The following is a 461373-nucleotide window of genomic DNA, read 5'->3' as shown; positions in this document are numbered from 1 at the left end:
CCAACTGGGCCAGCGCGCCGAGGAAGGCCCGCTCCTTGTCCGGCGAGGGCGATTCGTTCTCGATGGCGAAGGAGTCCCGCGTTTCCGACAGGTAGGCCCAGCTCAGCACCCGGTCGAGCGTGCTGCGGTTGCCTGCATCGTCGGCCCAGGCGCGCAGCCGCTCCAGCACCTGCTGGCCGCGCCGCTCCAGCGCTTCATCGCGCCGCACCACGGGGCAGTAGTCAAAGGGCCCGATGCCGTTGAAGTTCACGCGCAGTCGCGGGCTGCGCTCCCACACGGGACCGACGTAGTGGCTGGCGCTGTCGAACAGGTCGATGTAATTGCCGCCGGTGGTGTCCCAGGGCAGCGGCAGCTCGCGGCCATGCGCCTTCTCCCAGAGAAAGGCGGCGCGGCGCAGGTAGCTGCCGGTGCGCTGGGCCGCAAGCGCTGCGCCGAGTTCCTCGGCCGTCACCAGCCTGAGGGCCTCGACCAGGATGGCCAACTGCATCTCCTCGTGCTTGAGCGCGAAGAGCACTTGGTCCAGCAGCGACGCACCCTCGGCCGGCGCCACGTGGCGGGGCACCGCCAGCACGTCCGCCATGCGCTCGATGCGGGTGACCGGGCGCACCTGAGCGGGTCGAAGCACTGGGGGCATCCTCAGCGTGATGTGCTCCAGCAGCCATTCGTAGCCGATCACTGCCGACACCTCATTTTCTTGATATCGCCCTCAACATTTCGTTGTTTTCATCGAGGTGGCGATGTTTTCTGATACGGTGTGCCGCCGCAGGCCTCGAACCCATCATGCGCACCGCGCTCTATCTCTATTTCAGAGGCTTGACCCCACCCCGACGTCCCAGCCCGAAGGCGATTCGGTAGACATCCGGCATCTGAATGCGACCATCCGACAAGGTCTGCATAAGTCCCAGTTCGGTCAGGTCCCGCAGCACTCCTTCTTCACGTTCATCCAAGTGCTGCGGCGGTAGCTTCACCGCTGCGCCACCCGAGTTCAGGTGCTCGGTTAGAGAGTCGATCACGCCCCCTTGCAGCCACAAGTTCATGATGTCCTGCGGCGGGCAAGGAACCGACAGGTTGCCGTGCAGCGGGTCCATCACCAGCTGAATCCACGGATAGTCCTCGTTGACCAGTTCATCAACGCGCACTCTCGAGGCCGCCTGAACACCCGCTTGCAGCGCCTTGTAGTGCAGCGGCAGGTCAGAGTCTTCGAAGTCGTCGCGCGAGCGCTGCGCAGCCAGTCGCAGCGCCTCGCAGAAGCTGCGGGGGCTGACCTGATCGCGACCGTCCTGCAGGTGGTTGACCACCCACTTGTAAGGCTTGCCCCGCTTCAGTCCGGTGGGGGAAGCCGACATGACCGTGCCTGCGATCGCCTCAAACACCTTTTCTTGTACCTTTTCGTCGCTGCGCAGGTCAGCGGGCAATGTCCAGATCCCATCGGTCTGTGACCATCTGCGGTTACCCAATATGTCACCCGAAAGCTTCCGAAATACTGTCCCACCTGTGGATGCATTCCCTGCGCATTGAAAGAACAACGCGTACAGATCTACCTTGCGCCAAGTCAGGCTTGCACGTCGGCCCAGCAGCTTCGAAGCGTCTGGAAAGCCCGTGATCATCTTGTCTTCCAACATGTCGGGCCGCACGAACAGCTTCAACCGGATGTTTCGGGTTGAGCGTAGGTCCTGAGTTACCTGAAAAAGGCCCTTGGCCAAGGGCCTGATTTCTTGCCAGGTTTCTGCCAAGCGATCCAGCGCGTCAAAAAGGATCAGTATTCTTTGAGTACGCTCGGATAATCCTCTGTCGCAGGCCATCAACATCTCGTCAAAGGACTCTGGGTTGTCTCTTACCCAGGCGGTCCGGGCTTCCCAGGGTTCGATGCCCCGTGCGCCGATGCGAGGAAACGGTTTCTGAAAATCCAGTTGGCGCGCCACGACAGCCCGCCAAATAGTTCGTGGAGTGAATCGTTTCGCAAGCAGGGCGGCAAGCACATCTTGGCTGGGCGCGTCCAACGAACCTGACGCCGCCCCGAAGCCCTGCTTGACGATGATGGCATCGCTCAGGTGGGCGTCGGGGAATGCCCGTGCGATGTGCCTGCGATGGGGCTCGGAGTTCAGCGCTGCCCACCAGAAACTCTTGCCGGCACCGCGAATGCCCTCAACGATGCAGCGATCTGCATCCAGCGCCTGTGCATGGGCCGGAGGCACATAGGTCATGGCAGGCCCCTGTTCCACAGCGGCGCCAGCTTGATCGATTGCAGGCAAACCCTCTGAGACTGCAGCTCGCAACCTTGTGACGTCGGTTCTCGTCAAATCCACAGTCATTCTCCGAAAATAGATTCCTTGACACGCTCCACGAACGGGCCGAACGCCAGGTCGATGTCGGTGTCGTCCACCCCGCCTCGGTTGCGCAGTGACAGGGCGTCGAACTCCACGAACCGTGGACTCCAGCGCACCGTCCACGGAAAGTGGGGCGCGGCGTCGCTGTCCATTGGGAAGGAGAATGGCTCACTCGCTCCAGCATCAGGCGGTTCATCGTCCGCTCGTGTCGGTTGGATCTCGTCGTAGAGGTGGTCGGCAAACAGGTCATAAGAGCGCTCCAGGAAGCGCTGAAAGCGTGCTTCTTGATCCGACTCCGGGAACATCGCTCGCACCATCCACAGTCGCTCGCGCACACCGCGCAGCACCTCGGGCCGCTGCCGCCAATGCTCGAAGAGCTGCCGGTAGCCTTGCCAGTTCTGTTCGCTGTCGGTGGCGAACAGCAGCGCCAAATCCGCCAGACCGGCAATCGAGATTGCCGCCAGGTCATGCAGGCCGGCACGGCTGTCGATCAGCACGATGTCCGGGCGCTCCTGCGCTTCCAGCGCTGCCACCAGGCGTGCCATGCGCTGGGCAAACCGCTCCGGGCCGGTGGGGCTCGGCACGTCGGCGTAGACCCGCGCCAGCTTGGCCAGATAGGCGTTTTCGCCCTGGCCCATCGCGGCAGCCACCCGGATCTGGCCGCGCGTCAGCTCGGCCAGCGGGCTGTCCGACACCAGATCGAGCAGCACCGAATCGTCGCGCTGCACCGCGTCCTCGATGAACCAGTCCACCAGCCCGAAGCCGGCCACCCGGTCGGAGGGCAGCAGCAGCCCGGACAAGCCCGGTGACTCCAGGTCGAAGTCCAGCAACAGCACCCGTTTGCCCTCCCGGGCCAGGCTGTAGGCCAGCATGCACAGCGCAGTGGACCGGCCCACGCCCCCCTTGAGCCCGTAAAACACCACGCGAGGGGGCGCACTGTCAGGCCGTGGGGCACGGGTGGTGCGAATCCAGTCTTGGCCGGTGATCTGCCGGTCCAGCAGCATCACATCGACCTCGCCCAGCGAGTTCCCATCCTCATCGACACCCATGGCGACCACCGTGGTGTGCCAGTCGCTGCTGTTGAAGATGCGGTCCGGGTCAGCGAAGCTGTCGCGAAACAGGAGCTCGTCCCCGCCTGAGTACGCGCCCAGCGTCTGCTGGGCTGCTTCCAGGCTGCTGCGGGCCTCGGCCGGATAGTCGGCCTCCCCTGCATTGATGGCAAAGCGCAGCCGACCGTAGATGTCGCGAATGATCCGCACCGGTGGCTGCGCGGGCAGCGCATCGTTGCGAGTGGCCGCTGCTGCCCGTCGCAACGCGTCGTTGAATCGCAGCGGTGTCATCACAGGTCTCCAGAAATCACGTTGTCCAAGTAGTTCAGCATTTCGCGTGCTGCCGCTTGCCAGTGAGGCAAGGAGTCCAATGGCACCTCGCTTGGGCGCCAGTAGCGGTGCTCAACTTGCCAATCATGCATCTTGCCCAGGCTGGGCACGGCGGCGCGCAACCCGCTGCCTGCCCGACTATCGGCCAGTGTGGTCATCTCCAGGGCTTGCTGGGCGATGCGCGGCAAATGGGTCTGGAGGTCTTCTCGGATGCTGCCATCGGCCGCCACCTCGACACTGCGGCGAATGATGAGCACTGCCTTCAGCCCGCACTCCACACTCAGGCCGATCAGCTGGCCGGCATTCGGGCGGGCATTTCGCTCCAGCAGGGTGTTTGCATCCTGCCAGTGGCGCCGGCAGCTCGCGGTGTAGTCGACCGGTCGTTTTGCCATGCTCATGCTCCCTTCCTCGGCCTCCCCCCCCGCCGCTTCACCGCCGCCACCGGCCGCCACGCCCGCAAGTCCTCCAGCGTGAACCCCAGCTCACGCGCCTGGTCGGCGATGAAGCCGGCGTAGGTGTCGCCCATGCGCTCGCCGTCGAAGGCGGGGTCGGGGTCGTTGTGCCACTGCTGCAGCCAGGGCACGAGTTCGTCCAGGCCGGCCAGCAGGGGCTGCAGGCGCTCGGGCTCCCAGCCTTCGTTGTCCTTCATCTCCAGCAGGTAGCTGGCCAGGGCCGTGGCCTGCTGCAGGGGGTTCCAGCCGGCCCAGGCGAGCGGCGTGCTGCCGTCGGCGCCGCGCTCGGAGCCGGGGTAGCTGACCCAGCGCTCCTTGGGCACGTCCAGGCCGCCGCGCAGGCGCCAGAGGTCGGCCTTCAAGAACTCCTTGCTCTGGTACTTGGGCGGCACGGGGATGGGGCCGATCTTCTGGGCCTTGTCCTCGGCCTGCTGGCGGGCGATTTCGGCGGCCAGCTGCTGGGCTATCCAGGCTTGCGCGTCGGCCAAGGTGGCGCTGCCGAACTGCTGGCGGGCCTGCTCGGTGAGCTCGGCGCGCCAGGCGTCGGCGTTGTCGGCGATGACCTTGGCGTCGATGGCGTCCTCCTGGCGCTGCAGCGCCCAGGTGGCCTGCCACTGGGCGCGCTTGCGCAGGCCGGTGTCGGTGTAGCGCAGCACGGGCAGGAAGGGCACGCTCTCGGCGCTGACCAGCTCGGCCACCAGGCGCTGGACGTCGAAGCCGGCCTGGCCCGCATAGAGTTCCGCGATCTGCATGAACGCCGGGTCCTGCGCCACCGCGTCGGCCAGGCGGCGCGTGCTGGTGAGCTGCGGCGGCTGGTCGGCGCTGGCGGGCCACAGCGCCGGGGCCTCCAGGCGGTCGAGCAGCCACTCGCGCAGGGCGGCCTGCTCCAGCTCCTGCCAGCTGGGGCTGTTCCAGCGGCGCTTGTACTCGGGGCGCTCGATCAGGCCGAGGTTGCGGTCGCTCTCGATCAGCTCGATGCGCCGCTGCACCACGCGGCGGTAGGCCTCGGGCCAGTGCGCCGGCAGGTCGGTGATGGGCGTCGAGCCGTGGCGCTCGAACCAGGTGGTCTGCTCCTTGCCCGCGGCCATGCGGCGCGCCAGCACGATCTCGAAGGCCCGCTCACCCAGCGCCACCCCCACCGGCGCGGCGTACTCCACCTCGTCCCCGCCCACGCTGGCCGGCAGCAGGCCGTAGAGGCGGTAGCAGCGCCAGTCCAGCTCCTCCTGCCCGGCAATCATCTGCCGGCGCACCGAAGTTCGACACCAACCTCGCCAAGTCCTTGATTTGCTTAGTGGCGACCTTGCGGCGCGCCACTACAGCAGGGACATTTGGGCGTCGAGGCTGGGTTTCTTGATCTTGAGTGCATCCAGGGTGTCAGCCTGGTCCTGGTGGATGGTGGAGATGCCGGCGATGGGCTCGGCGCCGTCGATGCGCACTTGGTGACGCTGGACGCGGCGCAGCTGCTGCAGCGCGGCCTCGGGCGACAGGGGGCTGCCGGCCAGCCTCAAGCGCTGGCGCATCACCCGGTGCAGCACCAGCGCCATGAAGCAGATGCTGGCGTGCGCGCGGATGCGCTCGGGCAGCCGGTGGAACACCGGCGCAATCTCGATCTCGGACTTCAGCACATGGAAGCCACGCTCGATGTCAGCCAGGCTCTTGTAGCGCGCCACGATCTGCTGGGCGCTCAGGTCATGCACGTTGCTCACCAGCAGCAGCTTGCCGTCCATCGCCTCTGCGCGCGCCTGGGCGACGTGGTCGATGTCGTAGGTGAACAGCTCGGACTTCAGGTCCACCCGGATGATGTTGGCCAAGTGCGCCTCGCACACCTCGTGGAAGAAGCGCGCCTTGGCGCCGCTGTCAGACAGCTTGCGCCCGCGCTGGCTCTGGCCGGCGTCCTGTTCGTCGAGCTTGCCGGTCAGTGCCTGGGCGCGCACCTGCAACGCCGTGATGCGATCACGTCGGCGCTGGGTGAGATCGGCGGCCTGCTGCGCGTTGTGCGCCACCACCAGGCGATGGCCTTGCCAGCTCAGCTCGTCGATCACCTCGGCGGCTGAGCCTTCAGCCCTGGCCTGCAGTGGCGCCAGCAGTTCGACGAAGTCCCCATGCCGGCGCCCGGGCACGGCCAGGATGAACTCCAGTGCCCGATCGCCCGGCAGCTTCAGCTCGCTGAGCATCTGCAGGTTGTCCAGCGACAGCAGCCCCCGATCGGCCACCACCACCAGGCGCTTCACATGCGGGTAGCGCTGCAGCACGCGCTCCAGTGTGGGCTTGAGCGTGGGGCCCTCGCTGGCGTTGCCGTCGAACACCTCGTGGTAGATCGGCAGGCCATCGGCCGTCTGCACCACGCCCAGCAGGAACTGCCGGGCAACGACACCTTCCTTGGACATGCCGAACTTGCGCACGTCATCGCGTTGCTGGCTCAGCCCCTCGACCCGGATGGTCGTCAGGTCATAGAACACCACCGACAACTGCTCGTCGATGAGCGGGCGCAGCAACTGCGCCACGCAATCGTCCACGCTGGCCTGGTGATCCATCAGCGCGTCCATGCTGCGCAGCAGGTGCTGGTGGGTGATCGACCTGGGATCGACATCGGGCATCGCCACTGTCTGCAACCAGCGCAGCGCACCGAGCTTGGAATCGGCATCACAAAGCCGGTTGAACACCATCACGCGGATGGCCTGTTCCACCGGGGTGGTGTAGCGCGCACGGCGGAACACCGCGTGCAGCCGATCAAAGCCCAACTCGTGCCAGAGCTGGTGCAGCACCCAGACATCGCCCAAGGCCAGCGCGGACTCGAACTGCACCTGGGGCGGCGAGGCCAGCGCGGCAGGGCGACCCTTCACGCGCAGCAGGCCCTGCAGCAGCGAATCGACCTGGCCGCCGATCTCATCGGTGCGGCCCAGGGTGGCCAGGGTGCGCTGCCGCGGGCGGCCTTGCTCATCGCGGAAGGACTCGACCAGCTGGGCGTAGCTGCGTCCACCGGACCGCGTGAGCTTGATGAACATGGCCTGCGAGTATAGCCAAAAGGCAGGATAGTGCCAATACATGAATTCCGCAAACGTGCCACTACAAACCTTCTCTCAAAACGTCGCCAAGTGCTTGTCGGGATTGAGATCGGCCTCGCCAAAAGGGCGCAAAGTGTCGAACTTCGGTGCCCGGCAATCATCTGCCGGCGCAGGGCTGCGGCCTGCTCGCAGGCGGCGTCCAGGCTGGCGCGGGTGGGCAGCTCCGCCTTAACCAGCAGCGCGGCCGGCTGCAGGGCGGTCAGCTGCTGCGACTGCGCGTCGAGGCTGGTGGCGAGGGCGAGCGGCTTCTCGGCGCAAAGGGGAAACTCGGCGACCTTGGTTGAGTTGAGCGCGTAGAAGTCCTCAAAGGGCGCGGTGCGCTGGCGCGCGCCATGCTGGTCGACGGTGCTGCCCTTGTTGTGGCACACCTGCTTGAACCAGAAACACGCCACCGACGAATTCAGCAGCCCGAGCAGCCCCAGGTGCTCGTCTTCGCTGCTGCCGGCGGGCAGCTTGATGACCGGGGCGGTCTGCTTGAACACCTTGCCGCCGCGGTCGAGGACGAAGTGGTTGTGGGTGGCGATTTCGGCGAAGGTGATGGTGAGTGGGGTCTCAAACCGCTTCTTGAAGAACATCGAGTATTCGAACCACTCAAGCCCTCGCTCTATTTGGGTCTTCCCATACGCGACACGTTGAGAAAGACCAGTTCGGAAAGGCCACAGAAAACCAACCGTCTCCGGTGATCCGAATGCATCTAGGCTATTCTTCGCGTATGGCCACAAGGTCACATTTGGGTTATCGAGAGTCCAATCTCTGACATTCTCGCCATCAACGGAGAATAGAGAGAAGTCTGGGTGAATTTGATGGCGCTTAAGCGGTCCATCACCTACGACAAAAGCATCATCCTCGCGAGTTACGACACCGAATCCAATCTCGGCGGCAACGTCTGATAGTTTCCTGCTGGCAGCCTCATCTATGCGCTCGCGCAATTCGGCGGCTCCGCCACCGCCGATGCTCCACGGGTGTTTGCGGAAGGTGGAGCAAGGCACGTCGCTGACGCTGACGAATTCACTCTCACTTCCAGGTCGATCGATCTGCTCGACGATGGCGCTCCAGACCAGCCCGCGCGCCGGGTCGTCCGGCGTGCTGGGTTCGCCCTTGATGCCCATGACGGTGCGGACACTTTCGGCCACCGGCGCGCGGTGGCGGCCGAACAGGATCACCGTCGGTGTGCCGTGGCCGGGGATGTAGGCGCCGGAGGTGTCGACCACGTGAGTCAAATCCAGCCGCGGCAGCACCTGTTCGATGAGCTTGGAACCAAACTCCCGCTTCATGAAGGAGTTGGCCGTGATCAGGCCCACATAGCCGGCGCCGTTCGAATCTTTTCGAGTTAATGCCAGTTCGAAGAAGCGCTCGGTGAATGGCACTCCGAGAGAATATTGCCGGTGGCAGCTGGCGTATTCTTCTCGGTAGGCCGCATTCAACGCTGCGTCCTTCACCACGATGTAGGGCGGATTGCCCACCACCGCGTGGTATTGCCGGCCGAGGATCTGCTGGACCTGCACCAGATCCTCGCTGACGTAGGCGTGGCTCAACCCATACCCGGCCAGGGCCTCCTCGGCCTCCAGCAGCGAGCCGGTTTCACTCAGCCCAAACCGGTGCCCGTGCAGCAGGCTGTCGCCGATGGCCACGTGCACTTCAAAGTCCGGCGCATCGGCCAGCCGCCGCACCTCGGCCACCTGCAGCGCCGCCACCAAGAGGCGGAAACGCGCCACCGCCACCGCGAAGGGGTTCAGGTCCACGCCGGCCACGCCGTGCAGGGCCTGTTGTGCGATCACCCGCGGGTTCAGCCCGGGCTCATGCGCCAGCCACTCCCCCACCAGCCGCTGGAAGCCGCCGAGCAGAAAGTGCCCGCTGCCGCAGGTGGGGTCGATCATCCGCACCTCGCGATACCCAAACTCCCGGATGGCCGGGGTGAGGGTGCGGTCGAGGATGAACTCCTCCACAAACTCCGGCGTCTGCAGCAGGGCGTAACGCTTGCGCGTGGCCTCGCTCAGGTCCTGGTAGAGGTCGCCCAGGAAGCGGGTGTTCAGGCCCTGTCCACTTTCACAGGTGAAGTCATGCACCAGCGCGCCGGTGTTGGGGTCCACCGCCTGCCAGAACTCGCGCAGCGCCATGGCCGCCTCGCCGCTGATGGGCAGGCGAAACACCGGGTTGTGCGCGGCGTCGAAAAAGGTGTGCAGCCCCGGCAGCGTGCCGGCCTCGGCAAAGGCGGCGCGCAGGTAGTCGCGGTCGTTCTCGGTGGGGTGGGCGCGGAAGTAGGTCTCGTGCCGGTCGCGCGCCAGCGCCAGCCGGCCAGAGGCGGGCGTGCCGCCGATCCAGGGCCGCTCCACCAGCGCGTTGTCCTCGATGAAGCGCAGGAACACGCAGCTCAGCAGCCAGTGCACCGCCCCTTGCGTCAGCACCTGCTCGGCCCAGCTCTCGAAGGTTTCGGCGCAGCGCTCGGCATCGCGCGCGGCCTGCCACTCGGCGCTCAGCTCGGCCTTCAGCGTGGCCAGCTCGGGCGTCTCCGCATGGAGCTCGGCGTTGTCGAGGATGCGCGCGCGCAGGTCATCTTCCAGGCGCTTGAGCTGGCGTGTCAGGTCGGCGAGCAGCCGCGGGGCGTTGATCAAGGGGGGGCTCCCAGGGGGTGTTGTAGTTGGGGCAGTCGCAGGGGTCAGCGCTCGACTTCAGGCTTGGGAAAGCTGGGGCCGATGTAGGTGACCGGGTTCTGTGCACCCGGGCGGAAGCAGCGGCTGACGTCGGCGTGGAGGTAACGCTGCCGCTCGGGCTCGTCCGCCACGCGACCGACGAACTCCATCCGTGGGCTGCCCCGGTCGACGGGGCCGTGCAGGTCCTGGGTGGCGTAGAGCGTCGAGCCTGCGGTGAACCAGCCAGCGATGCGGTAGACCTCGCGGACGATGCCCTCATGCACGGCCAGCGCCAGGCTCACCTGGTCCGCCGACTCCCTCGAGACCCGCCAGACGCCGCGTGTGCTGTCGTAGAGCGCCTGGGCCGGCATGCCGGAGTAGTAGCGCTGGCGAAGGCGGATGAGGATGCAGTCGTCCTGGAAGTCCGGCGCGCCGAGCACGATGCGGGGCTGCAACTTGGCCACCAGGTCGTCGGTCGAGATCCGCCCGAATTCGCGCGAATCGTCGCCACGCTTCTGGTTGTAGAGGCGCTCGAGCCGCAGCAGGTCGATCGCTGCGGCCTCGACCTGGAGCGCCGTCTTCTCGTCGACGCCGTGGATCAGGATGTCGATGCGCAGGCGCCCCTCGGCCTGAAGCCGGTTGATTTCGGTGGACTTGTCGGTGTCGTTCACCTGATTCAGATGGGCGAAGCAGCGATTGCCCTTGCCCTTGCCGACGTAGAGCACCCTGTCATCATCGTCCGAAGTGTCGACGTACACGTAGACGTAGTAGCTGAGCTTCTCGTGAAGGCCGGCTGGAAATTGGGTGACCTGCATCTGCACTCCCTTTCTCGCTTCTTCTTGGTTTGTTCTGACGGGTCAGGCACTCGTCGTGGCACCTCGATGCGCATTGCGCACCCACGCCTCGCCCACGGCCACGACGGCGTTGGCGTAGACCAGCGGCACGGCGCTGCCATCGATCTCGGCCACGCCGGGCTTGGGGCCGGGCAGCAGCAGCCAGGCGCAGGGCGTCTGGCCGGGGCGGCCAGCGGTCTGCTCCAGCTCGGTGAGCAGGCTCAGGTGGCCGTAGCGCGCCAGCAGGCCGGCGTTGACCACCAGCAGCGGCGCCGGGCTGGCCAGCAGGGCCTGGCGCAGGGCCGGCACGCAGCGCTGCACCAGGCGCAGCAGGTTGGTCCAGTCGCGCGTGCCGGGCACGGTGGCGTCGGCGCGCAGCACGGTGGCCCAGTCGACCTTGAGCGAGGCGGCCTGGGCGCGCAGCTCGCGCAGCAGCAGGGCGTCGATGCTCAGCCTCTGCACGGCACCAGCCGGCGCGCCAAAGCGGTGCAGCAGCTCGGCCTCGGCATGGCGGGCCAGGCGGGGCTCCACGGTCAGCGTGAGCAGGCCGCCCTGGTGCAGCTGCTGCTGCAGGCGGCGCTCCAGGGCCTGGGCGTCGAGCAGGTGGGCGTCCGGCGGGGCGTCGCTGTCGCGGGGCAGTCGGCCGAGCTGGGTGGCGCGGCGGCTCAGGAAGGTGGTGGTGCCGGCGCTGGCGCCCGCGTCGATCTGCTGGCGGCTGTAGCGCTGCTCGGCCTCGCTCCAGGCCAGTGGGGCGCCCACGGCTTCCAGCAGGCGGTCGAGCTGGGGCCGGCCGGGCAGGGGCTCGGCATCCGGGTAGCGGCCGCGCACGCGGTCGCGCAGCTGGGCCTCGGTGAGCGTCACGCCCACCAGTGCGTTGACCGACTGGCGCAGGGCCTGCAGCGCCGGCATGCCGCGCGGGTAGATCTCCTGCCGGGCCGACAGCGCGGCGTGGCGCGAGGCATTGGTGGCCAGGCGCAGCAGCCGGGGCGCGCTCAGGGCCGGGATGGCGGGAAGGCCGGCCTCGGGTGCACCCTCGGCGCCGTCCTGGCCGGGGGCGCTCACCTGCTCCAGCGCCAGCAGGGCGCGCTCGGGCGGCAGCAGCGGGTCGGCCAGCGCGCAGGTGTCGGCGGCCTGGCCCAGGCGGCGGGCGTAGTCGGCCCAGGGCGCGGCGGTGGCGATCAGCGGCTCGGGGCTGTGTGCGCTGCCGGCGTGGGCCTCGAAGCGGGGCTTCTCGGTGGCCGCGTCGGTCTCCACCGCGGCGCGCAGCACGGCGCAGGCCAGGCGCAGGCGCTGGGCGTCGTCCTGTTCGGCACAGCCGCGCAGCGCCAGCAGGGCCAGCGCGCCTTCGCGCAGGGTCATCACCTGGCCCTGGGTGGCGAGCAGCTCGGCCACGTCCTGGCGCAGCGCGGTCAGCGCGGGCTTCTTCAGCCAGGCCTTGCGGGCACGGCCGATGGCCTCGACGACGGTGCTGCGGTCCACGCCCGCAGCGCGGGCGGCGTCGCCCGGGGTGGGCCAGGTTCCGGCCGGGATCTCGTCCTCCAGGCCCAGGTAGACCGCCAGGGCAGCGTCCTCGGGCCGGTCGTCGCCGGCAGGGCGCTTGGGGATCAGCAGGTTGGCGAGCTCGTTGACGGCCAGGGGCAGGGCCGTGCCCGGGCGGCCGTCGGCCTGCGCCTCGTCGCCATCGCCGGTCTCGTGCAGGCTGCCGCGGCCGTGGGTCAGGTCCGGGCGCAGGCGGGCCAGGTCCTTGGCCTTGAGGCGGATCTCGCGGCGCAGCTTGTCGCCCACGCCGCGCAGGTAGCGAAAGCGGATGCGGTCGACCGCCAGCAGTTCCTCGGCGTTGTGGATGCCCATGCGGTCGAGCACGTCGATGGCCTCCGGGCCGTAGCCCAGCTCGGCCATGGTGGTCTGGGCGGTGACGGTGGGCGCCAGCGCCTCGAAGCCCTGTGGCCCCACCGGGTGGGCGGTGGCGGTGCTGCCTGCGCTGGCGGCGCGCTCGAAGACGGCGCGCCAGGCGCGCAGCAGTTCCTCGGCGTTGTCGTGCCGGTCAGTGGCGGCGCGGGCCAGGGCCTTGGTGAAGAAGGTGGTCAGCGGGGCCTGCGCGGCCGCCGGGAAGAGATCGGCCTCCAACGTGACGTCGGCGTCGGTGAGCTCGGCGGCGGTCTGGCCGTCGCCCCAGCGCGGCAGGCGGCCCACGGCCATCTCGTAGAGCGTGACGGCGGCGGCAAAGCGCTCGGCGTGCAGGTCCCAGCGCTTCTGGGCGCGCAGGCCAAGGAAAGGGTCCAGGTAGGGCGGCGTGCCGGCCTTGAGGTTGTCAGCCGGCGTGCGGGTGAGCGAGAAGTCGAACAGCACCAGCGTCAGGCGGCCGCTGCGGTTCTTGGCGATGCCGATGTTGTCGGGCTTGATGTCGCGGTGCACCACCGCGTTCTCTTCGAGCAGGCGCACGGCGTCGAGCAGCTCTTCGCCCCAGCGCTGCAGCATGTCCAGCGACAGGCGCCCTTCGGCCTTGATGCGCTGGGCCAGGGTCTGCTCACCCGCGCTCTTGAGCAGCAGCGCGGTGCGCCCGGCCACGGCGGTGCAGCCGCGCAGTTCCACGATGTTGGGGTGGCGCAGCTTGCCCAGGGCCTCGGCCTCGGCCTGCAGGTTGTCGTTGTGCGCGGCGTCCACCGCGACCTTGAGCACCAGATCCTCGTCATTGCCGTCCGCGCGCACCAGCAGCGCGTCGCTGGACGAGCCGCGGCCCAGGCGCTTGACGACGGTGTAGCCGCCCTCGAGGCGGTCACCGGTGTTGGCCTGGCTGGGGTCGACGGTGGTTTCCGGGTCGGGGGTGGTGAGCTCGTCCTCGACCACGTCGAGCTGCTCGAGGAAGTCCTGGATCGAGCCGTAGCGGCCCAGCACGTCGGGGCTGGTGGCGAACTGCACCAGCTCCTGCAGGGCTGGCGTGCAGCCGTCCATGGCATCGGACAGGCGCAGGCCCTGGCTGTGGCGCAACTTGTCGTCGCGCTCCAGCGTGGAGGTGGCAGGCGCCTGGCCGCTGAAGATCAGCCAGGTCAGGCAGCCCAGCGAGAAGACGTCCATCTCGGCGCCATGGGCGGGGTCGGCGCGGGTGGTCTCGGGCGCCAGGTAGACGAGGCCGGGGTCCTCGACATAGGACTGCACATGCAGGGTGCCGGTGGTGCGGTGCTGGGTGGCCCCAGTGCTGGCCCCCTCGGCCTCGCGGGCGGCGGTCTGCCAGTTCATCAGCTGCACGCGCGGGGTGGCGGTCTCGATGTCGCGCACCAGCACGCTCTGCGGGCCGAGCGCGCGGTGGAAGAGCCGGCGCGAGTGGGCGTACTGCAGCACCTCGGCAATGCCGCGCACCAGCAGCAGGCGCTGGCTGGCGTTCAGGCGCTGGCCGTGGTCACGCATCAGGTGGTCCAGGCGCAGGGCGCGCGGGTCAAGGTCGAAGATCAGCGCCGGGCCGAGCTCGCTGTCCTTGTACTCGTTGCAGCGCAGGATACCGCTGTGGTCGATGCCCTCCAGCACCTTGAACTCGCGCTGGGCCTGACGCACCAGGTTCTGGCGCGCCTCGGGGCTGGCGGCATTGGCCAGGTTGTAGACGCGCACGCGCCGCTGCACGTCGATGCCGACGTGGCGGGCCTGCCACTCCTGGTAGCTGTCGCCGTCGGTGATGAGCTTGTCGAGCCGGTAGTCGCCCACCTGGCGGTGCTTGTTGGACGGGCGCACGCCGGCTTCGATCAGGCCCTTGCCCAGGGCCTTGACGGCGGCGGCATCGAGCGGCGCAGCGTTGATCTCGCCGCGCGGGCCATAGGTCAGGGCCGCGACGATGCCGTCGTCCGCCTCGTTTCCCGGGCGGCCGCGCAGGAACACGCCGCTGCGGGCATGGCCCTGCAGCCGGCAGGTCACCGTGGTGGACGACAGGAACACCAGCGGCGTGAAGAAGGGCATGCGCATCTTGGCCTTGACCACCGCGCTCTGGCGCTTGACCAGGCTGGCCAGGCGCTTGCACTTGCGGTCGGTCAGCAGCAGCGGGTTGTCGACCGAGCGGTCGCGCCCGTCCGTCGTCCAGGTCCAGGTGTGCGCATCCCCCGAGACGACGCCCGGGCGCGACTTGATCTCGACCACGAAGAGGCCGGCTGGCGAGAGGACCAGTGCGTCGACCTCGTTGACCTTGCCCTCGTCGTCGATGAACTCGAAGTTGGTCCAGACGTGCCAGGGCTCGCGGTCGGGCAGCTGGGCGCGCAGCCACTCCAGCGCCTCCCGCTCCCACGGGAAGCTGGAGGGCGCGATGACGTGCCAGCGGTTCGTGCCGAGGGTCATGACGGGATCTCCCTGCTGGCGGCGCCGGTGTCGCCAGCGTCCGCGATGTACTCGAACAAGTCCCCGACACCGCAGCCCAGCAGGCGGCACAGCGCTTCGACATGAGGCAGCTCCACCCGCGTGGCCCGGTTCTGGACCAGGGCGGTGATGGTGCTACGGTTCAGTCCGGTGGCACGAGCCACGTCCGCCACGCGCAACCGCTCACGCGCCATCAGGCGCGCCAGGTGGCACTGCATCATCGATCCGGTCTCCTTGAACAGGCGGCTAGGGTCGGGGTGCTGCGCAGGATAACAAAGTCACGCCGCCGAACTCCCCCCGGAACGTGTGCTTGTTCACTCTGAACCGATGATGTGGATCGATGTGATCGAGGTCACCTGACAACTGCTGGGACAACGCCTGCAGCGAGAGCTTGTTCGGCTCGCTGAAAGTGGAGCGCCTGCACGGCCAACGCTTCAAGTGCCGGCGCCAGGCCAAGGACGATGTCGTGGCCTGGATGCTCTGGTACAACCGGACCCGACTGCACTCGGCACTGGCCTACGTCAGCCCGATGCAGTTCGAAGCAAACTGGCTCGCCGGCCCCCCGGCCGGCCCGTGCGTAGTCCAGCTATGGGATACGGAATCCAGGGGCAAGGTCAGATAGGTGCGAGCGACTCAAACAGGCGTAAGGGCGCCCGCAGCCGGCCGATCCCAGAATTCCTCTTACATCCGCCGTTACATCGCAACCAGAAAGCACAACGGGTCAGCACCTTGTGAGTGCTAACCCGTTGATTTCATTGGTGCGGTGAAAGGAATCGCATCTATATGCTAATACATTGATTTTAAACAGATAGTTTATCGATCGAGTCAGGATGTGCCCCCAAATGTGCCCCCACGTTTTTTGCGGCCCTTGGCGTTTGTGATCGGTTGAGATGGCTCGGTTGAAAGGTTCGCTTGAGATCTGGGGTGCGTAGCAACCTTGCAACATTCCGGAGTGGTTGTGTCCCTGGCCTCCTGGGAATGCTTTTCTTGCGGTACAGGTTGATTGGAACCGCGATCAGTGCTTCACCGCTTGAACCGCCTCAACACCTTCTCCGCCACATCCCCCACCTCGCTGGCCGACGCCCTGGCATCGTCAGTCACCTGTTGCCCGACCTGACCCATGAGTGACTGGTCCCTTGTTGCAGTGACCGCGGAGGCGGAAGACACCTTCCCGGCCACCTGCTCCTTCAGCGCTGCGGCGCGCCTCTCAAATTCTGCGCGGCCTCCTTTGACCGGGGCCGCCTGCGCACCCGGCACGGCCGGGGTCACCCAAGACCTGCCGGCCACCTCCGCGTCGTTCGACACCCTGGCCCGTTCGACCACACCCCCCGCCTCTGACGCCGGGCCGGTCCGTCCCGCTCCTGCTCGCCACTCCTCGAACGAACTCGGCAAGGCCGCCCCTTCCAGCCCCTGTCGATTCGGCGGCAGCCCCCGGCGCGCCAGTTCCGCATCCATCAGCGCCTGAGCGGAGGCACTGCTACCGCCATAGGCCTCGGCATAGCGCAGGAACATCGCCAGGTTGTGCGGGTCCTGCGCGATGTCGATCGAGATCGACTCACCGCGTTCGTGGGCGCTGGACAGCCGCTCGGCCCGCTGCCGGCGCTCGGTGTAGCTGGACTCCGCCTTCTCGGCCTGCGCGGTGGTGGTGGCCAGCCGGGAGGCCAGCTCCCGGCCCTCGCGGCTGTCAGAGCCGATCAGCTCCACCAGGCTGCGGTCGCGCGACACCCGCTCCCCGAACTGCCGGAACTCCGCCAGCTGCTCACTGCTCATCGCCCCCAGCACCTTCTGCTCCTCGCTGCTGAGTGCGGCCTGGTAGCGCTTGCCCGCATCCGCCTGAAGCTTGCCGCCGCTGCCCAGGATCGACAGCCCCAACGCTGCCCGCACACCAAACGCGATCTGCGCCACCTGCGATTGAGACACCCCCGTGCGCTCCGACACCGTGCGGCTGATCTGATCCAGCCGATTCAGCGTGCTGCCGAGCTGCTCGAAGCGGCTGGCAGTCGACGCCGTGCTCTGGCTGTTCGACTTCAACTGATTCACCCCGCGCGAGAAAGCCTCCGTCAAAGCCGCCGACCGCTCCCGGTTCAGGGACGTGGCCTCGGCCTGCGCCGCATCGGCCTGCCGGCTGGCCTCACTGACCTCCTGCGCGGACACCCGCATCGACACCACCCGCGACGCAAAGCCCTGGTTGCGCAGCAGGCTCACCGCGCTGCGCCCGGTCAGCGTATTCGCCGAGAACGTGTTGCCGCTGCGATCGTCCTGCCAATGGCTCATGAAAGCCGAACTGCGGTTGGGGGCCAGCTGGGCCTGATCCATCGACACATTGCCCAGCCCCAGGTTGCCTGCTGCCGCGCCGCCAGTGGCCGCCGACAGCGTGCCCTGCAGGCCGCCCAGGCCCCCCACCAAGGCGCTGCCCATGCCCTCCAGCCGCTTCACCAACGCCCAGGCCAGCAGCGGCACCGCCAGCGCCAGGTGGCCCGCCACCGCTTCGCCGGAGATGGCTCGGTTGTAGATAGTCGACGCCGTGCGCAACGACAGGGTCCGAGCCCCGGAGCCCAGATCGGCCGCGGCTGCCAGATCGTGCGCCGCGTAGATCGATGCCATGTAGTTCAGCACCGCAAACAGCGGCGGCCACAGCTGGATCCACACCATCACCAGAGCGTAGCCCTTGAGCAGCAGCAGCGCGTCCCGACCGCTGGACAGCAGCAGCATCAGCACCAGCAGAGGAAACAGCGCAAAGCTCAGCGCCTCCACCACATTGCGCAGCACCGGCAGCGCCTGCTCGGCCAGCTTGCCTTGATTGATCCAGGTCGCGTTCTGCTGCGCAGTGGCCTGTGCCCGCCCCACCGCCAGGGCCATCGCGGCCGGATCGTTGATCTTCTGGCCCACCAACTGACCGGTGTCCTCGATGGCATTGAGCAGCGCGTTCTGGCGGATCAAGTCGGCCGCCGTCTGCGCTGCATCGGCAATGCCGTTCTTCAGGTAGGCCTGCTGCACCTGCCCGGCGATCACCGCAGCGGCTGCACTGGCCGGCAGCGTAGGGTGCAGCGTCAACGCCAGCCCCGCCTGCAGTCGGCCCACCTGCACCGGCAGCCGGGCGTTGAGATTCGCATAGGCATCGGTGCAGGTCACCACAGAGGCTGCGCCGCTGCTCAACGTCGTGAAACGTGCCGGGTTGGGGGTGGACATCAGCGCCCAGACGTCGCCGGCTGCGCTGAAGGCCGCCGGGTCGAGGGTGCCGTCCAGCAGGTCGTAGCTGGTGCAGTTGTGGATGAACTGGATCAGGTCGGTCCGAAAGTTCGGATCCTGGAACACCAGCGTGCCGGCCTCGCGGATCAGCCGGTTCCCGAACATCAGCCCGTGGCGTTCGTAGCTCAACTCCGCAGGCAGGGCCCCTGTGCCCGGGATCACCTGAAACGCCGTCTCGAACAAGCCGGTGAGGGTGTGGCCGATGGTGCTGGTCAGGCTGCCCAGCGCAGCCACCCCGAAGGGCACGTTGTCCACCACCTTGACGGCGCTGCCGCCGGTGCGGTCCACGATGCCCAGCGTCACGCGGGGCAGCACCAGCACCCCGTAGACCAGCACCACCGTGGCCAGCCACTTCCAGCCTTGCAGCTTCTCCGGTGCAAAGGCATAGGCCAGCAGCGCGGCCGCGAAGCCGCAGAAGGCCACCGCCGCCAGCGCTGCGGCATAGTCGCCCGAGGCATGGATGGCCGCTGCCGCGTTGAATACACCGAACAGGCTGTCGGCGTTCTGGTAGGCATAGATCTCCCACATGGCCACCCACCTTGCAGGATCTCAGCGCGCCATCAGCGCTGCGCGGTGCCCGAGCAGGTCCATCACATGCTGCGGCATGCTCGATCGCAGCTGCCGCTCCAGCTGCTCCAGGTGGCTGGCCACCGCGCGGTAGGAGCCCACCTTCTGGTACAGCAGGTTCTTCTCCTGCGACAGCTGCAGCAGCATGGCCTGGCTGCGCTGGCGGATCTGCTGGGCGCGCTCACGCTGGCCCTGCTGCAGCAGGAAATCCTTGTCCAGCGCCGCCATCCCCAGGCGCAGGTTGCGCTCCAGGAACACATAGGCGTAGTCCGCAGCAATCAGGTCGCGGTACTGGGCAATCAGGCTGTCCGCCAGGCCCGATCCGGGGATCGACGAGCCCACCGACAACATCTTGTAGACCGGTTCGGTGGTCTGGTTCACGAAGCCCAGTTCGGCCGAGTTGTTCGGGATGGCCGTGCGCGTGGCGATCTTTTCCGCGATCGAGCGCATCAGCGTCTCCACCTTCACCGTGAAGGGGGTGTGGCTGTAGGTGGTGTCCAGCGTGACGACATCGCAGTCGCTGTAGTTGTTGCAGCGCAGCAGGTGCTGCGACACCCCGGAGCCGGAGCTGTCGCCCTGGCCGTAGAGCAACTGGCTGATCGAGGTCAGCGTGGGCGCGATCGGCTCCGGATCCCGGGCGGCCTCCTCCGGATGGAAGATCACCGTGCCCACCAGGCTCATGATCAACTCGCGCTCCGCATCGTCGAGCTGATTGCTGGCGTGCTGCAGCGCCTTCCAGGTCAGGTTGCCGACAAAGGGCGCGCGGTTGCGCAGGTTCGGGTCCGACGAGCGCCGGGCCGAGGCCAGGATGCTCGGGCGGTCGGAGGCACAGCGGCGCCTTGCGGCGTCGCGGTCCGTCTCCATCCCCATCTCGATGGCCAGGTCCGCGCAGGTCTCCTGCGAGCTGAACCCGGTGGCGTCCGCTGCCGAGCTGACGATGGCCTTGGCCGTTTCGCAGGAGCTGATGCGTGCGTTGTTGATCCAGGTCTCCAGCCCCTTGGCCCACTTCGTCAGGCCGCCCAGCATGGGTGACACCGACTCCAGCGCCAGCTGAAACGCAATGCCCGGCAAGGCCGCGGTGATGTTGCGCAGCATGTTCTTGAATTCGTCGGACGAGATGTGCGAGAACGAGCCTGCAAACACGTCGATGCCGCCGCATCCCCCCTTGGCACTGGGAAACTGCACGGCAGCCAATTGGTAGACCTTGTTGGGCGTGCGCATGAAGAAGCTGCCGCCGGTGTAGGTGTTGAAGGCCTGCCCCCGAAAAGCCCCTGGTGCCGTCACATTGCCCACCGCCCCGAGCTGGCGGAACATCGTGTCCACCTCGCGGTTGAGGTCCCCCGCAAAGGCCAGCGGATGCGGCAGGGCCAGCGCCAGCGCGATCACCGCGCAGCCACTTCGACGACTCAACACAGACAGGCGGGTCATGGCTTGATTCCCCAGGTCGGGCCCGGCAGGGCCGCGGTGGTGGTCAGATCGCTGCGAAATGGCGCAACGCTCGCCGCACCAGGTGGTGCACCACCTGGTGCACCACCTGGTGCACCACCCACCGCGCCGACCGGCGGTCCTTCGGCCAGGCTGCCCAGGCGCTCCAGCAGTTGCGCCTGCGACAGCACCCCGAAGCCGATTGGCGTGATGCGCCCAGCCCCCGGCTGGGCCAGGTACAGCGCCGGCACCTGGCTGACCTGCAGCGCCCGGGCGATGCCGTTGTCCACGCGCGGCTGCGGGTACTGCGGCAGTGCGCCGCCGTCCACACTGACAGCCTCCACCCGCAGCCCATGCTGCCCGGCAAACGCCGCCAGCACCGGCGCCATCGCATGGCAGTAGGGGCAGTCGCTGCGGAAGAAAAACAGCAGCACATGGTCGCGCGCCAGCGCCGCTACCGCCCGGCTGCGCGAGCGCGCCTGCTGCTGGTCGTAGACCTCCAGCGCCAGCGCGTTCACCGGCCGGCCCTGCAGACTGGGGTCCAACTCCGACTGCATCCAGGCCACCCGCCGGGCCACATCCGCAAAGGCCGAGGCCCGTGCCACCACCTGCGACTCCAGCGTCATGTAGCGCCGCACATTGGCCTCGCTGGGCTGAACGATGGCGATCTGCCGCAGCTCCTCCAACGCCTTCTGCAGGCGCTCGAACTCCAGCAGCTCCGGTGCCCGGGGTGGGGGCGTGACTGACGCTCGATCAGAGGCAGGAGAGGCCGAAGCCGCAGAGGCTGGCCGGGCCACAGGGCGCGGTGCCGGCTCTTCCGGCAGTTCGTAGAAATGCCAGCCGCGCCAGGCATCGGACCAATAGCCGCTGCCCTGCGCCTGGCAGGGCAGGGCGCAGCTCGCCAATGCAATGACCAGCAGGGATTCCAGGGCAGGCACACCCGACATGGCGTCTCACTCCAGCGACCGGGGCGGCTGCCCGTCGCGGCAGAAGTTGATGCAGAAGGCCAGCGACCGCGGCCCCGCCAGGTCGGCTCCCGGCAGGCGCACCCCTTCTTGCCGGAAGGTGACCTGCAGGCGCCGGCAGCCCGGCTGCGAGAAGTGGCGCAGCGTGACCACATCGACCAGGACCGGTGCCGAGGTCTGGAAGTGCTGGGCGAGGCTGCGCGCAGAGTCGCCCACCAGCACACCCTGGGCGCGCCCATCGGCCGCATCAAGGGCCCGCAGCATCAGCGGCCGAGCATCCTCCACGGCCAGCCGGCTGCCGGTGGCGGGAGCCGGGCTTGCGGCCAGCAGGAGACCCAACCCCAGCAGGGGAGACACCGGCTTCATGGGCAACTCCCCTGTCCGTAGTAGCAGCTGGGCGCCCGGCTGCCCACCCGGCTCTGCAGGGCGGCGGCGTCCGGCAGCGTGGGCACCAGGGAGGCGTAGAACTCCGACAGGTCCATGGCGGCAAAGTCCAGCGCCTGCAGTTGCGCCACCGTGAAACCCGAGCAGTCGGGTGAGCGCACATCGCCCCAGCCCTTGCCGAGCTGTTGGCGGCCCTGCTCGTTGATGATGCGGGCCAGCCTGGAGTTGAAGCAGCACTTGGAGGTGGTCCGTTCGGTGCAGGACACACAGCTGCCCAGCACCCTCAGGCAGGTGGAGCACCAGTCGCCCACGCTGTGGCAGAGCCCGGCGCCTTCCTTCATCGCCAGACGGGCTTCGTCCTCGTTGCAGGAGGTCAGCGACAGCGCGGCGTAGAACACCGCTGCCACCGCCAGCGTCCAGGGGTCGAAGGCAACCACCACACTCTCGCCGGAGTACAGCGCCACCGAGCCGGCTGGCAGGGCTGCCCCGTTGACCGCCACCGTGATGCCATAGCTGCTGAAACTGCCCACAAACCCCTGGCCCATCAGCAACGCCTGCAGGCCCTGCTGCACAAAGCGCTGGTTGCCGGGGTTCATCAGCAGGTCGTAGACCAGCCGGGATCCCATGCCCAGCACCGCCAGGTTGTGCATCGAGCCGCCGCGGGTGTCTGCGCTGCAGCAGTTCGTGAAAAGGCGATCGCGGCAGCGGTTGCCCTCGCCGCGGAACACCTCCATGCGGTCGGTGTCCAGGTAGACCCCGGCCTGCCGGCCAGCCTCCAGCATCGTGATGCTGCGCGCGAAGTCCGCATCGGCCGGGGCGGCGGTGTCGAAGCAGTTGCCGTTCAGGCAGAAGGTCTGCGTCGGGCAACCGCTGGCGCTGGTCACCGTCTCCGCGGGTCGGGGGCAGGAGAAGCGCTCTTCGACCATCCGGCAGGCGCCGGTGGCCGGATCACTTTGGAGGCAGCTGGAGCCCTGCGGCGTGCAGCCGGCCGCCACGAGTTCAGCACAGGGGTCGGCCGGCACCCACCCGGCGCAGGTCAGGCTGCGGCTGTACTCCCAGCAGTCCCGGGTGACCGGCGCGCCGTCGATCAATTGGGTGGCCGGGCCGTGGGTGCAGACCTCCGCCGACGTGGGCGAGGCCGTGCAGCGTCCTCCTGCTGCCAGGTTGGGGCATTGATCGTCCCAGCGGTCGGTCTCCGTCACCGTGGAGCGGGCCGCCTCGTAGGACAGCTGCAGGGTGGGGATGGGGCCGAACAGCGGGTTGACCGCCCAGCCCACCACGCTGCGGCTGCTGGCCGGGGTCCAGTACAGGCTTGCCAGGCTGCCCGAGGTGTCCGCGCCGGTGTAGGGCGTCCAGCCGGAGGAAGGGGCAAAACAGCGCTGCGGGTCCAGGCGGGTGCTGCTGCAGCCGTTGTCTCCCGCACAGGTCATGGCCTGGATGAGGTCACCACCCTGGGTGCCCGCCGGGCAGGCGGAGTAGGTGGGAAGGAAGGGTTCGACGCTGGTGCAGGACAACACCGACTCATTGCCGCCGATGCAGGTCTCGCGCCGCTCCGGGGCGATCTGCGCGGTCAGGGTGCAGACCGGGCCGCTGCAGGCGGAGTCGGACACCCAGACCCCTTCACGGATCGGCTGCCCGTCGATCGCTGAGAGGCTGCTGCCGAGCACGGCCACTAGTGCAGTGAAGGGCGTCGGCCGCGTCAGGTCCACATCAAAGAAGGCCAGCGGGCTGCCGCCCTGCGTCACCCGAAAGCGCTGTGCCGTCAGCGGCCGGTCCGGCAGGCACTGCGCATCCAGCCCGGCTGAGCCGGAGCCGGCGTGGGCAAACCAGTCGCCCGGGGTGCAACTGCTGCTGCGGGTGACGGCAACGCTGAGTTGACGGCTGCAGCGCAGGCTGCCGGGTTCAGAGGAGCGCAGGCAGCTGCGTGGCTCGACGCGTGCGGGCAGGGCGGTGGCGCTGGTGCTGCAGCCGCTGTAGTAGGCCGACAGATCGCCCAGCTGGGACGAAGGAGACCGGTTGATCGCCCGCGCAGCCGCAACGGACGGGTCATCCACCGCCAGGCCCGGGCGGGCGGTGTTGGCCGAGGCCTGGGCCCCCAGCAAGGCCTGGCACACCGGGTCCTGGGGCGTGCTGGCGCAGGCTGCCAGAAGGCTGTTGCCCTGCGCTGCCAGGTTGGGCTGGCGGTAGAAGCTGCGCTCGCCCGGGCTGCTGGTGAAGCCCGGCACCGCGGCTGAAGCGCCCGGGGTGGTGATGCCACCGCGGATGACCGGGTTGGCGGCACGCCCCGCCGCCAGGCCTTCGTCATGTGGGCCGGCCAGGCTGGTGGTCTGGGTGATCAGCAGGCTGCTGACTGCGATGAATGCGACAAGGCGGCGCAGCGCGGTGCTGCGGGTCGTCGATGGCGGGAGGCTGGCGGTGGACGGGGTGGTGGGCACGCCTCATCGTGGGTCGTCGGCGGGGCGGTGTCTCGGGGAAAGGGGTGGGAGGTGAGGGGGGTATCGAGGTCGGGGTGAGGCCCGGCGGGATGGGGTGGTACGGTGTGACGAGGTGGTGGTCGAGCCTGAATCGAAACGTTGCGCCGACCTTGTTTGTCAGGTCTGCAGCGTGAACGGTCACTCGCCTCTGGCTGACCAACTCACACAGCCGGCCACTTCCGGTCCTCCGCCAACAGCGGCTCACGCGCAAGTGGAGATGCTGACGGCGGCGTGCGGGTACGCGGCCAGCAGTGCCTGCAGAGGACGCCGCCCGTGCGCCATTTCGGTATCGGTGGGCGTGCGATTCGTCCTCGGCGCACCGGCCACGAAGGGATGCGTTGGCAAGGCGTTCCACATAACCACCCGATCCGCGATGCCCAGCTGATGCAGCGAGTGCCAAACCAGAGTGGCCGAAGGCTCGGTGAATGGCTTGTCTCGCGTCGTGAGGCGAGCCGCGACACCCCCGAGCCGTGGAACCATTCCCTGCAGCACATGCCGTTCGCTCGTGAAGGCCAGGCCTGTATGCCGCATGCCCTGCCACCCGGCCCCATCACCGCACGGGATGAACGCGGCCTCGCAGTGCAGGTGTCGTTCGAGCCGCGCCCTCTTGGCGTCCGGGCCGTTCGCAGGGAGGTCTTCTGCGCAGACATCCGCCCACGGGTTGAACAGCCCGGTCGCCCCTGTCGGAAGGGCGCCGACCAACCCTTCCACGAGCCGCTTCGTGTGTAACCTGCCCCATCCTGTGTTGTCTGCAATCCGAATGTGTGTCGCGCGATCGACTCACCGCTGATCAGTGCCAGTTCGATTGGCTCGCCCTCGGCGAGCGGGTCTTGACGCCCGGGCCAGGACAGCGCGGTGAAGTGGCGCATCCACGCCAGGTAGTCGGCGTAGGCGGTCGCCGGCCGGTCGCCCAAGGTCTGTCGCGACAGGTTTTGGAAGATCACGGCCATGCAGGTCTAGTCGCCGATCCAGACCCACTTGTCGGCAATGTCGCGGATCTCATGCGTTTGACATCCTCTCCACCCAAGCGCTACGCGATATGGATGGAGATCCACAGAGAGGCTCGGCTACGAGAAGGTTCCTGCTCCTACGACGCACCTTGAGCCGCTGGGCGCGGCGATGCCGCGCCTTCACAGGCATGAATTCCCGCGTAGCCCACGGTGCGCGCCGAACGTCCGTCCGGCTAAGCATCATTCTGTGCGCCAGTGGCGCCGCGCTGTCACTGCGCACGGCGCAGCATGTTTTTCGCCGCATGGCGGTCAGCGTTCACCTTGTGGCCCGACGCCAGGCACCCAAAGCGCGCTTGGTTGACCCGATCGCCCGGGCGTACAAAGCCGCGGGCCGAACACTGCTGACTCCTGAACTCCGGCAGCACAGTCACAAACGTCACGCCGCGCAAGACAGTCTCGTACTCAAGCATGCAGCGTGCCATCGACCAACCGCTACGCCGGACGCCTCGGTTCAGGCTGGACTTCGCCCTCACGTGCTTGCCCGGGTCATCAAGCGTGCCCGCCGCCGAAGTCCATAGCGATGCCACGCGATATCAGTGAGACACGACCGCCAAGCCAACTCCTCAGAGGCTTGAATGCCTCGCGAGATGAACTTCTGCGACTCGACAACAGCGTATAGCGCGCCTGCGCTAGCCATGTCGTCCCCTAACTTGCTGATTGCCTGGATACCAATGCAGGCGTAGTATGGGGAATCAGGCGTCGTGCCGAAGAATTGACGCTAGTCAACTCGGGGGAGCCCTCGCTAAGGTCTTGTAGCCCGACGCTATCGAATTGATCGACCGGCGCGTGAAGAACTCGCCACTCGCATGTGACGCCCTTCGATTTGGCTAGGCGAAGCGACTGTTCGTAGCGGCAGCGAAAGCTTGCTTCGTTATCCGCGAGTCGGGCGGCAACGGCTGGTATGAGGTGGATCTCGATCAGAAGACTGTCGGCATCAGGAAGGGCAATGCGTGGTGCAAGGCCAGTCTTCGGAGCCAAGATGAATGTCTAACTTCGCATCCCCAGTTTCACGTCTGCGCGACGCCGTGAGCCCATTTCCGTTTTCGAACGAAGATCACGCAAACAGCCAGGCGCTGAGCACGGCCCGTGACTGAGCTCGACCCACCGATCGCAAGCATTGCAACGGCACTCGGCATCCTCGACGATGCCGGGCGCCTGAGCGCCGCCTTTTTCGATCATCCGCTCGAAAGCGTTGCCGCCTGCTGCACTCAGGCGCGCCGTCGCAAGCCTTTGCTCGATGCGATTGACGCGCTGCTTGCGCGCGACGACATCGTGCAAACGACCGCTCCTGTCGGTGACCCGCGCGCGTACTTGCTCGCCGATTTGGCACCGCACGCCTTGGCGTTGGGCATTTGGCTTGGTGCGGACTCGGGCGCCGTGGAAGCCACGGTGGGCCTGCTCGCCCATGTCGAACTCGACGCTGCTAGCAAGGCTTCACTTGACATCGAGGTACCGCTCGTCAAGTGCTCCGGGGATGGCTTGCGCGCGGTATGCGGCCAGCCCGGCGGACCCGTGCGATTGTCGCTGCGCTACCCGTTCGATGCCACGGCGTCGCTCAGGGTCGACGTCGCCGCGGACACCTCGGGCGGCCATATCGGTCTGCGGCTGGACGGGCTAGTGGTCGACGGTCTCGCGCTGCCGCCGCTTGAGATCAGAACTGACTCGTTGGCTGGCGATCTGGCAGCGCTGGTAGTGCAGCTGCTGGGCGTGATGGCCCGGCTCGCCGGCGCAGGCTCCGCCGCTGCGCAAGTGCTGACGCATTTGCCGGGGGCGCTAGGCCTCGACCCCGCGATACCGCCTTTGTCGTTCAGTGCACTCGGGCAATCCGCAGGCACTTTCAGCGCCTGGGTGGCCCAACTGGCACGAGGCGATGCCACTGCCTTGCTGGCGTGGGTGCGGCACTTGGCCGGCCTCGCGCAACTGGACGTAACGACCAGTGCGAGCGGCGCGCCGACGCCCGAACAGCCGTGGAGCATAGCCATCGCGCCGTCATCGCCATCGTTGGTGCTCGAGGTCTCGCTTGACGCCACCGCCGGCCAAGCGCGCACGCTGCAGCTCGCGCTGCGCATTGGGTTGGACATCCCGTCACCGGTGGCAGCAACCTTGGCTTTGCGGTCGGTGTTAGTGCGCCTACCGCTCGACGGCACCGCGCCGCCGACATGGTTCACGACTAGTAGCGCGCTGCTGTCATTGCCGCCGCTGGGCAACAACGTGCCGCTGGTCGCGCCGCGGGGCGGCTTCGGTGTCGGCCGGCTCGTGGGTGGCGTCGTTGTGGAGCGCGCGGGCGGCCGTATCGGCGTGCGACCGGAGCTCGCGCTGGAGAGCGTCCTGGTGGAGAACCGGGCCTACGCTCGCCTGGACCTCACCTCGGCCGACACGCTGGCAGCGGCGGCGTCGAATGCACTGAGCGACGCTATCGATACGTTGCTTGGTACGACGGGCTTTGCGCAGGATCTGCTCGTGCTGATGGGTCTGCGCTCAGCGGGAGGCGCCCCGACGATCGACATGGCGCTGCTGGCCACCGCGCCGATGCGCGCGATCGGCGAGTTCCACCGACATCGCCTCGAAAGCGGCGACTGGGCGGCCCCCATGGAATCGCTGGCCCGCCTGTTCGGCGTGGCAGCGCCGGTTGTCGAGACGCCCGGCAATGGCGTGTGGCAAGTCGTGATCGCGCAGGATGCGGGCTTCGCGTTGCGGCTGGTCGCGGCGCTGGGTGCGGCCGACTCCGGCGGCGCGCGCTCGTTCGACTTGCGCGTCGAGGCTCAGACGCTGGGACGGGTGGTGGGCGGCGCGGTCGAAGAGTCTGCCGTCCAGGTGCGCTTGGCTGGCACGGTGCTGCGCATCGACTTCGGCGGCAACGGCGCCATTGCTGCGGCGGGATGGCCGGCGTTGGAGGCCTCGATCGACTTCGGTGCCTTCGGTGTCGGCGCATGGTCATGCGCCGGAGCGAGCCTTGACCTGGTGTGGCAGGCCGGCGCAACGCCGCGAATAGCCGCGCGCTTCCGCGACGCGACATTGACCTTCGACGACGAAGGCGCTGATGGCGAGCCGCTCCAACTCGGCACACTGCAATGGCCACCGGTGGTGTCCACGCCCCAACTGTTCGCGGGTCTCGGCCTCGACTTGGCTGCGGTGCCGCCCGAGACCGTGCAGCGCTTTGCCAGATGGGCGCTCGAAAGCCTGTCCACCGGGGCCGACACCGGATGGTCCAGCCTGGTGCGGGCGCTTGCCGAGGCCGCGCCGGCGCTGTTCGAGAGCAGTCCGACGCTGCAAGACATGCTTCTCGACCTGCCCAGCGTCATCAGCACTGTGGCGAGGCTGGCCTGCGCGCCACGCGAGAACGGGCCCCTGGTCGCCGACCTGATGGCCGCGGCGGTGGGTGGTGACAGTGCCGCCATGCCCGGGACGGGTCGAGCCGGCGATCCCTGGCTATGGCAGGTTGACCATGCCGTCAACGGTGTGGGACTCGGGCTCTGGCTCGGCTTTGACAAGCCCAGCGCGGACGAACCGCTGGCTCTGCAAACCGACGCCGCCGCTGCCCCTGGCGCTTCGGGCAGCGCGGCCGACTTCGCGTGGCTGGAAGACGCGCTCAAGACCTCGCCGGAGCTAGCGGCGCTCGCCGCGGAAGGCGACAGCACGCGCTTGGCGGATGCGTTGTCTGCGATCTCTACGTGGACGACCGAAACCGGGGGCCTGTGGCCTCGGGGCGCGACCACACCGGAGGCGTCGTGGGGCCCGGCCATCGTAGCGGGCGGCACTGCGACCGACCTATCGCCTTTCGCGGATGCGGCCGCGGTTGATGCGGCGGCCCTCGCCATTGGCGCCTGGGTGGACTCCGGTGCGTGCCCCGTCCTTGTGGCGCCTGCGTGGTGGCCCCCGGCTTCATGGCTGCCGCTGATGCGAGCTCTCGACACCACCAGCTTCGACTGGCAACTCGTGGACTTGCGCCTCGACGCGCTCGGCGCCGTGGCCGGCATCGAGGCTGCGGGCGCCTACGTAGTTGTCGCCGCCACGCAGTCCGGAGTGCCCTTGGCGGACGACCAGCTGAATGCGGTCCTCACGCGCGTCGCGCAGACCAAGGGCCCGCTGGCGTTGTTGGCGGCTGCTACCTCGTTCGAACCGGCGGTACGCTGGGCAGCGTCGCAGGCGCCCGGAGTGATTGCAGGCGTCGCGGCGGTGACCGCGCCTGTCGGCCTCGCGGGCTCGCCACTGGACCTCGCCGACGCGGACCTCGGCGAGGCGGTGCGCTTCGCGCAAGGCGTGTTTTCCAATGCCTCGGCCGAGACGGCGACGCCCTGGGCCGACCTGGCCACAGCCTGGCGCGAGGTTGTGGACGGAGGTGGAGTGCCGACCGCAGGGCGCCCTTGGCGGGTCGGGCGCCTGACGTTAGATGCCCTCGCGGCCAGCGCCGCCGCGGTAGCGGCGACGCTGCCGGCGACCGTTCCACGCTTGGCCGTGACGGTCGTGCGCGCTGGCCGAGACGACGACGAAGCCGGAGGCACTTCGAACGACAGTGCCGGCTTCGCGCAGGCGCTCTTCGAACAAGCCGAAGCTTTGCGCCCGCCGCGCCGCGACGCCGAGCGCCTGCTGCATTCGCTCGTACTCCCCTTGCGCCTATCCGCGCCCACGACGGACTTGCGCGCGACGGGGTCGCTGTTCATCGATCTCGGCTCGCTGCGTCTCACGTCGGATGAGGACGCGCCGCCACGGCTGCGTGCCTTGTTGCAAATCGACGGCGCCTCGGGCTGGCTGGCGGGGCCGCCGTCCTACGTGCTGCAAATTGCCGTGCGCCGCCTGACGATTGAGTGCACTGCAGACCTGGACGAGCGCAGCTTCGCGTCGGCATCGGCGGCATCGGCGACAGCGCGTGTCGTGTTGTCGGACGTGAGCGTGGGCGGCGTATGGCACAGGCGCCGCGAGCGCGGCGACGCCGGTTTCGATGCCGCGCTGGGCGCTGTCATTGCCGCACTAGACGGCGCCGCGCGCGGCGGCGACGCGCACGCGGTCGAAGTACTGGCCTTGTTGCGCGACCTCCTCGGCATCGTACGCCCTGCCAACGGGCGGCATAACGTGGACATGGACGGTCTGGCCGAACTGGTTCTGCGGCCAGCACCTTGGCTGGCAAACCACCTGCAGGCGCGGCTGCAGGAGGGCGGCGTGCTTGGATTGCGCCCGGACACAGCCGCGCCGACCGGCGTCGCGCGTTGGCGCGCATCGCCGGCCACCGGCCTGGAGTGCAGCGTGCAGCGCCTGCCCAGTGGCGCCTGGGGCTTGACCGTCGCAACCGTGCCGGCTGGCCTGCCCCTGGGAAAAGCCGGCCGCCTGCACTTCAAGGTGGCATGCGGGGCTGGGGCCGTGGGGCCGTCGGGCTGGCAGGCCGAGTTGCCCGGCGCCCACCTTGCCTTCTCTGCGGGGCAGTACACGCTGCAACTGGGAAACACTCCTGCGTTCGCGCTTTGGCCGCTGTCCTCACAGGCGGACGCCGAGGCCGCGGCCGGGCGCTTGCGGCCGCACGTAGATGCGGCCCTGGGCAGCGGCCTGCTGTCGGCGCTGGCGGCGCAGGTGCTGCCCGACGCGCCGCCCATCGCCGCGCTGTTGCCGCTATCGCGCGACCCGGCGGCAACGCTTCGAGAGCGTCTGCTTTCGCCAGGTGCGCTCGAGTTGCTGGTGGGCACGATCGCTGGCTGGCTCGGTAGGCCGACCAGCGCCGGGCGGACGCCGCTGGTCGACGGCGTGCTAGACATCGTGGTCGCTGCGCTGGCCGACGGCGTGCGGCTGGAGGCCGCAACTGGCGCCGGCGGGTGGTCGCCAGCAGCTGGATTGCGCGTCGAACTCGGGGCCGGCCTGGCGCTCACGCCGCGCGGTGCCAAGCCCAGCGGCCGGCTCGTGTTGGGCATTGACCTGCCAGCGGCCGTTCAGCAAGCATGGCAACGTCTCGACCTGGCGTTGGCGGTGGACGCCGGCGGCCTGCGCGTCACCGCCACGCCCACGCCCGGGACGCCTATCGAGCTGTTCCCGCACTTCTCGGGCTGGAGCGCTCTGGTCGACGCCGCGATCGACCGCCTCTTGCCCGCCGTGCTGAATGCCTTGTGCGACGCGTTGCCCGCCGGCCCGTTGCGGCAAGACGCGCTGGCCCTGGCGCGCGCGGCCGGCATCTACGGAACCAGCTTCAGCGATGGCCCGTTGCCCCTGCGCGCGTTGACCGGAGAGGCGATCGCCGCGCGCGCCGCCGAGGTAGGCAACGCTGTGGCACAGCTGTTGGCCACCGCCACCAACACCTCGTTGGGCGGTGGCGTCGGCCCGGTGCAAGTGGTCGCGGGCGTGGACGGACCGGGCCTGGTGTTGTCCGGCATCGCTGGCGGCACGGCTACGGTCACCGCCTTGCTCGCGGCGCCGGGCCTGCGAATTGACGTCGGCGGGCTGGCCGCCGGTCCGGTGGGGCTGGGTCTGTCGTTCGAGGCGCGCGCGACGACTTCGGGCCTTCAGGCCAGCGGCGACATTCGGCTTGACCTAGATCTGGCGCAAAGCCTTCGCATCGTTCCCGCGCCGCGCCTGCGGACGCGCCTCGACACGGCGGGCACGGTGTCGGTGGAGTTGTACCCGCTCGGCGAAACCGCGGCGGCCGACGCCAGAATCGTGTTGGCCCCACAGCCTGACCTGCGCTTCACCGCCGCGGGCCGCAGCGAAATCGCGCGACGCTGGCTGCTTGTGCCCGGTCTCGACCTGCTTGTGCGACTGCTCGACGGCGTGCTGGACGAGCCCCTGGGCGACGGCAACGCGCCAACGACCATGCGCGTGCTGTTGACGTCGGCCGGAATATTGAGCGGCGGGCACGTAGTCGTGCCGCTGCCCGATCCGATGAGCATGCTCGCGGGCGCGGCTGGTGCCTTTGCATCGGACCTCTCGTTGTCGCTGGGACACGAGATCGACCTGCGCCTGCTGGCCGACGGCACGCGCCTAGGAGTGGCGCTTTCCGGACGCGTGGCCTTACCCGGCGGGCCAGTGCGCACCGCGCTGCTGTTTGGATCGGCGGGCCAGGGCGGCATCGAACTCGCGGTGCTGCGGCGCGACGCGTCGGGGTGGAAAGTTCAGCCCGGGCTCGTGTTCACCGGTGTTGGACTCGGCTTGTCGCGCGATGGCGGCCTGGTGTCCAGCCCATTGAAGCTGAACGAGGTAAGGGCAATCCTTGGCGTTGGAGTTGACTTCGACCTCGCGACGGGCCATGTCACCGGCACGGCGCTGACGGGCGCGCTGGCGCTCACGGGGCTGGGCCTGCCGCAGCAGAACGGCGGAAGCGCCAACAACGCGGTCGCGTCCAGCCTCCTCGGGGATTCGGCGCGCCAGGGGGCGCCAGTCAATCCGCCTCTGGACCTGCGCGTGGCCTGGGACGGACAGGCACTGTCGATCGCCTTCGGCGACGGTCAGCCGGGTGAATCCTTCTGGATCGACGTGGGCCGAACTTTCGGGCCGCTGCACATTGAGCGTGTGGGCCTGCAGTCAGGCCGTGACACGTTCAACGTGAACGGCACGGCCACGCCCGCGGACTACATCGGGCTTGCCATCGACGGCGGCCTGGTCGCCGGCCCGCTGACGATCGCCGTGCAAGGCCTGGCGATGCGCTTACCGCCGCAATACGCCACGCTGCCGTCGACCTGGAAGGTCGACCTGGACGGGTTGGCGGTCGATTTCAGGAACGACGCTGTAAGCATCGCCGGCGCCCTGGCCAAGGCCCAGGTGGTCGACAGTAGCGGCACGCCGATTCTAGTGAACGGACAACCGGTCTACGAGTACCGCGGCCTGCTGCAGGTGCTGGCCTACGGCTTCGGCGCCACGGCGCTGGGCGCCTACGCCCAGGTGCCGCGGCCGGGCGGCGGCACCTTCGCGTCGCTATTCATGTTCGCGGCCGTCAGTGCGCCGATCGGCGGGCCGCCTTTCATGTTCGTGACCGGCGTGGCCGGGGGTTTCGGTTGGAACCGCGATCTGGTGCCGCCCACCGCGCCCGAGGCCGTCCCGGCCTTCCCCTTGGTCGCCGCGATGGGCGCTGCCGGCGCATCGGCGGTCGACATCGTCAAGCAGATGGGGCCGTCGCTGCCACCGCGCGAAGGTGCGATGTGGCTGGCGGCGGGCATGACGTTCTCCACCTTCGAGTTGCTGAAGACGCGTGCGCTGGCGTTCGTGAAGGTGGCGCCGCAGGGCTTCGAAATTGGCGTGCTGGGCCTCATGAACGCGCCCTTGCCCAGCGCAGCGTTCACGATCGCGCAAGTGGAACTGGGCTTGCTAGCCCACTACTCCAGCGTCGACCAGGTGCTGCGGGTGCAGGCGCAGCTGACGCGAAACTCGTGGCTGTTCACGCGCGATTGCCGGCTGACCGGCGGCTTCGCTTTCGTGATCTGGTTCCAGCGTCCGCTGGCGGTGATGACCGTCGGCGGCTACGGCCCATTGTTCCAGCCGCCCGCCCACTATCCGGTCGTCGCGCCGGTGGGTTTCCAGTGGCGCTACAGCAGCAACATCGTCGTCAAGGGCGGCGCCTACTTCGCGGTCACACCGGAAGCGGCGATGGCAGGCGGCCGCCTCGAGGTCTCGTTCACGGCCGACTGGGGCCGCGCCTCGCTGGTGATGTATGCCGATGCGCTGCTGTGGTTCCATCCGCCGCGCTTCGTGCTGAACACCGGCTTCCGCGTCTACGGCACGGCCTTGGGCTTCGACTTCGACGTGTCGGCCGACGTGTACCTCGAGCTGCCGCCGGTGTATGCGCGCGTCACCGTGCACGTGCTGTGGGGCGTCGAGTTCGAAATCGGCGCTCGCCCCGCGCCGCCGGCCTTCCTCGAACTCGACGAGTTCGTCGCGCGTTACGTGGACAGCGGCGCCGCGCCCAAGCCGCATGCGCTGCGGGTCTCGGCCGGAGGCGGCCGCAGCGCCGCGACGGACACGCCGGACGGCACGCCCGGGCGCCCGTTCAAGGTGCTGCCGGAGTTCGAGATCCAGCTCGACTCCAAGCTGCCCTTGCGCACCGTCGAACTTGCGGGGCCGCAAGGCTTCTCGTCCACAGGCGACCGGTCCTTGTACGCCGTGGCGATGGGACCGCACGTGGCGCTCGATCCCGTGCTCATTATCGACATCCTGGCGCAACGTGCCGACGGCAGCTTCGAGCGCTTGGCCGATGCGCAGCGAGGCGCACTCGAGGTGGACGTCGTGCGCACCGGCATCGCCGCCGCGGTCTGGGCCTCGACGCCGGGGTCCGGCACCGTGGGCGAACTGGCGCCGCCGCAGCCTGTCGGTGGCGACATGGCGCAGGCGCCGGCGGGCTTGCGCATCGCGGCGATCGCCAACGTGGCGACGCCGGCCGGACTAGGGCCGATCGGTGTCGGTCGCATCGTGAGCGAAGCGCCGGCGCGTCCGCTGCCGCTGGACGGCGTCGCAGCAACGTCGCTCCTGCCGGCTCCCGCCGCCCCGACGCTGCCGGCCATAGCGCCCGCGCTCCGCCGCCCGGTGCTGTCCACGCCGCCGCGGCTGCGCTGGTCGACGCGCCATGCCGGCGCGCCGGCTCCGGTCGCGCAGCGCAAGGCACGGACTACGTCCACGCTGCTGCCGGTCGGCCAGACGCAGCTGTGGGACCTCGTCCACCACGAACGTTCGGGCCATGTCGCCGCTGACCTGCCGACGCGCGTCGTGGCCTTCAATCTGGTGGGCGAGGTGGTGCTAGACGTGGTCACCGGGAAGGGTTTGGTCGCGCTGCCCGACAGTGCAGCGGCGGTGGCCGCGGCGGTGGACGAACGAGCGGCCGGCGCTCGGCCACAGGGCTGGGACCTAGCCAGCACGCTGTATCCAATCACGGCGTCCACGTTCCTGGCTGACGGCGCCGTGTTTCAGTTGCCGGCGATGGTGGTGCTGCCGCCCGGCACTCGAGCCGCCGATGGTGTGACCGCGTGGCAGGTGGCGCGCCAGTGCGCCACCCTGTGCACGCGGATCGCGACGCCGCCGCAGGCCAGCCTGGTGGTGGCGCTGGACGCCGGATCCTTGGGGGCGACGACGTCCGACGTAACGGTGGCCGTCGCCGGCGGCCGGCTCGGTGCGCCGCTTGTGGTCGGCAGCGCCGCCGATGCGCGCATGCACCTGATCTATCCGGTGCTCGAACGCAGCGCGCCCACGCTCGACGTGACGGTCAGCGCCGATCCGCGCTCCTGGTGCTGCGCCGGCATGGCGGTGCACGTCGTCGCCGTCGGCGCCCTGGCGCAGCGCTACATGGCGGACCGATGGGCGCCGCTGATGGACACGATCGCGCCGGCAACCGAGTCGCTGCACGTCGCACTGGCCCGCTTGGCGGCCTCGCCCAGCCGAAGCCCCCGTCCTTGCCGGCTGCGCTTCGTCGCGCCCGCCGGCGAAACCGTCACGCCCTGACGCCACGAGGACCTCCATGCTCCAACCTGGTCAACTGCAATTGCACGACAGCGCCGTGCCTGACATGCGCGACGGCACCTACCGCATCACGCTGACGCCGCGCTGGGCCGCGGGCGTCGAGGGAACGCCGCCGCAGTCCAGCGCGTTCGACCTGGTGGTGGGCGACACCACCTCCGGTGCCGATGTGCTTGCAGTCCATCCGCCGGCCGGCGCCGACGGCGCTTTCGGCGACGCCCTGCCTTTCGTCGTGCTGCGCCGGCGCACGTTGCCGTGGGAGCGTTCGGGTTTCGGACAGTCGGGCATGCCCTGGCTTACCGTTGTCCTTACACGCGAAGGGGAGGGCGCCGAAGCCGTGCTGGCAGCCGATGGCAGCCTGCGCTGCATCGATGCCGCGACACAAGCTCGGCTGCTCGCGCGCCCGCAGGACGTGCGCCTGCTCAGCCACGTGCGCGAGGTGCACGCCGGCGACACCTTGGCCGGCCTTGGCGACGACGACGGTTGGCAAGCCGTGGTGGTGGCCAACCGCTTTCCGCGCACGCCCGGCCTATGGCGCGCCAGCCTCGTGTCGCTTGACCGACGCGACGACCTGCTCGGCAATGCGCCCACGCTCGGCCTGAGCGTGCTGCGCAGCTGGACCTTCACCGTTTCGGCGGGTATGCACGGTTTCCTGGCCACCATGTCGGCGCTAGTTCCCGAGGCCTTCGCGGCACCGGCCAACCATCCGTTTGTGGATGCCACGGGCGCGGTAGCCCTGCAGAAGCGCGACCGCGGCGGCCGCACGCATAGCGTGCGCTACCGCTCACCGCTGGCGCCGTCGGCTGCGTCCTCGCCCCCCCCCGCGCCGGCGACCATCGAGCCCGACGTCACCGAACAGGCCGCGTTCGCACTCGGGCGCGCGCTCGCGATCGCGGACGGTCGGCTGCTGCGCGAGCTGGCGCACCTGCGCGCCGGCGCGTTGCAAAAACAGGCGCGCGCACAGACCGCGGCCAGCCTGGCCGGAAGCGTCGGCGCCGCGCCGATGAGGGCGGCAGGCTTGGCACCGGAGGCAGCCGCACCCGACGTGCCGGTCCACCCGCACGCGCTGGCCGCGGCGTCGGTGGCGCGCTGGCGCGACGCCGCCGACGTGCCCGACGCCGGCCGCCGCGGCGCCGCCGCGCCCGGCCTTGCGCCTGCGCGGGGAGAACGCTGATGCACGCCTTGTCCGATCCGCGCAGCCTGTTGGCCAACGCTGCCGCGCCGACGGCCGCGCCGTTGCCGGCAGCGCCTGGTGCGGCCGGGCCCGAGTCTGCAATCTCGGCGCGCATGGCCGACGTGCCGGCGCCCATGTTGCCGGCGTATGTGGCGCAGCGGCTCGACGACGCCAGCCTGCTGGCCGGCGTGCCGATCCGCTATCTCGTACCTGATCCGCGCTTGCTGCAGACCCCCGGTGACCACACCTCCAGCGAGGCGCTGCGCTTCTTTCACATCGACGCCGCGTGGATCTCGGCATTGCGCCGAGGCCTGCTGAGCGCCGCGTCGCCCGACGGCAGGGAGTTCGTCGACGTGGCCGTGCCTGTGGGCCACACCGGCGTGATCCTTAGTTCGAGCATCGTGCGCCTCTACCCCGCGCTGCGCGTGCGCGCGTGGACCGGCGTGGTCGCCGACGGACAGGATCCCGACGACCCCGCGAGTGGCGCGACGCCGGTCGGGCTGCTGCGGGCCGAACGGCTGACTCCCAGCGTGCTTGTCTGCGTGTTCGCGCGGTCGCCCGACCTGGTGGTGTTCGAGGAACCGCACGCGCAGGTGCGGCTGGGAGCGCACGGCGGCACGCCCGGCCAGGTCGCCGTCGCGCTGCGCGACAACACCGGCGCATTTACCAATCCCGCCGCGCCGGTGCTGGTGGACGTGCCGATGCGCGGCGTCGTGTCGGACGGCGTGGTGGACGTGGCCGTGCTGGCCAGCAGGCTGGGCGCCGCCTTGTCGACCGCGCTGCCGTCGACGCGCCGGCCACCGGACCCGTCCGCATCGTCGGCCGGGCTGGCCTTGCAACTGATGCAGGCACCCGGGCGCCAGCGCTATCGCAGGAGCACGACCTGATGACGCGTCTGATCGTGCCCTTGTCGCTCGACGCGTTGGTGGTGCGCCGCGGCGACGCTTCCGTGGCGCCCGCCCGCACGGCATGGCAGGCCGCGGCACGACCCGCCCTCAATGCCGCTCCGCGCCGGCAGGACTTGGCGCCGCCGCCGTTCACCGACACGGCCGCGCCACGTGCAAGCGGCGTGCACCTGCACTGGGCCGTGCCGGACGCGCTGGCCGTGCGGCGCGCCGACGCTGCGCAGTTCCCGCCGCTACCGTGCCGATGGCTGGTGGTGCGCCTGCACGGCCTAGCAAGTGCAGGCGTGCCGCGCAAGATGGCCGCCTGGCTACTGCCCAATATCCACGCGGCCGACGCGGTGGCCCTGCGCGACGGCCACCTCACGCCTCACGCAGCGGGGTCGGGTTCGGTGCCCGTGAGCGTGCGCGGGCGCGGTTGGTTCGGGCCGCACCCGTCGTGGGCACTCTCCTATGACGAAGTTCAGGGGCGGCTGGCGTTTCACGACCCGCTGGACGACGCGAACGTCGAAGGGCCGCTCGCGTACACGGTGATCGGCTGGTACACGCACCCGGCGTTCGACCCGCTAACGCCCGCCGCCGACACGCCAGCCACGCCAACGTCGGTGGGCCGTCTGCTGGAGCGCTTCCGCTGGGCCGCCACGCTGGAGGGCGCGCCGCCGACCGCGTCCATCTTCCACGGCAGCGCACTGGCCATCGCCTGGCCCGGCACGCGTTGGCCGGGCGACGACGGGGGGCGCCTGTCTGCCGAAGCGGGTGGACCGCCGGCAGCCGACGAGGTTCGATTGGCACTGGCAGACACCTTAGCCGCTGCCGCCGTGACCTTGCTGGACGGTGTCGCCGAACCGGCCCTGGCGGCGCTGAGCGAGGCCGTGCTTACGGGCGACGTGCTTGCGCTGTCGCAGGCCGACGGTGCCGCCCGTCTCGACGAGGCACGGCACCAGGGACGCTTCCGCTCGGTCGCCCCGCCGCTGTACGACGACGAGGTGATTTACCAGGAAGTGGAGGCCGAGGCGCCGGCGCCGGTGCCACCGGCGAGCGTGGTGACGGCGCTGGCGTCGTCCGATCTGGTCCCGGTGACTGCCGACTTCCGCGCGCTGCACCGGACATGGGAGCGTCTGTCCGGCGCGGCCGACGCGTCCCGGGGCGTAGCCGCCGATGCACCTGCCGCAGCCTCCCGATTCACCAACGTCTCCTATCCCGTCGCCCGCCAGTGGATGCCGGGCAATCCAGTGCTGGTGGCCAGCGGATTGGGTCGCTCGCTGCGCCACGGCGGCGACGGGCGCTTCCACGTGCAGGGCCTGCTGGACTGCCGTGTCACCGGCCAGACCGTCACCGCCGCCGTGCCGCCGCTGCTGGCGCCGTGGGTGGCCGCGCGAGACGTGCCCGAGGAAGTGGGCGCGCTGGTGGCGGAGCTAGCCCTAATTGACCCGGGCAGCGTCGGCGACCTCGCCAGCGCCGGCACCAGTTCGGCCGCCGCTATGGCGCGGGCCGCCTGGTGGGATTTTTGGAGTACCGACTGGCGCAGCGCGCCGGCCGGCACCGGGTGGAACGGACGCCTGCCATCGCCTGTGGGCGTCACGCGCCCCAGCCGGCCCTGGAATCCTTTGCGTATCGACTGGGAGGCGGTACTGCTGCCAACGCCGGATGGCGCCACCCACTGGCGCCTAGGTGAAGTCGACTTCGAGGCGAGTACCGCCTTCACGGTCGACGAGGGCCGCGCGCGCGCATTGCGCGGGATCGGTTGGCTATCACCGGCACCCTCCGCCTTGCTGGCAGCAGCGGCGGGAGGCGCGCTGGACAGCGGTGCCGACCTGGCTGCGAAAGACCTGGTCGCGGCCTCGTTAGAGGGCCTTTTCGACCGCACCCGCGGCACGCCACCCGGCGTGTGGGTCAGCGGCCGCGGCATCGACGACTCGCCCTCGCGCGCCACTGTGACTGGCGAACTTTACGCTGCCGCTGGCAGCGTGGCCGGTGCCTGGCGCCTGGGCCGTGTGCGAGTGGTCGACACTTTCGGCCAGGTGATGACCCTGCACGACCCGTCGTCGGGTACACCGCCGCTGGTGCCGGCCGAACTGACGCTGCCCGCTGGCGCCGGTCCGGCGGCCATCGCACTGCGCCCGCGCTTCACCGCGCCGGCCGCGTTGGAGGCCCGCTTTCTTGCGCCCGATAGCGATACCGAAGCCGGTTCGGGGCAGAACCCCGTGTGCGGCTTCCTGCTGCCCGACCCGCTGGGCGATAGTCTGGAGTTCGCCGACTCCGAGGGGGCTATCGTCGCGCGCCTGCTGCTCGACCCCGAGACCGGGCGCAGCAGGTTGGAGGAGGCGCCTGGCGTAACGGTTCGACCTCCGGCCGCCGCCGAAGGCGACCATGCGCTTCTGGGCCCGGCCGGAGCCGCGCTGGCCGCGGACACACTGGCGGCTTTGGCCACGGTGGCCTCGGCAGTGGTGGGCGCAGACCGCAGCGGCGCGGTCGGCGGTGCCTTGCCGGCCTTGCTTCGCCTCATCGACACGACGCGCGGCGCGGTCGACGTGACCGGCCGTGTCGGAGACGAGCAGTTGTCGCTGCTTGTGGGGAATCCGTTGACCGTGCTGAGGTTGGCTGTGTCCGTTGTGGTGGACGATGCGCAGTCGCCGGCCCAGACCATGGCAGTGCCGTGCCGCATCGGCTCCATAGGTAGCCTGCACGACGGTGTCCTGGCCTGGTTCGCCGAAGACCGGGCGGAGCAGGTGCACCCGGTGCATGCAGCGGTCAGCGAAGCCGCGCAGGCGACGTCGGCGGGCGGTTTCGTCGGCGAGCCGTTGCTGTGGCTGAAACCGGGGCAGGTTCGGCGGCTGGTGCTGCTCACGACCCCCGGAGCCGACGTAACCCTAACCACCGGACTACTGCCGGTGAAGAAGTTGCAGATGCAACGCGAATGGACCGAGCGGCCATTGCGCCGGCTGACACCAACGCTGGCGTTCGACAACCTGCTACGCGACCCGGATGCGATGTCGGTACCGCTGCCCGCCGGCCCGGCCGGAACGTGGACCTGGTGGCGCCGCCCTTCCCCTGGAGAGCCATGGCGCGCCGAGGCCGTTTCGCTCGACCCGCCTTCCGCTGAGGCAGGCGCGGCCGTAGAGGTCGAGGACGGCTACCTGCGCCTGAAGCTCGCGGATGAGACGCTGTACAGCGGGGTGCCGATGCAGGTCACCTGCATCCGCCGTTGGGGGCCTCAGAACACCATCCAGCAACTGGGCGGTCTCAATCCGGACGGCAGCAGTTGGCGTATGTCTTCGGACCAGATGGTGCAGATGATCGAGTCAGGACGCTTCCGCTTTTTCGTGCGCGCCGTTGTCGCTGGCATCGAGCGCGACGTGCGCCTGGTCGTGGACACGTCGCCTCGCGGGCGCAAGTTTCCGCGCACCGACATGGACGACACGGCTGCCAACAATCTCGAGCAGCTGCCCACCTGCTCCTGACCCACCTAACCCAAAGCAGCGAGCATTGCCGCCATGTCTACCCTCGCGGACCTCACTTCCACTTTGATTCTTGGTGCCCCTCCCTCGGCCACAGTCAACGCCGCGCTCCTCACGTCCGAGGATCCAGCGCCCAACACCCTATTCCTCAACGAGCGCATGCCTGCCGACCGCGTTGCACTCGCCGACCTTCCCAGGGCATGGTTCATTGTCGGTCCCGAGCACAGTCATGCCGGCCTCGTGAAAGCTTTCGACGGTCTGCTAAAGCCGACCTTGGATCAGTACAACGCCGCTTCCGCCGCGGAGAAGCTGCTGTACGAGCAGTTGCCTCAATATGTCGGCCTCACCGCGGCGGATAAGGCCAACCGTTTACTCCAGGCTATCTTCTTTCTCGACGGTTGCATCGCGACGGCGACGAGTGCGCAGACCAAGCCATTGATTGACCGCCGTTGGACAGTCGGTGCGCTCCTGCCTCTGCCCGTATGGCTGGCCAGGGCCAAGGGGACGATCGCGTTCACCGCCTTGCCGGGCGCTGGCAGCACCATCACGCTGGGTGGATCGACATGGACATTCGTCGCGGGTGCGCCGGCGCCCGGCATGCGTCAGTCCACGCTGGGGGCCACGGTGGAGGCCACGCTCACAGCCCTGGTCGCGGCCCTGACGGCGGCAGCCGATCCCATATTGGTCACGACGACCGTTGTCGCCAACAACGCGCTCAGGCGCCTCGAGATCACTGCGAGGAAACCTGGTACCGCTGGCAATGCCTTCGTTCTTGCGGCGGTGCCTTCCAGCAACGGCACCCCGTCCTCCGGCACCTTGCAGGGCGGGGGCTGGCATGCGGACTTGCTGCGCATCATCGAAGCCGTTCCCGCAGCGACCGTTGCCGTGCCCCCTGTGCGCGCACTCAACCAAGCCGACGGTCACGAAATCCCTTCACCAGTCGTCAAGGACTCCAACCGCGTAGAAACCGCCGCGGCGATGCGCGCTTCGCTTCGGACCATGCTTGAGGGTCCTGCGGTGGCCTTTGACCCGGTCGCAACCGGGGCCGCTCTCGGAGCCGAAGCACGTTGGAACCCCTACGCCGTGCTGTTCTACTTTGTGGAACTCTCAATCGCGCTGGACCGAATGCAGGACGAGGCGTCGCGTACCGCCTTCATCCAACCTCTGCTGCGGGCCTTTTTCGGCTCGTTCACCGACGTCGAGCTGGCGCTGTGCAATCGCACCAGTGCGGGCCACGCCATTCTTCGACGCTCCTGGCAACTCTGGGCTCGCGAGTACAACTCAGCTGTCCCAGGTGATCCGGGGATGGCGCTGCGCGACCGCCTGCGGAGAACCTTGGAACTCACAGACGATCATCTCGATCGCCGCGCCCCGGTAGATACCGGCGTCGTGGTGGCGGGTAAGGTCAATACGGGCGAATTGGAGCCACCGGTCGACAGTGTGCTCGGCATCACCGCGCTTACCGCTGCAACGGCCGCCCCGTCCAAGTTTCCTGTCATGGCGTTTGGGCGGATGGTCAATTTCACCTACACGGCGGCCCTCGATCCCAGGTACCGTGGGGTGAGCTTCAGCGGAAATGTGGACCCCGAGCAATACCTTCCTCCACGCTTGCCTGACTACCCACTCGACCCGTCCGCGGTCGGTTTCACGGTCATTCAGTCCCTTCTGCGTCAGAAGGCCAGGACCGACCAATGGGCCCGGATCGCAACGGTGTTTGGCGGGATCGAAGGCAAGTTGGACGCGGGCAACGCGGCGGACGGAGGTGTGTTCTCGGTCGGGTTCTTCCAATGGACGGCGCCCGGCACCGAAGGGCAGGCGCTCTTCAATCGACTGAAGCGCCTGTCGGACGCCTATTTCGACCTCATCGTTCGTGGACTAGGGTACGAAATCGCGCGCGAAGGCGCAGCAACGGCGCAAACGAAGGCCGCGGGCTTTCTGCGCGTCGACGCTACGCCAATGCCCGGCAGTTCCGTCTCGCTTGGCTCAGTGAGATGGACCTTCGTCACAGGTGCGCCGGCCGGGCCGCAGACCCAACTCATGCCCGGCGACACGCCAGCCATCGTGGCCCAACGCTGGGTCAACGATCTGAACGGACCGCGCCGACCTGCGACGCTCGCAGGCTTCACATTCAACGTCGACGCTATCGCATTGGCGGCCGTCCCTCCCGTGGTCGCACTGAAAATTGAATTTCCCAGTGTGGGTCCGGCTGGCAACCGCTTTCGCCTTTCGGCAGGTGAGGCGCCGCCGTCGAACATCTCGACAGTCACCAAGACTTTGGTGGGCGGAACCGACCAGCCTGCGCTCAGTCTCGCGTCAGCCATCCCCGTCACTGACTTCGGGATCGATCCCACAGACCTCCACACGAAGCACATCTTCTATCGTCTTTCACGCGGTGCTGAGCCGGAACGGATCCAGGCCAAGGTTCCTAAGCCGCCTGGCGAACCGTACTTCGGCGCGGACCCTACCGTACCGCTGAATGCGGACGCCCGTGCCAAGGATGCAGTCGCTGCCGCGATGGATTGGCGATACGACACAGCGTCGAAGAAGTGGATTGTTGGTCGGCGCGCGATTCTTCTTCAAGCACGTTGGACAGTGGCCTCCTGGTACGGCATCGAAACTTGGCATGCGCAGGCCGAGAAGGCGTGCGACCGTATTGTGGAAATGAAGCAAAAGATCACGCGAGATACGGAACCTGGCTGGAGCAAGTGGCTTCATCTCATCGAAGGTGTCACCGGGGCTCCGTCCCTGGCAACGGGTGGTGTCATTGACACCAAGTCCTCAATCCTGAGGCTATTTGCTCGTGAGGCGCTTGTGGCGTCCCTGCTGGACGTTCACATCAACAGTCCAAGCGGTCTCATCGCCTTGATGCAAAGGGCCTACGCGCGATTGCTCTCCACGACTGCTGTGACTGCAGAAAAGTCGCTTGTTGACGACGAAGAGCAGGGACGTTTGGCGCACCTGCTCCTACTTCTCTTCACGTCGGAGCGACTCAAGGACCTTCAGAACGTTAGCAACGACAAGCCGCTTTCCACCGCCCAGCACCGCATCCTCCAAAGAGCCGGCGGACTGTACGGCCAGTTCGGAAAGTACAACCGGGCGGCGCTGAAAGCCAGAGGTAAGGATGCTGCGACACAGGCAAACCTCGAGACCGCTTTGAAGGCGCTCCTGAAGAGCGACATCGACGGCATCCTGATCGACGTCACCAAAAAAGATTCACTGTTCGAGTGGCCGACCTGATCCCGGGGAGCAACTTCAACTACCCAACAACCGCGCGCAGAACGCAATCAGGTCCTGGTTGCCCCCCAGCAGGTCGTCGCGTGTCATCACGTACGGCACACCCCGTACACCCAGGTCTTCAATCGGCAGGCCTGCCGACGCCCGCGCCCTCGTCGCACGCCTGATTGCCAGCGTGAAGCCGATGCCGTGGGGCAACTCGGGCAGCGCGAACGCGGTGCTGTCTAGAGCTTCGCGCAGGTCGAAATGGGTCCAGACGTTCGCGCCACCCGCGCCCGTCGCTTCGCCCACGCACACGAGAGGCCCGATCTCGTTGTCGACGAAGCCGGCGGCGAAGAGGTCGCCCGACGAGTAGGTGTTGCAGTCGGCGACACAGACCACCGGACCAGGGTAGGCGCGGCCGAGGTCGTTGCACCACTCAGGCTCGGTGATCGGCAAGGCCTGCGAGTAAGGCTCGCCGGTGGACACCGAGAGCGCGAGCGACGCCTCCCAGGCCTCGAACTCCAGCCGGTTGAACGGGCTCGACGCCATCGCCCGCGTCAGCGGCGACGACACGAGGCTGAAGCGCACGGGTTCGATGGGACGGTCGGTGAAGAGCTGCAGCATGCGCTCGGCGGCCCAAATCAGGCCGCCGGGGTTACCACGCAAGTCGATCACCAGGCCGCGCTGCGGCAGCAGTGCCAGCAGCCGCACAACCTCCGCCAGGAATGCGTCGTCGTCGTCGACGTCGAAGCTCCACACACGCAGCAGGCCGATCTCGCCGACACCCGGTACACGAACTGGGCGCGCTGCCAGCGTGTCTTGGAACGGCGTGGGCAGCCAGCCGTCGTCCGGCGCCGCCGCCGCCGCTGAAGCGGCGCCACGGGCGCGGCCCTCAGACTGCCACAGGTGTGTAGAGAACAGCAGTTTCTTGGCGCGCCGCGCCTGTTCGCCCGCCGGGCTTGCAGCGATGCAGCGGCTCGCATGCGAGCCGGGCGAGATGGCGGAAGGCGCCGCGCCGGGTGCAATCACGCGCCACGGGATGCGCACTTCCGCGTGCGCGCCGCGTGCGGTGCGGAAGCCCACGTCCACCCAATGCTCGTCCGGTGGCGGCTCAAACTGCAGCGGCCGCAAAGTCAAGGATTCCAGGGCGCGCGCGCGGCGCGCGTCGGGCCGCCCACCAGTCTGGCGGTCGGCGTAGATGTCGACCGCGCGCGCGAACGGCACACCGTTCAGCATGTGCAGTTCCACGCCGGGCACGAAACGCGCGTCACCGATCAACTCGGCCGGCCCGACCTTCGACGCTATGAACGTGGGGTTGCTGTGCGGTCCGTACTGCTCCACCAAGAATGGCAGCATCGCGACCTGCCCCTGCAAGGATTGCGGGCCGGCGTAGCGCGTGTGGGCGTCGCGCAGGCCGGCGACGATGCCGGTGACGGCGAGATGGAACTCGGCGTCGGACAGCACACTCGTGCGTGCGCGCAGCAGCGTCAGCGCCTGCACCGGATCGACTGCGTAGGCGGCGCGCTTCTGCACCAGGTGGCAGTACGCGCCACCCAGCACCGCGAGCAGCGCATCGACCACGCGCAGGCGGGCGCCGCCGTCGAGGCCGAGCGAGGGTGCCGGCGCGCCAGCGGCCGGGCGCTGCCGCGCCGGCGGCCGCACCACGTCGGCTAGGAGCCGGCCGCGTTGGGCGGGATCGATCAGGGGCGAGGGTCGGGCGCTGGCCATAGGACTTGGATTCTTCACACGTCGTAGTAGGTACGCAGCCCGTCCAGCAAGCCGCCGTGGAAGCCGCGGCCGACCAGCGCGTCGAAGAACGCTGCGTCGTGGGCGATTGGCTGGATGGGCGGCACGACGATCTTGCCCAGGTCGCGCGGCAGGCCGCCAACCGGCACGCGGCCGGTGGGCATGTCCAGCGCCAGCCTGAAGGCGGGCGGGCCGCCGGCCGCCACGCCCGCCACGGCATTGCGGCGCGCGGCTTCGATTTCCTTCTTAGGATCGGCGCGCACCTCGGCCATTCGCGCCAGCACGTCGGCAAAGCTCCACGCCGCTCCGGTGTCGAAGCGCGTCAGCGCCAGGGCGCGCCGCTCGTGGCGCACGTCGAGACGGCTGGTACCCGTGGCGCCGGCGTTCGCCATCAACGCGGGCGTACCGCAAAGGGGCTTGCCGCCCACCATCACCAGGTCGATATCCATCTCGGTGGCGGCCACGATGGTGTCAAACGGATCGACCCGGCCCGACGACGTGTTGATCACGACCAAGTCGGCCAGCGCATCGGGCTGCAGCCGGCCCACCTGGCGGCCCCAGGCGCGCGCCAGCGCGTCGCCCGGCGTCGCGGTGACCATCTTCACCAAGTCGAAGTTCGACAAGCCCCATCCCGACGCGCGCGCCACCAGCGCGGCCACCTTCAATTCGCCCAGCACGTTTCGCGTGCCCGAAGGGCCCCAGTCCGATCCGATGCACACGCCGATGCCTTGCGCGAGCACAGACGGCACGTCGGTGGTCTCGCCGTACAGCCACAGGTTGGAGAACGGCGACCACACCACGGCACCGGGCTGCTGCCACGCGCCATACGCGCCAGCCTCGAGGGCATTGGTGTGGATGGCCACCAGGTTGCATTGCAGGCAACCTGCATTGCGCAGGCCTTCGTACTCGCGCGCGACCATCGACCCGCGCCGGCCCTCCGCGCAGTGGTAGATGAAACTGCTGCCCGCGCGCATATCGTCGGCGCGCTTGCCGAGTTGCTGCGGGTCCAGCGTCAGCGTCGACGACAGCACGCGCGTACGTGGAATCGTCTTGCCCAGGGTCTCGTCCTCGACGTTGCGCACCAGCCAGCCGTCCAGCGGCCGGTTGCTGGGCGGCGAGCCCTGGATGCTGGTCGTGCCGCCGATCAGGCTGCGCACCTCGGCGTAGGCCAGCAGTTCTGCGGGCGATGCGGTGACGAAGGCATACGCGGGCCAGGTGACCTCGGCGGCGTAGGTGGGTCGGGCTGGCCAGATGTCGTGGTGCTGGAACGGTGTGGTGCGTCCCGCCTCCACCCACAACGGCAGCGGCGCGTAGGCCAGGTGGCTGTGCAGGTCGATGAAGCCTGGTACGACCAGCCGGGTGCCCACGTCGACGGAGCGTGCTGTTTCGAAGCCAGGCGGCAGCTTTTGGCGAGTGGTCTGAACGGCGGCGATGGTGCCATCGTCGCGGATGCAGACTCGGCCGCGGAAACTGGCCGACTCGCCGCCGGCTACCGGCGCGGCCGCTGACATGGGAGCGATGCGACCGGCGATGACGAGACTCACGGGATCCCTGCTAGTTTGTCCACGCAAGTCTCGACGAACGATCCATCTGAGTCAACTCAACTCTCCAGCGACATGCCTTGCCTCGAATTCCCCGAAGCCGTCATCGTTGCAATGGAGGGAGCCCGTTCGCGCTCACAAACATATCCCAAAAAACGCGACCGGTCACAGTGCAAGCGGGGTCGAGGCCGGGCGCAGCACGTGACCTTGACGCTGCTCGCGCTTGCGATACGCTGCGCAGCGGGTGTGAAGGCCGCGTTCACTTCCGCCCCGAACGCCTGTTGGGACCTTCGCGGGTCACCGACTCAGCGATGTACTTCGACTGGACTCACACCCTCATCTCTCAAGCGGAGCACCTGTATGGCTCGTCAATTGCCGCCTTTACTTCTGCTCCTGTTTGTCTGCAGCCTCAGCGTTCTGGTCGTAATCGACAGTCGATACCCAGGCGTACCGCTTGCCGCCGAGATCGCAAAGGCGGTTCTTCAACTTGGTGTTGTCGCTGTCTTTGGCACGACGGTCTCTTTGCTTGTTTTCGAGTACCAGAGAGAAAAGTCGCGCATAGACAAGGAGCAGGATCTGCGAAGGCAGGCCGAAGAGAAGGGGCGGGACATTAAACGTGCCGCTGACGAAAGATCGCGGGACCTCGAGTTGAAGCGCCTGAGCCTGCCTGGAATCTTGTGTGTGAGGCATAGCATGACCAGACGGAGCATGTATGCCAAGCAAGACGAGAGCGAAGAACGCGGCCATAGCCGCCAAGTCGGCTGCGTTGCCGAGATCCCCAAGGAACTGCTTGACCAGTTTGTCCAAGGGCCGATGACCGCCAAGGCTATCCAGGACGTCTCGATGGCGTTCAAGAAGGCGCTGATCGAGCGCGTGCTGGGCGGCGAGCTCAGCCACCACCTGGGCTACGCGCCTGGGGGCGACAAGCCTGCCACGGCGGATAACCACCGCAATGGCAGCACCGGCAAGACCGTGCTGACCGAGACCGGCCCGCTGCGCATTGATGTGCCGCGCGACCGGGAGGGCAGCTTCGAGCCGTTGCTCATCCCCAAGCACGAGCGGCGCTTCACCGGGTTCGACGACAAGATCGTGGCCCTGTACGCGCGAGGCATGACGGTGCGCGAGATCCAGGGCTTCCTGGCCGAGCAGTACGCCACCGAGGTGAGCGCGGAGTTTGAGGTTGCCCCTCTGAATCGGAGTGCGTAGCTGGGTCATCAAGCGGCAGTTCTGCGCTGCGCCGCCAACCAGCGTTGCTCATCCCGAACAAGGATTTCATCACCGAACGGGTGGTGAACTGGACCGGGCCGGACGAGAGCACACGGCTGCTACTGCCGGTGGGCGCGGCCCACGGCTCCGACATCGCGAGGGTGCATCAGCTGCTGCTCGAAGCGGTGCGCGGCCATGCCGACATCCAGCCCACGCCAGCGCCGAGCGTCTACTTCGTGGGCATGCGTGAAAGCTCACTCCTCACTCGACTTTGAGATCCGAGCGTTCGTCGACTCCCTGGACAAGCGCCTGCGCGTGCGCCACGCGGTCCACCTCGCGGCTTGGCAGGCGCTGCACGACAACGGAATCGCGTGCCGCACCTCCGGCAGGACCTGAACGCCGATTCGCGCGAACAGGGCTCGCAGAAGTGCCCGGCCCTAGAAAGGCGCCTCGCCGGTCTTGGCCAGCGCGGTCATGTCTGTACCCAGCGGCAGGTCGCCCACGTCGAGGAAATCGAAACCGGGGGCCGCCACCTGGCGCCGCGTGCGGCCGCCGATTGATCGGGTCTCGATTGCCGGTGCGCCGAGGGGATTGGTGATGCGCTTGAGCCGCTCCTGCAGGCTGACGATCACCTCGCCGCGGATGCGCGACTTGTCGGGGTTCGTCAGCCCGTCCTCGGCGAACAAGGCGCCATCGAACGCTCTGAAGGCGGTGTTCAGCCGGGTGCGCAGGTCGTCGGCGGCGGCGGTGGTGTCCTTCAGCACGTCGTTGAAGGCCTCCTCGTGCGGCGTCAGCGACGGCAACCCGCGCCAGTCCTGCCGCGGCTGTCCGCGCTCGACGCCGATCACGATGTGGTCGTGCTCCTCGTACACCTTCAGCTGCTGCGCCGAAGGGCCGCTGTGCAGGCGGCCATCCTTCAGCCACAACTGGTCGAAGGGCACCTCCGCCTGCGGCGCGGCGATGCCCACGAAGTGCCCCGGCCCGGCGGCCTGCGTGTCGCTGAGCGCGACCTTCACGCCCAGCACCGGCCGCGTGCCGTTCAGGCCGATCAAGCCCTCGACCCCTTCCTTGACGATCTTGGCGATGTCCAGCCCCTGCTGCAGGCCGGGGATCCCCAGCGCCGCCAGCTGGCTCAATGTGCCCAGCAACGCCGTGGCGGCCTGGTCCTTGGGCACCGCGAACAGCCCGACGGCCAGTTCGAGATCGCCACCGCGCCACACGGCCGGGCCCGCCAGGCGCTGGTTCAGCACCACCGAGCGATCGGCCGAGGCCATGGCCAAGTCGCCGAACTGAGCCGGGCCGATGATCGCCGTCTCGCTGCGGGGCTCGCGCAGGCCCTTCAAGCCCACGGCGCTGTGCACCAGCGGCGAGAGCTTCAGCCACAGCTCGCGGCTGTCGCGCAGGTACATGGAGCCCAGGCGCACGACGACGTAGTCGTCGTTGGCGACGTAGGCCGGTTGCGGCCCGCCACCGACGATGCGCTCGGACGGAATGTGCCCCCAGGCCATCTGGCTGTTGCGCTCGCGAAAGAGGTTCTCGATCCAGTCGAACAAGGCCACGTCGTTCTCCTTCCTTCGGGTGAGCGTCGTCAGGGCGTGGTGACGACGACGTTGAACACTTCGCCCGGCGCGATGCGGTCGAGCCGGTCGATTGACCAGTGATCCATGCGCCCCGCGCGCCGCGCCGCCTCGGCCAGCAGCGCCAGCGATGCGACCAGCACGGGCTGGCGCAGCCTGCGGTCATCGAGCAGCCGCGCCATGGCCGCCTGCTGCGCGTCGGCATCCTGGCGCACGGCGGCGATGACAAGGCAGTCGGGCAGCGCGCCGAACGCTTGGCTCAGGTTGCGCTGGATGGTGCCGAGCATCTCGACCGGCGCCGGGTCGCCCGGCCGCGCCGCTCGGCGGCTTTCGTGCAAGGCGTGATGCGCGATCAGCCCCAGAACCGGATCGATCCATTTGCCGTAGGCGATCTCCATCAGCTCCGGGCCGCGAAGCGTGTCGAGATCGGCGCCCGCTCGGAACCACGGGACCGCGATCGCGAGCGCGCGCGCGATCCGACCGGGCGGAAATCCGGGTCCGCCAGGGGCACTGGGCGCGTCCCAGGCCACGCCGAGCGGTAGGCGGTAGATGCCCACGGAAACCTGCGTCACCCCGCTCGGCCACGAAATCACCCCGATCGCGGTCACGCCGCCGGGTACCCCGGGCGCGGCCACGTTGAGCCGCGTACCCGAGACGAAGATGTCCACGCCCTCGTCCGGCGGCTTGCCGTCCGTCGCATACAGCGCGAGCCGCCGGTCCGGCGAAGCCCAGACACGCGCCGCCGCGCGGACGTCGGTGTGGCGGCCCGGCGTGAGCTCGCCGTCGAGCGCCACCGCGATCGCGCACCGGGGCTCGCCGTCCGATGGCGGCGGCCAGGGTCCGCGCTGCGGAATCTGCAGGTGCGAAAACTGGCGGAGCAGCACGCCGTCGTGGTCGAACGGCTTGAGCGCCAGCAAGGGCAGCAGGGTCGGCAGCACCGCGCCCTGCATCGGCCCGATGGTTTCCGACGGCATCACGCTCGTGGGCCGCTCGTCAACGGCGCCGGCGGGTCGCTGCGGCAGCAGGCTGGCCAGCGCCGGCGTGATCTGGGCCACCGCCGTGACGACGCCGCGCTCGCCCCCGGCCAGCAGCACGCGGGCCGCGCTGATGACCTCGTCTCCGAGCATCACCTGCACGTCCCAGGCGCCGGGCGCGACCGTCAGGTCCATGTTCGGCTGCGCCCGCTCGATCAGCGTGAACGGATGCCGGGACAGGCGCAGCCGGACGTGGGCCTGGATGTCGGACGCTTCCACGCGCAGCGTGGCCGTCGTCGGCGCGACGCCGGTGCCACCACCACTACGACGCAACGGCCGCCGGGCCGGCGCCGCACTGTGCGCGATCTCCGCCCGTGCGATGCCGCGCTCGCCGGTGGTCACGGCCGGTGCGGCAGCCGCCGCGGACGGCCGCGGCCCGCCACCGCGCGTCATGACGGTGCCTCCGCTGCGCGGCACCTCGACCGTGGCTGATTCTTCTTCCCGCAGGTCGACGACCATCAGTTGAGGCTTCGGCGTGCCCCATCCCTGCTCCGTCATGCCCGCTTTGAGGGCCGCGCGCAGTTCGTACTGGCGCGCGGGCGCCTTCGGCGGCCAGCCCGGCACCGGCAGGCCCAGCTCAATCTCCAGCGCCAGATCGACCGCCGGCTGCGCCGCCTCGGGCTCGACCTTTACCACGAACTCGCGCGGCGGCGGAGGCGGCACCTCGCGCAACGGCGCGAGCGCGGGACCGCGGCTGCGCGACTCCGGCACCTGCACGGTGCGGGTCCACTCGTCCCAACCCCGCAGCGACGCCAAGACGTGCCGGTGCACGTAATTGAACAGCGAGTCGGCCGTGACGCAACGGCCACGCCCCGGCACCGGCTCATTGGCGATGCCGGTGCCGCGCAGCCCGCGCAGCAGCAGGTGCGTGAACCGCCCGTGGCCACCCTGCGCAGACAAGGCCTTGCCGCCCGCGCCCACCGCATGCATGGCGAACTGCGCGCGCGGCGCCTGCGGCGGCTCCTCGGGCCAGCTCACGTCGTAGCCGCGGGGCCGGCGCTCGTAGGGCATGTCGCGGCAGGCGTCGACGAGCCAGAGCTGCTCAAGCGGCCCGCGCTCGGCGAACAGCGCCAGCAGGTCGTCCAAGCAGATCATGTGCTCGCCATCGGTGGGCGACTCGACATCGGCGGCCAGCAGCAGCGCCTCGCGCACCCGGCCGTCGCGGCTGGCGCTCATGCCATGCCCGGCGAAGTAGAAGATGAGCCGGCGACGCGCGGCCGGCGATTCGTAGTGCGCCTTCAGCGCGTCGAGGATTGCGCGGCGCGTGGCCGGCCGGCTGCCCGGCGGGGCCGGCTGGCCGGGGCCGGGGCTGGCCAGCAAGGTCACGTCGGCAGCCGCCACCAGCGGCGGCGTTCCACCGGGGCCGGGCGCGGTCAGTTCGTCGCGCAGCGCCACGGCATCGTTGACTGCGGAGGTCAGCGGTGCGAAGGCATAGCCATCAATGCCGATGATGATCGCGCAGGTGTCGGTCGCCACCGGGTCAGCATATCGCACCGCACGGCGGGCGTCGAGATACCGGGGACTTCAAACAGGGTCCCGGTAGCATGCCGTTGGCAAAGCCGCCGTCAGGCACCGGCATACGCGAAGCCGGCCCAGTGGAGCAGTGCCGCATGGCTGCGCCCGCCCGCGCCCGCTTCGCGCACCGCCTGCCGAAGTTCGTCGCGCAGCAGTGGCGCCAGCTCGGCGGCCGGCGCGTTGCGCTCTAGCCATTCGAGCTTCTCGTCGTTCGTCGAGTCCCGGAGCCACTGCTGCGCCAGCTGCAGCGCGCGGTGCGGTGGATGTGCATCCGGCCCGCGCCACTCGGCGTAGAAGCGCGCCACGAGCAGCGCCGCGCTGGTGTCGTAGACCGCCCAGGCGGTGGCGATGGCCGCTGCCGCCCCGGCTTGCAGCAGTGCGCTCTGCAGGCTGATCGTCTCGTCGATCAGCTGCGTGCCGATGACGGCCGTCTCGCACGCGCTGAGCATCACCAGCCGGCAGCGCTCCAGCCGCGTGTCGAGCAGCGAGGCCAGAGTCAAGGGCCGGTTGGCCGCCAGGTGCAGCGCGCTGGCCAGGGGGTTGTCGGTGTAGGCGTCGCCATGGCAGCAGAAGTGAACGAGCCACGCCTGCGGCAAGGCGGCCAGAACGCGCTCGCGCGTGGCCTGGGCGCCGCGCAGCAGCGTGGTGTTCGTGAACCGGCTGGCGGCGCTGTGCACCTCGAAGGCGGCGCAGGGCAGGTCGTGCTGCGCCGACACTAGTGCAGTGTTCCATTCTGTTTCCCACTTAACCGGGAGTTGGCGCGAATGACCTTCTGCAAGATGTCGCGAGCGCTCTTGGTCCAGATGAACGGCTTGGGACTGGTGTTGTGATGCGCGACGTACGCCTTGATCGCCGCCTCCAGCTCGCCCACGCTGGTAAACACGCCGCGCCGCAGGCGTTCGGTGGTGATGTCGCGGAAGAAGCGCTCCACCATGTTCAGCCAAGACGCCGAGGTCGGCGTGAAGTGCATGTGGAACCTGGGGTGCTTGGCCAGCCACGCCTGCACCGCCGCGTGCTTGTGGGTGGCATAGTTGTCGGCAATCAGGTGCAGGGTCTTGCCCTTGGGCGTCTCGCGGTCGATCTGGCGCAGGAACTTCAACCACTCGGCGTGCGTGTGCCGCTGCTGGCACTGGCCAATGACCGTGCCGTCAAGCACGTTGAGCGCAGCGAACAGCGTGGTCGTGCCGTGGCGCTTGTAGTCGTGCGTCATCGTCTGCGCACGACCCTTCTTCATCGGCAGGCCCGGCTGCGTGCGGTCCAGTGCCTGCACCTGGCTCTTCTCGTCGCAGCACAGCACCAGGGCGTGCTCGGGCGGGGACATGTACAGCCCCACGATGTCTTCGAGCTTCTCGACGAACTTCGGGTCGCGCGAGACCTTGAAGCCACGCACCAGGTGCGGCTTGAGCCCATTGGCCTGCCAGTGACGCATCACCGTGCTGGGGCTGACCTGCAGCACCGCAGCCATCTTGCGCGTGCTCCAGTGCGTGGCGGCCTCGGGCTGGCTTTGCGTGGTCAGCTCCACCAGCTTGGCCACGTCCACCTTGACCGGCGGTGCCCCGCGCGGCAGGTCCCGCTCGATGCCCGCCAGTCCGGACTTGATGTAGCGCTGGCGCCAGCGACCCGCCGTGATCCGGTCGATGCCCAGCTCCTGGGCGATCTGCAGGTTCTGCAGGCCTTGCGCGGCCAGCAAAACAATGCGCGCACGCTCGGCCAGTCGAACGCTGGTCGCCTTCGAATGCGCCAGCCGGATCAACTCAGCCTCCTCCTCTTGACTCAACTCGATCGCAGGGGCAACTCGCACTTCCTGGCTCCAACTCTGTCCGTAGTAGACCATTGGAGTCGTGTTGTTCAATTAAGTTGCTTCAACAATCAAACACTACACTAGCGGGTTCTCGACTGCCAGAAGAGACGGTGCTGCGGATTCGCAGCGCAGGGCTGCGCTTGCGGCCATGGCCGCCACCACGGCATTGGGCGCCGAGCTGAATGCCACGACATCGAGCGCATAGCGCCGGCCGCTGGGGCGCGCCGGATCTTCGACCCAGGCCGCATGCAGCGGCAGGAATCCCAGGGCGCCCGGTGTCACCAGCTGCACCCGCTCGGTGCCGGCCGGCAGCGCGGCCAGCAGCGGGCCGATCGCGGCGTCCCAGTACCAGCGCATCAGGCCGTCGAGCGCAGCCGACCAGGCCTCGGTCGCGGCCTCGTATGCGACATCGTTGGCGTGCATCCAGGCCTCGTATAGCGCCAGGTAGCCTCCGAGTTCGCCAGCGCCGTCGGGTCCGCGCAGCCGCTCGCGGACAGCCTTGTCGGTCAGCTCGGGTAGCCAGAGCACGTCGACGTGGAAGCCCTCGTCGGCGCGGGTCGCGATCAGCGCCACGCCTGCGCCATCGGCCGCAGCCAGGTAGACGATTGGCTGCTCACCGACCGCCGCTTCGAGGTCTGCCAGGGTGGACTGCACCAGCCAGCGCTCCAGGCCGGGCCGCTGGCGCACCGCCTGGATGACCGCGGCCAGCTCGCGTGCGGCCGCCACCGCGTCCTGCGGCCGGGCCGAGCGACGCCGCGCCGCCGCCTCGCGATAGCGCCGGGCCAGCGCAGCGTCGACGGCGGCTACCCGGTCGAGATCGGCGGTGTCGAGGCGCAGCGCCCGTGTCCACGCCACAGCGCGTGTGCGCTCAATGGCCAGCGCGGCGGCCACGGGCTCGCCCGCCTTCGCGGCGGCGTAGGCCGCGCGCGGGCCCAAGCCACGGCCTTCGTACAGCCAGACCTCCTGAGCATCGCCCCCGACACCGGCTTCGAACAGCGATTGCAGCGCAGAAATCCCCGCCTGGTAGGCCTCGTGCGCGGCCGCCCATTCGCCGGCTTCGGACTCGAGCGCGCCCCAGTCGACGGCGGCGTTCAAGGCCACCTTCGGATGCACGCTCAACCCATCGGCGACCGCACCGCGAAAGCACTGCCGCGCCAGCGCGAGGTCGGCCGCGTCACCCTTCAGGCGCCAGCGCTCGCCCAGGCCGAGCGCCAGGTTGGTGAGCCGGCCGGGGGTGGCTTGCGGCGGGCTCTTCTCGTCGTCGCCGGTGATCGCCTGCGAGCAGGCCAAGATGCCGAGTTCCAGGTCGCGCACGTCGCGCCGGTGGCGGTAGCGCAGGAATCGCGCATAACCGACGTTCTGCAACTGGTTGCGCGACTCCGCCTTGTCCAGCGCGGTCAGGCGGTCGTAGGTGTCGATGGCCGCGTCGAGCGCTTCCAGGTTGCCGTCGGCCTCGTGCCGCGCCAGCAGGATGTTGCCCAGTACCATGCTGTGCTGCGCGTGCAGCGGCGAATCCGCAGGCAGCGCTGCCAGCACCTCCTGCTCGGCGGAGTAGGCGCGGGCGAGGTCATCGAGCGATCGGTACAAGCCGTGGCGCTCGACCAGCGCACCGGCCAGTGCCCCCAGCGCCTGCAGCCGCTCCGCGGGCGTGGCGAGTTCCGCCGCGCGCTCGTAGTCGGCGATGGCATCGTCGAGTGCGTCGATGGCGCCGGTGGCGTCGAAGCGCAGCATGGCCTGGTTGCCGCCGTTGATGCGCACCAGCGGCGAGTCCGGGGCCAGCTGCTTCATCGCGGCCACCGCGGCGTCCGCCGCGGCGAAGTCGGCCTTCGATCGCGTGGCCATGTGGCGCCGTATGAGCGCGACATGGCGCGTGTTCAGCACCGCCATCCGGCCCTCGTGGCCTGTCGCCGCCGGGGTGCCACCCGGCGCGGCGGCCGCATCCGGCTCGAGCGCCAGGGCAGCGTCGGTCAGGTCGATCGCCTCGTCCAGCCAGCGCGGCTCGCCGGTCAGTGCGTGCACATCAAGCAGCGCCAGGGCCAGATTCGCCTGTGCCGACTGGACCGCGGCCGGGAATTCCGCAGCGACAGTCGGGTCGGCCAGGATCTTGCGATAGGTGTGCGTCGCCGCCTTCAGGTCCGCTGCCGCGCCGTGGTCGCGATAGCGGCTCCAGATCAACTCGGCGTATACGAGCGCTTCGCGCACTTGGCGCGCGAGTTCGTCGTGGTCCATCGGCCTCCCGCGCAGTCTCACCGGACCCTGTCAGGGATGACTGCCCACGCTATCAAAATTGCCCATTTCCGCAAGAGCCAGACCTTGCCCTGCATCAAACGGTTCGCGTGAGGCCCGGACCTCGGGCTCGCGTGCTCCGCGTGCATCACACGCCAGCCGGGCGGGGTCCGCGGCTGGTAAAACGCGGGCGGCCGCAGCCGCGGCCGGCACCGGGGGCTCTCCACACATGAACCTGCGCTTTGTCGAAGCCTTCCGCTGTGTGGTGGCGCTCAAGAGCGTGTCGCGCGCGACGGAGAAGCTGTTCATCACGCAGTCGGCCATGTCCAGCCGCATCGCCGCACTGAAAGCGGAGCTGGGCGTGCCGCTGGACCGCCGCGACAAGCAGATTCGCCTCACGGCCGCCGGCACGCGCTTCCACGACTAAGCCGGCCGGCTGCTGCAGTTGCAGCGCGAGGCCAAGGCCGAGATGGGCGGCGGCAGCGCGCGCCCGGTGTCGCTGCGAGTTGGCGCAATCGAGTCGGTGCAGCATTCCCGGCTGATCGACTGGATTCAGCGCATGCGAGGCATGCACCGGGAGCTGGAACTCGAACTCACGGTGGTGACGTCGCCCGTGCTGGCGGCGCAGGTCAAGCGCGGCTCGCTGGACATGGTGCTGACCGCGATGCCCGCCGCACCGTGGACGACCTGACCCAGGCTTGGGTCGATGCCGCATGAAGCAACGCTTTCGGACGTCTGTATAGCCTTTGGTTGGAGTTCAAGTAGCGGCTGGCGGCGCTGACTCAGCCAGCCGCGCGCCCCCCTCGCCAATGGCTGCTTTGCGGCTACCAATCCTGGTCGTCAGATGCCTGGTTTAGTCCGTTGGGGTACAGCGGTCTTTCGCCCGGCGAGGTGGCCAAAGGCAGGTATCGGCGCCCGCCGCCTTTGGCCCTCGCATCCTGACGGTCTGCATCCAGTCTGTCGGCGACGCTGCAGGTCCGGGTCGAAAGAGCCAGGCCACAGCCGGTGGCGTGGAAGTGAGCTGGGAGCGGTCACGCGTTCGCGGCGCGGCTCCTGCGGTCAGTCACCCCACAGGAATCGCGCTTCGGTTCCGATGTACAGGTCGCTGGCGTCAACCCACTGGAGCGTCGAACCTCTAGTGTAGTGTTTGATTGTTGAAGCAACTTAATTGAACAACACGACTCCAATGGTCTACTACGGACAGAGTTGGAGCCAGGAAGTGCGAGTTGCCCCTGCGATCGAGTTGAGTCAAGAGGAGGAGGCTGAGTTGATCCGGCTGGCGCATTCGAAGGCGACCAGCGTTCGACTGGCCGAGCGTGCGCGCATTGTTTTGCTGGCCGCGCAAGGCCTGCAGAACCTGCAGATCGCCCAGGAGCTGGGCATCGACCGGATCACGGCGGGTCGCTGGCGCCAGCGCTACATCAAGTCCGGACTGGCGGGCATCGAGCGGGACCTGCCGCGCGGGGCACCGCCGGTCAAGGTGGACGTGGCCAAGCTGGTGGAGCTGACCACGCAAAGCCAGCCCGAGGCCGCCACGCACTGGAGCACGCGCAAGATGGCTGCGGTGCTGCAGGTCAGCCCCAGCACGGTGATGCGTCATTGGCAGGCCAATGGGCTCAAGCCGCACTTGGTGCGTGGCTTCAAGGTCTCGCGCGACCCGAAGTTCGTCGAGAAGCTCGAAGACATCGTGGGGCTGTACATGTCCCCGCCCGAGCACGCCCTGGTGCTGTGCTGCGACGAGAAGAGCCAGGTGCAGGCACTGGACCGCACGCAGCCGGGCCTGCCGATGAAGAAGGGTCGTGCGCAGACGATGACGCACGACTACAAGCGCCACGGCACGACCACGCTGTTCGCTGCGCTCAACGTGCTTGACGGCACGGTCATCGGCCAGTGCCAGCAGCGGCACACGCACGCCGAGTGGTTGAAGTTCCTGCGCCAGATCGACCGCGAGACGCCCAAGGGCAAGACCCTGCACCTGATTGCCGACAACTATGCCACCCACAAGCACGCGGCGGTGCAGGCGTGGCTGGCCAAGCACCCCAGGTTCCACATGCACTTCACGCCGACCTCGGCGTCTTGGCTGAACATGGTGGAGCGCTTCTTCCGCGACATCACCACCGAACGCCTGCGGCGCGGCGTGTTTACCAGCGTGGGCGAGCTGGAGGCGGCGATCAAGGCGTACGTCGCGCATCACAACACCAGTCCCAAGCCGTTCATCTGGACCAAGAGCGCTCGCGACATCTTGCAGAAGGTCATTCGCGCCAACTCCCGGTTAAGTGGGAAACAGAATGGAACACTGCACTAGCGGACCTTGGGGAGGCTGTCCATGGCGGTCAGGCTCTTGCGTGGCAACGATCGGTGATGTCCCGCCACGGCGGGCTGCGACGGATCGGCTTCAACTCTGGAGTCGAATAGACCTCGAATTCAGCTCAAATGTTGAGTCGATAATGACGAACATTCGACTCATCTCCACCTCACCGCATGAAAGCCCGCGCATCCACTTACCTCTGGCAGCACCCGGACTGGCCCGATCTTCGGTACGACCGCGTTCGTGTCGGTGAGGTCCTGGCCAAGGCGCGGCGTGCGCAGGGCTTGGTCGAAGGCAAGCTGGCGGTCCTGGGCTTCGAACAGCGCCTCGAACTGGCCGCGGAAGCCTGGAGCCAGGATGCGCTCGCCACCTCGGCCATCGAGGGCGAACGACTGGACCTGGCCGCTGTGCGCAGTTCGGTCGCACGGCGGCTGGGCACGGGCCGGCAGGATGGGCCGAGCGCGCCGCGCAACGTGGAAGGCCTGCTCGACATCATGGACGACGCGGTCCAGCGTTGCCACGACCCGCTCACCCACGAGCGCCTGCACGCCTGGCACGCCGCGCTCTTTCCCACCGGCTACTCGGGCATGACGAAGATTCGCGTCGGCGGCTACCGCGAGCATGGCGAGCCGATGCAGATCGTCAGTGGTCGTGTGGGACGGGAGGAGGTGCACTACGAGGCACCGCCGTCGGGCCGGGTGCCTGAGGAGATGGAACGCCTTCTACGGTGGTTCAACGCCGCCAGCGAACCGGACACCTGGGTCCGGGCTGCGCTCGCACACCTTTGGTTCGAGACCATCCACCCCTTCGAGGACGGCAACGGCCGCCTCGGGCGCGTGCTGGTCGACCTGCTGCTGGCCCGCGACAGCGGCGAGGCCAGTCGCCAGTTCCGCACATCCCAGCGCCTGCTCGATCGTCGCCGCGACTACTACGCCAACCTGGAACGCGCCCAGCATGGCGACCCTGACGTGACGCACTGGGTGTGCTGGTTCGTTGAGCAAATGCAGGCCGCCTGCGAAGAGGCGTCGACGGTGGTGGACCACACCCTCGTGAAGGCCCGCTTCTGGCTGGACCACGGCCGCACAACCCTGAGCGAGCGCCAGCGCAAGGTGATGAACCTGCTGCTGGATGCCGGACCGGGTGGTTTCGACGGCGGCATGAGCACGAAGAAGTACGAGGGCGTCACGGGTGCATCGCGGGCGACGGCGTCGCGCGAACTCATCGACCTCGAGGCGTTGGGCTTGCTCCAGCAGGTGGGTGGTGGCCGCTCAACGCGCTACTACATCAATCTGCCGGGGTGGGTGCCAGAGTCCACCTAGGGAACCCCTGCCCAGATCCATCTGAGATGGGCCTGCAACTGCGACGCTCGGACGGATCGCCGGATGGCTTTGTGGTGGACAGACAAGTCATGGCCGTCCATACCGTCCCCTATCGCACTTCAGCCCAACTCCCAAGCACACTGCGCGCATACCCCAGACTCACATCCCCAGCCACCTTCCCGAACCGCTCCCCGACCGCACAGGTCATTGCCACGCATCCGGCCTCTGGCCTGCCTCCGCGCGCCAGCACAAACGTCGGCACCTGAACCACCCCATACCGGTCAAATGCGGTCGGATCGATCTGGACGGCGACGCGCTGCGAGCCGATCAGCTCGTGCATCCGCGTCACCGTCTCCCGAATCGAACCCTGGTGCAGCCCTCGCAGCACCAGCGTTGCGTGGGCCTGGGCCGCCTGGGTGACCAACCGTTGCAGCGACGCCTTCGGCATCCCCAGGCTGATGAAGACCAGCAGGCGGGGACCTCTCGGTTGCACCGTCGGCGTGGGGCCGCGTTGAAGCTCGAAGCCCTTGGCCAGCGCCTCCAGGTCCAACGGGGCTCGGGCGGCGGGCTGTGGCAGGGCATCGATACGGGGCGTCCGGGGGATCGGCACCCGGGCCAGTTCTTCCTCGCTGGGCATGCGATGTTGTTGCCGGGCCCGTTCGATGTCGGCCGGCGTGACCGGGGGCTCTCCTGCCCAGCTGCAGCTCCAGGCTGCCAGTCCGACCAACAGGGTGGAGAACTTCAGAAACGTCGCAGCGCCCATCGCCTTCTCCTCAGAACCCCGGGCAGCAGTTGCGTTTCCTGAACAGCAGGAACGCAAAATCCTCCCCCCGCACCGGAAACTCCTTGCCTGCTCCCCAGACGACGGTGCTGCGCCCAAAGGGCTGACAGCAGTGGCCACCGTCCTTGGCGGTGTTGGCCACCGGGTGGGTGAGCTGGGTCTTGTAGGCCGTCTTGTCCATCGTCGGCAGGAAGTACGGCCCACACAGCCCGGCGTGACCATGCCAGCCCCAGGCCAGCAGCTCGCGGTGCATCTTGGCGGTCAGGCGCTGTGCGATCAGCTCCGCGGTGCGCACCCCACCCATGTGGTACGGCACATGGCCGTCCAGCGGGTAGACGCCGCCCTGGCAGCCGGCGCACCAGAACAGCGCCTCGATCCCAAACCCCACCGTGGCCGCCACACAGTCCGCCGCGCAGGCGGCCACCGCCACCGGGTTGGCGAACAGCACCGCCTCCGGAATGAGGATCAATGTCAGCTCATCGTCGTTCCACAGCGGGTCCACCTCGGTCAGGTAGGCCAGGTCGAAAGAGCCCTTCTCCAGACAAGGGAAGTCCGTGATCACCTCCAGCCAGTACAGCACCGGGTTCACGTAGAAGTGCGCCTGGTAGAAGCTGCCGCCATCCCCGTCTCCCTCCGCGCGCGTGAATCGCGCGGCCGCAGGCGCAGCGAGACCCGGGTCCAGGTCGATCCCGCCCAATGCGGCCAGACAGAAGGGTTTGCGCACCGCCTCCACATGGCGGGCGGGCTCCCAGAAGCCGATCGACAACCCCACCGTCGGGTGCAGGCCGCAGCTGCACACCGGGCTTGACGGGTTGTCGATGTCCTCCTGTCCATCGATGTTGGCGATCGTGATGCTGCCAATGCTGATGGGCAGGATGCAGCTCCAGCAGATCTCGGTGATCGGGTTCGGGAAGCGGCCGGTGCAGGTCAGGCTGTCGGCCGACTGCACCTTGGACCCTTCGCCCAGCAGCATCCAAACGGCGAGGACGGCGATGGCCAGGGGACGCAGCCAGGCGTTTCTCATCGCAGCGCCAACTCATCGATGCGCAGCCGCAGCCCTTCCTGCGACACCAGCGCCGGCACCTGCCGGATGCCCAGCCGCCGGGTCAGCGTGCCCTGCTGGTCGTAGTACACCCGCACCTGCCAGGCCTTCATCAGCTCCAGGTAGGAGCCGCCGGTCAGGATCAGCTTGAGGCCCGCGCCATGCTGGCGGGCCAGCTGCTGCGCCTGGTTGAGCTGGCGCCTATCGCGGGCGTCGAAGAACAGCAGCCGCTTGGACAGCGACACCACCTCCAGCGGGTTCTTGCGGGTGCCGGCTGCAAACAACAGACGACCCTGGACATCGGTGAGGTTGCGCTCCAGCACGAAGCTGGGGTCCACATGGAAGCTGCGCGCCTGCCGGGTGGCCTGCAGACCCTCCACCGGTGGAGGGTTGCGCACCGTGGCGATGCCGCGACGGCGCGCATCCTCCATCAGCCGCTGCAGCTCGCCGCTGCGCTCCTTGGCCCGCAGCTTGTGCTGGATTTCCTCCAACAGGTGGGGTTCGCTGATGGCGTAGGTGGGGCCGATCACACCGAGGTCGCTGTTGGAAGCTGGACCCACCGCGCCTGCTGCGAGGGCCGTATTGACCGAGCCCAGCAAACACAGGGTCCGTTTGCAGAGACAGAACGTCCGGCGCAGAGCCAACCGACCGAAGGGCTTCATGCGGCCTCCTCAAAACAGCACCACCGCCGTGCCCAGCACCTGGTCGGCGCGCACCAGCCCGCTCTCTTTGTAGCGGGAGTCGAAGGAGTCCGGCCCGGTGCCTTGCACGTAGAAGTGCCCGGGCGGGATCACCCCCGCTGCGATCGGATGCAGGGCGCGACCATCGAAGCTGCGCGACTTGGCCATTCCCATCGGCTCGCCGTTCAACGCGACGCTCAGGCCCGACACCGTGACCACGTCGCCGGGCAATCCCCGCAGCACCTTGAAGAAGGGCTGGCCGCGCAGCCCCGGGCGGTCCGCGGCCGCGTCACCCTCGAAGCGGTAGACCACCAGGTCCCCGCGGCGCAATGCGGTACCGTCCTGGCGCAGCCAGACCAGGTGGTGCGGCAGGCTGGGCGTGACGTTGAACAGCAGGGGCAGGCGGGGGCTTGGATCGATGAACAGACGCAGCGCCGCCAGAACCCAGATCAGCAGCAGCGCCGTCAGGGCCCGGCGGTGTGCACCCAGTGGCGCCAACCAGGCCCGCAGCCGAAGCAGTCTGCGCATGGCCCCGTTCATGGCCGCTCCAGCATGGCCCGCAGGCGCCCGGTCAAGTCGATCGTGCGCGAGGAGGGCGCCACCACGGCGGAGCGGATCATCACCAGGCAGCCGCATTCCCGGCCCAGCTCATCCAGGGCCTGCGGCAGGCGCTGCGCGAAGTGGCGGGCCACCTCCAGGGCCTGCTGCCGCTCCTCATCGCTGCCGGCTCGGGTGAGCAGGCGGGTGAACTCGGCCTCCTTGCTGCGGTAGACCTCGCCCACGTCCACCACCGCCAGCTTCAGCGCCGGCTGAACCTGCCAGCGGTCGTAGGCGTACAGGGCCGCGGCGGTGACCAGCGTCGGCAGCATCAGCTGCCACAGTCTCTGGAGCAAGCTGGTGCTCAAGGGCGCGTTCATGCCACATGCCCCCGCCGGCGCAGCAGCTCGCCGATGGCCTCGTCGATGCTCAGCCCCTGCGCCCGCAGCTCATCGATCGGCGCGTTGTCCTCCAGCTTGTTGGAGAACAGCAGGTGGGTGGCCGGATCCAGGATGTTGCGCGCCACCCCTTCGCCCACCGGCGAGGAGATGTACAGCTCAGAAAACGCCCCCGGTTCCGTTCGCAGCGAGTTCAGCAGCCGCTTCTTGGGCTCGTCCATCGTCAGCCGCCCCTTGCGGTCGAGCATCTCGATGGACTCGGGCTTCTGGCGCAGCAGGAACACCCAGTCCGAGCAGTTGAAAGCCGCCTCCATCTGGGTGGAGCTGTAGAAGTCGTCGGCGCTCTGGGTGGCGGTGCCCAGGGCCCCGCCGTACTTGCGGGCACGGCGGGCGGCTTCCTCCACCACCGCGGCCTTGACCGGATCGTCGGCGCCGATGTCGCCCAGCTGCTGCTTCAGCTCGTCGACGAAGAGCACCTTGCGCCGGTTGCGGGTGAGGTACATCTCGCCGGTGATGCGGTGCAGCAGCAGGATGTTGACCACCGCATGCAGGTCCGGTCGGCGCTTGAGCTCCTCGTTCTCGATGACGATGAAGTCGTTGCTGAAATCGACGTTGTTGTGCCCCTCGAAGAAGCGCGCGTACTGGCCGCCCCGGGCGTAGGGGTTGAGCATCACGGCCAGGTCTTTGATGCGCTGGTCGCCGTTGAGCCCCAGCTCTTCGATCGAGCCGTCCTTGAAGGCGTCGCGCAAGGCGGTGATGCGCAGCTCCTGGCCGTAGGACTTCCAGAGCTTGAGCACCATCGCCGAGATGGCCTTGTACTGGACCTCCTCCAGCGGGTGCTGCATCGAGCACATCTTCGAAATGCCCGGCACCAGCATGTCGATGTCCTCGTGGATGTCGACGACGTGGCTGAAGGGGTCCAGGCAGATGTCGACGTCCGCCTTGAACTCGATGTAGGTGCCGCCGGCCTTGCGGCAGAGCTTCTCGAAGGAACGGCCCAGGTCGAGCATCCAGACCTTGGCGCCGATGGCGCGGTAGGACCAGGCCATCTCGTTCATCAGTACCGACTTGCCCGAGCCCGGCGCGCCGATGATCGCGAAGTTGTAGTTGCCCAGGTCGTTGTCGAAGATGTCCAGCGTCATCAGCTGGCCGCGCCGTCCGCCGAAGACCAGCGCCGGGGTGCGGGTGCCGCGCCACTCCGCCACCAGGGGCGCCAGGTGGATGGCGTTGGCCATGGTCTTGCGCGAGACCCGGCGCATCTTGGCCAGGTCCTTGTGGAAGCGCTCGGACAGCGTCATCGGCAGGCTGGCCAGCAGCGCCTGGCGGTGCATGTAGGTGTCCGCGTTGAGCTGGAAGCCCCGGCCGCGCCAGATCGCGTTGGCCGCTTCGTGGGCGGGCACCGCCTTGCCGGGGGGCGTGAACAGCGCCAGCTGGTGGTAGAGGCTGACCAGGCTGCCGCCGGTGTCGATCGCGTCGGCTGCGGCGGTCCAGTCGTCGAGCTTCTTGCGTACGTCGGGCATGACGTCGGCCATCTTCGACTTGGCGTTCTGGGTCGCCCGCACGTGGTTGGCCGTCACCACCGACTTGGTGACGTTGGGGTCGAGGATGTGCACCCCCAGCGTCAGCAGGAAGGGCGCGTTGTACTGCAGCGCCGGCTGCATCAGGTCGCCGATCAGCGAGCCCATCTGCCACAGCGCAAAGCGTTCCGGAAAGCTCTTGATCGAATAGAAGCGCAGCTCCAGCGCTTCGTCTCGACCTTCCTTCCACAGCCGCAGGCCGCTGGGCAGCGGGTCCTGGATGGTGTCGAAGTCGACGATCTGGTCGCGCAGCTCCCGGCCGTCGTCGTAGTGAAGGTCCGGGGCATCGGTCTGGGCGATGCGGTCCGGGTTGGTGAAGAGGGCGCACCAGTTGATCAGGTCGGCCGCATCGCAGACCCGGTTGGGCAGCGAGGCCGAACGCAGCGTGGAGGCCATCGAATCGCGCAGCGCCAGCACCGCCTCCCGATGCTGCGGGTCCGCAGCCGCCTCCAGCGCCACCGGGCAGGTGACGCTCAACATCAGCCGGAAATCCCGCAGCGTGTAGTGGAAGCCGGTGGTCAGCGAATGCTGTGCGCCATGCAGCAGGTGGCCCACCCGCTGGCGTGCCAGCTTGCGAAACAGGTTGTCGTTGCGCGCCGGGCGCCCCCACTGGTGCGCCTGCTCGGCCTGGTCGCCGTCTTCGATGCGCAGGTTGGCATAGCGGCGCAACTGCTCGCGGATGTGCGGGGAGGCGAACAGGTGCAACTGCACCCCGACACCCGCCGGGCAGTTGGCGTACAGCGACACCAGCACCTCGGCCATGCGATCGTCGGCGCCGGACTGCGGCATCACCTCAAGCAGAAAACCCAGGCCATCGCGGTTGACGAACAGCCGCTCGGCGCCCAGGTAGGCGGAGTAGGGCAGCCAGGTGGCGAACTGCTCGGCCGGGGACATCGCCTCACCCCCCAGGCCGAGGCGGGCCAGCAGGCCCGCCGCGTTGTCGGTGCGACCTGTCCGATGCTGAGATGAAGCGATTGCGGCCATGTTCACCTCAGGGGTTGTCATCCAGAGCGTCCGCAGTCCCTGCTGGAGCGCGGCGCTGGATCCCTGGCGGTCGGTTCTGCAGGGAGGGGGGAGTACCTGCTGCAGCGGCAGGCCCATCGCGTGATTCGCGTGATCCCGGAGGAGTGACCGGGGGGCGCAGTGGCGCGTAGGACTCCCGGATGCTGCGCTGCAGGTGGTCCAGCAGCCACAGCCCGCTGTCCACCTGGACGTAGACATAACCCTGGTCGAAGAGGTCCCCGTCAAGGTCCTCCCAGGGCTTGATCCACAGGCGCAGCACGCGCGAGGCCGAGCGCAGCGGGGAAGTTGTGGCCTGAGGGGCCGGCGCAACTGCAGGTGCTGCGGTGCGGGTGAGCGCAGCCCGCGTCCCCGCTGTCGTTGCCGGAGCTGGATCGGGCGCAGACGCCGCGCGGCCGGTGGCGGCGACGTTGGCGTAGGTGCCCGACACCGACTGGCAGGCCACGCCCTCCGGAGCCTGGCAGGCATAGCGGGAGCCGCCACCCAGCCCGGACAGGCTCTCGCAGCCGCAGAGCAGGGCCGTGGAGGCGATCACCAGGGTGACCGCAGGGGTGGCGTCTGGCGTCATGGTTGGCGCTCCTGGGCGGTTCTGGGGCCTGCGGCGGCGCTGTTCAACCGGGCCTCGATGCGTTCACGCGGCAGGTGGCCTTCGCTGCGGCTGCCGTCGGCCCAGACCAGCGTGGGGGTGGCCCGGATGCCCAGCTGGCGCGCCAGGGCCAGGTTGCGGTCGATCGGGTGATCGCAGCGCGGTGTTCCCGCCGGGGCGGAGCGGTCCTCGATGGGCAGACCATTGTGCATCAGCCGATCCCAATTGCCCAGGGGGTCGGCGGAGCACCACAGCTGGATGGGCAGCGCCTCGCCCTGGAAGGGCAGCAAGAAGGTGTGCACCGTCAGGTCATCGATGCCCGCCAGCTCCTCTTCCAGCCGACGGCAGAAGGGGCAGCCCGGATCGCTGAAAACCACCAGCTGGCGCCGGCCACTGCCCCGGACGCGGTGCAATGCGTCGGCCAGCGGCAGTTGGCGCAGATCGATCGCAGCCGCGGGTGTCGGGGATCCATCGGTCGAGGCGGTCCGCTGGAGGGCGCTGTTCGCCCGGGCCAGCTTCGGCGCAGTCAGGTCGGTCATCGTGCGGGTGTCGAAGAGCCGGCCGAACACGAAGTAGCGCGGACGGGCCGCAAAGACATAGGCGACGTTGCCGTTCATCCAGACCTCGTACAGGCCTGGCACCGCAGTGGTCTGGGCGGACGAGAACGTGGTCCCTGGGTGGGCTCGGCGAAGCTCTGCCAGCAACCGGGTCTCTGGGTTCTCAGGCTTGGCGGGCGCCGCGGTTGCAGCGGTGGCGCAGCAGGTGGTCACACAAGTGACCCAGCAAGCCGCCAGACTTCTGACGCCAGCCCGGCGCAGCAGGGGTTCAGTAGTCAGCGTCATCGCCAGCCTCCTGGTTCCGTTCGGTTCGGGGTGTGCGGGCCTGGCCGCTGCCTGCGGACCGCGGCCCCGGCGGCGCGGGGAGGTCAATGCGGCTACCCTTGGTGATCACCACGTCGATCTCGCGGCCGGCATCCACCTCGATGATCGGAAAGGTGTTCTCTGCCAGCTTGATGTAGTACTGCGCCAGCCGGTCCAGCGCCCTGCCCACGCCGCTGCCCATGCCCGCGCGCAGGGCGTCCTGGCCGCTGAGCTGAGCCACCGTGCCCAGGGCCGAACTGCTGACGTTGGTGCTGGCGGTGGCCACGCCCTGGCCGATGCCGCTCACCACCCCGGCCAGCAGCGCGTTGGCCAGCATCTGGCCCTGCTTGGTCACCAGCCGACCGCGCAGGCCCACCTTGCCGTCCTCACCGTAGACGCTGCCCTGGATGCGCAGCTCCAGCACCGCGCCGTCGCTGCGCACGCACGACAGGCTCTCGGTGCGCAGGTAGGCCCGCTCCGAGCTGATGTCGCCATAGCCTGCAGCAATGACGAAGCACTCTCGATAGTCACCGCGAACCCGGTTGGGTAGCACCGAGGTGTCGGACAGGCGGATCAGCACCGGGTGCGGGTTGGACTGGGCCTGCCCGCCGGTGGGGGCATCCAGCCCGCCCAGCAGCACGCCGCGCGTGAAACTCACTGGCAGGAAGGATGAGGTGGTCAGGGGCGGCTCGTGGGTGCTTGCCTGCGGGAGTGCTCCGGCAGCCGCGGTGGTCGTGCCTGGGGTGGCCGAGTGATCTGCCAGCGTCACCCGGCTGATCGTGGGAACCGGTGGCGAAGGGGGCAGCGCTGGGCCCTGCGGCCAGACCGGCTCGGCCAGGGCCGTGCCCGCCGGTCCGGTCGTTCGACGCAGGGGCGTGGGCTGGGGCAGGCTGGCCGCGGGCGGGAAGTCTGCCGTCTGTGGCGACGGGCTGCGGACGGGAGAGGGCGAGGGTGGTGGTGGGACGGGAGCCAACTGCGGCCCCACCGATCGCAGCGCCTGGGCGTTGGGCGCAGTCGCCGCAGCAGCCTGGGACGCCGCGTTGACCGACGCCTGCAGCCGCTGCTCCAGCTCTGCAAAGCGCTGCATCGTGCGCGCCTCGAAGGCCTGGCGGTCCTTGTTCAGGCGGGTCTGTTCGTCGCGTTCGCTCTCGTACTGGGCCAGCTTGCGTCCGGCCGTGCCCACCCACTGGTCCACCGGGTTGACTTGTGCGCCGGGAGCCAGGACACCGATGTTGGTGATCGCACTGGCCTTGGCGGCCACCGGGCTGGCGCTGGAGGTGGAGCCTGTGCTCACCTGCGCGGCCGCCTTGCCCGATTCAGAGATCGACAGCACCAGCCACAGCAGCAGCACCGCTGCCGCGACGATCAGCCCCAGCAGACCAAACTGGCGCTGGCGCGGCGACAGGCGCTCGCCCAGTGCTGCGCAGCGTCGGCGCAGGGCACCGATGAGCCGCGTGGGCCAGGCCGACAGGGCGGGGCCGTTCACGGCAGGCTCCGCCGGATCACATAGACCGCGGTGCTGGCGCCGGGCAGCAGGTTGTGCTGTTCGATCGACACCGCCACCACCCGGCCCCGCGCAGATCCCGGTCCGCCCCGATCGCTGCGACGCGCAGGTCCCAACGGATCGTCCGGCCGATCGAACTCCTGCTCGGCCAGCACCATCGGCTGGGCACTGATGTTGTGCAGCAGGTAGTGCTCGCCGATCAGGTCTCGGCCTTCGAATCGCCGCAGCAGCAGCATGCCTGCTTCGGCCCAGAGTTGCACCGGGCGATGGACTTCCTCGACCCGGATGTCCTGCGGCACCCGCTCGCCGGCCATGGCCACCAGCAGGGCCTTCATCGAACGCAGATGGCTCGGTGCCGGACCTTCAGGGCCTCCCCGACCTTGTGTTGTGGGTGGGCGCAGAGAGCGGTCCCGGATGAGGATGGTGTCGGCCGGCAGGTCCGCCGGGCGCAGCAGCAGGGTGTAGGTGGCCTGCGCGGAGGAGATGAAGAGGTTGATCGGCTTGGTGGCGGTGGTGTGCACCGGGCGCACATAGATCTCGCCCTTGTCCCGGTCGCACTCCAGCACCAGTTCGCCCTGTGGGTTGACCGCTGCGCTGCCCAATGCGGGCCCGACCGGGCTGACGCCGCCGGGCGGGGTGCCCAGGTGGCCCAGGCCTGGGACTGCACCACCACCAACACCACCACCACCACCACCACCACTGTCGCAGCGGCTGGAGTGCAGGTTGCCGAACACATCGGTGATGGCCGCACCTTCGATGCGGATGCGGGTGGGCTCCTGGATCGACAGCAGGGCCTCGGCGGTCACGCCATCGCGGGTCTCAACCACCTGCAAGGCACTGGCAGCGCTGGCCGCGGTGAGCAGGCCCAGGGCCCAAACCGCGCGGCTACAGGCGCTGCTACTGGCGCGGCCTGGGACGGATGGCAGGTCACTTCGCATCGCCGACCTCCTCGAAGCTGTGCAGGTGCATGCGCCCGCCCGAGTAGCCGAAGGCCAGTCGATAGGTCTTGCTCTCGTGGCTGGTCTCCATGCCGTTGACCAGGGTGCGCAGGCGACCACGCACCACCACGCTCTGCTGGTCTTCGCTGGTGATGAGTTGCTGGGGAGCGAAGGTGGTGGTGGCGTTGATGCGCTTGAGTCGCTCGGCCTCCACCTCCTGGCGGGTCTTGAGGGCGCCGTAGTGCTCGGGCTCGACATAGCCGAGCATCAGGTCCTTCTTCCAGTCGATCGAGGCCGGGGTGACATCCAGCACCAGCCAGGCCAGGAAGGCGGCCATCTGTTCCAGGTACTCGCTGCTGGCGCGGTCGCGCTGCACCCAGAAGCTCTTGTGCAACGTGGGCGGCACCACCACCGTGCGGGTGCTGCCCAGCAGGTTGAGGATCACCACCAGCGCCAGCAGCTGCCCCGCGGCCAGCAGGCCGATGCCCCAGGACAGGCCCCGGTTGCGGCGCCTGAGATCGCGCAGGTCGCCATCGAGTCGGTTGAAGTCCACGGCAGTCTCCCCGTCAGCCCACCATGCGGCGCAGGTGCGAAGGGGGCGTGGCCGACATCGCCGTCAGCGGGCTGGTCGGCAGGTGCCAGTACAGCCAGTGGATGGCAAAGGCCGGATGCTTGTCTGCCGTGAGCCGCGCGATCGAGCGCGACAGCAGCATGCCCACACCCATGCACGCGAGAAAGGCCACCCGCGTGCCGGAGAGGTAGCCGACGAAGACGAAGAACAGCAGCGGTGCGGCCACGTCGACGTCCCAGAAGCCGATCTTCCACTGGTCGTCCAGGCGGCGCGGGATGTAGGTGTCGGCCAGCATCGCAGGGCTCCTGTGGTCGGCGTGCCGCCGTCAGATCACCGCACCCATGATGGCGCCGGCAATCACCAGGCCGACCGCACCGAAAATGGCCAGCCCGACATAGAACAGCACCGGCCCGAAATTGCGCAGCGCGGCCAGCGAGATCAGCGCCACCACGAAGCCCACGAACCCCACCAGCGCCTTGATGCCAGGACCCAGGGCTGCGATCTGGGTCAATGCCGAGGTCATCGGGCCGGTGATGCCGGAGAACGCCACCAGGTCGAGCGCATGGCTGGGTGAGGCCAGTGCGATGGCCAGGACCAGCCCGACCAGCAGGCCCCAGCGTTGTGCGGGTTGGTGCAGGCGCAAGGTCTGAGACAGAGCCCGCAGCGGGCGCCGCACAGGAGGTTGGCGGCGGGTCAGGAAGGTCGGGCGGTGCAGCATGGGAGTTCTCCAGGCGTGGGTGCGCCGAGGCCCGGCGCGGGCGGGATCGGTGGTTCAGGCAGCGTTCACACGCAGATGCCTTCAGGACGGCGCGGTGGAAGGCGTGTAGACCAGCTCCACCCGCCGGTTGCGGGCGCGTCCGTCTTCGTCCTTGTTGGCCGCGACGTAGCAGCAGCGTCCCCGGGCATCGATCTCGATGCGGGCCGGCAGGTCCGGTGCCAGGCTCAGCAGCTCGCGACGAATGGCCAGAGCGCGGCTGACCGCCAGTGCTTGGTTGAGTCGCTCGCTGCCTTGGTCGTCGGTCCGGCCGGAGATGATCAGCCGCTCGGCGCGACGCAACTCACCCAGGGCGCCCTGAAGCTGGCCGCGGTGGCCGGCGGTCAGCTCGGCGCTGTTGGAGTTGAACAGCAGAGTGAGCTTGCGGAGCGGGGCCATGGGAGCGGCCGGCTTGGCGGGGGCCGTGGTCGGGGCCGCAGGGGGCTCAAGTGCTGGAGGCTGCGCTACAGGTGTGCGGGCCACCGCCTCTGGAGCCACAACGTTGTCTGCGGGGGCAGGTGTTGGAGCCGGTGACACGGGCAGTGAAGGGGCCGGCGTCTGGGGTGAGTTCAGCGGTCGGTCGTCGACGGGTCGATGGGCCGCCAGTGTCTTGCGGGTGACCGTGGGGCAGTTTGGTGGGCTGCAGACCTCGAAGGCGGCCTGGCGCTCAAAGCCGACCTGCGCAACCCGTTGATGATGTGCCACCGGAGGATCAGGTCGCCGCGGCGGGTAACGGGAGGGGTCATCGAGCGGGTCGGGCTCCGGCAGCGTGCAGGCGCCGAGGAGGGCCGCGGTCAGGCTCGACAGGAGCGCGACCCGGATCGGTTGACGTTGGGCAGGGATGGCAACGTGTCTCATCGCTGGCCCTCCGGTGTTGCGAGCGCGTTCAGTCGCCGATGGACCCGCCAGGCATATCGGCTGCGGGTGCGCCGGCAATCGGCGCCCTGCAGTTGGGTGCAGGCGGCGTTGTAGGCGCCCACGGCGTTCCAACTGGTGCCGTGGCGCGCAAAGGACTGAGCCAGCAGCCAGGCACCGACCTCGATGTTGGTGCAGGGGTCGAACAGGTCGTCGCGCGAGATGCCGTGCCGTGCCAGCAGCGGCAGGTGGCTGCTGTTGATCTGCATGAGCCCGATGTCGTAGCTGCCGGTGCGCGCCAGGTGGCTGCGGTTGACGGCAGCGGGGTCCAGGCTGGACTCCACCTGGGCGATGGCGTGCAGCAGTTCAGGCGACACACCGTGGCGCTGGCCGGCGGCCTCCCAGCAGGCCGAGGCGGGCAGGCTCAAACTGAGCGACAGAGCCAGCGTCAGCCGGTCAGCGCCGAGCTGCGTGGTGGGAGCAACGAACATGGCCCGGTATCCCTTCTGGCCACCCTGCGCGATGGCGGGTGGTTGACTGAAGGGTAGGCGGGCCGGCCTGGCACGTCAGGGGCGGAATGGCGGTGGTGTGAGGGGGGTTTCGAAGTTGGGAGGGAGCGGTGCGCTGACTTTGTGGGACCGCCCTTGGAGTCTGGTGCCCGTGGCACACAAGACGTTGCAGAGTCCGGCCAGGACTTGGTGGGCGACGCAGGTCATTCGATCAACCTCGAAGGCCATCCTGCGTTGAGTGACCGGTGACCGAGGCGAAGCTGCACCTCGAGACGACTGACCTCGAAAGGCAGGTGATCGAGGCCGGTGATGTTGGACTGGAGATCCTGAGCGACTCGGTTCAGTTTGGAGCTGCCGGGCAGGTGCCGGTGGGCTGCTGTGCAACGTTATTGAAAGCTCTTCGCTACGAGGCAGCCTTCGCACTGCTTTGCCTGGTCTATCGTGATGGGGCATTGAGTCATTTGCCTCAGGCAGGCCTTGAATGCTCTCCCTACCTTGACTGCGTGTCGTGGTCGGACGAGGAAGTCCGATGATGTGTCAAGCGCTGTTAGGCGCATTGTCGATCCAGCTCGGATGGTGAGCGCATTTCACTTGGTGCACTGCATGATGCAGTACATTTTCCGGAACTCACGCTTCGATTTGTAACGCCATGGTCATACCGCGTCGACCAAAAGTGAAGACCGCTACGCTCACTGTGCGCATTGATCCGAAGATCAAGGCCGCAGCTGAGGCTGCAGCCTTGCGGGAGCGTCGCAGCCTCACCAGCCTCCTGGAAGTGCTTATCCTTGACCACTGCCGTGCGCTGGGGCTGAGTCCTGAACAACTTGCCAAGGAATCTACCCAATGACCAAGACGCCGCCGACGGCGCGTATCCGTCTTTCGACGAAGAAATCAGGCACGCCTGATGGCTCCAACCCAGCAGTTGTAGCGGAGATCCGGTTCTACCGAGCGAACGAGAAGCCATACGGTGCCTTTAGCAACCTGTACCGGCGGCCGGTGATCTTCGAGGGCGTGGTCTTTCCTACCTCCGAGCACGCCTACCAAGCGGGCAAGGCCCGCAAACCGGCCGTGCGGGACTGGATCCTGAGCGCTCCGACACCTGCCTTGGCGGCGATGGCTGCGCACGGCCTGTACGTGTGGGATGTCGCGCCGGACTGGGCGCAGACCAAATTCGACCGCATGCGCCGGGTGTTGCGGGCCAAGTTCGACCAGCACGAGGACCTTCGGCAGCTTCTGATGTCCACGGGGAGCGCGAGGCTCGTCGAAGTGGGGACCGTCAACAACGCAGTCAACCGATTGTGGGGCGAGGTCGACGGCAAGGGCGAGAACATGCTGGGTGTGATGCTGATGGAACTGCGCGAGTCCTGTTCCAAGGAAACAGGAGCGGCGAAGGCGAAGCCTGCACGGGCGACCAGCAAGGCGCGGGCCGGCGCGACGACGGTTGCGACGCGCGCACCGGCAGCGGTTTGAACCTCATGGTTGCATCTGCGACAGTGCCGAATCACTACGAGGGCGAACTGGCCGAGCTGGGGCACAGCTATGCGGCGGCCTGCGCCGCCAACATCGACTCCCTGAAACTGGCCGTCGCCAGCGCGGCCGAATGCAGCCTGATTGGCGTGGGATCCGGCGGTTCGTTCACCGTTGCATCTCTCTTGTGCAGTCTGCATGAGACCTACACGGGGCGTGTGTCGCGCCCCTCCACGCCGTTGGAGATCATCTGCAGTCCGGCGTTGGCGTCATCGAGCCCAGTGTTCCTTGTTTCGGCGGAGGGTAACAACCCGGACATTGTCGAGGCGCTGGAGCGCGCGCGCCGCTTCAGCTCACGCCCCGTGCACGTACTGACCAACCGGCAGGACAGCACGCTGATGAGCCACGTAGGGGCCTTACCCGGCGTCAAGCCCTACGTGTTCCAACTGGCCAAGAAGGACGGCTACTTGGCTACCAACAGCCTGCTGCTGGATGCGGTGCTCGTTGCACGAGCCTACGCCGAGCTCAATTGCCGCCCTAGCCAGATGCCGGCGTCTGTGGAAGGACTGCAAGTCGGCGATCGCAGCGTCGAGCAGTGGATCGATGAGGCACATCCGTTTCTGGATGAGGCGGTGCGGCGCGGCGCACTCACCGTGGTCTATTCGCCGCTGCTCAAGCCCATCGCGACGGATCTCGAGTCCAAGCTCTCCGAGGGGGCATTGCTTCATGTGCAGCTGGCGGACCTGAGGTCGTACGCGCACGGCCGCCACCTGTGGCTAGCGCAGCGGCCTGAGGAGTGCGCCATCCTGGCGCTCATCGAGCCGTCGCTCGGACAGTTGTGGGAGGGCATGCGCGCGCAGTTCCCGGCCGGAATTCCTACGCTCGCCATGCCGCTGGGCGGCTGCGAACCAGTGCACTTGATTGCGGGCTTGGTGGCCCAGATGCATATGGTGGCCGCTGTCGGCAGGCTGATGGGCAAGGATCCGGGGCGCCCAGAGGTGCCCAGCTACGGACGCGCCATCCACTACACCAACTTGCACGACATGATCCCGCTGCCCAAGGCGGACGCGCCTGCCGAGGAGAGTTCAAAGTACGAAGTCCTCGGAGCGCACTGGCCGGCGCGGCGTGACCACGGCGAGATGCGTCGTGCCGCGCAGGCGTTCACCGCGTCGCTGCGGGCGCAGCGCTTCAGGGCAGTGGTGTTCGACTATGACGGCACGCTGTGCAGTTCGCAGAGTCGGGACGGCCCGCCCTCGCCAGAGGTGGTCAGCCACCTGGTTCGCCTGGTGCATGCCGGGGTGGTCGTTGGCGTGGCATCGGGGCGTGGCGGGTCGATCCAGGAATGTCTGGCCGCCGTGATGCCGGAGGGCGTGCTGACGAAGATTCGGCTGGGCCTGTACAACGGCGGCTGGATCTCCACGGCAGATGTATCGCCCGCGCCGCCCGAGGAGACGAGCGAATTTCTCAGCCACGTGACGCGGATCGTCGTGCGGCTGAAGTCGCTCGGCGTGCCGATCGACGCCCATCGCACCACCCATCCCTACCAGGTCAGCGTGCGCTTTCGCGAGGGGATAGCCACTGAAGGTATGTGGTTTGTGATCGCAGACGCGCTGCGCCAGGCGGGGCTAGATCTATCGACTATGGTGCGCAGTAAGCACTCCGTCGACATCCTGGCTGAAGGGGTCAGCAAGTCCGCGCTGGTCGCGGCCATCATCCAGCAGGACAACGTGGATCCGTACCAAATCCTCACGATGGGAGACCAAGGTGCATGGCCGGGCAACGACGCCGCGCTGCTGGAGCACCGGTACTCGCTCAGCGTGGATCTGCCTTCGCGGCGGCTGGATCGCGGCTGGAAGCTCGCGCCGATCGAGAAGCGCGACGTGGATGCGACGCTGTGGTACCTCGAGCATATGGACGCGCAAGATGGCATGTTCCGGGTCCAGCTGCCGCAGGCCGGTCTTGACGGAGGGGAAGTCCATGCATGATCAGAATGCCGCCAAGCTGCTGGCCAAGGTCATGGGCTGGGATGACTTGGAGGCGGTGCCGCAGGTGTTGCCCAACCTGCAGCTGTTGGCGGACTTCAAGTACGACCAGTACCAACGCTTCGGCCCCGGGCGGCGTTTCATCGAGAGTCTTGCGCTGTGGCTGCGCCAGTTTGAGCCCGAGGACCGGCGCACGGGGCTGCGCCTGGTGTTGGACCACCTCGTCTTCATCTCGGACGCGGAACTATCGCACCTGGTGCGCACCGCTTACCAGGACTGGATCGTCCAGGAGCGCATGCGACTCGTGTCGGAGGAATTCGACATCCCGTCGCATCGGGTCCAGCAGATTGCACGGCATCGGCGCTTCGAGCAACTGCGGCTGACCTCGCTGTACCTAGGCCTGAGCGATGGGGCGCGTACCAACGAATTGCGCCGCGCCAGCGACGGCGAGATCGGCAACGAGCAGATCTGGCAGGCCTACGAGCTCGGCGAGGAGAAGGCCGCCGACATGCTCAAGGACCTGAAGGAATCGCTCGCGAAGGCGGGCTTGACCCGATCCGATCCACGTTTCAACCTGATCTGGCTGCTCGACGACTTTTCCGGAAGCGGCAACACCTACATCCGCTACGACGCGGCATCGCGCAAGTTCAAGGGCAAGTTGCCCAAGATCTACCAGCGCCTGCACGAAGGCGGCGTGGTCGATCCGTCGCACTACGAGGTCTTCCTGATGCTGTACACGGCCACACGGCAGGCCATCGACCATATCGAATACTGGTCGGAACGCTTCACCACGGACCGCGGGTTCAAGCCCTTGCAGCTGCGTGTGCTCTGCCCGCTGGAACCGGAGGTGTCGCTGTTGCGCGCCAGCGATGTGACGTTGCAGGCCTTCTTGGCCAATCCGGCGTATCGCGACGACCGGGTGGTCGACATTCACTTTAAGGTCGGCGGCACCGACGATGCCAGCCTGGGATTTGCAGGCTGCGCGCTTCCCGTGGTGTTGAACCACAACACGCCCAACAACTCGGTGTTCCTACTGTGGGGGCCGGAGCAGTTCAAGCCCCATGGACTGTTCCCGCGAGTCAGCCGCCATCGGGAGTTCTGATGGCCTACAGTCCCAACCCCTTCCTCGAGCGCATGTCCGAACGTACGACGTCGGACATGGAGTTCGTTCGGCTGTTCTCGCCGAAGATTCTTGAGCGGCTCGCCGAGGATGCCTTCGAGGGCGCTGTGCACATTTTCCGGAGCGCGCCCGGCGCAGGCAAGACGACCTTGCTGCGAGCTTTTACGCCGCCGGCGTTGCGGGCGTTCTGGAACTCGCGCAACCGGCCCGAGCTGTCCGAATCATTCCAGAAGCTGCTCAATCGCGGGCTGCTCAGCGATGGCGATCGGCCACAACTGCTTGGGGTCTACCTGAACTGTGCGGCGGGGTATGCCGACCTGCCCGCGAGCGTCGGCCTTCAGCAGGAGGGCCTATTTCGCGCCTTGATGGACTGCCGCATCGTGCTCCGCACGTTGCGAAGCCTGGGTACGCTGCTGGGGATGAGCGCCCCAGGACAACTGGCGGACATCACGCTGGATCACGCCGCGGTGCCGTCGCTGCAGGGCATTCCCGTTTTGGCGAACGCCCAGGAACTGGCCTTTTGGGCCGAGCGGCACGAGCAACGCATTTACGCGCAGCTCGATGGCTTTGCAGGGCCGGCCGAAGAGAGCCTGCCGCCGCATGTGCGCTTCGAGGGCGTGCTGTGGCTCCAGTCAATCCGCTTCGTTCACGAGGGCCGTCCGGTAGCCGAGCAACGCCTGCTGATGGTTGACGACATGCACAAGCTGCGTCGCCGGCAGCGCGAGTTGATGCTGGACGAGTTGGTGGTGATGCGCCCGTTGATCCCCATCTGGCTGGCCGAGCGCACGATCGCGCTGGGTACGGAGCTGTTGTCGCAGGGGATCCGCCAGGGGCGCGAGCTTAGGGAGTACAACCTCGACAAGATGTGGGGTGATGCAAAGGGAGCGGTGCAGTTCCTCAGCTATGCGCAGAATATCCTCGACCGCCGCATGAAGAATCAGGACAACGTGCCGGTCGGTTCGTTCACGCAGTGCCTGCGCGACAAGCTGATCAGCAATGAAGTCCGTGACCAGGTGGCCGAGGGCATCAAGCGGTTCCGCAGCGAGGTCCAGCGGCACCAGTCTAACCAGCGCTATACCGAGTGGCTGGCTAGGGCGGACCAGTTTTCCGGTGAGCAAAACCTGGATTCGCTGCTCGAGCTGTACGTGACCCGCATCCTGCTCGTGCGCGACGAGTCCAAGCGGCAGCTCTCATTGGACCTGACTCTCACTGCGGAGGAGCTCGAAGGGCGCGACAGTTCGGCGCTGCGGGGAGCGGCAGAGCTCTTCATGCACAAGGAGCTGGGCATCCCCTACTACTTCGGGTTCGATCGCCTGTGCGTTTTGGCGACGAACAACGTCGAGGAGCTGCTGTCGCTGGCGGCGGCGCTCTATGTGGGCCTGCAGTCCAAGCAGGTGCTGCGCAAGTCCGAGCCTGTCCTCTCGCCGCTGGAACAGGACAAGCTGCTGCGGGAGGCCGCGATCCGTCGGAGGGAGTTCATACCCAAGGCACATTCCGAAGGCGCGCGAGCGCAGCGACTACTGGACTCGATCGGTGTGTTCTGCCAGGACCAGACTTTTGCGCCCAACGCTCCCTATGCCCCGGGGGTCACTGGCGTGCGCCTGTCTCGCTCGGAGCTGGCCAAGCTGTCGGCGCCGACGCAGCCCATGGGACCGGCCGGTGCCACGCTGCGGCGCGTGCTGGCCGAGTGTGCGGCGGAGAATCTGCTCATTCAGCGGGAAACCCAGGCCACGGGTTCGCGAGATAGCGGCACGATTTTCTACCTGAACCGGTCGCTGTGCGCCGCCTACGGTCTGCCACTACAGATGGGCGGCTGGCGCGACGTCTCGGCGGGCGAGCTTGTCAAATGGATGGAACGGCGGCACACGTCCAGCGGTCGCAAGAACGTGGAGGCCATCTAAGCATGCTGTGGGATCACTATGTGTTTCGTCGCGGCAGTGCGGTGCACGAGCTGTGGGACAACCTGCTCAAGGAGCGGCCGGTCGAACTGCTGTACATCGCAGGCCGCGGCTTCGACCTGCGAGCTCAAACGGTCATGCGTGAGTTCGTGGCGGGGCAGCAAGGGGCTGGGCGCCGCACGGTGAGTGCCAAGCTGCTGCTGCTCGACTTCCACGGCTATGAGCTGGATGAGAGCATCGCGCAGCTCACGGAAGAGAACGCGGTGGCGCTCGAAGCCGCCTTCTCGCCGCTGGGCCCAACGGTGACGGTGGCCATCGAAGTCGTCGATGGCGAGGAAGCCAATGCCAGCGACGCGCTGCGCCAGCGCGTCCGCCGGGTGCTCGAGGAGGTACCAGGTAAGACGGACATCATCCTGGACGTGAGTTCGCTGCCGCGTGCGACTTACCTCGCCTTGCTCACGACCATCTTGCACAAGCTGGTCCCAGACAAGCACATCCGGGAGGGCGAGGCTCATCCGCTGCATGCCGAGGGTGTCAATTTCCAAGTGCTGGTGGCCGAGGACGTGCGGCTGGACGGACAGATCCGCGCCGAAGACCCGAGCAATGATCTCCTGAATATTCCGGGATTCTTCACAGCGTGGCAGGCCGAGAGTGTCCAGGACTGGCCGCTCGTGTGGTTTCCGGTGCTGGGGGAGGGCCGGGTCAACCAGCTGCTGCGCATCGGTGGTTCGATCCCCTCGGAGGCGGAGGTGTGCCCGGTGGTGCCGCATCCCTCCAAGGATCCGCGCCACGCCGATCGGCTGCTGATGGAGTACCGCGAGGCCCTTTTTGACAGTCGGCGTACGCCGACATCGAACATCCTGCATGCCCACGAGTCGCAGCCGTTTGAGGCTTACCGCCAACTGCTCGGCGCTATGAAGCGATACCAAGATAGCATGACGATCCTGGGCGGGTGCCGACTCGTAGTGACGCCGCTTGGCAGCAAGCTGCTGACCTTGGGCGCGGGACTGGCGTGCTTCGAGATGCGGCCGTCCGATCTGGAGTCCAAGTTCGGCGTGGCCATTCCCCATGCCGAGCCGCGCCGCTACGTGGTGGCCGCGGATCGATTGCGGGAATCAAAGCCGGAGGTGTCTGTATTACTGCTGACCGGCGAGGCTTACGGTGTTGCTGGCTGAGCAAACTGAGCTGATAGGGTCGTCGTGATGGCTCCTTGAGGACGAAATCTGTGCTTCAAATCGCTCAGCGGAGTCGGCTTGAAGCGAACGCATCCTTGAACGACCATGAGTGCAGTAACGATCGTCAGACTCAAGAACGATTCTGCACTGCCGACCAACGTTGCTCGAGTTGTATCGGACTCGAATAGCCCATAGCCGTACGTAGCCGAGTGTGGTTGAAGGCGGGATGGTCACTGCCGACGTTGCAATTGCTTAGTGGATGCGCTCTGCCTGCGCGAGACACTCCTCTACACCCTGTACCACCCCCAAGCCCGGCTCGTCGTCCCCGCAACCGCCACCGCCAGCCCAGGCCAGAGCACCGGTGGCAGCGCGACCGGCCACACCATCGCCAGCAACCCGGCACAGGCGATCCCGACGCACAGGCTGCCCCACAGTGCAAAGCGTTCCGGGCGGTTGCCTGCCAGGACACGGGCACGCACCCGGCGCCGCTGAAGCGCATCGATCCAGCTGGCCACGACGACAGGCAACAGGCCTGGCCACCAGTGCAGCAGCGCGGCCAGGCGATGCGTGGCCAGCAGCACCAGGGCATCGATGGCGCGGAAGTAGTCGTTGCGCAGCAGGCGCTGTTGCACAGCGTTCATCTCCTGTCCGACGGCTCCAGCCATGGGGTCGACCGGGATGGGTGCCGCGGCAGCTTTGGTCGGCAGGGGGGCCCAGCCATCGGAAACCTGTTGCCAGCGCAGCGTCCTCTCCAGGATCGACCCAGCAGGCTGCCACCCCCAGGCTTCGACCGTGGCTTGGTGCTCCTCGCGCAGCACCGCCACGAACTGCTCAGGAGGGTGGGCTGACGGCAGGTAGAGCACCAACAGCAGCAAGGCGCTCAGCGATGCGACAACGACTGCCCGAATCATCGGGTGCTCCGCGACTGAGGCTGCGTCACACCCTGATTCGGATCCAGGATCGGGAAGCGTCCCTTCAGGATGCGCCCGCCCGACACCGAGGCGAAGTACTGCAGATTCGGCAGCTTGCCCAGCACGTCGGCAGGCACACGCTCCTCCAGGCTTTCAGAAAGCTGTGCCGATCGGCTCGCCGAGAAGTCTCCCAGGTGCGTGTCGCTGCCCTGGCTGCTGCCCAGGCGCAGCGTGTGGATGGCGGTCTTGCCGAAGGTCTCCACCACGAAGTCCTGGGTGGGGCGGTCCTTGCTGCGCAGCGCGATCAGGTTGTTCAGGTTGCCCAGCGCCATGCGCGCGGCGTCCTCACTGCCCAGGCGGCGGGCCAGGTCGGCCAGGGTCTGCATCGCGCAGGTGGTGTAGATGCCGCCCTCGGCGCCCTTGTTCAGGATCTCGATCAGCGGCTGGTTGATCACATTGGCCACCTCGTCGACGAACAGCGCGATGCGCCGGTACTGGCCCAGGTTGTAGCGCATGCCTGCGCGAGCAGCCATGTCCGCCAAGGCGAGCGCGCCGATGGCCGAGGCCACCGAGGGATCGGGCAGCGAATCCAGGCACATGTAGAGCACATGGCCGGCGCGCTCGATCTTTTCGAAGTTCATGATCGGGCGCAGATCGGTGGCATCGAAGGGATCCGGCGACAGGCTGCGGCCCAGATCGCCGGAGGTCAGCATCGACAGGATCGGCAGCAGATTGGCGGTGATCTTCTGGTAGTGCTCGCGGTTGTGCCGGAAGGTGCGCACCTGGGCGTCCAGCACCTTGTGGCGCTGGTTTTGCGGCAGGTGCTGCTCGTAGTAGCCCACATAGGCCATCAGGTCCGCACTGGCGGCCTCCGAAGGCCGCTTCAGGCTGCCACGCTGCGCCTCCTGCAGCAACCGGCGCATCTCCGGTCGGTCCCGCCAGTCGGCCCCGAGCACCCGGGCATAGAAGCGCTGCAGGCTGGCCTCCAGCACCGGCTCGATACCGCCCTCGATGAACTGCGTCAGCTTGGCCAGGTTGGGCCGCTCCTCCAGCGCGATCAGCCCCTGCACCACCACGTTGACGGCATCCCAGCCGAAGGCGGAAAAGGTACCCGCTGTGTCCGGTGGCATCACCGACTGGATGCGCGAGGCAATCTCGGTGGGCTTCTGCCAGTTGAACATGAAGTCCAGCCGCACCCCCCGTTCCGGAAACGCTGGGTGGAACTCCAGGAAGGTGTCCGGCTCGCGCCAGTCGGTGCAGGCGCGCTGCACCACCCGCTTCAGACGGTGGCTGTTCTTGGGATCGATCACCACCACCACGTCCCCGCGGCGCACCGCCTGCGTCACGAGGTGCGCGAGTGCCACCCCTTTGCCGGACTGGGTGGTGCCCACCAGCAGCGTGCCGCCTTCGAAGTTCTGCAGCGGCCGGTACAGCGGCCCTTCCCGCGGCTCTACCCCGTGGATGTAGGGCAGGCCGATCTCGGAATCCGGCTGCGGGTGTCGCCCCTGACCCAGCCAGCCTGCCACCCACCGGGGCACCGCGAGGTCGCGCGGATCGATCTTGGCCAGTTCGTACAGCCGCTGCGCATGCACCGGTCGCCACTCGAAGCCGAACCCCAGGAAGACTTGCGCTGGATCCCGGCACCACTGTGCCACCTCAGTGGCTGTTTGCACTTCGATGCCCTGACCGAGCAGGGCCGCTCGCTGCCTCAGCACCCGGCTCGCCTGCAACAGCCGCAGCACTGCCATCACCAGGCACCCCAGGCCCAGGGCCCAGGTCAGATCCAACGGCAGTTGATACAGTGCGGCGGCCACACCGGTGCCAAGCCCAGCCGCCATCCAGGCCAGCCCGGCCAGGCCTTCGTAGGCAGGCCGCCAGGGCATCTCGTAGGGGCGCAGCAGCATGGCTGGATCTCCCTTCAGCAGGCATCGGTGCGCTGCCTGAGGTACGGGGCCGACAGCAACAGTCCAGGGACAGAAGCACCTTCCAGCATCCGCTGCACCGTCGGCGCTTCGCCCTCTGCCGCCTCCAGCATGCCGGCCTCACGAAGTGCGCGCAGGATGGCGGCAGGTTGAGGACCGGTGCCGCTCAATGCCGACAGCGGCACAAACAGCGGTGACTGTGTCTGCGGCTCGCTCGCCCGTGCTTCCCATTGCGGCTGCAGGGCAGGGGAGGCCAGCGCCACAGCCAGGGCGCTGCGGATGGCGGGGTTCAGCCGCAGCGGTGCGTCGAGGACCCAGGTCGGCTCCGGAGGCGACGGGGCCGCCTCGGAGGTGGGCTCAGCGCTGTCTTCAATCAAAGGCAGTTGTTCGGTGGGAGAAGTTGGCATTGCAGAAACTGTGGCCTGCGCGAACCGCTCCTCTGCGCTGGATTCAGGTGGAGTGGCGGCAGGTGAAGGAGCGATCGCTTCCACCGGCCTTCGTGGCACGGCCATCGCCGCAGCGGGGGTAGAGCGATTGCACAACTCATCCGCCAGCGGCATCGCTGGCGCAGCGTCGCATCCCAGCCCCACCTGGCCCGGGTGGCGCAGCTTGAGTGCGTTCACCGCGCCCCGTCCACCGGGTGGGCGGATCGACCAGAACTCAGACCCATCCGGTCGGGGCTCCACCGCGCCGGACCGCAGCAACAACTCGGCGGCCTCCTTCGCTCCCTTGGGCAGGCCGCTCAGACCGTTGGCGGTGAGCAGGCGCAGCACGTCCTCGCCCCCACCGGGCCAGACCACATAGGCGCCATCGGCTGCCCACCAGAGGCGGGACTTCTCCCGGTTGACCACCCAGCCCGGGTCGCTGGCCGCCAGTTGACGCATCCCATCGATCAGCTCGCGCTGCAGCACCTCGTCCGCCCAGGCCGGGTCTTCTCCGCTGTTGGAAGGAGATGTGCCCTGCTGCAGACACAGCCACAGTGCCCGCCGTACCAGGGCGTCCAGCACATTGGGTTCCGGATACACCGGCACCCCGCTGACGCTGGCCATCAGATGCGGCAAGACCAGGTCATGGCCCTCGGCCAACTGGCGCAGCAATGCCTCTGGCAGCATCTGAGGCAGCAGGAACAGCCCCAGGCTGCGTGCGGCCGGTCTGCAGGGCAGCCAGCGGAACTGGTAATGCCGCAGCTGCTGTCGCTGCAACCAGTCCATTAGCGGCTCCAGCAGGGGATGCCAGCGCTGCTGACCGGCTTCGTCGCTGACCTCCAGCCGGTCGGCCACCCGGTGCAGCTCGCTGCACAGCCCGGCCGCAAAGGTGGCCAGGCGCCAGCGCGGCTCCAGCTGCTGGCGGGTGGTCAGCGACGAAGGTCCAGCAAAGATTCGGGCATCGGTGCCTTGCAGCGCAAAGAACGCCGTCTGCAGTCCGAGCTGGAACAGTCCTCCTGCTTCGCTGAAGGGCCCCTCGGCGGCTGCTGGCAACAGGTGCACACAGCTCGCGTAGCGCTGGATCAGCGGCAGCAGCTCCGCTTCAAAACCAGCGATGCCGCCACCGTGCGCCAGCCGAATGCGGGTGAGCCAGCCCGCTTGTGCCGCCAGCAAGGAGTCGATCGCCACCACAGGCAGGCGCCGAAGTCCTGCGTCGGACCCTGGCCAGGGATCTGCGGCAGCGGCAGAGCAGTCAAAGGAAGGCATGCCGACCTCATGCGGCCCGACGTTGCGGCGCTTGTGGCCAGGCTTTCAAGCGGTCTGCATCGATCGGCAGCGGCCGGCTGCGATCCCGGTACGCCACCTGAAGTCGAGGGTCGTGATGGAAGCGCTCCAGCAGCCGGCAGAACGGGCAACCGTTGCTGTGCACGGCCGGTGTTCCGATGGCAGTGAGGTGAGCGCAGCCGCAATGTCTGCAGTGGCTCACCGACAGCGCCGGTTCGCGGGCCAGCCAGATGCCGTCGAGGTAGGAGGCCACATTGAAGGCTCGGTCCATGCTGATGCGGCTGGGGGTGCGCGTGACGCATTGGTAGGCGCGGTAGGCGCACAGCAGCGCGTCGCCCGCAGCCAGGCCCTGCTGGCGCAGCTGCTCATACTTGACCCCCAAAAGACAGGCGTCGGCACGCAGGATCAGGTTGGCACCGTGGAACCACTCCACCGAGTCCGGTGCCCGGCCGCGCGGGATGGTCAAGCCGTCCGGAAAGAACAGCGACTGCACCTGTCGCGGCGGCAGGCCGGTCACGGCGTGGATGGTCTTCAGCCGGGCTCCCAACAGGGCCAGCTCGCGCGCCAGTCGCACGGCCTGCAGGTGGCGGTCACCGCGGCTGCGCACGGCCGAACTCCGCAGGAAGGGAGCGAACCCGCGGCTGCAGACGCTGGTGCACCAGGGCGAGCGGGCCGGCCAGCACGGCGGGTGCACTGATCAGGGCGAGCAGGTCCGGCCGGGGAGGGAACAGGGAGTTGTCGCCAACCTGCAGGATCAGCGACCAGAGTTGATCCAGATGCAGCTCGCGCAGGTGGTCGGCCAGGGCGGTGTCCAGCCCGTACCGGCTGCAGGCCTCGGCCGCATCGGCCTGAACGGCCGCGTGAATGCTGGTGAGGATCTGCAGATTGATCCACTCGACATCGGTCAGTGTCAGGTGACTCATGGGTCGTCTCCCAGTGGTGATGCACTCGTGTTGCAGTGAAACCTGTCCCTGGATTCAGAATATGTAACTGCTTGTTTCGTGGGAATGGTGGTTTTTGCAGCTCAGGTTCCCAGCTCTGAACGCCACACTCAAGCGCCCGTGAGGTGGCAGCATTGCGTTCGCCTGCCGAGGGGCGCCTTGCCCGACAGGACCCGGGAAGGCACTCCGCTGCGGCAACGGTGTGCCGCAGCGGGGGTTCGCAGGCCTGCCGAACTCAGGCGGGCGACAACAGCGCCTTCCACTCCGTGGCCGACTGCTCGACCAGCTTGCCGCCCAGGGCCTCCAGCTCGGTGGCGCGGTCATAGGACGGCACCTCCTGGCTGTAGTGGGTGACGGCGTTGACGAGTCCGTAGCCGGACAGGTCAGCCCCGCTGACAAGGTGGCGCAGCACGCCGATGCGTTCGGCCTCGTTGAGGCTGTGGCGCTGCGCCAGCACCTCGACGCTGCGGGTCGGGTCGCCGGTCAACTCCAGCTCACGTGTTCGCTGAAACCGCCCGGCCACCTGGCGGAACACGGTCTCCGAGACGGTGGCTTGCACGACATCTCGCACCTTCAGGAAGAAGGCGCGGTCGTCGGCGCGCAGGGTGTCGTCCTGGAACACCGAGGCCGCCGGCTCGTCCACCGCCAGCGAGCGACCCACGTGGGTCTTGCGCAGCGTGTGGTCGGCGGCGATCAGGCCGTTGCGGCAGACGAGCCGGTACAGCAGCGGCTGGATCGACAGCATGCCCAGGCCGACCTCCGAGTTGGAGATCACCAGACCGGCCTGGACAACATCCCCGGGCGCCATCTCGCAGCTCAGCAGCGGGGTGACGCACTTCAGGTACATGCGCGTGTCGGTCAACTCCATCGACTCGAAGCGCAACTCCGGCACCTGCATCAGGATGGGCAGCACGCTCTCGGCGAGTTCGTGGTTGTCCAGGCGGCGGTAGCGATCCGACAGGACCGCCCGCACGGTTCCGTCCAGTGTGCGCAGCATGCGCCGCTCGCCGTCTTCCTGCAGCCAGGTGTTGACGTTGTGGTCCAGCAGCCCGGGCTGCTCCTCGCGCATGCGCTCGAAGTAGGCGAAGGGGATCTTCAGCTTCTCGGCCAGCTGGCGGCGCGCCAGCGTGGTGAGTCCATAGCGGGTGGGGCTGGGGCCGTCCTCCACCAGCAGGTGGGTGTGACCACCCGACTCGGTGCGATGCTGCAGGCGCTGCGAGGGGACCAGCAGGTCCTTCTTGGCGCTTTGCTGGCGCTCCAGTTCATGGGCCAGGCTGATGAGACTGCGTCCGTGTTTCATGTGAGGCTCCTCGTGAGAAGACAGTGCGGGGCCCGCCGCCATCGCGGGGGAACCCCGCGGGGTGGATGAAATGAAGGGGCAAGGTCATGTCTGGGCCGTGGGTCCGGCCCGGGCCGTGCTTCATCCCCAAAGGGGCCGCACGGCGTGCTTCAAGGCTGTCTTTGCGCTCGGGTGGGGGCCTGCAGCGCCTGGCCTGACAGCTGCCAGTGGAGAAAGTCAAATCGGAAACTTCAACCCGGCGCCCCAGTGATCAGCGAGCGCCGGCACCACACATCGGCCCAGTCGGCGCCTGCATGTCGGGGCACGAAGACCCTGACTTGTCGGTCGCCTTCGCCATTGCCTTCGCGACGCAGCCGCCGGGCCAGCGCGAAGGCAGCGCACTGCCCCGCGAAGTCGCCGTCGGCGTCGTTGTCCGCGTAGACATCGACCCGGCGCAGCCCGGCAGGCAACCAGAGCTTGTCCAGGTTTCCGGCGTTCAGGCCCGCCCAGACCGGCTTGCCGGTGGCCAGGTGCAGCGCCAGCGCCGTCTCGATGCCTTCGGCAATCGCCAGGCCTTCGCCCGGTTCGTACAGGCGCACCGCGGCGCCATGCAGGCCGCCGGAGAGCACCTTCTTGGCATCGGCCGCATGCAGCTTGCCCCCGCCGTCCAGGTAGGTGCGGTGCAGCGTCACGGCCTGGCCATCCGGCCCCTGGATGCAGGCCAACATCGCCGGGTACTCGGCCACACGACGCGACCGGCCGGCCTCGTCCTTGGCGTAGTAGCCCAATGCCGGATGGAAGCGCAGCACCGCAGGGAACACCGGCAGCGCCAGGCCCCGCCCGCGCAGGTAGCGATCCACCGCGTCGCCGCTGGTCACTGGGGCGGCTTCGTCCCAGATGCGCTGCACCAGCTGCTTCATGGAGGCCGAGGAAGGCGCCGGGGCCTGTGCCGTCGCAGCAGGAACGAGGGGCAGCAGCCCCACGCAGGCTTCGACTTCCCGGAGCGCACGCGCAAAGCCCATCCCGGTGGTGGCCTGCAGCAGCTTGAAGCCGCCGCCGGGGCCACAGTGCCGGCAGTGGTAGTTGCCTTCGCCGAACTTGTCGGTGTACTGGTAGCGGTCGGTGCCGCCACAGCGCGGGCAGGGCTGGTTGCGTCGGGACAGCCAGCGCGGGTCCACACCCAGTCGGGGCAGGATCTCGCTCCAGCGGCCCTGGGCCCGCAGCCGCACCGCGTCGAGGCGGGCGGCCGAGGCAGCAGCGTCAGTGCGCAGCATGCGAGTCTCCCGAAAACTCTGTTGGAGCGTCGATGACCGGATCGCATTCCACCGAGTGGCCGGGCTGATCCCCGTTGCCGTTGCCGTTCCCGATGCCGATCGACACCCGGAAGCTGCGGCCCCGCAGCAGCGGGTACTGCCCCAGCCGCAGCTCGGCCAGCAGCGAGTCGAAGGTCTGCACCGGGTCGGCGGAGCGCAACCGGCGCAGCAGGTCGGCCAGCGCCTGCAGGTCCTCGCCCAGCTCGTGGTCCAGCGACAGGTCGTTTTCATCCAGGTAGCGCGACAGCTGCCGCAGCGCGCGACCACTGGCTTCGCCGGCCGGGATGTACAGCGTGCCGTCATGGCCGACGCCTTCAGACGAGACCTCTGTGCTGATGTCCCCCGATTGGATCCGCAGCCTGTCGCAGAGCACCACCGGCGCCCAGAGCCAGCGGCCCTCGAAGCTGCTGCGGGTGTGTTCATCGATCGCCTGCAGCTCCACTTCCTGCGATTCCAGGTCCTGGATGCAGCGATGCGCCCAGTGCCCAGGGTCCAGCCAGACCGCATCGACCACCAGGTGGCCTCGATGGCGGGCGAACATCCAGCGCGCCGCATTGAACTCGTCCAGCGGTCCCAGGTTCACCAACGTGCAGCTGCCGCCCTCAATGGCCGCCCGTGACGGGGCGCGGTCGAGTGCCTGAAGGAAGTCGCAGGCGCCGTCGGCCTGCTGGTGCGGATAGCCTACGATGGCCTGGCAAAGCTCGGCCGGCAGCAGGTCCAGGTCGTTGAGCAGGTCCCGGTGACCCCACTGTCGCATCACCTGGAAATAGGCAGCGACGAAGCGCTCGGCACTCAGCCGGGCCTTGGCCGCCACCAGGGCTTCGCGCCAGGCAGACCCCAGCGCGGCCTGGATGCGCGGGCCCTGCAGGTCCTCATCCAACAGGCTCACCCGATCGGGCAGGCGAGCCAGGAACTGAGCTGCGTCCAGGTGGACGATGTTGACCCGGTCGGCGTCCCACCAGATCGGGCGCAGCACACAGATGCCCTGCAGGTAGACCAGGCACTCGCGGCTGTGCCGGCCGTCGTACCGGCCCGCCAATTGCACCAGGCCCACCGGGGTCGGCACCGCCTGCAGTCGGTCGATCGCGTAGCGTCGCTCCAGCGCCCGTCCATTGAAATGGATGGGCACCGGAAAGCCTTCGCAGAGTCTCTCGATGCGCTGCTCCAGCTCGACCAAGTGGACGCCGTGCAGTTCGACCTGGCAGCCTGGACACCCGGACGAGGCGGCATCGGGCTGGACCTCGATCGGCTCCAGCGCCAGCGCTGCTTCGGTGAGGAAGTCGATGCACCGTCCCTTGGAGCGCACGATGCAGCGCTCGGCTGCGTACAGGCAGCTTGAGAAGCCCACCCCGAAGGGGTGCTCCTCACGGATGGGCTCGGCCTGCCAACCCGACTGGTGCAGGGTCAGCAGGGTCTGGAAATCCTCGATGCCGCAGCCATCGTCGGCCACGCTCAGGCGGCGGGCTGCGGCGTCGAAGTGGAGCTCGATGTTCGTGGCGCCCGCGCGGCGGGCGTTCTGCAGCAGCTCGAGCACGAGGGTGTCGCGGTGTGCAAAAGCAAAGCGCTGGTTGCGCAGGGCACCAGCGGCATCGATGCGGACCTGGATCTTCATGGGAACTCCTCGATCAACAAGTGGAGGGAACAGGCCCCGAGCCGGCCCGCACCCGGCGGGTCGGGCCCGCGCGGGGAGGGGAGAGCAGAGAGGGCAGAGCGGTCGGCTGCTTACGGCAGCGACGGCGTGAACAACTGGCCAGTGGCCTGCGCCTCGCCGAGGGCGTGGCGCGGCAACGCAGCGCGGGTGAGGCACTGGGAATGCAGTGGACGGCCCTGGGCGTCGAGCCGGTCGATGCGCAGCCCGAGATGGGCACCCACCGGCAGGCTGTGCACCTGGTAGGGCAGGCGCTCGGCACCGAGGATCAGGAACAGCCGGCCGCTGCGGCCGGTGCGAACTTCCTGGGTCTGCACCAACTCGCCGAGGTCGTCGTCAGGCGTGACCTGGCACAGCCGCAGCGGCAGCGGGTGTTCACAGGTGAACTGGGGCATGGTGTGCTCCTTGGAGGAAGGCGAATGAAGTCGGATGACGGGGCCCTCGGCACGACTCAGGCGAACAGGTCGCCCTGAAGACGTACTTGCAGCACCTGTTCGTTGAGCCACTGCGGGTTGCGCAGCAACTGCGACTCGACCCATTCGGGACGTTGGGCGATGGCCTCGCGCACCCACAGGGGATAGCGCTGCAGCGTGGCGCCCAGCCAGTGATGAAGACCGGCGCGGATGTGGTCGCGCAGCACCTCCGCATCCACCAGACCGCAGTAGGCAATCGGTGACAACGGGCTGCAGCCCACCACGTGCAGACAGCGCACGAAGGAGAACGGCCGGTCCTCCTTGTGCCGTTCGGTGAAGACCCAGCGCAGGGTGTCGAGCTTTTCTTCCAGCGGCGTGGCCGGATCGGTCAGCCGTTCGATCTCCTGCAACAGGCGCCATTGGAGCAGGACGATTTCTTCGTCGCTCCATTCAAAGGGCGGCTCGGCGCCAGCCTCCGCCGCAGCGTCGCCTGAGTCGGAGGGGTGATCAGGGCCTGGTGGGAACAGGCTATCGGCAAAGCCGGGGAAAGCGTCATGACCGCGATGACAGGCTTGAGACAGAAGCATGGAACCTCCGGGAGAGGGCGGAGGCCACATGCAACCCGACGGGGCGACGAGCCCCCGAGGGTGGATGAGATGCCGACCTGGACGGGCGGCTGCCGCAAGGGCTGGACAAGGCTGGCAGGCGCCAGGTAGGCCGGCGCAGATAAGAGAAGGACGGGCCAGCGACCGGTGGGAACAGGCTTCACAGGGCAGGGCGCTGCGGGTGCGCATCCCTGGCCTGAAAAGCCTGCGGTGCGGGATTCGGCAACATGGCGTTGCCAGAGGGTGCAGCCGTGCCAGGGTGGCATTGCTGTACCGGGGTCTCCGGGGCTCGCCTGATGACGCAGGGCCAGCTGCTGCTGGGTCAGAACCTTAGTCCCGCTGGAGCCCCGGATCAACCCATGGGCGTCGCCTCATCCCCCACCGATCCCGAAACCGCCTGCATTTGGGGGCCATTCACGGTGGAGGTCACAGGCCTCGCGTTGGACGATGGGGCATCGCTTCAGGAGGCAGGCATGAGCGTCAGCAACGGCAGCGCCGAGCTGCAGATCGTCAAGGTGGACGATGGCGGGGTCAACGCCCGCATCCTGGCTCGACAGGCCCAGGCCGACTTCCGGCGCATCGAAGCGGCCAGCGTCAAGATGCCGGTGCGCTTCACCAGCGCCGAGGGCAAACGGCTGTTCGTGCGCATGTTCAACACCCTGCAGCTGAACACCCACTTCATCTCGGTGATCGCCCGCACCCGCATCGACGCCGACGAGATCACGCGCATCGAGCTGGCGCTGCGTGGCCAGCTCGAACAGGTGACCGAGAAGCTGAACCGGGCCATCGATGAGGCTGAGGTGCTGTTCCGGGCCCATGGCATCACCGCGCCGGCAACCTACGATGCCCTGCCACTGGAGCTGGAAGTGCATGTGCTGTCCTCCCTGAGTCGCCGCTACCTGGAGGTGCTGGGCAAGCTCGATCAGCTGATGCCCCTGCTGCAGACCCTGGAGATCCATGAGGTGCTCAGTGCGCAGCAGCTGGACAGCCAGCGGGCCGCCCTGAAGCGGCAGGTGCGCAACGTGGCCAACGGTGCCCGCAGCCAGGCCACGGCGCTGCGCAGGCGGATGAACCAGATGTCCCGTCAGGCTGCCGGGGCGCAGGGCCAGGCGGTCGACGGGATCGATGCGGAGGGGCAAGTTGATCCGGATGAGCAACAGGTCCCGGCCGCGGACGCAGCCCCCGACCCTCCGCTCGTCACTGATGGCTTCATTGACGGGATGTTCCAGGGTGTCGATGAACCGGGTGAAGCGGAGTCGCCACCTCAAGCGCCCGAACCGCTGCCCAGTTTGGGCGGCGACGCCGCGCTGGCGCTTGAACACGGCAGTCCTGCGCCTTAGGCTGGTGGTGCTGGATCGATCGCCCGATCGATCCCTTCCGCGGATGTCCATGGTCACTCTGATGACCTCCTGCCGGACCCGTCGGCGTTGCAGTCGATACCTGCCCCGATCTTCGTGTGCGTGATGCGACCTGCCGTCGCTGCACCCGTCGCCTCGTCCCTGGACCCTCGGTCCACTCCTTTGCCCCAGCGCCGTGTCGACTTCGCGGGACCACCGCGACACGGACGATGCACCGGTCCCTCATCGGCGGCTGCCTTCGTGACCTGGCACCTCCGAAACAGAGCGGGTCAAGCCCGATGTAGGCAATGCGCCGATCGGAGGTTCGATCGTGTCTCCACACTCCACCCCACTTCGTTCACCAACCCCGGGCGCAGCCTTGCCGGTGGCGCCAGCGCCGTCCACCACGCCGGCCCAGACACCGGTCGCCGGCTTCCTGCGCCAGCCGCAGGTGCTGGGCCTGGTGCCGATCTCCAAGTCCACCCTTTGGCGCCGCGTCCAGGCCGGCACTTTCCCCTTGCCGGTGAAGCTCTCCGAGCGGGTCACCGTCTGGCGGGCCGTGGACGTTCATCACTGGATAGGTGAGCAAGGGGGACGGTCATGACAGTCCTTCTGCCATCGCCGTATCGGCAGGGGTTGCGCCTGTGTGTGCAGCGGCCAGCGACGCTTCTCGTTGGAGGGATGCCGGCGGGGGGTGGTTCACCACCTGACACCCCCAAAGTTCCCCCTTTGGTGGGATGCCCGTTGGCCGCATCCTGCCCTTTGATAAAGGGGCTTGGCCGGCGTCGGGGTCGCACGGACTGGGGTGGTCTCCCACGTCGTTCTCGCGTCGTTGTGTGGGCAGCATCCATCCGGTCGCGCTGGGGTCGCGGCGAGAGCCTATCGGTTCCGAAGGGAGGACGGCATGGATGAACTTGCACACACCTTCAGTGGCACGCACCGTCGCAATGCGGGCAGCCTGAGTCAGTCGATCGACATGCTGCGTTCGGTCGTGCATGGCAGCACCTATGAGACGGTGGCACAGGCCCACGGCCTCACCCGCACGGCCGTGGAGCGCCGCATCAAGACCGTGGCGGTCGAGTTGACGCAGGTGGTGGGGGTGGAAGGACTGAGGGAGGAGGGCGCCACCTTCGTGAGGCGCCTGCGCCTGCACCGCGAGGCGGTGCTGCGAGCACTGGATGACTTTGCGCCGCGGGACGCCTCCGGCGCCCGCCCCGCAAGGGTGCTGAGTGCGGCCGAAGTCAACCAGGGTGCAGGGCGCATCCGCCTGCGCAGCAGCCGGCCCCTGCATGACCTGGCGCTGTACTACCTGCTGTTTGCGACCGGGTTGAGGCCGCTGGAGGTGGCCCGCCTGCGGGTGAGCGACTACCTGCTGGCCGACGGCAGCGTGGTGCGCCAGTCGCGGCTGCGGGCCGAGGCGGCCATCAACGGGCGGGAGCGGCCGCTGCTGTTTCAGAGCAGCCGGCTCGATGAGGCGCTTCAGGCCTACCTGGCTGAGCGTCTGGCCAGGCGGCAGGGGTTGGGGGAGTCGCCGGCCTATCGGGGCCTGGACGGGGAGAGTGCACTGTTCCTCTCCTCCGATGGGACTCCCTACCGCATCACGCCCAACGGCGAACCGCAGCAGAACCGTCAGGTCTGCAGGACGCTGCTGGAGATCTTCCGCAAGCTGTTCAGGCTGTCCGGCATCAAGGGGCTGAACACCCAATCGGCGCGCTTGACGCTGATGTCGAGGATGTACGACCGCGGGGCCGATGAGGACCAGGTGGGGTTGGTGCTGGGCATAGCGGATCGCAGCGCGGTGCGCGAGCAGCTGCCCAGGCCGCGGCCGAGCCTGGTGGAGGCGGTGGAGGAGCCGATTTGAGGAACATTGCTGCCACAAGCGGTTCGGGGGTCGACGTAGGGGCCGGTCCAACGCAGAGTGTGGACCATCCCCCGTGTGCACAGGGTTCGTTCGATGCAGCCTGCATCGGGCGTGTGCTTACCATCGACGAATCGGATTGAATGTTCAACTGTCACGCATGAGTCGATACCAACGATTTCATCTCAAGGTCGGGGCGGACGCGGAGGTCGACCTGCGACACGCCCACCAACACTGCCTGGGACTGCTTCGCGCCACCGGGGCAAACATGCTGGGTCTGGCTCTGCAGGACAAGTCTCGCCTGGATCGGCGAATTGCCAGCGTCTTCGGGGAAGACGTGGTGCGCAACCTGGATCGCGACAACCGCCATGAGCTTCGGGGCTTGACGATCCAGTTGCTCACCGAGCGGATCCGCGTGCGCCGTCTGGCAGGGCCAATCCTGGTGGCTTTTGTGGAGCCGGACCGGGTGGCGCACCTGGCCGACTGTGTCGGGGTGACTGGGCTGGTGTACCTGCCGGCCAATGAGCAACAGTGCCGCGTCTATGAGGGATTTCACCCTGAATCGAGTCGTTTGGAAACGTTGTGCATGGAGATGCGCTCCACCCCATTGAACGGCGGAGATGCCTTGTGAGATTGACCTGTGCGCATCAGATCCGTGGGACAAGATGGGTCATCTGGCCCGGCCAGTGAGGGATTCGAGTCAGGTCTTCGATACGTCATTTTGATCTGACGATTTGCTTTATTGCGCAGCACAGGGAAGTCATTCTGGCCACTGTTTCATGAATCAAAGTGGCTCGAGACTCCTGCCATCGACAGTCCCCACCGATGGAATGAGACACCCCATGCGCCGCCTATCGTACTTCCCGCTCGCCAGAGACATCTGCCGCACCACTCGCCACCTCGGCACCGACGATGTAGTCGAGTGGGTGCGCCGGGTCGGGTTGAGCCCCTGCATCGCGCGGGTGGCCGAGCGCATCGAGAGCGACTTCCTGCGCTGGGCCGACTTCGACAAGAGCGCGCGGGTGGCCTGCCACTCCAGTGACGGCGTGATCGAGCTGATGCCGATTGCCGATGCGCAGCACTTCGCCTTCAAGTACGTCAACGGCCACCCGGTCAACACTCGCGTCGGCCTGCCCACGGTGATGGCCTTCGGCGTTCTGGCCGATGTGGCCACCGGAGCGCCGCGGCTGATCAGCGAGCTGACCGTGATCACCGCCATCCGCACCGCAGCGATGTCAGCGGTGGCCGCTCGGGCCCTGGCCCGGCCGAACTGCCGCACGATGGCGCTGATCGGCAATGGCGCCCAGAGCGAGTTCCAGGCCCTGGCGATGCGCGATGCGCTGGGCATCTGCGCACTGCGCCTGTTCGATGTCGACCCGGCGGCGACCGCCAAGCTGGTCGAGAACCTGACAGGCCAGGGAATGGCCGTCACCTTGTGCCGCAGCACCGCCGAGGCGCTGGAGGGTGCAGACATCGTCACCACCGTGACCGCCGACAAGCAGTGTGCCACCATCGTGACGCCGCAGATGCTGTCAGCCGGCATGCACCTGAATGCGGTGGGCGGGGACTGCCCGGGCAAGACCGAACTGCACCCGCAGGTGCTGGAGCGCGGCCGCGTCTTTGTCGAGTACGAGCCCCAGACGCGCATCGAGGGCGACGTGCAGCAGATGCCTGCCGACTTCCCGGTCACCGAGCTCTGGCGGGTGCTGGCCGGCGAGGTCGAAGGCCGGCGCAGCGCCGATGAGGTGACGGTGTTCGACTCGGTGGGTTTTGCGCTGGAGGATTTCAGCGCCCTGAGCGTGCTGTACGAGGCCGCCAGTCTGCTCGGACTGGGCCAGGACATCGACTTGGTGGCAGCCCCCGCCAACCCGAAGAACTTGTTTGGTCTGCTGGGCGGTATTCCAGTGATCGACGCGCGGGCGGTCGAAACGACCCACGCCGCAGCGAGGGACACTGTGCCGGCCTGAAGAGGGCAGGGCCCGCCGAGTCTTGCCTCAAAGAAAGGAACTCAGCAGGATGCTGGTCTCGGTGTTGGCAATGCCCTTGATCAGCCGCACCCGCTCCAGCACGCGGGAGAGTTCTGCCATGTCCTCAGCACGCAGTTCGGCCAGCAGGTCCCAGCGGCCGTTGGTGTCGTGCAGACCACAGACGCCCGGTTCACCGAGCAGGGCCGCGACCACAGCGCGAGTCTGGTTGCCCTCCACCAGCACGCCCATCCAGGCGCGGATCCAGGCGGGTTCGTTCTCGGGGCGCAACTGCAGTGTGTAGCCCGCGATCACACCTTCGTCCTCCAGCCGCCGCATGCGGTTGGTGACTGTGCCGCGCGACACGCCGAGCTTGCTGGCCAGCGCCTGCACGCTCAGGCGGGCATCGCGGCGCAGCAGGCCCAGCAGTTGGCGGTCGGTGTCATCGATTTTCATCGCGGAAAAGCAGGGTTGCAGGGAGGCGCCGACGAAGCCGAGGATGCCAGTATCGCCCGGCAGCCCCGCGGCTACCGCAGCATGGATCAGAGCCAGCGGCTCGGCAGCTGTTCCAGCACGTCCCAGCCGGCAGCGTGTTCGATCACTTCACCGGCGGCCAACAGCCGGTCTTCGCGGAACTTGTTCGCCACCAGTTGCACTCCGGCCGGCAGACCTTCGGATCGGCCGGTGGGCACGGACAGCCCCGGCAGACCCAGCACCGCAGTAGAGAGCAGCGGCGACTGCGCCAGCAGGATCTGCTGCACACGCTCGGGCGAGGCCTGGTCGTCGTCGATCGGCAGCGGGCGTTCCCAGGAGTTCGGCATCAGTAGCACCGGGAAGCGCTCCAGGAAGACCGCCCAGTCACGCGCGATGTTGAAGCGTCGGGTCAGGGCCTCCAGTATCTGATCGCGATCCCACTCCGGTGTGACGGTGAGGTAGTGTTCGAGCGCGCGGCGCAGCGCCTCGTCGCCGTGCTCACGCATGAAGGCGACGCCGCCGCGGCGCATGTCGTTCATCACCAGCTGGAACTGCATCGCCGACACCTCGGCGAAATGAGGTGGCTCGGCCTCCTCCACGGTAAAGCCGGCGGCCTCCAGCCAGCGCGCAGCCTGTTCGCAGGCTGCGAGGACGCAGCGATCGACACGCGATCCCTTCCAGCCGGTGAACAGCGCCACCCGGCCGGGCCGGGCGGCATCGGGCTGTTCCAGCGGCGCGGGCGTCCACTGTGGGTCCAGCGGTGTCCCCTGCGCCATCACCTGCAGCGCCAGGCGGGCGTCGCGCACGCTGCGCGTCAGCGGACCCTGAACCGACATCAGCTGGTTGGTGACAATGCGGTTGGGCGCGCTGGCCTTGTAGGAGGGGATGCGTCCCACCGTCGTGCGCAGGCCCACTACGCCGCAGGCCCAGGCGGGGTAACGGATCGAGCCGCCGTAGTCGTTGCCGTGCGCGATCGGGCCCAGGCCGGTGGCCACCGCCGCAGCGGCGCCACCGCTGGAGCCGCCGGGAGTGACCTGGGCGTCAAAGGGGTTGAGCGTGCGGCCATGAAAGGCGTTGTCGGTGAACCAGCGCAGCGAAAACGCCGGTGCGTTGTTGCGCCCGACCAGGATCGCACCGGCATCGTGCAGCGAGCGCACCAGCGGCGAGTCTTCCGTCGCCACGTTGTCCTTCAGCGCGACGACGCCGTCGGTGGTCGGTTGACCGGCCACGTCGACGTTGACCTTGATCGTCACAGGAACGCCGTGCAGCGGACCGAGAGGCTCGCCGCGGGCTTGGGCGAGGGCCTGGTGGGCATCGGCGGCATCGGCGGCGGCGCGGGCGTCATCGGCCAGCACGGTGGCCAGCGCGTTGAGCTGCGGGTTGACCGCCGCGATGCGAGCCAGCACGCTGTCGGTGGCCTCGCGGGCGCTCAGGCGGCGGTCACGGATCGCAGCGGCGAGTTCGGCGGCGCCGAGGCGCCAGGGTTCGGTATTCATGCGCACTCTCCTCGTTCGATGGGCTGCCCGTGGGTCAGGAAACGCTCGGCCAGCCGTACCCAAAAAGCGGCGCCGATGGGGAGGTTGCGGTCGTCGAAGTCGTAGCCGGGGTGGTGAACCATGCAGGGGCTCTGGCAGGGGTGGCCTTCGGCGCCGTTGCCGATCAGCAGGTAGCTGCCGGGGCAGTACTCCAGCATCACCGCGAAGTCCTCGCTGCCCACGAGCGCAGGACCCTGCAGCGTGACCCGGTCGGCACCGACCAGTTCCAGCGCCACCTCGCGCGCCAGGTCGGTCTCGGCGCGGTGATTCACCAGCACCGGGTAGTCGCGCCGGTAGACCACCTTGGCAAGCACGCCGTAGCTCTGCGCCTGGGCCTGCGCCAGGGCGGTGATGCGCTGTTGCAGCAGGTCGCGCACGTCGGGGTCGAGCGAGCGCACGCTGAGTTCCAGCGTTGCCAGCTCCGGGATCACGTTGTTGGCCCGCCCGGCCTGGAGGGCACCCACCGTGACCACCGCCGCCTGCTGCGGGTCCACGTTGCGCGAGACGATGGTCTGCAGCGCCATCACGATGCTCGCCGCAGCCACCACCGGGTCGGTGGCCCGGTGGGGCATGGCGCCGTGGCCGCCCACGCCGCGCAAGGTGATGCTGACGTCGTCGGAAGACGCCATCGCCGGCCCGTCGCGCAGCACGAAGTGACCCTGCGGCGTGCCGGGCATGTTGTGCATCGCAAACACCGCGTCGCAAGGGAAGCGCTCGAACAGGCCCTGCTCGATCATCAGCTTCGCGCCACCGGGGTGCTCCTCGGCCGGCTGGAAGATCAGGTGCAGCGTGCCGTCGAAGTCGCCCTGTTCGGCCAGGTGCTGTGCCGCGGCCAGCAGCATCGCGGTGTGGCCATCGTGGCCGCAGGCGTGCATCACGCCCGCGTGCACGCTCGACCAGGGCTTGCCGCTGCATTCGTGGATCGGCAGCGCATCCATGTCCGCGCGCAGGCCCAGCCGCTTCGCTCCTGTGCCGCGGCGCAGGGTGCCCACCACCCCGGTGGTCGCCAGTCCCTGATGGACCTCGTAGCCCCAGGCTGCCAGCCGCTGCGCCACGAGCTGCGAAGTGCGCTGCTCGGCCAGACCCAGTTCCGGGTGCTGGTGCAGGTCGCGGCGCAACGCCACGAAGGCCTCACTCCGGCTCTGCAGTTGACCCACCAGCGGGTGCACGTTCATTGGCACCGCCGCCTCACTCCGCCTGCAGGTGGATCGCCGCCGCCAGCGCGCGGTAGCGGGCGATTTCGGCGGTGTAGAACGTCGCCGAGTCGGCCAACGACATCGGCTGGGCCGGCCGCATGCCGAGCTTCTCGAGCAGGCTGCGCACCTGCATGTCGGAGGCCACCTTCAGCAGCGCCAGATGCAGCCTCTGCACTACGGCGTCCGGGGTCTTGGCCGGCACCATGTAGGCCGTCCACAGGCTGCTTGGCATGCCCTTGAGCACTTGGGTCTCGCTGGCCGCGGGCATCGACTTCATCTGCTCATGGCGCAGGTTGCCGAACACCGCCAAGGGGTTGAGCTGCCCCTTTTCGGTCATGCCGACGATGACGCTGTTGTAGAGCGTGATGACGAAATCGAGCCGTCCCCCGATCAGATCCTGCACCATCGGCGCACCGCCGCGGTAGGGCACGTGGGTGAATTTCACGCCGTTCTGATTCGCCAACTGCTCGGTCAGCAGGTGGTAGGCCGAGCCGATGCCGGTGCTGCCGTAGGTCAATGGCTTGTCCGGCTGCGACCTGGCCAGGGCGATCAGCTCGTCAGCAGTCTTAACCGGCAGCCCAGCTCGGGCAATGAGCACGAAGGGCGATTCACCGATCGGGTGCACGATTCGAAAATCCTCCGCCCGCAGCTTGACCGACTTCAGCGCCAGCGGCGGCAGGATCAGCTCATTGGGTGAGCCCTGGAACAGCATCTGACCATCGGCCGGCGCGCTGAGCACCTTCTGCGCGCCCACGGTGCCGCTGACCCCGCTGACGTTGTCGATGACGAGCGTCTGCTGCAGCTGTCCGCGCAGTGGCTCCTGCACTGCCCGCGCAATCGCGTCCGACAGTGCCCCCGCCGGGTAGGGCACGACCAGCGTGGTGATGCGGGCCTCCTGTGCCCAGGCTGCCCCGGCCAGAGATGCACTGCCGACCAGGCAGCTCAGGTTGAACAGACGGCGGGTGATCGCGGGATTCATGGCGTCTCCGGAAGGGTTCAGGGCATCGAGCAGGATGGCGCCATCGTAGGCAGGCAGCAGGACGACAGAAAGACTCCAGATCGGATTCATGACAACCAATGGTTGTCATTCGGAAGCTGCTTCGAGGGCCACAATCGCAAGGGCTCACCGGCGCCCGCGGGAAAACACCGAGGGGCGCGAGGGCTCCCAGCCCCGCTTCACTGACGTCCGATTCGCATGAAACTCCAGCAATTGCAGGTCCTGGTTGCCGTCGTCGAACAAGGCGGCATTCGCGCGGCGGCACGTGCACTGCACCTGTCACAGGCTGCGGTGACCAAATCCATGCGGCTGCTGGAGGAGGAGGCCGCTGTGCCGCTGCTCCTGCGCCGCTCCCGCGGCGTGGACCTGACCGAGGCCGGCTCAAGGCTGCTGGCGAGGGCCCGGGTGATCACCCGCCAAGTGGCGCTTGCCCGCGACGACTTACGCCAGGCTGCGGGGGAGGATGCCGGCACCGTGCGCCTGGGCGTCACGCCTATGGTGACCTTGGCCGGTCTGGGCGAGGCGTTTCGCTGGTTCCGCCAGCGTTATCAGGACGTGCAGGTCGAACTCATCGAGGGCTTGATGGCCCGAGTGCTTCCCGGCTTGCGGGCAGGAACCCTCGACATCGCGGTGGTTGCTGCCGATGTTGGGGAACTGGGTGGGGATGAGTTTCAACGGCAGCGAATCCTCCAGGCGTCCCAACGGATCGTGGTGCGAGAAGGGCACCCGGTGCTGGCAGACCCGAACCCGGGCGCATTGACAGAATTGGAGTGGATCTTCACGCAGCCGATTGCAGGCGGTCAGCAGCCACGCATCGACGCCATGTTCGCACTCGCAGGGGTCGATCCGCCCAGGCGCATCATTCTGTGCGAGACCCTGGCAGCCATGACGCTGATGCGCCATTCAGACGCAGTGAGCCTGTTCCCCTCCCCGCTGCTGGGTCACCCGGAGTCACGGGGCATCGTTGAGATCAATCCGTGCCCATTTCGGCCTTGCGACGTGGAGTTGCTCCTGCTGACTCGACCGGACGTGCCTCTGACTCCGGCGGCAGCATACCTGTCTCACTGCTTGATTCGCTGTACTGAACTCGTGCAGGCGTCGACATCCCCGGCTCGCGAGTCCGGTGGTTGAAGTGGGATGGAGACTGATTCCTCAGAGGGCATTCGAGATGCTGCCCGTTCAGTGCCGGCCAGCAGCCATGAAGTCCCAAAGGTGCTTCATCGACAGGGGCGCCTGTGCATCCGTTGTGAGGCTCATGTTCTCGGTTGCGTCCGCCGGAGTGCGATCGGTACCCGAGTGCATCCACCACGCGACCGTTGCTGCGCAGGCAATGGCAATCCAGAGAGAGCTGCGGAGAAATGAACGACCCATGGACATGGAACCTCCTGGACAAGAAAGCGGGTCTGCAGCAGCTGCTCGCACACTCGCAGCAGCTACGCACCCGATGAACAAAGTCTGCGCAGTCGAATGGGCCTGCACTTCGTCTGTTTGGACTAAGTTGGATCCCTGGTCGGGTTCACCCTGGCCTGCTTCGTTTGGACGATGACTGCAGCGGTTCGGGGGCCGAACGTTCCGCTCGTGTGCCTTCGTGGCCGGCCGTCGCCGGCCCGAGCTGGCGCCGCTGGAGGGGTGGAACATGCGAATGAAGGACAGGGTGGCCCTGGTCACCGGGGCTGGAGCGGGTATTGGCGAGGGCATTGCCCGGCGCCTGGCCTCGGAGGGGGCGGCGCTCTGGCTGGCCGACGTGAACGGCGAGGCTGTGGAACGGGTTGCCGAGGCGATCCGGAGCGACTTTGCTGCCGAGGTCGGCTTCGGTCGCAGCAACGTCACCAAGCCTGATGAGGTGGGTGGCATGGTCCGGGCCGCACACGCGCGTTTCGGGCGAGTCGACGTCCTGGTCAACAACGCCTGGGGGCAGCGGCCTGGACGACGTGGCCACGCAGGGGTGGAGGCGGTGGCCGACGAGGACGTCGAGTGGGCCATGCGCATGGCGCCTCAGGCTGCGCTCTGGGCCATGCAGGCGGTGTTTCCCGGCATGAGGCAGCGCCGCTGGGGGCGGGTGATCAACCTCTGTTCACTCAACGGCGTGAATGCCCATCCCTATTCGGTGGACTACAACATGGCCAAGGAGGCACTGCGCACCCTCACCCGCACGGCAGCGCGCGAGTGGGCGCCCCACGGAATCTGCTGCAATGCGATCTGCCCGGGTGCCGCGACGGATGCCTACCGACGGTACGCGGCCGCGCAACCCGAGAACGCGGCCGAGATGCTGCGCTTCAACCCGATGGGCCGCATGGGCGACCCGGAGACCGACATCGGCGGTGTCGCACTGTTCCTTGCCAGCGAGGACTGCCGCTACCTGACCGGCAACACGCTGTTCGTGGACGGCGGCAGCCACATCAACGGCGTGCCCTGGTTGCCGCAGCCCAAGCCGCGTTGAACTCCCTCGCCGATCGCAGAGTGCGTCCTGCCTAGTCCCGGTGGACGATGGTGCGGCCGCGAAGCTTCGATAGCGTGTCCGCTTTCGCCCGGCTCGGGCGTGGCAATTCAATGGAGCGAGACATGAGACTCAAGGACAAGGTGGTGCTGGTGACCGGTGCCGGGCAGGGCATGGGACGGGCGATTGCTCGGCGCTTTGCCGATGAAGGTGCGACCGTGGTCGCGTTGGATCTGAACCTGGAGGCTGCCCGGCAGACACTGGAGGGGTCGGGATCTGCGGGCACCGCGTTCGCGCTGAACGTGGCCGATTCCGCAGCCGTGAACGACGTGGTGGACCAGGTCGTGGCGCGCTTTGGGCGGGTGGACGTGCTGGTCAACAACGCCGGGACCGGTGGCGTCGATGCCTTTGCCGACATCAGCGACGAGAGCTGGGCGCGTGTGCTGGGTGTGAACCTGAACGGCGCGTTCTACTGCGCCCGCGCTGCGGTGCGCGCGATGCTCAAGACCGGCGGCGGAGCCGTGATCAACGTCTCCAGCACCGCTGCGGTCAGCGGTGACGGCCCCGCGCACTATGTCGCCTCCAAGGCTGCCTTGATGGGCCTGACCCGCACGATGGCCAAGGAGCTGGCCAAGAGCGGAATCCGTGTCAACACCTTGGTGCCCGGCCCGACGAACACGCCGATGATGCAGGGCATCCCCAAGGAATGGTCCGATGCCATCATTGCCGGCGTGCCGATGGGCCGCATGGCCGAGCCGGACGACATCGCCCGGGTGGCGGTGTTCCTGGCCAGCGACGACAGCGGCTTCGTCACCGGCCAGAACCTGGCGGTCAACGGCGGCAGCGCCTTCCTCTGAGGAGACTCACCATGAGCCAACGCATGCAGGGCAAGGTGGCCTTCGTCTCCGGGGGCGGCAGCGGCATCGGCGCGGCCACCGCGATCCGCCTCGCGCAGGAAGGCGCCAGCGTGGTGATCTGCGGCCGTCGCCAGGAGCCGCTGGACGCGGTGGTGGCGCAGATCCGTGCTGCCGGTGGCCAGGCCGAGGCGGTGCAGGCCGACGTGGGCGATGAGACGCAGTACGTCGGGGCTATCGAAGCCGCCGCGCAGCGGCATGGTCGGCTGGACGTGCTGGTCAACAACGCCATGGCCTTCACCTGGGGTGCCCTGGAGTCGACGAGCACCGCCGAATGGCACGCAAACTTCCGCACTACGGTGGATGGCACCTTCTGGGGCACCCGCACCGCGCTCCGGCTGATGAAGGCCGGCGGGCAGGGCGGCTCAATCGTCAATGTCTCGTCCATCTGCGGCCAGCTCGGCACGCCCTGGATGGCTGGCTACTCGGCGGCCAAAGCGGCGGTGGACAACTTCTCGCGTGCGGCGGCGGCCGAAGGGGCCGCGGCGGGCGTTCGCGTCAACGTGGTGGTGCCGGCAGTGGTCGAGACACCGGCTACGGCCGGCATGCTGGCCGACGAGGCGAGCCGGCGCAGCACCGAGAAGCTCATCCCGATGGGCCGGGTGGGGCGGCCGGAGGAACTGGCCAACGCCATCCTCTTCCTGGCCAGTGACGAGGCTGCCTACATTACCGGCGCGTCGCTGCCGGTGGACGGCGGGCGCTCGGCGGTGCTGGTGACGGCGCTGTGAGCGGCGCCGCCAAGTCGCTCGAGGAGCGCATCGACCGGCTGGAGTCGCTGGACGCGATCCGCCAGCTGGCCGGGAAGTACGCGCTGTCGCTGGACATGCGCGACATGGACGCGCATGTGAACCTGTTCGCGCCCGACATCCGGGTCGGCCGCGACAAGGTGGGCCGTGAGCATTTCAAGGCCTGGCAGGACAGCACGCTGCGCGACCAGTTCACCGGCACCTCGCACCACCTGGGCCAGCACATCATCGAGTTCAGCGATGTCGACCACGCCACCGGCGTCGTCTACTCCAAGAACGAGCACGAGTGCGGACCCGAGTGGGTGATCATGCAGATGCTCTACTGGGACGACTACGAGCGCATCGACGGTACCTGGTACTTCCGCCGACGGCTGCCCTGCTACTGGTACGCCACGGATCTGAACCGTCCGCCCATCGGCGATATGAAGATGCGCTGGCCCGGCCGCGAGCCCTACTGGGGCAGCTTCCATGAGCTGTTCCCGAGTTGGCGCGAATTCTGGGCGCAGCGTCCCGACAAGGACAGCCTGCCGCAGGTGGCGCCGCCGGCGCCGCTGGAGCAGTTTCTCAAGACGATGCGGCGCGGCACCCCTGCGCCGAAGATGCGCGTGCGCTGAAGTGCGCTGAAGGGAACCCGATGCCCAAGCTCCTCTTCACGCCGACCCGGCTCGGCGATCTCGACCTGGCTAACCGCATCGTGATGGCGCCGATGACGCGCAACCGCGCCGATCCAGACGGTACCCCCAACGCCTTGATGGCCGAGCACTATGCGCAGCGTGCCGGTGCGGGCCTGATCGTCGCGGAGGGCAGCTGGCCCAGCCCGGCCGGCCAGGCCTACAGCCGCCAGCCCGGCATCTGCACCGAGGCCCATGCCGAGGGCTGGCGCGCCGTGACCGACGCCGTGCACGCCCGCGGCGGCCGCATCGTGCTGCAGCTGATGCACGCGGGCCGCATCGGCAGCCACCACATCAAGCCGGCCGGTGTCGAGACCGTGTCGGCCTCGGCGCTGACCGCGCAGGGCGAGATCTGGACCGATGCCGCCGGCATGCAGCCCTTCGACACGCCGCGCGCGCTCGACACCGACGAGGTGCGTGCCGTGGTGGCCGAACACGCGCAGGCGGCTGCGCTGGCGGTGCGGGCCGGCTTCGACGGGGTGGAGCTGCACGGTACCAGCGGCTACCTGGCGATGCAGTTCCTCAGCTCGGCAACCAACCTGCGCAGCGACTGCTACGGCGGCGCGGCGGCGGCCCGGGCGCGCTTCGCCGTCGAATGCCTGCAGGCGATGGGCGCAGCCATCGGCGCCGGCCGAGTCGGTCTGCGATTGAACCCCGGGAACACCTACAACGACACCGCCGACGAGGACTCCGCGGCCACGCATGCCGAACTGATGCGCCAGGCCTCGTTGCTGGGCCTGGCCTATCTGCACGTGATGCGCTCGCCGGTCGCGGGGATCGATGCCTTCGCGCTGGCGCGTGAACACTTTGCTGGGCCGTTGATCCTCAACGACGGCTTCGACGGCCCGAGTGCCGAGGCTGCGCTGCAGGCCGGGCAGGGCGAGGCGGTGTCATTCGCCCGGCATTTCATCGCCAATCCGGACCTGCCCGAGCGGCTGCGGCAGGGTCAGCCGCTGGCCCGATTCGACCGCCGCACGCTCTATACCGCTGGTGTGGCGGGCTACACCGACTATCCACCGGGCTGAGGGGCGGCGCGCTCGTGCCGGCCCGGGCACGCAGGAGTGCCCAATTTGGGCGGGAAGGCCCCCCGTTGGCACCACCTCAGCCGAGACTGCGACTCATCTGTCGATGACTCCAGGAAGCGCCGAGATGGAACCTACCTTCATTTACGACCATGTCCGCACGCCGCGCGGCAAGGGCAAGCCCGACGGCAGCCTGCACGAACTGACGCCCGTGTGGCTGGCCAGCCGGCCGCTGGTGGCGCTGCGCGAACGCAATGGCCTGGACACCCGGGCGGTGGACGACGTGGTTTACGGCTGCGTGGTGCCGGTGGGCGAGCAGGGCGGCAACATCGCCCGCATGGCAGTGCTGCAGGCCGACTACGACCAGAGCGTGCCGGCCCTGCAGATCAACCGCTACTGTGGCTCCGGCCTGGAGTCTGTGGCCTTTGCTGCGGCCAAGGTGATGGGCGGCCAGGCCGATCTGACCATCGGCGGCGGCATCGAGATGATGTCGCGTGTGCCCATGGGGTCGGACGGCGGTGCCTGGGCGCAGGACCCGCAGGTCGCCAGCAAGACCTATTTCGTGATGCAGGGCATCTCGGCCGATCTGCTGGCTTCGCTGCGCGGCCACAGCCGTGCCGATGTGGATGCCTATTCGGCCGAGAGCCACCGACGCGCCGCGCGCGCCTGGGCCGAGGGCCGCTTCGACCGATCGGTGCTGCCAGTGCAGGACTTCATCGGCCTGACGCTGCTGTCGCGCGACGAGACCATCCGTCCGGACACTTCGGTCGGAAGTCTGGCCGTGCTGAAGCCCGCCTTCACCGAGATGGGCCGCAAGTACGGCTACGACAGCGTGGCGCTGCAGCGCTATCCGCAAGTCGAACAGATCGAGCACATTCACCACGCGGGCAACAGCTCAGGCATCGTGGACGGGGCGGCCGCGGTGCTCGTCGGCAACGCCGAGGCGGGCGTCCGCCTGGGGCTTCGACCTCGCGCGCGCATCCGCTCCTTTGCCGCCATCGGCTCCGAGCCCACGCTGATGCTCGACGGCCCGGCCATCGCGGCGCGCAAGGCCCTGGCGCGTGCTGGCATGCAGGCCGGCGACATCGACCTGTGGGAGCTCAACGAGGCCTTTGCCTCGGTGGTGCTGACCATGATGGAGGAGCTGGACATCCCGCACGAGCGCATGAATGTCAACGGCGGCGCCATCGCGATGGGCCATCCGCTGGGCGCCACGGGCGCCATGATCCTCGGCACGGTGCTCGACGAGCTGGAGCGAACAGGAAAGCACACCGCGCTGGTCTCGCTGTGCGTGGCCGCCGGCATGGGCTCGGCCATGGTCATCGAACGCGTCTGAGGGGAGCAAGCCATGAACCAAGAAGTCATCCGTTACGCTGTCGACGCCGACGGAATCGCCACCCTGACCATCGACTATCCGGGCAAGTCGATGAACGTCATCGACCAGGCCTTCATGGACAGCCTGGACGCCGGCATCGCCCGCCTGGTGGCCGACCCAGCCGTCAAGGGCGGCATCCTCACCTCGGGCAAGGAGGCCTTCGTGGCCGGTGCCGATCTGGTGACGATGGAGGACAACCTGGACGGCATGGCCGACGACAGCGTCGATGTCATGTTCGAGAAGTACGCCTCGCTGTCGCGCGTGTACCGCCGCGTCGAGACCTGCGGCAAGCCCCTGGTGGCGGTCATCAACGGCATCGCCATGGGCGGCGGTTTCGAGCTCTGCCTGGCCTGCCACCACCGAGTGATGGCCGATGCACCGGGTGTGGTCGTGGGCCTGCCGGAGGTGCAGGTGGGGCTGGTGCCCGGCGCCGGCGGCACGCAGCGCCTGCCGCGCCTGATCGGCGTCACCGCTTCTCTGCCCTGGCTGTTGGAGGGCAAGAGCGCCGACGCGGCTACCGCGCTCAAAGCCGGCCTTGTCCACGAGGTGGTGGCACCCGCCGAGCTGATGGCCGCGGCCAGGCGCTGGCTGCTGGACGCGCCCAAGGCCGTTCAGCCCTGGGACGAGAAGGGCTTCAGGATCCCCGGCGGCAACGCGCTGGACCCGCGTGTGGCACCGGCCTTCGTGGTTGGCAACGCGATGCTGCAGGCCGGCACCTGTCACAACCTGCCGGCACCGCTGGCCATCCAGAGCTGCGTCTTCGAGGGCACGCAGCTGCCCATCGACAAGGGTCTGCGCATCGAGACCAAGTACCTGCTGCACACGGCACAGTTCAGCCCGGTCTCGCGCAGCATGATCCGCACGCTCTTCATCAACAAGAGCAAGGCCGAGAAAGGCCTGCACCGGCCAGCAGGCTTGGCACCGTTCAAGTGCGCCAAGCTCGGCATGATTGGCGCGGGCATGATGGGCGGCGGCATCTCGCTGAACGCCGCGCAGCGGGGCATCCAGGTGGTGCTGATCGACCGTGACCCGGTATCTGCCGAGCGGGGCAAGGCCCATGCCGCCAAGTCGCTGGCCAAGCGCGTACAGCGCGGACGCATGACGCAGGACAAGGCCGATGCCATCCTGGCGCGCATCACGCCCAGCACCGACTATGAGTTGCTGCGCGACGCCGACATGGTGGTCGAGGCCGTGTTCGAGGACCGCGCGATCAAGGCCGAGGTCACGAAGAAGTTGGACGCCGTACTGCCACCAAGCTGCGTGCTCGCCACCAACACTTCGGCCCTGCCGATCACGCTGCTGGCCCAGGCCAGCGCCCGGCCGGATCGTTTCATCGGCCTGCACTTCTTCTCGCCGGCCGACAAGATGCCGCTGGTCGAGGTGATCCGCGGCCAGGCCACCTCGGACGCGACGCTGGCCCAGGCGCTGGACTTCGTCGCCCAGCTGAAGAAGACGCCCATCGTCGTCAATGACCGCCGCGGCTTTTTCACGAGTCGTTTCATCGGCGCCTTCGTGGACGACGCCATCGGCATGGTGGCCGAGGGCATCCACCCCGCGCTGATCGACCACTGCGCCCGCCACGCCGGTATGCCGGTGGGCCCGCTGGCCATCACAGACGAGCTGTCCATCGAGCTGTCGGTGCATGCCGGCGAGTCGCAGCGCAAGGAGTTCCCCGACGAGTACAAGGAAGGCCGCTCGGTGCCGGTGCTCCGGCGCCTGTACGGGCTGGGCCGGCTGGGGCGCAAGAACGGCCAGGGCTTCTATGACTACGACGCCCAGGGCGGCAAGCGCCTGTGGCCGGGTCTGGCCGAGCTCTACCCTCGCCGCGCGATACAGCCCAGCCCGGATGACCTGAAGCAGCGCATCCTCTATGTGCAGGCCGTCGAGGCGGCGCGTGCGATGGAAGAGGGCGTGCTGCTGGACCCGGCCGATGGCGATGTGGGCTCGATTCTTGGCGTGGGCTATCCGGCCTATACCGGCGGGCCGTTCTGCTTCATCGACGGCGTGGGCCTGAAGGCCTTCGTCGCCGAAGCCGACCGCCTGGCGGACCTCTTCGGTGAGCAGCTGCGCCCGCCGCACCTGCTGCGCGAGATGGCCGAGCGGGGCCAGACCTTCTATGGCCGGACGGCACGGCCCATGGCCACAGCCCAGGCCTCCCGGGCCTGAGCGGGAGACGGACGATGAACTTCGAGTTTTCCGCCGACCAGGATGCGCTGCGCGAGCAGGTTCGCAAGTTCCTCGGCAAGGAATCGCCGCTGGGCCTGTCGCGCCAGCTGATGGATGGAGAAGCTGCCGCCAGCGAGCGCCGGGACGCGGTCTGGCGCGGCTTGGCCGAGCTGGGCGTCACCGCGCTGATGCTGCCCGACGAGGCGGGCGGCATCGGCCTGGGCGCGATGGAGCTGTGTGTGGTGGCTGAGGAAGTCGGTCGCCAGCTCAGCCCGGTGCCCCTGGCGTCGACGCTGTACCTGGCAGCCCAGGCCCTGCTTCTGGGTGCCAGCGCCGATCAGCAGCAGCGCTGGCTGCCGGCGGTGGCCGCTGGTGCAGTGGGCTGCCTGGCGGCGCCGCTGGATGGTGTGATCGATGTGGCCGCGCTGCCGCGCTTCGACGGCAAGAACCTGAACGGACCCGCCGCCCTGGTGGCCGACGGCCTGGCCGCGCAGTGGGCGGTGGTGCTGGCGGCTGATGCCGCACAGCAGCCGCTGTGGGTGCTCGCGAGACTGGAGCAGGGCGTGGGCCGGCGTGCGCTGGCGACGCTGGATGCCGCCAAGCCCTTTGCCGAGCTGCGCTTCGAGGCCACGCCGGCCGAGGCACTGGATGCTGTGGTGGATGCCCCCGGCCTGCTGCAGCGCCTGCGCAATCGTGCGGCCGTGCTGCTGGCCTTCGAGCAGCTCGGGGCAGCCGATGCGGCGCTGGAGATGGCGGCCGCCTATGCGCGCGAGCGCAAGGCCTTCGGCCGCGCCATCGGCTCCTACCAGGGCATCAAGCACAAGCTGGCCGATCTCTACACCGAGATCCAGATGGCCCGCGCGCATTGTTACTACGGCGCCTGGGCGCTGGCGGCCGACGCCGCCGATGTGACCGCACCGGCCCCCGAACTGTCCGCCGCAGCTGCTGCCGCGCGCGTCAGTGCCAGCCGGGCCTTCAGCCTGATGGCTCAGGAAGGCCTGCATGTGCACGGCGGCATGGGCTACACCTGGGAGCTGGATTGCCACCTCTTCCTGCGCCGTGCGCGCCAGCAGGCGGTGCTGCTGGGCCATGAGCTGCAGTGGAGCGAGCAGCTGGCAGCGGAGCTGGTGTGCTGGCTCGACACACCGCTGCCGGCCACGACCCGCGCGGCCGTGGAAGGCGCGATGGACTTCGACGATACGGTCGAGGAGGCGGCCTTCCGTGCCGAGTGCCGTGCCTGGCTGGAGACCCATGCCACGCTGAAGCAGCGCCCCGACGACTTCTTCGAGCCGCATCTGAACCCGGCTGAGCGCATGCGCCTGGCGCGCGAATGGCAGGGCCGCAAGGCGGCGGCCGGCTTTGGCGCCATCTCCTGGCCACAGGCGCTGGGTGGGCGGGGCGGTACGCCGATGCAGGAGCTGATCTGGCGCCAGGAAGAAGGGCGCTACAACGTGCCCACCGGCTTCTTCAATGTCAGCCTGGGCATGGTGATTCCTTCGCTGATGGCCCATGCCGCGAAGGAGGTGCTGGCCCAGCACATCGCGCCGGCGCTGACCGGGCAGCACCTGTGGTGCCAGCTGTTGTCCGAGCCCGGTGCCGGCTCCGATCTGGGCATGGTGCGCACGCGCGCCGAGCGCTGCGACGGCCCGGACGGCACGGCAGGCTGGCGCCTGAACGGCCAGAAGGTCTGGACCTCGCTGGCGCAATTTGCCGACTTCGGTCTGGTGCTGGCCCGCAGCGATCCGGAGCAGCCCAAGTTCGACGGCATGACGACCTTCTTCATCGACATGAAGAGTCCGGGCGTGACGGTACGCCCCATCCGCCAGGCCAGCGGCGAGGCCGAGTTCAACGAGGTATTCCTCGAGGACGTGTTTGTGCCGGACAGCCAGCGTGTGGGCGCCGTGAATGCCGGCTGGAAGACCACGCTGACCGGCCTGATGAGTGAGCGCCTGTCGGTCGGTGGCGTGATGCCGGCCGAGCTGTGGAGGCTGGTCGCCGAGTTGCTGCGCGAGGCGCGTTTTCTCGGCGCCAGCGCCCTGGCCGATGGCCGCATGCGTGAACGCCTGACGAACCTCTACCTGAACGGACAGGCGCTCTGGCTGCTGCAGTGCCGTGCCTTGACGGCGCTCTCCAACGGCCGCATGCCGGGCCCGGAGATGAGCGGCGCCAAGAACGTGGCGGCCAGTACGCTGCAGGGCATCAGCGCCTTCGCCATCGATCTGCAGGGTCCGCGCGGGGTGCTGGCGGCCAACGAGCTGGGCGAGCGCTTTGCGCTGATCGAGCGCCTCTGGTTCGGCGCGGCCGGCATGCGCATCGCCGGCGGCACCGACGAGATCGTGCGCAACAGCATCGGCGAGCGCGTGCTGGGCCTGCCCGGCGAACCACGCAGCGACAAGGGCGTGCCGTTCAGCCAGCTCGTTCGTTGACAGGCCTTCCAGATCAAGACAAGCCGGCGCGTCGGCAGCCGGCACGGAGACAAGACCATGAGCAAACCCGCCCGGACCTTCAATCTGGCCGACATCTTCAGCACCGTGGCTGAGGTGCACCCGCAGCGCTGCGCCTTCATCTGCGGCGAGCAGCGCCTGAGCTTCCGGGAGCTCGACGAGCGCTCCACCCGGCTGGCCAGCGCCCTGCGCGCGCAGGGGGTGAAGCGCGGCGACAACGTCGGCCTGCAGCTTTACAACTCGGCTGCCTACCTGGAGAGCTTTTTCGCCTGCTGCAAGATCGGCGCGGTGCCGGCCAATGTGAACTACCGCTATGTGGCCGATGAGCTGCGCCAGCTCTTCGTGTCGCTGGATCTGCGCGTCTTGATCTACAGCGGCGACTTCGCGGCCGAGGTGGCTCGGGTCCAGCCCCAAGTGCCCACGCTGTGCCTGAGCGTGCAGGTGGGGCCGGGTTCGGGGCCGGGCGCCAGGCCCGTTCAGGCGCTGGATTTCGACGCCTTGATGAACGCCGGCACGCTGGAGCTCGACGACCCGCAGCGCAGCGACATGGATCTGAGCCTGCTGTGCACCGGCGGCACCACCGGCGCGCCCAAGGGCGTGCTGTGGCCGCACAAAAATCTGTTCATGGGCGCGCTGGGCGGCGGCGGCATGTACTTCCGCCGCGGCCCGGTGCAGAGCCTGGACGAACTGGCCGCCCTGGTGGCACAGGCGCCCGAGGCCCGCTATTTCGCGCTGGCGCCGATGATGCACGGCGCGGCGATGTGGGCCTCACTGATCAGCCTCTATGCGGGGCAGACCGTCGTGGTGAACGATCAGCTCCATTTCGACGCCGAGCATGTCTGGCAGCTCTGCGAGGAGCTGGGCGTGAACATCCTCTCCGGGGTGGGCGACGCGATGGCGCTGCCGCTGGTGCAGGCGCTCGAGAAGCACCCCGGGCGCTGGAACCTGCAGCAGGTGCGGGTCTATGGCAACGGGGGGGCGCCGTTGTCGGCCCAGGTGGCCGAGCGCATCCGGGCGGCGCTGCCGCAGGTGATGGTGAGCAACGGCCTGGGTTCGTCCGAGGCCGGCTTCATGGGTGGTGGGGAGAAGCCGGCCGACGGCGAGGGCCTGCTGGTGCTGGCGCCGCGGCCGGACCTGGCCCTGATCGACGCATCGCACCGACTGCGTACCGAGCCCGGCGCCGAAGGCATCCTGTCGCGCACTGGCTTCACCCCGGTGGGCTACTACGGCGATCCGGTGAAGACCGCCGAGACCTTCGTGACCCTGGACGGCCGCCTGTGGGTGCTCACCGGCGATCAGGCCCGCATCGATGCGCAGGGCCGCTACGTGCTGCTGGGGCGGGGCTCGCAATGCATCAACACCGGCGGCGAGAAGGTCTTCCCCGAGGAGGTGGAGGAGGCGGTGCGCCGTTACCCGGCGGTGCAGGACGTGCTGGTGGTGGGCTTGCCCGACGAACGCTGGGGCCAGCGTGTCACGGCCGTGGTGGAGCTGGCACCAGGCGCGGACTTCTCTGCGCAGGAACTCGAACGCATCTGCCGCGAGCATCTGGCAGGCTACAAGACGCCGCGTTCGGTGCACCTGACCGACCAGGTGCGGCGCAGCCCGGCGGGCAAGGCGGACTACCGCTGGGCCCGGGAGTATGCGCTGGCCCATGCCAGCGTGCTCTGACAGGCAGAGGTTCACCGGGATGAGCGCCGCCTTGCCAACCGCCGTGGATTACATCGTCGTCGGCTCCGGATCGGCCGGCGGCACGCTGGCGGCCCGTCTGGCCTGCGAGCAGGACGCCGGGGCGATCCTGCTGCTGGAGGCCGGCACGGTCACGCACCGGGACTTCATGGTCAGCATGCCGGCCGGCTGGGGCGCTATGACCTACAGTCCGCGCTACTCCTGGATGCACGAGACCGAACCGGAGCACTGGGCGGGCGGGCGCCGCATGGCCATGCCCCGCGGCAAGGCCCTGGGGGGCTCCTCCTCGATCAACGGCATGATCTACATCCGCGGCCACCGGCAGGACTATGCCGACTGGGTGGCCGCCGGGGCCGAGGGCTGGAGCTGGGACGAGCTGCTGCCCCACTTCATCCGCACCGAGGACCATCGGCGCCTGGGCGCTCCGCTGCACGGCCGGGGCGGCCCGTTGACGGTGGCCGACCTGCCCGACCTCCACCCGATGACGCGGCAGATGATCGAGGCCGCCCGCCAGGCTGGCCTGGAGGTGGTCGACGACTTCAACGACGGCCGGGCCACCGGCGCCGGCACCTTCCAGGTCAATGTTCGCGACGGCCGGCGTTCCTCCATCGCCCTGAACGCCATCGTGCCGGCCCTGCAGCGTCCCAACCTGCTGCTGCGCCACGGTGCGATGGTCGAGCGCATCCTCTTCGAGGGCCGGCGTGCGGTGGGCGTGCGCTACCGCATGGGCGACGGCAGCCTGCATGAAACCCGCGCAGCGCGCGAGGTGCTGCTCTGTGCCGGTGCCATCCAGTCGCCCCAGTTGTTGATGTGCTCCGGCGTGGGGCCGGCGGCGCAGTTGCAGGCCCTGGGGATTCCGGTGGTGGCCGATCTGCCGGGGGTGGGCGAGAACCTGCAGGACCATGTCTGTGCACCGATGTCCTGGCGCCTGCGCGCGCGGCAGGACAGCATGAACCGGCATTTTCGCGGCCTCGGGCTGATGGGCTCGATGCTGCGCTACCTGGCCGGTCGCAGCGGCCCCATGATGAGTGCGCCGGCAGAGTTCGGCGCCTATCTGAAGAGTGACCCGGCGCTGCCCTACAACGACATCCAGGTCTTCGGCCTGCCGGTCACCGGCCAGCCCGAGCAGGCGGGATCCAGCGGCAAGGCCCCGCAGCCGGACGCCTGGCCCGGCATGACGCTGGCGCCCTTCCAGGTGCGGCCCTTCTCGCGCGGCCATGTGCGCCTGAAGACGGCCGACGCGGCGCAGCACCCGGCGATCACGATGAACTACCTGCACGACGAGCGCGACCGCCGGGCGTTGGTCTGGGCGCTGCGCTTCCTGCGCGAACTGGCCCGCCAGCCGGCCCTGGCCGACCGCATCGAAGCCGAGGTGCGCCCGGGGCCCGAGGTGCAGACCGACGCCGAGTGGCTCGCCTGGGCCGCCCCCATGCTCTCGACGGGCTACCACCCGGTCGGCACCTGCCGCATGGGGCGCCACGACGATCCGCTGGCGGTGTGCACGCCGGACCTGCGCGTGCGCGGCCTGCAGAGCCTGCGCGTCATTGACGCCTCGGTGATGCCCAACCTGATATGCGGCAATACCAACGCCACCTCGGTGGCGATCGGCGACAAGGGCGCCGATCTGGTGTTGGTGGGCGCGGCGCGGCCTGTGTCTTGAAGGTCGGTGCGCGCACATCCACTTTCGTGGGACGTTTCGGTTCAACATCGAGCGGAACGCGCACCTGTCGGTCGGGCACGCCGTCGGTCGCGGCGAGGCCACGCCGGGACGGTATGGCCCACCGCCACGCCCCAGGGGCCGGGATGTCGGCGATGGGACGGGTCAGCTGACATTCAGGGGCAACTAGTCACGGGCGGCTCACGACCCCTATGCATAGGCCTCAACTATGCGTAGGTCCGCGGCGCCGGCCTTCGCCGCCGGCTATGGCGGCGCGTGTCTCGGCCACCGCGGTCCTTTGCATAGTCACAGGCTCCGCAGGAACTTCATCAGGTCATCGCTGGCCTTGAAGCGCTGTAGCTTGATGTCCGGCGCCTCCAGACGCGCGAGCGCCTTCTCCTTCATCTCCAGGTTGGCCTCAACGTAGCGGTGCGTCGTGTTCGTGCTCTCATGGCCGAGCCACAGGGCGATGATGTTGAAGGGTACGCCGCTTTGCAGCAGGTGCATGGCGGTCGTGTGCCTCAGGCTGTGCGGCGAGACGCGCTTGGTCTTCAGGCTCGGCTGCTCGGCGGCAGCACGGTCGACCGCGAGGGCCAGCCGCTGCGCCACATTGCACCGTGTCATCGGGTGGCCAGATCGATTGGGCAGCAACGCCGCCGAGCCGCGCAGTTCGGGGTTCGCATGCAACCACGCTCGCACGGCCGCTGCGGTCGACTGCCACAGCGGCACCGAGCGGTCCTTGCGTCCCTTGCCATGCAGGTGGACGCATGCCGCACCGCCCAGCACCACGTCGACGACGCGCACCCCGACGATCTCCGACACCCGTGCGCCGGTGTTGTAGAGCAGGCTGAGCAACAGATGGTCGCGCTGCGAGGTCCAGTCGCTGCCAGGTTGCCCCAGCACGGCGATCATCTCGGGCCGCGTCAGGTGACCGAGCAGTGGCCGCTCGAAGCGCTTCATCGGCACGGCCATCACCTGCTCGACGGTGTGCAGCGCGCTCACGTCGCGGCGGCCGGCGAACTTTAGGAACGCCCGCAGCGCCGTCAGCCGCAGGTTACGGCTGCGCACCGAGTTGTGCCGCTCGCGTTCCAGGTGGGCCAGGAACTTGAGAACCAACTCCGGCGTGATGTCCGTCAGTTGCAGGGCCATCGGCGTCTTGCGCAAGTGGTCGGTCGCATACGCGAGGAACAGCGTCATTGCGTCGCGGTAGCTGGCCACCGTCCGCGGGCTGAGCGCACGCTGCGCGACCAGGTACTCGGTGAAGAACTGCTGCACCAGTGCCGGGAAGCCTGGAGGGTCTGCCTTGCGGTGATGACGGGCCTCAGACATGGCTGAACTCCGGCATGCACGCCTCGAAGCGCTTCGCCGCCACCGCCATCAACTCCGGCACCGCCTGCAGGTACCAGTAGGTGTTGGTGACCATCGCGTGCCCGACGTAGGTCGACAGCGCGAGCATCGCCTCGTCCACGTCGATGCCGTGCTGTTGCCACAGCAGGATGCGCCTGACCACGAAGGTATGCCGCAGGTCGTGGATCCGCGGCGCGTGGTGGGTGCCGCGGTTGATCCAGCCCAGTTCACTGCGCAGCGTGGCGAAGACGCGCTCCACCTGGTGCCCGCTGATCGGCTTGCCGAACAGGCGGCCGCGGGTGCCGATGGAGAACGGCGCGTCGTCGTCGCGTGACGCGCCGGCCACGTCCCGCGTCCAGCGGTAGCGACCCAGGGCCTTGGCCGTGCTCGGATGCAGCGGCACCTGGCGCGACTTGGCGAACTTGGTGCGGCGGATGGTCAGCACACCGCGGCGCAGATCGACGTCGGCGACAGTCAGCGACAGCGCCTCGGACAGGCGCAGGCCGCAACTGGCGATCAAGCCGAACAGCGTCTCGTAGACCAGTCCGCGCAGGCCGGGGCTGGGGCCGAGTTCGCGCGCGGCAGCCAGCAACTGCTGCACCTCCTCGGGGCTGTAGATGTGCGGCGCCTGGCGCTCGGGCAACCGACCGAAGATCGTGTCGTCGGGCACCTCAGTGGCTGGTTCGAACTGCTGCATCCATCGTGCGAAGGAGCGCAAATTCTTCAGTCGCCTGGCCCATGTCCGGGGATCGACGCTGGCGTGCGAGTCCAGACGCGCCCACTCGGCCATGACCTCCAGCGTCAGAGGTCCCCGGTGGCGCGTGCGCCGGACGTACTCGGCCAGGCTGCGCAGGCTGTAGGCCGGCGACTTCAACTGGAAGCCCAGGGTGCGGCGTTCGATGAGGTAGCGCTCAACGAGCGCGGTCAGGCCGATGGTCATGATGCCCTCCCGGTCGTGGCAACCGCAGGGATGCCAGGCCATGGCAGGGCCACTTCGACCAGGCTGCCGCTGTCGAGCTTGGCGTAGATCAGCGTCGTGTTCAGCGAACGGTGGCGCAGCACGTCAGCCACCTCCTTGAGCGAGGCCCCGCCGGCCAGCAGGCGGCCCGCCATCGTGTGGCGCAGCAGATGCGAGCGCGTGTACGGCAGTCCGGCACGGGCGTACGCTTGGCGGATGGTTTTGCGCACGAGGTCCGGCCCGATCGGTCGCTCGCGTGGCGTCATGTGGCGGGCGAAGATCATGCGGTGCTGGGTCTTGGGTCGCTCCCTGTGCAGGTACGCGGCGATCGCCTGCCCGGTGGCTTCGGGCAGCGGCATCACGTCCTCCCGTCGACCCTTCGTGCGACGCAAGGTAATCGTGCCGGCGTCCCAGTCGATGTCGTCCATGCTCAGGCGTGCAACCTCGCCGCTGCGCAGGCCCAGGTCGAGCATGCAGCGCACCATCGCATCGGCACGCAGCATCGAGGGCCCGCTCTGGCCAAGGGCGGCCTCGAGAAGCTCGACCTCTGCCGGCTCCAGCGACTTGGGCAGCGATGCCAATTGCCAGTTCGCCGGATACGCCAGCGCACCAACCAGCGCGTGTGTGCGGTCACCCAGCGTCGCACGCCAGCGGAAGTAGCCGCGCAGCGCCGCCACCACGGTGCTCAGGCTTGTCGGCGCCTTGTAGTTCTTGGCCTGCGCTGCGAAGAAGCGGCGCACGCGCTCCGGCGTGATGACCTCGAAGCGGATGGCGTCGTTGCCGAAGTGCTGGCGCAGCAGCGCTTCGACGAGGCGCAGCGCTCCATTGCGCGTGTTCGGGGCAAGCCCCCGCACCTGCTGCATGTACTGGTCGTAGCGGCGCAGCTCCTGACCCACCTCGGTCATGTCCAGCGGCTGGGGTGCGATGGCGCCGGCGGCACGCAGGACGACGAGCAGATGGCCCAACGCGGCCCGCACGCTGCTCGGATGGCGGGCACTGGTCGGGCAATGACAGCCGGGAAGGTGGTGATCGACGAACTCGGCAACGAGCCCCTCGTCGACGTCGGCCAGGCGCTTCTTGGCGCCCTTCATCCACAGCGACAGATGCGCCACGGCGGCTTCGCAGCTGCGCGCGTAGCCGGCGGCATTGCCGCGATCCGCGAGGTAATGGCGGTAGGCCGGGATGTGGCGATCCAGCTGTGCACAGCCGCGAGTGCGGCTGGAAGGATCGAGGCGAGAACGAGGCTTGGAAGGCATTGCAGTCTCCAGGTTGTGGAGCCGCCAGTGCACGCCCGGTCAAGAACTACGTATAGATGCCTGAGGCGTCGATGACGTGCGAGCCGCGTGCCGTCTGGCCAGCGACCACCGGCAGCGGCAGACCTACGCATAGTTGAGTCCTATGCATAGGGGTCGCTATGGATAGCTTTGCATAGCGACCCTGAAGCGACATCCGCAGCGCTGATCTCGCCACCCCAAAGCACCCTTCCGAGGAGTGTTGTTCCGCGTTGTTCCAAATTACTTGACGGCGGGGCAGATCGTGCCTAGAGTGTACTTCGGTACAACATGGAACAACAAGGAGCACAGGCTTATGGCCTACACCGCCTCTCTCTCGACCACTCCCGGCCGGCCGGGTTTCAGTATCAGCTTCCGGCATCCCCTGAAGCTCGATTCAAAGGGGAAGTCCGGTCTGAAAATGCGGCGCGGCCTGGGCACCGATGACAAAGTCAAGGCCGAGGCCCTCGTAGCCCAGATGAACGAGCTACTTCAGGATGAAATCTGGTGGACGGCGGCGAAGCATCAGGAGGCGCTCCAGATTTTTGACCAGCGTATCGTCGATGCGTTCTATGACGGCATCCAGGCCGGCGTCGCCGACTCTTTCGAAACCCGAAGCAACGTCATCCCCCTGCCCGGCAAGGCCGAGGGCTACGCCCGGACCCTGTTCGTCGGCACGACGGGTGCGGGCAAGACTTCGCTGTTGCGGCACCTGATCGGCTCGGACCCTGAGCTGGACCGCTTCCCGTCCACCTCGACGGCCAAGACCACCGTATCGGATATCGAGGTGATCCCGGCCGCTGGCGAGTTCCGGGCGGCGGTGACCTTCTTCTCCGAGAACGTCATTCAGGCCAACGTCGAGGACTGCGTGCTCAACGCGTGCGCCGCCGTTTGGGACAAGCTGCCCGAGGACAAGGTGGCGGACCGTTTTCTGCATCACCCAGACCAGCGCTTTCGGCTGAGCTACCTGCTCGGTTCATGGCGCAAGAACCTGCCCGCCGAGCCTGCTGCTGACGACTGGGATTTCGGCGAGCCAGACCAGGCGGCCACGGCAGCGGCAAGCAGCGACGAAGCCGTTTCCAGTGCCGACGCCGAGGCTCAGCAGGCTCGGTTGGTGGACTATGTCGGTCGCATCACGAAGCTGGCCGCAGCGAAGGCCGAGGCGATCAGCAAGGAACTGCTCCCCGATCCGCACTCCGCGAACGCCGAAGATCGCGAGGCAGCCCTTGAAATCTTCCAGAGCGAGCTGTTTGCTGACGAACAGTTTCACGACATCGTCCACGACGTGATCGACGAGGCGTTGCAGCGCTTCGATGCGATGCAGAGCGGCGAGCGAACCTACCGGAGCGCCAGCTCGAAATGGCCGCTCATGTGGACGTACAGCACGAATGATCGGAACGAATTCCTCAAGCAGGTGCGCTGGTTTTCGAGCAACTTCGCGCCGTCGTTCGGCAAGCTGCTGACGCCGCTGGTCGATGGCATCCGTGTTATGGGCCCCCTCTTCCCGACCTTCACGGACCACCAGGCCAAGGTTGTGCTGCTGGACGGCCAGGGGCTCGGCCACACGCCGGATTCGTCAACGAGCGTGACGACCCACATCACGCGACGCTTTTCGGAAGTCGATGCCATTCTGTTGGTGGACAACGCCGAGCAGCCGGTGCAGGCAGCGACCCAGTCGGTCCTGCGCACCGTCGCATCCAGCGGCAACTACAACAAGCTCCTGCTCGCCTTTACGCACTTCGACCAGGTCAAGGGCCTGAACTTGCCGAGCTTCGCCGACAAGCGCGCACACGTCCTGGCCTCCGTTCACAACTATCTTTCCAAGCTGAAGGAAGTGTTGAACGCTCCGATCGTGGCCGCGATGGAGCGGACGATCGACGACCAGAGTTTCATGCTGGGCGCGCTCGATGGGTCGAGCGCGAAGCTGCCGCCCGGAGTGAAAGCGCAGCTCAATAAGCTGATCGCCTTCGTCGAAAAATCGGTCGAGCCGCCGCCGGTGCCGGACGCCAAGCCGCAATACGACGCCTCCGGGCTCGGGTTTGCCGTGCAACGCGCCGCGGACAGCTTCCAGAAGGCATGGGCGGCCCGCCTCGGCCTGTCGATCGGCGCGACGCTCCCTGCAGAGCACTGGACTCGCATCAAGGCGCTCAACCGGAAGATTTCGAACGAGACCGGCGTCGAGTACGACTCACTGCGGCCCGTTGCAGATCTGGTAGGCCGAATCATCGAAGAGATCGCGAATTTTCTCGACAACCCGATCGGCTGGTCCCGGCCGCCCGATGCCGATGAAGCGCAGCAGGCCATCGCGCCGATCCGCCAAGTCGTGTTCAGCAGGCTGCATCAGCTTGCGCTACAGCGCCTGATTAACGAACACCTGACGGACTGGCGCCGCGGCCTGGAGCACAAAGGCAAGGGTTCGGCGGCGCGTCGCGCCGTGGATATCCGCGGCATCTATGAACTGGCCGCACCGATCCCAGGCACAGTCAACACAGCGCCAGCGATTGAGTTCATGCGCGGGGTTCGCGAGCTGGTTCGGGCGGCCGTGGTTGAAAGCGGCGGGGTCATGCTGCCATGAGCCGCCGCCTTACAGCACTCGTCATCGGCAACGCGGACTACGCGGATGCCGGCAAGTTGAAGAATCCCGGGAACGATGCAACGGACATCGCCGCGAAGCTCACGGAATGCGGTTTCACCGTTGCCACACACCTGAACTGCTCGCATCAGGAGATGGATCAGGCGCTCAAGGACTTCAAGAGGGCGCTGAAGGACAGTGATGTCGGGCTGTTCTTCTTCGCAGGCCACGGTATGCAGGTTGACGGTAGCAACTACCTTGCCGCCGTCGATACTGACGTAAGCGGCGAAATCGAGGCCAAGCACTCCTCCCTGCCGCTGAATCAGGTCATCGAAGTGATGGAGAAGGCCGACAACGCTTCAAGCATCATCATCCTTGACGCCTGCCGCAACAACCCGTTTGAGCGCGCCTGGGAGCGGTCGATGAGTTCCCGTGGCCTCGCACCGGTCTATGCGCCAAGGGGAACGATGGTTGCCTACGCCACTTCTCCCGGTCAGATCGCCAGTGACGGCCGCGGGCGGAATGGCGCCTACACGGCGGCGCTTCTTGAACACCTCGCGACCCCTGACTGTTCCGTCGAGAGCATGTTCAAGCGAGTGCGCAACACGCTCAGCACTGCGACAGGCGGCAAGCAGATTTCATGGGAGCACACGTCTCTCGCCGGCGACTTCTTCTTCAACCTGAGCCTCGGCGCCCGGATCGACGAGTACGCCGATACGTCGCTGCGCGACAGCCTGTTCGTCATCGACGACAAGAAGACATCCCACGGGGTCATCAGGGCGTTGAAGACCCACGACTGGTACCAACAAAATCCCGCAGTTGAAAAGTTCACTGCCGACCTTGCCGGACGTGCATCATCGAACTCGCTCTTCGTCGTCGGTCGCAACATCTATCAGGCAGCATGCGGAAGCTCAAACGCCGCGACCGCATACATCGCCGATTTCATGTCCCGCACAGCCGGGCTGAAGCCCGAGAAGCGCAAAGCTCTACTGGACGGGATGTTGTTCGAAGTCTTCTTCGACCCCGATGCGCGCCTTCGCAAGGAGTTCAAGCTACAGAGGTTTCAGGAGCTGTTTCGTCTGCAGCAGCATGCCCGCCTCAAGTCTAGTGTAGTGTTTGATTGTTGAAGCAACTTAATTGAACAACACGACTCCAATGGTCTACTACGGACAGAGTTGGAGCCAGGAAGTGCGAGTTGCCCCTGCGATCGAGTTGAGTCAAGAGGAGGAGGCTGAGTTGATCCGGCTGGCGCATTCGAAGGCGACCAGCGTTCGACTGGCCGAGCGTGCGCGCATTGTTTTGCTGGCCGCGCAAGGCCTGCAGAACCTGCAGATCGCCCAGGAGCTGGGCATCGACCGGATCACGGCGGGTCGCTGGCGCCAGCGCTACATCAAGTCCGGACTGGCGGGCATCGAGCGGGACCTGCCGCGCGGGGCACCGCCGGTCAAGGTGGACGTGGCCAAGCTGGTGGAGCTGACCACGCAAAGCCAGCCCGAGGCCGCCACGCACTGGAGCACGCGCAAGATGGCTGCGGTGCTGCAGGTCAGCCCCAGCACGGTGATGCGTCACTGGCAGGCCAATGGGCTCAAGCCGCACCTGGTGCGTGGCTTCAAGGTCTCGCGCGACCCGAAGTTCGTCGAGAAGCTCGAAGACATCGTGGGGCTGTACATGTCCCCGCCCGAGCACGCCCTGGTGCTGTGCTGCGACGAGAAGAGCCAGGTGCAGGCACTGGACCGCACGCAGCCGGGCCTGCCGATGAAGAAGGGTCGTGCGCAGACGATGACGCACGACTACAAGCGCCACGGCACGACCACGCTGTTCGCTGCGCTCAACGTGCTTGACGGCACGGTCATTGGCCAGTGCCAGCAGCGGCACACGCACGCCGAGTGGTTGAAGTTCCTGCGCCAGATCGACCGCGAGACGCCCAAGGGCAAGACCCTGCACCTGATTGCCGACAACTATGCCACCCACAAGCACGCGGCGGTGCAGGCGTGGCTGGCCAAGCACCCCAGGTTCCACATGCACTTCACGCCGACCTCGGCGTCTTGGCTGAACATGGTGGAGCGCTTCTTCCGCGACATCACCACCGAACGCCTGCGGCGCGGCGTGTTTACCAGCGTGGGCGAGCTGGAGGCGGCGATCAAGGCGTACGTCGCGCATCACAACACCAGTCCCAAGCCGTTCATCTGGACCAAGAGCGCTCGCGACATCTTGCAGAAGGTCATTCGCGCCAACTCCCGGTTAAGTGGGAAACAGAATGGAACACTGCACTAGCTTCGACTTCGTTGCCGAGTGTCTGCTGCCCGACATCGGGCGCTTCTACGCCGTACCAGGGAAGGGCCATCAGGTTGTTGTCGATGTGGTCACCAAGGTCGGCGCGAAGGCGGGAAATCACATCCTGAAGTCGATCCACTGTGGAGGCGACAGCATCCTGTGGATGGAGGACGCGGACTATGCACCCGAGCCTGGCGAACCGCCGATGCTCGAGAAGCTGAGTCTTGCCAAGTTCGAAGAACGCGTCGCCGAACAGATGGTTGTTCCGGCATCGCAACTCACGATCAAGTACGCGTCCTTCACCAGGACGGGCGACGAGAAGATTCACTTCCCCTACGGCTGGACGGCGCGAAGAAGGTAGTCGCGGCATGGACAATGGCCGCGAAACCGTGCGCATCGATGACACGGCGTGGGCGCGCGGCTGCTCCTTTGTCACCTCTTCAAACTCCGGCTGACGGCTGACTCCGGTCCTGCCATCAGCCTTCCCTTGGGTCCCACCCCTGATCCTCGATCGGCCACCGACAAGCTGCCTGTGGCCACCGACCGCTCCTGGCCGAGTGGAGCCGACTGGGTCTCTCCGACGAACGGCCGGTCAATACCAAGCCGCCGACCCTCACATCGAAGAGCTGACCCTAGTCGGCGGCCGGCGCCGAAGCCTGACGCATGAGACACCGGGCCTGCGCGAGTTGCTCAGCGGTTACGACGAGGCCATCCTTGACCCACAGGATACGTGCTGCCGCACCGTGCGCGGTGGCACCACTATGCCGCCAGTGGCCTGAGCATGCTGGGTGAGTGCGGCCGGGGGCGTACGTATGCGTACCCCCCGGGGGGCCGAAGGCCGAAGTCGATGCCCGAGGGCGGGGTCTACCGAATATGTGCGCCGCAGGTGTGCGCAGATGGCGCCAGTGTCTGTGCCTACCGTGGCTGCGTGGCCTCAGCGATGGAAGCGCACCGCTTCGGCAAGCGGCGCGCGGCCCACCCGACATTGGTTGGCGCGTACCGCCGGATCCTCATGGCCGAATGAGATCCCGAGCAGCAGCCGATGACCCTGCGGCAGCTCAAGCAGCTCGCGCAGGATGTGCGGCTGGAAGCTCAGCGCTGTCTGGGGGCAGCTGGCCAGGCCGTGGGCGGTGAGTGCCAGCATCAGCGTCTGGGCATACATGCCGCAGTCGGCCGCCTCGCGCAGGCCGAAACCGGCTGGCAGGTAGATGAAGGCCACGTGCGGGGCGTCGAAGGCGGCGAAGTTGCGCATGAAGCTGGCGGCACGTCCAGCCTTGTCCTCGCGGGCGATGCCCATGGCGCCGTAGAGCCGGGCGGCGGCGTCGAACTGGCGCTCCTTGTACGTGCCCTCATAGCGGCCTTCGTAGGGGATGTCCGGCCGGTGCTCGGCCGGGATGGCGGTGGCGGTGAGCAGGCGCTGCTTGAGCTGGGCCAGCTTGTCGCCAGAGACGACTTCCACCAGCCAGGGCTGGGTGTTGCAGTTCGACGGCGCTCGTTGCGCCAGCTCGAAGATCTCGCGCAGCAGGGCATCGGGGACGGGGTCGGGGCGGAAGCCGCGCACGGCGCGGCGTTGACGGATGGCGTCTGTGGTGTTGAGCATCAATGGGCTGCGTCTCACTGTTTCGCGGCAGTGCCGGCACGTTCGCTCGGGCTGAGGCTTGCGCCCATCTGGCGCGGTGGAAACTGACGCAGGCTGATCGCGTGCCCGGTCAGCAGCTCCTGGATCTGCATGCCGATCCAGGCCTTGCGCATGCCCAGGCGGTTGCTGTCCTTGCCGGTGGCATTGCGCTCGTAGGGGTCCATGCGCAGGTTGAAGAAGGCGAAGCTGGGATGCAGTGGGTCGAAGAAGCCTTCGCGCTCCTTGAACAGCCCCTTCCAGGGGCCCATGCGCACGCCGACCAGCTCGCGTTCGTTGTAGTAGATGAAGTGATTGCGAGGCCCTGGGGCCTTGCCCTGCCAGTGGTCGAGCTGGTCGAGCCCGTCGATCCTGACCTTGTGGCTTTGCAGCAGCAGCTCATCGACCTTGGCCACGCCGGCGGCCCTCGCCAGCGTGGTGAACAGGTCGTAGTGGGTCTGGATGGCGTTGGAGACCGAGCCGGGCTGGATCGCCGTCGGCCAGCGCACCATCATGGGCACGCGGTAGCCGCCTTCCCAGGTGGAGGACTTCTCGCCGCGAAACGGCGTGGTGCCGCCGTCCGGAAAGGTGAAGCTCTGTGGGCCGTTGTCCGAGGTGAACACCACGATGGTGTTCTTCGCCAGGCCGAGCTCGTCGAGCTTGGCGAGGAGCTGGCCGACATGGCCGTCCATCTCCATCATGCCGCTGCCGTAGATGTCCTCCTCCGACGAGTAGGGCGCTGCGAGCAGGCGCGACTCGGGCTTCAGATGCGTGTAGATGTGCATCCGCGTCGGGTTGTGCCAGAGGAAGAAGGGCTGCCCCGACCGGGCGGACTCCTCGATGAACTTCAGCGAGCGCGCGGTGCTCTCGTCGTCGATGGTCTGCATGCGCAGGGCCGTCAGCGGCCCGAGGTCGCGGGGGGCCTCGCCGGCCCGGGCTTCGAGCACGCCGCGCGGGCCGTACTTCTTGCGGAAGGCCGGGTCCTTCGGGTAGTCGGCCTGCTCGGGTTCCTCCTCCGCGTTGAGGTGGTAGAGGTTGCCGAAGAAGTAGTCGAAGCCGTGGGCGGTGGGCAGGTGCTCGTCGCGGTCGCCCAGGTGGTGCTTGCCGATGTGGGCGCTGCGGTATCCCAGCGGCTTGAGCACCTCGGCCAGCGAGGGGTCGCGCTTGTCATGGCCGATGGGTGAGCCCGGCAGGCCCACAGTGGTCAGGCCGGTACGGATGGGCATCTGGCCGGTGATGAAGGCGGCGCGGCCGGCGGTGGACGAGGGCTCGGCGTAGTGGTCGGTGAACAGCAGGCCCTCGCGTGCGATGCGGTCCAGGTTCGGCGTGGGCACCATCATGCCGTGGCTGTAGATGCCGACGTTGCTGGGGCCGATGTCGTCGGCCATGATGACCAGGATGTTGGGCCGGGCGGTTGGCCCTTGAGGCGCCTGGGCCGATGCGGTACTGAGGCTGCCCAGGCACAGGGCGAGGGTCGCGGCCGCGATGTGGGTGTGGCTGAAGGGGGTGCGCAAGTGGAAGTCTCCTGAGCGGTGGCTGGCCTGGGTGCACGGGCTGCGCTGCTTTACGCGGCTCCGGACCATGCTATGGGGAGGAGCACGGTCTGTGTCGCGCAGCTGCCCAAAACGGGCAATCCAGGTGGTCCTGCAGGCGTACGGCGCCGGTCCCGTGCAGGGTGGCGCAGAGGTCAATCGTGTTTCAGCGTCCGAGGCGCCGGCGCAGTGCCGGCATGTCCGTCTGCACCTGGGCGTAGAAGCGCTGGAGGCCACTGCACAGGTAGTTCAGCCCCGGTTCGCCGTCGGGTGTGCGCAGCAGGCGGTTCTTCGGGCACTCGCCCCAGCAGAGCTTCAACTGGGGGCAGCGGCGGCAGTGGCCCGGCAGCGTGTCGCTCTTGGCCAGGCCGAAGGCCACCTGCTGCGCGGAGAAGGCCAGGTCGCCTTCATGCTGCTCAGCGATGTGGCCCAGCCGGTACTCGGGGTAGACGAAGTGGTCGCAGCTGTAGAGGCTACCGTCGTGCTCCAGTGCCAGGGCCTTGCCGCAGAACGGGCCGGAGGTGCACATCTGCGCCGGCAGGCCCAGCGACTGGGCGACCGCGGTCTCGAACACATTGACGTGCACGCGGCCGAAGTCCTGCGCCAGCCATTCGTCCCACACCTCGCACAGGAACCGCCCATAGTCCTCGGGGTCGACCGACCAGTCGGTGACGATGGACAGCGAGTGGCCGGGTCGTGCGCGCTCGCTGCCTAGCAGCGGCTGCTGAGCCGCCGGCAGCCGTGCCGGAGCCTGCTGCGCGAAACCGCGCGTCTCGACGCAGGGCGTGAACTGGATGCGCCAGGTGCCCACCTCGTCGGCCAGGAAGCGGTAGACCTCGCGCGGCGCGCGCGCCACGTCGCGGTTGACCACACACAGTGCCGCGAAGGGCACCTCGGCCTCGCGCAGCAGCCGGGCGGCCCGCATCACCTTGTCGAAACTGGGTGTGCCGCCCTTGGTCGGGCGGTAGCGGTCGTGCAACTCGCGCGGGCCGTCGATCGACAGGCCGACATGGAAGCCCTCGCGCTTCAGTAAGGTCACCCAGGACGCATCCAGCAGCAGGCCATTGGTCTGCAGATCGTTCTCGATGCGTTGGCCGGGCCTGGCGTGACGGCGCTGCAGTGCCACCACGGTCTCGTAGAAGGGCAGGCCCATGAGGGTGGGCTCGCCCCCCTGCCAGGAGAAGACCACGGAGTCGCCGGTGTTGGCCTCGAGGGTCTGGCGGATGTGCTGCGCCAGCAGCGCTTCATCCATGCGGGCATGGGCTTCGTGTCCCAGCAGCTCGGTCTTGTGCAGATAAAAGCAGTAGGGGCAGTCCAGGTTGCACCGCGCGCCGGCCGGCTTGACCATGGTGTGGAAGCGGTAGGCGCGCCCCTGCGGAAGTGGGGGCAGATGGCAGCGCGGCAGGCTGTGGGTTTCAGGGGGCATGGTGGGCTTGGGCTCGGTCCAGATCGTCGCGCACCGTGAGAGCGGCACGGCTGAACAGCAGCACCGCAGGGAGCGTGATCAGCAACAGACACACCATGGCCCAGCGCACCGAAGACTCGCCGAACCGGCTGGCGAACAGATCGCTGAGCACACCGGCGAGCGTCGGACCCACGCCCACGCCGATCAGGTTCAGTGCCACGATCAGCACCGACATCGACAGCCCCCGCATGCGCAGCCGAACCAGCGATTGCGACAGCGCATACGTCGGTCCGTTCAACCCGGCCACGCAGGCGGCGAACAGTGCAAGCGCCACGGCTACCGCAATGATCGAGGGCGCCAGCGCGACCACGCTGCCGGCCAGGGTCAAGCCCAGGGCCAGCGCCGCCATCAGGCGCAGCTGGCGGCTCATGTCCTCTTCGCCCAGCCGGTCGCTTGCCCAGCCGAACAGGAGGGTGCCCAAGGCGCCGAATCCGCCCATGCAGACGGCGGTGAGCAGGCCGACGCCGGGAAGGTCCAGACCGTGGCTGCGTATCAGCAACGAGCCGATCCAGGACATCACCGCCGAAGAGCTGATGGTTACCAGAACGGAGGCAGCGAACAGATGGACCAGGCTGCGCTGGCCGAGCATGAAGCGCAAGGTGACGGTCAGTGGCGGCGGGGGCTGCTCACTGGCTGATGCCGGGCCGTCACTGGCGCCCCGCCGTGGCTCGCGTACCAGCAGGATCAGCAGTACGGAGAGGGCGCCACCCATCACGGCGGCGGCCATGAAGCCGGCGCGCCAGCCATGGTAGGCGGCCAACATGGCGCCGCCCATGAAGCCGCCCGCCATGCCCAGCGGCACTCCGGCGTAGAGCACCGCCACAGCGCCGGCGCGGCGCTCCCGTGAATACAGGTCAGCCAGCATCGAGACCGAACAGGGCTGGCCACCGGCATCTGCTGCGCCAATGCCCACGCGGCTTGCGACCAAGGCGGCAAAGCTGCCGGCCTGAGCACAAGCGGCAACCAACGCACTCCAGGCAAGCAGCAGGCCGGCCAGCAGGCGCTGGCGATTGACGCGGTCTGCCAGCCAGCCCAACGGAATACCGGCCAGCGCAAAGGCCACCGCATAGCTGAGTCCGGAGAGCAGTCCCAGCTGCGAATCGCTCAAGCTGAACTCGTGCTTGACCGGCTCCATCACCACCACCATCAGCGCTCGGTCGAAGAACTGCACAGTGGCGATCAGGGTCAGCAGTATCAGCGTCAGGTGCCGTTGCATGGACCGGGGCTCCGCTTCAACGCTGCGCGCGCAGCACCTCGGTCAGACGCCTGAGCGCCACGAGTTGGGGGACGTCGACCAGCGCGGCGATGGGCTGAGGATGACTGCTCAGCAGCACCACGACCAGTTCGTCGTCGGGGAACACGTACAGCCGCTGGCCGTAGGCCCCCATGGCGGCAAAGGAGCGCGGCGCCTGCGGATTGACCCACCACTGGTCGCGGTAGGACCAGCCGGGGCGGAATTTCTCCATGCCGGCCGCCTTGAAGGCCTCGGTGCTGCCGCCGCGGATCAACTGATCGACCACCTGCTCGGGAATGATCTGCTGACCATCCCAGCGTCCGCGCTGCAGCAGCATCTGGCCGATGCGGCCCAGGTCGCGCGCGCTCGCGCTCATGCCGGCGAAGGCGACTTCGGTGCCCTCCGGGTCGAGCATCACATTGCCCTGGTGTTCCATGCCCAGCCGGCTCCAAAGGCGCTGCTGCAACCAGTCACTGAGTGACTGCCCGGCGCTGCGCGCAGCGATCCAGGCGACCACGTCAGTGGCCGGACTGCGGTACCGGAAGGCGCTGCCGCGCTCGCCGGGCTCCATGCGTTTGAGCGTGGGCAGCATGGCCTGGATGCCGAAGGGGCTGTCGGCTCGGCGATGCTGAACCGGAATCCAGCCCATCGATGCGATGTAGGGGAAGATGTCCGAAGTCGGGTCGGTGTAGATCTCGGTGAAGCGCACGCCGTCGGTCATGTCGAGCACCTGGCGAACCGTCGCGTCGGCCCAGGCACTGGCGGCCAGTTCGGGCAGGATGCTACCGACCCGGGCGTTCTCGTCGAGCCGGCCCTCGGCGATCAGCGTGGCCGCCATCAGGCCGACCATGCTCTTGGTGGCCGAGAACATCAGGTGTGGCTCCTGCGCCTGCATGCCCTTGAAATAGCGCTCGTCGATGATGCGGCCGCGGTGCAGCACCAGGGCCGCGTCCACATGGGTGCTGGCCAGCATCTGCGGCCAGGTTTGCTGCGACTCCGGCGGGCCGGCTTGGAACTGACTCAGGCTGTCGCGGCTGCTCACCGGAAGCTCGCGCACCACACCGGTCGGCTGCAGGGGGCGGGTCGGGAACAGCTCGCGCGCGTGCCGGAAGGACCAGACCTTCTGCGGGTTCTGCTGCCAGTTGGCGATGGTGACGCGGTACTCAGGCGGCGGCGGAAAGCCCTGCATCAGCCGAGCCGGGTCGAGCGGCGCCGGTGTGCCGGTCTGTGCCAGCGCAGGCAGGGCCAGCAGCAGGGCAGCGGCGCCGTACATGAGGCGTGTGTGCAGTCGAAGTCGAGTCTGGCTGGGCGGCATGGGGTCTGGTCTCCTGGTCATGGCCTGTTCGGTTGTTGCCGGTGTGTCGATTGACGGTTGTCGGATTTCGCCGAGGTGGGCGCTCTATGCAGCGCAGCAAAGACCATCAGCGGCTGCAGGGCGAGTGTGAGCAGCCCGGAATAGGCCGCCTTCACCATGGCGTAGTGGGGACCGGGGAACCCCGGCTGGCCCAAGGCCAGTGCGAGCAGCAGGCAGAACCCGCCCACCAGCGTCATGCCGAGCAGCCCGATGACCAGACTGCCGCGCCACAGCGAGGAGGGCATCCACGGCAGCAGCCGGGGCGCTCGCTGGCCTTCGAGGCAGGGTGCCTTGCCCTGCGACTGCTGGCGCCGTAGCAGGGGCCGCAGGATCAACCAGCTGAGGGCCGGCAGCAGGAACCCGGTGGCCAGCAAATCCACGGCATAAGCGCCGTTGTCCCAGAGCCCCACCTTTGGCGACTGGCCATGCTGTGCCCACGCGATGCCGCCGTTGATGGCGGCGTTGATCAGACCGGGCAGCACTTGCTGGCCGAGGAAGAAGCGAAGCGGGGTCATGGGGCTTTCGGCGCCGATCGAGAGGCCGGCTTCCGCAGACTAGCGGCCTGAGGAAGGCTGCCATCGTCCGTTTGAATGAGCCGGGGGTTTGTACCCTCCGTACCCTGGCCGAGGGAGTCGATCCACGCCGCTCCAGGGGTGCCGGGGCGCATGGCGGATCCTGGGGCGATCCCGTTAGTCTCAACGGACGATGTTCCGGGCTGGACCGATCCCCAGAATCCATTTCATCGGGCCTCTGTGGGCAGGGGCCGGGAATCAAAACCATGATGGACATTCGCGGACTGGCCTACGTCGTGGCCGAAACCACCGACCTGGCGCGCTGGAGGACCTACGCCGAGGGCGTGCTGGGCATGAGCACGACGCCGTCACCCGATGGCGGGCTGTACCTGCGCATGGACGAGCGGCAGTTCCGCTTTGCCATCCAGCCAGGCCTGCGCGATGCCTATGTGGCCTCGGGGTGGGAGGTGCTGGGCCAGGCCGGCTTCGACGCGGCGTTGGCCACGCTGGAAGGCGCCGGGGTCGACTTCGTGCTGGAGGATGCCGCGTTCTGCGCGCGCCGCTGCGTGCAGCAGGCCGCCAGCTTCCGCGATCCCTCGGGCAACCGCCACGAGGTGGTCTGGGGTTTCCAGTCGGACTTCGAGCGCTTCAATTCGCCAGCGGGCGTGTCGCGCTTCGTCACCGAGGGCATCGGCATGGGGCACACCGTGCTGCCGGCGCCGGAGTTCGCGAAGACGGCTGCGTTCCTGAAGGATGTCATGGGCTTCGCGGTCTCCGACATATTCAACTTCCGCCCGCCCGGCACCGAGGGTGTGGTGCTGCCGATCCACTTCCTGCACTGCAACAACGGCCGCCACCACAGTCTGGCCATCGCCGGCTTCCCCGTCGAGAGCGGCTGTGTGCATGTGATGGTCGAGGTGGAGGACATGCCTGAGGTGGGGCGGGCGATCGACCGCATGCGGGCTCACCGGGTGGTGCAGAGCGCCACGCTGGGGCAGCACACCAACGACCGCATGACTTCCTTCTACATGCGCACGCCGTCGAACTTCGACATCGAGTACGGCTATGGCGGCGCCGTGCTGGACTGGGACGAACACATCGTGCACGAGTTCACCCGCGTGAGCCTCTGGGGCCACGACTTCACCGTCTCGCAGCAGCAGCTGCTGAACCAGGACGCCTGAACGCCATGGCCGACAAACGCATGGGTGCCGCCGACGTGGTGGCGCAGTTGAAGGACGGCATGACGCTGGGCATCGGTGGCTGGGGCCCGCGGCGCAAGCCGATGGCGCTGGTGCGCGAGATCCTGCGCAGCCCGCTCAAGGATCTGACCGTGGTCGCCTATGGCGGCGCTGACGTGGGCATGCTCTGCGCGGCGGGCAAGGTCAAGAAGCTGATCTTTGCCTTCGTCTCGCTGGATTTCATTCCGCTGGAGCCCTACTTCCGCATCGCCCGCCAGAGCGGAGCGATCGACGTGATGGAGCTTGATGAAGGGCTGTTCTTGCTGGGCTTGAAGGCCGCCGGCATGCGCGTGCCTTTCATTCCCACCCGCGTGGGACTGGGCACCGATGTGCTCAAGCGGAACCCGGGACTCCAGCTCACCGCATCGCCCTATGACGACAAGGACTGGGTCGCCATGCCGGCGCTGCCGCTGGACGCCGCGCTGATCCACGTCGACCGCGCCGATGCGCGCGGCGTGTGCCAGATCAAGGGCCCGGACCACTACATGGACGACTTGTTCGCGCGCGCCGCGAAGTGCACCTACGTGAGCTGCGACGAGCTGGTGGACAGCAGCTTCTTTGCCGAGGGCGACGAGGCCCGCTACGTGTTCTGGGAGCGTGCCGAGACCACCGGAGTGGTGCACCTGCCGGGCGGGGCGCACCCCAGTTCCTGCGGTCCGCTGTACGGGTTCGACGTCAAACACTTCAAGGAGTACGCCGCCAGCGCCAAGGCAGAGGGCGGTTGGCAGGCCTATGCCGAGCGCTACGTGAACTGCTCGGAGGCAGAGTACCTCGAGCGGGTGGGTGGGATCGAGGCGGTTCGCAAGCTGCCGCTGCCGGTGTTCTGAGGACGGATGATGAGCGACATTTCTCTGGTGGACCGCATCATCTGCACTGCGGCCCAGGCCTGGAAGGACGACGGCGAGGTGCTGGCCACCGGCATCGGCATCGTGCCGCGACTGGCCGCCTCGCTGTGCATGCTGTCAATCAACACCGACCTGATGATGACCGACTCTGAGGCCTGGTTGGTCACGGAGCCGGTACCTGTGGGCCCGCGCCAGGGCTACCAGCCGCGGCGCGAGACCTGGATGGGCTTCTCGCGCATCTTCGACAACGTCTGGGGCGGCAAGCGCCACGCCATGGTCGGGCCGACCCAGATCGACCGTTGGGGCCAGGCCAACATCTCGATGGTGGGTAGCGACTACGCACGGCCCAAGTCGATGATGCTGGGCGTGCGCGGCTTCCCCGGCAACTCGATCAATCACGCCAACAGCTTCTTCGTGCCCGGCCACAGCACCAAGGTTTTCGTTGCGGGCGAGGTCGACATGGTGGCCTCGGTGGGCTACAACCCGGCCCGGCTCGAACGTGGCTGGCAGCTCGAGGAAACCACCGATATCCGTCTGGTGCTGACCAACCTGTGCGTGATGGACTTCGGAGGCCCCGGACACCAGATGCGCCTACGCTCGGTGCACCCGGGCGTCACGCCGCAGCAGGTGCAGGAGGCCACCGGCTTTGCGCTGCACATTCCCGCCGAGGTGCCGGTGACTGCCGACCCGATGCCCGAGCAGCTGGCCCTGCTGGCCCGGCTGGACCCCCACAACCTGCGCGCCACCGCGCTGGGCTGACCCGGAGACCGACGCCATGAGCAGCACCGATCCGGGTGATGCCTTCGTCCAGCGCGAGGACAAGTCGGTCTACGAGACCGATCAGCCGGTGCGCTACGAAGTGCAGGACGGCATCGCCACCCTGACGATGAACCGGCCGGGCTTCAACAACGCCCAGAACTCGCAGATGACCTACGCGCTGGATGCGGGCTTCCGCCGAGCGGTGGACGACGATGCGGTCAAGGTCATCGTGCTGCGCGGCTCGGGCAAGCACTTCAGCGCCGGGCACGACATCGGCACTCCGGGGCGCGACATCAACAAGTCCTTCGAGCGCCAGGGCCTGTGGTGGGACCACACCAACAAGCCGGGCGCCGAGCAGCTCTACGCCCGCGAGCAGGAGGTCTACCTGGGCATGTGCCGGCGCTGGCACGACGCGCCCAAGCCCACCATCGCGATGGTGCAGGGCGCCTGTGTGGCCGGCGGCCTGATGCTGGCCTGGGTGTGCGACCTGATCGTGGCCAGCGACGATGCCTTTTTCCAGGATCCAGTGGTGCGCATGGGTATCCCAGGCGTCGAGTACTTCGCCCATGCCCACGAGCTGAACCCGCGCGTGGCCAAGGAGTTCCTGTTCCTGGGCGAGCGCATGAAGGCCGAACGCGCTTACCAGATGGGCATGGTCAACAAGTTGGTGCCGCGCGACGAGCTCGAGGCCGCCACCTACGACTGGGCGCGCAAGATCGCTCAGCAGCCGCGCCTGGGGCTGGCGCTGACCAAGACCGTGATCAATCGCGTCGAAGAGCTGCAGGGCCTGCGCACGACGATGGACGTGGCCTTCGGCTACCACCACTTCGCTCATGCCCACAGCCAGTTGCTGGGCGCCGGTGCCCTGGGCGGGCATGACGCCCGCTCCATGGTGCAGGCCAACAAGAAAGGCGAGACCCAGGCGTGAACCCCAACTCAACCGCGACCCCGATCCCGACCCCGCAGGCCATCCGCACGCCGCTGTGCGACCTGCTGGGTTGCCACTACCCGATCGTCCAGACGGCGATGGGCTGGGTGGCCGGCTCCTCACTGGTGGCGGCCACCACCAATGCCGGCGGTTTCGGCTTCCTGGCCGGCGCGACGATCGCCGCCGACCGCATCGAGGCCGAGATCCTGCGCGTCAAGGAGCTCACCGGCGGCAAGCCCTTCGGCCTGAACTTCCACATGTTCCAGCCCAATGCGCAGCAGTTGCTCGATCTGGCCGTCAAGCACCGGCTGCGCGCCGTCAGCTACGGCCGCGGACCCGACAAGAAGACCATAGCGCGGCTGCGTGACGCCGGCATTCACTGCATGCCCACGGTGGGCGCACTCAAGCATGCGCAAAAGGCCATCGAGATGGGCGCCAACATCATCACCATCCAGGGTGGTGAGGGTGGCGGCCACACCGGCAGCGTGCCCACCACGGTCTTGCTGCCGCAGGTGGTGGACGCGGTGAACGTGCCGGTGGTGGCGGCCGGCGGCTTCTACGATGGCCGTGGTCTGGTGGCCGCGCTGGCCTACGGCGCACAGGGCATCGCGATGGGCACGCGGTTCCTGATGACGCGCGACTCCGGCGTGCCCGACGCCACGCTGCAGCGCTACCTGGCCACCCGTGACGCCGAGAAGATCCAGATCTCCTACCTGGTCGACGGCATGCCGCAGCGCATGATCCCCAACGAATACATGGCCATGCTGGAGAAGGCCTCGGCCTTCAAACGCCTGCGCATCGCGCTGAGCCTGGCCCTGCAGTGGAAGGCACAGACCGGCATGACGCTGAGCCACGCCTTCGGCGTGGTCTGGCAGGCGATGCGCGAGGACTCGGCCAGCGTCGCCCAGACGGTGATGGCGGCCAACGCGCCAATGCTGCTGCAGCGCTCGATGGTCGAGGGCCGCCCCTCCGAGGGCGTGATGTCGGCCGGCCAGGTGGCTGCGCTGATCGGTCGGCTCGACTCCTGCGAGGAATTGATCGGCGCCATGGTGGCGCAGGCCGGCGAGCGCATCGCCGCATTGCAGCCGCTGGGTGCGGCGGCCTGAGCCAGGAGGATTCCATGACACAAGAACAGTTCTCTTCCCGTGTGCACGACAACGGCGTGGCCGAGGTCGTCATCGACCGGCCGCCGGTCAATGCGCTGAATTCCGCCGGGTGGTACGGCTTGGCGGCCGAGATCGATGCGCTGGGCCGCCGGCTCGAGGTGCGGGTGATCGTGGTCCGCGCCGAGGGCCGGGGCTTCTGCGCCGGCGTCGACATCAAGGAGCTGGCGAGCAACGACCGGCTGATCGTCGACGTCAACGCCGGCAACTACGCCACCTTCAAGGCGGTGCACCTGAACAAGGTGCCGGTGATCGCCGCGGTGCACGGCTTCGTGCTGGGTGGTGGCATCGGCATTTGCGGCGCGGCCGACATCGTCATTGCTGCCGAAGATGCCAGTTTCGGCCTGCCCGAGGTCGACCGTGGCGCGATGGGCGGCGCCGCCCACCTGCAGCGCATGTTCGGTGTGCAGAAGACGCGCTACCTGTTCTTCACTGGCGACATGATCGGCGCATCCGAAGCGCTGCGCCTGGGCGCCATCGAGCGCGTGGTGCCGCGCGAGCAGCTGCGCGACACCGCGCTGGCCATCGCCGCGAAGATCGCCGCCAAGAGCCCGGCCATGATCCGCATCGCCAAGGAGGCGCTGACCGGCATCGAGGACGGCAACCTCGAAGACAAGTACCGCTGGGAGCAGGGCTTCACGCTGCAGGCCTACATGAGCCCGGATTCGGCCGAGACACGCCACGCCTTCGTCGAGAAGCGCGACGCCAAGTTCTGACTGGGGCAACGCCGCATGGACCTGAACTACACCCCCGCGCAACAGGCCTTCCGGGCCGAGGTACGCGACTGGCTGAGCAAGAACGTGCCGGCCGAACCCTTCGCCAGCTACGACACGCGCGAAGGCTTCAATCAGCACCGCCAATGGGAAGCCAAGCTGGCCGAAGCCGGCTGGAGCAGCGTGACCTGGCCCACCGAACTGGGCGGGCGCGGCAGTGACCTCATCGAGTGGCTGATCTTCGAGGAGGAGTACTGGGCCGCCGACGCGCCAATGCGTGTCAACCAGAACGGCATCCTGCTGCTGGGGCCTACGCTGATGGAGTTCGGCACGCCCGAGCAGAAGGCGCGCTTCCTGCCCGCCACCGCCCGCTGCGACGCGATGTGGGCCCAGGGCTGGAGCGAGCCCAATGCTGGCTCGGACATGGCCGCGATCAGCAGCCGCGCCCTGCGTGTCAGTGACGGTGATGGAGACCACTACGTCCTCAACGGGCAGAAGACCTGGTCCACGCGGGCCATCTTCGCCAACTGGCTGTTCGGACTGTTCCGCAGCGATCCGGCCTCCAGCCGCCACCGTGGCCTGAGCTACCTGTTGGTGCCGCTCGACGCGCCGGGCATCACCATCCGCCCGATCCAGGCACTCAACGGCAAGCAGGCCTTTGCCGAGGTGTTCTTCGACGACGTGCGTGTGCCGGTGGAGAACAGGATCGGGGGGGAAGGTCAGGGCTGGAACGTGGCCATGGCCACGGCCGGCTTCGAGCGCGGCCTGCTGTTGCGCTCGCCGGCGCGCTACCAGCGCACAGCGCAGAAGCTGGTGCAGCTCTACCGCCAGCACCAGGTCGAGGCCGATCGCGATCCGTCGATCCGCGAGTCCGTGCTGCGCGCCTGGATGGGCGCCGAGGCCTACACATTGGCCTCCTACCATGTGGTGGGGCGGCTCCTCAAGGGCGCCACGATCGGTGCCGAGGCCAGCACCAACAAAATCTTCTGGTCGGAGCTGGACCTGCAGATGCACGAGACCGCGATGCGCATCCTCGGCCCGCGTGCCGAACTGCGGGACGATCCCGAGGTGCACGACTGGCTGGAAGGATTCCTCTTCGCGCAGGCCGGTTCGATCTACGCCGGCAGCAACGAGATTCAGCGCAACATCATCGCCGAGCGCCTGCTCGGCCTGCCCAAGTCCTAAGCCGATCAAGTCGAAAGTCACCATGGACTTCACCTTCACCGAGGATCAGCAGGCCTTCCGGGACTCCGTCAGTCGTTTCCTGATGGTCGAGGCCGCCCCAGAGAAGCTGCGCGAGATCTGGCAAACCGACGCCGGTCGATCGCCTGTGATGCGCGCCAAGATGGCCCACCAGGGGCTGACCGCGCTGTCGGTCCCCGAAGCCCACGGCGGCCTCGGTCTGGGCGACATCGACTGGGCACTGATGACCCAGGAGCTGGGTTACTTCGCCATCCCCGACTCGCTGGCCGACAGTGCCTACCTAGCCAGCGGTCTGCTTGCCTCGCTGCCCGACGGTGACCTGCTGCGACAGACCTGGATGCCGCGCATCGTCGACGGTTCGGGGCGCATCGCAGTGGGCCACCCGGTCAATCCCTGGGTGGCGGACGCGCATCTGGCGGACTTGCTGTTACTGTGTGTGCAGGGCGCCGAGGGCTGTCGCTGGCATGCGCTCCAGCGCAGCGAGGTGCAGGTGCAGCCAGTCACCAGCATCGATGCCTCGCGCCGCCTGGCCGAGGTGAGCTGGGAGCCCGCAGAGACCAGCGTCGTGGCCGAGGGCGCGCTGGCACAGCGCCTGGCTGACGAACTGCTCGATCGTGCCGCCCTCGGAACCGCGGGACAGCTCATCGGGCTGGCCCAGCGCATGCTCGACCTGACAGTGGACTATGCCGCTCAGCGCAAGCAGTTTGGCAAGCCGATTGGGTCATTCCAGGCCGTCAAGCACCATCTGGCCGATGTGGTGACGCAGATCGAGTTCGCCAAGCCCGTGCTGTACCGCGCGGCCTGCGCGATGGAGGAGCCCGCTGCGCAGCGGTCGGTGCGGGTGTCACACGCCAAGCTGGCCTGCGCCGAGGCCGCCTGGCTGGCGGCGCGCAAGGGCATCCAGGTGCACGGCGCGATGGGCTACACCTGGGAAGTGGACCTGCAGATGTTCATGAAGCGTGCCTGGGTGCTCGATGCCGCTTGGGGCGACCGCGCCTTCCACAAGGCCCGGCTGGCCGACGGGCTGCTGGCTGACGGTGCGCCGCTCGGCCCCGGCGCCACCTTCCACCGCTGATCTCGACGCCTGACGCCAGGCCCGCAACGGAGACCCCCTTCCATGGCAGAAGCCTTCATCGTCGATGCCCTGCGTTCGCCCACCGGCAAGCGCAAGGGATCGCTCGCCCATGTGCACGGCGCCGATCTGGGCGCGCACGTCATCAAGGCGCTGGTGGAGCGCAACGATGTGCCGGCCGCCGATTACGACGACGTGATCTTCGGTTGTGTCGACACCATCGGTGCCCTGGCCGGCGACATCGCCCGTACCAGTTGGCTGGCCGCCGGCATGCCCCTGAGCGTTCCCGGCACGACCGTGGACCGGCAATGCGGCAGCTCGCAGCAGGCCATCCACTTCGCCGCCCAGGCGGTGATGAGTGGCACCCAGGATGTGGTGCTGGCCGGCGGCGTGCAGACCATGAGCAGCATCCCGATCTCGTCGGCGATGCTGGCCGGTCAGCCGCTGGGCTTCACCACGCCCTTTGCCGAGAGCCTGGGCTGGCGCGAACGTTTCGGCGATGCGCCGGTGAACCAGTTCTACGCCGCCCAACGCATCGCCGACCACTGGAGTCTCAGCCGCGAGGACCTGGAGGTCTTCGCCAAGGAAAGCCACGACCGTGCGCTGGCGGCCATCGCTGCCGGGCGTTTCGACCGGGAGATCGTGCCCTTCCCCCTGCCGCAAGGTGAGTTCTTCATGGACGAGACTGCGCGTGCCAGCACCCTGGAGAAGATGGCCACGCTGCAGCCAGTGGACGCGGCCTATCCCAAGATCACGGCGGCGGTGTCGAGCTCCACCTGCGATGCCGCAGCGGCGGTGCTGGTCGTCAGCGAGGCTGCCCTCAAGCGCTACGGCCTGACGCCGCGTGCACGCATCCACCACCTCAGCGTGCGCGCCGACGACCCGATCTGGCACCTGACCGCACCCATCCCGGCGACCGCCCACGCGCTGAAGAAGGCCGGCATGAAGCTGGCTGACATCGACCGGGTCGAGATCAACGAGGCCTTCGCCTCGGTGGTACTGGCCTGGCTGCGCGAGACCGACTACCCGCACGAGCGCACCAACGTCAACGGCGGCGCCATAGCGCTGGGCCACCCGCTGGGCGCCTCGGGCGCCAAATTGATGACCACGCTGCTGCATGAGCTCGAACGCAGCGGCGGCCGCTACGGCCTGCAGACCATGTGCGAGGGGGGTGGCCAGGCCAATGTCACCATCATCGAACGGCTCTGAGGCCAAGGCGGTGGCGCTGCCCCTGCCCGAGTACGAAGGTTGGGACGCCACCTCGATGGCGGCCCTGATCCGCGACGGCCAGCTCAGCGCGCTGGAGGTGCTGGAAGCGGCCATCGCCCGCGCGGAAGCGCGCACCGGGGCCAACGGCCTGAATGCCATCAGCCACCGCCACCACGAGCAGGCGCGCGCCGCGGCCAGCCGGCTGGCCGGCCTGGGCCCGGCCGAGCGCGCCCGGCGTGCCGCCGGCGCGCCGCTGCTGGGCGTGCCCTTCCTGCTCAAGGACCTGGGCCTGGCGCTGCAAGGCACCGTCACCAGCCATGGCTGTGCCTTCTTCCAGGACGCGGTGGCAGACCACGATTCCACCCTGGTGCAGCGTTACAAAGCGGCCGGCCTCAACATCTTCGGCAAGACCATCTCGCCTGAGTTCGGCCAGACCGCCACCACCGAGTCGCGCTGGTACGGCCGCACCCTCAACCCCTGGAACCGCGCCTTGAGCAGCGGCGGCTCGTCCGGTGGCTCGGCGGTGGCGGTGGCCGCTGGCGTGCTGCCGGTGGCCCATGCCAGCGACGGGGGCGGCTCGATCCGCATCCCGGCCTCGCACTGCGGCCTGTTCGGCCTCAAGCCCAGCCGCGGGCGTCTGCCCACCGGGCCGCGCATGCTGGAGGGCTGGATGGGCCTGTCCACGCACCATGTCATCAGCCGCTCGGTGCGCGACAGCGCGCTGCTGCTGCAGCTGACCCAGGGCGCCGAGCCCGGCAGCCGTACCGCGCCGCCGTCCGACGACATGCTGGGCGCGCTGCAGCGGCCGCCGCGCACGCTGCGCATCGGGCTGCTGGAGACCAACCCGTTCGGCCTGCCGGTGCACCCCGACTGTCAGGACGCCGCGCGCCGTGCTGCCGCGCTGTGCGAGTCGCTGGGCCACCAGGTCGAGCCGGTGCCGCTGCCGCTGCCGGCCGCGCTGGTGGGCGAGATGTTCGCCGGCATGGGCGTGGTCACCACCACCGGCCTGCTGGCCAGCGTGCACGCCCGCGAGCAGCAGCTGGGCCGCGCTGTGCGCGAGAGCGAGCTCGAAGCCGTGAGCTGGGGCAACATTGACCGTGCCCGCGGCCACAGCGCCGAGCAGTTGCTGGCGGCGCGCGCCAGCTTCGACCAGGTGGGTCGGCTGTTCGACCTGTTTTTCGCCGGCCACGACCTGCTGCTTTCGCCGGTCACTGCCGCGCCGCCGCCGCCGCTGGGCGCGATGTCGCTCGACCAGCCCTATGACGACTATGTCAAGGCCGCAGTGATGGCCTCGCCCTTCACCGCCCTGTTCAACATGAGCGGCCACCCGGCCATGTCGGTGCCGCTGCACTGGAACGCCGCCGGCCTGCCGCTGGGCGCGCAGTTCGTGGCCGACCTCGGCGCCGAGACCCGGTTGCTGGCTCTCGCGGCCCAACTGGAGCAGGCGGCGCCCTGGGCCGCGCGCCGCCCCCCGGCGTGAGCCGGGCCGAGCATCACTTCTCTTTGCCATTCACGGAATCGAACACCATGGGTATCTGCGATCAACGCACCGTCATCATCACCGGCGCAGGTGCCGGCCTGGGCCGCGCCTATGCGCAAGCCTTCGCCGCCGAGGGCGCCAACGTGGTGGTCAACGACATCCGCCAGGATGCCGCCGAAGCCGTGGCAGCCGAACTGCTGGCCGCCGGCGGACGTGCGCTGGCCAACAGCGGCGACATCTGCAGCATCGCCGGTGCGCAGGCCATCGTCGATGCCGCCGTGGCCGAGTTTGGCGAGGTGCATGTGCTGGTCAACAACGCCGGCATCCTGCGCGACCGCATGTTCCTGTCGCTCACCGAGGACGACTGGGACGCCGTGATGCGCGTGCACCTGCGCGGCCACTTTTGCCTGGCCAATGTGCTGGGCCGGCGCTGGCGCGACGCGGCCAAGGCCGGAAGCAAGGTCGATGCGCGCATCATCAACACCAGCTCGGGCGCTGGCCTGCAGGGTTCGATCGGCCAGAGCAACTATGTCGCCGCCAAGGGCGGCATCGCCGCGCTGACCCTGGTGCAGGCCGCCGAGCTGGCACGCTACGGCATCACCGTCAACTGCCTGGCCCCGGCCGCGCGCACCGCCATGACCGAGGCCGGCATGCCCGACATGGTGAAGAAGCCCGAGAGCGGCTTCGACGTGTGGGATCCGCTGAACGTCGCCTCGATCGTGGTCTGGCTGGGCAGCCCGCTGTCGGCCCACGTGACCGGCCGCTGCTTCGAGGCCAAGGGCGGCGAGATCTCGGTGGCCGACGGCTGGCACACCGGCCAGATCACTGACAAGGGCGCACGCTGGGTGCCCGCCGAGCTGGGCGCCGTGGTGGATCGGTTGATCGCCGAGGCACCCCGGCCGCAGAAGGTCTACGGCAGCTGAGTTCGGCCGGGTCTACGCGGAGGTGCCGTCAGTCTCACCTGTCAATTCCTTGCGGTCCGCCTGCCGGCGCCATTTCATCGACGCCACAACCCGTCTTCCACGATGAACTTCTCTCTGACCGATGACCAGCTGATGATCCGGGACGCGGCGGCCGACTTCCTGGCCAAGGCCGGCAGCAGCGCCGCGCTGCGCGCGGTGATCGATGGCGGCAGCGACGGTGGATTCGACGCCGCGCTGTGGCAGCAGCTGGGGGCCGAGATGGGCTGGTGCGCTACGGCCATCCCCGAAGACCTGGGCGGCCTCGGCCTGGGCACGGTGGAGCAGGTGCTGCTGTTCGAGCAGATGGGCCGGCGTCTGCTGTGCTCGCCCTTCTTCGCCACCGTGGCGCTGGCCGCCAATGCGCTGCAGCTGCTGGGCGGCGCCGCGGCGCAGCAGCGGTGGCTGCCGCCTATCGCCGCCGGCGAGCTGCGTGCCACGCTGGCCCTGGCCGGCCGCGGCGTAGGACTGGGCGAGCCGGGCGTCACGGCGCAGCGCAGCGGCCAGGGCTGGTGGCTGGACGGCGAGCTGGCGCATGTGCCCGATGGCGCCAGCGCCGAGCTGGTGCTGGTGCTGGCGCGGCTGGCCGAGGGTGGGCTGGGCCTGTTTGCGGTGCCGGCCGAAGGCCTGGACCGCAGGCCCTGCGAGACCTGGGACTGCAGCCGACCGCTGGCCCGCCTGACGCTCAAGGCCGTGACGCTCGATGCCGCGGCGCGGCTGGACGAGGGCGCGCTGGACCCGGCGGCGCTGCAGACCATGGAGGCCCGCGCGGCCCTGCTGCTGGCGGCCGAGCAGCTGGGCGGTGCGCAGCAATGCCTGGACCTGACCCTGGCCTACACCGCCGAGCGCAGCCAGTTCGGCCAAAAGATCGCTGCCTTTCAGGCCGTCAAGCACCGCTGCGCGCTGATGATGGTGGAGATCGAGGCCACGCGCTCGCTGATCTACGGCGCCGCGGCGCTGGCCGACTCGGGCGCCGCGGCGGCGGCCCTGCGCCTGGAAGCCGGTGCCGCCAAGGCGCGCGCTGGTGAGGCTTTCTTCTTCTGTGCCCAGGAGGCCATCCAGCTGCACGGCGGCGTGGGCTTCACCTGGGAATACGACCCGCACCTGTACTTCAAGCGCGCGCAGGCGTCCGGCCACTGGCTGGGCAGCGCCGACCAGTGGCGCGAGCGCATCGCCGCGGCCTTGCTCGACTGACGCGCTGACTGAAGAGCTGAAGAACACCATGCGTCTTGACTTCACCCCCGAGGAAGAGGCCTTCCGGGCCGAGATCGCCGGCTGGCTGGCGCAACACCTGAGCGGCCCGTTCGAGGCGGTGCGCCACCGCGGCGGCCCGGGCGACGAGGACGCCGATCCGGCGTTGCGCAAGGCCTGGGAGTGCGAGCTCGCCGCCGGTCGCTGGACCTGTGTGGGCTGGCCGCGCGAGTGGGGCGGCCGCGGCCTGTCGATCGAGCAGCAGCTGATCTTCCACGAGGAATACGCCCGCGCCGGCGCCCCTGGCCGCCTGGGCCACCTGGGCGAAGGCCTGGTCGGCCCCACGCTGCTGGCCCTGGGCACCGATGCCCAGCGCGAACGCTTCCTGCCCGGCATCCGTGCCGGCACCGAATACTGGTGCCAGGGCTACAGCGAGTCCGGCGCCGGCTCCGACCTGGCTAACGTGCAAACCCGTGCCACGCGCGACGCCGCCAGCGGCGACTGGATCGTGCACGGCCAGAAGGTCTGGACCTCCTGGGCACTGGAATCCGACTGGATCTTCGTGCTGGCACGCAGCGAGTCCGGCAGCAAGGGCCACAAGGGGCTGAGCTTCCTGCTGATGCCGCTGGACCAGCCGGGCATCGAGATCCGACCGATCCGCCAGCTCACCGGCGGCGCCGAGTTCAATGAGGTGTTCTTCGACGGCGCCCGCGCCCAGGCCGCCGACATCGTGGGCCAGCCGGGTGATGGCTGGGCCGTGGCCATGGCGCTGCTGGCCTTCGAGCGCGGCGCCTCCACGCTGGGCCAGCAGATGCACTTCACGCAGGAGTTGGAGCTGGTCATGCGGCTGGCGCGCGAGAACGGTACCGCGCGAGATCCGCACCTGCGCGCGCGCATCGCCCAGGCCTGGGCCGGCCTGCGCGTGCTGCGCTACAACGCGCTGCGCATGCTCTCGGGCCCGCAGGACGGCCGCCTGCGTCCTGAGGCGCTGATGTACAAGTACTGCTGGTCCAACTGGCACCGTGACCTGGGCAAGTTGGCGCTGGACGTGATGGGCATCGACGGCGATTTGCGCGATCACCCGTTGCCGCTGCGGCTGCTGCAGCAGTCGGCGCTGTTTGCGCGGTCCGACACCATTTACGCCGGCACCAACGAAATCCAGCTCAATCTGATCGCCGAGCGCGCGCTGGGCATGCCCCGGGCGCCGCGGCCAGCCTGAGCCTCTTGGATCGTCCACCTGGACGATGCGTCGCCATGTCGCGGTGGCGACCATCGGCGCCAGTCGATGGCCACCGAGGCTCTGCCCCCATGAAACCTGCTCCTGATTACGTTCCTGCCCACGGCCTGCTCAAGGGCAAGGCCGTGCTGGTCACCGCTGCCGCAGGCGCCGGCATCGGCTTTGCCGCTGCCAAGCGCGCGGCCGAGGAGGGTTGCCGCGCGCTGTTCATCTCTGACGTGCATGAGCGTCGCCTGGGCGAGGCGGTGCAGGCCATCCAGCGCGAGACCGGCCTGCAGGCGGTGTACGGTCAGCTCTGCGACGTGAGCCAGCAGTCCCAGGTGGATGCGCTGATCGCAGCCGCCGAGGAGCGCCTGGGCGGCATCGACGTGCTGATCAACAACGCCGGCTTCGGCACCGCCAGACGTGTCGTCGACATGAGTGACGAGGACTGGCAGCGGGTGATGGACATCACGCTGACCGGCACCTTCCGCATGACTCGCGCCGCGCTGCAGGTGATGCAGCCGCGCGGCAAGGGCGTCATCGTCAACAACGCCTCGGTGCTGGGCTGGCGCGCCCAGGTCGAGCAGGCGCACTACGCCGCCGCCAAGGCCGGCGTGATGGCGCTGACCCGCTGCGCGGCGATGGAGGCCGCCGAATTCGGTGTGCGCATCAACGCCGTCTCGCCGTCGATCGCGATCCACGCCTTTCTGAAGAAGTCGGCCTCCGAGGAGCTGCTCAACCAGCTGTCCTCGAAAGAGGCCTTCGGCCGCGGTGCCGAGCCCTGGGAGGTGGCCAACGTGATGGTCTTTCTGGCCAGCGACTACTCCTCGTACATGACCGGCGAGGTGGTCTCGGTCTCGTCGCAGCGGGCCTGATGCGATGAGCAACTCCTTCGACTCAGTGGCTGGCGTGCTGGCCGCGGTGGGCCGCGATCTGGGGAGCACCGACTGGGTGCGGATCGACCAGGCACGCATCAACCTGTTTGCCGACGCCACCGGCGACCATCAGTGGATCCATGTGGATTCAGAGCGCGCAAAGAGTGGCCCCTTCGGCGCCACCGTGGCGCACGGCTATCTGACGCTATCGCTGGCCAACTTGTTCATGCCCCAGCTGGTGAGCTACGAGCGCCTGAAGATGGGCGTGAACTATGGCTGCGGCAAGGTGCGCTTTCCGGCGCCGGTGAGGGTGGGCTCGCGCGTGCGCGGGCGCGGCGAGGTGGTGGCGGCTGAAGCCATCGCGGGCGACGGGGTGCAGGTCACCGTGCGCGTCACGGTGGAGATCGAGGGCCTGGACAAACCGGGCTGCGTGGTCGACACCATCAGCCGTCTCTACTTCGCGTAGCCGAGCAGCCTCTCTCTTCGCCTCCCCTTTGACCGATTGAGCAACCAGGTTTCCCCATGAACGAAGCAGTGATCGTCTCCACCGCCCGCACGCCGATCGGCCGGGCCTACCGTGGCGCCTTCAACGACACCGAGGCGCCGGTGCTCGGCGGCCACGTGATCCGCGCCGCGCTTGACAAGGCCGGTGTGGACGGCGCCGACGTGGACGACGTGATCCTGGGCATCGCGGCCCAGCAGGGCAGCCAGGGCTACAACCTGGGTCGCCTGTGCACCTACACCGCCGGCATGCCCGAGAGCGTGGGTGGCATGACCATCGACCGCATGTGCGCCTCGGGCCTGGTGAGCATCGCCACCGCGGCCAAGGGCATTGTGACCGGCGAGATGGACATCGCCGTGGCCGGTGGCCTGGAATCGATCTCGCTGGTGCAGAACAAGTACAAGAACAGCCACCGGGCACAGTCCCGGGCCGTGCTGGCCGCTGCGCCGACCGCCTACATCCAGATGATCGAAACGGCCGAGATCGTCAGCCGCCGCTACGGCGTCAGCCGCCAGGCGCAGGACGAGTACGCGCTGCGCAGCCAGCAGCGCGTGGCGGCGGCGCAGGCCGCCGGCCTGTTCGCCGACGAGATCGTGCCGCTGGCCAGCCGCAAGCAGCTGTTCGACAAGGAGGGCAATGCCACGGGCCACGAGGACGTGACCCTCACGCGCGACGAGGGCAACCGCGCCGACACCACGCTGGAGAGCCTCTCGAAGCTCAAGCCGGTGTGGAAGAACGGCCAGTGGGTGCCCGAAGGCGAGTTCATCACCGCGGGCAACGCCTCGCAGCTGTCGGACGGGGCCTCCGTGTCGGTGCTGATGAGCCGCAGCGAGGCGGAGCGTCGTGGCCTCACTCCGCTGGGCACCTACCGCGGCCTGGCGGTGGCGGGCTGCGCCGCCGACGAGATGGGCATCGGCCCGGTGTTCGCGATTCCCAAGCTGCTGAAGAAGCACGGCCTGGACGTCAAGGACATCGGCCTGTGGGAGATCAACGAGGCATTCGCCTGCCAGGTGCTGTACTGCCGCGACCAACTGGGCATTCCCGACGAGCGACTGAACGTCAACGGCGGCGCCATTGCCATCGGCCACCCCTTCGGCATGTCCGGTGCGCGGCTGGTCGGCCATGCGCTGCTGGAGGGCCGCCGGCGCGGCCTGCGCTACGTCGTGGTGAGCATGTGCATCGGCGGCGGCATGGGCGCGGCAGGTTTGTTCGAATTGGGTTGAGCTCCCTCCCTGCTTTGAGGTCAACCCGCCTGTGGTGGCCGGTTACCGGGCGATACACTCAAATCACATGATTCCACTGCGCCCCGATCCCGCCAAGCCGATGCCCGCACATGTGTCTGCCGATCTTTCGGTCGAGCACTTCAGCGGCATCCTGGACAAGCTGTACGAAGCTGCGCTGGACCCGGCCGGCTGGCCCGACTGCCTGGAGGCGGTGCGCGCCGAGCTGCGCGGCAACTACGCCTCGCTGATCGTGCGTCCGGGCGGTGCTGATGACCGAGGCCTGATCGTCTCGGCCGGGGTGGGGCGCGACAACATCAACCTGGGTAACCCGCAGATCGCCCTCAGTCCCTTCACCGGGATGCCGCCGGACCGGCTGGTGACCATCGCGGACGTGATCTCCGAGGCCGATTGGCGCGCCTCGCCCTACTACCGTGACTGGTGTGCGCCGCTGGGCGTGTTCCATGTGCTGGGCGCCGACATCGGTACCCGCGATGGGGGGGTCTACGGCTTCCGTGTCACCCGCCCGGAGGACGCACCGCCGTTCAGTGCGGCCGATGTGGCCCTGGGCCGGCTGCTGCTGCCCCACATCAAGCGGGCGCTGAACCTGCATCTGTCGGTGCATCAGGACCGCAAGGTCAACTCTCTGTACAGCCATGCGATGGCGCAGCTGATGATCGGCGTGGTGGTGCTGGACCAGACCGGCCAGGTGATCGAGTGCAACCCGGCGGCCACCGCGATCCTCGACATGGAGGATGGCCTGCGCGTGGTCGGCAAGCAGCTTGAGGCTACCTACGCCAACGACAACCGCAAGCTTCAACGCCTAGTGCGCGACGCGCTGACGCACCCGCAGGCCGCCGCCATGGGCTTGACCGAGGCGATGTCGGTCAGCCGGCCCTCTGGCCAGCTCAGCTGGGGCGTGGTGGTGCAAAGCGTGTCGCCTGACCAGTGGACCGAAGGCAAGCAGCGCCCCAGCGTGGCGGTGTTCGTTCGCGATACCGAAGGCAAGTCCCAGCCGCCGGTGCGGCTGGCGCAGCAGCTGTTCCAGCTTACGCCGGCCGAGACCGCGCTGGCCATCCAGCTGGCCAACGGCCTGTCGCTGGAGGAGGCCGCCGAGGCACTCAATATCCGCCGCAACACCGCCCGGGCGCACCTGCGGTCCATCTTCTCGAAGACCGGTGTGCGCCGCCAGACCGAGCTGGTTCGAATCTTCCTCAACAGCGTGGCCTGGCTGGGCGCCGTAGAGAAGTAGCCGGGTTGCAAGGCCGGCGTTTCCGGGGACGTGCTTCTCGCCGGGCCGGCGCACTCAGGCGCAGGCGCCGCTTGCCCGCATCTGCGCAATCTGCTGTGCAGTCAGGCCCAGCTCCGCAAGAACTGCATCCGTATGCTCGCCGCAACGTGCCCCAGGCGCAGGCATTCTTGCGGGGGTGGCGGAAAGCCTGGGGGCAGGCGCCGGCTGGCGTTGCAGGCGGCCGTCGACCGGCAGGTCGATGAAAAGGCCGCGCGCGGCGTTGTGTGGATGGGTGGCGGCTTCGTCCAGGCTGAGCACCGGGGCGAAACAGGCGTCGCTGCCCTCCATGCGCTCGCACCACTCGGCCCGGCTGCGGCTGCGGATCTGCTCGGCCACGCGTTGTTTGAGCGCCGGCCATGCGCGGTGGTCGTACTGTTGCCGCGGGTCCATGTCGTCCAGTTCGAGGCGGCGCAGCAGCTCGGCGTAGAAGGGCGGCTCGATCGCGCCGAGAGTGATGTACCCCCCGCAGGCGCATTCGAACACCTCGTAGAACGGGGAAGCGTTCAGGAACAGGTTGCGCTCGGGTCGGGAATCCCAGAAGCCGTTGGCGCGCATCTGGTGGATCAGGCTGCTCATGGCGGCCACGCCGTCGATCATCGCTGCGTCCACTACCTGGCCGCGCCCCGAGCGCTCGGCCTCGCGCAGTGCACAGAGCAGTCCGAAGGCCAGGAACATGGCGCCACCGCCCATGTCGCCGACCAGGGTGGGGGGCGTCAGAGGAGCCTGGCCGGGACGGGTGGCGGTGCTCAGCACGCCGGTCAGCGCGACGTAGTTGATGTCGTGTCCGGCAGCCTGGGCCAGCGGGCCGGTCTGGCCCCAGCCGGTCACGCGGCCGTAGACCAGCCGGGGGTTGTGCGCCGCTACCGCCTCCGGGCCCAGCCCCAGGCGCTCCATGACGCCGGGCCGGTAGCCCTCGATCAGCGCGTCGGCCGAGGCGAGCAGGCGCCACACGGCGTCGCGGCCGGCCTCGGACTTGAGGTCCAGCGCGATCGAGCGCTTGCCTCGGTTGGGGGCGGCACGCGGGTACTGCTGCGCGGCAGCGAAGTCGGCCGCGCGCTCGACCAGAATCACGTCGGCGCCCATGTCGGCCAGCAGCATGCCGGTGAAGGGGCCGGGGCCGATGCCCGCGAACTCGACGATGCGCAGGCCGGCCAGCGGGCCGGGGACTGCGCGGCCCGTTCCTACGGCGCTGCCGGTTTCGGGGGGCGGGGGGCTGACGGAATTGGTCATGGCGGAGTGGGTTCAGACGCTTGGTTGGAGGCACGCTGCCAGCGGGTGCCATCGGGGCCACGGCCGAGGGCCAGTCCCCATGGCGGGCGGGCGCGCGAGGCGCCATGCTAGGGCGATCGCTGCGCAGCACGCTCCCGCAGAACCCAATCCGGGCACCCGGCTGGTGACGCGACGCCGCAAGCCGGTGACCTTCCACCCCACACCGCCCGTACGAGAGAGTCCTCGTGAAGCCTTCCCCCGCCGCGATGGAGCGGCATGCCTACCAGATCTCGCACCTGATTTCCGCCTTCACGGTGCCGATGATGCGCAAGCTCTACCGCGAGTTCGACGGCGACATGGTGCAGATCCTCGTGCTCGGCGAGATCTCGCTGCATAACGTCTCGCAGTTCTTCCGCAAGGGCGGGGCCGAGGTGCCCGAGAAGCTCCTCGACGACGTAGCGCGGCGCGGCCGGGTACTGCAGCCTTGCAATGTGCTGTCGATCAGCGAGGCCACCGGCATTCCGCGCGAGACGGTGCGGCGCAAGGTGGCCCAGCTGATCGAGAAGGGCTGGCTCGAGCGTGACGAGCACAAGCGGCTCATCGTGCGACGCGGCTCCGGCGAGCGCTTCGTGCGTGCCAATGCTAGGACGGCGCTCGAAGTGCTTGAACTGGCCGCTCGCATCCAGACCCTGCTGCACCCGGCGGACGGCGACCACGACTGAGCAACGGTCTGCCGAGTCAAGCGGCAACCGCCGCTGCCGGGCCCGTGCCCCGTCCGTTTGCGGTATGCCGAAGCGGGCGATGCCGGGCAAGCTGTGCCCATGAAGACACCCGGAGACAGTGGCATGTTCAAACTCGACGGCAAGGTGGCCCTGGTCAGTGGCGCCGGGCGCGGCATGGGCTTCGGCATCGCCCAGGCCCTGGCGACCCAGGGTGCGACGGTGATCGTCAACGACTTCCATGCCGAGCGGGCCGAGGCCGGCTCAGCCGCGTTGCGTGAACAGGGCCTGAGCGCATGGGGCCATCAGGCCGACATGACCGACCGGGCGGCGATCTTCGCGATGGTCGAGCGCATCGAGGCCGAGCAGGGCCGCCTCGACATCTTTGTGCACAACGCCGGCATTCCCGCCCAGGGATGGGGCTACACGCCCTTCCTGGAGTCGCCGCAGAGCGAGTGGGATGCCTGGCTGCAGCTCAACCTGCACGGTCTGATGCACGCCTGCCAGGCGGTGCTGCCGAAGATGATCGAGCGCCGCTGGGGCCGCATCGTCGCGATCAACTCCGATGCCGCACGCACCGCCACCGGCATGGGCCTGTGCGCCTACGGTGCGGCCAAGGCGGCGGCGCTGGGCTTCATCCGCAACCTCTCCGGTGAGGTCGGCCGCCATGGCGTGACGGCCAACGCGCTGTCGCTGGGCACGATGAACAACTGGGAGGGTTCCGACAAGGTGGCCCGCAAGAGCGCCTCGGTGCCGCGCGCCGGCTCGCCGCAGGACGTGGGCGCTGCCGTGACCTTCCTGGCCTCGCCCCAGGCCGAGTGGATCAACGGACAACTGCTGCCGGTCAATGGCGGGGCGCTGGTCGCCTGAGCCAGTCCCCGCTCCCTCCGCTCTCGCCGATCGGCTGCGGCAGGCCGCGCCCCGAGCCTTCGCCCGCGCCAGAAAGACCACACCCATGACCTCAGAACCGACTTCCGCCCACGGCTGGCGAAGCCACGCGACCCTGGTCCTGCTGCTGCTCGTCTACATGATGAGCTTCATCGACCGGCAGATCATGGGCATCCTGATGGAGCCGATCAAGCGGGAGTTCCAGGTCTCGGACACCGCGATGGGGCTGCTCTCGGGCTTGACCTTCGCACTGTTCTACAGCGCCTTGGCAGTGCCGTTCAGCCGCTATGCCGACCGGGCCAACCGCCGCAACATGGTGGCCTGGTGCTGCGCCGCCTGGAGCGCGATGACCGCGCTGTGCGGCCTGGCCGGCAGCTACTGGACGCTGGCGCTGGCGCGTGTGGGCGTGGCGGTGGGGGAGGCCGGGGGGACCGCGCCGTCGCTGTCGATGGTGGCCGACCACTATCCGCCCGCCCGCCGTGGCCGGGCCATGGGTGTCTACTGGCTGGCGCCTCAGCTGGGCATCCTGTTTGGCCTGACGCTGGGGGGCTGGATCGCGCACCACCACGGCTGGCGCGCGGCCTTCATCTGGATGGGTTTGCCGGGTGTGGCGCTGGCGTTGTTGCTGCGCTATGCCGGGGTGGAGCCGCAGCGCGGTCGCTGGGAGTCTGTCGACGCCAAGGGTGCGCCGACCGAGCCGTTGGGCACCCTGCTGCGCGACCTGTGGGCTTCCAAGGCCTTCGTGCGCATCATGATGGCCGGCTTCCTGATGGGTTTTGCCGGCTATGGCATCGGCATCTGGACACCGGCCTTCCTGGTGCGCTCGCACGGCATGAGCCTGCAGGGCGCCGGTGCGGTGATGGGGCTGCTTGGGGGGTTTATGGCGGCACTGGGCGGGCTGGCCAGCGGCTGGCTCTGCGACCTGCTGTCGCGCCGCGATCCACGCTGGCGCGTCGGTGTGCCCGCCCTGGGCTGCCTGCTGACGCTGCCCACCGGCCTGGCCTTCTACATGATGCCTGCCGGCGATGCCTGGCTGATCGGCGGCTTCGAGGTGCCGCGGGCGATCGGCTTCTACATGCTGTTCGGCGTCACCGCGGTGTGGTGGACGGCTCCGGTGTATACCGTGCTGGCCGAGCTGATCGCGCCACACCGCCGCACCACCGCGATGGCGATCTTCAACTTGGGCATGACCATGCTGGGCGCCGGCTTCGGTCCGCTGCTGGTCGGCATGGTCAGCGACTGGCTGGCACCTTCGCTGGGCAACGAGGCACTCCGCTGGGCTCTGGCGACCAGCACCGTAGGCTGTTACTTTCTGGGCATGCTGGCCTTCCTGTCGGCGCTGGGCGCTTACGGGCGAGAGCGGCCGACCGGCGAGTGAACCCGGTGGCCCGCTCCGCTGCCTTGCAGCGTCGCCAGGTGCTCGTTCTGCTGACGGCGCTGTCGGCGCTGGCCTTCATGGACCGGCAGATCATCGCGGTGCTGATCCAGCCGGTGAAGGCCGAGTTCGGGCTTTCGGACCTGCAGATCGGCCTGGTCACCGGCCTGGGTTATGCCCTCACCTTCGCGTTGATCGGCGTGCCGCTGGGCCGCCGGGCAGACCGCGGCGGGCGGCGTGACCTGGTGGCCTGGTGCCGCGGCCTGGGCGGCCTGCTCGCGGCACTGGGGGGGGCGGCCAGCGGTTTCTGGACCCTGATGGCCTCGCGTGCCGGCGGGGCGATCAGCGATGCCGGTGCCGCACCGGCCTCGATGTCCATGCTGGCCGATCTCTACCCGCCCGAGCAGCGCTCGCGCGCGATGAGCGTGTTCGGCACCGGCGGCAGCATCGGCGCGCTGCTGGCCATGGTGGTAGGCGCCTGGCTGGCCCAGCGCTACGGCTGGCGCGCCACCGTGGTGCTGGTGGGCTGCAGCACGCTGGGCCTGTCTGCGCTGCTGCGTTTCGGCGTGACCGAGCCGGCCCGCGCTGCTGTGCCCACCGCACCCGCCGCACTGGCTGCTGCGGAGCTGCAGGGCGGCGCCGTGGGCGCCATCTGGCGCGAGCCGGTGACGCGCTGGTTGATCGTCGCGGCCGCCTGCGCGCTGCTGGCCGGCTATGCCTTTGGCACCTGGAACACCGCCTTGCTGGTGCGCCGGCATGGCCTGTCGCTGCAGGGGGCGGGCTGGGTGTCGGGCAGTGCGGCGCTGGCCTCGGTGCTGGGCGGACTGGCCGCGGGCGCGCTGACCGACCACCTCACCCGGCGAGACCTGCGCTGGCAGATCGGCGTGCCGATGCTGGGCGTTGGCATCGCACTGCCCTGCGCATTGGCCTACCTGGCGTTGCCGGCAGGCGCCATCACACCGGCCGTGGCGCTGGTGACGGCCTTTGCCTTCTTCATCACCTGGTGGGTGGCACCCGCCTATGCGGCGCTCAGTCTGGTCGTGCCGCCCCAGCGCCGCGCCACGGCCAGCGCGATGCTGATGCTCGCCGGTGCCGTGCTGGCCAGCGGCCTGGGCCCCATCCTCACCGGTGGACTCAGCGATGTGCTGGAGGCCCGCTTGCCGGGTGACGGCCTGCGCATCGCCCTGGCCTGCATGGTCGGCATGCTGCTGCCGGGCCTGTTCGCCTTTGCCCGCGTGCGTGCGACCTACCCGGCGGCGCACCGCGCGCTGCACCCGGCCGCCCTGCCGCGCTGAACCTGCCACTCCCGAAATGCGAGAATCGCCGATGCCCGCGCCAGACTTCAACGCCCAGACCACCGACGCGCCCATTCAGACGCAGGTCTGGAAGATGATCTACCTCGCCCGCCGCAACCCGGCGCTGGCGCCCGAGGACTTTCCGCAGGCTTGGCGCGAGCACTCCGCTCTGGGGCGGCAGTGCCGCAACGTCGGCGAGCGGGTGCTCAGCGTGGCGCAGTGCTCGCGCCTGCTCGATGTGCCGTTGCCCGGTGCCAGTGCGGACTACGATGGCGTCAACCTGCTGCTGCTGCGCGACCGCGACGCCGCCACCATGATCTGGAGCGATCCCGAGACGCTGGCAGTGATGCGGCCCGACGAACCGCGCGTCTTCGACCGCTACGTGCGCGACTTCACCCTGGTTTGCCGCGAGCAGGTGCTGCGCGACGCGCCCCGCAGCGCCGTGGTGCTGCACGGCTTCCTGCGCCGGCGGCCCGGCCTGTCGGCAGAGTCCCTGCTGCAGGCCATCGCGGAGGCCGGTTCTGCCGGTCCGTTCGACGCCGCGCAGCGCATCGTCCTCAACGAGGTGATGGATACCCCACCGCCCGGCTACGAGTACGATGCCATCGTCGAGTGGTGGTTCGATTCGGTGCCGGCGGTGCATCAGGCCTTCGGCGGGCGCGACGACCTCCGTGCTGGCCTGCCCGCGCCGCTGGCGCAGGCGCTGGATGGAGCGGGCTCGGTCTTCCTGCTCACGAGGGTGACGCACAGCCGGCCTTGAACGAGACCGACCAGGCCAACCCGGAGCCGGGGCAACGGGAAAAGCCAAAGGCCCGTCGGAGACGGGCCTTTGGCTGGTCGGGCTGCAACAGCGGGCTGCACTCTCGGCGGCAAGGGTGGGGTGATCCACCCTCTGCGCGTCAAGCAGCTTTCGGGTCCTGGGTGTAGGCCGGGATGCCGCGGGGCACGTAGACGCCTTCGCACTGCTCCTGGTACTCGCTCTTGTTGGCGCGCGGGTTGTAGAACTGCTTGTACCAGATGCGCGCCTTCATGAAGGCGCCATCGCTGGGGATGAACAGTCCGTTCAGGCAGGGCGCCTTGTGGTTCCAGACATCCATGTCCTGCACGAAGGCAGTCAGCGCCATTTGCTGGAAGTGGGCCGCCTCGATCGCGTCGGTCTTGGTCGCCACCTGGGCGCCGCTGGGGGACTTCACGACCAGGGCGTGCCAGACCTTGACGCTGCCGTCGTCGATCGGCGTGTGGGTGATCAGCATCACGCCTTCGTACATGCCGGTCAGCTCCGACATCAGGCAGGCCGGGCCGTGGTAGGTGGTGATGGTGTGCAGGTCGGCGCTCACGCCGTCGGCGCTGACCAGGGTGCGGTGGCCGCCGCACTGGCGCTGGATGGCCTGGTGGCCCTTGAACTCGTTCTCGAAGCGGGCGACGGTGGAGCCATGGATGGGGCTGAGGTGGCCGTAGTCGCAGATGTTGTCCACCACCTCCTGCGGGTGCTGGTTCAGCACGCCCAGGTGATCCCACTTCGGGTGCACCCAGGCCGGGTCGTTCCACTGCGGGATGCTGGGGTGATCCCACTCGGGCTCGCCGCCCTCGGGGTCGTGCCACACCCACACTGCGCCCAGGCTCTCGACCACGCTCCAGCTCTTCACGCAGGCAGCGGCCGGAATCGGGCCCTGGTGGTAAGGGATGTCGTCGCACTTGCCATCGGGGCCGAAGCGCCAGGCGTGGTAGGGGCAGCGAATGCCGTCGCCCTCGACGTTGGTGCCCATGCCGTCCAGGATCACGTAGCTGGTGGTGTTGGGCGCCGCCAGATGGGTCTTCATGTGCGGGCAGTAGGCGTCCAGCAGCACGACCTTGCCGGTGGCCCGGCCGCGGTAGAGCGCGAAGTCCTTGCCGAAGAAACGCACCGCCAGGGGCTTGTGCGTGTCGAGCTCGCAGGACTCGGCGATCATGAACCAGCCGCGGGGGAAGGTGAAGTCGCCGAGTCGATAGTCTTTGGTGGTCGCCATGGTGTCTCCGGGAGGCGGGAAGGGGAGTGAAAGGATTGTTCGGATCCGCGCCGGGCCGCGCCTACCCTGTTCGGACGATGGGGCAGGGCAGCTGCACAGGCCCTCGGGATTGCCTTGATCCGCATCAACGGGCGTTCGCCGGCAAGGGTTTCTCGGGGAGGCGTTTCGCCCTTGTCTTCGCCTCAGACTGACCAGAGCCGCCGCTCGCGCACCAGCGGCTGCAGATCGATCAGGCGGGGCTGACCTGCGAGCGCGGCGGCTGCCGGGTCGGTGGCCAGCCAGACCAGTGCCGCGGCAATCGCTTCGGGGGGCATGGCGCCGTAACGCCGTGCCAGCACGCCGTCATCGCCCAGGGTGGCGGTGACCGCCTCGGTGCTGACCAGGCCGGGGTTGACGCTGAAGGCGCGCAGGCCCTGCGGGCCATGCTCCCGGTTGATCATGCCGGACAGCCGTGCCAGCGCGGCTTTGGAGGCGCCGTAGGCAAAGCCCCAGCCGCCCTGCTCGGCGCTGACGGGCGGGTCGTTCTGCCCGGCGCCCGAGCAGACGTTGATCACCTGGGCGCCGCCCTGGGCCAGCAGGGTCGGCAGCAGGCGGCGCGTGAGGTGGAAGGGCGCCACCACGTTGCCGTGCAGGGTGCGCGCCAGCGCGGCATCGTCCAGCGCCGCGAGCATCGCGTTGGTCTCGCGATCCTGGTAGACGGCGTTGTTGATCAGCAGGTCGACGCGGCCGAAGTGCGCCAGCACCGCGTCGGCGGCGGCGTCCAGCGAGGCCAGGTCCATCAGGTCCATCGGGTGGGCGAAGACCTCGGCACCGGCCGCGCGCAGGGCCTCGGCGGTGGCGGCCAGGCTGCCCGCCAGCAGGCGCCCGTCCGGGCGACGCAGCTGATGGTCCAGCGCCTGGCCCTCGGCCTGGGTGCGTGCGGTGATGGCCACACGCCAGCCGGCGCGGCCGAAGGCGAGCGCCGTGGCGGCGCCGATGCCGCGGCTGGCGCCGGTGACCAGAACAACCCGGGATGTTTGTGGTGTGGAAGGTGGCATGGTTGCCATGTTCTGTGCGTGATATGTCGGTGCCATCGTCTCTTTGGACGACGCCTGTTTCGGGTCGCGGCAGTAGCCTTGAACAACGCTGTCAACATGCTCATCCTGGTCGATGCCCCACGAGGCGCCGAAAGAGGCGTCTCGTGGGGCGTCGCGCTTCGTGCACTCCGGAGACACCCGATGACTTTGTCTGTTCCATCGATTCGAACTTTGCTGGATGCCCAGCAGGCCGCCTTCCGTGCCGAAGGCCCGGTCTCGGCCGAGACAAGACGTGACCGCCTGCAGCGGGTCATCGACCTGCTGGTCAAGCACAACGATGCGCTCTGCGAGGCCATGGGCGCAGACTTCGGCGGCCGCCCGGCGCTGTTCTCGATGATGAACGACGTGCTCGGCTCACTCGGCTCGCTCAAGCACGCGCGCGACAAGTTCGCCGAGTGGCTGCCCGACCAGCCTCGCCCGAGCGTGGCGCCGTTCGACAACTTCGGTGCCACCGCCTGGGTCCGCTACCAGCCCAAGGGCGTCGTGGGCATCATCGGCACCTGGAACGCGCCGCTGTTCACGCTGCTGTCACCGCTGGCCAGCGTGTTCGCCGCGGGCAACCGCGCCGTGCTCAAGCCCTCCGAGGTGGCGCCGCGCACCGCCGACGTGCTGGCGCGGGCGGTGGCCGAGTTCTTCGCGCCCGAGGAACTGACCGTGGTCACCGGCGGCCCGGAGGTGGCGGCCGAGTTCACCCGCCAGCCCTGGAACCACCTGGTGTTCACTGGCTCCACCGCCGTGGGCCGGCAGGTGATGCAGGCGGCCGCTGCCAACCTGGTCCCGGTCACGCTGGAGCTGGGCGGCAAGTCGCCGGTCCTGATCGGCGAGAGCGCCGACATCGCCAACGCCGCCGAGCGCATCGCAGTGGGCAAGGCGCTGAATTCCGGCCAGCTCTGCGTGGCACCGGACACGGTCTGGGTGCCGGCGGCCAAGCTGGAGGCGCTGGTGCAGGGCCTGCAGGCCTCCTATGCCCGCCAGTATCCGCAGATTGCCGGCAATGCCGACCTGACGCCGGTGGTCAACGAGCGCCACTTTGCCCGCGTCGAGTCCTATGTGGCCGATGCCGGCGCGCGGGGTTCCCGTGTGGTGATGGCCGGCGACTGGCCCAGTGCCGACGGTGCCTCCGAGCGCCGCATGCCGCTGCGCCTGGTGATCGACCCGCCGGCCGACGCCGAGATCGCGGTGCACGAGATCTTCGGGCCGGCGCTCGTGCTGCGCGGCTACGCATCGCTGGCCGACGCGGTGGCCCAGGTCAACGCTGGCGAGCGGCCGCTGGCCCTGTATTACTTCGGCGAGGACGCCGAGGAACAACGCTGGGTGCTGGACCACACGCTCTCGGGAGGGGTCTCGATCAACGACGTGACCATGCACCCCGCGCTGCACGATGCCCCCTTCGGCGGAGTCGGCGCCTCCGGCATGGGCCATTACCACGGCCATGAGGGCTTCCTGGAGTTCAGCCATGCCCGCAGCGTCTACCGCCACGGCAGCCACGACCCGCGCCTGGAATGGGGCATGCTGCCGCCCTACGGCGAGCATTTCGTGCAGATGATCCGCGGTGCTGTCACCCCCTGACACCGGACCGCCTTTTTCTGAAATCTGAAGTTGGAGTGAACGTGAACGCCGTGAACAATCTGCAGACGCTGTTCTCGCTGGAAGGCCAGGTGGCCATCGTCACGGGAGCGGGCAAGGGCATTGGCCGCGCCTGTGCCTTGAGCCTTGCGCAGGCCGGGGCCGATGTGGCACTGGCCGCACGCACCGCAGCCGATCTGGAGAGCCTTGCCGCCGAGATCCGTGCGCTGGGCCGGCGTGCCATCGCGGTGCCGACGGATGTCAACGACGACGCCGCGCTGGACCGGCTGGTGGCCACGACGGTGGCCGAACTCGGCAAGCTGACGATCCTGGTCAACAACGCCGGCGGCGCCGGTCCCAACAATCCGCGCAAGATGAAGGGCGCGGATCTGGCCGCCGCCCTGGCCTGGAACGTGGTACCCGCCTACGCGCTGACGCAGAAGTGCGTCCCGGCGATGACCGCCGCCGGGGGCGGTGCGGTGGTCAACATCTCCTCCACCGCCGCGCGCTACGCCCAGAAAGGCTTCAGCGCCTACGGTGCAGCCAAGGCGGCGCTGAACCAGCTCACCCGCAACCTGGCGCAGGACTTCGGGCCGGCGCTGCGTGTCAATGCCGTCGAGCCCGGCACCATCCTGACCGATGCGCTGGCCCCCTTCCTGACGCCCGAGCGCCAGGAACGCATGGAGCGCACCACGCCGATGGGCCGCCTGGGCCGGCCCGAGGACATCGCCGCGGCGGTGCTCTTCCTGGTCTCGCCGGCGGCCGGCTGGATCACCGGCAAGGTGCTCGGGGTGGATGGGGGTGTCGAGGCGCCGAACTTCTGAGCTAGCGGTCCAGGTTCATGGGCGACTTCGGGTCTCCCCGTGAACCTCGGCGAAGATCGGTGCGACGTGGTCTGGCTCCAGACCCATCACAAAGTCGGCTGCTGCTGCGCTGCCAGCCACGCCCGCGGCGCCACACCGAAGCGTTGCTTGAACGCCCGACTCAACGACGAGGCGGCGGAAAAACCCAACTCGGCGGCCACCAGCTTCTGGGGATGACCGGTTTGCAACAGCGTCGACGCGACGGTCAACCGCCAGTCGGTCAGGTATGCCAGAGGTGTGGTTCCGGTCACGTTCCTGAACGCCTCTGCGAACCCGCTGCGTGACATGCCGGCCTCGGCCGCCATGCGCGCCAGCGTCCAGTCAACTTGCGGCGCCGCATGCAGGGCCACCAGGGCGCGTGCCAGGCGCGGATCACTCAGGCCCATGACCAGGCCGCTGCTGACGCCAACCTCCTGCGGATGGTCGATGACCCAGCGCAGCAGCTGAATCAGCACCACCTCGAACAAGCGATCCGCCAGCAGGCGCGAGCCACAGCGCACCTGGTCGGTTTCGGCGAACAGCAGGTCCAACGCGGGCCGAAGACCCGGAATGGCATCCAGCGGCACCTGCACCAGCGGGGGCAGCGCCGCCGCTATGGGGTTGCGGTCGCCACCGGCGAACTGCAGCGTCGCGCAGGTGAAGTCCGAGCCCTCACGCGGCGGGTTGACGAAGGCATGCGGCACGGCGCGCGGGTACAGCAGCAGCGTCGGCTCCTCCACGACCACGCACCGTGGTGCACCGGTGCCTGCCGGGTGCTCGATCTGCAGGCGCCCGCGCCGCAGCACATGCAGGAAGGCGCGATCCGGCTGTGCCTCGAAGGTGGTGCGACCGCACAGTGGCCCGGTGTGGAACAGCGAGGCGCGAACGTGGAAGCGATCCAGCAGCGTCGAGAGGCGATCCACCGCATCGACTGCGCTGGACTTGGAGTCATCTTCCTTGGACTTCATGACACCCATCATCCAGAGTTTCCGGTCACGATGCAAGCCATCGAGCGACATCTGTCGCTTGCCACCCCGGAGACCCCGATGAAGCTCTTCACACCCGCTCTGCTTGCCGTCGCACTGGCCACGGCGCTGCCGGCCAGCCACGCCCAGCAACCGGCCAACCCCGCGGTGACGGGCTACGCCTATGGCCAGCGAACCCTGGCCAAGGCGCCCTACACGATGGCCGATCTGAAGGCGCTGCAGGCCTCTCTGCTGTTCACCGAAGAGGACGTCAAGGCCCTGCGCCAGAGCAGGGCGATCCTGGCCGACCAGACCGACGCGATCCTGGACGTCTGGTACGGTTTCGTGGCCTCGACGCCTGAACTCGTCTACTTCTTTGGTGACGCCAAGACCGGCAAGCCGGACGCTGCGTACCTGGAAGCCGTGCGCAAGCGCTTCGCGCTGTGGATCCTGGACACGGCCGATGCCAACCACGACCAGCGCTGGCTGGACTGGCAGTACGAGATCGGCCTGCGCCACAACCGCCTCAAGAAGAACCAGACCGACCGGGCGCCGAGCGTGGCGCAGGTGAACTTCCGATACATCCCGGCGCTGACCATTCCCATCACCACCACGCTCAAACCCTTCCTCGCCAAGAAGGGCGCATCGACCGCCGACGTGGAGAAGATGCACGCAGCCTGGGTGAAGTCGGTGCTGATGCAAAGCATCCTGTGGAGCCAGCCTTACATCAAGGACGGGGAGTTCTGACTCGGGGAGGTCGGCCTGTCCCGGGCCACGGCAGGTCAGACCGTCCGTCCGGCGCGGTGGCCTTCGTGCATCGCGCCCTCGATGTAGTTGACGCCGGCGCAGTCGCCGATGCGCTGCAGCGGCACGCCGCAGCCGGCCAGGGCGTCGGCCACGCTGGCATCGGCCTCGGCGCCCAGGGCCAGCACCACCGAGTCGGCCGGTGTGAGCTGGGCCTGACCCTCGGCGTCGGACCAGATCACCGCCTTGCGGGTGATCTCGCTGACCTGGGCCTTGAGCTGCAGCGTGCCGTGGGACTTCACCGCGTCCAGCACGCGCCATCGGCGCACGATGGACAGCTCCCGGCCGGCGCGCGGGCCGGGTTCCAGCACGGTGACTTCCCGCCCACGGGCGATCAGGAACTCCGCCAGTTCCAGGCCGACCAGCCCGCCGCCGATGATCACCACCCGCTTGCCCAGCGGCATCCACAGCTTCGAGAGGTTCTGCACCGCCTGGCTGCTGTCGGTGACGCGCAGCAGGCCGCCGGCCTTGAACAGGGCGCGCTCGGCGAGGTTGAGCTTGTTGCGGGCGATCTCTTCGGCACCGTCGCCGGTCATCATCCGGCGCAGCTCGTCGCCGCTCCAGGCGTGGTTCAGGTCCGCCCCGGGGATGGGCGGTGTGCCGCGGCGTGCGCCGGTGGCGACGATGATGGCGTCCGGCCGCAGGTCGGCGACGAAGCCGGCGTCCACCTCGGCATCCAGCCGCACGTCGATGGGCAGGCGCTCCATCTGGGCGCGCAGGTAGTCCAGCAGGCGGCCGTTTTCGGGGTAGGCCAGCCCGGCGAAGAACAGCGTACCGCCCAGGCGGTTGCCGCGCTCGGCCAGCGTGACGCGGTGCCCGCGCAGGGCGGCCACGCGCGCGGCCTCCATGCCGGCCGGCCCGCCGCCAACCACCAGCACGTGGCGCGGCACGGCGGCCGGCTCGATCGTGGCCTCGGCCTCGTGGCCGGTCTGCGCGTTCACGCTGCACTTGACGCGGCGGTTCACGAAGATCTCGCTGACGCAGGTGTAGCAGTAGATGCAGGGGCGGATCTCGCGGGCGCGGCCCTCGGCCAGCTTGATCGGGATCTCGGGGTCGGCCAGGGTCTTGCGGGCCATGGCCAGGAAATCGAAGTGACCACCATGGATCGCCTGGGCAGCTTCCTCCGGCTCGATCCTGCCGGCCGCGATCACCGGGACCTTCACGGCCCGACGGATCGCCGCGGCGTTGGAGACGTAGGCCATCGGCTGCTGTGGCAGCGGCGCGTCGGTGAAGGCCGTGCCGCGGCTGAGCATGGCGTAGGCCGACACGCTGATAGCATCGACGCCGGCCGCCTCGCACAGCTGTGCCGTGGCCACCGCGTCGGGCAGCGTGATGCCGCCGGGCGTGTGCAGCTCCTCGCCGTCCAGCCGCACCCAGACCGGGAAATCCGCTCCCACGCGGGCCTTGACGGCCCGGATCGTCTCCAGCAGCAGCCGCGCGCGGCCTTCCAGCGGCCCGCCCCAGGCGTCGTCGCGGCCGTTGTAGTAGGGCGAGAGAAAGCCCGCCAGGATGTAGTTGTGCGCTGCGTGCAGCTCTACGCCGTCGAAACCGGCGGCCTGGGCACGCGCGGCTGCCGCGGCGAACCACTCGATCATCTGCGCGATGTCGGCTTCGTCCATCACGCGCAGGCGCGGCTTGTGCGGGCCCACGCCGACGAAAGTGGCCAGTTCCTCGCGCGTGACGGCGCTCATCATGTCGGAGGGCTGCACCTTTGGTATCGAGGGCACCCACAGTTCACGGCCCTGGCTGAGGTCGTTGGCGGCGTTCTTGCCGCCGTGGTGCAGCTGCATCGCGATGCGCCCGCCGTGACGGTGCACCCTCTCTGCCACGGCCGCGAGCCCCGGGATGAAGTCGTCGCGCGAGATGCCGACCTGGTAGGGCTCGCCGGTGCCGGCCGGGTAGGCCACACCGCAGGCACCCATCGTGATCAGGGCCGCGCCGCCCCGGGCGCGGGCCTCGTAGTAGGCCTGGATGCGCTCGCCGCAGTGGCCGTTGGCCTCGGCGAAGTTCGATCCCATTGGGGACACCAGCAGGCGGTTGCGCAGTTCCATGCGGCCGATGCGGCCGGGCTCGAACAGGGGGGCGTGAGAGGGGTTCATGGCAGCGGGCTCGCCGATGGGGGTCGGGCAAAGGGAGCGTGTGGACACGCGGATGGTCTGATTGTGGGAAGTGTGCCGCCCCGGGCATCGTCCGTTCGGACGCGGCGCGAGCGCCGACCGTGCTGCACCCACCCACCCGATGGCCGAGGTCAGAGCGCCAGGGCGAGGCGCATGCCCTGCTCGATGGCGCAGCAGGCATCCACCTCGGCAGCCTGGTCGGCGCCGCCGATCAGGCTCACCGGCACGCTGCGTGCCTGCAGCGGCGCCAGCAGCGCGCGCTCGGATTCCTGGCCGGCGCAGAGCACGACGTGGTCCACCGCGAGGCAGCGCGGTGATCCTTCGACGCGCAGGTGCAGGCCGTTGTCGTCCACACCCAGGTACTCCACGCCGCCCAGCATGCGCACGCCGCGCCGGTCCAGTACGCTGCGCCGGATCCAGCCGGTGGTGCGCGCCAGCCCCCGGCCGGGCTTGCCGGGGCGGCGCTGCAGCAGCCAGACCTGGCGTGCCGCCAGGGGCCCGCTGGCCGCGGCCGGCGGTTTGAGGCCGCCGCGGGTCTGCAGGTCGCGGTCGACGCCCCATTCGGCCAGGAAGGCCTGCTGCGCATCGGCCAGAGGTTCGGCGGGGCCGCTGAGCAGCTCGGCCACGTCGAAGCCGATGCCGCCCGCACCGATCAACGCCACGCGCCGACCCAGCGTCTGCGGCTGGCGGATGGCGTCGGCGTAACCGACCACCTTGGCATGCTGCACACCAGGGATGTCCGGCTGGCGTGCGCGCACGCCCGTGGCGAGCACCACGTGGTCAAAACCCAGCAGGTCGTCGGCCCGGGCGCGCTGCCCAAGCCGCAGGACCACGCCGGTCTGCGCCAGGCGTTGTCGGAAGTAGCGGAGCGTTTGACCGAACTCCTCTTTGCCGGGGATGCGCCGGGCCAGGTCGAACTGGCCACCCAGCGTGGCCTGGGCCTCGAACAGAGTCACCGCGTGGCCTCGCTCGGCGGCCTGCACGGCGCAGGCCAGGCCGGACGGCCCGGCGCCCACCACGGCCACGCGGCGTGGCGTGGCGGCCGGGCCGGTGGGCCAATCGGTCTCGCGGCAGGCGCGCGGGTTGACGAGGCAGCTCACGCCCTGTTGCTCGAAGGCCGCATCCAGGCAGGCCTGGTTGCAGGCGATGCAGGTGTTGATGTCCTCGGCCCGGCCCGTGGCGGCCTTGCGGATGAAGTCCGGGTCGGCCAGCAGCGGGCGCGCCAGTGCGACCAGGTCGGCATCCCCGCGCGCCAGCAGGGCCTCGGCCACCTCGGGCGTGTTGATGCGGTTGCCGGCCACCACCGGGATGTCCACCGCCGTGCGCAGGCGCGCCGCCGCCCAGCTGAAGGCCGCGGGCGGCACCAGCGTGGCGAGGGTCGGGACACGCGCCTCGTGCCAGCCGATGCCGGTGTTGAGCAGGGACACGCCTGCTGCCTGCAGCGCACGTGCGAGCGCCACCACCTCGTCCCAGCGGCTGCCGTCGGGCACCAGGTCCAGCAGCGAGAGGCGAAACAGCAGCAGCGCGTCAGCGCCGATCGCCTCGCGCACGCGCTGCACGATCTCCAGCGCGAAGCGCTGCCGGGCCGGGGCGTGGCCGCCCCAGGCGTCGCTGCGCTGGTTGGTCTGCGGGGCGAGGAACTGGTTGATCAGGTAGCCCTCGCAGCCCATCACCTCCACGCCGTCATAGCCGGCGCTGCAGGCCAACCGGGCGGCGCGGGCGTAGTCGGCGATCAGCCCGTGGATCTCGGCCTCGCTGAGCGCATGCGGCAGATGAGGCGACAGCGGCGAGCGCAGCGCCGAGGGGGCCACGCCACCGCTTGCATGGTCGTAGCGGCCCAGGTGCAGCAGCTGCAGCACGATGTGGCCACCTTCGTGGTGCACCGCATCGGTCACCACGCGGTGGCGTGCGGCCTGGGTTGCGTTGCACAGCGTGGCGGTCTCGGCGTGCTCGGGCTGGCCCAGCGCGTGGGCGTTGACGCCGTAGCCGCCGGTCACGATCAGGCCCACGCCGCCGCGGGCCCGCTCGGCGTAGAAGGTGGCCAGGCGTTCGAAGCCATCGGGTCGATCCTCCAGCCCGGTGTGCATCGAGCCCATCAGCACGCGGTTGCGCAGCGTCAGGCCACCGACTGCGAGCGGGGCCAGCAGGTGCGGATAGGGCGAAGCGGCAGGCGGGGGCGTGGGACTCATGGCGGCGGGGGCGCTTGTCGGCTGGAGCCGCGAGGCTAGGGTCGCTGCGGCACCCGGGCATCGTCCGTTTGCACGTGGTGGACAACCGCCCGCCGCGGTGTGATGCTGCCGGGCGCGTTGTGCCGTTCCTGCGCCTGCCATCACACTCACCGTCTCGAACTCACCGTCTCGAATGAAGGAAGTCCGCATGCCCTGCACCCTCATCACCGGCTCCGCCTCCGGCATCGGCGCCGCCGCCCGCGAGGCGCTGGTCGCCGCCGGCCACGACGTCATCGGCGTCGACCTGCGCAACGCCGAGATCATCGGCGACCTCTCCACCGCGGCCGGGCGCGCCCAGGTCATCGCGGCCGCGCTGCAGCGCTGCGGCGGCCGGCTCGACGGGCTGGTGCTCTGTGCCGGCCTGGGGGCCCAGGTGCAGCCGCCCTCGCTGACGGTGTCGGTCAACTACTTCGGCGCGGTCGAGTTGCTCGACGGCCTGCTGCCCGCCCTGCAGCGCGGCGCCCAACCGGCTGCGGTGGTGATCTCCTCGGTCGCGTCGGCCCACCTGCCCTGGGACCGGAACCCGCTGGCCGCCGCGCTGGAGGCAGGCGACGAGGCGAAGGCGCAGGCCGTCGTCAACGGGGCCGGCCCGCAGGGGGGCAATCTGGCCTACGCCGGTTCCAAGAATGCGCTGACGGTGGCCGTGCGCCGGCGTGCGCCGGCCTGGGGGCGTGCGGGTGTGCGCCTGAACAGCGTGGCGCCCGGCGCCACCGAGACGCCGCTGCTGCAGGCCGGGCTGGACGACCCGCGTTACGCCGAGGCGATCCAGAAGTTCATCCCACCGCTGGGCCGGCGCGCCGAGCCGGCCGAGATCGCGTCGGTGGTGGCCTTCCTGATGGGCCCGGCCGCCAGCTACGTGCACGGCGCGCAGATCGTGGTGGATGGCGGCATCGACGCCGCCGGCCGCCCCACACAGTTCTGAGTGGAGGACGCGCCGATGCCCACCGTCGAACAGATGCAGGCCGCCGTGCAGGCCTATGTGCGCGCGCTCAACGAGAGTGACCTGGAGGCCATCGTCGCCCTCTACGCCGAGGACGCCGTGGTCGAGGACCCGGTGGGCTCCGAGCCCCGGCGTGGCCTGGCCGAGATCCGCCGCTTCTATGCCGGCTCGGTGGCACTGAAGCTGGAGGTGGCGCTGGAGGGGGAGGTGCGGGTGGCGGGCTGCGAGGCGGCGTTCGCGTTCAGCGTGTCCTTCGTCCATGAAGGGCGAGCGACGACGATCCGCCCGATCGACCTGTTTCGCTTCGACGCGGCCGGCAAGGTTGTTTCGATGCGCGCCTTCTTCGGCGCCGGGAACATCGAGGCGGCCTGAGCGGTCATCTGCCCCGGTCGGGGCTGGCCCCAGACAGCCGTTCAGCGCCCCTCGAACTTCGGCCGGCGCTTCTCGATGAAGGCCTGCATGCCTTCTTTCTGGTCGCGCGTGGCAAACAGCAGCTGGTTGGCCTTGCGCTCCAGTGCCAGCGCAGCTTCCAGCGAGGCGTCCACGCCAGCGAGCACCACCTCCTTGATCTGCTGTGCGGCCAGCGGCGGCATGGAGGCGATCAGGCGGGCCATCTTCAGCGCTTCTGGGATCACCTCCTCGTCGGGCAGCACCTGGCTGACCAGGCCCATCAGGCGGGCTTCCTCGGCGTCCACGGGCTGGCCAGTGAGCAGCAGACGCATGGCATTGAACTTGCCGACCGCGCGCACCAGGCGCTGTGTGCCGCCAATGCCCGGCATGATGCCGATGCGGATCTCGGGCTGCGAGAAACGCGCGCCCTGGCCTGCCAGGATGATGTCGCAGTGCATGGCAAGTTCCGCACCGCCGCCGTAGGCGTAGCCGCAGACCGCAGCGATGACCGGCTTGGGGCAGTGTTCGATCGGCGCCCACACCCGTTCAGTGTGGCGCTGCAGGATCTCGATGGGCCCGCAGCCTTCCATGCTGCGGATGTCGCCCCCCGCTGCGAACACCTGCTCGCCGCCGGTCAGCACGATCACCCGCACGCTGTCATCGGCCGACAGGTCCGTGAACGCGGCCGACAACCGGGCCTGCAGCCCCAGGCTGAGGGCATTGGTGGCCTCGGGGCGGTGCATGCGCAGCAGGGCCACGCCCTCGGCAGGCCGTTCGAGCAGCAGTTCATCGGCGGGCAGCGGGGCAGGGCAGGGGGCGTCGGTCATCGGCATCTTTCAGGCGCATTCGATGCTCGGCATCGTCCCGGCGGGGGTCTGCAGTCACATCGTCCTTTTGGACGTATCTGCCGCCGGGGGGCGTCTCTAGATTTGAGGGCATGGACCTCAATCAGGTGATTCAGGATGTACCCCGGGACTTCGACCAGCGTGTCGTGCTCGTCACCGGCGGCACCAAGGGAATTGGCCGCGGCATCGCCGAGGGCTTTTTGGCCGCCGGGGCCACCGTGGTGGTGTGTGGTCGAAACGCGCCCGAGAGCGCGCCCGCGGCCGGCGGCCGCACGGCCGAATTCATCACCTGCGACGTGCGTGAGGCTGAGGCCGTGCGCCAGCTGGTGGCGGCCATCGTGCAGCGCCATGGCCGGCTGGACGTCCTGGTCAACAACGCTGGCGGCGCGCCTGCGGTGGAGGCTGCCACCGTGTCGCCTCGCTTCCACGAGGGCGTGCTGCGACTGAACCTGTTCTCGGCCCTGCATGCGGCGCAGGCCGCCAATGCGCAAATGCAGCAGCAGCCCGACGGGGGCGTGATCGTCAACATCGGCAGCATCAGCGCGCTGCGCCCTTCGCCCGGCACGGCGGCCTACGGCGCGGCCAAGGCCGCGGTGCTCAGCCTGACTGCCTCGCTGGCGGTGGAATGGGCACCCAAGGTGCGTGTGGTGGCGGTCAGCCCGGGCCTGGTGCGCACCGAGCAGTCGCACCTGCACTTCGGCGACGACGCCGGTCTGGCGGCGGTGGCCGCCACCATCCCGGCCGGGCGTCTGGCCGAGCCGGCGGACATCGCCCGGGCCTGCCTGTTCGTCGCCTCGCCGCGCGCCGCCTACATGAGTGGCAGCAACCTGCTGCTGCACGGCGGCGGCGAGCGTCCTGCCTTCCTGTCCGCCGCGACGGCGGACAAGCACTGAGCCGATCGGCTCAGCACCCAACAACAAGGAGCATGTCGTGGCAGAACACGAGTGGATGAAGCAGGCCCGCGCCCTGGTGGGCAAGGAGTACGGGCGCGTATATGCCTGGGACCGTGTCAACGAGCCGATGATCCGGCAGTGGTGTGAGCTCATGGGTGTGGCGGTGCCGCACGATGCCGAGGGCCAGGTGCTGGCGCCCGAAGCCATGCTTCAGGTGTGGTGCATGGAAGGCCCGGTGGCCAACAACTACCCGCCAGGCTCGACCACCGACAACCCCTACGAGGTGCTCAAGCTGATGGAGGCCCAGGGCTTCGCGTCGGTGGTGGCGGTGAACTCCGAGCTCAGCTTCGACCGCGCGGTGCGCGAGGGCGAGCGCCTGTACTACACCACGCGGCTGGACAGCGTGGGCGACGAGAAGACCACCGCGCTGGGCACGGGCTTCTTCGTCACGCTGATCATGAGCTACTTCGCCGAGCAGGATGGCGGGGACGAGAAGGTCGGCCAGCTGCTGTTCCGGGTCTTCAAGTTCCGCCCGGCCAACCCGGTCAAGCCCGCGGCCAGCCAGGGCGATGCCCCCTCCGGCCCGCCGAAGATCAAGCGCTCCGCGCCCGGCATCAGTGACGACACGCGCTTCTTCTGGGAAGGCGCGCGCGAGGGCCGGCTGCTGGTGCAGCGCTGCAAGGGCTGCGGCACGCTGCGCCACCCTCCGGGACCGGTGTGCCCCAGCTGCCACTCCTTCGAGTGGGACACGCTGCAGGCCAGCGGCCGCGGCACGGTGTACTCGTTTGTGGTGATGCACTACCCCGAGGTGCCGCCCTTCGACCACCCGAATCCGATCGCGCTGATCGAGCTGGAGGAGGGGACGCGCCTGATCGCCCAGCTGGTGGGAGTGAAGCCGTCCGAGGTGCAGATCGGCCAGGCGGTGCAGGTCGAGTTCAACAGCTTCAACGACGGCGAGCTGGTGCTGCCGCAGTTCCGCCCCTTGGCGGCCTGAGCGCGGAGAGCGATGCAATGGATTTCCAGCTGAGCGAGGATCAGCGCGCTTTTGCCGACATGGCGCAGGGCCTGTTCAACGATTACTGCAGCGATGACCAGCTGCGCGCGCACGACCTGTCGGGCGCCGGTTCGATGCAGGACCTGTGGCAGCAATGCGTGGCCGCGGGCCTCCATGGCATCCTGGTGCCCGAGACGCATGGCGGCCTGGGCCTGGGCATGACCGAATTGATGGCCGTGCTGGAGCAGCAGGGGCGGGCGCTGGCCCTGGTGCCGCTGTGGGAGCAGCAGCTGGTCGCGGCCGCTGTGGCGCGTTTTGCGCCCGAGGCCGCCGACACCTTGCTGCCGGCGGCGATGGCCGGTGAGCTGCTGGCCCTCTCGTTGGCGGGCCTGAGCGCCAGCCGCGGCCATGGCGTGCAGCTGCGCGACGGCCGACTGCACGGCGGCTTGCAGGCGGTGCCGCTGGCCGACCTGGCCGGCCATGCGCTGCTGGCCGTGGCCGACGAGCAGGGCGCCGACCGGCTGGTGCTGCCGGCGCTGTCTCAGCCCGCGGTGCAGCGCGAGACCGGCCTCAGCCAGCACCACCAGGGCCTGGCCGACCTGCGCCTGGACGCGGCCCCTGTGCTGGCCGTGCTGCCGACCGAGGCCACCGCCTGGGTCGAGCAGCGCGCCATCGCCTGCGCCGCCGCGCTGCAACTCGGTGTCACGCAACAGCAGTTGCGCCGCACCGTGGAGTACGTCAGCGAGCGCCGCCAGTTCGAGCGCCCGATCGGCTCGTTCCAGCTGGTGGCCGGCCAGATGGCCGACGGTCAGATCGCCACCGAGGCGCTGCGCGCCGCGCTGTGGCAGCTGGTCTGGCGCCTGGACGCGGGCCGGCCCAGCGCGCCGCAGGCCCATGCCACGCGGGCCCTGGCCAACGATCTGGGTCACCGCGCCGGCCACATGGCGCAGCACGTGCACGGCGGCATGGGGGTCGACGTGACCTACCCGATTCACCGCTTCCTCTACTGGAGCCGCGCGCTGGGCGCGCTGCTGGGCGGCAGCGAGCACCACCTGGCGCGGCTGGGCGACTGGCTGGCCGACAACGACAACCTGGGCTGGAAGTACGACCTGCCCGAAGACTGCTGAGCACACACCATGACCACCACGACGCCCCGTTTCGACGCCGTCCAGATCGGCGATGAGCTGCCGCCGCTGTCGGTGCCCATCACCGTGCCGCTGATCGCCGGGGGTGCCATCGCCACGCGCGACTACTTTCCCGGCCACCATGATCTCGAGGCGGCCAAGGCACTTGGCTCGCCGCACATCTTCATGAACATCCTCACCACCAACGGCCTGGTACAGCGCTTCGTGCAGGCCTGGGCCGGACCCGAGGCCCGCCTGCTGGACCTGAAGATCAAGCTGGGCGCCCCCAACTACCCGGGCGACACGATGGTCTTCAGCGGTGCCGTGACCGACCGCCGCGTGTCCGACCGCACGGTGGACATCACGCTCAAGGGCAAGAACTCGATGGGCAGCCACGTCACCGGCACGGTGCGCGTGGCGCTGGCCTGAGCCGAAGGGGCACACGCATGAGTGACTTCAACATCTCCGGCCGTGCCGCCATCGTCGGCCTGGGCGCCACCGAGTTCTCCAAGAACTCCGGCCGCACCGAGCTGCGCCTGGCCATGGAGGCCACGCTGGCCGCCTTGGGTGACGCCGGCATCGACCCCAGCGAGGTCGACGGCTTCTCGTCCTACACCGTCGACAAGGTGCCGGAGTACGAGATCGCGCGCCTGCTGGGCGCCAAGAACGTCAGCTTCTTCTCGCAGGTGCCGCATGGCGGCGGCGCCGCCTGCGCGCCGGTGCTGCATGCCGCGATGGCCGTGGCCACCGGCATCGCCAAGACCGTGGTGGTCTACCGGGCCATGAACGAGCGCAGCTGGTACCGCTTCGGTTCGGGCTCCTACGGCTTCGGTGCCACCCCGATCTTCGACAACGTCAACTACGGCTGGTACATGCCGCACGGCTTCCACACGCCCGCCGCGTGGGTGGGCATGTTCGGCCGCCGCTACATGCACGAGTTCGGCGCCACCAGCGAGGACTTCGGCCGCGTGGCCGTGGCCGCGCGCGACTTTGCCGCCACCAACCCGGCCGCCTTCTTTTACGGCAAGCCGATCACGCTGGAAGAGCACCAGGCCAGCCGCTGGATCTGCGAGCCGCTGCACCTGCTGGACTGCTGCCAGGAAAGCGACGGCGCGGTGGCGATGGTGATCACCTCGGCCGAGCGCGCGCGCGACCTGAAGACCCGGCCGGTGCTGATCAAGGGTGCGGCGCAGGGCGTCAGCGAGGGCCAGCAGAGCATGACCTCGTTCTACCGCGACTCCATCACCGGCCTGCCCGAGATGGGCCTGGTGGCACGCCAGCTGTGGCAGCAGAGCGGCCTGACGCCCGAGGATGTGCAGACCGCGGTGATCTACGACCACTTCACGCCCTTCGTGCTGCCGCAGTTGGAGGAGTTCGGCTTCTGCAAGCGCGGCGAAGCCAAGGACTTCGTGCGTGCCGGCCACCATGCACGCGGCGGCCAGCTGCCGATCAACACCCACGGCGGCCAGCTCGGCGAGGCCTACATCCACGGCATGAACGGCATTGCCGAGGCCGTGCGCCAGGTGCGCGGCAGCGCGGTCAACCAGGTGGCGGGCGCACGCAACGTGGTGGTGACCGCCGGCACCGGCGTGCCCACCAGCGGCCTGATCCTCGGCGCAGCCTGAACGCCAGCACAGACCGGAGCACAGCCGATGTTCATCGACCTCACCCCCGAACAGCACGCGTTGCGCCTGCGCGTGCGCGACTACTTCACCCAGCTGATGACGCCCGAGCTGCGCGTGCGCCTGCGCGGCGCCGAGAGCGGCAGCGAATACCGCGACACCATCCGCCGCATGGGCAGCGACGGCTGGCTGGCCGTGGGCTGGCCCAAGGCCTTCGGCGGCCAGGGCTTCGGCCCGACCGAGCAGTTGATCTTCTTCGAGGAGGCCAACATCGCCGGCGCGCCGCTGCCCTTCGTGACCATCAGCACCGTCGGCCCGGCGCTGATGGAGCACGGCACGCAGGCGCAGAAGGACCGCTACCTGCCCGGCATCGCCAGCGGCGAGACGATCTTCGCCATTGGCTACTCCGAGGCCCAGGCCGGCTCCGACCTGGCCTCGCTGAAGACCTCGGCGCGGCTGGAGGGCGACCTGCAGAGCGGCCACTTCGTGGTCAATGGCGCCAAGCTCTGGACCTCGGGTATCGAGGCCGCCGATCATGTCTGGCTGGCCGCGCGCACCAGCCCCGACCTGGCGCGCCACAAGGGCATCTCCATCATGGTGATGGACACCGATGCGCCCGGCTTCTCGCACACGCTGATCGAGACGGTGGGCAACATGACCGCCGCCACCTACTACGACAACGTGCAGGTGCCGGCCGCCAACCTGATCGGCGAGCTGCACGGTGGCTGGAAGCTGATCACCGCCCAGCTCAACCACGAGCGGCTCGGGCTGGGTTCCTGGTCGGACAAGGTCTTCGGCCCCTTCCGCAAGGTGCTGCTGTGGGCCAAGGCTCGCGACGAGCAGGGTCGGCGTGCCGTCGATCAGCCCTGGGTGCGTCGTTCGCTCGCCGAGTGCTACACCCGGTTGGAAGCGATGCGGCTGATCAACTTTCGCATCGCCGCTGATTTGGAGGACGGCAACATGGGCGTCGCCCTGGCTTCGGCAACCAAGGTCTATGGCTCCGAAGGGGTGGTCGAGGTGCTGCGCAGGCTGATGGACATCGTGGGTGGCAGCGCCCTGGTGCGCGCCGGCTCCTCCGCAGCCTTCCTGCTCGGCGAGCTGGAGTACGAGCTGCGCGCCAGCACGATCAACACCTTTGGCGGTGGCACCAATGAGATCCAGCGCGAGCTGATCGCTCAGTTCGGACTGGGCCTGCCGCGCCCGGTGCGCTGAGCGCAGGCCCGCGCACCCAGGAGGAGACCCCAGTGACCCACCATCCCATCGTGCCTCGCGAGGTGACCCAGGGCAAGCTAGACCGTCGTTCGGAGGTCAGCATGGCCTTCCGGGCTTCCAGCAGCGACACCACGGCCGAGCGCCTTGAGGAGAGCGCGCAGACCTTTGCCGAGCGGCTGTGCCTTCAGCATGGCGACCAGCGCTGGACGTACACCGAGTTCAACGCCTGCGTCAACCAGGCCGCGCATGCCCTGCAGGCCCTGGGCGTGCGTCGGGGCGACGTGGTGGCGCTGGCGATGGAGAACCGGCCGGAGTTCTTTTTCGCCTGGATGGGGCTGAGCAAGCTGGGGGCGGTCGTTGCCTTCCTGAACACCCATGCCAGTGGCCGAGTGCTGGAGCATGCCCTGGCCGAAACCCGGGCCGGCCGGGTGATCGTTGGCGAGGAGTGTTTGCCTCACTTCGCTGCCACGCCTACCCTGCCAAAGGACCTGCCGCTGTGGCTCTGGCCGGACCATGCTCGCCCCGCCGACCCGGCGCTGCAGGCCCTGTGCACGCTGGATCTGGCTCCCCTCGTGGCCGGAGCGCCGAGCCACAACCCACCCGCGGTCTGGCGTGACGGCCTGGTGGCGGGCGACACCGCGCAGTACATCTTCACCTCCGGCACCACCGGACTGCCCAAGGCGGCCGTGGTCAGCCATGCCCGGTGGCTGATGGCCGGTGCGGCGATGAAGACGGTCTGGGAGATCGGGCCCGAGGACTGCTTCTACTGCTTCCTGCCGCTCTACCACGGTGCAGCGTCGATGTCGGCCACGGCCACCGCGCTCTGCGCTGGCGCGAGCATCGCGCTGCGCCGCAAGTTCAGCCGCCGCGAGTTCTGGGACGACGTGCGCCGCCACCGCATCACGGTGTGCCAGTACGTCGGCGAAATCTGCCGCTTCCTGCTGAGCAACCCGCCGCAGCCCGACGACCGGGACCACTCGCTGCGCAAGATGGCCGGCACCGGAATGGCTCCGGAAGTCTGGACGCGTTGGGTGGAGCGCTTCGGCGAGATGGCGATCTACGAGAGCTGGGGCTCCACCGAGGCCAACGCCAGCACGCTCAACCTCGAGAACCGCATCGGTTCCTGCGGCCGCGTGCCTTTCTGGGATCGGACCAACCTGCGGCTGGTGCGCTATGACCTGGGCAGCGACACCCACCCTCGTGGCCCGGATGGCTTCCTGCAACTCGCCGCCGTGGACGAGCCCGGTGAGGCCATCGGCATGATCTACGACCTGCCCGACCTCATCGCCGGGCGCTTCGAGGGCTACACCTCCGCCGAGGCCACCGAGCGCAAGATCCTGCGCAATGTGTTCCGCGAGGGCGACGCCTGGTGGTCCTCCGGTGACCTGCTGCGCTGCGATGCCGACGGCTACTGCTGGTTCGTCGACCGCATCGGCGACACCTTCCGCTGGAAGAGCGAAAACGTCTCCACCGCCGAGGTGGCCGATGCGTTGGGTGACTTTCCTGGGCTGGACGCTGTGACCGTCTACGGCGTGCAGGTGCCGGGTCACGAGGGCCGCGCCGGCATGGCCGCGCTCGTGCTGCATCCGGGCGTGGACTTCGACCCCGCCGCCTTCTGGGCGCTGGCCACGACGCGCCTGGCGAGCTACGCGGCGCCGCTGTTCCTGCGCCTGTCGGCCACGGCGGACATGACCGGCAACTACAAGTTGCGCAAAGTCGACCTGCAGCGCGAGGGCTTCAACGCCGCTGTGGTGAAGGAGCCTCTGTACGTGCGCGACGATGCCGCCGGAACCTATGTGCCGTTGTCGGAGTCGACCTTGACAAGAGTCCTCGGTGGCTGATATCGGCCGGGACAACATCGCCATGAGTGACGCAGATATGCCGCCGGCGCTGCGGCGCCCGCCGCGCTTGCGCGCCTCGGCTTCGCTGGAGTACCCCTTCACCCCACCCAGTGCCGACGGACTGTCTGCGGTGGAGGTGGCAGCCGGCATCCTCTGGCTGCGCCAGCCCATGCCGATGGCGCTGGATCACATCAACGTCTACCTGTTGCGTGATCGCGATGCGCAAGGCGACTGCTGGACCTTGGTGGACACCGGCTTGAACACCCGGCGCAGCCGCGAGGTCTGGGAAGTGATTGCCCAGCGGCATCTGGTTGGGCTGCCGATCCGCCGGCTCATCTGTACCCACTCGCACTACGACCACTCCGGCCTCGCGGACTGGATCGGCGAGCGCTTCGGCGCGCCGATGTTCATGACGCATGGTGAGTACTTCCTGATGCGTGGTCTGATGGGCAGCCCGCCTCCGGACCCCTTGCCGGCCAGCGACATGCTCTTCTATCGCCGCGCCGGTATGGGAGAGGCCCAGGTCGAGGCCATGTTTGCCGAGTTGCGCCGTGACCCCTTCATGCCGCCGGTGCCCGGCAGCTACCAGCGCCTGCGCGACGGTGACCGGCTGCGCATCGGTGAGCGTGACTGGCAGGTGGTGGTCGGCGAGGGGCATTCGCCCGAGCATGCCTGCCTGTACAGCGCGTCCGAGCGAACTGCCGAGTGCATCCTGATCTCTGGTGACCAGTTGCTGCCGCGCATCACCTCCAACGTGCTGGTCTCTTCGATCGAGCCCGAGGCCAATCCCCTGCAGCTGTGGCTGGCCTCGCTGGACAGGCTCGACCGCCTGGCACCGGACACGCTGGTGCTGCCCTCGCATGAGCGGGTGTTCCGCGGCCTGCATGCCCGTGTGGAGGAGCTGCGCGCGCACCACCGACAGCAGTTCGAGCTGCTGCGCGCTGAACTGGCCCGGAGCGGCGCCGCCACCGCGCTGGAGCTGATGCAGGTGCAGTTCCCCCGGCTGCGCCATGCCGCCGACGAGTTGATGGCGCTGGGCGAGACCCTCGCCCACCTGTCCTGGCTGCGGCACGAGGGTGAAGTGCGACGCGTGCTCGATGATGACGGCTGCCACCGCTTCAGCCTGGCGACCTGATGACCTGATGTTGTGGAGTCCCGATTGAACGACCTTGACACCTTCCGCGCCGAGCTGGCGCAGTGGCTGGAAGCCAACTGCCCGCCGCGCCTGCGCACTCCCATCGTGGCTGACGAGATGGTCTGGGGCGGCTCGCGCTTGACGTTTGCGTTCGAGGAGCAGCGCCTGTGGTTCGAGCGCTGCCGGGAACGCGGCTACTTTGCGCCGGGCTGGCCGAAGGAGTTTGGCGGAGCAGGCCTGAGCCCGAAGCAGGAACGTGTCTTCGAGCAAGAAATGGCCCGCCTGGGCTGCCGCCAGCCCCAGTACAACCTGGGTGTCTGGATGCTCGGGCCGGTGCTGCTGGAGGTAGGCACGTCAGCGCAGAAGCTCGAGCACCTGCCCCCCATGATGCGAGGAGAGCGCCGCTGGTGCCAGGGCTTCTCCGAGCCCAATGCGGGCTCCGACCTGGCCAGCCTCAAGACATCCGCCCGGCTCGACGAGGGCGGGACGCACTACCTCGTCAACGGCGCCAAGATCTGGACCTCCGATGGCGACAAGGCCGACTGGATGTACGCCCTGGTGCGCACCGACAACACCGGGCGCAAGCAAGAGGGCATCAGCTTCGTGATGATCGACATGGCCGATCCGGGCGTGACGGTCAAGCCCATCGAGCTGATCGGCGGCAAGTCCAGCTTCTGCCAGGTCTTCTTCGACAACGTGCGCGTGCCGCTGCGCAACCTGGTGGGGCAGCCAGGCCAGGGCTGGGCAGTGGCCAAGAAGCTGCTACAGCATGAGCGTGCCGCAATGGGCAAGTTCGCCGAAGGCGGCGCGCCCTCGCACGACGCGCTGGCCCTGGGTCGGCAGTACCTGTACGACGCGGACGGCGGGCTGCGTGATGCGGTGCTGCGCGAACGCCTTGCCACCACCCTGATGGATGCTCAGGCCTTTGCGCTGACCAGCCAGCGGCTCAAGGAGCAGGCTCTGGCGCGACAGGACGTCAGTGGCCTGGCGGCCATCATGAAGCTGGTGCAGACCGAGCAGGAAGTGGCCAAGTACGAACTGCTGGAGCAACTCATGGGCCTGCGTGGCCTGGGCTGGGAAGGTGACGAGTTCAGTGCCGACGAGCAGGCGGTCTGCCGCGCCTGGCTGAACACCAAGGCCTACACCATCGGCGGCGGCACCTCCGAGGTGCAGCTCAACATCATTGCCAAGCGCGTGCTGGGCCTGCCGGGCTGAGGCACGGAGCGTGAGAACCATGACTTTCCTGTTGAATGACGAACAACGGCAGCTGGCCGACAGCGCGCGCGACTTCCTGAGCCAGCGCGCGCCCGTCGCCGCGCAGCGCGCCCTGCGTGATGGAGCGGCACCGCTGGGCTTCGACGCCTACGTGTGGCAACAGGTGATCGACCTGGGCTGGACCGCTGCGGTGGTCCCGGAGTCGCAGGGCGGCCTGGCGGTGGGCTACGCGGGACTGGGGGCCGTCTTCGAACAGGTCGGCCGACACCTGTCGGCGCTGCCGCTGCTGTCAAACCTGCTGTGCAGCGAGTTGCTGCTGCGCAGCGGCAACGACGTGGCCATCGCCCGCTGGCTGCCCGGCTGGATCTCCGGCCAGGACCGTGCCGCGCTGGCGGTGGACGAGTCGCGTGGGCATGACCGCGTCGCCCTGGTTGCGCCGGCCACACTGGCCCGGCGCGAAGTGGGCGGCTGGGTGCTCGATGGCGAGAAGTGCTTCATCCTTGATGGCCTGGGGTCCCAGCAGCTGATCATCGTCGCGCGCACTGGGGAAAATCACGTCCCTGAGGCGGTGGGCACGGGCGCGGAGGACGCCATCGATGCAGATTTGGCCCTGTTCGTGGTCGGCACCGCCCGCCCCGGTGTGAGCATGCAGGCCACGCACCTGGTCGACAGCCGCAATTACGCCCGCGTGCGTCTGCAAGGTGTGCGCGTGGCCGACGATGCGCTGCTGGTGCGCGGACCGGCTGCCCGACGGGCGCTGGACGCAGCGCTGGACCGTGCACGCATTTGCCTGGCTGCCGAGGGACTGGGCGTGGTGCGCGAGGCCTTCGAACGCACGGTGGCCTACCTCAAGGAGCGTGTGCAGTTCGATGTGCCGATCGGCTCCTTCCAGGCCCTGCAGCACCGGGTCGCTCGGCTGTACTGCGAGATCGAGCTGTTCGACAGTGCGGTGCGCGCAGCCCTGTCGGCCATCGATGCCGACAGCCCGGACCTGCCGCTGCTGGCCAGCCTGGCCAAGGCCCGCTGCTCCGACCTCTGCGTGCGGGCCTTGAACGAGGCGGTGCAGCTGCACGGCGGCATCGGCGTGACGGACGAGTTCGACCTGGGCCTGTTCCTCAAGCGCGCCCGTGTGCTTCAGGCCAGCCTGGGTGACGCACGCTTCCATGTCGACCGCTATGCTCGCCTGAAAGGACTTTGACCCCATGAACCAGCGCATGAGCGACCCCATGGATACACCTCGACAAGCGGCCGCTACCCCAAGCGCTCACCCGGCCACCGCGGCTTCCCCGGGCCCCGCCGTCAGCCCGCCCGACCTGCCAATGCTGGCCGCCGAGTGCCGCGTCCGCCTGACCGCTGCCGGGGCACCCTTCGAGCTGCAGCCACTGCAACGCGGTGGCCAGACGCTGAACGCCTACAAGAATGCGTTTGCGACCCTGCCCGAGCTGCTCAACGCCGGCCGGGCCCATGCCGGCAAGGAGTTCATCGTTCACGAAGGCGAGCGCTGGAGCTGCGAGCGCTTCTTCGCAGCGGCCGATGCGCTGGCCGGACGGCTGCAGCAAGAGCTCGGAGTGCGCCCAGGCGAGCGCATTGCCATCGCGATGCGCAACCGCCCCGAGTGGGCGGTGGCCTTTGTCGCCGTGGCGCTGCTCGGTGCGGTGCCCGCGCCACTCAACAGTTTTGGCCTGCGTGATGAGCTGCTGGCCAACCTGCGCGATCTCACGCCGACCTGGCTGCTCTGCGACGCCGACCGCCATGCGCGGGTGGCCGATGACCTGGGCGCCCTGGGTTGCCGGGCCATCGTGGCGGACGCGGCGGCAGCCGACGCACCGGCGGGGCTGGATTGGCCGGCGCTGATCGCGCCTGGCGGGCCGGCCTACGTTCCGCCGAGCCTGCAGCCTGACGATGCAGCACTGATCCTTTTCACCTCTGGGGCCAGCAGCCAGGCCAAGGGCGTGCTGTCCAGCCAGCGTGCGGTGTGCCAGGCGCTGTTCAACATTGACTACATCGGTGCCGTTTCGGCGATGACCTCGCCGGACCTCGTCGCGGCGATGATGGCGCGCGGCTTGCAGCCCACCACCCTCACGGCCGTGCCGCTCTTTCACGTCAGTGGACTGCACGCCCAGCTGCTCACGTCCCTCCGCCACGGTCGGCGCCTGGTGTTTCTGCCGCGCTGGGATCCGGCGCGCGCACTGGCGCTGATCCGCGATGAGCAGGTCACGCAGTTCAACGGGGCGCCGGCGATGGTGGCGCAGCTGCTCGCGCAGCCCGGATTCGACGACCCCGCGTTCACAGGCACGCTCGCGGCGCTGGGCTTCGGCGGGGCGGGGCTGCCGCAGCGACTGATCGACGAAGTGCTGGTGCGCCGCGGGGACTCGATGTCGGGTGTGGGATTCGGACTGACCGAAACCAACGGCGTGGGCTCGGCCTGTTCGGGGCGGCTGTTCCGGCACCGGCCGACGGCCTCGGGGCTGATCTCGCCCATCGTCGAGATGGCGGCCTTCGACAGTGACGGCACACCGCTGCCCACCGGTGAGGTGGGTGAGTTGCGCATGCGCGGCGTCACGGTGATGGAAGGCTACTGGAGTCAGCCTGAGGCGACTGCGCGGGCGATGCGCGGCGGCTGGTTCCACACCGGGGACATCGGCCGCATCGATGCGGACGGCTATGTGCACATCGTCGACCGGCTCAAGGACGTCATCAACCGGCACGGCGAGAAAATCGCTGCACTGGAGGTGGAGTCCTGTCTGCTGCACCACCCCGGTATCCTTGAGGCGGCGGTGTTTGCGCGGCCGGATGAGCTCACCGGCGAGGCTGTCGTGGCCGTATGCGCAATGGCCGACGGGGTCCACCTGACGTCCGAAGAGGTTCGCACGCACGTGGCCACACGCCTGGCCGCCTACAAGGTGCCTGCCGACGTGCACCTGCGCCACGAACCGCTGCCGCGCAACCCGGCCGGCAAGCTGCTCAAGACTGCCTTGAAGCGCGAGTACCTCAGGCCCTGAGCGCGACCACGGCCGCGGCGGGAAAGTCCTGTCCGTGCCGTCTGATCTCATCCAGCAAAGCCCCTCCTGCAGGGGCTTTGCCGCTGCAGCGCCAGCACACAGCTTCTGAACGCTCGCTTGGGGGTCTGCGCCTAGGAGTGTGGGCGGCAGAAGGGAAGTCCCTGACAGCCAACGCGCAGCCTGAGCGTTGAACAGCCATGGCCATCAGCTACCGCCCATACGAACCGCAGCAGGAGATGCTGCTGCCCGCATCGCTGCAGGACTGGCTGCCCAAGGGGCACCTGGCGTACTTCATCAGCGACACGATTGACGCGTTGGACTTGGGGGCGTTCTACGCCCGGTATGCAGGAGGCGGCGCGCGCAACCAGCCGTTTCACCCGGCGATGATGGTCAAGGTGCTGGTCTACGGGTATGCCACGGGCGTGTTCAGCTCGCGCAAGATCGAGCGCCGGCTGCACGAGGATCTGGCCTTTCGCATGCTGGGTGCGGGCAACTTCCCCAAGCACCGCACGATCCGCGACTTCCGCGCGTTGCACCTGAAGGAACTGGCCGACCTGTTCGTGCAGGTGGTCAAGCTGGCGCGCGAGATGGGGCTGGTCAAGCTGGGGACGGTGGCTATCGACGGCACCAAGATCAAGGCCAACGCCAGTCGCCACAAGGCGATGAGCTACGAACGCATGCAGCAGGCTGAGGCGGAGTTGAAGGCGCAGATCGAGGCGCTGCTGGAGCGGGCGAAGACCACCGACGCGGCCGAGGCCGACGAGCCAGACTCGGACATTCCGGCCGAGATCGAGAGGCGCGAGACGCGGCTCAAGGTCATCGCCGAAGCCCGCGAGCGCCTGGAGCAGCGCCAGCGCGAGGCCGACATCGAGCGCGGTCGCAGCGCCGACGATGAGTGCAAGCCGCGCGACGAGGACGGCAACCCCAAGGGCGGGCGCTACAAGCGCGAGTTCGGCGTGCCAGAACCGAAGGCGCAGGACAACTTCACCGACCCAGCCAGCCGCATCATGAAGCGCGCCGGAGGTGGCTTCGACCCCTGCTACAACGCGCAGACGGCAGTGGACGACACGGCGCACATCATCGTCGCCGCCGAGGTGGGCAACAACGCGGCTGATGTCGGGCAGTTGCTGCCGATGCTGCAGGCGGTCGAGGACAATACCGGTCAGGCAGCCGAGCAGGCGTTGGCCGATGCGGGCTACCGCAGCGAAGCCAATTTCGCAGGCCTGGCAGGCTCACCCACGGAGTTGGTCGTTGCACTGGGGCGAGAGGGCAAACGCTGCGCCGAGGTGGATGCCCAGAGAAATCCGCACACCGCAGAGATGGCAGCCAAGCTGCAGACCGACGAGGGCAAGGCGGCCTACCGCCGACGCAAGTGGATCGCCGAGCCACCCAATGGCTGGATCAAGAACGTGCTCGGCTTCCGGCAGTTCAGCCTGCGAGGTCTGCACCGGGTGCAGGCCGAGTTCAAGCTCGTGTGCCTGGCGCTGAATCTGCGGCGTATGGGCAACATGCTTGCAGATTGAGGGCGCACAGATGCGAGAAACCGACCCGAACAGCCAGCCGCAAAGGCGCCCGCACAGCGCTGTGGGCAGCTACGACACCTCGCGAGGTCGGCGAACGGGCGAAAAGCCAGAGCCGTGCTCCCAATCCGCCATCCGCGCGGCTCCGGCAAATTACTGCCGCCCACACTCCTAGTCTCATCAGACGATGGAGAAAAGGGGGCGCGGTCAAACAATGCGAGCGTCGAAAAGGACGGAGGGTGCATTGCGTCGATCCTCTCCGGTCCGGATCGCAAGCCACCTGAGCGTGGCGCCCGTGTACGCATTTCCTCGTGGAAGGAGACATTGATGAAGATCGCGATGACCCATGCACCGATCGCCCTGGCGGTGGGCCTGTTGCTGGCCGGACCCGCGCTGGCCAAGGTGCCGGCTGCCGAGGCCGAGAAGCTCGGCAAGGATCTGACCTGCACCGGCGCCGAGAAGGCCGGTTCCGCCACAGGCGTACCCGAGTACGTTGGCAAGTGGCTGGGTGTGCCACCCGGTGTGAACTTCAAGCTGCATTCAGGCCAGTTCCAGCCCGACCCGTATGCCGCCGAGAAGCCAATTCTGACGATCACTGCCGAGAACGCGGCGCAGTACACCGCACGCCTGAGCGAGGGCCAGAAGGCGATGCTGGCCAAGTTCCCGAAGACCTTCCGCATCCCGGTCTACCCCGGCCATCGCGACTTCCGCTACTCGGACTCGGTCTGTGCAGTCGTGAAGAAAAATGCGCTGGAGGCCGAGGTCGTGGATGACGGGCTGGGCATCAAGGCCAGCAAGGGAGGCATTGCCTTCCCGTTCCCGAAGGACGGCATCGAGCTGCTGTGGAACAACCTGTTGCCCGCGCGCGCTTACAACGAAGAGACCATCCGTGACTTCGCCAACGTGCTGGGTGACGGCAGCATCGCCTGGGGCCGTGCGCACAACCGCAGCCTGGATCTGACCAACGATCCGGCCCTGCGTGGCCAGCCGGTCGAGGGCGTCATGGCGCGCTCGATGAACCGGGTGCTGGCGCCCGAGCGAGAGAAGGGCAACGTGAGTGTATCGGCCGAGCCGCTGAACTTTGCCAAGGGCAAGCGCCTGGCGTGGAGTTACGACCCCGGCACGCGGCGCGTACGCCAGGTGCCCGAGTTCGGCTTTGACCAGCCGATGAACGGCACCAGCAACAAGATGACGATCGACTCCGACCGTCTCTTCAACGGTTCGCCCGAGCGCTACAACTGGAAATCGCTTGGCAAGCGCGAGATGTACGTGCCGGCCAACGCCTTCAAGATCGACCAGCCCAACATCAAGTACGCGGACCTGGTCAAACCCGGCCACGCCAACCCCGACTACATGCGCTATGAGTTGCGCCGGGTCTGGGTGCTCGAAGGCACGTTGAAGGAGGGCTTCCGCCACCTCTATGCCAAGCGCGTGATGTTCCTGGACGAGGACACCGGCCACGCTGTCGCGTCCGACCTCTACGATGGCCGCGGCCAACTCTGGCAGCACGCTTTCATCAACTACTACTACTCCTTCGATACGCAGGCCTGGCACGCCGGCACGAGCTTCTATCACGACATGAACTCGGGGGGCTACATCGGCTACAACCTGTTCCAGGAACGTCCCGTCGGGCCGTTGCTGAACAAGGGCGACCTCAAGGAGTCCATGTTCACCCCCGAGGCGGCTCGCACGGCCGGCAACTGATACCGCAAGCGCAACGCGCATCGAGGAGACATTCCCATGAAGAAAGACATCCAACTCAAGCCTGTCGCGCTGGCCGTGCTGGCCGCCCTGCTGGGTGGCGGCGCCTCGGCGGGCGAGGCCATCGAATTTGGCGATGGCCTCAAGCTCGATTGGCGGCTGATGGGCACCTACACCCTGTCGCAGCGCATGAAATCGGCCGACCCGGTATTGGCAGGCAACGCTGGCAGCAACGACGGCAACAACAACTTCAAGAAGGGGGCATTTACCGCCAATCGTCTGGGCCTGTTGCTAGACACCAAGCTGGCCAAGGGGGACCACGGCCTGGTGCTCTCCGCCAGCAGCTTCTACGACGACGTCTACCACGGCAAGAACGACAACAACGGTGCGGCGAACAACCCCAACAAGGTGAATCACCCAGCGCCCTACGACGAGTTCACCGCAGAGGCGAGGCGCTATCACGGCGGCTACAGCCGGGTACTCGATGCTTACGGCTACACCTCGTTCGACGCGGGGGCAGCCGGACGGATGACGGTGCGTGCCGGCCGGCACGTGGTGTCATGGGGGGAGGCGCTTTTCTTCCCGGGCATCTCGCTGGCCCAGGGGCCGGCAGACGGCACCAAGACCGGCGTGCCCGGCACCGAGACCAAGGATCAGTTGCTGCCTGAGGACCAGATTTCTGCCACCCTCGAAGTCAATTCGCGCTGGTCCGTGCTCGCCCAGGCGCAGTTCAACTGGCACCCGACGCTGGCGGCGGCTCCCGGATCGTTCATGAGCACCTCGGACGGAGTCGGTCCAGGAGGCAGCTGCCTGGGGCCGTACAGCACCATCCCAGCGGTGGGCACCGTGTTTTCGGGCTTCAGTGGCTGTTCATTTGGTGCGCGGGGCTCGGACATCACCCCGTCCAAGACCGGCCAGTGGGGACTGGGCACGCGGTTCCGTGTGACCGAAGAGACCGAGCTGGGCGCTTACTACCTGAACTACCACGACCGCACTCCGCTGCCGGAGATCAATGCCTTCACGCCTGGAACAGCAATTCCGGCATCGCTGCAAGCGGCGTTTGGCGGCATTACACAGATCGGCAACGGCAGCTATCGCGTCCGCTATTTCGACAACATCAAGCTGCTCGGCCTGACGGCCAGCACGACCTTTGGTGCGGTGCAGATGGGTGGGGAGATCTCGCACAAGCAGGGCGCCCCGGTACTGATCGATGCTCTGGTCAATCCGGCTACGGGTGCGACGATCGCCACGCCCACGCGCGCTGACATCACCCAGTTCAACGTCAACGCCTTCTACAACGTTGGTCGCTCGCCAGTGGCGGACTCCATGCAGTTGCTGGGTGAGTTCTCGTATGTCAAGGTCAGCAACGTCGAGGCCCGCAAGGCCGTTGGCGCGGAGGCATTCCCAGCGGCGTTCGGCTTCACGGCCAGCGACAAGCTGAACTTCAAGACCGACGAGGGGTTGGCCTTTTCCGCCACCCTGGTGCTCGGCTATCCTGGCGTGTTTGATGGCTGGGATTTGACTGTGCCCATTGCATACTCGAAGCAGCTGATGGGGCGCAGCCTGCTCGGAGGCGTGGGCGGTGAGGGCGATGAGCGCTACAGCTTGGGAGCTACCTTCACCCGTGCGAGCAATTTCTCGGTGGGCCTGACCTACCTGGGCTATGCGGGCTCGGCGTCGCTGGACTCGAAAACCTCCCGCCTGGCGACCGACCGTGACCAGCTCTCGGTGGTGATGAAGTACGCGTTCTGATGACCGGCGGCTTGCAAGGGCCGCGTCGCTAAGAACGGCCTGGTGACCCCAGGCCGTTTTTTGTTGTGCGCCCAGCATGGGCGCACTCTTGCGGGTGCAAGTCCCACCGTAAGTTGGTCACGACGAACGAAGTGAAGCGCAACTGCATGACGGCGACCGAGTGTGGGGAGGAAGCGTGGACCGAAGCTGTGAGCCGATGAACAAGAACCGGATAGAAGGCGCCGCCGACCAGGGCGAGCGGGCAACGAACTGCGAAACTCTCGTGAATGACTGGTCTGACGACCTCAACCATTGCAACCGCCCGGTGCGGACCCGCATGCCGGGTGGTGTGGGAGGGGCTCGGCCGACAATGGCCGACCCCTATCCCGATGTGGTGTCGGCACCGGCGAGCCGCGCGGTGGTGGCACGGCGCCTCCCGGGGCGACCCTGCCGGGCCGGTTCTATTCGATGTTTGACCGAAGCTGGCAGGTTTCCTGCCGCTCCAATCACAGAACACTGCATCGGGCGGCAGGCCCGGCGTCAGGCGCGTCTCGCCGCGTGGTGGGGACGTTTGGGGTGAAGTTAGGGAGGGGCCGGGAATCACCGACCTGGCGCACCTGCGGTGGGGGTGGCGGTGCCGGTGCAGCTCAGCCTGGCGCCGGGCGCAGCAGGCGGCGGCTGCCGATCTCGAGCGTGATCACCATGCGGCGATGCCGGATGCGCCAACCCTGCGGTGTGGCGACCCAGTGGTCGAGGTACTCGCCCAGGCACTCGTAGGTCTGGTCGGCCAGCTCTGCCGCGCCACGGTGGGCGGCGCGCACGCTGATGCGGCTGCGGGGGCCATCAGTGCCGTGGTCGACTGTGAGGTTGCCCAGGAGGTGCTGAGTCGGGCCGCAACCCCCGAGGTTGCGGGTCAGCATGCGCAGAATGGCGGCGCGGTCGGGCAGGGGCCAACCGCCGTATTCGGCGCTGGCGTCTTCACTGAAGACGCTGTCGATGGCCGCCCAGTTGCGCTCATCGCACATCCGGGCGTAGGCGGTCAAGACCTGTTGGAGCTCCCGTTCGATCAGCACAGTTGGGTCCATGCAGCGCTCAATGGGCTTCGGCAGCGACAGGTGGGGTGGGGCGCTGCTCGTTCTTCTGGCCGACACCCAGCCAGCAGGCCATGGCCGGCAGCAGAAAGATCGCGCCGAGCACATTCACCAGGAACATGAAGGCCAGCAGGATGCCCATGTCAGCCTGGAACTTCAGGGCCGAGAAGGCCCAGGTGCCCACGCCGATGGCCATCGTTACCGCTGTGAACACGGCCGCTGTGCCGCGCTGGCGCATCGCTTCGTAGAACGCCTCGCGCAACGGCGCGCCGTTGTGCTCGACCTCGTGCTGCAAGCGCTCGAAGAGATAGATGCCGTAGTCCACGCCCACTCCGACGCCGAGTGCGATCACCGGCAGCGTGGCCACCTTCAGTCCGATGCCAAGCAAGGCCATCAGCGCATTGCATAGGATGGATACCAGCGCCAGCGGCACGATGATGCACAGCACGGCGCGCCAGCTGCGGAAGGTCAGCCAGCACAGCAGCGTGATCGCGCCGAAAATGGCGGCCAGCATCTGCACCTCGGCATGTTCGACGGCTTCGTTGGTGGCGGCGGCGACGCCCGCATTGCCGCCGGCCAGGCGCAGGCGCAGGTTGGGCGTGCGGTCGGCGGCGATGAACTTCTGCGCCTCGCCGACCACGTGCTTGAGGGTCGCGCCTTCATGGTCCTTCAGGAATAACTGCAGGTGGATGACCTTGCACCCATCTGTGTTCATGCCGAGATCGGGACTGGCGGTCCTGGCGCCGGTGCGCAGCGCGGCTTCGGTGCGCTGTAGCGCGGCCCAGCGCGGGTTGCCCTCGTTGTTGCCGGCCGCGGCCAGCTTGGCAAAACCGGCCACGGTGCTGACCGAGCGCACGCCGTCCACTCCGCGCATGGCGAGGTCGAATCGCTCGACCGCATTCATCACCTCCCAGTTCAGGCAGGCCTCCTGCAGGTTGCTGGCCTCGGCGTAGACCGAGAGCACATCCATGCCGATGGAGTAGTCACCGATGATGCGGTCGTTGTCGCGGTTGTAGCGCGACTCGGCGCGCAGCTCCGGCGCACCGGCGCCGATGTCGCCAGTCAGCAGCTGGCGCGAGTACCAGGTGCCGCAACCCAGCAGAACCAGCGAGACCAGCAGGGTCAGTAGGGCCGGGCGCGGCTTGGCCAGCGCCGAGATGGCCCACCAGCGGTTGTGCAGGTCAGAGATGCCGTCCGCATGGCCCAGGGACTGCGGTTCCAGGCGCAGGTGCGACAGGATCACCGGCAGCATCACTTTGTTGGTGACGATCATCAGCAGCACGCCCAGGCAGGCCGTCATGCCGAGCTCGTGCACGATGGGGATGTCGATCAGCATGATGACCATGAAGCCCAGTGCATTGGTCAGCAGGGCCACCGTGCCGGGCACGGCCAGCTTGCGGAAGGCCGATTCGGCGGCGTCCTCTGCCGTCATGCCTGCACGGACATCCTGCTTCCAGGCGTTGGTCATCTGCACTGCATGCGACACGCCGATCGAGAAGATCAGGAAGGGCACCAGGATGGACATCGGGTCGATGCCCACGCCGCCGAAGGGCAGCAGGCCGAGCAGCCACACCACTGGCAGCAGGGCCACCATCAGGGCCAGTGCCGTGAGATTGACCGAGCGCGAGTACATCCAAAGCATCACCGCGGTGATGCCGAAGGCCAGCACGAAGAAGCCGATGACGGTCACCAGACCGTCCATCACGTCGCCGAGCACCTTGGCGAAGCCGACGATGTGGATCTGGATGTTCGGGTTGTCGAACTTCGCCCGCATCTCCTCGAGTTTCTGCGCCACCTGCCGGTAGTCCAGCCGCTCGCCAGTCTGCGGATTGACGTCGAGCAGGTCGGCGCGGACCATCGCGGATTTCAGATCATTGGCGACCAGGCGGCCAATCTGGCCGGACTTGGCCACGTTGGAGCGCACATGGGCCAGACCCTCGGCATCGGGCGTGAAGCGCGAGGGAATGATGACTTCGCCAACGAAGCCCTCCTCGGTGATCTCGATGTACCTGACGTTGGGCGTGAACAGGGAAAAGACCTGCCCGCGGTTGACACCGGGGGTGAAGAACACCTCGTCGGTGACACCACGCAGCGTCTTCAGGAACTCCTCGTTGTAGATGTCACCCTCGCCCTTCCAGCGCACGCTCACCAGCACCCGGTTGGCGCCGGAGAAGGTGGCGGCGTGCTGCAGGAAGGCCTGCATGTATTCGTGGCGCAGGGGGATCAGCTTGTTGAAGCCAGCATCCAGGTGACTGCGCAGCGCCGAGGCGCCGAGTACCAGAGTGATCAGTGCGGTGACGATGCCGATGGGCTTACGCCAGGCAATCAATGCCCGGGCGATGCGGGCGATCAGCGCCTCGATGCGGGAGGAGGGCAGTGTGGTGGCGTTCATCGGGCGGTTCCTGGCGTACTCAGACCGGCGTTGGGCGGCACGGGTGGGTAGGGCTTGATTCCGGCGTCGCTGGTCAGCCAACCTCGGCCGTCGGGTTGCAGGTGCAGGTCGGTCAGCGTGGCGCGACCGCCCGTGCGCGCCAGGGCGAAGCTGGCGCCGTCGTCACGACTGGTGGCCACCATGCCACCCTGGCCGACAAGGTGCAGGGCGCCGTCACCGGTCTGCGCATGGCTGAAGAAGGACACCGGCGCGCCCACTTCGACACGCTGCCAGGCCGCCATCTCCGAGGCAGCACGGTAGATGTGTCCGCGCATGCCGTAGACCAGCCAGCCGCCGCTGCGCAGCGCCACCGCGTTGTAGAAAGAACCGTTGTAGAACGGCTCGACCACCGCCCAGGTGGTGCCCTGGTCATTGGAGCGCAGCACCAGGCCGCGCTCGCCGACGATGAGCCAGCGCTGCCCATCCGGGCTGCCGACGATGCGATTGAGGTGCTTGTCCTCGACGCCGGCTTCTGGCAGGTGCAGCGGCGACCAGGTCCGGCCGCCGTCTTCAGACTGCAGCGCGCGCCCGAAGGCCCCGACAGCAATCCAGCGGCCCGTGGGCAGTTTCGCCACGCTCATGAGCGGTTCGCCGTTCTTCGCGTCGAAGGCAGCTTCGCTCCAGCTCCAGCCTCCATCGCTGCTGCGCAGGATCCAGCCTTCGTGGCCTACGGCCATACCAGTCATCCCGTCCGCGGCGAATGCGACCTGGTTAAGCAGGGCTTTGCGGTCCTGGTCGACGCTGGCTCGCTGCCAGCTGCCGCCCTGGTTCGAGGACACCAGCAGGTGGCCGAGCTCGCCGGCCGTGACCAGTCCCGCCTTCGTGGCGACGAGGGTGTTCATATGCATTCGCTCCACGGGCAGGCGTGAGGCGGCCAGGGGGGGGGTCTCGCGGGGCGCGAAGGCCTGGGCCGCGGCCAGGGCAACGACGGCCGCCATGGCCAGGCCGATCGGGGTTCGCAAGGTTGTCTCCTTCGGAACGCGCGGCCCGCAGGGTCGGGCAGCATGGCAGGCATTCTTCGTCAGTGGGTGGCCGGGGCATCGTCCGAAAGGACGAAGAAGGACACGACTACGGGCAAACCCCAGTGGGCCGACCCTCCCGGGGCAGGATGTATCCGCGGTCGAAGCAGCCTTAGTCTGCTCGGACGATGGTGTGGCCGGTGGTCCTGCCCAGAATGGGGTCGTCGGACATTGGAGAAGGAACCCATGGGACTGCAAGGACGGGCCGCGCTGGTGGGCGCGGCACAGTACAAGCCAGAGAAGTACATGAGCGCGCCGCGCATGTTCCATCTGGAACAGATCGCCGACTTGGCGACTCAGGCGCTGGACGACGCCGGAATGACGCTGCGTGACGTCGACGGGCTCATCACCAGCGGTGCCTACTTCCACGAGGCCAGCAGCTTTGTGCCCGCGATGGTGGGCGAGTACCTGGGTGTGCCGCTGAACTTTGCCGAGGTCATCGACCTGGGGGGCGCGAGCTCCGTGGGCATGGTCTGGCGCGCCGCCGCGGCCATCGAGCTGGGCCTGTGCGACACCGTGCTGTGCGTGATCCCCTCGCGCATGGCGCCGATGTCGCCGCACGACGACCATGCCATGGAGGTGATGCGCTCGAGCCGCTTCGGCGGCCACAGCACCCGCTTCGGTGCGCCCGAAGCGGAGATGGATCTTCCTTACGGCCACATGGCCCAGAACACCGGTTACGCGATGATCGCGCAGCGTTATGCGGCCCAGCACGGCTATGACGTCGCAGCGATGGCGCGCATCTGCGTCGACCAGCGCTTCAACGCCTGCCACAACCCCGGCGCGATGTTCTACGGCCAGCCGATCACCGTTGACGACGTGCTGAACTCGCGCATGGTGGCCGATCCGCTGCGCATGCTGGAGATCGTGATGCCGGTGGCCGGTGGCGGCGCCATGATCGTCACCCGCGCCGACAAGGCACGGAGTCTGCGGCACCGCCCGGTGCTGGTGGCAGGCTGCGGCGAGCATGTGCACAGCAAGTCGCCCACCTATGCGCACGACATGCTGGCCATGCCCATCGGCCCGGCCTCGCGCAAGGCCTTTGCGATGGCCGGCCTCAAGCCTGCCGACATGCACATGGCGCAGATCTACGACTGCTACACGATCACGGTGCTGCTGACGCTGGAGGACGCGGGCTTCTGCGCCAAAGGCGAGGGCATGCGCTTCCTGCGCGAGCACGACTTCACCTTCCAGGGCAACTTCCCCATGAACACCCACGGTGGTCAGTTGAGCTTCGGACAGCCCGGCAGCGCTGGCGGCATGACCCAGGTGATCGAGGCGATGCAGCAGATCCAGGGCCGTGCGGGCGAGCGACAGCTGGCTCGGCACGATCTGGCCTACGTGTCCGGTACGGGCGGTGTGATGAGCGAGCAGGGCGCACTGGTCCTGCGGGGAGACCAATGATGGCCTGGAACAAGCCGCTGCCCCATCCGACATCGATTTCCCAGCCCTACTGGGATGGACTGCGGGACCACGAGGTGCGCCTGCAGCAGTGCGAACACGGCCACTGGCTGTTCTTCCCGCGCACCCACTGCCCGACCTGCGGCTCGCGCCAGCTGATCTGGCGCCGCGTGTCCGGAGAGGGCCGGCTCTACACCTTCACGGTCGGCCGCGTGCCCACACTCCCTGAGTTCACCGACGAGATGCCGCAGCTGCTGGCGGTCGTCGAGCTCGACGAGGGCGTGCACCTCAACACCACGCTGGTCGGTGTGGATCCGGCGGACGTCAGGGTCGGCCAGCGCCTGCGCCCGGTCTTCGACGATCGGCCCGGCGAGGTCACGCTGTTGCGCTACACGCCGGTGGAGTCGGCGCATCCTGGCGTGATCGCTGGGGAGGCCGCTCCCGCTGCAGTGCCGGCACCGGGGGTCGAGGAAAAACCGAAGCGCAGGATCAGCTGCAAGGACATCGCGGCAATGAAGTCGTTGGTCTCCGAGGAGTTCACGGGCTGGTCCAACGCCTTCGAGGTGACGCAGGAGATCATTAACCAGTTCGCGGCCCTGAGCGGCGACGACTACTGGATCCATACCGACCCGGAGCGCTGCAAGCGCGAGAGCCCTTTCGGCACCCCCATCGCCCATGGTGCACTGGTGCAGGTGCTGGTGAGCCGGCTGAAGATGCCGATGGACTACGAGGTGGTGGACTTCGTCAACATCGTCAACTACGGGTCCGACCGCCTGCGCTTTCCGGCCATCGTGCCCTCGGGTTGCAGCATCCACGGCCGCTGCCGAGTCAAGTCGGTGGAGCAGTTGAAGAGCGGTGTGCAGGTCACGTTGGAGATCAACGTCCATGTCGTCGGCCAGGACCGCCCGTCGGTGATCAACGACCTGGTGATGCTTTACATGTGACTGCCTGGGAGGCCCGCCTTGACCGCTGTGCTGCGTGACCGCACCTTGATCGGCTTCATGCTGGCGGCCAGCCTGGCCTCCACCATCGGTGGGCTTCCGTTCAACGCATTGCCGGTGATGCTGGGCAGCCTGGCCGATAGCTTCGGGTTGGCGCCACAGGCCGTCGGCTTGCTGGGCTCGATCTGCTTTGCCGGCTACCTGGTCGGTACCCTGGGTGCACCGCTGTGGATGAACCGGTTGGACTGGCGCTGGCTGACCCTGGTCAGCGCGGTTGGCACGGCGGGCTCGTTCGCTCTCAGCTCGGTGGTGAGCGAGTTGCATTGGCTGTATGCCGTGTGGGTGCTGATCGGCTTCTTTGCGTCGACGATGACCTGCCTGGGCATGCGCATCCTCGCGGACCTGCCCAACAAGGTGCGGGCCTTCGGGGTGCGCCAGGGCGTCGAGTTAGCCGTGACGGCGGCCGTGCTGTTCGCCCTGCCGCCGCTGGTGATCGCCCATTGGCGTTACCCCGGCGCGGCCTGGACGTTGGCCGCCGTGGTGGCTGTGCTCGGCCTTTCGGCGTTCTGGGTGCCCCGTCGGGCATGGACCGGTGACCTGTCAGCACGCGCGGTAGCCGTACCGACGGGGCGGCAGGCGATACCCTGGCCGGCCGCTGCGGCGCTGCTGGTGTTCTTCCTCTTCCTGGTCGGCAACATCGGCCTGTGGGCCTTCCTCGAGCGCATCGGTGCGGCCCTGACGATCGCGCCGGCCGAAATGGGCCTGGTGTTTGCCGTCCTCAAACTGCTCGGGGGCGTGGCGGCCTTTGCCGTGGCGATCTTCGGTGACCGCCTGGCCGGCCGGACAGCCCATGGCCTCGTGCTGCTGGGCATCCTTGCCGGCCTGGCACTGCTCGCGGCAGCCGGCAGCTTCCTGCCCTTCGCGCTGGGGGCTTGGATATGGGAGTTCGCCTTTACCTGCGGCTGCGTCCTGCAGACGGCCGACATTGCCCGCCGGGATCCGAGCGGGCGGGCCATCCTGCTGGTGCCGGCGGCCTTTGCGTCCAGTGCGATGGTGGGGCCGGCGCTGGCTGGCCAGATCGTCGCGGGCGGCAGCTTCCTGCCGCTGCTGGCATTGGCACTTCTTTCAGCGCTGACGCCCTGGCTGGCGGCACTCGTGCGCGCACGCAGAGCCTGACAAGCTGCCGCTCGGCGGCCCACCGGCCGCCTTCCTGCAGTCGTCAGTCGATCTTCAACCCACGCTCACGCGCCATCGTCATCGCGGTGTCTTCGATCATGTCTTCCTGACCGCCCACCATCTTCTTGCGGCCGAGTTCCACCAGGATGTCGCGCGCCGGGATGCCGTACTTGGCACCGGCACGCTTGGCGAACAGCAGGAAGGATCCGTACACGCCCGCGTAGCCCAGCGTCAGCGCGTCGCGGTCGATGCGGATCGGGAAGTCCATGATCGGGAAGACCAGGTCCTCGGCCACGTCCTGGATCTTCCAGACGTCCACGCCGGTGTTGGCACCCATGCGGTCCAGCACCGCGACCAGCACTTCCATCGGCGTGTTGCCGGCACCGGCTCCGAGGCCTGCTGCGGCGGCGTCGATGCGGGTGGCGCCGCACTCGATCGCCGCGATGCTGTTGGCCACGCCCATCGCCAGGTTGTGGTGGCCGTGGAAGCCCAGCTCCGTCTCCGGCTTCAGGGCCTCGCGCACCGCGCTCAGTCGCTCCTTCACGCCATCGGGCAGCAGGTAGCCGGCCGAGTCGGTGACGTAGATGCAGTTGGCGCCGTAGCTTTCCATCAGCCTGGCCTGGCTGACGAGCTTCTCCGGGCTGGCCATGTGGGCCATCATCAGGAAGCCCACGGTGTCCATGTCCATCTTGCGGGCCATGGTGATGTGCTGCTCGCTGACGTCCGCCTCGGTGCAGTGGGTGGCCACGCGGATGGTGTGCACACCCAGGCCGTGCGCCATCTTCAGGTGGTCGACGGTGCCGATGCCCGGCAGCAGCAGGGCGCTGACCTTGGCCTGCTTCATCAGCGGGATGACGGCGCCGAGGTACTCCTCGTCGGTGTGCGCCGGGAAGCCGTAGTTGACGCTGCTGCCGCCCAGGCCGTCGCCGTGGGTGACCTCGATCAGCGGCACGCCCGCGGCGTCCAGGCCCTGGGCGATGGACTTCATCTGGTCGAGCGACATGAGGTGGCGCTTGGGGTGCATCCCGTCGCGCAGGGTCATGTCGTGCAGGGTGATCTTCTTGCCGTTCAGTTCCATGGTGTTCTCCCGGCTCAGGCTGCGTTTGCGGCGGTGGCGGCCACGGGTTGCAGGGTGAGGCGCCCGGCGAGGATTTCCTCGGCGAACATCTCGGCGGTGCGCGCGGCGGCGGCCGTCATGATGTCCAGGTTGCCGGCGTACTTGGGCAGGTAGTCGCCCAGGCCTTCGACCTCCATGTAGACGCTCACGCGCTGGCCGTCGAAGACCGGTCCGTTGACCAGCTTGTAGCCCGGCACGTACTTCTGCACCTCGCGGATCATGGCGTGGATGCTTTCGGTGATGCCTTCGCGGTTGACCTCACCTGCAGCGGGATCAATCAGGCAGTGCACCGTGTCGCGCATGATCAGCGGCGGCTCGGCCGGGTTGATGATGATGATGGCCTTGCCCTTCTTCGCACCGCCCACACGCTCGACCGCGCCCGCGGTGGTGCGGGTGAATTCGTCGATGTTCTTGCGGGTGCCGGGGCCGACCGAGCGGCTGGACACGGTGGCGACGATCTCGCCGTAGGCCACGGGCTGCACGCGGCTGACCGCAGCAACCATCGGGATGGTGGCCTGGCCGCCGCAGGTGACCATGTTGACGTTCATCTCACCCTTGCCGACGTGTTCGGCCAGGTTCACGGGCGGGACGCAGTACGGGCCGATGGCCGCGGGCGTGAGGTCGATCATCAGCGCACCTTCGGCGTTGACCTTGCGCGAGTTGTCGGCGTGCACGTAGGCGCTGGTGGCGTCGAAGACGATCTGCACGCCGTCGGCCTTCATGTGCGGCACCAGGCCGTCCACCCCCTCGGCGGTGGTCTTGATGCCCATCTCGCGGGCACGCTTGAGGCCGTCGGATTCGGGGTCGATGCCCACCATCCACACCGGCTCCAGCACCGGGCTGCGCTGGAGCTTGGCCAGCAGGTCGGTGCCGATGTTGCCGGGACCGATCAGGGCGCACTTGATTTTGTTCTGGTTCATGTCTAGTCTCACTCGCTGAAGGCGATCGAGCAGCCACCCAGGCCCCCGATCTGCATCGTGAAGCGGTCGCCGGCCACAGCCGGCACCAGCGGTGCCAAGGATCCGGACAGGATGATTTCGCCCGCCTTGAAGGGAATGCCTAAGGCGCCCAGGGTATTGGCGAGCCAGGCGACGGCTTCTGCTGGGTGCCCCTGCACGGCCGAGCCCAGGCCTGCGCCGGCGGGTGCCCCGTTCTTCGACATCTGCATGGAGGCGGCCGCCAGATCCAGCGCGCGCGGGTCGGTGTGTTTCGCGCCGATCACGAAGACGCCGCAGGAGGCGTTGTCGGCCACTGTGTCCTGGATGCGGATCTTCCAGTTGTCGATGCGCGAGTCGACGATCTCGAAGCAGGGTGCCACCCAGGCGGTGGCGGCGAGCACGTCCGCGCGCGTGACGCCCGGGCCCTGCAGGTCAGACTTGAGCATGAAGGCGATCTCGCCTTCGGCGCGCGGCTGGATCAGGCCCGAGCCGCTCAGCGAGACGGTGGCGCCGTCGTCCACATGCATCGCATCGGTGAGAAAGCCGAAGTCGGGCTGGAACACGCCCAGCATGTCCTGCACCGGCTTGGAGGTGACACCGATCTTCTTGCCGATCACCCGCTCACCCTGCGCCTCCCGGCAGGCCAGAAAGCGCAGCGAGATTCGATAAGCGTCGCCGATGGTGATGCCAGGGTGGCGCTCGGTCAGCGGCGCGAGGGTGCGGCGTGCGCGCAGCGCATCGAACAGTTCCTCACCGAGTTGTTGGATCAGTGCAGCGTCCATGCCGGTGTCAGCCGTTCTTGAGGAAGTCGATGCAGGCGCGGTTGAACATGTCGCGATGCTCCACCTGGACCCAGTGGCCGCAGCGGTTGACCAGCACGATGCGGGCCTGCGGGCAGTTGTCCACCAGCTTCATCGCACCGCCGACCGGGTTGAACTGGTCGTTGACGCCCCAGAAGCCGAAGACTGGGCACTGCAGCCTGTGCAGGTCGGCCGTCATGTTGGGCACGTACAGGCGCTGGCGCGAGGCGGCGGTCTGGGTGGCGGCGATCGGCGCGCGCTCGTTGATGATCTCGTCGGTCAGCAGCGAGGGATCCCAGAGCTGCTTTTCCATCACCGAGCGCATGGCCTCGGGGCCGGTTTTGCCCGACTGGTAGACAGCGAACATGTTGGCGATGCCGGGCATGGCCATGTAGGTCTCGAACTCCTCGACGCCACCCGGCGCCATCAGGATCAGGCGCTTGACGTCGGCCGGATGCTGCAGCGTAGCCCAGCGCCACTGCGCCGCCCAGCGAGTTGCCCAGCAGCGTGACGTTCTTCAGCCCCAGTTGATCCACCAGCCCCTTGACGCCGGAGACGAAGAAGTCGAGGTGGTACTCGGTGGGCGTTTCGGTCTTGCTGGACAGGCCGTAACCGAGCAGGTCGGGCACGATGCTGCGAAAGCCAGCCTCGGCGAACACCGGGTAGTTGCCCTTGAAGTTGCTGTAGCCGCTGGCGCCGCCACCGGCGCCGTGCAGGAAGATGACGACCTCGCCTTTGCCCTGGTCGTGGTAGTGGACACGTTGTGGGGCGCCAGCAATTTCGCCGATGTCGACAAAATGGCCCACGGGGATCGGGGAAGAAGAGTCCATGGTCAAGGTCTGTCTGTGGTGGGGAGGGTGGCGGACGAGGGTCAAGGGCTGCCGCACGGCGCAGCGGCGGCGGGGCGCGTCATGGCTGGCTGGCGGTCCAGAGCTTCGGCAGGCCGGGGTCGGTGGCCGAGATCAGGCGCTTGAGCAGGTTGCGTAGCATGGTCGACTCCATCTCGCCGATCTGCGCGCCGGCGCCAGCCTCTACCGACTTCGCCGCTGCCAGCACGTGCAGAATGGCGTCGCGCCCGGCGCCCGTGAGCGAGTAGCCAGGCTGCGGGGTGTCGGTGAGCCGCAGCAGGCCACGGTCACAGAGCGAGCGCAGCAGCACCGCACCGACGTCGATCGCGGTGTAGGCCACGTGGCTGGCGATCTCTTCGGCGCTGAGCGGTTCGCGCACGCTGAGGGTGGAGAGCACGAAGAAGTCGGCATCGCTCAGGCCACGTTCGTTGAGCGTGGCGCGAAACCCTGCGACGAACTGGTAGTGCGCCCGCCCCAGCAGGTACCCCAGCAGTTCCTCGGAGAACAGCGCGGAACTCGGTGTGGCGGCCGCCTCGGTGGACACGGCCGCCGCCTTGCGAGCGGCGAGCGCGTAGCCGCCGGTGACGTAGAGCAGCGGGGCCCGCTCGCTGCGGTCGTAGTCCACCACCTCGCCGACGAAGATGACGTGGTCACCGCCCTCGTACTGGAACATGGTGCGGCACTGGAAGCGTGCGCTGCAGTCGGGCAGCAGCGGGGCAGTGCTCAGGCTGTCGTCGAGCGACAGGCCGCCGAACTTGTCCTCGCCAGCGCGGGCGAAGTGGTTGGACAGCGTCTCCTGCTGCTCGGAGAGGATGTGCACGTTCCAATGCGTCGCGCCGCTGAACACCGGCAGGCTGCGGGCGCTCTTGGCCAGGCTCCACAGCACCAACGGCGGGGAGATCGACACCGAGTTGAAGCTGTTGGCGGTCACACCTACGGGTGTGCCATCCTGCGCCCGGGCGGTGACGATGGTCACGCCGGTGGCGAACATGCCCAGTGCGCGGCGGAAGTCGCGGGGGTCGAAATCGGTGCGGGGCTCGCTCATGAGGGTCTCCTCGGACGTTGCCCGCAGGGTGCCGGGCGGGGCCGCCGCGCGAATCCCCCACACGGACTAGCCGGCGCTGTCGGGGGCGTCTGGTCTGTGCCGGCTCGAGCGGGCGGCTGGCCGGCCTTGGAAGGGGCATTCGGCTGCCGCACCGTTAGTCCGATCGGACGATGAATCGCAGGCCCCGTGAAGGGAGCATTCGTCCGTCGCAGGGCGCCGTTGCGCCTTGTCCACGCAACGACCACGCGCCCCAGTCGCGGCACCCGGAGACCGAGCATGACTGCCCCCCACGACGACTATCTGACGCCCGAAGCGATCGAGCTGATCGACCGAGCCCGGGCACTGGCGCCCCGGCTGGCTGAACGGGCCTTCCAGGCCGACCGCGAGGGCCGCGTGACCCGCGAGACGGTGGCGGAGATCGATGCCGCCGGCCTGTTCCGGGTGCTGCAGCCGCGTCGCTGGGGCGGCTACGAGCTCGACCCTCGCGTGTTCTACACCGTGCAGATGGCCCTGGCCGAAGGTTGCATGTCCACCGCCTGGATGTTTGGCGTGGTTGGCGTGCACCCCTGGCAGCTCGCGTTGTTCCCGGAGCAGGCGCAGCAGGACGTCTGGAGCAGCGACACCGGCACCCGAATCGCCTCGACTTACATGCCCACCGGCAAGGCCGAGCCGGTCGAAGGCGGATACCAGTTCAGCGGGCGCTGGAGCTTCTCCACCGGGGTGGAGCACAGCGAGTGGATCTTCCTGGGCGGCCTGCTGCCGAAGAAGGATGGCAGCGGCGCGCTGGAGCACGCCACCTTCCTGCTGCCGCGCAAGGACTTCACGGTGATCGAGAACTGGGACGTGATCGGCCTGCGCGGCACGGGCAGCCACGACATCGTGGTCGAAGGCGTCTTCGTGCCCGAGCACCGCACCCAGCGCACCAATGACCACAGCGACGCCGGCTGCCCGGGCCGCCAGACCAACCCGGGCTGGCTGTACCGCATCCCCTTCACGCAGGTGTTCCAGCGGGCGGTGTCGAGTGCCTGCATCGGCGCCCTCGACGGTGCGGTGGCGTTCTTCCGCGAGCGTGCGGCTTCGCACATCGGCAAACACGGCACCAAGATGGCCGAGGACATCAACTCGCAGCAGGCGGTGACCGAGGCCATGATGGCCACCGACCAGCTCCGGCTGGTGCTGTTCCGCAACTACGCGCGCATCGTGCACTGTGCCAAGACCGGCGAACGCATGCCGGTGGAGGAGCGCCTGCTGCAGCGCGCCCAGGCAGCCTCGGTGCCCAAGCTCTGCTTCGAGCGGGTCAACGAGCTGATGCGCGCCTGTGCGGCCTCGGGTACCTTCAAGACCAACCCGGTCGAGCGCATCTTCCGCGACATGGCCACCGGACGGGGTCACATCGCCAACAACACCGATGCCTACGTGCGTGCACACGGCGGGGTGATGCTGGGCCTGCCCAACATGGACCCGTACATCTGAGCGCCGCGGCGTGGAGAGCCCCTTGAGCAGCACTGTGAGCAGCACCGGCAGCGGAGTGGCCTCGGTCACGTTCGATGTGATCGTGGTCGGTTCCGGCGCGGGGGCCCTGCTGGCCGCCATCCGGGCCGCCGACCAGGGCCTGAAGCCACTGGTGATCGAGAAGACCAGCCTGATCGGCGGCACCTCCGCGCTGTCGGGCGGCGGGATCTGGATCCCCTGCAACCACGACCAGGCCCGTGCGGGCGTGCAGGACTCGCTGGAGGATGCCTTCCGCTACGTGCGGACCTGTGCGCGCGGCGAGGCCAGCGACGACCGCGTGCTGGCCTACGTTGAGACCGCGCGGGTGATGGCCGACTACCTGCGGCAGATCGGCGTGGCCTACCGCTGCATGCCGCTGTACGCCGACTATTACCCCACGCTGCCGGGCGCCCGCCCGGGTGGTCGCACCATGGACCCGGTGGATTTCAACGCCGCCAAGCTCGGTCCGCAGGCGCTGGAGCAGGTGCGGCCCACCAACCCGGGGCAGCTGATCTTCGGGCGCATGAACATCAATGCCTTCGACGCCCGCACCATGCTGGCCAAGGAGCCCCGCGCCAACTGGGTGCTGGCGAAGATCATGCTGCGCTACTTCGTCGACTATCCCTGGCGGCTCAAGAGTCGTCGCGACCGGCGCCTGACCGGCGGCCAGGCGCTGATGGCCGGGCTCTTCCATGCCGCCCGCCAGCGCAACATCCCGATCTGGACCGACACCTCGCTGCAGTCGCTCATCGTGGACGGTGCGCGGGTGGCGGGTGTGGTCGTGCGCCGTGGCGGCGCGGATGGGCGCGAACAGCGCGAAGAGCGCCTGAGCGCGCGCCGTGCGGTGATCCTCGCCGCGGGGGGCTTCGAGCGCAACCAGGCGATGCGCGAGCAGTATCTGCCGCAGCCGACCGACCAGGGCTGGACCGCGACCCCGCCCGGGGCCAACACGGGGGACGCCATCCAGGCAGGTGCCGCCGTGGGCGGCGCCCTGCACCTGATGGGCCTGACCTGGGGGGTGCCGACCCTGCTGGTGCCCAAGGAGGAGAAGTACCGCCCGATGTTCGTCGAGCGCTCCATGCCCGGCTGCATGGTGGTGAACGCGCGCGGCGAGCGTTTCCTCAATGAATCCGGGCCCTACCCGGAGTTCCAGCAGGCGATGTTTGCCAACCACGCGGCCACCGGCGGGGCGATCCCGGCCTGGATCGTGTTCGACGCCGACTTCCGTGCCAAATATCCCATCGGCCCGCTGATGCCCTCGGCCGCCGTGCCCGATGCCAAGGTGCGCAAGAGTTGGTGGGACCAGGTGGTGTGGAAGGGCGAGACACTGGCCGAACTGGCCGGCCGGATCGGCGTGGATGCGCAGGGCCTCGCTGCCAGCGCGGCGCGCATGAGCGAGTTTGCCCGCACGGGCAAGGACCTCGATTTCGATCGCGGCGGCAATGTCTTCGACCGCTACTACGGTGACGTCAACGTCCACCCCAATCCCAACCTGGCGCCCATCGCCAAGGGGCCTTTCTACGCCATGAAGCTCTGGCCGGGTGACATCGGCACCAAGGGCGGGCTATTGACCGACCGCGAGGCAAGGGTGCTCGATTCGGGCGGCCAGGTCATCCCGGGGCTGTATTGCGTGGGCAACAACAGTGCCTCGGTGATGGGCCCGGCCTACCCGGGTGCGGGTTCGACGCTGGGCCCGGCGATGACCTTCGCCTACCGGGCGATCGCCGAGATCTGCGGCCAGCCGATGGCGCTGGAGCGCACCGACCTGCTGGAGTCTGCGGCGTGAGCCAGGCAGCCGGGGCCGCGCCTCGCACCTCCACGGTCACGCCGATCGAGCCGGCGCTGGAAGTCGAGGACGCCACCGCAGTCGATTGGAGCGAGCGTGCCGAGATCCTGGTGATTGGCTGGGGCGCCGCTGGCGCCTGTGCGGCCATCGAGGCGCGCAGTGCGGGCGCCGACGTGCTGGTGATCGACCGCTTCAACGGTGGCGGCGCGAGCGCGCTGTCCGGCGGGGTGGTCTACGCCGGGGGCGGCACCGCCCAGCAGCGCGAGGCCGGCTTTGCCGACAGCCCCGAGGCGATGGCCGAGTACCTGCGGCACGAGACCCAGGGCGTGGTCAGCGACGCCACGCTGCAGCGCTTCTGCGCCGACAGCGTGGCCAACCTGCAGTGGCTGGAGGCACAGGGTGTGCGCTTCGCCTCGGCGATGCCCCCGCACAAGACCAGCTACCCGCCGGACGGCTTCTACCTCTACTACTCCGGCAACGAGGTGGTGCCGGCCTGCCAGGGCGAGTGCGGGCCGCCGGCGCCGCGCGGCCACCGCGCAGTGGCCCAGGGCCAGTCGGGCGCGACGCTCTATGCCGCATTGCAGGCCGCCACGCTGCGGTCGGGCGCGCGCACGCTGACCCAGGCCACCGTGCGCCGGCTGGTGCGCGAGCGCGGCCGGGACGGCCAGCCCGGCCGCGTGTTGGGCGTGGAGCTGTGGCAACTGCCGCCGGGTGATGCCCGCACGGCCCGGCATGCCGAGCTGGACCGCCAGGTGGCCCGGTGGCGCACGCTGCGTCCCGGCAAGGCAGCGGCCTTGCGGCGCGAGGCCGCACGCGTCGAACAGGCCTGTGCCCAGCCGCGCTTCGTGCGAGCCACCCGGGCTGTGCTGCTGTGCACGGGAGGCTTCATCTACAACCCGGCACTGATCCAGGCCCATGCACCGCACACCCGGCGCGGCTGGCCGGTGGGTGGTGCCGGCTGCGACGGCAGTGGCCTGCGCCTGGGACAGAGCGTGGGCGCTGCGGCCGATCGCTTGAACAACATTTCGGCCTGGCGCTTCATCACGCCCCCGTCGGTATGGCCCAAGGGGCTGGTGGTCAATGCCCAGGGCGAGCGCTTCTGCAACGAGCAGGTCTACGGCGAGAAGCTGGGCCACGAGCTGGTCGAGCACCAGGGTGGGCGCGGCTGGTTGCTGCTGGATGGCGCGCTGCGCTGGCAGGCGATCCGCCAGTGCCTGTTCGGCGGGTTGTGGGGTTTCCAGGCCGGGCCGGCGCTGGCGATGATGCTGTTTGCGGCGAAGAAGGCGGCCACGCCCGAGGTGTTGGCCGCGCGCATCGGCGCCGATCCGCAACGGCTGCGAGCCAGCATCGAGGCGGCCAACGCCGCTGCGCGCGGCGAGCGCGACGATCCCATGGGCAAATCACCCGACATGCGCCACGAGATGGTGCGCGGCCCGTATCTGGCGCTGGACATCTCGATCGGCTCGCCACTGTTCCCGCTGGCGGTGCTGACGCTTGGGGGGCTGGTGGTGGACGAGACGACCGGGCAGGTGCGTGACGCCTCCGGTGGCGGCATCCCTGGGCTGTACGCCGCAGGGCGCACGGCCATCGGACTCCCCTCGTCGCGCTATGTGAGCGGCCTCTCGTTGGCCGACTGCGTGTTTTCCGGGCGGCGCGCTGGGCGGGCCGCTGCAATCGGCTGATCCGCAGCGATTGAATTGGAGCAAGGACAAGCGATGGGTCGGGTACAGGATAAGGTCGCGCTGGTCACCGGCGGTGCCAGCGGCGTGGGCATGGCGTCGGTGCGACTGCTGCATGCCGAAGGCGCGCGGGTGGCGATCAGCGACCTCAACGAGGCCGCCGGCCAGCGGCTGGTAGCCGAGCTGGGTGAGCGCGCGATGTTCCTGCGCCACGACGTGAGCAGCGAGGCCGACTGGGCCGCCGCCATGGACGCGGTGCAGCAGCGCTTCGGCGCGCTGAACGTGCTGGTCAACAACGCCGGCATCCTGCTGCCGGGTTCGATCGAGACCGGCTCCCTCGCCGATTTCCGCCGGCTGATGGAGGTGAACGCAGATTCTGTGTTTCTCGGCTGCCAGCAGGGCGTGGCCGCCATGAAGGCCGGGGGCGGCTCCATCGTCAACATGGCGTCGGTGTCGTCCTGGCTGCCGGTCGAGAACTACGCCGGCTACGGGGCCACCAAGGCGGCCGTCTCGGCGCTGACCCGTGCCACTGCGCTGCTGTGCCGCAGGAAAGGCTACCGCATCCGCGCCAACTCGATCCACCCGGACGGCATCTACACACCGATGATGCAGGCCTCGCTGCCGCCCGGCGTGACGCGCGAGATGGTGCTGCACGACCCCGAGCGCAACCGGGGCGGTCGCGCCTACCCGCCCGAGCACATTGCGCAGCTGGTGCTCTTCCTGGCCTCGGACGAGTCCGGTGTGATCAGTGGCAGCGAGCTGCACGCCGACAACGCCATCCTCGGGACGGGGCTCTGAACATGGCCGATGCTGCCGCCACCCCAGCCCAGCCGTCGCGCTGGCACTCGCTGCGCGTGCGCGCGGTGGTGGACGAGACGCACGATGCGAAGTCGCTCGTCTTTGACATGCCCGCGCAATCCGCAGAACCCGGCACCGTATGGCGATACCGCCCCGGCCAGTTCCTGACCCTGCGGCTGCCGGTGGAAGGGCGCCACCTGCCGCGCTGCTACTCGATGTCCAGTGCTCCAGGTGTGGACGATGCGCTGCGGGTGACGGTCAAGCGCGTGAACGGCGGACGCGGCTCCAACTGGATCTGCGACCGGCTCAAGGCCGGCGACCAGGTCGAGGTGCTGCCGCCGGCCGGGGTGTTCACGCCGACCACGCTGGAGGGCGACTTCCTGCTGCTGGCGGGTGGCAGCGGCATCACGCCGGTGTTCTCCATCCTGCGCTCGGCCCTGGCGCAGGGCCACGGGCGCATCGTGCTGCTCTACGCCAACCGCGACGAGCGCTCGGTGATCTTCCGCCAGGAGCTCAAGGCGCTGGCTGCTGCGCACCCGGCGCGGCTGCTGGTGATCCATTGGCTGGATTCGGTGCAGGGCGTGCCCTCGGTGGCCGAACTGGCCGAGCTGGCGCGCTGGCAGCGGGGGGCCCAGGCCTTCATCTGCGGCCCCGGCCCGTTCATGGACACCGCGGTGGCCGCGCTGCAGGCCATCGAGATCCCGCCCGAGCGCATCCACGTCGAACGTTTCGTCTCGCTGCCCGACGAGCCGACCGGGGCCGAAGCCCCCATGGTTGCCACTGCGACGGCGCCGGCTGCCGCCCCGGCCGTCGACGAAGCGCAGGTCGAGCTGCGCTTGGACGGACAGGTGCATCACCTGCGCTGCTCTGGCAGCGAGACGCTGCTGGAGGCCGCGCTGCGCGCCGGCATCGCAGCGCCCCATTCCTGTCAGGCGGGCCTCTGCGCGGCCTGCATGTGCCAGGTGCAGGAGGGCAGCGTGCACCTGCGCCACAACGAGGCGCTGGACAAGAAGGACCTGGCCAAGGCCTGGACCCTGGCCTGCCAGGCCGTACCGACCAGCGAGCGGCTGCGCATCAAGTTCCCGGAGTGAATGCATGAATCCTGTTTCCGCGTCGGCGTTCCCGCCGACGAATGCCGTCCTGCCTGCCGCATCGGCCGATGCACCGACCCACATGACTGCGGACACCCTGCCGGCACTGATCCGTCAGGCCGCGGCAAGCCATCCCGAGCGGCCGGCGATCGTCGACGGCGACGAGGTGGTCAGCTACGCCGAGATGCTGCGGCGCAGCCAGACGGTGGCCCGCGCGCTGATTGCGCTGGGGGTGGCCGCGGGCGACCGCGTGGCGGTCTGGGCGCCCAACGGGCATGAGTGGATCGAGGCCGCCTGCGGCATCCACGCCGCCGGCGCGGTGCTGGTGCCGCTGAATACCCGCATGAAGGGTGGCGAGGCGGCGGACATCCTGGCGCGCAGCGGCGCGGTGCTGCTGTTCTGTATCGGCGACTTCCTCGGCCAGCACTACCCGGCGCTGCTGGCGGGCCTGCGCCCGCCCACGCTGCGGCACGTGGTGAGCTGGGGTGGTTTTGATGCCGCGGCCGGTGAGCCCACTGACCTGGCCTGGGCCGCCTTCCTGGCGCGGGCCAACGGCGTGTCGGCCAGCGAGGTTCGAGCGCGCGAGCAGGCTCTGGGCCCCAACAGCACGGCCGACCTGATGTTCACCTCCGGAACCACCGGCCGGCCCAAGGGCGTGATGGCCGCACACGGACCCACGCTGCGGGCCTTCGTGACCTGGGCGCAGGTGGTGGGGCTGAACGAGGGTGACCACTACCTGATCGTCAACCCCTTCTTCCACAGTTTCGGCTACAAGGCCGGCTGGGTGGCGGCCTTCATCCGTGGCGCTACGGTCTACCCGGAACAGGTGTTCGACGCCGAGCGGGTGCTCGCACGCATCGAGCGTGACCGCATCTCCTTCCTGCCCGGGCCGCCCACGCTGTTCTTGAGCATGCTGGCGCATCCGCGGCTGAAGGACTTCGACCTGTCCTCGCTGCGTGCCTCGGTCACTGGCGCGGCCAGCGTGCCCCCGGTGCTGATCCGCCGCATGCGCGAGGAACTCGGCATCGCCAGCGTCACCACCGCCTACGGCCTGACGGAGTGCGGCGGTTGTGCCACCGTGTGCGACCCGACCGACAGCGCGGAAACCGTCGCCAGCACCTGCGGCCGGGCGCTGCCTGGCACCGAGGTGCGTTGCGCCGACCCGCAGGGCCAGTCCCTGCCACCGGGCGAAGCCGGCGAGGTGCTGCTGCGCGGCTACCACGTGATGCAGGGCTATTTCCAGGACGATGTGGCAACGCGCGAGGCGATCGATGCAGACGGCTGGCTGCACACCGGCGACGTGGGTGTGCTCGACGAACGAGGCTACCTGCGCATCACCGACCGCCTCAAGGATCTCTACATCGTGGGTGGCTTCAACGTCTACCCGGCCGAGGTCGAGCGTCTGCTCAGCCCGCACCCGGCGATCGCCCAGGTGGCGGTGATCGGCCTGCCCGACGAGCGCATGGGCGAGGTCGGCTGTGCCTGCGTGGTGTTGCGAGCCGGAGCATCGCTGGATGAACCCAGCCTGGTGGCCTGGGCGCGCGAGCACATGGCCAACTACAAGGTGCCGCGCCGAGTCTGCTTCTTCGACAGCCTGCCTGTGAACGCGTCGAACAAGGTGCTCAAGGCCGACTTGCGCCAATGGGTCACCGCGAACATGCCGGCCGGCTGACGAGTCGTTCGGCCGGGAACTCCGATTCTTTCGAACCATTCGAGAAGGTTGTCTCTCATGAAAGCTATCGTCCCCGTCAAGCGGGTCCTCGACTACAACGTCAAGGCCCGGGTCAAGCCCGACGGCACGGGCGTCGACCTGGTCAACGTCAAGATGAGCATGAACCCCTTCGATGAGATCGCCGTGGAAGAGGCGGTGCGGTTGAAGGAGAAGGGCGTCGTCACGGAAGTGATCGCGGTGTCCTGCGGCGTCACGCAGTGCCAGGAGACCCTGCGCACCGCGATGGCGATCGGCGCTGACCGCGGCATCCTGGTCGAGTGTGCGGACGAATTGCAGCCCCTGGCCGTGGCCAAGCTGCTCAAGGCCCTGGTCGACAAGGAGCAGCCGGGCCTGGTGATCCTGGGCAAGCAAGCCATCGACGACGACTGCAACCAGACCGGCCAGATGCTGGCCGCGCTGGCTGGCCTGCCGCAGGCCACCTTCGCATCGAAGGTCGAGATTGCTGACGGCCGTGCCAAGGTTACCCGTGAAATCGACGGCGGCTTTGAGACCGTGAGCCTGAGCCTGCCGGCCATCGTCACCACCGACCTGCGCCTGAATGAGCCGCGTTACGTGACGCTGCCCAACATCATGAAGGCCAAGAAGAAGCCGCTGGAAACCGTCAAGCCCGCCGACCTGGGCGTGGACGTGGCCCCGCGGATCAAGACCCTCAAGGTCGCCGAGCCCGCCAAGCGCGGCGCTGGCGTCAAGGTGCCGGACGTTGCGACGCTGGTGAACAAGCTGAAGAACGAAGCCAAGGTGATCTGAGCATGAGCGTCCTCGTCATTGCCGAACACGACAACGCGTCGATCAAGGGAGCGACCCTGAACACCGTCACCGCCGCCGCTGCCTGCGGGGGCGAGGTGCACGTGCTGGTGGCTGGCCAGAATGCCGGCTCCGCTGCTGCGGCCGCCGCGCAGATCGCCGGGGTGGCCAAGGTGCTGCACGCCGACGGCGACAGCCTGGCCCACGGTCTGGCCGAGAACGTCGCCGCGCAGGTCGTCGCCATCGCCTCCGGCTACAGCCACATCTTCGTTCCGGCCACCGCCGGCGGCAAGAACGTTGCCCCGCGCGTGGCCGCGCTGCTCAATGTGGGCCAGATCAGCGAGATCATCAAGGTCGTCAGTTCGGATACCTTCGAGCGCCCGATCTACGCCGGCAACGCCATCGCCACGGTGCAGAGCGCCGACGCGATCAAGGTCGCCACGGTGCGAGCCACCGGCTTCGACGCCGCCCCCGCCTCCGGTGGCAGCGCCGCGGTCGAGTTGATCGCCGCGGTGGTCGACAGTGGCAAGAGCCAGCACCTGGGCAGCGAGATCGCCAAGCTGGACCGCCCGGAGCTGACCGCTGCAAAGATCATCGTCAGCGGTGGCCGCGCCATGGGTTCGAGCGAGAAGTTCAACGCGGTGCTGACCCCGCTGGCCGACAAGCTGGGTGCCGCCCTGGGTGCCAGCCGCGCCGCGGTGGACGCCGGCTACGCCCCCAACGACTGGCAGGTGGGCCAGACCGGCAAGATCGTTGCACCGCAGCTGTACGTGGCCTGCGGCATCTCGGGTGCCATCCAGCACCTGGCCGGCATGAAGGACAGCAAGGTGATCGTGGCGATCAACAAGGATCCAGAGGCCCCGATCTTCTCCGTGGCCGACTACGGCCTGGAGGCGGATCTGTTTCTGGCCGTGCCCGAGTGGGTCTCGGCACAATAACTGACGGTTGGCGTAGCTTGCCAATCGACTTGCCACCGCAGATCAGGCGTGCCGCGAGGCCGGCAGGGCGGTTGGGCATGCGGGCTGCCATGGTGAGACAACCGCTCTGATGCGACTGACGATGTCGAGTGGCACTTCGCATCGCAACCGGGCAAACGGAGCATCCAGAGCATGGGACCGGTACCAGGCGCTGACCGCTCAGACGTAGCGATCCACAGACAATACCGAGAGATTTTTTTCCGAGCGGATCCAGCCTAGCCCGGATCTTTCACGCGCCACCTGCTGGCCGGGCTGCGGGGGCTGACTTGGTGTGTTACGGCGCCGACTGAGGCGCGCTGAAGGCGATTGCTGCTGTGTGCATTGCTGTTGGGATGAGCGCAGGCGCAATGGTCCTTTCCCCGGCTCGAAACGGTGAGGGTGCGGTGGAAGGGCAAGGTCCGAATCTCGCAAGACGCCGTGTTGGTCTGTCAGGACCAGCGCACGGCGCACCCGCGAGACGCGTCACGGTCAAACCATCCCCCTTTCCGCAAACGACACGATGGCATCGCACCCCACCACGAAGTGATCCAGCAACCGCACATCCACCAGCGCCAGCGCGGTCTTGAGCGACTGCGTCAGGTACTCGTCGGCCCGGCTGGGTTCGGCCTGACCGCTGGGGTGGTTGTGCGCCACGATCAGCGCGGCAGCGTTGTGCCTCAGCGCCTCCTTGACCAGCTCGCGCGGGTAGACCGACGTCTGCGTCAAGGTGCCCCTGAACAGCTCCTGGGCAACCAACAGGCGGTGGTGGGTGTCCAGGAACAGCGCGAGAAACACCTCGTGCTCCAGCCCCGCGCAGCGCAGCCGCAGCCATTCACGCAGGGTGCTCGGTGAATCCAGCACCGGCCCGCGGTGCATTTGCGCTGCCAGGTCCCGCAAGAGCAGTTCCCGGGCGATGCTCAACCGTTGCCTGAGCAGTTGATCTCGGTCGGCTTGCTTCAGTCTCCATCGCGGTGGAAGGCCGTCCCGGACAATCGGCGCGGTGCCGACATCCCCATCGATTCCTGTCGCAGCGGTCGGTGACAACAACGCCGCCACCAGGGCGTCGCGGCTGATCTGTTCGAAGTTCATTTTGTGCTCCAAAGGTTCATGTCTGCAAACCTGAGAGCACCGGCCCCAGGGGCCAGGCCCCGAGGCTGCAAGGTGGGTGGAAGAAAAGGACAGGTTGGCCCTGTCGGGTGAGACTCCAGGCCGACTGGCCTGTCATACCAAGTCAACTGGAAATATTCCGTCCGCGCCGGCCGAGGAACTGGCCCGCGTAAGCCGGCTCAGCACCATCATCGGAGGACCTTCACCCTTGACGAGCCAGAACATGCTGCGCCTGGGATCCTCCATCCGACTCACGCGCCCGGAGATCGCGCGCTTCACGGAGATCACCGGCTTCGAGCCGGAGGACGTGCGCACCACTGGCGATCTGAAGGCCTACGTCTCGCGCTGCAAGGCCTACTACTGGGGCACCTCGCGCGACACCCAGTTCCTGCACTGGCTGATCGACCGGGAGTGGTCCAACTGCATTTCTCAGCGACCCCTGTCCTCCTGAAGTTCTGGCTGGAAAGGATTCCAGCCGACCGCTGGCGCTGCGGGTTGCGCAGACGCCAGGCGATCGCCGGAAACCTCGGGAGGCTGCCGATCAGGCCGCCTCGCGATCACCAGGGGCCACAACCCCAGGATGCCTGCCAGGGCGGGACGGGGCGGCCGGGCCACCTTCCTGCTCGAAGCCCGCTCGTGCCGCCGCGTAACCCGGCTGGCGGGCCAGGCGGCGCGCCTGCGGGCTGGCTGGCTCTGCCTTGGGGGGCGGCAGACTGGCCAGCAGCAGTTCGCGGCCGTTGGCCAGGAACTGCACCAGTGCCAGAACCGGCTCCAGAAGCACCGTGCGCAGCGAACTGCGCAGCCAGAGCCCCGCCCGCTTGTGGCGGGCCTGGCGCTCCTTGTGCCGGCGCTGGGCCGCCTTGCAGCGCAGGTACAGACCCAGATGCTGGCGCTTCATCAACGCGTCGACCTCCAGCTGGGCCATGACATCCGCCGCCATGGCGGGGTCACGACCGACGCGCTGATAGAAGCCGACCCAGACGCGCTCTTCCTCCTTGCGCAGGGCCGAGCGCGGGGGGCGTGGGGGAACACTCTCAAGGGGCATGCAACGCTCCTGTGGGGGAGGGCGCCTCTGCACCATGGCAGACCGCTTCTCCCGTGGCTGGGGCCGTCGTCGATTCGACGGAACGCAGGTGAACCCCACCCGAAGGCGAGGTCCACACCATTGACCGAGGCGTTGCCGCCCAGGCCGAAGTACCGCACCCGACCCTGCCGGATCGGGGCGGGACCATCAGGTGCCGAACGCCTGGGGCGCCGGCACCACCGCGATCGCCCGTTCGCGCCAGGGCGGGCGGACGAAGGGGTGCAGTCGCCAGAGCCGTCGACCACTGGGCCAGCTGCGAGGCCACATACGAGCCGGCGAAACCGACGGGCGAGCCGTCAGCAGCGCGGCCAGGGGACGCTCGGTCCGCTGGACTGGTAACGGCAGCCCGCTGCCGCCCAGCAGAACGCACAGCGCCATCGGCGCAGGCACGGGATGAAGGGACATGGTGTTCTCCTCGGAGGAGCGGGAACACCAGGGCTCCGCAGGGAACTCGAGGTTCCCCGCCAGGGAAGAAGAGGGCAGGCAGCGCCAGCCCTCAGGGACCGGGCACCGCGGCGACACCGGTGCCTCGAAGGCTGCGCACCCAGCGCAACCCCATCAAGGCAGGTGACGACTGCGACGCCAGCGGAGCTGGACTCCAGGCCGGTGAGACCGACCCAAAGGCTTGGCAGGCACGATGCCCGCAGAAAGCCTCTCCAGTATGCGCAGCGTGTCTGCGGGGGCAATGCCGCACAGCGTTTGACGACGGATTGCCACCCTCAAGCCCCGGACAAGTCGCCGGCCTGAACAGGACGACGGCCCCATGAACTGCGTTGATCAACCCGGACCACAACCCATCCGACCCCTGGTTTGGCTGTCCGGTATGGAAGCAGCGCTTCAGTCCAGAGGGCGGGCCTCTTCCGTCCGTTGGGGTTGCAGCGCCCCGGCCAGTCTCCGGATTCACGCCCCCACGTCGGCTGGCGCGAGATTGTCGAGGAGGTGGCCGGCAAACAAGTCTCGCCCCACATGCTCGCCCAGTGATCGGTAGGCCTCGAACTGGGTTTCGCTGAAGAGCTGTTGTGCGGTGCTCTCGTGCGGGAAGTCGGGGTGCTCGCGCCGATGGTTGCGCAGGAACTCCGATTCGTTGCCGGTCATCGACAGCTTCACGTAGAGCAGCAGGCCGATCACGGCCTCACCGGGGTAGTGGATCTGCGCCAGCCAGGCCACCTTCTGGTCCGGGTCCGTCGTTGGGGCGGTGGATGACATCGTGCAGGCTTCTCCCGAACTGAATCATCCGCGAGAATCTCCCGCAAACCGAAGGGAAGAGCATGGGAGAGCCGCAGCGGCCCGACGTCTTCATCAGCTACCACCGCGCCATCCACCTGGCGCAGGCGGACCTGTTGCACCAGGCCTTGCTCGCCCGGGGGCTGACCGTCTTCAAGGATGACGCCTCGCTTCGCGCCAGCGACCACTGGCTGGATGCGCTGGGCGAGGCACTGCAGGGCTGCCGGCGCTTCGTCGTGCTGCTCGGCCCGCGCGGGCTGGGGCGCTGGGTGGGCGCGGAAACCTCCACCGTGTTGAACCGCCACTTCGGCGCGCAGGAGGCGCAGGAGCGCCCGCAGATCGTGCCGGTGCTGCTGCCCGGCGCGCCGGACCTGGCGACGCTGCCCTTCCTCGGCCTGCTGCAGGGGGTGAGGTGGGAGGAGGAGGAGGCGCCGCCCGACGCGCTGGTCGAGGCACTGACCCGCCCGCTGGCCGGCGTGGGCGCTGTGGCCGACGACGGCCCGCCGGCCGAGGCGCTGCTGCCGCCCGACGTCTGCCCCTGGGTGGGGTTGGCATCGTTCCAGAAGGAGCAGGCCCGGCGCTTCTTCGGCCGCGAGCGGGAGGTGCTGGCCGCGCTGAACCTGCTGGGCCGCACGCCGGACATTCCGTCCATCGCGCTGCTCGAAGGCAAGGGCGCGCCCGCCCAGGCGCTGGCTGGCAGCAGCACGCCGTACCGCCGTTGGCTGCACATCGTCGGCGGCAGCGGCTCGGGCAAGTCCTCGCTGATGCGCGCCGGCCTGTTGCCGCTGGCCGAGCAGGGGGCCCTTTCCGCCCGCACCGGGCTGGACGACTGGGCCGTCACCGCGCCGATGCTGCCCGGCAACGACCCGCTGGTGTCGCTGGCCGAGGTGCTGGCGCCTGCCTTGAAGGAGAAGTCGCTCGACCTGCTGGAGAAGCTGCGCCACGGCCCGCCCGAAACCCTGCGCCTGTGGCTGCGCGACGCCCTCGGCCAGCGCCCCATCGGCGTGCTGCTGGTGATCGACCAGTTCGAGGAGCTGTTCACCCTCAGCAGCGCCAGCGCCCGCGCCCGGCTGGATCTGCTGCTCACCGAGGCACTCACCGCCCCGGCCAGCCCGCTGCACCTGGTCAGCACCTGCCGCAGCGACTACCAGCACCGCATCGCCGAAGACCTGCCGCGCCTGGCCGGCCTGCTCAACACGCTGACCAGCCCCTTCACCCTCACGCCGATGGGCCGGGCAGGGCTGGCCCAGGCCATCACGGCCCCCGCCCGCCTGGGCCGGCTGACCGTGCAGCCGGAGCTGCTGCAGGCCCTGCTGGACGACGCGGAAGACGACCCCGCCGCCGCGCTGCCGCTGCTGCAGCACGCGATGGAAACCCTCTGGCTGCGCCGCCCGCGGGGTGCGCCCGCTGCGCCCGGCGTGCTGACGCTGGCGGAGTACGACGCCCTCGGCCGCCTGGGCGGCCTTCTGGCCAGCGAGGCCGACCGCCTGCTGGCGGGCCTGGGCGATGCCCGCAGCCCGATGCGGCGCGGCGCGCTGGAGCTGCTCTCGGCGCTGGCGCACTTTCACCCGGAAGGCCGGCACACCCGCCAGTCCCTCACCTGGCTGCAGGCCTGCCGGCAGGCCGGGCAGGGCTTCCAGGCCGCCGACCTGGCCCGCGGCCAGCAGCTGCTGGGCGCCCTCTCGGGCCAGCGCAGCCGGGCGGCCGACACCGCCGCGTCGACCTGATCCACGAAGCCCTGCTGCGCAGCCGCCCGCCCGGCCCGGCCGGCGGCCCGCCACAACCCTACTGGCCCCGCCTGGTCGAGTACCTGGCGGCACACAAGGACCGCGACCTGCTGCGGCAGAACCTGCGGCAGGAGGCGCAGGCCTGGCCGACCACGGGCGCCGCCGACCGGCTCCTGAACGGCCCCGATCGCAGGCTGCTGCACCGGTATGACGCGGTGCGCTTCATGGCCAGCGAGGCGGAGCTGGCCTACCTGAAAAGCGCGCGGCGCCCGGCGCTGGCTCGTGTGGCAGGGCTGTGGACGGTTGCGCTCTTGTTGGCGGGGCTTCTTGTGCAGTACCCGATCCGCCATGCGACAGCGGAGTGGCTTGCGACCGACGAAGCCCAGGACATCGTGATGACGCTCCGTTGGGGCTGGCGCTCCCCACCGATTCCACGCACGGTGGACATCCCCCTGGGAGAGTTCGACTATGGCTGCAAACCCGGCCGGGACGACAAGGAAGCGATCAAGTGCCGTCCCGGCGAGACCTGGCGTCGTGTCGATCTGCGCCAGATGTCCGAGCCTTGCACCGCCTTCGGCCAGTTCGAGGTGACGCTCGCTGAGTACGACTACGCCGTCTGGCAACGCCGTCGAACTCTGTCGAAGGGAGTGGTGAAGCCCAGCTACCCCGAGTTGGCGCCAGACGTAAGCGATTGGAATTGGCGAACCGGCGATATCCCGGTCGTCAATGTGAGTCATGACGATGCAACGGCCTACACCGAATGGCTGGGAGAATTGACGGGCCGAACTTGGCGGCTGCCGACCGAAGAGGAATGGGAGTACGTCGCCCGTGCTCCCGGTCGCCCCGGCAGCCAGGAAGCCGCCTTCTGGTGGGGGCCCGAACTCCCGAAGGAGCGGCCCGGCCGGCCACCTCGGGCGAACTGTGTTGGGTGTGATTCCCGATTCGCTCACCGCATTGCACCGGCAGGCAGTTACGCCCCCAATCCATTTGGGCTTCACGACACCGCGGGCAGTGTTTGGGAATGGACGTTGTCCGCCTACATGAGCGACAAGTTGCCTGCAGATCCGAAGGCGGCGGACCCGGACCGCAGTTATGTACTGCGAGGCGGTTCCTGGGGCAGCTACCCGAAAGAACTGCGGGTGTCGGTTGGCGCCGACTTCCACCCCGACGATTGGACTAACAATGTCGGTTTTCGGGTTTGTCGCGTATCCCCGCCTGAATCGCAGCCCGCGGGCGCCGCTGGCCGCTGAACGCTAGAAGGCTGTTCACTGACCGCGCCGCGCAGCGGCGGGCGCGTATTTCCAGTCGCCGGCAGAGCCCTTCGGGTGGCACCTCGGAGGCAGGATGAAGGGCGCCAGCACATGGGCACGCAGCCCACCGTGCCGGTCGGCCTTCCGGGTGTGGATCGAGCCCCGCACACTGGTGTCGAACTCGGCGAAGGGGATGCGGCCGCTGCACAGGGCGTCGTAGCTTTATCCGAGGTGACGGATGGCGTGACGCAACGCGAGTCAGCGACCAGAGGCACGCGATTCGGATGGGGATGTTCGACACACCCGGAAACCGAGGCCGTTGTGCCGGCCAAGGGGCGAGTGCAAGTCACGAGCCAATGTGCTCATTCTCACTGGCGAGGAGTTCCAACAGCCTCCGCGGTGCACACGTGCGGCAAGCGACAATCGAATACCATCCGATTCAAGCTTCGGACTGTACGTATCGGAGCACCATTCACTGACGTTCCCCAACATATCGAGCAAACCGCCCTCTTGCGTGGCGCTTTGTGGATACAGACCAACAGCACAGGTTCTCAGGAGGGAGGTTCCCGCGCCTATTGAGTTGCGCTCTTCGTAGTTGATCGATTCGATGATGTAGACCCCAGAGTTTGGGAAAGGCAATCCGCGACGACCTCTCGCAGCGCGCTCCCACTGGTGCTCAGTTGGCAACGAAATTACTTGGCTGAGCGGAAGGCGGCCAGATCTGTGAAGATGCTCTGTGAGCCAGCGGCAGAATGCTACCGCCTCGAACCAATTGACGTTCTCACGTGGGCAGTTTGCCTCAGGCCATGTGGCTGGTCTAAGGGAGGGTTTCAGTTGGTCATGCACATCAGACCACCACCGAGGTGCCGCATATCCGTCAGGTGAATCAACGAACGCTTGGAACTGTCGGTTGGTAACGAGATGGCGCGAAAGCGCAAAGGGCGGTAGTCCAGGATGCTTGGTACCTTGGTACGTGAACGATAGGCAGTCGTCAAATTCGACCCAGTCGATGTCCGGGAGGCCGTCAGAACCCAGGCCTACGCCGCGGCGGTCATCCAGGTCGAGCAGGCCCAGCCAACGGCCGATGGCAGCGCGCGCAGCCGGGGCCGGTTCTGCCACCACGTCGGTCAGCCGGGGGCGCCACTGCGCTGCCGTCTGGCTCAGAAGATCCGGCGGCAAAGCAGGGCGATCGATGTGCAGCCAGACATCCGCAGCCAGGCCTGGATGGTCCAGCGCCAGCCAGCGGATCAACGCCAGCTGCGCGGGGACGTCGCCTTCGCAGGCCTCGGCGGCGATCTCGGCCACCACCTCCCAGCCGCTGCGCTGCCACCAGCGGCTCTGGGGCCAGAAGTCGCTGGCCGGCCGACTGCCTGTCTTCGCAGCGTCCAGCAACACGTCGGCGGCCAGGGACTCCTGCAGCAGCTGGTGAGTGAAGCGCAGGCTGTCGCCCACGCGTTGCAGCACGCTGGCGTCGATTGAGAAGTCGATCAGCGTCGCGGATAGTGACGAGGGGCAGTCGGCGAGCGCCAGCGCGGTTTGTGTGCTGTCGCCCCCGCCTGGCCGCCCGTCCGCGCGCTGCAGTGCCTCTGCCAGGGCCACCAAGGCCGCCCGCCAAGCGCCGAAATCCGGGGTCTGCTCGTGCCGCCGATCCCGTGCTTCGAGCTCACGCTGGTGCAGCACCCTGATGAAGCCAGCGAAGAGTTGCGCCCGGTTCGGCGGGATGGCCGGGAGGCGCATCATGATTTCGAGCAGGTAAGGGTTGCCGGCTAGGCGCAGGAGGCCGCGGGTGGAGCGTGCTTCGCGCCATCGTCGTTCCTGCTCGCCGGAGGTCTTGGTGATCACGGTCGGGTCCGACTTGGGCACCGCATCGGCGGTCCAGAACAGGTCAAACGTGGCACCCGCTTCTTCCCAGGTGCGCCAGAACTCTCGCAAAGTCTCACCACCGGCGATGCGCCAGAAGCAGGCTTCGGCGAGTGGCTCGGCTTCTGCCGGATCGAGCCCGACAGCCAGCGCGGCGCGGATGAACCGGTGGATCTGCGGCGGGGTCAAGGGCTGCAGGGTCAGGCGGTCGAAGGGGAGTTGCAGGTCCGCCTCGAAGTCCCGCGCCCTGCAGCTCAGCAGCACCGCGGCAAAGCGGTCGTCCTCCGCCATTCGGCGGATCTGCTGGGCCTTGTCGCGGCGCTGCCCGGGGGGAATCTCGTTGGCGGCATCGAGCAGGAGCACCGCCCGGCCAGCATCGCGCAGGCGCAGGAAGTCACGGCCCAGGTCGCCGAGTTGGCTCTCGATGAAGGCCTGGAGCGGCTCGTCGCGGGTCCACAGGCCCAGTCGCACCAGCAGGGGCAGGGGCGCCGCGGGGTTGCGCAGTGCGGCGCGCGCGGTTTCGCAGGCAATGCGTTCCAGCGAAAAGGTCTTGCCCGCGCCCGGCTCGCCCAGCACCACCGCACGCTTGACCGGCCGGCGGGGCAGATCGCGGTAGGCTGCGAGCACGTCGTCATAGGGCTTCGTGGCCGCCTCCTGAGCCGGCGCGCCGGGCCGGATGTTCACGCCAAAGGCCTCAAACAGCAGGCTGGTGGGCATGCGCAGGCCCTTCAGGGCCCGCTCGGCGCCGGGCGCCCGGCTCTCCCGCGCGGCGATTTCGATGTAGCGGGCCTCGCGGTCCGACAGGTCACCGTGCAGCAGGTCCTGCAGCCAGCTCAGTTCACGCTGGCGAGCGGCGTCGATGGGTTGGGGGTCCGCTGATCGGCTGGCCTGGGGCTGGAGCGCTGCGATCTGTTCGGCGAGGTGGGCCCAGGCCCGTGGCGCCTCCTCGACCCGGCGGACTTCGACCGGCTGCTTCTCGATCAGGGCAAGGGGCGGCGCCACGTCGGCGGTGCGAAGCACCAGCACGGGGGTGGTGAGCCGGTCGGCGTAAAGGATTTCACGCTGCTGCCAGCGGCAGCGGTCGCTCGCCGCATCGAGCACACAGACGACCACATCGGCCCGGTCCAGCGCGCGGCGGATCCGCTCGTACCAATTGGCGTCACCTTGGTCGATGTCGGTTTCGTCCCGCCAGGCCTCGGCGTGGCGGGCGTCCAGCTCGGCCTGCAGGCGCTCGGCCCAGCTGTGCGCCGAGCCACCCCGCGGATAACTGATGAACACCCGCACATCCAGCAGGTCCCCATTCGTGCCTCCGCCTCCGCCTCCGCCGCCCGTGTCCGTTGTCATCTCCGCTTCCCTTGCCGCTTTGGCGGGATTCTCGCGGATCCGGCAGCCTTCCGGCCAGACGGCAGCGGCCGCACCGGCGCACCTCTTGGCGCCACAATGCCGGCGACGAAGCTCACCAGAGGACCAGACCATGAAATGGCGCGAGCTGCTCGATCAGTGGAGCCTGTCGAGCCTGAAGATCAATGTCGGCGTGCTCAATGCCGAGTTCAAGCCCAGTGATCAGGACAAGGAAGCCGCCTGGGCGCTGTACATCGAGCTGGTCACGCGCATCACCACGCAGCCGCTGCCCCGCGACGACGGGGACGAGCAGGCGGCGCTGGATTCGGTGTACCGGCTGTTCGGGCTGACGCGGGAGATCCTGAAGGCCCCCGGTGGCCGGCACGCCCGGGAGTTCGCCAAGATCGCCATCGTGGTGTTGAACCAGAAGGTGCGGCCCTTCACCGCCCGCTGGCACCGGCTGGCGCTGGGCGGGGCGTTTCAGGAGCCGGCGCAGCGGCTGGTCTTCCGCGGCGAGCTGGAGGCGCTGCAGGAGGTGCTGCTGCACTACACCCGGCTGCTGGGCAGCATGGCCGGTGTGGAGGGGGAGGACGACCTGACGCGCATCGAGGACGTGGCGGCGTAGCGGCTGGCTCGCTGCCCGCGGGGCATCGGGCCGCGGGTGGTGTTCACGGCAGGATGTCTCATGTCGCCCGCGGCGCCGCCCAGCCGGGACGGTGCAGCCCGCCGGTAACATGCCTGCAACGGCGCAGCGCAGCGCGATCCAGGGAGGTTCGCGGCCCGGCGCCGACCCTCCCGCTGCAGTGCTGCCGACATGCCCCTCAAGAAATCCGACCTCTATTCCTCTCTCTGGGCCTCCTGCGATGAACTGCGTGGCGGCATGGATGCCAGCCAGTACAAGGACTACGTCCTGTTCATGCTGTTCATCAAGTACATCAGCGACAAGTACGCGGACTCGGACGACTTCGCGCCGCCGGTGGTCATTCCGGCCGGGGCCGGCTTTGCGGACATGGTGGCGCTCAAGGGCCGCAGCGACATCGGTGACCGCATCAACACCCAGATCATCCAGCCGCTGATCGACGCCAATGCCCGGCTGGCGCGCAGCGACTTTCCGGACTTCAACGACCCGAACAAGCTCGGCCAGGGCAAGGAGATGGTCGACCGGCTGACCAACCTGGTGGGCATCTTCCAGAAGCCGGAGCTGGACTTCTCGGACCACCGCGCCGAGCACGACGACATCCTCGGTGACGCCTACGAGTACCTGATGCGCCACTTCGCCACCGAGAGTGGCAAGAGCAAGGGCCAGTTCTACACCCCGGCCGAAGTGAGCCGGGTGATCGCCAAGGTGCTGGGCATTTCGCCGGACAACACCCGTGCCTCCACCACCGCGTATGACCCGACCTGCGGCTCCGGCTCGCTGTTGCTGAAGGTGGCGGCCGAGGCGGGCCGGCACATCACGCTGGAAGGGCAGGAGAAGGACGTGACCACCGCCGGCCTGGCACGGATGAACATGATCCTGCACGACTTCCCGACGGCCAACGTGCTGGGTGGCAGCAGCACGCTGGCCAACCCCAAGTTCAAGGACGGTGAGCAGCTGCGCAGCTACGACTACGTGGTGGCCAACCCGCCGTTTTCCGACAAGTCCTGGGGCGCCGGCCTGACGCCCGAGGCCGACCCCTACCAGCGCTTCGCCTGGGGCGTGCCGCCCACCAAGCAGGGCGACTACGCCTACCTGCTGCACATCATCCGCAGCATGAAGGGCAGCGGCAAGGCCGCCTGCATCCTGCCGCACGGGGTGCTGTTCCGCGGCAATGCGGAGGCGGTGATCCGCCGGCAGCTGGTGCGCTCGGGCATCCTGAAAGGCATCATCGGCCTGCCTGCCAACCTGTTCTACGGCACTGGCATCCCTGCCTGCATCCTGGTGCTGGACAAGGAGAACGCCGCCGCCCGGCGCGGCATCTTCATGATCGATGCGTCCAAGGGCTGCCTGAAGGACGGCAACAAGAACCGCCTGCGCGAGCAGGACATCCACCGCATCGTCGACACCTTCACCCGCCAGATCGACACGCCGCGTTATGCGCGCCTGGTCGGCGTGGACGAGATTGCGGACGCGAAGAACGACTACAACCTCAACCTGCCGCGCTACATCGACAGCAGCGAAAGCGAGGACCTGCACGACATCGAGGCCCACCTGCGCGGCGGCATCCCGGAGCGGGACCTGGACGCGGCCGACAGCAAGCTCGCCCCCTATTGGCGCGTGATGCCCGGCCTGCGCGCCGCGCTGTTCGAGTCCGCCGGCCGGCCCGGTTATGCCCAGCTGCGCCTGCCGCTGGCGCAGGTGAAGCCCGCCATCCTGGGCCATGCCGAGTTCGTCGCCTTCCGCCAGGGCGCCAGCCAGCGCCTGGCCGACTGGCAGGCCGCCGTGATGCCGGTGCTGAGCGGCTACGGCGTCGGGGCGCACCCCAAGGCGCTGATCGCGGAGCTGTCCGAAAGCCTGCTGGCCGCCTTCCGCCCGGTGCCGTTGCTGGACGCCTACGACGTCTACCAGCACCTGATGAACTTCTGGGCCGCCACGATGCAGGACGACGCCTACCTGATCGCCGCCGACGGCTGGGTGGCGCGGCCGCGCCGCCTCGTCGAGACGGACAAAAAGGGCCGCAGCAAGGACCGCGGCTGGGCCTGCGACCTGCTGCCCAAGCCGCTGATCGTGGCGCGTTACCTGGCAGCAGAGCAGGCCGCGCTGGAGGCCCTGCAGGCCGACCTGGAAGCCGCCCAGGCCGCGCTGGCCGAGCTGGAGGAGGAGCACAGCGGGGACGACGCGGTGTTCTCCGGCTACGACAGCATCACCGCCGCGGCCGTGAAGGACCGCATCAAGGAAATCGGCCGTGATCCCGAAGGTGCCGCAGAACTCGCCATCCTCAAGCAATGGCTCGCCCAGACGGAGCGCATCGCTGCGCTGAAAAAGCAGACCCGGGAAGCCGACGCCGCGCTGGATGCGGCCGCGTTGGCGCGTTGTGACACGCTGACCGAGGCGGATGTGCGGGCGCTGGTGGTGGGTGACAAATGGATGGGGCGGATTGCGGCGGATGTGGGGGCGGAGCTGGATCGGGTTTCGCAGTCGCTGACCGGGCGCGTTCGGGAGTTGGCGGAGCGCTATGCCTCGCCGATGGCGCAACTCTCAGATGAGGTGGCGACACTCACTGCTCGGGTAGAAAAACATCTCGCGCAAATGGGGTCCTCGTGGAAGTAATGTCCGACCTCAAGCACTTAGACAAAGGCGCGATTCCCGATAATTGGGAGGTTGTGGCTTTGGCTGATATCACAGACCCGCAGCGACCAATTTCCTATGGAATCGTTCAGACTGGTCCACGAGTCGTCAACGGTGTTAAATGTCTTCGAGTGGTTGACATTGATGGCGGTCAGATTAATAAGTCCGATCTCATAACGACTTCTCAAGAAATTAGCGAATCATATCGACGAACCATACTCCGATCAGGAGATTTGGTCATGCCGCTACGTGGTAAGGTCGGAGATGTTGGCATCGTCGACGACGAACTAGAAGGCGCAAATCTTACCAGAGGTGTGGCACTTATTGCGGTGAAGTCCGGCTGGTCGCCCGAATTCATCCGTCAGGCAATTTCTTCTAGGGAAACTCGGCGTCAACTTGAGAATTCAATGAACGGGTCCGCTCTGCAAGAGATCCCGATAGCTACCCTGCGCTCTTTCAGAATTCTCGCGCCCAAAGGCATCTCCGAGCAGCGCGCCATCGCCGCCGCCCTCTCCGACATCGACGCCCTCCTGTCCGGCCTGGATCGCCTCATCGCCAAGAAGCGCGACCTCAAGCAGGCCGCGCAGCAGCTGTTGACGGGGAAGACGCGGTTGCCGGGGTTTGAGGGGGAGTGGGAGGTGAGGCGGCTGGGGGATATTGCAGGAATTCAGCGTGGCGCATCACCTAGACCAATTGACAGTCCAGTTTGGTTCGATGATGGATCCGCCATCGGCTGGGTCCGCATATCAGATATCACGGGAGCTGGAAAGTTTCTTCTAGAAACTAGCCAAAGACTTTCTCCTCTTGGCGTGAAGCATAGCAGGTTTGTTCCTGCCGGGAGCCTGATCATGAGTATCTGTGCGACAGTTGGTCGGCCGGTCATTACAAAGATTGACGTCTGCATTCATGACGGATTTGTCGTGATGGATGACCTTGATGCTGAGCAACTCTTTATCTACTACGTGCTCAAGTGGGTAGAGCCAGATTGGTCAAGGCATGGGCAAACTGGGTCCCAGATGAATCTGAATACGGGGCTTATCAAAGACCTGCTACTCAAACTTCCATCGCGTGGTGAGCAAAACGCAATAGCGAATGTCCTATCCGACATGGACGCCGAATTGGTAGCCCTGGAAGCCCGTCGCGAGAAAACCCGGGCGCTCAAGCAGGGAATGATGCAAGAGCTGCTGACGGGGCGCACGCGGTTGGTGTGAGGGCGGAGTAGACGCGACATCCGAGCACAGGAGCGGGGTCATGACCGAAACGGAACTGCTGGAAATACTGGCCCGCGGCGAGGACAGCCGGCACCAGTTCAAGCGCGACGAAACCAACGCCGACAGCGTGGCGGCCGAACTGGCGGCGCTGGCCAACAGCGGCGGGGGCCAGCTGATGCTGGGCGTGGCCGACGATGGCAGCGTCACCGGGCTGGACGCCGCGGCGGTGCGGCGCCTCAACCAGCTGCTCAGCAACGCCGCCAGCCAGCACCTGCGCCCGCCGGTGCACCCGCTGACCGAAAACGTGCAGACCGCCCGCGGCCTGGTGATGGTGGTGAGCGTGCCCGACGGCCTCGCCAAGCCCTACGTGGACCACCAGGGCCGCATCTGGGTCAAGCAGGGCGCGGACAAGCGCCATGTGACCGCGCGGGAGGAAATGCAGCGCATGTTCCAGCGCTCGGGCCTGGTCTACGCCGATGGCGTGCCGGTGGCCGGCAGTTCACCGGCGGACATCGACGAGAAGGCCTTCACCGCCTACTTCCAGCGCCGCTTCGGCCAGCGCCCTGAGTACGCCGGCCAAGGCCTGGAGCAGCTGCTGCAGAACCTGGGTCTGAGCGACGGCGGCGAGCTGAACCTGGCAGGGCTGCTGCTGTTCGGCCAGCGCCCGCAGCGCCTGCGCCCGGCCCTGGTGGTCAAGGCGGTGTGCTTCCCCGGCACGGCGCTGACCGACACCCGCTACCTGGACAGCGAGGACATCGACGGCACGCTGCCCGAGCAGTACCAGCGCAGCTTTGCCTTCATCCGCCGAAACCTGCGGCATGTGCAGGGCGACCGCGGCTTCAACACCCTCGGCCAGCTGGAGATCCCGGAGCAGGCGCTGGAGGAGCTGCTGGTCAATGCGCTGATCCACCGCGACCACTTCACCAGCGCATCGATCCGCCTGATGGTCTTCGCCGACCGCCTGGAGATCATCAGCCCCGGCCACCTGCCCGACAGCCTGAGCACCGAGGCCATTCGCCGCGGCGCCACCAACCGCCGCAATCCCACGCTCACCGAACACGCGGTGCACCTGCTGCCCTACCGCGGCCTGGGCACCGGCATCCCACGCGCGCTGCGCGACTGGCCCGCCATCGATCTGATCGACGAGGTGGCGGCCAACCAGTTCCGCGTGGTTGTGCGCCGGCCGGCGGCCGGGGAGGGCGCCCAGCAGGTCACCCCGCAAGTCACCCAGCAAGTCACCCAGCAAGTCGGCACGTTGGTTCGGGCCTTCAGCGGCGAACACTCCCGACAGGAGCTGATGGACGCATTGGGGCTGCGTGACCGCAACCACTTCGGCCAGGCCTTCCTGCTCCCGGCCATCGACCGCGGCCTGGTCGAGATGACGCTTCCGGACAAGCCGAACAGTCGATTGCAACGCTATCGGCTGACACCGGCGGGGCGGGCTTGGCAGCAGGCGGCGGCACAGGGCCTGCCCAACGACCAGACATGACCCGCACCCGCGCACCCGGAGCCTCCTGAGGCGGTCGGAAACGACAACGTCTTTGAACGCAGCGCCAGCGGCGCAGACAGCAATCAAGAAGAATGGGAGAGTGATTTGGACACCAACGACAAGGGCTTCCTGGCCTCGCTGGAACGATTCTTCGTGGTCACGTGGGCCGAAGACCCGAAGATCCTCTACATCGCAGGGGCCATCCTTGGGATCGCCCTACTCCTGGGGCTGTTCTGGTACTACCGCCCTCTGTGCCAGCTGAAGCAGGAGCTGCGCAAGCTCGCGGGCGAACTGAAGAAGGTGAAATCGCTGGAGGTCCAACAGGTCAGCCTCTCGGCGACGGGCACCTTGGGAACCTTTCCGGGCCTGCAAGAGGTCTGGCGCGAGACGGCCGCACGCGTGGTCTGGTTGTCCACGCAGCACGGCCCGCGGGCGGTCTTCATGGGTTCACCTCGCGATTTGTGGACGCCACCGCGTCTGTTGATGGGCCGGTTGAACCTGAACATGGCCGAGGCGGTACCGAACCTGCTGGTGGGCATCGGCCTGTTGTTCACCTTCCTGTTCCTGACCCTGGCGCTGGCTGGCGCCACGGCCGCCCTCGCCGGTCAGGGTGGCGGCCAGACGCTGCTGGAGGCGACCCGCGAGCTGCTGCGCACGGCGGGAGGCAAGTTCGTCACCTCGCTGGCCGGATTGGCGGCCTCCGTGGCATGGACGATCGCGGCCAAGTGGCAGATGGCCAGGCTGGAGCGGTGTTGCGACGACGTTCTGAACGAGCTGGACCGCCTGGCACCCTTTACCGGCAGCGAGAGGGCGGTGACCGCACAGTTCAGCCTCTTCGGTGCGATGCAGGAGAAGCTGACGGCACAGCACGCCAATGGCCTGGCCGCCACCGAGGTGCTCAACGAGCAGAAGAAGCTGACCGAGGAGCTACTGGGCACCGCCCAGGAGTTGCACGCGGTGACAGAAGAGCAGACGGCTTCGTTCAAGCGCTTTTCCACCGACCTGGCTGTGTCGATGGGCACGGCGATCGACAGCGCGCTGGCGCCACGCTTCGAGGCGATGACGCAGCAGCTGGTGCGTGCGCTGGACACGCTCACCGAGCGCATCGGCACCATCAACCAGGAGAGTCTGGACCGCATGGCCCATGAGCACGCCCGGCGGCTGGCCGAGGCGACCCGGGAGGAGATGGCGGAATTCAAGGGCGCGCTGGTGGGCCTGGCCAGCCAGCTGGCCCATGCGGGTTCGAGCTTGCACAGCGGCGCGGGCGAGGCGGCGCGCCAGATCGAGGACGCCGGCAATGAGCTGGTGACGCGCATGGGGGAATCCGGCGCCAACTTCAGCGCAGACTTGGCTGCGGCCGCCCGGGCGATGCTGGACGCCGCTGCGGCCAGCTCCGGCCAGCTCGACAACGCCGGTCAACGCATTGCCCAAGGTGCCGAAGCAGCCGGCGCGCAGTTGGTGACGGCGATGCAGGGGGCCGCGGACACGCTGCGCGAACGCATCGACGGAGCCGCAATGCGCCTGCAGACGGCCGGCGAGCAGGCGGCCACAAGCATCGACAGCGCCAGCGCCTCGATGAGCCGCCATGGCGAAGCCCTGGCGACCACGATGGAGGCCAAGGTGGCGCAATGCGCGCAGACCCTGGAGCAGGCGGGCGTGCAGGTCGACAAGGCCATGTCCGGCGTGATGCAGCGCCTGGGCGAGGCGGCGCAGCAGGCCAGCGCCCAGTGGGCCAGCGGTGTGACCGGCGCAGTGGACCTGCTGACGCAGGGCGCGCAGACGGCTGCCGGGGTGCTGGGCGGCTCGACGGCGCAGGCGGCTGCGGCCTTCGACACCTCGGCGGCGCGATTGGCCGAGCACGCGGCGAACTTCGGCGAGGTGATGAGCGCGAAGCTGGACGCAGTGGCCACATCGACGGCTGCGATGAGCCGTGAGGTGCTGTCCATCGCCGAGGCGGCGCACCGGCTGGCCACGCAGGGCGAGGAAAGTGCCGCCCGCTTCCAAGAGGGGCTGGCCCGTGCCGGCGTGGTGGTCCAGGCAATGGGGCAGACCGCGTCGACCTGGGAACCGTTGGTCGCCAGCCTGCATGGCGCGGCCAATGACGTGCGCAGCTCGACCGCCTCGATAGCCGAGTTGGGCAAGGCGATGACGGCGGTGAACACCGACCTGACGGCTCGCGCCCCTCAGGCGCTGGCGGCCATAGCGCAGGTCACCGAGCTGCTGGCGCGCACCGCCCGCGAGACCCGCGACGCCACCGAAAGCAGCCGGCGCGCCATGGACGACACCTCCAAGACACTGCACAAGACAGTGGCCGAGATGCGCGAGGGCGTCGGCGCCTACTCAGGCCAGGTGGCGGCGCTGCACCAACAGCTGGATGCGGCACTGTCCAAGGCGATCAGTGGCATCAATGGCTCGATCCACAACATGAGCGGCGCGATCGAGGCGCTGAACGATTCGTTTGGCCAGCTGCCGCAGCGGGGGTGAGCCATGTGGATCACGCCCAGACGCTCAACCCCGCCCGCGGCCACGGCGTCGGAGTCGGAAAGCAACTACCTGGCTTCGGCCTCTGACCTGATGATCGGGCTGCTCTTCGTCTTCATCATCCTCGTAGTGGTGCTGGCATTGGAGCAGCGGCGCCAAGAGGCGGTGTTCAATCAAACCAAGGACCCACGCGGCGAGGTGGTCACCGAGCTGGGTGGCGCGTTGGCGCCTGCGTTGGGCGGTGACATTCGCATCGACCCGGCCACCGGCGTGATCTCGCTGCCCGAGTCGCTGCTGTTCAACATTGGCAAGGCCACGCTCGAACCCAAGGGGGTGGAAGCTCTGCGACAGGCGGCTTCCGCACTTCAGGCGGTGCTGCCCTGCTTCGTCGCCAACCAGAAGGCGGGCCATGCCGAGTGCATCCAGAACCCGGCCGGCCACCAGATCGACACCATCTTCATCGAAGGCCACACCGACAGCCGGCCGATGAGCACCCCTGGGTACACGAACACCAACCTGTCGCTGGACCGGGCCCAGGCGGTGCACAAGGTGCTGGTGACCGAGACGCCACTGAGCCGATACCGCAATAAGCAGAACCAGCCAATGTTCTCCTTCAGCGCCTATGCCGACAGCCGGCCGATCGCAGGGACAGATCCCACCGACAGCCGCAACCGCCGCGTCGATCTGCGCATCGTGATGACGTACCGCCCGATCGGCGAGCTGATGGACGCCGTCAACCGGTCGGCCGGGAAGTAGCACCATGGGCCTGTTCGCACCGCTGCCAGGTGGCTTTCCTCAACTGGTCGATGCCGCAGTTGGATCGAGTACCGGGCCGATGGAGCCACGGCCGGCCGATCTGCTCAGCCTTGCCCAGCGCCTGCGGCAGGCCTACGCCCAGGCGCGCAGCCGCCACTACGACGACCTCAGTCCCGGCCAGTGGCGACAGTTGCCCTACGCCTACTGGGACGGCGGTCAGGAGCCCCTGCCGGAAGTGGAGCCCCGGCTGGTGCGCCGCTATTGGCGTGAGGTGCTGCGTCCGGCGCTGACGAGCAGGCCGACGATGGCCTCCCGCTGGCTGGCCCCGCTGTTTCATACGTACATCGGATCGTTCAGAAGTGGAGACCGCGCGTTCGCCCGCTATGCGCAGGAGTTCTCCACCCAGGTGGGCATGGCCGTAGGCCCCTTGGCCTCCACGCTGAGAACGGCACACGAACGCGTCGGGCTGCTGCAGCCCGATCGATTGGGGCCGCGCCTCGCGGCGGCCCTGCTGGCCCACCGCGGCTCGATCGACGGCTGGTTGGTCGAGCTCTGTCTGGCGCCGGACTTTCCGGCCTCACCGCTCGGGCGGCAGGTTCTGCAGGCGCTGCTGCAATCGCCGGAGCCGACGCTGAGGCTGGAGCCGGCCATCGACAAGGTGCTGGCCTGGTCGGCGCACACGGGCGAGGCACCCGCACGATCGTCCCTGCGCGTACCGTTTGCCAACGGCCTGCTGCTGCCCTGGGTAGATCACCGTCAACACGCTGCCGCGACGATCAGGGACAAGCTGATGGCCACGTTCGTGCCGCCGGAGTCCTACGGCGATCCGCGATGGGTTGGGCGCGCCGGCTACCAGTGGCAGGGGGTGCACGACGAAGCGGTGTCGGTGGTCAAGCGCTGGCTGGCGGGCAAGTCACTGGAAACCTTCGTCAACGCGCTCAAGCTGACCGCCGACGAAACGTGGGAGTACCGGGAGAAGTTTTGGCTGGCCTACCACCGCCGCGGCTACGTCGATGACGTCTGGCTGGTGTTGGGCTCGGAGGCCAAGGAGCGGATTGGCTACAGCAATTTGGGGGCCGGCATGCAGTGCGGCTCGCTGCTGAACGATTCTCCGGGGCGCCGCTCTGTGCTACTGCTGCAACTGGGTGACCTCACCTTCGTCGAATGGAGTCACAGCGGCGCCTTGCGCGCCTACAAGACGGCAGACCCTAAGGCCCCGAAGCTCTACCGCAATGAGTACGACCGCGAAGAACTAACGGACGACCGCTCGATGTGGATGCACGACGCGACCGCGGACAACAAGAATCCCCACCTGTACCACCACGGGTCGGACGGCGGTACCTGGCAGAAAAAGGCACGGGATTTCATCAACAGCCACACGGGTGTCTATCTGCCCGACCGGGAGATCGCATGAAATGGGAGCTGGACGACCGGGGGGCAAGAGCCGAGCTGGGGCAGCCTCTTCCACGGTTTCTGCAGCAAGCACCCGTGGCAGTGGCCGCGGCGCTGCAGGAGCTGGACGAGCACTTCGGACTGGGCCTCGCCGGGGAGGCGGCCTCTGTGCTCACGCTGCCGGCTGAGGCGGTGGCGGCTCTAACTGAAGGTGTTGCCCTGAAGCTCGGCCTGCCGGCGAACACGCCGCTGTCGCTGGACGTGCGCGCCAATGGCGCCATCGGCGCGACTGGCTGCCGGCTGCAGGCGCGCTGGTTGCTTCCCGGCAAGACGCTGCCGGCGCGCGGTGCCGCATCGGTTGGTCCCTGGGTGGACTGGCAGGGTGAACGCACGCGCATGCCCGCGGCAATGTTCGAGTCGCTGCTGGCTGTCGAGCGCTTCAACGCACTCACTGGCGGCGAAGATCTCGTGGACCGTCAGCTGCAGGCCTGGGCCGAGATCCGCCAAGCGCTGGGGGAGGACGGCGCGGAGCGGCTGACGGACTCTTACCTGCGTGGCTTCCGGGTAGTGGTGCCGTCGGCGTTCACGCTGTCGATCACCGAGGACGATGCGGGGCAAGTGCAATTGGCCCCCGTGCTGTTGCGGGAAGCTGAAGATCTGGGCGCAGAGCAGCCAGCGCGCTTGCGGGCGCTGACCGAGGCCGACGAAGCACTGATGGTGCAGCGCCTGGACCAGCAGCGCCCGGGTGCCAGCGCTTTCGCTCTGGGAGGGGGCACCTACGTCGTCGTCGAGGAGCCGCTGCGGGTCTGCTTGGAGAAGGTCCGCCAACTGCGCCAGGCGCCGGCCGAGGAACGCAAGCGGGCCGCGCGGGCACCGGAGGCCATCATCCGGGAGTTGCTCGGGACGACTGAGGCCGAGCCTCTGCCTTTCGTTGAGACCGAGAGCTACGCGGAGCGGGTGCGCGACATCGCCGAGTGGAAGCCACCGGTGCTTCCCTGGATCAAGATTGCGAGCCAGGACTGGGCTGCACCAGTCGAGATGGGATTGCGAATCGGCGGCAAGGACGTGCCGATGGACGCCGCGCTGCTCGGAAGCCTGTTGGAGGCCATGAACGAGGCGGTGGCCCGCCATGCGCCCACCGCCCGGGTGGACGACATCGAGCTCGATGCGACGCCAGCGAACTGCCGGGCTCTGCAGGCCCTGCACCGGACGCTGACACGGACCGGCGCAGATGGTCCGGCCGCGGGTGCTGATCCAACTGCCCCCGAGGTCCTGATCATCGAGACGAATTTCGATGGCGAGGATTTTGACCATGCCCGAGTCGAACGACGCCCAGGCCAGACCGGCTGGCCGACGGGCGTGCTGACTCGACCCAAGCCGCATCAGGAAACGGGTGTGCGCTGGCTTCAGGCGCATTGGGTCCAGGGCAGCAAGGGCGCCATGCTGTGCGACGACATGGGGCTGGGCAAGTCCTATCAGGCCCTGGTCTTCGCCCGGTGGATCCGTGAGGAGATGCTGTCCGGGCGCATCGAGCGGCGCCCCATCCTCATGGTGGCGCCGGTGGGCTTGCTGGCCAACTGGGAGAGAGAGGCCGAGGCCCATCTGGCAGGCGATGGGCTGGGCGACGTGTTGAGGGCTTACGGACCTGACATGCGCACCCTCAAGCGGGGCAGCCATCGACTGGGCACAGCCGGCCTGGATACCGCACGGCTTACGGGCGCGGACATCGTCTTCACCAACTATGAGGCCGTCAACGAATACCAACTGAGCTTCGGTGCCATCCGGTTCGCGTTGGTGATCCTCGACGAAGCCCAGAAGATCAAGTCACCGGCGACCCGGGTGACCCATGCCGTCAAGGCGCTGAATGCGGACTTCATGCTTGCGATGACCGGCACACCTGTCGAGAACCGCCTGGCCGACCTGTGGTGTGTGGCCGATGCAGTCCAGCCCGGTGCACTGAAGGATCTACGCTCGTTCAGTGCCCGGTTCGAGGCCGAGCCGTCGAACGTCAGCGCATTGCGAGAGGCCATCTGGCAGGAGGAGGCCGAGTGTTTCGAAGCGCCACGCCTGCTGCTGCGCCGACTCAAGTCGGAGAAGCTCCAGGGCCTGCCTTCCAAGCACGAACACGAGATCGCGTTGCCGATGCCACTCAGGCAGGCAGAGGTGTACGAGCGCTCGCTGACGGTCTTCCAGGAAAAAGGACCCTCGGCGACGCTGGAGTTGATCCATGCTTTGCGGCGCAGCTCACTGCACCCGAACCTCGTCGACGGTGGGGCGCGGCACGGCGATGAACTCGTGATCGGGGACTCGGCCCGCATGCTCGCCATGTTCTCTGTGCTGGACCAAGTGGCCGCTCGTCGAGAAAAGGCGCTCGTTTTCCTGGAGTCGCTGGACTTGCAGGAGGCCGGGCAATTGCCACATCTGATCCAGCGCCGCTACGGGTTGAGCCGCCTGCCTATGGTCATCAACGGCCAGGTACCCACCGCTGAACGCCAGGCACGGGTCGAGCGATTTCAAACGGAGGCGGATTTCGACGTCATGCTGCTGTCGCCACGGGCCGGCGGAGTCGGCTTGACGCTGACGGCCGCCAATCACGTCATCCACCTGTCTCGCTGGTGGAACCCGGCCGTCGAGGACCAATGCTCCGACCGGGTCTACCGCATCGGCCAGGCCAAGGAGGTCCACATCTACTACCCCATGGCGCTGCTGCCTGGGCGTGAGGATTTCAGCTTCGACATCCAGCTCCAGCAGCTGATGGCCCGCAAGCGCGACCTGGCTCGGCAGCTTCTGATCGCACCGGCTTTCACCCACGACGACTACGTTGCGCTGTGGAAGGGAACGACGGGTCAATCCACCAAGTAAGTCAAATCAGGGATCCCACCATGACCGCGCCACCACGCCCCGAACGGGTGACCCAGAACCGGGTCATCGAGCGACTGACCGGCCCCGCCGACCAGGGCGGGCTGGGCTATGCGTATCTGGGCGACTGGAGCGAGCGGCCAGGCAACCGCTGCGTGGAGGCTGGCCTGCTGCGCGCCAACCTGCTGCAGCGCGGCTACACCGACGCCCATGTGTCGCAGGCGCTGCAGCGCTTGATGTCGGCCAGCGATGCCACCGGCATCACGCTCTACCAGGCCAACCTGCGCAGCTACCAGCTGCTGCGCTACGGCGTGCCGGTGCAGCTGGCGCCGGGCGCGCCGCATGAGACGGTGCACCTGATCGACTGGACGGAGCCGGGCCGGAACCACTTCGCCCTGGCCGAGGAGGTGACGCTGCAGGGGGCGCATGAGCGGCGGCCCGACCTGGTGGTGTACCTCAACGGCCTGGCGGTGGTGGTCATCGAGCTCAAGCGCAGCTCGGTGGACGTGGGCAACGGCATCCGCCAGCTCATCACCAACCAGGAGCCGGCGTTTCACCAGGCCTTCTTCAGCACGGTGCAGCTGGTCATGGCCGGCAGCGACTCGCAGGGGCTGCGCTACGGCACCACCGGCACGCCCGAGAAGTTCTTCGTGGCCTGGAAGCACCAGGCCGACCCAGCCGCCGGGCTGGCGCCAGGTGAGCTGCTGGATGGGCCGCTCGCCCAGATGCTGCAGCCCGAGCGGCTGCTGGACCTGCTGCGGCATTTCATCATCTTCGACGGTGGGCAGAAGAAGGTGCCCCGCCTGCACCAGTACGAGGGCATCAAGGCCGCGCAGGCGCGCATCGCCCGGCAGGAGGGTGGTGTGATCTGGCACACCCAGGGCAGCGGCAAGAGCATCCTGATGGTGCTGCTGGCCAAGTGGCTGCTGGAGCACGACCCGGAGGCGCGGGTGCTGGTGATCACCGACCGGGACGAGCTGGACAAGCAGATCGAGGGGGTGATGCGCAACGCCGGGGTGATCGGGGCGACGGACCCGTCGCCGCGCATCCTGTCGCGCCGAGAGCTGGTGGACAAGCTGGGGGCAGGGTCCCCGCGGCTGATGTGCGCGCTGATCCACAAGGTGGACGTGTCCGACCTGCGGGGTGAGCCGCCCCGGCTGAGCGGGCGCTTTTATGTCTTCGTCGACGAATGCCACCGCACCCAGGGCGGCGACATGAACCGGCAGATGAAGCGCTGGCTGGCCGGTGCGCTGTTCATCGGCTTCACCGGCACGCCGTTGCTGCGCCGCGACCGGCAGACCACGCGCGAGGTGTTCGGCAGCTTCATCCACACCTACAAGTTCCATGAGGCGGTGGAAGACGAGGTGGTGCTGGACCTGAAGTACGAAGCCCGCGAGGTGCCGCAGGCGCTGACCTCGCCGAAGGCGGTGGACGACTGGTTCGAGACCCGCACCCGATCTTTGAACCGCTACCAGAAGTCGGTGCTGCGCAGCCGCTGGGCGACGATGGAGGAGTTGATGAGCTCGGCCGGGCGCAAGCAGCGCATCGTGGCGGACATCAACCACGACTTCGGCGTCCTGCCGCGGCTGAACAATGGCCGCGGCACCGCCTTCCTGGTGGCCGCCTCGATCTACGACGCCTGCCATTACCACCGCCTCTTCCAGGGCACGCCGCTGGGGCCGGCCTGCGGGCTGATCACCTCCTTCGAGCCCAATGCCGGCGCGATCACCCAGGAACCCCAGGACAGCGACGAGCGCTACAAGTTCGACACCTACACCGAGCTGCTGAGCAAGAGCGGGTTCAAGACCACAGCCCAGTACGAAACCGAGATGAAGCGGCGCTTCATCGAAGAACCGGCCAACCTGAAGCTGCTGATCGTGGTGAGCAAGTTGCTGACCGGCTTCGATGCGCCGAGCTGCACCTGTATCTACCTGGACAACGAGCTGCGCGATCACAACCTTTTCCAGGCCATCTGTCGCACCAATCGCCTGGACGGCGACGACAAGACCTACGGCCACATCGTCGACTACAAGGCGCTGCTGGCCAATGTGCAGAACGCGATCGCGGTCTACACCTCCGACGAGATCGACACCGAGAGCTGCGGCGCCGACGGCAATGTGGAGGTGAAGGATTGGCGAGAGGCGGGCCGGACCCGACTGGACGAGGCCCGCGAGGCGCTGCACTACCTGTGCGAACCGGTGGCGCCGCCGCGGGGCATCGAGCAGTTCATCCTGTACTTCTGCGGTGACGGGGCCGACGCCGCGGCGCTGGCGACCACGGAGCCGCTGCGCATCGCCTTCTACAAGGCGGTGGCGGCCTTCCTGCGCGCCTATGCGGAGCTGGCCCCGCACCTGGAGGAGGCCGGCTACCCGCCCGCGCAGGTGGACGCGCTGGCGCAGGACGCCAGGTTCCATGCCGACCTGCGCGCAGCCATCAAGAACCACGCGGGCGAGGAGCTGGACGTCAAACCTTACGAGGCGGACATGCGCCACCTCATCAACACCTACATCCTGGCCCAGCCCACCGATGTGCTGGGCGACCTGGAAGGGGTGTCGCTGACCGAGTGGATCGTCAAGAGCGGGGTGCACGATGCCATTGCCGCCAAGCTCAACGCCCGCGGGCAGCTCAGTCGCAAGACGATTGCCGAGAGCATCCTCAACAACGTCCGCAAGACCATCGTCCATGAACAGCTGACCAACCCGAAGTACTACGAGCAGATGTCCAGGCTGCTGGACGACCTGATCCGCAAGCAGCGCGACGATGCGCAGTCCTACGAAGCCTTTCTGCGGAGCGCGGAGGAGCTGGCCCGCAAGGTGGTCGAGGGGGCGGGCACCGCCGACCTGCCGGCCGCCCTGAAGCACAACAAACCCGCCGCGGTGCTGTACCAGAACCTGCCGGGCATCCTGGCCGCGGCAGCGCCGCCGAACACGGCGGCAGAATCGGCGCCGCCTTACCCGGGTGAGTTCGTGGCCCTGGCGCTACAACTCGACCGGGCGGTGTGTGACCATGCCCCGGCCGACTGGCGGGGCGACCCGGCCCGCGAGGCGCAGCTGCTCAACGTGCTCTTCCCCCTCATGAAACGGAACCGGCCCGCCACGATGGCGATCTTCGAGATCATCAAGAACCAGCCCGGCTATTGATGCTGATGACCACACCCGAACCCGCAATGACCCGAGAGGTCATCGAGCTGGGCGACATCACCATCGGCCTGCAGCGGCGCCAGGTCAAACACGTCTACCTGAGCGTGCACCCGCCGCTGGGCAGCGTGACCCTGGTCGCGCCGCCCGACGCCCACGACGACGTGCTGCGGGCCTACGCCATCACCCGCCTAGGCTGGATCCGCCAGCAGCGCGAGCGGATGCATGAACAGGCCCGGGAAACGCCGCGCCAGTACCTGGAACGCGAGTCCCACATGCTGTGGGGCCGGCGCCACCTGCTGTCCGTGGTCGAGCGCGATGGCCGGCCGAACGTGCAGGTGGACCACCGCCGCATCACCCTGTCAGTTCGACCGGGCAGCAGCCAGTCCAGGCGAGAGGAAGTGATGCACGACTGGCAGCGCAGCCTGCTGCATGCCACGCTGCCGCCGCTGATCGCCCAGTGGGAGGCCAGGCTGGGGGTGAGGGTGCAGCGGTACTTCCTGCAGCGCATGAAGACGAAGTGGGGCAGTTGCAACCACCGGGCCGGCACGGTCCGGTTCAACACCGAGCTGGTGAAGAAGCCCAAGGACCTGCTGGAGTACGTGGTGGTGCATGAGCTGATCCACCTGCTGGAGCCGCGGCACAACGAACGGTTCAAGGCCCTGCTCGATGTGCACTGTCCAAGCTGGCGGGAGGCGCGCCTGGAGTTGAACGCGCTGCCGTTGTCTGCGGCTGAGCAGCCGAGAGGGGCCAGGCCGCTGGCCTGAAAGCTGCCGCCGCGTCAGCCCCGGCGCGGGAGGATCGCCCCCAGGTAAGCAGACGATGCCTTGAGCCTGGCATGCCCGGCGAGCTTTGAGACCTCGAGCCGGGCACTGTGGTCAACCTCAGGTTCCACCCGCGGCCCCTGCCGCACCGGGGGCGCCGAGCCGGTGAGGGACTGGTAGCGATCGATCAGCACCTCGTGCCGCAATCCGTGGGCGGTGACCCCCAGCTGCTGGCGCGTCACGCCAAAGCGCTGCAGCACATAGTCAAACCGCCGCAGGTTGCCGCGCAGGTCGCGGGTCGGGTCGCCCAGCGGATCCCCCTGGCTGCGCACCAGGCGCCGGGCCTGGAGCACGGCGGCCAGGCGCTCCGGGCTGTCGATCGGCACGAAGCGCAGCCGCCCACCCTTGCCGACGATGCGCACGTACTCCTGGGCCTGCCGCTCCTCGGGTGGCAGCCCCGTGGCTTCAAAAGGCAGCACGCTGTCGAAGGGCCGGAAGCACACCGACTCCTTGCGCCGCAGCCCAAAGGCACGGATCAGCGCGAGGCTGGCGCCCACATGGGCATCGAAGGCGGTGATGCGATCGACCACCGCGCCGATGTCCACGGCTTGCGCCGACCAGCTGCGGTCGCGCGTGGCCGCCTCGTGGCGCTGGAACTCCTGCGGCTGCAGCCCATAGAAGGCCGGCCCCCGCACCAGCCCCGGCTTGCCCAGCCACAGCGCCAGCCCGCGCAAAAAGCTCAGGTAGGTCTGAATCGTCGCGGGCGCCAGCTGCTCGCGTTGCCAGACCAGCACCATGGCGCGCAGGTGCTTCTGCCCCAGGTTGCGCGGGTCGGGCGGCTCCCGGAACCCCGCCTTGAGCTGCAGGTCCCGAAAGAAGCGCCGCAGGAACTGAGCGCGTTCATGCCGCGTCTTGTGCGAGACCGTCTTCTCCAGCGCGGTGTGCTGCCGGTTGTACAGCGCCAGGCAGACCTCCAGCACCCGCTCCGGCGAGCTGCGGCCGGGTGGGTGGCGCGCCAGGATTTCTGTCGGGCTGAGAGTGGCCCAGTCCTGCGGGCGTGACACCTGTTCCGAGGCGAGGCGGCGTTGGCCGTGAGCGGGTCTTGGGCGACGGCGCGCCGGCGTTGGACCGGACGCAGCCGCTCGACCGGACGGCCTGATCGAAGGGGTGTTGGACAGGAGCATGAAGCAAGACCAGGGCGCTGGGCGGACGTACGCAGGTCCGGCTGCCGTCGATCATGAAACATCCAGCGGGCCTTGGTCCAGGCCGGGGCGGGAGAAGGTGCAGGCGGGTGGCTGTCTTGGTGGTGGCACCTCGCGCCGATGGTGACCTTTGGCCAATCGTTCTGGCTGAGTTGACTGAATGGCCGTTGAAGACTGGGTGCTGCCGGTCGCTGCAGGCGTGTCGAACGGCAGCTACTGTTAAGGCTTGTGCGACACCTGCCCAAACGCGCAGACGGTCGCGTGTCTAGCTGCGTCCGGGCAGGTGTTGCATAAGCCTCGAGGGAGGAAACCGCGGCGAACGCCACGGTGATCGTCAAGCGCAGCGGCTATGGCGATTGGAGTGCGCTGGCGTGGCGATCCGGTAGTGCCCGATCCCCTGCACAGGCACTGCTGACCGGCGCGAGGGACTGGCAGTGTGCCATGGCGCTGCGGCAAGGGTCGTCAGCGAGTGGGTAGGCGAGGTATTCGGGGTAGCGTTCGAGCCGAGCGCGCAGCTGTCCACCGGACGCCGTGTGCCGCGTCGAGTCGATGGGCGGTGATGGTGCTCGGTCATGATGTTGGCGGCGCTCGAATCGAGTGGTCGCGCAAGAAGACCTGCAGCACCACCATCGCATGGCCACAGTGGGCGCACACGAAGGTGGGTGCCGGTGCGGCCGACGCATCGTCGGCGCATCCGCAGGGCGGTGGCGGGGTCGCGTGCAACAACTCGCGCGCCAGCACCAGGTTGTGACGCCGGTGGCTGTTGGCCAGCAAGCCGTAGTGCCGGATCCGGTGGAAGCCACCGGGCAGGACATGCAGAAGGAAGCGGCGCATGAACTCCTGGGGGCTCAGCGTCATCGCCTTGTGGCGCGTCTTGCCCTTGGCTCGATAGTCCTTCCAGCGGAAGGTGACCCCGCGCTCGTCCATCGCGAGCAGCCGGCTGTTGGAGATGGCCACGCGGTGCGTGTAGCGCGACAGGTAGGCCAGCACCGCCTGCGGTCCGGCGAATGGCCGCTTGGCGTAGACCACCCACTCGCACTGGCGCAGCGGCGCGAGCCAGGCCGTGAATGCGGCTGCGTCGGCCAGCGCCGCGTGCTCGCCGAAGAACCTGAGCTTGCCGCCATCGTGCAGTCGCTGCAGTTCCTCCAGGAATCGGCGCCTGAACAGCCGCGACAGCACCCGCACCGGCAGGAAGAACCCCGGCCGGCAGGCGATCCAGTGCGAGCCGTCGGGTGCCAGGCCGCCGCCTGGCACGATGCCGTGCACATGCGGGTGGTGGGTCAGGGCCGAGCCCCACGTGTGCAGCACCAGCGTGGCGCCGATGTGGGCACCCAGGTGCCTGGGGTCGGCCGCGATGCGCAGCAGCGTCTCGGCGGCGATGTCGAAGAGCAGGCCGTACAGCGCCGACTTGTTTTGGTGCGCGAGTGCCGCGATGGGCGCTGGCAGCGTAAACACCACGTGGTAGTACTCGACTGGCAGGAGATCGGCTTGACGGGCATCCAGCCAGCGCTGGGCCGCGCTGCTCTGGCACTTCGGGCAGTGCCGGTTGCGGCAGGAGTTGTACGAGACTTCGTCCTGGCCGCACCCTTGACAGCGCAGCACATGCCCGCCCAGTGCCGCCGTGCGGCATTGGGTGATGGCCGACATCACCTTGAGCTGCGCCAGGCTCAGGTGACCACGCTGGGCGTCACGCCAGGCGGATCCGTGCGCACGGAAGATGTCGGCGACCTCCAGGGCGGGTCGCCCCTGCACGGCGGCGGTCGGCTACTGGGCTGGCCGCTCGGGTGCCGGCATGGGCGCGGGTTCGGCTGCCGGCCTGTCCGAGGTCTGATCCAGTGGGCTGATCACCCGGCGCAGCAGATCGGTGGCCACGGCGGCGTACAGGCTCGTGGTGTCCAGCCGCTTGTGCCCGAGCAGCACCTGGATGACACGGATGTCGACCTTCTGCTCCAGCAGATGGGTGGCAAAGGCATGGCGCAGGCCATGTGGCGTGATGCGCTTGTCGATGCCGGCGGTGGCGGCAGCCAGATGCACGGCGCGGTTGAGCTGGCGCGCGCTCACGTGGTCGGTGGGGTCCAGGCCAGGGAACAACCAACCACCGTGGCGGACCTTGCCCTGGGCGTGTCCAAGCCGCCACCAGGCGCGCAGCCGCTCCAGCAGCACGGGACTGAGCATGGCGTATCGGTCCTTGCGGCCCTTGCCCTGCTCCACGCGCAAGGTCATGCGCTCGCCGTCGATGTCCCCGACCTTGAGCGAGACCACCTCGCTGACGCGCAGGCCCGCACCGTAGGCCACCGACATGGCGGCCTGGTGCTTGAGGTTGGGCGCTGCAGCGATCAGGCGGCCCACTTCCTCGGGGCTCAGGATGACCGGCAGCTTGCGCGGCACGGCCACGTGCGTCATCTTGAGCATGAGCTCGGGGCGGCCCAGCGTGATGTCGAAGAAGAACTTCAGACCGGTCAGCGTGGCGTTGATGGTGACCGGGCCGGTGCCGGTGTCGACGAGGTGCAGCTGGAAGCGGCGCAGGTCCTCGGCGGTGGCGGTGTGTGGCGAGCGTCCCAGGAAGGCGGCAAGCTTGCGCACGGCGCGGATGTAGCCCTCCTGCGTGTGCTCGGCAAACTGGCGCATGCGCATGTCCTCGAGCATGCGCCGGCGCAGCGGCGAGACGGTGGCTGATGGGGTCGGGGTGGAGACACTCATGATCCTGCTCCTGTCGATGACCGAGGCGGATTGCCTCGATCGCCAACATCGCAGAGTCACGGGCGCAACGAACCGCTGCCAACGTCGCCGCAGCGCCTACCGCGCGAGCGGTTTAGTCCACCGACCCGTTGCGGTCTTAGCCGGGCAAGAACTAGCTCCCCGAAGCGGTCATCCGCCACTTGACCAGCGCGACGCACGGAAACAGCCGTTGTGGGTCTGATGCTGCGCGGTGGATCACCGTTTCCCTTTGTGCTCTACTCGACCGACAACGTACCATTCGCTTCAAGCGATAAGAGCAAGGGGAGCCGAGATGTCCGCGACAGGATCAGAGATCGAGACCGCGTATCGCAAGCTGAAGAGCTACGTTTACTACGACAAGACCGATTTGCGCTTGCGCGAGCGGCTGGCTAAGTTCGAATGTTCGGACAAGTTCGAGGCCAATCTGCAGGCAGTGCAACAGGTTGCGGACGCGGCAAAGCCTGCCGCAGACCGACGCTTCAAGCGATGGTTGCGGCAGATTGGCTGTCGTGTCGTGCCGAAGAAGCTCGGCCCTCCAAGAGCTGCGACGTTGGCAGCGGATGAGTTGGGGGGCAAGTTCATCACCAACGTCACCTCGGCGCCATCCGTCAGCGTTGAGACGGTCAACTACTTCTTCGACGGCCCCATCGAGCTGCACCTGATTGCGGTGCTGTGGCTGATGCGGGAGGGCCGGCACCTGGATGCGAAGTTCCTTCCCGAGTGCTGCGGATCTCGGTTGTCGCCGAGGCTCCACGAGGAGAACGACGACTCGCTTCAACTCTTCACCAAGTACCACGAGCAGTATTCGCGCTGGCGCGACACCGGCATACGCAAGGCAAAGCAGTTGCTGGTAGGAGAGCGGCGTAGCGTTGCGATCCTCGGCTTAGACTTGCGAGAGTACTTCTATCGGGTGGCGATCGACTTCGACCAGGTACGAGAAGCGCTCCAGGCGACCGGAGCCCTGAGAGATGAAGGGGCGCTTCTCGATTGCATCGAGGCGATCGGCGTCGCCTACCACGATTGCATAGCACCGCTACTGTCGCGAACGCATCCCGAACTTGCGGAGTCCGAGCCTGGGTTGCCAATCGGACTTTGTTCATCACTGGTACTGGCGAACTGGTACCTGCAAGACTTCGATGCGGCGGTCTTGAAGACGGTTAGGCCTGCCTACTACGGACGCTACGTCGACGACATCTTGCTGGTGGTGTCGGCCAGTCAGGACCCGAACAAAGGTGATAAGAACCCGGTCGCGGCGTTCATCGACGAAATTCTTGTCCGCCCGCGTTTGCTCAAGGCCCCAGTCAACGGCACCTACCACCTGCGCCAGCGGCCCACGCTACAACTGCAGCAGTCGAAGTGCATCCTGCAGTACTTCGATGCGCGTCACTCCATCGCCGGGCTGGAAAAGTTCAAGAAGAAGCTTGAGCAAAACGGCAGCGACTTCCTGCTTCTGCCGGTCGATGAGGCCGACAACTCCATGGAGGACGTGGCGTACGAGTTGCTCTACGAAGGGTCGGTCAACAAGTTCAGAAGCGTCAAGGGCGTTGCGGAGAATCGCTACGAGCTAGCGAAGCACCTCGCACGGCAAACCATCCTGCACCTGGTGACCGACGATCCGCCGGACCGAAAAGTGAGTCAAGGCCTGCAGAACTTCTTCAAGGGACGCTGTGCAATCGAGTACTTCGACTTGTGGGAGCGGGTCTTCACGCTTTTGGGCATCGCGGGAGACAGAGCCACTGCGAAGACATTCTTGAAGCAGTTGCAGGGCGAGATTCCCAGGGTGCGGCACGCCGATGATCGGGTCACCAAGGAGCTTGTGGCCAACCTTGCTCAGCACCTGAAGCTGGCCCTTTCACTGTCAGATTCCGTCTGCGAGGAAGACATTGGGCTGTTGGAACTCCTCGAAGATGTGCCCGCCGAGGAGTTCCGACGTGCGAACCTGCTGCGGCATCACTTTGTCAGAGCACCGCTGCTGAACTTCACCACGTATACAGGGCCTTTGAGCGAGCGAGTGCTGAAGACACCGGCCAAGCACGACCCGCACAAGTTGGCATGGACGCCGCGATTCCTGAACTTCGACGAGTGTATGTTGCTCGCCTACAGCGGCAATGTTCAGCTTGGCAAAGCCACGCCGTTCGACTTTGCCAGCACGGTCTTCGAGGCAGCGAACCGACACGCACCCACTGGCGTCAAATGGGTCGAGGGTGGGGACGAAGCTGATTCGATCGACCGGGTGGAGAGAGCCTGATGGGTGCCCACCAATTCGACGAGGTGACGGTTGGCGTTGGGGCGACCGACCTGCATGACTCCATTCAGATCGCATTGGCAAATGTGCCGGTCGACGAGAAGGACATCGAGGCGAGTTACCTGGGCTCGCCTAAGCTTGGAAGGGCACGCCTGAAGCCGTTCACCACACTGCTGAACGAGGTCTCCAGGTACCGCAGCGCCTCCAAGCGGCGGATCGATTTGATCGTCTTCCCTGAGGTAAGCGTGCCGCACGCATGGGAAAGCATGCTGGCCGCCTGGGTGCGAAGGCATCGGATTGGTGTCGTTTGTGGCCTTGAGCACCGCATCGACCACAAAGGCCAAGCGCTCAACGAGGTTCTTGCACTGCTGCCGTACCAGACTGGCAGTGGGCACTGGGCCTGCGTCCCAGTCCGGCGCCTGAAGCGCTTCTATTCACCCGCCGAGGAGTTCATCCTTAAGAACGAACACTTGGTCGTGCCGAAGCCGAAGAGCAGCCGATACCACCTGTTCAGATGGCGAGGTGCGAGCTTTGCCATTTACAACTGCTTTGAACTTGCATCCATTGAAGACCGGACGATCTTCAAGGGACACGTTGACTTCATCGTGGCGACAGAGTTCAACCGCGATACGAGCTACTTCTCCAACATCGTTGAGGCGGCAGCACGCGACCTGCACTGCTACATCGTCCAGGTCAACGACTCCGGATTCGGGGACTCGCGGGTGGTCTCCCCGTCGAAGTCTGACTTCATGAATCCTGTGCGCATCAAGGGGGGCGACAACCTGACCTTCGTCACCATGTCACTCAACCTCTCGGCATTGCGATCACACCAGCGCAAGGGCTATGGCCTGCAAAAGGAGGCGAAGGAGTTCAAGCCGACGCCTCCCGACTTTCCAATGGCAGCGCTGAAGAAGCGCATAGCTCTTGGAAAGTGATTCCAGGAAGGCGAACCGTTCCGCGATCGGAAGTTGCCTGTGAGTGTCAATTCGCTGACCGAAAGGTGCCGCTCGGCTAGGACCGCTTCTGGCCGACTGCGGCCGGTCGAACCTCGATAGCTGAACGACTTCAACTGTTAAGGCTTGTGCGACACCTGCCCAAACGCGCAGACGGTCGCGTGTCTAGCTGCGTCCGGGCAGGTGTTGCATAAGCCTCGAGGGAGGAAACCGCGGCGAACGCCACGGTGATCGTCAAGCGCAGCGGCTATGGCGATTGGAGTGCGCTGGCGTGGCGATCCGGTAGTGCCCGATCCCCTGCACAGGCACTGCTGACCGGCGCGAGGGACTGGCAGTGTGCCATGGCGCTGCGGCAAGGGTCGTCAGCGAGTGGGTAGGCGAGGTATTCGGGGTAGCGTTCGAGCCGAGCGCGCAGCTGTCCACCGGACGCCGTGTGCCGCGTCGAGTCGATGGGCGGTGATGGTGCTCGGTCATGATGTTGGCGGCGCTCGAATCGAGTGGTCGCGCAAGAAGACCTGCAGCACCACCATCGCATGGCCACAGTGGGCGCACACGAAGGTGGGTGCCGGTGCGGCCGACGCATCGTCGGCGCATCCGCAGGGCGGTGGCGGGGTCGCGTGCAACAACTCGCGCGCCAGCACCAGGTTGTGACGCCGGTGGCTGTTGGCCAGCAAGCCGTAGTGCCGGATCCGGTGGAAGCCACCGGGCAGGACATGCAGAAGGAAGCGGCGCATGAACTCCTGGGGGCTCAGCGTCATCGCCTTGTGGCGCGTCTTGCCCTTGGCTCGATAGTCCTTCCAGCGGAAGGTGACCCCGCGCTCGTCCATCGCGAGCAGCCGGCTGTTGGAGATGGCCACGCGGTGCGTGTAGCGCGACAGGTAGGCCAGCACCGCCTGCGGTCCGGCGAATGGCCGCTTGGCGTAGACCACCCACTCGCACTGGCGCAGCGGCGCGAGCCAGGCCGTGAATGCGGCTGCGTCGGCCAGCGCCGCGTGCTCGCCGAAGAACCTGAGCTTGCCGCCATCGTGCAGTCGCTGCAGTTCCTCCAGGAATCGGCGCCTGAACAGCCGCGACAGCACCCGCACCGGCAGGAAGAACCCCGGCCGGCAGGCGATCCAGTGCGAGCCGTCGGGTGCCAGGCCGCCGCCTGGCACGATGCCGTGCACATGCGGGTGGTGGGTCAGGGCCGAGCCCCACGTGTGCAGCACCAGCGTGGCGCCGATGTGGGCACCCAGGTGCCTGGGGTCGGCCGCGATGCGCAGCAGCGTCTCGGCGGCGATGTCGAAGAGCAGGCCGTACAGCGCCGACTTGTTTTGGTGCGCGAGTGCCGCGATGGGCGCTGGCAGCGTAAACACCACGTGGTAGTACTCGACTGGCAGGAGATCGGCTTGACGGGCATCCAGCCAGCGCTGGGCCGCGCTGCTCTGGCACTTCGGGCAGTGCCGGTTGCGGCAGGAGTTGTACGAGACTTCGTCCTGGCCGCACCCTTGACAGCGCAGCACATGCCCGCCCAGTGCCGCCGTGCGGCATTGGGTGATGGCCGACATCACCTTGAGCTGCGCCAGGCTCAGGTGACCACGCTGGGCGTCACGCCAGGCGGATCCGTGCGCACGGAAGATGTCGGCGACCTCCAGGGCGGGTCGCCCCTGCACGGCGGCGGTCGGCTACTGGGCTGGCCGCTCGGGTGCCGGCATGGGCGCGGGTTCGGCTGCCGGCCTGTCCGAGGTCTGATCCAGTGGGCTGATCACCCGGCGCAGCAGATCGGTGGCCACGGCGGCGTACAGGCTCGTGGTGTCCAGCCGCTTGTGCCCGAGCAGCACCTGGATGACACGGATGTCGACCTTCTGCTCCAGCAGATGGGTGGCAAAGGCATGGCGCAGGCCATGTGGCGTGATGCGCTTGTCGATGCCGGCGGTGGCGGCAGCCAGATGCACGGCGCGGTTGAGCTGGCGCGCGCTCACGTGGTCGGTGGGGTCCAGGCCAGGGAACAACCAACCACCGTGGCGGACCTTGCCCTGGGCGTGTCCAAGCCGCCACCAGGCGCGCAGCCGCTCCAGCAGCACGGGACTGAGCATGGCGTATCGGTCCTTGCGGCCCTTGCCCTGCTCCACGCGCAAGGTCATGCGCTCGCCGTCGATGTCCCCGACCTTGAGCGAGACCACCTCGCTGACGCGCAGGCCCGCACCGTAGGCCACCGACATGGCGGCCTGGTGCTTGAGGTTGGGCGCTGCAGCGATCAGGCGGCCCACTTCCTCGGGGCTCAGGATGACCGGCAGCTTGCGCGGCACGGCCACGTGCGTCATCTTGAGCATGAGCTCGGGGCGGCCCAGCGTGATGTCGAAGAAGAACTTCAGACCGGTCAGCGTGGCGTTGATGGTGACCGGGCCGGTGCCGGTGTCGACGAGGTGCAGCTGGAAGCGGCGCAGGTCCTCGGCGGTGGCGGTGTGTGGCGAGCGTCCCAGGAAGGCGGCAAGCTTGCGCACGGCGCGGATGTAGCCCTCCTGCGTGTGCTCGGCAAACTGGCGCATGCGCATGTCCTCGAGCATGCGCCGGCGCAGCGGCGAGACGGTGGCTGATGGGGTCGGGGTGGAGACACTCATGATCCTGCTCCTGTCGATGACCGAGGCGGATTGCCTCGATCGCCAACATCGCAGAGTCACGGGCGCAACGAACCGCTGCCAACGTCGCCGCAGCGCCTACCGCGCGAGCGGTTTAGTCCCCCGCTGCATGGCGGTCATTCCGTGCCGCAGGCTGGGAGAAGGCACTGGAGACAGCCCGTGCAGCAGGATCGGCAAGTCTTCGCCAGTGTTGGTGATCGATGTGGTGAACCCACCCGCCAGCCCACCCACCACGACAGCAGACTGACGTCCCAAGGTTTGCCGGGCGCGAGGCCCGGCGCGGTCGGTCTTAAAAATGACAACGTGATCCGCCCCACGTATGCATTTCTGCAGCGGTGGGATTGGGATGCCGGACTGCCTCAAGGGTCAGCCGCAGGCATCTGCGTGCAGGTCCAGCCTGACACGCCTCGGGTGGATCGGTCCGGGTGACGTGGAGCCGTCACGGGTCGTCGCTCGCTGTGGGACCGCCCCTGACCGCAGAGCCAGGGCGAGGCGAGGGGTGAGCGAAGCCAAGCGGGTGACCCCGACAGGAGCCAGCAACCGCAAGGGGCGTCCTGAGGACGCGTGCTCGACCAGACGACACATTCCGCGCAGGTCTCCAGGACCCGCACCATGAATGCCAGCGCCGCCGCGCTTCAAGAGCGCCCGGTGCACACACCGGACCAGCGGACGCAAGAACTCCACAAGAAGACAACCAGGCCACCTCAGGGATGACCGCCGCAGGGGCTCGGGGCCGCTGCGGATCACTCTGTGACAGGGATGGGCTCGAACAAGCCCGCTCCACAAGGCAGGTAACGACTGCGACGCCTGTGGCTCCGGAAGGAGCGGGCCAGGCTGGCCCATGGGAGGCTCCAGTGGATCGGATCGGGCGGGGCAGCGTCAATGCCCGGTCTCGGCAACCGAAGCGCATGGGCGGCCCTTGAAGGTGGCGAATCCACTGCACGAACGTTGCGATTAGTGGCCTTTATGTTGCGAACCCCCGAATCGTCCCGTCGGCACAGAGGGGGTTGACACGCCCGGCGCCGGCCTCTGGTTCCGAGCTTGAGGTTTTCGAAGGCCCGGCCTCCGGGCTTCCCGCGCCACCTCGGCGGCACCCCCCGGGGTTGACAGCTCCCGCTCGGGTGAGAGCCTGGTCTGACACCCGCAAGCCTTCCTCGGCGCAGAGCACGGTCTTTCTCGACCGCAGTCGGATCCTGGTCTCACTGCGCCGCGACCCACTGCACCGCGATCGGGATAGGTGCCTGCACGAGGACGGCTTCCGGGTGGACGGGCGTCAGCCTCCTCTGGATGCTGGCTGCCGCCCCAGCCCTTTGCACCTTCCCTTGTTCATTCCCTTGCCCGACCTGGAGCCCTTCCATGGAACCGATTGTCAGAGCGGTGGATGTCGGATTCGGCAACACCAAGTTCATCACCGGCGGCAGCCGCCCCAGCGACTTCCGCTGCCAGAGCTTCCCGTCCCGCGCCTACCCCAGCCCGCGCGACCCCAGCAAGGCGCTGGGCAGCGAAGGGCGCAAGACCTACGCCATCCCCATCGGCGGCCTGTTCTACGAGGTCGGCCCCGACGTCATGCTGGCCGCCGACGCCTTCCGCGCCACCGAGATCCACGGCGACTACATCGAGACGCCTCAGTACCTCGCCCTGGCCCGCGGGGCGCTGCGCATGATGCGCCTGGAGACCATCGATCTGCTGGTGGTTGGCCTGCCGGTGGCCCAGTTCGCTGCCCGCAAGACCCAGCTGGAAAAGCTCATGACCGGCCACCACGACCTGGGCGGCGGCAAGGCGGTCACGGTGCACAAGGCCCTCGCCATGGCCCAGCCGCACGGTGCGCTGATCGACTACGCCACCCAGCACGAGCGGGTGGAGGCGATGGAGCAGGAGCTCAGCCTCGTCATCGACCCCGGCTCGCGCACCTTCGACTGGCTGGTGGCGCGGGGCATGAAGCTGGCCCACAAGCAGAGCTTCTCGGTGGACCGGGGCGTCTCCAACGTCCTGCAGCTCATTGCCGACGACATCAGCCAGGAGATCGGTCAGCCCTATACCAACTTCGAGGCCATCGACCTGGCGCTGCGCAGCGGCAAGGGCCTGACCGTCTTCCAGCGCAGCTACAACCCCGCGCGCCTGCGCCCGATGGTGGACATCATCGCCCGCGACGCAGTGGCAGCCATGATGCGGCGCATCGGCGGGGCCTACAACATCCAGCACGTCATCCTGGTGGGAGGTGGCGCCTTCCTGTTCCGCAAGGCGGTCAAGCAGGCCTTCAGCTCGCACCAGATCCTGGAAGTGAAGGAGCCGATGTTCGCCAACGTGCGCGGCTACCAGATCGCCGGCCAGAACTACCTGGCCAGCCTGCCCGGTGGCTGGGCCCGACCCAAGACCACCGGCGGGGAGGGCGCATGAACACGACCCAACCGGCAACAGAGCCGATCCGACTGCTCTTCGAGATGCAGCGCGACGACAACCCGCGCCTGTACGACGACCTGGTGAGATTCAACAAAGGGCCCAAGCGGGTGAACCGCCTCAGGTTCCTGGCCCACGAGGGGCTGATTGCGCAGCGCTGGCTGGAGCAGGGTCTGGCCCTGGCACCGCAGATCCAGCTGCCGAGGGCGGAGGCGACGAACCGCATCAACGTCCAGGCGGCCCGCCAGACCAATCAGGCCTTTGATCTGCCGGAAGACGGCGAAGGAGATGCCTGATGGACCGCAAACCTCAACCCAGAAGGACACACCGCCGGGTCGGCGCTTCGGAGCTGGCGCAGATGGCGGTGTGTGAGCGGCGCGTGCTGCTCGAACACCGATTCGGCAAGCGGAACAGCGATGAAAGACGCAGAGCCATGCAGCGGGGGCAGCGTGTCCATCGCAGGTGCCTGCAAGAGGGGCGCAGAGGCGCAATCGCCTGGCGATGGATCAGGCTCGTGATCGATTGGGTTCGGCGCCTGCTTGGCCTGCTACGGGTCGGAGGAGGGCGGTGATGGACACCTGGAATGAGACCGTCCCGGGGCTGGTGGGAGCCGTCATCGGTTGGCTGGGCTGGCGCTGGCTGCGGCAGCGTTCGCAACGCCTGCCTGCGCAGTTGAAGGGTGCGCAGAGGATCTGGACCGAACGCGAGTTCGTCATGGACGAGCCCGTGCGGCTGGTAGCTCGGGTGGATGCGGCCTGGCGCCTGGAGACCGGCGAGATCGTGCTGGTGGAGGTGAAGCATCGCCGGCATGACCGGGTGCATCGCTCGGATGTCGTCCAGCTGTCGGCGCAGCGATTGGCGGCTGAAGCGGTGACGGGGGAATCGATCGCTCCGTGGGGCTGGGTGTGCGTCCATCGCGGGAGGTGGTGGCGCCGAACCCGGTGGCATCGGGTGGAGTTGATCACGCAAGGGGAGGTGATCGACTTGATGCGCCGGCGGGAGAAGGTGTTGGAGGGAGTGATGCCGGCCTGCCGGGCGGCCACTCCAGGTGTGTGCCAAGCTTGTGAGTGGCGGGAGAGATGCGCTGAAGTGGCTCCTGAAAGCCGCTGGAACTGGAGTCGGTAACTTCGCGCGCTTGAGCAAGGCACCGCATTCCGGTGCGTCGTCTACTGTTGCCGTGACTTTCGGCCCAGACGCAGCCGGTCGAGATAGTCAGCCCAGTCCTGCATCATCTTTCGCCGTTGGTCCAGAAACTCGGTGCGGTTGTATGCGCGCCCGAGCGCGTCTGGAACCGCGTGAGCCAGTTGGGCCTCAATGACATCTGGCGTCACGTTGAGTCGTTCGTGCAGAAGAGTACGGGCCATGGCTCGGAAGCCGTGCGCAGTCATGTCATCGGGTCCGAATCCCAGTCGACGAAGGGCTGCGTTCAAAGTCATGTCGCTGATGGGTCTGTCTCGGCTGCGCAGCCCCGGAAAGACCAAACGCCCTTGCCCGGTCAATGGATGAAGGTCTCGCAGCAATGCCGCTGCTTGCTGTGAGAGAGGCACGACATGAGGGGCGCCAGTCGCCTTCCCTTGAAGACTTCGTTTCATCCGGGCCGACTTGATGGTGAAGGTGGATGCATCGAGGTCGATCTCATTCCACTCAGCTCCACGGATCTCGCCTGGGCGCTGGAAGAGGTAGGCACACAGCAACAAGGCTACACGGGTGGTCATGTGTCCCTGATAACCATTGATCGCGCGCATCAGCTCGCCGACCCTTGTTGGATCCACGATTGCTGCTCGATGGGTGGTGACGATGGGGCGAAGGGCGTCACTCAGGTCCGCTGCCGGGTTGTGCAGGCAACGACCGGTGGCGACGCCGTACCTGAAGATCTGCCCGCAGGCCTGCTTTACCTTGTGTGCGGTTTCGATCCTCCCGCTGGACTCGACGCGGCGAAGGCACTCGAGCAAGTCGGGGGCAGTCAGGGTGGAAAGGGGACGTTTGCCGATCCAAGGAAAGATGTGCAGAGCCAGTCGTGACTCGGTGCGCGATACATGTCCAAGGCTGACTTTGTATTTCTGGACGGCGCTGAGCCATTCCCGTCCGACCGCTTCGAAGCTGTCCATCGGCGGCAATCCCGCAATTGCACGAGCTGCCTCCTCCTGCCGATGCAGTGTGTCTCTCTTCGTCTGTCTCCGAACGTCGCCAGGATTCTTGCCTTCGGCAAGCAAGCGGCGCGCATCCTCCCGCTTCTGGCGTGCCGCCTTGAGTGAGACTTCTGGGTGGACTCCGAAGGCCAGGCGACTCTCCCGTCCCTGGAATCGGTACTTCATGCGCCAGTAGCGTCCACCCGCGGCGGTGATCTCCAGGTAAAGGCCCCCACCGTCGAAGTGCTTGCCGGTGGCAACGAGGGTGCGAAGCGCGACGTCCGTCAGCGGCATGACCGTACTCCTGTTCGTGCCCTGGATCCTGGGGGCACATTTGAGGGACATCTGCCCGATTTGGCGAGATGCCCCCATTTGTGCCCCCAGCAGGCCCCGGATGTCAATCGACGGCGCGGGACGTCTGGGCATGAAAAAAGCCCGCTCTCCTGGGGGACAGCGGGCTTTTCAGGACTTCATGCAACCTCAGTGGAACCTGAGGTGGTGCCGGTGAAAGGAATCGAACCCTCGACCTTCTCATTACGAATGAGCTGCTCTACCAACTGAGCTACACCGGCGAAGCTCAATATTGTAGCAGCAAGATGTTGTGGTCAGATCATGGCGGCGTTGGTTTGTCGCGGCCTCACCTCATTTGGAGCGATCCGGCGGCGTTCGTGCAGTTCTTCCATGACGGCTTCAAGCTGGCGAACGTGGCGGCGGACGTCGAACAGCGGTGCGTGGACGGTGGCCTCGCCGAGGCGGCGACGCAGCGCCATGAGTTCGCGTGGATGGCGCAGGTGGTGCCTCGCGCGGTCTTCGTAGCTGGCGAGGTCGTGGCAGACCAAGGTGGTCGCGTCGAGTCCTGCGGCTTCCAGCCAGGGCGCCGCGCTGGCGCAGGCTTCCCGGGCTTGGAAGGCGAGGGCGGGCAGGCCGGCGGCAAGGGCCTCGCCAAGCGAATGCGGGTCGGCCTGCGGGCCGGGGGCGAGGTGCAGGTCCGCGAGGCCGAGCCAGCCCTGGGCCGGTGAGGTGGCGTGCGATTCTGCGAACACCAGTCGAGCAGGTGCGATGCCTGCTGCCTGGGCGGTGGCGCGCAGGTGCTGGCGGGCCGGAGTGGGGTGGTCGCGCAGCCAGAGCACCGCCGGTGGGCAGGCGCGCAGCAGGCGCATCCAGAGTTGGAAGATATCGGGCTGGATCCAGCTGCATGGTGCCCAGCAGGCGAGCACGGGGGCGCGCTCGGGCAATCCGGCCAGGGCGCGGCTGGGTGGCGATGTGACGGACTGGGCTGGCGCGAGCAGCCGCGCGCGCGCCTGGTGGTGGAGCACGAGGTGGGCGTGGGGCAGGTCGACGCGGCGCGGGTCGTGGTCCCCGTCGTCGAGCGGCTCGCGCTGCGCGAGCGCGGCGTCGATCCAGGTTGGCAGGGGCTGGCCATGCCGTCCAAGCCAGGTCAGTTGCAGTGTGGCGACACGGCGTGCCAGGACGCTGGCACGGTTGAGCAGGCCGCTGCCTTCGAGGTCCAGCAGCACGTCGATGCCGAGGTCGCTCAGATGCCGTTGTGCAGCGAGGTCGGTGTGGCCGGTGAGATCGATCAGGCGCAGGCTGGCTTCGTCGGCCTGCTCGTGCGTGTGCAGGGCCAGTCCGTCGGCGCGACCCCACGAGCAGGCCCAGGCGTCGAACCGGGCCGCGTCATGTTCGGCGAGCACGGCCTGCACCCAGTCGGCATCACGGCGATCGGGGCGCTCGGCGAACGCGTAGGCGATGCGCAGGCGGCGATGCGGGGCAGAGGCGCCTCGCGGGCGTGTGCGGGTTTGGGGCCTTTCGGTGGTGCTGGAGGCATCGGGCGGGGGCGTGGCGTCGGCCGCCGTGTGCTGCCAGGCGCGTTGCAGCAGCAGCGTGGCCGCTGGGCGGGTGTCGTCCTGCAAGCTCAACCACTGCAGGTCTGCCGGCGCCGGCAGGGCGGCGGTGGGTGTGGCCAGGAGACGGTGAAGGGCCGTGGCGAGTGCCGCCAGGGCTTCGAGACCGGTCCAGTCGGCGAGTTCGCGGCGCAGCAGATGGTGGTCGATCTGCAGGTCGGCGGGCAGGGTGCTCGTCGCAGCGAAGGCCTCCAGTGCCGCCAGGGCGCGCTCGGGGTGCCGCACCTGCCGTTCGAGCCGGACCAGTTGGCGCAGGTGGCTGACGTCGCCGGGCGCCAGTGCATGAGCGCGCCGGGCGTCGGAGACGGCAGGCGTCCACGCGCCGCAGGCGGCATGGGCCCGGGCGCGCTCGGCCGTGCTGCGCAGGTGCAGCGGGTGGTCGGGTTCGGTGGAGGCGAGCACCTGGTCGAAGTGCGGCAGGGCCTCGTCGGCGTGGCCGCTGCGACTGAGCAGGATGCCGAGATTGAAATGCAGGTCCAGCGCACCGGGGTGCTGTTGCAGGGCGCGCCTGTACAGCGCAGCGGCTTCGTCGCTGCGGCCGAGGCGGGCGAGCGCGTCGGCCTGTTCCTTGAGTGCGCCAGGGTTGTCGGGCGCGAGCAGGAGGGCGTTGGCGGCTTCGGTGGCGGCGAGTTCGGTGTGGCCGGTTTGCTGAAGCAACCGGGCATGCAGGGTGCGCAGCCCGGCATGGCCCGGCGAGGCCGCGACCGCATGCTGGACGGCCTGCAGCGCCTCGGCATGCCGGCCGCGGGCCGATTCGGCGAGCGCCAGGCTCTGCCAGCCCTGCGCGAAGCCGGGGGTGCGGTGGGTGACGTGTTCGAAATGGGCTGCGGCCAGGTCCAGGTCACCCGACTGCTGGGCCAGCACGCCGAGCAGGTGCCAGAGGTCGCTGCGGTGCGGGTGCGGAACGAGCAGGCGCCGGGCCACCGACTGCGCCTGGCGGTGATCGCCCTGCTGGAAGGCCTCGAAGCACTGCTGGACTGCGGCCTGCTCGTCACCGAGCAGCCCCAGGCTGTCGCCCGCCGGGTGCGCGGCGGCGTACATGGCGGCCATGGGGCCGATGAGGGCTGCCCACTCGGCCAGGGTGTTGGGGGTCGGGGTGGGGGAGTCAAGGACCTGAAGGGGCTGACGGGTCTCGGGCGCAACCTGGCGTTCGGGAACAACCTGCGCCGGAGGCGGGGTGCTGCCGACCCACCACAGGGGGATGCCCAGGTCCCCGGCCAGCCGCGCGGCGATCGGGTCGTTGGTGACCAGGCGGTCGAGCAGCGCCAGCTGCTGTGCGGCGAGCGCGTCGGCGCCTGCCGGGTCTGACGCGCCCTGGCTGCCGGGCCAGGGTCCGGCACGGAGTTGGCCGGGCAGTCCGGCTGGCAGCGGGTCGAGGGCCGACTCGCTGGCGGGGTCATCCCAGAAGACGTGGCGCAGGCCCGGGATGCGCAGCGCTGGCGGCAGCGCCGTGTCCGTCCGAGTGGGCATCGTGGCGTCGATGCGCCAGCCGAGCAGGCGCTCGCGTTCGGGGAGCCAGCCGAGCAGGCACCAGTCCTGCGCCAGCTGCCGCAGGCCGGCGGCATCGACGTGGCGTGCGGGCCGCAGGGCGGGGTGCAGCGGCATCGCCGCCTGGTCTGGGGGATTGGCCAGCCCGGCAGAGGCGGCTGAAGGGGGGAGCGCAGAGTCGTCCATGTCGCGCGCCAGCCTACGGTGCAACCTGGGGACGTGGTCCTGCGAGCAGGGCAGCGGTTGTGGGGCAGTTCTGCGGTGAGCCCGCCCGGGCGACCTCGCCAGGCAGGGCGGGGGCACCGGTGAGCAACAGGCGGCGCTCGGGTGCTCTTTTTGGCCGATCACACCCTTCAAGTCTCCGGCATGGTGGCCGATAACGCCGACAGAGGTATCAGGTCCGGTTGCTCCTGGGGGGGAATCGGGCCACGCATCTGTAGCGATTTTTCAATCCGGGGCTTGGTGGCGCGGCGCGGCCGACCACTGTGCCAACCTGCTTTCGAGCCCGTTCAGGAACTGTCTCATGGCCACTTCGATCATCGCGTCGCTGACCACCGCCCAAGTGGCGGCCCTGTCGACCAACACCATTGCCGCGCTGGCCACCGATGACTGGTCCGTGTTCACCTCGGAACAGATTGCCGCGTTGAGCTCCACCCAGGTGGGCGCGATCTCCACGGCGGGATTGGCCGCGATCACCACGGAAGCGCTGGCGGCACTCGAGACCCGTGACCTGGTCGGCCTGAACACCGCGCAGATCCAGGCGCTGACCACCGACCAGGTGGCCGCGTTGACCACCGCCCAGGTGGGGGCTCTGTCGACCCGGCAGGTGCGCTCGCTGACGACCGAGCAGGTCCAGGCGCTGGAGACCGACGATGTGGCTGCGCTGACCTCGGTCCAGGTGGCCGGGTTGAGCACGGCGCAGGCCCAGGCGTTGACCAGCACGCAGGCGCAGGCCCTGGAGACCGCAGACCTGCGGGCGATGACGACGGCGGCGATCCGGGCGCTGGGCACCGATGCGGTGGCGGCGCTCACCACCGAGCAGGCGGCGGCGCTGACCTCGTCGCAACTGGCAGCGCTGACGACGGCGCAGGTCGCCGCGCTGCAGACCGATGAACTCGCGGTGCTGAGCAGCGCGCAGTTCGTGGCGCTGAACTCCGCCCAGGCGGCGGCGCTGACCACCGACCAGGTCGCTGCGCTCACGACCGAGCAGGTCGCTGCGATGACCTCGCGGCAACTGGCCGCGCTCGACACGGCACAGGTGCAGGCCCTGGCAACCGACAACATTGCCGCCCTGACCACCGCGCAGGCCGCGTCGCTGAGCGCGACCCAGGCGGGCGCGCTGACCACCGCGCAGGTGCAGGCGTTGGAGACCAACGACCTGCATGCGCTGAGCACAGCCGCCGTGCGGGCCCTCACCACCGATGCGATCGACGCGCTGACGACGGCGCAGGCCGTGGCGCTGAGCAGCCGCCAGGTGGCCGCCCTGACCACCGAGCAGGTGCAGGCCGTGGCCACCGATGACCTGGCGGTGCTGTCCACCGCGCAGGTCCGTGCGCTGGGCACCGCCCTGGTGGGTGCGCTGACGACCGGGCAGGTCGACGCGCTCACGACCAGCCAGATGGCTGGGCTGTCCACCGCGCAGGTCCGTGCGCTCGACACCGCCCAGGTCGAGGCCCTGTCCACGGCCAACGTGGCGGCGCTTGACAGCAGCCAGGTGCGGGCGTTCGACACCGCGCAGGTGGCTGCCCTGACGACCGCCCAGGTCGAAGCCATCGAGACCCAGGACCTGCGTGCCCTGACCACGGCGGCACTGGGTGCGCTGGCCACCGATGCCATCGCTGCCCTGACCACCGCGCAGGCGGCGGCGCTGACCTCCGGGCAACTGGCCTCGCTGAGCACCGAGCAGGTGCAGGCCGTCACCACCGACGGGATCGCGGCGCTGAGCACGGCGCAGATCGCCGGGCTCGGCACGGCCCAGGTGCAGGCGCTGACGACGGAACAGATCGAAGCCTTCACCACCGCCCAGGTCAGCGGCTTCACGACCCGCCAGGTGGCGGCCCTGACGACCGAGCAGATCCAGGCGGTCGAGACCGCGGACGTCGCGGCCCTGAGCACCGGCCAGGCGGCGGCGCTGAATTCGGCCCAGGTCGAGGCGCTCACCACCGCGCAAGTGCAGGCGCTGGAGACCCAGGACCTGCGTGCCATCCGCACGTCGGCCATCTCGGCGCTGACCACCGACGGCATCGATGCACTGACGACCGCCCAGGCGGTGGCGCTGTCGAGCGGACAGGTGGCGGCGCTGACGACCGCGCAGGTCCAGGCCATCGCCACCGATGACCTCACGGTGATGGACACCGCCCAGGTGCGTGCGCTGGGCACGCAGCAGATCCAGGCGCTCAACACCGACCAGATCGAGGCGCTCAACACCGCCCAGGTCGCCGGGCTGAGCACCCGCCAGGTGGCCGCACTGGCCACCGACCAGGTCCAGGCCATCGACACGGCCGACGTGGCCGCGCTGACCACGGCGCAGGCGGCGGCACTGAGTTCGGCGCAGGTCGAGGTGCTGACGACCGCCCAGGTGCAGGCCCTGGAGACCCAGGACCTGCGGGCCATCCGCAGCAGCGCGATCTCGGCCCTGAGCACCGACGGCGTGGGGGCGTTGGCTACCGACCAGGTGGCCGCGCTGACCACCGCACAGGTGGCCGCCCTGACCACGGCGCAGGTCGAAGCGATTGCCACGGATGACGCTGCGGCGCTGACGACGGCGCAGGTGCGCGCACTCACCACCGAGCAGCTCCAGGCGATCACCACCGCGCAGGTGGAGGCACTGGAGAGCAGCCAGGTCGGCGCACTCAGCACCCGCCAGGTCGCGGTGCTGAGCACCGCGCAGGTCCAGGCGATCCAGACCAGCGACGTGGCGGCCCTCAGCACGGCCCAGGCGGGGGCGCTGGATTCCGCCCAGGTGGCGGCGTTGACCAGTGCCCAGGTTGCGGCACTGGAGACGGCCGACCTGCGCGCCATCCGCACCTCGTCGATCTCCGCACTCGGCACCGATGCCATCGACGCCCTGTCCACCGCCCAGGCGGTGGCCCTGAGCACCGGGCAGATCGCGGCCCTCACTTCCAGCCAGGTGGCGGCCATTGCCACCGACAGCATCGCGGTGCTCACCACCGCCCAGGCCGGCGCGCTGCACAGCGTGCAGGCGCCGGCGCTGACGACGGCGCAGGTGGGGGCGCTGGTCACCGAGGACGTGCGGGCGATGACCACCCGCGCGCTGCAGGCACTGGGCACAGACGCCATCGAGGCGCTGACCACTGCCCAGGCGGCGGCCCTGAAGAGCACCCAGGTGGCGGCACTGACCACCGAGCAGGTGCAGGCCATCGGCACCGACGACCTCGCGGTGCTGAACACGGCGCAGATCACCGCGCTCACCACCGCGCAGATCGCCGCGCTGACCACCGACCAGATCGCTGCGCTGACCACCGCGCAGGCGGCTGCGCTGCGGACCTCGCAGCTGGCGGCGCTGACCACCGAGCAGGTGCAGGCCATCGGCACGGATGACCTGGCTGCCCTGAGCAGCCTGCAGGTGGCCAGCCTGAACTCGACCTGGGTGACGGCGCTGACCACCAGCCAGATCCAGGCCATCGAGACGCAGGACCTGGCTGCGCTCAAGTCCGCTCCGCTGGCGGCCCTGGGCACGGACCAGATCGAGGCGCTGACGACCGCGCAGGCCGCCGCCCTCAGGAGCACGCAACTGGCGGTGCTGACCACCGAGCAAGTGCAGGCCATTGCCACCGACGACTTGGCGGTGCTGAGCAGCACCCAGCTCGGTGGCTTGCGGACCGACCAGATCGCCGCGCTGACCACCGACCAGGTCGATGCCTTGACGACGGCCCAGGCCGCCGCGCTGCGCACCACCCAGCTGGCCGCGCTCGGCACGGCCCAGGTGCAGGCGATCGGGACCGATGACATCGCCGCGCTGACCACCGCCCAGGTCGCCGGCATGGGTTCGGCCCAGCTCACTGCGCTGACCACGGAGCAGGTGCAGGCGCTGGAGACCCAGGACGTCGCGGCCATCCGCACCAGCGTGATCAGCACGCTCGGCAGCGATCAGATCGAGGCCCTGACCACGGCGCAGGCCGCGGCACTCAAGAGCACGCAGCTGGCGGCGCTGACCACCGAGCAGGTGCAGGCCATTGGCACGGACGACATCGCGGCGCTGACCACCGGCCAGGTGCTCGGCCTCACGACCGCGCAGATCGCGGCGTTGACGACCAACCAGGTCGATGCGCTGACGACGGCGCAGGCCGCTGTACTCAAGACCAGCCAGCTCGCGGCGCTGGACACGGCGCAGGTCCGGGCGATCGGTACCGACGACCTGGCCGCACTGACCACCGCGCAGCTGGCCGGCATGGGCTCGACCCAGTTGGCCGCGCTCAACAGTGAACAGATCCAGGCGCTGGAGACGCAGGACGTGGCGGCCATCCGCACCAGCGTGATCGCCAGCCTGGGTACCGACCAGATCGACGCGCTCACCACCGCGCAGGCCGCGGCGCTCAAGAGCACCCAGCTGGCGGCGCTGACCACCGAGCAGGTGCAGGCCCTGGCCACCGACGACCTCCAGGCCCTGGGCACAGCGCAGTTGGCGGGCCTGAAGACCAGCCAGATCGCTGCCCTGACCACCGGGCAGATCGATGCGCTGACCACCGAGCAGGCGGCGGCGCTCAAGAGCAGCCAGATCGCTGCGCTGACCACCGAGCAGGTTCAAGCCCTGGCGACGGACGACTTGGCCGTGCTGGGCAGCACCCAGCTCGCCGGGTTCACGACCGAACAGATCGCGGCGCTGACCACGGAGCAGGTCGATGCGCTGACCACCGCCCAGGCCGCGGTGCTGCGCACGACGCAGCTGGCGGCGCTGACCACGGCGCAGGTGCAGGCGATCGGCACCGACGACGTGGCCGCGCTGACCAGCGCCCAGTTGGCCGGCATGGGCTCGACCCAGCTGGCGGCGCTGACGACCGAACAGGTGCAGGCGCTGGAGACGCAGGACGTCGCGGCCATCCGCACCAGCATGATGGCCAGCCTGGGCACCGACCAGATCGAGGCACTCACGACCGCGCAGGCCGTGGCGCTGCGCAGCGCCCAGCTGGCGGCGCTGACCACCGAGCAGGTGCAGGCGATCGGCAGCGACGACCTCGCTGCGCTGAGCACGGCCCAGGTGGGTGGCTTCACCACTGCGCAGGTGGCTGCGCTGACGACGGCACAGATCGATGCACTGACCACCGCGCAGGCGGCGGCGCTCAAGACCAGCCAGCTGGCGGCGCTGGACACCGCGCAGGTGCAGGCCATCGGCACCGATGACATTGCCGCGCTGACCAGCACCCAGCTGGCCGGCATGGGCTCGACGCAGTTGGCCGCGCTGACCACCGAACAGGTGCAGGCGCTGGAGACGCAGGACGTGGCGGCCATCCGCACCGGCATCATCTCCAGCCTGGGCACCGACCAGATCGAGGCGCTGACCACCGCACAGGCGGCCGCGCTCAGGAGTGCCCAGCTGGCCTCGCTGACCACCGAGCAGGTGGCTGCGATCGGCACCGACGACCTCGCCGCGCTGACCACGGTGCAGGTGGGGGGGGTCACGACGGCACAGGTTGCCGCGCTGACGACCGCCCAGGTCGACGCGCTGACGACGGCCCAGGCCGCGGCCCTGCGCAGCAGCCAGCTGGCAGCCCTGGACACGGCCCAGGTGCAGGCCATCGGGACCGACGACCTGGCCGCGCTGACCACCGCGCAGCTGGCGACGATGGGCTCCAACCAGCTGGCGGCGCTGACCACCGAGCAGGTGCAGGCGCTGGAGACACAGGACGTCGCGGCCATCCGCACCAGCGTGATCACCAGTCTCGGCACCGACCAGATCGACGCCCTGACCACGGCCCAGGCCGCAGCGCTCAAGAGCAGCCAGATCGGTGCGCTGACCACCGAGCAGCTGCAGGCGCTGGCCACCGACGACCTGGCTGCGTTGGGAACCGCCCAGCTGGCGGGCCTCAGGACCAGCCAGGTCGAGGCCTTCACCAGCAGCCAGATCGAGGCGCTGACCACCGCCCAGGCCGCTGCGCTGAAGAGCAACGTGCTGACGGCGCTGACCACCGAGCAGATCCAGGCCCTGGCCACCGACGACCTGGTGGCGCTGACCACCGCCCAGATCGCCGTACTCACCACCGCCCAGACCGAGGCGCTGACCACCGCGCAGATCGACGCGCTCACCACCGCGCAGGCGGGCGCACTGAAGGCCACGCAGCTGGCGGCGCTGACGACGGCGCAGGTGCAGGCCATCGGGACCGATGACGTCGCTGCGCTGAGCAGCGCGCAGCTGGCCGGCATGGGCTCGACCCAGCTGGCGGCGCTGACCACCGAACAGGTGCAGGCGCTGGAGACCCAGGACTTGGCGGCCATCCGCAGCAGCGTCATCAGCGCGCTGGGCACCGACCAGATCGAGGCACTGACGACTGCCCAGGTGGCGGCGCTCAAGAGCAGCCAGCTGACGGCGCTGACCACCGAGCAGGTGCAGGCCATCGGCAGCGACGACATCGCCGCGCTGACCACCGCCCAGGTCGGGGCCTTCACCACCGCCCAGGTCGAGGCACTGAGCACGGCGCAGGTCGATGCCCTCACCACGGCCCAGGCTGCGGCCTTGAAGGCCACGCAGCTGGCGGCGCTGACCACGGCGCAAGTGCAGGCCATCGGCACCGACGACGTGGCCGCGCTGACCAGCATGCAGCTGGCCGCGATGGGCTCGACCCAGTTGGCGGCGCTGACCACCGAGCAGGTGCAGGCGCTGGAGACGCAGGACGTCGCGGCCATCCGCAGCAGCATGATCAGCGCGCTCGGCACCGACCAGATCGACGCGCTCACCACCGCGCAGACGGCGGCGCTCAAGACCAGCCAGCTGGCCGCGCTGACGACCGAGCAGGCCCAGGCCATCGCCACCGATGACCTGGCGGTCCTGAGCACGACGCAGATCGGCGCCTTCACCACGGCGCAGGTCGAGGCACTGGGCACCGACCAGATCGACGCCCTCACCACGGCCCAGGCCGCGGCCTTGAAGGCCACGCAACTGGCGGTCCTGACGACCGCGCAGGTGCAGGCCATTGGTACCGACGACATTGCCGCACTGACCAGCGCGCAACTGGCCGGCATGGGCTCGACCCAGCTGGTGGCGCTGACCACCGAGCAGGTCCAGGCGCTGGAGACGCAGGACGTGGCGGCCATCCGCACCAGCGTGATCAGTGCGCTGGGCACCGACCAGATCGAGGCGCTGACCACCGCGCAGGCGGCGGCACTCAGGACCAGCCAGCTGGCGGCGCTGACCACCGAGCAGGTGCAGGCCATTGGCACCGACGACATCGAAGCCCTGACCACGACGCAGGTCATCGGCCTGACCACCGCGCAGGTCGAGGTGCTGACCACGGCCCAGGTTGATGCCCTGACGACGGCCCAGGCCGCGGCCTTGAAGGCGACGCAGCTCGCGGCACTGACCACGGCGCAGGTGCAGGCCATCGGTACCGACGACATTGCCGCGCTGACCAGCGCCCAGCTGGCCACGCTGGGCTCGACCCAGGCGGCGGCGCTGACCACCGAGCAGATCCAGGCGCTGGAGACGCAGGATGTGGCGGCGTTGCGCAGCAGCGTGATCAGCGCCCTGGGCACCGACCAGATCGAGGCCCTGACCACCGCCCAGGCGGGGGTGCTCACCAGCAGCCAGATTGCCGGGCTGACCACCGAGCAGGTGGCGGCGATCGGCACCGACGACCTGGCCGTGCTCAGCAGCGCACAGCTGGGCGGGCTGAAGACCGACCAGGTGGCGGCGCTGACGACCGATCAGGTCGATGCGCTCACCACGGCCCAGGCGGCGGCGCTGAAGACCAGCCAGATCGCGGCGCTGACCACCGAACAGGTGCAGGCGTTGGCCACGGATGACGTTGCAGCGCTCACCACCAGCCAGCTCGGCGGCTTCAACACCGAGCAGGTGCAGGCCTGGACCACGGCCCAGGTCGAGGCCCTGACCACCGTGCAGGTGTCCGCCCTGCGCAGCGCGCAACTCGGGGCGCTGACCACCGAACAGGTGCAGGCCATCGGCACCGATGACATCGTCGCGTTGACCAGCACGCAGCTGGCCACCCTGGGCACCACCCAGCTGGCAGCGCTGACCACCGACCAGGTGCAGGCGCTGGAGACCACCGACCTGCGGGCGATCACCACCGCATCGATCAGCGCCCTGACCACCGACGAGGTGGCGGCGCTGACCACCGAGCAGATCGCCGTGCTGAGCAGCGCCCAGGTGGCGGCGTTGACCACCGAGCAGGTCCGCACCATCGAGACCGACGACATCGCCGCGATGACGACCGCCCAGGTGGCCGCGCTCACCACCGACCAGGTGGCCGCGCTGAGCACGGACCAGATGGCCGCGCTGGCGACCGACGACATGGTGGCGCTGACCACGGCCCAGTTCGCTGCGCTGGGCACCGACCAGTTGCAGGCGATCGAGACCGCCGACCTGCATGCAATCACCACGGCCGACTTCGCGACCCTGAGCACCACGCTGATCGAGGCCTTCACCACCGACCAGATCCAGGCGCTCACCACCGACCAGATCGTGGCCTTCACCTCGGTGCAGATCCAGGCGTTGACCACTGACCAGATCGTTGCGCTGACGAGTGACCAGGTGATCGCGCTGCAGACCCAGGACATCGCGGCGATGTCGATGACGCAGATCTCGGCCATCGAGACCAGCGACGTCGCGCTGATGAGCGGGGCGCAGGTCGACGCCATGATCGGTGCCACGCCGCTGGTGCTCGACCTGGACGGCAACGGCGTCTCGACGCTGGCGGCCTCCGAGGGCGTGCGCTTCGACGTGAACGCCACCGGCACGACCGAGCAGGTCGGCTGGGCCGCCGCGACCGATGGCCTGCTGGTGCGTGACCTGAACAGCGACGGGCTGGTCAACGACGGCAGCGAGCTCTTCGGCGGCGGCACGCAGCTGGCGAGCGGCCAGCGGGCTGGCAACGGCTATGCCGCGCTGGCGGGTCTGGACAGCAACCATGACGGCCGCATCACCCAGGCCGATGCGGCCTACGGCGAGCTGAAGGTCTGGGTGGACAAGGACTCCGACGGCGTCACCGACGGCGGCGAGCTGCGCACGCTGGCCGACCTGGGCATCGTCTCGATGGACCTGCACGCCCAGGCCGGCACGGCGACGGACAACGGCAACCTGCTGGGCCTGACGTCGAGCTACCAGACCGCCGACGGCGGCAGCCACCAGATGGCCGACGTGTGGTTTGCCAAGCAGGCCACCGGGTCGGCTGGCTCGGCCGGATCGGGCGAGGTCACGCTGGGCGACTTGCTGGCCGAGGCACCCACCGAGCTGCTGCCGGTGACCGCTGTGGCGGCGGCCGGCGCGACCGACGGCACGGCGGCGTCGACGGCGTCCACCTCCGCCAGCGCTGCCGCCGCGACGGCGGCGGCCACCTCGGCAGACAGCGCGGCCAACACCGCGGCCGAGGCCGATGCCGCCCTGGCCCTGTCGCAGCACCAGATCGCACTCGACGACCTGCTGCGCCAGCAGCCGCTGCTCTGACCTGGCGCCCCGGTCGGCAGGCCGGGGCCCGATCAACGCACCTCTGATGCCTCCGCAGCCCACCGGCTGCGGGGGCGTTGTCACTTGGGTGGCCGGCAAAGCACCGAATTGGCCGTCCCTGGGCAGGCGATTTGCCGGATCGCGCCGGGCCGACCTCTCGCACGATAAGGACCTGTCGGGAGCCGCGTCTGCAGACGCCCGCACCCGCAGATCCAACCTGCGAGATGTCCCCCATGAACGCTGCCGTCCTTGCCGAACGCCCCTCGACCGCTGCCCCGCCGGCCCAGGCGGACGCACCGGCCGTGCCGGACCGGGCGGTGCTGGTGCGTGCCATCGAGCTGCAGAACGCCGGTCAGGTGGACGAGGCCGAGCGGCTGTTCCGCCACTACCTGGACCACTTCCCGCTCGACCCGGCGGCGCTGTACTCGCTGGCGGTGATCCTGCTGCGTCGCCCGGACACACCGGCGGTGCTGGCGCTGCTGGCGCCGGCGGTGCAGCAGGGCGTGGCCTTTGCGCCGGTCTGGTTTGCCCACGGCACCGCATTGCAGAACCAGGGCCGGCGCGAAGAGGCCCTGGCCAGCTACGACCGCGCCCTGGCGCTGCAGAGCGACTACACCGAGGTGCTGATCAACAGCGGCGTGCTGCTGCGCGAGCTGCACCGCCACGGCCCGGCGCTGGAGCGCTTCAACCGCGTGCTGATCACCAAGCCGAACCACGAGACCGCGCTGGCCAACTGCGCCGTGCTGCTCACGGAGTTCAAGCGCAGCGAAGACGCCCAGCGCATGCTGGAGCGCCTGCTGGCCATCAACCCCGACTACGACTACGGCCTGGGCCTGCTGGCCTACGAGCGCCTGCACGTGTGCGACTGGCGCGAGGCCGACGCGCTGCAGGAGCGCATCGTCGAGGGTGTCCGTGCGGGGCGGCGCAGCTGCAAATCGCTCGGCCTGATGGCCATGTCCGACTCCGCCGCCGACCACCAGCGCTGCGCCCAGATCTTTGCCGCCCAGCGCTACCCCCGCAGTGCGCAGCCGCTGTGGCGCGGTGATCGGTACCGACACGAGCGCATCCGCCTGGCCTACGTCTCGCCCGACCTGCGTGAGCATCCGGTGGGTCACCTGATGGCGGGCATCTTCGAGCGGCATGACCGCCGCCGCTTCGAAACCATCGCGATCTCCATCGGGACCGACGACGGCAGCCCGCTGCGCAGCCGCATCCAGGGTGCCTTCGACCGCTTCATCGACGCCCGCCCGATGGCCAGCCGCCAGGTGGCCGAGCTGATGCGCGAGCTGGAGGTCGACGTGGCGGTGGACCTGGCCGGCTTCACGTCGGATTCGCGCAGCGACATCTTCAGCCACCGCCCGGCACCGGTGCAGGTCAACTACCTCGGCTACCCCGGCACCCTGGGTACCGACTACATGGACTACATCGTGGCCGACCGCCACGTGATCCCGCCCGAGCACCACGGCTTCTACAACGAACAGGTGGTCTACCTGCCCGACGCCTACCTGCCGCCGGCCGTGGGTGTGCAGATCGCCGAGCGCACGCCGACCCGTGCCGAGTGCGGGCTGCCCGAAGACGCGGTGGTGTTCTGCAGCTTCAACCACGACTACAAGATCTCGCCGCACATGTTTGCGGTCTGGATGCGCCTGCTGGCCCAGGTGCCGGGCAGCGTGCTCTGGCTGATGTCGCGCAGCGAACTGTCGCAGCGCCACCTGCGCGAGGAGGCCGCCAAGGCGGGTGTCGATCCGGCGCGGCTGGTGTTTGCGCAGCGGGTGCCGCGCGTCGAGGACCACCTGGCGCGCTATCGCCAGGCCGACCTCTTCCTGGATACCCATCCCTACAACGCCCACACCACCGCGGCGGATGCGCTGCTGGCCGGGTTGCCGGTGCTGACCTGGCGCGGCCAGGCCTTCCCGGCCCGCGTGGCGGCGAGCCTGCTGCATGCGGCCGGCCTGCCCGAGCTGGTCACCGACAGCCTGGCCGGCTACGAGGCGCTCGCGCTGCAGCTGGCCCGTGACCCGGCGCGCCGCGCCGGCCTGCGCCAGCACCTGGCCGAGCACAGCCACCAGGGCCAGGCGCTGTTCGACACGGCCGGCTTCACGCGCGACCTGGAGGCCATCTATGTCGCCATGTGGCGCCGGAGCCAGCTGGGCGGGGCGCGTGACGCGCTGGCGCCCTGATCCTGCCGGAACTTCCCCCATGCCGAATCCGACCTGCCACCCGCGCCTGAACCACACCGCGGTGGTCATCCCCCTGTACCGCCCCGAGCTGCCGCGCGACGAGCTGTATGCACTCCTGCGCTCGCTGCCGCTGCTGGCCGGGCGGCCGGTGTTCTTCGTCGCCCCGCACGGGCTGGACCTGCGCTGGTACCGCGAGCGCTGGCCCGAGGTGGGGGTGCGCACCTTCGACGATGCCTATTTCGCGTCGATCCGGGGCTACAACCTGCTGCTGCTGTCGCCGGACTTCTACCGCGCCTTCGACCGCCACGAGTTCATGCTGGTGCTGCAGACCGATGCCATCCTGCTGTGCGACGAACTCGACCACTGGGCCGGCCAGCCCTACGACTACGTCGGCGCGCCCTGGCCGCAGGGCATCGAGATCAGCGTCGAGGTGGACCGCTTCGTCGGCGGCCACACCCAGCGCGTGCGCGCCAAGGTGGGCAACGGCGGCTTCAGCCTGCGCCGCATCCGCAAGTGCCTGGCGCTGCTGGAGGAGTTCCCGCAGGCGCTCGACCTGTTCCGCCGCAGCGGCAGCAGCGAGGACATCTTCTTCGCCGTGATGGGCTCGCTCTCGCTGGACTTCGTGCTGCCGGGCGAGATCACCGCGGCGCTGTTCGCCACCGAACTCCAGCCCGAGCGCTACCTCGCCATCACCGGGCGCCTGCCGATGGGCGTGCACGCCTGGCGCAAGCACAACCCGGCGTTCTGGCAGGCCCAGCTGGGCGACGCGCCGGCGCCGTCGGCAGCGCCGGTCGATCCGAGCCTGGCCACTGCCACCGAACCGCTGCTGCAGGCCGCCTGAGCGGCGCTTGCAGCTCGCCTTCCGACTTCCCCACATCGTCCACTCAGAGGAGCCCGCCATGACCAAGACCCTCGACCTCGGCTGCGGCCTGAAGCCCAAGAACCCCTACAACGCGCAGGAGGCCTATGGCATCGACGTGCGCAACGATGCGGAGGCCCAGGTGGTCAAGGCCGACCTGGTGGTGGAGCCGATCCCTTTCCCGGACGCCTCCTTCGAGTACGTCACCGCGCACGACTTCCTTGAGCACATCCCGCGCCTGATCTATGCGCCGCAGCGGCGCAACGCCTTCATCGAGGTGATGAACGAGATCCACCGCGTGCTCAAGCCGGGCGGCATCTTCATGTCGTTCACGCCAGCCTATCCGCACGCGGCCACCTTCCGCGATCCGACGCACGTGAACTTCATCACCGACGAAACCTTCCCGCTCTACTTCGACGACAAAAATCGCTGGGCCAGCGCCTACGGCTTCAAGGGGGCCTTCCAGATCCTGTCGCAGGAATGGCGCGGCCCGCACCTGCTCAGCCAGATGCGCAAGGTCGAGCTGCCGGTGGCGGGCTGAGGGGAGGGCGCGGCCATGAGCTCCTCCGACCAGCTGCACATCAACCACTGGGATAACTTCTTCGACGACGAGCTGCACCAACGCCTCTATCCGACCTGGTGGGATGCCGGCACGGCCAACCACTGGCGCCACCGTCGCTTCATGGAGCCGCTGCTGGATGTGCTGCAGACGCGTGACGACACCTGGCTGACGGTGGGTGACGGCTCCGGGCATGACAGCTGGATCCTGCTCAACGACGGCTTCCAGGACGTGCTCACTACCGACATCGGCGCCGGCACGCTGCGCCGCAGTCTGGCCGAAGGGCACATCCGCAAGTACGCCCAGGCCAACGCCGAGGATCTGAAGTTCGCCGATGGGCAGTTCGACGGCGTGCTGTGCAAGGAGGCCTTCCACCACATGCGGCGGCCCTACCTGGGTCTGTACGAGATGCTGCGCGTGGCGCGCCGAGCGGTCGTGCTGATCGAGCCGCAGGACCAGTGGGCCGACTTCCCGACCCGCGTCGGCGCGGCGCGGCCGTCCTACGAGCGGGTGGGCAACTACGTCTACTCGATGTCGGTGCGTGAGGTGCAGAAGATCGCGCTCGGGCTGAACCTGCCCGGCTACGCGGTCAAGAACCTGCAGGACGTGTACATCGGCGGCTGCGAGTTCGCCCGTGCCGATCCTGCCGACCCGCTGTTCGCCCGCATGACGCAGGCGGTGGCCGAGCTGCAGGCGCGCTGCGAGCAGCACCAGGAGAAGTGGAACTACCTGCTGACCATCTTCTTCAAGGACCCCGCGCTGCTGGCGGACGCGACGCTGCAGGAGCGCCTGCAGGCGCTGGGGTGGAAGGTGGAGCGCACCGATACCAACCCGCACCTGCAACCGGTCCAGGCGGCGGGTATGCCCGAGGCGGCCCCTTCGGGGGCGCTGCGCCTGGCCGCCTGACCCGGGTCCACCGGCCGACCCGACAGGGCCCGCTCCGGCGGGCCGCTGTCGTTTTGGGTTGGAAAAACCCCCTTGCTCCGCGCCTGCCTGCACGGCCATCTCGGCACCATCAGCGAGCGGCACCGGATTGCCCGGCGCCCTACCACGAGACCTGAACGAGACGCGAGACGCGCAAGAGGCCACCCATGAGCATTCACGACCGCACCGTCAGCCTGGTCACCGGCGGCGCCGGCTTCCTCGGCTCCCACCTCTGCGAGCGCCTGCTCGACCGGGGCGACGAGGTGATCTGCGCGGACAACTTCTTCACCGGCACGCGGCGCAACGTCGAGCACCTCATCGGCCACCCGCGCTTCGAGCTGATCCGCCACGACGTGACCTTCCCGCTGTACGTCGAGGTCGACGAGATCTACAACTTCGCCTGTCCGGCCTCACCGGTGCACTACCAGCACGACCCGGTGCAGACCACCAAGACCAGCGTGCACGGCGCCATCAACATGCTCGGCCTGGCCAAGCGCGTGGGCGCCAAGATCCTGCAGGCCTCCACCAGCGAGGTCTATGGCGACCCGAAGGTGCACCCCCAGCGCGAGGACTACTGGGGCCACGTCAATCCGCATGGCATCCGCTCCTGCTATGACGAGGGCAAGCGCTGCGCCGAGACGCTGTTCTTCGACTACCACCGCCAGCACCAGCTGCGCATCAAGGTGATGCGCATCTTCAACACCTACGGCCCGCGCATGCACCCCAACGACGGCCGCGTGGTGTCCAACTTCATCGTCCAGGCGCTGCGCGGCGAGCCGATCACGCTCTACGGCGAGGGCCTGCAGACCCGCTCCTTCCAGTACGTGGACGACCTGATGGACGGCTGTCTGCGCCTGATGGGTACCGGCGACGCAGTCACCGGTCCCATGAACATCGGCAACCCGGTGGAGCTGACCATCCGCGAGCTGGCGCTGGCGGTGCTGCGGCTGACAGGGTCGAAGTCGGCCCTGGTGTACCGCCCGCTGCCGCAGGACGACCCGATGCAGCGCTGCCCGGACATCACGCTGGCGCGCGAAACCCTGGGGTGGGCGCCGCGCGTGGCGCTGGAGCAGGGGCTGGAGCGCACGATCGAGTACTTCGACCGGCTGCTCGGCAGGCCCGCCGCACCCGAGCATGCCGCCGTGCGCCTGGCGGCCTGAGCGCCCCAGACCGCCCCAGACCGCCCGTCCCTGATCGCCCGTCCCTGATCGCCCGCACCGCCACCGTCGAAACCGTCCCGGAGTCCCTGCCCATGTCAGCCGTCCTGGCCAATCCCCTGCGCGCGCTGCGCGATGCCGACCTGCCGTCGCGCCACAGCCGCGAGCTGATGGTCTTCGGGCAGGATGACGCCCTGTTCTTCCAGGCCTCGGCGCGCCAGACGCGCCAGCGCCGGCTGCGCGAGCACTTTGCGGGCGAGCCGGTGCGCAAACTGCTGATCGGCAACAACCTGCAGGGCTTCGACTTCCGCCACCCTGGTCACCCAGGCCTGCCCGTGGAGGTGCTCGACAAAGGCTGCTTCCAGAGCAGTGACCTGGCGGCGCTGGGCCGGTTGGCCGAGTCGCTCACCGGCTGCGTCGTGGTGGTCAACAACAACGACGTCGGCCATGGCAACGGCATGCCCGGCTATGCCGAACTGGTGCGGCGCTGCGAGCGCACGGTGTTCATCGCCTGGGACTGGGACAACCACCACTGGCTGGAGGTGAGCACTTTCCTGGCCGCGCACAGCGATGTTTACGCGCCCGCGCACCACGAGAACCTCTACCTGCTCAGCCGCTACAACCCGACGCTCGCCGGCCCGGTGTATTGCACTTCGGTGCAGTGGCCGCGCGCGTTCCTGGCCGATCACCTGGCCGACATGCTCACCGCCGAGCGCAGCAATGCGCCGCTGGGCAAGCACATCCCCTATGCGCCGTTCGGCTTCCGCAACCGGGTGGTGACCACGCTGAGCCAGCGCTACCCCAGCATCGGCTTCAGCGACCGCAGCTTCCACGTGCGCACGCCCGAGGAACGCCTGGCCGAGTGGACCGCGCACAAGCTGCACTGGATCGTGCCGGTGCTCAACGACGTGCCGATCCGCATCTTCGACGCGCTGATCAGCGGCGGCATCCCGGTGCTGCCGGAGTCGCTCCGTCATCTGCCGCCGGTGCGTGACCTGCCGCGCGAGCACGTCGTCTTCTACGGCCCGCAGGACATCGTCGAGCCGCAGGCGGTGGTGGAGCTGGGCATCACCCTGTTCGACCGGGGCGGCAAGGAAGGCATTGCTGCGCGTCACCGGCTGGCGATGGCCGCCTTCCACGGCGACCACTCGATGCAGCACATGCTGGCGGTGGCCAGCGAGCAGTTCGGCCTGCGACTGTGAGGCAGCAACTGCCGACCTGACCGCCCATGTCCGACGCCCCTGTGTCCCTGCCCGCCCCGACCGATGACCCGCTGCTGCAGTCGCTGGTCTGGCTGTGCGCGCACCATGGTCGGCCGCGCAGCGCCGCCTCGCTGTTGGCGGGGCCAGGCATCGTGCAGATGCTCACGCCGCCGCTGGCGGTGCGGGTGCTGCAGGAAGCGGGGTTCAATGCCTCGGTGGTCGAGCGCGAGCCGGGCCAGATCCTGGCGCTGCTGCTGCCGGCCATCCTGCTGCTCAAGAACGGCGACGCCTGCATCCTGACCGAGCGGGTCGTGCAAGGCCAGGCACTGCGCTATCGCATCCTGATGCCGCCGGGCGAGGCCGACCAGCCGCCCGTGGAGGTGCTGGCCAGCGAGAGCGAGTTGCGGCAGGAGTACGCCGGCCTGGTGCTGTTCGCCACGCCGCGCCTGGCGCCCGGCGAGCGGGCCGCCGGCGGCGCGCCGGACGAACTGGCGCTGGGCGGGCGGCACTGGCTCTGGGGCACGCTGCGCCGCTTCATGCCCTACTACCGCGGTGCGATGCTGGCCGCGCTGCTGAGCAACGTGCTGGTGCTGATGGTCGGGCTGTTCACCTCGGTGGTGTACGACCGCGTGATCCCGCACCAGGCCTTCGTGACGCTGTGGTCGCTGGCCATCGGCGCCGGGCTGGCGGTGCTATTCGACCTGTTTGCGCGCCAGCTGCGCAGTCACCTGATCGACCTGGCGGGCAAGAAGGCCGACCTGCTGCTCGGTGCCATCCTGTTTCGCAAGGCGTTGTCGATCCGGCTGGAGAACCGGCCCGAGTCGGCCGGCTCCTTTGCCCATCACCTGGCGCAGCTGGAGGTGGTGCGCGAGTTCTCCACCTCGGCAACGATGTCGGCCATCAGCGACCTGCCCTTCATCGCGCTGTTCATCGCGATGATCTGGTTCGTCGCCGGTGACCTGGTGCTGGTGATGCTGGTGGCGGTGCCGGCCATCCTGGCGCTGACCTTCGGCATCCAGCACGTGCTGCGCCGCGCAATGACGGCCAACCAGCGTCAGCAGGCCGACATGCACGGCCTGCTGATCGAGACCATGGAAGGCATGGAAGCGGTGCGCGCCGCGAGCGCTCAGGGCCACTTCCTGCGTCAGTACGAGGAGGCCAACGCCGCCGCGGCGCACACCTCGCTGCGTGCCCGGGCGCTGGCCAGCTGGGTGAACAACATCACGATGGTGGCGCAGCAGTTCATCACCGTGGTGATGCTGGTCTGGGGCGTGCACCTGATCCACGACGGCGTGCTCACCGGCGGGGCGCTGATCTCCGCGGTGATGTTTGCCGGCCGGGTGGTGGCACCGCTGTCGGGTGTGGTGGCGCTGGCGTCGCGCTACCAGGGCGCGCGTGCCGCGCTGCGTGTGCTCGACCAGCTGATGGCGCAGCCCAGCGAGCGCGACGAGAGGCGCCGCTACCTGCCACGCCCGCGCATCCAGGGGCAGCTCGGCCTGCGCGAGGTCAGCTTCACCTACCGCGTGGCCGGCCAGGAGCAGGGGCCCACGGTGCTCAGGGATCTGAAGCTGCACATCGCTGCGGGCGAGCGCGTGGCCATCCTCGGCAAGATCGGCAGCGGCAAGTCCACCGTGCTGCGCCTGCTGGCCGGCTTGTACCAGCCCAGCGAGGGCTACACCGAGGTGGACGGCATCGATCTGCGCCAGATCGACCCGGCCGATTACCGCGCCCACGTCGGCTTCGTGGCGCAGGAGCCGCGGCTGTTCCGCGGCTCGCTGCGCGAGAACATCCTGCTAGGCCGCCCCCGCGCGATGGCCGAGGCGCTGCCCGAGGTGCTGCGGCTGACTGGGCTGGACAAGGTGGCCGCGGCGCACCCGCTCGGCCTGGACATGCCGGTGGGCGAGGGTGGCAGCATGCTTTCCGGCGGCCAGCGCCAGCTGGTCGCGCTGGCGCGCTGCCTGGTCACGCAGCCGCAGGTGCTGCTGATGGACGAGCCCAGCAGCTCGATGGATGCGCAGACCGAGGCGCAGTTCATCGCCCAGCTCAAGGGCCTGGTGGCGCAGCGCACGCTGGTGGTGGTGACGCACCGGCCGGCGCTGCTGGAGCTGGTGGACCGCATCATCGTGATGGAGGCCGGGCGGGTGATCGTCGACGGGCCGAAGCAGAAGGTGCTGGCGGCGCTGGCAGGCCAGCGTCCAGGCGCCCGGGCCCAGCCGGGTGCCGGCGAGGTGGCCGGCGCCGCAGGCGTGCCGGTGCCGCCGCCGTCGCCGCCGTTGAACGTGGTGGCCTGAGGAATCGACGATGGCCGAATCGAACTCGACTGCACTGCCCGCTTCGGCTGCGATGGAGGCCTCGTTGTGGCAGCGCCTGCGCCAGCGGCTCGTCAGCGCAGGCCAGCCCGCCCGATCCGCACCAGGCCCCTCCGGTCCGGCCGGCGCCGGGGCGAAAGGCAGCAGTGGCACCGTGAAGGCGGGCACCGGCCTGAGCCTGAAGCGGCGCGGCCCGGCGACCGTGGGCATCCCGCTGGGCGTGGCACGGGTGCCTGCGTCCGAAGCCATCCCCGGCAGCGAGGCCGTGGCCTCGGCCGAGCCCCCGCTGCTCACCGATGCCTTGCCAACACGGTCGACCCGACAAGCGCCGGCCCGCGCCGTGGTGCGCCACTCGCCCGGCCGCTTCGTGCGCGGGGACGAGCAGCTGCTGGAGGGCGTGCGGGCCGCGATCGTGCAGGAGGCTTCGCCGCACGCGCTGTGGGCGTTGTATCTGCTGTGCCTGACGGTGATCGCCGCGGTGGTCTGGGCGGTCTACGCGAAGGTCGACATCGTCACCCGAGCCGAGGGCCGCATCGTGCCGGAGGCGCGCGAGCAGGTCATCGCCAGTCTGGAGCCGGGCATCCTGCGTGCGCTGCATGTGCGCGAGGGGGCGGTTGTGCAGGCCGGTGAGGAGCTGGCGCAGCTGGACCCGACGCGGGTGAGCGCGCAGCAGAACGAGGGCTTGGCCAAGCAGACCGCACTGCGCGCCACCTCGGCGCGGCTGCTGGCAGAGGTGGCGGGCCGGCCGCTGAGTTTCCCGCCCGAAGTGCGCATCGACGCCGCCGTGGTGGCGGCCGAGACCGAGGCCTATGAAGCGCGCCAGCAGGCGCTGCGCGAGGGCATCGAGCTGACGCGGCGCAGCATGGCGCTGCTGGACAACGAACTCTCCACCGCCCAGCACATGGCCGAGCAGGGCCTGATGTCCGAGGTCGAGGTCATGCGGCTGCGCCGCCAGCGCAACGAGCTGCAGATGCAGATGCAGGAGCGGCGCAACCGCTTCCGCCAGGAGGCCTCCACCGAGCTGCTGAAGGTGCGTACGGAACTGGCCCAGCTCGGCGAGCAGCAGGTGGTGCGCGACGACGCCCTCAAGCGCACGGTGCTGAAGTCGCCGCTGCGCGGCATCGTGAAGAACATCCGCATCAACACCATCGGCGGGGTGGTGACCGCGGGGGCGCCGATCATGGAGATCGTGCCGCTGTCGGACAAGATCCTGGTGGAAGCGCGCATCCGGCCGGCGGACATCGGCTTCGTGCGCGTCGGCCAGCCGGCGGAAGTGAAACTGACCTCGTACGACTATTTCATTTACGGCGGCTTGAAAGGTACCATCGACTACATCAGCCCGGATGCACTGGGCGAGGACAGCCGGATGGGGGCCGCCGACACCAGTTACTACCGTGCACGCATCCGCACCGATGTCTCGATGCTGCGCGCCAAGGACAACCAGCCGCTGCCGGTGCTGCCCGGCATGACGGCCGCTGTCGAGATCCGCACGGGCGACCGCAGCGTGATGCAGTTCCTCCTCAAGCCCATGCTCAAGGGCAGCGAGGCGATGCGCGAACGCTGAACGTCCCTCCGCACCTCTGCCCCTGGCTCCCTGGTCCCTTGATCCAACCCACCGGCCCCGCCGTGGAGACTGCCCGATGAACCCGATCCGATCCCTGGCTGTGGCGCTGCTGGCCGTCACCAGTGTGGCCCATGCCGGCTACTGCGAGGATCCCTCCGAGGCGCGCGCCAGCCTGCCGGCACTGCCTGAAGTGGGCCGCATCGGCCCGTCCGCGCTGTTCGACGGCATGAGCGCGGGCAATGGACTGGAGCAGCTGGGCCAGCTGGCCCGCGAGGCCGTGGTTGGCAGTGCCGATGCGCGTGGCGCCGAACACGCCAGCCTGGCGGCGGCGCAGGACCTGAAGCAGACCGAGGCGGCACGGGCCGCGTCGATCGCGCTGGGTGGCGCACTCGGTGTCGGCCAGAGCCGCGTGGATGGCACAACCCAGGGCGTGGGCGGCACCGGCCAGGCCTCGCTGACGGTCTCCGCGCCGCTGTACGACGGTGGCCGCATCGATCAGCTGGCCGCTTACCGCAAGCGGCTGCTCGACGCCAGCACCGGCGGTGTGGTGACCTCGCGCGAGCGCGTGGTGAAGGAGGCCACCGCCGCGGTGATCGACCGCAACCGCTACCGCCTGCAGCTGCGCGTCTACCAGCAGTACGTGTCCAAGATGGGCTGCCTGGCGCAGTCGCTGGAGAAGATCGTGGCCCAGGACCGCGGCCGTTCCAGCGAGCTGGTGCAGGCCCGCAAGGGGCAGCGTCAGGCCGAGATCGCCCGGGATGAGGCCGTCGCCGCGCTGCGCCAGGTCGACGCCCGGCTGCGCCTGATCGTGGGCGGCAATGTCTCGCCCTGGGGCGCGGTGGGCGTGCCGCTGCTGGAGGTGCCGGACCTGGCCCGTGTGACCGACGACATCGCCAACAGCCCCGAGGTGCGCCAGCTGCGCCTGCAGGCCGATGCGCAGGAGAGCCTCGCCAAGGCGACGCAGGCCGAGGGTGCGCCGCAGCTGCGCTGGCAGGTGGGCGCCAATGCCGGGCGGGCCGCGCAAGTCAGCAGCACGGCCTGGAACGCCGGGCTCACGTTGAACTACACGCTCGACGACGGTGGCGCCGTCGCCGCTGGCACGCGCGCTGCCGTAGAGCGGGCGTCGGCGGCGCGGCGGGCCCAGGAGGCGCTGGTCAACGAGCGCGCCAAGTTGGCCGGTACTTACCACGACGCCGCGCGCACGTCGTTCCAGCGCGCCAACCACTACGCGGGCGTGCTGGCCGACAGTGACCAGGTGCGCAATTCGACCTACGAGCAGTGGGCCAAGCTGGGCAGGCGCTCGCTGTTCGACCTGATGTCGGCCGAGGCGGAGCACTACCAGCTGCGCGTGGCCTACGTGAACGCGCTGCACGACGGCTTCCAGGCCTCGCTGCAGCTGCGCGCCGCCGGCGCCGGGCTGCTGCCCTGGCTGGCGCCGGAACTCGCCGAGCCTCGTCCGGCAGCACCAGGGCGCTGAGGGCGATGAGGGCGATGAGGGTGCACTGAGGGTGGGGGAACCACCGCCGAGACGAAAAAAGCGCGCCCAGGGCGAGCTTCGTGCTTCAGGGGCAAGCTCCAGGTGGCCGGCCAACCAGCCAGATGGCTGTCGACCCGCCAGACCCAGGTCCGATCAGCTGGCGCTGGTCGCCGCCTGGTGGTAGTCGGTGACGCGCTGCACCTCGTTCTTCGAGCCCAGCATCACGCTGACGCGCTCGTGCAGTGCGCTCGGGTTGATGTCCATGATGCGCTGGGTGCCGTTGGTGGCCTGGCCACCGGCCTGCTCGACCAGGAAGGCCATCGGGTTGGCCTCGTACATCAGGCGCAGCTTGCCGGGCTTGTTCGGCTCGCGACGGTCCCAGGGGTACAGGAAGACGCCGCCGCGGGTCAGGATGCGGTGCACGTCGGCCACCATCGAGGCCACCCAGCGCATGTTGAAGTCCTTGCCGCGCGGGCCTTCCTTGCCGGCCAGGCACTCGTCGATGTAGCGCCGCACCGGGTCGGCCCAGTGGCGCATGTTCGACATGTTGATCGCGAACTCCTTGGTGTCCGCCGGGATCTGCACCTGGTCCTGCGTCAGCACCCAGGAGCCGGTCTCGCGGTCGAGGGTGAACATCGCCACGCCGTCGCCGAAGGTCAGCACCAGGGTGGTCTGCGGGCCATAGACGCAGTAGCCGGCCGCGGCCTGCTGCTTGCCGGGCTGGAGGAAGTCCTCCTCGCTGACCCCGCGATGGTTGCTGACCTTGCGCAGCACCGAGAAGATGGTGCCGATCGACACGTTGACGTCGATGTTCGACGAGCCGTCCAGCGGATCGAACAGCAGCAGGTACTCGCCCTGGGGGTAGCGGTGCGGCACCACGTGGATGCTGTCCATCTCCTCGGAGGCCATCGCCGCCAGGTGGCCGCCCCACTCGTTGGCCTCGATCAGCACCTCGTTGGCGATGACGTCGAGCTTCTTCTGCACCTCGCCCTGCACGTTTTCGGTGTCGGCCGAGCCCAGCACCTCGCCCAGCGCGCCCTTGTTCACCGAGATGGCGATGTGCTTGCAGGCGCGCGCCACCACCTCGATGAGCAGGCGCAGCTGCGGCTGGATATGGCTGTGCTCACGCTGGTGCTCGACCAGGTAGCGGGTCAGGGAGATGCGTTTGTCGTTCATCGTGGGCCTCCGGTTCGTATGGGTTTGCGCGGTGCGGCAATTCTCGGTGTCACGCGGTGTCGATCGGCGTCAGTCTGCCAGCGACCGCGTGACGATTTCGCGGGTGTCGGGTGACAGTTCGGGCTTGGCGGCGATGCGGCTGATCGCCTCGCGCGCGGCGCTGCGGTAGGGCTCGGCCAGGGCGCGCCAGCGGTCCAGTGCGCGCGCCAGGCGGGCGGCGAGCTGGGGGTTGAAGGCGTCGATCTCGACCACCTTGTCGGCCCAGAACACGTAGCCGGCCGCGTCGGCGCGGTGCAGCACGGCGGGGTTCTGCGTCATCACCATCAGCAGGCTGCGCGCACGGTTGGGGTTCTTCAGCGTGAAGTCGGGGTGCTGGGCAAGTGCCTTGATGCGCGCAAAGACCATGCCGTCGCTTTCGCTGGCGCTGGCCTGCAGGCTGAACCACTTGTCGATCACCAGCGCCTCGTCGCGGAACTGGGCGTGGAAGCGCTCCAGCGCCGGTTCGGCCAGTGAGGCGCGGGCGTTGACCAGCGCGGCCAGGGCGCCCGCCCGGTCGGTCATGTTGCCGGCGTCCTTGACGCGCTGGTAGGCGCGGCCGGGCCACAGCGGGTCGTGGCGCAGCGTGGCGGCCAGCACCAGCATCGCCAGTGCCAGGTTGGCCAGCGCGCGCCGGCCGCTGGAGAGTGGGTCGGGGCGGTAGCCGCCGTTGTCCTGGTGGGTCTCCCAGGCCCACACCCAGTCGTCGTGCAGGGCCTGGGCCAGCTGCAGGCGCATCGTCTCGCGCGCGGCGTGGATGCGCTGCGGGTCGACGGGCACGCCCTGCTCGGCCAGCCGCTCGGCCACGTAGGCCTCGCTCGGCAGCGTCAGCACCAGCTCCTTGAAGGCGGCGTCGAGCCGCTCGTCGCGCAGCACATGGCGCATGGCCTGCAGGTAGGCCTCGTCAAGGTGGGCCGCCCCACCATCGGCCTGCGCCGCGGCGAGCAGGCGCGCCAGCGCGAGCTTCTGGCTGGCTTCCCAGCGGTTGAAGGCGTCGTGGTCGTGCGCCAGCAGGGTGAAGAGCTCGGCCTCGGAGGCGGCCCACTCCAGCACCACCGGCGCCGAGAAGCCGCGCAGCAGCGAGGGCACCGGCGCCGCGGTCAGCTCGCCCAGGCCGGTGAAGACCCAGGTCTGGCTGGTCTGCTCCAGCACCAGCACGCGCTCGGTGCCGTGTGGGGCGGTTTCGCCTTCCAGCTGCAGCGGCAGCGCCACGCCATCGGCGGCGATCAGGCCGAGGGCCATCGGGATCACGAAGGGCTGCTTTCCAGCCTGACCCGGCTGGCCCGGCGTGGCCGGGCTGCGCTGGGACAGCGTCAGCGTGTAGCTGCCGGCCACGGCGTCGAACTGGCCGCTGGCGTTCACGCGCGGCGTGCCGGCCTGGGCGTACCAGCACTTGAAGGCCTCCAGCCGCACGGACAGGGCGCTGTCCGGGTTGGCATCGGCAATCGCCTGGGCGAAGTCGTCGCAGGTCACCGCCTGGCCGTCGTGGCGCTGGAAGTACAGGTCCATGCCGCGGCGGAAACCGGCCCGGCCCACCAGCGTGGCCATCATGCGCACCACCTCGGCGCCCTTTTCGTAGACGGTGGCGGTGTAGAAGTTGTCGATGGCCTGGTACTGGTCCGGGCGCACCGGGTGCGCCATCGGGCCGGCGTCCTCGACGAACTGGAACTGGCGCAGCTGGCGCACGTCCTCGATGCGCTTGACCGCGCGGGCCGAGGCCTCGCCGGCCATGTCCTGGCTGAACTCCTGGTCGCGGTAGACCGTCAGGCCTTCCTTCAGGCTGAGCTGGAACCAGTCGCGGCAGGTGATACGGTTGCCGGTCCAGTTGTGGAAATACTCGTGGCCGACCACGGCCTCGACGTTGCCGAAGTCCACGTCGGTGGCGGTGGCGGGGCTGGCGAGAACGAACTTCGTGTTGAAGATGTTCAGGCCCTTGTTCTCCATCGCGCCCATGTTGAAGTCGCTCACCGCGACGATCATGAAGCGCTCCAGGTCCAGGCTCAGGCCGAAGCGGGCCTCGTCCCAGGCCACCGAGGCGATCAGCGAGTTCATCGCGTGCTCGGTCTTGTCCAGGTCGCCGGCGCGCACGTAGACCTGCAGCAGGTGGTCACGGCCCGAACGGCTGCGGATCTTCTGCTCGCGGCAGACCAGGTTGCCCGCGACCAGTGCGAAGAGGTAGGCGGGCTTGGGGTGCGGGTCGCTCCATTCCGCAAAGTGCCGGCCCTTGTCCAGCGTGCCCGAGTCGATCAGGTTGCCGTTGGACAGCAGCACCGGGTAAGCGCGGGCGTCGGCCTTGAGGGTGACCTTGAACACCGCCATCACGTCCGGGCGGTCCAGGAAGTAGGTGATGCGGCGGAAGCCCTGCGCCTCGCACTGGGTGAAGAAGCCGCCGCCCGAGGTGTACAGGCCCGACAGCTCGGTGTTCTTCTCCGGCGCGCAGGTGTTGCGGATCTCCAGGTCGAAGGCCTCCGTGGGCAGCTTGTCCAGCACCAGCTGCCCGCCCTCGTTGCGGAAGGACACGCTCTCGCCGTTGACCAGCACGCGCGTCAGTGTGATCGCCTCGCCGTCCAGCCGCAGCGGCTCGCCCGGGCGGTCGGCGTTGGGCTCGACGCGCATGCGGTTGATCACCAGCGTCTTGGCCGGGTCGAGGTCGAAGCTCAGGTCGACGCTGCGGATCCAGTGGCTGGGCGCGGTGTAGTCCTCACGGCGGACCAGCACGGGGCTGCTGCCTTCACGCATCATGGGGGTCTCTCTCGGTACGTTCGTGTAGGGGCCGGGCTGCCTGCACCGTCAGGTGGGCAGGCCGGAAAGGGATTCGGGTCACCATTCGGGCAGCGTCTCCGGCAGCGCGTAGCCGGTGAAATCCGGCATCGTGCCGACCAGGTTGGCGTGGCCGGCAAAGGCCGCGGCTGGCAGCGTGGTGGTCAGCGCCACCGCGGCCATGCCAGCGCGGCGGGCGGCCTCGATGCCCAGCGGCGCATCCTCGAACACCAGGCAGGCGGCGGGCGGTACGCCCAGGCGCTCGGCGGCGGCGAGGAAGATGTCCGGGTGCGGCTTGCCCCTGAGACCATCGGCGGGCGAGGTGACCGCATCGATCCAGCCGGCCATGCCGAAGCGCTCGAAGGCCACGGTGATGTTTTCCGGCGGCGACGCGGTGCACACTGCCAGCTTCAGACCCTGTGCCCGGGCGGCCTGGCAGACCGCCTCGGCGCCGGCAATCAGTTTCAGCTCGGTGGCGGCGATCTCGCGGTAGAGCGCTTCCTTGCGCCAGGCCAGTGCGTCCAGCTCGGCGCGCGACCGCTCCGGGAAGAGGTCGGCCAGGATCTCCACGTTCGTGCGCCCGGCGGTGGCCTCGAAGAAGCCGGCCGCGTCGAACGGCAGGCCCAGCTCGGCATGCCAGCGCTGCCAGGAGCGCTGGTGCAGCGGCATGCTGTCGATCAGTGTGCCGTCCATATCGAACAGGACGGCCTGCAACGCCACGACCGGCTGGGTCACCGACATCACAGGCCCTGCTTCAGGCTGGCCTCGATGAAGGCATCCAGGTCGCCGTCGAGCACCTTCTGCGTCGCGGAGATTTCCACGTTGGTGCGCAGGTCCTTGATGCGGCTGTTGTCCAGCACGTAGCTGCGGATCTGGTGGCCCCAGCCGACGTCGGTCTTGGTGTCCTCCAGCTTCTGCTGCTCTTCCATGCGCTTGCGCATCTCGAAGTCGTACAGCCGCGAGCGCAGGCGCTTCCAGGCTACGTCGCGGTTGCTGTGCTGGCTGCGGCCATCCTGGCACTGCACCACGATGCCGGTCGGGATGTGCGTCAGGCGCACCGCCGAGTCGGTCTTGTTGATGTGCTGGCCGCCCGCGCCCGAGGCGCGGAAGGTGTCGGTGCGCACATCGGCCGGGTTGATGTCGATCTCGATCGAGTCATCGACTTCCGGGTAGACGAACAGCGAAGCGAACGAGGTGTGCCGCCCGCCCGACGAATCGAACGGGCTCTTGCGCACCAGGCGGTGCACGCCGGTCTCGGTGCGCAGGTGGCCGAAGGCGTAGTCGCCCTCCACCTTGATGGTGGCGCTCTTGATGCCGGCGGTGTCGCCCTCGGTGATGTCTTCCACCGTGGCGGTGAAGCCCTTGCGCTCGCAGTACTTCAGGTACTGGCGCAGCAGCATGTTGGCCCAGTCGCAGGCCTCGGTGCCGCCGGCGCCGGCCTGGATGTCGATGAAGCAGTTGCTCGGGTCGGCCGGGTTGCTGAACATGCGGCGGAATTCGAGCTTCTCGATCGACTCGCGCAGCGCGCCCACCTCATCGGCGATGGTCTGCAGGCCGTCCAGGTCGTTCTCTTCCTTGCTCATCTCGTAGAGCTCGGAGTTGTCGGCCAGGTTGCTGGTGAGGTGGTCGATCGTGCCGACCAGATCGTCCAGCGTGCGCTTCTCCTTGCCCAGTTCTTGCGCCCGCTTGGGGTCGTTCCAGATGTCCGGGTTCTCGAGCGCGGCGTTGACTTCCTGCAGCCTCAGTGACTTGCGTTCGTAGTCAAAGATACCCCCTTAGCGCATTGGTGCGCTCGCTGAGGTCGGCCAGGGCGGTGCCGATGGCGTTGATCTGTTCGTTGTCCATGGACGGATCCGTTTCGATGGGTCACCGCCCGCCGCAACGCCCCAGGGGCCACCGCGGCTGCGGAAAAGCCCGCGATTTTCGCACGGGCCGGCCACCCCGCTGGCGGACCGTGCCGACTTCAGCCCGGCGCCGTGAGGAAGCGGCGCAACCGCTGCGCCAGCGCCGCCGGCTGGTCGTGGTGCAGCATGTGGCCGCAGTCGCTCAGCAGGTGGCGTTCCAGGCTCGGCACCTCGGCCAGGCGCGCCTCGAAGTCCTCGCGCGGGTAGCGGTGGCCCCACCACTTCGTCACGTCCGTCTCGTTGCCCTCGACCCAGAGCACCGGCGCGGTGATCGCGCGCCAGCAGGCCAGCACCTCGTCGACGCGGTAGAGGATCGGGTTGACTCTCTTGTGCGCCGGGTCGCCCAGGATCTCCCACTGCCCGGGCGCCGTCTCCTGCGACCAGTGCGGCGCCAGCCAGGCGGCACGGTCGGCGCGCAGCCGCGGGTTGTTCTGCATCAGCCGCCCGGCCACTGCCGCCACGCTCGGGTAGCTGCGCAGCTGGCTCGGCTCGGCCAGCTCGTCCAGCCACTGCGCGTAGCGCCTGGGCGCCTGCTCGGGCGTGTTGCGCGGCATGCCGAAGCCCTCCAGGTTCACCAGCTGTCGGATGCGCGCCGGCCGCGCCCCGGCGTAGAGCATCACCACATTGCCACCCATGCTGTGGCCGACCAGGTCGATCGGCGTGGCAGCGTCGAGGCCCAACTCCGGTGCACGCAACAGCGCATCCAGGTCGGCCAGGTAATCCGGGAACCAGTAGCTGTCCACCGGCGCCCCGCTGCTCAGGCCGAAGCCGCGCCAGTCGGGCGCGATCACATAGCGGGCCTCGCCTTCCAGCGCCGCCAACTCGTCCACGAGAAACTGGTAGGAAGCGCCTACGTCCATCCAGCCGTGCACCATCACCAGCGCCGGCCGCTCGGGCGTCACCAGCGACGGGTCGCCCCAGACATGGACGTGGTAGCGCTGGTGGCGCACTGGCAGGAACAGGCTGCGCGCTGTGCGCCGCGGGAGGTAGGGGGACGGATTCGACATGCCGCCACTGTAGGGGCGCCGCGCGCCCTGGCGTGTCGGCGCGGTGACAGCGCGCCCCGGGACATTCCCGCATCGGCCGATGCCGCATCGGGGTGTTCCTGGGCGGCTCAGTGCGCCTCAGGTTGCCTCAGGCCGCAGCTGCCAGCGAGGCGCTGATCTCGGCGAAGTTCCCCGCGGTCTCCAGCATCGCGATGGGCTGGCCGAGCTGCCGCTCAATCTGCGACAGCGAGATCACCCCGCGCACCCGCGGGCCCTGGTGGGGGCTGCCCTTCTGGATCACCAGCAGGTGGCGCCGGCCCACCTGCTTCAGCGTGGCGATGACCTTGGCCACGTCGGCGTGCGCCAGTTCCTCCAGGTCGATGGCATCCAGCGTCGCCAGCGGAGACATCACGTCCGCCACCACCAGCTCCTCGTAGCGCACCCCGCGCCGCGCGATCTGCTGCATCGGCCGCTCGCCTTCCAAGTCGGTCGAGGTGATGAGCCCGTCCATGCAGGAGATCTGGCTGACCACGAAGAGCAGACGCACCCCCTGGTGGATCATGGTCTGCCGCGCCTCGGTCAGCGGCGTGTCCGGCGCGATCGTGGCCGCCCGCACATGCGTCAGGTCGGTCATCACGGCCCGCGCGGGCGACTCCAGCGTCACCGGCACGCCGGCAAACGGCTGCGCCTGCGCAATGCAGGTGCCCTCAGGGAAGCGGAAGGTGGTCAGGGTGTTCATGGGACGGATGCCTTTCTGCAGGGGACAGAGGAACATGAACCGGCTCCGCAGCACGTCAGAGGCTGGGAGCCCGGACTCACACTAGTCCTGCCGTGGGGCGGCTGCCAGCGTGTTTTCCCATGCCCCGGGGCGGGCGGCGCTCCGACTCGGCCGCCTGCCCTCCGGGCATCACGGTGGAAAGGCAAAAGTCGTCGTCGGTTGTCGAGCAATGTGGCACCGCGGCAGGTTTCAGTGTTTCCAGCAGGCAGTCGCTGCCTTCGATCTGAAGCACCGGTGCCAGCCGCTGCAGCTCCGGAACGGCGGCAAGCGGGTCCAACCGCTGAGGGCGACGACGACACGGCTGTCGAGTTCGTCGATCGGCGCTCGGGCTGACTGGACGTGGACGGCCCGTCGCTCTCCCAGACGCGGATCAAGTGCTCGCCAGCGCCGCAGCGGTCTGCAACGTCAAGGGCGACGGGATTCACTGGGCATCCGCGTCAACCCGCCGGCAACCCGGCGATGAAGTTGCGCTTGGCCTTGAACTCGGCGCGCAGGTCGGCCAGCCAGCGCCCACGTGGCTCGGGTGGCATCAGGGCGATCGCTTCGCGCACCAGCGCGAGCGCCTCGGCGTAGGGGCTCTTGGCGTTGCGCATCTCGTCGCGCAGCACCCGCTGCAGCAGCGTCACGGCGTCGGCCGGGCGGTCGGCGCGCAGGTGCCGGGCAAGGGTGTGCAGCAGGGGGCCCCGGCACAGGGCGGGTGGCTGGACGGCTGCCCAGGCCTCGTCCCGGCACGCCTCGCTGAGGAGGATCTCGACACGCAGGCTCACGTTGGGGGCGGAGGGCGGCGGTGATTCGAGGGCCGCGTAGGGGCTGAACCCGAGCGGCTTCATGCGTGCGTGGCGGCGCCGGGCGATGTCCAGATCCTCATGCTCCCGGTGGACGAGGCTGGCGTGCAGTTCCGCGCGCAGGGCCGGGAGGTCCGCCTTCGCGGCCGTGGCGGCCTTGAGCACGGCCTGGTAGTCCGGCAGGCCTGGGCTGCGGTCGAAGCGGCTGCGCGTCAGCACCAGGGCCTCGGCAAACTGCCCAGTGTGCTCCAGGGCGCGGAGCTTCTCGCTCTCGATCTGCCGGTCGCGCGGGTGTGCGAGCAAGGAGCTTTCTGCCTGCCGCAGGGCAACCTCTGGCTGGCCGTGGTCGATCAGGTAGGCGATCAATTCGGCATGCTCGGCCGACACGGTCAGGTCGCTGCGCAGCACCACCAGGGCTTCGTGCAGGTCGCCGTCGCGCTCCAGTTGGCGCAGGTAGTGGCGCTTGGTGATCCAGCGGCGGGCGTCGAAGTCACGAGGCGGCCGGCCCTCCGTACCCGGGGGCACCAGCGTCTGCCAGCGTTGGGCCAGGCGCTCGCGCAGTCGGGCCTGGGCAGCGGGGCCCAAAGCGCACTCGGCCTGTTCGGTGTCGAAACTGCCGAACGGGTCCTCTTCGAGCAGTGCCAGATAGCTGTCGCCGAACGTGGCCGGCAGCGGCCCCGCCGCTTCCAGCGTGGCCACGAAGGCGGCACCCAGTTCAGCGCACAGGCCGCTGATGTCGCCGTCGGAGTCGTCGGCGCGCTGCAGCACGCTCCAGCCTTGGCGCAGCGCGTCCATGCAGAGTTCGACGGCGCCTTCGGGGTCGGCCTTGCGGGCCTGCGCGATGAAGGGCAGGGCGCCACTCGCCCGGCGTACGTACTCGGCCGTTTCACCCCAGCCCAGGAACTCGGCATCGGGCTCCAACGTATCGGTGATGACCTCCCACAGCGTGTCCAGGTCGGCGGGCGCTTCCTGCAGCTTCTTCCAGCGGTGCAGCTCGCGCGCCCACTCGGCATCGCGCCCGGCCAGTTCGAGCAGCTTGTCGGCCAGGGTGCTGGCGTCCTGCGCGTGCAGGACGCCGGCCAGCGACAGCGGTCGTTTGCGTCCTGTCCCGGGCCGGTTCGCCTGTGTCGCCGCCGCCGCTGCCGACGGTGGTGCGGCCAGCCGCTGGCGCCAGAGCAGCGCCAGGGCGGTCTGGTGCTTGCAGAACCAGCCTTCTTCGGCGTGCGGGCAGGAGCAGCTGCCGGCGATCTGATCGTCCTCGATCCAGATTTCTGTCTGGTACAGCTCGCTGCCACGCACGAAGGCACGCAGCGCCGGTTCGGGCAACGGGTCTTCCTCGGAGACCTCGATCGACGAGGTGTTCGCGTAGTCAAGCGCGCGGTCGTAGATGCTGCGGCTGCCGGCGGTACACAGGGCGCTGTCGCTCAACACGCCGCGCCACTCCTCCGGCCAGCCGGGTGGCAGATCCGTGCCGGGTGCGGCGGGCTGGCGCTTCATTCGGCTGCCTCGACCGCCTCACCCCTGCCATTCACCCCCGCCAGCACCCCTGCCATCTCCATCTGCACGCGCTGCCACCCCTCGGCGGGCGGGCGCTGGCCCAGGTTGAACCAGATGGCATCGCGCACCGAGGGGAACAGGTCGCGGAAGAGGTTGTCATCGGGTTTTGAGGTCAAGCCCATCGTTGCTCCCTGCACATGACCAGCCTATCATCGTTCAACAAATGTTCGATCGATCATCTGGCTCCGGCAACATCATGGACACACCCACGCTGACCTTGTCTCCGAAGTTCCAGGTCGTCATCCCCAAGCACATCCGCGAGGCGATGGGGCTGCAGGCGGGCATGCCGCTGCAGGTGCTGCAGTACGGTGACCGCATCGAAATCGTTCCCGTGCGACCCATGCGCGCCGCACGCGGGCTGTGCCGGGGCATGGACACCGCATTTGCGCGCGACGAGGCTGACCGCTGATCGACGCGTGTCGACTCTAGGTGTTGGGTGCCGGGGAGGGCGATGCGATGTTGAACGTGGTGGACACCTCTGGCTGGCTGGAATACCTGGCCGACACCCCGCAGGCCGAACACTTCGCCACGGCGATCGAGGATACCGAGCACCTGCTGGTGCCGGCCATCGTGATGTACGAGGTGTTCAAGAAGGTGATGATCGGCGCCGGGGAGGACCGTGCGATCCAGGCGATCGGCTTCTTGCGTCAGGGCCGTGTGCTGGTGGTGGACGAACCGGTGTCGATGCTGGCCGCCAGACTGAGCGTGCAGCACAAGTTGCCGATGGCCGACGCGCTGATCTACGCCACTGCCCAACTCCACGGAGCCACGGTGCTGACCCAGGATGCGCATTTCCAGGGGCTGCCGGGGGTGAGGTACGTGGTGAAGGGCTGATATCTGAAAAAATCCGACAGCATGCATCGGAGGGAGTGCTCGAATGCCGGCGGCGCGAGGAGAGACCAACGGAACTGAGGCCAGAGTCCGCAGCGAAACGGCGCTACAGCGTGCGCTGAAGGCCGCTGCGAGCGAGGCGTGGCTTGACCCGGTGGTCCGTGCCCATGCCTTCTTTGCGCACTGGGCGCAACTGGCGGGGACCGACCCTGTGACCCCTGAAGCGATTTGCTCGTTCTGCATTTCTGATGCAGTACCCAACCCTGCCTTGTTGGACATCGCTGACGTGGTTGGCCAGCTGGACTGGCCAACGCCCCGGACTCTGAACACCGTCCATCGAAGGGTGGTCGAGGTCGTCGAGTTGATGACCCTGGTCCTGTGCGAACGGCGTATTGACGCGGCGGGCCTTGATCCTGCGAGCCAGGAGGAGTCCGGACTGCTGGTGGTGCCGATGGCCGATCGGCTGGCGGCTGCGCTGGTGGCTGCTGCGTGGCTCCAGTGCCGAGTGAAGATGTCCGTCGACGCCAAGGGGCGTCCGCTCGTGTTGAACCTGTTGACCGATCTGCCGCCCCTCGAATTCGGCTGGCGGGACGTGAAGCAGGCCCATTCGGCTGAATTGCTGGCGTACCTGAACCACACGCGTGGTGGCGGGGCTGAGTATTCGCAAGCCAGGCGGCAGGAGCTGGAAACCGTCAGGCGCAGGGGGCTGCAGGACGAGGCGGACATCTCGGACATGCTGGCCGCCGCGCGTCGTCGAAGGGATTTCACCGACCCGGTGTTTGGGCTCACGCAGAAGGAACACCCGGAAGTGGAGGCCGGCACGAGGGTCTGGCTGCGCGACCAGTATGGGCTGGAGTCGTTCACGTGGTCGAGGCCGGACGAGGGCGGCCTTGACGAGAAGTTCAGGAAGCTGCAGGGGAATCTGCTGCAGCACATCGAAGACATCATTCAACGCGTCTACGCGGGGGCATCGACGGTGGCCAAGTCGACGAAGGTGGGCCAAGACGGACCTGCAGGCGTCAAGGTCTTCTTGAGCTACTCGCACCAAGACAAGGCCGATTGGCACGACCTCGTGAAGGGGCACCTGCGTGCTTTGGAGTTCGATGGCCGCTTTGAAGTCTGGTCGGACCAGGAGATCGGAACGGGCGATGATTGGCGGGAAAAGATCGACACCGCCTTGAAGTCGTGCAGTGTCGGCGTCATGCTGATATCGATGGACTTCCTGAATTCGGTCTTCATCAACAACGTCGAACTGCCCGACCTGATCCGCCGTCGGGTCCATGCGGGCTTTCGCGTCTATCCCGTTCTTCACAGGACATGCGCCTGGAAAGCGCACCCCGAGTTGCAGCGGTTGCAGATTCGCATGAAGGATGGCGAGAAATCACTGGCGGCTTGCACCAGGGCTGAAGTCGAGGCAGAACTGACGGCGCTTGTGGAAGAGATTCAGGCTGATTTCGGTGGGATCGGAAAGAACCAAAATGGCAAGATTTGAAGTACTCCAAGCGGGGCAGGTGGTTTGTCTTGCACAGACCGACCACCTCGACGCCACCTGGCACCAATGGTCCCAGCCCGAAATCGACGCCCTGACGCTGGCGATGGCGGCACGACGCCCGCTGCTGGTCCGCGGCGAGCCAGGCACTGGCAAGACGCAGCTGGCTCGGGCTGCAGCGCATCACCTCGGCTGGCAGTTGGAGTCGACCACCATTCATTCGCGCTACGAGCCGCTGGATCTTCTCTACCGCTTCGACGCAGTGAGGCGATTGGCTGATGCCCAGTGGCGTGACGCCGATGCAGACTGGCTGCAGAAACGGGAGGCCGATTATTGGGAGCCCGGCCCGCTCTGGCGGGCTTTTGGTTGGAGTTCTGCGGTGAACTATGGGAGCTGCCGCGATTCGGTGAATCCATCGGCGCCCGCCGGCCACGTGCTGCTGATCGATGAAATCGACAAGGCCGAGTCCGATCTGCCCAACGCGCTGTTGGAGGTGCTGGGCCAGCGCAGCTTCCGCATTCCCGGGTTGAACCTTGCCATTGGCGGCCCTGGGCAGGCGCTCCCACTGGTCATCATCACCACCAACGAGGAGCGCGAACTGCCGCCGGCCTTTCTGCGTCGCTGCATCGTGCTGAATCTCGATGCGGGCCGGGGCGTGTACACGGATTGGCTGCTCTCGCGTGGAAGGGCGCACTTTGGTCAGATTCCCGGGGCGCGCGACACTGCCGAGATGAGCGATGAGGTGCTGATCGAAGCCGCCTCCCAGCTCGCCCAGGACCGCCAGGCCGCCAAGGAGGCCGGGCTGCCGCCGCCCGGAGTGGCCGAGTATCTCGACCTGCTCTATGCCCTGCATGGTCTGGCGGAGGGTGATTCAAAGGCACAGCTCGACTGGCTGAAGAAGCTCAAGGCCTACGCCTTCCGCAAACACGGCCATATCGAAGGGCATCCGGAGTTGTCTCAGCAAGGTGAAGCCGCACCGGGTGGTGCCATTGCTTGACGGTTGATCGTGAACGGACGCCTGTCTCTCACCGGCCGCGCTGACCTCTTGCGGGCGCTGCATCAGGCCGTCGGGGCTGATGCTGAGCGGCGAATTGCGGCAGTCCTCGAATTCGTCCGCAACGATCCACCTCCACCGGTTTTCGCCGTTCTGCACGCTACGGAGTCCGGTGAGGACACGGCACACATCGTCAGCGCCGTTGAACCGAAGGCCACACCACCGGTGCTGCAAACCAGCTTCTTTGCCCTGACCGGCTATCGAAGGCTGCCGGAACCGATGCCTGAAGAAGCCGAGGCGGCAAAGGCCGTCGCCGAAGCCATTGAGCCCCTGTCAGACAAGGACTGCGAGCCCTCCGGCCTGCCGCTGCCCTTCCAGCCCCTAGTACGGCGTGAACGCCTGTGGCCCCGGCTGCGCCAGTCGCTGCAGCAGCGCTGGACAGCCGGCGTCGATCTGCCCCGGCTGGTCGCCCACCTGTCGCGCGGCGAGCTGCCGCGGCGCCTGCCGGCCCGGCGCCACAGCGGCCTGACCGCGCAGGTTTTCGTGCTCTGGGACGCGGCCGACCGCCTCACGCCCTATGCCGAGGACTACCGGCGCCTGATCGCTGAGCTGCATCACCTGCACGGCGCCGCCGGCCTGCGGCTGTGGCAGGTGCACGATGGGCCGGACGAAGTCTGGGGCGAGTGGGCGCCCGAGCGCGTCGCTTGGCCGGAGCGTTGGCCCGGCAGCCCGTGGCGCAAAGACAACACAGAGCGCCCAGGCGACGCCGCCGACCTGCCCGACATCCCCTCTGGCAGCCGCGTGCTGCTGCTTTCCGACCTGGGCGGGCTGGCGCGCCATGCCGCTCCCGCACGCCGCTGGATGCGTGCGCTCCAGCGCTGGCGAGCCGATGGCGTTGCCACCACTGCCTGGGTGCCCCAGGGGCCTGGTTGGGTGGCACCTGCCCTGGCAGCGCATGCTGACGAAGTGCATTGCCTGACGCCCAACCCGTCCCGAGTGCGTGCCGCCGGTCGCCCTGGGGCAAGCAGTCTGGAGACGCACATCGAGCGCCACCAGCAGCGGCAGAACGACCTTTGCGACGAACTGCTGGTCCGCGCCAGCATCTGTATCCACCTGGAACCCGCGCTGCTGCGCAGCCTGCGTCACACGTTGCCGGCCCTCGCGGCCGAGCCGGGTCTGGAGGCGCTCGCCTGGAGCCGCCAGCCAGTCGTGCGCAGCAGCCGGGTGAGCCGAGCGCTGTCGGCTGAACATGCGCCCGAGTACCGACGCCGTTTCGGCGAACTCGGTGAGCAGGCACAGCGAGTCGTGCTCGGCCGCCTCTTGGCTGCCCATCGCTGCCACGGTCGGTCCACGGAAACAACCGAAGTACTGATCTGGCAGGCGCATGCCAGAAAGGCGGCCGCGGATGCAGAAGCCGCAACGGTTGAGAGCGCCCGCAAGTGGACGCTGGCTTGGTCAGAACGCGTCAAGCAGGATGCATCGCGTGGGGCGGTCAGCGACGCAGCGCGCGGCTACGCCACGGACCTGCTGGCCCGCACCGGCTCGGACGCGGCATTCATGGCTGATCAGTCGCGCTGGATCAGTCAAGTCTGGGCCTTGAGCGACCGCATCACCGTTCCTCAGGGGTTGAGCGCCGAGCATGTGCATGCTGCCCTGCGGCAAACGCGCAATCGGAACTCCATCGACATCGTCAACTGGACACTGGAAATGCAGGACCGTGCGGTGCGTCTGGCCTCGACCTCCCCAGTCAAGCAGGATCGCTCGTTCTCTTTCCTGTCCGATAGCTGCTGGATCGAAGGTTCGTGCCTCGGGCAGAGGGTGGTACTGCGCGAGCCGGTTCTAAGCCCCGTTGCCTTGGTGCGTTCTGGGGATCCAGGTCAGCGTCTGGTTTTCAGCGCCCAGGGACAGGAACTGACCTTTACCGAACTGGTCCGTCCCGCCTGGGCCAGCGACTGGGGCCTCGACCGCTACGGCCTCTTCGCCACCCTGGAAGTCGCCGGTGTCTCTCAACGCATGCGGTGGATCCCGCCCGGGCGGTTCCTTATGGGCTCCCCCGGAGATGAACCTGGGCGTTACACCCTCGACGGCCCGCAGCACGAAGTAACGCTGACCCGAGGCTTCTGGCTGGCCGACACCTGCTGCACCCAGGCGTTGTGGCTGGCGGTGATGGGCGGCGAGAACCCCAGCCAGTTCACGGGCGACCCGAGCCTGCCTGTGGACAGCGTGAGCTGGGACGACGCGCTGAGCTTCCTGACTCGCCTGGAGCGGAAGCTGCCTGTGGTCGTTGAGACTGCGCTGCCCACCGAAGCGCAGTGGGAATACGCCTGCCGGGCCGGCACAGCCACGCGCTACTGCTTTGGCAATGACATCTCGCCGGAGCAGGCAAACTTTGGCAGCAATGTGGGCAGGACCATTGTGGTCAAGTCCCTGCCGGCCAACCCCTGGGGTCTGTACGAAATGCACGGCAACGTGGATGAATGGTGCGCCGATGCACGAAGGATCTACGGCGTCGAGCCGGTGTCAGATCCGAACGGAGGTCAAGAAGATGGCAACCGCGTGCTGCGCGGCGGCGCGTGGTTCAGCGAACCCCGGAGGGCCCGTTCCGGCTACCGCGCTCGCTCTTTTCACAATTCCCGGGTCGACACCCGTGGGTTTCGTTTTGCCCTGAAGTGCATCGAGGCCGGCGCCGAAGGCGGAATGGACTTTGCGTGGGCGGAGGTGTCAAAGCCGACAAAATCTCGGCGGAAGGCGAAGCGTAAATGAAGCCGTATGAAGATCCCTTCGCCGGCCGCGTCTTCCCCGACCCCTTTCCCCCGCTCTGCGCCAGCGCTTGGGGCGACGACCGCTACGGGCTGTGGTGTGAGATCGAGGTCGGCGGTGTGGTGCAGCGGCTGCGCTGGATCGAGCCGGGTGAGTTCAGGATGGGGGTGGCCGCGGCGGAGCGCCAGCGTTTTGGCGAGCAGGGCGAGGACTGGTGGAAGAAGCGCATTGAGGGCGAGGCGCCTTGCCACCGGGTCAAGCTGACACGCGGCTTTTGGCTGGCCGATACGGCCTGCACTCAGGCGCTGTGGCAGGCGGTAGTGGGCGACACGCCCGGCCACATTGCCGGTGACTTGGATCTGCCGGTGGAGCAGGTGAGCTGGGATGACATCAGCGAGAAGTTGCTGCCCGCGTTGAGCCGCCAGATCCCCGGTGCCGAAGCGCTGCTGCCCACTGAAGCGCAGTGGGAATACGCCTGTCGGGCGGGTACGGCGACGGCGTATCACTTCGGCGAGGCCATCGGCACCGACCAAGTGAACTACCACGGCAATCACCCGCCTCCCGGCGCCCGCAAGGGCGAGTACCGGGGACGCACGGTGCCGGTAAATGCGCTGCCGGCCAATGGCTGGGGCCTGTACCAGATGCATGGCAACGTGTCAGAGTGGTGCGCCGATGCCCGGCGGACCTACGAGGTGGATCCAGTGGAAGACCCCGACGGCGGTCAAGGCGGTGTCTCCCGCGTGCTGCGCGGCGGCTCCTGGGGCATGGGGGCCTGGCACGCCCGCTCCGCGTCCCGCATCCATTCCCGCCGCGACCTCCGCAGCGCAGGCATTGGCTTCCGCTTCGCCCTGAGGTCCATCGAGCCCAGCGCCGGAGGCGGAATGGGGGTGTTGGACGAGGCGGGCGGAGCCCGCTGAGGGGCTGTTGGGCCCCAGGCGGAGCCTGGGGCCGGGGCCGGCCCGGAGGGCCGGCGGATTTTCAGGCAGCGCCGGAGGTGTGGATGGGGTTGTGGCGAGGCCCTACAACCCAGCGCAGACCGCATCCAGCGCGTCGCGCAGTTCCGCGCCCCGGTGCGCCAGCGACGCCACGGGCTGCTTCAGCAAACGGGCATCCAGTGGCGCGGCCAGCCAGGCTTGGGCGACCACGGTGACTCCGTCGATCTGGAACGTGGGTGCCAGGCGGCTGGGGCGTGGATGGGGCGAGCCGCTATCGCGAGCCAGCGGGATGACGAGTCGAGTGCGCAGCTCGCCCAGCAGACGGCTTTGCACGTCCACCACGTAGGGCACGGTGGCCTGGGAGCTTGCGCTCGGGTTGGGGTAGACGTCGTATTGCGCCATGAGGGCCGCCGGGCCGGTTACCAGACCCGCAGGTCGTCGTTCCACAGGCCGTGGGCGTCGAACTGGGCGTTCTGTTCGGCCAGCCAGCCTGCATAGCGCTGGTTGAAGTCGGCCTGGCGCTGCTCGGCATCGCGCTCTGCCGTCAGGCGCTGGTAGTCGGCCCAGGACAGCAGCACGGTATCGGGCCGGCCAGCCTTTTCGACGATGACAGGCTCTTCCTTGGCCTGCAGGCACAGGGCGCCGAAGCGGTTCTTGGCGTCGGTGGCGGTCACGTTCATGATCTGCTCCTGATTCCCGGTGGTTGCAAGATTGGCCATTTTAGCCATTTCCTCTGCGGGGTCGCGCGGCGCATCCGCAGGCGTCAGCCCACCCCCTCCACCACCATCTGCACCCGCTGCCTTCCCTGGTACTCATCCAGGCTGATCCGGTACGCGAGCCGCACCTTGGCGGGCAGTGGCTGGCTCTGGCCGAACCAGATGGCGTCGCGCAGTTGGCCGGCGTGGCGCACGCTGAGCTTGAGGTGCTTCTCGCCGACCAGGCGCTGGTTGACGATCTCGACCTCGTCGGTGAAGACCGGGGCCTCGAAGGCCTGGCCCCAGACCTGGGCGTCGAGCAGGGCGATGGTGGCGGGCTGGAAGTACTCGGCCGCCAGCGGGCCGTCGGTGGCGATCTGGCGCTGCAGCGCGGCGGGGTCCAGCCACTCGCGGGCGACCTGCTGGAAAGCGGCGTCGAAGGTGTCGAAGTCCTCCTCCGCCATCGTGCAGCCGGCGGCCATGGCGTGGCCGCCGAACTTTTTCAGCACCTCGGGGTGGCGCTTGGCGACGAGGTCCAGCGCGTCGCGCAGGTGAAAGCCCGGGATGGAGCGGCCGGAGCCCTTGAGCAGGCCGTCCGCACCGATGGCGAAGACGAAGGTGGGGCGGTGCAGGCGGTCCTTGACGCGGCCGGCGACGATGCCGACCACGCCTTCGTGGAAGTCGGGGTCGAAGAGCACCACGGCGGGCGGCGGCGTGCCGGCCTCGCCGGCCACCGTGGGCATGAGCAGGTCGAGCAGGGCCTCGGCCTGTTCGCGCATGCCGGCTTCCACCTCGCGGCGCTCGCGGTTGATGGCGTCGAGCTGGCGGGCGAGTTCGGCGGCGCGGCCGGCGTCGTCGGTCAGCAGGCACTCGATGCCGAGTGTCATGTCGGCCAGCCGGCCGGCGGCGTTCAGGCGTGGGCCCAGGGCAAAGCCGAAGTCGAAGGCGCTGGCGCGCTGGGCGCTGCGGCCGGCGGCGGCGAAGAGCGCAGCCACGCCGGCCTGCATGCGCCCGGCGCGGATGCGCTTCAAGCCCTGGGCGACGAGGCGGCGGTTGTTGGCGTCGAGCCGGACCACGTCGGCCACGGTGCCCAGCGCCACGAGGTCGAGCAAGGCGTCCAGCTTGGGCTGGTTGCTGGCGTCGAAGGCGCCGCGCGCGCGCAGCTCGGCGCGCAGGGCGAGCAGCACGTAGAACATCACGCCCACGCCGGCGAGCGACTTGCTCTCGAAGCCGCAGCCGGGCTGGCTGGGGTTGACGATGACGTCCGCGGCCGGGAGCGTGGGCACGCCGTCCGGCCCCGCGGCGGGCAGGTGGTGGTCGGTGACCAGCACTTTCAGGCCCAGCGCACGGGCGTGGGCAACGCCGGCGTGGCTGGCGATGCCGTTGTCCACGGTGACCAGCAGGGCCGGGCGGTGCGCCATGGCCAGGTCGACGATCGCTGGCGTCAGGCCGTAGCCGTGGATGGCGCGGTCGGGCACCACGTAGTGCAAGGTGCCGGGCCGGGCCCCGAGCATCGCCAGGCCGCGCAGCGCGACGGCGCAGGCGGTGGCGCCGTCGCAGTCGTAGTCGGCCACGACGACGATCGGGCGGCCGCTGTCCAGGGTATCGGCCAGCAGCCTGGCGGCGGCGTCCGCGCCCTTGAGTTCGGCGGGCGGGATCAGCTTGGCCAGGCCGTCGTCCAGCTCCTGGGCGCTGCGGATGCCGCGGGCGGCGAATAGGCGGGCGAGCAGCGGGTGCACGCCGGCCTGCTCCAGCGCCCAAGCGGCGCGAGGGGGAACGTCGCGCACGGCAATCGTCGGGTTCATTCTTGTTCGGGGAGACGGAAGGTCAGGAGGCGATCAGAGTTCGGTCAGCACAGGCAGGGCGTCGCGGCGTTTGGGGCCGAACCAGCGCGCGAGCAGGCCGCGCGGCTGGGTCTGCCAGGTGTGGGCGTGGCGCTCGCCGCACAGGGTGAGCTGAACGGCGCTGCCGCGCGCGGTGGCGGCCAGCAGCTGAGCGATCGGGCCGGCATCGAGCTCGCTCCAGGCCGCCACCCAGGCGGCCCAGTCGCCGGCCAGCAGGGGGGCGCGCAGGCGGTCGTCGATGCGCGTGTCGCCGGGAAGCGCACCGGGCTGCGGCGCACCGCTGCCGCTGAGCCAGAAGGAGTTGACCGGCAGCTCGCGGCGCTCCTCGCGCGCCTCGTTGACGGGGTGCTCGTGCCAGAGCATCTGCGCCTCGACCTGCAGGCGGCGCATCGGGCGGGCGGCCAGGTCGTTGGAGATCCAGAGGTCCAGGTTGCGGCCGATGGCGCGGTCCAGCGAGGCGGTCTCCAGCCCGGCCAGGCTGGCGTGGCGCACGTACCAGCGCAGCGGTGCGCCCCAGTGGGCCATCCAGCCTTCGGCCTCGAAGGAGGGGCGCACGACGTCGAAGAGGGCGCGCGACTCGGCCTCGCCCAGGTTCAGCGCGGCAGGGTCGAGCAGGGCGATCTGGTCGCTGCCGACGTGCCAGTGCACCGGGGTGACCAGGGCCCAGGCGTCGGCGGGGGAGGTATCAGGGGCGTGTACCGGCAGGCCGTCGGCAGCGGCCCAGTGCGCGGCCAGGGGCCAGCGCCCGTCCTCGCCCTGCCAGCCGAGCAGGCGGGCGAGCGCGCGCTCGTGCGGTGGGGTGCGGCTGTACTCGTCGGCCTCGTCGCGGCCGGTGAGCGCCAGGCGGGCGAGCAGGGCTTCGAGGTGGGGTAGGCGCAGCACCTTCAGGGCGGCCTCGGCGGCGGGGCTCATCGCGCTGGCGTGCGGCAGCACGAGGTGCGTGGGCGGCGCGCCGGCAGTGGCGGGGGAGGCAGAGGGTGCGTGGGACGCGGAGGGGGCTGGGGCAGACACAGGCGGATTATCCGGCTCGGGTAGCATGCCCGCCCATGAACTGGCCTTACGAGATGCCGTATGAAGTGCGCCTGGGCTGGCGCTACACCCGCGCGGGCCGTGCGGGCCGGCGCAACGGCTTCATCTCCTTCATTTCCGGTGTGTCGATGATCGGCATCTCGCTCGGCGTGGCGGCGCTGATCATCGTGCTGAGTGTGATGAACGGCTTCCAGAAGGAGGTGCGCGACCGCATGCTGAGCGTGATCGCGCACATCGAACTGTTCGACGCCGGCGGCGCAGCGCTGGAGGACTGGCGCGCGCTGGCCGCCAAGGCGGCGCAGCATCCGCAGGTGCGGGCGGCAGCGCCCTTCGTCAGCTCGCAGGCGCTGATTGCCCGGGGCGAGGACATGCGCGGCGCGATCGTGCGCGGCATCGACCCGGCCGAGGAGGCGAACGTCACGCCGCTGGCGGCGCAGCTCAAGGACGGCGTGCTGGCCCGGCTGACCCCGGGCAGCTGGGGCGTGGTGCTGGGCTCGCAGCTGGCGCGCAGCCTGGGGGTGCAGGAGGGTGACACGATCACGCTGGTGACGCCCAGCGGCCAGACCACCCCGGCCGGCGTGGTGCCGCGCCTGAAGCAGGTGACGGTGGTGGGCACCTTCAACGCCGGCCACTATGAATACGACAGCGGCATGGCGCTGATGCACATCGACGACGCGGCGCGGCTGTTCCGCACCGGTGGGCCGATCGGCGTGCAACTGCGGCTGGCCGACCAGCAGGCCGCGCGCGAGGTATCCGCGCAGCTGGGCGTGACGCTCGGCCCCGGCGTGCTGGTGCGCGACTGGACGCGCACCAACGCGGCCTGGTACGACGCGGTGCAGATCGAGAAGCGCATGATGTTCATCATCCTGACGCTGATCGTCGCGGTGGCGGCGTTCAACTTGGTGTCCACGCTGGTGATGACGGTGACGGACAAGCAGGCCGACATCGCCATCCTGCGCACCCTTGGGGCCAGCCCGCGCTCGATCATGGGCATCTTCATGGTGCAGGGCGCGGCATCGGGGGTGCTGGGCACCGTCGGCGGGCTGGGGCTGGGGCTGCTGGTGGCCTTCAACATCGATGTGATCATCCCGGCGCTGGAGCGGCTGTTGCACACCAGTTTCCTGCCCGGCAGCATCTACCTGATCACCCAGATGCCCAGCGACCCGCAGGCGGCGGACATCGTGCCGATCGGGCTGATCTCGCTGGTGCTGGCCTTTGTGGCCACGCTGTACCCGAGCTGGCGTGCCAGCCGCGTCAACCCGGCGGAGGCGCTGCGCTATGAGTGACTTCATGGGCGAGGTGGTGATCAGCGCCCAGGGCCTGACGCGGCGTTTCCACGAGGGCCGCGGGCCCACAGCGCTGGATGTGACGGTGCTGCACGGCGTGGACCTGGCCATCCACCGCGGCGAGACGGTGGCCATCGTCGGCGCCTCCGGGTCGGGCAAGAGCACGCTGCTGCACCTGCTGGGCGGGCTGGATGCGCCCACCACGGGCCGGGTGACGCTGGCCGGGCGCGACCTGGCCGGCATGGGCGCGGCCGAACAGGGGCGCTGGCGCAACCGGTACCTGGGCTTCGTCTACCAGTTCCACCACCTGCTGCCGGAGTTCAGCGCGCTGGACAACGTGGCGATGCCGCTGCTGATGCGCCGCCTGCCGATCGCCGAGGCGCGCGCAGGGGCGCAGCGCCAGCTGGAGCGTGTCGGCCTGGCGTCGCGGGTGCAGCACCGCCCCGGCGAGCTCTCCGGCGGCGAGCGCCAGCGCGTGGCGATCGCCCGCGCGCTGGTCAGCGAACCGGCCTGCGTGCTGGCCGACGAGCCCACCGGCAACCTCGATCGCACCACCGCCACCGGCGTGTTCCACCAGATGCTGGAGCTGGCGCGCGAGCGCGGCACCGCCTTCGTGCTGGTCACGCACGACCAGGAGCTGGCGGCGCGCTGCGACCGCACGCTGCAGCTGGTGCAGGGGCGCATCGTGCCCTCTGTGGCCTGAACCCACCGGGCGGTTCGTACCAGGCTGGCCGCGCCGGCCGGTCCTTGGCCGGGGGCTCAGATTGATGCGGCTCAAGCTGTGGCCGGTGCATGTGTAAAAGCCTCTGGCGTGGGTGCGGGGGCTGCGAGATAGTGTCCCGAACACGACAGCACACTGTGCATTGGAGACAACATGGCCCACGACCATGACCCGCCGCGGGGACCTGCCGCGGTTCCCCGCCCCGTAACGGACAGCGCCTGGGGCTGGCTGGACAGCTGGATGGGCGCCTGGTCCACGGTGCTCGGCACGCCCCTGCCGGCGCAGGGGGGGCGGCCGGGCTCGGCGGACCCGGACCGCCCCGGCAGCCTGGCCCTGAGCGACGGCTTCGCCGCGTCGATGGCGCAGCGCCGTGCGGCCGAGTTGCTGCGCCATGCGCAGCGCCTCTCACCCTTCTATCGGCAGCATCACGCCGAGTGCCTGGACCCGTCCACGCCCTGGACGGCGCTGCCGACGGTGGACAAGCGCCTGATGATGGCCAACTTCGATGCCTGGCACACCGACCCGGCGGTGACGCTGGAGCGCGCGCGCGCCTTCGCGGCCCAGCCAGCCAACCAGGGCCAGGAGCTGGATGGCCGTTACGCGGTGTGGAGCAGCTCGGGCACCAGTGGCGAGCCGGCCATCTACCTGCACGACCGGGCCGCCCTGGACGTGTATGCCCGCCTGCTCGAAGCCCGCATGGACCGGCGCCTGGCCGTCAGCCGCTGGTGGGCCCAGGCGGCCAGCGGCAGCCTCGGCCCCTGGGGGCTGCGCCCGCGTAGCGTGCTGATCTCGGCGCTGGACGGGCCCTACGCCAGCATCTCCTTCTGGCGCCGCCAGTGCCGCACGCACCCCTGGATGGGGGACTCGGCCCGGGCGATGTCGGTCACCTGGCCGGCCGAGCGGCTGATCGCCGAGCTGCAGGCTTGGCAGCCGGCCTTCGTGGCCAGTTACCCCAGCCTGCTGATCGAGCTGGCGCGCTGGCAGCGCGAGGGCCGGCTGGCGGTCGCGCCGCTGGCGCTGTGGTCGGGTGGCGAGCGGCTGGCGCTGTCGACGCGGCAGTGGATCGAGGCGAGCTTCGGTGCGCCGGTGGTGAACGACTACGGCGCCTCGGAGTGCCTGAGCATCGCCTTCGAGTGCCAACATGGCCGGTTGCACCTGAACGACGACTGGGTGATCCTGGAGCCGATCGATCGCCAGGGTGCGCCGGTGCCGCCCGGCACGGCCTCGCACTCGGTGCTGCTGACCAACCTGGCCAACCGCATCCAGCCGCTGATCCGCTACGACCTGGGCGACAGCGTGACCTTCTTCGCCGATGCCTGCCCCTGCGGCAACCACCGGCCCTCGTTCACCGTCGAGGGCCGCCACGACGACACGCTGCACCTGAGCGACGGCGACGGCCGGGTGGTGCACCTGGCGCCGATGGCGCTGACCACCGCGGTCGAGGATGGTGCTGACGTGCACCGCTTCCAGTTGCGCCAGACCGAGCCGGACGCCATCGAACTGCGGTTGGACCTGTCGCGCTGCGCCGCGCCGACCTTCACCTGCGATGCCGCGGTGCACGCGCTGCGCGACTACCTGCGTGGCCAGGGCCTGCCGCAGGCGCGGGTCTGGGTGAGCGACGCCGCACCGCTGCCGGACGCCGGTTCTGGCAAGCTGCGCCAGGTGGTCTGCCTGCTGCCGCAGTCGGTGGCGGCCTGATCCGTCAGGGCGGCGGGGGCTTCAGAGTTTCAGTTCAAGTTCGACGCGCCAGCTGGTCGTGCTGCGCTGCGAGGTCACGGCGCTGGTGCGGGTGCTGCCGCTGGCGTCGCTGCTGACCACGAGGCTGCCGCTGTCGAAGTTGCGTGACACCAGGTTGGCGCCGGACAGGCGCAGCTTCATCGCCGGGTTGAAGGTCCACAGCGCGTAGGCGTCGAGCACGCGCTTGGCGTCCTGGCTGGACCACTGGTCGATGGTGGCGCCATTGGCAATAGTGGCGCTGCTGGTCTGCACCGTGTAGCCGGGCGTGAGGTTGAGCCCCGCGCCGAGCGTCAGCGGCCAGCCGCGCACGCGCCAGTCGGCACCCAGGTTGGCGGTCCAGTCCGGCTGCTGGTCGATGCGGTTGTCCGGGCCGGGAATGCCCTCCACGCGCGAGCGGAACAGCGCCAGGTTGTGGCGCAGGTCCACCGCGGGGGCGTCCTGCATCAGGTCCTTGAGGGCGTACTTCGCCTCCAGTTCGATGCCCTGGGTGCTGGCGTCGCCGACGTTGCGCGGCTGGGACACCCAGCGCGGTGCCGTCGCCCAGTCCACTGTCTGCAGCGTGGAGACATTGCGGATCAGCCCCGAGATGCGGCGGTGAAAGACGTTGGCGCTGATCAGCCCGCCGTCGGCGAGGTAGTGTTCGAAGGCCAGGTCGATGCCGGTGGCCAGCTCCGGCTTCAGGGCCGGGTTGCCGATGCGGTCCGGGCTGGTGGCCTCGTTGGTCTGGTCGGTGGGCGTGCTGCGCGAGATGCTGCGTCGCGCCACGAGGTTTTGCAGGCTGGGCGCGCGGTAGCTGCGCGTGAGGCTGGCGCGCAGCTGGTCGCGCCCGCCCTCCGAAGGCCGCCACACAGCATGCAGCAGCGGGCTGGTGACGCTGCTGCGGTTGCGCACCGCACCGCCGTCCCATTCGCTGCGGGTGGTGATGCTCTCCCAGCGCAGGCCGCCGTGCAGGGCCCAGTGGGCGTCCAGGTCCCATTCGTCCTGCAGCCAGAGCGCGCCGCGGAAGGTGCGGACCTGCAGGTTGTCGTCCAGGTTGTCGCTGGCGGTGCTGCCTTCGCCGTCGCTGCGCTGGTCGCGCTGGCCGACGTCGGTCTCCAGCCCGGCGGCCAGCGCATGCCCGCCGGCCAGCGTCTGGGTCAGCTTGCCGCCCAGCGTCCACCAGCGGTCGTCCGCCGTGGTCAGGGTGCGGCTGGCCAGCGACGAGGCGGCGGTGTTGCCGTCCAGCCGTTGCGTGTCGCCCGCCCAGCGGGACTGGCTCATCCCGGCGCGCAGGTCCGAGCGTAGCCCGCCGCTCCAGCGACTCTGCCAGTTGCCATTGAGCCGGGCGAGGTGGAAGGTGGCCTCGGTGTCGCTGCGGCTGTAGGGCAGGGCGCTCAGGGTCGTGCCGGGGGCGGCGACCCGTTCACTGACGCCGTGGGTGTCGGCCGAGCTGAAGGTCACGAAGGGCTGCAGCGCCAGCAGCTCGCCCGGGCCCAGGCGCCACTGCAGCCGCCCGCCCAGGCTGCTGTGCAGGCGCTCCTCGCGGCTGCGGTTGTCGTCGGTCTGATCGACCTGCAGCGTGGCGTCCTCGCTGCCGGCGGGGGTGAACCCGCGCTGGGTGCGGGTGTGCCGGGTCGTCTCGCGCACGCCGGTCGAGAGGTTGGCGTTGAGGGTGTAGCCGAAGGACTCGATCTGCTCGGCCCGGCTCCAGGAGACCGAAGGCTGCCAGCCCTGGTCCTCCTGGCCGACCGCCACCTTCAGGTTGTTGAGGCGCTTCTTCACATCCTCGCGCAGGATGATGTTGATCGTGCCGGCAACGGCGCGTGCGCCGGTTTCCGCGGTGGGGGCGCGCAGCACCTCGATGCGCTCGATCAGGTCGGGCGAGAGCTGGTCGAAGGAGAAGCCCGCTGGCGCGCGCTCGCCATTGATGAGGATCTGCGTGTAGCCGCTGCCCATGCCGCGCATGCGGACCTCGCCACCGCGCCCGGGCCGCCCGCCCAGCGTCACGCCGGGCAGGCGCTTGAGGATCTCGGTGATGTTCGAGTCGCCCTGGCGCTCGATCTCCTCGCGCCCGATGACGATCTTGGCCGCGGTGGAGCGGCGCCGCTCCTCGGTGTCGCTGGCGCGCTCGCCGGTGATTTCGACGCGCTCCAACGCGGCGGCCGAGGCGGCGGTGCTCGCCGCGGCGGGCCGGACATTCTGTGCCTGCGCGGCACAGGCCGCGAGCAGATCGATGGCGAGGGCGACCAGGCGGACGCGGTCAGGATGGCGGTGGTCAGTGCGGAGGCGGTCAGTGCGGAGGTGGCGGGGCGGCATCATCGTGGCCGGATTGTCGGGGGCGGCGGATAGACTCGCGGCCCATGAGCGAAACAACCAACGCATCGGGCGCTGCGTCGAGCGCCGCGTCGTGTAGCGGATCACGCACGGAACGCCTCGACCTGGCCGGGCGCCGCATCGTGTTGGGGCTGTCCGGCGGCATTGCCTGCTTCAAGAGCGCCGAACTGCTGCGCCTGCTGACCAAGGCGGGGGCGGATGTGCAGGTGGTGATGACGGCCGGGGCACAGCGCTTCATCACCGTCGACACGATGCAGGCTCTGTCCGGCCACCCGGTGGCCACCGACATCTGGGATGCGCGCGAGCCCAACGGCATGCCGCACATCAACCTCACGCGTGGCGCCGATGCGGTGCTGGTGGCGCCGGCCAGTGCGGACTTCATCGCCCGCCTCGCACAGGGCCGGGCCGAGGATCTGCTGAGCCTGGTCTGCGTGGCGCGCCCCTGGGGTGTGGGTGACCAACCTGTTCCCCTGGTGCTGGCCCCGGCGATGAACCGCGAGATGTGGGCCCACCCGGCCACACAGCGCAACCTGGTGCAGGTGGCGGCCGATGGCGCCCTGGTGCTGGGCGTGGACAGCGGCGTGCAGGCCTGCGGCGAGTTTGGCGATGGCCGCATGCTGGAGCCCGAGGCCATCGTCGAGGACCTGATCGCCGCGCTGGCCGCCAAGCCGCTGGCGGGGCGGCGCCTGCTGATCACGGCCGGGCCGACCTTCGAGGCGATCGACCCGGTGCGCGGCATCACCAACCTGTCCAGCGGCAAGATGGGCTTCGCGATTGCGCGTGCCGCCCGCGAGGCCGGTGCCGAGGTCACGCTGGTGGCCGGCCCGGTTCACCTGGACACGCCGCGCGGCGTGCGGCGCATCGATGTGCGCTCGGCCCGGCAGATGCACGACGCGGTGCTGCCCCAGGCCGCGGCGCACGACGTTTTCGTCGCCACCGCGGCGGTGGCGGACTGGCGGCCGGCCAGCCTGTCGGCGCAGAAGATCAAGAAGGACGGCAAGAAGATCGCGCCGATCTTCGAGCTCAGCGAGAACCCGGACATCCTGGCCGCCGTGGCGGCGCTGCCGGGTGGCCCCTACTGCGTGGGCTTTGCCGCCGAGAGCGAGAAGCTGGAGCAGCACGCGCGCGAGAAGCTGCGGCGCAAGAAGCTGCCGCTGATCGTCGGCAACCTCGGCCCGGCCACCTTCGGGCGCGACGACAACGCGCTGTTGCTGGTCGATGCGCAGACGACCCAGGCGCTGCCGGCCGACGGCAGCGCGGTGGACAAGCTGACCCTGGCGCGTGAGCTGGTGGCCGAGATCGCCCGGCGGGTGGCGCAATGGCAGCGCGGAGCGGCAGCGTGAGCAGCGCCGCAAGTCGTTCGCCGGTCACTGTCGACCTGAAGATCCTCGATCCGCGCCTGGCGGACCAGCTGCCGACCTACGCGACCCCCGGCTCGGCCGGGCTGGACCTGCGTGCCTGCCTGGATGCGCCGTTGGTGCTGGCGCCCGGCCAGACCGTGCTGCTGCCCACCGGCCTGTCGCTGCACCTGGGGGACCCGGGCCTGGCGGCGATGATCCTGCCGCGCTCCGGGCTGGGCCACCGTCACGGCATCGTGCTGGGCAACCTGGTCGGCCTGATCGACAGCGACTACCAGGGCCCGTTGATGGTGAGCTGCTGGAACCGCGGCAGCGAGCCCTTCACCGTGCAGCCGCTGGAGCGCATCGCCCAGTTGGTGATCGTGCCGGTGGTGCAGGCGGCCTTCAGGGTGGTGGGCGACTTCGCGCAGAGCGCGCGTGGCGAAGGCGGCTTCGGCTCGACCGGGCGCGCGTAGCGCCCAGGCGCAGACGACGATGGCGTCCTCAGGCAGTCACCGCGGATCCGGCTTCGCCGGTCCGTTGGTGACGCCCCCTTGAGGGGGAGCGGCGTCAGCCGCAACGGGGGTAGGACCTCAGTGCAGGGTGGCGTCTTCCGGGACGCCCAGGCCGAGCACGGTCAGGCCGGAGTCGCCCACCGTGCGCGCATCGACCTCTTCGTCGGTGGCCTCGCGCACGCCTTTCACTTCCAGCTGCAGCACCAGCGCGAGGCCGGCGAGCGGGTGGTTGCCGTCGAGCACGACGTGGCTGTCGTAGACCTCGGTGACGGTGTAGATCACGTCGGCGGGCATGTCAGGTGTGCGGCTGCCTTCAGGCGGGCCTTCGAACTGCATGCCGGGGCCGACCTCGTCGGGGAAGATGGCGCGCTCCTCGAAGAACACCAACTCGGCGTGGTACTCGCCAAAGGCGTTCTCAGGTTCCAGGTGCAGGGTGGCGCTGTAGCCACTCTGGTGGCCGAGCAGGCACTCCTCCACCTTGGCAAGCAGGTCGTCACCGCCCAGGAAGAACTCGAGCGGTTCGCTCAGCTCGTCGATCAGCTGGCCTTGGGCATCTTCAAGTCGCCAGACCAGGCTGACGACGCAGGGTGCGTGGATGATCATGATGATATGAATCATCGCATGCGCGCGGGCCTGCCCGGCACAATCCGCGGATGGCAAACAGGACATCTTCCCCCACCCAGCCCCGGCGTGCCGCCACTCGAACCGCCCTGCCGCTGCCGGCCGATGTGGCCGTTCCCGCGCTCGATCAACCCACTGAATTGCTCGGCGGCCTGAGCCCGGCCGAGTTCATGCAGCGCTGGTGGCATCGCCGGCCGCTGCTGGTGCGCCAGGCTTGGCCGGGCGTGCAGCCGCCGGTGGACCGCCGTGCGCTGTTCGAGCTGGCGGCGAGCGACGAAGTGGAATCCCGCCTCGTGGTGCGCAGCGGCGAGGGTGTGGCCAGCGAGGCGAGCTGGCGCCTGGCGCGCGGGCCGCTGCCGCGCAAGTCTCTGCCGGCGCTCAAGCAGGGCGGCTGGACGGTGTTGGTGCAGGGCCTGAACCTGCACGTGCCGGCCGCGGCCGAGATGCTCAACCGCTTCCGCTTCGTGCCGCAGGCGCGGCTGGACGACCTGATGATCTCGTGGGCGGCAGAGGGCGGCGGCGTCGGCCCGCACTTCGATTCCTACGACGTCTTCCTGATCCAGGTGGCCGGCAAGCGCCGCTGGCGCATCGGACGCAATCCGGATGCACGGCTGATGCCCGACATGCCGGTGAAGATCATCGAGAACTTCGAGTTCGAGGAAGAGTGGGTGCTCGAGCCCGGCGACATGCTCTACCTGCCGCCGGGCTGGGCGCACGACGGCGATGCGGTGGACGGTGAGTGCATGACCTGCTCGGCGGGCTTTCGATCGCCGCACCGCACGGAGCTGGTGCGCGAGAGTCTGCTGCGCCTGGCCGACGCGGTGGAAGATCCGCGCGACGAAGGGCCGCGCCCGGTGGTCTACCGCGATCCGAAGCAGGCCGCCACGCCAACCCCGGGGCGCATCCCGGGCGAGCTGCAGGCCTTTGCGGCCGAGGGGCTGCTGAAGGCACTGTCCGAGCCGGGGGCACTGGACCGCGCGCTGGGCGAGTACCTGTCCGAGCCGAAGTCGCTGGTGCACTTCGAGATCGGCGAGCCGCTGCCCGAGGGCTGTGGCGTGGCCCTGGATGCGCGTTCGTGCATGCTCTACGACGACCGCCACGTCTTCCTCAATGGCGAGTCCTGGCGCGCCGCCGGCAAGGACGCGGCGATGTTGCGGCGCCTGGCCGATGCACGCTGCCTGAGCGCCGCCGAAGTGGCCAAGGCAAGTGCCGCGCTGCGTGAGCAACTCGACCTGTGGGTCGAGGACGGCTGGCTGCAGCCCGTGATGCAATCCGCTATGCAGCCCGTTGTGCAGGCCGATCATGAGCCCGGAAAGCGACGCGGTCGGCGCACCTGAAGCAGGCGACGCGCCTGCCCTGGGGCCGGCGCCGTCCGAGCGCGTCGATGGACGCGCCGCTCTGCGCTCGGCACTCCTCGCCTGGATGGGCGAGGCAGCGCAGCGTGGCGCGCGCGAGCTGTGGTGGTGTGATGCCGACCTGTCGCAGTGGCCGGTGGGCGAGCGGGCCTGGATCGAGCAGCTGGACCGCTGGGCGGGCCCGGGCCGCCGCCTGATCGTTCTGGTTGCCGATGATGCGCCGCTGCAACGCCAGCATCCGCGCTGGACAGCCTGGCGGCGCACCTGGTCGCATCTGGTGGATCTGCGGGTGCTGGCCGCCGATGGGGCCAGCCTGGCCCCTTTCGGGTGGGCGCTGTGCCCCGGCCACTGCGGGGTGGAGCTGCTCGACGCGTCGCTCGGCCGGGCTCGGTGGGTGCGCGAACCGGCCGCGCTGCAGCGTGGGTTGCAGCATCTGCGCGGGCTGGCGGAGCGCTCCCGGCCTGGTATTCCGGTGAACCTACTCGGACTCTAGGCGCGCATTCGGGTAACTATGTATAATCGAAGGCTGGTTGTGGAAATGCTCGAGCGTTCCATTTCCTTCGAGGGGCTGTTCGGCGTGTCGGCGATGACTTCGGCGGCGGTTGCAGAGGCCCTCCATTACCGGTAATTGGTTGACTCTTTGCCTGAGGTTATAAGCATGAACAAGTCGCTCCTGATGGTTACCCTGATCGCCGCTGCCGCTCTGGCCGCTTGTGGCAAGAAGGAAGCTGCTCCCGCCGTTGACGCTGCTGCTTCCGCCGCTGCTGCCGTGGTTGCCCCGGCTGCCTCCGCTGCCGACGCCGCCGCTTCCGCTGTGGCTGGTGCTGCTTCCGCTGTGGCTGGCGCTGCCTCCGCTGTGGTTGACGCCGCTGCTTCTGCCGCTTCGAAGTAATCCTTCGCGCTGCAAAGCAAAAGCCGCCGTAAGGCGGCTTTTTTCATGGGTGTTCAGCAATGCAATTGGGTGGTGGGCGCGGTGCTCGATCTTCGGGGGTGTGACAACCGCACCAGCTCCGGTATCGGGACCTTCACGTGCAGCCACCGTTGCGTTGCGCCGCCGCACCCTGCCGTGATGGCGGGGCGGCGGCTTGCCAGGCGCGTCAGACGCGCTTGCGGTACTCGTTGGTGCGGGTGTCGATTTCGATCATGTCGTCTTGTGCGACGAAGATCGGCACCATGATCTCGTAGCCGGTGGCGATCTTGGCCGGCTTGAGCACCTTGCCCGAGGTGTCGCCCTTGACGGCGGGCTCGGTCCAGGTGATCTGGCGAACCACGCTGGTGGGCAGTTCGACGGAGATGGCCTTGCCGTCGTAGAACACCACTTCAACTTCCATGCCGTCTTGCAGGTAGTTGATGGCGTCGCCCATGTTCTCGGCTTCGACCTCGTACTGGTTGAACTCGGTGTCCATGAACACGTACATCGGGTCGGCGAAGTAGGAGTAGGTGCACTCCTTCTTGTCGAGGATGATCTGGTCCATCTTGTCGTCGGCCTTGAAGACGACTTCGGTGCCCGAGTTGTTCAGCAGGCTCTTGAGCTTCATGCGCACGGTGGCGGCATTGCGGCCACCGCGGCTGTACTCGGTCTTGAGGACGACCATCGGGTCCTTGCCATGCATGATGACGTTGCCGGCGCGGATTTCCTGTGCGATCTTCATAACGATGTCCATGAGGCCCCGCCAGGGGGGCACGGTTGGGTGCAGTTCAGGCGCACGCTCCCGTCGGTGGGGAGTCGCGGCACACGCCTGTGTGCGGGTGGGGCGGTGATTCGCGGGGCGTGGCGTGTGCCTCGGCTGCGCCTCATGGCTCCGCAAAGCCTTTAATTCTACTCTGGTTCAGGGAAAATCCCCGGTTTGCCCGGGGTCCGGCCCGGGCATCAGCCGGCTGAGCCTGGCTGCGCATGGGTGGCGATGAAGGCCAGCAGCTGCGTGACGAGGTCGGGCTGCGCCGCGAAGTGGCCGGCGCGGTCTTTCGCCCAGGCGGTCCAGGCCTGGCGCCATTCGGTCCAACAGGCCGACCAGCACGGCGTGGCCGCAGCATCGCTCGCGTCGTTCCAGGCCCGGAAGGCACGCCGCAGTGTGGTGGCCAGATCGGCGGGGGCACCTTCGAGGTAGCGGCGCAGGAAGGCGTCGAGCTTGGCCAGGTGGGCACCGTCGGCCTGGACGTAGAGCTGCCAGAGGAAGGGGCGGCCGGCCCAGAGGGCGCGCACGGCGGAGTCCTCGCCGCGCACCAGGTTCCAGTCGCAGCTCCAGAGCAGGCGGTCGAAGTCCACCTGGCTGACGTGGGGCAGGAAGTGCACCCGCAGCGCGCCGTGCTCCAACTGCCCGCCCGGCGGCGGCGCTGTGCTCAGGTCCAGCGCATCGGCCACCGCGCGTGCGCTGTGGCCGGGCGTGACCAGCAGGGTGGTTGGCCCGGCCGGTGACTCGGCGAAGGTGCTGAGCCAGTCCTTCAGCGCGGGTTGCGGGTATCCGAACAGGAGCACCAGGTCTTCTGTGCTCCCTGGGGCGTGGCCTGGCCGCAGTGCCAGCCCGAGCCGTGCCTGCAGGAAGGCGGCGCGCTCGCGCGGCGCCTGGAGATGGCCGCGCCGGGCGAGCAGGTCGCGCTCGCGCAGCAGCCCGCCGGTGGCCGCGGTGTAGCCGGGGTAGTAAAACCACTTGGTCAGGCCGCGGCCCGGGCCGCTCCACTGCGGCGACGGCAGGCCGTGCGAGCGCTCGACGTAGTCCTCGGCGCTGAGGTACTCCAGGTTGATCCACACCGGTGGGACCGGGGCGGCGGCCATGCGGGCGATGAAGGCGGCGGGCGGCTCGCAGCCGAAGGCCTCGATGACCACGTCGCCAGGCGCCTCGCCGGCCAGCGGGTCGCGCCAGGGGTGCACCTGGACGGCGGCGGCCCCCGGCCCGCCCGGCAGCGCCATCCAGGCCAGCGCGCTGGCGTCGTCGACCCACAGGCGGACCCGGTGGCCGCGGTCGGCGAGGTCGGCCGCGAGGCGCCAGCACACGCCCAGGTCACCGTGGTTGTCGATGACGCGGCAAAAGAGATCCCAGGCGAGCGAGGCAACGGGGGTGGTGGGCATCGGCACATTATGGGCAGCGGCAAAATCGCGCCCCATATGTCAGACCCGCAAGCCGACGAGCCCGCACCGATCCCGAACGACGCCGCCCCGCCCGACGAGGCGGCGCTGGCTTGGCAGCGCCTGCTGGCCGAGGTGGCCGCGCTGCCGGGGCTGCCGGGGGTGTACCGCTACTTCGACGCGCAGGACCAGCTGCTCTACGTGGGCAAGGCGCGCAACCTGAAGAAGCGCGTCTCCAGCTACTTCCACAAGGACCACGGCGGCACGCGCATTGGCCACATGGTCGGGCGCATCCGCCGGCTGGAAACGACGGTGGTGCGCTCCGAGGCCGAAGCGTTGCTGCTCGAGAACAACCTCATCAAGACGCAGCACCCGCGCTTCAACATCCTCTTCCGGGACGACAAGAGCTACCCCTACCTGAAGCTGGTCACGCATGCCTACCCGCGGGTGGCCTACTTCCGCGGCGCGGTGGACCGGCGCCACCGCTACTTCGGGCCCTACCCGAGCGCCTGGGCGGTGAAGGAGGGCATCCAGCTGCTGCAGAAGGTGTTCCGCCTGCGCACCTGCGAGGACACGGTGTTCAACAACCGCACCCGTCCCTGCCTGCTGTACCAGATCCACCGCTGCTCCGGGCCCTGCGTGCAGGCGATCAGCGCCGAGGCCTACCGGCAGGACGTGGCCCACGCAGTGCGCTTCCTGGAAGGCCACACCCAGGAGGTGGTGGATGGCCTGCAGGCGCAGATGCTGGACGCGGCCGAGCGGCTGGATTTCGAGGCTGCGGCACAGCTGCGTGACCAGATCGGCGCGCTGGCCAAGGTGCTGCACCAGCAGGCGGTGGACACCGATGCCGAGCGCGACACCGACATCCTGGCCGTCAAGGTGCAGGGCGGCCGTGCCTGCGTGAACCTGGCGATGGTGCGTGGCGGACGCCACCTGGGCGACCGGGCCTACTTCCCGACCCATGTCGAGGAGGCCGCAGCGATCGGTGCGCTCGATGAGGGCGATGAGACGCCGGACGCTGCACCAGGCGTTGACCCGGAAGCTGCCTCGGCAGGCTTCCCGGACGATGCTGCGGCCGAGGCGCCCACGGCCGGTGCGGCGCTGACCGAGGCGGGCGTCGGCGCGATCGAGACGCAGGTGCTGGAGGCCTTCCTGGCGCAGCACTACATCGGCAGCCCCTGCCCGCCGCTGCTGGTGTGCAGCCATGCGGTCGATCGCCGGCTGCTGGCCGCGCTGGGCGAGCAGGTGGGCCACCGGGTGCTGGCGCAGCACCAGCCGCGCGAGCAGCGCCGCGCCTGGCTGGACATGGCGGTCCAGGGCTGCGAGCTGGCGCTGGCGCGGCTGCTGGCCGAGGAGGGTTCGCAGCAGGCACGCACACGTGCGCTGGTGGAGGTGCTCGACCTGGCGCCCGAGGGCATGGACGCCCAGCTCGACGGCCTGCGCATCGAGTGCTTCGACATCAGCCACACCGCGGGCGAGGCGACGCAGGCCTCCTGCGTGGTGTTCGAGCAGCACCGCATGCAGCCCTCGCAGTACCGGCGCTTCAACATCGCCGGCATCACCGGTGGCGATGACTACGCGGCGATGCGCCAGGTGCTCACGCGCCGCTACGCGAAGCTGGCGGAGGCGGCGCAGCAGGGCCAGGGGCGCCTGCCGGACCTGGTGCTGGTCGATGGCGGGCGCGGCCAGGTGGCGATGGCGCGCGAGGTGTTCGAGTCGCTGGGGCTCGATCTGGCGCTGATCGTCGGCGTCGAGAAGGGCGAGGGCCGCAAGGTCGGGCTGGAGGAACTGGTGTTTGCCGATGGGCGCGAGAAGATCGCCTTGGGGCGCGACTCGGCCGCCCTGATGCTGATCGCGCAGATCCGCGACGAGGCGCACCGCTTCGCGATCACCGGCATGCGCGCCAAGAGGGCCTCGGTGCGCACCTCGGGCAGCCGGCTGGAGGACATCCCTGGCGTCGGTCCGAAGAAGCGCGCCAAGATGCTGCAGCGCTTTGGCGGTGTGCGCGGCGTCGCGGCGGCCAGCGTGGACGACCTGGCCACGGTCGAGGGCATTTCACGCGAGCTGGCCGAGGAAATCTTCCGTGCCCTGCATTGAGGGGGGGAAGCGCGTCAAACGGGGGCCACGAACGCGGGAACCCGGCGTGCACTTGAACCTGTGCACAATGTCACCATGTTTTTCACCCTGCCGACGCTGCTCACCTGGGCGCGCATCGTTGCCATCCCCCTGGTGATCGGGATCTTCTACCTGCCGGTGGACCTCCGTTCGGCCAACCTGTGGGCGACGCTGCTCTTCATCGTCGTGGCGGCCACCGACTGGCTGGACGGCTACCTGGCCCGCCGGCTGAACCAGACCTCGTCGTTCGGCGCCTTCCTCGACCCGGTGGCCGACAAGCTGCTCGTGACTGCCGCGTTGCTGGTCCTGCTGCAGCTCGACCGTGTCAACGCCCTGGTGGCGTTGATCATCATCGGGCGGGAAATCACCATCTCGGCGCTGCGCGAGTGGATGGCGCAGATCGGCGCGTCGCGCAGCGTGGCGGTGCACATGCTGGGCAAGCTCAAGACCACCGCCCAGCTGGCCGCCATCCCCTTCCTGCTCTATGACGGCCTGCTGTTCGGTGTCATCGACACGCGCTGGTGGGGCACGGTGGCGATCCTGGTGGCCAGCGTGCTGACGGTCTGGTCGATGGCCTACTACCTGCGCAAGGCACTGCCCGAAATCCGGGCCAAGGCGCGCTGAGTGGCGGGCCCCGGGGGTTCTGCTGCAGTTGGTGGTGCCGATGGGGGCACGGCGTGGCTGCGCGCCATGCCGGCGGTGTTCGTGCTCATCTGGAGCACCGGGTTCATCGTCGCGCGCTACGGCATGCCGCATGCGCCGCCGCTGAGCTTCCTGAGCCTGCGCTACCTGCTCTCGGTGGGCTGCTTCCTGATCTGGATCGCCCTGGCGCGGGTCGCCTGGCCACGCGGTGCGGCGCAGTGGGGCCACCTGGGGCTCACCGGCGTGCTGATGCATGGCGGGTATCTGGGCGGGGTCTGGGCGGCCGTGCGCAGCGGCATGGGGGCGGGCACCGTGGCGCTGATCGTCGGGCTGCAGCCGCTGCTGACGGCGCTGTGGGTATCGGCGCAGGCGCGCTCCCCGCTCACCGGCCAGGCCCTGCGCGAGCCCGTCACGCCAAGGCAGTGGGCTGGCCTGCTGCTGGGGCAGGGAGGGCTGCTGCTGGTGGTCTGGCACAAGCTCGGCATCGGCGAGGTGACCGCCGCCAACCTGTCGCTCGGCCTGCTCGCGCTGGCCAGCATCACGGTGGGCACGCTCTACCAGAAGCGCCATGTCGCGCCCTGCGATGTGCGCTCTGCCAATGCGGTGCAGCTGATGGCTGCCCTGGCGGTGACCGCGCCGCTGGCACTGCTGGAGAGTGCCCCGGTGGTCTGGCACCCGGCGTTGGTCGGCGCGCTGGCCTGGTCGGTGCTGGCCCTCACGCTGGGGGGCAGTTCGCTGCTGTACCTGCTGATCCAGCGTGGTGCGGCGACCCGCGTGACCAGCCTGCTGTACCTCGTGCCGCCCTGCACGGCACTGATGGCCTGGGGGCTGTTCGGCGAGACGCTGGGCGGGCTCACGCTGGCTGGCGTGGCGATGTGCGTGCTCGGCGTGGCCTGGGTGGTGAGGGAGTCGCATTGAGGGTGGCCGATGCGGCGGCAAACGCCCGCCGCGGCGGGCACCTGCCGCGAAAGTGCATAGAATGCGCGCCTGCCAGGCCCGTCGGCGCTCATACCGGACGGGGTGCAGGCGGGGCCGACCGGTCTCGTCTGCGGGCTGAAACCTCGCCGAAACGACCGACCGCAGTCGTGAGAGCCATTTTGAGAGGTAGTTTGTGAACAAGTCCGAATTGATTGACCACATCGCCGAACAGGCGGACATTTCGAAGGCCGCTGCCGCGCGAGCCCTGGAGGCGGTGATCGGCGGCGTGACGGACACGCTGGCCCGTGGCGACAGCCTGACCCTGGTGGGCTTCGGTACCTTCGCCGTGTCCACCCGCGAAGAGCGCAGCGGCCGCAACCCGCGCACTGGCGCAACCATCCAGATCAAGGCGTCCAAGGTGCCCCGGTTCCGTCCCGGCAAGGCGCTGCGCGACGCCATCGTCTGAGCCCCAGCGGGCACAGACCTCTGTCCGATTCGGCAGCATGTGACCACCGGGTGCTTAGCTCAGTTGGTAGAGCGGCGCCCTTACAAGGCGTAGGTCGGGGGTTCGAGCCCCTCAGCACCCACCACTTCCGGTTGTCCGATTTGCTGTCTGATCCCACCCCGATCGAGGCCTGTCAAGCCGCCCCAGGCGGTCTGGCCGGTCCAACGAGCGCAGAAGGCGAACCCCGGTTCGCCTTTGTCGTGTCTGGCGCCAGGTCCCGTGCCGCGCCGGCCCACGCAAGGAAGCATTGATGTTCGATTTCGTTCGCCGCCACAACCGGATCCTGCAGTTCGTGCTCGTGCTGCTGATCTTCCCGTCCTTCGTGGTGTTCGGCATCCAGGGCTACCAGCGCTACACCGAGGGCAATTCAGCGGTGGCGCGTGTGGACGGCCGCGATGTGACCCAGACGGAGTGGGATGCCGCCCACCGCGAGCAGGCCGAGCGCATGCGTGCCCAGGTGCCTGGCATCGATGCCAAGCTGCTCGACTCGCCCGAGTTCAAGCGGCAGACACTCGATCAGCTGGTGCGCCAACGGGTGCTCTTCGCCGCCGTGGCCGACCAGCACCTGGCGCCCACCGACGACCAACTGGCGCGCGTCTACCAGACCGACCCCAACTACGCCTGGCTGCTCAAGGCCGACAAGGCGGCTCGCCGTGACATGCTGGCCGCTCGCGGCCTGAACGAGGCGATGCTCGATGCCCAGGTGCGCCAGGACCTCGCCTTGCGCCAGGTCCTGCTCGGCGTCAGCGGCTCGGTGCTGGCGCCGCAGTCGGCCGCCACCGCGGCGCTCGACGCCTACTTCCAGCAGCGCGAGGTGCAGGTGCTGCGCCTGGAAGCCAAGGACTACCTCGCCAAGGTCCAGGCCAGCGACGCCGAGGTGCAGGCCTTCTACGACGAGCCGGGCAACGCCGCGCGCTTCCTGTCCCAGGAGGCCGCCAGCATCGACTACCTGCTGCTCGATCTCGCCGCGATCTCGCGCACGATCACCGTGGCCGATGACGAGCTGCACAAGTACTACGAAGAGAACGCTGCGCGCTTCGGCCAGCCGCAGGAGCGCCGCGCACGCCACATCCTGATCGCCGTGCCTGCCGGTGCAGCGGCCGATGCCAAGGCCCAGGCCAAGGCCCGTGCTGTGGCGCTGGTCGCCGAGCTGAAGAAGTCGCGCGGCAGCTTCGCCGAGCTGGCACGAAAGCACTCCGGCGACGCCGAATCCGCTTCGCGCGGTGGCGACCTGGAGTGGGCTGGCCGTGGCGCGATGGTCTCCAAGGCCTTCGAGGACGCCGTGTTCGCGCTGCAGAAGGGCGCACTGGCCGAGCAACCGGTCGAGACCGAGTTCGGCTTCCACGTCATCGAACTGCTGGACGTGCGCGGCGGCGAGCGCCGCAGCTTCGACAGCGTGCGCGCCGAGATCGAGGCTGAGGTCAAGAAACAGCTGGCCCAACGCCGTTATGCCGAGGCGGCCGAGCAGTTCACCAACCTGGTCGAGCAGGAGGATACGCTCAAGCCCGTGGCCGACAAGCTCAAGCTCGAACTGCGCCACGCCGAGGGGGTCGGCCGAGCCGGCTCTGGCGAGCCCGCCGGAGTGCTGCGCAGCCCGAAGCTGCTGGAGGCCCTGTTCCAATCCCAGAACCTCAGCGGCAAGCGCAACACCGAAGTGGTCGAGATCGGCGCCAACCAGTTGGTGGCCGCGCACGTCGTGAAGTACGCCCCGGCACGTCGCCAAGCCCTGGCCGATGTGCGTGAGCAGGTCCGCGCCGCGGTGCTGCAACGCAAGGCCGCCCAGGCGGCACGCGACGACGGTGCTGCGCGACTCAAGGAGTGGCAGGCCAAGCAGGACGCGCCCGCCGGCCTGGGTGCGGCCGTGCTGGTGTCGCGCAACAAGCCGAACGGCCTGTCGCCGGCTCTGCTCGATGCCGTCCTGCGCGCCTCGCCCACCGGGCTGCCGCGCTGGGAAGGGGTCGACCTGGGCGGGGAAGGCTACGCCGTGGTGCGCCTGCACAAGGTGCTCCCTGCCGATGCCACCGCACTGGGTGACGCGGCCCAGGCGCGCGCGCAGTACGCGCAGATCTGGGGCCAGGCCGAAGGCGAGGCCTACTATGCCGCGCTGCGCAAGCGCTACAAGGCATCGGTCACCGGCAAGGCCGCGGCGGCTGCCGACGTTGCAGCTTCGGGGGCCTCGCGTTGACCTCAGGAGCTGTCTGAAGGGCGTTCAATGGCGTTCACCGCAACGCACCGCGCGTGCGGCTGCGCCTTCCAACCCGGCCTGCCAGGGGCTTGAACTGATCCAAAGTTCCGGTCTATAATTTCTTTCTCTGCGGTGGCTGTAGCTCAGTTGGTAGAGTCCCAGATTGTGATTCTGGTCGTCGAGGGTTCGAGTCCCTTCAGCCACCCCATTCCTGCATTTCACAGGGTCTCGTGAAGACCCAAAACTCCTGATAAATCAACGACTTGCGCAGTTGTTTGAGTCAGGAGGTCCGATGTCGGCAAGCGACGTCGCGACGCAGGTAGGGGAACATGTAGGGGAACAAATGGTGTATTTCATGCCATTCGAGATTTTGTTCCCCTATGCTCAACGACAAGCAATGCAAGTGCGCCATCTGCCCGGAGGGCAAGTCCCGCGTACGCTTGACCGATAGTGGCGGCCTCTACCTCGAGGTGGCGGGTGCCGGCTCCAGACGCTGGTTCTGGAAGTACTACTTCGACGGCAAAGAAAAGCGCCTTTCCTTGGGCAGCTACCCGGAGGTGAGCCTCAAGGATGCGCGGGCCGCTCGCGATGACGCGCGCAAGCAGCAGCAAGCAGGCACCGACCCCGTCGTCGAGCGCCAGATCGCCCGATTGACCGAGAGCCGCAACCGGGACGAGAGCTTCGAATCCACTGCCAGAGAATTCCACTCCGTCAAGAAAGTCGGATGGAGCGACCACTACGCCAAGCGTTGGCTTGAGCGACTGGAGAAGGACATCTTTCCCTGGCTTGGGAGGCTTCCGATGCCGCAGATCACCCCGCCGGTCCTCCTGCAGTGCCTGCGCAGGGTGGAGGCCCGCGGCGTGCGGGAGTTGCAGCATTCCTTGCTGGAAGCCTGCGGGCAGGTGCTTCGATATGGCGTGTCGCTCGGGCGGTGCGATCGAAACGCCGCGGCAGATCTGAGAGGGGCACTGCGACCCGTGATGACCCGGCACGTGTCAGCCATCCTTGAACCGGATCAGATTGCTGACCTGATGAGAGCCATCGAGGCCTACCATGGTCACCCAATCACTCGCACCGCCCTGTATCTGTCAGCGCTCGTCTTCCAGCGGCCAGGCAACATGCGCCAAATGGAATGGTCGGAGGTCGATCTGGATGCCGGCCTGTGGACAATCCCGTCGTCCAAGATGAAGCGAACGCGTCAACAGAAGATGAACGGCCGCCCACACTTGGTACCGCTGGCCCCGCAGGCGGTTGCCGCCTTGCGCGACCTTCATGCACTGACGGGGCATGGAAACTTTGTCTTCCCTGCGTTGACTTCGTCGAAGCGGCCGATGAGCGAGAACACGGTGCGGCTGGCGTTGCGCCGATTGGGGTTCGACAACGAGACCATGACACCCCACGGGTTCAGGGCGATGGCGCGCACCGCGATGGTAGAGCGACTCGACATCGCTGCAGACGTCATTGAAGCCCAGCTCGCCCATGGGAAGTCTGGCCCCTTGGGGGCCGCCTACGATCGCGCCGAATTCGTGGCTCAACGCCGCCGCATGATGGTCGCCTGGGCGGACTATCTGGATGAACTGAAGGTCAGTGACGTCAGGACACCGCCGATCGAAAGCCTGCTGGCCTATCGAACGGCGGAGGTGCAGGGAATATCTCTCGCCACCGGGCGCCGCCCGCCTGCGCGAGACCCAGGCAGTCTCCGGGAGCACTGACCGAGACGACCTGCCCGCTCTTGGGACGATGCAGGTACGTCTACGGTCATCACCTTCGCAGGTTCCGCCACACCTTTGCTGCCACATCCCCCACCTCCCTGGCCGACGCACTGGCATCCTCAGCCACCTGCTGCCTGACCTGACCGAGGAGCGACTTGTCCTTCGGTTCCGTGACCGCGGAGGCGGACAACACCTTCCCGGCCACCTGCTCCTTCAGTGCTACGGCGCGCCTGTCAAATTCTGCACGGCCTTCCTTGACCTGGGCCGCCTGTGCACCCGGCACGGCCGGTGTCACCCAAGACCTGCCGGCCACCTCTGCGTCGTTTGACACCCTGGCCCGTTCGACCACACCCCCGGCCTCTGACGCCGGGCCGGTCCGTCCCGCTCCTGCTCGCCACTCCTCGAACGAACTCGGCAAGGCCGCCCCTTCCAACCCCTGCCGATTCGGCGGCAGCCCCCTGCGCGCCAATTCCGCGTCCATCAGCGCCTGAGCGGAGGCGCTGCTGCCGCCGTAGGCCTCGGCGTAGCGCAGGAACATCGCCAGGTTGTGCGGGTCCTGCGCGATGTCGATCGAGATCGACTCACCGCGCTCGTGGGCGCTGGACAGCCGCTCGGCCCGCTGTCGCCGCTCGGTGTAGCTGGACTCCGCCTTCTCGGCCTGGGAGGTGGTGCTGGCCAGCCGGGAGGCCAGCTCCCGGCCTTCCCGGCTGTCGGCGCTCATCAACTCCACCAGGCTGCGGTCGCGCGACATGCGTTCGCCGAACTGCCGGAACTCCGCCAATTGCTCACTGCTCATCGCCCCCAGCACCTTCTGCTCATCGCTGCTGAGCGCGGCCTGGTAGCGCTTGCCCGCATCCGTCTGCAGCTTGCCACCGCTGCCCAGGATCGACAGCCCCAACGCCGCCCGGGCACCAAAGGCAATCTGAGCCACCTGCGATTGAGACACCCCCGTGCGCTCCGACACCGAGCGGCTGATCTGATCCAGCCGATTCAGCGTGCTGCCGAGCTGCTCGAAGCGGCTGGAACTCGACGCAGTGCTCTGTCCGGTCGACTTCAACTGATTCACCCCGCGCGAGAAGGCTTCCGTCAAAGCCGCCGACCGCTCCCGGTTCAGTGACGTGGCCTCGGCTTGCGCCGCATCGGCCTGTCGGCTGGCCTCACTGACCTCCTGCGCGGACACCCGCATCGACACCACCCGCGACGCAAAGCCCTGGTTGCGCAGCAGGCTCACCGCGCTTCGCCCGGTCAGCGTATTCGCCGAGAACGTGTTGCCGCTGCGATCGTCCTGCAAATGGCTCATGAAGGCCGAACTGCGGTTGGGGGCCAGCTGGGCCTGGTCCATCGTCACATTGCCCAGTCCCAGGTTGCCCGCTGCCGCGCCGCCAGTGGCCGCCGACAGCGTGCCTTGCAGGGCCCCGAGGCCTCCCACCAAAGTGCTGCCCATGCCCTCCAGCCGCTTCACCAACGCCCAGGCCAGCAGCGGCACCGCCAGCGCCAGGTGGCCCACCACCGCTTCGCCGGAGATGGCTCGGTTGTAGATGGTCGACGCCGTGCGCAACGACAGGGTCCGAGCCCCGGAGCCCAGATCGGCCGCGGCGGCCAGATCCTGCGCCGCGTAGACCGACGCCATGTAGTTCAGCACCGCAAACAGCGGCGGCCACAGCTGGATCCACACCATCACCAGCGCGTAGCCCTTGAACAGCAGCACTGACTCCCGCCCGCTGGACAGCAGCAGCATCAGCACCAGCAGAGGAAACAGCGCAAAACTCAGCGCCTCCACCACATTGCGAAGCACCGGCAGCGCCTGCTCGGCCAGCTTGCCCTGGTTGATCCAGGCCGCGTTCTGCTGCGCGGTGGCCTGCGCCCGACCCACCGCCAGGGCCATCGCGGCCGGATCGTTGATCTTCTGGCCCACCATCTGACCGGTGTCCTCGATGGCATTGAGCAGCGCGTTCTGCCGGATCAGGTCGGCCGCGGTCTGCGCGGCATCGGCAATACCATTCTTCAGATAGGCCTGCTGCACCTGAGCGGCAATCACCGCAGCGGCTGCGCTGGCCGGCAGGGTGGGGTGCAGCGTCAAGGCCAGCCCCGCCTGCAGCCGGCCCACCTGCACCGGCAGCCGGGCGTTCAGATTCGCGTAGGCATCGGTGCAGGTCACCACAGAGGCTGCGCCGCTGCTCAGCGTCGTGAACCGTGCCGGGTTGGGCGTGGACATGAGCGCCCAGACATCGCCCGACCCGCTGAAGGCGGCCGGGTCAAGGGTGCCGTCCAGCAGGTCGTAGCTGGTGCAGTTGTGGATGAACTGGATCAGGTCGGTGCGGAAGTTCGGATCCTGGAACACCAGCGTGCCGGCCTCGCGGATCAGCCGGTTCCCGAACATCAGACCGTGGCGTTCGTAGCTCAGCTCCGCTGGCAATGCCCCCGTGCCCGGGATCACCTGAAACGCCGTCTCGAACAGGCCGGTGAGGGTGTGGCCGATCGTGCTGGTCAGGCTGCCCAGTGCGGCCACCCCGAAGGGCACGTTGTCCACCACCTTGACGGCACTGCCACCGGTGCGGTCCACGATGCCCAGCGTCACCCGGGGCAGCACCAGCACCCCGTAGACCAGCACCACCGTGGCCAGCCACTTCCAGCCCTGCAGCTTCTCCGGTGCAAAGGCATAGGCCAGCAACGCTGCCAGGAAGCCGCAGAAGGCCACTGCCGCCAGGGCTGCAGCGTAGTCCCCCGAGGCATGGATGGTCGCTGCCGCGTTGAACACACCGAACAGGCTGTCGGCGTTCTGGTAGGCGTAGATCTCCCACATGACCACCCACCTCGCAGAATCTCAGCGAGACATCAGCGCGGCGCGGTGCCCGAGCAGGTCCATCACATGCTGCGGCATGCTCGATCGCAGTTGCCGCTCCAGCTGCTCCAGGTGGCTGGCCACCGCGCGGTAGGAGCCCACCTTCTGGTACAGCAGGTTCTTCTCCTGCGACAGCTGCAGCAGCATGGCCTGGCTGCGCTGGCGGATCTGCTGGGCGCGCTCACGCTGGCCCTGCTGCAGCAAAAAATCCTTGTCCAACGCTGCCATCCCCAGGCGCAGGTTGCGCTCCAGGAACACATAGGCGTAGTCCGCGGCGATCAGGTCGCGGTATTGCGCGATCAGGCTGTCCGCCAGGCCCGATCCGGGGATCGACGAACCCACCGACAACATCTTGTAGACGGGCTCGGTGGTCTGGTTCACGAAGCCCAGCTCGGCGGAGTTGTTCGGGATGGCCGTGCGCGTGGCGATCTTGTCTGCGATGGAGCGCATCAGCGTCTCCACCTTCACCGTGAAAGGCGTGTGGCTGTAGGTGGTGTCCAGCGTGACCACATCGCAGTCGCTGTAGTTGTTGCAGCGCAGCAGGTGCTGCGACACCCCGGAGCCGGAGCTGTCACCCTGGCCATACAGCAACTGGCTGATCGAGGTCAGCGTGGGCGCGATCGGCTCCGGATCCCGGGCGGCCTCCTCCGGATGGAAGATCACGGTGCCCACCAGGCTCATGATCAGCTCACGCTCCGCATCGTCGAGCTGGTTGCTGGCGTACTGCAGCGCCTTCCAGGTCAGGTTGCCGACAAAGGGCGCGCGGTTGCGCAGGTTCGGGTCCGACGAGCGCCGGGCCGAGGCCAGGATGCTCGGGCGGTCCGCGGCGCAGCGCCGCCGCGCGCCATCCCGGTCGCTCTCCAGCCCCATCTCGATGGCCAGGTCCGCGCAGGTCTCCTGCGAGCTGAACCCGGTGGCGTCCGCCGCCGAGCTGACCAGGGCCTTGGCGGCTTCGCAGGAGCTGATGCGTGCGTTGTTGATCCAGGTCTCCAGCCCCTTGGCCCACTTCGTCAGGCCGCCCAGCATGGGCGACACCGACTCCAGCGCCAGCTGAAACGCAATGCCCGGCAAGGCCGCGGTGATGTTGCGCAGCATGTTCTTGAACTCGTCGGCCGACAGGTGAGAAAACGAGCCTGCAAACACGTCGATGCCGCCACAACCGCCCTTGGCACTTGGAAACTGCACGGCCGCCAACTGGTAGACCTTGTTGGGCGTGCGCATGAAGAAGCTGCCGCCGGTGTAGGTGTTGAAGGCCTGGCCGCGGAAGGCACCCGGTGCCGTGACGTTGCCCACCGCCCCGAGCTGGCGGAACATCGTGTCCACCTCGCTGTTGAGATCCCCCGCAAGGGCCAGTGGATGCGGCAGCGCCAAGCTCAAAGCGATCAGTGCGCACCCCGTGCGACGACGCAACACGGACAGGTCGATCATGGCTTGATTCCCCAGGTTGGGCCGGGCAGGGCCGCGGTGGTGGTCAGATCGTTGCGAAGTGCCGTGCTTCCTGCCGCAACTCCCACCACACCACCCGCTGCACCACCTGGCGCGCCTTCGGCCAGGCTGCCCAGGCGCTCCAGCAGCTGCGCCTGCGACAGCACCCCGAAGCCGATCGGCGTGATGCGCCCTGCCCCCGGCTGCGCCAGGTACAGCGCCGGCACCTGGCTGACCTGCAACGCCCGGGCGATGCCGTTGTCCTGCCGTGGCTGCGGGTACTGCGGCAGCGAGCCGCCATCCACCGTCACGGCTTCCACCCGCAGCCCATGCTGCTGAGCAAACGCCGCCAGCACCGGCGCCATCGCATGGCAGTAGGGACAGTCGCTGCGGAAGAAGAACAGCAGCACATGGTCGCGCCCCAGTGCCGCCACCGCCCGGCTGCGCGACTGGGCCTGCTGCTGGTCGTAGACCTCCAGCGCCAGGGCGTTCACCGGCCGGCCCTGCAGGCTGGGGTCCAGCTCCGGCTGCATCCAGGCCACCCGCCGGGCCACGTCCGCAAAGGCCGAGGCCCGTGCCACCACCTGCGATTCCAGTGCCATGTAGCGGCGCACGTTGGCCTCACTGGGCTGAACGATGGCGATCTGGCGGAGCTCCTCCAGCGCCTTCTGCAGGCGCTCGAACTCCAGCAGCTCCGGTGCCCGGGGTGGGCGGGTGACAGACGCTCGATCCGGCACAGCAGAAGCCGTGGCAGCGGAGGCTGGACGGGCCACAGGGCGCGGTGCCGGCCCTTCCGGCTCTTCCGGCAGTTCGTAGAAGTGCCAGCCGCGCCAGGCATCGGTCCAGTAGCCGCTGCCCTGAGCCTGACAGGGCAGGGCGCAGGTCGCCAATGCAATGACCAGCAGGGATTCCAGGGCGGGCACACCCGACATGGCGTCTCACTCCAGCGACCGGGGCGGCTGCCCGTCGCGGCAGAAGTTGATGCCGAAGGCCAGCGACCGCGGCCCCGCGAGGTCGGCTCCCGTCAGGCGCACCCCTTCTTGCCGGAAGGTGACCTGCAGGCGTCGGCAGCCCGGCTGCGAGAAGTGGCGCAGCGTGACCACATCGACCAGGACCGGTGCCGAGGTCTGGAAGTGCTGGGCGAGGCTGCGCGCAGAGTCGCCCACCAGCACACCCTGGGCGCGCCCATCGGCCGCATCGAGGGCCCGCAGCATCAGCGGCCGCGCATCCTCCACGGCCAGCCGGCTGCCGGCGGCGGGAGTCGGTCCTGCGGCCAACAGGAGACCCAATCCCAGCAGGGGAGACACCGGCTTCATGGGCAACTCCCCTGTCCGTAGTAGCAGCTGGGCGCCCGCCTGCCCACCCGGCTCTGCAGGGCGGCGGCGTCCGGCAGCGTGGGCACCAGGGAGGCGTAGAACTCCGACAGGTCCATGGCGGCAAAGTCCAGCGCCTGCAGCTGCGCCACCGTGAAACCCGAACAGTCGGGCGAGCGTTCATTGCCCCAGCCCTTGCCGAGCTGCTGGCGGCCCTGCTCGTTGATGATGCGGGCCAGCCTGGAGTTGAAGCAGCACTTGGAGGTGGTCCGTTCGGTGCAGGACACACAGCTGCCCAGCACCCTCAGGCAGGTGGAGCACCAGTCGCCCACGCTGTGGCAGAGCCCGGCGCCTTCCTTCATCGCCAGACGGGCTTCGTCCTCGTTGCAGGAGGTCAGCGACAGCGCGGCGTAGAACACCGCTGCCACCGCCAGCGTCCAGGGATCGAAGGCAACCACCACGCTCTCGCCGGAGTACAGCGCCACCGAGCCGGCCGGCAGGGCTGCCCCGTTGACCGCCACCGTGATGCCATAGCTGCTGAAACTGCCCACAAACCCCTGGCCCATCAGCAACGCCTGCAGGCCCTGCTGCACAAAGCGCTGGTTGCCGGGGTTCATCAGCAGGTCGTAGACCAGCCGGGATCCCATGCCCAGCACCGCCAGGTTGTGCATCGAGCCGCCGCGGGTGTCTGCGCTGCAGCAGTTCGTGAAAAGGCGATCGCGGCAGCGGTTGCCTTCGCCTCGGAACACCTCCATGCGGTCGGTGTCCAGGTAGACCCCGGCCTGCCGGCCAGCCTCCAGCATCGTGATGCTGCGCGCGAAGTCCGCATCGGCCGGGGCTGAGGTGTCGAAGCAGTTGCCGTTCAGGCAGAAGGTCTGGGTCGGGCAGCCGCTGGCGCTGGTCACCGTCTCCGCAGGCCGGGGGCAGGAGAAGCGCTCTTCGACCATCCGGCAGGCGCCGGTGGCCGGATCACTGTGCAGGCAGCTGGAGCCCTGCGGCGTGCAGCCGGCTGCCACGAGTTCGGCACAGGGGTCGGCCGGCACCCACCCGGCGCAGGTCAGGCTGCGGCTGTACTCCCAGCAGTCCCGGGTGACCGGCGCGCCGTCGATCAATTGGGTGGCCGGGCCGTGGGTGCAGACCTCCGCCGACGTCGCCGAGGCTGTGCAGCGTCCGCCTGCTGCCAGGTTGGGGCATTGATCGTCCCAGCGGTCGGTCTCCGTCACCGTGGAGCGGGCCGGCTCGTAGGACAGCTGCAGCGTGGGGATGGGGCCGAACAGCGGGTTGACCGCCCAGCCCACCACGCTGCGGCTGCTGGCCGGGGTCCAGTACAGGCTTGCCAGGCTGCCTGTGCTGTCCGAGCCGGTGTAGGGCGTCCAGCCGGAGGAAGGGGCAAAACAGCGCTGCGGGTCCAGGCCGGTGTTGCTGCAGCCGTTGTCTCCCGCACAGGTCATGGCCTGGATGAGGTCACCACCCTGGGTGCCCGCCGGGCAGGCGGAGTAGGTGGGCAGGAAGGGTTCGACGCTGGTGCAGGAAAGCACCGACTCATTGCCGCCGATGCAGGTCTCGCGCCGCTCCGGGGCGATCAGCGCGGTCAGGGTGCAGACCGGGCCGCTGCAGGCGGAGTCGGACACCCAGACCCCTTCACGGATCGGCTGCCCGTCCAGCGCAGAAGGACTGCTGCCGAGCACGGCAACGAGCGCAGGGAAGGGCGCTGGCCGGGTCAGATCCACATCAAAGAAGGCCAGGGGGCTGCCGCCCTGCGTCACCCGAAAGCGCTGTGCCGTCAGCGGCCGGTCCGGCAGGCACTGCGCATCCAGCCCGGCTGAGCCGGAGCCGGCGTGGGCGAACCAGTCGCCCGGGGTGCAACTGCTGCTGCGGGTGATGGCAACGCTGAGTTGACGGCTGCAGCGCAGGCTGCCGGGTTCAGCGGAGCGCAGGCAGCTGCGTGGCTCGACGCGTGCCGGCAGGGCGGTGACGCTGGTGCTGCAGCCGCTGTAGTAGGCCGACAGATCGCCCAGCTGGGACGAGGGAGAGCGGTTGATCGCTCGCGCAGCCGCGACGGATGGGTCATCCACCGCCAGGCCCGGGCGGGCGGTGTTGGCCGAGGCCTGGGCTCCCAGCAGGGCCTGGCAGACCGGGTCCTGAGGTGTGCTGGCGCAGGCTGCCAGAAGGCTGTTGCCCTGCGTTGCCAGGTTGGGCTGGCGGTAGAAGCTGCGCTCACCCGGGCTGCTGGTGTAGCCCGGCACCGCGGCTGAAGCGCTCGGGGTGGTGATGCCTCCGCGGATGACCGGGTTGGCGGCACGCCCCGCCGCCAGGCCTTCGTCATGTGGGCCGGCCAGGCTGGTGGTCTGGGTGATCAGCAGGCTGGAGGAAGCGATGAGCGCAACGAGGCGGCGCAGCGCGGTGCTGCGGGTCGTCGGTGGCGGGAGGCTGGCGGTGGACGGGGTGGTGGGCACGCCTCATCGTGGGGCGTGGGCGGGGCGGTGTCTCGGGGAAAGGGGTGGGAGGTGAGGGGGGTATTGGGGTTTGCGGGGCGGGCTGGGATGAGGTGCGCCAATCACGGGTCGGTCGCCGGAGCGGTCAATGGCACCAACTCATGGGCCCCGGTGGTCGGCAAACAGGTCGGTGATGTCGTTCCCCACGCCATAGCCGATGTGCTGGCTGCGTTTGTGCACCACCGCCAACCGACCCCACCCTGAGTCTTGCTGGTCCGTTGGCAAAGCGGCCACCGCCTTCATCGCCTGTTCAAACATGCGCACCAGGGCGCCCAGATAGGTTTCATCGTCCATGCCCACATCACAGGCAAAGCCCGAGGCCCGCTCGCAAAAGAACACCGTCAGCTCGGCCAGCCCTTCGGCTGTGCCGGACGCCTTCTTGTAGTCCGCGATGGCCTTCTTGGCCTTGGCGACCGAGGTGTCCTGGTTCCTGAACACATCGGGCCACAGCCAGCGGTCGATGGTGGCCTTGTAGGGCTTGAGCACGTCGTCGCCCAATTGCAGGCGGGCATGCAGAAATGCCTGGTTGTCCTTGTTGGCGGCGTAGAGGTCTTGCACCAGGCCCAGCAGGCCGGCGCGGTCGAATGCGGCCAGCTTGGCCTTGGCGTCGCTCCACGACGGCGAAGGCTTTCCGGATGATTTGCTCATAAATGGCTCATGCCGCTAGGCGCTCTCTGAACTCCTCTCGGCGGGTCCAGGCGATTGGGGTGATGTCATAGCTGCGCAGGGCGTCTTGGACGGCCTCGCTAACCCGGTGATCCCGATCATTCAGGACCGCAAATGCCAGTGAATCGGAGGGGCGAACATCCTTGGTATCGACCCACGCAAAGGCCGCGCTCTGCGCGTTGTCTTTGTTCGGGTTGTTGATGACACGCAGGATGCGCTCCGGTGCGCGCCTTGACTTGGGAACGACGAAGTCGAACTGGTGGTTGTACCGGCTGTGCCCGACGAAGTTAGCCCGAGGCGTGTAGCGCACATCGGCATCGTCCAACCACAGCGCCACGTCTTCAAAGAAAAAGCTCTCGACGTTGGCGCGGGCCACATAGAACAGGTCGTTGACGGCCAGGATCGCCTGCACCAGGCTGTGCTTGCGAAGTGGGAAGTTATCTTCCGTCGCTTTGATTTCAAGCGCCTCGTCGTTCAGTTGCACGCCAAAGCCGTTCAAGGTCGTGGCCAGCAGTGCCTTGCGACGGGGTGTGTCCAGTTCGCAACCAGATTGGGCCAGGTCGGCGATCGTGTAGCCGTCGTCGGTCAGAACCCACTCGGTGCCTTGTCGCCGCAAATAGATCTGGAGGTAGTCGTTGTGCCGATCCAGGTAAGGCGTGGTGATCTCGATCCAGCCGTTGAGCTCTCGCCAAGCCGTCTTGGATTTCAGCCAGTCGTAGTAGTTGCGGATGAGGTCGTCTGTCGCGCTCATGAAAACAGCCCTCGCACGATGTTGGGACTTTCGACGACACCGCAGTAGGCCATGAAGTCGTGCAGCGATTGCCAGGCATCTTCAGGCTGACTGAGCATTCCGGGCGGAACCTCCACCGCCCACTTGTCGCCGTAGCCCTCGCGGTAAAGGTGCAGGTGTGGAACGCCCACCTCGGTGCCGTCTGGATTGCGGTGCGGCGCTGCGAAATCGAGTCGAGCCAGCACGACAACCTTTCGTCCACGGGTCTGATAGCCGGTGGTGAGGGCGATGCGCTTGCGGTTGATGTCCAACGAGAAGAACTCTCGCTGATCCCGCGAAGCCAGTGGGACTTCGATGCGACCTCCAAGGTCTGGAAACTGGTGTGCTGCCGGCGAAGTCGGCACCTTGTCCAAACGGAACAGGGCGTCTGCTTCGGCCTGTGTGAGCGTGTCACTTTGCATGTCTCACTCCTTGATGGACGTACCGAATACGCGCTCCAGCGTCGCCGGCAGCAGCGCCGAGTTGGCTTGGCGAATGGCGGCGTGCTTGGCTTTGAGCGCCTGCGTGTGCTGGTAGATGGCTCGGAGTTCGAGCTGCTTCGCCATGGAGGGCACGGGCATCTCGTAGCTGAGGAAGGTCGATGGCTGCAGCCTGCGACGGCGGGCATTGGTGCCGCCGCTGATCTCTGCAAGTGCAGGCCAAACGTCGGGCGTGCGGAAGTAGATGTCCAAGACTTCGGGCAGCACCGCTTCGGTGTTGACAGTGAAGACGGGGAACTCTGGCGATACCACCATGCCATCGCATTCGGCTGGCACGACGCCCAGCGCGCCTTCCCAGGCCATCAGCTTGGGGTAGATGAAGTCACCGGTGCGCACGGTGGACAGCCGTTCGTAGGCGAACTCGCTGCCCATCTTGACGGCGCTGGGAAACACGCCGCGGCCGAAGGAGTAGACGCCCGCAAAGCGGTACTGGGCTGTGCCGTCGACGGCCACGTCGGGCTGGCGTTGCGAGACCAATTCCGACATGCGGTGCTTCGTTGGCTGCGCGCCCTGGGGATGGAAGATGTAGCTTCGGATCAGGCGCTCGGCATCGCGCTCGACGGCATCGAGATGCGCTTCGACTTGCCGCGTCTTCTCGGTCAGCTGCATGATGCGCGCGATCAACGCATGTTGAACGTCAAGGGGAGGCAGTGGCACGGCGATGCGTCCGAGCTTTTCCACGCCCAGTGTTCGATTCCGCCCTGCCCCGCCAGGCGATGCCTGTAGAACTTGCGCTCGGCCGTCCTCGGATGCGGTGAGATAGAACTTCAGGTATTCGGCGCAGGCCCGCGATGGGTCGACCACACAGGTGATGAAGCGGTGCGAGCCGTACCGGCCGTTGTCGTCGGGCGAGGCAACTGCGATAGCACCTTCCCACGCGAAGACGTTCGAGAAAACCAAGTCCCCAGGCTTGATCTCAAACAGCCGCTTGGTGCCGGCATCCGCGCCATGCAACGGCGGCTTGTGGAAGGTCCCCTTACCAAATGATCGAATGCCCAGCTCTGGATAGGCATGGTCAGGTTGAATGTCTACCTCTCTGCGGACGATAGGCGCGATGTCAGCCAGCGTTGCTGAAGGCCAAGCTGTCATTTCGTGGCCTCCACATCTCCCCGCCCCACCCGCCGCGCCTCCAGCTCCCGCCGCGTCCTCTCCAGCTCCGCCTCCAGCAGCCTGGCCTCCGGCAGCACCGTCTGGTACTCGGCCGCCATCACCTTGTTGGGCAGGCCGTCCAGGGCATAGCGGGCCACGGCGGCATTGGTGCGAGCGCACAGGATCAGGCCCACGGGCGGGTTCTCGCCTGGCAGCGTCCAGTGCTCGCGGGCGTAGTTGCAGTACATGTGCATCTGCCCCACGTCGGCGTGGCCCAGCTCGGTGAGCTTCAGGTCGATGATGACCAGGCAGCGCAGTCGGCGGTGGAAGAACAGCAGGTCCACCCGGAACCAGCTAGTGCCAATGCGCAGGCGGCGCTGGCGGCCCACGAAGGTGAAGTCGCCGCCCAGCTCCAGCAGAAAGTCTTCCAGCCTGTGGATGAGCGCGTCTTCCAGCTGCGATTCGGAATACTCGTCCTTGAGGTTGAGGAACTCCAGGACGTAAGGGTCCTTGACGGCTTCGTCCGGGGTGACCGCATCACTGGCCTGCGGCACGCTGCCTTTTTCCAGCACGGCGCGCTTGTTCTTGGATAACAGGGCTCGGGTGTAGAACTGGCTCGAAATCTGACGGTCGAGCTGTCGCACGCTCCAGCCACCGCGCAGGGCTTCGGCCTCGTAGAACTCGCGTTCCTTCTCGCTGCGTGTGCCGCGCACCAGGCGCACATAGTGCGACCACGACAGCGGCAAGGCCTGGGACAGGTGTTCCAAGGTGAAATTCCGAGACAGTGTTTCGGATTTCTGGGGGACTTCGGGTGCCGGCAATTTCCGAGACAGCGTCTCGGAAATGTGTGCAGTCGGATAGGCGAGGTAGAACAGACGCATCTGCTCCAGGTTGTCGACGCTGAAGCCGCGCCCAAAATGCCGTTGCAGATCAGCCGACAGCCTCGGCAGCAAGGCCTCGCCATAAGTGGCACGGTCTTGCCCGTCTTGCTCGAACTCCACGATGCGCCGGCCGATTTCCCAGTAGCTGGCCGTCATCAGCGCATTGACGCTGCGGGCCGCAGCACGACGGGCGGATTCCAGCAGGGTAACGATGTCACCGTGAACGCGGGCATACCCGTCGCCTGCTGATGGAAGTACGTCGCTCATGTCTGCACCTCGTTCACCAGGGCCTCGATCTCACCCAGCAGGCGCATCACCTCCGCCTCATGGCTGCGCATTGACGCGATCAGGTCCTTGGGGTCGGCATGCGCCAGCCCGGTCCTGGCCTGAGGGTTCTTGAGATCGAGGTTGTAGATCGGCCAGTACAGGGCATCACCGTCGGCCTGGGCCGCTTTGGCGGCTTGTTCGTGGGTTTGCTGCAGCGCTTTCAGCTCCCGCAGACGATTCTGCAAGATGGGCCTGTCGGCGCTGGGTGCCTCTGCCAAGGCCTGCTCGACGTTGCGAATCGTCTGTGCCCTCGCCAGGGATGCGGCCCGCTCAGCCTCGGCGCGCTGCCAATGGGGCGTTGCGGCCTGGATCGCCGCTGCACGCTTGGCGGCGAAGTCAACTTTCCAGGCCTGAGGCCCTTCCTCACGGGCGTTCCACCAGGTCTGGGCCTGCGCGAACTCTTCAAATTGCAGCGGTGCAGTCTTGCTGTATTTCTTGCGGCCTTCCGGCAGCGGCAACTCGTAGTACCAGATGGTGTCGGTGGGACCTCCGCGCTCGAAAAACATCAGGTTGGCGGGTATGTCGGTGTACGGCGCGAACACGCCCTGCGGCAGCTTCACGATGGTGTGCAACCGGAACTCCTTCAGCATCTCCTGCTTGATGACGGCACAAATGCCATCACCGAACAGCGTGCCGTTTGGCACCACCACCGCCGCACGTCCGCCACGGACGGCGGCCTTGCCACCGGCCACCGGGGCGCCGGCCACTCGCAGCTTGCGCATGATGTATTGCAGGAACAGCAGCGCCGTTTCGGCGGTCTGCATGTTCGGCGGGAAGTTGTTCTTGATGCCGGCCTCTTCCTCCCCGCCGAAGGGTGGATTGGTGAGGATCACATCCACGCGTTCGCTGTGGCCGATTTCATTGATTCGCCGCTCCAGCGTGTTGCCGTAGGCGATCTGCGGCGCCTCCAGCCCATGAAGCAGCAGGTTCATCTGGGCCAACATGTAGGGCAGCGGCTTGGCCTCTTGGCCATACAAGGAGCCGCTCTGCAACGTGCGCCGCTGGTCAGGGTTCTTGACCTGGCCGGCCATATGGTCGTAGGCCTCAACCAGAAAGCCAGCGGTGCCGCACGCTGGATCCAGCACCGCCTCGCCAAGTTGTGGGTCCATGGCCTGCACCATGAACCGCACGACCGGACGCGGCGTGTAGAACTCACCCGAGTCGCCCGCTGCGTCGCGCATCTCGCGCAGCATGGATTCGTACAGGTGCGAGAGGGTGTGGATCTCTTCGCTGGCGCTGAAGTGGATACCGTTGATCTTGTTGAGGATGTCGCGCAGCAGGTAGCCGCTGACCATCCGGTTCTGCACGCCCTTGAAGACGTTGGCAATGACCTCGCGCTGGCTGCCCCTTTGGTGGTTCACGCCAAGGTTGGCCAGGCTGCGCAGGTAGGCAAACAAGCCGGGGCCGGCGCTGCCATCGGCGCGGCGCGTCTGTTCCTGGCCGATGAAGGCCAGCAGTTCGTCGCCGCTGATGCCGTCCTCGCGGGCTGCCCAGTCTCGCCACCGGTACGGCGCTTCGATGATGGGCTCGTAGGGCTTGCCGTCCAGTTCGGCCTCTTCCTCGTGGACGATCTCAAGATCGTCCAGGAACTTCAGGAACATCACCCAGGTCAGCAGCGGCAGGCGGTCGGCGTCGCCGTTGAGGCCCTTGTCCTTGCGCAGGATCTTGCGGGCTGTTCCGATCAGGGCCGACAGGTTCTCTCGGGTGGTGAGCAGCGCCTTGGCGGTCTTTCGCGGCGCGCGGGTCTTCTTTTCTGCCTGGGCGGTGGTGCTGGCTTTGGCCATCGGGTCGAGTTCTCGGGAACGGTGTACGGATTACAGGTAAAGCGCGCCTTGCAGGCGTGCCACGGCGTCTTTCATGCCGCGCACGCCGCCGAAGTGGCGTAGGGCGATTTCCGAGGGGCTACCGTAGCGGTCGAAGGGCTGAACCTTCATCAGATCGGACAGCGCGTTGAACTGGAGGATGCCGCGCTCGATGTAGCGATCGAGCAGCAACGTCAGGATCTCGCGGGCCGTGTCACTGTACTGACCGAACAGGTCCTGGGCCTGGCGCCGCGCAGCGTCGGCTCGCTGGCGGCGGGTCAGCAGCGGCGCGTTCCAGGCCAGATGGCACAGCAGGTCGAAGGGATCGGCGTCGGGTTGCTCACTGCTGGAGGCCAGCTCTTCAAAGCTGATGCCGCGCTCGGTCAGCTCGCGCAGCACCTCGCTGCGGGTGTTGGGGTCGGCCCAGGCCGATTGCAGAGCCTCGCGGCTGGGGTACAGCGTGCGCACCGCGCGGCCGGAGTACTCGGTGTATTTCACCACCTGCAGCTTCTTGCCGTCGGTGTCCAGGTCGTAGACCAGGTGTCCGATGACCTCGACCTCGCCCCCGTCGATGTAGAACTTGCGGGGCTCGATGAACGATTCGTCCATGGGCTCGTTGACGACGATGCCCGTTCCGGGGCCGATGTGCTCTTCAGGCAGTTCATACCCGGGCGGGACGGTGCCCGGCGCTGGCTCGGGTTCAGTCTCGGGAGTCAATTCAACGACGGCGATCTGCTCGCCGGCCTCGTCCACCGTCACTTCTTCGATGCGCGCGGGCTCGCCGTCGAAGTCGGGGTCCGCGAAGTGCCGGGTGGCCGTGCCGGTGAAGTCGATGATGTTGAAGTATTCCTTGCCATAGTCCACCTTCAGGCGGGTGCCTCGGCCGACGATCTGCTTGAACTCCGACCGGGAGCCGACCACGCGGGCCAGCACCACGTTCTTGACCATCTCGGCGTCCACACCCGTGGTCAGCAACTGCGAGGTGGTCAGGACCACCGGTGCCGGCTTGTCCACGTCCTGGAAGTCGGCCAGGTGGGTCAGGCCGATCGAGCCTTCATCGGCGGTGACACGGCAAACATAGTCGGGGTAGGGCCGGACGAGGTCGCTGTTGAGATTGACCAACTCCTGGCGCATTTCGGCCGCGTGCTCCTGGTCCACGCAGAACACGATGGTCTTGGCGAAGCGGTCGGTGCCCCTCAGGAACTCGGTCAGGTGCCGGGCCATGGCCTGGGTGCGCGACCTGAGGGCCACCACGCGTTCGAAGTCCTTGGTCTGGTACTCATCGTCGGGAACTTCGCGGCCGTAGCGATCCAGCTCGTCCTTGCCCGGCCGCCAGCCGGCAGCGTCTACGGTGGTGATGACGCGGTGAACCCGGTAGGGCGCCAGGAAGCCATCTTCAATGCCTTGGCGCAGGCTGTAGGTGTAGATCGGGTTGCCGAAGTAATCGTAACTGTCACACGATTCCTCGCGCAGTGGGGTGGCCGTCATGCCGAACTGGACGGCCGGCTCAAAGTAGTCGAGCACGGCTCGCCAGGCGCTTTCGTCTCGGCTGGAGCCACGGTGGCACTCGTCGATGATGATGAGGTCGAAGAAGTCGGGGCGGTACTGACGGAACACGTCCGCGCTGGCCGTGGTCAGGGCCTGGTAGATGCCGAAGTACATGTCTCGGCCCTGGCTGACCTCCCCACCGGCGATCTTGTGGCGTGCGTCGCCGAAGGGCGCAAACATCTTGGCCATGGGGTCGTCCACCAGGATGTTGCGGTCCGCCAGGAAAAGGATCTTGGGGCGGCGGTATTCGCCCGTGCGGTTCCAGCGGCTGTTCCAGAGCGTCCAGCAGATCTGGAATGCTACGCAGGTCTTGCCGGTGCCCGTGGCCAGCGTGGCCAGGATGCGCTTCTGGCCGAGCAGGATGGCCTCGACCACTCGGTGGATGGCAATCTGTTGGTAGTAGCGCGGCACCTTGCCCGAGGCCAGGTTGAAGGGTTCCAAGAGGTGCGGCGCAGCTGCGGGCGGCAGGTTTGCACCACTGCTCAACCTGGCGAACAGCTCATCCGGCGTGGCGTAGCGGTCGACCTCGGTTTCGGTGCCGGCGAGGTAGTCGATCTCGATGATCCGGTGGCCGTTGGTCGCGTAGGCGAACTTGAGTCCCAGCGCCTCGGCGTACTCCCGGGCCTGCTGCACACCCGTTTCGGCAGGCAGGCTGGCGTCTTTGGCTTCGACCACGGCCAGGGGAAAGTCACGGCGGTAGAAGAGGATGTAGTCGGCCCGGCGCTGCTTGCCGCGCCGGACCTTGCCGCCGGCCACGAAGATGCGACCGTTGGTGAACGTGCGCTGTTCCCCGATGGCGCAAGGCGAAGCCGCCCAGCCCGCCTGAACGATCTTGGGCGTGACCCATTCCCGACAGGTGTCGGCCTCCGTCCTGGCATTGTTGTTCGTCTGCTTGCTGGTCATTGCCCGCTTTCCTCCTGTTTGTCGCTGTCCACGACGCCATTGGGCCACAGTCGAGCGGCATCAAACGAAAGCTCGCAGGCCCTTCGACGCCGTACGCCGACGCCCATGTCAGTCAGGCTCTTGCGCGGCAACGAGCCGTGATGCCCCGACACTCGGGCTGCGACGGATCGGCTTCAACTCCCGAGTCGAATAGACTTCAAATTCAGCTCAACTGCTGAGTCGATAATGACGAGCATTCGACTCATCTCCACCTCAGCGCATGAAAGCCCGCGCATCCACTTACGTCTGGCAGCACCCGGACTGGCCCGATCTTCGGTACGACCGCGTTCGTGTCGGCGAGGTCCTGGCCAAGGCGCGGCGTGCGCAGGGCCTGGTCGAAGGCAAGCTGGCGGCCCTGGGCATCGAACAACGCCTGGAACTGGCTGCGGAAGCCTGGAGCCAGGATGCGCTGGCCACCTCGGCCATCGAGGGCGAACGACTGGACCTGGCCGCCGTGCGCAGTTCGGTCGCAAGGCGGCTGGGCGTGGGCAGGCAGGATGGGCCGAGCGCGCCGCGCAACGTGGAAGGCCTGCTGGACATCATGGACGACGCGGTCCAGCGCTGCAACGACCCGCTCACGCACGAGCGCCTGCACGCCTGGCACGCCGCGCTCTTTCCCACCGGCTACTCGGGCATGACGAAGATTCGCGTCGGTGGCTACCGCGAGCATGCCGAGCCGATGCAGATCGTCAGTGGTCGACTGGGACGGGAGGAGGTGCACTACGAGGCACCACCGTCGGGCCGCGTGCCTGAGGAGATGGATCGTCTTCTACGTTGGTTCAACGCCGCCAGCGAACCGGACACCTGGGTGCGGGCTGCGCTCGCACACCTCTGGTTCGAGACCATCCACCCCTTCGAGGACGGCAACGGTCGCCTCGGGCGCGTGCTGGTCGACCTGCTGCTGGCCCGCGACAGCGGCGAGGCCAGTCGCCAGTTCCGCACATCCCAGCGCCTGCTCGATCGTCGCCGCGACTACTACGCCAACCTGGAACGCGCCCAGCATGGCGACCCTGACGTGACGCACTGGGTGTGCTGGTTCGTTGAGCAAATGCAGGCCGCCTGCGAAGAGGCGTCGACGGTGGTGGACCACACCCTCGTGAAGGCCCGCTTCTGGCTGGACCACGGCCGCACAACCCTGAGCGAGCGTCAGCGCAAGGTGATGAACCTGCTGCTGGATGCCGGCCCGGGTGGCTTCGACGGCGGCATGAGCACGAAGAAGTACGAGAGCGTCACGGGCGCATCGCGGGCGACCGCATCGCGCGAACTCATCGACCTTGAAGCGATGGGCTTGCTTCAGCAGCTGGGCGGTGGCCGCTCAACGCGCTACTACGTCAATCTGCCGGGGTGGGTGCCAGAGTCCACCTAGGGAACCCCTGCGCAGATCCATCTGAGATGTGCCTTCAACTGCGACGCTCGGACGGATTGCCGGATGGCTTTGTGGTGGTCAGACAAGGCATCACGGCAGCATGGCAGGAACGGACCCATCTGGAGCTGGCGTCCATGACCGATCGGCTGACACGGCTGCTCAATCGCGCCTGGCTTGAACGCAGGCTTGACACCCAACTGGGTTCGACGCCGCTGAGTCCTTGGCCATGCTCTACCTCGATTCGGGTGACTTCAGGCGTAGGCGGCGTGATGGCACCGAGTGTTCGTTCTACATGGCAGTCCATGCCCTCCCTTATCGAACTTCAGCCCAACTCCCAAGTACCTTGTGCGCATACCCGAGACTCACATCCCCTGCAACCTTCGCGAACCTTGTACCGGCCGCACAGGCCTCTGCCGCGCATTCGACCCCTGATCGACCGCCACGCGCCAGTACAAACGTGGGCACCTGCACCACCCCATACCGATCAAATGCGGTCGGATCGATCTGAACGGCCACCCGCTGCGACCCGATCAACTCGTGCATCCTCGCCACCGACGCCTGCACCGACCCTAGGTGCAATCCCCGCAGCACCAGCGTTGCGCGGGCCTGCGCCGCCTGGGTGACCAACCGTTGCAGCGACGCCTTCGGCATCCCCAGGCTGATGAAGACCAGCAGCCGGGGGGCGCTTGGTTGCGCCATCGGCGTGGGGCTGCGTTGAAACTCGAATCCCTTGGCCAGCGCTTCCAGGTCCAACGGTGGACGGTTGCTCGGTTGCGGCAGCGCGTCGATTTGGGGTGAGCGCGGAATCGGCACCCGGGCCAGTTCTTCCTCGCTGGGCATGCGATGTTGTTGGCGGGCCCGTTCGATGTCGGCCGGCGTAACCACGGGGTCTCCTGCCCCACAGCAGCTCCAGGCCGCCAGGCCTGCCAGCAGGGTGGCAAGTTTCAGATGCAACCGAGTGCCCATCGCCTTCTCCTCAGAACCCCAGACAGCAGTTGCGCTTGCGAAACAGCAGGAACGCAAAATCCTCCCCCCGCACCGGAAACTCCTTGCCTGCTCCCCAGACGACGGTGCTGCGCCCAAAGGGCTGACAGCAGTGGCCACCGTCCTTGGCGGTGTTGGCCACCGGGTGGGTGAGCTGGGTCTTGTAGGCCGTCTTGTCCATCGTCGGCAGGAAGTACGGCCCACACAGCCCGGCGTGACCATGCCAGCCCCAGGCCAGCAGCTCGCGGTGCATCTTGGCGGTCAGGCGCTGTGCGATCAGCTCCGCGGTGCGCACCCCACCCATGTGGTACGGCACATGGCCGTCCAGCGGGTAGACGCCGCCCTGGCAGCCGGCGCACCAGAACAGCGCCTCGATCCCAAACCCCACCGTGGCCGCCACACAGTCCGCCGCGCAGGCGGCCACCGCCACCGGGTTGGCGAACAGCACCGCCTCCGGAATGAGGATCAATGTCAGCTCATCGTCGTTCCACAGCGGGTCCACCTCGGTCAGGTAGGCCAGGTCGAAGGAGCCCTTCTCCAGACACGGAAAACCCGCCACCACCTCCAGCCAGTACAGCACCGGGTTCATGTAGAAATGTGCCTGGTAGAAACTGCCGCCATCCCCATCGCCTTCCGCGTGCGTGAATCGCGCCGCCGCGGGTGCGGCCAGACCCGGGTCCAGATCGATGCCGCCCAGTGCTGCCAGGCAGAAGGGTTTGCGCACCGCCTCCACATGGCGGGCCGGCTCCCAGAAGCCGATCGACAACCCCACCGTGGGGTTCAGGCCGCAGCTGCACACCGGACTCGACGGGTTGTCGATGTCCTCCTGTCCATCGATGTTGGCGATCGTGATGCTGCCAATGCTGATGGGCAGGATGCAGCTCCAGCAGATCTCGGTGATCGGGTTCGGGAAGCGGCCGGTGCAGGTCAGGCTGTCGGCCGACTGCACCTTGGACCCTTCGCCCAGCAGCATCCAAACGGCGAGGACGGCGATGGCCAGGGGACGCAGCCAGGCGTTTCTCATCGCAGCGCCAACTCATCGATGCGCAGCCGCAGCCCTTCCTGCGACACCAGCGCCGGCACCTGCCGGATGCCCAGCCGCCGGGTCAGCGTGCCCTGCTGGTCGTAGTACACCCGCACCTGCCAGGCCTTCATCAGCTCCAGGTAGGAGCCGCCGGTCAGGATCAGCTTGAGGCCCGCGCCATGCTGGCGGGCCAGCTGCTGCGCCTGGTTGAGCTGGCGCCTATCGCGGGCGTCGAAGAACAGCAGCCGCTTGGACAGCGACACCACCTCCAGCGGGTTCTTGCGGGTGCCGGCTGCAAACAACAGACGACCCTGGACATCGGTGAGGTTGCGCTCCAGCACGAAGCTGGGGTCCACATGGAAGCTGCGCGCCTGCCGGGTGGCCTGCAGACCCTCCACCGGTGGAGGGTTGCGCACCGTGGCGATGCCGCGACGGCGCGCATCCTCCATCAGCCGCTGCAGCTCGCCGCTGCGCTCCTTGGCCCGCAGCTTGTGCTGGATTTCCTCCAACAGGTGGGGTTCGCTGATGGCGTAGGTGGGGCCGATCACACCGAGGTCGCTGTTGGAAGCTGGACCCACCGCGCCTGCTGCGAGGGCCGTATTGACCGAGCCCAGCAAACACAGGGTCCGTTTGCAGAGACAGAACGTCCGGCGCAGAGCCAACCGACCGAAGGGCTTCATGCGGCCTCCTCAAAACAGCACCACCGCCGTGCCCAGCACCTGGTCGGCGCGCACCAGCCCGCTCTCTTTGTAGCGGGAGTCGAAGGAGTCCGGCCCGGTGCCTTGCACGTAGAAGTGCCCGGGCGGGATCACCCCCGCTGCGATTGGATGCAGGGCGCGACCGTCGACGCTGTGCGTCTTGGCCACGCCCATCGGCTCGCCGTTCAAGGCGACGCTCTGACTTGTCACCGTGACCACGTCGCCGGGCAAACCCCGCAGCACCTTGAAGAAGGGCTGGCCGCGCAGCCCCGGGCGGTCCGCAGCCGCCTCGCCCTCGAAGCGGTAGACCACCAGGTCCCCGCGTCGCAACTTAGTGCCGCCCTGGCGCAACCAGACCAGGTGGTGCGGCAGGCTGGGCGTGACGTTGAACAGCAGGGGCAGGCGGGGGCTCGGATCAATGAACAGCCGCAGCGCCGCCAGAACCCAGATCAGCAGCAGCGCAGTCAGGGCCCCGCGGTGTGCACCCAGTGGCGCCAACCAGGCCCGCAGCTGCAGCAGTCTGCTCAACGCTGCGTTCATGGCCGCTCCAGCATGGCCTGCAGGCGCCCGGTCAAGTCGACCGTGCGGGGGGAGGGCGCCACCACGGCGGAGCGGATCATCACCAGGCAGCCGCATTCCCGGCCGAGCTCATCCAGGGCCTGCGGAAGGCGCTGCGCGAAATGGCGGGCCACCTCCAGGGCCTGCTGCCGCTCCTCATCGCTGCTAGCGTGGGTCAGCAGGCGGGTGAACTCGGCCTCCTTGCTGCGATAGACCTCACCCACGTCCACCACCGCCAGCTTGAGCGCGGGCTGAACCTGCCAGCGGTCGTAGGCGTACAGCGCGCCGGCAGTGACCAGCAGGCTCGCCAGCAGCATTCCGAGCAGAGTTCCCGGCAGACGTCCCGGTGGGGGCCGATCGTCGGAGCTCATGCCACATGCCCCCGCCGGCGCAGCAGCTCGCCGATGGCCTCGTCAATGCTGAGCCCTTGCGCCCGCAGCTCATCGATCGGTGCGTTGTCCTCCAGCTTGTTCGAGAACAGCAGGTGCGTGGCCGGGTCGAGGATGTTGCGCGCCACCCCTTCGCCCACCGGCGAGGAGATGTACAGCTCAGAAAACGCCCCCGGTTCCGTTCGCAGCGAGTTCAGCAGCCGCTTCTTGGGCTCGTCCATCGTCAGCCGCCCCTTGCGGTCGAGCATCTCGATGGACTCGGGCTTCTGGCGCAGCAGGAACACCCAGTCCGAGCAGTTGAAAGCCGCCTCCATCTGGGTGGAGCTGTAGAAGTCGTCGGCGCTCTGGGTGGCGGTGCCCAGGGCCCCGCCGTACTTGCGGGCACGGCGGGCGGCTTCCTCCACCACCGCGGCCTTGACCGGATCGTCGGCGCCGATGTCGCCCAGCTGCTGCTTCAGCTCGTCGACGAAGAGCACCTTGCGCCGGTTGCGGGTGAGGTACATCTCGCCGGTGATGCGGTGCAGCAGCAGGATGTTGACCACCGCATGCAGGTCCGGTCGGCGCTTGAGCTCCTCGTTCTCGATGACGATGAAGTCGTTGCTGAAATCGACGTTGTTGTGCCCCTCGAAGAAGCGCGCGTACTGGCCGCCCCGGGCGTAGGGGTTGAGCATCACGGCCAGGTCTTTGATGCGCTGGTCGCCGTTGAGCCCCAGCTCTTCGATCGAGCCGTCCTTGAAGGCGTCGCGCAAGGCGGTGATGCGCAGCTCCTGGCCGTAGGACTTCCAGAGCTTGAGCACCATCGCCGAGATGGCCTTGTACTGGACCTCCTCCAGCGGGTGCTGCATCGAGCACATCTTCGAAATGCCCGGCACCAGCATGTCGATGTCCTCGTGGATGTCGACGACGTGGCTGAAGGGGTCCAGGCAGATGTCGACGTCCGCCTTGAACTCGATGTAGGTGCCGCCGGCCTTGCGGCAGAGCTTCTCGAAGGAACGGCCCAGGTCGAGCATCCAGACCTTGGCGCCGATGGCGCGGTAGGACCAGGCCATCTCGTTCATCAGTACCGACTTGCCCGAGCCCGGCGCGCCGATGATCGCGAAGTTGTAGTTGCCCAGGTCGTTGTCGAAGATGTCCAGCGTCATCAGCTGGCCGCGCCGTCCGCCGAAGACCAGCGCCGGGGTGCGGGTGCCGCGCCACTCCGCCACCAGGGGCGCCAGGTGGATGGCGTTGGCCATGGTCTTGCGCGAGACCCGGCGCATCTTGGCCAGGTCCTTGTGGAAGCGCTCGGACAGCGTCATCGGCAGGCTGGCCAGCAGCGCCTGGCGGTGCATGTAGGTGTCCGCGTTGAGCTGGAAGCCCCGGCCGCGCCAGATCGCGTTGGCCGCTTCGTGGGCGGGCACCGCCTTGCCGGGGGGCGTGAACAGCGCCAGCTGGTGGTAGAGGCTGACCAGGCTGCCGCCGGTGTCGATCGCGTCGGCTGCGGCGGTCCAGTCGTCGAGCTTCTTGCGTACGTCGGGCATGACGTCGGCCATCTTCGACTTGGCGTTCTGGGTCGCCCGCACGTGGTTGGCCGTCACCACCGACTTGGTGACGTTGGGGTCGAGGATGTGCACCCCCAGCGTCAGCAGGAAGGGCGCGTTGTACTGCAGCGCCGGCTGCATCAGGTCGCCGATCAGCGAGCCCATCTGCCACAGCGCAAAGCGTTCCGGAAAGCTCTTGATCGAGTAGAAGCGCAGCTCCAGCGCCTCATCCCAACCTTCCTTCCACAGCCGCAGGCCGCTGGGCAGCGGGTCCTGGATGGTGTCGAAGTCGACGATCTGGTCGCGGATCTCGCGCCCGTCGTCGTAGTGCAGATCGGGGGCGTCGGTCTGTGCGATGCGGTCCGGGTTGGTGAACAGGGCGCACCAGTTGATCAGGTCGGCGGCATCGCAGACCCGGTTGGGTAGCGAGGCCGAACGCAGCGTCGAGGCCATCGAGTCGCGCAGCGCCAGCACAGCATCGCGGTGCTGCGGCTCGCCGGCCGCCTCAGGGGCCACCGGGCAGGACACGCTGAGCATCAGGCGGAAGTCGCGGATCGTGTAGTGGAACCCCGCCGTGAGCGAATGCTGGGCGCCCTGAAGCAGGTGGCCCACGCGTTGGCGGGCCAGCTTGCGAAACAGGTTGTCGTTGCGCGCCGGGCGGCCCCACTGGTGGGCCTTGTCCGTCTGGTCGCCGTCCTCGAGCCGCAGGTTGGCGTAACGCCGCAGCTGCTCGCGCACGTGGGGCGAGGCGAACAGGTGCAGCTGCACCCCGACGCCGGGCGGGCAGTTCGCGTACAGCGACACCAGCACCTCGGCCATGCGGTCGTCCGCGCCGGACTGCGGCATCACCTCCAGCAGGAAGCCCAGGTTGTCTCGGTTGACGAACAGGCGCTCGGTCGGCAGGTAGGCCGAGTAGGGCAGCCAGGAGGCGAACTGCTCGGCAGGAGACATCGCCTCGCCACCGAGGCCGAGTCGGGCCAGCAGGCCAGACGGAGTCGAGGTCTGACCTGTCCGATGCACAGATGAAGCTGGTGCCGCCATGTTGACCTCAGGGGCTGTCATCCAGAGCGTCCCGACCCCATGCCGGGGCGCGGCGCGGGTTCAACGAGGGGCGGGATTGCAGGGGCTGAGGCGCCCCCGCGGCGGAGGCTCCATCGCGTGATCCCGCCTGCGTGACCGGCGGGCGCAGCGGCGCGTAGGACTCCCGGATGCTGCGCTGCAGGTGGTCCAGCAGCCACAGCCCGCTGTCCACCTGAACGTAGACATAACCCTGGTCGAAGAGGTCCCCGTCGAGGTCCTCCCAGGGCTTGATCCACAGGCGCAGCACACGCGCGGCCGAGCGCAGCGGGGAAGTTGTGGCCTGAGGGGCCGGCGCAACTGCAGGTGCTGCGGTGCGGGCGAGCGCAGCCCGCGTCGCCGCTGGCGTTGCCGGAGCAGGCTCGGGGGCAGACGCCGCGCGGCCGGTGGCGGCGACGTTGGCGTAGGTGCCGGACACCGATTGACAGGCCACACCCTCCGGCGCCTGGCAGGCATAGCGGGAGCCTCCCCCCAGCCCGGACAGGCTCTCGCAGCCGCAGAGCAGGGCTGTGGAAGCGATCACCAGGGTGACCGCAGGGGCGAGGGCGTCTGGCGTCATGGTTGGCGCTCCTGGGCGGTTCTGGGGCCTGCGGCGGCGCTGTTCAGCCGGGCCTCAATGCGTTCACGCGGCAGGTGGCCTTCGCTGCGGCTGCCATCGGCCCAGACCAGCGTGGGGGTGGCCCGGATGCCCAACTGCCGTGCCAGGGCCAGGTTGCGGTCGATCGGGTGATCGCAGCGCGTGGCGGCGGCCGAACCAGAGCGGCCTTCCGGCGGCGTGCCATTGCGCATCAAGCGTTCCCAATTGCCCGAGGGGTCGGCGGAGCACCATAGCTGGATGGGCAGTGCTTCGCCCTGGAAGGGCAGCAAGAAGGTGTGAACGGTCAGGTCGTCGATGCCCGACAGTTCCTCCTCCAGCCGGCGGCAGTAGGGGCAGGCCGGATCGCTGAAGACCACCAGCTGGCGCCGGCCTGGGCCTTTGACGCGGTGCAGGGCATCCGTCATTGGCAACTGGCGCAGATCGATCGCGGCCGAAGGGTCTGTGGTGGGGGCGGTCGCAGGGGTCTGCACCAGGCCGGCGTTGGCCCGGGCCAGCTTGGGCGCCGTCAGGTCGGTCATCGTTTGCGTGTCGAAGAGCCGGCCGAAGACGAAGTAGCGCGGCCGGGCAGCAAAGACATAGGCCACGTTGCCGTTCATCCAGACCTCGTACAGGCTTGGCACCGCAGTGGGCTGGACGGAAGAAAACGTGGTTCCCGGATGGGCTCGGCGAAGCTCAGCCAGCAACCGGGTCTCTGGGTTCTCAGGCTTGGCTGCTGCCGCGGTTGCAGCGGTGGCGCAGCAGGTGGCTACACAAGTGACCCAGCAAGCCGCCAGGCCGCTGACGCCAGCCCGGCGCCGCAGGGGTTCAGTACTCGCCATCATCGCCAGCCTCCTGGTTCCGTTCAGTACGGTGTGTGCGGGCCTGGCCGCTGCCGTCAGACCGCGGCCCGGGCGGCGCGGGAAGGTCGATGCGGCTGCCCCGGGTGATCACCACGTCGATCTCTCGGCCGGCATCCACCTCGATGATCGGAAAGGTGTTCTCTGCCAGCTTGATGTAGTACTGCGCCAAGCGGTCCAGTGCCCTGCCCACGCCGCTGCCCACACCCGCGCGCAGGGCGTCCTGGCCGCTGAGCTGGGCCACCGTGCCCAGGGCCGAACTGCTGACGTTGGTGCTGGCGGTGGCCACGCCCTGGCCGATGCCGCTCACCACCCCGGCCAGAAGCGCATTGGCCAGCATCTGGCCCTGCTTGGTCACCAGCCGACCGCGCAAGCCCACCTTGCCGTCCTCGCCGTAGACGCTGCCCTGGATGCGCAACTCCAGCACCGTGCCATCGCTGCGCACGCAGGACAGGCTCTCGGTGCGCAGGTAGGCCCGCTCCGAGCTGATGTCGCCATAGCCTGCGGCAATGACGAAGCACTCTCGATAGTCACCACGAACCCGGTTGGGCAGCACCGAGGTATCGGACAGGCGGATCAGCACCGGGTGCGGGTTGGACTGAGCCTGCCCGCCGGTGGGGGCGTCCAGCCCGCCCAGCAGCACGCCGCGGGTGAAGCTCACCGGCAGGAAGGATGAGGTGGTCCGGGGTGGCTCGTTGGTGCTTGCCTGCGGGAGTGCTCCGGCAGCCACGGTGGTCGTGCTTGGGGTGGCCGTTCGATCTGCCAGCGTCACCCGGCTGATCGTGGGAACCGGTGGTGAAGGGGGCAGTGCTGGGCCCTGCGGCCAGACCGGCTCGGCCAAGGGCGTGCTCGCCGGCCCGGTCGTTCGACGCAGGGGCACGGCCTGCGGCAGGCTGGCCGCGGGTGGGAAGTCTGCAGTCTGTGGCGACGGGCTGCGGGCGGGAGAGGGCGAGGGTGGTGGTGGGACGGGAGCCAACGGTGGCAACGGAGTCAACGGGGTCGAAGGGGTCAACGGCGGGCCCACCGATCGCAGCGCCTGGGCGTTGGGCGCAGTCGCCGCAGCAGCCTGGGACGCCGCGTTGACCGACGCCTGCAGCCGCTGCTCCAGCTCTGCAAAGCGCTGCATCGTGCGCGCCTCGAAGGCCTGGCGGTCCTTGTTCAGGCGGGTCTGTTCGTCGCGTTCGCTCTCATACTGGGCCAGCTTGCGTCCGGCCGTGCCCACCCACTGGTCCACCGGGCTGACCTGTGCGCCGGGAGCCAGGACACCGATGTTGGTGATCGCACTGGCCTTGGCGGCCACCGGGCTGGCGCTGGAGGTGGAGCCTGTGTTCAGCTGCGCGGCCGCCTTGCCCGATTCAGAGATCGACAGCACCAGCCACAGCAGCAGTACCGCTGCAGCGACGATCAGGCCCAGCAGACCAAACTGGCGCTGGCGCGGCGACAGGCGCTCGCTCATTGCTGCGCAGCGTCGGCGCAGGGCACCGATGAGCCGCGTGGGCCAGGCCGACAGGGCGGGGCCGTTCACGGCAGGCTCCGCCGGATCACATAGACCGCGGTGCTGGCGCCGGGCAGCAGGTTGTGCTGTTCGATCGACACCGCCACCACCCGGCCCCGCGCCGATCCTGGTCCGCCTCGATCGCTGCGACGCGCAGGTCCCAGCGGATCGTCCGGCCGATCGAACTCCTGCTCGGCCAGCACCATCGGCTGGGCACTGATGTTGTGCAGCAGGTAGTGCTCGCCGATCAGGTCTCGGCCTTCGAAGCGCCGCAGCAGCAGCATGCGTGCTTCGGCCCAGAGTTGTACCGGGCGATGGATTTCCTCGACCCGGATGTCCTGCGGCACCCGCTCGCCTGCCATGGCCACCAGCAGGGCCTTCATCGAACGCAGATGGCTCGGTGCCGGACCTTCAGGGCCACCCCGACCTTGTGTCGTGGGTGAGCGCAGAGAGCGGTCCCGGATGAGGATGGTGTCGGCCGGCAGGTCCGCCGGGCGCAGCAGCAGGGTGTAGGTGGCCTGCGCGGAGGAGATGAAGAGGTTGATCGGCTTGGTGGCGGTGGGGTGCACCGGGCGCACATAGATCTCGCCCTTGTCCCGGTCGCACTCCAGCACCAGTTCGCCCTGGGGGTTGACCGCTGCGCTGCCCAATGCGGGCCCGACCGGGCTGACGCCGCCGGGCGGGGTGCCCAGGTGGCCCAGGCCCGAGCCTGCACCACCACCAACACCACCACCACCACTGTCGCAGCGGCTGGAGTGCAGGTTGCCGAACACATCGGTGATGGCCGCACCTTCGATGCGAATGCGGGTGGGCTCCTGGATCGACAGCAGGGCCTCGGCGTTCACGCCGTCGCGGGTCTCGACCACCTGCAAGGCACTGGCAGCGCTGGCCGCGATGAGCAGGCCCAGGGCCCACACGGCGCGGCGGTTGGCGCTGCTACTGGCGCGTCCTGGGACGGATGGCAGGTCACTTCGCATCGCCGACCTCCTCGAAGCTGTGCAGGTGCATGCGTCCACCCGAGTAGCCGAAGGCCAGTCGGTAGGCCTTGCTCTCGTGGCTGGTCTCCATGCCGTTGACCAGGGTGCGCAGGCGGCCACGCACGACCACGCTCTGCTGGTCTTCGCTGGTGATGAGCTGCTGGGGTGCGAAGGTGGTGCTGGCGTTGATGCGCTTCAGTCGCTCGGCCTCCACCTCCTGGCGGGTCTTGAGGGCGCCGTAGTGCTCGGGCTCCACATAGCCGAGCATCAGGTCCTTCTTCCAGTCGATCGAGGCCGGGGTGACATCCAGCACCAGCCAGGCCAGGAAGGCGGCCATCTGTTCCAGGTACTCGCTGCTGGCGCGGTCGCGCTGCACCCAGAAGCTCTTGTGCAGCGTGGGCGGCACCACCACCGTGCGGGTGCTGCCCAGCAGGTTGAGGATCACCACCAGCGCCAGCAGCTGCCCGGCCGCGAGCAGGCCGATGCCCCAGGACAGGCCCCGGTTGCGGCGCCTGAGCTCGCGCAGGTCGCCATCGAGTCGGTTGAAGTCCACGGCAGTCTCCCTGTCAGCCCACCATGCGGCGCAGGTGCGAAGGGGGTGTGGCCGACATCGCCGTCAGCGGGCTGGTCGGGAGGTGCCAGTACAGCCAGTGGATGGCAAAGGCCGGATGCTTGTCTGCCTTGAGCCGCGCGATCGAGCGCGACAGCAGCATGCCCACACCCAGGCAGGCGAGAAAGGCCACCCGCGTGCCGGAGAGGTAGCCGACGAAGACGAAGAACAGCAGCGGTGCGGCCACGTCGACGTCCCAGAAGCCGATCTTCCACTGGTCGTCCAGGCGGCGCGGGATGTAGGTGTCGGCCAGCATCGCAGGGCTCCTGTGGTCGGCGTGCTGCCGTCAGATCACCGCACCCATGATGGCGCCGGCAATGACCAGGCCGACCGCACCGAAGATGGCCAGCCCGACATAGAACAGCACCGGCCCGAAGTTGCGCAGCGCGGCCAGCGAGATCAGCGCCACCACGAAGCCCACGAACCCCACCAGCGCCTTGATGCCGGGCCCCAGGGCTGCGATCTGCGTCAGTGCCGAGGTCATTGGGCCGGTGATGCCGGAGAAGGCCACCAGGTCGAGCGCGTGACTGGGTGAGGCCAGTGCGATGGCCAGGACCAGCCCGACCAGCAGGCCCCAGCGTTGTGCGGGTTGGTGCAGCCGCAAGGTCTGAGACAGAGCCTGCAGCGCGCGCCGCACAGGAGGTTGGCGGCGGGTCAGGAAGGTCGGTCGGTGCAGCATGGGAGTTCTCCAGGCGTGGGTGCGCCGAGGCCCGGCGCGGGCGGGATCGGTGGATCAGGCAGCGTTCAGACGCAGATGCCTTCAGGACGGCGCAGTGGGCGGCGCGTAGACCAGCTCCACCCGCCGGTTGCGGGCGCGTCCGTCTTCGTCCTTGTTGGTCGCGACGTAGCAGCAGCGTCCCCGGGCATCGATCTCGATGCGGGCCGGCAGGTCCGGTGCCAGGTTCAGCAGCTCGCGGCGGATGGCCAGGGCGCGGCTGACCGCCAGTGCCTGGTTGAGTCGCTCGCTGCCTTGGTCGTCGGTCCGACCGGAGATGATCAGCCGTTCGGCCAGGCGCAGTTCGCCGAGGGCGCCCTGGAGCTGGCCGCGGTGGCCGGCGGTCAGCTCGGCGCTGTTGGAGTTGAACAGCAGGGTGAGCTTGCGGAGTTGGGCAACGGGAGCGGTCGGCTTGGCAGGGACCGTTGCCGGGGCCGCAGGAGGCTCTATTGCCGGAGGCTGCGCAACAGGTGCGCGGGCCACTGCCTCTGGAGCCACAGCGATGTCTGCCGGTGCAGGTGTTGGAGCCGGTGACACGGGCAGTGGACGGACCGGCGTCTGGGGCGGGTTCACGGGTCGGTCGTCGGCGGGTCGATGGGCTGCCAGCGTCTTGCGGGTGACCGTGGGGCAATTCGGCGGGCTGCAGACCTCGAAGGCGGCCTGGCGTTCAAAGCCAACCTGCGCAACCCGTTGAGGGTGTGCCGCCGGATCAGGTCGCCTCGGTGGGTAACGGGTGGGGCCATCGAGCGGGTCAGGCTCCGGCAGCGTGCAGGCGCCGAGGACGGCCGCGGTCAGGCTCGACAGGAGCGCGACCCGGATCGGTTGACGCTGGGCAGGGATGGCAGCGTGTCTCATCGCTGGCCCTCCGGTGTTGCGAGCGCGTTCAGTCGCCGATGGACCCGCCAGGCGTATCGGCTGCGGGTGCGCTGGCAATCGGCACCCTGCAGTTGGGTGCAGGCGGCGTTGTAGGCGCCCACGGCGTTCCAGCTGGTGCCGTGGCGCGCAAAGGACTGAGCCAGCAGCCAGGCACCCACTTCGATGTTGGTGCAGGGGTCGAACAGGTCGTCGCGCGAGATGCCGTGCCTTGCCAGCAGCGGCAGGTGGCTGCTGTTGATCTGCATGAGCCCGATGTCGTAGCTGCCGGTGCGCGCCAGGTGGCTGCGGTTGATGGCAGCGGGGTCCAGGCTGGACTCCACCTGGGCGATCGCGTGCAGCAGTTCAGGCGACACACCGTGGCGCTGGCCGGCGGCCTCCCAGCAGGCCGAGGCGGGCAGGCTCAGGCTGAGTGACAGAGCCAGCGTCAGCCGGTCAGCGCCGAGCTGCGTGGTGGGAGCAACGAACATGGCCCGGTATCCCTTCTGGCCACCCTGCGCGATGGCGGGTGGTTGACTGAAGGGTAGGCGGGCCGTCCTGGCACGTCAGGGGCGGAATGGCGGTGGTGTGAGGGGGGTTTCGAAGTTTGTGGTCCTTGCCAATCGATCGTGAATTAGTTAACGTAGTTTGAGCTACGCGCAGCAATGTCGTGGTGTTGATCTGGTGGGGGAGGCGAGCCATGCACTTCCATTCGAACCTGCCTCATGGTTTGGTGGGACATAACGTCAGCTTTACTTCAGCCCTGGCTTTCGCCTGCAAGGCCGCTCGACATCAGTGCCCACTGCTGATCGTAGGAGAGACGGGAACCGGCAAGGATGAAGTCGCGCGCTTGGTCCATGCTCACAGTGCACGCGCTGAGGGGCCCTTCGTCAGCCTCAACTGTGCTGCCTTGCCTGAGAGCTTGATCGAGAGCGAACTCTTTGGCTACGAGCGGGGTGCCTTCACCGGGGCAGGTCGTTCCTATGCTGGCCGCTTTGCCGCGGCCGATGGCGGCACTCTGTTTCTAGATGAGCTCGGCGACCTGCCACTGGCCTCCCAGGCCAAGTTGTTACGTGCTATTGAGCATCGCGAGGTGACGCCGCTGGGCAGCCTGCGTACGCGCAAGATCGATCTGCGCATCGTTGCAGCCACCCATCAACCGTTGGACGAGCTGCTGCGCGAGCGACGTTTTCGTTACGACCTGTTCTATCGGCTCAACGTGGCCCGTGTTCAGTTGCCGCCGCTGCGCCAGCGTCGCGACGACATCCTCGAACTGGCTGCCCACTTCATGGCGCCACTTCGCCGAACGCCCGAGGGCGCCAACGTCGGTTGGTTCGACCATGATGCGGTGGCCTGCCTGCTCTCCCACCACTGGCCCGGGAATGTGCGCGAGCTGCGCAACGTGATTGAGTCGATCTTCATCGACCCGCCTGAAGGTGCCATCACGCCGCACGCGCTTCCGAGCTATCTGACGGAACGTACGACGACGGGCTGGGGCGACGAATTGGTGCGACAAGAGCGCCGTCGCATCCTCGACACCTTGTCGGCTACGCACTGGAACAAGACCGCCGCGGCGCGTGACCTCAAGTGGTCGCGGGTGACGCTTTACCGCAAGATGGCCAAGCACGAGATCTCATGCGCGGCTCAGGAGTCAACTCCGGGTACCCCAGGCGGCAGCGGGATCTGACCGAATTGCGCCTCGTAGTCGACGATGCTGCGATGGAGCACGCCGAGGAACACCTTGGCATAGGCCGGCACGGTGACGATACGCGAATGCGCGAAGCCGCCATCGTCGTAGTCTTGAGCGAAGTTGAACAGAAACTCGAAGGCGTTGTATCCCACCTCGAACCGGTTGGCGTAGCGGGCCAGCCCGCTGGCGTGGTCCGGCGATCTGCCGGGTTGTGGCAGCTTTCGTCGGTGCAGTACGCGCTGGCGGTGCATCTCGATCTGCTCAAACCGTCAAGAAACCGTGCAGCAGCGCCAGCACGCGTTGGCGGTAGAGGCCGGCGCCATAGCTGCGGCTGCCGCTGATGCGCCGGCCCATGGCATAGATGGAGCCAGTCAGGCCGCGTGCGTTGCCTTCCGATGCCCGCGGCACATGCAGCAACGTGGCGACCGTGGTGCTCATGCGGCGATAGTCGTTGCGTGTGCCGGCGTGCAGCGATAGGCCTTTGGCCAGCATTTCCGGCTGTTCGAAGATGTGATCCCAGTCTTCGTTGCGGCTGCGGGTGCAGGCCACATCGGCCGACATCAGGGCCCAGCGTTGACCGGCATCAGCCAGCACGGTGTTGGTGCCGCGGTAGGTCTTGATGAAGTTGACTGCGCGCTTGTACGAAGACCGACCGGTGGTCTGGATTACCCCTCGGCCGCGGAACTTGTAGAAGTCGGCCTGCATGATGAAGCCGTTGACGGCTGGGTCTTCGACACTGCTGAACTCATTCTGCGGGTAGAAGCTGCCGTTCCAGGCGCCACCGAAATCGCCGCCGTGGCTCGCCAGGCGGTCGGCACCGGCCAGCGTGCCGTGGGCAGCGAGGTAGTCGGCGTCATCGAACAGCGATCCGGCAGTACGTCCGCCGCTGAGGTGGTTGTAGCTGGCCTTGAAGTGACCGGGCCGCAGTTCGATGCGGTCAAAGAAGTAGGCCAAGCCTGGGTGGCGACCCAGCGCATCTCGGCGTCCACCACCGCCGCGGCCGCTGCTTTCCGGGTGAGCCCAGAGGTTGCCGCCGGTCTCGTTGATGGAGATCGCCGTGAAGGCAGCGAAGTCCAGCGCGTTGATCTCGTCGCGGTCGAAAGCCGTGCGCACTTGGTTCCAGAAGGTGGTGAAGCGGTTGCGTACAGTGCGGCTGGTGGTGATGGCGCCGCGTGCGCTGAATGGTGCGCTGTGGGCAAGGCCGGCGTTGTACCAGTCGATGAAGCCGGCCTCGCCGCTGCGCTGGAAGTAGCTCTCGATGTCTGCCGCGGTCCTGAAGCGCACGCCGGCCAGGTGGTCGACTTCGGCCTGCGTCAATTCGGAGGTGTCGGCCCTGCGGGGCGGTGAGCTGAAGCCTTCGGCCTGCTGCGCCTGCGCCGCGGCCGCGCGGTGCGGCCAGGGCGATTCACCGAAGACGAGCGCGCTCGAAGATGTGAACTGGAGGGTCATGGCGTTCTCCTCAGGCCAGCATGGGCCCGCCGCGGCCGCTGCCGGTACCAGAGGGGATCATCCCTGGCAGGGGGCCGGCGGCGGGTGCCGGCCAGCCAGCCACCGCGGCGGGCGCACACGGGTTCTCGCAGTACTCAAAGTGGTGCGGGTCCGTCGGCGAGAAGCCCGCGCCCCAGCGGAAGTTGAAGGCCTCGAACAGTGCTACCAGCCGCGGGTCCATGCTGCCGAAGGGCCGCGAGCCCGCGTTGTCCACGTTCTCGGGGTAGTTTAGGTCGACCGCAATGCCCAGCGCGTGGTCCGACATCGTGCGCGCGGCGACGGTGGCCGCGCGAATGACGGCGGCGCGCGACGCCGGTGTCGCTTCGTTGTTGATCCGGTCGACCAGCGCCTGCGTGGGCGCGGAGAAGGGCGCGCCCAGCGAGACGCCGGCGGCGTTGACGACGCGGGGGTTGTGCTTGATGCCGCGGAAAGCGGCCGTGCCGCTGGTCTGGTACATGAGGTCGTTCCAGCCCAGTTCGCGCGCAGCCGCGAACACCGCCGCGAAGGCCGGGTGCACCCGCCGGAGAAGGTCAACCTGCTCCGAGACTGGACCGCCGTCCACCAGCGGGAAGCGGCCCCGGGCGAGCTGCAGGCCCTGCAGGTTCAGCGGTCCCAGCAGGCCCGCGGGCCTGCTGGCGGGGGCATCCTGCCGCAGCATCGCGGCATTGCGCAGGCCGTCCAGCGTCACCTGGGTGGCCGTCGGCGCCATGGGGGGATGCAGGGCATCGACCTCCGCGAGCCGCCGGGTCCATGCCCTGGCGAAGGCAGCGCGATCGCGATCTGTGGCAGTGCCCAGGTGTGCGGGCACTGTGAGCAGGCCGGCATAGAGGGGCCGGCCGGGTTGCGCAGCGTTCAGCTCCGAATCCCACTGTCGCCCCGCCAGGCCCCGCCGCCAGAACGCGTAACGTGCGTTCCAGTCGGCGGGCGACATCACCGTGTCGATGAATCCCAGGCGCGTGATCAGCCGCTGCACCTCAGCGCTGACTCCGGGCATCGGGTTCGGTACCGCGGTGACGAAGGCCGGTGCCGGCGGGATCCACCAGCGCGTCCGCGTCGCGTTCTGGATCGCTTGCCGCACGTGCGAGAGCATCGCCCAGCCCAGGCACTCGAGCACGAAGGCCTCGGCGGCCGAGGGCGCGCGCCGCGCCAGTTCGCGGAAGTGCCCGGGGATGTGCAGCAACAGACGTTGCACCAGCATCGTGGTGGCGGCTTTGCCGTTCTCCTCAAGGAAGACGGGCGCCCACCTCAGGCGCGAGAACAGCTCGGTCAGCGCGCTGGCGCCGAAGGCCGCGGCCAACGGCACCAAGCCTTCGCGTGCGATCCGGCGGCGTTGCGCGGCGTTGAGGCCGGCGACGGTCAGGGCGGTGTCGATGGCCGCCGCAGTGTCGGTCGTGGGCTCTGGTAGGAACGAGGCCGGCACGACGGTGAAGCCCGCAGGTGCGGTGTTGAACGTTCCCTCCTGCGGCACGAAGGCGCGCCCGCCGTTGGGCAGGTAGGGCTGCTGCGGCGTCGCCTGCAGCGTCCAGCCCGTGACGGCTTCTAGCGCCGTGGGCGTGGACCCCGCGGCCTGCAGCAAGCGGCGCAGCGGGCGGTAGTGGCCGTAGACATGGGTGGCGCCCACGCGCGCCCAGGCGCTGGCCGGCGCGTTGAGGTCGTTGCTGCGCTCCAGCCGCCAGCCGCGGAAGTTCTCGGAGCCAGCGGCGGTGTCGGGCACCAGGCGCCAGTAGGCAACCGCAGGCCCGATGTCGCGTGGGTTCGACGCGCGCGACTCGGCGGTACAGAAGCAGATGTTGGAACCGCGCCGTTCGGCCCAGGCCAGGATGCGGATGTGCCCCGAAAGCCACATCGTGTCGCCGCCGCACAGCTGCGCGGGATCGGTGACCCGTTCGAAGGCGCCCTGCCCTCCCTTGAGTGCCGCCGAGCGGGTGCTGTGCGGCGCGGCAATGCGGTCGGTCGCCGTGGCGGCGGGGAACAGGTCGATCAGCCGGTTGATCGCCTGCGAGACAAAGCCCGAGCAGTCGATGCCCAGACCGTAGTGCTTCAGGAAGTCGCGCAGATTGTCGGCCGTGGGGCTGCTGCCCACGGTGGCGTCAGCCTGCAGCAGGCCGCGCGAGTCGGCGTCCTGCAGCAGGTCGCGCAGCTTGTCCGTCGTCGACTTGCCGACGCGTTCATGGGTGAAGCGCCTCTCTGCGATCAGCGCTCTCAGCGCCGTGGGGGCGGAGGCCCGGTGTGCGGTGGCCAGGCGGTGGCGCTCGCGCGTGGCGGGTTTCGAACTCGAGTTGGCGTTCATGAAGTAGGGTGGGTGAACGCGCAGGGTCTGCGTGCCCACGCGCACCGGCACTCCCCTCCACCCGGCCAGAAAGCCTTCGACGGTGGCGCGGATGCGCTCGTCCCAGGTCTGGCCGTAGCCCAGCGCACCACAGCCGGCCTCAGGCGTGCCCCACGACAGCCCCAGCGGATCATCGCTGGACGCTGCCTGTGCCTGCGCCGCCGCGGGGCGGCCGCTGCGATCGAGCGTGTACCTTGGCTCGTTGATCACGCCTTCGGCGGCGATCAGCGGCGCGAGGTTGGCGTCGCGCAGCACCTCGGCGACGCCTCGTGCGATGCCGTCAACCTTCATCGTTGGCCACACCAGGCGCACGCCGTGGCTGTAGTCCACAAACACCGGCTCGTGCGCGAAGGATGGGTAGCCGCGCATCACCTGCGCGCCGTTGCGCGGCGCCTGGATCGGGACGCCGGCGGCGGTGTAGGCGCCGTAGAAGGCCAGCTTCGGGCGCGGCGGGCCCATCTTGCCGGTGGTCTTGTTGCGGGCCGCGCGCAGGTAGCCGTTGCTGATGACCAGCTCCTTCTTGTGGCCGGCGGTCAGGATGGTGGGCGGGCGGCGCAGCTGGCCGTCGATCTGCCGGCTGTGCCACTGGTAGCTGCTCGAAGCGTCCTGCAGGTGAGCGCGCGGCGTGCCCGCGTAGTTGCCGGGGATGAAGGCCAGCTTGGTGGGTGCGGCCTGATACAGCTGCTCGACCATGCGGGCGGTGGGCAGCAGGCAGCCAAACAGGTCGGCGATGCGCTGCGCCGTCACCGGGTCAGTAGGCACGCGCACGTGGTCGCTCTCGCTGCCGACGGCCAACACGTCGGGCAGTACGTAGAACTCGAATTCGTGGCGTTGGCCGGCGCGGTCGTTGCCGCTGGCGCGCACGGTGTGGAAGTTGCGCAGCGAACCTGGGATGTTGCCGGCACGCAGCTGCTCGAAGATGCGGTTCTCGCGCTCCACGCCTTTGCGCTCGCCCATGCTGGTGATGAAGGCCGAGCCGGTGGGTGCATCTGCGGGGCGTGCCGGAGCGCGCAGTTCGTGCACGATGACGTCGAAAGCCTCGCCGTCCCAGTCGGCGCTCTCGGCGCTCTCGCAGCTCTCGCTGCTTTCGTCATACCACTCATCGGCGGCCTCGGCGTGCGCGCGCGCGGCCGCCACCGGAAGGTCCTGCGTCTGCGGCGCCAGGTCGTTGCCCGGGTCGGCCAGCAGACGACCGCCGAATGTGTTCGGCACGTCGTTGTGCACGATGCCGCGGCCGACGACGCGCTGGGCTCGGTAGAACCTGCGCAGCAGCGCGCGAAGGTCGGCATCGGGTGCCTTGGCGGCCAGCGCCTGAGCCAGCATGCCGTCGATCGCCTTGGCCTGCGGCGCCGTGCCGCCGAGGAAGACCACGCGCAGGTGATGGCCCGCGCTGCGCATGCGCTGCAGCGCCGTCTCGCCGCGCGACGTGCCGATCAGCGCGATGTCGGCATCGAGTGCGGCGTCGACCCAGGGTCGCAGCGCCACCGGCCAATCGGGTCCGCCGTAGGTCGCATCGAACAACTGCACGCCCTGCACCGCCACCGCGCTGCCGACGGTCGACCGCAGCAGCTGCAGCAGTCGCGCGCCGCCGCCGGAATGCGCGGTCAGGATCACGCGACCGCGCGACAGGCTGCCGCGCCCGGCACCGAAGGCGCCGAGCGCCTCGACGAGCACGGTGTCGAGCTGCTGCGCGGTCGCCACATGCGGAAAGTTGAAGCTCTCGCCATGGAACTGCCCGGTTCGCGAGTTGACCCAGCGGCCTGCCACGCCATGCGGCACCAGGCCGATCGTCGCGCGCGGCACGCCCGGGTTTGCGAGCACCAGGCCGCTGAGGCCGGCCTTGGCGCCCAGGTTCATGCGCGGCGGATGGTCTTCGTCGGCGTAGCTCGTGAACCCGTGCAGGTGCACGACCATGTCGACGGGCCCGCTGAAACCGGCCGGCAGTTGCGCCCAGCGCAGCCAGCCGTTGTCGTGCTGGAGGTTGTGGCTCGGGTAGCGAGGGTCGCGCGGCCGCCGCAGCGCCGCCAGAGTGTGCGCACCGTCACCCTGGGCGGCCGCGAAGTTCAGCGTCGCCTGGAAGGCCGAGACCGGTGCGGCGGCTGGCGCGGTGTCCGGTTCGACGCCGAACACCAGCGCGCTGACCGAAGTCGCGCCGACATGGTGGGAGTGGGTTCTGCGCATGGTGGTCTCCTTGCTGTCGTACCTGTGCGTTGCGGGATCTCAGGCGGCCGGTGCGGGCACTACCGCCTTGCCTTCGCCACCATGGCTGTTGACCGGTGTGTTGGCCGTCGGGTTGGGTGTGTTGCCCATGATCAGAGACATCAGCTCCGGCTTGGCGAAGCGTTCCATCGGGAAGTAGTCGCTCTTGAACTTGAGGTCGACTTCGCCGGTGAGGTCGGCGTGCACGTCGATGGCGTCGCTGCTGTTGGCCTTCTTGGAGGAGACATAGGCCACGCTGGTGCTGGCTTCTCCGCTGGCGCCGCCCAGCAGCCCCGCGAGCCCACCTCCAAAGCCGACGCGGTGCTGGTGCCTCATGTCGAACTGGCTCGCACTCTCGGCCTGGGCCAGGTCTTGCGCATTGATCTGGAAGCCCATGCGCGCATAGATGCGGCCGCTGGTGATGACGATGCGGTTGATGCCCATCAGCATCATGGTCGACAGCATCTGGTGACGGCTCTTGGCCAGGTAGCGGCGCGCCGCCGGCACCAGCTTCTCTTCGCCGGCCTCGTCGGAGACATCGACATCCTCATTCAGACCCAGGGTGCCGCGGAAGTCGGGCTTGGCTGCGGAGTCAGCGCCGTCGCGCACGACGATGCGCGGGCGCTCGCCGCTGGTGTCGATCTTGAAGTGGCTTGGGTAGGCATTGGCCACCCAGTCGCGCGCGTTGTTGTCGCTGATGTTGTCGGCCATGAACTGGTCCACCGTCTTGGACACGTTGGCCAGCAGCGCGCCATAGGCCTCCATCTGTTGGATGCTGGCGTTGACGATGGCCTGGAAGGTGCCCTTGATGAGGTCAGCCACAAAGGTGGGGAAGGCGATGGCGTTGACCGTGTCGCGCGTGATGCGGCCCACCTGGCCGGTGGCGCGGGTGTCGAAGTGCTCCTGCTCCTTGTTGGCCAGCGTCTGGGCCGGCAGGGCGGCGGCCAGCGCCGTCTGGGTGGTCTGGACAGGCTGCGGCTCCCAAAGCGAGCCGTCCTGCGCGGCGGCCACCGGCAGGCTTTCGCGCTGGTGCAGCACCGGAGTCTGGCCCAGGCGCTTGCTCTGGGCCCACTCCTCGTGCACCAGGGCGGCGGTGTAGGCGGCGATCTTCTCCAGGTCGCGGCCCATCACCTCGCGGCGCGACGGAGGCAAGTCGTGAAAGGCCGGGCTCGATTCCAGCAGCGCGCGCACCTGCGCATGGACCAGCTTCGAGACTGGCGGCGTGATCGTGATGCCCTGCGGCTGCGGCGCGGTGTCGAAGGGTCCGGGCAGTGCGGCCGCCGTACCGGCGACGTTCAGCGGACGGTCCATGGCAGTCCCTTCTCGATGGAGCGCGCGGCGCCGAGCGATTGCCCCTCGGCGGCCGGCTCTGCGTCGGGTTCGGCGTCGGGCTCGGTGCCCGCCGTGTTGGTTTCGGCGTTGCCGACCGTGTTGCCGGCGGCGTTTCCGGAGGTCGGCGCAGGCACCGGGTTGTTGGCCCCGGGGTCGAGCGCGCCGCGCTGGATCGGCGTCTCGGTGGGCAGCCGCGCCTCGGGCAGCGGCGCGCCGACCGGCGTCATCGTCGGCGGCGCCTCGCGCACGCGGCGTGCACGCGGTGCGGCGGCCCCCTCCACCGGCGGCGGCGCGCCCACCCGCGGCGGCGCGAAGGTCGGCGGCGGGTTGGCCTCGGGCACCGCCGTGTTGCCCGAGATCGTGCGCAGCGCGCCGGCATTCGCGAAGCGCTCGACCGGAAAGTAGTCGCTCTTGAAATGCAGCTCCACCTCGCCGGTCAGGTCGGTCGAGGTGTTGATCTCGGCATCGCTGCCGGCGCGCCTGCTGCTCACGTAGGCCAGCGAGGCCGAGGCCTCTACGCCCCAGACCAGCGCGTTGTAGTGCCCGCGCATGGCCACGCGGGCGTCGACGTCCTCGGCGTTGCGCTCGAAGGCGCTGTCGCTTGTGTCAATGTGGAAGGCCATGGTGGCGCGGATCTTTCCGGCGGTGACGACGATGCGGTTGATGCCCATCAGGACCATGGTCGACAGCATCTGCAGCCGCGTCTCGGCCAGGCGCCGGCGCGCAGCCGGCAGCAGCGTCTGCTCGATCGACGATTCGTCCAGGCCGGCGCTGGTGTGCAGCTCGGTTTCGAAGTTGGGCGGCTGCAGCTGGTCTGCGCCGTCGCGCGGCACGGCCTTGCCGCCGCGCATGGTGAGGTGGCGCGGGTAGGTCTGCGCCAGCCAGCCGTGGGCCTGCTCGTCGGTGACGTTGTCGTCCATGAACTGGTCGACGGTCTTGGAGACGTTGGACAGCAGTTGGGAGAAGGCCTCCATCTGCTTGACGGTGGTCTGGAAGATAGCGTCGAAGGTGCCGCGAATCAGATCGGCCACAAAAGTGGGGAAGGCGATGGCGCGCAGGGTCTGCTGCGTGACGTTGCCGATCTGGCTGGCTGCGCGCGGTGCGAAGTCGTTGGCCTGGGCCTTCGCCAGCTGCGCTCGCCGAGGCGATTGCGCGGGTGCCGCCTGCTCTTCGGGCGCGACGGCGCGACTGACGCGGGTTTCCTTCAGCACCGGCGTCTGGCCAATCTGTTCGGACTGCCAGTAGATGTCGCGCAGGCACTCGGCGGCATAGGCGGCCACGCGCGCGAGCTTGTCTTCCAACGCGCAGCGCTCTTCGTCGGCCAGCTGATGGTACGACGGCGTAGCTTCCAGCAAGCTGCGCACCTGGGTGCGCACCAGCGCAGTGGTGGCCGGCGTGGGGCGTATGCCCTGCGGGTCGGGCGGCGTGGCGAAGGCGCCGGACAGGGCCACGGTTCGCCCCGCGGCCGATGGGGGCGTGGCGAGTGCCGGCAGCGGTGGCGCTGGGCGCAGCGGACGGGCAAGCAGGGCGATGCTCATGCCCAGCTCCGCGCGCGCTCGATGGCGGCGCGCGACAGGCTGGACGACCTGGCGAAAGCCGTGTCGGGCAGGCTAGGCGGCGCGGCCGGTAGCGGCAGCGAGGCGGTGGGCACCGGCAGGCCGCTGGCCGCCAGCCAGCGCAGTGCGGCCTGTACCGCCATGGCATCCGGCACTTCGGCGCCGGGCATGTCGGCGAGACCACGCAACAGCTGCTGGCCGGCGGCACCACGCCGCGCCGCGGCATCGCGACGGGCGGCGCCGTCTTCGGGCAACAGGCGGCCCAGGCTATCCCAGGCCGAGCGCGAGCCCAGCTGTCGCATCAGGCCCGCATCGCCCAGCAGCTCGAAGGCCTGCAGCAGGTGCGCATGGATGCGCCGCGCCCAGTTCAGCAGCGAGCCGGCGGGCGCGGCGGCCACCGCGGCCAACAGGTCTTGCGCGGCAGCCTGCCAGGCGGAGCGGCTGATCAGCCCGGGGCCGGGACGGTTGCCGTGGCGCTGGCGTTCCAGGTCGGCGCGCACCACGGCCGTAGCCAGGCGCAGCAGGCGCTGCGGGAAATCGAGCCGCAGCGGCGTGACGCCGAAGCCGAACAGCTGCGCGAAGAGGGCCGTGCGTTCATCGTGGCTGGGGTAGTCACGCGCCGTCCATGCCAGGCGGTCGAGGCGGGCGGCGGCAGCCCTGTCGTCCAGCTGCAGCGTGTGCCGCTGCGCGACCAGCGCCTCCACCGCCGCCAGAACGCCGGCTTCTTCCAGCTCGGCCTGTAGGTACAGCGCAGCCCAGGCGCCCAGCAGGTCGCGCGACGGTGCTGCGGTCTCCGGGCAGGGAAGCGTTGGCAGGGCCAGGCGCAGGGGGTCCTCGGCCAGCGCCAGCGTCGCCGAGAAGCCCGACAGCGCCCGGCTCGCGTCGCGCAGGGCGGCGGCAAGCACGTCGGAGCTGGCGCGGCGGTGCATGGTCCGTCTCCGGTCTTCAGCGCGCCACCGCGGACGCAGGGGCCGGCGCCTTGGCGCCCGGTGACGCACCGGGCGTGCCAGGTACGGCATTGACGTCCTGGCCGGCCGGTGTCTTGCTGCGGATCTGGTTGATCTGCATCACGTCGACCATGCGTTCCATCGGGAAGTAATCGCTCTTGAACTGCACGTTCACCTTGCCGGCCAGCTTGGCGTGCATCTGCACCTTGGCCTCGGAGTCCTCGCTGCGCGTAGTGGACACCGAGAAGTTGGCCGTGTCCTCGTGGCTGGACTTGCCGTACCAGCTGGCGTTGTACTTGCGCTTGGCGCCCAGGCCCAGGAAGCCCGAACGCGAGCTGCTGTAGTTGCCCGAGTAGCCCGACTCGGCCTTGTTCTGCGAGTGCCAGTCGGCCGAGCGCTCCTGCTTCATCTTGCGGCGCACGGCGTCGGTGGTGTTGAGCTCGAACATGCACGAGGCCTCGATCGAGCCGTTGGTCACCACCAGGCGGTTGACACCCATCATCACCATCGTGGCCAGCAGCTGCTGGCGGTCCAGTGCCATGCGGCGGCGCGCGGCGGGCACGAGCTTTTCCTCGATCACGTCATCGTCCAGCGAGCTCACCGGGTCGGGCAGGCCCAGGTCGCCCTGCAGGTCGGGCAGGTTCTCCTCGCTGGAGCCCTGGCGCTGGCGCACGCGCGGCTTGTCGCCGCTGATGTCGATCTCGAAGTGCTCGGGGTAGCGGTCGGCCAGGTAGTCGCGCGCGTTGTTCTCGCTGACGTTATCCTTCATGTACTGCGTGACCGACTTGCTGACGTTCTTCACCAGTTCGGCGTAGGCCTCCATCTGCTGGATTGACGAGTTGACGATGGCGCCGAACACGCCGTCGATCAGCCCGGCCACGAACTGCGGGAAGTCGACCTTCTGGACCATCTCGGTGAAGGCGTCACCGCCCTGCTGCGCGGCCACCGCGCCGCTTTCGCCGAAGCGCTGGCCGGCGGTGTCGCCTTCGGGCAGCACGCGCTTTTCGGCCAGGGCCGACACCGGCGTGCGGCCGGCCACGGTCACCTGGTCGGGGCAGGTCTGGCCGTCGGCGCCTCCCAGGATGTAGTGGAAGGCCTGCACGGTGTCGCGCGCCACGCCCAGGCGCTGCTCGGGGCTCATGCGCGCATACGCGGGGCTGGCCAGCAAGCCCTGCTTGACGCGCTGGCGGATCAGCGGCAGCAGCCGGTCGTCCGGTGGCGTGGGCATGGTCGGCTTTCGGCTCAGCGTGCCGGCACGGTGACGCCAGGCACGGAGGGCAGCGGCGGCATCGGCGGCAGCGGCGGCGCGGCGGGAACGGCCGCCACCGGAGCGGGCGCGGTGGCGGGCACCTTGTCGCGGATCTGGTTGATCTGCAGCGCGTCGATCATGCGTTCCATCGGGAAGTAGTCGCTCTTGAAGTTGAGCTTGACCTTGCCCGTGAGCTCGGCGTGCAGCTTGATCTCCTCCTCGTTCTTGTTGGTGTCGACGGTGGACACGCTGAACTGCGCGTTGCTGTCGCGCGTGTGGCCGCTGTACCAGCTGGAGTTGCCCGAGTACTTGCCGCTCTTGATCCAGTCGTTCTCCTTGCGCTCGGCCTCGTAGGTGTGATCGCCCTTGCCGCCCCATTCGTCGTGCGAGCTGCTGCCCCAGGAGCCGCCGGCGGTGCGCGTGCGGTCGCGGACGCGCGTGTCGCGCGTGTCCAGCTTGAACAGGCACGAGGCCTCGATGGTGCCGTTGGTCACCACCAGCCGGTTCACGCCCATCATCACCATGGTGGCCAGCATCTGCTGGCGGTCCATCGCGATGCGCTGGCGCGCGGCGGGCATCAGCTGCTGCTCGGCGGTGTCCTGGTCGAGGCTGGCCACCGGCGACTTCAGGCCCAGGTCAGCGAAGAAGTCGGGCATGTTGGATTCGTCGGCGCCCTCGCGCGGCTTGAGCTTGGGCGACTCGCCCGAGAGGTCCATCTCCAGGTGCTCGGGGTACTTCTGCACCAGGTAGTCGCGCGCGTTGTTCTCGCTGACGTTGTCCTTCATGTACTGGTCGACCGACTTGCTCACGTTCTTCACCAGCTCGGCATATGCCTCCATCTGCTTGATGGAGCTGGTGACGATGGAGTTGAAGACGCCGTCGACAAGGCCGCCGACGAAGGAGGGGAAGTCGACCTCCTGGATCAGGTCGGCCATGGCGTCGCCGCCGCGGCGAGCGGCCTCGCCCAGCGGCGGCGGCTGGTTGGCCACGATGGTGCGCTGCGGTGCCGCGGGCTTGGCCGGGCTGGCCTGCGCTTCGGCCAGCGGCGCATAGCCGCCGACGTTGCCGCCCAGTTCCACCGAGCCCGGGCGCGACTGGCCGTCGGCACCGCCCAGGATGTAGTGGAAGGCGCGCACCGTGTTGTGGGCAATCTCGGTGCGCTTGTCGGCGGGCAGGGCATTGAAGGCGCTGCTGCGCGTTAGCGCCTGCCGCACGCGCGACCGGATGTCGCCGAGCAGGCGGTCGTTCGGGGCGGCGGCAGGTGTCATGGTGCAACTCCCTCGGTGCGCAAGGTCTCAGGGTCTCAGGCCCAGGCCGACGAGGACCACAGCGCCTGCCCGGCCACGGGCTCGGGCTGGCGCACGGGCGGCGCGGCAGGCCGCGGCGCGGCCGGCTGGCGCAGGCCTTCCAGGCGCGGGTCCAGCGAGGCCGGCCGCAGGTACAGCGCCACGCGCGCCGGCAGGTCGGGCCGCACCCACACCGACAGCACCGACACCGTGCCGGGGCCGGGGTAGCCGTCCGGCGTCAGCGCCATCAGCCAGCGGTCCATGCCCTGCACGCTGCGTGGTCGTTCGGTCATCTGCAAGCGTGTCAGGGCCATCAGCTGCGAGGGCAGGTCGGGAATGGCGTCCAGGCTTACGTCCAGGCGCATTTCCACGCCCTGACGCAGCGGCCGCAGCGTGAGCATTGCGGCCTCAGCCGGCAGCACGAAGCGCGCGCCCAGGATGAAGGCCACGGCGCTCATCAGGCCGGCGTGACGGTGGCCCAGGCCCAGCTGATCCATCAGCGGCTGCAGCGCGGCCAGTGCCAGTGGCCGCTCCGATTCAAAGGACAGCTGCTGCGCCCCGGCCGAGCGCCCGCAGCGCACTGACAGGATCACCGGATGCAGGCCCGGCATGTTGTCCACCACGGTGCGAACCAGGCGGTGCAGCGGGCCCGGCAGGGCATCCACCAGGCTCGGCCCCCACTCGCAGTGCACGTAGGACTCGGCCAGGCCGTTGCGGTCGAAGGCGCTGCCGAAGGCGGCTCCCCACGACGCGGTGCGGCTCATCTCCTGGGTACGCACGGGCTCCAGCTGGTTGTCCAGCCAGCGCCGCGCGGCACGACCGAAGTGGCGGTCGACAACCTGCGCCATCGCCTGGCTCGAACTTTCAATGCGGTCAGCACCGGTCACGCCGCGGCCGGTGGCGCGCATCACAAAGTTCAAGTGCTCGGGCGTCTGTTCGGAGTACTGGGTCGACAGCGGCGTATCGTCGGTGAGTTCGCCGTAGGGCACGTCGAGCTGTTCGTCCAGCGCGGCGCCCACGTCTTCCAGCGGATCTGCAGTGCCCAGCCGTCGGGCCGACTGCGCGAGCAGGCTTCGCGCGCGTTGGGCCAGGGTGTCTCTGGCTTGCATGGTAGGGCTCCCGATCCGTCAGTGCAGCTGGGCCAGCAGCTGCTGCAGCTGGTCGGGACTGGGGGTGCCGTTGGCAGTCAGCTGCTTGAGCTTGTTCAGCACGTCCAGACCTAAGCTGTCGCCAGCGCCGGGCAGGCCTGGCAGGCTGGGCGCGGTGTTCATCTCCACAGGCTGCGCGTACTGCTTGACCTGGTCGTCGCGCACGCCGTTGACGGCCAGCCACGACTGCACGCTGCGCAGCAGTAGGTTGGTGGTGGTCTCGTCCAAGTCGCCGCTACCACCTTCGCCGCCGAAGCTGGGGTCGAACAGGAAGGGGCTGCTGCTGCTGGTGTCGGAGATTGCCGCCGTCTTGTTGGCGAGGATACCGAACAGCGCATTGGCCGACTGCGCCATGGTGCTGTACTTCACCCAGTTTGGCGCGCCGCCGAAGTCCTGCTGCGCGACGCGCTCAATCACTTGCCAGTGGTTCGAGGCCGCGTAGGTCTTCAGCACCTGCGGCTGGTTGAGGATGCCGATGGCGCGGTCCAGGTGCTTGTTGATGCGCGTGGCCACGTAGAAGCTGCCGCCCCAGGCGTAGAGCGAGGCGTTCTTGGCCAGTTCGAAGGCGCTCTTGCGGACCTGTTCGCCCGTCATCGAAAGTTGCGAGGTGCGGTTGTTGAACATGCGGTCCACCTCGCGCTGGCGGGTGAACTCGGAGACACTGGCGATGAAACGCAGGAACAGCTGCTCAAATGACTTGTTCGGTGCCACCTCCTTCGACACCTCGCCGCCTGGCATGCCCAACATGCGCGCGTACTGCGAGCGCCGCTGCGATTCCGTCAGCCGGTCCTCTGTTTCCCAGTAGTAGTCGTCGATGGCCTTGCCTGCGGCATCGCGGCCGAAGGGCAGCAAACCGTTCATGAACAACTCGGCGATGCGGTCGGCCACGCGCAGTACCAGCGTCTTTTCCAGCAGTGCCAGCGAATAGGTCAGACCGCAGACGCGGATGTTGTCGGAGTTCAGGTCGGCGTCGCCTCCCGCGTTCTGTGTGCCGCCGGGCAGGCAGCCCGGCGGCAGGCTCAGCGAGTCGCCGGTGGCGCGGGTGGAAACGTAGCGGTCGAGCGCTATGCGAATGGCAGAGTCGAAGCTGCCATGGCCGAAAGGGTTGGCTTCGGCGCCGGCGATAACCTCGCGCGCGACAAAGGCAAACTCTTGCACCGAGAGGCTCTGAATGCCCCCGTTGAGGGAAGGCAGTTTTTTTGCGATGTACTCGTAGACTTCCGAGAGCGGTCGTTCCTTCTTGTTTGTATCGACGACCTTATGGATGGACTCGTGCCAGGCTCGCGTCACAGCGCCCTGCAGTCCACTCGACGCGGGATCCACCTCACCGTCCAGGATGACCATGCCAATGACGGCGGCAGCCCACGGCTCCTTCCTCGTCTTGACGGTTCCCGGTACAGAGCGCGACATTTCGTCGAGCAGACCCTCAACTTGATTGATGTAATTGTTCTTGACCGCGTCGTCTCGCAGGATCGGCACGGAACTGACATCGATCTCGAAATGGAAGTCGGCCATGGAAGTCTCCTTGATGAACTGGACCAGCCACTGATTGAGAAAGCGAGAGTCCCCATCGCGTGGCTTGCCGATGACGAGGCGCAAGGCCGGCCCCACAATCGGCCGGAGGGAGTTGGCGTCGAGCCGCTCCAAGTGCTGCTCGAGTGGTATGAGCTGTTCAGGAGTGGCGCCGATGCTTGGGTCCTGCAGCGCGCGGCGCAGCAGGCGCACGAGCATCAGCCGGTAGGCAGCTGACGGTGGCGCGCGGCCGCCAGCGCGGAGCGTCGAGGCGCGGGTGTCCAGCCCCTCGCGCAGCACTTCGGGCGCGCTCTCTTGATCGGTCTCCAGGGTCTGCTGCAGCTGGTGCTTGGCGCCTTCCAGATCGGCTTCCAGCGCGCTTCCGTCGAGCACCAGCAGCAGCAGTTCGATCCACGGATCGGGCGGACGGCGCGGCGATGGGTTCGATTTTCGGGCGGCCATGGATTAGCTCCTCGCAGGGCTTGAGGGGGCTGCGTCCAACGCTTGCAGCGCCGCGCGGCAATCGAGCAGGCCGGCGCCGACTTCCTCGGCTGGTCCCGGCAGGCGTTGGGCGGATGAACACAGCAGCCGGCGCACGCCGGCAGCGTCGATCGCACGACCCAGCCGGCGCGCGCGTGCGATCATCAGCGCCGCAGCGCCGGCCACGAAGGGCGCCGCAAACGAAGTGCCAGAGCTGGCCTGGTAACCGTGGCGGCCAACACCCACGATACCCTCGCCCGGCGCGCACAGCGCGATCTGGGGCCCCCAGGTGGAAAAGCGCGAGCGCTGGCCGAGCGCGTCGACCGACCCGACCCCGATCACTTCTGGCAGGGCGGCCGGGTAGAACTGCTCACGTCGGCCGCTGTTGCCGGCCGCGGCCACCAGCACGCAACCGCGCGCCAGCGCGTAGCGCGCTACAGCCTGGTGCGGCAGCGCCGCGTGTGGGTCGGCCTCGTCGCGCGGCGAGCCCAGGCTCATGTTGATGACCGTGGCACCCAGGTCGACGGCGACCTTGATGCCGGCGTCGATATCCGGCAGCGCGCCAACGCCCACCAGGCGCGCGCCGCCGGCCTCGCGCCGCGCCGCCGCCAGCACGCGGATGGGCAGCAGCATCGCCAGGCCGGCCAGGCCGGGCGGCAGCCGGAAGCCGCGCGCGCCGACGATGCCGGCCACCAGGCAGCCGTGGCCCACCTCGTCGTAGGGGTTGTAGTCCCAGCCGCGCGAGTCGCCCACCAGCCGCATGTTGTCGTTGAGGCGGCCCAGTCCCAGGTCGACGGTGTCGTAACCGGCCATGCAGCGGCGCTGCAGTTCGGGGTGGCCCACCACAACGCCGGTATCGACGATGGCCACGGTCACGGTCGGGTCGCCCGGCTCCAGCGCCAGCGCTTCGGGCGCACGGATGCGCTGCTGCGCGGCGCGGGCCTGGGCCTGTGTGACGCGGCGGCGCGGTGGGTGGCCCGCATCGGCACCGGCAAGGGCATGGGCATCGAGTGGGGCGTAGGCCAACTGCTGCTCTTCGCAGTGTTCCACGGGGCCCAGATCGCGCAGCGCTTCGCGTACGTAGGCGGCGGCGTCGCTGCGGCCCAGTTCCACCTGGTAGCTGCGCGACAGGCCCAGCGCCTCTTCGGTGTCGTCAAAGCCCACGTGCTGCTCGCCCGGCCGGCCCAGCGAACGGCGGGCGTGGAAGATGCGGCGGAAGCGCGCGCCGTCGGCAGCGCGGGCCAGCAGCGCGTCGATGCGCCCGCCATCCAGCCGCGGGCTGGGACGTCCGGCGCCGGACAGGCAATCCAGGTGCGCCGGCACCGCGGCCGCGGCCACTCCGCTGCGCAGCGTGAGTGTGAGGAAGCCTTCGCGCTTCATGCGCGGCCTCCAGCGGGTGCCCAGGGGTCGGTGGTTTCGACGTAGGGTTCGGCGTAGGCTTCGGCGCTGAAGGGGTGAACCAGCGCGTAGCAGTGCGGCTCCAGGTCGCCCAGCCGCACCTCCAGCGCACCCGGCTCGAAATGCTCAGGCAGGCGCACCACCAGGCGATCGTCGTCCAGCTCCTCGATCTCCAGCGCCTCGCCATTCAGGCGCACCTCGGGCGGATAGCCCTCGTGCAGCAGGTGGCTTCCGCCAAGCGCCAGACTGCGGGTGGAGGGATGCACTTCCAGCACCGCGGCCGGGTCGGGTAAGGCGGCCTGGCCTTCAGGGAAGGGGGGCTCGTCGTCCAAGCTCAGCGGTCGCAGTGAGTGCACCGGCAGCCTTCGGGGTCCAGGTGTGAACACGGGCGCCGGCCGCGGCTGAGGCTGGCGCGGCGGGGGCGGTGGTACCTGCACGGGCGCAGGCATGGCCACGGGCGGCCGCGGTGCCACCACGCCGCCAAGCCGTGGCTGCCCGGCCTGCAGCGCGCGGCGCAGACGTTCGATGGGCACGTCGGCCATGCGGGCCACGGTGTTGACGCCAGTGGAGCCCTTCAGCCGTTCCAGCTGCGCAAGGTTGGTCACGCCCAGTCGCTCCAGCTTCATCTGCTCTTCTGGCTTCAGGCCAAGGCTGTCCAGCGGGGCCGAGCGGCTGGCGGCCAGCGAGATGGTGTTCTCCTCGATCATGGGCTTGGTGATGGTCGTGAAGTCCATGGCCAGGGTGCTGGCGCCCGCCTCATTGGGGCCGGCGGCGCGCAGCAACACCTGTCCTTGGGGATCCATGTCAACGAACACCTTGAGCTCCAGATGCAGTTCCTTGAGGGCGTATGTCAGCGGGCGGTTGACGGCCTTGATGCGCAGCGCGTCCTGCACGCGGTCGAGCTGGGTCGTGATCGAGGTGATGAACTCCTCGACCATGAATCCGGTTCCGGCAGGGTTGTGGCGATCGGCCAAGTCATCGCTCCTCCAGGGCCAGCTTCAGGTGCAGCCGCTGCACCGGCGGGAGGAAGCCCGCCTCCCAGCGCGAATGCGGCGGCTGCGCCAGAAACACGAGTTCCTCGCCGCGCGTCGCGGCACTCACTTCGAGCGGCATGACGACCTCGACCTCGGTAACCACCAAGCCCGAGCCCGGCGCCGTGCCGATCCCCTCGAACAGCTGCAGCAGGGTGTCTGCCAGCTCGGTTCTCACGACACGCTCCCGACCGGTGCCCAGGGGTCAAAGGCCAGGGCTTGCGCCGGCACCGGCCTCGGCGCGGTCACCGCCGGCGCAGATGGGGCCGGCAGCGTCGGTGAAGGAAGGGTGGGCAGCGGGGATCCCGGCACCACCGGCTGGCCCGGCGGCAGCGTGCCGGGCGCAGGGGCCGAAAGCGCGGGCACTTTGGCGTTGTTGTTGATCAGCTGAATCGCGGCCGAATCGGCAAAGCGCTCCAGCGGAAATGTCTCGCTGGCAAAACGCACAGTCACTTGGCCGGTGAGGTCGGCGCGCACGTTGATGGCGCTCTGAGCGTTCAAGCTGGTCGTATTGACCATGACGCTGGTGGCGCCGAACGGGCTGCGGCCGGCAGTGCCGCTCATGTTCCCGCTGGTGACCTTGTTTTGATCGAACTTGATATTGGTCGACTCGGTGGCGTCGATGTGGAACATCAGCTTGGCGCTGATCTCGCCGTCCTTGACGATCACGCGGTTGATGCCCATCAGCACCATCGTCGCAAGCGTCTGTTGGCGCCGTTCGGCCATTTGGCGCCGTGTGGCCGGCACCACCACCTCGTTGAGGCTCTGCTCGTTCAGTTGGTCAGCGCTCTCGAATCCCAGATCCTTGAAGAAGCTGGGAAGGGCGCCCGCGTTCGGGTTGACCACCAGTTTGGCCGTACCCCCGCGTGTGTCGCGGCCGAGCACCCCGCTGTATTGGTCGGCAAGGTAGTCCTTGGCCATGCCGTCCGACACGTTGTCGCCCATGAACCTGTCGACAGTGCCGGCCACATTCTTCAGCAACTCGGCGTAGGCCTCCATCTGCTGGATCGACGCATCGACAATGGCCTGGAAAGTGCCCTGGATGAGCGAGGCGACGAAACTCGGGAAATCGATGGCGTTGAGCGTGGCGCGAGCGACCTCTCCTACCCGGCCCACCGGGCCTGTGCCCTGGACAGCCTGTGCAGGGGGAGATGCAGTGCCCGGGTTGATGGCGCCGCTGCTTGCAGGCGTTGGGGCGGTGGCAGGAGTCGAAGCGCCGCCTGGCGACAGCTGCGAGCGCAGATCGGGCGCCATCTGGTGCGCCAAGGGCGGCATACCCAGCACCTGCTGGATGCTGCCCAGCGAACGGTCGAACTCATGCCGCGCCTCGTTGTTGAGCGCGCGGTAGGCTGGGGCCTTCTGCAGCACCTGGACCAATTGGCGCACAGCTGCCACCTCATGGCCTTCGCCAAGCGGGACGGTGGAGGACAGTTCGGCTCGCACGGCGGCAATTCCGCAGTCAGAGCTGGAACAGTCGCGTGGCCGGACTGGCGTCGCGCAGCCGCGCCATGCGTTCGGCCCAGGGCATGCCCTGAGCGTGACGCAGCAGGGCTGCGACGATCTCGTTGCAACCAAGCACCGGCACCGGGCTGCGCGGGCTGGTGCGCAGCGCGGCGATCAGTGCCGCATGAGTGGACACGTCCCAAGTACCCGTGACCGGCAGATTCGCGGCGCGCTGGAAGGTGGCCAAGTCCTGATGGCCAAGGCCACCCAGCGCCTGCTGGCGCAGCGCTGGCGTCTCCACCGGCGTGGCCGCGTCGAGAACCAGCGCCAGTGCGGCCGCCGCGCCCAACTGCACGGCACGGTCGATCAACAGCGTCAGGCCTTGTTCGGAATCCAGACCGATCTGCCGAGCCACCGTCAGAACAGGCTGCACGTACAGGCGCGCTGCCATCTCATTCTGGGCGCCCTGGAAGGGTGGGTGAGTGGCGGCACGCTTGAAGCGCGTCAGCCATGGTTCCTGCCATAGAAGTCTGCCACCCACCGGGCGCAGCCTGGGCGAGAATCCGTCGGGCGACTCCCACGCGCGCGGACCGGCCGACGCATTGGTGACGGCGATCAGCTTGTCGGCTTCTGGGAAGGTCGCATCGAAGGTGGATCGGTCGCGCTCGCGCATGAGAGCCAGCAACTGTCCCAGCGTCCCCTGCTCCTGTACGAAGGGGAAGGCGCCAAAGGTCAAGCCGAGGTGGTAGCGCTGGTGGGCCGGATGGCCGGTTCCAAAGCGACCGGCAAACTCGGCGTCTTCCAGTGTGCGCGCGAAGCCATCGCCGCCCGATTCATAGGGCGCGATGCGCGCCAGGATGGCCTTGCAGGCCTCGATGTCGAAGGGCACGCGCATGGCTCCCGGCGCCGCCTGCAGTTGGCTCTGTTCGTCGGAGTAATCGACGCCATAGGAGTCGTCATAGGGCAGGTTCTGAGCCGATTCCAACTCAATGGCGTTGTCGTCATGTCCCGCTTGCGCAGGGTGGACACCGTCTGCTTCCTCGTCCGGCAGCATCTCGGGCAGAGGATCGCCTGCCGGGGCATCGAAGGCTTGAGCCGCGTCGTCGCCGTAACTGCACATGCGGCAAGCGTCAGAGGCCTGCGCCGGGGCAGCGGGCTCGACATCCTCGCCCTGTTCCTGATAGGCCTGGGCTGGCGGCTCGGAGGTGCCGAATCCGTCGTCGTATTCGTCTTCGCCTGCGGTCGTTCCACCGCCCCAGATGTCGCCCAAGTCGGCCTCGGGCGCAGGCGCCGCGAATGCCGCAGCTTCGCTGCCTTCCAGCACAGGCTCGCGCCACACATCGTTGTTTGCATAGATATGCGCGAGGTCCTGGCCGTCACCGTAACCATCATCGACACCGTCGCTTTCCCCGTCTGCATCGAGCGCGGCAGCTTGCTGGTAGACGTTGTCGTTGTTATCGCTTTCGTAGTTGTCGGCTGCATTGAATTGGTCGTAGGCCCCATCGTCATCGACCATGAGTCCGATGGACTCGGGCAGACTGGTCTCGTGGTCCTCGCCGACTTCTTCCTCGGCCAGGTTCAGCGACTGGATTGCGCTGACCTGCAACAACCGTGTCACCGGCGTTCCGAACATCAGCGACAGGCTGCCGGCCAAATCGCTGGCCAGTGCCACCGAGGGTGCCTCGGTCGCCAACTTCTCCGGCGGGTGGCCGTAAACGGCGCGGGCGCCGTTGCTGTCGTCATAGGCGATGACGGTGTAGTACAGCCGTGGCGCCGGGAGCATTGCGTGCAGTACGCTGCGGGGCACGAGGAAAAAGCAGGGTGGCCCATCGTCGTGTAGCAGCCCATCACGCTGGCTGTCATAGAAGTTCGACGCATTGCGTGCCCCTGCCTGCGAGGGAGAGAACAGGGCTCGGTCACGCGTGATCAAGACGCGAAAGCTCTGACGGCCACCGGTGTCGATGCTGAAGCTGAGGTCGCAGTGCCGTTTGTCCACGGGGTCGTGGATGGGTGTGATGCGCGGCACGCCGGAGGCCAGTGCACGCACTGGGCGGCGGGTTGCCAGATTGCCTTCCTCGATCGTCAGCATGTCGTCTCCTCTCGCCAGGCGGCGCACCGGCTCACCTAACGGTGCTATTACGCAATCCACGTTCCAGGTGACAAGTGCTTGATTTGCAAAGAAATTTTCGAGACCCACGACCGGGGTTGTACGCTGCGCGGTTTACGTCGACTGGGACTCATACCTATGTCGGGACTGTCAACCAGGGTGTTGCACTGCTGTAAACCCACAGGGGTGACGTCGGCGAAAGGGATGGTTACGTGCCGGCAGCGTCTGAAAGGGCCCCCTCGGGGGCGGGGCAGCACCGCCTTCACAAGGCCCGTCTTGGATGGCACGCTGGCGGGCGGGCGGTTGAAAAGGTGCGGCTTCTTTGGCCAAGAAGGTGCTGATGACCTGTTTCCCTCTCGCCGTTCCGAGGTGAAGCAGCAGGAGACCGTCAACCAGGCAATGCTGGGTTACACACATCTACACGCACGTGACCATCGGTCGGTTGCAGGAGGTGCACGCCCGGACGCATCCTCGTTCCAGCGCCGCCGGGTCTGAAGGCTGTGGCTCCAACAACCGGGCTGGAGTGGAGCGGGTCAACGCCACCTTCGCCAACCTTTTTGAGGATGCACTCTGCCGGCGCCGGATGCCCTACTACACCCTGTACCACCCCCAAGCCCGGCTCGTCGTCCCCGCAACCGCCACCGCCAGCCCAGGCCAGAGCACTGGTGGCAGCGCGACCGGCCACACCATCGCTAGCCACCCGGCGCAGGCGATCCCGACGCACAGGCTGCCCCACAGTGCAAAGCGTTCCGGGCGGTTGCCTGCCAGGACACGGGCACGCACCCGGCGCCGCTGAAGCGCATCGATCCAGCTGGCCACGACGACAGGCAACAGGCCTGGCCACCAGTGCAGCAGCGCGGCCAGGCGATGCGTGGCCAGCAGCACCAGGGCATCGATGGCGCGGAAGTAGTCGTTGCGCAGCAGGCGCTGTTGCACAGCGTTCATCTCCTGCCCGACGGCCCCAGCCATGGGGTCGACCGGGATGGGTGCCGCGGCAGCCTTGGTCGGCAGAGGTGCCCAGCCATCGGAAACCTGTTGCCAGCGCAGCGTCCTTTCCAGGATCGACTCAGCAGGCTGCCACCCCCAGGCTTCGACCGTGGCTTGGTGCTCCTCGCGCAGCACCGCTACGAACTGCTCAGGAGGGTGGGCTGACGGCAGGTAGAGCACCAACAGCAGCAAGGCGCTCAGCGATGCGACAACGACTGCCCGAATCATCGGGTGCTCCGCGACTGAGGCTGCGTCACACCCTGATCCGGATCCAGGATCGGGAAGCGCCCCTTCAGGATGCGCCCGCCCGACACCGAGGCGAAGTACTGCAGATTCGGCAGCTTGCCCAGCACGTCGGCAGGCACACGCTCCTCCAGGCTTTCAGAGAGCTGTGCCGATTGGCTCGCCGAGAAGTCTCCCAGGTGCGTGTCGCTGCCCTGGCTGCTGCCCACACGCAGCGTGTGGATGGCCGTCTTGCCAAAGGTCTCCACCACGAAGTCCTGGGTGGGGCGGTCCTTGCTGCGCAGCGCGATCAGGTTGTTCAGGTTGCCCAGCGCCATGCGCGCGGCGTCCTCACTGCCCAGGCGGCGGGCCAGGTCGGCCAGGGTCTGCATCGCGCAGGTGGTGTAGATGCCGCCCTCGGCGCCCTTGTTCAGGATCTCGATGAGCGGCTGGTTGATCACATTGGCCACCTCGTCGACGAACAGCGCGATGCGCCGGTACTGGCCCAGGTTGTAGCGCATGCCAGTGCGAGCAGCCATGTCCGCCAAGGCGAGTGCGCCGATGGCCGAGGCCACCGAGGGATCGGGCAGCGAATCCAGGCACATGTAGAGCACATGGCCGGCGCGCTCGATCTTCTCGAAGTTCATGATCGGGCGCAGATCGGTGGCATCGAAGGGATCCGGCGACAGGCTGTGGCCCAGGTCCCCGGAAGTCAGCATCGACAGGATCGGCAGCAGGTTGGCGGTGATCTTCTGGTAGTGCTCGCGGTTGTGCCGGAAGGTGCGCACCTGGGCGTCCAGTACCTTGTGGCGCTGGTTTTGCGGCAGGTGCTGCTCGTAGTAGCCCACATAGGCCATCAGGTCCGCACTTGCGGCCTCCGAAGGCCGCTTCAGGCTGCCACGCTGCGCCTCCTGCAGCAACCGGCGCATCTCCGGTCGGTCCCGCCAGTCGGCCCCCAGCACCCGGGCATAGAAGCGCTGCAGGCTGGCTTCCAGCACCGGCTCGATACCGCCCTCGATGAACTGCGTCAGCTTGGCCAGGTTGGGCCGCTCCTCCAGCTCGATCAGCCCCTGCACCACCACGTTGACGGCATCCCAGCCGAAGGCGGAGAAGGTGCCGGCCGTGTCCGGCGGCATCACCGACTGGATGCGCGAGGCAATCTCGGTGGGCTTCTGCCAGTTGAACATGAAGTCCAGCCGCACCCCCCGTTCCGGAAACGCTGGGTGGAACTCCAGGAAGGTGTCCGGCTCGCGCCAGTCGGTGCAGGCGCGCTGCACCACCCGCTTCAGACGGTGGCTGTTCTTGGGATCGATCACCACCACCACGTCCCCGCGGCGCACCGCCTGCGTCACGAGGTGCGCGAGTGCCACCCCCTTGCCGGACTGGGTGGTGCCCACCAGCAGCGTGCCGCCTTCGAAGTTCTGCAGCGGCCGGTACAGCGGCCCTTCCCGCGGCTCTACCCCGTGGATGTAGGGCAGGCCGATCTCGGAATCCGGCTGCGGGTGTCGCCCCTGACCCAGCCAGCCTGCCACCCATCGGGGCACTGCAAGCTCGCGCGGATCGATCTTGGCCAGTTCGTACAGCCGTTGTGCATGCACGGGGCGCCACTCGAAGCCGAACCCCAGGAAGACCTGCGCTGGATCACGACACCACTGCGCCACCTCAGTGGCTGTTCGCACTTCGATGCCCTGCCCGAGCAGGGCCGCTCGCTGCCTCAGCACCTGGTTCGCCTGCACCAGCCGCAGCACTGCCATCACTAGGCACCCCAGGCTCAGGACCCAGGCCAGATCCAACGGCAGGTGATGCAGTGCGGCGGCCGCGGCGGTGCCAAGCCCAGCCGCCATCCAGGCCAGCCCGGCCAGGCCTTCGTAGGCAGGCCGCCAGGGCATCTCGTAGGGGCGCAGCAGCATGGCTGGATCTCCCTTCAGCAGGCATCTATGCGCTGCCTGAGGTACCGGGCCGAGAGCAGCAACCCTGGGACAGAGACCCCATCCAGCATCCGCTGCACCGTCGGCGCTTCTCCCGCTGCCACCTCCAGCATGCCGGCCTCGCGCAGTGCGCGCAGGATGGCGGCAGGTTGAGGGCCGGTGCCGCTCAACGCCGACAGCGGCACAAACAGCGGTGACGGTGTTTGTGGCTCACTCGCCCGTGCTCCCCATTGCGGCTGCAGGGCAGGGGAGGCCAGCGCCACAGCCAGGGCGCTGCGGATGGCGGGGCTCAGCCGCAGCGGTGCGTCGAGGACCCAGGTCGGCTCTGGAGGCGACGGGACCCCCTCGGACGTGGGCGCAGCGCTGTCCTCAAGCAAAGTCAGTTGTTCGGTGGGAGAAGTTGGCATCGCAGAGGCTGTGGCCTGCGCGAACAGCTCCTCTGCGCTGGAGTCGGGTGGAGTGGCGGCAGGTGCAGGAGCGAACGCTTCCATCGGCCTTCGAGGCACGGCGATCGCCGCAGCGGGCGCAGAGCGGGTGCACAACTCATCCGCCAGCGGCATCGCCGGCGCTGAGTCTGTTCCCAGCCCCACCTGGCCCGGGTGGCGCAGCTTGAGTGCGTCCAGCGCGCCCCGTCCACCGGGTGGGCGGATCGACCAGAGCTCAGACCCATCTGGTCGGGGTTCCACCGCGCCGGAACGCAGCAACACTTCGGCGGCCTCTTTCGCCCCTCTGGGCAGATCGATCAGACCGCTGGCGGTGAGCAGGCGCAGCACGTCCTCACCCCCACCGGGCCAGACCACATAGGCGCCATCGGCTGCCCACCAGAGGCGGGACTTCTCCCGGTTGACCACCCAGCCCGGGTCGCTGGCCGCCAATTGACGCATCCCATCGATCAGCTCGCGCTGCAGCACCTCGTCCGCCCAGGCCGGGTCTTCTCCGGTGTTGGAAGGCGATCTGCCCTGCTGCAGACACAGCCACAGTGCCCGCCGCACCAGGGCGTCCAGCACATTGGGTTCCGGATAAACCGGCACCCCGCTGACACTGGCCATCAGATGCGGCAAGACCAGGTCATGGCCTTCGGCCAACTGACGCAGCAGTGCCTGCGGCAACACCTGAGGCAGAAGGAACAGGCCCAGGCTGCGCGCGGACGGTCTGCGAGACAGCCAGCGGAACTGGTAGTGCCGCATCTGCTGCCGCTGCAGCCAGTCCACCAACGGCTCCAGCAGGGGATGCCAGCGCTGCTGACCGGCTTCGTCACTGACCTCCAGCCGGTCGGCCACCCGATGAAGTTCGCCACACAGCCCGGCCGCAAAGGTGGCCAGGCGCCAGCGCGGCTCCAGCTGCTGGCGGGTGGTCAGCGACGAAGGTCCTGCAAAAATTCGGGCATCGGTGCCTTGCAGCGCAAAGAATGCCGTCTGCAGTCCGAGCTGGAACAGTCCTCCTGCTTCGCTGAAGGGCCCCTCGGAGGCTGCTGGCAACAGGTGCACACAGCTCGCGTAGCGCTGGATCAGCGGCAGCAGCTCCGCTTCAAAACCAGCGATGCCGCCACCGTGCGCCAGCCGAATGCGGGTGAGCCAGCCCGCTTGTGCCGCGAGCAAGGAGTCGATTGCCACCACAGGCAGGCGCCGAAGTCCTGCGTCGGACCCTGGCCAGGGATCTGCGGCAACGGCAGAGCAGTCGATGGAGGGCATGCCGACCTCATGCGGCCCGACGTTGTGGCGCTTGTGGCCAAGCCTTCAGGCGATCCGCATCGATCGGCAACGGCCGGCTGCGATCCCGGTACGCCACCTGAAGTCGAGGGTCGTGATGGAAGCGCTCCAGCAGCCGGCAGAACGGGCAACCGTTGCTGTGCACGGCCGGTGTTCCGATGGCAGTGAGGTGAGCGCAGCCGCAGTGGCTGCAGTGGCTCACCGACAGCGCAGGTTCGCGGGCCAGCCAGATGCCGTCGAGGTAGGAGGCCACATTGAAGGCGCGGTCCATGCTGATGCGGCTGGGGGATCGCGTGACGCATTGGTAGGCGCGGTAGGCGCACAGCAGCGCGTCGCCCGCAGCCAGGCCCTGCTGGCGCAGCTGCTCATACTTGACCCCAAAAAGACAGGCGTCGGCGCGCAGGATCAGGTTGGCACCGTGGAACCACTCCACCGAGTCCGGCGCCCGGCCGCGCGGAATGGTCAACCCGTCCGGAAAGAACAGCGACTGCACCTGTCGCGGTGGCAGGCCGGTCACGGCGTGGATGGTCTTCAGCCGGGCTCCCAACAGGGCCAGCTCGCGCGCCAGTCGCACGGCCTGCAGGTGGCGATCACCGCGGCTGCGCACGGCCGAACTCCGCGGGAAGGGAGCGAACCCGTGGCTGCAGACGCTGGTGCACCAGGGCGAGCGGGCCGGCAAGCACGGCGGGTGCACTGATCAGGGCGAGCAGGTCCGGCCGGGGAGGGAACAGGGAGTTGTCGCCCACCTGCAGGATCAGCGACCAGAGTTGATCCAGATGCAGCTCGCGCAGGTGGTCGGCCAGGGCGGTGTCCAGCCCGTACCGGCTGCAGGCCTCGGCCGCATCGGCCTGAACGGCCGCGTGAATGCTGGTGAGGATCTGCAGATTGATCCACTCGACATCGGTCAGTGTCAGGTGACTCATGGGTCGTCTCCCAGTGGTGATGCACTCGTGTTGCAGTGAAACCTGTCCCTGGATTCAGAATATGTAACTGCTTGTTTCGTGGGAATGGTGGTTTTTGCAACTCAGGTTCCCAGCTCTGAACGCCACACTCAAGCGCCCGTGAGGCGACAGCATTGCGTTCGCCTGCGGAGAGGCGCCTAGCCCGACAGGACCCGGGAAGGCACTCCGCTGCGGCAACGGTGTGCCGCAGCGGGGGTTCGCAGGTCTGCTGAACTCAGGCGGGCGACAACAGCGCCTTCCACTCCGTGGCTGACTGCTCCACCAGCTTGCCGCCCAGGGCCTCCAACTCGGTGGCGCGGTCATAGGACGACACCTCCTGGCTGTAGTGGGTGACGGCGTTGACCAACCCGTAGCCGGACAGGTCGGCCCCGCTGACGAGATGGCGCAGCACGCCGATGCGTTCGGCCTCGTTGAGGCTGTGGCGCTGCGCCAGCACCTCGACGCTGCGCGTCGGGTCGCCGGTCAGCTCCAGCTCGCGCGTGCGCTGAAACCGCCCCGCCACCTGGCGGAACACGGTCTCCGAGACGGTGGCCTGCACAACGTCGCGCACCTTCAGGAAGAAGGCGCGGTCGTCGGCGCGCAGGGTGTCGTCCTGGAACACCGAGGCCGCCGGCTCGTCCACCGCCAGCGAGCGACCCACGTGGGTCTTGCGCAGCGTGTGGTCGGCGGCGATCAGGCCGTTGCGGCAGACCAGCCGGTACAGCAGCGGCTGGATCGACAGCATGCCCAGGCCGACCTCCGAGTTGGAGATCACCAGGCCGGCCTGCACCACGTCCCCCGGCGCCATCTCGCAGCTCAGCTGCGGGGTGACGCACTTCAGGTACATGCGCGTGTCGGTCAACTCCATCGACTCGAAGCGCAAGTCCGGCACCTGCATCAGGATGGGCAGCACGCTCTCGGCGAGTTCGTGGTTGTCCAGCCGGCGGTAGCGGTCCGACAGGACCGCCCGCACGGTTCCATCCAGCGTGCGCAGCATGCGCCGCTCGCCGTCTTCCTGCAGCCAGGTGTTGACGTTGTGGTCCAGCAGCTCGGGCTGCTCCTCGCGCATGCGCTCGAAGTAGGCGAAGGGGATCTTCAGCTTCTCGGCTAGCTGGCGGCGCGCCAGGGTGGTCAGGCCATAGCGGGTGGGGCTGGGGCCGTCCTCCACCAGCAGGTGGGTGTGGCCACCCGACTCGGTGCAATGCTGCAGGCGCTGCGAAGGGACCAGCAGGTCCTTCTTGGCGCTTTGCTGGCGCTCCAGTTCATGGGCCAGGCTGATGAGACTGCGTCCGTGTTTCATGTGAGGCTCCTCGTGAGAAAACAGTGCGGGGCCCGCCGCCATCGCGGGGGAACCCCGCGGGGTGGATGAAATGAAGGGCAAGGTCATGTCTGGGCCGTGGGTCCGGCCCGGGCCGTGCTTCATCCCCAAAGGGGCCGCACGGCGTGCTTCAAGGCTGTCTTTGCGCTCGGGTGGGGGCCCGCAGCGCCTGGCCTGACAGCTGCCAGTGGAGAAAGTCAAATCGGAAACTTCAACCCGGCGCCCCAGTGATCAGCGAGCGCCGGCACCACACATCGGCCCAGTCGGCGCCTGCATGTCGGGGCACGAAGACCCTGACTTGTCGGTCGCTTTCGCCTTGGCCTTCGCGACGCAGCCGACGGGCCAGCGCGAAGGCAGCGCACTGCCCCGCGAAGTCGCCGTCGGCGTCGTTGTCCGCGTAGACATCGACTCGCCGCAGCCCGGCAGGCAACCAGAGCTTGTCCAGGTTGCCGGCGTTCAGGCCTGCCCAGACCGGCTTGCCGGTGGCCAGGTGCAGCGCCAGCGCCGTCTCGATGCCTTCGGCAATCGCCAGGCCTTCGCCCGGTTCGTACAGGCGCACCGCGGCGCCATGCAGGCCGCCGGAGAGCACCTTCTTGGCATCGGCCGCATGCAGCTTGCCCCCGCCGTCCAGGTAGGTGCGGTGCAGCGTCACGGCCTGGCCATCCGGCCCCTGGATGCAGGCCAACATCGCCGGGTACTCGGCCACACGTCGCGACCGGCCGGCCTCGTCCTTGGCGTAGTAGCCCAGAGCAGGATGAAAGCGCAGCACCGCCGGGAATTCCGGCAGCACCAGGCCTCGCCCGCTCAGGTAGCGATCCACCGCGTCGCCGCGGGTCACTGGGGCGGCTTCGTCCCAGATGCGCTGCACCAACTGCTTCATGGAGGCCGAAGAAGGTGCCGGGGCCTGCGCCGTTGCAGCAGGAACGAGGGGCAGCAGCCCCACGCAGGCTTCGACTTCCCGGAGCGCACGCGCAAAGCCCATCCCGGTGGTGGCCTGCAGCAGCTTGAAGCCGCCGCCGGGGCCGCAGTGCCGGCAGTGGTAGTTGCCTTCGCCGAACTTGTCGGTGTACTGGTAGCGATCGGTGCCGCCACAGCGTGGGCAGGGCTGGTTGCGTCGGGACAGCCAGCGCGGGTCCACACCCAGTCGGGGCAGGATCTCGCTCCAGCGGCCCTGGGCCCGCAGCCGCACCGCGTCCAGGCGGGCGGCCGAGGCAGCAGCGTCAGTGCGCAGCATGCGAGTCTCCCGAAAACTCTGTTGGAGCGTCGATGACCGGAGCGCATTCCACCGTGTGGCCGGGCTGATCCCCGTTGCCGTTGCCGTTCCCGATGCCGATCGACACCCGGAAGCTGCGGCCCTGCAGCAGCGGGTACTGCCCCAGCCGCAGCTCGGCCAGCAGCGAGTCGAAGGTCTGCACCGGGTCGGTGGAGCGCAACCGGCGCAGCAGGTCGGCCAGCGCCTGCAGGTCCTCGCCCAGCTCGTGGTCCAGCGACAGGTCGTTTTCATCCAGGTAGCGCGACAGCTGCCGCAGCGCGCGACCACTGGCTTCGCCGGCCGGGATGTACAGCGTGCCGTCATGGCCGACGCCTTCAGACGAGACCTCTGTGCTGATGTCCCCCGATTGGATCCGCAGCCTGTCGCAGAGCACCACCGGCGCCCAGAGCCAGCGGCCCTCGAAGCTGCTGCGGGTGTGTTCATCGATCGCCTGCAGCTCCACTTCCTGCGATTCCAGGTCCTGGATGCAGCGATGCGCCCAGTGCCCAGGGTCCAGCCAGACCGCATCGACCACCAGGTGGCCTCGATGGCGGGCGAACATCCAGCGCGCCGCATTGAACTCGTCCAGCGGTCCCAGGTTCACCAACGTGCAGCTGCCGCCCTCAATGGCCGCCCGTGACGGGGCGCGGTCGAGTGCCTGAAGGAAGTCGCAGGCGCCGTCGGCCTGCTGGTGCGGATAGCCTACGATGGCCTGGCAAAGCTCGGCCGGCAGCAGGTCCAGGTCGTTGAGCAGGTCCCGGTGACCCCACTGTCGCATCACCTGGAAATAGGCAGCGACGAAGCGCTCGGCACTAAGCCGGGCCTTGGCCGCCACCAGGGCTTCGCGCCAGGCAGACCCCAGCGCGGCCTGGATGCGCGGGCACTGCAGGTCCTCATCCAACAGGCTCATCCGATCGGGCAGGCGAGCCAGGAACTGAGCTGCGTCCAGGTGGACGATGTTGACCCGGTCGGCGTCCCACCAGATCGGGCGCAACACACAGATGCCTTGCAGGTAGACCAGGGACTCGCGGCTGCACCTGCCGTCGTGCCGGCCCGCCAAGTGCACCAGGCCGACCGGGGTCGGCAGCGCCTGCAGCCGGTCGATCGCGTAGCGTCGTTCCAGTGCCCGCCCATTGAAATGGATGGGCACCGGAAAGCCTTCGCAGAGCCTCTCGATGCGCTGCTCCAGCTCGACCAAATGGACGCCGTGCAGTTCGACCTGGCAGCCTGGACGCCCGGACGAGGTGGTATCGGGTTGGACCTCGATCAGCTCCAGCGCCAGCGCCGCTTCGGTCATGAAGTCGATGCGCCAACCCTTGGAGCGAACGATGCAGCGTTCGGCCGCATACAGACAGCTCGAGAAGCCTACCCCGAAGGGATGCTCCTCGTGGATGGACTCGGCCTGCCAACCCGACTGGTGCAGGGTCAAGAGGGTCTGAAAGTCGTCGATGCCGCAGCCATCGTCGGCCACACTCAGGCGGCGGGCTGCAGCGTCGAAGTGAAGCTCGATGCGCGTGGCGCCCGCGCGGCGGGCGTTCTGCAGCAGCTCGACCACGAGGGTGTCGCGGTGTGCAAAAGCAAAACGCTGGTTGCGCAGGGCACCAGCGGCATCGATGCGAACCTGGATGTTCATGGGAACTCCTCGATCAACAAGTGGAGGGAACAGGCCCCGAGCCGGCCCGCACCCGGCGGGTCGGGCCCGCGCGGGGAGGGGGAGAGCACAGAGGGCAGAGCGGTCGGCTGCTTACGGCAGCGACGGCGTGAACAACTGGCCGGTGGCCTGCGCCTCGCCGAGGGCGTGGCGCGGCAACGCAGCGCGGGTGAGGCACTGGGAATGCAGTGGACGGCCCTGGGCGTCGAGCCGGTCGATGCGCAGCCCGAGATGGGCGCCCACCGGCAGGCTGTGCACCTGGTAGGGCAGGCGCTCGGCACCGAGGATCAGGAAGAGCCGGCCGCTGCGGCCGGTGCGGACTTCCTGGGTCTGCACCAACTCGCCGAGGTCGTCGTCAGGCGTGACCTGGCACAGCCGCAGCGGCAGCGGGTGTTCACAGGTGAACTGGGGCATGGTGTGCTCCTTGGAGGAAGGCGAATGAAGTCGGATGACGGGGCCCTCGGCACGACTCAGGCGAACAGGTCGCCCTGAAGACGTACTTGCAGCACCTGTTCGTTGAGCCACTGCGGGTTGCGCAGCAACTGCGACTCGACCCATTCGGGACGTTGGGCGATGGCCTCGCGCACCCACAGGGGGTAGCGCTGCAGCGTGGCGCCCAGCCAGTGATGAAGACCGGCGCGGATGTGGTCGCGCAGCACCTCCGCATCCACCAGACCGCAGTAGGCAATCGGTGACAACGGGCTGCAGCCCACCACGTGCAGACAGCGCACGAAGGAGAACGGCCGGTCCTCCTTGTGCCGTTCGGTGAAGACCCAGCGCAGGGTGTCGAGCTTCTCTTCCAGCGGCGTGGCCGGATCGGTCAGCCGTTCGATCTCCTGCAACAGGCGCCAATGGAGCAGGACGATTTCTTCGTCGCTCCATTCAAAGGGCGGCTCGGCGCCAGCCTCCGCCGCAGCGTCGCCTGAGTCGGAGGGGTGATCAGGGCCTGGTGGGAACAGGCTATCGGCAAAGCCGGGGAAAGCGTCATGACCGCGATGACAGGCTTGAGACAGAAGCATGGAACCTCCGGGAGAGGGCGGAGGCCACATGCAACCCGACGGGGCGACGAGCCCCCGAGGGTGGATGAGATGCCGACCTGGACGGGCGGCTGCCGCAAGGGCTGGACAAGGCTGGCAGGCGCTAGGTAGGCCGGCGCAGATAAGAGAAGGACGGGCCAGCGACCGGTGGGAACAGGCTTCACAGGGCAGGGCGCTGCGGGTGCGCATCCCTGGCCTGAAAAGCCTGCGGTGCGTGATTCGGCAACATGGCGTTGCCAGAGGGTGCAGCCGTGCCAGGGTGGCATTGCTGTACCGGGGTCTCCGGGGCTCGCCTGATGACGCAGGGCCAGCTGCTGCTGGGTCAGAACCTTAGTCCCGCTGGAGCCCCGGCTCAACCCCTGGACATCGCCTCATCTCCCACCGATCCCGAAACCGCCTGCAATTCGGGGCCATTCATGGTGGAGGTCGCAGGCCTCGCGTTGGACGATGGGGCATCGCTTCAGGAGGCAGGCATGAGCGTCAGCAACGGCAGCGCCGAGCTGCAGATCGTCAAGGTGGACGATGGCGGGGTCAACGCCCGCATCCTGGCTCGACAGGCCCAGGCCGACTTCCGGCGCATCGAAGCGGCCAGCGTCAAGATGCCGGTGCGCTTCACCAGCGCCGAGGGCAAACGGCTGTTCGTGCGCATGTTCAACACCCTGCAGCTGAACACCCACTTCATCTCGGTGATCGCCCGTACCCGCATCGATGCCGACGAGATCACACGCATCGAGCTGGCGCTGCGTGGCCAGCTCGAACAGGTGACCGAGAAGCTGAACCGGGCCATCGATGAGGCTGAGGTGCTGTTCCGGGCCCATGGCATCACCGCGCCGGCAACCTACGACGCCCTGCCACTGGAGCTGGACGTGCATGTGCTGTCCTCGCTGAGCCGCCGCTACCTGGAGGTGCTGGGCAAGCTCGATCAGCTGATGCCCCTGCTGCAGACCTTGGAGATCCACGAGGTGCTCAGTGCGCAGCAGCTGGACAGCCAGCGGGCCGCCCTGAAGCGGCAGGTGCGCAACGTGGCCAACGGTGCCCGCAGCCAGGCCACGGCGCTGCGCAGGCGGATGAACCAGATGTCCCGTCAGGCTGCCGGGGCGCAGGGCCAGGCGGTCGACGGGATCGATGCGGAGGGGCAAGTTGATCCGAATGAGCAACAGGTCCCGGCCGCGGACGCAGCACCCGCCCCTCCGCTCGTCACCGATGGGTTCATTGACGGGATGTTCCAGGGTGTCGATGAACCGGGTGAGGCGGAGTCGCCACCTCAAGCGCCTGAACCGCTGCCCAGTTTGGACGGCGACGCCGGGCTGGCGCTTGAACGCGGCAGGCCCGCGCCTTAGGCTGGTGGTGCTGGATCGATCGCCCGATCGATCCCTTCCGCGGATGTCCGTGGTCACTCTGATGACCTCCTGCCGGACCCGTCGGCGTTGCAGTCGATACCTGCCCCGATCTTCGTGTGCGTGATGCGACCTGCCGTCGCTGCACCTGTCGCCGCGTACCTGGACCCTCGGTCCACTCCTTTGCCCCAGCGCCGTGTCGACTTCGCGGGACCACCGCGACACGGACGATGCACCGGTCCCTCATCGGCGGCAGCCTTCGTGACCTGGCACCTCCGAAACAGAGCGGGTCAAGCCCGATGTCGGCAACGCGCCGATCGGAGGTTCGATCGTGTCTCCACACTCCACCCCACTTCGTTCACCAACCCCGGGCGCAGCTTTGCCGGTGGCGCCAGCGCCCTCCAGCACGCCGGCCCAGACACCGGTCGCGGGCTTCCTGCGTCAGCCGCAGGTGCTGGGCCTGGTGCCGATCTCCAAGTCCACCCTGTGGCGCCGCGTCCAGGCCGGCACTTTCCCCTTGCCGGTCAAGCTCTCCGAGCGGGTCACCGTCTGGCGGGCCGTGGACGTCCATCACTGGATCGGTGAGCAAGGAGGGCAGCCATGACAGTCCGTCTGCCATCGCCGCACCGGCGAGACTCGCGCCCACATGTGCAGCAACCAGCGCAGGTTCATTCCGGGGGGATACCTGTGGGGGGTGGATCACCACCTGATACCCCCAAAGTTCCCCCTTTGGTGGGATGCCCGTTGGCCGCATCCTGCCCTTTGATAAAGGGGCTTGGCCGGCGTCGGGGTCGCACGGACTGGGGTGGTCTCCCACGTCGTTCTCGCGTCGTTGTGTGGGCAGCATCCATCCGGTCGCGCTGGGGTCGCGGCGAGAGCCTGTCGGTTCCGAAGGGAGGACGGCATGGATGAACTTGCACACACCTTCAGTGGCACGCACCGTCGCAATGCGGGCAGCCTGAGTCAGTCGATCGACATGCTGCGTTCGGTCGTGCATGGCAGCACCTATGAGACGGTGGCACAGGCCCACGGCCTCACCCGCACGGCCGTGGAGCGCCGCATCAAGACCGTGGCGGTCGAGTTGACGCAGGTGGTGGGGGTGGACGGGCTGAGGGAGGAGGGCGCCACCTTCGTGAGGCGCCTGCGCCTGCACCGCGAGGCGGTGCTGCGAGCACTGGATGACTTTGCGCCGCGGGACGCCTCCGGCGCCCGCCCCGCAAGGGTGCTGAGTGCCGCCGAAGTCAACCAGGGTGCGGCACGCATCCGTCTGCGCAGCAGCCGACCTCTGCATGACCTGGCGCTGTACTACCTGCTGTTTGCGACCGGGTTGAGGCCGCTGGAAGTCGCCCGTCTGCGGGTGAGCGACTATCTGCTGGCCGACGGCAGCGTGGTGCGCCAGTCGCGGCTGCGGGCCGAGGCGGCCATCAACGGGCGGGAGCGGCCGCTGCTGTTTCAGAGCAGCCGGCTCGATGAGGCGCTTCAGGCCTACCTGGCTGAGCGTCTGGCCAGGCGGCAGGGGTTGGGGGAGTCGCCGGCCTATCGGGGCCTGGACGGGGAGAGTGCACTGTTCCTCTCCTCCGATGGGACTCCCTACCGCATCACGCCCAACGGCGAGCCGCAGCAGAACCGTCAGGTCTGCAGGACGCTGCTGGAGATCTTCCGCAAGCTGTTCAGGCTGTCCGGCATCAAGGGGCTGAACACCCAATCGGCGCGCTTGACGCTGATGTCGAGGATGTACGACCGCGGGGCCGATGAGGACCAGGTGGGGTTGGTGCTGGGCATAGCGGATCGCAGCGCGGTGCGCGAGCAGTTGCCCAGGCCGCGGCCGAGCCTGGTGGAGGCGGTGGAGGAGCCGATTTGAGGAGCGTCGCGGCAGCAAGCAGATCTGGGGCCGACGTGGGGGTCGGTTCATCGCTGAATGCGGACCACCCCCCGTGTGCACAGGGTTCGTTCGATGCAGCCTGCATCGGGCGTGTGCTTACCATCGACGAATCGGATTGAATGTTCAACTGTCACGCATGAGTCGATACCAACGATTTCATCTCAAGGTCGGGGCGGACGCGGAGGTCGACCTGCGACACGCCCACCAACACTGCCTGGGGCTGCTTCGCGCCACCGGGGCAAACATGCTGGGTCTGGCTCTGCAGGACAAGTCTTGCCTGGATCGGCGAATTGCCAGCGTGTTCGGGGAAGACGTGGTGCGCAACCTGGATCGTGACAACCGCCATGAGCTTCGGGGCTTGACGATCCAGTTGCTCACCGAGCGGATTCGCGTGCGCCGTCTGGCAGGGCCGATCCTGGTTGCCTTTGTGCAGCCGGACCGGGTGGCGCACCTGGCCGACTGTGTCGGGGTGACAGGACTGGTGTACCTGCCGGCCAACGAGCAGCACTGCAGGGACTACGAAAGGATGGAAACTGAGTCCTGCCCCTTGGAACGGCCGTGCGTGTAGCAGGGGTCTTCGACTTCGATGGCGGTGAGCTCCTGCGACTTGAGGTGAGAGCCATTGCCGTTGAGCGGAATGGCTGGCCCCAATGAGACAGGGTTCCTCTTGGGTATCGACCTTCAGTTGCTTCCAATCGCTTCCCGCGACTGCATCTTTGATAGCACGCTCACCACACCTGCGGCAAGCTGCGCGTCGTCATCAGGCTCCAGGCGCAGTCTGGCCACCATCGCCCTCAGGCGTGAGCTGACTCGCTGCCGGGCCCGCTCGGCATCGTCAGGTGTCAGCAGAAGGCTCATTTCCTCAATGGCGGCGCCCTGCATGGCCAGCAGAAGAACCTGGACTTCATGGGAGCGTGCCATGACCACATCGTGCAGGCTCTGCGCAGGCGACACCATCCCCCTTTGGGGGCATGTGGGAGGGCGATTCGTTTGCAGTGACGACTGCATGGCTTGAGATGGATACGAGGTCGAATTGCCCTTGAACGCAGTTCCCTCATGCTGACAGCGCTCCGCAAGCGCCGTGACTTCGCGAGCCAGCGCCGGGGATATGCATTTGGCATGCAGGATATCCCGGCCGAGGACTGCGTCACCTGCGACATGACTTCTACTGCCCCAGCCAGTTGTGCAGGACAAGAAGCGGCATGGGGTGGAGGTCTGGCGGGTCGATGTGATTCACAGCGACTGGAACTGCACCCTCGATGGGCTGCCTGAGCCCTCGCCCTTGCGGCTGGGCTTGCGGATGATCGGCGGACTCAAAGTGGAGGCGGGGCTGCGAATCTTCAGCGCGCGACGGAGGGGAGTTCTCGAGCAGCCGGAAACGGTTCACGGGGGAATGTTCGTGTCGCTGGAGGATGAATCCGACAATGTGCAGGTGATGGTCTGGCTCGAAAACCAAGGAGCGACTGCGCCTGCCATCGCTGCAGGCGCGGCTCTCGGGTGTCAAGGACACATGGCAGCGCGGGGGCGATGAGCGCAATCTGATCGCCGGGCAGCTGGAGGACATGACGCCCTTGCTGGGCGACTTGGCGGTTGGAGCAGCCGGAGTTGCCAGTGAGGATGAGGCATGGCCGCATGAGCGGTCTGAGCTTGGCGTCGGCCACTTGATGCCGGATGCAGGTCAATCGCCAAGGGCAAGACACGCCCAGCGGCTCAAGCTGTCATTGCATCCGGTCGTGGCTCGCGGATCCCCACAATGACCACCACGGTACCTGCCGCGATTGCGGCCAGCGCGATCTGCAGAATCACCGCGATGCCCATGGCCTGAGCCATGCCGCCTGCCACGGCCGGTGCAAGGGCGCCACCGACCACCTCACCCAAGCCGACCACGATGCCTGTGGCCGTGGTGGCCAGCCGCGCAGGGACGGAATGGTGGGTGAGCGGACCGACCGTGATGGCAACGACCCCGGCATTCATGAAGGTGGCGACGAACAGCACCGCGAAGAGCTTCAGCGGCTCCGCGCCGATGGATGGCAGCAGCAGCAGGGCGCCCAGTTCGAGCAGCAGCGCCACGATCATCGTGCGCTTGCGGCCCAACTTGTCGGACAGCGCCGGTACCGCCACCATGCCGATGAAGCTGCCCAGGCCGATGCCGGCGAGCACCATGCCCATCTGGTCGAGGCTGAGCTTGAGTTGGTCGGTGAGGTAGTTGGGCATGAAGGCCGACAACACGATCAGGCAGCTCAGGAAGCAGCACATGCCCAGGGTGCCGAACACCACATTGCGGTAGCGCAGCACCTCCCACCAACTCGACTTGAACTCGGTCGAGACCTCCGGATCCGGCGCCGACTCCTTCAGAGTCCGGGCCATCAGCCAGGCGACGATCAGTCCGGGCACGGCCACGATGGCAAACACCCAGTGCCAGCTGGGCAGCACCTTCAGCATCGCCACCGCGATCACCGGCCCCAGCCCGAGTCCCACCAGCGGCGCAGCGGTCTGCTGCAGCCCGATGTTCAGACCAATGCGGCTGGGCTTGCTCGCCTCGATGGTGGAAACGATCGAGGCCGGCACGAAGGCGCCTTCAGCCAGCCCCATGAGTCCGCGGATGACCAGCAGGCTGGCCAGGCCGGTGGCCAGGCCGCTGGTGGCCACCAGGAGCGAGAAGATCACCACCGCCGGAACCAGCACCTTCTTGCGCCCGATCTGGTCCGACAGGCGGCCGGTGAAGATCGAGGACAGCCCCCAGGTCAGCGCCAGCACGGCAGAGATCAGACCCATGTCCTGGTAGTTCAGTCCGAGGTCCTTGGCCATCACCGGGAAGAGAGGATTGATGATGAAGCGGTCCAGTCCGACCAGACCAAATCCCAGCGACAAGAGGCCGACGGCCTTCTTCTCGTAGGCGGGGTCCCACTGGCTTCCGTAGCGTGAGGATGAGGGGGCATGCATCAAAGTCTCCTGCGGCGGGGCGCCTTGTTTCAGGGTGAGTCCGTCCCTGCAGCGCGCGTGGCCGCATCGGCAGGGAACGGGGGAGGGTAGAGAGAGCGGAGGGGAGGGGGCTGACCTCAGGCCGCAGTGGCAGCCGTCACAGGGCGGCCTTTCTGCCCGGGGAACGGCGAGCCTTGCCGCTTTCAGTGATCAATCCTGCCTTCAGGATGATCTGGGTGGTCTCCCAGAAGTGCTCGGAGAGCAGCTCGCAGGCCCTTTCGGCGTCGCGTGCCATCGCGGCATCCATGAGTTGACGGTGTTCGGTGACGGTGTCGCGTGAATGGGGCGTGGTCGCTCGATCGGCCAGGTTGCGATAGCGCTCGGACTTGTCGTAGAGCAGGCGGCACAGCCGCAGCGTCCAGGTGGAGCCACAGCCGGCCAGCAGCGACTCGTGGAACTGGCGGTGCACCTGAGACCACTGCAACGCGTCGGATGGGTTCAGGGGCAGGGGGGCGCGCAACAGGCGGTGGAAGCTGCTGAGCAGGTGGGACTCCCAGTCCACGCCGCCGTGGGCGATGGCCCCGCGCAGCGCGATCTGTTCGACGGCCACACGCGTGGCGGTCAGGTCCTGCAGTTCCTCCCGCGACACGGGGGCCACACAGAAGCCGCGCTGGTCTTCGGACTCCACCAGCCCGTCGGTCACCAGCCGCGACAGAGCCTCCCGGATGGCAGTGGCACCGACGCTGTAGCGCTCGCTCAAGCCCTGGATGCGCAACCGCTCATCGGGCTTCAGCTCACCCAGAAGGATGTCCGATCGCAGCCGTTCGAAAGCCATCGTGGTCAGGCTTCGTGCGTTGGGCGCGCTGGAAGAGGCGGGATTGAGGGAGGGCAGGTCCATGTTGCGTCGAGTGACAGGTGTCAGAGGGCGTGCGATCGAGCGAAGTATCGATCAGAAGGTGGCTGACCTGTTTGCGTCAATATCATCGATCAAACAGTAGATCATGTCCACAATCGTGAGCTAATGGATTACCCGCTAAAATATCGATAAAACGGCGTGTAATCTATGTTCATCGAGCGAGCGGCCCGGTGCCGTGACCGAGAGATCGCATGAACGCCCTTCGGGCCACAGGAGACGAATCGATGCACACACCCAAGCGGAAGGCGCTGCCTGCCTTCGTGGTGCGACCGACGGTTGCAGTCATTGCACTGGCCGCGGCCAACGCCCAGGCGGTACAGATCGACACGGACGACAGCGACCTGTCGCTGCGTTGGGACAACACCGTCAAGCTCAGTGGGGCCTACCGGTTGAAGAGTCCGGATGCTGCTCTGCTGACCAACCCGAACAACGACGACGGTGACCGGAACTTCGCCAAGGGCCTGGTTTCCAGTCGGGTCGACTGGTTCACGGAGTTCGACGCGGTCTACCAGCGCCGGTTTGGGCTGCGCCTCAGCGGGGCGGCCTACTACGACGCGGCCTACAACACGTCCAACGACAACCCCGGGTTCGCCGGCGGCGCGTTTCCGAACCAGACGTCTGTGGCGTCGAACCGCTTCCCGGCGGCAACACGCGACCTGCATGGCCGCAAGGCCGAACTGCTGGATGCCTTCGTGTTCGCGAAGTTCGACCTGGGGGAGTTGCCCGGCAGCGTGCGCGCCGGACGCCACGCCATCCTCTGGGGTGAGAGCCTGTTTCTGGGGGGCAACGCGATCTCGGGCGGGCAGCAGCCTGTCGACATTGTGAAGCTGCTGTCGGTGCCCAACACCCAGTTCAAGGAGGCCATCCGCCCGGTTCCGCAGGTGTCGGGCCAACTGCAGTTGAGCTCGACTGTGTCGCTGGGGGCCTATGTTCAGACCGGCTGGGAAGCCAGCCGTGTGCCGGCCGTCGGCAGCTACTTCTCGAACGCCGATCCGGCAGTTGATGGCGGCGAGAACCTGATCCTGGGTCCTGGTGCACCCCTGGCGACTCGCCAGGCGGACTTCAAGCCGAAAAGCTCCGGCCAGGGTGGCCTGCAGTTGAAGCTGCGCGGTGAAGGAGTGGACTTCGGCCTGTACGCCATCCGCTTCCATGCCAAGACGCCTCAACTGGTGCCGCAACTGGTGATGTCGCCCGCTGGTCCCATGCCTGGCGGTTACTCCATGGTCTACCACGAGGGCATCACCGCCTTCGGCGGCAGCGTCAGCAAGACCTTCGACAACTTCAACGTCGCGATCGAGGCTTCGACGCGCCGCAACCAGGATCTGGCCAGCACCCAAGGTGCAGACGCCAGCGCCGTTGCGCCAGTGGCCAAGACCAACAACACCGACAACCCGGGTTACGCGGTGGGCAACACCGCCCACATCAACCTCTCGACGATCGGGAGCCTGGGGCCGTCACTGCTCTGGAAGGAAGCCAACCTGGCGGCGGAGCTGGCCTGGAACCGTGTCCTGAGCATCACGAAGAACGCGGCTGCCAAGGATCCGAACTCAACACGCGACGGCCTGGCGCTGCGGCTGGTGCTGGAACCGGTCTACCGCGGTGTCTTCGATGGCGTGGACATCGGGGTGCCCCTGGGTATCGGCTATGCGCCGAAGTGCTCCCGGCCGCTGGCCATGAGCAGCCCCAATGCCTGGATCCCCGAGAACGGCGGCGACATCACGGTGGGTCTCAACGCCAGCGTGAACGACGCCTGGCGGGCCACGCTGAGCTTCACTCACTACTACGGCAAGGCCGCCACCTTCAACGACCTGGCCGCCAACAACGCCTACAGCTGGCAGCAGACCTACAAGGACCGCGACTTCATCGCCGCGTCGCTGCGCTATTCATTCTGATCGGAGCCATTGATGTCCAAACCCTTCACCCTCCAATGCCTCGCCGCGGCAGCGATCCTGGCGACGGCTTGCGGCTTTTCGGTCGCCGGCGTCAGCGCCGACGAGGCTGCGCAACTCAAGTCCACGCTCACGCCCATGGGCGCGGAGAAGGCGGGCAACAAGGACGGCAGCATTCCCGCGTGGACCGGCGGGCTGACCACCCCGACGCCCGGCTTCACCAACGGTGGTCGGCGCCCGGATCCCTTCGCTGCGGACAAGCCGCTGTACTCGGTGAACGCCAAGAACCTGGCCGAGCATGCCGCCAAGCTGCCGGATGGCGTGAAGGCGCTGGCACAGCGCCACCCAGACAGCTTCCGGGTCGATGTCTATCCCACACGGCGCACCGCAGCAGCCCCTCAGTACGTCTACGACAACACCTTCAAGAACGCGACTCGGGCCAAGACAGTCGAAAGTTCGGCGGGGTCCATCCCAGAGGGCGCCTATGCCGGTGTGCCGTTCCCGATTCCCAAGTCCGGCATCGAGGCGATGTGGAACGTGCTGCTGCGCTGGCGCGGGGAGTCCTGGTACAGCGAGTTCAACGGCTACACCGTGACGCCCGAAGGCAAGCGCGTGCTGGTCCAGGAAACCCGCAACGATTACCAGATGCCGTATTACGCGCCGGATGGTTCCCCTGAGAAGTTCGGCGGCGAGCACTGGTTGGTGCGTTCGGTCAACACCGGCCCAGCCATCCGCGCCGGCGAGGCCATCACCGGGCGCGAGCAACTCAATGGCGACAAGACGCAGGTCTGGGTCTACCTCACCGGCCAGCGCCGGGTGCGCAAGCTGCCGAACGCCTGCTGCGACACGCCCACGCCGTTCTCCGCGGGCGTGGTGTCCTTCGACGAAGTGGAGGGTTTCTCCGGTCGCATGGACCGCTTCGACTGGAAGCTGGTGGGCAAGCAGGAGATGTTGATCCCCTACAACAGCAACCGTTCACTGGTTCCGGCCAAGGACAGCGACCTGATTGGCGAACACCATCTCAACCCGGATCATGTGCGCTGGGAACTTCACCGAGTGTGGGTGGTCGAGGCTGCGCTCAAGGCCGGCCAGCGACATACCTCGCCGAAGTCGCGCTACTACATCGACGAAGACTCCTGGATCCTGGTCTGGGGGGACCGGTGGGATGCGAAGGGTCAACTGGCCCGCTCGCAGTTCACGCTCCCAGTGGCGATGCCCGACGTACCGGCCCAGGCCGCCGTGACCTGGGGTGCCTACGACCACGTGGCCCGCACCCTGTTCGCCACGCTGGTGATGAATCAGCAAAAGGTTCAGTACAAGGTGCAGAAGCGCTACAGCGACAGCGTGTTCACACCGGACGCAATGGCTGGCGAAGGTCTGCGCTGAGCAGGAGGCCGAGATGACGTTGCAGTTTCGTCACGCCTTCCGCCTCGATGTGGATCTGCGTCCCGCCGTGGAAGTGGGTCCGACCTACGTCGGCATGCGACGGGTGATCCCGATCACCGGTGGGCGGTTCTCCGGGGAGCGCATCCGCGGCGTGATCCTGCCAGGTGGCGCTGACTGGAACGTCATCCGCCCGGACGGCATCACCCACGTCTGGGCGCGCTACGAAATCCAGGCCGATGACGGGGCGGTGATCTCGGTCATCAACGAGGGGCTCGGTCGGGTCAGTCCGGAGCAGATGGCGCACATCTTCTCGGGCAACTCGGCGCAGGTGCGTGACTGGTACACGCGCACGACGCCGAAGTTCGAGACCGCTGCCCCACAGCACCGCTGGCTCAACGAGTCGATCTTCGTCGGTGACCTGCTGCCGCCGACCGACAACCCCTGGGCCGTTTCGATCGAAGTGTATGAAGTGCTCTGAGTCACTCGGGCTGGGCCTGCTCGCCTGGGGCTGTGCCTGCGTCGTGTACGCGGCCGATCCGGTCGGCGACAAGGTCGCTGGCCTTGCAGGCAAGTTCGCCGCCATCGAGCGGCCGGCCCTGGTCGTGAAGACGCCGGAGAAGGCTGTTCTGCTGTCGGGTATCGCGCTGGGCAGCCGACTGGTGGCGGTCGGTGAGCGGGGGCTGGTGGTGTGGTCGGACGACGGTGGCAAGCGCTGGCAACAGGCCAAGTCCGTGCCGACCAGCGTGACGCTCACGGCAGTCAAGGCCATGCCCGACGGCACGCTGTTTGTGACGGGCCACGGCGGCGTGCTTCTGCGCTCGCAGGACCAGGGCCTCACCTGGGTGCGGGTGACTCAGGGCGCCCGTCTTGCGGCCGCGGCCGCGGCCCGTGCTGATGAACTGGTCACCGCCGCTGAGCCAAATGCCGAGCGCATTCGCCGCGATGCCACTCGTCTGGAGGCCGATGGGCCAGACAAGCCCCTGTTCGACATCGCCTTCAAGGACAACCGGCGGGGCATGGCGGTGGGCGCCTACAACCTGGCCTTCATCACGGACGATGGCGGGGCCACCTGGCGCAGCGTCATGGACCGGCTCGACAACCCGAAAGCACTGCACCTGTATGCCGTGGCCATGCAGGGCGACAGTTGGCTGATTGCTGGAGAACAGGGCCTGTTGCTGCGCTCGAAAGATGGTGGACGCAGTTTCACGCGTCTGACCAGTCCCTATCAGGGCAGCTGGTTCGCCGTAGCCAGCCAGGGGCCTGGCCGCTGGGTGCTGGCGGGTTTGCGCGGACACGCTTTCGTCTCCCAGGATGACGGGAACTCCTGGCAACCCCTGGAGGGCGCAACGCCCGCCTCGCTGGTCGCCGTGCTGCCGCGGGCCGATGGTTCGCTGCTGTTCACCAGTCAGGCGGGCCAGCTCCTGGTGGCCCGTGACGGTGCTGCCTTGCGGGTACTGCCCACACCCACGCTGCCACCGCTAGCGTACTCCCTTCTGACGGGCCAGGGTGATTTCATTGCGCTGGGCTATGCCGGTGCCGTCCGTCTTCCCGGAGTTTCCAAGTGACTGTTCAGACGGTTCATTCCGACAAGACCTCCCCGGTCGTTTCCGAGCTGTCGAAGTTCGACGCCCGCTCAGGCTCGGCCGTCGAGCGCGCCCTGTTCAACCACCGCCGCCTGGTGGTGGCCCTGTGTCTCTTGGTCACGCTCATCCTGGGCTGGCAGGCCACCCGGTTGCAGTTGTCGGCCAGCTTCGAAAAGACGATTCCGACAGCCCATCCCTACATCGCCAACTACCTGGCGCATCAAGACGAACTGAGAGGCCTGGGCAATGCCCTGCGCATCGCGGTAGCCAACCCGAAGGGCAGCCTCTACGACGCGGCCTACCTGGAAACGCTTCGCCAACTCAGCGACGAGATCTTCCTTCTGCCGGGCGTCAACCGGCAGGGCATGAAGAGTCTGTGGACGCCCTCGACACGCTGGTCCGGCGTCACCGAAGAGGGCCTCGAGGGCGGGCCGGTGATTCCGGACGGTTTTGACGGCTCACCTGCCAGCCTGCAGCGCCTGGCGGCCAACATCGCCCGCTCCGGTGAAGTGGGCCAACTGGTGGCGCTGGATGGCCAGTCCAGTGTGATCTTCGTGCCGCTGATGGCCAAGGATGCCCAGGGCCGGCCACTGGACTACGGTCAGCTGGCTCGCAGCCTGGAGGACCTGCGCGCCAAGTACCAGCGCCAGGGCGTCACGATCCACATCACCGGCTTTGCCAAGATCGTGGGAGACCTGATCGAGGGTGTGCAGGTGGTCCTGCTGTTTTTCGCCGCGACAGTGGCCATCGCCGCCGCCATGGTCTATGGCTACACCCGCTGTCTGCGCTCGACCGCGCTGGTGGTGGTGGCATCCCTGGTGGCCGTGGTCTGGCAGCTGGGGCTGCTGCCCACGCTGGGCTATTCGCTCGATCCGTATTCGATGCTGGTGCCCTTCCTGGTCTTCGCCATCGGCATGAGCCACGGCGCGCAGAAGATGAACGGGATCATGCAGGACATCGGCCGCGGCACGCACCGGCTGGTGGCCGCGCGCTACACCTTCCGCAGGTTGTTCCTGGCCGGGCTGACGGCGTTGCTGGCCGACGCGGTGGGCTTCGCGGTGCTGCTGGTCATCGATATCCCGGTGATCCGTGAGCTGGCCATTGCCGCCTCGCTGGGGGTAGCGGTGCTGATCTTCACCAACCTGATCCTGCTGCCCATCCTGCTGTCCTACACCGGGGTGGACGCCCGGGCCGCCCAGCGCAGCCTGCGCGACGAGCAGGCCGATGCACAAGGCGCGGACAAGCACCCGCTGTGGCGCTGGCTCGACCGATTCACACAGCGCGGGCCTGCACTCGCCGCGGTGGCCGTGGCCGGCTTGTTGCTCGTGGTCGGCATCGTGGTGGGCTCGCGCCTGTCGATCGGCGACCTGGATCCGGGCGCACCGGAGCTGCGCGCCGACAGCCGCTACAACCGCGACGTCGCCTTCATCAACGGGGCCTACGGGGCATCGAGCGACGTGCTGGCCGTCATGGTCAAGACGCCGGACGGGGGTTGCACCCGGCTCGAAACAGTCCAGAAGGTCGACCAGCTGGAGTGGAGCCTGCGCCAGCTCGAAGGCGTGGAAGACACCAACACCCTGGCGCTGCTGAACCGGCGTGTGGCCACCGGGCTGAACGAGGGCAACCCGAAGTGGTACGACATGTTGCCCAGCCAGGACATGGTCAACACCGTGACCGCCAACGCGCCGCGTGGCCTGTACAACGACAGCTGCAACCTGCTGACCCTGTACGTCTTCCTGCGCGACCACAAGGCGGAAACACTCACCCGTGTGGTGCAGCACGTGGAAGCCTTTGCCAAGGCCCATGACAGCGAGGACGGCCGCTTTCTGCTGGCGGCGGGTTCGGCCGGCATCGAGGCGGCCACCAACATGGCGGTCAAGGACGCCTGGAGGGTGATGCTCTGGCTGGTCTACGGCGCGGTGCTGCTGCTGGCCTTCGTCACCTTCCGCTCCTGGCGCGCGGTGGTCGTGGCGGTGTTGCCGCTGGTCGTCACCTCCTTCCTGGCCGAGGCGCTGATGGTGGCGCTGGGCATGGGGGTCAAGGTGGCCACGCTGCCGGTCATCGCGCTGGGTGTGGGCATCGGCGTGGACTATGCGCTGTACATCCTCTCCGTGATGCTGGCGCGGCTGAAGGAGGGCATGAGCCTGTCCGAGGCGTACTACCGGGCGCTGCTGTTCACCGGCAAGGTGGTGATGCTCACCGGCGTCACGCTGGCCATCGGTGTCATCACCTGGGTGGCCAGCCCTATCAAGTTCCAGGCCGACATGGGCATCCTGCTGGCGTTCATGTTCGTCTGGAACATGGTGGGCGCCCTGGTGCTGATCCCGGCGCTGGCCCATTTCCTCCTCAAGCCGCAACGTGCTGAGGACCTGGTGGCCCAGGCCTTTGGTCAGGCCCCGCTTCACGCCGACCGGGGTGCCTGACCGAAGTCTTCGAGCGAAGCCTTCGATTGAAGCGTCTGACCCCTGCACCACAGCCAGTGATCGCCATGTACAAACACCTGCTCGTTCCGATCGACGGCTCCGCCACGTCGCTGGGCCTGATCGACCAGGCCCTGGCCTATGCACGGGCCACGCAGGCCCACCTGTCGTTTTTCCATGCCTGCCGCGACCTGGCGGCCACCGGCAGCGGCGCCATGCTGCTCGCGGCGGATCCCGTGGCCTACGCGACCAGCGCGCAGGCACCCGGGCATGCCCTGCTGGCCAAAGCGGAAGCCGCTGCTCGTGCCGAAGGGCTGCCCTGCGATTCCACCCTGGTCATCAGCGACCAGGTGGCGGACGCCATCCTGGAGGCCGCTGAGCGTCTGGGCTGCGACCTGGTCTTTGCCGCTTCGCGAGGGCGCAAGGGGTTCGCCACGGCGCTGTCCGGCTCCGTTACGCGCCAGCTCATCGAGGCGGCACAGCTGCCTGTGCTCGTCACCTGCATCGATGCACGGGAGCGATTGACCGCCCGGTACCGCGCCCTCAGCCTCATCCGCGACGAGCACCGCTCCCTGGCGGCGGTGCTGCATGGCCTGGAACATCTGGCGCAGACCTGGCGGGCCGATGGGCCGGCGCCTGACTTCCGCCTGCTGGGTGCCATGCTGTTTTACGTGGAGCAGTTTCCCGAGCGGCTGCATCACCCGAAGGAAGAGACGCAGATCTTCGCCCGGCTGCAGGCGCGCACCTCCCAGTTCGACACCCTGCTGCAGGAGCTGCGTGCCCAGCATCGGGCAGGAGGCGAGGCGCTGCGCGAACTGCAGGCCGGGCTGATCGCTTTCGAGCGGGCCACACCCGGCGCCGGCGAGCGCTTCTTCGAGCAGGCCCAGCGCTTCATCGTTGGCCAGTGGCAGCACATGGGGGTCGAGGAGCGCCTGATCCTCCCGGCTGCCGCAACGCAGCTGTCCGATGAGGACTGGCAGCGCATCGCCGAGGCCTTCGAGGGCCATGCCGATCCCCGGTTCCGGCGCGAGGCCGGAGCGTCCTTCGAGCAGCTTTTTGCCCGCATCGCTCAAGTTGCGGGTGAAGCGGTCACCACTTCCACCTGAACCACTTGAATCACCTGATCCATCGGATCCACCAGAGTTGTTCGACCACCCCTCCAGGAGTCCCTTATGAGCCCCATCCAAGACATCGCTTTCGTCCGGTACCAGGTCACTGACCTGGACGGTCTGGAATCCTTCCTGCACGACTTCGGCCTGCACACGGTGGTGAAGTCCACCAGCGCCCTGTACTCCCGAACGGCGGGGCCGGCGCACCACGCGCACATCGCCGAACTCGGTCCGGAGAACGCCACGATCGGCTTCGGCCTGTTCGCCCGTTCGGCCGAGGATCTGGCGCGGGTCGCCGCCAAGGTGGGTCGCCCGGTCGAGGACAACCCGGAGCCCGGTGGCGGCCTGCGCGTGCGCTTCACCGACCCGGCTGGCTTCGTCGTTGACGTTATTCATGGCCAGGCCGAGCACGCTCCGCTGCCTATGCGTGAGCCCATTGCTGCCAACCCGGCCCAGGGCCGCCGACGCCTCGGCCAACCGATCCGCCTGGCGCCTGCGGCCAGCACACTTTCGCGCCTGGGCCATCTGGCACTGCTGGTGGCGGATTTCCCAGCCATGTATGCCTTCTACCAGGAGGTGCTGGGCTTCAAGCCATCGGACACCTACTGGGCCGGCGCTCCGGGCAACACCATCGCGGCGTTCATGCACTGCGGCTTGGGTGACCAGTGGACCGACCACCACACGCTGGCGCTGATCGGTGCGCAGGACGGGCGCTCGCGCTTCGATCACAGCGCCTTCGAGGTGATCGACCTCGACGATCTGGTGCAGGGCAATGAGTTCCTCAAGTCCCGAGGCCACATGCATTCCTGGGGTGTCGGCCGACACATCCAGGGCAGCCAGCTGTTCGATTACTGGCGCGACCCGCTGGGCAACAAGGTCGAACACTGGACCGACGGCGATCTGGTGAACGACAGCACACCGGTAGGCACGGCTCAAGTCAGCGCCGAGGAGCTCAGCCAGTGGGCGCCCGACGTCACGCCCGAGTTCTTTGTCTGAACGAACCGTCCGCTTCACTCTCTTCCAAGGACCTCTGTTCCCATGAAACTTGCTCGATTCACTGCCAACGGCAACGCCCACCATGCCCAGGTCGGCGCGATTCAGAACGGCCGGATCGTGGCCTTGACCGATCTTGTCCCGGGCGTTCCCGACAGCATCCGCGGTGTGCTCGCGGCCGGACCTCATCTGCGCGAAAGGCTGGAGCAGGCGCTCGTCCAACACAAGGGAGGACTTCCTTTGGAAGCCGTTCGTCTGGAGGCGCCGGTCCCCGAGGCCCAGAAGTTCATGGCCATCGGCATGAACTACCACGACCACGCCGAGGAAGCCCGGCGCGCGGGGGTGCCGGTGCCGCAGAACCAGCTCTGGTTCAACAAGCAGGTCACCTGCATCACCGGCCCCTACGACCCGATCTACAAGCCGCGTGTGTCCGACAAGATGGACTACGAGGCCGAACTCGGCGTCGTCATCGGCAAGCGCTGCCGCTACGTCGGTGTCGAGGACGCTCGCTCGGTGGTGGGTGGCTATTTCGTCTGCAACGACGTCACCGCGCGTGACTGGCAGTTCAAGAGCCCCACCTACACGCTGGGCAAGTCCTTCGACAGCCACGGGCCGATCGGCCCCTGGATCACCACCGACGACGAGATCGCCGACCCGCACAACCTGACGATGCGCCTGTGGGTCAACGGCGAACTGCGCCAGGAGGCCAACACCGGCGGGATGATCTACAACATCTGGCAGCAGATCCATGAGCTATCCCAGGTGATGACGCTGGAGCCAGGCGACCTGATCGCCACCGGCACCTGCGCCAACGTCGGCATTGCACTGGGCAAGTTCCTGCAGCCCGGCGATGTGGTGAAGGTCGAGATCGACTCGCTCGGCTTCATCGAGAACCGCGTCGAAGCCGAGCCGATCCGCTGAGTGCGCCTCCTCCCGAATTGAGGTTCCCAACGCCATGAAGCGACTCGTTCTTCAAACCATCCTCTTCGCCCTAGCGCCGATGTTGAACAAGACGGCCGGAACGCGCCCCGCGTTCCGTGCCTTCCTGAGGCGTCACGACGCGGTCGTGCAGATCCAGCTGAAGGATGGCTCGATCGGCCGCTACTTCGACATTCGTGGCGGGAAGGTCAGTTCTACAAAGGGCCTGCACCCGAACCCGACCGTTCGCATGGTGTTCAAGGACCTCGCCACCGCCCTGACCATGATGAAGCCCAACGCGGACATGGGCGAGGTGGTCCATGCGGCCAAGAACTTCAAGGTCATGGTGATGGGGCCGGATGCGCTGTGCGTGTGGTTCATGCAGTTGATGAACCTGAGCCAGACCTCGGCGTTGCAGATGGGTACGCCGCAGGCGGACGGCTCGACGCGCTGCACGATGATGACCAACGGGGGACCGCTGTTCGTCTTCGTCAAGGCGGGGCGGATCCTGCGCATCATGCCGATCGAGTTCGATGCAACGGACGCATCCTCCTGGACCCTCACCGCCCGCGGCCGCCAGCTCACCCCGCGCCGCATGGCCACTGTGGCGGCCCATGCTCTGGCCATGAAGTCGGCGGTGTACTCCGACAAGCGCATCCTCACACCGCTGCGGCGGGTTGATTTTGATCCGAAGGGCGAGCGCAACCCCCACAACCGAGGTCGCAGCGGCTACGTGCCGATCTCCTGGGACGAGGCGCTGGACATCGTCGCCGGCGAGATCCAACGCCAGAAGCAGGTGCACGGGCCGGGCTCGATGACCATTGCCCACGGCTCGCACCACCAATGGGGCAACGTCGGCTATTACCTGTCCTCGCTGCTGCGCTTCGGCAACATGATCGGTTTCACTCGTGTGGCCGCCAACCCGGACAGCTGGGAGGGCTGGTATTGGGGTGCCATGCACCACTGGGGCCACAGCCAGCGCATCGGCGTCTCGGGCAACTATGGTACGGTGGCGGACTGCCTTCAGCACGCGGAGCTGATGGTGTTCTGGTCCAGCGACCCGGAAAGCACCCATGCTGCCTACATGGGCCAGGAAGGGACCGAGCGGCGCCTGTGGGCCAAGCAACTGGGCATCGAGTTCGTGCACATCGATCCGCACTTCAACCCGACAGCGCAGTTGCTGGGCGGTCGTTGGATTCCGATCAAGCCAACCACGGACGCCGCTCTGGCCCAGGCCATCATGCAGGTCTGGGTGGTCGAGGAACTGTACGACAAGGACTTCGTCGCAAAGCGAACCACCGACTTCGAGGCCTGGCGCGACCATCTGCTCGGCAAGGACGATGGGGTGCCCAAGACGCCGGAATGGCAGGAGCCGGAAACCGGTGTGCCAGCCCGGGTCGTGCGAGCGCTGGCACGCCAATGGGCGAGCAAGCGAACCTACCTGGCGGCCGGCGCTGCCGGCGGGGGATTCGGTGGGGCCGGCCGAGGTGCCACGGGCGGTCAGTGGGCCCGCTGCATGGTCATGATGATGGCCATGCAGGGCCTGGGAAAACCGGGCGTCAACATGGGCAACCTGGAGTGCGGCACGCCGGTGGATCACGAGTTCTATTTCCCGGGCTATGCCGATGGTGGCATCTCAGGAGAGCTGCAGTGGAACGGCAACGCGGTCAACAACTACCAGCGCATGCCCCATGTGATCACGGTGAATCCGGTGCGCCAGCTGATTCCGAAGCAGCAGTTGCCGGAAGCCATCATCCAAGGGCAGGCCACCGGCTACCTCTGGGATGGCATGGCCACCGAGATCCAGTTCTCGCCCTTCCACTACCCGATGCCGGGTTACCCGCGCATCCACATGATCTACAAGTACGGGGGCTCGTTCTTCAGCACACTTAGCGACTCCGGTCGCATGGCGCAGGCCTACCGTCACGAGAGCATCGAATGCGTGGTGAACCAGTCGATCTGGATGGAGGGCGAGGCCCAGTTCGCCGACGTCATCTTGCCGGCGTGCACGCAGTTCGAGCGTTACGACATCGGCGAGTGGGGTTCGGGCGGTGGTTACCTGCAGCACGGATTCAATGGGGTGAACCATCGCGTCATTGCGCTGCAGCACAAGTGCATCGAACCGTTGGGCGAGTCCAAGTCGGACTACGAGATTTTCAGTCTGATCCTGCAGCGCCTGGGTCTGGGCGCGATGTTCACGGAAGGCTGCAGCGAGCTGGACTGGGTCAAACGTGTCTTTGACAGCAGCGACGTGGCCAGGCACGTGAGCTGGAAGGACTTCTGCCGCAAAGGCTACTTCGTGGTCCCGCCTGAGAAGCCCGGCTTGGAGCCGGCAGTGAACTTCCGCTGGTTCGCCGAGGATCGGCCCAAGGACATTGCTGAGCCTCAGCCCTTGCCTTCGCAGTGGGTCGGGCCCTTTGGCAAGGGGCTGCAAACGCCGACCGGAAAGATCGAGTTCCTGCCCGAGACGCTCCAGCGTGCGGATCCGGAGAACCCTGAACGCCCGGTGCTCAACCGCTACATCCCGGCCTGGGAAGGTCCACGCACGGCCGAACTGGCGCAGCGTTTCCCGCTGCAGATGGTCGCCACGCACTCGCGCTACAGCTTCCACACCAACGTGGACGGCAAGAACAGCTTCACCGGCGACATCGAGGATCACCGCTGGCGGGTCGGCGGGCACGCCTACTGGATCGTGCGGCTCAACAGTGCCGATGCGCTGGCCCGTGGCATCGTCCACCACGACCTGGTCAAGGTGTTCAACGACCGCGGTGCGGTGCTTTGCGCGGCCGACGTGTCGCCGCTGGTGGCTTGCGGCGTGGTCAAGTCCTTCGAAGCCAGCGCGGAGTACCTGCCGGTTGAATGCAATGGTGAGCTGATCGACATCGGCGGCTGCATGAACCTGCTGACACCCTCGCGCCCGCAGATGAAGGGCACCAGCAGCATGTCGCCCAACTCCTGTCTGGTACAGGTCGAACGCTGGACCGGGCCGGTGCTGACGGCTCCACAGGCGCCAGCTCCATCGAACGCCAAGGTGTCTGCATGACCCAATGGAATCTCATCATCGACGTCTCGCTGTGCGAGAACTGCAACAACTGCGTCCTGGCGGCCAAGGATGAATTGGTCGGCAACGACTTCCCAGGTTTCAGCGCAGCGATGCCCGCCAACGGTCGTGGTGTGATCCGCATCGAGCGCCACATCCGAGGCAGTGGCCACCACGTGGACGTCACCCACTGGCCCGTGCTGTGCAACCACTGCCGGGACGCCCCCTGCGTGGAGGCCGGGGGTGGATCGGTCACCCAGCGCCCGGATGGCATCGTCGTCTTCGATCCCGAGAAGGTGAAGGGGCGCCGCGATCTGTTGGACTGCTGCCCTTACGGTGCGCTGGTCTGGAACGAGGCGGCGCAGGTTCCGCAGAACTGGTTCTTCGACGCCCACTTGCTCGATGCGGGCTCGACAGAACCTCGATGTGTGGGGGTGTGTCCGACCCGGGCGCTTGAAGCCGTCAAGTCCGATGACAGCAGCATGGTTGCACGTGCCGCGCGCGAGGGCCTGCAGACGCTCCAGCCCGAACTCGGCACCCGCCCCCGGGTGTATTACCGCCACCTGGAGCGGCTGCAGACCGTCTTCGTCGCCGGCAGCGTTTCGTACCGCGACGCTCAGGGACGTGCCGAGTGCCTGCAGGGGGCCAGCGTGGTGCTGACAGGGCAGGGGAGAGCGGTTGCTTCGGCCACCACCGATGCCTATGGCGACTTCCGTCTCGACGGCCTGCCGATCGGCTCCGGCCCTGCTGAGCTCATGGTGACACACCCCCAGCACGGGTCGTGGACCCGGTCCATCGTCATCGGCAACCACTGCGTGGTCGTCCCGGACATCGAACTCGGCGCCTGAATCACCCCCATGTTGCGCAGCCCGGTGTGCAGATCGCACCGGTCGGGCTGCGCTTTGTCCGAACTCTGTCTTCACCCCTGAAGGAAGCCCCATGCAAGAGAAGATCGTCATCACCTGCGCCCTGACCGGCGCCGGCCCGTTGTCCAGAAACCCGGCCCAGCCCATCACGCCCCGGCAGATCGCGGAGTCAGGCCTGGCCGCCGCCGAGGCCGGCGCGGCCATCCTGCATGTGCACGTGCGCGACCCGCAGACCGGCCAGTTCTCCGGTGACCTGGCCCTCTACGAGGAAGCGGTGGGGCTGATCCGCGAACAGAACCCGGGAGTGATCCTCAACCTGACCACCGGCCTGGGCTCGGGCTTTTACCCAGAGGATCCGCTGCTGCCGGTCAAGGCCGGTCCGGACACCCACATCTGGACCCCCGAGAAGCGCGTCGAGCATGTGCTCAAGCTCCGCCCGGAGATCTGCACGCTGGACCTGGTAACGGCCCAAGTCTTCGGCGGCATCGTCATCAGCACCGAGCAGGTGCTAACGCGCATGGCGACCCTGGTGCGCGATGCCGGCGTGAAGCCGGAAATCGAGCTGTTCGACAGCGGTGATGCGGTGCTGGCCAAGCACCTCATCCAGCGCGGCGTGCTCGATGGGCCGGGCATGTACTCCTTCGTGATGGGCCTGAACTTCACCATGCCGGCCGACACCGAGACCATGACCTACATCCGCAACCTGCTGCCCGCTGGTGCGCAATGGCAAGGCTTCGGCATCGGCCGCGACGAGTTCCCAATGGCGATGCAATCCGCCCTGCTGGGCGGCCATGTGCGGGTTGGCATGGAAGACAACGCCTTCATCTCGCGCGGCAAGTTCGCTGCCAGCAATGCTGAACTGGTGGAAAAGGCCAAACGCATGGTCACCGACCTGGGGCCGGAGATCGCGACGCCTGACGAGGCACGCGCGATCCTCGGTCTGAAGTGCTGAGTCTTCTTTTGCTGACGGCACTCGCATCCCCCCCACATCCCATCTCCACAGGAGCCCAACCATGCCCGCCCTGAACGACGAAGCCCTGGATCAACTGTTCCGCGCTGCACGTACCTTCAACCGTTTCCGTCCGGAGCCGGTGGATGACAGCCTGCTTCGGCAACTCCACGACCTGTATCGCTGGGGCCCGACCTCCATGAACTGCCAGCCGGCGCGGGTCGTCTTTGTGCGCACGCCCGAGGGCAAGGAGCGCCTGAGACCCGCCCTGGCGCCAGGCAATGTCGACAAGACCATGGCTGCACCGGTGACCGCCATCGTTGCCACCGACATGGCGTTCTTCGAGCAGTTGCCGAGCCAGTTCCCTGCAGTGCCCACGGCCCGCGAACTGTATGCCGGCAATACCGGACTCGCGGTGGAGACGGGGCTGCGCAATGGCAGCCTGCAGGGGGCCTACCTGATGCTGGCGGCACGGAGCCTGGGCCTGGCGGTTGGGGCGATGAGCGGCTTCAACCGGGAAGCGGTCAACCGGGCCTTCTTCCCTGACGGACGCTGGGAGGCGAACTTCCTGGTCAACCTGGGATGGGGAGATCCTGCCGGGCTGTATCCGCGTGGGCCGCGGCTGGCCTTCGAGGACGCCGTTCAGCTCGCCTGACCCGCCGCGCTCACTTTCAGTTGAGAGGATGCAGATGACACCCCTGCCCGTTTCGTCGATGCGACGCCGCCTGATCACCGTTCTGGCTGCAGGTGGGCTGTGGCCCGCTCTTGCTGCGGCCCAGCTGGCCCGTACGGCCACGCTGCTGGTCCCTCAGCCCGCGGGCAATCCCACCGATGCGTTGGCGCGCAAGCTGCAGCCGTTGCTGCAGAAGGCACTGGGCCAGACCACCATCGTCGAGAACCTGCCGGGTGCTGGGGGTTCCCTGGGGGTGTCCAGGCTGCTGGCGACACCGGCCGAGCAGACCGTGCTTGTGGTGGCTTCACAGACCGAGCCGATCCTGACGCCGCTGGCGTTTGCGAGCGCGCGCTACAAGCCGGAAGACCTTCGTCCCGTCGGTCTGGTCGGTCGTACTCCCTACGTGCTGGTTGGGCGCCCGGACCTGCCGGCAACGAACATGACCGAGCTGGTGGCATTGGCATCGCAGCCGGGTTCTCAGCCCCTGAGTCTTGGGCACATCGGCCAGGGCTCGATGATCCACCTGTTGGGTGAGCAGTGGGCCCGCCGGCTGGGCCTGTCGCTCAACCTGGTGCCGTACCGAGGGCTGCCGCCGGTGGTGCAGGATCTGATGGGCGGGCAGCTCGACCTGACCTTCCTGCCACTCGGGGGCAACAGCCCAGCACTCATCGAGACCGGCAAATTGCGTGCCTACGGGGTGAGCTCGCCAGCCGTCGCTGCCCGACTGCCGAAGCTGCCAACCCTGTCGTCAACCGATCGGCGCCTGGCCGACTTCGTCCACCACACCTGGGCGGCGCTGTTCGTCTCACGGTCGCTGCCTGCGGGCGAGGTGCAGCGGCTGCACGCCGCCGTCGCAGCGTCGCTGGCCGATCCAGAAGTTATCCGCTACTCCCAATCCACCGGGGTGGAGGTCGCCAGCCCGATGTCGTTGGAGGAGCTGGAGCGGTTCTACGCCGGAGAAACGCGGCAGTACCAGGCGTTGGCGAAGTCGCTGGGTGTGTTGCCCCAGTGACGCGCCCGGGGGCCTGGCAGAACCCTGCATCAGTCCGGGCCCGACAACACGCGGGCCAGCATGGCCTTGTCTTGTACATCCAGCTTGGTGTACGCCGATCGCAGATGGTGTCGCACGGTCACGGGTGACATGCCCAGCTCCTCGGCCACTTCACGGTAGCTGTGGCCGGCCGCATGGGCCTGGGCAACATCTCGCTCACGCGGGGTGAGGCGATCCAAGGCTTGCCGGGGGCGCAGGCTGACGTAGAGCAGTTCGTGGCGCCAGCAGAATTGCGCGTGCAGGCTGCGCCCCAGGAAGACGCTGCGCCGGGCTTGGAGGGTGGCCAACAGGGCCGGTGGCAGGAAGGGGCCGGACCAGTTCGGCCACTCGCAGCGCAGCAAGGCCAAGGCGCCGGGCTGAATCGCCGTCAGCACACCTGACTCATCGCTGGCGAGCCTTCCGCCCGTTTGGGAAAGCCCATTCCCGTCGCGGTCCAAAGTCTGCGCCAGACAGAGTTCCAGCGCGGCCCCAGGTGTGCCGAGGCGAGTTGCAGCAGCTGGCGATCCCGGGTCGTGAAGGTGGGTCGGGCCCGTTTGCGCGCCACCGAGATGAAGCTGGCCAGTCCGGTTGTGGCATCCACTTGGGTGATGCACAGCGCCTGCACGATGCCCATGTGCGCGGCCAGCCGGGCCGTGCTGGTCTGCTGTACCCAGTCGTCTGGCCCGAAGGCGTGGACCACACCCGGCAAGGCGGTGGTGCGCCGGGCGACCAAGTTCTGCGGATCGTTCAGATTCAGCTGCAGGGACGAGGTCATGAAGGGGGTTGCTGGAAGTTCCGTGGTGCATGTGAACGATGCGATCGACGCCGCCGCTGCCTACGCTGGCGGTGGCCATGGAGCTTGATATCCGGGCCTTCCCAACCTCAATCGGAGACAACATTCATGGCATTCGTCCGTAACACGTGGTACTGCGCCGGCTGGTCGAAGGACTTCAGCCGTCAACCCATCACCCGAACCCTGCTGGGTGAGCCGCTGATGCTGTGGCGCAATGAAGCCGGCGAGGCCGTGATTCTGTCCAACCGCTGCTCGCATCGCTTTGCTCCCCTGCACAAGGGCTGCGTGCAAGGCGACACCGCTGCCTGCCCGTACCATGGGCTGAAGTTCGACAGCCGCGGGCAGTGCGTTCACAACCCTCACGGTGACGGCCACATCCCCAAGGCGGCGCACCTGCGCTCGTACCCCGTGGCCGAGCGCGCCGGGGTGGTATGGGTGTGGATGGGTGAAGCAGAGAAGGCCGATGCGCAGCAGATCCTGCCCGAGGCTCACACGGGTTTCCTCCAGGCTGTCGAGCAGTTCTCCGTGGCGACCGGGCATCTGGAGGTCAGTGGCAACAACCTGCTGGTCATGGACAACCTGCTCGATCTCACCCATGCGCCCTATGTGCACCCGAAAACGGTGGGGGGTGCCCCGGAGGATTCGGTCGAGGCGGGCATGCAGGTCGGCATCGAGGAAGACGATCGCAGCATCACGTCCACCTACTTCTGTCCGTCCATGAAGCCAACCCCGCAACTGCGTCCACTGTTTCGTGAGGAGCAGGGCGACTTCCGCGTTCGCATGCGCTGGCAACCGGCCAGCAGCCTGGCCATGCGGCTGAGCATGACCCCCTGCGGCCAGGCGGACGGCAGTGGAGTGGTGCTGCCGCTGCTGCACCTGCTCACGCCCATCGATGAGCACCGCACCCACTACTTCTTTGCCCTCGGCCGCAACGTGGCTCTTGGCGTACCCGAAGCCGACGCTGAAATGGCCGAATTCGCCCGCCGCGCCTTCGAAGAGGAGGACGAACCGATGATCTCCGCCTGCCAGGCGCAGATGGGTACCTCGGACCTGTTCAGCCTGCGTCCCGTGCTGCTGCAGACGGATGTAGCGAACGTCAAGGCACGGCGCCGGGTGGAAGCGCTGATCGTGCAGGAGGCAGGTCGTTGAGGGCGAACACGCTGACGGTGAAGGTGGTCCGCGTGCAGGACGAGGCCACCGCCATCCGCTCCTTCGAACTGGTGGCTCAGGGGGGAGAGGGGTTGCCCCCTTTTGATGCGGGAGCGCACATCGACGTGCTTCTGCCGGGAGGCTTGGTGCGGCCGTGTTCGCTGTGCGGCGATCCGCTTGAACGGGAGGTCTATCGCATCGCTGTGCTGCTGGAGCCTCAATCGCGCGGCGGGTCGCAGGCCATGCACCGTCTGCGCGAAGGCGATGAACTGCAGATCGGCGTGCCCCGCAACCTCTTCCCGCTGGAGCCCGGGTCGGGACACTGCATCCTGGTGGCGGGGGGCATCGGCATCACACCGTTGCTCAGCATGGCCCAGGTGCTGGCGCGACAAGGCCGTTCCTTTGAGCGTACGTCTGTGGGCCGACGGGCTTCATGGACTGGGTGCTCGACGGCGCGCAGCGAGCCGGCTGGGCAAGTGGGCGGCTGCATCGAGAGTACTTTGCCGCGCCGCCTGCTGCTGCGACCACCGAATCGGACGGCTTCGAGTTGGTGCTGGCCGGGACAGGTCGCCGGCTTCGGGTCGAAACCGGCGAGACCGTCGTCGAAGTGCTTCACCGCGCGGGTGTGGATCTGCCGGTGTCCTGCGAGCAGGGCTTGTGCGGCACCTGCGAGGTCGCCGTGCTGGAGGGGATTCCGGACCACCGTGACCACTTTCTCACTCCAGAGGAGAAGGCCTCCGGGTGGCGCTTTCTGCTCTGCTGCTCGCGGTCCAAGTCGACCTGCCTGGTGCTGGAACTGTAGTGGGAGGAGTCAGAGACTGAGTCGGTGTGGACGTCCCCGTCGGCTCATGCACAATCGGCCATGGCTGACAAAACGTCAACGAAAACTCTCTCTGCTGGCCTCTCCACCCGTCCGCACCACCGCACCGCGATCGGCCAGGCGCAGCGGGAGAAGACCCGCGCGCACATCATCGACAGCGCCATCCCGGTCTTTGCCGAGCTGGGGCCCGACGTTCCGGTGATCGACGACTTCGTCAAGGCCGCCGGCGTGTCGCGCGGCACCTTCTACAACTACTTCCAGACCACCCGGGAACTGCTCGACGCCTGCATCGATGCGATGTCGAATGAGGTGATCGAAACCATCATTCCCGCGGTTCGGGATCTGTCCGACCCGGTGCACCGGCTGGCCACCGCCGCGCGCCTGTATTACCGCAAGGCCACCCACGACCCGCTGTTCCGTGCCTTTCTGGGGTCGGTGTCCGGCATCGGCGCGGTGGCGATGGAACACGCACGCGGGGATCTGGAAGAGGCCATCGCACAGGGGCAGGTCCAGGTTCGGGACATCGAACTGGCCCAGGCCATTGCGGTGGGTGTGATGGTCTTCGCACTCAAGTCTCGTCTCGCCCCGTCGGGCGGCGACGAGCAAGGTGCAGAGGTGGTGCGGGCCATCCTGCGCGGGCTGGGGGCGTCCGCCCAAAACATCGACGATGCCTTGGCGCGCGAGCTCCCCGCCGTGGATGCATGCCGTCTTGCGGTGGCGACTGCAGCTTGACTCAGCGCTTTCCCTAACGTTGACAGTTGTGTCATTGACAGAAATGTCAATGAAGATATGCTTTCCGTCATGGATCACGGGGGTCAAGGCCCGGATGGATCCGCAAAGATTTCGACGACAACGACGGAGACAGCGATGGCGGACATTCACGCGGCATCGGGGACCCTGCCCGATGGCCAGGCTTGGCATATCCACAGTGAGGTGCATGGGTCCGGGCCCGATGTGATCCTGCTGCACGGCGGCGGGCCCGGCGCCACCGGCGCCAGCAACTACGCGAAGAACATCGAGGCCCTGTCGCAGCATTTCCGCTGCTGGGTGATCGATTTCCCGGGCTGGGGGCGCAGCTCCAAGAATCTGCAGGCCTTCGGTGGGGAAGGACCGTTCCAGAACGGTGGCCGGGCCATCTTGGCCTTCATGAACGCGCTGGGGCTGGAGCGTGCCCATCTGGTCGGCAACTCCTTCGGCGGTTCTGCCGCCCTGTGCGCGGCGATGGACGCGCCCGAGCGGGTGGGCAAGCTGGTGTTGATGGGTCCGGGCGGGGGTGTGGTGGCTGGCGCGAAGGGCCCCACCGAAGGCATCCGCCAATTGCTGACCTACTACCTGGGCGAGGGCCCAAGCCTGGAGAAGCTGCAGGCCTTCATCGGCAATCTGGTCCATGACCCGAGCCTGTTGACGCCGGAGTTGATCCGCCAGCGTTTCGAGGCCAGCAACGACCCGGAGATCCGCGCCAACCCACCGTTGCTGCCGCCTGCGCCGGAGCGGCTGCATACCCTGCAGATCAGCCTGGATCCGCGCCTGGCCGCCCTGCAGCACCGCAGCCTGTTCATCTGGGGTTTGCAGGACCGCGTCAATCCGGTGGAAGGCATGGAGCCCTTCCGGGCGATGCCCAACGCCGATTTCCTGCTGCTCGCCCGCTGTGGTCACTGGGCGCAGTGGGAGCACCCGCAGCGCTTCAACGACGTGGTGAGCCACTTCCTGGCGCACGACGACTGACGTCCTGATTCGCTCCTGCCCGCCCGGTCAGGAGCTTCACCGCCCGCTCGACTTTCACTTCGGCCCCGTGGGGCCGAGGCGGGCATTGCTTTGCCTGAAGAGGAGACGACATGACCCCTACGATCACGGAACTCGGCTACCTTGGCTTCGAGGTCAGCAACCTGCCACGCTGGGAACGCTTTGCCACCGAGGTCCTGGGCCTCGGCCTGGAGGCCGGGCCGATGGCCACCTGCTGGCTGCGCATGGACGCCGCGCCGGCCCGCTTCATCCTGCACGCCGGTGCGGCCGACGACTTCGCCTATGCCGGGTGGAGGGTGTCCTCGACGTCTGACCTGGAGGCCTTTGCCCGGCACCTGGATGCGCAGGGCGTACCTGCCCGATGGGGCAACGACGCGGAACTCGATGTGCGTCACGCCGAACGCATGCTGCACTTCACCGACCCCGAGGGCAATCGCCATGAGGTCTACGTCGCGCGAGCGTCGGCGCTGACGGCCTGCCCGTCACCGCTCGTGCCATCGGGATTCGTGACCGGGGCAGGCGGCGTGGGCCATGTGGTGTTCGAGGCCTCGGACTACCCGGCCACGACCGAGTTCGCCCGTCGCGTGTTGGGTGTGCGGCTCAGCGATCACATCCACCTGGAGCCCGCGCCCGGCGTGAAGATCGAGGTGTCCTTTTTCCATGCCAATGAAAGGCACCACTCGTTGGCCGTGGCGCCCCGCTCACCGATGCCCGGAGCGAAGAAGCGCATCCACCATTTCATGATCGAGATGGGGTCCATGGCTGACGTTGGCCGGGCGCGTGACCGCTGCCTGGAGTTCGGCCTGCCGGTGGTGATGGACCTGGGCCAGCACCCGAACGACCGGATGGTGTCCTTCTACGGCCACTCGCCGTCGGGTTTCCTGTTTGAGTGCGGCTGGGGCGGGGTCAAGGTGGACGATGCCACCTGGCAGCCGGACGCCTACGACCGCGTCAGCAACTGGGGGCATCGTCCGTATGGGGCAATGCCCGGCACGGTGCCCGGCATCCCGGCTGCTGTGGTGGAGGTGGCCTAGGATGAAACTATCTTCATGCAGCCGGCGTGAGTTGTACGGCGTAACCGATCTGCTGAAGCCTGCGCACCAGTCGGGTGGCGGTCTTGTGGGCGTCGGCGCGATCGAAGTGGGCGGCGCCGAGGTCATGCCACTCGGTGCCGTCGCGCAGCATGTGCCAAGCCGCGGTGAGCATCGAGGCGGCCACGCCGATGATCGCCTTCTTGGCGCCGCGACGAGCGCGCAGGCGGTGGAACTGCGCCTGCAGGTAGCTGCCCTTGACTTTGATGGCTGCCCAGGCGGCTTGCACGAGGGTGGTCTTGAGCCACCTGCCGCCACGGCGCAAGCGAACGCTGCGACGCTTGCCGGCGCTCTCGTCGTTGCGCGGGCACATGCAGGCCCAGGACAGCAGATGAGCCGGGGTGGCGAAGCGCGACATGTCGATACCGATCTCGGCCACGACCACATGGGCGCTGACCTCGCTGAGGCCCGGCATGGTGCTCAGCAGCTTGGCGGCGTGCCGAAAGGGCGCCAGCCCTTGACCCACCTCCTTCTCGATGGCGGCGATGGCCTGATCCAGCGCATCGATGTGCCCCAGGTGCAGCTTGAGCATGAAGCGGTGGTGAGCGCTGACGCGGCCGCGCAGCGCTTCGAGCAACTCGGCACGGCTGGCCTTGACGCGCACGCTGACCAGCGAGACCAGGCGCTCGGGATCGCGCTCGCCGCCGATGAGGGCCTGCAACACGGCCCGGCCGCTCTTGCCCACGATATCGGCCAGCACGACGCCAAGCTTCAAGTTGGCGTCTTCGAGCACCTTCTCGATGCGTTGGACGTGCGCGCTGCGCTCGCGCACGAACTGCTTGCGGGTGCGCGTGAGCGAGCGCAGTTCCTGTACCGCCACCGGCGGCACGAAGCTGGCGCGGATCAGGCCGTGGGCCAGCAAGTCCGCCAGCCACATCGCGTCGTTGACGTCGGTCTTGCGGCCAGGAACGTTCTTCACGTGCGCGGCGTTGGCCAGCACGAGCTCGAAGTGGCCTTCGAGCACGTGCCACACTGGCTTCCAGTACACGCCGGTGGCCTCCATGGCGACGTGCTCGACGCCGAAGGAGTCGAGCCAGTCGCCAAGGGCCAGCAGGCCCGAGGTAGTCGTCTGGAAGGTGCGCACCTCCTGCAAGGGTGGGCCGTCGCGGGCGATGCGCACGCACGCCACCACCGTCTCCTTGTGCACGTCCAGTCCGGCGCAGCGCGGGTAGATCACTTCCATGATCGCCTCCAGTCCGCGGCGACATCGGCATGCGGCCCACGTCATCGAACTCTAGGATGCGTGCTCAGGGGCGCGAAGCCCAAGGCGACAGTGCGGGGTGCTCGTGGAGCCGCGGGTCCAACTGACATACGGGTTCGAGACACCAAGTACGAACCGACCTCTGCGCCGGACGCCGCCACCGCATTACACGCCCGTTTCATGCGTCGCGGGTCGCGCGAAGCGCGGTGGAGCAACTGACATGAACACGACGACCCCGGAACACTTCGACGCGGAAGTTGCCATCGTCGGCTATGGTCCGACAGGCCTGTCGGCCGCCCTGGCGCTGGGCCACTACGGCATCCGCACGGTGGCCTTCGAACGCGACCGCGACATTTACCCTCGCGCCCGTGCGGTGACCGTGAACGACTGGACCATGCGCTGCTTCCAGTCGCTGGGCCTGGACGAAGCTTTGGCGCAAGGCATGGATGAGACGTTGGGCCTGCGTTGGATCACCTATGCCGGCCAGCAGATCACCACGCTGAACTTCCCGCCATCGCGCCTAGGCAGGCATCCGCAGTCCTATGCGATCTACCAGCCGGAGATGGAGAAGACGCTGCGGGCGGCTGCGGAGCGCCACGCCGGCCATGTGGACGTGCGTTTCGGCACTGAAGTGATCGATGTCAGTCAGAACGACACGGGGGTGACCCTGACGGTGCAGGATCTGGCGACGCGGCAGCTGCAGACGCTGCGAGCTCGGTATGCCCTGGCCTGTGACGGTGGCTCCAGCGCCATGCGAGAACACCTCAGCCTGAAGCTGATCGGCGAGACGCGCTCCACCCGCTGGGTGGTCATTGACGCCCGGGTCAAGCGCTGGTGGCCACAGCGGCACATCCTGACCTTTTGGTCCGACAAGCAGCGGCCAGTGGTGGACATCGCGCTGGCGCTGGGCAACCACCGTTGGGAGTTCCCGCTGGCCGAGCACGAGTCCGAGGCGGACTTCCAGACACACGACCAACTCTGGACGCTGCTGAACTCGCTGGGCGTGACGAGTGACGATGTGGAAATCCACCAGCACGCCTTCTACCGCCACCACGTGCGCTATGCCGACCAGTGGCGCAAGGGCCGCGTCTTCCTGCTCGGCGATGCGGCGCACCTGATGCCGCCCTGGGCGGGCTCGGGCATGCAGTCAGGCATTCGCGACGCCTTCAACCTCACCTGGAAGCTGCGCGAGGTGCTCTCCGGCCGGCTGCCGGAATTCCTGCTCGACAGCTACGAAGCCGAGCGGTCGCCCAACGTGCGCTTCTACACCGAGGTGGCCATCCAGCTCGGCCGCATCATCCAGCAGCAGCTCAGCGAGGAGGAGCTTGCCGCGATGGCGCCCAAGCCGGGTGAGCCGCCGCCCGAGCCGCCACTCTTGCGCAACCCCTGGTACGACGCCGGCTGGTTCACCGGCGAGATCACGCCAGACGGGGCCGTGGGCAAGATGCTGCCGCAGCCCCGGGTGGCCGATGCGGCCGGCAAGCGCTGCTGGCTCGATGAGCTGCTGGGCGACGGCTTTGCCCTGCTGGGTGACGGCATCGATCCGGCCACTGCGCTCAGCCCGGCAGAGCGGGCCCAGTGGGACCGCGTTGGTGCACGGTACCTGACGGTGATCGCGCCCGAGCAAGGGGGGCACGGCCACGACGATGTGGTGGACCTGGACGGCACGCTGCTGGCCTGGATGCGACAGCACCGGGCGCCCGTGATTGCAGTGCGGCCGGATCGCTTCGTGGCGGCGGCGCAGGGATCCGGCTTGGCAGTTCCTTGCGGCAGCTGAGTTGGTGTGAGCAGGGTTCTGCGGGGTTGAGGCCGGAAGTCTTGGGGCCACCTTGCTTGAGACCCGGCGCAGGGCGAGCGCCTGCGTCGGGTCTCAACCGCGAGCGATCTTCCAGCTCAAACCATCCCCCGCTCCGCAAACGAAACGATGGCATCGCACCCCACCACGAAGTGATCCAGCAACCGCACATCCACCAACGCCAGCGCGGTCTTGAGCGACTGTGTCAGGTACTCGTCGGCCCGGCTGGGCTCGGCCTGACCGCAGGGGTGGTTGTGCGCAACGATCAGCGGCTGCGTGCGTCGAGCGCAGTTGGTGTCGCACCGTGACTGGTGATATGCAAAGCTCCTCGGCCACTTCTCGGTAGCTGCGGCCGGACGCGTAGGCCTGGGCAACATCCCGTTACGTGGCTTGAGGCGATCTCGGGCTTGCCGGGGGCGCAGGCTGACATAAAGCAGCCTCATGGCCACCCTCACGATTCCCACCGCCTGGACGTGTTTGGGAAGCTCTGCACAGATCACATTGAGATGTGCCAGCAGGCCTGAAGTCGAAGGGTTTCGGCGGTTTCGAGCGGTTCTGACACCACTTCGTGTCGATTGACGGGCGCTGAAGGCCTGAAATCGGCCTTGCCGAGCCATTTCGGGCGCACTCATGCCTGCAGTGCCAGCAATTTGCGCCGCACCAGCCACAGATTGGCCAGCGCGTACAGCGTGGTCATCTGCGCGCCGTTCTTGGCCAGTCCGCGATACCTCACCTTGCGATATCCGAACTGGCACTTGACCACCCGGAAGACGTGTTCGACCTTGGATCGAATGCTCGCCTTGACCCGCTCGATCTGGTCGGTCAGTGCCTGCGCAGGGTCGCTCTTGTCCAGTGCTCGCCGTTTGCCCGGGCGCAGCGCGGTGTGCCATTCAACGTCGCCTGGCGCATCAGGGCGTTTTTCCACGCCCTGGTAGCCCGCATCCCCGAAGGCCCTGACTTCCTCGCCGTGCAGCAGGCTGTTGGCCTCGGTGACATCGGCGACGTTGGCCGCCGTGAACTTCGTGGTGTGCACCAAGCCGCTGGCCGCGTCCACCGCGATGTGGCTCTTGGCGCCGAAGTACCACTGGTTGCCCTTCTTGGTCTGATGCATCTCGGGGTCACGCTCGCCGCTGCTGTTCTTGGTTGAGCTCGGCGCTGCAATCAGCGTGGCATCCACCACCGTGCCCGATCGCATCATCAGTCCCCGCTCGCGCAGGATGTCGTTGACCGTGGCCAGCATCTTGTCGGCCAGCTTGTGCTCTTCGAGCGTATGGCGAAACCTCAGGATCGTGCTCTCGTCGGGCAGCGGCTCGCTCCAGCTGTCCAACCCGGTGAACTCCCGGTACAGCGGCACCTCGTGCAGCGCTTCTTCCATCGCCGGGTCACTCAGACCGAACCACTGCTGCAGGAAGTGGATGCGCAACATCGCCCCCACCTCATACGGCTGGCGGCCTTTGCGACCTCGCTGCGGGCAGTGTGGCGCAATCAGCTCCACCAGCTCTGCCCACGGCACGACCTTGTCCATCTGGTCCAGAAACTCCCGCTTGCGCGTACGTTTGCTCGACAGGTTCAGCCCAAGGTCTGCTTGCTTCATGCTTCACATCCTCTCCGGCTCCGTCCCGGACTTCAAGCACTTCCGGAGCTCATTCGTGCAGAGGTTCCCTAGCGGGGGGCAGGTCACTGACACAGGCACTTCTGCCAGTAAAATGCGGTCGACTTTAGGCGACTGAAGGCGCTGGAGCAGGAGTCAAGTCGGCTTAAGGAGCTGCTTGCTGAGCGCGAGCTGGACGTCGAGGTGATTGGGAAGTTCAACGCAAGAAGATGGTGAGGCCGCTGTCTCGACGTAACCAGGTTGCCTTCGCTCGTGAGCATGGCCTGAGCCTGCGTCGGGCCTGCGGGTTCATCGGCATGTCGCGGGTCACACTGAGCTCCCGGATGAACCTGCCGGCCGAGGTTGCGCCAGGGATTGAGGCGATAAGGGAGCTGTCGGCGCAGAACCCGCGCTCTGGCTGCCTGCGTGTCCAGGTTTTCTTGCGCCGTCGTGGCTTTGAGCTGAGCTGGTCGCGCACGTTCCGCCTGTGGCGCCCTGCAGGCCTGCTGGTGCACAGCAAGTGCTCGCAAGTACAAATTGCGTCGAGGCGGCAGCGCGTGCGCACACCTTTCAAGGCCAACAGGGCCTGGCCTTTGACTTCGTCTTCGAAACGACCGCCACAGGCCAGCAGCCTGTGTGCCTGACCATCATCGGCGGGTTTCGGAAATGCCGAGCAAGTCAATGGGCTGGGATTGCCAGGCCTCTTCGCTCATCCAGAACCAACCGGGACAAGTCTTATGTCCGCCTCCATCGAAGAAGAGATCACCTTCCGCAAGCTGGAGATCCTGCTGGCGTTCTTACAGGCTGGTAGTCTGGCCAAGGCGGCCGAGCAGTTGGACATCAGCGCGGTGAGCGTGCACCGGGCCCTGCATTCGCTGGAGGCTGGGCTGCGCTGCCACCTGTTCCGCACCGAGGGCCGCAACCTCATCCCCACGGAGGCCGCGTTGGCGCTGGCCGATGTGGCGCGCGAGGTCATCAAGACCATGTCCGACGGCATCCGTCACACCCGCGAGGTGGGCGGCTATGCTGCCGACCGCGTGCGCATCGGCTCGCTGTACTCGCTCACCAATGGCACGCTACCGGCGTTGGTGGTAGGGCTCAAGTTGCGGCGACCCGAGATCCGCACCGAGTTGGTGTTGGGCTCCAATGCTGACCTGCTGCAGAAGCTGCGCGACGGCTCGGTGGACGCGGCCCTGATCGGCCAGCCCGAGGCCGCGTCCGACATCGAGACCCAATTGCTGTTCGAAGACGAGGTGTTCTTCGCGGCGCAGGTCGACTCGGCCCAAGCCAGCGAAGCCGAGGTGGACCTGCGCACTTGCGCTGACGAGCGCTTCGTCAGCCTCACGGGCGGCTATGTCACCCACGATCGCTTCACAGACGCCTTCCGTGAAGCGGGCTACGAACCCAATGTGGTCATGACCACCAGCGACATTTTCTCGCTGATGAACCTGGTGGGAGGCGGCATCGGCTGCACCCTGCTGCCCGGCCGCATCCGCCCGGTGCTGCCGGCCTCCGTGGTGCTGCGGCCGTTGGCGCCGCGCTTCCGGCAGCGCCAGGCCATCTGCACCGTCGTGCTGCGCAACCGCGAGCGCGACCCCAACCTGCTCTCGCTGCTTGCAGCCTGCCGCACCTACACCGCTGCGCTGGACAGCACCCCGGCCAGCGACCCGCGCCGCGGTTGATCCGCGATATTGCGGGTTAACCCCCGATGCTTCCGCCGACCGTAACGGTCTGCCGGCGAGCTTGATTGATCGCTCGACGGTCCATCCCTAATCTGCCGCTCCATCACGCCCCCCGTTCCGGATGGTGCGTGGCAACCAGCCCCCGGACATGCGCCGCGGGCACAAGGAGACGGCAATGCACACCACACGACGCCAGATGCTGGCGCTCACCGCCAGTGGCCTGGCCGCTGGCTGGCCCGGTCTGGGTCAGGCTCAGGCTGCGGCCAACCTGAAGATCTCGCACCAATTCCCCAGCGGCTCGCTGACCGAAGGCGACTTCCGCGACCGGCTCTGCCGGCGCTTCGCCGCCGAAGTGGAAAAGCGCACCGGTGGCGCGCTGAAGGCGGCGGTGTACCCCGGCTCGTCGCTGATGAAGACCAATGCCCAGTTCTCGTCCATGCGCAAGGGCGCGCTGGACATGAGCCTGGTGCCGCTCTCTTACGCAGGCGGCGAGGTGCCCGAGACCAACATCGGCCTGATGCCCGCGCTGGTGCCGAGCTACGAGCAGGGCGCCGCGTGGAAGACCGCGGAGGTGGGCAAGCTGCTCAGCAAGACGCTGGAGGACAAGGGAGTGCTCATCGTCAGCTGGGTTTGGCAGGCCGGTGGCGTGGCCTCGCGGGCCCGGCCGCTGGTGGCGCCTGAGGACGCCAAGGGCCTGAAGGTGCGTGGCGGCAGCCGCGAGATGGACATGATGCTCAAGGCCGCGGGCGCCTCGGTGATCACGCTGCCCTCCAACGAGATCTACGCCGCCATGCAGACCGGCGCAATGGACGCGGCCATGACTTCGTCCACCAGCTTCATCTCGTTCAAGCTGGAAGAAATCGCCAAGCACCTCACCTCGGGCCGGCAGCGCACCTACTGGTTCATGTTCGAGCCGCTGATGGTCTCCAAGGAGGTCTTCGGCAAGCTCAACAAGGCCCAACAGGACGTGGTGATGGGCGTGGGTGCCGAGCTGGAGACCTTTGCCCGCGACGCCGCCAAGGCAGACGACCGCCAGGCCGTGGAGGTCTACCAGAAGGCCGGTGCCAAGGTCTACGACATGAGCGACGCGCAGCTGCGCGCCTGGCAGACCATTGCGCGCGACACCGCGTGGAAGGACTTTGCCGAGAAGAACGAATCGTGTGCGGGGCTGATGAAGGCCGCGCAGAAGCTCCTATGAGCCACGGCATCGACTCCGGCACGTACTACGCGCGTGTCGACCCCTCTCTGCCCCGCGTGCTGCAGCCACTCGCGGCGCTGGTGCGCAGGCTCAATGACGCCATGGTCTGGCTGGGCATGGCGGCCCTGCTGGTGGCCTCAGTGGTGCTGACCTACAGCGTGTTCAGCCGCTACCTGCTCAAGGCCTCCACCGACTGGCAGGACGAGGCGGCGGTGTTCTGCCTGGTGGGAGCCACCTTCCTATGCGGCGGCTTTGTGCAGTCGCTGCGCGGGCATGTGGGCATCGAGGCCGTATCAGGCCTGCTCTCGGCGCGGGCCAACCGCCTGCGCCTGGTGGTGGTGGATGCAGTCTGCACCGCCTTCTGCGCCTTCTTCGCCTGGAAGAGCTGGCACCTGTTCCACGAGGCCTGGGTGGACGGCCAGACCACCTCGTCCTCGTGGGCGCCGCCGCTGTGGATCCCCTACGGCCTGATGGCCGCCGGCATGACGCTGCTCTCGCTGCAGCTGCTGCTGCAACTCACCGCGAGCGTCAACGCGCTCTCGGCCAACCACGCCCGGGAGGCATGATGGACATGATGGTCTTGGGCACCCTGTTCGGGGTGGTGACGCTGCTGTTCATGTTCTCGGGGGCGCCCATCGCCTTCGCGCTGGGCAGCGTGGCGGTCACGTTCATGCTGTTCACCATGCCGGTGTCGGCGTTGGACACGATCACGCAGAACGTCTACGAGGAGATGGCTAGCATCACGCTGCTGTCCATCCCGCTGTTCATCCTCAAAGGCGCAGCTATCGGCAAATCACGCGCCGGGCAGGACTTGTACGCCGCCATGCATGTGTGGATGGGAAAGATACCCGGTGGCCTTGGCATTGCCAACGTCTTCGCCTGCGCGCTGTTCGCAGCAATGGCCGGCTCTAGCCCGGCCACCTGCTCGGCCATCGGCTCAGCGGGCATCCCCGAGATGCGCAAGCGCGGCTACTCGCCCGGCTTCGCGGCCGGCATCATCGCCGCCGGTGGCACCCTGGGCATCCTGCTGCCGCCGTCCATCACCATGATCCTGTACGCCGTGGCGGCCGAGCAGTCGCTGGGCCGGCTTTTCCTGGCGGGCATCTTCCCGGGCTTGCTGATGGTTGTGCTGTTCGCCGTCTACGCGGTGGTGCGCTACCGGCGTGAGCACGCGCTGGCCACCGCCGAGTTCACCCGCTCGGGCGCGGCGTCGGCCCTGCTGGCCGAAGAGACGTTCACGGCGCGCCAGAAGTTCGAGATGCTGCCGCGCGTCGTGCCCTTCGTGCTGCTGCTGGTGGGCGTGATGGTGGCGCTGTACGGCGGCTTTGCCACACCGTCCGAGACGGCCGGCCTGGGCGCGCTGCTGGCCCTGCTGCTGGTGGCCGTGGTCTACGGCGTCTGGCGGCCGGCCGACGTGCGGCCCATCCTGGTGTCCACGCTCAAGGAGTCGACCATGCTGATGTTCATCATCGGCATGTCGCTGCTGTTCTCGTACGTGATGAGCTACCTGCACATCAGCCAGTCCACGGCCGAGTGGATCGTGGGCATGCAGCTGTCCAAGTGGGTGCTGCTGGCGGCGGTGCTGGTGATGGTGATCTTCTTGGGCTTCTTTCTGCCGCCGGTGAGCATCATCCTGATGACCGCGCCGATCATCCTGCCGCCGCTCAAGGCCGCGGGCTTCGACCTGATCTGGTTCGGTGTGCTGATGACCATCGTGATGGAGACCGGCCTCATCCACCCGCCGGTGGGCCTGAACATCTTCGTCATCAAGAACATCGCGCCCGACATCCCGCTAAGCGACATCATCTGGGGCGTGCTGCCTTTCGTGGTGCTGATGCTGTTGGCGGTGCTGCTGATCTGTCTCGTTCCTGGCATCGCCACGGCGCTGCCCGACGCGGTGATGGGTGCGGTCGTCGTCCCCACGCGCTGAGCCCGGCCGAGGAACCGCCATGAACGCGATGACCGAACCGGGCCGCTGGAACCGCCGCGCCCTCAACCACGCGGCGCGCCTGGCGCGGGCCGAGCAGGCCTGTGGCACCAGCAAGCTGTTGCGCGCCGAGCAGACCGTGGCGCTGCTGGAGGCCGTGATCGAACCCGGCGACCGCGTCTGCCTGGAGGGCAACAACCAGAAGCAGGCCGACTTCCTGGCCCGCTCGCTGGTGAAGGTCGACCCGCAGCGCGTGCACGACCTGCACATGGTGCAGTCGGTGCTCTCGCTGCCCGAGCACCTGGACATCTTCGACACCGGCGTGGCGCGGCGGCTGGACTTCAGCTTCAGCGGCCCGCAGGCCGGCCGCCTGGCCCAGCTGGTGTCGCAGGGCCGGCTGGAGATCGGTGCCATCCACACCTACCTGGAGCTGTTCTCGCGCTACTTCGTCGACCTGACCCCGCATGTGGCGATGGTGGCCGCGCACGCCGCCGACGCAGAAGGCAACCTCTTCACTGGCCCCAACACCGAGGACACGCCGGCCATCGTCGAGGCCACGGCCTTCTCGGGCGGCATCGTCATCGCCCAGGTGAACGAGCTGCTGCCGCCGGGGCAGGCGCTGCCGCGCATTGACATCCCCGCCGGCTGGGTGAGCTTCGTAGTGCAGGCGCCGCGCCCCAACGTGATTGAGCCGCTCTTCACCCGCGACCCGGCGCAGATCAGCGAGGTGCAGGTGCTGATGGCCATGATGGCCATCAAGGGGATCTACGCCGAGTACGGCGTGCAGCGCCTGAACCACGGCATCGGTTTCGACACCGCCGCCATCGAGCTGCTGCTGCCCACATACGGCGAATCGCTGGGCCTCAAGGGCAAGATCTGCCAGCACTGGGCGCTGAACCCGCACCCGGCGCTGATCCCGGCCATCGAGGCGGGCTGGGTGCAGTCGATCCACTCCTTCGGTTCCGAGTTGGGCATGGAGGACTACATCCGCGCCCGCTCCGACGTGTTCTTCACCGGCCCGGACGGCAGCCTGCGCAGCCACCGCGCCTTCTGCCAGGCCGCCGGGCACTACGCCTGCGACCTGTTCATCGGCTCCACGCTGCAGATGGACCTGGACGGCAACAGCTCCACCGCCACGCTGGGCCGCATCGCCGGCTTTGGCGGCGCGCCCAACATGGGGGCCGATGCGCGCGGCCGCCGCCACGTGAGCCCCGCCTGGCTGCGTGCTGGCGAAGAGGCACGGCGCGGGCGCAGCGGCGCGGCCGGCACGCCGCGCGGCCAGAAGCTGGTAGTGCAGATGGTGGAGACCTACCGCGAGCACATGCAGCCCGCCTTCGTCGAACGGCTGGACGCCTGGACCCTGGCCGAGCAGGCCGGCATGGCCCTGCCGCCCATCATGATCTACGGCGAGGACGTGACGCACGTGCTCACCGAAGAAGGGCTTGCCAACCTGCTGCTGTGCCGCAACGACGCCGAGCGCGAGCAGGCCATCCGCGGCGTGGCCGGCTACACGCCCGTGGGGCTGGGCCGCGACCGCCGCATGGTGGAGCACCTGCGCGACCGCGGCGTCATCCGCCGCCCGGCCGACCTGGGGATCGACCCGCGCCTGGCCACGCGCCAACTGCTGGCCGCGCGCAGCATGCGCGACCTGGTGCGCGCCTCGGGCGGCCTCTACCAGCCGCCGGCCCGCTTCCGGAACTGGTGAACACGGAGAAACACATGAGCCATGCAATCGGAACGGAGTCGCTGGACTACGTCTTCCACGGCCACCGCAGCCTGCCGGCCTTCACGCCGGTCTTGGTCGGCGTGGTGGGGTCGGGCAACCTCGAGGTGCTGCTGGAGCCCCTGGCCGACCCGGCCCGTTGTGCCGTGAATGTGCAGACCTCGGCACGCGGCTTCGGCGCCATCTGGCAGGCCGTGGCGCAGGACTTCCATGCCCGGCACGGCCTGGGCGGCCTGCGCGTGTCCATCCACGACATGGGCGCCACGCCCGCCGTGGTGTCGCTGCGGCTGGACCAGGCCGTGGCCGAGCTGGGCGCGAACGGAGGGGCGGCATGAACAGCTACGCCGAGATGAACGCCCGCCAGCGCGTGAAGGCGCTGCTGGACGCCGGCAGCTTCCACGAGTGGCTGGCCCCGCAGGCCCGCGTCAGCAGCCCGCACCTGGCCCAGCTGGGCCTGCCCTGCGCTTTCGACGACGGCGTGGTCATCGGCCATGGCTTGCTGGCCGGCCGGCCCGTGCACGTGGCCGCGCAGGAGGGCGGCTTCATGGGCGGTGGCGTGGGCGAGGTGCACGGCGCCAAGCTGGTGGGGCTGATGCAGCGCGCGCTGCGCGAGCGGCCTGCGGCGGTGCTGCTGCTGGCCGACTCCGGCGGTGTGCGCCTGCACGAGGCCAATGCCGGGCTGATCGCCGTCTCGGAAGTGATGCGCGCCCTGCTGGACGTGCGCCATGCCGGCATCCCCGTGGTGGTGTTGGTGGGCAGCTCGGGTGGCTGCTTCGGCGGTATGGGCATCGTGGCCCGCTGCGCCGACTGGGTGGTGATGAGCGACGTGGGCCGCCTGGCCATGTCGGGGCCCGAGGTCATCGAGTCGGCCCATGGAGTGGAAGAGTTCGACGCCCGCGACCGCGCTCTGGTGTGGCGCACCACCGGTGGCAAGCACCGCTGGCTGTGCGGCGACTGCGACGCGCTGGTCGAGGACGACCTGGCCGAGTTCCGTGACGCCGCCATCGCTGGCCTGGGCCAGGCCCGTGCTATCACGCTCGATGCGCTGGAGCGCGAGCACGTACTGCTGACCCTGCGCGAAGCCGGGGCCCCGCTGGGCGCCGAACCCGAGGACGAAGCCGCCGCACTGTGGCGCGCGCTGGGCGTGGACGATGCCCAATGCGTGCCGCAAGCCGACGTGCCCGCCGTACGCGGCATGCGCCCGTGCTGAGAAGGAAACGAGATGCAATGGAACGCCCTCGCCGAAGCCCTCTTCGGCCCCCACCACGGCCTGAAGGCCGATGGTGACCTGGTGCTGGGCACCGCCCGTCTGGACGGGGCCGAGCTCACCGTGATCGGCACCACCCACCACGCAGCCATCGGCGTGCACCTGGCGCTGGCCCAGGCCCATGCCGTGCTGGAGACTGTGCGCAGCCACCCCAGCCGGCCGATCCTGCTCCTCATCGATACGCAGGGTCAGCAGCTGCGCCGCCGCGACGAACTGCTGGGCATCAACCGCGCCATGGCCCACCTGGGGCTGTGCCTGGACTTCGCCCGCCGGCAAGGCCACCGCGTGCTCGGTCTGGTGTACGACCAGGCGCTCTCAGGTGGCTTCATCACCTCGGGCCTGATCGCCGACGCCTGCTACGCGCTGCCCGAAGCCGAGATCCGCGTGATGCGCCTGCCCGCCATGGCGCGCATCACCAAGCTGCCCGAGGCGCAGCTCGAAGCCCTTTCGCACGACAACCCGGTGTTTGCACCTGGCGTGGGCAACTATGTGGCCATGGGCGGCGTGCAGGCCCTCTGGCAGGGCGATCTGGCCCAGGCCCTGCGCGACGCGCTGGTCCACGCTCCGCGCTCCGACGAGCGTGCCGAGGCTGGCCGTGCCCGTGGCGGCCGCCGATTGGCCGCCGAGGTGGTGGACCGCGTGCTGCAGGCCGCCTGAGCCATGCCACCGCTGCGCCGCCACCAACTGCTGTGCCTGAATGCACTGGGCTGGGCCGATCTGGCCGGCCAGGTGGAGGCCGGCCTGCCCGACACCGTGCTGCAGCTTTGGCGCAGCCGGCGCTTGCCGCTGGTGCTGTGCCGCCAGCCGCTGGCCGGGCCGCACGCGCGGCTTTGCGCCGGCCTGCCGCTGCCCACGCGTTGGGCCCGGCGGCGCTGCGCGGTGCAGGTGCCGCGCGAGGGCATCGCCTACTTCGCCGAGTTCCCCACCACGCTGCAGGTGCTGCCCGGGGTGCCCGTGGCACATCGCGACAGCCTGGTGCGGCTCTCGCAGCAACTGGCTATGGCCGGCCTGCGCGCCCAGGTCTACGGCAGCTTCGGCTGGCAGGCCCTCACCGGCCTGGCCTATGTGCGCGAGGGCTCGGACCTGGACCTGTGGGTCGGCGTGGCCCACGCGGCCGAGGCTGACCTGGCCTCGCGCTGCCTGCAGCAGTGCGACGCGGCGGGCGAGACCGGGCTGCGCCTGGACGGCGAGCTGGTGTTCCCGCACGGGGATGCAGTGTCGTGGCGCGAGTGGCTGCGTTTTCGCGCGGGCGGCAGCCGCAGCCTGCTGGTCAAGGCCCTGCACGGCGCCCGCCTGTGCCACGAGGTGCCGCAACCCGAACCGGAGCTGTGCTGCGCATGAACACCCCCTTGGCCTCCAAACATCATGGCCCGACGCCGGCGGCGGCGGCGCACGCACTGCCAGCCGGGCAGGGCACCCTGGTGGCCCGCGCCGCCGTGCTGGCCCTGCACGACGAGCTGGCGCTGGCGCCTAAGCCTGGCCTGGTGTCGTTCGCCGACAGCGGCAGCCACGACGACATGGACGCGCAGACCTTTCTGCGCAGCCTGATGGCGCTGCGCGGCTACTTCGGCGCCATCCATGGCCTGGGTGCGCAGGGGGCGCCATTCGCCGCGCTGGAGCGCTGTGGCATTGCCGCCGAGGCGACCATGCTGCAGGCCACCCAGGGCATCAACACCCACCGCGGTGCCATCTTCATCCTGGGCCTGCTGTGCGCCGCCGTGGGGCGCGTGCAGGCTCACGGCGGGGCGGCCACACCCGAAGCGGTGCGCGACGCCTTGCGGGCCACCTGGGGCGCCGAGCTGGCCGAGCGCGCGCAGCGCACCTCGCAACTGCCGGGCGGCGTGGCCGCGCGGCGCTGGGGTTTGCGCAGCGCTTCGGAGGAAGCCGCGCTGGCCTTCCCCGCTGTGTTCGAGGTGGGCCTCCCTGCGTGGCGGCAGGCGCAATCCGCGGGCTGGTCGCACCAGCAGGTGCAGGCCCAGGCCTTCTTTGCGCTGCTGGGCCAGTTGGACGACTGCAACCTGGCCCACCGCGGTGGCCTGAAAGGCCTGCACTGGGCACGCGCGCAGGCGCACGGTTTCTTGGCCGTTGGCGGGGCCGGTGCTCCCGGTTGGGAAGCCAGTGCCTGGGCCCTGCACCGCCGCTTCGTGGCCCGCCGCCTCTCGCCCGGCGGCTGTGCTGACGGCCTTTCGGCGCTTTGCTTCCTGCAGCGCGTGGGCCGCATCGCCTGAGGCCTGGCAGGCGACATGGCCTACGCGCTGGTGTTCTCCGGGCAAGGCGGCCAGCACGCCGAGATGTTCCGCTGCCTGGCCGCGCCAGAGCACAGCGCGCTTGTGGATGGTGCTGTGGGGCCGGGCTGGCGCGAACGCTTGCACGACCCGCACTGGAGCACCCGCAACGCCGTGGCCCAGCCGCTGCTGACCGCGCTGGCGGTGGCCACCTGGCAAGCCCTGCGGGCGACGTTGCCGCCGCCCACCGTGGTGGCCGGCTACAGCGTGGGCGAGTTGGCGGCCTTCCATGCGGCTGGGGTTATCGGCGCGGAACAAGCGGTGGACCTGGCCCGCGTGCGCGCCGCCGAGATGGACCTCGCCGCCCAGGCCACACCCACCGCGTTGGCCGGCTGGAGCGGGTTGGATGCCGATGCGCTGGCCGCACTGTGCCAGCGCCACGGCATGGAGGTGGCCATCCGCAATGCGCCCGACAGCGTGGTGGTGGGCGGCCCCGTGGCCGCGCTGCAGCGGGCCAACGGCGAGGTCGAGGCCCTGGGCGCGCAGGCGAGCCCGTTGCGCGTGGGCCTGGCCTCGCACACGCGCTGGATGCGGCCTGCGGCCCAGCGCTTTGCGGAGCATTTGGCCCACGAGCCCATGGCCGCACCCTCGTGCCGCCTGGCCACCAACCACGCGCTGCTGGTACGCACAGCTGCCGAGGCCCGTGTGGCGCTGGGCGCTCAGGTGGCCACCACCGTGCGCTGGGCCGAGTGCATGGACGCCATCGTGCAGAGCCGCGTGGACGCGGTGCTGGAGATCGGCGCTGGCAGCGCGCTCTCGCGCATGCTGATGCGCGTGGCGCCCGTATTGCCGGTGCGGGCCGTTGATGACTTCAGGAGCCTGGAAGCGGTGCTGAAATGGCTGATGCGATACTCGACTGCTTGACGATGTGGCCGGCCCTGGCGAGTCTGGAAATGGCGGTCGGTGCGATGTGGAAGCCAGCAGCGGCGTGGTCACGGGCGTCTCGAACTGAGCGCGCGGCGTCTCTGCCCGTCGGACAAGTTGCCCGGATGCCCTCGACGCCCGGGTGAAGCGCTGGTGACCGCAGCGACACATTCTGACCTTCTGGTCGGACAGGGATCGGTCGGTGGTCGAAATCGCGTTGGCGCCGGGCAACCACGGCTGGGAGTTCCCGCTGGCCGAGCACGAGTCCGAGGCGGACTTCCAGACGCATGACCAGCTTTGGAAGCTGCCGAACTCGCTGGGAGTGACGAGTGACGATGTAGAAATTCACTAGCACGCCTTCTACCGCCACCACGTGCGCTATGCCGACCAGTGGCGCAAGGGCCGAGTTTTCCTGCTCGGTGATGCGGGGCACCTGATGCCGCCCTGGGCGGGCTCGGGCATGCAGTCAGGCATTCGCGACGCCTTCAACCTCACCTGGAAGCTGCGCGAGGTGCTCTCCGGCCGGCTGCCGGAATCCCTGCTCGACAGCTACGAAGCCGAGCGGGCGCCCAACGTGCGCTTCTACACCGAGGTGGCCATCCAGCTCGGCCGCATCATCCAGCAGCAGCTCATCGAGGAGGAGCTCGCCGCGATGGCGCCCAAGCCGGGTGAGCTGCCGATGCTGCGCAACCCCTGGTACGACGCCGGCTGGTGCACCGGCGAGGTCACTTCCGACGGTGCCGTGGGCAAGATGCTGCCGCAGCCCCGGGTGGTCGACTCGGCAGGCCGACGCTGTTGGCTCGATGACCTGCTGGGTGACGGCTTTGCGCTGCTGGGTGCGGGCATCGACCCGGCCAGTTTGCTCACGCCAGAGCAGCGCGAGCAATGGGACCGGTTGGGGACACGCTATTTCACGGTGATCGGAGTGGATTCCGCCGGGCATGGCCACGACGACATCGTCGACCTTGACGGCAGTTTGCTCTCCTGGATGCGCGGTCACGCGACGACGGTGATCGCTGTGCGGCCGGATCGCTTCGTGGCGGCGGCGCAGAGATCCGGTTTGGCAGTTCCCTGCAGCAGCTGACTCGGCCCAGGGCCAACAGCAGAGCAGTCTTCGTTGAATCCCCGGAAACATGTTTCTGCAGGGTTTGACCCAGAAGTCTGGTAGGTGCGCTGCTTGAGATCCGACGCAGGGCGATGGCCTGCGTCGGATCTCAACCGCGAGCGACGTTCAACCTCAAACCATACCCCGCTCCGCGAACGAAACGATGGCATCGCATCCCACGACAAAGTGATCCAGCAATCGCACATCCACCAGAGCCAGCGCAGTCTTGAGCGACTGCGTCAGGTACTCGTCGGCCCGGCTGGGCTCCGCGACGCCGCTGGGGTGGTTGTGCGCCACGATCAGTGCGGCCGCGTTGTGTCTCAGCGCCTCCTTGACCAGCTCGCGCGGGTAGACCGACGTCTGCGTCAACGTGCCCCGGAACAGCTCCTGGCCCACCAGCAAGCGGTGGTGGGCGTCCAGGAAGAGCCCGAGGAACACCTCGTGTTCCAGACCCGCGCAACGCAGCCGCAGCCACTCGCGCAGGGTGTTCGGTGAATCCAGTACTGGACCGTGGTGCATCTGCGCTGCCAAGTCCCGCAGCAGCAGTTCCCGGGCGATGTCCAACCGCTGCCTGAGCAGTTGATCTCGATCGGTCAGCTTCCTTCTCCATCGTGGGGGCAAGCCGTCCCGTGCCACCGGGGGCAAGCCAAACTCCCCATCGAATCCTGTCGCAGCGGTCGGCGACAACAACGCGGCCACCAAGGCGTCGCGGCTGATCTGTTCCAAGTTCATGTTGTGCTCCAAGAGGTTCATGCCTGCGAACCTGGGAGCACCAGACCCAGGGGCCAGGCCCCGAGGCTGCAAGGTGGGTTGATGAAAAGGACAGGTTGGCCCTGTCCGGTGAGACTCCAGGCCGACCGGCCTGTCATCCCAAGTCAACTGGAAATATTCCGTCAGCGCCGGCCGATGACCTGGCCCGGGCGAGCCCGGACAGCACCATCATCGGAGGACCTTCACCCTTGACGAGCCAGACCGTGCTGCGCCTGGGATCCTCCATCCGACTCACGCGCCCGGAAATCGCGCGCTTCACGGAGATCACCGGCTTCGAGCCGGAGGACGTGCGCACCACTGGCGATCTGAAGGCCTACGTCTCGCGCTGCAAGGCCTACTACTGGGGGACCTCGCGCGACACCCAGTTCCTGCACTGGCTGATCGACCGGGAGTGGTCGAACTGCATGGCGCAGCGGTCGCTGTCCTCCTGAAGTTCTGGCTGGAAAGGGTTCCAGCCGATCGCTGGCGCTGCGGATTGCACAGACGCCAGGCGATCGCCGGAAACCTCGGGAGGCAGCCGATCAGGCCGCCTCGCGATCATCAGGGGCCGCAGCCCCTGGATGCCTGTCCGAGCGAGATGAGGCCGCCAGGCCACCTTCCTGCTCGAAACTCGCTCGCGCTGCCGCAAAACCCGGCTGACGGGCCAGGCGGCGCGCCTGTGAGTTGGCCGGCTCTGCCTTTGGAGCTGGCAGACTGGCCAACAGCAGATTCCAGCCGCTGGCCAGGAACTGCACCAGTGCCAGAACCGGCCCCAGAAGCACCGTGCGCAGCGAACTGCGCAGCCAGAGCCCCACCCGCTTGTGGCGGGCCTGGCGCTCCTTGTGCCGGCGTTGGGCCGCCTTGCAGCGCAGGTACAGACCCAGGTGCTGGCGCTTCATCAACGGGTCGGCCTCCAGCTGGGCCATGACATCCGCCGCCATGGCATGGTCACGGCCCACGCGCTGATAGAAGCCGACCCAAACGCGCTCTTCCTCCTTGCGCAGGGCAGAGCGCGGTGGTCGTGGGGGAACACTCTCAAGGGGCATGCAACGCTCCTGTGGGGGAGGGAGCCTCTGCACCATGGCAGACCGCTTCTCCCGTGGCTGGGGGCCGTCGTCGAATCGACGGGGCGCATGTGAACCCCACCCGAAGGCGAGGATCACGCAACAGACCGAGGCTTTGCTGCCCAGGCCGAGGCTCCTCGCCCGACCCAGCTGGATCGGGGCGGAGCCATCAGGTGCCAAACGCCAAGGGCGCCGGCACCACCGCCATCGATCCTCCGCGCCAGGGCGGACGGACGAAGGGGTGCGGTTGCCAGAGCCGCCGGTCGCAGAGCCGGTGGCGAGGCTGTACACGAGTCGCCGAAACAGACGGACGAGCCGTCAGCAGCGCAGCTACGGGCCGCTCGGTCCGCTGGACGGGCAACGGCAGCCCGCTGCCGCCCAGCAGAACGCACAGCGCCATTGGCGCAGGCAAGGCGTGAAGGGACATGGTGTTCTCCTCGGAAGAGCGGGAACACCAGGGCTCCGCAGGGAACTCGAGGTTCCCCGCCAGGGAAGAAGAGGGCAGGCAGCGCCAGCCCTCAGGGACCGGGCACCTCAGCGACACCGGTGCCTCGAAGGCTGCGCATCCAGCGCAACCCCATCAAGGCAGGTGACGACTGCGACGCCAGCGGAGCTGGACTCCAGGCCGGTGAGACCGACCCAAAGGCTTGGCAGGCACGATGCCCGCAGAAAGCCTCTCCAGTATGCGCAGTGCGTCTGTGGGGGCAATGCCGCACATCGCTTGAAGACGGATTGCCACCCTCAAGCCCCGGACAAGTCGCCGGCCTGAACAAGAGCAGCGCTTCGGTCCCTGCGCGGGAGGATCGCCCCCAAGTACACAGACGATGCCTTGAGCCTGGCATGCCCGGCGAGTTTCGAGACTTCGAGCTGGGCACGGTGTACCGATTGAAGTTTTCGAAGTTTCCTGGTCGTTGGAATCTGGTGCTGCGATGGGTTGTTCTCTCATTCCGCGCCGACGAGGAAGAACGGCGCCCAGTAGCGCGGGTGCCCGAACCCGGCCTGACCACGCAGACTGCGCATGCTTTCGCGTAACGCCTGCGCCTTGTCCAAGCCTTCTCCGAGATAGCGCTCGTAGAAGCCCGTCATCAATACGGTGGTCGCGTGGTCGCTTACGCTCCAATGACTTACGAGCACGCTGCGCGCGCCCGCAAAAAGGAAGGCCCGGCTCAGGCCAAGCACGCCTTCTCCGGCGATTCGGCCGAGACCGGTCTGGCAGGCGCTGAGCGCGACAAGGTCGGCCTTCAACGTCATTGTCATGACACGCTGCGCCGTCAGGCGCTCGCCGCAGGGTGATGGGGCGAGAAGCACAAAGGACTTCAGCGGCTCGTCGCCGGATACCGCGCCGTGTGTGGCCAAGTGCAGTACGTCGTAGTGGCCCGATTCGCGCACCACCGTCGACAGGTCTCCCTCTCTTCCGCGAAGCAGTTTCGCACCCGGAGCGGGGAACATCGCCGCGATGCGCAGCGATTCCTCCTCGGCTCCTGGCAGCGGCGCGAAGCCGATGCGAAACAGCTCCTCGTGGCCTGGCTCAATGGCAGCAAAGATTGGGTTGCCGACGATCAGGCCTTTGAAGCTGCCCTCACGGACAAGCGGTGGCCGGCTGCGACTTGCTTGCAGCAGTTCCTTCGAAGGAGCGTAGAGCAGCGGCCAGCGCGCGCCCATCCAGTCCTCGCGTCCCGCGTCGAGCGCGGCAAATGGCAGCATCCAGAGCGCGCCATGAGGTTCGATCACAAGCGTCTGGCCCGTGGCAGGCAGGAAGGCCTGCATCGGCGCAACGAGCGTGTCGTACAACAAGCGGCTCAGCGCGTCGAAGCGCTGCGGGTCCTCTCCGGTCACAGGCTCTGCGGCCTCGACCGTGCCGCGCACTCCACGCTCTTCGCCGCCCGGCACGAGCGCACGGCGGACCTGCGTGACGTAGCGCGTCAATGCTTCGCGCCCCATCGGCGCGACGTGGCCGTGCACCGAGCCGTCCGCACGCGCTACAAGCACGAGAGTGGCCTCCTCGAACACGTGGTAGACGAGCCGAGTCAGCGATGGCACCGTCTCCGCACGCGCTACTCGCAATGAGCCGTTGACGCGCCGGAATGCGCTCGAGTTGGGAAACACGGCCGCATTGGGTAGGGGGCCGACATCCGGGAACGCGGTGGCGTTCGGAAAGACCGTGGCGGGCGCTCTTTGCATCATCGGCGACTCCACGCTCTCGGCCTGCTGGCGCTGTGGCGCTGCCAGCCGCCCACTACCCTCTGGGCGTTCGTGTTCGGCATGCCGGTCAAGCGCGGTGGGATCGGTGCACTCGGGCAGGCCGAACGAAGAAGCTTGCGGACGCAGCTCACCCCAACCGCCAATCAGCGCGGAGAGCGCCTTGCCGCGGGCGCGCTCGGTCAGGTCGAGCAGCCGCGCATAGGCATCGGGGTGGCCCGGCGCACGCTGAAGTTCTACCTTCAGCAGTTCGTCCTGCAGGTCCTGAGCGCTCTCGAGCAGGCCGACCTTGCCTTCGTCGGTGCGCAAGTCGTCCTGTGCTGCCTGCAGTGTGTCGAAGCTGGCCGCAAGCGCGGCCGCTGCAGCGTCGATGTTGCCGAGCGCGCGCTGGGTCCGTCCGAGCCCGAGGTAGGCCGGCCATAGGATGCTACGCACGCCGAGGCCAGAGACCAGGCCGACCGCGAGCTGGTACTGCGATGCTGCCTCGCTGTACCGGCCTTGTTGCGACAGAAGGTGACCATAGCCGGTGCGTGCACTGGCCTCGCCACGGTGGTCCTTCGCTTCGACGTGCAGCGCGAGCGCCTGCAGGTACAGGCGCTGCGCCGGCTCGTCCTCGCGCCGGTCGCGGTGGATGCCGGCCAACAGCGTCAGCGCGCGCCGTTGGTCGAGCCGCGGCGCAGCTACAGCGAAGCCCGACAGCGCTTCGCGGAGGCTCCTCTCAGCGCTGTCGAGCCGGCCCTGGCGACGTAGTGCCTCACCACGGTTGGCGAGCAGCTGGGCGCGCAGCAGCGGCACTTTCGTGATCTCAGGGCGCTCCAACGCGCGTTCGTAGGCGTTGAGGGCTGGGCCGTCCTGCAATTGCTGCAGGTAAGCGTTGCCGACGCCGACAAGAAGCCGCGCGGCGAGCGCGTCGTCTCGCTCGGCCGCAGCGAGGTCGTGTTCGGCATCGGCGTTGTAGAGCTCCATCGGCACCGGTAGTTCACGCCGCGGCAGGCCCTTAGGCACCGCGCCGAGCCGCGCGACCAGCTGCTCAATGTCGGGCTGTTGCTGGCTCGACAGCGCGACCACACCAGCTTCGAACGACAGTACCGCGTCCTGGACCCGTCCGCCCGACAGTTGCATCTGGCCAAGGCGGTAAAGCAGGGCCGCGGTCAGCTTGGGCCGGGCAAGATTGCCCGCCAAGTGCAGGGCCTTCACATGCGACTCGATGGCGGTGTCGGTGTCACCGCGCGCCGCGGCCTGCGCAGCTGCAGCTTCGAACGCCACGATGGGTCCGGAGATGTCGCCGCCGTCGGCTACGGCCACCGGATAGAAGAATAGCCCTGCAGCCAGACCGAACGCAACCTCGATCACCGTGCGACCAATCCACGTCCGCCTGCCGGTGTGGCATTGGCTCTGGCGTGGTTCCATGAGTGCCAGGTGACATCCAAACCTGACAGCCACGTCGTGCACCAATGAGGAAAGGAGGTTCATGCCAGATCCACATCGCAAGAATGGACTCCCCAGGGATGGGTAGATCTGCACCGCCTGGAACGCAACCATTCGTCCGCAGACCCCGAAAAGGACCGAGTCTGGCGGCAGGGCAGCACACGGCTTGTGTCTGGCAGCCTTGTCTCCGCTGCGTGCAGGATGCTTGGTGCTCCCGGGAAACATCTGCCCTCCAACTGACAAGATGGCTGCTGACAAGATGCCTCTGGCATGGCTTTCGAACCTTTCCAGACGAAGGTCGGTCTCTCAATCTTGGAGCGAGAAACCTCTGTGCTTCGGGGACAGCATGACCTTCTTGACGATGGTGGCAAGCTTGCCAATGGCTTAGTGAAGGTGATTTTGCTGGGAATCAGCGCATGTTCGATTTCGGTCAGCCGGTCACAGCATCATTCGCTCGCGCCGCTCCGCGGAGCCGACAGAATGATCCGTGCAACTTGGCATCTGGTCTCTCGGCTTGCTCTTGACCTCAGGTGGGCGCTCTTAGCGGCATATCGCTGGGAGGGTAGACATCCCACTGTCGCGCGCAAATCTCAGCGCTCGCCTCCGCAATTGAGTATGCGTCAGAGACTTCCAAGCCAACCTGCGCCTCATGACCCGGAAAGGATATCGATCGGAGACAAGTCCTCGCCCGGCACAGGGACTGCGCGCGGTGTGAGGGTACCGTCGTAGTACAGCTCGATCTCGCGGTTGCGCCGGTTCACCAAGCCAGGGACTTCCTTGCCTCCCGCCCAGACGTATCGCAGCAGTTGACTGGCGACCTTGTCGTGTTGACCTGCGTTGACAACCTTCAACAACGTCGACTTGCGAAAAGCGCCTCCTCCGACATTGAATACGAAATCGCACAGCGCCGCGTACTGTGTGTCAGTGAGCGTGGTGGTGACCGCCAGCATGACCACGGTCTGCGCTTCGGCCATGTCCTTCACGAGGAGTGCCTCACCTTCGGGTTCGGTGATGCCGTCGAGCCACTCGGCCGGCTCTGTGCCGTCGCAGGGCGCCCTCTTGATCAGGTGACCGTATCCGATCGTGCAGTACCGCGCCGCGTCGTTGTACCGCTTAGGTCGCCAGCCTTCGCCAGCCTTGGTGACGGCGATGCCCTTGGGAACCACCGGCCGTAGCGTCATGCCCGCCGGAAGAGCAACCTTGCCGCCAAGGTCGTTGAAGATGCCCGGTGTCAACGCGTCGGGTATGTCGAGCACGAAGTCGTCCAATGGACGAGTGGCGCATCCACCAACAATCAGGCTGACCATCAGCGTGGTCGCGATGGCAATGAGGGTTCGGAATCGTGACATGCTGGGATCTTCTCCTGCGGTCATCCAATGGTCGGTGGTGCCATCGTGCATGTATGCGAGATCTGCGTCAGAGGGGCCGCTGAACGGCATGTCGCTCGGCCGATGAGGTCAGCGAGGCCGGTCCCCTTCGTTGACCTCCAGCGTGACGGACTGTGCCCCCCAGTTTCCAGACTCGTCATTGGCTTCGACATCGCGGCTCACTGCGCCCATCCGGGACAGCCGGGCCCATGGGCCTTGCCGATCGGTGCCGCGCAGGCCGCTGCTTTCGACGCCGGGCATCGGAGTCTGCTGTTCGCTGGCAATGAAGACAAGCGTTTCACGGCCCAGGTCGGCGAGGCGGTAGAACGACGTTGTCGTAATCTCCGCGCCGCCTTCAATGCGTGCCTCGTCGTCGTTCATCCGGGCAGTGGGCCAGACGCGCTCGATCTTGAAGCCGGGATCGACACTCACCAGGTAGCCGTACCAGGGCTTTGCATCCTTGTTGCGGATGCTGAAACTCAGGCAGTCCCTGAGCTTCACTTCTCCGCTGCGCAGCGCTGTAAGTGGCCGCGGTTCAAATCGCTGCCAGCCAGATCCGGGCTTGGCCCCTTCGGAGCACTTCGCCGTGTTCCCGTGGGGTGGTCGTAGCACGGAGACCTGAATGGTCAGAGGCGTTGCATTCCCCTGCCTGGCGATCGATTTCACCTCTTGGGCTCGTGAAAAGGCCTCCAGGTTGCTTAGAAGCCGCGGCATTTGCTCCGCCGGGTCGGCCAGTGGAAACCGCATCTTCGGGTGCATCAGCTGTCCGAACGGGTTTACAACCCACAACTCCGGGGCTGCGCAAGGCCGCGCAGTGCAGTTCACGTGCTCGGGCAGGCTCGCTGCAGCCGCGTCAGCGTTCGTCGGCCGCACGAGTTCAAGCCGCCACTGTGCAGCGTCGCGCCGATCGACGAGGTCGAAGTTCTGAATGTGGATACCGCGGGCCCGCTCGATGGATCTGCGGATCTCAGAGGCCAGGGCCGCGTCCAGATCTGCCGCTTGTGGTCCGCCGACATACAGCTGTACACGCGGTTCGGTTTCACGGTACTTCGACACTCTGAACTGCCCAGCGGCCCTCACTCGTCCTTCGAGCACCCTGGCCCTCGCAGTGGCCGCCGCGGCACTCACAACCTCCAGCCGTGGTGCGTCTTCGCCCTCAGGTACAAGTCCGACGAGTTCAGTTCCTACCGTCAAGCCGGCGAGGCGGCCCGCGCCGAGCAGTATTCCACCGTCGCGTTCCACTGCATGTACCGCCACGGTGGCAGTCAGCGGGGCGAACTGGCCAGAGAACACCGCACGGTCCGAGGCGCCTTCCTTCTGTGGGCGCTGCAGGACCAAAGGATTGGCTTCAAGCGCAGCCAATGTGCGGTCATAGACGTCGCCCCACGATTCGCCGGGGCGGCTTGCCTGCAATGCTTGAGCCCAGTGCCAAGAGAAGACGCCGTAGCATCTCTTGGGTTCGATGCAGCGGGCGTTGCGTTCTGGGTCCAGCTCAACAGCACTTTCGATATCGCGCGCAGCACCAATGCGCAGGCCCCGGTCGATGGGAAGGTCAACCACCTCAGGAAACTGGTCGCGCAATGGATGGGTTCTCGGTACGCCGTCGGAGGAGCGCACACCGACCTGGACGTCACGCGTCACGCTGGCCGAATGGCAAGAGTCAGACACCAAGACCACGTCGGGCGTAACAGCGTAGAGCTTGAGCAGCCAAGTGCCAAGTTCCTTGTCGAGGATGTCGACCGCGTCCTTGCCTTGGAACATGCTTGAACGCGCGCCGCGGGTTACCCAAGTCTGGTCCTGTCCGCGTCGCTCCTTGGCCGAGGCCGGTGACTGATACCAAGATCCGTGGCCAGAGTAATGGATGTAAACCTGGTCGTCCTTCTTCACACGCACAGCGAGGTCGAGAAAGGCCTTTTCGATCTGGGTGTGGGTGTTGTCGACAAGCGTTGTGATGTTCGAAGCAGGAACCTTGAAGCGGCCGGTCAGCACGTCCTTCATCAGTTGCACATCATTCGGAGGACCTTGCAGGTCTGGTACTCCTGGCGAAGCCCTGTAATCGCTTTGCGCAATCAAAAGAGCGTGCACAGCAGCACGCGCTGGTGCGACGAATGACGAGAGGACGACAAGCAACGCGAGGAGGCGGGAGATGTCAGACACAGCGATGACTCAGGCTGCTTCGGTGGTGGGGACCGTCGGCGATTCAGATCCATCTCAGCAACGGCATCATCAAGGCGACCTTGCACCGCAATGCGTTATGCCCACTCGATCCGATTCGTACAGCCAGTCTAGTGGCACCTCGTGTGATGGAGCAAGGCAGGGGCCTGCGCTTGGCATGACCTCGCACATCGTCCACCGCAGGGATCCGTCAGAACGCCTTCTCCACTGGTTTCTCTGATCTGAGGTTCAGGTGGCGCAGCGCTGATCGCTTCAGGGACTCATTGAGCTGCAGATTGACTTCCACAACGGGTCGCTTGACCCATATCCGCCTCTCGGAGCCGATTGAAGTTGCATCGGCACAGTGCACACGAAACAGATAGAAACAATTTGTTGTTTCCATCCTGCAACCCTCGGGAGAGCCTGTCTCCTGCGCGAAGCGATGGTTTGATAACTTCGGGAGACAGTTGCCGAAGATCTTCAGAATCGGCGGTGAATCTCGCAATGGGAGGGCCTTGCGAATGAGTCTGATCGCGCGTTCCATGTCACTGGCCATGAGTGCAAAGCTGGTCGTGGGAGCTGGCGCTGTCGTTCAATCTGCTAAGGCAGTGCCTTATCTGCCGACGGGGACAGCGATGTTGTTCCCCACGGTAGATCAAGTGGTTTCGCCAGTGGATGGTGTTGCAGTCACGTCCCGTGACGGCAGAGATGTCAACTCCGCCCGCTGTTGGGTCGGTTCTGTCGTCTTCCGTGTGAAGAACCGTCCTGTCGCACATCCCGTTCTCTGTCCACCACAACAGGTGGTCGACAGTGATCAAGACACAAGGTCTCGAAGCCGCCATCGGCGTCCTTCCCGGGGACTTCAAATGACATTCTCTCTTGCCGTCCTTTCCCGTGCCTTTGCGGCAGTTGGCTGCGCCTTGATCTGCCAGGGAGCCGCCGCGCAAGGCCCCAACTACAAGGCACTGCTGATTGGTGTGTCCGAATACCCCGGCCTGCCAAAGAGCTCGCAGCTGAGCGGACCCCGCAACGACGTCGAAAGGTTGCGCAGCGTGTTGGTGCAGCGAGGTGTGGCCCCTGCTGCCATCACCGTCCTGGCCGATGGAGTGGAAGGCGCCCAGATGCCCACCCGCGGCCACATCCTGGACCAGTTGGGCGAGCTGGCGCGTGGCGCGAAACCGGGTGACTACATCATCATCACCTTTGCTGGACATGGCAGCCAGGTCCCGGTTCCTGCCGGCCACCCGATGGCAGCAGAAGAACCAGATGGCCTGTTCGAGGTCTTCCTGCCGCGTGATGCCCAAGGCTGGGCCAGTACCGCGCAGGCGCCGGAGGGGGAGGCTCGCAACGTACTTTATGACCATGAGATTCGGGCGCAGGTGGACCGCATTGCTGCGTCGGGCGCCTTTGTCTGGGTGATCTTCGATTCCTGCCACTCCGCGACGATGGTGCGCAACGGCAGCAGCGACAACAGCGTGCGCCTGCGTCAGATTCCGCCGGAAGGTTTGGGCATTCCGCAGACGGTGATCGACAGAGCAGTCGCGCGTGCGTCTGCGCCCAGACCGTCAATCCGGGCCGGACTTGCGGCGCCATCGAACCCGGGTCGGGCGGTGTACTTCTATGCTGCCCAAACCACCGAAGCCACGCCTGAAATGCCGTTGCCGGCCGGCCAACAGCCGAACCGCATCCACGGCCTGTTCACGCACCTCCTGGCCCAGACCCTGGAGGGGGGCGGGGGCATGACCTATCGGCAGCTTTACCAACAGGTACTGGCCCGCAACGGCAGCACCTCACAAGCCCGCTCCACCCCCATTGCTGCGGGTACGCAGCTCGATGCGCCTGTGCTGGGCCAAACAGCCCCCAAGTTGCGGCAATGGTCGCTCTTGGGTGAAGGGCGCCTCGCCGCCCAGGCTGGAGCGCTGACGGACCTGAGGGTTGGTTCGATCGTTGCCATCCTGCCCAGCGCGGTGGCGGCGGACGCGCAGGCACTGGGATATGCCCGTGTCAAGAGGGTGACCCTCGGTGAGTCGGAACTCGAACCCATCGAGCATGAAGGCAAGGGGGCCCGCGCGCTCCGCGAACTGGCGACCGGTGCCGTCGCGCGCCTGGTTCGCCCGGCACCCCCGCTGGAGTTCACCGTCAGCGTCGACCTGAGCCGCTGCGGCGAGAAGTGCCTCTTCGATCCCGCAATGGCACTCTTGAAACGCGCTTCTGCACCCCAGCCGAATGATCCCCCGCAATTGCCGATTCGTTGGGTCGGATCAGGGCAAGCGGCGGATGTGGCGCTGGTCGCAGTGGAGCGCCGGCTTTGGTTGCTGCCGCCAGCCATGGCGGGAGACCCTTTGTGCACCAAGTCGACCAGGGCCACCCGCCCAATCTGCGAAGCGGAGCTGGAACGCGGTGTCGCGGCCGTGGTGGCTGGTAGCGGTGCCACCCCACAAGGCACGGCAGAAACACTGCAGGGAATGTTGCGTGCCGCCGCCAAGGCAGAGAACATCCTGCGAATTGCGTCCCTGTCCGGTCAGGCCGGATTCGCCCAGCAGATCACCACCGAACTGCAGGTGGAGCGCAACGGGAGGCGTCTGACCGGAGCGGAATGGGCCCAAGGCTGTCTGGATGCGGATCCCCGCTATCTGTTGGGCCCTCCATCCATGGCCAGCTCAATCTGCCTGCGTGGGCAGGACAGAGTCCAGCTCGAGGTGCTCAACAAGGGTAACCGGGCCTTCGACCTGACGGTCCTTTACATCGACAGTCGTTTCGGCGTCACACCGATGTATCCGGGGGCCGGTTCCGTCAACCGGGTAGAAGCGCGAGCCAGTGTGCGGGTACCTCTGGAGATCACCGACGATGTTATTGGCATCGAGCGGGTAGTGGTCTTCGCCGTTGAGTCACCGGCCGCACATGCGGGCACCCTCGATCTGTCCTTCCTTGCACAGCCATCGCTGGAAACGGTGGAGCAGACCCGGAGTGGCGCGCGCGGCGAAGAAGACGACGCGATTGCACTCTTCCGCAGCGCTGGATTTGGCGAAGGCCTTGCGACCCGTGGCGTGGAACATGTGACGGTACCGACGCGAATGGGCGCACAGGTGTTCACCTGGCAGGTCACTCGTCCTGGCGCTTCGAGTCGCCCGTGAGGCATTGACCGTGGACCGACCGCACCACCGCTTCAACTGAACGGGACAACGGCATGATGGAAACCGCGATCTCGATGGAGACAGACGCTGAGTTGTTTGTCCTCACCGCTGCAGGGGGCACGCCAGTCAAGTGGGCGTTGGCAGATCTGCACCAGCGTCACTCACGTAGCCTGTTGGTGCACCTGTTGCGCCTCTGTCTGGACCGGAACGCACCCGCAAGCCCCGCCCAAGCCGCCCTGCGCAACGCCATCTGCCAGCGCCAGGAGATGGCGGACCTGGCACTGCTAGTCCCCCCCGACCGTTCGGAGCAGAACCGCCAGGTGGCTCGCTTGGGGCACTTGGCCATGGCTGCCGCCGGCATCGGCGTCTTGGCGGTGGATCAGCGTGTGCCCATGCAGTCGCAACCAGGATCGGAGTTCGATCGTGAACCAACGCTGCGCTCCGCAGAAGTGCCGCCCACCGTCAAGTTGCAGGACGTTGAACGCTCCGCCCTCCATCGCTGCAGAGTTCTCGGGCAGGCCCACCTTGTACCGAGAGGGTCAATGCATCACGGTGGACTTCGAGGTTCACCCGGACCAGCGTCAGGCGATGCAGGCGAAGGTGGATGGCGCAGGGCTGGCGGTGCGGCTGAAGGACGGGTTGAACCGGGTCGTCTGGAGGCCAAGACCGGTTCGCGCACTCTCATCTGAACGGGCTCCAGGTCACTTCAGGAACGGGACGATGCCATGTCCAACATACCTGCCCGCTCGCGAGTCGGTCGGCCGTTTCCTTTTGCTGCCCTGGGGCTGCGCGGCTCGAATGGCGGCTGTACCAGTGAGCGCATCGGTGCCTGCCCGCCCCACCGTGGAGTCCATCGCTGTCTCGCCGGCTGGCTGCTCGTCCTGCTGGTTTGGCTGATCGGGGGGCAGCAGATCGCCCATGCCGGACCGGCTGGCAGGCTGGCGCTGATCGTCGGCAACTCCGACTATGGCGGCCTTCTGTGGGACGTGCCGACCGCCCAAGAGGATGCCCGGCTGATCCAGACCACGTTGAAGGAGTTCAACTTCGATTCGACGCTGCTGCTCAACGGTAGCCGCGCACAGCTGGAAACGGCGGTCGAGCAGTTGGCCCGGCGTGTTGGAGACCTCGCACCAGGGACATTCCCGACGGTGCTGGTGTACTTCTCGGGTCGTGCGGCTCCGTCCGAAGGCGAACAAGAATCCATGCTGCTTCCGGCGGGCAGCAAGCTCAGGTGGCCAGCGGCGGAAGAGGGTGTCACCCTCCCAGAGGGAACCCGTGCCGGCTGGATCGTTGATCGATTGACCCGGGCGGGCGCCGCCCGGGTGCTGCTGCTGCTCGATGCCAGCCGGCCCTTGCCGCTGCGCTTGAGGCGGCAGGGCAGCGCGAAGACAGGAATTGCCGCACTGCCCGCGTTTGCCAGTGCCAGAGCGGACACCCCCGCAGCAGACATTTTCATCGGTGCATCTGCGCAGCCCGGGCAGGAAGGAGTCGACAACGTGTTCGGGCGACACAGCTATTTCAGCCGTGCTATCGCCGGTGCTCTGGCAATTCCCGGCCTGTCGTTCTCGGACGCCTTTCTGGTGGCCCGGGAACGGGTCAAAGCCGACACCGGCGGGCGCCAGATCCCTGCCTCTACCGGCAACGGGGGCTTTGTCCTCCGGTCGGTATCGGACTGGAATCAGCTCAGTCACGGAGCCATCCAGGCGGTTCTGAGGACCCGGTCTCTGCTGGATCTGGAGGTGGATCTGCAGCGTGGTGACGGCTACGCAGCGCACTTCCTGGGCCTGGCGCATTGGGATGGGGTCGGTGGAGCCAAGAAAGACCTGGCACTGGCAGAGAAGTACTTTCGCAAAGGCGCAGAGTTGCGCATCGGCTCATCAGCCAACGCACTTGGGTACCTCTACGCCTCTGGCGAACGCGGGCCACCGGACTATGTCGAGGCGATTAAGTGGTACGGCATCGGGGTGGAACTGGGGGCGGCAATTGCGATGTCTAACCTCGGCTTCCTGTACCAAAAGGGACAGGGTGTACCCAAAGATGCTCTGCAAGCCGAGCGGCTGTACAAACTGGCAGCCGCGCAAGGCAGTCCGAGGGGCTACTGGAATCTCGGCTGGCTGTACTACTCGGATGAGCATGGCCTCAAGAACCTGCCGCAGGCCAGGGCTCTGCATGAGCGCGCGCTGTCAGGAGGCTACTTGCAGGTGGCCGTCAGCCTGTCTCAGGGGATACGCGAAGGATTTCTCGGCAAACCCGACCCGACAGAAGCTGACAGGATCCTGCAGCAGGCAGCAGACCAAGGATGCGCCACCTGCTGGACCGAGATCGGGAATCTGCTATCGAGGAAAGATGATTCACCCGAGTCGGTCAATCGTTCAGCGCAGGCGTATCGCAAGGGCGCTGAGGCGGGAGATTCTGTGGCCATGGTGGCCTTGGGTAGAAGATATATTTCTGGACTTGGAGTCGCCAAGGATAATCATCACGCATTTCTTTGGTTCCAGAAGGCTGATGTTGCCGGAAATATTGAGGGTACGGGCTCACTGGGTCTGTTGCTAGCCGGTGGTGAGATTGAAAAGGATCCCGAACGTGCCGCGGAACTGTTGCGGAAGGCCTTGGCACTCGAGTTAGATCCGAAGAGGCGATTCTCGACTGATGTTATAAACTACTGGAAATATGGTGCCGCCTTGGCCAAGTTGCACGAAGCAGGAGCAATTTCCGGTGCGTCACCAGCAGAAGCCAAGCGCCTTTACGCAAGATACGGGAACGGTACTGGCTGGAAGCGATTTACGATTCCAATTGACTGCGGTGGCGATAAAAAAGTCTCGCATTATATCTACCTCGTCGACTGGGAAAGAGACGAGCCTCCGACCGAAGAGCAGGCTGAATGGCTGAAATCTGAGCGCGGCTGCACTATCCCTGCTGATGTGATTGACTCGTTTCGCAAACTCTATGTCATCGCCAAAGAGAATAAGGTGAAGTACACCGATCTGGCGGTGTATGCACTTGGGAAAACTGAGCCAATAAATGCCGCATCAGGGAATGGGCCAAGCAAATGAAACTCATCGATTGCTGGGTTCTATCGAAATGTAAAAGCCTCTTGCGCAGTACTTTCGTCGACTCAAGTTTTCAAGCGCGTTGCGGATTGTTGCCTGTCGGTCGAAACGGTGCACTGTGCCATTATTTTATCTGTGTGTTGCTGGCAGGTATTTTTTTCGGGGCGAGGGCGCAAGGATTCAGTCTTCCTCCTGATCATTTTATGGCCAAGTCATTGGCAGATTCGGCTCATGTCTATCAGCATCGTCTTGCAGCTCGGAGATCCAGTGCCGAAAGGGACTGGGTTCTCGCTATCGGGCAGTGGGATCAGTTGTTGACTTATTGGCCTGATGATATTGAAGCACTGACAAGCAAGGCCAGAATTATTTCCGTAGAGTTGTCGCAACCTGACGACGCCTTTGTCATCTATGAAATTGCGGCCAAGTACGCGCCTTGGAACGTCGAGGCGCGGTATGGGTTATGCGAAACCAAATCAAAGACGGATCGCTATTATGAAGGTATTCGAGCTTGTGAAGACGTTCTCGAACTGAAGAAAAACCATATTGGCGCACTTCGTGGAATTGCAGGTTTGCTGGCAAGGGCGGGACAAGTTAAGTCGTCAGAAGATGTATATAAGCGCCTGATTGAACAACTGGACACCCGAGAACAGCTGGATGAGGTATTGGCTGATCTCAAGGGGCATCCAGAGACTGCCGTGTCGGGTTCAAATGCCCCCCTGCGTCTAGTCCCAATCCTTCGAGCTTTTTGGGAAAGTGATACGTTATCGCTGCAACGCCAGGACCGAATTAAGCTCCAGGAGATCATCTCTCAGCGTCTCGATCCTGTCGTAGAAGCGGCATTGAGTGGCGTCGCGAATAACACAGGCAATGTGGATTCGGTCGAGCTGGAAATTCAGGGATTGGCTCACCTTGGGGGCGATGAAAGAGCATTGGCTGACCTCATGGTACAGTTATCACGAGGGGGGGCACTCTTTGTAAAGGAAGGTTTGAATCAAGGGGTGCTCGCGCACTTGAGATCCTTAGAGTCCAGAGTTCCTGAGCAACTGGGGCGCTCGCATCCATTCAATAAGACGGCACTGCAATTCAGGGTACTTTCCGTACTAAATGGCAACCGTGGTGAACAAGCAAGGTCGGATGGCAGAGATGCGTTATTGAAGCTGGCTAGGCTGGCATATGGTCCGCACTCTCTTGAAATGCAGCAAGCATTGAGCACGGCGGCCGTGCTGTCTCAGTTTGACGGCAATACCAGGGGACGGCTCGTTGCTCTTGCTGAGTCGCAAGCGATTCTAGAGGGGGTGATGGGGCCCGGTTCAGAGCAGGCAGCGTCACTCCTGGGCAAGTTAATCAGCAGCGTGGATGATGTGGGTGACCGACCATCCCTCGAGCCCCTTTTGCTTCGTTACTAAGACAGAAAATAATTTAATTCACAAAATGTAGGGGCAATCTGGATGGCGAAAAAATCCTGAAACCAGAGCAGGCAGATCTTGTAGTCGCAGTAGCGCCCGCTCGATCAAACTGCGCAGGCTGGCTTTGTCTGTCGGCTTTTGCTTTGATACTCGCTCCTTGACGTTCTTCCAGACCTGCTCGTCAGGGTTGAGTTGTGGAGAGTATGGCGGCAGGTAGTGGAGTCGAAGCAGTCCATCGGTTGAATTGACATATTCTTGAACAATTCCGGCTTTGTGAATACTGTGACCATCGACGACGAGAATGACCTTCTGAGTCCGGTCGGTCATCAATTGGCGCAGGAACTTCACGAAGACCTCGGCCGTTGTGCGTCCCTCGTGGAGCATGAAATGCAGTTGTCCATTGGCACTGACCGCAGAAATCATCTGCACCGACACACGCTTGCCCGTCGAGCGCACCACAGGTGTTTGTCCCTGGGGTGCCCACGTGGTACCGGCGTGGTAGTCCGAGCGCATGCCAGCCTCGTCAGCGAACAGGATCTGTGCACCCAGCACCTTGGCGGTGGCCTGGAGCTGCGGCCAGTCAGACGCCCACCATTGCGACACCAGCACGGGGTCTTGTTCATAGGCGCGATGCACCGGACGCTGCGTAGTGAAGCCCAGCAGGCGCATCGCCTTGCTCAGCGTAGGCAGGCTCAATTTCATGCCGAACTGGCGCTCGATGAGTGCGCCAATCATGGAAAGTGTCCACAGCCCGAACTCGAACTTCAGTTGGTCGGGCGTGTTGTCACGAACCGTATCGGCAATCCACCGAAGTTGCTCTTCATTGAGTTTGAGCGGGCGCCCGGCTCCGCTTTTGGCTGCCAGCGCATTTTGCCCGCCCTCACTGAAGGCGGCGACCCATTTGTAGACGGCACGACTCGTCACGCCGAACAAACGCGCCACATCCGCCGCAGCAAACCCTTCCCGCATCATCTTGACACCCTGCATTCGATTCCACTGCTGCTCCATTCGGCGCGAGGTAAAAACAGGACGGGGAGGCAGTTTGTGCTTCATGGTGCATATTATATATGAACACAAACTCAATTAGAACTAAATTTCTTTATTTCTTAGTACGTTGATTTAGCAAGAGTACTGTATGGCGAGACGAGCGCTGAATCGATCAGGGCAAGGTTGCGTTTAGGATATTTTCTGATTGAAGTGGAGCGATTCAATGATGCATTGACATTGCTAATGAATGTCCAGAAGAGCCTATCAGGCATCTCAGAACCATCTCCAGCCTTGCTCGCATCAACTCAAAAAGCACTCAATACTGTTTTACGTAGGCTGGGAAAGGCAATTGACGATGATGCAACAGATGCAATAGATGCAACTTCATCGGATCTCTTTAAGAATGAGGTTCCTGCTGTAGTTCAAAGTGCGATGCAAAGTTCAGCGGAGGGCTTCAGGTTGGTGGACGAGGCAGTACGATTGAGTCGCGCAGGTAGTATAAATCGTGGAATTGAGGCATTCGATGCAGCGAAGGTCAGACTGGGTAGAATCTTTGGCGTAGACCACTACATGGTCGCAATGCTCGATATCTTGGCGTCTGGGTTTGAATTTGCTTCCGGTCGTCCAAATTCTTCTCTTGCGCGGACAACCGTACTTCTTGGTCGGGCCGGTTATTCCGGTAGGGCGCCGGATCAGGTGACTGTGAAGACTCTGTTTCTAAGATGGTCCGCGGCGTTCGAGTTGGAGCGGTGGCAGGATGTTCACGAAACATCCGCTGATTACTGGATCTTTTTAAGCCTGAGGAATCCATATTCGACCAGCCATGCAGAGTCCATGATGATGTTGGCCATGGATGCGAAGGTGTATGGAAAATCATCTGCGGCAATTTTCTTGGGGAAGGCCGCGGTCAACGCAATACAAGAGAAGCGGGCCGGCATCACTGAACTGCAGGCGGACATTCAGAAAAGCTTCCTGAAAAAGTACAGCAAGATGTATCAGTTCGTGGCAAACGTGCTGATCGAGAGAGGTCGTGTCATCGAAGCCGAACAGGTGCTGCAGATGCTGAAGGAGCTCGAATTGCGTGAGTTGACGCCACGCAGCAAGGTGGGGTCATCAGTCCAGCTGACGCGTGTGGACCTTGGCGGGGCCGAGCAACGTGCGTACGCGCAAATGGAATCACTCGTGACAGAAGGAGCCAGATTGCAGTCTGAACTGGCGCGCATCCGGATACGCATTGAGCTTCTCCAGGGCGACGAAGCCGAAAACCGCCAGCGTGTTACCGAACTGGAAGCCAAGCTGCAAGCCTGGGAGGCCGCGATGCGCGCCTTCCTGGACAACCTGCCCAAGGAGCTGCCCGAGGTCCAGGCGGCCGGTGGTGAGCAGGAGAACGAGAAGGCCAAAGGTCGCCTTCAGGCGGTGGTGCAGCGCGACCCCACGGCGGTGGGCCTGCAGTTTGTGGTCACCGAGGAGCGTCTCGGCATCCTGATGGCGTCCCGAGAAGGCACGGTCGGCCGGTTCAGCCCGATCACCCGCGTGGAGCTGAGCCAGCGGGTCAGCCAACTGCGCACGGCCATCCTGAACAAGGCAGACACCCGCGAGGCTGCCGAGGCGCTTTGGAAGGCCCTGCTGGGGCCGGTCGAGGCTGACCTGCAGCGGTTGGGTGCTCGTACGCTGCTGCTGGCATCCACGGACGTGCTGCGTTACCTGCCATTTGCCGCGCTGCAGGACGAACAAGGTCACTACCTGATCGAGCGCTTCGCCCTGGCCAACTGGCTGGCCGCTGCCCCTGACCCCAAACCCAGGGTGCAGACTCAGCCCTGGCGGATGGCTGCGTTGGGCGTGACGCAGGCGAAACCCGGCTTCCCGGCCCTGCCGGGTGTGCGCCGAGAGATCCAGGGCATTGTGCGCTCGCCCATCAACCCCGGGGGCGCCTTGCCCGGCTACGCCCACCTGGACGATGAGTTCGATCTGCAGCACCTGGACGAAGCCATCGGCGGCGCGGGCAACATCGTCCATGTGGCCAGCCATTTCGACTTCCGCCCCGGCGACGAGCGGCGTTCTGTCTTGGTGGTCGGGCGGGGTGATCCGGTCAGCATGGCCAGCTTGGCCCGGCGGGACTTTTCCAAGGTGGAGCAGCTGACCCTCTCCGCTTGCGAGACCGCCACTGGCGGGGGCTTCAACGAAACGGGTGCTGAGGTCGAAGGGCTGGCCGCACTGCTGCTGGTCAAGCAGGCGCGGTCGGTGATGGGCACTTTGTGGAAGGTGGCCGATGCCTCCACCGCCCAGCTGATGGTGAGCTACTACCGCCAGATGCAGTCCGGCCTGGCGGGCCAAGCAGGCCCGTTGCCCGGAAGGGCCGCTGCCTTGCGGGCCGCGCAACTGCAACTCCTGAAGGGGCAGGGCGCTTCTGTCACCGACAAGTTGGCACGGGGTGCGAGGCCACTGGCTGCGGGAACGCCGTCGCCCTCCGCACCGTCCCCGGGCAACCCCTGGGCCCACCCCTACTACTGGGCGCCCTTCGTCATCAGCGGAGATTGGATGTGAGGGTCGGGATGGGCATCGCCCGGCCCTTGGGGGCGCTCCAGGGCGCTCACAAGCCGGCGCCTTGCACGTCGCAGGGTGGAGTGACCGAGTCGACCTGTCCATTGCAACCCTGTGATGCATCGACAGCACCGGCACGGTCACCTGGCTTCATCCCTTCGCCTGAGGTTTCCACCATGCTGATGCCCAACCCCAATTTCTTCGCCACCCCCACCCGCACCCCGCTCAACCAGCCCTCCTTGCCCCTTCACCGCCTTCTGCCCATCCGCCTGCATCACCCCTGGCCGGCAAGAGCCTGGGCTGTTGGGCTGATCTCTGCGGCCATTGCCGTGCCCGTACTGGCGGGAGCCGGCGCCACGGCCAGTAGCAACCCGACCGTGGTTCCGAAGGGCTGGCTGGGCACATGGCGTGATGCTGCGGGGGGCACTGCCGCCATCCGCGTGGGAGATGGGGTGTTGCGCGTCTGGGGCGCGGACGCCCACTCCTATTACCGCAGCAGCTGTGCCCTCTCGGCCCAGAACCCCGGTGTCGCGGAGTGCGCGGGGGAGGGCTACAACCATGTGCAGGGCTTCGAGTTTGTCTACCGCAGCCGCATGCAGCTGCAGGGCGGCGTCATCGAGGAGCAGTGGTCCGCGCTCGCTGGCGGCAACACGGTGGAGGGCCGCAGCCGGTTCACCCTGTCGGCCCTGCCGAAGGCGGGTGAGCGATGAGGCAGCGTTGTGCTGACGGCTTGCCGCAGCCGAATGCGGTGGTCGACGTCCTCAGGCGGCGTGGCGGATTGCGGCGGGTGCTGGCCACGCTGGTAGTCGCTCTTGTCGGCGCCGCAGCGTTGGCCACCCAACCCAGCCTGGCTGCCACCGCCGATGCGGCGGCAACCCAGCCTGCTTCGCCGGGCGCTGTGGCGGCGCAGGTCTGGACCGGCTCGCTCCTGGTCCTGGCGCAAGCGGGCGCGGGCTGCGATGCGAGCCAGGCCCTGCCGTTGCGTCTGCCGGTCGCCTGGGCGCTGCCTTCCGATGCGGTCGATGCGGTGGTGTGGGGCGATGGCATGGAAACGCTGCGCGTGCCGGTCCCGCGCACCCGGGCGACGCTCGCACCGGCCGCCGGTGCTGCAGTTCCGGATCAGGCTGAATCGGATGCTGCCAGCCTGCCGGGCGTGGCGGCGTCGCTGATGCCCTTGAGCGGCGAGGGCGAATCTGTCGGCCTGCTGAGCCCAGTTGCGGCACCGTCAGGCAGCACCCTTCAATCAACTCATCAGTCCGCCGATCAGCACGTTGAGCAGGTCTTTGCCTGGGAGGAGCGTTTGCCGCCAGGCGCCGCTGCCTCACCCGCTGGCTGCGCGTACACCCGTGCGGAGCTGCGGCTTCAGCCGGTCGAGCAGCCCGATCAGGCCCGGGCGCTGCGGGCCGATGCCGATCAGCACCTGCAGCTGGCCGCCCTGGAGCAGCGCCTGTTCACCGCGCGCATCCGGGCGGAGGTGAGCGCTGTCGCGCAGGATCTGCTGGCGCTGCTGGATTCCCCCCGATTCGGCGCCAGCCCGCTCGGCCCCTCCGCCGCCCTGGCCGACCGGCTGAATCACCTGTCCCTGCTCGCCTCCGGCCGCCGGCAGCCGGTGCTGGCATTGCGGCTGGCGGAACACTCGTCGGCCCTCTACCGCCAGCGCCAGGCCCGCAGCCCCGAGCCCGCCGCGCAGGCCCTGCTGCACGAGGCACGCCTGCGCCACCGCAGCGGCCAGCAGGCCGCAGCCACGGCCTTGGTCGCTGAAGCGCTGCAACTCCTCACCCACCACGGCCGCGCCGCCTCCCTGGCCGCGGCCGACGCCCAGGCGTTGACTGGGGCCTGGCGCATGCGAGACGGTGATTACGCTGCGGCACGCCAGGCCTTCGAGCTTCAGGTGCAGACGCTGCTGGCCAGCCAGTCGCCCCGGGCCGAACTGGCCGCAGCTCGGCACAACCTGGCCCATGTTCAGCACCTCCTGGGCTACAAGCGCCAGGCCATCGCCCTGTGGAAGGAGGCCTTGGTCGATGCACAGGCTGACCCGCCCCAGGGTGAACACATCGCCGCGCTGATCCGCCAAAGCCTGGCGGCGTTGAGCAGCCCGACGCGCATCCGCACCGTGACGACGGGCCGGGCCGGGTTGCCGGCGTTTGGCGCACCGGTCGCTGCTGGGCTCTTGCGCAGAACGCTTCTGTTTGGAAGAGAAGAAGCATGAGCTCATCGTTCTTGGCTGGCGGGGGTACGGCAAAACTCCGTACTCGGCAGGTCTTGGTGAGTGCCGCCATTGCCTTGTCCACACCAGTGCTTGCGCAATCCGCCACGCCAGCTCTACCGCCTGCGGGGGCTGCGTCGTCCGCCGGGGCGGCCAGTGTTCCATCAGAAGAACATCCGCTCCTCAAGGAGGCCTCTGAAGCACTGGAATCAAAGAACCCTGCGCATGCGCTGCGACTGCTTGACTTGTTCCTCGTGGACCAGCCCGATGACAGTTTCGCCCACTCCCTGAGGTCGAGGGCATTGTCAGAGCTTGGTCGCCAAGAAGAAGCAGTTGAAGCCAGTCGGCGAGCCACGAACTTGAGCCCGGGTGATGCTGAGTACTGGAATGGCCTCTGCTGGAATTTGATCCTCGCCCATCGCCCGCTGGAAGCCCGGCCAGCTTGTGAAAAGTCGCGGGAAATTCGGCCCGATAACTGGGAGCCGATCGTCAATCTTGGACATACATGGCTGCTGGTGGGCGATGCTGAAACGGCCAAGCGCTACTACAGGGACACGATCTGGCGCGTTCCCGACGAACCCGCTCTCCTTGCGGGCCCTCTGGCTGATTTCGATCTATTTCGCTCCAAAGGCTGGCAGCCACTGGCTGCACTGGCCGGCAAGCAATGGTTCGAGCAATCATGGCCCAGGTGGCAGACAGTTGAAGCGTCGATCAAGCAGGTCCAACGACTCAATGCGGGCGGGCAAACAGGGAATGCGATCGCACCCGCGCAGCAGGTGTTGCAAATGGCGTTGGATGTCTTGGGTGACGATCTCGAGGTCGTTGCGACCCTGATGGGTTGGGTTGCCGGTATGCATGAGTCTTTGGCCCAGTACGCCCTGGCCTTACCCTTGTGTCAACGTGCGATAGTGATCTTTGAGAAGGTCAAGGGACCGGACCATCCCACAACTGGTACGAGTCTGAACAACCTGGCAGGTCTCTACCTGGCAATGGGCGAGTACGCGCAGGCGGAGCCGCTGTATCAACGCGCCTTGGCGATTTCGGAGAAGGCTGAGGGACCGGATCACCCCAACACCGGGAGGAACCTGAACAACCTGTCCGTTCTCTACCAGGACATGGGCCAGTACTCCAAGGCAATTCCGCTGCTTCGACGCGCTTTGGCAATTTCGGAAAAGACCCAGGGGGCGGACCACCCCTCGACCGGCGCGGTCCTGAACAATCTGTCCCTTCTCTACCAGCACATGGGCGAGTACGCCAACGCGCTGCCGTTGGTTCAGCGCGCTTTGGCGATCTCAGAGAGGTCTGAGGGGGCGGACCACCCCAACACCAGCGCGCGCCGGAACAATCTGGCCGTCCTCTACCGGGATTTGGGCAGGTACAACCAAGCGCTGCCGCTGTTCCAGCGCGCCTTGGTGATTTCGGAGAAGGTTGAAGGGCCGGATCATCCCACCACTGGCACGGTTCTGAACAACTTGGCCACTCTCTACCAGGACATGGGCCAGTACACCCTGGCGCTGCCGTTGATTCAACGTGCCTTGGCGATTTCGGAGAAGGCTGAGGGACCGGATCACCCCGCTACCGGCAGAGTTCTGAACAACCTTTCCCTCCTCTACACGGAAATGGGTCAGTACGCCCTGGCGCTGCCGCTGCTTCAACGAGCCTTGGCGATCTCGGAGAAGGCTGAGGGGCCGAATCACCCCAGCACGGGCACGCGGCTCGTGAATTTGGCCGTTCTTTATCAGGACTTGGGCCAGTACGCCCAAGCTCTGCCGCTCTTTGAGCGAGCTATGGCGATCTCTGTGAAGGTCGGTGGTCCAGAGCACCCCATCACCGGCACGGTTCTGACACACCTGGCGGAACTCCACCGGGCCATGGGTCAGTACGCCCAGGCGCTGCCGCTGTCTCAGCGCGCCTTGGCGATCTCGGAGAAGGTCCATGGAACGGATCACCCCAGCACCGGCACGAGCCTTAACGGCTTGGCCAATCTCCACTGGTCCATGGGCCACTACGCCCAGGCGCTGCCTCTGTCTCAACGCGCTTTGGCGATCTCGGATAAAGCTCTGGGGTCGGACCACCCCAGTACCGGCAGGCGCCTGAACAACTTGGCCCGCCTGTACCTGGACATGGGTCAGTTCGCCCAAGCGCTGCCGTTGTTCTACCGCGCCGAGCAGATTGGCACGGCCTCTTGGAACCGAGAACTTCAATGGCATGCACAGTCCGGTATCGCCGCGCTTCTTGCAGCGCAAGGCGACCCCACCTCCGCCATCTTCTGGGGCAAACAAGCCGTCAACACCATCCAGTCGCTGCGCGGCGGACTGATCAAACTCGACCGGGAACTGCAGACCAGCTTCCTGAACGACAAGCGCTGGGTCTACACCGAGTTGTCGCAGCAGCTGATCACCGCCGGGCGGATCCCCGAGGCGCAGCGGGTGATGGCGCTGCTCAAGGAGGAGGAGCTGTTCGACTTCGTGCGCCGCGATGCCGACAGCGCACCGGCCAGCTCCGAGCTGCCGCTGACTGGGGTGGAGCGCAAGGCCGCTGAGCAGTACAAGGTGCTGGGTGACCGGCTGGCCACGCTGGCGCAGGAAGAGTTGCGGCTGCAGGAGATCCGCCGCAAGGGGGGCGCCACCGAGGCGGACCTGGCGCGGCTGGCGGAGCTGGAGGCGCCGCTGGCGGAGGCGCGCGATGCCTTCATGGCCTTCACCACCGGGCTGCGGCAGATGCTGGCTGGGCAGGCGGAACACCGGGAGAAGGCGGCGCTGGTGGACCGGCAGATCGAGTCGCACCAGAACCTGCTGGCCGAGCTGGGGTCTGCAGGGCAGGGTGTGGCCGCGGTGCAGTACGTGGCCAGCCGGGAGAAGCTGTCCATCATCGTCAGCACCCAGGCCATCCAGCTCGCCCGGGAGGTACCCATTGCGGAGAAGGACCTCAACAAGCACATCGCCGAACTGCGCGGCCTGCTGCAGGACCCCAAGCTGGACCCGCGTGCCGCTGCACAGCGCCTGCATGCCCTGCTGATCGAGCCCATCCTGGCGGATCTGCAGGCGCAGAACGTGCACACCCTGATGCTGCTGCAGGACGGTGCCCTGCGATACCTGCCCTTTGCGGCCCTGCACGACGGCCGGCGCTACCTGGTGGAGAACTACCAGCTGGCCATCTACACGGCAGCCGCCCAGTCCGGCCTGGGCAAGAGCCCGGCGGCGCAGTGGCAGGTGGCGGCGCTGGGGGTGACGCGGGCCTTTCCGGAACAGAACTTCCGTGCGCTGGACGCCGTGCGGCAGGAGCTCAACGGCATCGTCCACCCGCAGGTGCTGCCCGGCCAGGTCTACCTGGACGAGAAGTTCAACCGCACCACGCTGCTGAACAACCTGGGCCGCCCGGTGCTGCACGTGGCCAGCCACTTCCGCTTCATCGAGGGCAGCGACCAGTCCTTCCTGCTGCTGGGCGACGGCTCCCGGCTCAGCCTGGCCGACCTGCGGCGCATGCCGCGCTTCAACGGTGTGGACCTGCTAACCCTGTCGGCCTGCGACACCGCTACCGGCGGGGGGCTGCGCGAAGACGGGCGCGAAGTCGAAGGCCTGGGTGCGGAGGTGCAGAAGAAGGGCGCACGCGCCGTGCTGGCCACCCTGTGGCCGGTGGCCGACCGCAGCACCGGGGAGTTGATGCAGCGCTTCTACCGCGCCCGCGAAGGCGGCCAGCGCAACAAGGCCCAGGCACTGAGGCAGGCACAACTGGCCCTGCTGGGCGCGGCCGGCGGTGACGCCGGCAGCGCCGGCCCCAACGAGCCGCGCGGGGCCAGGCCGGTCGCCGCCGCGCCCGGCGGTGGCGAAGGCAAGCCAGCGCCCTACGTGGCTCCGGCAGGGGCACCTTATGCGCACCCGTACTACTGGGCGCCGTTCATCTTGATGGGGAATTGGTTGTGAGTTCAACCAATCAACAGCTACGAATCCGCCCCCGCCGCCTTTTTCGCCACCTTCAACAACTCAACAACCTCATGGAGCGAACCCGATGAGAACACTCAGAACTTGGCTGATCTGTGCAGCGGCGCTGCTACCGACTGCAGGTTTCGCCAACGAGCCCACGCAGGCGGCAGGCCGGGCCAAGTTGATGACGCAAACTGGCCATGCCAATTCACTGGGGCTTCTGTCCTCCATGTCGCCGAACGGCAATCTGGTGGCCACCGCCGATTCGTCCGTCATCAAGATCTGGAACGCTGATCTTGGCCGCCTTGTGTGTGAACTCAAACCTCAGCAGGCGCAGGCGACGGCAAAGCCAACGTCTCGTCGATCGAAAGCATCGGATGAGGAGCACGACGGGCAGGCCGGAAGCGCGTTTTCGTTTGCATGGTCTGGCGACAGCCAGTCGCTTTACGTGCCTTATGGGGACCGATTGGTCCGCCAGGACCTGATCCGCTGTGCCGAGGCGGAAACGTTGCAGGTCAGGCTCCCGGATCCCCGGCAGGGTGCCAGGCAGCCTGAGGACCCGCAGCGGGATCCCATTGACATTTCGGAAGTCAGCACCTTGCAGAACGGGAAGATCCTGATCCGAACCCGAAGTGGGCTGTACTTGGCAGAGATACAGGCAAACAGGGTCCGCGCTGAGGTGCTGTCTCATATCGAGCAGAAGAAGCAGAAGCTGGATCCGAGCAAGCTCGACTTCAAGGACATCATCAGCGGCAAGGGAATGGAGGGGCTCATGGACATGCTGATGGACAGCTTGCAGGAGCTCAAGATCGGTGCGCATTCGGCTGACGGCAGCGTGGTGGCATTGACAGCCAGAACGATCACGCTCGGCCCCATGATGCTCCCGATGTCGCGTGCCGAAACGCTGCTGTCGATCAATGGTTCGCTGGTACCGCTCTCATCGTTCCAGGGTGCTGCCCCTTCCTACAAGGGGGTCTCGCTGGCTGCGGTGTCTGCTCAGGGCAAGTGGTTGGCGGTGCGGGCCGGCGCTCAACAAGGGGCAGAGATCAGTCTCTTCGATCTACAACAGCGGCGCCTGGTGAAGAGGTTTACGGTGAATTACCAGGGCGGAGCCAAGCCGGCTGACAGCCCGCTCAGCACGATCATCCAACCCCTTTATGAGCAGGATACGGCGGTGGCCGGTATGGCCTTCAGTCCGGATGAGCAGCAGCTGTTGCTCCTGAGGAATCGCCGAGATGCAGGCGAGACCGAACCGGACGACTCCATGTTGGAAATTCGGCGTGTGGTTGAAGTAGACAAGCTGGCACGGACAATCAGCCTTCGGGGGCCGATTCTTCCACCTGGTTTTGGCATGACTCGGATGTCGTCGGTCAACGGCAGCTCGGTTACACCATCGGCAGACCAGCAGAGCTTTTTCTTCGTGGCTGGCCCCACCCTCGTGGCCGCTCGCTGGAAAACAGGGGTTCCGGTACTGAACTCCTGGCGCGCGGCCGAAGGGCCGGTGAACCAAGTGGCCTTCGAGGACGATGCTCACCTGATCAGCACGCACTCGCAGCACCCAGAGAACGATCCCGACAGGCCGGTCAAGAAGCAGATGTCTCTCCAGGATATGGCAGAAACAGCGGTAAGTCCCTTCACCATGACGCAACAGACGCTGCGCTGGTCATTGGCCGATGGAGCAGTGGCGCGCGTTCGTTCGGGTCAGACCGTCATGATGTCTGAAGCAATTGGCCCGAACCTTGGGCGAGTGGGCGGCAACCGCGTGCTCACGACGCGGTTCCAGGCCGTGACCCTCGAGAAGGCCATTCACGAAGTTCGCATGGAGCAGGTAGGCGCCGATCAGCCTGTGTGGACGCGGCAGTTCTCTGCACCAGAGGGCAGAACGGCTGATCCACGCGGTCTGGCGATTTCACCGGACCAGAAGCTTGCTGTCGTGTTGCTGCATTTCCGCAAGGATGGACCAGGAAGGCAGTCATCCCAAGCAGCCGAGTCGGCCCCAGGCACGCAGCCCGCGCCTCAGGACCGGGCGGTTCTGCTGGGCTCGATCCTGGGCGGCATCGGGGGGCGTCTGAAGCAGGCCGTGCCTTTTTCAAAGAACCCGATCGAATGGCAACTGCAGTTGCTGGACGCCGAAAGCGGTGTCACCCTTGGATCGCTGGACATCGAGAAGTTCAAATCAAGCCAGGATCACGCGCCCGTCTTCCTGAATGGGCAGCGCCTGTTGGTCAACCAAGCGCTCATCGACTGGAAACCTGAAGGGGCGGGCCTGCAATTGACCCTGCGGACTACAAAGGCCATCGACGGCAAGCTGGTGGGAGTGACTCCGGAAAGCCATCGGCCCATCGTGGCGGGCAAGTCTGCCGATGCAGCGCTTCAGGCACTGATGCTGCCCCCGGAGTTTGCTCAGGCCACGCAGGCCAGCGCCAGCAAGGACGACCGTTGGGTGGCGGTGCACAGCGGTGGTCAGGCGGTTGTGCTGGACGGCCAGAATCGTCTGCGAACTGCCTTCCAAGCGCCGCTGGAGGGAGAGGTTGCCACCTCCCTGGCCGTGAGCCCCAATGGCCGTCACTTGGCCGTTGGAACCACAAGGGGTGAGATTCGACTGTTCGAGTTGGCAGGGCGCAAGGCGCAGATCGGAACGCTGCTCGGTCTGGCGGGAGGCAACTGGGTCGTGATCGACCCCGACAACCGCATCGACTCCAGCAACCTGGGCGCCAACCCGGCCCTGCATTGGGTGATGGATGACGATCCGCTGCGCCCAGTGCCCTTCGATACCGTCATGCGTGCCTTCCACACACCCGACTTGTTGCCGCAGATCTTCGAGGGTGGAGCAGACCTGGGCAGCATGACCCGCCTGGCAGACCGCAACCGGGTCACACCTCAGGTGTCGATCGACCAAGTCGAGGCCATGCCCGGCAAGCCCGGACTGGTGCGGGTCAAGGTGTCGGTGACACCCCAGTCGGCTGCCGACGGCAAGAGCAGTGGCGCACAGGACCTACGGCTCTTCCGCAATGGTCGATTGGTGGCCTATGCGCCGGAGAAGGACGGAGCGCTGGAAATCGATGCCAAGAGCGGCCGCTTCACGCGCACCTTCGAGAATATCCGGCTGCCGGCCGGTGGCTCAACGGTGTCGTTCCAGGCCTACGCCTTCAACGCGGACCGCATCCGCAGCAAGGTGGCGGCGCTGGACTTCAAGCCAACCAAGCCTGTGACGCTGCCGCGCGGCAAGGCCTACGTTCTGGCCATCGGCGTCAATGCCTACGATGGCCAGGCCTTCAACACGCTGGCCTACGCGGTCAACGACGCGCGGTTGATCTCCATGCAGGTGGCGGCCAGCCTGAGGCGGGCCGGTGAGTTTGGGGAGGTTGTGACGGTCACGCTGGAATCGGAGGCTGCGGGCGGGTCCAGCGCGACCAAGTCGCGCATCCAGGCAGCGCTGGGCCTGCTGGCCGGGCAGCCGGACAAGGCCAAGGTGCTCGCAGGCGTGCCGGGGGCGGACAAGCTGGCGGCCGCGACGCCTGCAGACCTGGTGCTGGTGACGTTTGCCGGCCACGGTTACGTCAGCGACCTGACGGGGGATCTGCACATCGTGCCGTCCGACGTGGGGGCAGCAGCCGGGGTGAGCGGCCTGGGCCGGTTCGATGCACGTTCGATCTCGACCTCGGAGATCGACCGCTGGCTGCGCGACATCGATGCCGGGCAGATGGCCCTGGTGCTGGATGCCTGCCACTCCGCGGCGGCCGTCAGCGCCGGCTACAAGGCAGGCCCGATGGGTTCGCGCGGTTTGGACCAGTTGGCCTACGACAAGGGCATCCGCATCCTGGCCGCCACCCAGGCGGAAGACACCGCGCTGGAGCACCGCAAGGTCAGCAGCGGCCTGTTGACCTACGCCCTGGTGAAGGAGGGCCTGGTGGCCAACCGGGCCGACGTGCGCCCCAACGACGGTCGGGTCGACCTGCTCGAATGGCTGCGTTACCCCACCGTGCGGGTGCCGGAGCTGCAGGCCGAGCTGGCCAGCGGCTCGCTCAAGGTGATGGTGGAGGGTGAGGGCGCCCGCGGTGTGGCCAAGCCGGCCGCCAAACCGCGGTTGCAGACGCCGAAGCTGTACGACTACGTGCCTGCCGGCAACGGGCTGGCGTTGATCCAGGCGGGGAGGTAGGCGGTGTGTCTTTACCTTGCCGAACTCCGAACTCGCTGAAACCAGTGCGGGAAATGGGAGCCGGGGAAGCATCAAGATTGGATTCTTGAACTTTCTGCCGGTGAATTCCTGGAATAAGGCGCATATTGATTGAATGGCCGCGATCGGATTCAAAGGGCGCCAGCGAGCACGGTGCGCCTTCAGCCATACTCCTGCTGCGGCTCTACTGAGTCGGGTACCTTATATAATTTTTGGAGCAGAACGTCTTTGAAGGACTCCTTTCATGCTACTTCAGTTTGATCGTACGATCAAAGCCGGCGATATTCTTTCGTCGCTCACGGTTCTTTTGTCTGTGGTCGCGCTCGTCTTGTCCTTGTCGAAAGACCGGGCCGTGCGTGTCACCGATCAAGCCAACACCTGATTAGGCATGAACCTCAGCCAGGCTCATCTGGTGAGCCAGTGAGACCATAGAGTGGCTGCACGACCTTGAAGGAGTGCGGCCATGGCGATCAACCGAATCCAGTTCCAGCACGGCATGTCCCTGATCGAGTTCTTGGCCTTGTACGGCGAGGAGTCGCAGTGCGCAGCTGCCCTTGAGCACTGGCGCTGGCCCGAGGGCTTCGTCTGCCCGCGTTGCCAGGGGCGCGACCACTATCGGGTGCAACACGAGGGCCGCTCGCTGTTTCAGTGCCGCAGTTGCCGCCATCAATGCTCGCTGACAGCAGGCACGCTCATGGACAGCTCGAAGCTGCCGCTGCGCCTGTGGTTCCTGGCCATCTACCTGATCAGCCAGGCCAAGACCGGGCTGGCGGCGCTGGCGCTCAAACGCCAGCTCGGGGTGAGCTACCGCACTGCCTGGCTGTTGAACCACAAGGTCATGCTGGCCATGGCCGAGCGCGATGCCCAGTTTCCGTTGCGCGGCCAGGTTCTGCTCGACGACGCCTACCTCGGCGGCGAACGCCCGCAGTTGCCGGGCCAGGCCGGGCGAGGCTCGCCCAACAAGCAGCCGATGATCGCAGCGGTGTCGCTCAATGCCGCGGGTCATCCGGTGTACGCGAAGCTCTCGCCGCTGCCGGGGTTCACCGCCGAGGCTGTGACCGAGTGGGCGACCAAGAACTTGCGCCCCGGCAGCAGCGTGCTCAGCGACGGGCTGGCCTGCTTTGCCGGTGTGATCAAGGCGCACTGCGCGCATTCGTACATCGTCGTGGGTGGTCGCAAGCCCGCGCAGATGCCCAAGTTCCACTGGGTCAACACGGTGCTGGCCAACCTGAAGACGGCCATCGGCGGCGCGCACAAGGCCTTCAAGTTCGGCAAGTACGCCCACCAATATCTCGGCGCGTTTTCCTACCGCTTCAACCGCCGCTTCGATCTGTTTGCCCTGGTCGGCAAGTTGCTGCGCACCGCCGCCTGCGCCGCCCCACGCACCCAAGCCCAGATCAGATCGGCTGAGGTTCATGCCTAATCAGGAGCCAACAAGGTCAGAACAGCTGCGGCCTCCGTGATCGTGAAGTTGGATCGGTGGCAAGCAGTACAACTTTCAATGTACCAAGATCTGCAGCCCGTATTTGTTGAGCTAAGCGAGGACCTGGCGAAAAAGTATGACGTTGTCGCTACGCGAGATCGATTCTGGAGGGATATCAACGCTGCAAAGTCCCGAGTCAACAAGCAGCTGTTGGACGAGCAGATCGCAACCGCTTACGTTGATATCGTCTCTCATGTTCCTGCTGCGCGTTCAAAGGTGATCGATGTCCTGGGAAAGCTGGCAGCAGTTGAAGAACGAATATCTGGGGAATTCCTAAGAAATGGAGAGCGAGGCATCCTTTCTCTGAAAAGCAAGGCGAGCACCTATCAAACAGCCCATCTTGGTAATATGTTGCGTGGTGCAGCCCAGCAAGCCACGACTGATCTGAAGTCCGAATCAGATCAGGCTCTCAATCCGGTG

General features: G+C 67.8%; 357 protein-coding genes, 3 tRNA genes and 5 pseudogenes (2 of these 365 running past the window's edge). 191 read left to right on the top strand and 174 right to left on the bottom strand.

Going from position 1 to position 461373, the window contains the following annotated elements; translation table 11 throughout:
- From NGK70_RS16735 to NGK70_RS16690, 10 genes and pseudogenes are all read right to left on the bottom strand, one after another.
- Positions 1-685: the beginning of a Fic family protein gene (locus tag NGK70_RS16735; RefSeq protein WP_251969634.1), read on the bottom strand. The gene continues 881 nt to the left of window position 1, outside the view; the window shows 685 of its 1566 coding nt (coding positions 1-685); the start codon lies at positions 683-685; its stop codon lies off the left edge, out of view.
- 115 nt (positions 686-800) lie between these two features.
- Positions 801-2204 carry a KAP family NTPase gene (locus NGK70_RS16730; protein ID WP_251969633.1) on the bottom strand — a complete coding sequence of 468 codons (1404 nt, stop codon included), beginning with the start codon at positions 2202-2204 and terminating at the stop codon, positions 801-803.
- A gap of 104 nt (positions 2205-2308) precedes the next feature.
- Positions 2309-3667, bottom strand: a complete 1359-nt coding sequence (locus tag NGK70_RS16725) for a tyrosine-protein kinase family protein (protein WP_251969632.1) — start codon at positions 3665-3667, stop codon at positions 2309-2311.
- Positions 3667-4104: a hypothetical protein gene (locus tag NGK70_RS16720; RefSeq protein ID WP_251969631.1), complete on the bottom strand. Its 438-nt coding sequence runs from the start codon at positions 4102-4104 to the stop codon at positions 3667-3669. The genes NGK70_RS16725 and NGK70_RS16720 overlap by 1 nt, the downstream gene beginning before the upstream one ends.
- Entirely contained in the window at positions 4101-5396 is a 1296-nt protein-coding gene (locus tag NGK70_RS16715) for a DUF7008 domain-containing protein (protein ID WP_251969630.1), read from the bottom strand. The genes NGK70_RS16720 and NGK70_RS16715 overlap by 4 nt, the downstream gene beginning before the upstream one ends.
- A gap of 75 nt (positions 5397-5471) precedes the next feature.
- Positions 5472-7163: an IS1634 family transposase gene (locus tag NGK70_RS16710; protein ID WP_251969629.1), complete on the bottom strand. Its 1692-nt coding sequence runs from the start codon at positions 7161-7163 to the stop codon at positions 5472-5474.
- A gap of 158 nt (positions 7164-7321) precedes the next feature.
- A pseudogene (pglX, locus tag NGK70_RS16705) lies at positions 7322-9835 on the bottom strand (BREX-2 system adenine-specific DNA-methyltransferase PglX); the annotation flags it as partial.
- 44 nt (positions 9836-9879) lie between these two features.
- Positions 9880-10668, bottom strand: a complete 789-nt coding sequence (locus tag NGK70_RS16700; RefSeq protein ID WP_251969628.1) for an LEM-3-like GIY-YIG domain-containing protein — start codon at positions 10666-10668, stop codon at positions 9880-9882.
- A gap of 42 nt (positions 10669-10710) precedes the next feature.
- A complete protein-coding gene (gene pglW, locus NGK70_RS16695) occupies positions 10711-15003 on the bottom strand; it encodes a BREX system serine/threonine kinase PglW (RefSeq protein ID WP_251969627.1) in 4293 nt (1430 codons plus the stop codon).
- The gene (locus NGK70_RS16690) at positions 15000-15242 is read right to left on the bottom strand and encodes a helix-turn-helix domain-containing protein (RefSeq protein ID WP_251969626.1); all 243 of its coding nucleotides are present in this window, start codon (positions 15240-15242) and stop codon (positions 15000-15002) included. The genes pglW and NGK70_RS16690 overlap by 4 nt, the downstream gene beginning before the upstream one ends.
- Before the next feature lie 140 nt (positions 15243-15382).
- On the opposite strand from NGK70_RS16690, the pseudogene NGK70_RS16685 reads away from it, so the two are divergent.
- Positions 15383-15643: pseudogene (locus tag NGK70_RS16685) on the top strand (IS3 family transposase); the annotation flags it as partial.
- A gap of 401 nt (positions 15644-16044) precedes the next feature.
- Here the strand turns inward: NGK70_RS16685 and NGK70_RS16680 are convergent.
- The 8 genes and pseudogenes from NGK70_RS16680 to NGK70_RS16650 all read right to left on the bottom strand — a co-directional run bounded on the left by NGK70_RS16680 (position 16045) and on the right by NGK70_RS16650 (position 25517).
- Positions 16045-18798 carry a conjugal transfer protein TraG N-terminal domain-containing protein gene (locus tag NGK70_RS16680; protein WP_251969625.1) on the bottom strand — a complete coding sequence of 918 codons (2754 nt, stop codon included), beginning with the start codon at positions 18796-18798 and terminating at the stop codon, positions 16045-16047.
- A 21-nt stretch (positions 18799-18819) separates the two neighbouring features.
- Entirely contained in the window at positions 18820-20265 is a 1446-nt protein-coding gene (locus NGK70_RS16675) for a conjugal transfer protein TraH (RefSeq protein WP_251969624.1), read from the bottom strand.
- On the bottom strand, positions 20262-21209 hold the full coding sequence (gene traF / locus NGK70_RS16670) for a conjugal transfer protein TraF (RefSeq protein WP_251969623.1): 948 nt from the start codon (positions 21207-21209) through the stop codon (positions 20262-20264). Before traF (NGK70_RS16670) ends, NGK70_RS16675 begins: the two co-directional genes overlap by 4 nt.
- 6 nt (positions 21210-21215) lie before the next feature.
- Positions 21216-21593 (bottom strand): hypothetical protein, encoded by a 378-nt coding sequence (locus NGK70_RS16665; RefSeq protein ID WP_251969622.1) that lies wholly within the window; start codon positions 21591-21593, stop codon positions 21216-21218.
- Entirely contained in the window at positions 21590-24046 is a 2457-nt protein-coding gene (gene traN / locus NGK70_RS16660; protein WP_251969621.1) for a type-F conjugative transfer system mating-pair stabilization protein TraN, read from the bottom strand. Before traN (NGK70_RS16660) ends, NGK70_RS16665 begins: the two co-directional genes overlap by 4 nt.
- 240 nt (positions 24047-24286) lie before the next feature.
- Positions 24287-24796 (bottom strand): uracil-DNA glycosylase, encoded by a 510-nt coding sequence (locus NGK70_RS16655; protein ID WP_251969620.1) that lies wholly within the window; start codon positions 24794-24796, stop codon positions 24287-24289.
- A gap of 89 nt (positions 24797-24885) precedes the next feature.
- Positions 24886-25035 (bottom strand): annotated as a pseudogene (locus NGK70_RS26665) (DUF7688 family protein); the annotation flags it as partial.
- Positions 25036-25304: 269 nt separating this feature from the next.
- Entirely contained in the window at positions 25305-25517 is a 213-nt protein-coding gene (locus NGK70_RS16650) for a transposase (protein WP_256490860.1), read from the bottom strand.
- Between the two features lie 664 nt (positions 25518-26181).
- Here NGK70_RS16650 and NGK70_RS16645 point away from each other — a divergent pair.
- From NGK70_RS16645 to NGK70_RS16625, 5 genes are read left to right on the top strand one after another with little or no spacing between them, the layout of a single operon-like run.
- A complete protein-coding gene (locus tag NGK70_RS16645; protein WP_251969618.1) occupies positions 26182-35493 on the top strand; it encodes a DUF6603 domain-containing protein in 9312 nt (3103 codons plus the stop codon).
- 16 nt (positions 35494-35509) lie between these two features.
- A complete protein-coding gene (locus NGK70_RS16640; protein ID WP_251969617.1) occupies positions 35510-36682 on the top strand; it encodes a hypothetical protein in 1173 nt (390 codons plus the stop codon).
- Positions 36682-37569 carry a hypothetical protein gene (locus tag NGK70_RS16635; protein ID WP_251969616.1) on the top strand — a complete coding sequence of 296 codons (888 nt, stop codon included), beginning with the start codon at positions 36682-36684 and terminating at the stop codon, positions 37567-37569. Before NGK70_RS16640 ends, NGK70_RS16635 begins: the two co-directional genes overlap by 1 nt.
- A complete protein-coding gene (locus NGK70_RS16630) occupies positions 37569-41045 on the top strand; it encodes a DUF3892 domain-containing protein (RefSeq protein ID WP_251969615.1) in 3477 nt (1158 codons plus the stop codon). Before NGK70_RS16635 ends, NGK70_RS16630 begins: the two co-directional genes overlap by 1 nt.
- Positions 41046-41078: 33 nt before the next feature.
- Positions 41079-44279 (top strand): hypothetical protein, encoded by a 3201-nt coding sequence (locus tag NGK70_RS16625; RefSeq protein ID WP_251969614.1) that lies wholly within the window; start codon positions 41079-41081, stop codon positions 44277-44279.
- A 15-nt stretch (positions 44280-44294) separates the two neighbouring features.
- On the opposite strand, the gene NGK70_RS16620 is transcribed toward NGK70_RS16625, so the two are convergent.
- Both NGK70_RS16620 and NGK70_RS16615 read right to left on the bottom strand, forming a co-directional pair.
- Positions 44295-45986, bottom strand: coding sequence for a S41 family peptidase (locus NGK70_RS16620; protein WP_251969613.1), 1692 nt, complete (start codon positions 45984-45986; stop codon positions 44295-44297).
- Between the two features lie 14 nt (positions 45987-46000).
- Positions 46001-47548 (bottom strand): amidohydrolase family protein, encoded by a 1548-nt coding sequence (locus NGK70_RS16615; protein WP_251969612.1) that lies wholly within the window; start codon positions 47546-47548, stop codon positions 46001-46003.
- A 709-nt stretch (positions 47549-48257) separates the two neighbouring features.
- Here NGK70_RS16615 and NGK70_RS16610 point away from each other — a divergent pair.
- The 3 genes and pseudogenes from NGK70_RS16610 to NGK70_RS26660 form a co-directional block, all read left to right on the top strand.
- Positions 48258-48721, top strand: a pseudogene (locus tag NGK70_RS16610) (transposase); the annotation flags it as partial.
- Positions 48722-48795: 74 nt separating this feature from the next.
- The gene (locus NGK70_RS16605) at positions 48796-49026 is read left to right on the top strand and encodes a mechanosensitive ion channel domain-containing protein (protein ID WP_251969611.1); all 231 of its coding nucleotides are present in this window, start codon (positions 48796-48798) and stop codon (positions 49024-49026) included.
- Entirely contained in the window at positions 48947-49147 is a 201-nt protein-coding gene (locus NGK70_RS26660) for a hypothetical protein (RefSeq protein WP_428985524.1), read from the top strand. Before NGK70_RS16605 ends, NGK70_RS26660 begins: the two co-directional genes overlap by 80 nt.
- A gap of 41 nt (positions 49148-49188) precedes the next feature.
- On the opposite strand, the gene NGK70_RS16600 is transcribed toward NGK70_RS26660, so the two are convergent.
- The 5 genes from NGK70_RS16600 to NGK70_RS16580 all read right to left on the bottom strand — a co-directional run bounded on the left by NGK70_RS16600 (position 49189) and on the right by NGK70_RS16580 (position 56907).
- Positions 49189-50310, bottom strand: a complete 1122-nt coding sequence (locus NGK70_RS16600) for a hypothetical protein (RefSeq protein ID WP_251969610.1) — start codon at positions 50308-50310, stop codon at positions 49189-49191.
- A gap of 29 nt (positions 50311-50339) precedes the next feature.
- Entirely contained in the window at positions 50340-52838 is a 2499-nt protein-coding gene (locus NGK70_RS16595; RefSeq protein ID WP_251969609.1) for a caspase family protein, read from the bottom strand.
- A gap of 89 nt (positions 52839-52927) precedes the next feature.
- Positions 52928-53593, bottom strand: a complete 666-nt coding sequence (locus tag NGK70_RS16590) for a CHAT domain-containing protein (RefSeq protein ID WP_251969608.1) — start codon at positions 53591-53593, stop codon at positions 52928-52930.
- The gene (locus tag NGK70_RS16585) at positions 53593-54678 is read right to left on the bottom strand and encodes an IS630 family transposase (RefSeq protein ID WP_428985603.1); all 1086 of its coding nucleotides are present in this window, start codon (positions 54676-54678) and stop codon (positions 53593-53595) included. The genes NGK70_RS16590 and NGK70_RS16585 overlap by 1 nt, the downstream gene beginning before the upstream one ends.
- A 75-nt stretch (positions 54679-54753) precedes the next feature.
- Positions 54754-56907, bottom strand: a complete 2154-nt coding sequence (locus NGK70_RS16580) for a hypothetical protein (protein ID WP_251969607.1) — start codon at positions 56905-56907, stop codon at positions 54754-54756.
- 226 nt (positions 56908-57133) lie between these two features.
- On the opposite strand from NGK70_RS16580, the gene NGK70_RS26505 reads away from it, so the two are divergent.
- The 4 genes from NGK70_RS26505 (at position 57134) to NGK70_RS16565 (ending at position 60531) form a co-directional block, all read left to right on the top strand.
- The gene (locus NGK70_RS26505; RefSeq protein WP_310742541.1) at positions 57134-57331 is read left to right on the top strand and encodes a helix-turn-helix domain-containing protein; all 198 of its coding nucleotides are present in this window, start codon (positions 57134-57136) and stop codon (positions 57329-57331) included.
- A gap of 18 nt (positions 57332-57349) precedes the next feature.
- Complete coding sequence (locus tag NGK70_RS26500; RefSeq protein ID WP_310742540.1) at positions 57350-57595, top strand: LysR substrate-binding domain-containing protein; 246 nt, start codon at positions 57350-57352, stop codon at positions 57593-57595.
- Positions 57596-58123: 528 nt separating this feature from the next.
- Complete coding sequence (locus tag NGK70_RS16570) at positions 58124-59209, top strand: IS630 family transposase (protein WP_428985603.1); 1086 nt, start codon at positions 58124-58126, stop codon at positions 59207-59209.
- A 176-nt stretch (positions 59210-59385) separates the two neighbouring features.
- Entirely contained in the window at positions 59386-60531 is a 1146-nt protein-coding gene (locus NGK70_RS16565) for a Fic family protein (RefSeq protein ID WP_251969606.1), read from the top strand.
- Positions 60532-60640: 109 nt separating this feature from the next.
- On the opposite strand, the gene trbC (NGK70_RS16560) is transcribed toward NGK70_RS16565, so the two are convergent.
- The 15 genes from trbC (NGK70_RS16560) to NGK70_RS16490 form a co-directional block, all read right to left on the bottom strand.
- The gene (trbC, locus tag NGK70_RS16560) at positions 60641-61294 is read right to left on the bottom strand and encodes a type-F conjugative transfer system pilin assembly protein TrbC (protein ID WP_251969605.1); all 654 of its coding nucleotides are present in this window, start codon (positions 61292-61294) and stop codon (positions 60641-60643) included.
- Between the two features lie 10 nt (positions 61295-61304).
- Entirely contained in the window at positions 61305-62285 is a 981-nt protein-coding gene (locus NGK70_RS16555) for a TraU family protein (protein WP_251973808.1), read from the bottom strand.
- Between the two features lie 47 nt (positions 62286-62332).
- Entirely contained in the window at positions 62333-62914 is a 582-nt protein-coding gene (gene traW, locus NGK70_RS16550) for a type-F conjugative transfer system protein TraW (RefSeq protein WP_251969403.1), read from the bottom strand.
- Between the two features lie 111 nt (positions 62915-63025).
- The gene (gene traF, locus NGK70_RS16545; protein WP_251969604.1) at positions 63026-63562 is read right to left on the bottom strand and encodes a conjugative transfer signal peptidase TraF; all 537 of its coding nucleotides are present in this window, start codon (positions 63560-63562) and stop codon (positions 63026-63028) included.
- An 8-nt stretch (positions 63563-63570) separates the two neighbouring features.
- Complete coding sequence (locus tag NGK70_RS16540; protein ID WP_251969603.1) at positions 63571-63927, bottom strand: hypothetical protein; 357 nt, start codon at positions 63925-63927, stop codon at positions 63571-63573.
- 20 nt (positions 63928-63947) lie between these two features.
- Positions 63948-66530 carry a type IV secretion system protein TraC gene (gene traC, locus NGK70_RS16535; protein WP_251969602.1) on the bottom strand — a complete coding sequence of 861 codons (2583 nt, stop codon included), beginning with the start codon at positions 66528-66530 and terminating at the stop codon, positions 63948-63950.
- Between the two features lie 7 nt (positions 66531-66537).
- The gene (gene traV, locus NGK70_RS16530; protein ID WP_251969601.1) at positions 66538-67134 is read right to left on the bottom strand and encodes a type IV conjugative transfer system lipoprotein TraV; all 597 of its coding nucleotides are present in this window, start codon (positions 67132-67134) and stop codon (positions 66538-66540) included.
- A complete protein-coding gene (locus tag NGK70_RS16525; RefSeq protein ID WP_251969600.1) occupies positions 67131-67994 on the bottom strand; it encodes a DsbC family protein in 864 nt (287 codons plus the stop codon). The genes traV and NGK70_RS16525 overlap by 4 nt, the downstream gene beginning before the upstream one ends.
- A complete protein-coding gene (locus NGK70_RS16520) occupies positions 67978-69498 on the bottom strand; it encodes a TraB/VirB10 family protein (protein ID WP_251969599.1) in 1521 nt (506 codons plus the stop codon). The genes NGK70_RS16525 and NGK70_RS16520 overlap by 17 nt, the downstream gene beginning before the upstream one ends.
- Positions 69495-70454: a type-F conjugative transfer system secretin TraK gene (locus NGK70_RS16515; RefSeq protein ID WP_251969598.1), complete on the bottom strand. Its 960-nt coding sequence runs from the start codon at positions 70452-70454 to the stop codon at positions 69495-69497. The genes NGK70_RS16520 and NGK70_RS16515 overlap by 4 nt, the downstream gene beginning before the upstream one ends.
- Positions 70444-71007, bottom strand: a complete 564-nt coding sequence (gene traE, locus NGK70_RS16510) for a type IV conjugative transfer system protein TraE (RefSeq protein WP_251969597.1) — start codon at positions 71005-71007, stop codon at positions 70444-70446. The genes NGK70_RS16515 and traE (NGK70_RS16510) overlap by 11 nt, the downstream gene beginning before the upstream one ends.
- Positions 71008-71020: 13 nt before the next feature.
- Positions 71021-71320: a type IV conjugative transfer system protein TraL gene (traL, locus tag NGK70_RS16505; protein ID WP_251969596.1), complete on the bottom strand. Its 300-nt coding sequence runs from the start codon at positions 71318-71320 to the stop codon at positions 71021-71023.
- A 30-nt stretch (positions 71321-71350) separates the two neighbouring features.
- On the bottom strand, positions 71351-71743 hold the full coding sequence (locus NGK70_RS16500) for a hypothetical protein (protein WP_251969595.1): 393 nt from the start codon (positions 71741-71743) through the stop codon (positions 71351-71353).
- Positions 71744-71824: 81 nt separating this feature from the next.
- On the bottom strand, positions 71825-72178 hold the full coding sequence (locus NGK70_RS16495) for an OmpA family protein (protein ID WP_251969594.1): 354 nt from the start codon (positions 72176-72178) through the stop codon (positions 71825-71827).
- Positions 72179-72633: 455 nt separating this feature from the next.
- Positions 72634-73125, bottom strand: a complete 492-nt coding sequence (locus NGK70_RS16490) for a lytic transglycosylase domain-containing protein (RefSeq protein ID WP_251969593.1) — start codon at positions 73123-73125, stop codon at positions 72634-72636.
- Between the two features lie 263 nt (positions 73126-73388).
- On the opposite strand from NGK70_RS16490, the gene NGK70_RS16485 reads away from it, so the two are divergent.
- The 6 genes from NGK70_RS16485 (at position 73389) to NGK70_RS16460 (ending at position 80785) form a co-directional block, all read left to right on the top strand.
- Positions 73389-73676, top strand: coding sequence for a hypothetical protein (locus NGK70_RS16485; RefSeq protein WP_251969592.1), 288 nt, complete (start codon positions 73389-73391; stop codon positions 73674-73676).
- Positions 73677-73986: 310 nt separating this feature from the next.
- Positions 73987-74613: a riboflavin biosynthesis intermediates N-glycosidase gene (gene ybiA / locus NGK70_RS16480; RefSeq protein ID WP_251969591.1), complete on the top strand. Its 627-nt coding sequence runs from the start codon at positions 73987-73989 to the stop codon at positions 74611-74613.
- Positions 74614-74618: 5 nt separating this feature from the next.
- Complete coding sequence (locus tag NGK70_RS16475; RefSeq protein ID WP_251969590.1) at positions 74619-76595, top strand: HAD-IIB family hydrolase; 1977 nt, start codon at positions 74619-74621, stop codon at positions 76593-76595.
- Positions 76588-77694: a phosphoribosyltransferase-like protein gene (locus NGK70_RS16470; protein ID WP_251969589.1), complete on the top strand. Its 1107-nt coding sequence runs from the start codon at positions 76588-76590 to the stop codon at positions 77692-77694. Before NGK70_RS16475 ends, NGK70_RS16470 begins: the two co-directional genes overlap by 8 nt.
- A complete protein-coding gene (locus NGK70_RS16465) occupies positions 77694-79613 on the top strand; it encodes an ORC-CDC6 family AAA ATPase (RefSeq protein WP_251969588.1) in 1920 nt (639 codons plus the stop codon). The genes NGK70_RS16470 and NGK70_RS16465 overlap by 1 nt, the downstream gene beginning before the upstream one ends.
- Positions 79614-79615: 2 nt before the next feature.
- On the top strand, positions 79616-80785 hold the full coding sequence (locus NGK70_RS16460; protein ID WP_251969587.1) for a hypothetical protein: 1170 nt from the start codon (positions 79616-79618) through the stop codon (positions 80783-80785).
- Positions 80786-81072: 287 nt separating this feature from the next.
- Here NGK70_RS16460 and NGK70_RS16455 read toward each other — a convergent pair whose 3' ends face one another.
- From NGK70_RS16455 to NGK70_RS16410, 10 genes are all read right to left on the bottom strand, one after another.
- A complete protein-coding gene (locus NGK70_RS16455; protein ID WP_251969586.1) occupies positions 81073-81696 on the bottom strand; it encodes an IncC plasmid conjugative DNA transfer DtrJ family protein in 624 nt (207 codons plus the stop codon).
- On the bottom strand, positions 81693-83600 hold the full coding sequence (traD, locus tag NGK70_RS16450) for a conjugative transfer system coupling protein TraD (protein ID WP_251969585.1): 1908 nt from the start codon (positions 83598-83600) through the stop codon (positions 81693-81695). Before traD (NGK70_RS16450) ends, NGK70_RS16455 begins: the two co-directional genes overlap by 4 nt.
- A 14-nt stretch (positions 83601-83614) precedes the next feature.
- Positions 83615-85231 carry a MobH family relaxase gene (gene mobH, locus NGK70_RS16445; RefSeq protein ID WP_251969584.1) on the bottom strand — a complete coding sequence of 539 codons (1617 nt, stop codon included), beginning with the start codon at positions 85229-85231 and terminating at the stop codon, positions 83615-83617.
- Positions 85232-85316: 85 nt separating this feature from the next.
- On the bottom strand, positions 85317-85934 hold the full coding sequence (locus NGK70_RS16440; RefSeq protein WP_251969583.1) for a FlhC family transcriptional regulator: 618 nt from the start codon (positions 85932-85934) through the stop codon (positions 85317-85319).
- Positions 85918-86250, bottom strand: coding sequence for a hypothetical protein (locus tag NGK70_RS16435; RefSeq protein WP_251969371.1), 333 nt, complete (start codon positions 86248-86250; stop codon positions 85918-85920). Before NGK70_RS16435 ends, NGK70_RS16440 begins: the two co-directional genes overlap by 17 nt.
- A gap of 253 nt (positions 86251-86503) precedes the next feature.
- A complete protein-coding gene (locus tag NGK70_RS16430) occupies positions 86504-87568 on the bottom strand; it encodes a DUF932 domain-containing protein (RefSeq protein WP_251969582.1) in 1065 nt (354 codons plus the stop codon).
- Positions 87569-87798: 230 nt separating this feature from the next.
- Positions 87799-88821 (bottom strand): DUF7146 domain-containing protein, encoded by a 1023-nt coding sequence (locus NGK70_RS16425; RefSeq protein WP_251969581.1) that lies wholly within the window; start codon positions 88819-88821, stop codon positions 87799-87801.
- Complete coding sequence (locus tag NGK70_RS16420; RefSeq protein ID WP_251969580.1) at positions 88808-90472, bottom strand: ATP-binding protein; 1665 nt, start codon at positions 90470-90472, stop codon at positions 88808-88810. The genes NGK70_RS16425 and NGK70_RS16420 overlap by 14 nt, the downstream gene beginning before the upstream one ends.
- A gap of 110 nt (positions 90473-90582) precedes the next feature.
- Positions 90583-90903, bottom strand: coding sequence for a hypothetical protein (locus NGK70_RS16415; RefSeq protein WP_251969367.1), 321 nt, complete (start codon positions 90901-90903; stop codon positions 90583-90585).
- Between the two features lie 56 nt (positions 90904-90959).
- Positions 90960-91508 carry a hypothetical protein gene (locus NGK70_RS16410; RefSeq protein WP_251969579.1) on the bottom strand — a complete coding sequence of 183 codons (549 nt, stop codon included), beginning with the start codon at positions 91506-91508 and terminating at the stop codon, positions 90960-90962.
- A 314-nt stretch (positions 91509-91822) separates the two neighbouring features.
- On the opposite strand from NGK70_RS16410, the gene NGK70_RS16405 reads away from it, so the two are divergent.
- The 5 genes from NGK70_RS16405 to NGK70_RS16385 all read left to right on the top strand — a co-directional run bounded on the left by NGK70_RS16405 (position 91823) and on the right by NGK70_RS16385 (position 96688).
- Positions 91823-92866 (top strand): DUF1845 domain-containing protein, encoded by a 1044-nt coding sequence (locus NGK70_RS16405; protein ID WP_251969578.1) that lies wholly within the window; start codon positions 91823-91825, stop codon positions 92864-92866.
- Positions 92867-93194: 328 nt separating this feature from the next.
- Positions 93195-93467 carry a helix-turn-helix transcriptional regulator gene (locus tag NGK70_RS16400; protein ID WP_251969577.1) on the top strand — a complete coding sequence of 91 codons (273 nt, stop codon included), beginning with the start codon at positions 93195-93197 and terminating at the stop codon, positions 93465-93467.
- A 300-nt stretch (positions 93468-93767) separates the two neighbouring features.
- The gene (locus tag NGK70_RS16395) at positions 93768-94724 is read left to right on the top strand and encodes a site-specific integrase (protein ID WP_251969576.1); all 957 of its coding nucleotides are present in this window, start codon (positions 93768-93770) and stop codon (positions 94722-94724) included.
- A gap of 157 nt (positions 94725-94881) precedes the next feature.
- Complete coding sequence (locus NGK70_RS16390; RefSeq protein WP_251969575.1) at positions 94882-95352, top strand: hypothetical protein; 471 nt, start codon at positions 94882-94884, stop codon at positions 95350-95352.
- Positions 95353-95563: 211 nt separating this feature from the next.
- Positions 95564-96688, top strand: a complete 1125-nt coding sequence (locus NGK70_RS16385; protein WP_251969574.1) for an ornithine cyclodeaminase — start codon at positions 95564-95566, stop codon at positions 96686-96688.
- A gap of 27 nt (positions 96689-96715) precedes the next feature.
- Here the strand turns inward: NGK70_RS16385 and NGK70_RS16380 are convergent, their stop codons facing one another.
- From NGK70_RS16380 to NGK70_RS16365, 4 genes are all read right to left on the bottom strand, one after another.
- Positions 96716-97135 (bottom strand): Lrp/AsnC family transcriptional regulator, encoded by a 420-nt coding sequence (locus NGK70_RS16380; protein WP_251973807.1) that lies wholly within the window; start codon positions 97133-97135, stop codon positions 96716-96718.
- A 92-nt stretch (positions 97136-97227) separates the two neighbouring features.
- Entirely contained in the window at positions 97228-98655 is a 1428-nt protein-coding gene (locus NGK70_RS16375) for an amidase (RefSeq protein ID WP_251969573.1), read from the bottom strand.
- Positions 98652-99869 carry a M20 aminoacylase family protein gene (locus NGK70_RS16370; protein WP_251969572.1) on the bottom strand — a complete coding sequence of 406 codons (1218 nt, stop codon included), beginning with the start codon at positions 99867-99869 and terminating at the stop codon, positions 98652-98654. Before NGK70_RS16370 ends, NGK70_RS16375 begins: the two co-directional genes overlap by 4 nt.
- 13 nt (positions 99870-99882) lie before the next feature.
- On the bottom strand, positions 99883-100869 hold the full coding sequence (locus NGK70_RS16365; RefSeq protein WP_251969571.1) for a tripartite tricarboxylate transporter substrate binding protein: 987 nt from the start codon (positions 100867-100869) through the stop codon (positions 99883-99885).
- A 216-nt stretch (positions 100870-101085) separates the two neighbouring features.
- Here NGK70_RS16365 and NGK70_RS16360 point away from each other — a divergent pair, with 216 nt between their 5' ends.
- The 11 genes from NGK70_RS16360 to NGK70_RS16310 all read left to right on the top strand — a co-directional run bounded on the left by NGK70_RS16360 (position 101086) and on the right by NGK70_RS16310 (position 116008).
- Positions 101086-102018, top strand: a complete 933-nt coding sequence (locus tag NGK70_RS16360; RefSeq protein ID WP_251969570.1) for a LysR family transcriptional regulator — start codon at positions 101086-101088, stop codon at positions 102016-102018.
- 505 nt (positions 102019-102523) lie between these two features.
- A complete protein-coding gene (locus NGK70_RS16355) occupies positions 102524-103327 on the top strand; it encodes an SDR family NAD(P)-dependent oxidoreductase (protein WP_251969569.1) in 804 nt (267 codons plus the stop codon).
- 122 nt (positions 103328-103449) lie between these two features.
- Positions 103450-104181: an SDR family NAD(P)-dependent oxidoreductase gene (locus NGK70_RS16350; RefSeq protein WP_251969568.1), complete on the top strand. Its 732-nt coding sequence runs from the start codon at positions 103450-103452 to the stop codon at positions 104179-104181.
- A gap of 11 nt (positions 104182-104192) precedes the next feature.
- Positions 104193-104966 carry an SDR family NAD(P)-dependent oxidoreductase gene (locus tag NGK70_RS16345; RefSeq protein ID WP_251969567.1) on the top strand — a complete coding sequence of 258 codons (774 nt, stop codon included), beginning with the start codon at positions 104193-104195 and terminating at the stop codon, positions 104964-104966.
- Positions 104963-105598: a nuclear transport factor 2 family protein gene (locus NGK70_RS16340; protein WP_251969566.1), complete on the top strand. Its 636-nt coding sequence runs from the start codon at positions 104963-104965 to the stop codon at positions 105596-105598. Before NGK70_RS16345 ends, NGK70_RS16340 begins: the two co-directional genes overlap by 4 nt.
- Positions 105599-105618: 20 nt before the next feature.
- A complete protein-coding gene (locus NGK70_RS16335) occupies positions 105619-106680 on the top strand; it encodes an alkene reductase (RefSeq protein WP_251969565.1) in 1062 nt (353 codons plus the stop codon).
- A gap of 124 nt (positions 106681-106804) precedes the next feature.
- Positions 106805-108013, top strand: a complete 1209-nt coding sequence (locus NGK70_RS16330) for an acetyl-CoA C-acetyltransferase (RefSeq protein ID WP_251969564.1) — start codon at positions 106805-106807, stop codon at positions 108011-108013.
- Positions 108014-108025: 12 nt separating this feature from the next.
- A complete protein-coding gene (locus NGK70_RS16325; RefSeq protein WP_251969563.1) occupies positions 108026-110218 on the top strand; it encodes a 3-hydroxyacyl-CoA dehydrogenase NAD-binding domain-containing protein in 2193 nt (730 codons plus the stop codon).
- Positions 110219-110232: 14 nt separating this feature from the next.
- Positions 110233-112644 carry an acyl-CoA dehydrogenase family protein gene (locus NGK70_RS16320; protein WP_251969562.1) on the top strand — a complete coding sequence of 804 codons (2412 nt, stop codon included), beginning with the start codon at positions 110233-110235 and terminating at the stop codon, positions 112642-112644.
- Between the two features lie 57 nt (positions 112645-112701).
- Positions 112702-114330 carry an AMP-binding protein gene (locus NGK70_RS16315; RefSeq protein ID WP_251969561.1) on the top strand — a complete coding sequence of 543 codons (1629 nt, stop codon included), beginning with the start codon at positions 112702-112704 and terminating at the stop codon, positions 114328-114330.
- Between the two features lie 19 nt (positions 114331-114349).
- Entirely contained in the window at positions 114350-116008 is a 1659-nt protein-coding gene (locus NGK70_RS16310; RefSeq protein WP_251969560.1) for a GMC family oxidoreductase, read from the top strand.
- A gap of 303 nt (positions 116009-116311) precedes the next feature.
- Here NGK70_RS16310 and NGK70_RS16305 read toward each other — a convergent pair whose 3' ends face one another.
- From NGK70_RS16305 to NGK70_RS16295, 3 genes are read right to left on the bottom strand one after another with little or no spacing between them, the layout of a single operon-like run.
- Entirely contained in the window at positions 116312-117334 is a 1023-nt protein-coding gene (locus tag NGK70_RS16305) for a tyrosine-type recombinase/integrase (RefSeq protein ID WP_251969559.1), read from the bottom strand.
- Positions 117327-118292 carry a tyrosine-type recombinase/integrase gene (locus NGK70_RS16300; RefSeq protein ID WP_251969558.1) on the bottom strand — a complete coding sequence of 322 codons (966 nt, stop codon included), beginning with the start codon at positions 118290-118292 and terminating at the stop codon, positions 117327-117329. The genes NGK70_RS16305 and NGK70_RS16300 overlap by 8 nt, the downstream gene beginning before the upstream one ends.
- Positions 118289-119566, bottom strand: a complete 1278-nt coding sequence (locus tag NGK70_RS16295) for a site-specific integrase (RefSeq protein WP_251969557.1) — start codon at positions 119564-119566, stop codon at positions 118289-118291. The genes NGK70_RS16300 and NGK70_RS16295 overlap by 4 nt, the downstream gene beginning before the upstream one ends.
- A 331-nt stretch (positions 119567-119897) precedes the next feature.
- On the opposite strand from NGK70_RS16295, the gene NGK70_RS16290 reads away from it, so the two are divergent.
- The 4 genes from NGK70_RS16290 (at position 119898) to NGK70_RS16275 (ending at position 124788) form a co-directional block, all read left to right on the top strand.
- A complete protein-coding gene (locus tag NGK70_RS16290) occupies positions 119898-122156 on the top strand; it encodes a hypothetical protein (RefSeq protein ID WP_251969556.1) in 2259 nt (752 codons plus the stop codon).
- Positions 122153-123280 carry a caspase family protein gene (locus tag NGK70_RS16285; protein ID WP_251969555.1) on the top strand — a complete coding sequence of 376 codons (1128 nt, stop codon included), beginning with the start codon at positions 122153-122155 and terminating at the stop codon, positions 123278-123280. The genes NGK70_RS16290 and NGK70_RS16285 overlap by 4 nt, the downstream gene beginning before the upstream one ends.
- A gap of 61 nt (positions 123281-123341) precedes the next feature.
- Positions 123342-124427 carry an IS630 family transposase gene (locus NGK70_RS16280; protein ID WP_428985603.1) on the top strand — a complete coding sequence of 362 codons (1086 nt, stop codon included), beginning with the start codon at positions 123342-123344 and terminating at the stop codon, positions 124425-124427.
- Positions 124411-124788 (top strand): hypothetical protein, encoded by a 378-nt coding sequence (locus NGK70_RS16275; protein WP_251969554.1) that lies wholly within the window; start codon positions 124411-124413, stop codon positions 124786-124788. The genes NGK70_RS16280 and NGK70_RS16275 overlap by 17 nt, the downstream gene beginning before the upstream one ends.
- Before the next feature lie 573 nt (positions 124789-125361).
- On the opposite strand, the gene NGK70_RS16270 is transcribed toward NGK70_RS16275, so the two are convergent.
- The 6 genes from NGK70_RS16270 to NGK70_RS16245 form a co-directional block, all read right to left on the bottom strand.
- Complete coding sequence (locus NGK70_RS16270; RefSeq protein WP_251969553.1) at positions 125362-126027, bottom strand: nitroreductase; 666 nt, start codon at positions 126025-126027, stop codon at positions 125362-125364.
- Positions 126028-126041: 14 nt separating this feature from the next.
- On the bottom strand, positions 126042-127556 hold the full coding sequence (locus NGK70_RS16265; protein ID WP_251969552.1) for an arylsulfatase: 1515 nt from the start codon (positions 127554-127556) through the stop codon (positions 126042-126044).
- Between the two features lie 184 nt (positions 127557-127740).
- Positions 127741-129000, bottom strand: a complete 1260-nt coding sequence (locus NGK70_RS16260) for an anaerobic sulfatase maturase (RefSeq protein ID WP_251969551.1) — start codon at positions 128998-129000, stop codon at positions 127741-127743.
- A complete protein-coding gene (locus NGK70_RS16255; protein ID WP_251969550.1) occupies positions 128990-130255 on the bottom strand; it encodes an MFS transporter in 1266 nt (421 codons plus the stop codon). The genes NGK70_RS16260 and NGK70_RS16255 overlap by 11 nt, the downstream gene beginning before the upstream one ends.
- A gap of 16 nt (positions 130256-130271) precedes the next feature.
- Positions 130272-131588, bottom strand: a complete 1317-nt coding sequence (locus NGK70_RS16250) for a serine hydrolase domain-containing protein (protein ID WP_251969549.1) — start codon at positions 131586-131588, stop codon at positions 130272-130274.
- A 17-nt stretch (positions 131589-131605) separates the two neighbouring features.
- Positions 131606-132142, bottom strand: a complete 537-nt coding sequence (locus NGK70_RS16245) for a hypothetical protein (RefSeq protein WP_251969548.1) — start codon at positions 132140-132142, stop codon at positions 131606-131608.
- Between the two features lie 263 nt (positions 132143-132405).
- Between NGK70_RS16245 and NGK70_RS16240 the strand changes: the two genes are divergently transcribed.
- The 17 genes from NGK70_RS16240 (at position 132406) to NGK70_RS16160 (ending at position 149967) form a co-directional block, all read left to right on the top strand.
- A complete protein-coding gene (locus tag NGK70_RS16240) occupies positions 132406-133320 on the top strand; it encodes a VOC family protein (RefSeq protein WP_251969547.1) in 915 nt (304 codons plus the stop codon).
- 5 nt (positions 133321-133325) lie between these two features.
- On the top strand, positions 133326-134204 hold the full coding sequence (locus NGK70_RS16235; RefSeq protein ID WP_251969546.1) for a CoA transferase subunit A: 879 nt from the start codon (positions 133326-133328) through the stop codon (positions 134202-134204).
- 9 nt (positions 134205-134213) lie between these two features.
- A complete protein-coding gene (locus tag NGK70_RS16230) occupies positions 134214-134981 on the top strand; it encodes a CoA-transferase subunit beta (protein WP_251969545.1) in 768 nt (255 codons plus the stop codon).
- 16 nt (positions 134982-134997) lie between these two features.
- The gene (locus NGK70_RS16225) at positions 134998-135909 is read left to right on the top strand and encodes an enoyl-CoA hydratase (protein ID WP_251969544.1); all 912 of its coding nucleotides are present in this window, start codon (positions 134998-135000) and stop codon (positions 135907-135909) included.
- Entirely contained in the window at positions 135906-137015 is a 1110-nt protein-coding gene (locus NGK70_RS16220) for an NAD(P)H-dependent flavin oxidoreductase (protein ID WP_251969543.1), read from the top strand. The genes NGK70_RS16225 and NGK70_RS16220 overlap by 4 nt, the downstream gene beginning before the upstream one ends.
- Before the next feature lie 14 nt (positions 137016-137029).
- Entirely contained in the window at positions 137030-137788 is a 759-nt protein-coding gene (locus tag NGK70_RS16215; protein ID WP_251969542.1) for an enoyl-CoA hydratase family protein, read from the top strand.
- A 15-nt stretch (positions 137789-137803) separates the two neighbouring features.
- On the top strand, positions 137804-138970 hold the full coding sequence (locus tag NGK70_RS16210) for an acyl-CoA dehydrogenase family protein (RefSeq protein ID WP_251969541.1): 1167 nt from the start codon (positions 137804-137806) through the stop codon (positions 138968-138970).
- 22 nt (positions 138971-138992) lie between these two features.
- On the top strand, positions 138993-140063 hold the full coding sequence (locus tag NGK70_RS16205; RefSeq protein ID WP_251969540.1) for an acyl-CoA dehydrogenase family protein: 1071 nt from the start codon (positions 138993-138995) through the stop codon (positions 140061-140063).
- 42 nt (positions 140064-140105) lie between these two features.
- The gene (locus NGK70_RS16200) at positions 140106-141269 is read left to right on the top strand and encodes an acetyl-CoA C-acetyltransferase (RefSeq protein WP_251969539.1); all 1164 of its coding nucleotides are present in this window, start codon (positions 140106-140108) and stop codon (positions 141267-141269) included.
- A complete protein-coding gene (locus NGK70_RS16195; RefSeq protein WP_251969538.1) occupies positions 141244-142749 on the top strand; it encodes an amidase in 1506 nt (501 codons plus the stop codon). The genes NGK70_RS16200 and NGK70_RS16195 overlap by 26 nt, the downstream gene beginning before the upstream one ends.
- A 47-nt stretch (positions 142750-142796) precedes the next feature.
- On the top strand, positions 142797-143672 hold the full coding sequence (locus NGK70_RS16190; RefSeq protein ID WP_251969537.1) for an SDR family oxidoreductase: 876 nt from the start codon (positions 142797-142799) through the stop codon (positions 143670-143672).
- 102 nt (positions 143673-143774) lie between these two features.
- Positions 143775-144902, top strand: coding sequence for an acyl-CoA dehydrogenase family protein (locus NGK70_RS16185; protein ID WP_251969536.1), 1128 nt, complete (start codon positions 143775-143777; stop codon positions 144900-144902).
- A gap of 28 nt (positions 144903-144930) precedes the next feature.
- Positions 144931-146118, top strand: coding sequence for an acyl-CoA dehydrogenase family protein (locus NGK70_RS16180; protein WP_251969535.1), 1188 nt, complete (start codon positions 144931-144933; stop codon positions 146116-146118).
- Between the two features lie 89 nt (positions 146119-146207).
- Complete coding sequence (locus NGK70_RS16175) at positions 146208-146993, top strand: SDR family oxidoreductase (protein ID WP_251969534.1); 786 nt, start codon at positions 146208-146210, stop codon at positions 146991-146993.
- Between the two features lie 4 nt (positions 146994-146997).
- On the top strand, positions 146998-147459 hold the full coding sequence (locus NGK70_RS16170) for a MaoC family dehydratase (RefSeq protein ID WP_251969533.1): 462 nt from the start codon (positions 146998-147000) through the stop codon (positions 147457-147459).
- Positions 147460-147515: 56 nt separating this feature from the next.
- Positions 147516-148718, top strand: coding sequence for an acetyl-CoA C-acyltransferase (locus NGK70_RS16165; RefSeq protein WP_251969532.1), 1203 nt, complete (start codon positions 147516-147518; stop codon positions 148716-148718).
- Between the two features lie 67 nt (positions 148719-148785).
- A complete protein-coding gene (locus NGK70_RS16160) occupies positions 148786-149967 on the top strand; it encodes a LuxR C-terminal-related transcriptional regulator (RefSeq protein ID WP_251969531.1) in 1182 nt (393 codons plus the stop codon).
- 54 nt (positions 149968-150021) lie between these two features.
- On the opposite strand, the gene NGK70_RS16155 is transcribed toward NGK70_RS16160, so the two are convergent.
- On the bottom strand, positions 150022-151152 hold the full coding sequence (locus NGK70_RS16155; protein ID WP_251973806.1) for a CaiB/BaiF CoA transferase family protein: 1131 nt from the start codon (positions 151150-151152) through the stop codon (positions 150022-150024).
- Between the two features lie 308 nt (positions 151153-151460).
- On the opposite strand from NGK70_RS16155, the gene NGK70_RS16150 reads away from it, so the two are divergent.
- The 5 genes from NGK70_RS16150 to NGK70_RS16130 all read left to right on the top strand — a co-directional run bounded on the left by NGK70_RS16150 (position 151461) and on the right by NGK70_RS16130 (position 156252).
- Complete coding sequence (locus tag NGK70_RS16150) at positions 151461-151937, top strand: helix-turn-helix domain-containing protein (RefSeq protein ID WP_251969530.1); 477 nt, start codon at positions 151461-151463, stop codon at positions 151935-151937.
- A gap of 123 nt (positions 151938-152060) precedes the next feature.
- A complete protein-coding gene (locus NGK70_RS16145) occupies positions 152061-152804 on the top strand; it encodes an SDR family NAD(P)-dependent oxidoreductase (RefSeq protein WP_251969529.1) in 744 nt (247 codons plus the stop codon).
- Positions 152805-152889: 85 nt separating this feature from the next.
- Positions 152890-154200, top strand: a complete 1311-nt coding sequence (locus NGK70_RS16140) for a spinster family MFS transporter (protein ID WP_251969528.1) — start codon at positions 152890-152892, stop codon at positions 154198-154200.
- A gap of 5 nt (positions 154201-154205) precedes the next feature.
- Entirely contained in the window at positions 154206-155492 is a 1287-nt protein-coding gene (locus tag NGK70_RS16135; protein ID WP_251969527.1) for an MFS transporter, read from the top strand.
- A 31-nt stretch (positions 155493-155523) separates the two neighbouring features.
- The gene (locus NGK70_RS16130; protein WP_251969526.1) at positions 155524-156252 is read left to right on the top strand and encodes an EthD domain-containing protein; all 729 of its coding nucleotides are present in this window, start codon (positions 155524-155526) and stop codon (positions 156250-156252) included.
- 139 nt (positions 156253-156391) lie between these two features.
- Here the strand turns inward: NGK70_RS16130 and NGK70_RS16125 are convergent, their stop codons facing one another.
- Together NGK70_RS16125 and NGK70_RS16120 are read right to left on the bottom strand one after the other, a co-directional pair.
- The gene (locus NGK70_RS16125) at positions 156392-157498 is read right to left on the bottom strand and encodes an aromatic ring-hydroxylating dioxygenase subunit alpha (protein WP_251969525.1); all 1107 of its coding nucleotides are present in this window, start codon (positions 157496-157498) and stop codon (positions 156392-156394) included.
- A 182-nt stretch (positions 157499-157680) separates the two neighbouring features.
- Entirely contained in the window at positions 157681-158535 is an 855-nt protein-coding gene (locus tag NGK70_RS16120) for an SDR family NAD(P)-dependent oxidoreductase (RefSeq protein WP_251969524.1), read from the bottom strand.
- A 180-nt stretch (positions 158536-158715) separates the two neighbouring features.
- Between NGK70_RS16120 and NGK70_RS16115 the strand changes: the two genes are divergently transcribed.
- Together NGK70_RS16115 and NGK70_RS16110 are read left to right on the top strand one after the other, a co-directional pair.
- Complete coding sequence (locus NGK70_RS16115) at positions 158716-160143, top strand: coniferyl aldehyde dehydrogenase (RefSeq protein WP_251969523.1); 1428 nt, start codon at positions 158716-158718, stop codon at positions 160141-160143.
- 41 nt (positions 160144-160184) lie between these two features.
- On the top strand, positions 160185-160964 hold the full coding sequence (locus NGK70_RS16110) for an SDR family NAD(P)-dependent oxidoreductase (protein ID WP_251969522.1): 780 nt from the start codon (positions 160185-160187) through the stop codon (positions 160962-160964).
- 86 nt (positions 160965-161050) lie between these two features.
- Here the strand turns inward: NGK70_RS16110 and NGK70_RS16105 are convergent, their stop codons facing one another.
- Positions 161051-161905, bottom strand: coding sequence for an AraC family transcriptional regulator (locus tag NGK70_RS16105; RefSeq protein WP_251973805.1), 855 nt, complete (start codon positions 161903-161905; stop codon positions 161051-161053).
- A gap of 123 nt (positions 161906-162028) precedes the next feature.
- Here NGK70_RS16105 and NGK70_RS16100 point away from each other — a divergent pair, with 123 nt between their 5' ends.
- Entirely contained in the window at positions 162029-162694 is a 666-nt protein-coding gene (locus NGK70_RS16100) for a protoglobin domain-containing protein (protein WP_251969521.1), read from the top strand.
- A gap of 35 nt (positions 162695-162729) precedes the next feature.
- On the opposite strand, the gene NGK70_RS16095 is transcribed toward NGK70_RS16100, so the two are convergent.
- Positions 162730-164850: an oxidoreductase gene (locus NGK70_RS16095; RefSeq protein ID WP_251969520.1), complete on the bottom strand. Its 2121-nt coding sequence runs from the start codon at positions 164848-164850 to the stop codon at positions 162730-162732.
- Between the two features lie 149 nt (positions 164851-164999).
- A complete protein-coding gene (locus NGK70_RS16090) occupies positions 165000-167057 on the bottom strand; it encodes an NADPH-dependent 2,4-dienoyl-CoA reductase (protein ID WP_251969519.1) in 2058 nt (685 codons plus the stop codon).
- 187 nt (positions 167058-167244) lie between these two features.
- On the opposite strand from NGK70_RS16090, the gene NGK70_RS16085 reads away from it, so the two are divergent.
- Positions 167245-168018 carry an SDR family oxidoreductase gene (locus NGK70_RS16085; RefSeq protein ID WP_251969518.1) on the top strand — a complete coding sequence of 258 codons (774 nt, stop codon included), beginning with the start codon at positions 167245-167247 and terminating at the stop codon, positions 168016-168018.
- Positions 168019-168033: 15 nt separating this feature from the next.
- Entirely contained in the window at positions 168034-168408 is a 375-nt protein-coding gene (locus NGK70_RS16080; protein WP_251969517.1) for a nuclear transport factor 2 family protein, read from the top strand.
- Between the two features lie 41 nt (positions 168409-168449).
- Here the strand turns inward: NGK70_RS16080 and NGK70_RS16075 are convergent, their stop codons facing one another.
- Positions 168450-169253 carry an enoyl-CoA hydratase gene (locus tag NGK70_RS16075; protein WP_256490683.1) on the bottom strand — a complete coding sequence of 268 codons (804 nt, stop codon included), beginning with the start codon at positions 169251-169253 and terminating at the stop codon, positions 168450-168452.
- A 110-nt stretch (positions 169254-169363) separates the two neighbouring features.
- Between NGK70_RS16075 and NGK70_RS16070 the strand changes: the two genes are divergently transcribed.
- The 14 genes from NGK70_RS16070 (at position 169364) to NGK70_RS16005 (ending at position 187282) form a co-directional block, all read left to right on the top strand.
- The gene (locus NGK70_RS16070; RefSeq protein WP_251969516.1) at positions 169364-170164 is read left to right on the top strand and encodes an SDR family oxidoreductase; all 801 of its coding nucleotides are present in this window, start codon (positions 169364-169366) and stop codon (positions 170162-170164) included.
- A gap of 37 nt (positions 170165-170201) precedes the next feature.
- Positions 170202-171158: a Zn-ribbon domain-containing OB-fold protein gene (locus tag NGK70_RS16065; protein WP_251969515.1), complete on the top strand. Its 957-nt coding sequence runs from the start codon at positions 170202-170204 to the stop codon at positions 171156-171158.
- A 17-nt stretch (positions 171159-171175) separates the two neighbouring features.
- Complete coding sequence (locus tag NGK70_RS16060; RefSeq protein WP_251969514.1) at positions 171176-172285, top strand: acyl-CoA dehydrogenase family protein; 1110 nt, start codon at positions 171176-171178, stop codon at positions 172283-172285.
- A 9-nt stretch (positions 172286-172294) separates the two neighbouring features.
- Complete coding sequence (locus NGK70_RS16055; RefSeq protein WP_251969513.1) at positions 172295-172711, top strand: MaoC family dehydratase; 417 nt, start codon at positions 172295-172297, stop codon at positions 172709-172711.
- 17 nt (positions 172712-172728) lie between these two features.
- A complete protein-coding gene (locus NGK70_RS16050) occupies positions 172729-173907 on the top strand; it encodes a lipid-transfer protein (protein WP_251969512.1) in 1179 nt (392 codons plus the stop codon).
- A 27-nt stretch (positions 173908-173934) separates the two neighbouring features.
- The gene (locus tag NGK70_RS16045; protein WP_251969511.1) at positions 173935-175116 is read left to right on the top strand and encodes an acyl-CoA dehydrogenase family protein; all 1182 of its coding nucleotides are present in this window, start codon (positions 173935-173937) and stop codon (positions 175114-175116) included.
- Between the two features lie 32 nt (positions 175117-175148).
- Positions 175149-176957 (top strand): long-chain-acyl-CoA synthetase, encoded by a 1809-nt coding sequence (locus NGK70_RS16040; protein WP_251969510.1) that lies wholly within the window; start codon positions 175149-175151, stop codon positions 176955-176957.
- A 22-nt stretch (positions 176958-176979) separates the two neighbouring features.
- Positions 176980-178092, top strand: a complete 1113-nt coding sequence (locus tag NGK70_RS16035) for an MBL fold metallo-hydrolase (protein WP_251969509.1) — start codon at positions 176980-176982, stop codon at positions 178090-178092.
- A gap of 24 nt (positions 178093-178116) precedes the next feature.
- Positions 178117-179307: an acyl-CoA dehydrogenase family protein gene (locus tag NGK70_RS16030; protein ID WP_251969508.1), complete on the top strand. Its 1191-nt coding sequence runs from the start codon at positions 178117-178119 to the stop codon at positions 179305-179307.
- 19 nt (positions 179308-179326) lie between these two features.
- Positions 179327-180505, top strand: coding sequence for an acyl-CoA dehydrogenase family protein (locus NGK70_RS16025; protein WP_251969507.1), 1179 nt, complete (start codon positions 179327-179329; stop codon positions 180503-180505).
- A 16-nt stretch (positions 180506-180521) separates the two neighbouring features.
- On the top strand, positions 180522-182309 hold the full coding sequence (locus tag NGK70_RS16020; protein WP_251969506.1) for a class I adenylate-forming enzyme family protein: 1788 nt from the start codon (positions 180522-180524) through the stop codon (positions 182307-182309).
- A gap of 197 nt (positions 182310-182506) precedes the next feature.
- Entirely contained in the window at positions 182507-183832 is a 1326-nt protein-coding gene (locus tag NGK70_RS16015) for an IS1182 family transposase (protein WP_251969505.1), read from the top strand.
- A 324-nt stretch (positions 183833-184156) separates the two neighbouring features.
- The gene (locus tag NGK70_RS16010; RefSeq protein WP_251969504.1) at positions 184157-185533 is read left to right on the top strand and encodes a DUF1329 domain-containing protein; all 1377 of its coding nucleotides are present in this window, start codon (positions 184157-184159) and stop codon (positions 185531-185533) included.
- 36 nt (positions 185534-185569) lie between these two features.
- Positions 185570-187282, top strand: a complete 1713-nt coding sequence (locus tag NGK70_RS16005; protein WP_251969503.1) for a DUF1302 domain-containing protein — start codon at positions 185570-185572, stop codon at positions 187280-187282.
- 626 nt (positions 187283-187908) lie between these two features.
- On the opposite strand, the gene NGK70_RS16000 is transcribed toward NGK70_RS16005, so the two are convergent.
- Genes NGK70_RS16000 through NGK70_RS15990 form a run of 3 tightly spaced genes read right to left on the bottom strand, consistent with a single transcriptional unit; the run spans position 187909 to position 191745 of the window.
- Positions 187909-188346, bottom strand: a complete 438-nt coding sequence (locus NGK70_RS16000) for a nuclear transport factor 2 family protein (RefSeq protein ID WP_251969502.1) — start codon at positions 188344-188346, stop codon at positions 187909-187911.
- 7 nt (positions 188347-188353) lie between these two features.
- Positions 188354-190744 carry an efflux RND transporter permease subunit gene (locus NGK70_RS15995; protein WP_251969501.1) on the bottom strand — a complete coding sequence of 797 codons (2391 nt, stop codon included), beginning with the start codon at positions 190742-190744 and terminating at the stop codon, positions 188354-188356.
- The gene (locus NGK70_RS15990; protein WP_251969500.1) at positions 190741-191745 is read right to left on the bottom strand and encodes a WD40/YVTN/BNR-like repeat-containing protein; all 1005 of its coding nucleotides are present in this window, start codon (positions 191743-191745) and stop codon (positions 190741-190743) included. The genes NGK70_RS15995 and NGK70_RS15990 overlap by 4 nt, the downstream gene beginning before the upstream one ends.
- A gap of 243 nt (positions 191746-191988) precedes the next feature.
- On the opposite strand from NGK70_RS15990, the gene NGK70_RS15985 reads away from it, so the two are divergent.
- From NGK70_RS15985 to NGK70_RS15975, 3 genes are read left to right on the top strand one after another with little or no spacing between them, the layout of a single operon-like run.
- Positions 191989-193206, top strand: a complete 1218-nt coding sequence (locus NGK70_RS15985; protein ID WP_251969499.1) for a thiolase family protein — start codon at positions 191989-191991, stop codon at positions 193204-193206.
- On the top strand, positions 193206-194147 hold the full coding sequence (locus NGK70_RS15980; protein ID WP_251969498.1) for a bifunctional OB-fold nucleic acid binding domain-containing protein/MaoC family dehydratase: 942 nt from the start codon (positions 193206-193208) through the stop codon (positions 194145-194147). Before NGK70_RS15985 ends, NGK70_RS15980 begins: the two co-directional genes overlap by 1 nt.
- 27 nt (positions 194148-194174) lie before the next feature.
- Entirely contained in the window at positions 194175-195320 is a 1146-nt protein-coding gene (locus NGK70_RS15975) for an MFS transporter (protein WP_251973803.1), read from the top strand.
- A 43-nt stretch (positions 195321-195363) separates the two neighbouring features.
- On the opposite strand, the gene dmpG is transcribed toward NGK70_RS15975, so the two are convergent.
- The 5 genes from dmpG to NGK70_RS15945 all read right to left on the bottom strand — a co-directional run bounded on the left by dmpG (position 195364) and on the right by NGK70_RS15945 (position 200068).
- Entirely contained in the window at positions 195364-196398 is a 1035-nt protein-coding gene (gene dmpG / locus NGK70_RS15970; protein WP_251969497.1) for a 4-hydroxy-2-oxovalerate aldolase, read from the bottom strand.
- A 14-nt stretch (positions 196399-196412) separates the two neighbouring features.
- Positions 196413-197357, bottom strand: coding sequence for an acetaldehyde dehydrogenase (acetylating) (locus NGK70_RS15965; RefSeq protein ID WP_251969496.1), 945 nt, complete (start codon positions 197355-197357; stop codon positions 196413-196415).
- A gap of 8 nt (positions 197358-197365) precedes the next feature.
- On the bottom strand, positions 197366-198157 hold the full coding sequence (locus NGK70_RS15960; protein ID WP_251969495.1) for a fumarylacetoacetate hydrolase family protein: 792 nt from the start codon (positions 198155-198157) through the stop codon (positions 197366-197368).
- Positions 198142-199005 carry an alpha/beta fold hydrolase gene (locus NGK70_RS26655; protein ID WP_428985523.1) on the bottom strand — a complete coding sequence of 288 codons (864 nt, stop codon included), beginning with the start codon at positions 199003-199005 and terminating at the stop codon, positions 198142-198144. Before NGK70_RS26655 ends, NGK70_RS15960 begins: the two co-directional genes overlap by 16 nt.
- A gap of 79 nt (positions 199006-199084) precedes the next feature.
- Positions 199085-200068: a flavin reductase gene (locus NGK70_RS15945; protein WP_251969494.1), complete on the bottom strand. Its 984-nt coding sequence runs from the start codon at positions 200066-200068 to the stop codon at positions 199085-199087.
- A 276-nt stretch (positions 200069-200344) separates the two neighbouring features.
- On the opposite strand from NGK70_RS15945, the gene NGK70_RS15940 reads away from it, so the two are divergent.
- From NGK70_RS15940 to NGK70_RS15905, 8 genes are all read left to right on the top strand, one after another.
- Positions 200345-201541, top strand: coding sequence for an acyl-CoA dehydrogenase family protein (locus NGK70_RS15940; RefSeq protein WP_251969493.1), 1197 nt, complete (start codon positions 200345-200347; stop codon positions 201539-201541).
- Between the two features lie 55 nt (positions 201542-201596).
- The gene (locus NGK70_RS15935; protein WP_428985619.1) at positions 201597-203345 is read left to right on the top strand and encodes an FAD-dependent oxidoreductase; all 1749 of its coding nucleotides are present in this window, start codon (positions 201597-201599) and stop codon (positions 203343-203345) included.
- Positions 203342-205027: an FAD-binding protein gene (locus NGK70_RS15930; RefSeq protein ID WP_251969491.1), complete on the top strand. Its 1686-nt coding sequence runs from the start codon at positions 203342-203344 to the stop codon at positions 205025-205027. Before NGK70_RS15935 ends, NGK70_RS15930 begins: the two co-directional genes overlap by 4 nt.
- Before the next feature lie 33 nt (positions 205028-205060).
- Entirely contained in the window at positions 205061-205822 is a 762-nt protein-coding gene (locus NGK70_RS15925; RefSeq protein ID WP_251969490.1) for an SDR family oxidoreductase, read from the top strand.
- Between the two features lie 2 nt (positions 205823-205824).
- Positions 205825-206913: a ferredoxin--NADP reductase gene (locus NGK70_RS15920; RefSeq protein WP_251969489.1), complete on the top strand. Its 1089-nt coding sequence runs from the start codon at positions 205825-205827 to the stop codon at positions 206911-206913.
- Between the two features lie 82 nt (positions 206914-206995).
- Positions 206996-208585: a FadD3 family acyl-CoA ligase gene (locus tag NGK70_RS15915; RefSeq protein ID WP_251973802.1), complete on the top strand. Its 1590-nt coding sequence runs from the start codon at positions 206996-206998 to the stop codon at positions 208583-208585.
- Between the two features lie 57 nt (positions 208586-208642).
- Positions 208643-209392: an electron transfer flavoprotein subunit beta/FixA family protein gene (locus NGK70_RS15910; protein ID WP_251969488.1), complete on the top strand. Its 750-nt coding sequence runs from the start codon at positions 208643-208645 to the stop codon at positions 209390-209392.
- A gap of 2 nt (positions 209393-209394) precedes the next feature.
- Positions 209395-210327, top strand: coding sequence for an electron transfer flavoprotein subunit alpha/FixB family protein (locus NGK70_RS15905; RefSeq protein WP_251969487.1), 933 nt, complete (start codon positions 209395-209397; stop codon positions 210325-210327).
- 507 nt (positions 210328-210834) lie between these two features.
- Here NGK70_RS15905 and radC (NGK70_RS15900) read toward each other — a convergent pair.
- Positions 210835-211434, bottom strand: coding sequence for a RadC family protein (gene radC / locus NGK70_RS15900; protein WP_251969486.1), 600 nt, complete (start codon positions 211432-211434; stop codon positions 210835-210837).
- 226 nt (positions 211435-211660) lie between these two features.
- Here radC (NGK70_RS15900) and NGK70_RS15895 point away from each other — a divergent pair, with 226 nt between their 5' ends.
- The gene (locus tag NGK70_RS15895; protein ID WP_251969485.1) at positions 211661-211903 is read left to right on the top strand and encodes a hypothetical protein; all 243 of its coding nucleotides are present in this window, start codon (positions 211661-211663) and stop codon (positions 211901-211903) included.
- Between the two features lie 90 nt (positions 211904-211993).
- Here the strand turns inward: NGK70_RS15895 and NGK70_RS15890 are convergent, their stop codons facing one another.
- The 3 genes from NGK70_RS15890 to NGK70_RS15880 all read right to left on the bottom strand — a co-directional run bounded on the left by NGK70_RS15890 (position 211994) and on the right by NGK70_RS15880 (position 213742).
- Entirely contained in the window at positions 211994-212497 is a 504-nt protein-coding gene (locus NGK70_RS15890; protein ID WP_251969484.1) for a hypothetical protein, read from the bottom strand.
- A gap of 186 nt (positions 212498-212683) precedes the next feature.
- A complete protein-coding gene (locus tag NGK70_RS15885) occupies positions 212684-212941 on the bottom strand; it encodes a hypothetical protein (protein ID WP_251969483.1) in 258 nt (85 codons plus the stop codon).
- A gap of 495 nt (positions 212942-213436) precedes the next feature.
- Positions 213437-213742, bottom strand: a complete 306-nt coding sequence (locus tag NGK70_RS15880; RefSeq protein WP_251969482.1) for a hypothetical protein — start codon at positions 213740-213742, stop codon at positions 213437-213439.
- Positions 213743-213804: 62 nt separating this feature from the next.
- On the opposite strand from NGK70_RS15880, the gene NGK70_RS15875 reads away from it, so the two are divergent.
- Positions 213805-215487: a toll/interleukin-1 receptor domain-containing protein gene (locus NGK70_RS15875; protein ID WP_251969481.1), complete on the top strand. Its 1683-nt coding sequence runs from the start codon at positions 213805-213807 to the stop codon at positions 215485-215487.
- Between the two features lie 224 nt (positions 215488-215711).
- Positions 215712-216737: a formylglycine-generating enzyme family protein gene (locus NGK70_RS15870; RefSeq protein ID WP_251969480.1), complete on the top strand. Its 1026-nt coding sequence runs from the start codon at positions 215712-215714 to the stop codon at positions 216735-216737.
- A gap of 258 nt (positions 216738-216995) precedes the next feature.
- Here the strand turns inward: NGK70_RS15870 and NGK70_RS15865 are convergent, their stop codons facing one another.
- Positions 216996-219941 (bottom strand): SUMF1/EgtB/PvdO family nonheme iron enzyme, encoded by a 2946-nt coding sequence (locus tag NGK70_RS15865; RefSeq protein ID WP_251969479.1) that lies wholly within the window; start codon positions 219939-219941, stop codon positions 216996-216998.
- A gap of 130 nt (positions 219942-220071) precedes the next feature.
- Between NGK70_RS15865 and NGK70_RS15860 the strand changes: the two genes are divergently transcribed.
- From NGK70_RS15860 to NGK70_RS15815, 10 genes are all read left to right on the top strand, one after another.
- A complete protein-coding gene (locus NGK70_RS15860) occupies positions 220072-220563 on the top strand; it encodes a hypothetical protein (RefSeq protein WP_251969307.1) in 492 nt (163 codons plus the stop codon).
- Between the two features lie 189 nt (positions 220564-220752).
- Entirely contained in the window at positions 220753-223188 is a 2436-nt protein-coding gene (locus tag NGK70_RS15855; RefSeq protein ID WP_251969478.1) for a type I restriction-modification system subunit M, read from the top strand.
- Positions 223188-224417 (top strand): restriction endonuclease subunit S, encoded by a 1230-nt coding sequence (locus NGK70_RS15850; RefSeq protein WP_251969477.1) that lies wholly within the window; start codon positions 223188-223190, stop codon positions 224415-224417. The genes NGK70_RS15855 and NGK70_RS15850 overlap by 1 nt, the downstream gene beginning before the upstream one ends.
- Positions 224418-224457: 40 nt before the next feature.
- Positions 224458-225906 (top strand): Fic family protein, encoded by a 1449-nt coding sequence (locus NGK70_RS15845; RefSeq protein ID WP_251969476.1) that lies wholly within the window; start codon positions 224458-224460, stop codon positions 225904-225906.
- A 105-nt stretch (positions 225907-226011) separates the two neighbouring features.
- Entirely contained in the window at positions 226012-228390 is a 2379-nt protein-coding gene (locus NGK70_RS15840) for a hypothetical protein (protein WP_251969475.1), read from the top strand.
- A 3-nt stretch (positions 228391-228393) separates the two neighbouring features.
- The gene (locus tag NGK70_RS15835) at positions 228394-229143 is read left to right on the top strand and encodes an OmpA/MotB family protein (RefSeq protein ID WP_251969474.1); all 750 of its coding nucleotides are present in this window, start codon (positions 228394-228396) and stop codon (positions 229141-229143) included.
- Positions 229144-229147: 4 nt separating this feature from the next.
- The gene (locus tag NGK70_RS15830) at positions 229148-230557 is read left to right on the top strand and encodes an EH signature domain-containing protein (protein WP_251969473.1); all 1410 of its coding nucleotides are present in this window, start codon (positions 229148-229150) and stop codon (positions 230555-230557) included.
- Entirely contained in the window at positions 230554-233397 is a 2844-nt protein-coding gene (locus tag NGK70_RS15825) for a DEAD/DEAH box helicase (protein ID WP_251969472.1), read from the top strand. Before NGK70_RS15830 ends, NGK70_RS15825 begins: the two co-directional genes overlap by 4 nt.
- A 20-nt stretch (positions 233398-233417) precedes the next feature.
- On the top strand, positions 233418-236534 hold the full coding sequence (locus tag NGK70_RS15820) for a type I restriction endonuclease subunit R (protein ID WP_251969471.1): 3117 nt from the start codon (positions 233418-233420) through the stop codon (positions 236532-236534).
- Between the two features lie 5 nt (positions 236535-236539).
- The gene (locus NGK70_RS15815) at positions 236540-237298 is read left to right on the top strand and encodes a M48 family metallopeptidase (protein WP_251969470.1); all 759 of its coding nucleotides are present in this window, start codon (positions 236540-236542) and stop codon (positions 237296-237298) included.
- 14 nt (positions 237299-237312) lie between these two features.
- Here NGK70_RS15815 and NGK70_RS15810 read toward each other — a convergent pair whose 3' ends face one another.
- From NGK70_RS15810 to NGK70_RS15800, 3 genes are all read right to left on the bottom strand, one after another.
- Positions 237313-238359: an integrase domain-containing protein gene (locus tag NGK70_RS15810; RefSeq protein WP_251969469.1), complete on the bottom strand. Its 1047-nt coding sequence runs from the start codon at positions 238357-238359 to the stop codon at positions 237313-237315.
- 708 nt (positions 238360-239067) lie between these two features.
- Positions 239068-240249: an IS91 family transposase gene (locus NGK70_RS15805; protein WP_251969466.1), complete on the bottom strand. Its 1182-nt coding sequence runs from the start codon at positions 240247-240249 to the stop codon at positions 239068-239070.
- A gap of 12 nt (positions 240250-240261) precedes the next feature.
- Positions 240262-241197 (bottom strand): tyrosine-type recombinase/integrase, encoded by a 936-nt coding sequence (locus NGK70_RS15800; RefSeq protein WP_251969465.1) that lies wholly within the window; start codon positions 241195-241197, stop codon positions 240262-240264.
- Between the two features lie 310 nt (positions 241198-241507).
- Here NGK70_RS15800 and NGK70_RS15795 point away from each other — a divergent pair, with 310 nt between their 5' ends.
- Together NGK70_RS15795 and NGK70_RS15790 are read left to right on the top strand one after the other, a co-directional pair.
- Positions 241508-243463 (top strand): RNA-directed DNA polymerase, encoded by a 1956-nt coding sequence (locus tag NGK70_RS15795; protein ID WP_251969468.1) that lies wholly within the window; start codon positions 241508-241510, stop codon positions 243461-243463.
- Complete coding sequence (locus NGK70_RS15790; RefSeq protein ID WP_251969467.1) at positions 243463-244395, top strand: carbon-nitrogen hydrolase family protein; 933 nt, start codon at positions 243463-243465, stop codon at positions 244393-244395. Before NGK70_RS15795 ends, NGK70_RS15790 begins: the two co-directional genes overlap by 1 nt.
- A 488-nt stretch (positions 244396-244883) precedes the next feature.
- On the opposite strand, the gene NGK70_RS15785 is transcribed toward NGK70_RS15790, so the two are convergent.
- Positions 244884-246065, bottom strand: a complete 1182-nt coding sequence (locus tag NGK70_RS15785) for an IS91 family transposase (protein WP_251969466.1) — start codon at positions 246063-246065, stop codon at positions 244884-244886.
- A 12-nt stretch (positions 246066-246077) separates the two neighbouring features.
- Complete coding sequence (locus NGK70_RS15780) at positions 246078-247013, bottom strand: tyrosine-type recombinase/integrase (RefSeq protein WP_251969465.1); 936 nt, start codon at positions 247011-247013, stop codon at positions 246078-246080.
- Between NGK70_RS15780 and NGK70_RS15775 the strand changes: the two genes are divergently transcribed.
- From NGK70_RS15775 to NGK70_RS15760, 4 genes are all read left to right on the top strand, one after another.
- Positions 247012-247278 (top strand): hypothetical protein, encoded by a 267-nt coding sequence (locus NGK70_RS15775; protein WP_251969464.1) that lies wholly within the window; start codon positions 247012-247014, stop codon positions 247276-247278. The genes NGK70_RS15780 and NGK70_RS15775 overlap by 2 nt on opposite strands.
- Before the next feature lie 1109 nt (positions 247279-248387).
- The gene (locus NGK70_RS15770) at positions 248388-249428 is read left to right on the top strand and encodes a PRTRC system protein D (RefSeq protein WP_251969463.1); all 1041 of its coding nucleotides are present in this window, start codon (positions 248388-248390) and stop codon (positions 249426-249428) included.
- Positions 249425-249724 (top strand): hypothetical protein, encoded by a 300-nt coding sequence (locus tag NGK70_RS15765; RefSeq protein WP_251969462.1) that lies wholly within the window; start codon positions 249425-249427, stop codon positions 249722-249724. The genes NGK70_RS15770 and NGK70_RS15765 overlap by 4 nt, the downstream gene beginning before the upstream one ends.
- A gap of 274 nt (positions 249725-249998) precedes the next feature.
- A complete protein-coding gene (locus tag NGK70_RS15760; RefSeq protein ID WP_251969461.1) occupies positions 249999-250553 on the top strand; it encodes a PD-(D/E)XK nuclease family protein in 555 nt (184 codons plus the stop codon).
- A gap of 41 nt (positions 250554-250594) precedes the next feature.
- Here the strand turns inward: NGK70_RS15760 and NGK70_RS15755 are convergent, their stop codons facing one another.
- The 3 genes from NGK70_RS15755 to NGK70_RS26495 form a co-directional block, all read right to left on the bottom strand.
- The gene (locus NGK70_RS15755) at positions 250595-251851 is read right to left on the bottom strand and encodes a tyrosine-type recombinase/integrase (protein WP_251969460.1); all 1257 of its coding nucleotides are present in this window, start codon (positions 251849-251851) and stop codon (positions 250595-250597) included.
- A gap of 202 nt (positions 251852-252053) precedes the next feature.
- A tRNA-Thr gene (locus tag NGK70_RS15750) sits at positions 252054-252129 on the bottom strand.
- 33 nt (positions 252130-252162) lie between these two features.
- A complete protein-coding gene (locus NGK70_RS26495) occupies positions 252163-255135 on the bottom strand; it encodes an O-linked N-acetylglucosamine transferase family protein (RefSeq protein WP_310742539.1) in 2973 nt (990 codons plus the stop codon).
- A 337-nt stretch (positions 255136-255472) separates the two neighbouring features.
- Here NGK70_RS26495 and NGK70_RS15730 point away from each other — a divergent pair, with 337 nt between their 5' ends.
- From NGK70_RS15730 to NGK70_RS15685, 10 genes are all read left to right on the top strand, one after another.
- Entirely contained in the window at positions 255473-264583 is a 9111-nt protein-coding gene (locus NGK70_RS15730; RefSeq protein WP_251969459.1) for a beta strand repeat-containing protein, read from the top strand.
- 233 nt (positions 264584-264816) lie between these two features.
- On the top strand, positions 264817-266763 hold the full coding sequence (locus tag NGK70_RS15725; RefSeq protein ID WP_251969458.1) for an O-linked N-acetylglucosamine transferase, SPINDLY family protein: 1947 nt from the start codon (positions 264817-264819) through the stop codon (positions 266761-266763).
- 19 nt (positions 266764-266782) lie between these two features.
- A complete protein-coding gene (locus NGK70_RS15720) occupies positions 266783-267604 on the top strand; it encodes a DUF5672 family protein (protein ID WP_251969457.1) in 822 nt (273 codons plus the stop codon).
- 58 nt (positions 267605-267662) lie between these two features.
- Complete coding sequence (locus tag NGK70_RS15715; protein ID WP_251969456.1) at positions 267663-268163, top strand: methyltransferase domain-containing protein; 501 nt, start codon at positions 267663-267665, stop codon at positions 268161-268163.
- Between the two features lie 15 nt (positions 268164-268178).
- Positions 268179-269087, top strand: coding sequence for a class I SAM-dependent methyltransferase (locus NGK70_RS15710; RefSeq protein WP_251969455.1), 909 nt, complete (start codon positions 268179-268181; stop codon positions 269085-269087).
- A gap of 185 nt (positions 269088-269272) precedes the next feature.
- Complete coding sequence (locus NGK70_RS15705; RefSeq protein ID WP_251969454.1) at positions 269273-270265, top strand: UDP-glucuronic acid decarboxylase family protein; 993 nt, start codon at positions 269273-269275, stop codon at positions 270263-270265.
- 92 nt (positions 270266-270357) lie between these two features.
- Positions 270358-271464, top strand: coding sequence for a hypothetical protein (locus NGK70_RS15700; protein ID WP_251969453.1), 1107 nt, complete (start codon positions 270358-270360; stop codon positions 271462-271464).
- A gap of 26 nt (positions 271465-271490) precedes the next feature.
- Entirely contained in the window at positions 271491-273755 is a 2265-nt protein-coding gene (locus tag NGK70_RS15695) for a type I secretion system permease/ATPase (protein WP_251969452.1), read from the top strand.
- Between the two features lie 10 nt (positions 273756-273765).
- Positions 273766-275337: an HlyD family type I secretion periplasmic adaptor subunit gene (locus tag NGK70_RS15690; protein ID WP_251969451.1), complete on the top strand. Its 1572-nt coding sequence runs from the start codon at positions 273766-273768 to the stop codon at positions 275335-275337.
- A gap of 76 nt (positions 275338-275413) precedes the next feature.
- Positions 275414-276814 carry a TolC family protein gene (locus tag NGK70_RS15685; RefSeq protein ID WP_251969450.1) on the top strand — a complete coding sequence of 467 codons (1401 nt, stop codon included), beginning with the start codon at positions 275414-275416 and terminating at the stop codon, positions 276812-276814.
- 153 nt (positions 276815-276967) lie between these two features.
- Here NGK70_RS15685 and NGK70_RS15680 read toward each other — a convergent pair whose 3' ends face one another.
- The 8 genes from NGK70_RS15680 to NGK70_RS15645 form a co-directional block, all read right to left on the bottom strand.
- Complete coding sequence (locus tag NGK70_RS15680; protein WP_251969449.1) at positions 276968-277990, bottom strand: class 1 fructose-bisphosphatase; 1023 nt, start codon at positions 277988-277990, stop codon at positions 276968-276970.
- A gap of 69 nt (positions 277991-278059) precedes the next feature.
- On the bottom strand, positions 278060-280765 hold the full coding sequence (pepN, locus tag NGK70_RS15675) for an aminopeptidase N (protein WP_251973800.1): 2706 nt from the start codon (positions 280763-280765) through the stop codon (positions 278060-278062).
- Positions 280766-280846: 81 nt separating this feature from the next.
- Positions 280847-281527, bottom strand: coding sequence for an HAD family hydrolase (locus NGK70_RS15670; protein WP_251969448.1), 681 nt, complete (start codon positions 281525-281527; stop codon positions 280847-280849).
- Positions 281527-282631 (bottom strand): peptide chain release factor 2 gene (gene prfB / locus NGK70_RS15665; protein ID WP_251969447.1). Its coding sequence is split into 2 segments (ribosomal slippage): positions 281527-282549 and positions 282551-282631, totalling 1104 coding nucleotides; the frame shifts between segments, so codons are not numbered across the junction. The genes NGK70_RS15670 and prfB overlap by 1 nt, the downstream gene beginning before the upstream one ends.
- A 118-nt stretch (positions 282632-282749) precedes the next feature.
- Positions 282750-283697 (bottom strand): alpha/beta fold hydrolase, encoded by a 948-nt coding sequence (locus NGK70_RS15660; RefSeq protein ID WP_251969446.1) that lies wholly within the window; start codon positions 283695-283697, stop codon positions 282750-282752.
- 127 nt (positions 283698-283824) lie between these two features.
- Positions 283825-284415 carry a CBS domain-containing protein gene (locus tag NGK70_RS15655; RefSeq protein WP_251969445.1) on the bottom strand — a complete coding sequence of 197 codons (591 nt, stop codon included), beginning with the start codon at positions 284413-284415 and terminating at the stop codon, positions 283825-283827.
- A 476-nt stretch (positions 284416-284891) separates the two neighbouring features.
- Complete coding sequence (locus tag NGK70_RS15650; protein ID WP_251969444.1) at positions 284892-286736, bottom strand: SWIM zinc finger family protein; 1845 nt, start codon at positions 286734-286736, stop codon at positions 284892-284894.
- On the bottom strand, positions 286733-286912 hold the full coding sequence (locus tag NGK70_RS15645) for a hypothetical protein (RefSeq protein WP_251969443.1): 180 nt from the start codon (positions 286910-286912) through the stop codon (positions 286733-286735). Before NGK70_RS15645 ends, NGK70_RS15650 begins: the two co-directional genes overlap by 4 nt.
- 80 nt (positions 286913-286992) lie before the next feature.
- Between NGK70_RS15645 and NGK70_RS15640 the strand changes: the two genes are divergently transcribed.
- From NGK70_RS15640 to NGK70_RS15615, 6 genes are read left to right on the top strand one after another with little or no spacing between them, the layout of a single operon-like run.
- Positions 286993-287205: an AbrB/MazE/SpoVT family DNA-binding domain-containing protein gene (locus NGK70_RS15640; RefSeq protein WP_251969442.1), complete on the top strand. Its 213-nt coding sequence runs from the start codon at positions 286993-286995 to the stop codon at positions 287203-287205.
- Between the two features lie 47 nt (positions 287206-287252).
- Complete coding sequence (locus NGK70_RS15635) at positions 287253-287630, top strand: type II toxin-antitoxin system VapC family toxin (RefSeq protein WP_251969441.1); 378 nt, start codon at positions 287253-287255, stop codon at positions 287628-287630.
- Positions 287631-287673: 43 nt separating this feature from the next.
- Positions 287674-289119 carry a toll/interleukin-1 receptor domain-containing protein gene (locus NGK70_RS15630; RefSeq protein ID WP_251969440.1) on the top strand — a complete coding sequence of 482 codons (1446 nt, stop codon included), beginning with the start codon at positions 287674-287676 and terminating at the stop codon, positions 289117-289119.
- Positions 289106-290113 (top strand): AAA family ATPase, encoded by a 1008-nt coding sequence (locus NGK70_RS15625; protein WP_251969439.1) that lies wholly within the window; start codon positions 289106-289108, stop codon positions 290111-290113. The genes NGK70_RS15630 and NGK70_RS15625 overlap by 14 nt, the downstream gene beginning before the upstream one ends.
- 9 nt (positions 290114-290122) lie before the next feature.
- The gene (locus NGK70_RS15620) at positions 290123-292873 is read left to right on the top strand and encodes a formylglycine-generating enzyme family protein (RefSeq protein ID WP_251969438.1); all 2751 of its coding nucleotides are present in this window, start codon (positions 290123-290125) and stop codon (positions 292871-292873) included.
- On the top strand, positions 292870-293787 hold the full coding sequence (locus tag NGK70_RS15615) for a formylglycine-generating enzyme family protein (RefSeq protein ID WP_251969437.1): 918 nt from the start codon (positions 292870-292872) through the stop codon (positions 293785-293787). Before NGK70_RS15620 ends, NGK70_RS15615 begins: the two co-directional genes overlap by 4 nt.
- Before the next feature lie 102 nt (positions 293788-293889).
- Here the strand turns inward: NGK70_RS15615 and NGK70_RS15610 are convergent, their stop codons facing one another.
- The 4 genes from NGK70_RS15610 to NGK70_RS15595 all read right to left on the bottom strand — a co-directional run bounded on the left by NGK70_RS15610 (position 293890) and on the right by NGK70_RS15595 (position 297256).
- Positions 293890-294207, bottom strand: coding sequence for a CcdB family protein (locus NGK70_RS15610; protein ID WP_251969436.1), 318 nt, complete (start codon positions 294205-294207; stop codon positions 293890-293892).
- Between the two features lie 17 nt (positions 294208-294224).
- On the bottom strand, positions 294225-294485 hold the full coding sequence (locus NGK70_RS15605) for a type II toxin-antitoxin system prevent-host-death family antitoxin (protein ID WP_251969435.1): 261 nt from the start codon (positions 294483-294485) through the stop codon (positions 294225-294227).
- Between the two features lie 83 nt (positions 294486-294568).
- Positions 294569-296305 carry a single-stranded-DNA-specific exonuclease RecJ gene (recJ, locus tag NGK70_RS15600; RefSeq protein ID WP_251969434.1) on the bottom strand — a complete coding sequence of 579 codons (1737 nt, stop codon included), beginning with the start codon at positions 296303-296305 and terminating at the stop codon, positions 294569-294571.
- A gap of 33 nt (positions 296306-296338) precedes the next feature.
- Positions 296339-297256: a hypothetical protein gene (locus tag NGK70_RS15595; protein ID WP_251969433.1), complete on the bottom strand. Its 918-nt coding sequence runs from the start codon at positions 297254-297256 to the stop codon at positions 296339-296341.
- Between the two features lie 134 nt (positions 297257-297390).
- Between NGK70_RS15595 and NGK70_RS15590 the strand changes: the two genes are divergently transcribed.
- The 3 genes from NGK70_RS15590 to NGK70_RS15580 all read left to right on the top strand — a co-directional run bounded on the left by NGK70_RS15590 (position 297391) and on the right by NGK70_RS15580 (position 301078).
- Positions 297391-298659 carry a lipoprotein-releasing ABC transporter permease subunit gene (locus NGK70_RS15590; protein ID WP_251969432.1) on the top strand — a complete coding sequence of 423 codons (1269 nt, stop codon included), beginning with the start codon at positions 297391-297393 and terminating at the stop codon, positions 298657-298659.
- Positions 298660-298663: 4 nt separating this feature from the next.
- Complete coding sequence (locus NGK70_RS15585) at positions 298664-299362, top strand: ABC transporter ATP-binding protein (RefSeq protein ID WP_428985618.1); 699 nt, start codon at positions 298664-298666, stop codon at positions 299360-299362.
- Between the two features lie 171 nt (positions 299363-299533).
- Positions 299534-301078 (top strand): phenylacetate--CoA ligase family protein, encoded by a 1545-nt coding sequence (locus tag NGK70_RS15580; protein ID WP_251969430.1) that lies wholly within the window; start codon positions 299534-299536, stop codon positions 301076-301078.
- A 21-nt stretch (positions 301079-301099) separates the two neighbouring features.
- Here NGK70_RS15580 and NGK70_RS15575 read toward each other — a convergent pair whose 3' ends face one another.
- Complete coding sequence (locus NGK70_RS15575; protein ID WP_251969429.1) at positions 301100-303415, bottom strand: TonB-dependent receptor plug domain-containing protein; 2316 nt, start codon at positions 303413-303415, stop codon at positions 301100-301102.
- Positions 303416-303456: 41 nt separating this feature from the next.
- On the opposite strand from NGK70_RS15575, the gene coaBC reads away from it, so the two are divergent.
- A complete protein-coding gene (gene coaBC / locus NGK70_RS15570; protein ID WP_251969428.1) occupies positions 303457-304773 on the top strand; it encodes a bifunctional phosphopantothenoylcysteine decarboxylase/phosphopantothenate--cysteine ligase CoaBC in 1317 nt (438 codons plus the stop codon).
- Positions 304770-305243 carry a dUTP diphosphatase gene (gene dut / locus NGK70_RS15565; protein ID WP_251969427.1) on the top strand — a complete coding sequence of 158 codons (474 nt, stop codon included), beginning with the start codon at positions 304770-304772 and terminating at the stop codon, positions 305241-305243. The genes coaBC and dut overlap by 4 nt, the downstream gene beginning before the upstream one ends.
- A 117-nt stretch (positions 305244-305360) precedes the next feature.
- Here dut and NGK70_RS15560 read toward each other — a convergent pair whose 3' ends face one another.
- Positions 305361-305885 (bottom strand): FKBP-type peptidyl-prolyl cis-trans isomerase, encoded by a 525-nt coding sequence (locus NGK70_RS15560; RefSeq protein ID WP_251969426.1) that lies wholly within the window; start codon positions 305883-305885, stop codon positions 305361-305363.
- Between the two features lie 188 nt (positions 305886-306073).
- Between NGK70_RS15560 and NGK70_RS15555 the strand changes: the two genes are divergently transcribed.
- Both NGK70_RS15555 and NGK70_RS15550 read left to right on the top strand, forming a co-directional pair.
- Positions 306074-307240, top strand: a complete 1167-nt coding sequence (locus NGK70_RS15555; protein ID WP_251973799.1) for a JmjC domain-containing protein — start codon at positions 306074-306076, stop codon at positions 307238-307240.
- Positions 307206-307751: a hypothetical protein gene (locus NGK70_RS15550; RefSeq protein ID WP_251969425.1), complete on the top strand. Its 546-nt coding sequence runs from the start codon at positions 307206-307208 to the stop codon at positions 307749-307751. Before NGK70_RS15555 ends, NGK70_RS15550 begins: the two co-directional genes overlap by 35 nt.
- A gap of 604 nt (positions 307752-308355) precedes the next feature.
- Here the strand turns inward: NGK70_RS15550 and efp are convergent.
- On the bottom strand, positions 308356-308910 hold the full coding sequence (gene efp / locus NGK70_RS15545; protein WP_251973798.1) for an elongation factor P: 555 nt from the start codon (positions 308908-308910) through the stop codon (positions 308356-308358).
- Positions 308911-309128: 218 nt separating this feature from the next.
- Complete coding sequence (gene earP / locus NGK70_RS15540; RefSeq protein ID WP_251969424.1) at positions 309129-310325, bottom strand: elongation factor P maturation arginine rhamnosyltransferase EarP; 1197 nt, start codon at positions 310323-310325, stop codon at positions 309129-309131.
- 36 nt (positions 310326-310361) lie between these two features.
- On the opposite strand from earP, the gene uvrC reads away from it, so the two are divergent.
- The 8 genes from uvrC to NGK70_RS15500 all read left to right on the top strand — a co-directional run bounded on the left by uvrC (position 310362) and on the right by NGK70_RS15500 (position 318399).
- Complete coding sequence (uvrC, locus tag NGK70_RS15535; RefSeq protein ID WP_251969423.1) at positions 310362-312419, top strand: excinuclease ABC subunit UvrC; 2058 nt, start codon at positions 310362-310364, stop codon at positions 312417-312419.
- A 75-nt stretch (positions 312420-312494) separates the two neighbouring features.
- Entirely contained in the window at positions 312495-313061 is a 567-nt protein-coding gene (gene pgsA, locus NGK70_RS15530; RefSeq protein ID WP_251969422.1) for a CDP-diacylglycerol--glycerol-3-phosphate 3-phosphatidyltransferase, read from the top strand.
- Between the two features lie 66 nt (positions 313062-313127).
- Entirely contained in the window at positions 313128-313997 is an 870-nt protein-coding gene (locus NGK70_RS15525; protein WP_251969421.1) for a DMT family transporter, read from the top strand.
- A 193-nt stretch (positions 313998-314190) separates the two neighbouring features.
- Entirely contained in the window at positions 314191-314463 is a 273-nt protein-coding gene (locus NGK70_RS15520; RefSeq protein ID WP_251969420.1) for an HU family DNA-binding protein, read from the top strand.
- Positions 314464-314511: 48 nt separating this feature from the next.
- Positions 314512-314587, top strand: a tRNA-Val gene (locus tag NGK70_RS15515).
- A gap of 165 nt (positions 314588-314752) precedes the next feature.
- Complete coding sequence (locus NGK70_RS15510; protein WP_251969419.1) at positions 314753-316687, top strand: SurA N-terminal domain-containing protein; 1935 nt, start codon at positions 314753-314755, stop codon at positions 316685-316687.
- A gap of 132 nt (positions 316688-316819) precedes the next feature.
- Positions 316820-316895 (top strand) — tRNA-His (locus NGK70_RS15505).
- A 172-nt stretch (positions 316896-317067) separates the two neighbouring features.
- On the top strand, positions 317068-318399 hold the full coding sequence (locus NGK70_RS15500; RefSeq protein WP_251969418.1) for a tyrosine-type recombinase/integrase: 1332 nt from the start codon (positions 317068-317070) through the stop codon (positions 318397-318399).
- Between the two features lie 49 nt (positions 318400-318448).
- Here the strand turns inward: NGK70_RS15500 and NGK70_RS15495 are convergent, their stop codons facing one another.
- From NGK70_RS15495 to hsdR, 12 genes are all read right to left on the bottom strand, one after another.
- A complete protein-coding gene (locus NGK70_RS15495) occupies positions 318449-321202 on the bottom strand; it encodes a conjugal transfer protein TraG N-terminal domain-containing protein (protein WP_251969417.1) in 2754 nt (917 codons plus the stop codon).
- A 21-nt stretch (positions 321203-321223) separates the two neighbouring features.
- Complete coding sequence (locus tag NGK70_RS15490; protein WP_251969416.1) at positions 321224-322669, bottom strand: conjugal transfer protein TraH; 1446 nt, start codon at positions 322667-322669, stop codon at positions 321224-321226.
- Positions 322666-323598, bottom strand: a complete 933-nt coding sequence (gene traF, locus NGK70_RS15485; protein ID WP_251969415.1) for a conjugal transfer protein TraF — start codon at positions 323596-323598, stop codon at positions 322666-322668. The genes NGK70_RS15490 and traF (NGK70_RS15485) overlap by 4 nt, the downstream gene beginning before the upstream one ends.
- A 6-nt stretch (positions 323599-323604) precedes the next feature.
- Complete coding sequence (locus NGK70_RS15480) at positions 323605-323982, bottom strand: hypothetical protein (RefSeq protein ID WP_251969414.1); 378 nt, start codon at positions 323980-323982, stop codon at positions 323605-323607.
- Positions 323979-326435, bottom strand: coding sequence for a type-F conjugative transfer system mating-pair stabilization protein TraN (traN, locus tag NGK70_RS15475; RefSeq protein ID WP_251969413.1), 2457 nt, complete (start codon positions 326433-326435; stop codon positions 323979-323981). The genes NGK70_RS15480 and traN (NGK70_RS15475) overlap by 4 nt, the downstream gene beginning before the upstream one ends.
- Positions 326436-326573: 138 nt before the next feature.
- Positions 326574-327122, bottom strand: coding sequence for a hypothetical protein (locus tag NGK70_RS15470; protein ID WP_251969412.1), 549 nt, complete (start codon positions 327120-327122; stop codon positions 326574-326576).
- A 7-nt stretch (positions 327123-327129) separates the two neighbouring features.
- Positions 327130-327891 carry a DUF1829 domain-containing protein gene (locus NGK70_RS15465; protein ID WP_251969411.1) on the bottom strand — a complete coding sequence of 254 codons (762 nt, stop codon included), beginning with the start codon at positions 327889-327891 and terminating at the stop codon, positions 327130-327132.
- On the bottom strand, positions 327888-328331 hold the full coding sequence (locus NGK70_RS15460; RefSeq protein WP_251969410.1) for a DUF6978 family protein: 444 nt from the start codon (positions 328329-328331) through the stop codon (positions 327888-327890). The genes NGK70_RS15465 and NGK70_RS15460 overlap by 4 nt, the downstream gene beginning before the upstream one ends.
- Positions 328332-328334: 3 nt before the next feature.
- Positions 328335-329498, bottom strand: a complete 1164-nt coding sequence (locus tag NGK70_RS15455) for a restriction endonuclease subunit S domain-containing protein (RefSeq protein ID WP_251969409.1) — start codon at positions 329496-329498, stop codon at positions 328335-328337.
- Positions 329495-330646 (bottom strand): PDDEXK nuclease domain-containing protein, encoded by a 1152-nt coding sequence (locus NGK70_RS15450; RefSeq protein WP_251969408.1) that lies wholly within the window; start codon positions 330644-330646, stop codon positions 329495-329497. The genes NGK70_RS15455 and NGK70_RS15450 overlap by 4 nt, the downstream gene beginning before the upstream one ends.
- Entirely contained in the window at positions 330643-332490 is a 1848-nt protein-coding gene (locus tag NGK70_RS15445) for a class I SAM-dependent DNA methyltransferase (protein WP_251969407.1), read from the bottom strand. Before NGK70_RS15445 ends, NGK70_RS15450 begins: the two co-directional genes overlap by 4 nt.
- A gap of 30 nt (positions 332491-332520) precedes the next feature.
- Positions 332521-334959 carry an EcoAI/FtnUII family type I restriction enzme subunit R gene (hsdR, locus tag NGK70_RS15440; RefSeq protein ID WP_251969406.1) on the bottom strand — a complete coding sequence of 813 codons (2439 nt, stop codon included), beginning with the start codon at positions 334957-334959 and terminating at the stop codon, positions 332521-332523.
- Positions 334960-335218: 259 nt separating this feature from the next.
- On the opposite strand from hsdR, the gene NGK70_RS15435 reads away from it, so the two are divergent.
- Positions 335219-336364 carry a Fic family protein gene (locus NGK70_RS15435; RefSeq protein WP_251969405.1) on the top strand — a complete coding sequence of 382 codons (1146 nt, stop codon included), beginning with the start codon at positions 335219-335221 and terminating at the stop codon, positions 336362-336364.
- Positions 336365-336676: 312 nt separating this feature from the next.
- Here the strand turns inward: NGK70_RS15435 and trbC (NGK70_RS15430) are convergent, their stop codons facing one another.
- The 15 genes from trbC (NGK70_RS15430) to NGK70_RS15355 all read right to left on the bottom strand — a co-directional run bounded on the left by trbC (NGK70_RS15430) (position 336677) and on the right by NGK70_RS15355 (position 349188).
- Positions 336677-337330, bottom strand: a complete 654-nt coding sequence (gene trbC / locus NGK70_RS15430; RefSeq protein ID WP_251969404.1) for a type-F conjugative transfer system pilin assembly protein TrbC — start codon at positions 337328-337330, stop codon at positions 336677-336679.
- A 10-nt stretch (positions 337331-337340) separates the two neighbouring features.
- Positions 337341-338321, bottom strand: a complete 981-nt coding sequence (locus NGK70_RS15425) for a TraU family protein (protein WP_251973797.1) — start codon at positions 338319-338321, stop codon at positions 337341-337343.
- Positions 338322-338368: 47 nt separating this feature from the next.
- Entirely contained in the window at positions 338369-338950 is a 582-nt protein-coding gene (gene traW / locus NGK70_RS15420) for a type-F conjugative transfer system protein TraW (RefSeq protein WP_251969403.1), read from the bottom strand.
- A 111-nt stretch (positions 338951-339061) separates the two neighbouring features.
- Complete coding sequence (gene traF, locus NGK70_RS15415; RefSeq protein WP_251969402.1) at positions 339062-339598, bottom strand: conjugative transfer signal peptidase TraF; 537 nt, start codon at positions 339596-339598, stop codon at positions 339062-339064.
- An 8-nt stretch (positions 339599-339606) separates the two neighbouring features.
- Positions 339607-339945 (bottom strand): hypothetical protein, encoded by a 339-nt coding sequence (locus tag NGK70_RS15410; RefSeq protein ID WP_251969401.1) that lies wholly within the window; start codon positions 339943-339945, stop codon positions 339607-339609.
- A 50-nt stretch (positions 339946-339995) separates the two neighbouring features.
- Positions 339996-342488 carry a type IV secretion system protein TraC gene (gene traC, locus NGK70_RS15405; RefSeq protein ID WP_251969400.1) on the bottom strand — a complete coding sequence of 831 codons (2493 nt, stop codon included), beginning with the start codon at positions 342486-342488 and terminating at the stop codon, positions 339996-339998.
- A 97-nt stretch (positions 342489-342585) separates the two neighbouring features.
- The gene (locus NGK70_RS15400) at positions 342586-343173 is read right to left on the bottom strand and encodes a TraV family lipoprotein (protein ID WP_251969399.1); all 588 of its coding nucleotides are present in this window, start codon (positions 343171-343173) and stop codon (positions 342586-342588) included.
- Entirely contained in the window at positions 343170-344030 is an 861-nt protein-coding gene (locus NGK70_RS15395; protein ID WP_256490857.1) for a DsbC family protein, read from the bottom strand. Before NGK70_RS15395 ends, NGK70_RS15400 begins: the two co-directional genes overlap by 4 nt.
- Positions 344017-345573 carry a TraB/VirB10 family protein gene (locus tag NGK70_RS15390; protein ID WP_251969397.1) on the bottom strand — a complete coding sequence of 519 codons (1557 nt, stop codon included), beginning with the start codon at positions 345571-345573 and terminating at the stop codon, positions 344017-344019. Before NGK70_RS15390 ends, NGK70_RS15395 begins: the two co-directional genes overlap by 14 nt.
- Positions 345570-346520, bottom strand: a complete 951-nt coding sequence (locus tag NGK70_RS15385; protein WP_251969396.1) for a type-F conjugative transfer system secretin TraK — start codon at positions 346518-346520, stop codon at positions 345570-345572. The genes NGK70_RS15390 and NGK70_RS15385 overlap by 4 nt, the downstream gene beginning before the upstream one ends.
- Positions 346510-347073: a type IV conjugative transfer system protein TraE gene (gene traE / locus NGK70_RS15380; RefSeq protein ID WP_251969395.1), complete on the bottom strand. Its 564-nt coding sequence runs from the start codon at positions 347071-347073 to the stop codon at positions 346510-346512. Before traE (NGK70_RS15380) ends, NGK70_RS15385 begins: the two co-directional genes overlap by 11 nt.
- A gap of 13 nt (positions 347074-347086) precedes the next feature.
- Positions 347087-347386, bottom strand: a complete 300-nt coding sequence (gene traL, locus NGK70_RS15375) for a type IV conjugative transfer system protein TraL (RefSeq protein ID WP_251969394.1) — start codon at positions 347384-347386, stop codon at positions 347087-347089.
- 30 nt (positions 347387-347416) lie between these two features.
- Positions 347417-347809 (bottom strand): hypothetical protein, encoded by a 393-nt coding sequence (locus NGK70_RS15370; RefSeq protein ID WP_251969393.1) that lies wholly within the window; start codon positions 347807-347809, stop codon positions 347417-347419.
- Between the two features lie 81 nt (positions 347810-347890).
- The gene (locus tag NGK70_RS15365) at positions 347891-348328 is read right to left on the bottom strand and encodes an OmpA family protein (RefSeq protein WP_310742537.1); all 438 of its coding nucleotides are present in this window, start codon (positions 348326-348328) and stop codon (positions 347891-347893) included.
- 368 nt (positions 348329-348696) lie between these two features.
- Positions 348697-349188 (bottom strand): lytic transglycosylase domain-containing protein, encoded by a 492-nt coding sequence (locus tag NGK70_RS15355; RefSeq protein WP_251969392.1) that lies wholly within the window; start codon positions 349186-349188, stop codon positions 348697-348699.
- A gap of 209 nt (positions 349189-349397) precedes the next feature.
- On the opposite strand from NGK70_RS15355, the gene NGK70_RS15350 reads away from it, so the two are divergent.
- The gene (locus NGK70_RS15350; RefSeq protein WP_251969391.1) at positions 349398-350384 is read left to right on the top strand and encodes a sigma-54 interaction domain-containing protein; all 987 of its coding nucleotides are present in this window, start codon (positions 349398-349400) and stop codon (positions 350382-350384) included.
- Here the strand turns inward: NGK70_RS15350 and NGK70_RS15345 are convergent.
- The 25 genes from NGK70_RS15345 to NGK70_RS15225 form a co-directional block, all read right to left on the bottom strand.
- A complete protein-coding gene (locus tag NGK70_RS15345) occupies positions 350342-350638 on the bottom strand; it encodes a DUF3467 domain-containing protein (RefSeq protein WP_251969390.1) in 297 nt (98 codons plus the stop codon). The two genes, NGK70_RS15350 and NGK70_RS15345, sit on opposite strands and share 43 nt — an antisense overlap.
- Before the next feature lie 10 nt (positions 350639-350648).
- The gene (locus NGK70_RS15340; RefSeq protein WP_251969389.1) at positions 350649-351836 is read right to left on the bottom strand and encodes a hypothetical protein; all 1188 of its coding nucleotides are present in this window, start codon (positions 351834-351836) and stop codon (positions 350649-350651) included.
- A gap of 10 nt (positions 351837-351846) precedes the next feature.
- On the bottom strand, positions 351847-356385 hold the full coding sequence (locus NGK70_RS15335) for a M15 family metallopeptidase (RefSeq protein WP_251969388.1): 4539 nt from the start codon (positions 356383-356385) through the stop codon (positions 351847-351849).
- A gap of 39 nt (positions 356386-356424) precedes the next feature.
- Positions 356425-357714, bottom strand: a complete 1290-nt coding sequence (locus NGK70_RS15330) for a hypothetical protein (protein WP_251969387.1) — start codon at positions 357712-357714, stop codon at positions 356425-356427.
- The gene (locus NGK70_RS15325; protein ID WP_251969386.1) at positions 357699-359273 is read right to left on the bottom strand and encodes a hypothetical protein; all 1575 of its coding nucleotides are present in this window, start codon (positions 359271-359273) and stop codon (positions 357699-357701) included. Before NGK70_RS15325 ends, NGK70_RS15330 begins: the two co-directional genes overlap by 16 nt.
- Positions 359270-360220: a hypothetical protein gene (locus NGK70_RS15320; protein WP_251969385.1), complete on the bottom strand. Its 951-nt coding sequence runs from the start codon at positions 360218-360220 to the stop codon at positions 359270-359272. Before NGK70_RS15320 ends, NGK70_RS15325 begins: the two co-directional genes overlap by 4 nt.
- 16 nt (positions 360221-360236) lie before the next feature.
- The gene (locus tag NGK70_RS15315; protein WP_251969384.1) at positions 360237-361466 is read right to left on the bottom strand and encodes a hypothetical protein; all 1230 of its coding nucleotides are present in this window, start codon (positions 361464-361466) and stop codon (positions 360237-360239) included.
- A gap of 14 nt (positions 361467-361480) precedes the next feature.
- Positions 361481-362755, bottom strand: coding sequence for a hypothetical protein (locus NGK70_RS15310; RefSeq protein ID WP_251969383.1), 1275 nt, complete (start codon positions 362753-362755; stop codon positions 361481-361483).
- 35 nt (positions 362756-362790) lie between these two features.
- A complete protein-coding gene (locus NGK70_RS15305; protein ID WP_251969382.1) occupies positions 362791-363882 on the bottom strand; it encodes a hypothetical protein in 1092 nt (363 codons plus the stop codon).
- An 18-nt stretch (positions 363883-363900) separates the two neighbouring features.
- Positions 363901-365895 (bottom strand): hypothetical protein, encoded by a 1995-nt coding sequence (locus tag NGK70_RS15300; RefSeq protein ID WP_251969381.1) that lies wholly within the window; start codon positions 365893-365895, stop codon positions 363901-363903.
- Positions 365896-365898: 3 nt separating this feature from the next.
- Complete coding sequence (locus tag NGK70_RS15295) at positions 365899-367293, bottom strand: S8 family peptidase (RefSeq protein WP_251969380.1); 1395 nt, start codon at positions 367291-367293, stop codon at positions 365899-365901.
- Positions 367290-368285, bottom strand: a complete 996-nt coding sequence (locus NGK70_RS15290; protein ID WP_251969379.1) for a hypothetical protein — start codon at positions 368283-368285, stop codon at positions 367290-367292. Before NGK70_RS15290 ends, NGK70_RS15295 begins: the two co-directional genes overlap by 4 nt.
- Before the next feature lies 1 nt (position 368286).
- Positions 368287-368520 (bottom strand): hypothetical protein, encoded by a 234-nt coding sequence (locus NGK70_RS15285; RefSeq protein WP_251969378.1) that lies wholly within the window; start codon positions 368518-368520, stop codon positions 368287-368289.
- Complete coding sequence (locus NGK70_RS15280) at positions 368517-369710, bottom strand: hypothetical protein (RefSeq protein ID WP_251969377.1); 1194 nt, start codon at positions 369708-369710, stop codon at positions 368517-368519. Before NGK70_RS15280 ends, NGK70_RS15285 begins: the two co-directional genes overlap by 4 nt.
- 91 nt (positions 369711-369801) lie before the next feature.
- On the bottom strand, positions 369802-371874 hold the full coding sequence (locus tag NGK70_RS15275; protein WP_251969376.1) for a hypothetical protein: 2073 nt from the start codon (positions 371872-371874) through the stop codon (positions 369802-369804).
- A gap of 609 nt (positions 371875-372483) precedes the next feature.
- On the bottom strand, positions 372484-373107 hold the full coding sequence (locus NGK70_RS15270) for an IncC plasmid conjugative DNA transfer DtrJ family protein (protein ID WP_251969375.1): 624 nt from the start codon (positions 373105-373107) through the stop codon (positions 372484-372486).
- Positions 373104-375011 carry a conjugative transfer system coupling protein TraD gene (traD, locus tag NGK70_RS15265; RefSeq protein WP_251969374.1) on the bottom strand — a complete coding sequence of 636 codons (1908 nt, stop codon included), beginning with the start codon at positions 375009-375011 and terminating at the stop codon, positions 373104-373106. The genes NGK70_RS15270 and traD (NGK70_RS15265) overlap by 4 nt, the downstream gene beginning before the upstream one ends.
- Before the next feature lie 14 nt (positions 375012-375025).
- Complete coding sequence (mobH, locus tag NGK70_RS15260) at positions 375026-376642, bottom strand: MobH family relaxase (protein WP_251969373.1); 1617 nt, start codon at positions 376640-376642, stop codon at positions 375026-375028.
- 85 nt (positions 376643-376727) lie between these two features.
- Complete coding sequence (locus NGK70_RS15255) at positions 376728-377345, bottom strand: FlhC family transcriptional regulator (protein ID WP_251969372.1); 618 nt, start codon at positions 377343-377345, stop codon at positions 376728-376730.
- Complete coding sequence (locus NGK70_RS15250; protein ID WP_251969371.1) at positions 377329-377661, bottom strand: hypothetical protein; 333 nt, start codon at positions 377659-377661, stop codon at positions 377329-377331. The genes NGK70_RS15255 and NGK70_RS15250 overlap by 17 nt, the downstream gene beginning before the upstream one ends.
- A gap of 253 nt (positions 377662-377914) precedes the next feature.
- Positions 377915-378979 carry a DUF932 domain-containing protein gene (locus NGK70_RS15245; protein WP_251969370.1) on the bottom strand — a complete coding sequence of 355 codons (1065 nt, stop codon included), beginning with the start codon at positions 378977-378979 and terminating at the stop codon, positions 377915-377917.
- A 229-nt stretch (positions 378980-379208) separates the two neighbouring features.
- Positions 379209-380231 carry a DUF7146 domain-containing protein gene (locus NGK70_RS15240; RefSeq protein WP_251969369.1) on the bottom strand — a complete coding sequence of 341 codons (1023 nt, stop codon included), beginning with the start codon at positions 380229-380231 and terminating at the stop codon, positions 379209-379211.
- Positions 380218-381882, bottom strand: a complete 1665-nt coding sequence (locus NGK70_RS15235) for an ATP-binding protein (RefSeq protein ID WP_251969368.1) — start codon at positions 381880-381882, stop codon at positions 380218-380220. Before NGK70_RS15235 ends, NGK70_RS15240 begins: the two co-directional genes overlap by 14 nt.
- Positions 381883-381993: 111 nt before the next feature.
- Positions 381994-382314 carry a hypothetical protein gene (locus NGK70_RS15230; protein ID WP_251969367.1) on the bottom strand — a complete coding sequence of 107 codons (321 nt, stop codon included), beginning with the start codon at positions 382312-382314 and terminating at the stop codon, positions 381994-381996.
- A gap of 56 nt (positions 382315-382370) precedes the next feature.
- On the bottom strand, positions 382371-382919 hold the full coding sequence (locus NGK70_RS15225) for a hypothetical protein (RefSeq protein ID WP_251969366.1): 549 nt from the start codon (positions 382917-382919) through the stop codon (positions 382371-382373).
- A 314-nt stretch (positions 382920-383233) separates the two neighbouring features.
- Between NGK70_RS15225 and NGK70_RS15220 the strand changes: the two genes are divergently transcribed.
- The 4 genes from NGK70_RS15220 (at position 383234) to NGK70_RS15205 (ending at position 386724) form a co-directional block, all read left to right on the top strand.
- Positions 383234-384277, top strand: a complete 1044-nt coding sequence (locus tag NGK70_RS15220) for a DUF1845 domain-containing protein (RefSeq protein ID WP_251969365.1) — start codon at positions 383234-383236, stop codon at positions 384275-384277.
- Between the two features lie 328 nt (positions 384278-384605).
- Positions 384606-384878, top strand: a complete 273-nt coding sequence (locus tag NGK70_RS26490; RefSeq protein WP_310742536.1) for a helix-turn-helix transcriptional regulator — start codon at positions 384606-384608, stop codon at positions 384876-384878.
- A gap of 300 nt (positions 384879-385178) precedes the next feature.
- Entirely contained in the window at positions 385179-386135 is a 957-nt protein-coding gene (locus NGK70_RS15210; RefSeq protein ID WP_251969364.1) for a site-specific integrase, read from the top strand.
- 157 nt (positions 386136-386292) lie between these two features.
- Complete coding sequence (locus tag NGK70_RS15205; RefSeq protein WP_251969363.1) at positions 386293-386724, top strand: hypothetical protein; 432 nt, start codon at positions 386293-386295, stop codon at positions 386722-386724.
- A 113-nt stretch (positions 386725-386837) separates the two neighbouring features.
- Here the strand turns inward: NGK70_RS15205 and NGK70_RS15200 are convergent, their stop codons facing one another.
- On the bottom strand, positions 386838-387077 hold the full coding sequence (locus NGK70_RS15200; protein ID WP_251969362.1) for a hypothetical protein: 240 nt from the start codon (positions 387075-387077) through the stop codon (positions 386838-386840).
- Positions 387078-387339: 262 nt separating this feature from the next.
- Here NGK70_RS15200 and NGK70_RS15195 point away from each other — a divergent pair, with 262 nt between their 5' ends.
- A complete protein-coding gene (locus NGK70_RS15195; protein WP_251969361.1) occupies positions 387340-387687 on the top strand; it encodes a helix-hairpin-helix domain-containing protein in 348 nt (115 codons plus the stop codon).
- A gap of 179 nt (positions 387688-387866) precedes the next feature.
- On the opposite strand, the gene NGK70_RS15190 is transcribed toward NGK70_RS15195, so the two are convergent.
- Together NGK70_RS15190 and NGK70_RS15185 are read right to left on the bottom strand one after the other, a co-directional pair.
- The gene (locus NGK70_RS15190) at positions 387867-389099 is read right to left on the bottom strand and encodes an MFS transporter (protein ID WP_251969360.1); all 1233 of its coding nucleotides are present in this window, start codon (positions 389097-389099) and stop codon (positions 387867-387869) included.
- Between the two features lie 136 nt (positions 389100-389235).
- Positions 389236-389976 carry a GntR family transcriptional regulator gene (locus NGK70_RS15185; RefSeq protein WP_251969359.1) on the bottom strand — a complete coding sequence of 247 codons (741 nt, stop codon included), beginning with the start codon at positions 389974-389976 and terminating at the stop codon, positions 389236-389238.
- Between the two features lie 242 nt (positions 389977-390218).
- Between NGK70_RS15185 and NGK70_RS15180 the strand changes: the two genes are divergently transcribed.
- From NGK70_RS15180 to NGK70_RS15120, 13 genes are all read left to right on the top strand, one after another.
- Positions 390219-391886, top strand: a complete 1668-nt coding sequence (locus NGK70_RS15180) for a DUF1302 domain-containing protein (RefSeq protein WP_251969358.1) — start codon at positions 390219-390221, stop codon at positions 391884-391886.
- Between the two features lie 12 nt (positions 391887-391898).
- Complete coding sequence (locus NGK70_RS15175) at positions 391899-393269, top strand: DUF1329 domain-containing protein (RefSeq protein ID WP_251969357.1); 1371 nt, start codon at positions 391899-391901, stop codon at positions 393267-393269.
- A 13-nt stretch (positions 393270-393282) separates the two neighbouring features.
- Positions 393283-393747, top strand: coding sequence for a DUF3237 domain-containing protein (locus NGK70_RS15170; protein ID WP_251969356.1), 465 nt, complete (start codon positions 393283-393285; stop codon positions 393745-393747).
- Entirely contained in the window at positions 393734-394834 is a 1101-nt protein-coding gene (locus tag NGK70_RS15165) for a WD40/YVTN/BNR-like repeat-containing protein (protein WP_251969355.1), read from the top strand. The genes NGK70_RS15170 and NGK70_RS15165 overlap by 14 nt, the downstream gene beginning before the upstream one ends.
- The gene (locus NGK70_RS15160; RefSeq protein WP_251969354.1) at positions 394831-397275 is read left to right on the top strand and encodes an efflux RND transporter permease subunit; all 2445 of its coding nucleotides are present in this window, start codon (positions 394831-394833) and stop codon (positions 397273-397275) included. Before NGK70_RS15165 ends, NGK70_RS15160 begins: the two co-directional genes overlap by 4 nt.
- Positions 397276-397340: 65 nt before the next feature.
- Positions 397341-398378, top strand: coding sequence for a universal stress protein (locus NGK70_RS15155; protein WP_251969353.1), 1038 nt, complete (start codon positions 397341-397343; stop codon positions 398376-398378).
- A gap of 66 nt (positions 398379-398444) precedes the next feature.
- Positions 398445-399377, top strand: coding sequence for a VOC family protein (locus NGK70_RS15150; RefSeq protein ID WP_251969352.1), 933 nt, complete (start codon positions 398445-398447; stop codon positions 399375-399377).
- A gap of 42 nt (positions 399378-399419) precedes the next feature.
- Complete coding sequence (locus NGK70_RS15145; protein WP_251969351.1) at positions 399420-400295, top strand: fumarylacetoacetate hydrolase family protein; 876 nt, start codon at positions 399420-399422, stop codon at positions 400293-400295.
- 34 nt (positions 400296-400329) lie between these two features.
- Complete coding sequence (locus tag NGK70_RS15140) at positions 400330-403335, top strand: molybdopterin-dependent oxidoreductase (protein WP_251969350.1); 3006 nt, start codon at positions 400330-400332, stop codon at positions 403333-403335.
- Positions 403332-404180, top strand: coding sequence for a 4Fe-4S dicluster domain-containing protein (locus NGK70_RS15135; protein ID WP_251969349.1), 849 nt, complete (start codon positions 403332-403334; stop codon positions 404178-404180). The genes NGK70_RS15140 and NGK70_RS15135 overlap by 4 nt, the downstream gene beginning before the upstream one ends.
- 91 nt (positions 404181-404271) lie before the next feature.
- Complete coding sequence (locus NGK70_RS15130; RefSeq protein WP_251969348.1) at positions 404272-405150, top strand: beta-keto acid cleavage family enzyme; 879 nt, start codon at positions 404272-404274, stop codon at positions 405148-405150.
- Between the two features lie 61 nt (positions 405151-405211).
- Entirely contained in the window at positions 405212-405802 is a 591-nt protein-coding gene (locus tag NGK70_RS15125) for a malonic semialdehyde reductase (protein WP_251969347.1), read from the top strand.
- Between the two features lie 34 nt (positions 405803-405836).
- The gene (locus NGK70_RS15120; RefSeq protein WP_251969346.1) at positions 405837-406832 is read left to right on the top strand and encodes a Bug family tripartite tricarboxylate transporter substrate binding protein; all 996 of its coding nucleotides are present in this window, start codon (positions 405837-405839) and stop codon (positions 406830-406832) included.
- 29 nt (positions 406833-406861) lie between these two features.
- Here the strand turns inward: NGK70_RS15120 and NGK70_RS15115 are convergent, their stop codons facing one another.
- Together NGK70_RS15115 and NGK70_RS15110 are read right to left on the bottom strand one after the other, a co-directional pair.
- Positions 406862-407245: a helix-turn-helix domain-containing protein gene (locus tag NGK70_RS15115; protein WP_251969345.1), complete on the bottom strand. Its 384-nt coding sequence runs from the start codon at positions 407243-407245 to the stop codon at positions 406862-406864.
- Complete coding sequence (locus tag NGK70_RS15110; RefSeq protein ID WP_251969344.1) at positions 407239-407625, bottom strand: hypothetical protein; 387 nt, start codon at positions 407623-407625, stop codon at positions 407239-407241. Before NGK70_RS15110 ends, NGK70_RS15115 begins: the two co-directional genes overlap by 7 nt.
- Positions 407626-407751: 126 nt before the next feature.
- Here NGK70_RS15110 and NGK70_RS15105 point away from each other — a divergent pair, with 126 nt between their 5' ends.
- The 5 genes and pseudogenes from NGK70_RS15105 to NGK70_RS15085 all read left to right on the top strand — a co-directional run bounded on the left by NGK70_RS15105 (position 407752) and on the right by NGK70_RS15085 (position 412389).
- The gene (locus tag NGK70_RS15105) at positions 407752-408792 is read left to right on the top strand and encodes an aromatic ring-hydroxylating oxygenase subunit alpha (RefSeq protein WP_251973794.1); all 1041 of its coding nucleotides are present in this window, start codon (positions 407752-407754) and stop codon (positions 408790-408792) included.
- Positions 408789-409594 (top strand): annotated as a pseudogene (locus NGK70_RS15100) (PDR/VanB family oxidoreductase). Before NGK70_RS15105 ends, NGK70_RS15100 begins: the two are co-directional and overlap by 4 nt.
- A gap of 60 nt (positions 409595-409654) precedes the next feature.
- On the top strand, positions 409655-410344 hold the full coding sequence (locus NGK70_RS15095; protein WP_251969343.1) for a TetR/AcrR family transcriptional regulator: 690 nt from the start codon (positions 409655-409657) through the stop codon (positions 410342-410344).
- 135 nt (positions 410345-410479) lie between these two features.
- Positions 410480-411337 (top strand): alpha/beta fold hydrolase, encoded by an 858-nt coding sequence (locus tag NGK70_RS15090; RefSeq protein ID WP_251969342.1) that lies wholly within the window; start codon positions 410480-410482, stop codon positions 411335-411337.
- Positions 411338-411447: 110 nt separating this feature from the next.
- A complete protein-coding gene (locus NGK70_RS15085) occupies positions 411448-412389 on the top strand; it encodes a VOC family protein (protein WP_251969341.1) in 942 nt (313 codons plus the stop codon).
- Between the two features lie 13 nt (positions 412390-412402).
- Here NGK70_RS15085 and NGK70_RS15080 read toward each other — a convergent pair whose 3' ends face one another.
- Positions 412403-413629 (bottom strand): IS110 family RNA-guided transposase, encoded by a 1227-nt coding sequence (locus tag NGK70_RS15080; RefSeq protein ID WP_251969340.1) that lies wholly within the window; start codon positions 413627-413629, stop codon positions 412403-412405.
- A gap of 238 nt (positions 413630-413867) precedes the next feature.
- Here NGK70_RS15080 and NGK70_RS15075 point away from each other — a divergent pair, with 238 nt between their 5' ends.
- On the top strand, positions 413868-415424 hold the full coding sequence (locus NGK70_RS15075) for a bifunctional 3-(3-hydroxy-phenyl)propionate/3-hydroxycinnamic acid hydroxylase (RefSeq protein WP_251969339.1): 1557 nt from the start codon (positions 413868-413870) through the stop codon (positions 415422-415424).
- A gap of 116 nt (positions 415425-415540) precedes the next feature.
- Here NGK70_RS15075 and NGK70_RS26650 read toward each other — a convergent pair whose 3' ends face one another.
- On the bottom strand, positions 415541-415819 hold the full coding sequence (locus NGK70_RS26650) for a JAB domain-containing protein (protein WP_428985617.1): 279 nt from the start codon (positions 415817-415819) through the stop codon (positions 415541-415543).
- 251 nt (positions 415820-416070) lie between these two features.
- On the bottom strand, positions 416071-417036 hold the full coding sequence (locus NGK70_RS15065) for an IS5 family transposase (protein WP_251969338.1): 966 nt from the start codon (positions 417034-417036) through the stop codon (positions 416071-416073).
- Between the two features lie 734 nt (positions 417037-417770).
- Here NGK70_RS15065 and NGK70_RS15060 point away from each other — a divergent pair.
- From NGK70_RS15060 to NGK70_RS15000, 13 genes are all read left to right on the top strand, one after another.
- On the top strand, positions 417771-418715 hold the full coding sequence (locus NGK70_RS15060) for a LysR substrate-binding domain-containing protein (RefSeq protein WP_251969337.1): 945 nt from the start codon (positions 417771-417773) through the stop codon (positions 418713-418715).
- Positions 418716-418890: 175 nt separating this feature from the next.
- Positions 418891-419913: a TRAP transporter substrate-binding protein DctP gene (gene dctP / locus NGK70_RS15055; protein WP_251969336.1), complete on the top strand. Its 1023-nt coding sequence runs from the start codon at positions 418891-418893 to the stop codon at positions 419911-419913.
- Complete coding sequence (locus tag NGK70_RS15050; protein WP_428985522.1) at positions 419910-420479, top strand: TRAP transporter small permease; 570 nt, start codon at positions 419910-419912, stop codon at positions 420477-420479. The genes dctP and NGK70_RS15050 overlap by 4 nt, the downstream gene beginning before the upstream one ends.
- Positions 420479-421843 (top strand): TRAP transporter large permease, encoded by a 1365-nt coding sequence (locus tag NGK70_RS15045; protein WP_251969335.1) that lies wholly within the window; start codon positions 420479-420481, stop codon positions 421841-421843. Before NGK70_RS15050 ends, NGK70_RS15045 begins: the two co-directional genes overlap by 1 nt.
- Before the next feature lie 19 nt (positions 421844-421862).
- Positions 421863-423545 carry a malonate decarboxylase subunit alpha gene (mdcA, locus tag NGK70_RS15040; protein ID WP_251969334.1) on the top strand — a complete coding sequence of 561 codons (1683 nt, stop codon included), beginning with the start codon at positions 421863-421865 and terminating at the stop codon, positions 423543-423545.
- A 14-nt stretch (positions 423546-423559) separates the two neighbouring features.
- Positions 423560-423898, top strand: a complete 339-nt coding sequence (gene mdcC, locus NGK70_RS15035) for a malonate decarboxylase acyl carrier protein (RefSeq protein WP_251969333.1) — start codon at positions 423560-423562, stop codon at positions 423896-423898.
- Positions 423895-424773 (top strand): biotin-independent malonate decarboxylase subunit beta, encoded by an 879-nt coding sequence (locus NGK70_RS15030; protein WP_251969332.1) that lies wholly within the window; start codon positions 423895-423897, stop codon positions 424771-424773. The genes mdcC and NGK70_RS15030 overlap by 4 nt, the downstream gene beginning before the upstream one ends.
- A 12-nt stretch (positions 424774-424785) precedes the next feature.
- Positions 424786-425487: a biotin-independent malonate decarboxylase subunit gamma gene (gene mdcE / locus NGK70_RS15025; RefSeq protein ID WP_251969331.1), complete on the top strand. Its 702-nt coding sequence runs from the start codon at positions 424786-424788 to the stop codon at positions 425485-425487.
- Between the two features lie 3 nt (positions 425488-425490).
- Positions 425491-426171: a malonate decarboxylase holo-[acyl-carrier-protein] synthase gene (mdcG, locus tag NGK70_RS15020; protein ID WP_251969330.1), complete on the top strand. Its 681-nt coding sequence runs from the start codon at positions 425491-425493 to the stop codon at positions 426169-426171.
- Positions 426168-427058 (top strand): triphosphoribosyl-dephospho-CoA synthase, encoded by an 891-nt coding sequence (locus tag NGK70_RS15015; RefSeq protein WP_251969329.1) that lies wholly within the window; start codon positions 426168-426170, stop codon positions 427056-427058. The genes mdcG and NGK70_RS15015 overlap by 4 nt, the downstream gene beginning before the upstream one ends.
- A gap of 15 nt (positions 427059-427073) precedes the next feature.
- On the top strand, positions 427074-427979 hold the full coding sequence (locus NGK70_RS15010) for an ACP S-malonyltransferase (RefSeq protein WP_251969328.1): 906 nt from the start codon (positions 427074-427076) through the stop codon (positions 427977-427979).
- 202 nt (positions 427980-428181) lie between these two features.
- On the top strand, positions 428182-428331 hold the full coding sequence (locus tag NGK70_RS15005) for a hypothetical protein (protein ID WP_251969327.1): 150 nt from the start codon (positions 428182-428184) through the stop codon (positions 428329-428331).
- A 21-nt stretch (positions 428332-428352) separates the two neighbouring features.
- Complete coding sequence (locus NGK70_RS15000; RefSeq protein ID WP_251969326.1) at positions 428353-429063, top strand: FAD-dependent monooxygenase; 711 nt, start codon at positions 428353-428355, stop codon at positions 429061-429063.
- 153 nt (positions 429064-429216) lie between these two features.
- Here the strand turns inward: NGK70_RS15000 and radC (NGK70_RS14995) are convergent, their stop codons facing one another.
- Complete coding sequence (radC, locus tag NGK70_RS14995; protein ID WP_251969325.1) at positions 429217-429837, bottom strand: RadC family protein; 621 nt, start codon at positions 429835-429837, stop codon at positions 429217-429219.
- Positions 429838-430043: 206 nt separating this feature from the next.
- Here radC (NGK70_RS14995) and NGK70_RS14990 point away from each other — a divergent pair, with 206 nt between their 5' ends.
- The gene (locus NGK70_RS14990; protein ID WP_251969324.1) at positions 430044-430286 is read left to right on the top strand and encodes a hypothetical protein; all 243 of its coding nucleotides are present in this window, start codon (positions 430044-430046) and stop codon (positions 430284-430286) included.
- A gap of 90 nt (positions 430287-430376) precedes the next feature.
- Here the strand turns inward: NGK70_RS14990 and NGK70_RS14985 are convergent, their stop codons facing one another.
- From NGK70_RS14985 to NGK70_RS14965, 5 genes are all read right to left on the bottom strand, one after another.
- Complete coding sequence (locus NGK70_RS14985; protein WP_251969323.1) at positions 430377-430880, bottom strand: hypothetical protein; 504 nt, start codon at positions 430878-430880, stop codon at positions 430377-430379.
- A 960-nt stretch (positions 430881-431840) separates the two neighbouring features.
- Positions 431841-434570, bottom strand: a complete 2730-nt coding sequence (locus NGK70_RS14980; protein WP_251969322.1) for a CHAT domain-containing protein — start codon at positions 434568-434570, stop codon at positions 431841-431843.
- Between the two features lie 602 nt (positions 434571-435172).
- Positions 435173-435925, bottom strand: coding sequence for a lysozyme (locus NGK70_RS14975; protein ID WP_251969321.1), 753 nt, complete (start codon positions 435923-435925; stop codon positions 435173-435175).
- 57 nt (positions 435926-435982) lie between these two features.
- A complete protein-coding gene (locus NGK70_RS14970; RefSeq protein ID WP_251969320.1) occupies positions 435983-438049 on the bottom strand; it encodes a caspase family protein in 2067 nt (688 codons plus the stop codon).
- A 208-nt stretch (positions 438050-438257) separates the two neighbouring features.
- On the bottom strand, positions 438258-438590 hold the full coding sequence (locus NGK70_RS14965) for a hypothetical protein (protein WP_251969319.1): 333 nt from the start codon (positions 438588-438590) through the stop codon (positions 438258-438260).
- 322 nt (positions 438591-438912) lie between these two features.
- Here NGK70_RS14965 and NGK70_RS14960 point away from each other — a divergent pair, with 322 nt between their 5' ends.
- The 3 genes from NGK70_RS14960 to NGK70_RS14950 all read left to right on the top strand — a co-directional run bounded on the left by NGK70_RS14960 (position 438913) and on the right by NGK70_RS14950 (position 445636).
- Positions 438913-441180 (top strand): caspase family protein, encoded by a 2268-nt coding sequence (locus tag NGK70_RS14960; protein WP_251969318.1) that lies wholly within the window; start codon positions 438913-438915, stop codon positions 441178-441180.
- A 725-nt stretch (positions 441181-441905) separates the two neighbouring features.
- The gene (locus NGK70_RS14955; RefSeq protein WP_251969317.1) at positions 441906-444233 is read left to right on the top strand and encodes a DUF2610 domain-containing protein; all 2328 of its coding nucleotides are present in this window, start codon (positions 441906-441908) and stop codon (positions 444231-444233) included.
- The gene (locus NGK70_RS14950; RefSeq protein WP_251969316.1) at positions 444230-445636 is read left to right on the top strand and encodes a tetratricopeptide repeat protein; all 1407 of its coding nucleotides are present in this window, start codon (positions 444230-444232) and stop codon (positions 445634-445636) included. Before NGK70_RS14955 ends, NGK70_RS14950 begins: the two co-directional genes overlap by 4 nt.
- 18 nt (positions 445637-445654) lie before the next feature.
- Here NGK70_RS14950 and NGK70_RS14945 read toward each other — a convergent pair whose 3' ends face one another.
- Positions 445655-446644: an IS630 family transposase gene (locus NGK70_RS14945; protein ID WP_251973654.1), complete on the bottom strand. Its 990-nt coding sequence runs from the start codon at positions 446642-446644 to the stop codon at positions 445655-445657.
- Between the two features lie 549 nt (positions 446645-447193).
- Here NGK70_RS14945 and NGK70_RS14940 point away from each other — a divergent pair.
- The 7 genes from NGK70_RS14940 to NGK70_RS14910 all read left to right on the top strand — a co-directional run.
- The gene (locus tag NGK70_RS14940) at positions 447194-449167 is read left to right on the top strand and encodes a CHAT domain-containing protein (RefSeq protein WP_251969315.1); all 1974 of its coding nucleotides are present in this window, start codon (positions 447194-447196) and stop codon (positions 449165-449167) included.
- Positions 449168-449340: 173 nt separating this feature from the next.
- Positions 449341-449874, top strand: a complete 534-nt coding sequence (locus NGK70_RS14935) for a hypothetical protein (RefSeq protein ID WP_251969314.1) — start codon at positions 449341-449343, stop codon at positions 449872-449874.
- Positions 449875-449912: 38 nt separating this feature from the next.
- The gene (locus tag NGK70_RS14930) at positions 449913-451373 is read left to right on the top strand and encodes a hypothetical protein (protein ID WP_251969313.1); all 1461 of its coding nucleotides are present in this window, start codon (positions 449913-449915) and stop codon (positions 451371-451373) included.
- Positions 451370-455293, top strand: coding sequence for a tetratricopeptide repeat protein (locus tag NGK70_RS14925; RefSeq protein WP_251969312.1), 3924 nt, complete (start codon positions 451370-451372; stop codon positions 455291-455293). The genes NGK70_RS14930 and NGK70_RS14925 overlap by 4 nt, the downstream gene beginning before the upstream one ends.
- Positions 455294-455378: 85 nt before the next feature.
- Entirely contained in the window at positions 455379-459452 is a 4074-nt protein-coding gene (locus NGK70_RS14920; protein ID WP_251969311.1) for a caspase family protein, read from the top strand.
- Positions 459453-459933: 481 nt separating this feature from the next.
- Complete coding sequence (locus NGK70_RS14915) at positions 459934-460893, top strand: IS1595 family transposase (protein ID WP_251969310.1); 960 nt, start codon at positions 459934-459936, stop codon at positions 460891-460893.
- Between the two features lie 36 nt (positions 460894-460929).
- Positions 460930-461373 carry the 5' portion of a hypothetical protein gene (locus NGK70_RS14910; protein ID WP_251969309.1) on the top strand. The gene runs 93 nt beyond the window's last position, so the window shows 444 of its 537 coding nt (coding positions 1-444); it begins with the start codon at positions 460930-460932; the stop codon falls past the right edge of the window.

Origin of the sequence: Sphaerotilus microaerophilus (genome assembly GCF_023734135.1) — a bacterium.
GTDB lineage: Bacteria > Pseudomonadota > Gammaproteobacteria > Burkholderiales > Burkholderiaceae_C > Sphaerotilus > Sphaerotilus microaerophilus.
Note: the sequence above shows the minus strand (reverse complement) of the source record. Positions and strands in the feature narration are given on the sequence as shown.

Excerpts from the sequence above, each read along its gene's own strand:
- NGK70_RS16730 (WP_251969633.1), bottom strand. The coding sequence starts at position 2,204 with ATGACCTATGTGCCTCCGGCCCATGCACAGGCGCTGGATGCAGATCGC.
- NGK70_RS16725 (WP_251969632.1), bottom strand. The coding sequence starts at position 3,667 with ATGACACCGCTGCGATTCAACGACGCGTTGCGACGGGCAGCAGCGGCC.
- NGK70_RS16720 (WP_251969631.1), bottom strand. The coding sequence starts at position 4,104 with ATGAGCATGGCAAAACGACCGGTCGACTACACCGCGAGCTGCCGGCGC.
- NGK70_RS16715 (WP_251969630.1), bottom strand. The coding sequence starts at position 5,396 with ATGATTGCCGGGCAGGAGGAGCTGGACTGGCGCTGCTACCGCCTCTAC.
- NGK70_RS16710 (WP_251969629.1), bottom strand. The coding sequence starts at position 7,163 with ATGTTCATCAAGCTCACGCGGTCCGGTGGACGCAGCTACGCCCAGCTG.
- NGK70_RS16700 (WP_251969628.1), bottom strand. The coding sequence starts at position 10,668 with ATGCAGGTCACCCAATTTCCAGCCGGCCTTCACGAGAAGCTCAGCTAC.
- pglW (WP_251969627.1), bottom strand. The coding sequence starts at position 15,003 with ATGACCCTCGGCACGAACCGCTGGCACGTCATCGCGCCCTCCAGCTTC.
- NGK70_RS16690 (WP_251969626.1), bottom strand. The coding sequence starts at position 15,242 with ATGATGCAGTGCCACCTGGCGCGCCTGATGGCGCGTGAGCGGTTGCGC.
- NGK70_RS16680 (WP_251969625.1), bottom strand. The coding sequence starts at position 18,798 with ATGTGGGAGATCTATGCCTACCAGAACGCCGACAGCCTGTTCGGTGTA.
- NGK70_RS16675 (WP_251969624.1), bottom strand. The coding sequence starts at position 20,265 with ATGACCCGCCTGTCTGTGTTGAGTCGTCGAAGTGGCTGCGCGGTGATC.
- traF (WP_251969623.1), bottom strand. The coding sequence starts at position 21,209 with ATGTCGGGTGTGCCTGCCCTGGAATCCCTGCTGGTCATTGCATTGGCG.
- NGK70_RS16665 (WP_251969622.1), bottom strand. The coding sequence starts at position 21,593 with ATGAAGCCGGTGTCTCCCCTGCTGGGGTTGGGTCTCCTGCTGGCCGCA.
- NGK70_RS16650 (WP_256490860.1), bottom strand. The coding sequence starts at position 25,517 with ATGGCACGCTGCATGCTTGAGTACGAGACTGTCTTGCGCGGCGTGACG.
- NGK70_RS16640 (WP_251969617.1), top strand. The coding sequence starts at position 35,510 with ATGCTCCAACCTGGTCAACTGCAATTGCACGACAGCGCCGTGCCTGAC.
- NGK70_RS16635 (WP_251969616.1), top strand. The coding sequence starts at position 36,682 with ATGCACGCCTTGTCCGATCCGCGCAGCCTGTTGGCCAACGCTGCCGCG.
- NGK70_RS16630 (WP_251969615.1), top strand. The coding sequence starts at position 37,569 with ATGACGCGTCTGATCGTGCCCTTGTCGCTCGACGCGTTGGTGGTGCGC.
- NGK70_RS16625 (WP_251969614.1), top strand. The coding sequence starts at position 41,079 with ATGTCTACCCTCGCGGACCTCACTTCCACTTTGATTCTTGGTGCCCCT.
- NGK70_RS16620 (WP_251969613.1), bottom strand. The coding sequence starts at position 45,986 with ATGGCCAGCGCCCGACCCTCGCCCCTGATCGATCCCGCCCAACGCGGC.
- NGK70_RS26660 (WP_428985524.1), top strand. The coding sequence starts at position 48,947 with ATGCCGACATCCAGCCCACGCCAGCGCCGAGCGTCTACTTCGTGGGCA.
- NGK70_RS16580 (WP_251969607.1), bottom strand. The coding sequence starts at position 56,907 with ATGGACCACGACGAACTCGCGCGCCAAGTGCGCGAAGCGCTCGTATAC.
- NGK70_RS26505 (WP_310742541.1), top strand. The coding sequence starts at position 57,134 with ATGAACCTGCGCTTTGTCGAAGCCTTCCGCTGTGTGGTGGCGCTCAAG.
- NGK70_RS16565 (WP_251969606.1), top strand. The coding sequence starts at position 59,386 with ATGAAAGCCCGCGCATCCACTTACCTCTGGCAGCACCCGGACTGGCCC.
- trbC (WP_251969605.1), bottom strand. The coding sequence starts at position 61,294 with ATGGGCGCTGCGACGTTTCTGAAGTTCTCCACCCTGTTGGTCGGACTG.
- NGK70_RS16555 (WP_251973808.1), bottom strand. The coding sequence starts at position 62,285 with ATGCTGCTGGGCGAAGGGTCCAAGGTGCAGTCGGCCGACAGCCTGACC.
- traF (WP_251969604.1), bottom strand. The coding sequence starts at position 63,562 with ATGCGCAGACTGCTTCGGCTGCGGGCCTGGTTGGCGCCACTGGGTGCA.
- traC (WP_251969602.1), bottom strand. The coding sequence starts at position 66,530 with ATGGCCGCAATCGCTTCATCTCAGCATCGGACAGGTCGCACCGACAAC.
- traV (WP_251969601.1), bottom strand. The coding sequence starts at position 67,134 with ATGACGCCAGACGCCACCCCTGCGGTCACCCTGGTGATCGCCTCCACG.
- NGK70_RS16525 (WP_251969600.1), bottom strand. The coding sequence starts at position 67,994 with ATGACGCTGACTACTGAACCCCTGCTGCGCCGGGCTGGCGTCAGAAGT.
- NGK70_RS16515 (WP_251969598.1), bottom strand. The coding sequence starts at position 70,454 with ATGCGAAGTGACCTGCCATCCGTCCCAGGCCGCGCCAGTAGCAGCGCC.
- traL (WP_251969596.1), bottom strand. The coding sequence starts at position 71,320 with ATGCTGGCCGACACCTACATCCCGCGCCGCCTGGACGACCAGTGGAAG.
- NGK70_RS16500 (WP_251969595.1), bottom strand. The coding sequence starts at position 71,743 with ATGCTGCACCGCCCGACCTTCCTGACCCGCCGCCAACCTCCTGTGCGG.
- NGK70_RS16495 (WP_251969594.1), bottom strand. The coding sequence starts at position 72,178 with ATGGCCCCGCTCCGCAAGCTCACTCTGCTGTTCAACTCCAACAGCGCC.
- NGK70_RS16490 (WP_251969593.1), bottom strand. The coding sequence starts at position 73,125 with ATGTTCGTTGCTCCCACCACGCAGCTCGGCGCTGACCGGCTGACGCTG.
- ybiA (WP_251969591.1), top strand. The coding sequence starts at position 73,987 with ATGACCAAGACGCCGCCGACGGCGCGTATCCGTCTTTCGACGAAGAAA.
- NGK70_RS16475 (WP_251969590.1), top strand. The coding sequence starts at position 74,619 with ATGGTTGCATCTGCGACAGTGCCGAATCACTACGAGGGCGAACTGGCC.
- NGK70_RS16470 (WP_251969589.1), top strand. The coding sequence starts at position 76,588 with ATGCATGATCAGAATGCCGCCAAGCTGCTGGCCAAGGTCATGGGCTGG.
- NGK70_RS16465 (WP_251969588.1), top strand. The coding sequence starts at position 77,694 with ATGGCCTACAGTCCCAACCCCTTCCTCGAGCGCATGTCCGAACGTACG.
- NGK70_RS16460 (WP_251969587.1), top strand. The coding sequence starts at position 79,616 with ATGCTGTGGGATCACTATGTGTTTCGTCGCGGCAGTGCGGTGCACGAG.
- NGK70_RS16455 (WP_251969586.1), bottom strand. The coding sequence starts at position 81,696 with ATGATTCGGGCAGTCGTTGTCGCATCGCTGAGCGCCTTGCTGCTGTTG.
- traD (WP_251969585.1), bottom strand. The coding sequence starts at position 83,600 with ATGCTGCTGCGCCCCTACGAGATGCCCTGGCGGCCTGCCTACGAAGGC.
- NGK70_RS16435 (WP_251969371.1), bottom strand. The coding sequence starts at position 86,250 with ATGAGTCACCTGACACTGACCGATGTCGAGTGGATCAATCTGCAGATC.
- NGK70_RS16430 (WP_251969582.1), bottom strand. The coding sequence starts at position 87,568 with ATGAAACACGGACGCAGTCTCATCAGCCTGGCCCATGAACTGGAGCGC.
- NGK70_RS16425 (WP_251969581.1), bottom strand. The coding sequence starts at position 88,821 with ATGCTGCGCACTGACGCTGCTGCCTCGGCCGCCCGCCTCGACGCGGTG.
- NGK70_RS16420 (WP_251969580.1), bottom strand. The coding sequence starts at position 90,472 with ATGAAGATCCAGGTCCGCATCGATGCCGCTGGTGCCCTGCGCAACCAG.
- NGK70_RS16415 (WP_251969367.1), bottom strand. The coding sequence starts at position 90,903 with ATGCCCCAGTTCACCTGTGAACACCCGCTGCCGCTGCGGCTGTGCCAG.
- NGK70_RS16410 (WP_251969579.1), bottom strand. The coding sequence starts at position 91,508 with ATGCTTCTGTCTCAAGCCTGTCATCGCGGTCATGACGCTTTCCCCGGC.
- NGK70_RS16405 (WP_251969578.1), top strand. The coding sequence starts at position 91,823 with ATGACGCAGGGCCAGCTGCTGCTGGGTCAGAACCTTAGTCCCGCTGGA.
- NGK70_RS16395 (WP_251969576.1), top strand. The coding sequence starts at position 93,768 with ATGGATGAACTTGCACACACCTTCAGTGGCACGCACCGTCGCAATGCG.
- NGK70_RS16390 (WP_251969575.1), top strand. The coding sequence starts at position 94,882 with ATGAGTCGATACCAACGATTTCATCTCAAGGTCGGGGCGGACGCGGAG.
- NGK70_RS16385 (WP_251969574.1), top strand. The coding sequence starts at position 95,564 with ATGCGCCGCCTATCGTACTTCCCGCTCGCCAGAGACATCTGCCGCACC.
- NGK70_RS16375 (WP_251969573.1), bottom strand. The coding sequence starts at position 98,655 with ATGAATACCGAACCCTGGCGCCTCGGCGCCGCCGAACTCGCCGCTGCG.
- NGK70_RS16370 (WP_251969572.1), bottom strand. The coding sequence starts at position 99,869 with ATGAACGTGCACCCGCTGGTGGGTCAACTGCAGAGCCGGAGTGAGGCC.
- NGK70_RS16365 (WP_251969571.1), bottom strand. The coding sequence starts at position 100,869 with ATGAATCCCGCGATCACCCGCCGTCTGTTCAACCTGAGCTGCCTGGTC.
- NGK70_RS16360 (WP_251969570.1), top strand. The coding sequence starts at position 101,086 with ATGAAACTCCAGCAATTGCAGGTCCTGGTTGCCGTCGTCGAACAAGGC.
- NGK70_RS16355 (WP_251969569.1), top strand. The coding sequence starts at position 102,524 with ATGCGAATGAAGGACAGGGTGGCCCTGGTCACCGGGGCTGGAGCGGGT.
- NGK70_RS16350 (WP_251969568.1), top strand. The coding sequence starts at position 103,450 with ATGAGACTCAAGGACAAGGTGGTGCTGGTGACCGGTGCCGGGCAGGGC.
- NGK70_RS16345 (WP_251969567.1), top strand. The coding sequence starts at position 104,193 with ATGAGCCAACGCATGCAGGGCAAGGTGGCCTTCGTCTCCGGGGGCGGC.
- NGK70_RS16335 (WP_251969565.1), top strand. The coding sequence starts at position 105,619 with ATGCCCAAGCTCCTCTTCACGCCGACCCGGCTCGGCGATCTCGACCTG.
- NGK70_RS16330 (WP_251969564.1), top strand. The coding sequence starts at position 106,805 with ATGGAACCTACCTTCATTTACGACCATGTCCGCACGCCGCGCGGCAAG.
- NGK70_RS16325 (WP_251969563.1), top strand. The coding sequence starts at position 108,026 with ATGAACCAAGAAGTCATCCGTTACGCTGTCGACGCCGACGGAATCGCC.
- NGK70_RS16320 (WP_251969562.1), top strand. The coding sequence starts at position 110,233 with ATGAACTTCGAGTTTTCCGCCGACCAGGATGCGCTGCGCGAGCAGGTT.
- NGK70_RS16315 (WP_251969561.1), top strand. The coding sequence starts at position 112,702 with ATGAGCAAACCCGCCCGGACCTTCAATCTGGCCGACATCTTCAGCACC.
- NGK70_RS16310 (WP_251969560.1), top strand. The coding sequence starts at position 114,350 with ATGAGCGCCGCCTTGCCAACCGCCGTGGATTACATCGTCGTCGGCTCC.
- NGK70_RS16305 (WP_251969559.1), bottom strand. The coding sequence starts at position 117,334 with ATGTCTGAGGCCCGTCATCACCGCAAGGCAGACCCTCCAGGCTTCCCG.
- NGK70_RS16300 (WP_251969558.1), bottom strand. The coding sequence starts at position 118,292 with ATGACCATCGGCCTGACCGCGCTCGTTGAGCGCTACCTCATCGAACGC.
- NGK70_RS16295 (WP_251969557.1), bottom strand. The coding sequence starts at position 119,566 with ATGCCTTCCAAGCCTCGTTCTCGCCTCGATCCTTCCAGCCGCACTCGC.
- NGK70_RS16290 (WP_251969556.1), top strand. The coding sequence starts at position 119,898 with ATGGCCTACACCGCCTCTCTCTCGACCACTCCCGGCCGGCCGGGTTTC.
- NGK70_RS16285 (WP_251969555.1), top strand. The coding sequence starts at position 122,153 with ATGAGCCGCCGCCTTACAGCACTCGTCATCGGCAACGCGGACTACGCG.
- NGK70_RS16275 (WP_251969554.1), top strand. The coding sequence starts at position 124,411 with ATGGAACACTGCACTAGCTTCGACTTCGTTGCCGAGTGTCTGCTGCCC.
- NGK70_RS16270 (WP_251969553.1), bottom strand. The coding sequence starts at position 126,027 with ATGCTCAACACCACAGACGCCATCCGTCAACGCCGCGCCGTGCGCGGC.
- NGK70_RS16260 (WP_251969551.1), bottom strand. The coding sequence starts at position 129,000 with ATGCCCCCTGAAACCCACAGCCTGCCGCGCTGCCATCTGCCCCCACTT.
- NGK70_RS16255 (WP_251969550.1), bottom strand. The coding sequence starts at position 130,255 with ATGCAACGGCACCTGACGCTGATACTGCTGACCCTGATCGCCACTGTG.
- NGK70_RS16250 (WP_251969549.1), bottom strand. The coding sequence starts at position 131,588 with ATGCCGCCCAGCCAGACTCGACTTCGACTGCACACACGCCTCATGTAC.
- NGK70_RS16245 (WP_251969548.1), bottom strand. The coding sequence starts at position 132,142 with ATGACCCCGCTTCGCTTCTTCCTCGGCCAGCAAGTGCTGCCCGGTCTG.
- NGK70_RS16240 (WP_251969547.1), top strand. The coding sequence starts at position 132,406 with ATGATGGACATTCGCGGACTGGCCTACGTCGTGGCCGAAACCACCGAC.
- NGK70_RS16235 (WP_251969546.1), top strand. The coding sequence starts at position 133,326 with ATGGCCGACAAACGCATGGGTGCCGCCGACGTGGTGGCGCAGTTGAAG.
- NGK70_RS16230 (WP_251969545.1), top strand. The coding sequence starts at position 134,214 with ATGAGCGACATTTCTCTGGTGGACCGCATCATCTGCACTGCGGCCCAG.
- NGK70_RS16225 (WP_251969544.1), top strand. The coding sequence starts at position 134,998 with ATGAGCAGCACCGATCCGGGTGATGCCTTCGTCCAGCGCGAGGACAAG.
- NGK70_RS16215 (WP_251969542.1), top strand. The coding sequence starts at position 137,030 with ATGACACAAGAACAGTTCTCTTCCCGTGTGCACGACAACGGCGTGGCC.
- NGK70_RS16210 (WP_251969541.1), top strand. The coding sequence starts at position 137,804 with ATGGACCTGAACTACACCCCCGCGCAACAGGCCTTCCGGGCCGAGGTA.
- NGK70_RS16205 (WP_251969540.1), top strand. The coding sequence starts at position 138,993 with ATGGACTTCACCTTCACCGAGGATCAGCAGGCCTTCCGGGACTCCGTC.
- NGK70_RS16200 (WP_251969539.1), top strand. The coding sequence starts at position 140,106 with ATGGCAGAAGCCTTCATCGTCGATGCCCTGCGTTCGCCCACCGGCAAG.
- NGK70_RS16195 (WP_251969538.1), top strand. The coding sequence starts at position 141,244 with ATGTCACCATCATCGAACGGCTCTGAGGCCAAGGCGGTGGCGCTGCCC.
- NGK70_RS16190 (WP_251969537.1), top strand. The coding sequence starts at position 142,797 with ATGGGTATCTGCGATCAACGCACCGTCATCATCACCGGCGCAGGTGCC.
- NGK70_RS16185 (WP_251969536.1), top strand. The coding sequence starts at position 143,775 with ATGAACTTCTCTCTGACCGATGACCAGCTGATGATCCGGGACGCGGCG.
- NGK70_RS16180 (WP_251969535.1), top strand. The coding sequence starts at position 144,931 with ATGCGTCTTGACTTCACCCCCGAGGAAGAGGCCTTCCGGGCCGAGATC.
- NGK70_RS16175 (WP_251969534.1), top strand. The coding sequence starts at position 146,208 with ATGAAACCTGCTCCTGATTACGTTCCTGCCCACGGCCTGCTCAAGGGC.
- NGK70_RS16170 (WP_251969533.1), top strand. The coding sequence starts at position 146,998 with ATGAGCAACTCCTTCGACTCAGTGGCTGGCGTGCTGGCCGCGGTGGGC.
- NGK70_RS16165 (WP_251969532.1), top strand. The coding sequence starts at position 147,516 with ATGAACGAAGCAGTGATCGTCTCCACCGCCCGCACGCCGATCGGCCGG.
- NGK70_RS16160 (WP_251969531.1), top strand. The coding sequence starts at position 148,786 with ATGATTCCACTGCGCCCCGATCCCGCCAAGCCGATGCCCGCACATGTG.
- NGK70_RS16145 (WP_251969529.1), top strand. The coding sequence starts at position 152,061 with ATGTTCAAACTCGACGGCAAGGTGGCCCTGGTCAGTGGCGCCGGGCGC.
- NGK70_RS16140 (WP_251969528.1), top strand. The coding sequence starts at position 152,890 with ATGACCTCAGAACCGACTTCCGCCCACGGCTGGCGAAGCCACGCGACC.
- NGK70_RS16130 (WP_251969526.1), top strand. The coding sequence starts at position 155,524 with ATGCCCGCGCCAGACTTCAACGCCCAGACCACCGACGCGCCCATTCAG.
- NGK70_RS16125 (WP_251969525.1), bottom strand. The coding sequence starts at position 157,498 with ATGGCGACCACCAAAGACTATCGACTCGGCGACTTCACCTTCCCCCGC.
- NGK70_RS16120 (WP_251969524.1), bottom strand. The coding sequence starts at position 158,535 with ATGCCACCTTCCACACCACAAACATCCCGGGTTGTTCTGGTCACCGGC.
- NGK70_RS16115 (WP_251969523.1), top strand. The coding sequence starts at position 158,716 with ATGACTTTGTCTGTTCCATCGATTCGAACTTTGCTGGATGCCCAGCAG.
- NGK70_RS16100 (WP_251969521.1), top strand. The coding sequence starts at position 162,029 with ATGAAGCTCTTCACACCCGCTCTGCTTGCCGTCGCACTGGCCACGGCG.
- NGK70_RS16095 (WP_251969520.1), bottom strand. The coding sequence starts at position 164,850 with ATGAACCCCTCTCACGCCCCCCTGTTCGAGCCCGGCCGCATCGGCCGC.
- NGK70_RS16090 (WP_251969519.1), bottom strand. The coding sequence starts at position 167,057 with ATGAGTCCCACGCCCCCGCCTGCCGCTTCGCCCTATCCGCACCTGCTG.
- NGK70_RS16085 (WP_251969518.1), top strand. The coding sequence starts at position 167,245 with ATGCCCTGCACCCTCATCACCGGCTCCGCCTCCGGCATCGGCGCCGCC.
- NGK70_RS16080 (WP_251969517.1), top strand. The coding sequence starts at position 168,034 with ATGCCCACCGTCGAACAGATGCAGGCCGCCGTGCAGGCCTATGTGCGC.
- NGK70_RS16075 (WP_256490683.1), bottom strand. The coding sequence starts at position 169,253 with ATGACCGACGCCCCCTGCCCTGCCCCGCTGCCCGCCGATGAACTGCTG.
- NGK70_RS16070 (WP_251969516.1), top strand. The coding sequence starts at position 169,364 with ATGGACCTCAATCAGGTGATTCAGGATGTACCCCGGGACTTCGACCAG.
- NGK70_RS16060 (WP_251969514.1), top strand. The coding sequence starts at position 171,176 with ATGGATTTCCAGCTGAGCGAGGATCAGCGCGCTTTTGCCGACATGGCG.
- NGK70_RS16055 (WP_251969513.1), top strand. The coding sequence starts at position 172,295 with ATGACCACCACGACGCCCCGTTTCGACGCCGTCCAGATCGGCGATGAG.
- NGK70_RS16050 (WP_251969512.1), top strand. The coding sequence starts at position 172,729 with ATGAGTGACTTCAACATCTCCGGCCGTGCCGCCATCGTCGGCCTGGGC.
- NGK70_RS16045 (WP_251969511.1), top strand. The coding sequence starts at position 173,935 with ATGTTCATCGACCTCACCCCCGAACAGCACGCGTTGCGCCTGCGCGTG.
- NGK70_RS16035 (WP_251969509.1), top strand. The coding sequence starts at position 176,980 with ATGAGTGACGCAGATATGCCGCCGGCGCTGCGGCGCCCGCCGCGCTTG.
- NGK70_RS16025 (WP_251969507.1), top strand. The coding sequence starts at position 179,327 with ATGACTTTCCTGTTGAATGACGAACAACGGCAGCTGGCCGACAGCGCG.
- NGK70_RS16020 (WP_251969506.1), top strand. The coding sequence starts at position 180,522 with ATGAGCGACCCCATGGATACACCTCGACAAGCGGCCGCTACCCCAAGC.
- NGK70_RS16015 (WP_251969505.1), top strand. The coding sequence starts at position 182,507 with ATGGCCATCAGCTACCGCCCATACGAACCGCAGCAGGAGATGCTGCTG.
- NGK70_RS16010 (WP_251969504.1), top strand. The coding sequence starts at position 184,157 with ATGAAGATCGCGATGACCCATGCACCGATCGCCCTGGCGGTGGGCCTG.
- NGK70_RS16005 (WP_251969503.1), top strand. The coding sequence starts at position 185,570 with ATGAAGAAAGACATCCAACTCAAGCCTGTCGCGCTGGCCGTGCTGGCC.
- NGK70_RS16000 (WP_251969502.1), bottom strand. The coding sequence starts at position 188,346 with ATGGACCCAACTGTGCTGATCGAACGGGAGCTCCAACAGGTCTTGACC.
- NGK70_RS15995 (WP_251969501.1), bottom strand. The coding sequence starts at position 190,744 with ATGAACGCCACCACACTGCCCTCCTCCCGCATCGAGGCGCTGATCGCC.
- NGK70_RS15985 (WP_251969499.1), top strand. The coding sequence starts at position 191,989 with ATGGGACTGCAAGGACGGGCCGCGCTGGTGGGCGCGGCACAGTACAAG.
- NGK70_RS15980 (WP_251969498.1), top strand. The coding sequence starts at position 193,206 with ATGGCCTGGAACAAGCCGCTGCCCCATCCGACATCGATTTCCCAGCCC.
- dmpG (WP_251969497.1), bottom strand. The coding sequence starts at position 196,398 with ATGGAACTGAACGGCAAGAAGATCACCCTGCACGACATGACCCTGCGC.
- NGK70_RS15965 (WP_251969496.1), bottom strand. The coding sequence starts at position 197,357 with ATGAACCAGAACAAAATCAAGTGCGCCCTGATCGGTCCCGGCAACATC.
- NGK70_RS15960 (WP_251969495.1), bottom strand. The coding sequence starts at position 198,157 with ATGGACGCTGCACTGATCCAACAACTCGGTGAGGAACTGTTCGATGCG.
- NGK70_RS26655 (WP_428985523.1), bottom strand. The coding sequence starts at position 199,005 with ATGGACTCTTCTTCCCCGATCCCCGTGGGCCATTTTGTCGACATCGGC.
- NGK70_RS15945 (WP_251969494.1), bottom strand. The coding sequence starts at position 200,068 with ATGAGCGAGCCCCGCACCGATTTCGACCCCCGCGACTTCCGCCGCGCA.
- NGK70_RS15940 (WP_251969493.1), top strand. The coding sequence starts at position 200,345 with ATGACTGCCCCCCACGACGACTATCTGACGCCCGAAGCGATCGAGCTG.
- NGK70_RS15925 (WP_251969490.1), top strand. The coding sequence starts at position 205,061 with ATGGGTCGGGTACAGGATAAGGTCGCGCTGGTCACCGGCGGTGCCAGC.
- NGK70_RS15920 (WP_251969489.1), top strand. The coding sequence starts at position 205,825 with ATGGCCGATGCTGCCGCCACCCCAGCCCAGCCGTCGCGCTGGCACTCG.
- NGK70_RS15915 (WP_251973802.1), top strand. The coding sequence starts at position 206,996 with ATGACTGCGGACACCCTGCCGGCACTGATCCGTCAGGCCGCGGCAAGC.
- NGK70_RS15910 (WP_251969488.1), top strand. The coding sequence starts at position 208,643 with ATGAAAGCTATCGTCCCCGTCAAGCGGGTCCTCGACTACAACGTCAAG.
- NGK70_RS15905 (WP_251969487.1), top strand. The coding sequence starts at position 209,395 with ATGAGCGTCCTCGTCATTGCCGAACACGACAACGCGTCGATCAAGGGA.
- radC (WP_251969486.1), bottom strand. The coding sequence starts at position 211,434 with ATGAACTTCGAACAGATCAGCCGCGACGCCCTGGTGGCGGCGTTGTTG.
- NGK70_RS15890 (WP_251969484.1), bottom strand. The coding sequence starts at position 212,497 with ATGCCCCTTGAGAGTGTTCCCCCACGCCCCCCGCGCTCGGCCCTGCGC.
- NGK70_RS15885 (WP_251969483.1), bottom strand. The coding sequence starts at position 212,941 with ATGTCCCTTCATCCCGTGCCTGCGCCGATGGCGCTGTGCGTTCTGCTG.
- NGK70_RS15880 (WP_251969482.1), bottom strand. The coding sequence starts at position 213,742 with ATGTCATCCACCGCCCCAACGACGGACCCGGACCAGAAGGTGGCCTGG.
- NGK70_RS15875 (WP_251969481.1), top strand. The coding sequence starts at position 213,805 with ATGGGAGAGCCGCAGCGGCCCGACGTCTTCATCAGCTACCACCGCGCC.
- NGK70_RS15870 (WP_251969480.1), top strand. The coding sequence starts at position 215,712 with ATGGCCAGCGAGGCGGAGCTGGCCTACCTGAAAAGCGCGCGGCGCCCG.
- NGK70_RS15865 (WP_251969479.1), bottom strand. The coding sequence starts at position 219,941 with ATGACAACGGACACGGGCGGCGGAGGCGGAGGCGGAGGCACGAATGGG.
- NGK70_RS15860 (WP_251969307.1), top strand. The coding sequence starts at position 220,072 with ATGAAATGGCGCGAGCTGCTCGATCAGTGGAGCCTGTCGAGCCTGAAG.
- NGK70_RS15855 (WP_251969478.1), top strand. The coding sequence starts at position 220,753 with ATGCCCCTCAAGAAATCCGACCTCTATTCCTCTCTCTGGGCCTCCTGC.
- NGK70_RS15850 (WP_251969477.1), top strand. The coding sequence starts at position 223,188 with ATGTCCGACCTCAAGCACTTAGACAAAGGCGCGATTCCCGATAATTGG.
- NGK70_RS15845 (WP_251969476.1), top strand. The coding sequence starts at position 224,458 with ATGACCGAAACGGAACTGCTGGAAATACTGGCCCGCGGCGAGGACAGC.
- NGK70_RS15835 (WP_251969474.1), top strand. The coding sequence starts at position 228,394 with ATGTGGATCACGCCCAGACGCTCAACCCCGCCCGCGGCCACGGCGTCG.
- NGK70_RS15830 (WP_251969473.1), top strand. The coding sequence starts at position 229,148 with ATGGGCCTGTTCGCACCGCTGCCAGGTGGCTTTCCTCAACTGGTCGAT.
- NGK70_RS15825 (WP_251969472.1), top strand. The coding sequence starts at position 230,554 with ATGAAATGGGAGCTGGACGACCGGGGGGCAAGAGCCGAGCTGGGGCAG.
- NGK70_RS15820 (WP_251969471.1), top strand. The coding sequence starts at position 233,418 with ATGACCGCGCCACCACGCCCCGAACGGGTGACCCAGAACCGGGTCATC.
- NGK70_RS15815 (WP_251969470.1), top strand. The coding sequence starts at position 236,540 with ATGACCACACCCGAACCCGCAATGACCCGAGAGGTCATCGAGCTGGGC.
- NGK70_RS15800 (WP_251969465.1), bottom strand. The coding sequence starts at position 241,197 with ATGAGTGTCTCCACCCCGACCCCATCAGCCACCGTCTCGCCGCTGCGC.
- NGK70_RS15795 (WP_251969468.1), top strand. The coding sequence starts at position 241,508 with ATGTCCGCGACAGGATCAGAGATCGAGACCGCGTATCGCAAGCTGAAG.
- NGK70_RS15790 (WP_251969467.1), top strand. The coding sequence starts at position 243,463 with ATGGGTGCCCACCAATTCGACGAGGTGACGGTTGGCGTTGGGGCGACC.
- NGK70_RS15775 (WP_251969464.1), top strand. The coding sequence starts at position 247,012 with ATGATCCTGCTCCTGTCGATGACCGAGGCGGATTGCCTCGATCGCCAA.
- NGK70_RS15780 (WP_251969465.1), bottom strand. The coding sequence starts at position 247,013 with ATGAGTGTCTCCACCCCGACCCCATCAGCCACCGTCTCGCCGCTGCGC.
- NGK70_RS15770 (WP_251969463.1), top strand. The coding sequence starts at position 248,388 with ATGGAACCGATTGTCAGAGCGGTGGATGTCGGATTCGGCAACACCAAG.
- NGK70_RS15765 (WP_251969462.1), top strand. The coding sequence starts at position 249,425 with ATGAACACGACCCAACCGGCAACAGAGCCGATCCGACTGCTCTTCGAG.
- NGK70_RS15760 (WP_251969461.1), top strand. The coding sequence starts at position 249,999 with ATGGACACCTGGAATGAGACCGTCCCGGGGCTGGTGGGAGCCGTCATC.
- NGK70_RS15755 (WP_251969460.1), bottom strand. The coding sequence starts at position 251,851 with ATGCCGCTGACGGACGTCGCGCTTCGCACCCTCGTTGCCACCGGCAAG.
- NGK70_RS26495 (WP_310742539.1), bottom strand. The coding sequence starts at position 255,135 with ATGGACGACTCTGCGCTCCCCCCTTCAGCCGCCTCTGCCGGGCTGGCC.
- NGK70_RS15730 (WP_251969459.1), top strand. The coding sequence starts at position 255,473 with ATGGCCACTTCGATCATCGCGTCGCTGACCACCGCCCAAGTGGCGGCC.
- NGK70_RS15725 (WP_251969458.1), top strand. The coding sequence starts at position 264,817 with ATGAACGCTGCCGTCCTTGCCGAACGCCCCTCGACCGCTGCCCCGCCG.
- NGK70_RS15720 (WP_251969457.1), top strand. The coding sequence starts at position 266,783 with ATGCCGAATCCGACCTGCCACCCGCGCCTGAACCACACCGCGGTGGTC.
- NGK70_RS15715 (WP_251969456.1), top strand. The coding sequence starts at position 267,663 with ATGACCAAGACCCTCGACCTCGGCTGCGGCCTGAAGCCCAAGAACCCC.
- NGK70_RS15710 (WP_251969455.1), top strand. The coding sequence starts at position 268,179 with ATGAGCTCCTCCGACCAGCTGCACATCAACCACTGGGATAACTTCTTC.
- NGK70_RS15705 (WP_251969454.1), top strand. The coding sequence starts at position 269,273 with ATGAGCATTCACGACCGCACCGTCAGCCTGGTCACCGGCGGCGCCGGC.
- NGK70_RS15700 (WP_251969453.1), top strand. The coding sequence starts at position 270,358 with ATGTCAGCCGTCCTGGCCAATCCCCTGCGCGCGCTGCGCGATGCCGAC.
- NGK70_RS15695 (WP_251969452.1), top strand. The coding sequence starts at position 271,491 with ATGTCCGACGCCCCTGTGTCCCTGCCCGCCCCGACCGATGACCCGCTG.
- NGK70_RS15690 (WP_251969451.1), top strand. The coding sequence starts at position 273,766 with ATGGCCGAATCGAACTCGACTGCACTGCCCGCTTCGGCTGCGATGGAG.
- NGK70_RS15685 (WP_251969450.1), top strand. The coding sequence starts at position 275,414 with ATGAACCCGATCCGATCCCTGGCTGTGGCGCTGCTGGCCGTCACCAGT.
- NGK70_RS15680 (WP_251969449.1), bottom strand. The coding sequence starts at position 277,990 with ATGAACGACAAACGCATCTCCCTGACCCGCTACCTGGTCGAGCACCAG.
- pepN (WP_251973800.1), bottom strand. The coding sequence starts at position 280,765 with ATGCGTGAAGGCAGCAGCCCCGTGCTGGTCCGCCGTGAGGACTACACC.
- NGK70_RS15670 (WP_251969448.1), bottom strand. The coding sequence starts at position 281,527 with ATGTCGGTGACCCAGCCGGTCGTGGCGTTGCAGGCCGTCCTGTTCGAT.
- NGK70_RS15660 (WP_251969446.1), bottom strand. The coding sequence starts at position 283,697 with ATGTCGAATCCGTCCCCCTACCTCCCGCGGCGCACAGCGCGCAGCCTG.
- NGK70_RS15655 (WP_251969445.1), bottom strand. The coding sequence starts at position 284,415 with ATGAACACCCTGACCACCTTCCGCTTCCCTGAGGGCACCTGCATTGCG.
- NGK70_RS15650 (WP_251969444.1), bottom strand. The coding sequence starts at position 286,736 with ATGAAGCGCCAGCCCGCCGCACCCGGCACGGATCTGCCACCCGGCTGG.
- NGK70_RS15640 (WP_251969442.1), top strand. The coding sequence starts at position 286,993 with ATGGACACACCCACGCTGACCTTGTCTCCGAAGTTCCAGGTCGTCATC.
- NGK70_RS15635 (WP_251969441.1), top strand. The coding sequence starts at position 287,253 with ATGTTGAACGTGGTGGACACCTCTGGCTGGCTGGAATACCTGGCCGAC.
- NGK70_RS15630 (WP_251969440.1), top strand. The coding sequence starts at position 287,674 with ATGCCGGCGGCGCGAGGAGAGACCAACGGAACTGAGGCCAGAGTCCGC.
- NGK70_RS15625 (WP_251969439.1), top strand. The coding sequence starts at position 289,106 with ATGGCAAGATTTGAAGTACTCCAAGCGGGGCAGGTGGTTTGTCTTGCA.
- NGK70_RS15615 (WP_251969437.1), top strand. The coding sequence starts at position 292,870 with ATGAAGCCGTATGAAGATCCCTTCGCCGGCCGCGTCTTCCCCGACCCC.
- NGK70_RS15610 (WP_251969436.1), bottom strand. The coding sequence starts at position 294,207 with ATGGCGCAATACGACGTCTACCCCAACCCGAGCGCAAGCTCCCAGGCC.
- NGK70_RS15605 (WP_251969435.1), bottom strand. The coding sequence starts at position 294,485 with ATGAACGTGACCGCCACCGACGCCAAGAACCGCTTCGGCGCCCTGTGC.
- recJ (WP_251969434.1), bottom strand. The coding sequence starts at position 296,305 with ATGAACCCGACGATTGCCGTGCGCGACGTTCCCCCTCGCGCCGCTTGG.
- NGK70_RS15595 (WP_251969433.1), bottom strand. The coding sequence starts at position 297,256 with ATGAGCCCCGCCGCCGAGGCCGCCCTGAAGGTGCTGCGCCTACCCCAC.
- NGK70_RS15590 (WP_251969432.1), top strand. The coding sequence starts at position 297,391 with ATGAACTGGCCTTACGAGATGCCGTATGAAGTGCGCCTGGGCTGGCGC.
- NGK70_RS15585 (WP_428985618.1), top strand. The coding sequence starts at position 298,664 with ATGGGCGAGGTGGTGATCAGCGCCCAGGGCCTGACGCGGCGTTTCCAC.
- NGK70_RS15580 (WP_251969430.1), top strand. The coding sequence starts at position 299,534 with ATGGCCCACGACCATGACCCGCCGCGGGGACCTGCCGCGGTTCCCCGC.
- NGK70_RS15575 (WP_251969429.1), bottom strand. The coding sequence starts at position 303,415 with ATGATGCCGCCCCGCCACCTCCGCACTGACCGCCTCCGCACTGACCAC.
- coaBC (WP_251969428.1), top strand. The coding sequence starts at position 303,457 with ATGAGCGAAACAACCAACGCATCGGGCGCTGCGTCGAGCGCCGCGTCG.
- NGK70_RS15560 (WP_251969426.1), bottom strand. The coding sequence starts at position 305,885 with ATGATCATCCACGCACCCTGCGTCGTCAGCCTGGTCTGGCGACTTGAA.
- NGK70_RS15555 (WP_251973799.1), top strand. The coding sequence starts at position 306,074 with ATGCAGCGCTGGTGGCATCGCCGGCCGCTGCTGGTGCGCCAGGCTTGG.
- NGK70_RS15550 (WP_251969425.1), top strand. The coding sequence starts at position 307,206 with ATGAGCCCGGAAAGCGACGCGGTCGGCGCACCTGAAGCAGGCGACGCG.
- efp (WP_251973798.1), bottom strand. The coding sequence starts at position 308,910 with ATGAAGATCGCACAGGAAATCCGCGCCGGCAACGTCATCATGCATGGC.
- earP (WP_251969424.1), bottom strand. The coding sequence starts at position 310,325 with ATGCCCACCACCCCCGTTGCCTCGCTCGCCTGGGATCTCTTTTGCCGC.
- uvrC (WP_251969423.1), top strand. The coding sequence starts at position 310,362 with ATGTCAGACCCGCAAGCCGACGAGCCCGCACCGATCCCGAACGACGCC.
- pgsA (WP_251969422.1), top strand. The coding sequence starts at position 312,495 with ATGTTTTTCACCCTGCCGACGCTGCTCACCTGGGCGCGCATCGTTGCC.
- NGK70_RS15525 (WP_251969421.1), top strand. The coding sequence starts at position 313,128 with ATGCCGGCGGTGTTCGTGCTCATCTGGAGCACCGGGTTCATCGTCGCG.
- NGK70_RS15510 (WP_251969419.1), top strand. The coding sequence starts at position 314,753 with ATGTTCGATTTCGTTCGCCGCCACAACCGGATCCTGCAGTTCGTGCTC.
- NGK70_RS15500 (WP_251969418.1), top strand. The coding sequence starts at position 317,068 with ATGCTCAACGACAAGCAATGCAAGTGCGCCATCTGCCCGGAGGGCAAG.
- NGK70_RS15495 (WP_251969417.1), bottom strand. The coding sequence starts at position 321,202 with ATGTGGGAGATCTACGCCTACCAGAACGCCGACAGCCTGTTCGGTGTG.
- NGK70_RS15490 (WP_251969416.1), bottom strand. The coding sequence starts at position 322,669 with ATGATCGACCTGTCCGTGTTGCGTCGTCGCACGGGGTGCGCACTGATC.
- traF (WP_251969415.1), bottom strand. The coding sequence starts at position 323,598 with ATGTCGGGTGTGCCCGCCCTGGAATCCCTGCTGGTCATTGCATTGGCG.
- NGK70_RS15480 (WP_251969414.1), bottom strand. The coding sequence starts at position 323,982 with ATGAAGCCGGTGTCTCCCCTGCTGGGATTGGGTCTCCTGTTGGCCGCA.
- NGK70_RS15470 (WP_251969412.1), bottom strand. The coding sequence starts at position 327,122 with ATGAGCAAATCATCCGGAAAGCCTTCGCCGTCGTGGAGCGACGCCAAG.
- NGK70_RS15465 (WP_251969411.1), bottom strand. The coding sequence starts at position 327,891 with ATGAGCGCGACAGACGACCTCATCCGCAACTACTACGACTGGCTGAAA.
- NGK70_RS15460 (WP_251969410.1), bottom strand. The coding sequence starts at position 328,331 with ATGCAAAGTGACACGCTCACACAGGCCGAAGCAGACGCCCTGTTCCGT.
- NGK70_RS15455 (WP_251969409.1), bottom strand. The coding sequence starts at position 329,498 with ATGACAGCTTGGCCTTCAGCAACGCTGGCTGACATCGCGCCTATCGTC.
- NGK70_RS15450 (WP_251969408.1), bottom strand. The coding sequence starts at position 330,646 with ATGAGCGACGTACTTCCATCAGCAGGCGACGGGTATGCCCGCGTTCAC.
- NGK70_RS15445 (WP_251969407.1), bottom strand. The coding sequence starts at position 332,490 with ATGGCCAAAGCCAGCACCACCGCCCAGGCAGAAAAGAAGACCCGCGCG.
- hsdR (WP_251969406.1), bottom strand. The coding sequence starts at position 334,959 with ATGACCAGCAAGCAGACGAACAACAATGCCAGGACGGAGGCCGACACC.
- NGK70_RS15435 (WP_251969405.1), top strand. The coding sequence starts at position 335,219 with ATGAAAGCCCGCGCATCCACTTACGTCTGGCAGCACCCGGACTGGCCC.
- trbC (WP_251969404.1), bottom strand. The coding sequence starts at position 337,330 with ATGGGCACTCGGTTGCATCTGAAACTTGCCACCCTGCTGGCAGGCCTG.
- NGK70_RS15425 (WP_251973797.1), bottom strand. The coding sequence starts at position 338,321 with ATGCTGCTGGGCGAAGGGTCCAAGGTGCAGTCGGCCGACAGCCTGACC.
- NGK70_RS15410 (WP_251969401.1), bottom strand. The coding sequence starts at position 339,945 with ATGCTGCTGGCGAGCCTGCTGGTCACTGCCGGCGCGCTGTACGCCTAC.
- traC (WP_251969400.1), bottom strand. The coding sequence starts at position 342,488 with ATGTCTCCTGCCGAGCAGTTCGCCTCCTGGCTGCCCTACTCGGCCTAC.
- NGK70_RS15400 (WP_251969399.1), bottom strand. The coding sequence starts at position 343,173 with ATGACGCCAGACGCCCTCGCCCCTGCGGTCACCCTGGTGATCGCTTCC.
- NGK70_RS15395 (WP_256490857.1), bottom strand. The coding sequence starts at position 344,030 with ATGGCGAGTACTGAACCCCTGCGGCGCCGGGCTGGCGTCAGCGGCCTG.
- NGK70_RS15385 (WP_251969396.1), bottom strand. The coding sequence starts at position 346,520 with ATGCGAAGTGACCTGCCATCCGTCCCAGGACGCGCCAGTAGCAGCGCC.
- traL (WP_251969394.1), bottom strand. The coding sequence starts at position 347,386 with ATGCTGGCCGACACCTACATCCCGCGCCGCCTGGACGACCAGTGGAAG.
- NGK70_RS15370 (WP_251969393.1), bottom strand. The coding sequence starts at position 347,809 with ATGCTGCACCGACCGACCTTCCTGACCCGCCGCCAACCTCCTGTGCGG.
- NGK70_RS15355 (WP_251969392.1), bottom strand. The coding sequence starts at position 349,188 with ATGTTCGTTGCTCCCACCACGCAGCTCGGCGCTGACCGGCTGACGCTG.
- NGK70_RS15350 (WP_251969391.1), top strand. The coding sequence starts at position 349,398 with ATGCACTTCCATTCGAACCTGCCTCATGGTTTGGTGGGACATAACGTC.
- NGK70_RS15345 (WP_251969390.1), bottom strand. The coding sequence starts at position 350,638 with ATGCACCGCCAGCGCGTACTGCACCGACGAAAGCTGCCACAACCCGGC.
- NGK70_RS15340 (WP_251969389.1), bottom strand. The coding sequence starts at position 351,836 with ATGACCCTCCAGTTCACATCTTCGAGCGCGCTCGTCTTCGGTGAATCG.
- NGK70_RS15335 (WP_251969388.1), bottom strand. The coding sequence starts at position 356,385 with ATGCGCAGAACCCACTCCCACCATGTCGGCGCGACTTCGGTCAGCGCG.
- NGK70_RS15330 (WP_251969387.1), bottom strand. The coding sequence starts at position 357,714 with ATGGACCGTCCGCTGAACGTCGCCGGTACGGCGGCCGCACTGCCCGGA.
- NGK70_RS15325 (WP_251969386.1), bottom strand. The coding sequence starts at position 359,273 with ATGAGCATCGCCCTGCTTGCCCGTCCGCTGCGCCCAGCGCCACCGCTG.
- NGK70_RS15320 (WP_251969385.1), bottom strand. The coding sequence starts at position 360,220 with ATGCACCGCCGCGCCAGCTCCGACGTGCTTGCCGCCGCCCTGCGCGAC.
- NGK70_RS15315 (WP_251969384.1), bottom strand. The coding sequence starts at position 361,466 with ATGCCCACGCCACCGGACGACCGGCTGCTGCCGCTGATCCGCCAGCGC.
- NGK70_RS15310 (WP_251969383.1), bottom strand. The coding sequence starts at position 362,755 with ATGACACCTGCCGCCGCCCCGAACGACCGCCTGCTCGGCGACATCCGG.
- NGK70_RS15305 (WP_251969382.1), bottom strand. The coding sequence starts at position 363,882 with ATGCAAGCCAGAGACACCCTGGCCCAACGCGCGCGAAGCCTGCTCGCG.
- NGK70_RS15300 (WP_251969381.1), bottom strand. The coding sequence starts at position 365,895 with ATGGCCGCCCGAAAATCGAACCCATCGCCGCGCCGTCCGCCCGATCCG.
- NGK70_RS15295 (WP_251969380.1), bottom strand. The coding sequence starts at position 367,293 with ATGAAGCGCGAAGGCTTCCTCACACTCACGCTGCGCAGCGGAGTGGCC.
- NGK70_RS15275 (WP_251969376.1), bottom strand. The coding sequence starts at position 371,874 with ATGCTGACGATCGAGGAAGGCAATCTGGCAACCCGCCGCCCAGTGCGT.
- NGK70_RS15270 (WP_251969375.1), bottom strand. The coding sequence starts at position 373,107 with ATGATTCGGGCAGTCGTTGTCGCATCGCTGAGCGCCTTGCTGCTGTTG.
- traD (WP_251969374.1), bottom strand. The coding sequence starts at position 375,011 with ATGCTGCTGCGCCCCTACGAGATGCCCTGGCGGCCTGCCTACGAAGGC.
- NGK70_RS15250 (WP_251969371.1), bottom strand. The coding sequence starts at position 377,661 with ATGAGTCACCTGACACTGACCGATGTCGAGTGGATCAATCTGCAGATC.
- NGK70_RS15245 (WP_251969370.1), bottom strand. The coding sequence starts at position 378,979 with ATGAAACACGGACGCAGTCTCATCAGCCTGGCCCATGAACTGGAGCGC.
- NGK70_RS15240 (WP_251969369.1), bottom strand. The coding sequence starts at position 380,231 with ATGCTGCGCACTGACGCTGCTGCCTCGGCCGCCCGCCTGGACGCGGTG.
- NGK70_RS15235 (WP_251969368.1), bottom strand. The coding sequence starts at position 381,882 with ATGAACATCCAGGTTCGCATCGATGCCGCTGGTGCCCTGCGCAACCAG.
- NGK70_RS15230 (WP_251969367.1), bottom strand. The coding sequence starts at position 382,314 with ATGCCCCAGTTCACCTGTGAACACCCGCTGCCGCTGCGGCTGTGCCAG.
- NGK70_RS15225 (WP_251969366.1), bottom strand. The coding sequence starts at position 382,919 with ATGCTTCTGTCTCAAGCCTGTCATCGCGGTCATGACGCTTTCCCCGGC.
- NGK70_RS15220 (WP_251969365.1), top strand. The coding sequence starts at position 383,234 with ATGACGCAGGGCCAGCTGCTGCTGGGTCAGAACCTTAGTCCCGCTGGA.
- NGK70_RS15210 (WP_251969364.1), top strand. The coding sequence starts at position 385,179 with ATGGATGAACTTGCACACACCTTCAGTGGCACGCACCGTCGCAATGCG.
- NGK70_RS15205 (WP_251969363.1), top strand. The coding sequence starts at position 386,293 with ATGAGTCGATACCAACGATTTCATCTCAAGGTCGGGGCGGACGCGGAG.
- NGK70_RS15200 (WP_251969362.1), bottom strand. The coding sequence starts at position 387,077 with ATGGCACGCTCCCATGAAGTCCAGGTTCTTCTGCTGGCCATGCAGGGC.
- NGK70_RS15190 (WP_251969360.1), bottom strand. The coding sequence starts at position 389,099 with ATGCATGCCCCCTCATCCTCACGCTACGGAAGCCAGTGGGACCCCGCC.
- NGK70_RS15185 (WP_251969359.1), bottom strand. The coding sequence starts at position 389,976 with ATGGACCTGCCCTCCCTCAATCCCGCCTCTTCCAGCGCGCCCAACGCA.
- NGK70_RS15180 (WP_251969358.1), top strand. The coding sequence starts at position 390,219 with ATGCACACACCCAAGCGGAAGGCGCTGCCTGCCTTCGTGGTGCGACCG.
- NGK70_RS15175 (WP_251969357.1), top strand. The coding sequence starts at position 391,899 with ATGTCCAAACCCTTCACCCTCCAATGCCTCGCCGCGGCAGCGATCCTG.
- NGK70_RS15170 (WP_251969356.1), top strand. The coding sequence starts at position 393,283 with ATGACGTTGCAGTTTCGTCACGCCTTCCGCCTCGATGTGGATCTGCGT.
- NGK70_RS15165 (WP_251969355.1), top strand. The coding sequence starts at position 393,734 with ATGAAGTGCTCTGAGTCACTCGGGCTGGGCCTGCTCGCCTGGGGCTGT.
- NGK70_RS15155 (WP_251969353.1), top strand. The coding sequence starts at position 397,341 with ATGTACAAACACCTGCTCGTTCCGATCGACGGCTCCGCCACGTCGCTG.
- NGK70_RS15150 (WP_251969352.1), top strand. The coding sequence starts at position 398,445 with ATGAGCCCCATCCAAGACATCGCTTTCGTCCGGTACCAGGTCACTGAC.
- NGK70_RS15145 (WP_251969351.1), top strand. The coding sequence starts at position 399,420 with ATGAAACTTGCTCGATTCACTGCCAACGGCAACGCCCACCATGCCCAG.
- NGK70_RS15140 (WP_251969350.1), top strand. The coding sequence starts at position 400,330 with ATGAAGCGACTCGTTCTTCAAACCATCCTCTTCGCCCTAGCGCCGATG.
- NGK70_RS15135 (WP_251969349.1), top strand. The coding sequence starts at position 403,332 with ATGACCCAATGGAATCTCATCATCGACGTCTCGCTGTGCGAGAACTGC.
- NGK70_RS15130 (WP_251969348.1), top strand. The coding sequence starts at position 404,272 with ATGCAAGAGAAGATCGTCATCACCTGCGCCCTGACCGGCGCCGGCCCG.
- NGK70_RS15125 (WP_251969347.1), top strand. The coding sequence starts at position 405,212 with ATGCCCGCCCTGAACGACGAAGCCCTGGATCAACTGTTCCGCGCTGCA.
- NGK70_RS15120 (WP_251969346.1), top strand. The coding sequence starts at position 405,837 with ATGACACCCCTGCCCGTTTCGTCGATGCGACGCCGCCTGATCACCGTT.
- NGK70_RS15110 (WP_251969344.1), bottom strand. The coding sequence starts at position 407,625 with ATGACCTCGTCCCTGCAGCTGAATCTGAACGATCCGCAGAACTTGGTC.
- NGK70_RS15105 (WP_251973794.1), top strand. The coding sequence starts at position 407,752 with ATGGCATTCGTCCGTAACACGTGGTACTGCGCCGGCTGGTCGAAGGAC.
- NGK70_RS15095 (WP_251969343.1), top strand. The coding sequence starts at position 409,655 with ATGGCTGACAAAACGTCAACGAAAACTCTCTCTGCTGGCCTCTCCACC.
- NGK70_RS15090 (WP_251969342.1), top strand. The coding sequence starts at position 410,480 with ATGGCGGACATTCACGCGGCATCGGGGACCCTGCCCGATGGCCAGGCT.
- NGK70_RS15085 (WP_251969341.1), top strand. The coding sequence starts at position 411,448 with ATGACCCCTACGATCACGGAACTCGGCTACCTTGGCTTCGAGGTCAGC.
- NGK70_RS15080 (WP_251969340.1), bottom strand. The coding sequence starts at position 413,629 with ATGGAAGTGATCTACCCGCGCTGCGCCGGACTGGACGTGCACAAGGAG.
- NGK70_RS15075 (WP_251969339.1), top strand. The coding sequence starts at position 413,868 with ATGAACACGACGACCCCGGAACACTTCGACGCGGAAGTTGCCATCGTC.
- NGK70_RS26650 (WP_428985617.1), bottom strand. The coding sequence starts at position 415,819 with ATGTTGCCCAGGCCTACGCGTCCGGCCGCAGCTACCGAGAAGTGGCCG.
- NGK70_RS15065 (WP_251969338.1), bottom strand. The coding sequence starts at position 417,036 with ATGAAGCAAGCAGACCTTGGGCTGAACCTGTCGAGCAAACGTACGCGC.
- NGK70_RS15060 (WP_251969337.1), top strand. The coding sequence starts at position 417,771 with ATGTCCGCCTCCATCGAAGAAGAGATCACCTTCCGCAAGCTGGAGATC.
- dctP (WP_251969336.1), top strand. The coding sequence starts at position 418,891 with ATGCACACCACACGACGCCAGATGCTGGCGCTCACCGCCAGTGGCCTG.
- NGK70_RS15050 (WP_428985522.1), top strand. The coding sequence starts at position 419,910 with ATGAGCCACGGCATCGACTCCGGCACGTACTACGCGCGTGTCGACCCC.
- NGK70_RS15045 (WP_251969335.1), top strand. The coding sequence starts at position 420,479 with ATGGACATGATGGTCTTGGGCACCCTGTTCGGGGTGGTGACGCTGCTG.
- mdcA (WP_251969334.1), top strand. The coding sequence starts at position 421,863 with ATGAACGCGATGACCGAACCGGGCCGCTGGAACCGCCGCGCCCTCAAC.
- mdcC (WP_251969333.1), top strand. The coding sequence starts at position 423,560 with ATGAGCCATGCAATCGGAACGGAGTCGCTGGACTACGTCTTCCACGGC.
- NGK70_RS15030 (WP_251969332.1), top strand. The coding sequence starts at position 423,895 with ATGAACAGCTACGCCGAGATGAACGCCCGCCAGCGCGTGAAGGCGCTG.
- mdcE (WP_251969331.1), top strand. The coding sequence starts at position 424,786 with ATGCAATGGAACGCCCTCGCCGAAGCCCTCTTCGGCCCCCACCACGGC.
- mdcG (WP_251969330.1), top strand. The coding sequence starts at position 425,491 with ATGCCACCGCTGCGCCGCCACCAACTGCTGTGCCTGAATGCACTGGGC.
- NGK70_RS15015 (WP_251969329.1), top strand. The coding sequence starts at position 426,168 with ATGAACACCCCCTTGGCCTCCAAACATCATGGCCCGACGCCGGCGGCG.
- NGK70_RS15010 (WP_251969328.1), top strand. The coding sequence starts at position 427,074 with ATGGCCTACGCGCTGGTGTTCTCCGGGCAAGGCGGCCAGCACGCCGAG.
- radC (WP_251969325.1), bottom strand. The coding sequence starts at position 429,837 with ATGAACCTCTTGGAGCACAACATGAACTTGGAACAGATCAGCCGCGAC.
- NGK70_RS14985 (WP_251969323.1), bottom strand. The coding sequence starts at position 430,880 with ATGCCCCTTGAGAGTGTTCCCCCACGACCACCGCGCTCTGCCCTGCGC.
- NGK70_RS14980 (WP_251969322.1), bottom strand. The coding sequence starts at position 434,570 with ATGAACCTCCTTTCCTCATTGGTGCACGACGTGGCTGTCAGGTTTGGA.
- NGK70_RS14975 (WP_251969321.1), bottom strand. The coding sequence starts at position 435,925 with ATGCACGATGGCACCACCGACCATTGGATGACCGCAGGAGAAGATCCC.
- NGK70_RS14965 (WP_251969319.1), bottom strand. The coding sequence starts at position 438,590 with ATGGAACGCGCGATCAGACTCATTCGCAAGGCCCTCCCATTGCGAGAT.
- NGK70_RS14960 (WP_251969318.1), top strand. The coding sequence starts at position 438,913 with ATGACATTCTCTCTTGCCGTCCTTTCCCGTGCCTTTGCGGCAGTTGGC.
- NGK70_RS14955 (WP_251969317.1), top strand. The coding sequence starts at position 441,906 with ATGTCCAACATACCTGCCCGCTCGCGAGTCGGTCGGCCGTTTCCTTTT.
- NGK70_RS14950 (WP_251969316.1), top strand. The coding sequence starts at position 444,230 with ATGAAACTCATCGATTGCTGGGTTCTATCGAAATGTAAAAGCCTCTTG.
- NGK70_RS14945 (WP_251973654.1), bottom strand. The coding sequence starts at position 446,644 with ATGGAGCAGCAGTGGAATCGAATGCAGGGTGTCAAGATGATGCGGGAA.
- NGK70_RS14940 (WP_251969315.1), top strand. The coding sequence starts at position 447,194 with ATGGTCGCAATGCTCGATATCTTGGCGTCTGGGTTTGAATTTGCTTCC.
- NGK70_RS14935 (WP_251969314.1), top strand. The coding sequence starts at position 449,341 with ATGCTGATGCCCAACCCCAATTTCTTCGCCACCCCCACCCGCACCCCG.
- NGK70_RS14925 (WP_251969312.1), top strand. The coding sequence starts at position 451,370 with ATGAGCTCATCGTTCTTGGCTGGCGGGGGTACGGCAAAACTCCGTACT.
- NGK70_RS14920 (WP_251969311.1), top strand. The coding sequence starts at position 455,379 with ATGAGAACACTCAGAACTTGGCTGATCTGTGCAGCGGCGCTGCTACCG.
- NGK70_RS14915 (WP_251969310.1), top strand. The coding sequence starts at position 459,934 with ATGGCGATCAACCGAATCCAGTTCCAGCACGGCATGTCCCTGATCGAG.